This window comes from Streptomyces kronopolitis (assembly GCF_050953795.1).
In the GTDB taxonomy this organism is placed as follows: Bacteria; Actinomycetota; Actinomycetes; order Streptomycetales; family Streptomycetaceae; genus Streptomyces; species Streptomyces kronopolitis_A.
On the sequence record NZ_CP191850.1, the window covers coordinates 2113772 to 2569792 of the forward strand.

Sequence of the window (456021 nt, forward strand, 5' to 3'; positions counted from 1 at the left end):
CACCGCCGGCCGCTGGACCTGTACACCTGGACCGTCGACGACCCGGCGACCGCGGTCAAGGTCGCCGGTCTGGGCGTCGACGGCATCATCAGCAACAAGCCCGACGTGGTGCGGGCCGCCGTGGGCGGCGATGCCGACGACTGACATCCGGGAGGGCGGGAAGCGGGGCCGGCGTGCGGTGCAGGCCCGCTCCCGGCCGCGTTGTCAGTGGTGCGTCCTACCCTGAACAGGTGACGCACGAAGAGCAGGATTCCCCGCCGGCGGCCGCGCCGGACGCGGCACCGGACACGGCCCGGCGCGACTGGGCCTGGACGCGGCTGGAGACCCCCATCGGTCCGCTGCTGCTCGCCGCGACCCGCACGGGCCTGGTCCAGGTCGTCTTCCATGCCGACGCGCGCACGCGGCGCCGCGCGCTGACCCGTCTGGAGCAGCTCTTCGGCGGGCCACCGCTCACGGACATACCTCATCTGGCGACGGCCGTCTCCGAACTGTCCGCCTATTTCGACGGCCGGCTGCGGACCTTCACCGTCCCGCTGGACTGGTCGCTGTCCGCCGGGTTCTCCGCCCGCGTCCTGCGGATCCTGGCCTGCGACGTCCCCTATGGGAGCGTCGTCGGCTATCAGGATCTCGCCGACCGGGCCGGGGAGCCGGGCGCCGCCCGCGCGGTGGGCGGCGCGATGGGCTCCAACCCGCTGCCGGTGGTCGTGCCCTGCCATCGTGTCGTCGCCAGTGACGGCGGGATCGGCGGTTTCGGCGGGGGCCTGGAGACCAAACGCCTGCTGTTGGCCCTGGAAGGTGTGCTGCCCGCGCCGCTCTTCTGATTCCGTCCGTCGTCCGCCCGCACCGGGTCCGGCTCCCACGAATGGCAGTGTCATGTCCCGTCAGATCGCTCTGCTCCGCGGCATCAACGTCGGCGGACACAATTCGTTCCCCAAGGCCGGACAGCTGGAGCTGGCCGAGTCCGCGGGCCTGAAGGACGTCTCGGTCCTGCTGCAGACCGGCAATATCGTCTTCGCCGACCCCGGTACGCCGCCGGCGGAGACGGCCCGGATGCTGCACGAGCGGATCGCCGCCGACCTCGGGCTGACGGTGCCGGTCATGGTCCGGACGGCCGAGGAGCTGGCCGCCGCCGTCGCCGCGAATCCGTTCCCGCAGGCCGTGCCGGAGCCCAAGACCCTGCATGTGACGTTCCTGTCGGAGGTGCCGGCCGACACCTCGCGGCTGGACGCGCTCGACGCGGCGGCGTTCGCGCCCGATCAGTACCGGCTGATCGGGCGCGAACTGTACCTGTGGTGCCCCGGTGGCATCGGGCGTTCCAAGCTCGCCGAGACCGTGCACCGCGCCCGCCTCGGGGTGACGGCCACCGCGCGTAACTGGAACACCGTCAGCAAGCTTCTGGCCCTGGCGGAGGCCTGATCCCGGGCGCGGGCGTCAGCGCCAGCCGTAGCGCTCGCGCAGCCGGTTGACGACGAGGTCGAAGCGGCCGCGGTCCAGTGCGCAGGCCTCGCGCCGCATCCCGGCCGGATGCACCCGCAGTACCCGGTCCACGGCCACCCAGGAGTCGCGCCCCGCACGGTCCCACGGGCCGGTGCCCAGGGGCACCCACTCCCGGTCGTTCTGGTGCCGCTTGCTGGACAGCTGCACGGCCAGCAGCGTGCCGCCCGTCTCACGGGCGACGACCAGCACCGGACGGTCCTTGCCGCGGCCGTCGTTCTCCTCGTAGGGCACCCAGGTCCACACGATCTCCCCGGGGTCCGGATCGCCGTCGGGGTCGGGCGCATACGTCATGGTCACGGTGCCGACGGAGCGCGGCCGCGCCTCGACGGTCGCGGCCGCCCCCCGGCTGCCGGGCAGCGCGTCGGATTCGTCGGGTGCGTTGAATGAAGTCGTCACCCGCTCACGCTAACCGCCGTCGTGAACGCGCTGTTCAGCGGCCCGCGATCGCGGTTTCATGATCCGTTGTCAGTGGTCGCCCGTACGGTTTTTCTCAACGGGGGACGGCCGTGGGGCCGCCCGGGGAGGGGAGCACCATGTCCGAGGGCACGACGTATCTGGAACTGTCGCAAGAGGGCGGCGGCGCCCACAAGTTCTACGAGGTGGCGGTGCACGGCACGGTCGTCTCGGTGCGCTACGGACGGATCGGCGCCGACGGCCAGCAGCAGACCTCGACGTTCCCGACGGGCGAGAAGGCGCGGGCCGCGGCCGCCCGGAAGATCGGCGAGAAGGTCCGCAAGGGCTACGCACCGGCGGTCCAGGGACAGCGCGCCGCCCGCCCGGTGACGCGACGTCAGGTCACTTCCGCGCCCTCGACGGCCCGCGCGGTCGCACCGGTGCTGTGGCGCTTTCGCACCGGAGCGTCGGCGTTCGGCATCCATGTCGCGGAGGACCGCTGCTGGGTCGGCAACCAGCACGGCGACGTCTACACCCTCGGCCACGACGGCGAGGTGCTGGCGCACTACCAGCTGCCCGACGGCGTCAAGTGCCTGGTCGCGGACGACTTCTGGATCTACGCCGGCTGTGACGACGGCACGGTCTACGACCTCTCGTCGAAGATCCCGTTCGCCGCCTATGACATCGCCCCCGATGTCGACATCTTCTGGCTGGACATCCGCGAGGGCGTCCTCCATGTCGCCGACCGCGCCGGCGGGCTGACGGTCATCGACCACGAGGACGAGTTCCAGTGGTCACGGCGCAGCGCGGGGGCACAGGCCTGGATGGTGCGGCGTGACGCACACGCCGTCTACCACGGCCACCACCGCGGGGTGACGGCCTACAGCGCCGACGGCAGCCGCGAGGTGTGGCACACGCCGACCGACGGTGCGGTGCTGTTCGGCTGGCAGGAGGACCACGCGGTGTACGCCGGCACCGACCGGCGCGTGGTCCAGCGGCTGGCGAAGGACGACGGCGCGCTGGAAGCCACCTACCGGTGCGACACGGTGGTCTACTCCTGCGCCACGGCGCCCGGTGGCCGCTACGTCTTCGCGGGGGACTCGGCCTCGTCGGTGTACTGCTTCGCCGCCGACGGCACCCGCCTGTGGAAGCTGGGCACCGGCGGCGGCTCGGCGCTGTCGATGCAGTATCGGGACGAGAAGCTGTACCTGGTCACCACCGATGGGTCCCTGGTGTGCGTGGACGCGAGCGACGCCGCGATCACCGCCGCCCGGTCGGGCAGCGTGCCCCTCGCCCGGGACGTGAAGTCGGCCGCCGCGCTGCCCACGTACACCCCGTCGACCTCGGTGCGCACGGTACCCGCGGCCGACGCCTCGGGAATCGTGGTGCAGTGCGTGCAGGAGGGCGGCCGGCTGCGGGTCCATGTCGTGTCCGGCGGCTATGACCCCGCCTGGAACGTGCAGTTCCCGCGCCACATCCGACGGGCCGGGGCGCGGTATGCAGTCGACGATCTGGCGGCGTCCTCGGGCGGCTTCTACCGCGTCCGCGGCGAGATACGCCGGCTGGTCTGAGTACGGGCGGCCGCGCAGTGCGAGCGCCCCCGGCCGCCGAGCCAGGCGCTCAGAGGGTCCCGTTCCAGGCCGGGCGGCGGGGGTCGTCGGCCCGTACGACGATGTCCGCCACCTCCTCGGGCTGGGTCTCGGCCTCGTAGCGCGCGAACGCGGGCAGCGTCCAGCGCTCACCGTCCGGGGTACGGCGGGCGAGCGCGGCGGGTGACAGCTTCAGATGCACCGAGAGATCGAAGGGGAACCAGTGACCGAGCAGCAGCGGGCCGTGCAGCAACAGGATGCCGCCGTGCGGAAGTTCGACGTATCCGCTGCGGGTCGCCCGGTCCGCGACCGGATCCCACAGATCGGGCAGCACCCGCCCGGTGCCGCCCGGATCCAGCGGCTGGAACACCTCGCGCCACAGTGCCTGCCGGTCGAACCACTCGTCGTGGAAGGCGTCGGGGTCCTCGCGGCCGTATTCCAGGCGCAGCGAGGCCGGGCGCAGAAAGCCGAAGGTGCCGGCCTCGTGCACCGCCCGCCCCCGCACCCGCAGCGCCTCGGCGAGCCGGCCGGCCAGGTCCCCCGGCGAGGCCGCGGGCGCCCCGTCGAGGGCCACCCGCAGCCAGGGGCTCCCGTCCTTCGCCGGCATCGCCACGAGGCGCTCGGCGAGCGCGTCGGTGAGCCGTTCCCAGGTGATCGCTTCGAGCCGCACCCCGCCATTCTGCCCGCACCCGCGGCGCGGGGCCGCCCGGTGTCAGCCGGGCAACGGCGGGTTCGGCCCGGTGGTGAAGTCGAGGCGGGAGATCACGCCGGCCTGGATCACCGGACCGTGCTGCACCCCGCCGCTGACGGTGTTGTGCACCTCCCCCACGGTCGCGCGCTCCCGCTCGGGAGCCACCTCGTCGAGCAGCGCGCGCAGTTCGGCGGCCGCGGCCGGATCCTCGCTCAGCAGCCTGCGCAGCCGCAGCCGCCAGGCCGCGGCGACCCCGTCCGCCCCGCTCTCGTCGCCCTCCTCCCGGGCCGCCACCAGATCGGCGCGCGAGGCCTCCAGCTCGCCGGCCAGGGCCTCCTCGTCGTTCGTGCCGCGGTGCCGGGCGAGGAAGGCGGCCATGCTGCGGCGGGCCGCCGCCCAGCCGTCCGTCGCCATCTGCTGCACCAGCGCGGTCGCCCCCGCCGTGGCGAGCGCCGCCAACTCCGGTTCCATCACGTCTCCCTGGGTGCCGTCGGTCCGTCCTCGGGCGGCGGCTGCCGCGTGGTCGAGGCGAACGGTTTCACGGGCGGGCCGGCGGCCCGGCCCCATGGTTCAGGCCTGGTCCGCGGACGGCCGGGCGGCTCCGTAGCGGCTGAGGACGGCCGCCGCCTCCTTCGTCGCCTCGATGACACCGTCGGGGGCCACCGGCATGACGGACTTGAGCTTGAGGAGCAGCACCGCTCCCATGATGGAGCCGTCCCACATGATCGGCGCCGCGCAGGAGTTCCATCCGGCCATGCACTCCTCGTACCCCAGGGCGTGGCCGAGGTCGCGGACCTCCGCGAGCGACGCGAGAAGCGCGTCGTTGTCCCGGTAGACGCCCGGTCCCGCTTGGTCGGGCACGGGCTCGGCCAGCACCCGCTGCTGGAGCACCTCCGGAAGGTAGGCGAGGATCGTCCGCCCGGAGGCCCCGGTGCGCAGGGAACGCGTCACGGACAGCACATCGCGCGGCGTCATTCCCAGCTCCGCGAGATCGGAGTCGCCGACGGCCATGTCGACGCACTGACGCTGCGCGCCGGAGAAGGGCGCCACCATGTAGAGGAACACCAGCCCCCCGTCGGTGGCCTCGCGCAGGTCGCGCAGCACGGTCTGGGCACCGTCGAGCCGGTGATCGAGCGCGGTGAAGGCGAGCTGGGCGGCCGAGGTCCGCAGCCGGTAGAGGCCGCGCTCCACCCGCTCGAAGATCCGCTGGTAGATGCCGGACTGCAGGATGCGGTAGACGACGGAGTCGTCCAGGCCGGTGAACTCGGCAATCTCACCGGGCCCGTGTGCGGAGCCGCCGAGTGCGGCGAACGCCGTCTGCACGAGGAAGACCCGCTCGGCATGGCCGGATCCCGACGTCCGGGAGCCCGTGGACGACGCGCTCTTGGCTGCCTGGCGCGGCTTCTTGGCGTGGTCCGCGGTCCCCGGCGCCCGCGCGGTGACGTCCGAAGCGAGGTCGGGTGCGGTGGCCGAGGCCGACGGTCCCGAGGTGGTGGTGCGTTGGCCCATGGTGTGCTCTCTCCCCTGGCAATGGTCCGCGCCCGAAGGCGCACGGCGTGTGCAGCGCGAGCCGGTCCCCCCGTCGCCGGTGGTTGCCGAGCGCCGGCCCCGGCGTCGGCTCCCGCAGCCGTTCTGCCCGTCGGGCGGCGCGGGGTACCGGAATTATCGGGCGACCTCGAGCGCCAGCTTCCCGGTCGGGGTGCGGGCGGCCAGCGCGTGGTGCGCCCGCGCCGCCTCACCCAGCCCGTAGACGGCGCCGGTGAGCGGCGTGAGGCTGCCGTCGGCGACCGCGTCGAACAGGGCTTGCATGGAGGTCTGCAGCGCCGTGCGGTCCGCGTAGAGCTGCGGCAGCCAGAAGCCCGAGACGGTGATGCTCCGCTCCATCAGCTCCCGGGTCGGCACGCTCGCCAGCTCGCCGCCGGCGAACCCGTACACGGCCAGCCGGCCGCGCGGCGCGACGGCGGCGAGGGTCCGCGCGAAGGTGACGCCGCCGGTCATCTCCAGGGCTGCCGCGACGGGGCCGCCGGCCGCGTCCAGGATGCGTGCGGTCAGGTCCTCGGCGTTCGAGTCGACCACCGCGTGGGCGCCCAACTCCGCGGCCAGCTCGCGTTTTTCCGGGGAGCCCGCGAGCCCGATGACCCTGGCCCCGGCGTGCGCGGCGAGCTGGACGGCCAGCGACCCGACCCCGCCCGCCGCGGCCGGCACGACGACGGTCTCGCCCCGGGTCAGGCGCAGCGAGGTGAAGAGCAGATGCCAGGCGCTGTTGCCCTGCAGCGCCAGGGCGACGGCCTGTGCGTCGCTGATGGCGTCGGGCACGTCCCAGGTGACCCGGCGGTGCAGCAGGGCCTGCTCCGCGTAGCCCCCGCCGCGGCACAGCCCGACGACGCGCCGGGTGCCGTCCACCGTCCCCACGACCTCGTTGCCGGGAATGTACGGCAGCTCGACGGGCGCGAGGTAGGAGTCCTCCCGTACGTGCACATCCGCGTAGTTGACGCCGGCCAGGGCGACCTCGACCAGCGAGTGGCCGCCGCGGGGCGCGGGTTCGGGCACGTCCTCGAGCCGCAGCACGTCCGGGCCGCCGAACTCCCGCATCACTATCGCGCGCACGACTCTCCCTCGGGTTCTCCACTGCGGTGCCCGCACAGGGTAGGCAGGCCGGTCGGATACCCGCGTTCATCCGATCATTTCGCGCCAACCATGAGAGGCTCCGGGCACCTTCACTCTTCTCCTGGTGAAATTTTTCGCCCTGCTTTCTCACGACGCGAGAAAGCACCGCAGCATTTTCCGCCCATTGCGCCGGTTTGCATCGGGTCTACCCCTCGGTACTCCCCGGGTGGCTGCCACGCGCCTCTCGTTCACACCCGGCTGTCGGATGTGATCGCCGCAGCCTACGATCCGGAAGAGTGTCCGCCGTTGACCAGATGTGACGGCTGCGTCCCCCGGGGCCGAGCGCGTTTTACGAGGCAGTTGTGTTCGGCCGCCCCACCCGGTGACACGGGCAGGTGGTGGAGGGGGTGGCCGTGCGCGGGGCGAGGCTGGCACGGCCTGAGGGGGAATCATGATGGGGAAATCGGGGGGCGGCAGGCCGGCGTTCGCGTCGGCCTGCCGGGACCCACAACGTGCACTGCCACTTCTGCCGGCGCCTCTGCGCCTCCTGCGGACCGCGTCCGCGTCCCTGCCGTTCTCGCTGTCGGCTTCTTTCACGGCCGCCACCGACGCCGTTGTCGCCGCCGCCCGCCGGCGTTCCCGTCCGTATGCGGCACCGCCGTTCCTGGAGGTGTCGCGCGCCGGCCGGGGAACCGTGCTCCGCCGCCGAGAAAGGGACTGCCCATGAACGCGTCGAGCTCTGTCGGCAGCAGCGGACTCCAGTTCACCCACCCCTACCTCGCCGTGGTGCTCGGCGGCGGCTTCACGGGCATGCTCGCCGCCGCCGCCCTGTCCCGTCACGCCGATGTCATCGTCGTCGAGCGAGAGCAGCTGCCGCGCACCCCCGCCCTGCCCACGGACCTGCCGCGGGCCCGGCATGCGCAGCTGCTGACGGGGGACGGCGCCAGGCTGGTCGAAACGGTGCTGCCCGGCAGCATCGATCACTGGCTGGCCGAGGGGGCCCGCCGGATGCCGGTGCCGGCCGGAATCGCCGGCCGTACCCCGGTGAGCCGGTTAGGTCGGCGGCCGCACGCGCAGTACCTGCTCGCCTGCTCGCGTGATCTGCTGGACCGGGCCGTCCGCCGTCAGGTGCCCGACCTGCCCGGTGTGAGTGTCCTGGACGGCACCGAGGCGGCGGAACTGACCGGCACCGCGGAACACGTCACCGGGGTACGGGTCCGGGACACCACCGGTGGCGAAACGTACCGCCTCGATGCCGACCTGGTCATCGACGCCACGGGCCGTCATTCCGGCACCCCGTCCCGGCTGGCCACGCTGGGCCTGCCCACCGTCCACGAGGACGTCTCGGACGCCGGCATCGTCTCGGCGACCCGGATCTTCCGCGCCCCACAGGGCACGGAGAACTGCCCGGTGCTCACCGTCCGTTCCCCGCTCGTCCAGCCGGTTCCCGGCCCGTTCGCCCCGCAGCGCGCGCTGCCCGGGAGGACGGCGACGCTGGTCCCGGTCGAGGGCGGCCGCTGGCTGGTGACGCTCACGGGGACCGGCGACGACCGGCCGTCCGAACACGCGGGTCGTTTCGTGCCGTTCGCCCGCCGCTGCGGCTCCCTCGTCGGCGACCTCATCGCGGACGCCGAGCCGCTGAGCGAGGTGCGGCTGACCCGCGACACGGCCGACCGCCGGCGGCGCTACGAGCAACTGGCGTCGTGGCCCACGGGCTTCGTCGCCCTCGGGGGCGCCGTGGTCTCGCTCGCCGCCGACTGCGGTCAGGGCTTGTCGCTGGCCGCCCACGGTGCCGTCGCGCTGGGCCGGGCGCTGCGCCGCCACGGGATGGACGATCCGGCGCTCGCCGTCCGGACACAGCGGGCCGTCGGGCGACTCGTCCAGGAGCCGTGGGCCCTGGCCACCGGCGAGGCGCTCCCGTTCCCCGCCCCGGGCCGGATCGCCGTCCGCCGTACGTACGTCGACGTCGTCGCGCCCACCGCTCCCGCCGCCCCGTTCCTGCGCCCCTCCGCGGCGCTCGACCTGCTCCGCGACACGGCACGGCGCCGTCCGTCGGCCGGCGCTTCCCCGGCCCGGCCATCGGCACCGGGTGCGGCCACGGGCCCCCTGGCGGCGACGCCGGCCCCCTCGCCCGCCGCCGGCTCCCGGTCCCCGGCGTCCGGCGCCACCTCCCCGCTCCCGGCCTTCTCGGCGGCGCCCCGCCCCTCCGGCGCCGGGCCCGAGGCCGGGCGCCTCCCGCGCCGGCTCGGCTTCACACCGACGGCGCTGCGGCGCATCGGCGGGGCGAACAAACGGAAGCCGGCCGACGACTGAGGCCGGAACGGGCTGAGTGGGGGACGGCCCAGCCCCGGGGCGGTTGAGCCCGGGGCCGCGGGGTCACTTGTCGCCGGGCGTTACGGACCGCAGGCTTCCGGCTCCCGGTCCCCCGGATCCCGGGGGACCGTCGCCCTCGGTTCCTTGGGAAGTCCCAGGAGGCGGCGGGCGAGGGTGAGCGGGGCGTGGGGATCGCGGACGGGGGCGGGGGCCGCGGCGCGGTGTGCGGGGAGGCGTTCGACGGTGGTGGCGCCGGTGTCGGATTCCAGGGCGGGTGCGTAGCCCGCGGCGCGCAGCGCGTCCAGGGTGACGGCCGGCGGCCGGGCGCTGACCAGGACGGTCGGGGCGATCTCGCGCAGGCCGAGGGGGCGCAGCGCGCGGTGCGCGGCGAGTTCCTTGAGGAGGGCTTCGTCGTCGGAGCGGATGCAGCAGGCGGCGGGCAGCACCCGCATCCGGCCGTGGGCGCGCGCGGTGTCCCGGACGAGGTACGCGAGCGGCTGCGGCAGGGTGCCGGTGGCCGAGGCGCGGGTGAGGTCTTCGAGGAGCGAGGCGGCGGTGTGGCCGGAGTCCAGCGCGCGGCGTACGGAGTGCGGGGTGAAGCGCCAGGTCACGGCGTGGCCTTCGGATTCACGGTCGGCCGCGGAGGCGAGCAGTCCGGTGAGCGTGGTGGAAGGGCGGCCGGGTACGACGGCGGTCAGATCGGCCTGGAAATGGGCCTGTTCGAGGAGCTGGGGCAGCAGTGCGGCGAGTGCTTCGTCGAGGGACTGCGGGTCGGTGAGCAGCGCCCGGCCGAGGGGGGTGAGGGTGCCGTGGGCGGCCAGCCCCAGGTGGACGGCCTCATGGAGGGTGTGAGCGGCGCGTTCCTCGGCCATCGGCCGGCGGGTGACGGCGAGGGGGCGGTGCCAGTCGGCCGCCCGGAGGAGGTCCGTGAACGGGGTGGGGCGGTCCGGCTCGTGCTGCGGGGGTCCGGTGAACGGCAGCGCGGGGAGGGGGACTCCGGCGCCGAGGGGGACGCCGGCCAATGCGGCGAGGAGGGCGTGCCGGAAGGCGGGTGCGTGCCGGTCGTGGCCGCGGATGAGTGCGGTGGGGGTCTCGCCGAACGGGGTGTGGGTGGGGATGTCCCACAGGTCGGACCAGGCGGCCAGTACGGGGGCGAGGCGGGCTCCGGGCGGGCGGGTGAGCCAGTCGTCGTAGGCGCCGGTGGGCAGGGCGGTGATGCCGGACGGGGTGCGGGTGAGGGCGATGAGGCCGGCGGCGAGGGTGAGGTCGAGGAGGAGGCGGGTGTGCGGTTCGCCGGCGCCCGCCGCCTTGGCCAGTCGTTTGATCTCCCGCACGGTCAGCCCGCCCGACTTGCGCAGGGCGGCGGGCTGCGTCGCCAGAGAGGCCAGCAGGCGCTCCACCGTGGTGTCGAGGGCCGCCACGGCGGTCCGGGATTCGTCGTGCGGCGAAGTCGGCGGAACGGTGGCGGTGGGCCCTTCCGGGGTGGCGATGGTGTCGGGGACGGGCCGTGGGGCGTCCCCGAGGAACGGGCCGAGGTCGTGGGCGGCGAGGAGTTGGGGGGCGCGCGGCGGGACGACGATCGTGCCGTCCTCGGCCGGTGCGGCGAGGCCGTCGTCGTAGAGAGCGTGCAGGGCGTTCTCGGCGGCGGTGCGGGCGGGTCCGGGTGAGGGGACGCCGAGGGCGGCGAACACGTCCTGGGCCGGGACGGGTTCGCCGGCCAGGTGCGCGAAGGACAGCCGATGTGCCATCAAGGACTGGTAGTCGGCGCCCGGCGCGGGGACGGCGGGCCCGGGGGCGCCCTGCGCGGTGCGCTCCTGGCTGAGGCGGGCGGCGGTGGCGAGCACCGTCAGCCGGGGGTGGTCGAGGTGCACCACCAGTTGGTGGAGGGTTTCGTACGACCACAGGGTGCTTGCCAGGCCGCGGAGTTCGGTGGGGGCGGGGCGGCGGGCCAGCGGCTCGGCGTGGCGGGTGAGGAGCGCGGCGAGCTGCTCGGGGGTGCGCCGGGCGAGGGATCGGGTGAGTGCGTCGAGACCTTCCACGCCGTTGAGGTTAGTCATCGCGCGACCAGGGTGGTGAGGGCGCCCACGGGGTCGGGGTCCGCGGGGCCGGCGGGCCACCAGTCCTCGCTGCCGGGTTCGGATTCGTAGGGGTACCAGCGGTGGTCGTGGCCGAAGCGGAGCTGGATGCCGCGGTCCGGGTCGGTGAGGTGGTTGTGGCGCGGGCGCAGGGACGGGAGGTCCGCGGCGAGGAGGGCGCTGCGGGCCCGGTCGAAATCGCCGGCCGGGGGATTCCAGGGGGTGTCGAGGAGGCTGAGGCCTTCGGGGCCGCCCTGGCGCCAGGCGGCGACGGCGCGGGCCACGTCCGTGGGCGTCCGGCCGGTCGCCGCGGCGAGGTCTCGGTAGAGGGCCCGGGTGGTGGCGGTCAGTCCGGCGGTGGGGTGGGCGGTGGCGGTGAGGCGGATGGCGTCCTCCCAGGCGGGCAGGTCCGGGAACGGACTGTGGAGGGCCGTTCGCCCCGCGCCGGGGCCCGGTGTGGTTGCGGCGGTGACGCAGGCGTGGGCGCGGGCGGCGGCGTCGGCGGCCAGGAATTCGAGGGTGGCAGGGTCGAAGGGGAGGCCGTCGCCGTCCGGAAGGGCCGGCGGGCGGCCGGGCTGCGGGGGCACCGGCAGCGGAGGGGGAAGCGACGGCCGGGGGCGGTCGGCGAGGGCGGCCCGGGCGGGAATGCCGCGCGACGAGGCCTCGGCCGACGCCGGCCGCTCTCCCGGGGCGTCACCGGTGGCCGTCGGGGAGCCCTTCTCGGTACGGGCGCCGGGCGGCTCTCCCCCGGGGCCGGGCCCGGGACCGCGGTGGTGCGGGGCCGTCCGGCCGTCGGCGGGGGCGTGGTGCCGGGCCTCTCGGGTCTCCCTGGCGGTGAGGGTGGTGTTGCGGAGGGAGAGGGCGTCGAGGAGTTCGCGCTCGCCGCGGCCGCGCATCAGCAGCAGCACGAACGGGTCGGTGTCCAGGAGCCGGGCCACCTGGAAGCAGAGCGCGGCGGCGTGCTTACAGGGGCGGCCGTGGTCGGGGCACGAGCACCTGGGGACGAGGTCGCCCGGCCCCGGAAGGAGGCGTACCTCGCCGTCGGCCAGTGCGGGCGGCAGCGCTTTGGCCAGCAGGGCGGCGAGCCGGCCGGGGGCCGCGGCGATGGCGTCCAGGAGGCGGTCCCAGTCCTGGTCGGTGAGGGTCCGGAGGCGGATTTCGGCGCTGTAGGGGCGGGGCCGGCTGCCGCGGACGGTGGCCACGATCCGGCCGGGGGTGACGTTGATGGTGTCGACATGGCCGTCGCGGGCGTAGGTCCGACCGCGGGCGAGCCGGGCGCTGTCGAGGGCGGTGGTCTCCAGTGCGTCCAGCCAGGCGCTGCCCCACCAGGAATCGGCGAACAGCCCCCGGGCGCCGGTGCGGGCCGGCAGGGGCGGGAAGGTGCGGGAGCGGTCCGCGCGGGCCAGCCGGTCGGCTGCGGCGGCGCGCCCGGAAACGGGGCGTGGGGTCATCCGGGCCTCCGGAGGGAGACGAGATCGGCGAGGTCGGCGTCGGACAGTTCGGTCAGCGCGGTCTCGCCGCCGGTCAGTACCGCGTCGGCGAGCGCCCTCTTGGCGCTGAGGAGTTGCGCGATGTTGTCCTCGACGGTGCCTTCGGCGATCAGCCGGTGGACCTGTACGGGGTGGGTCTGGCCGATACGGTAGGCGCGGTCGGTGGCCTGCTCCTCCACGGCGGGGTTCCACCAGCGGTCGTAGTGGATGACGTGGCCGGCGCGGGTCAGGTTCAGGCCGGTGCCGGCCGCCTTCAGCGACAGCAGGAACACGGGGGCATGGCCCGACTGGAAGCGGTCGACCATCTTCTCCCGTTCGGCGACCGGGGTGCCGCCGTGCAGCAGTTGTACCGGGATGCCGCGCCGGGTCAGATGCGCCTCCAGCAGGCGGGCCATGCCCACGTACTGGGTGAAGATCAGGGTGGCACCGCCCTCGGCGAGGATGGTGTCGAGGAGTTCGTCGAGGAGTTCGAGCTTCCCGGAGCGGGCGACGACGCCGGGGGCGGTCTCCTTCAGGTACTGCGCGGGGTGGTTGCAGATCTGCTTGAGGGCGGTGAGCAGCTTCATGACCAGGCCGCGGCGGGCGATGCCCTCGGCGGCCTCGATGTGGGCGAGGGTCTCTCGGACGACGGCCTGGTAGAGGGCGGCCTGTTCGCGCCCGAGAGCCACCGGGTGGTCCGTCTCCGTCTTGGGCGGGAGTTCGGGGGCGATCCCGGGGTCGGACTTCTTGCGGCGCAGGATGAACGGGCGCACCAGGCGGGCCAGCCGCTCCGCCGCCGCCGGGTCCTCGCCGCCCTCCACCTCACGGGCGTGCAGCGCACGGAAGGTCTTGAGGGACCCGAGGAGCCCGGGGGTGGTCCAGTCGAGGAGCGCCCACAACTCCGAGAGGTTGTTCTCCACGGGCGTGCCGGTGAGGGCGATCCGGGCGGGTGCCTTGATGCTGCGCAGCGCCTTGGCGGTCGAGGAGCGCGGGTTCTTCACGTGCTGGGCCTCGTCGGCGACGACCCACGCCCAGGGCCGGTCGGCCAGTTGGGGTGCGCTGCTGCGCATCGTCCCGTAGGTCGTCAGCACGAAGCCGCCGTCCAGGCCGTCAAGGCTGCGGCCGGGTCCGTGGAAGCGGCGTACGGCGGTGCCGGGGGCGAAACGCTCGATCTCGCGCTGCCAGTTGCCGAGGAGGGAGGCCGGGCAGACGACGAGGACCGGTGCGGCGGGCCGGCGGTGCAGATGGAGCGCGATGACGGTGATGGTCTTGCCCAGGCCCATGTCGTCGGCGAGGCATCCGCCCAGGCCCAGGGACGTCATGGTGTCGAGCCAGGCCATGCCCCGTAGTTGGTAGTCGCGCAGGGTGGCGCGCAGCCCGGGCGGCTGGGGCAGGGGGCGCGCTTCGGTGGTGAGGCGGCCGCGCAGCGCGGCGAGTGCGCCCTGTGGCACGACCTCCACCTCCTCGCCGTCGACCTCCGTGGTGCCGTGGAGCGTCGCGGCGAGGGCGTCGGCCGGCTCCAGATAGCCCAGTTCACGCTTGCGGGCCTTGCGGACGTGTCCGGGGTCGACCAGGACCCACCGGTCGCGCAGCCGGACGACGGGGCGGTGCGCCTCGGCGAGGGCGTCCATTTCCGCCTCGGTCAGCGGCACCCCGTCCATCGCCACCTGCCAGCGGAACTCCAGCAGTTCGCGGGTGTCGAAGAAGCCGAAACCGTCTGCGGCCGAGCCGGGCGCCGGGCGGAGCACCGCCGCCGCGGTCAGTCCGCGAACCATCTCCCTGGGCCAGTGGACGGCCACCCCGGCGGCGGCCAGGCGCGGCGCGGCCGGGCCCAGCAGCTCGTACAACTCGTCCTCGCCGAGCGGCAGCACATCGGGCACCGGACGGTCCAGGAGGCGGCCGAGCGGGGCCCAGACCCGGGTGGCGCGGCGCAGCGCGAGGAGGGTGTCGACGCGGGAGCGCGCCCCGAAGTGCTCGGGCCCCTCGCCCTCCCACAGGTCCCGGGCGTCGGCGACCAGGGTGGGGTCGGTCAGGCTGTGCACCTGCAGGACGGCGGCGGCCGCACTGCGCGCTTCGGCATCGCCCGTCCCGCTCTCCTCCTCGCGGTCGAAGAGCCCGCGTGGGGAGAGGTCGAGGCGCAGCGAGAGCCGCACCCCCGCGTCGATGCCCGCCGCGGCCTCGGCGGCCCAGTCCCGCGCGCCGGGCAGGTGTTGGGGCGCCGTCGCGGCGTACGGGGCACCGGCCACCAGTGCGGCGGCGGGGGTGCGCGGCAGGGTGTCGACGACCGCGTCCACGTAGCGCCGCACCAGGTCCGCGGGATCGTGCAGCTGTAGTGGGCGGCTGCCGGGGAGGGGCACGGGACAGGCCTCGGCGGGCATGGCGGCGGCGATGGCTCGCAGCTGCGCGATGTCGTCGGGGTCGAGCGGGCCGGCGCGCCAGGCGTCGGTGTCGTCGGCGGTCAGTCCGGGGAGGAGCCTGCCCCGGGCGGCGAGATGCAGCGCGTGCAGGGTAGCCGCTCCCCAGCAGGCGGCGGCCGGATGGGCGTCCGGATCGTGCCGGGCGCGGATCAGCAGCGGAACGGCCTGGGCCAGCGGGAGCAGCACGGCGGGGACGGTGCGGCTGCGGGCGCCGTTTCCGTGACGGCGGGCCACGGTCAGCTGCCCCGGCTCGGCGGCCGCGTCCCGCTCCGGCCCCGACGCAGCGATTCCTGCCGTGAGGTCGTCCGGGAGCGGACCGCCGTCCGGCCGCCAGAGCGCGATCTTCCCGGCGCGCGGCGGCTGGGCGGGCAGGAAGGCCACGGCGCAGCGGACCTCGTCGGCACCGGTTCCGCCGGCCTCCCCCGCGCCCCCGGACGAGCCGTCCGACGGCCGGGACTCCCCTGCCGCCGCCTGCCGCCGCCTCGTCATGCCATCCCTCACCGCTCGGCCGTTCCGTTCCGGCCGCGGCGCTCCCCGAGCCTGCCGCGCCCGCCCTGCTGCTGTGTCCCCGACCTGCGAGTCTACGGTCGTCCACACGGTGCTTTCCGTCCCTCCCCAGCGCCCTCGCCCGCCCTCGCGCGCCTCACGATGGAGCGCCGTACGCACACGAAGCCAAGCCGGCCTTCGGCCACGGCACCTCCTCACCGACCGTGCGGGAGAAGGCGAACTCCTCGCCCGGCTCCCGCCACAGTCCGGCGTGGGTCGTGCCGTGATGACGAGGTAAGCAGATGCCACTGACAACGCGGCTCGACGGCGGGTGCGCGGTACGTCGTCCGCCTACGCACCGCCCACCCCGCGCGGGCCCGTCGCGCACCGGCAAGGGCTTATCCACAGGCCGCAAGATCCCTCTTGCCCTCCGCCGCAAATCCGCTACGGTGAGTGACATCATCACTCTCGGTGATCAACCACTCTCGATGTCACCGCCCATGCCCACGCCGGTGAGGAGCCGCCATGAACACCCCTACGCCCGAGCAAGCCGCCGCGACAGAAGCCTTCTCGACCGGTGCGCATCTGGTGATCCAGGCCGGCGCCGGGACAGGAAAGACCACCACGCTCGCCATGCTCGCCCGCACCGCGCGGCGGCAGTGCCGGCCGGGTCGCTACATCGCCTTCAACAGAGCGGTCGCGCGGCATGCCGCCCGCTCCTTCCCCGGCAAGGTGCCCTGCGGGACCGCCCACGCCCTCGCCTACTCCGCCGTGGGCAGAAGGTTCCAGCCGCGCATGAACTCCCCTCGGCAAGCGGGCTGGCGCACAGGAGCCGCTCTGGGCATCGACGACGGCATGAGAGTGCGCCTCGGGGAACGCACCCTCACGCACAAGGCCCTCTCGCACACGGTGCTGCGCACCGTCACCCGCTTCTGCCAGTCGGCCGACCCGGAGGTGGCGTCACACCATGTCCCACCCCTGCGCGGAGCCGAAGCGGCCCCACTGCACGCATTCCTCGCCGAACTCGTCCTCCCCTACGCACGCGAGGCCTGGGCCGACCTTCAGCAACCGGACCACGGCGTCGTCCGCTTCGAGCACGACCACTACCTCAAGATGTGGGCGCTGAGCGAGCCCGTCATCCCCGCGGACTTCCTGCTCCTGGACGAGGCGCAGGACACCAACCCGGTGGTGGAGCAGGTCTTCACGGCCCAGCGCGACCACGCGCAGCTGGTGATGGTCGGTGACTCCGCCCAAGCCATCTACGGCTGGCGCGGCGCACGCGACGTCATGACGGGATTCGACGGGCGACAGCTCAGCCTCTCCCGCTCGTTCCGCTTCGGACCGGAGCTCGCGGTGGAAGCCAACCGCTGGCTCACGATCGTCGGCGCGCCGCTCCGGCTCACCGGGACCCCCGACCTGAAGACATACGTGCGTCGGGTCCGTGCGCCGGAGGCAATTCTGTGCCGGACGAACGCGGGGGCGATGGTGGAGGTGATACGACAGCTGGCAGCAGGCCACCGGGTCGCACTGGCGGGCGGCGGCGAGGCACTCGGCACTCTTGCCCGTGCCGCACACGACCTCGAGGCCGGCCGCCGCACCGCACACCCCGAGCTGATGCTCTTCGAGAGCTGGGGCGAGCTACGCGAGTACACGGAGTTCGACCCCGCCGGACGGGATCTGCTGCCACTGGCGGAGTTGGTCGACGAGCACGGCACACCGGCTCTGCTGCGCGCCCTCCAACAGCTCTCCCCCGAGGAGTCCGCCGAGGTCACCGTTTCGACGGCCCACCGGGCCAAGGGACGGGAGTGGGCGAGCGTGCGCATCGCGGACGACTTCACGGGCCCCGATGATCTCGATGAGCTCGGGGAGGGCGGCGCCCCACTCCCGGGGCCGATCGACCTCGACGAGGCCCGTCTGGCGTATGTCGCGGTAACCCGCGCCCGCTCGCTGCTGGACATCGGCGGATTGTCCTGGATCAACGGCCACCCCGCCGGCGACCCCGCCCCGGCGACGGGGGCCCCGCGGAGCGGGCTTCGGACGGCAGAGAGCAACCGACGAAATGAGGCTCCGGAAAGTGGTGACTGACCGGTCGATCGGGAGGATCCTGGAGAAGGGAGATGGGTGCTGATGCGTACGGGAAATGAGCCCCTACAGGCACGCAGCCCACTGAAAATACGCTGTGGGCTGGCGCTGTGGGGATTGCTGTGGGCGATCGCCGGAGCCGTGGCCTTCATCGATGTCGGGCGGCCGGAATGGGCGGCAGCATGTGCGGCACTGGCCGTGGTGGCAGCCGCCGACCTGGTCATGGTGATACGCCACATCCGCCAGGGACCGCACTACCAACCGGGCAAGGACATACCGCCCTACGCACCCGACCGGGGCCGCAACGACGCGTTCGGCATACGGAACGCCGCGGGTCGTCGACGGAACAGCGGGCGGTAAGGGGACATCGGGCGGTAGGAGCCCGCGGGGCCGCAGCGGCGGCCCCCAGGAACAGGGAGCACCGGAACGCCGACATCAGTCGCGTGCTGCCACTGGCCTGTGCTGCCACTGGACCGGCACCACCTCCGGTGGGGGCGGTGCGTTCGCCCCCGACCGGCTCGGTGCGGCTACTCCGGATCGCGGTCCTGGTCGCCGTGGTCATGGGCGGGTGCGCTGTTACCCGTTTCGGGTGCGAAACGGGCCGCCTCGATGAACTCCGGGCGCGGCTCCAAGGCGGCCGCCAGCCGGAAGTGGCGCAGCGCCTCCTTGGAACGGCCGGCGCGCTCCAATGTGCGGCCGAGCGCGAAGTGCGCGAAGGCATTGTCGGGTTCGCGTTCCAGCACGATCTGGAACTCGAGTTCCGCGGGCCGCAATTGGGCGGCTAGAAAGAAGGCACGGGCGCGCAACAGCCGGGCCGCGGTGTTCTCGGGGTGCGCGGTGATGACCGAGTCCAGCAGCTGGATCGCGCCCCGCGGGTCACGGGCCGCCAACAGCTGCTCCGCAGCGCGGAAGTCGATCACATGCGTCTCAGGGCTGCTCTCGGGCACGGCCCGCTCCTCTCCGTCGCCGTCGGGACGCGCGTCAGCTCGGACCGTACGGCGCTACCTCGGGCACAACAATCCCCCCGGCCGCGGCATTCCCCGGCCGGCCCAGCCTCAACCGGACCGCCGGCGGGGCCTGAAGCCGTCGCTATCCGGATGGAGAGGCCAGCTGAGGAGGGAGGAGGCACGGCACAGACCCGAGAGAGGAGGAGGTCGGGCGGTTGGGGAGGGAGGGGTGGGGGGGCCGGGGGGGGGGAGGGGGAGCCCCCCCGAGGCGGAAGCACCAGAGCAACCCAAGCCCACTCCGACCAGCACGCCAGCCCTAGACACCCAGCACCCCGGCACCCGGGCACCCCGGGGCACCCCGGCACCCGACCCACCACAGACCACGAACCCCCGCCACACCCGCCTCACGCCCGCCCCCAGCCACCGCCTGCAGATACCGCCTACAAGCTGATGTGGTACGCCTTGCGCAGCGTTTCGTGCACGGTCCACTGCGTGCGGTCGCCCTCGCGCAGGACGCAGGCGTCGCCTGGTCCCACCTCGAGCACCGGGCCGCCCTCGACCGCGATGGTGGCGCGGCCGCTGACGACCACGAACAGTTCGTTGGCCTCGGTGTCGGTGACCACACCCGGCGTGATCTGCCAGATGCCCCGGATCTGCCGTCCGTCAGGCGACTCCCACAGCACCTTGCCCGTCACCACGGGCTCGCCGGAGACGATCTGGGCGGGGTCCAGCGGTTCCACTTCGAGTTCGTCATCGGCGAGAGCGGGCACGTTGACCACGAACGAGGCGGGGGCGGAGCCGGCAGCTGACAGGGGCGCGGAGGCGGTCGCGGGGCCGGGCGTCTGGGCGTCGAGATCGGAAGGAGCAGTCATGGCGGCGAGGGTACCGTCCCGCCCTCAGGCGCTCCCCAGCCGCTCCCACACGGCACGGACCTGCGGTTCCAGCGCGTCCAGCGGTCCGTCGTTGTCGATCACGAGGTCGGCGACCGCCAGCCGTTGTTCGCGGGTCGCCTGGGCCTCCATCCGGGACCTGGCCTCGTCCTCCGCCATTCCCCGCAGCCGCACCAATCGGTCCAGCTGGGTCTGTGGTGCGGCGTCGACCACGATCACCAGGTCGTACAGCGGCGCCAGGTCGTTCTCCGTCAGCAGCGGGACGTCGTGCACGACCACCGCGTCCGGGCCCGCCGCTGCTTCGAGTTCGGCCGATCGTGCCCCCACCAGCGGGTGCACGATCGCATTCAACGCCTGCAGCTTCTGCGGGTCGGCGAAGACGATCCCGCCCAGCTTCGGCCGGTCGAGCGTGCCGTCCGGGGTGAGGACGCCGTCCCCGAACTCCGCGACCACCGCCGCCAGTCCGGGCGTACCCGGCTCGACGACCTCGCGTGCGATCTTGTCCGCGTCGACGATCACCGCGCCGTATGACGCCAGCAGTCGCGAGACCTCACTTTTGCCGGCGCCGATTCCGCCGGTCAGCCCCACCTTCACCATGGGCTCACGCTATACGGTGCGCCCGGCGGGCAGTAGCGCAGGAGCCGCCGGCCGGACTCAGGCACGGGGCCGGGCAGGCGTCGACCGGGCTCAGGCCTGACGCCGCCCCACGCCTCGGCCGGCTCACGCACCAACAGCCCCAGCCATGCCCCGTTTCAGACACCCCGTCCACGCGCCCCGATCACGCCCCCGCCGCTCCGCCCTCGCCCTCCCGCTCCGCCAGGAAGCGTTCGAAGTCCCTGCCGATCTCGTCGGCCGAGGGGAGTTCCGCCGGCTCGGCCACCAGGCTGCCCCGGCTCTCCGCGCCGGCCACCGCGTCGTACTGATGCTCCAGCCCGCTGACCAGGGCCACCAGTTCCTCGTCGCCCTCCGAGATCTGCCGCTCGATCTCCTCCTGCGTGCGCAGGGCTTCCGTACGGAGGGAGTGGGCGGCGCCGGGCAGGACCAGTCCCGTCGCGGCGGTCACGGCCTCCAGTGCGGTCAGCGCTGCGTCCGGGTAGGCGGACCGGGCGATGTAGTGCGGTACGTGGGCCGCCACGCCCAGCACATCGTGGCCGGCTTCGGCGAGCCGGAATTCGATCAGGGCCTCGGCGCTGCCGGGGACCTGTGCCTCGTCGAAGAAGGCGCTGTGTCCGGGCATCAGGTCGGTGCGGTTGCCGTGCGGGGTGATGCCCACGGGGCGGGTGTGCGGGACGCCCATGGGGATGCCGTGGAAGTTGACCGAGAGGCGTACGCCCAGGCGATCCACGATGTCCTTCACCGCGCCCGCGAAGCGCTCCCACTCCACGTCCGGTTCGGGGCCGGACAGCAGGAGGAAGGGGGCGTCGGTGGTGTCCCGTACGAGCCGCAGTTCGATGCGCGGGGTCTCGTAGGCGGTCCAGCGGTTGCGCTCGAAGGTGAGCAGCGGGCGGCGGGCCCGGTAGTCGACGAGGCGGTCGTGGTCGAAACGGGCGACGACCTGTTGCGGCAGGCCGTCCAGCAGCCGTTCGACGATCTGGTCGCCGGTCTCGCCGGCGTCGATGTACCCGTCGAAGTGGTACAGCAGCACCAGTCCGGCGGAGTCCCTGGAGGCGATGGCCTCCACCTCCGCGAGCCCGCTCGGCTCCCATTCGTACAAACCCTGGGGATCCAACACAGTGACCGCTCCTCCTCGTTCTCATGGGCGGCAACGCATGATCAGGCAAAAGCATTCCCGGCGCCCCGTGGCGAGGTCGTGCCCTCTCACGGACGGCCGGGCTCCCGTACCCGCCCCGGCCCGCTCACACCTCGGCCACCGGGCCCGGACCCCGCGCCCCGGCCCTCCACCGTCCGCGCCGGGCTCCCCCCACCCGACCGGCCTCACGCACCGGCCCCCGCCTCTCACGCCTACCCCGTCCCCCTCATCTCACCTTTCCGCACTCCGCATTTCGGCCGCCGAACTCCCCGCCGCAAGGGCCGAGTTCACCCGCCACTCCCCTGCGTTCCACCCCTCACAGCACAACAGCCCCTCCTGCACCTCCGCCACCCCAACGAAGCCTTGCCCCACCCACAGGCACGACGAAGGCCCGTTCCCCCGAGGGGGAACGGGCCTTCGCCTATCGGCTAGTGCCTATCGGCAAGAGCTCAGCTCTGGCCGCCGGCCAGCTTCTCGCGGAGCGCGGCGAGGGCCTCGTCCGACGCCAGGGCGCCGGAGTTGTCCGCCGACTCCGAGGAGTAGGAGCCGCCGCCGCCACCGGCGTTGCCGCCGCCGGCCTGGCCGCCACCCTGCGCCGCCGGCGCCGCAGCACCCTCGGCCGCAGCCTGCTCGTCGGCCTCGCGGGACTTGATGACCTGAGCCTGGTGCTGCTCGAAGCGCTGCTGCGCCTCGGCGTACTGGTTCTCCCAGGCCTCGCGCTGGGTCTCGTAGCCCTCGAGCCAGTCGTTGGTCTCGGGGTCGAAGCCCTCGGGGTAGATGTAGTTGCCCTGGTCGTCGTAGGACGCGGCCATGCCGTACAGGGTCGGGTCGAACTCGACCGCCGACGGGTCGGCACCGAAGGACTCGTTGGCCTGCTTCAGCGAGAGGCTGATGCGGCGGCGCTCGAGGTCGATGTCGATGACCTTGACGAAGATCTCGTCGTTGACCTGGACGACCTGCTCCGGGATCTCGACGTGGCGCTCGGCCAGCTCGGAGATGTGGACCAGGCCCTCGATGCCCTCGTCGACGCGCACGAACGCACCGAAGGGAACGAGCTTGGTGACCTTACCCGGGACGACCTGACCGATCTGGTGGGTCCGGGCGAACTGCTGCCACGGGTCTTCCTGCGTCGCCTTGAGCGACAGGGACACGCGCTCGCGGTCCATGTCGACGTCCAGGACCTCGACCGTGACCTCCTGGCCGACCTCGACGACCTCGGAGGGGTGGTCGATGTGCTTCCAGGACAGCTCGGAGACGTGGACGAGACCGTCGACGCCGCCCAGGTCCACGAAGGCACCGAAGTTGACGATCGAGGAGACGACGCCGGAGCGCACCTGACCCTTCTGGAGGGTGGTGAGGAAGGTCTGGCGGACCTCGCTCTGGGTCTGCTCCAGCCAGGCACGGCGGGACAGGACCACGTTGTTGCGGTTCTTGTCCAGCTCGATGATCTTGGCCTCGAGCTCCTTGCCCACGTAGGGCTGGAGGTCGCGGACGCGGCGCATCTCGACCAGGGAGGCCGGGAGGAAGCCACGGAGGCCGATGTCGAGGATGAGACCACCCTTGACGACCTCGATGACGGTACCGGTGACGATCCCGTCCTCTTCCTTGATCTTCTCGATGGTGCCCCAGGCGCGCTCGTACTGGGCGCGCTTCTTCGAGAGGATCAGGCGGCCTTCCTTGTCCTCCTTCTGGAGGACGAGGGCCTCGATCTCGTCACCGACGGCGACGACCTCGTTGGGGTCGACGTCGTGCTTGATCGAGAGCTCGCGGCTCGGGATCACACCTTCGGTCTTGTAACCGATGTCGAGCAGGACCTCGTCCCGGTCGACCTTCACGATGACGCCGTCGACGATGTCGCCGTCGTTGAAGTACTTGATCGTCTCGTCGATCGCGGCGAGGAAGGCTTCCTCGTTACCGATGTCGTTGACCGCAACCTGCGGGGTGGTGGCGGTGGTCTCGGTGCTGCTCGTCATGTGGGTAAAGGCTCCGGTGCGGACATTGAAGTCGTAGGTACTGCTACGCCGAGAGCCTCTATCGCCTCTGCATAAGACCGGACAGTGTCAAAGCCGTATTCGCCGGACACCCGCAGATGCCGGAGCATCCGGAAGCGACCCGAAACGCCTCAAAACCGAGGGGACATACATACAGATGCGAGCGCGGCCTGCTCCGTCTGAGGCGCGCAAGCCCGCAGCGCAACTTGTAGCATACGGGGGCAGCCGGACCCGGTCAATGCGCGAACGCGCACACCCGGGGCAGAACGCCCCATAACCGGCACACGCGATGTTCCGCGAGGTCGAACGGCCTCACAGTCCCTGCAGCGACAAGCAGAGCGAACACTACGACGACGGGCGCCATGAACCAAGAGCACGAGCCGGAGGCGACCCGCCGTGACGCCTCGGACACCGAGAGCAGCCGGGCCAGCCGTGGCTGGTGGGACAGCAACGCCGACGAGTACCAGAGCGAGCACGGGGCGTTCCTGGGGGACGACCGGTTCGTCTGGGGCCCCGAGGGGCTGGACGAGGCGGAGGCCGCGCTGCTCGGGCCGGCCGCCGAGCTGAAGGGGCGGCGGGTCCTGGAGATCGGGGCCGGCGCGGCGCAGTGCTCCCGCTGGCTGGCGGCGCAGGGCGCGCTGCCCGTGGCGCTGGACCTCTCCCACCGGCAGTTGCAGCACGCGCTGCGGATCGCCGGCGGGGTGGCGGAGGATCCGACCGCGCTGGTGGAGGCGGACGCCGGGGCGCTGCCGTTTCGCGACGGGAGTTTCGATCTCGCGTGTTCCGCCTACGGGGCGCTGCCGTTCGTGGCGGATCCGGTGCGGGTGCTGCGTGAGGTGCGGCGGGTGCTGCGGCCGGGCGGCCGGTTCGTCTTCTCCGTCTCGCACCCCATCCGCTGGGCCTTCCCGGACGAGCCGGGGCCCGAGGGGCTCTCGGTGGGGGCGTCGTACTTCGACCGCACGCCGTACGTGGAGCAGGACGAGGGCGGTCGGGCGGTGTATGTGGAGCATCACCGGACGCTGGGCGACCGGGTGCGGGACGTGGTGGCTGCGGGGTTCCGGCTGGAGGATCTCGTCGAACCGGAATGGCCGGGGTGGAACACCCAGGAGTGGGGTGGCTGGTCCCCGCTGCGGGGGCATCTGATCCCGGGGACGGCGATCTTCGTGTGCACGGCGGAGGCCGGGGGCCGGTAGGGCGGTGGGAGCGGCCGCCGCCGGGGCGGGCCGGGGCGGCAGACTGGGGGCGTGATCCGTCGTGACGCCCTCGCCCAGCTGCCCGTCCGTACCGCGCTGCCCGCGCTGCGCGCCGCCCTGGACGGGCCCGGTGCCGCGGTGCTGTGCGCGCCGCCGGGCACCGGCAAGACGACGCTGGTGCCGCTGGAGCTGGCGGGGCTGACGGGCGCGGGTCCGGTGCGGCGGGTGCTGGTGGCCGAGCCGCGGCGGATCGCGGCCCGGGCGGCGGCGCGCCGGATGGCCTGGCTGCTGGGCGAGAAGGCCGGTGAGCGGGTGGGGTTCACGGTGCGCGGTGAGCGGCGGGCCGGGCCCCGTACGGTCGTCGAGGTGGTGACCACCGGGGTGCTGTTGCAGCGGTTGCAGCGTGATCCGGAGCTGGCCGGGGTCGATGTGGTGGTCCTCGACGAGTGTCATGAGCGGCATCTGGACGCCGATACCTCGGCGGCCTTCCTGCTGGACGTGCGGGAGACGCTGCGGCCGGAGCTGGGGTTGGTGGCGGCGTCGGCGACGACGGACGCCGAGGGGTGGGCGCGGCTGCTGGGTGCGGGCGGGCGGGCGGCGCCGGTGGTCGAGGCGGCGGGCGTGTCGCATCCCGTGGAAGTGGTGTGGGCGCCGCCGGTCCGGCCGGTGCGGCCGGCGCACGGGACGCGGGTCGATCCGGCGCTGCTCACGCATGTGGCCGAGGTGGTGCGGCGGGCGCTCGGGGAGCAGGTGGGCGATGTGCTGTGTTTCCTGCCCGGGGTCGGGGAGATCGGGCGGGTCGCCGGGCAGCTGGCGGGGGTGGACGCCGAGGTCTTGCAGGTGCACGGGCGGGCGCCGGCCGAGGTGCAGGATGCCGTGCTGGCGGGCGGGGACGGCGTGCGGCGGGTGGTGCTGGCGACGTCGGTGGCGGAGTCGAGTCTGACGGTGCCGGGGGTGCGGGTGGTGGTGGACAGCGGGCTGGCGCGGGTGCCGCGGACGGATCATGCGCGGGGGCTGAGTGCGCTGGCGACCGTACGGGCGTCGCGGGCGGCGTCGCGTCAGCGGGCCGGCCGGGCGGGGCGCGAGGCGCCGGGGGTGGTCTACCGCTGCTGGGCGGAGGGGGAGGACGGGCGGCTGCCGGCGTTCCCCGATCCGGAGATCAGGGTCGCCGATCTGACGGCTTTCGCGCTGCAGGCGGCGTGCTGGGGCGATCCGGGGGCCGGTGGTCTGGCGCTGCTCGACGCGCCGCCGGCCGGTGCGCTGGCCGCGGCGCGGGAGGTGCTGGCGGCGATCGGTGCGGTGGACGCGGAGGGGCGGGCGACCGGCCGGGGGGTGCGGATGGCGCGGCTGGGGCTGCATCCGCGGCTGGCGCGTGCGCTGTTGGACGGTGCGCCGGAGGTGGGTGTGCGGCGGGCCGCGGAGGTGGTGGCCCTGCTGAGTGAGGAGCCGCCGCGGGCGTACGGGGACGATCTGGCGGCGGCGTGGCGTACCGCGCGCCGGGGCGGCGACGGGTATGCGGGGCGGTGGCGGCAGGAGGCGCGGCGGCTGGCGTCGGCGGCGGGTGAGCCGGGGGCCGGGGCGGGCGGGTCGGCGGGGGGTGACGGCGGCGTGCGGGGCGACGACGCGGTGGCCGGGTTCGTCGCGGCGCTGGCGTTTCCGGAGCGGGTGGCTCGGGCGCGCGGGGCCGGGAGTTTCCTCATGGCGTCGGGGACGGGGGCCGAGCTGGCGGGGGCGGGACCGGGGTCGCGGGCCGGCGACGGGTCGGGGCTGCGGGATGCCGGGTGGCTGGCGGTCGCGGTGGCGGACCGGCCGGTGGCGGCGGTGTCGGCGCGGGTGCGGCTGGCGGCGGTGCTCGATGAGGAGACGGCGTGTGCGGCGGCGGGGGCTCTGTACTCCTCGGGTGAGGAGGTGGGGTGGTCGGGCGGCGACGTGGTGGCCAGGCGGGTGACCCGGCTGGGGGCGATCGAGCTCGCGTCGCGGCCGCTGGCCTCGCCCGGTGCCGGGCTGCTGCGGGAGGCGGTGGTGGCGGGGCTGCGGCGGGAGGGGCTGGGGCTGCTGCGCTGGCCGGCCGCCGCGGTCTCCCTGCGGCAGCGGATGGCGTTCCTGCACCGGGCGGTGGGCGCGCCGTGGCCCGAGGTGTCGGATGCGGCGCTGCTGGAGCGGGTGGAGGAGTGGCTGGGGACCGAGCTGGGGCGGGCGCGGCGGCGGGCCGATCTGGAGCGGATCGACGCGGGGCAGGCGCTGTCGCGGCTGTTGCCGTGGGCGAGCGGGGACGCGGCGCGCTTCGAGGAGCTGGCGCCGGAGCGGATCGAGGTGCCGAGCGGGTCGCGGGTGCGGGTGGATTACGGGGGTGAGCAGCCCGTATTGGCGGTGAAGCTGCAGGAGTTGTTCGGCTGGCAGTCGTCGCCGCGGGTGGCCGGCGGGCGGGTGGCGGTGCTGGTGCATCTGCTCTCCCCCGCGGGGCGTCCGGCCGCGGTCACGGCGGATCTGGCGTCGTTCTGGCGGGAGGGGTACCGGTCGGTGCGTGCGGAGCTGCGGGGCCGCTACCCCAAGCATCCGTGGCCGGAGGACCCGTCGACGGCGGAGCCGACGCGGCACACGACGGCACGGCTCAAGCGGGGCTGAGTCCGGTGGTGGTGCGGGGCCGGCGGCCGCGGGCCTCGAGGTGGAGGCTCAGGGCGAGCAGCACGGCGCCGAGGGCCAGGAGGCTCCAGGGGAGGTAGCGGGTGAGCAGCAGGACGAGGGTGCGCTGTGTCTTCACCAGGGAGACGGTGGCGTCGACGTAGTCGGGGCGCATCTTCACATGGCCGGCGAAGGCGGTGACGGTGCGGCCGCCGGGCAGCAGGTCGCCGCCGCGCAGTTCCTCCTTGTGGATCTCCTGGCCGTTGACGGGTGCGCCGGTGACCGGCTCGACCCAGAACATCCGTTTGGTGGTGTACCAGCGGGTGGTGCCCATCTTCGCGACGGCCTGCGGGGTGACGCCCTTGACCGGCATCTTCTTGGGGAAGGCGACCTTGGTCCAGGGGATGGTCTGTTCGAAGTAGTAGACCTCCAGGCCGCGGAAGGTGCGGGTGCCCTTGTAGTGGATGGGGGCGGAGGTGCGGGTCTGGGCGTCGAAGTAGGCGTAGTCGCGTTTCTCGGTGAGGAACGGCCATTTGTATTCGATGCCCTCGCGGCGGACCGGGTCGCCGTCGACGGATTCGCCGGTGGCGTGCACGGGTTCCTGGGTGTGGGCGTCGAAGAGGTAGCGCTCGGGGATCTCGGAGACCATTTTCCCGTCGGGGCCGGCGACGTAGGACAGGGTGTCCCAGACGACGACGTCACGGCCGGCGGACTGCTCGATCCGGTCGGAGGCGGCGACGTCGCCCTTGAGGGTCTGCACGATGGTGACCCGTGGGACCTGCTCGGCTTTCATCGTCCCGTAGTTGATGAGGGTGGCGGGCTTCGCCTCCAGGACCATGGCCTGGTACTGGCCGGGCGGGATCTTGGCGAGCCGGGGGAAGGCGTACCAGCGCATCAGCGGGGACAGCGCGGTGCAGAAGACGGCGAGGGCGAGCAGGACCAGGCTCGCCGTGCGGCGCATGACGCGGCCCGCCCGGCGCCGGGCGGGGGCGTCGGCGGCGGGGGGTAGGGCGCGGGTGGGGTCGGTGCGGGGCATGGCGGCGTCCCTCCCTCTCAGGGGTGCGCGGGGACGGTGGTCAGCAGCGGCTCGGGGGAGGTCGTGCCGCCGGGGTCACCGGCCGCCGTGAGGGCGAGGACGAGGACGAACGCCGCGGCCAGTCCGATCGCGGCTGCTGTCAGGGCACGCATGGCCGGCCTCCCGGGGAACTGATACAGCGTCAGGCGGGGGCACCGTAGCAACGGGCGGCCGAGATGAGAACACGTGATGCCGCCGTCCTGCCCTGGACGGAGGGCAGGACGGCGGCGGGGCGGGCGCGGTCACCGGGTCCGGCGCCGACCGGCCGCCATGGACGGACGGTTGGCGCGGCGCGTTCCGGCCGTGGCGCCCGGGCCGGGGCGCGGGTCAGGACCGGGCCGGGGCGACCTTCAGCTTGACGGTGAGCACGGCGCCGTCGGCGGTGGTCAGCCGCAGCAGGAACGTGCCCGCGTGGCTGTCGGTGTAGATCTTCGGGAGCTTCAGCAGGCCCTCGTCATCGGTGGTGAGGCCGGTGAGCGTGCGGACCGGGTCGTCCTCGTCGCCGCCGGTGGCCCCGGGGTCCTTGAAGTAGGGGCCCTTGTCGTTCTCGACGGGGTGGTCCGGGTCGTCGGTGACCATGGTCGCGGTGACCGGCACACCGGCCGCGAGTGCGCCGTGGTAGGTCGCCTTGATCTCGACCGCGTCCTCGGCGAAGGCCTTGCCGGCGGTGGCCGTCAGCGGCTTGTCCGAGGTGCGGGTGAGCGTGTCGGCCTTCGGGGTGGGCTTGGCCTTGACGGTGGCACCGAAGTCGACGGCGGGGGCGGTGCGGTCCACGGCCGTGGCGCGGACGGTGAAGGTGGTGGCCTTGTCGCCCGCGCGCAGGGCGGGGGCGGCGGCCAGGCCGTCCTTGCCGGTGGTGACGGTGACGGTGGTGCGGTCGCCGGGGAAGCGGGCGCCGGCGGAGGCGGGGAGGGTGAAGCGGACGGGGGCGCCGGCGACCGGCTTGCCCGCCGCGTCCTCGGCGCGGACGGTCGGCGCGGCGGTGAACTCGTCGCCGGCGGTGGCGGTCAGGTCCTTGTCGCCGACGCGGGTGAGGGTGGTGAGCCGGGGTTCGGCGGGCGGCTTGGGGGTGGGGGTGGGCTCGTGGGTGGGCGTGCCGGTGCCGCCGCCCGGGGTGTGGTCGGTGCCGCCGGGCTTGCCGGGGTGGTGCTGCCCCTTGCCGGGCTTGTGGGATCCGGTGCCGGATCCGCCGGGCCGCCGGTCCTTGTCCGGCGTGCCGCCGGAGCCGCGGCCCGCGGGCACGCCGCCGGTGCGGGTGTCGCGGTCGTCGCCGGCCGTGCGCGGCTCGCGCCGCCGTTCCGGCAGGACGCCCCTGCCGTCGGGGATCTCGTGGGTGCCGTGGCGGTAGAACCCGTACCAGGACAGCACGGTGCGCAGATAGGCGTCGGAGTTGTTGTAGCCGAGGATCGCGTGGTCCAGATCGCCCTGGTCCGACAGGTCGCGGCCGCCGGCGCAGAGGTAGCGGCCGGCGGCGAGCGCCGCGTCGTAGACGTTGTTGGGGTCCTTCTTGCCGTCGCCGTTGCCGTCGGCGCCCCAGCCGGTGCGGTCGGGGCCGCCCTGCGACCAGGTGGAGGGGATGAACTGCATCGGGCCCACGGCACGGTCGTGGGTGACGTCGCCGTCGTAGCGGCCGCCGTCGGTGTCAGTGATCCGCGCGAAGCCGTGGCCGTTGAGCTGCGGGCCGAGTATCGGCTGGAGGGTGGTCCCCTCGGCGTCGACCGCTCCGCCGCGTGCCTGGCCGGATTCGACCTTGCCGATTCCGGCGAGCAGCTGCCAGGGCAGCCGGCAGCCCGGGTCGGAGCCGTCGAGGGCCGACTCTGCCTTCTTGTACGCGGCCAGGACGGTGGCGGGGAGACCCGCCTCGGCGGGGCCCGCGGAGTCGGCGGGGTGCGAGCCGGTGTGGTGTGAACCGCGGGGCGGTACCGGGCTGTTGAGGGGCGGCAGGTCGGTGTAGTACGTCGTGCCGCCGTCGATGGGGGTGTCGGCCGGGGGCGGCGGCTGCTGCTTTCTGGCGGCGGCCGCTTCGGCGGCGCCGGGCGCCTGAGAGGCCGTCAGGGCGGCGAGCACCAGGGCCGCCACGGCCGTCGAGGCCGCTCCCCGCTGGAGCCGCCGTCGGAATGTGGCTGACATACGTGGTCCCCTCCGCGTTGCCCTACCGCGCTCCTGACGCGGCGTCGCGCTCCCCGGCGCTCCAACTCAGGCGACACTACGACAACTCGGGCCCGGCATCTACCACCCACTTCGGACACATAGTGATCAGAACCGGTCAGGGGGCCCGCGGGCCGTTTACTTTCGGGCCGGGGAAGGCGCTCCTGACGCGCCGTCAGGTGGAGTGTGCGCGGGGCGGCCGGCCGACACCGGGCCCGACGGGCGCCGGGGAGGGCGCGGGACGTGCCCCGCGCCCTCCCCGGTCCGTCGTCTGCTCAGTGCGCGGCGGACTCCCAGTCCTTGCCGGAGCCGACGGAGACGTCCAGCGGGGCGTCGAGTTCGACCGCGTCGGCCATCTCGCGGCGGACCAGTTCCTCGACCTTCTTGCGCTCGCCCGGGGCGACCTCGACCACGATTTCGTCGTGGACCTGGAGCAGCATGCGCGACTTCAGCTTCGCGTCCCGCAGCGCCGCGTCGACCCGCAGCATCGCGATCTTGACGATGTCGGCGGCGGTGCCCTGGATCGGGGCGTTCAGCGCCATCCGCTCGGCCATCTCACGGCGCTGGCGGTTGTCGCTGTTGAGGTCGGGGAGGTAGCGGCGGCGGCCGAGCATCGTCTCGGTGTAGCCGGTGGCGCGGGCCTCGTCCACGACGCGGCGGAGGTAGTCGCGCACCCCGCCGAAGCGCTCGAAGTAGTTGTCCATCAGCTTGCGGGCCTCATCGGGCTGGATGCCCAGCTGCTGGGAGAGCCCGAAGGCCGACAGCCCGTACGCCAGGCCGTAGGACATCGCCTTGATCTTGCGGCGCATCTCCGCGTCGACCTCGTGGGTGGCGACCGTGAAGACGTGGGAGGCGACCGTGGTGTGCAGGTCCTCGCCGGAGGTGAAGGCCTCCAGCAGGCCCTCGTCCTCGGAGAGGTGGGCCATCACCCGCAGCTCGATCTGGCTGTAGTCGGCGGTCAGCAGCGATTCGAAGCCGTCCCCGACGACGAAGCCGCGGCGGATGGCCCGGCCCTCGTCCGTACGCACCGGGATGTTCTGGAGGTTGGGGTCCGTGGAGGACAGTCGGCCGGTGGCGGCCACGGTCTGGTTGAAGGTGGTGTGGATGCGGCCGTCGGCGCCGATGGTCTTGATCAGGCCCTCGACGGTGGTGCGCAGCTTGGCCTGCTCACGGTGCCGGAGCATGATGACCGGGAGTTCGTTCTCGGTCTGGGCCGCCAGCCAGGCCAGGGCGTCGGCGTCGGTGGTGTAGCCCGTCTTGGTCTTCTTGGTCTTGGGCAGGCCCAGTTCGCCGAAGAGGACCTCCTGCAGCTGCTTGGGCGAGCCGAGGTTGAACTCGTGGCCGGCGGCGGCGTGCGCCTCCTTGACGGCCTGCTGCACCGCGCCCGCGAACTGCTGCTCCATGCGCTCCAGCCAGCCCCGGTCCGCGGCGATGCCGGCGCGCTCCATGCGGGCCAGCAGCACGCTGGTGGGCAGCTCCACGTCGCGCAGCAGCCCGGCCGCGCCGACCTCGGCGAGCTTCGCCTCGAACGCCGTTCCCAGGTCGAGGACCGTACGGGCCTGGCCCATGAGGGCGTCGGCCTCGGCCTGCTCGTCCGCGCCGAACGCCAGCTGGCCGTCGCCGGCCGCGGCGGGGGCCAGATCGCGGCCCAGGTACTCGATGGACAGGGCGTCCAGGGCGAAGGAGCGGCGGCCCGGCTTGACCAGATAGGCGGCCAGGGCGGTGTCCATGGTGACGCCGTCGATGCGCCAGCCGTGCTCGCCGAAGACCCGCATCAGGCCCTTGGCGTTGTGCATCACCTTGGGGCGGGCGGCGTCCACGCTCCAGGCGGCGAAGGCCTGCTCGTCGGCCTCGTCGAGCTGGGCGGGGTCGAACCAGGCGGCCGGGCCGTCGCCGGCGGCGAGCGCGATCTCGGCGACGCTGCCGCTGCCGAGGGTCCAGACGTCGACCGTGGCCACGCCGAGCGGTCCGGTGCCGTGCTCGGCCAGCCACGGAGCGAGTTCACCGGCGGCCAGGACCGAACCGTCGACCTCGATGCCGGCCGCGGGGGCGGCCTCCTCGGCGGCCTCGGCCGCGCCCGGGTCGACGGCGTGCAGCCGGTCACGCAGGCCCTGGTTGCGGATCTCCAGGCCGTTGAAGAGGACCGCGAGCGCCTCCCGGTCGTACGCCTCGCGGGTCAGCTCGGCCGGGCCGCACGGCAGCGCGACATCGCGCACCATCTCCGTGAGCCGGCGGTTGAGCTTGACCGCGTCCAGGTGCTCGCGGAGGTTGGCGCCCGCCTTGCCCTTGACCTCCTCGGCGCGCTCCACCAGCTCCGCGAACGAACCGAACTGATTGATCCACTTCGTCGCGGTCTTCTCGCCGACGCCGGGGATGCCGGGGAGGTTGTCCGAGGGGTCGCCGCGCAACGCGGCGAAGTCCGGGTACTGGGCCGGGGTCAGGCCGTACTTCTCGAAGACCTTCTCCGGGGTGAAGCGGGTCAGCTCCGAGACGCCCTTGGTGGGGTAGAGCACCGTGACGTCGTCGGAGACCAGCTGGAAGGAGTCGCGGTCGCCGGTGACGATCGAGACCTCGAAGCCCTGGGCCGTGGCCTGCTCGGTGAGGGTGGCGATGACGTCGTCGGCCTCGAAGCCCTCGATCGCGAAGCGCTTGACCCGCATCGCGTCGAGCATCTCTCCGATCAGCTCGACCTGGCCCTTGAACTCGTCGGGCGTCTTGGAGCGGTTCGCCTTGTAGTCGGCGAACTCCTCGGAGCGCCAGGTCTTGCGCGAGACGTCAAAGGCCACGGCGAAATGCGTGGGCGCCTCGTCACGCAGGGTGTTCGCGAGCATCGACGCGAAGCCGTAGATCGCATTGGTCGGTTGTCCCGAGACGGTCGTGAAATTCTCCACGGGCAGGGCGAAGAACGCCCGGTATGCCATGGAATGCCCGTCCATCAGGAGCAGTCGGGGACGGCCGCCCGCCGCCGCCTCGGTGCCGGTCGCTTCGCTCTTCTTCGCTGCCTTTGCTGCCACGCCCCCGATCCTGCCACGCCCCACTGACAATCCCCGCCGCGACGGCCCCCGGCCCCCTCGCCGCGCCCCGCCGCGGACCCCGGCCGCGCCGCCCCGGCCCGCCGCCCGCCGCGCCGGCCTCCACGTCCGCCGCCGTCCCCCGCCGCCCCCTGCACCGCCCCGCGCGTCCGTGACAGGATCCACGCGTACGACACCTGTGCGGGACAACGGTCCGCCGCGCCCGCGGACCACCGCAGCTCACGGCTCAAGGGAGAGCGTCATGGCAGGCAAGCCGCCCGCGTCGGACCCCGTCCAGGACGCGCCCGAGGTCAGCGCACCCCAGCACTCCGCCGTCGGGCTGCCGGCCCTCACCCACGCCCTGCGCGTCGCCCAGCAGCAGATGGGTGTGCGGCGCAGCGCCCGGACCCTGCTGCGCGTCAACCAGCCCGACGGCTTCGACTGCCCGGGCTGCGCCTGGCCCGAGCCCGGCAAGACGCACACCGCGGAGTTCTGCGAGAACGGCGCCAAGGCGGTCGCCGAGGAAGCCACCCTGCGCCGCGTCACCCCGGAGTTCTTCGCGGCGCACTCCGTCGCCGGCCTCGCCGACCGCAGCGGCTACTGGCTCGGCCAGCAGGGCCGCCTCACGCACCCCATGTACCTGGCCGAGGGCGCCGACCACTACACCCCCGTCTCCTGGGAGCGGGCCTTCGACCTGATCGGCGAGGAGCTGACCGCCCTCGACTCCCCCGACGAGGCCGTCTTCTACACCTCCGGGCGCACCAGCAACGAGGCAGCCTTCCTCTACCAGCTCTTCGCCCGCGAATTCGGCACCAACAACCTGCCCGACTGCTCCAACATGTGCCACGAGTCCTCGGGCTCCGCGCTCACCGAGACCCTCGGCATCGGCAAGGGCAGCGTCCTGCTGGAGGACCTCTACCAGGCCGACCTGATCATCGTCGCCGGCCAGAACCCGGGCACCAACCACCCCCGGATGCTCACCGCCCTGGAGAAGGCCAAGTCCGGCGGCACACGGATCATCTCGGTCAACCCGCTGCCCGAGGCCGGCCTGGAACGCTTCAAGAACCCGCAGACCCCGCGCGGCCTGGCCGGCGGCGGCACCGCGCTGACCGACCTCTTCCTCCAGGTACGCCTCGGCGGCGACCAGGCCCTCTTCCGGGCCCTCAACCGCCTCGTCCTCGCCACCGAGGGCGCCCTCGACGAGGACTTCATCCGCGACCACACCCACGGCTTCGAGGAGTTCGCGCGGGCCGCCCGCGGCGACCACGACTGGGACGAGACGCTCACCGCCACCGGTCTGAGCCGCGAGGAGATCGAGCGCGCGGGGGAGATGGTCCTCGCCTCGAAGCGCACCATCGTGTGCTGGGCGATGGGTCTGACCCAGCACAAGCACTCCGTCCCCACCATCCGGGAAGTCGTCAACTTCCTGCTGCTGCGCGGCAACATCGGCCGGCCCGGGGCCGGCGTGTGTCCCGTCCGCGGACACAGCAACGTCCAGGGCGACCGCACCATGGGCATCTTCGAACGGCCCGCGCCCGCCTTCCTCGACGCCCTGGAGAAGGAGTTCGGCTTCGCGCCGCCCCAGGAGCACGGCCTCGACGTGGTCCGCGCCATCCGCGCGCTGCGCGACGGACAGGCCAAGGTCTTCTTCGCGATGGGCGGCAACTTCGTGTCCGCCACCCCCGACACCGACGTCACCGAGGCCGCCATGCGCCGCGCCCGGCTGACCGTCCACGTCTCCACCAAGCTCAACCGCTCGCACGTGATCACCGGCGCCCGCGCCCTGATCCTGCCGACCCTGGGCCGCTCGGACCGCGATGTGCAGGGCGGCGGCCCGCAGTTCGTGACCGTCGAGGACTCCATGGGCATGGTGCACGCCTCCCGCGGCCGGCTGGAGCCCGCCGGATCCCAGCTGCTGTCAGAGCCCGCGATCGTGGCCCGGCTGGCCCGCCGCGTCCTGGGCGCGGACAGCGCCACCCCCTGGGAGGAGTTCGAGCAGGACTACGCCACGATCCGCGACCGGATCGCCCGCGTCGTCCCCGGCTTCGAGGACTTCAACGCCCGGGTCGCCCGCCCCGGAGGCTTCGCCCTGCCGCACGCCCCCCGGGACAGCCGCAGCTTCCCCACCGCCACCGGCAAGGCCAACTTCACCGCCGCACCCGTGGAATACCCCATCGCCCCCGAAGGCCGGCTGCTGCTGCAGACGCTGCGCTCCCACGACCAGTACAACACCACCGTCTACGGCCTCGACGACCGCTACCGCGGCATCAAGAACGGCCGCCGCGTCGTGCTCGTCCACCCCGACGACGCCCGCGAACGGGGCCTGGCCGACGGCGCGTACGCCGACCTGATCAGCGAGTGGACCGACGGCAGCGAGCGGCGGGCGGACGGCTTCCGCGTCGTGCACTACCCCACGGCCCGCGGGTGTGCGGCCGCCTACTACCCCGAGACCAACGTCCTGATCCCGCTCGACCACACCGCCGACACCAGCAACACCCCGGCCGCCAAGTCCGTGGTGATCCGCCTGGAGCCCGCCCGCCGGGACTGAGCGCGGCGCCGCGGCCAGCGGGATCCCCACCCCGCGCTGAGCGCTTGCTCAGCGGACTGATAGGAACAGGCACGGATCGACGACGATCACGGGCGAGCGAACGGAGCCACGGGCATGGGTGAGCAGAGCACGACCAAGTTTCCGCAGGAGATCCTCGACCAGTGGGCCGGCCTCGGCCTCGACCTGCCGGCGCTGTTCTCCGCCGGACACCTCGGCGAGCGGATGAGCGTGCGGGTCGTCGAGGCCGCCCCGGAGCGCATCGTGGGCACCATGCCCGTCGAGGGCAACACCCAGCCCTACGGGCTGCTGCACGGCGGCGCCTCCGCCGTCCTGGCCGAAACCCTCGGTTCCGTCGGCGCCATGCTGCACGGTGGCCCCACCAAGATCGCGGTGGGCGTCGACCTGAACTGCACCCACCACCGCGGCGCCCGCTCCGGACTGGTCACCGGCGTCGCCACCCCCGTACACCGCGGCCGCTCCACCACCACCTACGACATCGTCATCACCGACGAGCACGACAAGCGGGTCTGCACCGCCCGCCTGACCTGCATGCTGCGCGAGACCGACAGCGACGCCTACCGCAGCTGACCCACCCCGGCCGGCGCACCGCCGCCCGCCGCCGCGGCCCCGCATCCAGCCCCTGGAGCGGGGCCGCACCGCTTTCCGTAACCCTGAGTAACAAGCGTGCGGAGCCGTGCCGTGCGCGATTCCCGTGCCCTTCAAGGGTCCCGGCACCCCCGCGCCCCTCACGTCCGGATAGCGGACGCCGAACCGTCACCACGCGCCCCATCCCCCCGTGGAGGTGCACCTTCACCCCTCCCGGCGCGTTCGCCCTGCGGTGTAAGGACCATAACGGCAAAACGCTCATCGAAGGTCATAACAAGAGCGTCACATCCTGCACAGCGCCTCTGCCGGTGTGGCGAACACCGCTCTAGAGTCACGGCCAGTCACCGCGCCGCCGGGCGCGCTGCGAGCACGGACCCCGGCCTCACCCCGCACAGCCCGGCGCCGCGATCCGGCCATGCGACAGCTGTGGCCGCCAGGGAAAGGACTGATCGTGCGTCACCGTTCCTTGCTCATCCTCACCACCGCGGTCACCGCCGGTGCCCTCACCCTTTCCGCGTGCGGCTCGCGCGGCGAGAACAAGAGCGGCGACGGAAAATCCACCGTCGTCATCGGCCTCGACGCCCCCACCACCGGCGAGCTCTCCGCACTCGGCCTGGGCATCCGCAACTCCGCCCAGCTCGCCATCGACAACGCCAACAAGGCCGGCGAGGTCAAGGGCGTCACCTTCAAGCTCGAAGCCCTCGACGACAAGGCCCTGCCCAACGTCGGCCAGCAGAACACCACCAAGCTCGCCGGCGACAAGGACGTCCTCGGCATCGTCGGCCCGCTCAACTCCGGCGTCGCCCAGTCCATGCAGCAGGTCTCCAAGCAGAACAACCTCACCCTGATATCCCCGGCGAACACCACCCCGGACCTCACCCAGGGCCCGGACTGGCGCAAGAACAAGCGGGTCCGCCAGTTCCCGACCTACTTCCGCACCGCCACCACCGACGAGGTCCAGGGCGCCTTCGACGGCCAGTACGCCTGGGAGAAGGTGAAGGCCAAGAAGGTCTACGTCATCGACGACCAGAAGACCTACGGCGTCGGCCTCGCGTCCTCCTTCAAGGACCAGTTCAGCAAGCTCGGCGGCAAGATCGCCGGCACCGAGCACGTCAGCCCCGACGACCGTGACTTCAAGGCCGTCGTCTCCAAGGTCAAGTCCGCCAAGCCCGACCTGGTCTTCTACGGCGGCGAGTACCCCGCCTCCGGCCCGCTCAGCCAGCAGCTCAAGGACGGCGGCGTCACCGTCCCGCTCATGGGCGGCGACGGCATGTACAGCGGCGACTACATCAAGCTCAACAAGAAGGCGCAGGGCGACTACGCCTCCTCCGTCGGCAAGCCCGTCGAAGACCTCCCCTCCGCCAAGAAGTTCATCGCCGACTACAAGGCAGCCGGCTTCAAGGAGGCCTACGAGGCCTACGGCGGCTCCGCCTACGACTCCACCTGGGCCGTCATCCAGGCCGTCAAGGCCGTCGTCGACGCCAACAGCGGCAAGCTCCCCGACGACGCCCGCAAGAAGGTCGTCGACGCCATGAACAAGGTCACCTTCGACGGCGTCACCGGGCACATCGCCTTCGACAAGTTCGGCGACACCACCAACACCATGATCACCGCTTACCAGGTCGACAAGGGAGCCTGGGCCTCCCGCTTCAGCGCCGAATTCAAGAAGTTCGACAAGAGCTGACCGACCGCGCACCGCACCACCGACACACCCGGGCCGCGCCAGGACGCACCACGCCCCCTGGCGCGGCCCGCGGCACACCGGGGCAGCCCGGAACCCCGTAACTCCCACGCAACGGAGGCCCTGCGGTGAGTGAACTGCCGCAACAGCTGGCCAACGGACTCATCCTCGGCGCGATGTACGGTCTCATCGCGATCGGCTACACGATGGTCTACGGAATCGTCCAGCTCATCAACTTCGCCCACGGCGAGATCTTCATGGTCGGCGGCTTCGGAGCGCTCAGCGTCTTCCTCGCGCTTCCCGCCGGCACCTCGCTCGCCCTCGCGCTGCCGGTCATGCTCCTCGGCGGCATCGCCGTATCCGTCCTCGTCGGCATCGCAGCGGAACGTTTCGCCTACCGCCCGCTGCGCGGCGCCCCCCGCCTCGCCCCCCTCATCACCGCCATCGGCCTGTCCATCGCGCTCCAGCAGGCCATCTGGAAGTGGTACCCCGACGGCAAACAGGCCCGCGTCTTCCCCCAGTTCAAGGGCCACGCCTTCGACATCCTCGGCGCCACCGTCCAGCGCGGCGACCTCTTCGTCCTGATCGCCGCACCCGCCTGCATGATCGCCCTCGGCTTCTTCGTCGCCAAGACCCGCAGCGGCCGCGCCATGCAGGCCACCGCGCAGGACCCCGACACCGCCAAGCTCATGGGCATCAACACCGACCGCATCATCGTCCTCGCCTTCGCCATCGGCGCCGCCTTCGCCGGCGTCGCCGCCGTCGCCTACGGACTGCGCACCGGCGAGGTCCAGTTCCGCATGGGCTTCATCATGGGCCTCAAGGCCTTCACCGCCGCCGTCCTCGGCGGCATCGGCAACATCTACGGCGCCATGCTCGGCGGCGTCGTCCTCGGCATCGCCGAAGCCCTCGCCACCGCCTACATCGAAGAGATACCGGGCATGGAGCAATTCGGCGGCGGAGCCTGGAAGGACGTCTGGGCCTTCGTCCTCCTCATCCTTGTGCTCCTACTGAGACCACAGGGCCTCCTGGGCGAACGTGTCGCGGATCGGGCGTGATTGCGATGACCACAGACCTCACCACGACCCCCGCACGCGGCCTGCTCCCCCTCCCCGAACGCACCGCCCGCCTCACCACCGCCGCCGGCGCCCTCGTCACCGCCCTGTCCACCGGCCTCGCCTGGACCTGGAGCAGCGACTTCCCCGGCGACCTCACCTACAGCCTCTCCCCCGCCGGCCTCCAGCTCATCACCCTCTTCGGCGGCCTCCTCACCCTCCTCCTCGCCACCTCCGCACTCGGCGTCCGCGGACTGGGCTGGCTCACCCCCGCGGGACGCAACGCCCCCACCCTCCTCGCCGCCCTGGCCACCTTCGCCGCCACGTGGTTCACCCTGATCGCCATCGCCGTCCAGCTCGGCGGACTGATCAACCTCGAACCCGGCGGCCTCCTCGCCGGCCTCGCCTCCCTGATCACCCTCCTCGCCGCTCTCGCCCTCCCGCCGGACACCCCCGGCGACACCCCACCGGCCGGCCCCTGGCAGCGCTTCACCGCGGTCCTCGGCGCCACCCCCCTGCGGCGGCGCACCCGCGAACTCCCCTCCTGGGCCGAGATCCTGATCATCGCCGCCGCCTTCGCCGCCGGCCTGCTCGCCTTCACCTACGGCATCGACACCGACGACGGCGCCCCCTTCGTCGGCTACCTGCTCTTCATGGTGCTCGCCGTCCCCGCCCTCCACCGGGCCGGACTCACCGCGCGCCTGACCGCACTGACCCGCGCCCACCGCGGCGTCGCCCTCGGCGCGGCCTTCGCCGCCGCCGCCTGTTTCCCCTTCACCCAGGACACCGACCAGTACACGATCATCGGGGCCAACATCCTGATCTTCGCCACCGTCGCCCTGGGCCTCAACGTCGTCGTCGGCCTCGCCGGCCTCCTCGACCTCGGCTACGTCGCCTTCCTCGGCGTCGGCGCCTACGCCGCGGCCCTGGTCTCCGGCTCCGCCGAATCCGCCTTCGGCCTGCACTTCCCCTTCTGGGCCGCCCTCCTGACCGGGGCCGCCGCCTCCCTCGCCTTCGGCGTCCTCATCGGCGCCCCCACCCTCCGCCTGCGCGGCGACTACCTCGCCATCGTCACCCTCGGCTTCGGTGAGATCTTCCGCATCGCCATGCTCAACCTCAACGGCACCACCGGCCCCGACATCACCAACGGCGCCATGGGCATCCCCAACATCCCCAACCTCGAAATCTTCGGGTTCAACTTCGGCGAATCCCACACCGTCCTCGGCATCCCCCTCGCCACCTACGGCAACTACTACCTGCTGATGATCCTGGTGACCGCCTTCGTCGTCCTCGTCTTCCGACGCGCCGCCGCCTCCCGCATCGGCCGCGCCTGGATCGCCATCCGCGAGGACGAGACCGCCGCCATCGCGATGGGCATCAACAGCTTCCGCCTGCGACTGCTCGCCTTCGCCCTCGGCGCCGCACTGGCCGGACTCGCCGGCACCGTCCACGCCCACGTCGTCACCACCGCCACCCCGGAACAATTCCAGTTCGCCGGCCCCCAGCCCCCCAACTCCGCCTTCCTCCTCGCCGCCGTCATCCTCGGCGGCATGGGCACCCTCAGCGGCCCCCTCGTCGGCGCCGCGCTCCTCTTCCTCATCCCCGCCAAACTCGACTTCCTCCAGGACTACCAGCTCCTGCTGTTCGGCATCGCCCTGGTCCTCCTCATGCGCTTCCGGCCCGAAGGACTCATCCCCGACCGCCGCAAACAGCTGGAGTTCCACGAAACCGGCCAGCTCGACGTGCCCGACCAGCGCCTCCCCGACACCGACGCCACCCTCGGCGCCACCCAGGCAAAGGCGTGAGGACCATGACCACATCACCCAGCGCCGCCACCACCGACCGCGCCACGATCCTGCGCGCCGAGGGCGTCACCATGCGCTTCGGCGGACTCACCGCCGTACGCGGCGTCGACCTCACCGTCGGCAGCGGCGAAATCGTCGGCCTCATAGGACCCAACGGAGCCGGCAAAACCACCTTCTTCAACTGCCTCACCGGCCTCTACGTGCCCACCGAAGGCACCGTCAGCTACCGGGGCACCCGGCTCTCCCGCAAACCCCACCTCGTCACCCAGGCCGGCGTCGCCCGCACCTTCCAGAACATCCGCCTCTTCGCCAACATGACCGTCCTGGAGAACGTCCTCGTCGGACGCCACACCCGCACCAAAGAAGGCCTCTGGTCAGCCCTGCTCCGCGGCCCCGGCTTCAAAAGGGCGGAACGCACCAGCGAGGAACGCGCCATGGAACTCCTGGAGTTCACCGGCCTCGCGCACAAACGCGACCACCTCGCCCGCAACCTCCCCTACGGCGAACAACGCAAGCTCGAAATCGCCCGCGCCCTCGCCAGCGAACCCGGGCTGCTGCTCCTGGACGAGCCCACCGCCGGCATGAACCCCCAGGAAACCCGCGCCACCCAGGACCTCGTCCTCGCCATCCGGGCCCAGGGCACCGCCGTCCTCGTCATCGAGCACGACATGCGCTTCATCTTCAACCTCTGCGACCGCGTCGCCGTCCTCGTCCAGGGCCAGAAACTCATCGAGGGCACCGCCGACGTCGTCCAGGCCGACGAGCGCGTCATCGCCGCCTACCTCGGCACCCCTCTCGACGACGACACCCCGCCCGCCGACGCCGACGCCCCCACCCCCACCGGGAACACCACCGGCGCCGCGGACACCACGGAAGCCACGGACACCCCGGACGCCGCGGGCCCCGACGCCACGGCCCCGGCGGACCGGCCGGCCCAGGGACACACCGGAGACACCCCATGACCGCACTGCTCGAAGTCGAGGACCTCCGGGTCGCCTACGGCAAGATCGAAGCCGTCAAAGGCATCTCCTTCACCGTCGAGGCGGGCGAGGCCGTCACCCTCATCGGCACCAACGGCGCCGGCAAAACCACCACCCTGCGCACCCTCTCCGGCCTCCTCAAGCCCCTGGCCGGAAAGATCACCTTCGACGGCGAACCCCTGGGCGGCGTCCCCGCCCACAAAATCGTCGAACGCGGCCTCGCCCACTCCCCCGAGGGCCGCCGCCTCTTCCCCCGCCTCACCATCGCCGAGAACCTCCAGCTCGGCGCCTTCCTCCGCAAGGACACCGCCGGCATCGACGCCGACATCCAACGCGTCTACGACCTCTTCCCCATCCTCGGCGAACGCAGCAAGCAAGCCTCCGGCACCCTCTCCGGCGGCGAACAGCAAATGCTCGCCATGGGCCGCGCGCTCATGTCCCGCCCCAAACTCCTCATGCTCGACGAACCCTCCATGGGCCTCTCCCCGATCATGATGCAGAAGATCATGGAAACCATCCGCGAACTCCGCTCACAAGGCACCACCATCCTGCTCGTGGAACAGAACGCCCAGGCCGCGCTCTCCCTCGCCGACCAGGGACACGTCATGGAAATCGGCCGCATCGTCCTCTCCGGCAGCGGACCCTCGCTCCTCCACGACGAATCCGTCCGCAAGGCCTACCTCGGCGAGGACTGAACGCCCACCACCCCGGCATACGAGCGGCCCCGCACCGGACATCCGGTACGGGGCCGCTCCCACACTCCGCGCGGCTACTGATCCTTCTTCTGCTGCTTCTTCTCCTCGGCGTCCTCGATGACCGCCTCCGCCACCTGCTGCATGGACAGCCTGCGGTCCATCGACGTCTTCTGGATCCACCGGAACGCCGCCGGCTCCGTCAGCCCGTACTGCGTCTGCAGCACGCTCTTGGCCCGGTCCACCAGCTTGCGCGTCTCCAGCCGCTGCGTGAGGTCCTCGACCTCCTGCTCCAGCGTCTTCAGCTCGGTGAACCGGCTCACCGCCATCTCGATCGCCGGAACCACGTCCGTCTTCGAGAACGGCTTCACCAGATACGCCATCGCCCCCGCGTCCCGCGCCCGCTCGACCAGCTCACGCTGGGAGAACGCGGTCAGCATCAGCACCGGCGCGATGCTCTCCTCGGCGATCACCTCGGCCGCCGAGATGCCGTCCAGCACCGGCATCTTCACGTCCAGGATCACCAGATCCGGGCGGTGCTCCCGGGCCAGCTCGACGGCCGTCTGACCGTCCCCGGCCTCGCCCACGACGGTGTAGCCCTCCTCCTCCAGCATCTCTTTGAGATCGAGACGGATGAGGGCCTCGTCCTCGGCGATCACGACGCGCGTGGTCAGCGGAGGGACGTGCGACTGATCGTCATCGGCGGTGGGCTGCTCGGGCTCGGCGGCGCTCACGGGACTCCTCATTCAGGCAGGTGGTGCCCTTGCAGCCTACCTAGCTGCACTGCTGTCTGTTCACCCGGTACACTTCTGCCGAGCATCCCAGCCGGGTTGGCGCAACTGGTTGACGCGGAGGCCTCAAAAGCCTCTGTCCGAAAGGGCATGTGGGTTCGAATCCCATACCCGGCACTTTCTCTTTCCAGCGGAGTTTCACGTTCTCGTGCATGCGCTCCGCTTTTACTCCCCGCCGCGCCGGCGCATACGCACGGTAATGCCGTGATCTTTCATGGCGCAGGCGTACGGCGCACGGTAATGACCCCGTCAGGCAATTGCCCGGCTCCGCGCGGGAACCAGGTCGCCCGTGGCGACGACCCGTTCACCTATCCCCCTGGCCCGCAAGGCCTCCGTCGTGCTCATGGAGCGGCACATCGGGCCGAAGTACCGACGGGGACGGCGGTCAGGACCTCGGCCCAGCGGGTTCGGGGTGGGGCGGTGGGGCTACTTCGGGGAGTCGTCCTCACCGATGTGGTGGACGCGGACGAGGTTGGTGGAGCCGGGGACGCCGGGCGGGGAGCCGGCGGTGATGATGACGACGTCGCCCTTGCGGCAGCGGCCGAGGGCGAGGAGGTGCTCGTCGACCTGGGCGACCATCTCGTCCGTGGAGTTGACGGTCGGACCGAGGAAGGTCTCCACTCCCCAGCTGACGTTGAGCTGGGCCCGGGTGGCCGGGTCGGGGGTGAAGGCCAGCAGGGGGATGGGTGAGCGGTAGCGGGAGAGGCGGCGGACGGTGTCGCCGGACTGGGTGAACGCGACGAGGAACTTGGCGCCGAGGAAGTCGCCCATCTCGGCGGCGGCACGGGCGACGGCGCCGCCCTGGGTGCGGGGCTTGCCGGTTTCGGTGAGCGGCGGGAGGCCCTTGGCGAGGACGTCCTCCTCGGCGGCTTCGACGATGCGGCTCATGGTCCGGACGGTTTCGGTGGGGTAGCTGCCGACGCTGGTCTCGCCGGAGAGCATGACGGCGTCGGTGCCGTCGATGACGGCGTTGGCGACGTCGGAGGCCTCGGCGCGGGTGGGGCGGGAGTTGTCGATCATCGAGTCGAGCATCTGGGTGGCGACGATGACGGGTTTGGCGTTGCGTTTGGCGAGTTTGATGGCGCGCTTTTGGACGATGGGCACGGTTTCAAGGGGCATTTCGACGCCGAGGTCGCCGCGGGCGACCATGATGCCGTCGAAGGCGGCGACGATCTCGTCGATGTGGTCGACGGCCTGGGGCTTTTCGATCTTGGCGATGACCGGGAGGGCGCGGTTCTCCTCGCGCATGATGCGGTGGACGTCTTCGATGTCGCGGCCGCTGCGGACGAAGGAGAGGGCGATGAGGTCGGCGCCGTAGCGCAGGGCCCAGCGGAGGTCGTCCTGGTCCTTTTCGGAGAGGGCGGGGACGGAGACGGCGACGCCGGGGAGGTTGAGGCCCTTGTGGTCGGAGACCATGCCGCCCTCGATGACCGCGGTGTGGACGCGGGGCCCGTCGACGGCGGTGACTTCGAGGGTGACCTTGCCGTCGTCGACGAGGATGCGTTCGCCGGTGGTGACGTCGTCGGGGAGGCCCTGGTGGGTGGTGCCGCAGATCTGGCGGTCGCCCTCCACGGCGGGTTCGACGGTGATCGTGAACTCGTCGCCGCGTTCGAGAAGTACGGGGCCCTCGCGGAATCGGCCGAGTCGGATCTTCGGGCCTTGAAGGTCGGCGAGGATGCCGACGCTGCGGTTGGCCTCCTCGGCGGCCTTGCGGACCCGGTCGACGCGTGTCTCGTGGTCGGCGTGGGTGCCGTGGCTGAGGTTGCAGCGGGCGATGTCCATTCCGGCGTCGACGAGGGCTTTGATCTGCTCGTACGAGTCGGTGGCGGGGCCCAGTGTGCAGACGATTTTTGCTCGGCGCATGTGCCGACTCTATGACTTACCGGGCGGTAGGGAACGGTGGCGAGGTGTCTGCTCAACGAGGGCTTAATGAAGGGCTGTTGACACGTCTTGGAATGCGCGCGCACCCGCTCCGATGAGCGGAATTCCGCCCTCGCGCGGGGTGGCCTCAGAGCGTGGGGCGGGTCATCGTCAAGCGTGCATTGACGCTGGCGTGGACGGTCTGCCGCTGGGGTTCGAGGTCGAGGGCGGGGGCGGCCTCCTGGGCGGGGGCGCCGTAGCCGGGGGCCGAGCGCAGGGCGGGGCCGGCGGTGGGGGCGGCGGTGTCGGCGCCGAGGTCGGCGATTTCGAGGAGGGCGTCGAGCCGGGCGCCGACGGCTTCGGCGTATTCGCGGGCGCGCTGGACGGCTTCGTGGACGGCCTGGGTGCGGGCGGCGCGGTGGGCGGGTGAGTCGGGGCGCAGCGCCCACCAGGGGCCGTCGACGCGGGTGAGGTCGAGGTCGGCGAGGCGGGTGGTGAGTTCGCCGAGGGCGGTGAAGTCGTTGAGGGTGGCGGTGTGGGTGACGCGTCCGTGGTAGGCGCGGATGCGTTCGTGGCGGCCCTTGTCGGTGAGTTGCGGGGTGAGGCTGAAGGCGCCGGTTTCGAGCTTTTCGAGGGCGTCGCCGTAGGTCTTGAGGAGGGTGAGGGCTTGTTCGTTGCGGCGGGTGAGGTCGGTGAGGGCGGTGGTGCGGTCGGTGCCGCGGGCGGTGACGGTGACGGCGATGCGGGCGATTTCGGGGTCGACCTCGAGGCGGGCTTCGCCGCGGACGGCGAGGCGCGGGGTGTCGGGGGTGCCGTACGGGAGGGCGGTGTCGGTCATGGGTGCCTCCGCGGTGGTGGGGCGGGTGTGGGGGTGAAGGGTGGCACATCCGGGCGGGCGGCGGGGCGCGGCCGGGGGTGCGGGGTGGCGGAGGCGGTGGGGCGGGCGCGGTGTGGTGGGTCCGGGGCGGCGGCGGTGCCGGGGCATCGCCGCCGTCGGGTCAGCCGCGGGGGACGAGGGTGGAGCCGCCCTGGCGGGGGACGGTGCCGGTGCGTCCGGCGGGGGTCTGTGGAAGGCCGAAGGTGGTGAAGGCGGTGCGGGTGGGGAGGGGGTAGGGGGTGCTGTCGGTGAGGGAGTTGAGGATGGTGGCGCTGCGCCAGGCGGCGAGGCCCAGGTCGGGGGTGCCGACGCCGTGGGTGTGGGTCTCGGCGTTCTGGACGTAGACCGCGCCGGTGACCGAGGGGTCGAGGATCAGGCGGTGGTCGGTGTCGATGCGGGGGCGCTCGGAGGAGTCGCGGCGTACATAGGGGTCGAGGGCCGCGAGGAGGGTGTCGATGCGGCGTTCGCGGTAGCCGGTGGCGAGGACGACGGCGTCGGTGGTGAGGCGGGAGCGGGTGCCTTGCTGGGTGTGGTCGAGGTGGAGTTCGACTCGGGTGGTGCCGACGCGTCCCGCGGTGCGGACGCAGACGCCGGGGGTGAGGGTGGCGTCGGGCCAGCCGCCGTCGAGGGTGCGGCGGTAGAGCTCGTCGTGGATGGCGGCGAGGGTGTCGTGGTCGATGGCCTTGTGGAGTTGCCACTGACCGGGGAGGAGGGCGTCACGGACGCGTTCGGGGAGGGCGTGGAAGTAGCGGGTGTAGTCGGGGGTGAAGTGTTCGAGGCCGATCTTGCTGTATTCCATGGGGGCGAAGGCGGGGGTGCGGGCGAGCCAGTGGAGGCCTTCGCGGCCGGCGGGACGGGCGCGGAGCTGGTCGAGGAAGATCTCCGCGCCGGACTGGCCGGCGCCGATGACGGTGAGGCGGTCGGCGGCGAGCAGGCGGTCGCGGTGGGTGAGGTAGTCGGCGGAGTGGATGACGGGGACGGCGTTGGCCTCGGCGAGGGGGCGCAGGGGGACGGGGATGTGGGGGGCGGTGCCGATGCCGAGGACGAGGTTGCGGGCGTAGGTGCGGCCGAGGGCTTCGGCTTCGCCGTCGGCGTCGAGTTGGGTGAAGTCGACTTCGAAGGCGTCGCGTTCGGGGTTCCAGCGGACGGCGTCGATCTGGTGGCCGAAGTGGAGGGCGGGGAGGTTTTCGCTGACCCAGCGGCAGTAGGCGTCGTATTCGGCGCGGTGGAGGTGGAAGCGTTCGGCGAAGTAGAAGGGGAAGAGGCGTTCGCGGGTCTTGAGGTAGTTGAGGAAGCTCCAGGGGCTGGCGGGGTCGGCGAGGGTGACGAGGTCGGCGAGGAAGGGGACTTGGAGGGTGGTGCCGTCGATGAGGAGGCCGGGGTGCCAGTGGAAGGCGGGGCGCTGGTCGTAGAAGGCGGTGCGGAGGTGGGTGAGGGGGTGGGCGAGGGCGGCGAGGGAGAGGTTGAAGGGGCCGATGCCGATGCCGATGAGGTCGAGGGGTTCGTCGGGGGCGGTGGTGCTTGCGGTGTCAGGGGTGTGGGGGGTGTCGTGCGGGGTGTGCGTCATCGGGGGGTCTGGCCTTCCACGAGGGTGAGCAGGGTGGTGAGGTCTCCGGGTTGGGTGTGGGGGTTGAGGAGGGTGGCTTTGAGCCAGAGCCCGGTGGGGGTGGTGGCGCGGCCGAGGACGGCGCGGCCGTCGATGAGCAGCGTGCGCCGGATGGTGGCGAGGGCGGTGTCGGTGATGCCGGTGGGGCGGAAGAGGACGGTGCTGAGGGTGGGACGGGAGTGGAGTTCGTAGCGGGGGTGGGCCTCGATGAGGTCGGCGAGGGTGTGGGCGGCGGCGAGGGTGCGGTCGATGAGGCCGCCGAGGCCCTGGCGGCCGAGGGCCTTGAGGGTGACGGCGATTTTGAGGATGTCGGGGCGGCGGGTGGTGCGCAGGGAGCGGCTGAGGAGGTCGGGGAGGCCGGCTTCGGTGTCGTCGTCGGCGTTGAGGTAGTCGGCCTGGTGGGTGAGGGGGGTCAGGGTGTGGGGGCCGGGGACGGCGAGGAGGCCGGCGGCGACCGGTTGCCAGCCGAGTTTGTGCAGGTCGAGGCTGACGGTGTGGGCGCGGTCGAGGCCGCCCAGGGCGGCGGCGTGGGTGTCGCTGAAGAGGAGGGCTCCGCCGTAGGCGGCGTCGATGTGGAAGCGGGCGCGGTGGTGTGCGGCGAGGTCGGCGAGGGCGGGGAGGGGGTCGATGGCGCCGGTGTCGGTGGTGCCTGCGGTGGCGGTGAGGAGGAGGGGGCCGGTGTGTCCGGCGAGGTTGGCCAGGCAGGTGTGGACGGTGTCGGGGGTCAGGACGCCGTCGGGGGTGGGGAGGGTGAGGGGTTCGGGGAGGCCGAGGAGCCAGGCGGAGCGGTGGATGCTGTGGTGGGCGTTGGCGCCGCAGACGATCTGGAGGGGGCCGGCGGTGGGGTGGTCGGCGGTGGCGGCCTCGCGGGCGAGGAGCAGGGCGAGTTGGTTGGACTCGGTGCCGCCGGTGGTGACCAGGGCGTCGGGGGCGGTGGCCCGGGGGTAGACGAGTGCGGCGAGGGCGCGGCTGGTGAGGGCTTCGAGGGCGGAGGCGGCGGGGGCCTGGTCCCAGGAGTCCATCGAGGGGTTGAGGGCCGCGGCGGCGAGGTCGGCGGCGGTGGCGAGGGCGAGGGGCGGGCAGTGGAGGTGGGCGGCGCAGTGGGGGTCGGCGGGGTCGGCGGCGCCGGCGGCCAGGGTGTGGACGAGGGTGCGCAGGGCGGCGTGCGGGCCGGTGCCGTGCGCGGGGAGGATCGGGTGGCAGGCGTCGCGTACGGCGCGGGTGACGGCGTCGGGGCCGCCGGGCGGGAGGGGGCCGGCGCGGTCCTCGGCGCCGGTGGTGAGGGCGTCGAGGACGGTGTCGAGGAGGGGGCGCAGTGCGCGGGGGCCGTGGGTGCCGCCTGCGAGGGCGGTGCCGGCAGGGGGCACAGACATCGATGTGCTCTTCTGTCAGGAGAGTTGGGGCGCTCCCATGCGGACGAGCCCCGAAGGCGGCCCCAAATTACTTTCCCTGTGGAGCACGTATCCACTGGTTGCGGTCATACCACCCGTAAGTGGTACGGATGTTTACCGCGCGGGGGTGCGGGTGCCGCCGGCTGCCGGTCCGGCGGCACCCGTGGGCGCCGGGCGGTGGTTACCTGCCGTCGGCTGCCGCGCGTATCCGCAGCGCCCGCCGCAGGTCGTCGAGCTGGTCGACGAGCTTGCGGCGCAGGGCGGAGGTCGGGTCGCCGTCGGCGAGGCAGGCCTCGCCCAGGCGCAGGGTCTCGTCCTCGACGAAGGTGGTGGGGAAGGCCCGGCGGCCGGCGGCGGCGGCGAGGGCGGGACCGCGCGCGGCGGCGAGGGCGGGGACCTCGGCGAAGTAGCGGGCCACGTAGGGGCGCAGCAGCTCGTGCTGTTCGGGGGCCCAGAAGCCGTTGGCGGTGGCGACGAAGAGGTAGGTGGACAGGACGGGTTTCCCGCCCGCCTCGTCGGTGGTGAACAGGGCGTCCCAGGCGGCCTGTTTGGCGGCCGGGTCGGGGAGGGCGGCGCGGCAGCGGGCGGCACCTTCGCGGCCGGTGGCGCCGGGGTCGCGGGTGAGTTCGGCGTCGATGGCGGCGTGGAGTGCGCCGGTGGGGGCGGCGCCGAGGGTGGCGAGCCGGGCGAGGATGCGCCAGCGCAGTTCGGGGTCTAGGTGGGGGCCGCCCGGGACGCTGCCGTCGTCGAGCCAGTCCTGGATGCCTTCGGGGGTGGTGGCGCTGTCGATGAAGGTGCGGACGGCGGTGAGCCGCAGGCCCGCCTCGGCGCCGTGTGCGGGGCCTTCGGTGCGGCGCAGGATGTCGCGGCTGAGGGCGGTGAGGGTGGTCAGGGCGGTGTGACGCCGGGCGGCGGGGAGGTAGTGGTCGGCGATCTGGGTGCGGGCGAAGGCCAGGACGCCCTGGATGAGCGCGAGGTCGGTCTCGTGCGGGAGGTGGGTGCGGGCGGCGTCGAGGTAGTCGGTGGGGGCGAGGACGCCGTCGCGGACCATGTCGCGGGCGGCGTTCCAGACGACGGCGCGGGTGAGCGGGTCGGGCAGGCCGGACAGGGAGCGGGCCACGGTCTGCCAGGAGGCGGCGTCGAAGCGGACCTTGGCGTAGGTGAGGTCGCCGTCGTTGAGGACGAGCAGGTCGGGGGCGGGCTTGGGGAAGGCGCGGCGGGTGCGGCCCTCTCCCGCGGGGATGTCGAGCGCGAAGCGGTCGCGCAGGACGAGGTGGCCGGGGTCGGTGAGGTCCTGGTCCCAGGCGCCGACGGCGATGCGGTGCGGGCGGCTGCCGCTGTGGTGGACGTCGACGTGCCAGGAGTCCGCCGTGGTGCCGAGTTCGGGGGTGAGGGTGTCGACTCCGGTGGTGCGCAGCCAGTGCCGGGCCCAGGCGTGGACGTCGCGGTCGGTGGCGCGGCCGAGGGAGTCGATGAAGTCGGCGAGGGTGGCGTTGCCGAAGCGGTGGCGGGCGAAGTGGTCGTTGATGCCGGCGAGGAAGTCCTTCTCGCCCATCCAGGCGACGAGCTGGCGCAGGGCGGAGGCGCCCTTGGCGTAGGAGATGCCGTCGAAGTTGAGGAGGGCGGAGGCGGTGTCGGGGACGTCTTCGGGGGCGGGGGCGACGGGGTGGGTGGAGGGCCGCTGGTCGGCGTCGTAGCCCCAGTCCTTGCGGGAGACGGCGAAGTCGGTCCAGGTGTCGGTGTAGCGGGTGGCCTCCGACAGGACCTGGTAGCCCATGTATTCGGCGAAGGACTCGTTGAGCCAGATGTCGTCCCACCACTGGAGGGTGACCAGGTCGCCGAACCACATGTGGGCCATTTCGTGGGAGATGACCACGCCGCGGGTCTGGCGTTCGGTGTCGGTGACCGCCGAGCGGTAGACGAACTCGTCGCGGAAGGTGACCAGTCCGGGGTTCTCCATGGCGCCGGCGTTGAATTCGGGGACGAACGCCTGGTCGTAGGAGTCGAAGGGGTAGGGCTCCTCGAAGATCTCGTGGTAGCGGTCGAAGCAGCGGCGGGTGAGGTCGAAGAGTTCCTCGGCGTCGGCGTCGAGGTGGGGGGCGAGCGAGCGGCGGCAGTGGAGGCCGAAGGGCAGTCCGGCGTGTTCGGTGCGCAGGGAGTGCCAGGGGCCGGCGGCGACGGCGACGAGGTAGGTGCTGAGGAGGGGGGTGGGGGCGAGGGTCCAGTGGCCGGGGTCGCCCTGGGTGGCGAGGCCGTTGCCGAGGACGGTCCAGTCGGTGGGGGCGGTGACGGTGAGGGCGAAGACGGCCTTGAGGTCGGGCTGGTCGAAGGCGCCGAAGACGCGCTGCGTGTCGTCGAGGAAGAGCTGGGTGTAGACGTAGCTCTCGCCGTCGGCGGGGTCGGTGAAGCGGTGCATGCCCTCGCCGGTGCGGGAGTAGCGCATGGTGGATTCCAGGCGCAGTTCGTGGGCGCCGGGGGCCAGGCCGGTGAGCGGGAGACGGTTGTCGTCCAGGGCGGTGGGGTCCAGGGGGTGGCCGTCGAGGGTGGCGGAGTGCAGGGTGTCGGGCTTGATCTCGACGAAGGTGTCGCCGGCGGTGCGTGCGGTGAACTGGATGACCGTACGGGACCCGAACCGGTCCGCGCCTCGGGTGAGGTCGAGTGCGATGTCGTAGCGGTGGACGTCGATGAGTCGGGCTCGGGTCTGCGCCTCGTCGCGCTGGAGTGCGGGCATGGGGTCATGCTGCCGTACGGTCGGTGCGGCCTGCACGCGGTTTGGCGGGGTGGCCGGTGCCTGCCGGTCAGCCGCTGACCAGCGGTGGGTCGTCCGGGTCGGGGATCTGGGTGGACCAGCCGCCGGGCACGCTGTGGACCTGGCGGTCGCGGAAGCGGACGGGGGCGGTGCCGACGCGGCGGGTGAACAGGCGGCTGAAGTAGGCCGGGTCGTCGTAGCCGACCCGGCGGGCCACGGCGGCCACCGGGAGTTCGGTTTTGGTGAGGAGTTCCTTGGCGCGGCCCAGGCGGATGCCCAGGAGGTAGTCCTTGGGGCTGCAGCCGGCGCCGCGGCGGACGGCCGTGCGGAGTTCGGTGGGGGTCATGCCGTGGCGGGCGGCGTGCTCGGCGACGGACAGCGGCAGGAACGCGTCACGGGCCAGCGCGGTCAGGACGGGTTCGCCGCGGGCGTCCGTGTCGGCCCGGGCCCGGCGCAGGACGACGAGGAGTTCGTGGACGGCGGCGGAGGTCTCCACCTCCAGGAGGGGGTTGCCGCGGCGTGCGGCGCGGGCGATGCGTCCCACGGCGGCGCGCGGCGGGCCGGGGTCGGTGAGGGGGACGAGGGGGCGGTCGCGTTCGATGTAGCCGAGTTCGGTGTAGGTCTCGGCGGCCGGGCCGGTGAAGTCGACGAAGCATTCGTCCCAGCCGGTGACGGGGTCGGCCCCGTAGTGGTGCGCCACTCCCGGGGTGAGCCAGAGCAGGGCGGGGGCGGTGACCGGGTGGCGGTGGCCGTCGGGGGTGGTGCACCAGCCGTGGCCGGCGCTGATGACGACGGCGACGTGGTGGTCGAGGGTGCGCGGGCCGACCGGGGGCAGGGTGCCGTGCTGGAGGCCGACGCCCAGGCACACCAGGCCGAGCCGGTGGTGGAGCGGATTCGGTGTGAAGTACCGCATCCAGGTGTGGTACACGTCCGGCCTCCCGTCGCCGGCGGCCGGCCGGTGCCGCCGCGTCGAACCGTCCAACCGTCCAATCGGATCCGATCTTTGTCCATGGACCGTCACACCGCCAGAGGGCGGGGGTGACCGGAGGCCGGGGCGCCGGGCCGGCGGCGCACGGGAGCGAGGCAAGGGCGGGGTGGCGTGCCGCGGTGCGAGGTGGGAGAGCGGGACTTCCAGCTGGACGGGCGGCCGGTGCGGCTGCCGTCCGGGGCGCTGCACCACTTCCGGGTGCGCGAGGCGCAGAAGGGCCACCGGCCGGCGATGCTGAGGGCGAGGGGCCTGAACTGGGTGGAGACCTGTGTGCCGTGGGATCTGCCCGAGCCGCGTCCCGGAGAGTCCGGGATCCGCAGGCGCCGGGGCCGTCCCCGTGCGCGGACGGGAGCTGACGGAGCCGCACGGGGCCGCCCCCGCGGCCCCCTACACCTCGCGCGCCTCGAACATGTCGAGGACGAACTCCGCCGTCCCGTCGTCGCCCACCTTGCGCAGCCCCACCCATGCCTCGCCCCGGTCGGGCGCGGTGAACTCGTAGGTGTGGGTGGCAGGTTGGGTCGCCACGGGGAGCGGACTGCGGGTCAGTTCGCGGGGCGCGGGGTCGTCGGCGGCGGTGACCCAGGCGTACTGGCCGGCCTGCTCGTTCTCGAAGCGGAAGGTGACCCGGTAGCGGCGGCCGGGGGTGAAGCGGACGGTGTGCGGGACGGTGCGGTAGACCAGTCCGGTGTTCTCGCCGCGGGACTTGAGCGACTGGTCGCCCTCGACGACGTCGTCGATCGCCTTGCCGTTCCAGCCCCGCTGGGTGAAGCGGGCGTGGCGCCGCGCGAGATGGGTGCGGGGGTCGGTGGTGCCGCCCGCGTCGCCCTTGACGAAGACGCCCCAGCCCTGGGGGACGTGCGCGAAGTCCTCGTGGACCAGGGTGCCCGCGCGGGTGGTGTGCGCGGCGGGGACGACGCGTACGTTGTCGAAGCGGACCCGGGCCCGGCCGGCCGCCGCGGTGAGGGCGAGGGTGACCGGGCCGCCGCCGTCGGGGACGGTGAAGTGGGTGAACAGGCGCTGGAAGCGGGTGCCGGCCTTGCGGTCGGCCGCCACGTAGTTGCCGGCGGTGGAGGTGTCCGTCCAGTTGGCGGCGGTGACGCCGTCGGCGGTGCGGATCTCCAGGGCGGCCCGGCGCCGCTCCCCCGCGGTGGCGCCGACCTCGATCTGTACGGAGGCGGCGTAGCGGCCGGGGGCGAGGCGGCGCAGGCGCTGGGCAACGGTGGCGGCGGCGCCCGCGCCGATGACCAGTTCGTAGTCGCCGAGCGCGCTGCGCCGGACCGAGGCGGGGCCGGTGGTGCGCCAGGCGGCCAGGTTTCCGGCGTGGAAGCCGGGGTCGGTGAGCGGGGTGCCCTCGCCCCAGCGGGGGTCGCCCCGGTCCGGGGCCCGGTGGCGGTGGACGACGTATGCCACGCCGGGCCGGGCGGTGAGGGTGAGCGTGCCGTCGTGCACCGGGACCCGGGTCTCGTGGGCGCGGCCCTGGTCGGTGAGCCGGTAGACGTGGACGTGGCGGGCGCCGGACCAGCCGCGCGGCAGCGTCCAGCGGGTGGTGCCGCCGCGGGGGTTGTAGTGGTAGAGCCGGGCGGGGTCGGTGGCGTCGCGGGGCTCCCAGGGCAGCAGGTAGGTGCCGCCGTCGTAGACCAGCCGGCCGTCGGTGACGATCGTGCGGGTGCCGCCGCGCGCCGGGGAGTCCGCCGTCGCGGGCCGGTTGTCGCTGACGGAGGTGCTGGTCGGGCCCTCGAAGGTGATCTCGTGCGGGCCCCAGGTCCTGATCGGGTACGCCTGGAGGTATTTGGCGGGCAGTGCGTCGGTCCAGATGATCGTGTGGAACGCGGTCCAGTCGATCTTGCCGGTCCAGCCCTCGAAGTTGCCCATCCGGCCGCTGCCCAGCAGCGTGGGCCACTTGTCCGCGAAGACGTCCTTGTGGTGGTTGTGCAGGAAGCGGATCAGCCGGGAGTTGATGCCGCGGGAGGTGTCGGGGCCGTAGTCGGTCTCGTTGGCCCAGTGCGACCACAGGGCGGAGCGCTCCAGGCCGTTGCCCCATTCGGTGGCGATCTGCCAGCCCTGGTCGCGCAGGTGGCGCTGGAGGCGGTCGGAGTTCCAGCCGGACTCGCGGAAGACATCGAGGTACAGGGTGGTCAGGGCCGGGTCGGTCTCCTCGCGCAGCTGCGCGAAGCGGGCGGCGATGTCGCCGGAGACCAGATCGCGGCGGGCGTCGATGCGGTAGGACTGGTCGAGCCAGTCCCACTGCTTGTCGTCCTTGTCGACGAGCTGCTCGGAGAAGGCGTGGGCGACGGGGTAGGACTCGGTGGCGTTGACGTGCACGGCGAAGTCGCTGTGCCACGCCTTCCCGGCGCGCAGCAGGGTGTTGAGGTCGGCCAGGCCGCCGGCCCGTTCGTTGTAGTTGCCGCCGTAGTCGGGGTGGGCGGAGTCGTGGCCCTCGGACTGGTAGCCCTTGAGGAGGGTGAACTGCCGCAGCCCGTCGGTGGCCAGGGCGATCCGCTTGACGTTGTCGAGGGTGGCGAGGAACGGGTTGGTGGCCTGGCTGGCGAAGTTGAAGGGGATGTGCGGGACGACCCGCAGGTGCTGGGTGTCGGCGCCCGGCGGCACGACCATGATGTCGCGCAGTGCGATGGCGGCGTCCTGCCAGTCGACGCGGCCGTCGCCGTTGCGGTCGCCGGTGACGATGACGGTCGCGTACGGCAGGGGTTCGGTGGCACCGGACGGCTGCCCGGCGGCCCGGTGCGTCCACTGGCCGGGGACCAGCTGTGCCTTGACGAAGCCGTCGCCGTGCAGGACCTGGTGCCACAGCCGGCCGTTCTCCCAGGCGGTGGCGCCGGACGGCTTGTCCAGGACGGTGTTGGTCTCGACGGCGGCGGCCAGTTCGGCGGTCGCGACGACGGCGTAGGCGCATCCGGTGGGCGCGGCCTCGGCGGGGGTGTCGGCGGTGACCTGGACCAGGGTGTCGCCGTCGGCGTTCTTGTCGAGTGCGATGCGGGCCGCGAGCAGGGTGGCGGCGGGCTGGTCGCTGCGGACGGCGAGCAGGGCGAGGCCGGGGATCTCCAGGGTGCCGACGCGCAGGGCGGGGGTGTCGGTGAGGTCGGTGACCCGCCAGGTGACCTGCCGGCCGCGAACGGCGATCTCGACGGTGACCGCGGTGCCGCCGTCGAAGCCGAGGGTGTAGGTGGCGCGGTCGGCGCGGGCACGGTGGGCGACGCGGGGGGTGTGGGCGGTGCCGTCGATCAGGACCTCGGTGAGCGGGGTGTCCTGGCCGTGCAGGACGGCGCCGGTGGCGCGGTCGGTGTAGGAGACGACGCGCGGGAAGGCGGTGTCGACGCGGACCTCCAGCGCGGCGGAGCGCAGCAGGGCCTGCCCGGCGCGGCGGGATGCGGCCGCGGCGGGGGGCGCGCCGGACGGCAGGGCGCCGGTGACCGGGGCGAGCGCGGTGGCGGCGACGACTGTTCTGCGGCGGGGCCCGCGGGGGGCGCCTGGCTGTCCGTTCACGCGCGCGGTCCTCCTGTGTGCGGCGGTGCTGCCTGTCGGCGGACAGCGTGCTGCGCGGGCGGGGCGTGCGCCCATGGACAAAGGAGGGGCAGGTGTTGGACAGATGTGGGGCCCCTGGGGCGCCGGGGCGCTGCGGGCCGGCCCCGGGGGGCGTCAGGCGGGCGCGCCGCCGTCGAGCGGCAGGAAGGCGGTGAGCTCCCAGCCGCCCTCGGCCGAGGGGCCGGCGGCGAGCCGGCCGCCCATCGCCTCGGCCCGTTCGGTGAGCCCGGCCAGGCCGAAGCCGCCGCCGCGGGCCTGTTCGCACAGGCGGGCAGGGGCGCCGCCGTCGTTGGCGATGCGCAGCTCCGCCCCGAGGGGGACGGGCCGCAGGCCGATGCGGACCGCCGTGGCGTCCGCGGCGTGCTTGCGGATGTTGGTCAGCGCCTCGCGGACGATGCGGTAGACCGCGGCCGCCACATCGGCGGGCAGCACGTCGGCCACCGCCCTGTCGACGGCGAGGACGACCGGCGGGCCGGTGCGGGCGAACGCGTCGGTCAGCGCCCGGACCTCGGCGAGCCCGGCGACGGGATGGGGTTCGGCGCCGTTCTCGCGCAGCACCCGCACCAGCCGGCGCATCGCGCCCAGCGCCTCGCTGCCGGAGGCCTCGATCCGTTCGAAGGTGGCGTCGGCCTGCTGCCCCTCCAGCGAGGTGTAGCGGGCGGCGCGGGCCTGGACGACGATGCCGGTGACGTGGTGGGCGACCAGGTCGTGCAGTTCCCGTGCCAGTTCCAGCCGCTCGGCGGCGCGGACCGCGGCGAGGTCGCGCAGCCGCTGGGCGTCCTGGCGACGCAGGATCAGCGAGTAGGCGACGACGACCACGGTGAGCACGGCGTGCACCAGGGTGAAGATGCCCATCCGGATGTCCCGCATCGGGGTGAGCATGCAGGCCAGGCCCAGCAGCGGGCCGAGGACGGCGGCGGTGCGGGCGGGCGCGCGGTGCAGCACGGCGGTGAGCAGGACGAGCAGCGCGATGCCCTCGCCCAGGCCCCACACCTGCAGCGCGTGCTGTCCGGCGATCAGCACCGCCGAGCCGGCCAGGGAGACGGCGGCCGCGGTCCAGGCCCGGACGGTCAGCGGGATCCGGCTGAGGGGCACCGCGCACAGGCAGACCACGACGGAGGTGACCACCACCGTCGTGTACGGGCGCAGGGGCTGGCCGGCCAGCTCCACCGTCTCGAAGCCGACGAGGAACAGCAGCAGCACCGCCAGCCCGGCCTTGCCGGCGGCGCCGGGCCGCGGGCGGGGCAGGTGCCGGCGCGCCGCCGGGCGCCTGCCCGGGACGAGCCGCTTGCCGGTGCGCTCGCTCACGACCTGCCCGTGACCAGCCCGGTCTCCCAGGCCCAGGCGGCGATCTCGACGCGGTTGCGGGCGTCCAGCTTGTGCTGCACGTTCGCCAGGTGCGTCTTGACGGTGGACAGCGAGACGAACAGTTCGCCGGCGATCTCGGCGTTGGTCAGGCCCCCGGCCAGCGCCCGCACGACGTCCTGTTCGCGCTCGGTGAGCGGGTCGCTGGGGGCGCGGGCCGGGCGGCCGCGGCCGGCGGCGGGGGCCAGCCGGCGCAGCAGCCGGACGGTGATCGCGGGCGAGACCAGGGTGTCGCCGGCCGCGGCGGCGCGGACGGCTTCGACGAGCATGGCGGGGCTGGCGTCCTTCAGCAGGAAGCCGCTGGCCCCGTCGCGCAGCGCGGCATGGACGTATTCGTCCAGGTCGAAGGTGGTGACGATGACGATGCGGGGGCGCGGCCCGTGCTCGGGGTGGGCGGCGGCCAGTTCGGAGAGCCGGCGGGTGACCTCCAGCCCGTCGACGGCGGGCATCCGGATGTCGAGCAGCAGCACGTCGGGGCGCAGCCGGGACACCGCGTCGAGGGCGGCCCGGCCGTCGATGACGTCGTCGAGGACCTCGATGTCAGGCTGGCTCTCCAGAATCATCCGGAAGCCCATCCGGACCATCTCCTGGTCGTCCGCGATGACCACGCTGATCGGCATGCCCTTCCTCCCCGGCGCCGCGGGGGCCGGGCGCCGGTGTCCTTCCGTCCGGTCGTCGGGGCGCAGGGCGCCGCCGGGACCGGGAGACCCGTTGGGCACGGTCAGCCCCGGACCGCCTGCGACGGAGCCCCGGCCGGCTCGACGGGGCGGTCCTGCACGCCGAGCAGGACGTAGACGACGGCCGCGGCGGAGGCCGCGAGGCACAGCGCGGCGAGGACCGTCGTGCGGTGGTCGCGGTCACGGCCGCACGCCGGCGGCCTGGGACGGGGTCGGGGCTGGAGGGTCATGGCTTCACGCTAAGGAGCCGCACGGGGAGCGCCCATAGGCCGTACGGTCATCCGTGACGGCACAAAGCCCGGCCGAAAGCACGATTTTGGTCCCGGATCGGACGGACCAAGGTCCATGGGGCGGCGGGACCAAAGGCCCGGAGCGGGGGCGCGGGTGCCGGCCGCGGCGAAAGGGCCCGGGGACGGTCCCGGGCCCTTCGGTGCGGTGCGGCGGTCAGCCGCCGAGTTCGCCCGCGGCCTTCTTGATGTCGGCGGCGAAGGTGCTCACCTCGCTGTAGACACCGGGCTTGCCGGGCCGTGCGCAGCCGTCGCCCCAGGAGACGATGCCGACCTGGAGCCACTGGCCGGCGTCGTCCTTGCGGAACATCGGGCCGCCGGAGTCACCCTGGCAGGTGTCGACGCCGCCGGTGTCCATCTTGCCGGCGCAGATCTCGTCGCCGGGCGTCAGCTGGTCGCCGTAGGCCTTCTGGCAGGTGGCGTCGTCGACGAACGGCACGGTCGCCTTGAGGAGGTAGCGCTGCTGGTCGCCGCCCTCCTTGTCGGCGCCCCAGCCGGCGATGGTGAAGTCGCCGCTGTTGAGCTTGTCGTCCTGGGCGATCTTCAGGGTGGGCTGGTCCACCGGCTTGGCGAGCTTGATGAGCGCCCAGTCCTTGCCCTTGCCCTGGTAGCCGGGGGCCTGGAGGACCTGGGTGGACTTCACCTTGACGGCGTGCGAGTCCTCCAGGTCGGCGACCCCGGCGGTGGCGGTGAGGGAGGTGTCGGGGCCGCTGCCGTCGACGCAGTGCGCCGCGGTGAGCACGATGTCCTTGGCGTACAGGGCGCCGCCGCAGCCCATCGACAGCCGGACCATGAAGGGGAATTCCCCCTGGTCGGCCTTGGTGCCGCCGACGACGTGGGGGTGGACGGAGCCGGAGGGGTCGGGGGCGGGGGCGGCGAGGGCGGCGCCCGGCTGGAGGCTGAGGGCGGCCAGGGCGACCGCGCCGACGGCGGTGGATCTCGCGAGAAGCTTCCGGTAGTTGCGCAACGGGCTTCCTTCCGTGGGGGGTTGCACGTCGATGACGGGCCCATGCCAACACCGGAGCCGGACGTGACCCGCCGCACCGTGCACATGGCGGAAGACAGCACGCCGTAAGCGTCCGGACCCAGTGGGGGATGAGTCCGAAAGAGCGCCCTGTGATTATGTGGACCGCCGGGCCGGAGTGACAAGAGTCCGCATCCGGCCAACTCCCCTGCCCCACCTGCCCCGTACGGCCCATACCGGGCGTTCCCGGCGCGCCGTACAGTGGCCGGGTGACCTCCGGCAGCAGTGAGATCGAGCACGGTTTCCCCCATCTCGACACGGTGCGTGCGGCCGTCCACGCCCTCTTCACCCGCCTGTCCCACGACACGGTCAGCACCTTCGACACCAGCGTGCTGCCGGTCGACGTGGCCTTCGACGAGACCGAGGACCTGCACCTGGGGGCGCAGCGGGTCGCCCGCGCCCTGGTGCGGCAGCTGCATCTGCCGGACGCCCGGATGGTCATCACCTTCCGCGAGATGGAACACGCCGCGAACGTCGAACTCACCGCGGGCCCCGAGTACTTCATCGAGCTGAACGACCGCTTCGCCACGCACCGCACGGACATCGGCGCCGCGCTGGCCCACGAGGTCATGCACATCTGCCTGCACCGGCTGGACCTGTCCTTCCCCGGCACCCGCGACAACGAGATCCTCACCGACACCGCCACGACCTACCTCGGCGCGGGCTGGCTGCTGCTGGACGCCTACCGCGAGCACGGCCCGTTCTCGCAGAAGCTCGGCTATCTGACGCCGGAGGAGTTCGGCTACGTCCTCGCCCTGCGGGCCCGGTTCTTCGGCGAGGACCCGGCGCCGTGGTTCACCAGCCCGCAGGCGTACGAGGCGTACACGGCGGGCGCCGAACGGGCCGCCCGGGACCGGCGCCGGCCTCCGCTGGCGGGCGCCGGCTGGGCCGCCCGGCTGCACTACGCCAAGGACCGCCGGGCGGCGCGGGAGCCGGGGCGGACGGCCCGGCCCGCCGCGGCCGCAGGGGACGGCTACGCCTTCGAGGGCCCCTCGCCGCTGCGGGTGACCTTCCCCTGCCCCGCCTGCCACCAGCGGATCCGGGTCCCGGTCCGCGGCCGCCTCCAGGCCCGCTGCGGGCTGTGCAAGACGCTGCTGGACTGCGACACCTGACGGCCCGACGGCCGCCCGGCGGGCTCCTAGACCCACCCCTCCAGGCCCGCCATGAAGGCGTCGAAATCGTCGCGGTGCAGGGTATGGCCCACGCCGGGCACCGTACGGACCTCGAAGCCGCGGTCGGCCAGCTCGGCCGCCGCCGGCGCGGAGAAGAGGAAGCCCTCCCCCGCGAACTGCACCAGCGAGGGGACGACGGGCTTGTGCGGCGTACGGTCCTCGCGGTGCCCGGCGGACAGCGCGAGGGCGGTCGCGGTGTCCCAGTCCGCGACGGTGGCCAGCTCGATGTCGAGGTCGGCCTCGCTCCAGCGCGGGTTGAACATCCGCACCAGCGCGCGGTCGGCCCGCTTGAACGTGACGAACAGGGCCGGGTCGACGGACTGTCCGAGCCCGGCGAGCGACCACGCCGGATCGCTGTACACCGCCCGCCGCGGCCGCAGCCGCTCCACCGCCAGGGACAGCGCGAGCCCGCCCAGCGAGTGCCCGAGGGCGACCTCGGGAGCCGCGGGCAGGGTCTCCACGAGGTCGTCGGCGAACAGTTCGGGGCCGTAGTCGCCGCGCGGGCTGCGGCCGTGGCCGCGCAGATCGACGGCGAGGACGCGGTAGCCGCGTGCGGCGAGCGCCGGGCCGACCCGGTGCCAGGTGCGGTGATCGGACATCAGCCCGTGGACCAGCACCGCGATCCGTTCACCGGCACCCCATTCATGGGTGTACAGCCGCATCCCCGTGCTCCTCACGTCCGGGCCTCCTCGGGCCGGTCCGCTGCCGGCCCCGGCCCGCCCGAGGGTATCCGCGCGGCCGCACACCTCCGGGGCGCCGCCCCCGGCACGCCCCGCGGCGCCCCCGGACGTGCCTACAGCCAGTCCGTCGCGGGGGTGGCCGCGGCCAGCGTCTCCCGGGCCCCGGTGCGCAGCGGCACCCCGTGCGGGACGCACACCGTGTCGGCGCCGAGCGCGACGAGCCGCCGGAAGGACGCGAGCGCCTCCTCGCGGGCGACATTGCCCGGGCCGAGGACGGCGCGGCGGCCCTCGGGGTCGGTGCCGATGAGGTCGCCGGGGAAGAGCACCCCGCTCTCCGGCAGGTGCAGCGCGATCCCGCCGGGGGTGTGGCCGGGCACGTGCAGCACCCGCACCGTTTCCGGCCAGTCCTCCAGGGTGTCCCCGTCGTGCAGTTCCCGGTCGACCTCGGCGGGGCGCGGCGGCGGGGTGCCGGCGGCCGAGAGACCGCCCATGACCCCTGCGAACAGCCGCCGTTCGGCGGGGGTGAGCTCCGGCTCGGGGGCAGGGGCGGTGCCGCGGATGTACGGGGCGTCCAGGGCGCCGGCCAGCACGCGGGCGCCGGTGGCGGCGACCAGGTCGGCGGCGGAGCCCATGTGGTCGAGGTGGTGGTGGGTGAGCACGATCTGCCGCAGCTGGTAGGGGCGCCCGCCGAGACGGTCGAGGGCGTCCAGGACGGCCGGGGCGGAGCCGGGGACGCCGGTGTCGACCGCGGCGTATCCCCCGTCGGGCAGGGCGACGAGGTACACGTGCCCGACGGGGAAGGGGAGGTGCCAGACGGTGCGGGTGATCCGGGTGAGTGTGTCCATGTCCCGGACGCTAGCCGCGGGCGGTCCACCCGCACGGCGGTTGCGCCAGGGGCGGATTGTTCCCGGGGCGCACCGCCCGTGGGATCGGGCCGGAACCTGTCTTGCCTCCGGCACGTCACACCGCTGACCAAGGAGGCATTGTCATGCGAGGATCCCACCTCTCCCGCACCCGTACCCTCACCGCCGTGCTCGCGCTGGCCACCGCCGGCACCGTCGCGCTGGCCGGCTGCGGGCAGCAGAAGCAGACCGTGGGCAGCGCGCCCGCACCGAAGAAGCAGGACGCCTTCGAGCAGCGCGCGGACCAGATCGTGCGGGACTGGCCGAAGGTGTCCCCGCTCACCCAGCGGCAGCAGGCGCTGCTGCCGCTGGCCGGCGCGGACCGCCCCAAGGACAAGGGCGTCCGGGAGATCACGGTGACGGTCGGGCACAGCGCCTGCGATGTCCACTTCGGCGCGCGCAGCCACGAGTCGAAGGACCTGGTGGTGGTCTCCGGCTGGGGCAAGCGGAAGAGCAACAAGGGGATGTGCACCGAGCAGCTGGCGACCGACAAGGTGAAGGTCCGGCTCAAGAGCCCGCTGGACGGCCGCAAGGTCGTGGACGCGGCCACCGGCAAGCAGCTGTTCAAGGGCTGAGCGGCACCACAGCCCGGCGGACGGGCGCCGGGCGGCACCGGGGACGTCCCGCCGCCGCCCGGTCCGGCGGATCGCGGCCGTACCGGCCTAAGCTTTGTCGGCATGAGCCCTTCCCCCGCCACCAACCGCCGCGTCGAACTGCCCGAGCTGCTGGAGTTCGTCCGCCCCCGGCACCGCGCGATCCTGCTCACCCGCCGCGGCGACGGCACCCCGCAGGGCTCGCCGCTGACCTGCGGGGTGGACGACTCCGGCCGGCTGGTGATGTCGACCTACCCGGAACGCGCCAAGGTCCGCAACGCCCGCCGGGTCTCGTCGGTCAGCGTGCTGGTGCTGTCCGACGAGTGGAACGGCCCGTGGGTGCAGGTCGACGGCGAGGCCGAGGTCCTCGACACCCCGGACGCGATCGAGCCGCTCGTCGAGTACTACCGCAACATCGCCGGGGAACACCCGGACTGGGACGAGTACCGCGAGGCGATGCGCAAGCAGGGCAAGTCGCTGATCCGGGTGACCCCGCTGCGCTGGGGCCCGATCGCCACCGGCGGCTTCCCGGCCCGCCTCCTGGAGAACGGCGACGCCTAGGGATCAGCCCCGGGGCCCACCGAGCACCGGCGACGGATACAGCGCCTCGTCGGGCAGGCCGAGGCGGTCGCGGAAGGCTCTGCGGCCGGTCGCGGTGACGGTGAGAATGCGGGTGGTGACGGCCTTGGCGATCCAGTCGTGCTCCAGGGCGTGGCGGTAGAGGGCGGCGCCGACCGCGCCGGAGAGGTGCTGGCGGCGCACCGTCCAGTCGAGGCAGGTGCGGACATGGGCCCGGCGGGCGACCGAGGGGCCGGCATCGGAAATGCCCAGCGCGGTCAGCCAGTTGGCGCCGGAGACGGTCAGCACCAGGCCGTAGTCCCGGGCCAGCAGGCCGCGTTCGGTCATGGCGGCGGCGATGGCGACGCCGAGCGCGCCGGCGATGTGGTCGTAGCAGGTGCGGGCGTGGTGCAGCGCGCGGCGGTGGTTGGCCTCGGCCAGCGAGCGGACCGGGACCCGGCGGTAGGGAGCCAGCCCGGCGAGGTTCTCCAGGGTCTCCGCGGTCTCCGGGCCGGCCAGCCGCACATAGCGCCGCCGGCCCCGGCGCTCCTCGGCGAGCAGGCCGCCGGCGACCAGGAGGTTGAGGTGTTCGGTGGTGGTGGAGGGGGCCACCGCGGCGTATTCGGCGAGTTCACCGGCGGTCCAGGCACCGCCGTCGAGCAGGGCCATGCAGATGGCGGCGCGGGTGCGGTCCGCGAGCAGCGCCGCGAGGGCGGCCAGATCGGGGGTGTCCGCGGCGCTTTCCTGATCGGCGTCCCATCGGTTCATCTACACAGAGTAACCTCTCATCACATTTCGGTGAGCGCCGAACCGTCCGGCTTCTATCCTCGACGCCATGAACGTCGCGCTGGAGAAGAGCAGTTCGGTCACCCCGGCGCTGCTGTCCACGGAGAACGACGACGGGACCTTCGTGCTGGTCGAGCTGCGGATCCGGTGGGAACTCGGGCCGGTCGTCAGCGTCTGGCTGCCGTCCCGCGGCCGCACGGCGCAGAATCTCGCGGTACGCCCGGACGTGGTCTTCAATCTGCCGCCGGACGGGACCGTGGCGCAGGAGGGGACGAGCAGCATGCCGTGCGCCGCGGACGCGCCCTGGACCGAGCGGTCCGAGCTGGTGCGGCCGCCCCGGCTCGCGCACTGCCCGGTGCAGTTGGAGGCCCGCCGGGTCGGCGAGCGGACGGTGACCGACGGGGCGTGGACGCAGGTCGAGGCGCAGGTGCTGCGGGTGCACGTCGATCCGCGGGCGGTGCTGCCGCTCGGTGAGGGCGAGGCCTCTGCGGGGGCCTGGCAGCCGCCGGTGCACGACTTCCGGCCGTCGGCCACTCCCCCGCCGCGGCCCGTGCCGGCGCCGGCGCGGGAGCTGGCCCGGCAGCGGGGGCTGCGCTTCCCCGCCACCCGCGGCGGCCGCCCGTAGGCGCCACCGGGCGCCGGGGCCCGGTACACAGCACGCGGCGCCTGCCTCCGGTCGGGGGAGGGGGCAGGCGCCGCGGAGGGTGGCCCGGGGGAAGCCCCCGGGCCCCATGCCGCCGCACGCCGTTGTACGGGACATCAGGGGACGGTCGTCACACGGCCAGTGCGCGATCCGTCGGCTTGATGGGAGCCGGCAGGGCGCTGACTCCGGTCAGGAAGTGGTCGACCCCGCGGGCGGCGGAGCGGCCCTCGGCGATAGCCCACACGATCAGCGACTGGCCGCGGCCGGCGTCACCTGCGACGTACACGCCGGGGACGTTGGTGGCGAAGTCCGCGTCACGGGCGATGTTGCCGCGCTCGTCGAGCTCCAGGCCGAACTGCTCGACCAGGCCGTTGTCCCGGTCGGTGCCGGTGAAGCCCATGGCGAGGGTGACCAGCTGGGCCGGGATCTTCCGCTCGGTGCCCGGCTTCGGCTCCGGCCGGCCGTCCTTGAACTCCACCTCGGTCAGGTGCAGCCACTGGACGTTGCCGTCCTCGTCGCCCTCGAAGTGCGTGGTCGAGACGGAGTAGATCCGCTCGCCGCCCTCCTCGTGCGCGGAGGTGACCTTGTAGAGCATCGGGAAGGTCGGCCAGGGCTGGTGGGCGTTGCGCTCGTCGCCCGGCTTGCCCATGATCTCCAGCTGGGTGACCGAGGCCGCACCCTGGCGGTGGGCGGTGCCGACGCAGTCCGCGCCGGTGTCGCCGCCGCCGATGACGACCACGTGCTTGCCCTCGGCGCTGATCGGGGCGACCGTCAGGTCCCCCTCCTGCACCTTGTTGGCCAGCGGGAGGTACTCCATCGCGAAGTGGATGCCGTTCAGCTCGCGGCCGGGCACCGGCAGGTCGCGGGAGGTGGTGGCGCCGGCGGCGATGACGACGGCGTCGTAGCGCTTGCGCAGCTTCTTCGCGTCGAGGTCGCGGCCGATCTCCACCTCGGTACGGAACTTGGTGCCCTCCGCGCGCATCTGCTCGATGCGGCGGTTGATGTGGCGCTTCTCCATCTTGAACTCGGGGATGCCGTAGCGGAGAAGGCCGCCGATCCGGTCCGCGCGCTCGTAGACGGCGACGGTGTGACCGGCCCGGGTCAGCTGCTGGGCGGCGGCCAGGCCGGCCGGACCGGAGCCGATGACGGCGACGGTCTTGCCGGAGAGGCGCTCGGGCGGCTGCGGGGTGACGTCGCCGTTGTCCCACGCCTGGTCGATGATGGAGACCTCGACGTTCTTGATGGTCACCGGCGGCTGGTTGATGCCCAGCACACAGGCGGCCTCACAGGGCGCGGGGCACAGGCGACCGGTGAACTCCGGGAAGTTGTTGGTCGCGTGCAGCCGCTCGCTGGCCTCGGTCCAGTCCTCGCGGTAGGCGTAGTCGTTCCACTCGGGGATGAGGTTTCCGAGCGGGCAGCCGTTGTGGCAGAACGGGATGCCGCAGTCCATGCAGCGCGACGCCTGCTTGCTGATGATCGGCAGCAGGGAGCCGGGCTGGTAGACCTCGTTCCAGTCCTTGACGCGCTCCTCGACGGGGCGGGTCTTGGCGATCTCGCGCTCGTGGTTCAGGAAGCCCTTGGGGTCAGCCATTGGTCGCCGCCTCCATCATCTTCTCGTGGGTCTCGGACTCGGAGAGTCCGGCCTGCTCAGCGGCGTCCTTGGCGACGAGCACTGCCTGGTAGGTGGGCGGGATGACCTTGCTGAAGCGCGCGGCCGCGGCATCCCAGTCGGCGAGGAGCTTGTCGGCGACGGTGGAGCCGGTCTCCTCCTGGTGGCGGCGCACGACGTCGTGCAGCCACTGCTTGTCGGCGTCGTCCAGCGTGTGGATCGCGCCCACGAGTTCCTTGTTGACGTTGGCCTTGTCGAGGTCGATGACGTAGGCGAAGCCGCCGGACATACCGGCCGCGAAGTTGCGGCCCGTCTCGCCCAGCACGACCGCGTTGCCGCCGGTCATGTACTCGCAGCCGTGGTCGCCGACGCCCTCGGAGACCACCGTGGCACCGGAGTTGCGGACGCAGAAGCGCTCGCCGACCCGGCCGCGCAGGTACAGCTCGCCGCCGGTGGCGCCGTAGGCGAGGGTGTTGCCGGCGATGGTGGAGAACTCGGCGAGGTGGTCGGCACCGCGGTCCGGGCGGACCACGACCCGGCCGCCCGACAGGCCCTTGCCGACGTAGTCGTTGGCGTCTCCCTCCAGCCGCAGCGTGACGCCGCGGGGCAGGAACGCGCCGAAGGACTGGCCGGCCGAGCCGGTGAAGGTGATGTCGATGGTGTCGTCGGGCAGGCCAGCGCCACCGAACTTCTTGGTGACCTCGTGGCCGAGCATGGTGCCGACGGTCCGGTTGATGTTGCGGATCGCGATCTGCGCGCGGACCGGCTGGGCGGCCTCGGCGCTGTCCGCGGACAGGGCGTCGGCGGCGAGCTTGATCAGCTCGTTGTCCAGCGCCTTCTCCAGGCCGTGGTCCTGCTCGATGACCTGGTGGCGCACGGCGCCCTCGGCCAGCTCGGGGACGTGCAGCAGCGGGGCCAGGTCCAGGCCCTGCGCCTTCCAGTGGTCCACCGCGCGGGAGGTGTTCAGCAGCTCGGCGTGGCCGATGGCCTCGTCGAGGGTGCGGAAGCCCAGCTCGGCCAGCAGCTCACGAACCTCTTCGGCGATGAACTGGAAGAAGTTGACGATGTACTCGGCCTTGCCGCTGAAGCGCTCGCGCAGCGCCGGGTTCTGGGTGGCGATGCCGACCGGGCAGGTGTCCAGGTGGCACACCCGCATCATGATGCAGCCGGAGACGACCAGCGGTGCGGTGGCGAAGCCGAACTCCTCGGCGCCCAGCAGGGCGGCGATGACGACATCGCGGCCGGTCTTGAGCTGACCGTCGGTCTGCACCACGATCCGGTCGCGCAGGCCGTTGAGCAGCAGCGTCTGCTGGGTCTCGGCCAGGCCCAGCTCCCAGGGACCGCCCGCGTGCTTGAGGGAGGTCAGCGGGGAGGCACCCGTACCGCCGTCGTGGCCGGAGATCAGGACCACGTCCGCGTGCGCCTTGGAGACGCCCGCGGCGACCGTGCCGACGCCGACCTCGGAGACCAGCTTCACGTGGATGCGGGCCTGCGGGTTGGCGTTCTTGAGGTCGTGGATCAGCTGAGCCAGGTCCTCGATGGAGTAGATGTCGTGGTGCGGCGGCGGCGAGATCAGGCCGACGCCCGGGGTGGAGTGCCGGGTCTTGGCGACCCACGGGTAGACCTTGTGGCCGGGCAGCTGACCGCCCTCGCCGGGCTTGGCGCCCTGGGCCATCTTGATCTGGATGTCGTCGGAGTTGACCAGGTACTCGGAGGTCACACCGAAGCGGCCGGAGGCGACCTGCTTGATGGACGAGCGGCGCGCCGGGTCGTAGAGCCGCTCGGGGTCCTCGCCGCCCTCACCGGTGTTGGACTTGCCGCCCAGCTGGTTCATGGCGATGGCCAGCGTCTCGTGCGCCTCCTGGGAGATGGAGCCGTACGACATGGCACCGGTGGAGAAGCGCTTGACGATCTCCGACGTCGGCTCGACCTCCTCGATCGGGATCGAGGGGCGCTCGGAGGCGAAGGAGAACAGGCCGCGCAGGGTCATCAGCCGCTCGGACTGCTCGTTGACCCGCTCGGTGTACTTCTTGAAGATGTCGTAGCGCCGGGCGCGGGTGGAGTGCTGGAGCCGGAAGACGGTGTCCGGGTCGAAGAGGTGCGGCTCACCCTCGCGGCGCCACTGGTACTCGCCGCCGATCTCCAGCGCGCGGTGCGTGGCGGCGATGCCGGAGGCCGGGTAGGCCTTGGCGTGCCGCGCCGCGACCTCCTTGGCGATGACGTCCAGACCGGCGCCGCCGATCTTGGTCGCGGTGCCGTGGAAGTACCGGGCGACGAACTCCTCGTCCAGGCCGACGGCCTCGAAGACCTGCGCGCCGCGGTAGGAGGCGACGGTGGAGATGCCCATCTTGGACATGACCTTCAGGACGCCCTTGCCGAGCGCCTTGATGAGGTTCTTGAGGGCGTCCTCGGCCTCGATGCCCGGCAGGAAGGTGCCCGCGCGGACGAGGTCCTCGACGGACTCCATGGCCAGGTAGGGGTTGACGGCCGCGGCACCGAAGCCGATGAGCAGCGCGACGTGGTGCACCTCGCGCACATCGCCGGCCTCGACGAGCAGACCGACCTGGGTGCGCTCCTTGGTGCCGATGAGGTGGTGGTGGACCGCGGCGGTCAGCAGCAGCGACGGGATCGGCGCGTGCTCGGCGTCCGCGTGGCGGTCGGAGAGCACGATCAGCCGGGCGCCGTCGTCGATGGCGGCGTCGGCCTCGGCGCAGATCTGCTCGATCCGGGCGGCCAGCGACTCGCCGCCGCCGGAGACGCGGTAGAGGCCGGAGAGGGTCACGGCCTTCATGCCGGGCATGTCGCCGTCGGCGTTGATGTGGACGAGCTTGGCCAGCTCGTCGTTGTCGATCACCGGGAACGGCAGGGTCACGCTGCGGCAGGAGGCCGCCGTCGGCTCCAGGAGGTTGCCCTGGGGGCCGAGGGAGGAGATCAGCGAGGTGACCAGCTCCTCGCGGATGGCGTCCAGCGGCGGGTTGGTGACCTGCGCGAAGAGCTGGGTGAAGTAGTCGAAGAGCAGCCGGGGGCGCTCGGAGAGCGCGGCGATCGGCGAGTCGGTGCCCATCGAGCCGATGGGCTCGGCGCCGGCCTTGGCCATCGGGGCGAGGATGACGCGCAGCTCTTCCTCGGTGTAGCCGAAGGTCTGCTGGCGGCGGGTGACCGAGGCGTGGGTGTGCACGATGTGCTCGCGCTCGGGCAGGTCCGCCAGCTCGATCAGACCCGAGTCCAGCCACTCCTGGTAGGGCTGCTCGGCGGCGAGCTGCGCCTTGATCTCGTCGTCCTCGATGATGCGGTGCTCGGCGGTGTCCACGAGGAACATCCGGCCGGGCTGCAGGCGGCCCTTGCGGACGACCTTGGCGGGGTCGATGTCCAGGACGCCGACCTCGGAGGAGAGCACGACCAGGCCGTCGTCGGTGACCCAGTAGCGGCCGGGGCGCAGACCGTTGCGGTCCAGGACCGCGCCGACCTGGGTGCCGTCGGTGAAGGTGACGCAGGCCGGGCCGTCCCAGGGCTCCATCATGGTGGAGTGGTACTGGTAGAAGGCGCGCCGGGCCGGGTCCATGGAGGTGGAGTTCTCCCACGCCTCCGGGACCATCATCAGCACCGAGTGCGGCAGCGAGCGGCCACCGAGGTGGAGCAGCTCCAGGACCTCGTCGAAGGACGCGGAGTCGGAGGCGTCGGCGGTGCAGACCGGGAAGATCCGCTCCAGGTTCTCGTCGGACCCGCTGCCGAACAGCTTCGAGGCGAGCTGCGACTCGCGGGCCCGCATCCAGTTGCGGTTGCCCTTGACCGTGTTGATCTCGCCGTTGTGCGCGACGAAGCGGTACGGGTGGGCCAGCGGCCAGCTCGGGAAGGTGTTGGTGGAGAACCGCGAGTGGACCAGCGCGATGGCGGTGGCGAAGCGGCGGTCGGACAGGTCCGGGAAGAAGGGCTCCAGCTGGCCGGTGGTCAGCATGCCCTTGTAGACGATCGTGCGGGCGGACAGCGAGGGGAAGTAGACCCCGGCCTCCCGCTCGGCGCGCTTGCGCAGCGCGAAGGCCTTGCGGTCCAGCGCCAGCCCGGTGCTCGTTCCGTCGCCGACGAAGAGCTGGGAGAAGGCGGGCATGGTGGCGCGGGCGCCGTTGCCCAGCAGCTGCGGGGCGACCGGGACCACCCGCCAACCGATGACGTCCAGGCCCTCCTCGGCGGCGATCGTCTCGATGCGCGAGACGGCGGCGGCCGCTTCCTGGGCATCGGAGGGCAGGAAGGCGAGGCCCACGGCGTAGGCGCCGGCCTCGGGAAGCTCGAAGCTGACCTCTTCGCGGAGGAACGCGTCCGGCACCTGGAGCAGGATGCCCGCGCCGTCGCCCGAGTCGGGCTCCGAGCCGGTGGCACCGCGGTGCTCCAGATTCGTCAGGACGGTGAGCGCCTGCTCGACCAGTGCGTGGCTGGCCTCTCCGGTGAGGGTGGCCACGAAGCCGACGCCGCAGGCGTCGTGCTCGTTGCGCGGGTCGTACATGCCCTGCTGGGCGGGGCGGCCGTCCATGGGCGACCAGGCGGCGGCGCTGGCGCTGCTGGTGGTCGCGGAGTGCGTGGACGCGAAGCGCATCAAGCTCTCCCAACGTCGTCGTGGCATAGGAATTGCCGAGGGACGACGTTGGCCCTCCGCGAAATTTCGTGCAGGTTACAGGATGAGCCGCTTCTCGAAAAGCGAAAAGAGGCTTCCAACATGCGGACACCGCGGGTGCGGTGGGTCAGGACGCGGACGGAATCTGGAGCCGTCCCACAGGGCGGCGTTCGCCGAGCGACATTGCCCGCGACGCCTGGGCCTTATGCCCGGTCGTCATCGATTCGAAACCGCTGGGTAATGCGGTAATTATGCGGTCACCCGCATGACACGTCACCCTACGACGGTTCCGAACAGGGCTCCCAGGGCGTACGTCACACCCGCCGCGGCACCACCTAGAGCCAGCTGACGCAGTCCGCTGAACCACCAGGAGCGCGCCGTCACACGGGCCACGACCGCCCCGCAGGCGAACAGTCCGACCAGGGCGAGCAGCAGCGCGGGCCAGATCGCGGACGCACCCAGCAGATAGGGAAGAACAGGCAGCAGCGCGCCCAGCGCAAAGGATCCGAAGGAGGAAATAGCGGCGACGGCGGGAGAAGGAAGGTCGGAGGGGTCGATACCCAATTCCTCGCGGGCATGGATTTCCAGCGCCTGCTCGGGGTCCGAGGAAAGCTGTTCGGCGACCTTCCGGGCGAGCGCCGGCTCGACGCCCCGCGACGCGTAGAGGGCCGCCAGCTCGTCCAGCTCGTCCTTCGGATGCTTGCGCAGCTCGGCCCGCTCGACCGCCAGCTCGGCCTGGACCAGCTCGCGCTGCGAGGCGACCGAGGTGTACTCCCCCGCGGCCATCGAGAAGGCGCCGGCGGCCAGTCCCGCCAGGCCGGTGATGATGATCGTCTGCTGCGACAGCGCGCCGCCGGCGACCCCCGTCATCAGGGCGAGGTTGGAGACCAGTCCGTCCATCGCGCCGAAGACGGCGGGGCGCAGCCAGCCGCCGTTCACATCACGGTGGGTGTGGTTGTCACGGTGCGCCACATGCGTCGGCGCCGCGGCATCCATGATCTCCATGACAGACATATCGGTACCTACTCCCTACAGCGAGGTGTGGGCCGATGGCGGCACTTCCCCCTCCAACACCTCGAAGTTATGCGCCTCTTGCCCTCCGCCGCTAGCAAGGAAGGCCGAACTTACCGCTCTGACCTGCGGTTTTCCCCCGAGCTCGGCCGTGAGATCCGGGTCACACCCCCTTCGGGACCGCCGTGGGCCCGTTGCCGCGACGCCGTCCGGGGCGGTCGACCGGGTGACCGTGGCGCCCCGGAGAGGAGAGCCGGGCCGCCGCGTGGCACGGATGAAGCGCGGCGGCCCCGGTCGTGCGCGCCGCCGGACGGCGCCCCGCGGCGCCCGCGACCGGGGCCGCCGCGGCGCACCCGCCCCTCCCCCACCGTGGAAGGACCCACCCGCACATGACCTACGCAAGCGAGCAGACCCCGGCCGCGCCGGACGCCCCCGGCCTCGGCGCCGCCGCGGTCCGGGCGGTCCTTCCGGAGGTGCCGCCGGCGCCGGCGGTCCCGCCGGCGGGACCGCCGACCCTGGAGGACCGGGCGACCGGTGCGCTGGTCGGAGCGGCGGTCGGGGACGCGCTCGGCGGGCCCGTGCAGGGCTGGTCGCCGCAGGAGATCGTCAAGCGGCACGGCGGCCGGGTCACCGGCATCGTCGGCCCCTTCCACGACGACTGGCGCACCGCCCGGCCGATCGCGCCGTACCACAAGGGCGACGGGCACGTCACCGACGACACCCTGATGACGCACGCGCTGGTGCGGGTCTACGAGACGGTGCGCGATCACCTCGACGCGTATGACGTCGCCGACCACCTGGTGCCGGACCTGATCGGCACCCCGCGCTGGATCCCGGAGCTGGAGGCCGAGGCGCTGCCGCTGCAGCGGATCTTCCTCACCGAGAAGTGGATCGTGGCGCGGCTGCACTACGGGCACGCGGACCCGCGGGAGGCGGGCGTCGGCAACATCGTCAACTGCGGTGCGGCGATGTACATGACCCCGGTGGGCGTGGTCAACGCCGGCAACCCGGACCGGGCCTACGCCGAGGCGCTGGACATCGCCGGGGCCCATCAGGCCTCGTACGGGCGGGAGGCCGCGGGGGTGTTCGCCGCGGCGGTGGCCGCCGCCTTCATCCCGGACGCCACCCCGTCCTCCGTCGTCGTCCATGCGCTGCGGCTGGCCAAGGACGGCACCCGCGCCGCGATCGAGGCGGTCTGTGAGGCCGCGTCGTCGCTGACCGACCACGAGTCGGCGCTGGAGCCGCTGCGCGCGGCCGTCGCCCCCTTCGACACCGTGGGCCCGGACTACCGCAACCCCTCGCTGGGCGCCCGCCGCCCCTCCCGCCTGCACGCCGTCGAGGAACTCCCCGTCGCACTGGGCATGCTGCTGATCGGCGGCGGCGACTTCCGCAGCACGGTGCTCGGCGCGGTCAACTACGGACGGGACTGCGACTCGATCGCCACCATGAGCGGGGCGCTGGTCGGCGCGCTGCGCGGGGCGTCGGCGGTGCCGGCCGAGTGGAGCGAGGAGGTCGCCCGCGCCAGCCGGCTCGATCTGCAGACGCCCGGCACCACGCTGGCCACCGTCGCCCGGGAGATCTTCACCCGCGACCGGTCCCGCGCCCGCACCCACGAGCAGGCCTTCACCGCGATCTCGGCCATCCCCGCGATGGCGGAAACGGGCGGACGGTGACCGCCACGGCCCCGGCCCGTACACGGCCGGGCCCGGCGGCCGCCTCCCCCGGGCCGGCGCCCACCGCCCCGCAGGCCCTCATCGCGGCGCCCGCCGCCCCCACCCCCGACCGACCGGAGGCATCCGCACCATGACCGACCCGTCCCTGTCCGGGGTGGCCGGGCCCGCCGCGGGCGGCCGCACCGCCCCGCCGCCCGCCGCCGGCCCGCTCGCCGGGCTGCGGGTGCTCGATCTCGCCACGCTGTTCGCCGGTCCGCTGGCCGCCACCCTGCTGGGGGACTACGGCGCCGAGGTGATCAAGATCGAGCATCCGCAGCGGCCCGACCCCGCGCGCGGCCACGGCCCCGCCAAGGACGGCATCGGGCTGTGGTGGAAGCTGCTGGGCCGCAACAAGAAGACGATGACGCTGGACCTGTCCCACCCGGGCGGCCGGGACGTGCTGCTGCGGCTCGCCGCCCGGGCGGACGTCGTCGTCGAGAACTTCCGGCCCGGCACCCTGGAGCGCTGGGGCCTGGGCTGGGAGGAGCTGTCCGCGGTCAACCCGCGGCTGGTGCTGGCCCGGGTCACCGGCTTCGGCCAGTTCGGCCCGTACGCCCGCCGCCCCGGGTTCGGCACGCTCGCGGAGGCGATGAGCGGCTTCGCGGCGATGACCGGGGAGCCGGACGGCCCGCCGACCCTGCCGCCGTTCGGCCTCGCCGACGCCGTCGCCGCGCTCGGCACCTCCTACGCCGTGATGGCCGCGCTGCACGCCCGGACGGCCTCCGGCCGCGGCCAGGTCATCGACATGGCCCTCATCGAGCCGATGCTGACCGTCCTGGGCCCGCAGCCGCTCTGGTACGACCAGCTCGGCCATGTCCAGCCGCGGACCGGCAACCGCTCGGCGAACGTCGCACCGCGCAACATCTACCGGACCGCCGACGGCTCGTGGGTGGCGGTCTCCACGTCGGCGGAGTCGGTCGCCGAGCGGGTGATGCGGCTGGTGGGGCGGCCCGAGGTGATCGCCGAGCCCTGGTTCGCGACCGGCGCGGGACGGGCCGCGCACGCCGATGAGCTGGACGCGCCGGTCGCCGACTGGATCGCCCGGCACGACCGGGCCGAGGTGACGGCCGCCTTCGAGAAGGCCGAGGCGGCCGTCGCCCCGATCTACGACATCCGCGAGGTGATGACGGATCCGCAGTACCAGGCGCTGGGCTCGATCACCGAGGTGCCGGACGACGAGCTGGGCACCGTCCGGATGCAGAACGTCCTCTTCCGGCTCTCCGAGACGCCGGGCGCCATCCGCTGGGCGGGCCGCCCGCACGGCGCGGACACCGACGAGGTCCTGCACGCCTTCGGCCTGACCGGCCCCGAGATCGACGGCCTCCGCGCGGCGGGCGCACTGTGAAACACAGCGCCGGGTGGACCCGTCTCGGGTCCACCCGGCGCTGCCGGACTGTGCTGCGGGCCTAGGACTTCTTGGTGCTGCCGCTGCCGGCGGGCTTGGCGGTGTCCTCGGGGGACTTCTCCGCCGGGGCTTTGGCCTCGGCGTCGCCTGACTCGTCGGTCGCGGACTCTGCGGACCCGCCGTCGGACGCGGTCGCCGGGGCCGCCTTCTCGACGGAGACCTTGCCGCCGCCGTCACCGTCCCGGTCGGCCTCGGCACCCTCGGCGCTCGCGGCCTCGGCGTCCTCCAGGGCTCCCGGCTCGACGACCGCCTCACGGCCGGGCGCCTTCTTGGCCGAGATCACGAAGTAGGCGACGGCCAGGAGGAAGACGATCAGCGCGGTCCAGACGTTCAGCCGCAGACCCAGGATGTGGTGCGCCTCGTCGACGCGCATGTACTCGATCCAGGCGCGGCCCGCGCAGTACGCGGCGACATACAGCGCGAACGCCCGCCCGTGGCCGAGCCGGAAGCGCTTGTCGGCCCAGATGACCAGCGCGGCGACGCCGATGCACCACAGGCACTCGTAGAGGAACGTCGGGTGGTAGGTGCCGCCGATGCGTCCGATGGCCGGGTCGGAGCTGATCTTCAGCGCCCACGGGACATCGGTCGGCTTGCCGTACAGCTCCTGGTTGAACCAGTTGCCCCAGCGGCCGATCGCCTGGCCGAGGGCCAGGCCGGGCGCCAGCGCGTCGGCGTACGCGGGGAGCGGGATGCCGCGCCGGCGGCAGCCGATCCAGGCGCCCACCGCGCCGAGCGCGACCGCACCCCAGATCCCCAGGCCGCCCTGCCACACCTTGAAGGCGTCGAGCGGGTGGCCGTTCGGGCCGAAGTACGGCTCGTACGTCGTGATGACGTGGTAGAGGCGGCCGCCGACCAGCCCGAAGGGCACGGCCCACACGGCGATGTCCGCGACGGTTCCGGAGCGGCCACCGCGCTGCACCCAGCGCTTGTTGCCGAGCCAGACACCGACGAAGACGCCGATGATGATGCAGAAAGCGTAGCCGCGCAGCGGGACCGGGCCGAGATAGACGACTCCGGTCGACGGGCTGGGAATGAATGCGAGGTCCATGGCAGGGTCGACGCTACCGCGCCGGGCGGGGTCGACGACAACCCACCCGGCTACGGCTGCGTAACGACCCCGCCGCCGGACGATGACGCTGCGTGTCCGGCCGCCGGACCGGGCAGTGCGCCCCGCCGGTCAGGGCGACGGCGCGAGGCCCTCCGCGCTCCGCGGTTCCCGGGGGACGGTGGTGCGGTCGTGGGTCTGCCGCCGCTCCTGGGACGTGACCCCCGGGTCACCCGGAGCCGCCGGCGCACCGGTGTGCCGGCGGTGGGACGCGGGGTGGTGGTGGCCGGCCTGCTTCCCCGGGTGGGGCGAGGTGCTCGGGTGCGGCGGGAGGCTCTTGCCCGGCTGCTTGCCCTTGTTGGCGTCCTGCACCATCTTCTTCAGGTCCGCCGGGGTGAACCGGCCGCCCTTCTCCTGCGAGAGGTCCTTGCCGTTGAGCAGGACGGTGGGGGTGCCGCGGTAGCCGGACTTGGCGAAGGCGTCGTTGGACTTCTGCACGAAGCGGTCGTACGTGCCGTCCTTGACGCAGGTGGTGAAGGCCGGGGTCACCAGACCCTTGACCTTGCCGGCCAGCTGGAGGAGGTACTGCTTGTTCGCGAACTTGTCCTGCGGCTCGGGCGGCTGGTTCGTGTAGAGGACGTCGTGGTACTCACGGAACCTGCCCGCGTTCTGCGCGCACATGGCGGCGTTGGCGGCGTTCAGGGATCCGGTGCCGCCGGAGTTGCCGTCGATGATCGTGACGAGGTGGTACTCGTTCTTCAGCTGGCCGGAGTCGACGAGTTCGTGGACGACGGGGCGGAAGCCGGTCTCGAACTGCTGGCAGGCGGGGCAGCGGAAGTCCTCCCACACCGTGAGGGTGGACGGGGCGTCGGCCGCGCCCACCGGGACGGCGGGCCGTTTGCCGTCGCTCGCCTGTTTCGGGACGGCGACCGCCCCGTCGCTCTTGCCGCCGCCGTCACCGGAGGACGACGACGCCCAGACCGCGATGCCGCCGGCGATCGCCAGCACCACCACCACCGATCCGGCGACGATCGCCTGCCGCCTGTGCCGGGCGCGCGCCTTCTCCTTGTCCCGCTGTTCCTGAAGCCGCTCGCGGGCGGTTCTCTTACCCTCATGGTTCTTCTGGCTCACGCCCCTGGACAACGAAGCGGAGGGGTGACCCTGCACCCCTCCGCACCGATGTTCGCCCTATCGAGGGACAGCGGGCCGGGCCGACGTGGACGTCTGTCCGGCGCGATCCGCCCCTAGGAACGCTTGCGCACGCCCTCGGCCAGCTCGCCCGCCAGGGCCCGGACGCCGGCGAGGCCGGCCGCCAGGTCGCCGTCGGCGGCCAGCAGCCGCTTGACGAACGCGGAACCGACGATCACGCCGTCCGCGAACCGGGCCACCTCGGCGGCCTGTTCGGCGTTGGAGACCCCGAGGCCGACGCAGACCGGCAGGCCGGTCGTCGCCTTGGTGCGCCGGACCAGGTCCTGCGCCTCGGCGCCCACCGACGCGCGGGTGCCGGTGACGCCCATCAGCGAGGCGGCGTAGACGAAACCGGACCCCGCCGCGGTGATCTCGGCGAGCCGGGCGTCCTTGCTGCTGGGCGCGACGACGAAGACGGTCGCCAGACCGTGCTTCGCGGCGTGCTCCCGCCAGGTCGCGGACTCCTGGACCGGCAGGTCCGGCAGGATGCAGCCGGCGCCGCCCGCCTCGGCCAGCTCGGCGGCGAAGCGCTCGACGCCGTAGCGGTCGACCGGGTTCCAGTACGTCATGACGAGCACGGGCTTGCCGGTGGCCGCGTGCGCCTCGCGCACGGTGCGCAGCACGTCCGCGATCTTCACGCCGCCGCGCAGGGCGATGTCGTCGGCGGTCTGGATGACCGGGCCGTCGAGGACCGGGTCGCTGTGCGGGAGCCCGATCTCCACGATGTCGGCGCCGCCGTCGAAGACGGCCTTGGCCGCCTCGATGCCGCCGTCGACGGTCGGGAACCCGGCGGGCAGGTAGGCGATGAGCGCGGACCGGTCCTCGGCCTGTGCGGCGGCGAGGGCGTCGCTCAACAGCTGGATGTTTCCGCTCACTTGGCGTCCCCTTCGATCTCCGCGCCGGCGGCGTCGGTGTCCGCCTCGACGGCGGCGTCGGTGTCGTACAGGCCGAAGTAGCGGGCCGCGGTGTCCATGTCCTTGTCGCCCCGCCCGGACAGGTTGACCACGATCAGCCCGTCCTTGCCGAGCTCCCTGCCGAGCTCCAGCGCCCCGGCGAGGGCGTGGGCGCTCTCGATGGCCGGGATGATGCCCTCGGTCTCGGAGAGCAGGCGCAGCGCCCGCATCGCGTCGTCGTCGGTGACGGCGCGGTACTCGGCCCGGCCGCTGTCCTTGAGGTAGGCGTGCTCGGGGCCGATGCCGGGGTAGTCCAGACCGGCCGAGATGGAGTACGGCTCGGTGATCTGGCCCTCCTCGTCCTGGAGGACGTAGCTGCGCGAGCCGTGCAGGATGCCGGGCTCGCCGGCGGTCAGCGTGGCCGCGTGCTCGCCGGTCTCGATGCCGTGGCCGGCGGGCTCGCACCCGACGAGGCGGACGCCGGCGTCCGGGAGGAAGGCGTGGAAGAGGCCGATGGCGTTGGAGCCGCCGCCGACACAGGCCACGGCCGCGTCCGGCAGCCGCCCGGCGCGTTCGAGGAGCTGGCGGCGGGCCTCGACGCCGATGACGCGGTGGAAGTCGCGGACCATCGCCGGGAAGGGGTGCGGGCCGGCGACCGTGCCGAAGAGGTAGTGGGTGCGGTCGACGTTGGCGACCCAGTCGCGGAACGCCTCGTTGATGGCGTCCTTGAGGGTGCGGCTGCCCGACTTCACGGCGATGACCTCGGCGCCGAGCATCCGCATCCGGGCGACGTTGAGCGCCTGGCGCTCGGTGTCCAGCTCGCCCATGTAGATGGTGCAGTCGAGGCCGAAGAGGGCGCAGGCGGTGGCGGTGGCGACGCCGTGCTGGCCGGCGCCGGTCTCGGCGATGACCCGGGTCTTGCCCATCCGCTTGGTGAGCAGTGCCTGGCCCAGCACGTTGTTGATCTTGTGGGAGCCGGTGTGGTTGAGGTCCTCGCGCTTGAGGAAGATCCGGGCCCCGCCGGCCTCGCGGGCGAACCGCGGCACCTCGGTGAGGGCGCTGGGGCGGCCGGTGTAGTTGACCATCAGGTCGTCGAGTTCGGCGGCGAAGGCGGGGTCCGCCTTGGCCTTCTCGTACTCGGCGGCGACCTCGTCGACCGCGGCGACCAGCGCCTCGGGGATGAAGGTGCCGCCGAAGGCGCCGAAGTAGCCCTCGGCGCTGGGGACGTGCCCCTCGGGGTCGGGAAGGAAGAATTCGGAGGACATCTGTCGCACTCCTCGTCCGGGGTGGGCACCCCGGAAGTCCGGTTCATCGGGCAGTGGGCAGGGCGGAAGGGCGGCGCGCTGAACGGGTTCGCCGCCGCCGCGGAGCCGGCCGGGCCGGTACCGCGGGCGGTGCGGACGCGGAGGCCCCGGGGGGCATCGCGGCGCCGGCACGGGGCCGGCGCGTCAGCGCGCGGGCCCCCCTCGCCATCGCCTGCCGTTGATCTGTCCCGGCTCGGAGCCGATGTGGTACCGCACCCGGCGCCCGTGGACCCGCCGCGCGGGCGCACGGCAGCCGCGGTGCCACGAGGGCAGGGCGGAGCACTTGGCCACGGGGCGGCGGGGGGCGGCGGTCATGTCGGGGTCGGTGTCCTGTCCTGGCGGCGGGCGGTCAGGACCGGCCGTGCCGGATCGCCGGGTGGGAGCCGGCGGCGACCAGGTCGGCCACCGCGGTCCGCGGGTCCTTGCCGGTGACCAGCGACTCGCCGACCAGCACCGCGTCCGCGCCGTCGTTGGCGTAGGCGATCAGGTCGTGCGGTCCGCGGACACCGGACTCGGCGATCTTGACGATGTGGTCGGGGATCTCGGGGGCGACCCGGGCGAAGTTGCCGCGGTCGACCTCCAGGGTCTTCAGGTTGCGGGCGTTGACGCCGATGATCCTGGCGCCGGCGTCCACCGCGCGGGCCACCTCGTCCTCGTCGTGCACCTCGACCAGCGGCGTCAGCCCGATCGACTCGGCCCGCTCGATCAGCGAGACCAGGGCCTCCTGCTCCAGCGCGGAGACGATCAGCAGCGCGAGGTCGGCGCCGTAGGCCCGGGCCTCCCACAGCTGGTAGGCGGTGACGATGAAGTCCTTGCGCAGGACGGGGATGTCGACCTTGGCGCGGACCGCCTCCAGGTCGGCCAGCGAACCGCCGAACCTGCGCTGCTCGGTGAGGACGGAGATGACCGCCGCGCCGCCCGCCTCGTAGTCGGCGGCCAGGCCGGCCGGGTCGGCGATCGCGGCGAGCGCGCCCTTGGAGGGGCTGGAGCGCTTGACCTCGCAGATCACCGTCACGCTGTCGCCCTTGAGGGCCGCGACGCCGTCCTTCGCGGGGCGCGCCTTGCGGGCCCGCTCCTTGAGCTCGTCGAGAGTGACGCGGGCCTGCCGCTCCGCGAGGTCGGCACGGACCCCGTCGATGATCTCGTCGAGCACACTCACGCGAGCGGCCTCCTTCTTGCGCGGGGGAGGTGGACAGTGGCCTGGTGGGACGAGCCGCCCCATCCGGTCCTTCGATGGTATCCGCCATGGCCTGCAGGTCCTGCATCCGGCCGACCGCGGTCCCACGACCTGGACATTCACCGTGGGGACGGAGGGCGCCTGGGGGCTCGCGGACGGCGGTTCACGGGGCCAGCGCACTGCCGAAGGGGAGATTGCGGACGAGCGTGAAGACCAGCAGCAGCCCGGCCAGCGCCGCCCAGTGGACGGGCCGCGGCCGGGGCCCCGCCGTCGGGCGGCCGCGCGCCGCGCGGCCCAGCCACAGCATCCAGAAGACCGCGGCGGCGGCGTATCCGGCGACCGCCAGGGCGTTGGCGCCCAGGGCCGCGGTGAGATCGCCGTGCGCGACGGCGTGGGCGCTGCGCAGTCCGCCGCAGGCCGGGCAGTACAGGCCGGTCAGGTGCAGCAGCGGGCACACCGGGTAGTGGCCGGGCTCGTGGGGGTCGACGGCGCCGACGTAGGCGAAGGCCGCGAGGACGGCGGCCAGGGCGCCCAGGGGCGCCGCGAGGCGGCGGGGCAGCGCACGCTGCCGGGGGGCCGGGGGCGCGAGCCGCGCCGCGGGATCGCTCACGTGGCGAGTGTGCGGCGCCGCGCGCGAAGGCGCAGCTTCTCGGCCGCCGTACGGAGCGGGTACGGACGGCGGGTACGGCACCGGAGTGCGTACGGGCCGGGAAGCGGCGCCTTCGAAAGGAGCTGCGGGGTGGCGCCGGGCGGGCGCCACGGGGGCGGGACTCAGCCCTCCTGCGGCTGGGCCTGCGCGGCGGCGACGGGCTTGGCGGAGCGGCGGGGCTCCTGGCCCATGCCGGCCGCCCGCATCAGGCCGCCGGCCACGGCACCGAGGCCGATCAGCACGATGCCGGCCCAGAAGCCGGGCACGTTCCCCAGCACGATGAAGGCTCCGGAGACGCAGAAGCCGATGAACGAGATGATGACGCCCGTCCAGGCGGCGGGGGTGTGTCCGTGGCCACTGCTCGACATGAATGCTCCTCGTTGCTCTGTCGCGCCGGGGTCGGGGCGCGGTGATCCTCATCGCCCATTGTCACCGATGCCGGGCGGGGCACCTTTACCGGGTGGGGTCCTCACCGCGGTCCAGGGACTTCCAGATCTCCTCCGGGCGGTCCAGGTCCGGCGGGGCCGGGGCCCGGCGCGGGCCGCGGGCGCCGCCGGGGGTGCGCTCGTAGCGGCCCGACATCGCGGGCCAGTGGCGCCCGTGGACCAGTGCCAGCAGCCCGGCGAGCAGCAGCAGCGCGCCGCCGGCCGCGGCCACCCACGGCCAGGCGGTGTGCGTGACGTGATGCACACCGGCGTCGGTCAGACCGACCGCGGTGGCGGCCTTCTCGCGGAGCGCGGAGGTGTCGGAGGTGCCCAGCACGGCGGCGGTGGCGATGCCCGCGCCGCTGAGCGTGAGCAGGGCGGCGACCGCGATCCGGCCGGCCCGGCGCACGGCGAAGACGGCGACCAGCGCGGCCAGGCCGACGACGGCCAGCGCGCCGGGCACACCGGTCACATCGGCGCCGGTCACGCTGCGCGGCAGGGCGCCCTGGGCCAGCTCCGCGGAGCCCCGGGCCCAGACGCGGCCGGAGGACAGCAGCGCCAGGCTCGCGCCGGCCGCGCCGGCCAGCAGGGCGAGGGCGAGGCTGCGCCGGGCGCCGCGGGCCGCCGCGGCCGGTGCGGGGGCCGGCGCGTCCGCGGGCGCGGCGTCGGTACGGGGCTGGGGTACGGCAGTCACGCGTACCACTATCGCGCACCGGCCCGGCGGGCCCGGTGCGCGGGGTGGTCACGGGGCGTGCGGCCGGTCACTTTCCCAGGTGGTTGGCGGTGTTCACGGCGCGCAGCACGGCCGCGGCCTTGTTGCGGCACTCGGTGTCCTCGGCCACCGGGTCGGAGTCGGCGACGACCCCGGCGCCCGCCTGGACGTAGGCGGTGCCGTCGCGGAGCAGGGCGGTGCGGATCGCGATGGCGGTGTCGGAGTCGCCGGCGAAGTCGAGGTAGCCCACGCAGCCGCCGTACAGCCCGCGCCGGGTCGGCTCCAGCTCCTCGATGATCTGCAGGGCGCGCGGCTTGGGCGCCCCGGAGAGGGTGCCGGCCGGGAAGCAGGCGGTGAGCACGTCGAAGGCGGTGCGGTCCCCGGCGACCTGGCCGGTGACCGTGGAGACGATGTGCATCACATGGCTGTAGCGCTCGATGGACATGAAGTCGACGACCTCGACGCTGCCCGGCTCGCAGACCCGGCCCAGGTCGTTGCGGCCCAGGTCGACCAGCATCAGGTGCTCGGCGCGCTCCTTGGGGTCGGCCAGCAGCTCGTCGGCCAGCGCCTGGTCCTCGGGCACCGTGGCGCCGCGCGGGCGGGTGCCGGCGATGGGGTGGACGGTGGCCCGGCCGCCCACGACGGTCACCAGCGCCTCCGGGCTGGAGCCCACGACGTCGAAGGCCCCCTGCTCGGCGCCCTCGCCGCCCTCGAAGCGGAAGAGGTACATGTACGGGCTGGGGTTGGTGGCCCGCAGCACCCGGTAGACGTCCAGGGCGCTCGCGGTGCAGGGGGTCTCGAAGCGCTGGGAGGGCACGACCTGGAAGGCCTCGCCGGCCCGGATGCGCTCCTTGATGTCCTCGACGGCCTCCTGGTAGGAGGCGCCGCCCCACTCCATGGTGAACGGCGGGACCTCGGACGGCGGCAGCGCGGCGGCGCTCGCGGGCGCGGGCCGGGAGAGGTCGTAGGCCATGGTGTCGAGCCGGGCGACCGCGTCCGCGTAGGCCTCGTCGACGCCGGTGTCGAGGTCGTTGTGGTTGATCGCGTTGGCGATCAGCAGGACCGTGCCGCTCCAGTGGTCCAGGACGGCGAGGTCGGAGGTGAGCAGCATGGTCAGCTCGGGCAGCCGCAGATCGTCGGTGGTCTGCTCGCCGATCTTCTCCAGGCGGCGCACGATGTCGTAGCCGAGGTAGCCGACCATGCCGCCGGTGAACGGCGGCAGTCCGGCGCCCTCGATGAGGTCGCGGGGGGTGTGCAGCGCCTCGACGGTGGCGCGCAGCGCCTGGAGCGGGTCGCCGTCGGTGGGGACGCCGACCGGCGGGGTGCCGAGCCAGTGCGCCTGCCCGTCGCGGGTGGTGAGGGTGGCGGCGCTGCGGACGCCGATGAAGGAGTACCGCGACCACGTCCGGCCGTTCTCGGCGGATTCCAGGAGGAAGGTGCCGGGGCGCTCGGCGGCGAGTTTGCGGTAGAGGCCGACCGGGGTGTCGCCGTCCGCGAGGAGGCGCCGGGTGACGGGGATGACCCGGCGGTCCTTGGCGAGGGTGCGGAAGGTGTCGAGGTCCGGAGTGGCGGTGCCGGTGGTTCCCGTGGTCATGGCAGCGGAGCCTACTGGTCGGAGCGGGTCTCGGTGGCCAGGACGTCGGCGTCGAAGCAGGTGCGGTCGCCGGTGTGGCAGGCGGCGCCGACCTGATCGACCTTGATCAGGACGGTGTCGGCGTCGCAGTCCAGGGCCACCGACTTGACGTGCTGGACGTGCCCGGAGGTGTCGCCCTTGACCCAGTACTCCCGGCGGCTGCGGGACCAGTACGTGCAGCGGCCGGTGGTCAGGGTGCGGTGCAGCGCCTCGTCGTCCATCCAGCCGAGCATCAGCACCTCGCCGGTGTCGTACTGCTGGGCGATGGCGGGGACCAGGCCGTCGGCGCCGCGCTTGAGGCGGGCGGCGATGGCGGGGTCGAGGGCGGAGCCGGGGGCGGTGGTGCGACTGCTGCTCATGGGTCCCATTGTGCCGTGCGGCATCCTGCTGGCATGCATCCTCACAGGGAGCCGTCCGCGCCGCCACCGCCGCCGGACCCGGACCGCGCCGCGCGGGTGGCCGCGCGGGTGCTGGGGGCGGTGTGTGCGGCGGCGGTGGCGGTGGGCGTGACGATCCTGGTGGTGGTGTTCCGGACCTAGGGGGTGGCCCGGGCCCGGGGCCCTCAGAGCCCGAGTTCGGCCGCCAGCAGCCGGTCGATCGCCTCCTTGTCGCCGTCCAGCGCCACGTCGGCGGCCTCCTGCCGGCCGAACGCGAACATCGTCAGCTCACCGGGCTCGCCGACGGCGGTGACCACCGGGGTGCCGCGGTGGGCGACGGCGGTGCGCCCGTCCGGCCGCCGCAGCACCAGGCCCACCGGCGACCTGCGGCCCACCACCCGCGCCATCCGTTCGAGCCGGGACCACAGGGCGTCCGCGAAGACGGGGTCCAGCTCCCGCGCGGCCCAGTCCGGCTGCGCCCGCCGGACGTCCTCGGTGTGGACGTAGAACTCGACGGTGTTGGACGCCTCGTCGAGCTGCTTCAGGGCGAACGGCGACATCCGCGGCGGCCCCGTCCTGATCAGCCGGATCAGCTCCTCGTACGGCTTGGCGGCGAACTCCGCCTGCACCCGCTGCAACCGGCCGGCCAGCGGCTTGACGAGGATCCCGCCGGCCGCGTCGGCGCGCCGTTCGCGTACCACCACATGCGCGGCCAGTTCCCGCGCGCTCCAGTTCTCGCACAGCGTCGGCGCCTCGGGGCCGGCGCTCTCCAACAGGTCGGCGAGAAGGAGCCGTTCACGCTTCGCATGGGTCGACATGCGGTCAGCCTACGACCGGCCCCGGCGCCCTGCCACGGGGCCGCGCCCGGGGGCCGCGGACCGGTCACCCGGCTGCCGAGCGGCGGGCACGGCGCGCACGGGGCGCTGAGTCAGACCGCGGCGGTACCGATGAGCCCCTCGCGGGTGACGAGCGCGGCCAGCTCCGGCTCGCTCCACCCCGCGGTGCCCCGGGGCCGCCGCGGCAGGACCAGGTAGCGGCTCTCGGCGCTGGAGTCCCACACCGTGATCGCGGTGTCGTCCGGCAGCTCCAGCCCGAACTCGGCCAGCACGGCCCGCGGTTCACGGACCACCCGCGAGCGGTAGGCCTCGCTCTTGTACCAGGACGGCGACGGCCCCAGCAGCCCGACCGGATAGCAGGAGCACAGCGTGCACACCAGGACGTGGTGGGTGGTGGCGGTGTTCTCGACGACCTTGAGCCGCTGCTCCTGGATGCCGCCCGCCATCGACAGCCCGACCTCGGGCAGCGCCGCGTTCGCGTCGGCCAGCAGCCGCTCCCGGAACCCGTCATCGGTCCACGCCCGCGCCGCGATCCGCGCCCCGTTGAGCGGCGAGGCCCCCTTCAGCATCGCGGCGAGGGCCGCGTCCAGCTGCTCCTGGGTGACCGCCCCGGCCTCGATCAGCCGCTCCTCCAGCCGCCGCACCCGTGCCGCCACCGGCACACTCGTGTGGTCGCCGCTCATGTCCCGTCCTCCCCCGCCCGCTCGATGTACGACTCCCAGAGGTCGACCGTGACCTCGTGACCGCCCTCGCCCCACAGGTCGCCCGCGGCGAACGCCACGGTGTAGACGGGCTCCACCCGCGGCGCGGCGACGCCCGCCGCCACCTCGTCCGCGAGTTCCCAGCTCCCCTGGCACTCGACGATCCGTCCCACCTGACCGCGCACATAGCGCGGCGCCCTGGTGTGCCCGGCGGGGTCACCGGCGCGTACCCGCACCCGCTCCCCCGCCCGGAACTCAGCCCGCACCGGGCAGCCCCCGCTCGGCCAGCAGCGTCTCGATCGCGAGCAGCCAGCGCTCGTAGTACGACGACGCCAGATAGCGCTGCGGGTCCATCCGCTCGACGGCGTCGCGGAACTGGTCGAGGCGGTAGACCCCGTTGCGCACCAGCGCGGAGTTCAGCGCGAAGACCCGCGCCTCCCAGTCGGCGTGGAACGGCGGCTCGTCCGCCTCGATCTCCAGCGCCCCGAACCCGGTCTGCCCGCCCACATCGTTGACACGGCTCATGGGCGGAGCCTACGGGTTCATGATCGTCGTGTCAGCGCACCGGGTGCCCCGCGCCCCGCAGGGCGTCCTTGACCTGGCCGATGCGCAGGTCGCCGAAGTGGAAGACGGAGGCGGCGAGCACCGCGTCGGCGCCGGCCGCGACGGCCGGGGCGAAGTCCGCCAGCCGGCCGGCGCCGCCGGAGGCGATCACCGGGACGGTGACGTGCTTGCGGACCGCCTCGATCATCTCGGTGTCGTAGCCGTCCTTGGTGCCGTCCGCGTCCATGGAGTTCAGCAGGATCTCGCCGGCGCCGAGGGCGACGGCGCGGTGGGCCCACTCGACGGCGTCGACGCCGGTGCCGCGGCGGCCGCCGTGGGTGGTGACCTCGAACCCCGAGGGGGTGCCGGCGTCGGTGCGGCGGGCGTCGACGGACAGCACCAGGACCTGGCTGCCGAAGCGCTCGGCGATCTCCCGGATCACGTCGGGGCGGGCGAGGGCCGCGGTGTTGACCCCGACCTTGTCCGCGCCGGCCCGCAGCAGCTTGTCGACGTCGTCGGGGGTGCGCACGCCGCCGCCGACGGTCAGCGGGATGAAGACCTGCTCGGCGGTGCGGCGCACCACGTCATAGGTGGTCTCGCGGTTGCCGGAGGAGGCCGTGATGTCGAGGAACGTCAGCTCGTCGGCGCCCTCCTCGCCGTAGATCTTCGCCATCTCGACCGGGTCGCCAGCGTCCCGCAGGTTCTGGAAGTTGACGCCCTTGACGACCCGGCCGCCTTCGACGTCCAGGCAAGGGATGACTCGGACCGCCAGGGTCATGGGTGCACGGGCCTTTCTGCCGGTTCTCGGAATGCTTCGAGTTCTACTTCGACCAGGACGCGGGAGTCCACGAAGCCGGAGACCACGACCAGGGTCGCGACCGGCGGGGTGGCCTCGAACAGTTCACGGTGGGCGCGGCCGGCCGCGTCCACGTCACGCAGGTGCGTGAGGTACAGGCGGGTGCGCAGCACCGCGTCGGCGCCCAGTCCGAACGGCTTGAGGGCGGCCAGCGCGTTGGTCAGGGCGGCCCGGGTCTGGACGTAGGGGTCGCCCTCGCCCTGGAGCACGCCGTCGACCAGTGGCATCGTGCCGGCGACCAGGACCCGGTCGCCGGCGGCCACGGCGCGTGCGAAGCCGATCCGCTCTTCCCAGGGGTTGTCGGTCCGTACGCGCTCGATGGTCATCACGCGGCCTTTCGTTCGCCGTTACGACACTGCTGCCAGCGCCTCTTCGAGGGTGAATGCCTTCGCATAGAGCGCCTTGCCGACGATCGCGCCCTCCACACCTTCGGGCACCAGTGTGGCCAGGGCCCGCAGGTCGTCGAGGGAGGAAACGCCGCCGGAGGCGACGACGGGGCGGTCGGTGGCGGCGCAGACGTTGCGCAGCAGCTCCAGATTGGGGCCCTGGAGGGTGCCGTCCTTCTGGATGTCGGTGACGACGTAGCGGGCGCAGCCCTCGGCGTCGAGGCGGGCCAGCGTCTCATAGAGGTCGCCGCCGTCACGGGTCCAGCCGCGGCCGCGCAGGGTCGTGCCGCGCACGTCCAGGCCGACCGCGATCTGGTCGCCGTGCTCGGCGATGACCTTGGCGACCCACTCGGGGGTCTCCAGCGCGGCGGTGCCGAGGTTGACCCGGCGGCAGCCGGTGGCGAGGGCGGCGGCGAGCGTGTCATCGTCGCGGATCCCGCCGGACAGCTCCACCTTGAGGTCCATGGACCGGGCGACCTCGGCGATCTGCGCGCGGTTGTCGCCGGTGCCGAAGGCCGCGTCGAGGTCGACGAGGTGGAGCCATTCGGCGCCGGCCCGCTGCCAGGCCAGGGCCGCCTCCAGCGGGTCGCCGTAGGAGGTCTCGGAGCCGGACTCGCCGTGGACGAGGCGGACGGCCCGGCCGTCGCGGACGTCGACGGCGGGGAGGAGTTCGAGCTTCGGCATCAGGGGACTCACAGGGTGTTGATCCAGTTGGTCAGGAGCTGGGCGCCGGCGTCGCCGGACTTCTCGGGGTGGAACTGGGTGGCCCACAGCGGGCCGTTCTCGACCGCGGCCACGAAGCGCTCGCCGTGCGTGGCCCAGGTGACCTTCGGCGCGGTGAGATGGGGGTTGGTGACCTCCAGCTCCCAGTCGTGCACCGCGTAGGAGTGCACGAAGTAGTAGCGGGCGTCGGCCGGCAGCCCGGCGAAGAGCTGGGAGTCCCCGGCGGCCTCGACGGTGTTCCAGCCCATGTGCGGGACGACGTCGGCCTTGAGCGGGCCGACCGTGCCGGGCCACTCGTCCAGGCCCTCGGTCTCGACGCCGTGCTCGATGCCGCGGCCGAAGAGGATCTGCATTCCGACGCAGATGCCCATCACGGGGCGTCCGCCGGACAGCCGGCGGCCCACCAGCCAGTCGCCGCGGACCTCCTTGAGCCCGGCCATGCAGGCGGCGAACGCGCCGACGCCGGGGACCAGCAGCCCCTCGGCGTTCAGCGCCCGGTCGAAGTCCCGGGTGATCTCCACGTCGGCGCCGACGTGGGCCAGGGCGCGTTCGGCGGAACGGACGTTGCCGAAGCCGTAGTCGAGGACGACGACCTGCTTACGGCGTGCGGAGGCGGTCAATTCCACACCTCCAGCCGGAGCACGCCGGCGGCCAGGCACAGCGCCGAGCCGATGGACAGCAGCACGATCAGGCTCTTGGGCAGCTGCTGCTTCCAGAAGGAGTAGACGCCGCCGAGGAGGAACAGCCCGAGCAGGATGAAGACGGTGGACAGGCCGTTCACGGCTAGAGGGCTCCCTTGGTGGACGGGATGATGCCGGCCGCCCGCGGGTCCCGCTCGCTGGCGTAACGCAGCGCCCGGGCCAGTGCCTTGAACTGGCACTCCACGATGTGGTGGGCGTTGCGGCCGTACGGGACGTGGATGTGCAGCGCTATCTGGGCCTGGGCGACGAACGACTCGAAGATGTGCCGGGTCATCGTCGTGTCGTAGCTGCCGATCATCGGCGCCATGTTCTCCGGCTCGGTGTGCACCAGATACGGGCGGCCGGAGAGGTCCACGGTCACCTGGGCCAGCGACTCGTCCAGCGGGACCGTGCAGTTGCCGAAGCGGTAGATGCCGGACTTGTCGCCGAGGGCCTGCTTGAAGGCGGCACCCAGCGCGAGGGCGGTGTCCTCGATGGTGTGGTGGGTGTCGATGTGCAGATCGCCGTCGGTCTTGACCTTCAGGTCGAACAGACCGTGCCGGCCGAGCTGGTCGAGCATGTGGTCGTAGAAGCCGACACCGGTCGACACCTCCACGTCGCCCCGGCCGTCGAGATCGATCTCGACGAGCACGGACGTCTCCTTCGTGGTGCGCTCCACGCGCCCTACGCGGGTCATCGCTTGCTCTCCTTCAGTACTGCACGGACCGCGTCGAGGAACGCGTCGTTCTCGGCCGGGGTGCCCGCGGTGACCCGCAGCCAGCCCGGTACGCCGTTGTCACGGACCAGCACGCCGTGGTCGAGGATCGCCTGCCAGGTGGCGTGCGCGTCGTCGAAGAGACCGAACTGCACGAAGTTGGCGTCGGAGTCGACGACCCGACAGCCGGCCGCCCGCAGCTCGGTGACCAGGCGGTCGCGCTCGGCCTTGAGCTGCTCGACGTACTTGAGCAGGGTGTCGGTGTGCTCCAGCGCGGCGAGCGCGGTGGCCTGGGTGACGGACGAGAGGTGGTACGGGAGCCGGACGAGCTGGACGGCGTCGACCACGGCGGGGTCGGCGGCCAGATAGCCCAGCCGCAGTCCGGCGGCGCCGAATGCCTTGGACATGGTCCGCGAGACCACCAGATTGGGCCGGCCCTCGATCAGCGGCAGCAGCGAGGGGCGGTGGCTGAACTCGCCGTAGGCCTCGTCGACCACCACCAGCGCCCCGGCGCCGTCGGCCCGCGCCGCCTGCGCGGCGTCGTACAGCGCGAGCACCGTGTCCGCCTCGACGGCGGTGCCGGTGGGGTTGTTCGGCGAGCAGATGAAGACCACGTCGGGCCGCTGCGCGGCGATGGCCGCCCGCGCCGCCTCGACGTCGATGGTGAAGTCGTCGTGGCGCGGGCCGGAGAGCCAGGCGGTGCCCGTGCCGCGGGAGATCAGCCCGTGCATGGAGTACGACGGCTCGAAGCCCAGGGCCGTGCGGCCGGGGCCGCCGAAGGTCTGCAGCAGCTGCTGGAGGACCTCGTTGGAGCCGTTGGCGGCCCAGACCTGGTCCGTGCCGAGGGGGTGGCCCGTGGTGCGGGTGAGGTAGCGGGCCAGCTCGGTGCGCAGCTCGATCGCGTCCCGGTCGGGGTAGCGGTTGAGCTGGCGGGCGGCCTCGGTCACCCGCTCGGCGATCCGCCGGACCAGCGGTTCGGGCAGCGGGTAGGGGTTCTCGTTGGTGTTCAGCCGCACCGGGACGTCCAGCTGCGGCGCGCCGTAGGGCGACTTGCCGCGCAGCTCGTCCCGGATGGGGAGGTCGTCCATCCGGGACACGGCGGGGGTGCGGGTCACGTGCGTGCTCACTTGCTCTGCGGGACCTTCCAGTCACTGTGCCGGTCTCGTTCGCCTCCGGCAAAACGGGCCTTGACCGCGGCGCCGTGGGCCGGGAGGTCCTCGGCCTCGGCGAGGGTCACCACGTGGTGGGCGACCTCGGCCAGCGCGTCGCGGGAGTAGTCCACGACATGGATGCCGCGCAGGAAGGACTGCACGGACAGACCGGAGGAGTGGCAGGCGCAGCCGCCGGTGGGCAGGACGTGGTTGGACCCGGCGCAGTAGTCGCCGAGCGAGACCGGGGCCCAGGGGCCGACGAAGACCGCGCCGGCGTTGCGGACCCGGGCGGCGACGGCGGAGGCGTCGGCGGTCTGGATCTCCAGGTGCTCGGCTCCGTAGGCGTCCACGACCGTCAGGCCCTCGTCGATGCCGTCGACCAGGACCGTCGCGGACTGCCGGCCGCCCAGCGCCTCGGTGATCCGCTCGATGTGCTTGGTGGCGCCCACCTGGCGCTTGAGGGCGGCGTCGACGGCGTCGGCCAGCTCGGTGGAGTCGGTGACCAGCACGGCGGCGGCCAGGGTGTCGTGCTCGGCCTGGCTGATCAGGTCGGCGGCGACGTGCTCGGGGTCGGCGGTGGCGTCCGCGAGGACCGCGATCTCGGTGGGGCCGGCCTCGGCGTCGATGCCGATGCGGCCCTTGAGCAGGCGCTTGGCGGAGGCGACGTAGATGTTGCCGGGGCCCGTGACGAGGTTGACCGGCCGGCACTCCTCGGTGCCGTAGGCGAACATCGCGATGGCCTGGGCGCCGCCGGCCGCGTAGACCTCGTCGACGCCGAGCAGGGCACAGGCGGCGAGGATCGTCGGGTGCGGCAGGCCGCCGAACTCCTTCTGCGGCGGGGAGGTGACGGCGATGCCGGTGACGCCGGCCTCCTGGGCCGGGACGACGTTCATGACGACGGAGGACGGGTAGACCGCGAGACCGCCGGGGACGTAGAGGCCCACCCGCTCGACGGGCACCCAGCGTTCGGTGACCGTGCCGCCGGGGACGACCTTGGTGGTGACGTCGGTGCGGCGCTGCTCGCGGTGGACGATGCGGGCGCGCCGGACGGACTCCTCCAGGGCGGCGCGCACGGCCGGGTCCAGCCCGTCGAGCGCCTCGCGCAGGGCCTCGGCGGGCACCCGTACGCGGGTGATCTCGACGCCGTCGAACCGCCGCGCACAGTCGATCAGCGCCGCGGTGCCGCGATGGCGTACGTCCTCGCAGAGGGGCCGCACCTTCTCCAGGGCGGCTTCCACGTCGAACTCGGCACGGGGCAGCAGATCGCGCAGGGCGCCGCCCTCGGGGAGGGCGTCACCGCGCAGGTCGATTCGGGAGATCACCCTCCCAGTGTCTCAGACCCGCTCCCGCGGCCGACCGGTCGTATCACTCAGTGATACACAGCGGCGCGCACCGCGGACGCACCGTGACCCGGCCGTTCGAAGTTGACCGGAGTTGGCCCTGACCACGCGTGTTCAAGCAGACACGGGGCGGGAAAGGGCCAGCTGACGGCGTACGGGGACGCCTGTGGGACGCCATGGGACCGGTGCACGAAGTGCGTCCGAACAGGTTGCGACACACCACGGGACCGAAAGGGGGATCCACCGTGACCGAGCCCGGGGACGGCGACGCGCCCGCCGACCTGCAACTGACATCCGCGGAATGGAGCATGTGGCAGGCCTTCCGCAACGGCAGCACCTGCGATCTGCACATCGGCGACCCGGCCCGCGACGACCCGCACGGGCAGCATCTGTGGGGCCCCGAGCGCCGGGTGCGCGCCCGGGTCGTGGCGCTGCTGCTGCTCGACGGCCCGCTCCCGCAGCCGGGGCGGGTGGCCGCGCTGCAGCTGACCGGCGCGTACATCACGGACACTCTCGACGTTGCGGGCGGCACGATCAAGCCATTCGTGGAGCTGCGGGACTGCCGCTTCGAGGCCGAGGTGGTGCTGCCGGAGAGCCACTTCACCACCCTGCGGATGGTGAACTGCGCGATACCCCGGCTGGAGGCGGCCCGGCTGCACACCGAGGGCGATCTCCATCTGCCGCGCTGCGTGGTGCACTCCGGCATCCGGCTCACGGACGCGCAGATCGGCACCGACCTGATGCTCAATCAGACCGTGGTGCACAAGGACCGCCAGGGCCGCTCGGTCATGGCGGACGGGCTGACCGTCGCCCAGGATCTCCAGGCCGAGATGATGGAGTCCTACGGCGAGCTGTCGCTGCGCGGCGCCACCATAGGCGTCTCGCTGAGCCTGCGCGGCAGCCGGCTGTGCAACCCGTTCGGCCGCCGGGCGCTGAACGCCCCGCAGCTGACCGTCGAGCGCACCCTCTACCTGACCGCCGCGGGCCTGGCGAACTCCCCGTTCTCCAGCAACGTCACCCCCCCGTACGGCATCGGACAGACCCCCTCGCGCGGTACCCGGGTGCAGCGCTTCGAGTGCGAGGGCGGGATGCGGCTGGACGACGGGCGCTTCGGCGACGCGGTCGACTTCGAGAACGCCCGGTTCGTCATGGAGGCCGACCAGGAGCTGTCGCTGCGCCGGATCCAGACGCCCGAGCTGCGGTTCCTCGGCGAGCGCCCGCAGCGCGGCCGGGTGATCCTCTCCGGCGCCCGGGTGGTCAACCTCATCGACAAATCGGCGAGCTGGCCGGGGCTGGGCGGGCTGTGGATGGCCGGCTTCTCCTACGAGACGCTGATCCCGCGCGGCCACTTCCCGCTGGCGCTGCGGCTGCAGTGGGTGGCGGCGGCCACCCCGGAGTACGCGCCCGAGCCGTACGAGATGCTGGCCGCCTCGCTGCGCAGCACCGGCGAGGACGCCGACGCGCGCGAGGTGCTGCTCGCCAAACAGCGCCGGCGCCGCGAGACGCTGCCGCTGGCGGCGAAGGCCTGGGGGATCCTGCAGGACTGGACGGTGGCCTACGGCTACCGGCCGGGGCGCGCCGCGGTGTGGATGGCGGTGCTGTGGGCGATCGGCACGCTGTATTTCTCGATGTCCCCGCCGCCGCCCCTCAAGGCGGGCGAGGCGCCGCCCTGGAATCCCTACCTCTACTCCCTCGACCTGCTGCTCCCGGTGATCGACCTCAACCAGGGGGCCGCCTGGAAGCCGGACGGCGGGGCGCAGTGGGTGGCCGCGGTGCTGATCCTGGCGGGCTGGGTGCTCGCCACGACGGTCGCGGCGGGCGCCTCGCGGCTGCTGCGGCGGCAATAGCCGGGGGACGGGTGGTGGCCCTGACCGCCGGAGGCTCTAGGCTTACGGGCTGTGACCTCCGTGCGCCTCCCCCTCTTCCCGCTGAACTCGGTGCTGTTCCCGGGACTCGTGCTCCCGCTGAACGTCTTCGAGGCGCGCTACCGGGCGATGATGCGCGATCTGAGCGCGGTGCCCGAGGACGACCGCCGGTTCGCGGTGATCACGATCCGGGACGGCCGGGAGGTCGCCCCCACCGCGCAGGGCATGCCGGACGCCACCCTGCCGGCCGCGGACGGTCCCGCGGCGGGCTTCGGCGACGACCCGATGCAGGCGTTCCACACCGTGGGCTGTGTCGCGGACGCGGCCACCATCCGGGAGAAGTCCTCCGACGACGACACCGGCTACGAGGTGCTCGCCACCGGCACCACCCGCTTCCGGCTGCTGTCGGTGGACGCCTCGGGGCCGTATCTGACCGCCGAGCTGGAGGAGCTGGCGGACGACGACGGGGAGGGCGCGGGCGCGCTGGCCTCCGGTGTCGTACGGGCCTTTCGGACCTATCAGAAGCGGCTGGCCTGGGCGAACGAGCGGACCCTGTCGAGCGGGCAGGACCTGCCGGCCGACCCGTCCGTGCTGTCGTACCTGGTGGCGGCGGCGGCCGTGCTGGACGTCCCCGCCAAGCAGCAGCTGTTGGAGGCGCCGGACGCGGCGACCCGGCTGACGCAGGAGCTGACGCTGCTGCGCCAGGAGTCGGCGCTGCTCGGTAAGCTCCCGTCGCTGCCGGCCGTGGATCTGACCAGGCAGCCGACCCACCCCAACTGACCCTCCGCGGCCCGGCCCCGCGCGGGTCGCCGGGCCCGGACGAGTGAGGCGTTTTCCGCGGTGCCGAAGAAGACGAAGCAGAAGAAGGACGGACAGCCCGCGGGCGGCACGCCCGCGACGGTGGCGCTCACCGCGTCCGGCGTCCCCTTCACGGTGCATGCCTACGCGCACGACCCGGCGGCCGCCTCGTACGGCGAGGAGGCCGCGAAGGCCCTGGGAGTCGCGCCCGAGCAGGTCTTCAAGACGCTGCTCGCGGAGGTCGACGGCACGCTGACGGTCGCCGTGGTGCCGGTGTCGGGGTCGCTGGACCTCAAGGCGCTGGCGGCCGCGGTGGGTGGCAAGCGGGCCGCGATGGCCGATCCGGCGGCGGCCGAGCGCAGCACGGGGTACGTGCGGGGCGGGATCTCCCCGCTGGGACAGCGCAAGCGGCTGCCCACGGTCGTGGACGCCTCCGCCCAGGGCCGGCCGACGGTGTGTGTCTCGGCCGGCCGGCGCGGCTTGGAGGTCGAGCTGGCGCCGGCGGACCTGGTGGCGCTCACGGGCGCCCGGGTCGCGCCGATCGCGCGGAGCTAGGGGGCCGGCCGTGGGGACGGCCGGCCCGTGCGCGTCAGGGGGCGGCGGGCGGCTCCGGCGCGGGCGGCTCCTCGCGCCGGTCGTCGTGGCCGCTCCAGTCCACCTCCGGCTCCGGGTCGCGCGGGCCGAACAGTCCGGTCAGCGCCAGCTGGGTGAGCATCGCGGCGATCGGCCAGGCCAGCAGCGCGCCCTTGGCCTGGAGCCGCAGCGGCCCGGAGAAGGTCACCCCGGGGCCGACCTCCTTGGCGTGCGCGGCCACGTCGGGGGTGGGGCCCAGCCACATGCCCGTCACCCAGCCCACCGCCGCGCCCAGCAGCCCGCCCACGACCAGCGCCACGACCAGCGGGATCCCGCCGCGGCGGCGCACCAGGAAGACCACGGCGGCGCTGAGCACGCCGAAACCGAGGGACAGCAGGACGAAGGTGCCGTCCGCGCCGATCGCCTCCTCGCCCTCGGTGTTCTTCAGGTAGACGTTGCGGGTGTCCGCGATCAGCGGGATGTGCGGGGCGAGCCAGTTCCACAGCAGCCCGAGCAGCACCCCGCTCACCGCCACCAGGAGCGCGATCAGCGCGCCCTCGCGCAGCTCACGTGCCAGCTCGGGGCCGACGGATCCGCCGTGGTCACGGGGCTCGGCGGTGGACCCGTGCCCTTCGGCGGGCGCGGCCGGGGGATGCTGCGGCTCGTCGGGCGGTTGGTTGTCGCGGGGCGTCAGCGGTGCGGTCACCCCGTCATCGTGCCAGGTGGGGCCGGTGGGACCGGCGGCAGGACGCCCGTTCGAGGGGCCGGAGGCGGTCATCGGGTGGCCGCCCGCCGGTAGGCCCAGGTCGCGACGGCCAGCGAGAGCACCCCGACGGCCGCGCAGACGCCCAGGTCGGTGCCGACCGCGAACCAGTCGGGATGCGGGTCGAAGCTGCGCGACAGCGCCTCCACCCCGTAGGTCGACGGCAGCAGATCGCGGGCCCACCCGATCACCTCGGGCATCCGCCCGGCCGGCAGCACCCCCAGCAGCAGCGCCGCCGACATCCCCAACTGGCCGCAGAGCGTGGCGAGTTCGGGACGCGGGGCGAGCAGGCCGAGGGCCGCGCCCAGACCGGCCAGCGCCGCCCCGGAGAGCGGGATCACGGCGGCCAGCACCCACAGGTGGGCCATCGGCAGCTGGAAGAGCACACAGCCGGTGACCGCGGTGACGACCGTCCCCGGCACGGTGAAGGAGGCGTAGGCGCCGGCGGCACCGAGCACCACGGCGGCCGGCGGCACCGGGAGCGTCGCGTAGTGGTCGAGCCCGCCGCCGGCCCGCAGCTGGCCGAAGTACTGGGCGAGGAGGTTGAGCGCGACGAAGGCGACGACCAGCACGCTGGAGCCGGAGACCACCGAGCGCGCCGGGTCACCGCTGTCGACCACCCCGCGCAGCAGGATCATGATCCCGACGGACTGGAAGGTGGCGACGAACAGCAGCGGGATCCGGGCCACCCGGGCCCGGGAGAGCTGGGCGCGGTAGACGGCGCCGAGCGCGGGCCCGAAGCGGGTGCGGGGCGCCAGCGGGGCGGCACCGTCCCCGGTCCACGCCCCGGCACCGGCGCCGGGGGCCGCACCGGCCACCGCCTGCGCGGGAACCACACTCACTCTGTCACCGAGCCTTTCGTTCCGTCTGTTGTGTGCGCGCGGTCCGTGCCGTCCGCGCACCGTCCGCGCTCCTCGGTACGTGCGCCGGGCCCCGCGCCGTTCATGCCTTGACCAGGCCCTCCCCGCGGCCGCCGAGGGCCAGGTAGACATCCTCCAGGCTCGGCGTGGCGAGGGTGAAGTCGTCGAGGGCGGCGAAGGCGGGCCCCGAGGTGACGGCGGCGACGGCGGCGCGGGCCCGGTCGGCGGGCAGCCGCAGGGTCCAGCGGCGGCCGGCGGCGTGCGCGGCGGCGGCGAGGACGGCGACCTCGGGCACGTCCAGTGGCGGGCCCTCACGCCACACCAGCTCCAGCCGGACCTCCTCGCTCACCATTTCCTTCAGTCCCCCGGGCGTGTCGCAGGCGATCACCCGGCCCCGGTCGATCACCGCGACCCGGTCGAGGACGCTCTCGGCCTCCAGGACGTTATGGGTCACCAGCACCACCGTGACCCCCCGCTCGGCCCGCCGCCGGTCGACCGCGGCCCACACGGCACGCCGGGCGACCGGGTCCATCCCGGTGGTCGGCTCGTCCAGCACCAGCAGCGGCCGCTCGCCGATCAGTGCGGTGGCGAAGCAGGCCAGCCGCCGCTGCCCGCCGGACAGCTGCTTGAGGGCACGTCCCGTGAGGTCCGCCAGGCCCAGCTCGTCGATCACCGCGTCCCGCTCGGCCCGCGCCTCGCGGGCGCCGAGACCGCGCAGCCGGCCGGTGGTCTCCACCGCCAGCGCGACCGTCATCTCGTCCAGCGCCGTGGACTCCTGGCCCAGGTAGCCCAGCAGCCGGGCGGCCCGCTCGGGGTGTCGCACCAGGTCGTGGCCCAGGACGGCGATGCTGCCGGAGTCCGGGCTCAGCAGGCCGGTCAGCTGGCGTACCAGGGTGGACTTGCCGGCGCCGTTGGGGCCGAGCAGTCCGAAGATCTCGCCGCGGCGCACCTCCAGGGTGATGCCGTCGTTGGCGCGTACGGCGGGCGCCTGTGCCGCGCCGCGGCGCCCGCGCGTCGCGGAATACGTCTTGACCAGGTCCCGCACGGCGCACACCGGCACTCCGCGCTCCACCTGTTTTGCGCCCGTCCTCACGAGCTATGAGGGTACGCGTCCCCGGACCGCCCCCGGCCCGCGGGGCTCCGGCGGCGAGCCGGACCGGGGCCGTCAGTCGGCGGCCGGGGCGTGCCCGGCGGCCGTGCGCAGATCGACCTCCCGCCAGAATCCGGCCCGGATGGCATAGCGGTCGTGCTCGTCGATCTGGTCGTCCTTGTGTGCCAGCAGCCCGAAACGGGCGGCGTAGCGCAGCAGTTCGCCGTCGATGCGGTGCGGGATGCGCGGGTACTCCGTCGACAGCTGGGCCAGATGCGCGGTGTCGAAGAGCCGGTCGGTCCAGCGGCGGGCGAAGACCTGGCCCACCTCGAAGGGGTCGCCGCTGACGGCGGTGATGTCCTCCTCGCGGTCGGCCCAGCGCTGCTCGGCGCTGGTCAGCTGGGCGAGGGTCGGCAGGCCCGCGGTCGCCTCCGGTTCGCCGACCGGGCCGCCGCGCTCGACCCAGCCCTTGTCGGACGACCAGCGCAGGGTGGCGCCGGCCGCGGCCCCGGGCCGCTCGGCGCCGGGCCCGGGGCCCTGCTGGGCGGGGCCCTGGCCCGCGGCGTGCGCCCGGCCGAGCCCGGCCAGGTCCTTGGGGGTGGGCACGACCCTGGATCCGGTGCCCGCCTCGCCGCCGGCCGCCGCGGCCCGCTCGGTGCCGGCCGGCGGGCGGACGATCCCGTTGGCGCCGCTGTGTTCATGGGTGTGCTCGGCGGACTCCGTGCTCGCGGCGGCGGCGGCCGCCGCGGCCCCGGACTCGGGCAGCGGGGCGGAGAGGATCGCGGCGATCTCCGGGCGCGGCGCGGGCGGCGGGGCGCAGGGGCCGCCGAGTTCCTTGGCGCGCACCGCGCGGGTGATCCAGGTGCGGTCCAGCACCCGCCGCTCGTCGGCCTCGGCGACCAGGTCCTCGGACTGGTTGTAGTCGCCGTCCGCGGCTTGGACGGCCCACAGGTGGACGGCGACGCCGTGCTCCTTCGCGGACATCAGCCCGGGCAGCAGATCGCCGTCGCCGGTGACCAGCACGATGTCGGAGCAGGCGCGGTTGCGGGCGAGTTCGGTCAGCTCGGCGTGCATGGCGGCGTCCACGCCCTTTTGTGCCCAGCGGCCGTCGCTGCGGGTCAGGGCGCCCAGCCGGACCGTGACCCGGGGCATCACCCGCAGCCGGCGGTGCTCGGGCTGCGGGACGCGGTCGGGGGCGCCGTCGAACCAGTAGATGCGCAGCAGCGGGCGTTCGGTGTCCGCCTCGGCGCGCTGGCGCAGACCCTGGATGAGAGCGGCGTGGTCAACGGTGATCCGGGACCGGGCGGGCTCTCCGGCGAGCAGACTCGCGGCGGCACCGAGCAAATACCCGGCGTCCACCAGGACGACGCAGCGATCCACGTTCCACCCTCTTCCTGAATGAGGTGCTGAAAGTCCGGTCGCCCCCCGGCTCGGCCCATGGCACGAGTTTTCTTCGGCTTTCCTTGGAGTCTGCCCGACCGTACGGGCGTTATCAGCCCGAACTCGATCATCGGCGTGGCGGATTCGGCGGGGATCTCGGGTACAGCGTGTGATCGGTCGCTTTACGCACGGTAATTGCCCGAAATGCAGGTGTCTGTCCGTCGTGTAAGTCTGGTTCCGGCCCGGATCCCGATTCCCCACCAGGAGGCAAGATCATGGCCAAGGACAAGAAGCAGGACCGCAGCCGGCAGCAGAAGACGGCATCCGCGGCCGAGCGCGGCCAGCAGGAAGCCCAGCGCTCCAGCCTCGAGGCACAGTCCCAGGCACGCTCCCAGGCCCAGGGCAGCCCGGCAGATGTTGCACGCAAGCACCAGCGGCGCTTCGGTCACAACTGACATCCACCGCACGGCAGTTGAGGGGCGCGCCCGCGTCGGGCGCGCCCCTCGGGCACTGGAGCGGTGTCGTGCGGCCGGCGGTCAGCCCGCCAGGCAGGACGGGCCGAGCAGCACCTTCAGATCGCCGAACAGCGAGGGGTCGGGCGTGACGCGGTGCCGGTCCAGCCGGAGCAGCGTCGTCTTGCGCGACCCGAGCAGCTTGATCCGCACCTCGGTGGAGCCGCGGTGGCTGCTGAGCACCTCGCCGAGCTTCTCGACCATCGGCGGGGTGACCTTGACCGTCGGAATGGTGATCGTCACGGGGGCGTTGGTGCCCGCCTCGGAGAGGTCGGGGACCATCATCTCCATGGCGACCAGCCGGGGGATGTCCTCCCGCTTGTCGAGCCGGCCCTTGACGAAGACCACGGTGTCCTCGACGAGTTGGGTCGACACCAGCTGGTAGGTGGCCGGGAAGAACATGCAGTCGATGGAGCCGGCCAGGTCCTCGACGGTGGCGATCGCCCAGGCGTTGCCCTGCTTGGTCATCTTGCGCTGGAGGCCGGAGATGATGCCGCCGATGGTGACGATCGAGCCGTCGGAGTAGTCGCCGCCGGTCAGCTGGGAGATGGCGGCGTCCGCCTTGTCGGACAGGACGTGTTCCAGGCCGAAGAGCGGATGGTCGGAGACGTAGAGACCGAGCATCTCGCGCTCCTGGGCGAGCAGGTAGGTCTTCTCCCACTCGATGTCCGAGAACTCGATGTCCAGGCCGAAACCGGGGCCCTCCTCGGCGCCGGCGTCGCCCATGCCGCCGAAGAGGTCGAACTGCCCCTCGGCCTCCTTGCGCTTGACCTGGACCACGTTGTCGATCATCGGCTCGTAGTGCGCCGTCAGGCCCTTGCGGGTGTGGCCCATCTCGTCGAAGGCGCCGGCCTTGATCAGGGACTCGGTGGTGCGCTTGTTGCAGACGACCGCGTCGACCTTGTCGAGGTAGTCGGGGAAGGAGGAGTACTTCCCCTTGGCCTTGCGGCAGCGGATGATCGAGTCGACGACGTTCTGGCCGACGTTGCGGACCGCGGTGAGGCCGAAGAGGATCACGTCGTCACCCTGGGCGGCGAAGTTCGCCTCCGACTCGTTGACGTTCGGCGGCAGCACCTTGATGCCCATGCGCCGGCACTCGTTGAGGTAGACCGCCGACTTGTCCTTGTCGTCGCGCACGGAGGTCAGCAGCGCGGACATGTACTCGGCCGGGTAGTTGGCCTTGAGATAGGCGGTCCAGTAGGTGACCAGGCCGTACGCGGAGGAGTGCGCCTTGTTGAAGGCGTAGCCGGCGAACGGGACCAGGACGTCCCACAGGGCCTGGATGGCCTGGTCGGAGAAGCCCTTCTTCTTCGCGCCCTCCTGGAAGAGCACGAAGTTCTTCGCCAGTTCCTCGGGCTTCTTCTTGCCCATGACGCGGCGGAGGATGTCGGCCTCGCCGAGGGAGTACCCGGCGATGATCTGGGCGGCCTTCTGGACCTGCTCCTGATAGACGATCAGGCCGTGGGTCAGGCCCAGGACCTCCTTGAGCGGCTCCTCCAGCTCCGGGTGGATCGGGGTGATCTCCTGGAGGCCGTTCTTGCGCAGCGCGTAGTTGGTGTGCGAGTCCATGCCCATCGGGCCGGGGCGGTACAGCGCCGAGACGGCGGAAATGTCCTCGAAGTTGTCGGGCTTCATCAGCCGCAGCAGCGAGCGCATCGGGCCGCCGTCGAACTGGAAGACGCCGAGGGTGTCACCGCGGCAGAGCATCTCGTAGGTCTTGGGGTCATCCAGCGGGACCGAGAGCATCTCCAGATCGATGCCCTTGTTCTTCTTCACCATCTTGACGGCGTCGTCCATGATGGTGAGGTTGCGCAGGCCCAGGAAGTCCATCTTCAGCAGGCCGAGCGACTCGCACTGGGGGTAGTCCCACTGCGTGATGGTGACGTTGTCGGTGTGCCGCACCCAGACCGGGGCGTGGTCGACGATGGGCTCGCTGGACATGATCACGCCGGCCGCGTGCACACCCATCTGACGGACCAGGCCCTCGACGCCCTTGGCGGTGTCGATGACCTTCTTGACGTCCGGCTCGCTCTCGTACATCCCCCGGATCTCGCCCGCCTCGCTGTAGCGCGGGTGCTTGGGGTCGGTGATGCCGCTGAGGTCGATGCCCTTGCCGAGGACGTCGGCGGGCATGGCCTTGGTGAGGCGGTCGCCCATGGCGTAGGGGTAGCCCAGGACGCGCGCGGAGTCCTTGATGGCGTTCTTGGCCTTGATCTTGCCGTAGGTGCCGATCATGGCGACCTTGTCGGCGCCGTACTTCTCCGTGACGTACCGGATGACCTCCACGCGCCGACGCTCGTCGAAGTCGATGTCGACATCGGGCATGGAGACGCGCTCGGGGTTGAGGAACCGCTCGAAGATCAGTCCGTGGGTGATCGGGTCGAGGTCGGTGATGCCCATGGCGTACGCCACGATCGAGCCGGCCGCGGAGCCACGGCCGGGGCCGACCGCGATGCCGTTGTTCTTGGCCCACATGATGAAGTCGGCGACCACGAGGAAGTAGCCGGGGAACCCCATCTGGATGATGATGTCCATCTCGTACTCGGCCTGCTTCTGGCGGTCCTCGGGGATCCCGCCCGGGAAGCGGCGCTTCATGCCGACCCGGACCTCCTCCTGGAACCAGGTGACCTCGGTGAAGCCCTCCGGGATGTCGAACTTCGGCATCAGGTCGCGCTTCTCGAACATCCCGGACGGGTCGATCTGATCGGCGACCAGGCGGGTGTTGGCGCAGCCCTCCTGCCAGGCGTCCGAGGAGTCGATGGCGTACATCTCGTCCGTGGACTTGAGGTAGTAGCCCGTGCCGTCGAAGCGGAAGCGGTCCGGGTCGGAGAGGTTCTTGCCGGTCTGGATGCACAGCAGCGCGTCGTGCGCGGTGGACTCGTGCGCGTAGGTGTAGTGCGAGTCGTTGGTGACCAGCGGGGGGATGCCGAGTTCCTTGCCGATCTTCAGCAGGTCGTCGCGGACCCGGCGCTCGATCTCGATGCCGTGGTCCATCAGCTCCAGGAAATACCGGTCCTTGCCGAAGATCTCCTGATACTCGCCCGCGGCCTTGCGCGCCTCGTCGTACTGGCCCAGGCGCAGCCGGGTCTGCAGCTCACCGGAGGGGCAGCCGGTGGACGCGATCAGGCCCTCGGACCACTGGGCGATGGTCTCCTTGTCCATCCGCGGCCACTTCGTCAGCCAGCCCTCGGCGTAGGCGTCCGAGGAGAGCCGGAAGAGGTTGTGCAGACCGGTCTTGTTCGCCGCCCAGATGGTCTTGTGGGTGTAGCCACCGGAACCGGAGACGTCATCGCGCTTCTGGTGCGGCTGGCCCCACTGGATCTTGCGCTTGTTGCGCCGCGACTCGGGAGCGACGTACGCCTCGATGCCGATGATCGGCGTCACGTCGGCCTTCTGCGCGGAGTGGAAGAAGTCGTAGGCGCCGTGCAGATTGCCGTGGTCGGACATCGCGATGTGCGTCATGCCCATCTCGTTGGCCGCCTTGAACATGTCCGACAGCCGCGCCGCTCCGTCCAGCAGGGAGTACTGGGTGTGGACGTGCAGATGGGTGAACGGGGCCTTGGACGCGGCAGCCACAGCGGGGGACCTCCACAGAGCGGTCGGCGGGGCGCTCCCGGTGCGAGCCGGGGGCCGGGGGAACGGTGTCGAAGTCTACGACTCCTGACTGACAACCGGCGGGCACGCGCGAGTAGCCTCACCCGTTGTCAGTGACAGACCGCGACCCGATCGGTCACGGCGCCCCGAACCGTTTTCCGCACTCCAGGAGGCACCCAGCGATGCCGTCCCAGCACGCCCCGGCGCAGGACGCCGAGCAGCGCGGCGAGGAGATCCTCGCCGTCTTCGACACCGCCTTCGGAGAGCTGCTCGCCGCCGACCCCGCGGCCTTCCGCGTGAAATTCCGGAAGATGGCCGCCTCCGCTTTCGCCTTCTACCGGGGGACGGCCTGTCTGTTCTACCGGGACCTGGAGGACGGGGCCGCGGAGGGCGACGGCAAGGACAACGGCCCGTATCTGGACGAGCGGACCGGCCGGGTGTGGATCCACGGTGATCTGCACGCCGAGAACTTCGGCACGTACATGGACTCCACCGGCCGGCTGATCTTCAACGTCAACGACTTCGACGAGGCCTACGTCGGCCCGTTCACCTGGGACCTCAAGCGCTTCGCCGCCTCGGTCGCGCTGATCGGCTACGCCAAGGCGCTCAGCGACAAGCAGATCACCGACCTGGTGCGCACCTACGCCGCGGCCTACCGGGAGCGCATTCACGCCCTGGCCTCCGGAGGGACCGGCGCCGACCGGGAGGAGCTGCCGCCGTTCACGCTGGACACCGCCGAGGGCCCGCTGCTGGACGCGCTGCGCGACGCCCGCGCGCGCACCCGCTTCGCGCTGCTGGACTCGATGACGGAGATCCGCGACTTCGAGCGCCGCTTCGCGCCGGGCGGCGGCAGCGTCGAGCTGGACGCGGCCACCCGCTACAAGGTGCTCGCCGCCTTCGACGGCTATCTGGAGACGCTGCCCGAGTCGAGCCTGGACCGCCCGGACTCCTACCGCGTCAAGGACGTCGTGGGCCGGCGCGGCATCGGCATCGGCTCGGCCGGTCTGCCCTCGTACAACATCCTTCTGGAGGGCAACAGCGACGCCCTGGAGAACGATGTCGTGATCTACATGAAGCAGGCCCAGACCCCGGCCGTCTCCCGCCACCTCACCGACCCCGCGGCCCGCGGCTACTTCCAGCACGAGGGCCACCGCACGGTGATCTCCCAGCGCGCCCTCCAGGACCACGCCGACCCGTGGCTGGGCTGGACGGAGATCGAAGAGGGAGGGTGCCGGCGAGGCCAGCTGGTCGCCGAGATCTCGCCGTACGCGGTCGACCTGGACTGGTCGGACATCGACGACCCGGAGGAGATCGCGGCGGTGGTGGCCGACCTGGGGCGGGCCACCGCGACCATGCACGGCGCCGCGGACGACGAGAGCGGCCACTCGCTGGTGCCGTTCTCCACGGAGCGGGCGATCGACGCGGCCATCGCCGCCGACGAGGAGGGCTTCGCGGCGCTGCTGGTGGACTTCGCGCACTCCTACGGCGCCCGCGCCCGCGCCGACCACCAGATCTTCGTGGACCTCTTCCGCAACGGCCGGATCCCCGGCCTCTAGCCGGCCGCCGGGCGGGGCCGCGGCGGGCGGCCGGAGGGTGCCGTACGCAGCCGGTTTCCGGGTGCGTACGGCTCCGGGCCCCCTTAGCCACCGCTTATCCCGCCCCATGGCACACTCGGCTGCAATGGACACCTCGGCGGCACCACTGCGGGCACTGCGCGCGGCGCTCTTCACGGCGCTGTGCGTGACGCTGTCCGCGGCGTCCCATGTGCTGCTGTCCCGCATGCCGCTGCCGCCGGCCACCGTCGGCGCGCTGTGCGCCGCCGTGTTCGTGATCGCCTACGCGCTGGCCGGTCCCGAGCGCGGCTACTGGCGGATCGCGGCCCTGCTGGTCCCCCTGGAACTCGCCGCCGACCTGGTCTTCAGCCTCGGTCAGCACGCCTGTTACGGGGAGGCCGGCGGCCCGCTGCACTCGCTGGGCGTGGAGCTGCTGTGCGGCGGCAGCCCGGTCGGCACCCCGCTGGCGGCGCCGCCCGGGGAGAGCCCCTCGCCCGTGGCGACCTGGGGCGTGCTGCTCGCGGCGCATCTGCTCATCGGACTGCTGGCGGCCGGCTGGCTGCGCCGCGGCGAGGCCGCGCTGCACCAGCTGCTGGGCGCGGTGGCCGGCTTCGCCTTCCGCCCGCTGCTGATCGCCGTTGCGGTCATCGGCGCCACCGCCGCCCCGCGCCGCCCGGCGCCCGCCCCGGCCCGGGCCGACCGCCCGGCCCGTGCCGCCCCCCTGCTCGTGCACTGTGTGGTGCGCCGTGGACCGCCCTGCACGCTCGCTGCGTGAGCCTCGCGCCCGCGCAGCCGGCGACCCCGTGATCCCCGGGTACACCGCCGACCGCACGCACTCCCCGTCCCACGGATTCCCACGGAGCAGGAACCACCATGAGCAACCGCAACAACCAGGCCAACAAGCAGGCGGCGCGCGAGCGGCTGCGCGCCGAGCGTGAGCGGCAGGCGAAGAAGGACAAGGTCCGCCGGCAGCTGATCGTCGGCGGCGCGATCGTCGGCGTCCTGGCGATAGCCGGCACCATCGGCGTGGCCTTCGCCACCATGAACGGCGACTCCGCCGGCGGCGGCGCGAGCGGCGACGAATGGGCCAAGGCGGCGAAGGCCAAGCTGGTCAAGCCGGCGAACACCGGCGGCGCCAACGGCACCACGGTCGTCATCGGCAAGAAGGACGCAAAGAACACCCTGAACCTCTTCGAGGACGCGCGCTGCCCCGGCTGCGCCAACCTCGAACAGAACGTCGGGGAAACCATCGAGAAGGACATCAAGGACGGCAAGTACAAGGCGTCCTACCACCTGGGCACGTTCCTCGACAGCAACCTCCGGGGCACCGGCTCCAAGAACGCGCTGAGCGCACTGGGCGCGGCCCTCGACGTCAGCCCGGACGCCTTCTTGAAGTACAAGTTCGCGCTGTACTCGAAGGAGTACCACCCCGACGAGACCGGTCCGGACAAGTTCGCCGACGACAGCTACCTGCTGAAGGTCGCCGACACCATTCCGGCGCTCAAGGGCAACGCCGCCTTCCGCAAGAACGTCACGTCCGGCACGTACAACCGCTGGGCGATGGAGATGTCCGATGCCTTCAACTCGTTCAAGGACATCACCAGCACCCCGACCGTCAAGCTCAACGACACGGTGCTGGGCACGGACAGCCCGCAGGGCAAGGTGGCCCCGTCCAGCGCCGCCGCCTTCAACTCCATGGTGGACAAGGCCCTGAAGCACTGACGCGGCCGGGCGGCCCGCTCCCGGGCGGGCCGCCCCGCACCCTCGGCCGGCGTGTCCCCCGCACGCCGGCCGATGCCAAATCTTGACCCGGGTTGTGGCCGTGCACATGGCAGACTCCCGCCATGCAGGCGACGGGAGTACGCCCCGGGCCCCGGCCGGCGGCCGTGCCGGGGACTCAGCTCAGGGCGGTGCGGGCGGCGTTGTTCACGGCGCTGTGCGTGACCCTGTCCGCGGCCTCCCATGTGCTGCTCTCCCGCACCCCGTTACCGCCCGCGCCGGTCCTCGCCGTCACCGCCGCCGTGTTCGCCGCGGCCTATCTCACGGCCGGCCGGGAGCGCGGCTACGGCGCCCTCGCCGCGCTGCTGGTGCCGCTGGAGCTGGCCGCCGACACCGTCTTCACCGCCGGGCAGCACACGTGTTACGGCCGGGCCGGCGGCCCGGTCGCCGGGCCGCTGCACTCGGTGGGCGTCGATCTGCTGTGCCGCGGCGGTGAGTGGGGCACCCCGCTGGCGCGGGCCGCCGCCCCCGGTCACACGGCCCTGCCGGCGGCCGCCCCCTGGCTGCTGCTCGCCGTCCACGTCACGGTCGGCCTGCTCGCCGCCGCCTGGCTGCACCGCGGTGACGCCGCCCTGGACGCGCTGCTGCGCGCCGCCGCCGCGGGCGCGATCCGCCCGCTGCGGACCGCGGCCGCGGTGGCCGGCGCGGTATGCGCCCCGGCCCGGCGGCGGATCCGCCCACCGCATCCGCTGCCGCCGGCCCGCCCGCTCCCCCTGCTCGTGCACTGCGTACGGCGCCGCGGCCCGCCCGCCCCGGCCGCCGCCTGACGAGTCCGTACCCAGCCTGCACACCCTTGAGGGGACCCCCATGAGCAACCGCAACAGCCAGGCCGGCAAGGCCGCGGCCCGTGACCGCATCCGGGCCGAGCGCGAGCGTCAGAAGAAGAAGGAACGGCTGCGCCGTCAACTCACCGCGGCAGCCGTCGTGGTCGGCGTGCTGGCGGTGGCCGGCGGCGTCGGCTACGCCGTGCTGAAGGCCAACGAGCCGACGGGCTGGGAGGCCGCCAAGGACGCCAAGCTCGTCACGCCCGCCCACACCCAGGGCAAGAACGGCACCGAGATCCTGATAGGCGACAAGAGCGCCAAGCAGACCCTGGAGGTCTTCGAGGACGTCCGCTGCCCGGCCTGCGCGGCCTTCGAGCAGAGCAGCGGCAAGGCCCTGCTCAAGGACATCGAGGACGGCCGCTTCCGGGCCCGCTTCACGATGTACACCTTCATCGACGACGCCGAGGGCGGCGGCCAGGGCTCGAAGAACGCGCTGAGCGCACTCGGCGCGGCGCTGAACGTCAGCCCGGAGGCCTTCTTGAAGTACAAGTCGGCGCTGTACTCCGTCAAGTACCACCCCGACGAGCGCGAGGACCTCTACGCCAAGGACTCCGAGCTGCTCAAGGTCGCCTCCGACGTCCCCGAGCTGAAGCACGACAAGGCGTTCGAGACCGCCGTCACCAAGGGCACCTACGACCGCTGGGCGACGGAGATGGGCGCGCTGTTCGGCCGCAAGGGCGTCAAGGGCACCCCGACCTTCATGCACGGTGACAAGAAGCTGGAGATGGACCAGATCCCGCAGCGCCGGATGACGCAGGCGCAGTACAACCAGCTCGCCCAGGCCAACTTCGACAAGATGATCGACCGGGAGTTCGGCCCGGCGAAGGGCACCACGGGCGGCGGTGCGGGCAAGGGCGACAGCACGGGAGAAGGTGGATCGAAGGGTATCCGCGAGGGCGAAAAGGACCCCACGGGCGGCCGCTGAGTGCCTTTCGGACAACGGGCGGGCGAATTCCCGGGAATCCCGGGGATCGCCCTCCCGGCGAGGCTTACCGGCCAGTAAGGTGAGCGCCCGTGACTGATCACGACCAGATCTCGCGCCGCACCGCCGTTACGGCCGTAGCCGCCACCGCCGCCCTCCTGCCGTTCGCCGGCGCCGCCGCGGCCCACGCCCAAGGGAACCGGGAACAGGGGCAGTTCTTCCAGCACGGAGTCGCCTCGGGGGACCCGCTGCCCGACGGCATCCTGCTGTGGACCCGCCTCACGCCCACCGCCGCGGCCACCCCGGGCTCCGGCCGCGGGCCGGCCACCAAGGTGAGCTGGGAGGTGGCGAGCGACAAGGACTTCGCGTCCGTCGTCGCACGGGGGAACCTCACCGCCACGGCTGCCGCCGACCACACCGTCAAGGCGGACGTCCGCGGCCTGCGCCCGGCCACCCACTACTACTACCGCTTCACCGCCGGCGGACAGCACTCCCCCGTCGGCCGCACCCTCACCGCGCCCGCCGAGGGCACCTCCGCGGGCAACGTCCGCTTCGGCGTGGTCTCCTGCGCCAACTGGGAGTCCGGCTACTTCTCCCCCTACCGCCATCTGGCCGCCCGCAGCGACCTGGACGCGGTGCTGCACCTCGGCGACTACCTCTACGAGTACAAGTCCGGCGAGTACCCGGAGTTCAAGTACGTCGTCCGCCCGCACTCCCCCTCGCACGAGCTGCTCACCCTCGCCGACTACCGCATCCGGCACGGCGTCCACAAGACCGACCCGGACGCGCTGGCCATGCACGCCACGCACCCGGTCATCGCCATCTGGGACGACCACGAGTTCGCCGACAACGCCTGGAAGGGCGGCGCGGTCAACCACACCCCGGGCACCGAGGGCGACTGGTCCACGCGGATGGCCGCGGCGAAGCAGGCGTACTTCGAGTGGATGCCGGTGCGCCCCTCGATCGCCGGCACCACCTACCGCAGGCTGCGCTTCGGCACGCTCGCCGATCTGCACCTGCTGGATCTGCGCTCGTTCCGCGACCAGCAGGCCAAGCCGGGCAGCGGCGCGGTCGACGACCCCAACCGGACGATCACCGGGCGGGCCCAACTGGACTGGCTCAAGCAGGGGCTGGCGCGTTCGGACACCGCCTGGCGGCTGGTCGGCACCTCGGTGATGATCTCCCAGGTCGCGTTCGGGGCGATACCCGCGAAGCTGCTCGGCCCGCTCGCCGAGATCCTCGGGATACCCAAGGAGGGCCTGGCGATCAACACCGACCAATGGGACGGCTACACCGACGACCGGCACGAGCTGCTCAGCCACCTCAGCGACCGCGGCATCGACAACACCGTGTTCCTGACCGGCGACATCCACATGGCCTGGGCCAACGACGTCCCGCTCCAGGCGGCGACCTACCCCGCGTCCGCGCCGGTGGCGACGGAGTTCGTGGTCACCTCCGTCACCTCCGACAACGTGGACGACATCCTGCACGTCGCCCCGCACACGCTCTCCCTGGCCGGCGTCGCGGCCATCCGCGCGGCCAACCGCCATGTGAAGTGGCTGGACATGGACTCGCACGGCTACGGGGTGCTGGACGTCACCGCCGAGCGGACGCAGATGGACTACTTCGGGGTCTCCGACAAGACCGACCCACAGGCCACCAGCTCCCTGCTGCGCTCGTACCGCACCCGCTCCGGCACCCAGCGGATGGAGCGGGCCGACCAGCCGGTGGGTTGAGGGGCACCCCTCCCCCGGCGCTCCTCCCCCCGGCGCGCCTCCCCCCGGCCCCGCCCGCCCGGCTCACAGCCCGGCGAGGAAGCCCTGGGCCACCTTCCACATGCGCTCCGCCGCCTCCGCGTCGTGGTCGGGCAGGCCGGGGTCGGTGAAGAGATGGCCGGCGCCGGCGTAGCGGTAGACCTCTACGTCCGCGCCGGCCCGGCGCATCTGGAGGTACCAGGCGTTCAGCCAGTCGTGCGGCTCGTAGGGGTCGGGGTCGGCGACGTGCAGCTGGACCGGCAGATCGTCGGCGACGGTGTCCTCCGCGATGTCGGAGGTGCCGTGCAGGAGCAGCAGACCACGGGTCCGCTCGTCGCCCAGCGCGAGGTTCTGGGCGACCGAGCCGCCGAAGGAGAAGCCGGCGTAGACCAGCCCGCGGTCGGAGTACGGCGCCACGGCCGTGATGGCCCGCTTGAGCAGCTCGTCCTTGCCGATCTCGTCCTTGATGAGGATGCCGTCCGGGACCGACTCCGCGGTCCGGCCGTCGAACAGGTCGGGAACGATCACCTCGTGTCCCGCGGCCCGCAGCCGGTCGGCCGCGGCGTGCACCGCGGGCCGCAGCCCGCACACCGAGTGGAACAACACAATCGTCGAAAGCCCGCTGGTCGGGGACTCGGCGGAGGCCGGCACTGACATCACTTCCCTGGGTTGAACCGATCTCCCCCCATCGTGCCAGTTACCGTCGGGTGGACCGGGTACCAGCACACCACAGTGCCCCGCACCCCATGGAGGAGGAGTCCCGTGTCACTGGAGGACGTACTGCGTCCGGTCGTCGTCATCGGCGGCTCGGTCCTGCTCACGCTCATCCTGGTCTGGCTCGCCGACCGGGCCCTGTGCCGGATCGACGCCGCACACCCCGAGACCCCGCTGTGGGGACTGCTGCGGCGCTGCCGGATACCCCTGCAAGTGGCGCTGTGCACGGCGCTGTTGCGCGGCTCGTACGACGCGACCGGGGTCCGGCTCATCGACGACCACGCGGTGGGCATCGGCCGGACGCTGACCCTGGTGCTGATAGCGGCCACCGCCTGGCTGGTCGTCCGGGCCGCCGTGGCGATCGTCGAGTCGTCGTACTCGCGCTACGCGGCAGGTGCCCGGGACGCGGCACGGGTGCGCCGGGTGCGGACCCAGGTGACGCTGATCCAGCGGGTGGTCACGGCCGTGGTGATCGTCGTCGCGGCCGCCTCGATGCTGCTGACGTTCCCGGCGATGCAGGCGGTGGGCACCTCCATGCTGGCGTCCGCCGGAGTGGTGGGCATCGTCGCCGGTGTCGCCGCCCAGTCCACCCTCGGCAACCTCTTCGCCGGGCTGCAGATCGCGTTCGGCGACATGGTGCGGATCGGGGACACCGTCGTCGTGGACGGCGAGTGGGGCACCGTCGAGGAGATCACCCTGACGTTTCTGACCGTCCGGACCTGGGACGAGCGCCGGATCACCATGCCGGTGTCGTATTTCACGGGCAAGCCGTTCGAGAACTGGTCGCGCGGCGGTGCGCAGATGACCGGCACGGTGTTGCTCCACCTCGACCACAGCGCGCCGGTGGAGAAGATGCGGCAGCGGCTGCTGGAGATCCTCCAGGAGTGCCCGGAGTGGGACGGCCGGTCCTGGAGCCTGCTGGTGACCGACACCACACCGACCACGATCGTGGTCCGCGCGCTGGCCACCGCCCGGGACGCGGACACCCTGTGGACGGTGCGCTGCGTGGTGCGCGAACGGCTGCTGGAGTGGCTGCAGGCCGAGCACGCCTACGCGCTGCCGCGGATCACCACCGCGCCGGCGCAGATCGACCTGCCCCCGGCCCGCCGGGGCACGCCGGAGAGCGCCGAGCCCACGCACGGCTGAGCGGGCCGCCCGTCAGGGCGTGCCCCGCAGGCTGCGCACGTCCAGATGCCGCAGCACCCGGTCGACGATCTCGGGGTCCGCGCCCGGTTCGCTGCGGGCCGCCAGCACCTCGTGCCGGGCGGCGGAGAGCATCTCGCCCTGGATGCGCTGCACCTTCTTCATCCGGGCGATGCGCTTCTCGAAGAGCTCGCGCCGCTCGTCGTCGACGATGTCCGGCGCGATCCGGGCGCCGATGTCGTGCGCCCGGCGGGCCAGCTGGTCGCTGATCTCGTCGGGCAGCTCCTCGACCTCCAGGATCTCCTTCAGCCGGTGCTTGGACGCCTTGATCACCCGCAGCGCCAGCTCCCGCTCCAGCGCGTCCACCGCGTCGGTGTCGGCCCGCACCCGCAGCCGGCGCACCAGCCAGGGCAGGGTCAGCCCCTGGATGATCAGGGTGGAGAGCACCACAGCGAAGGCGATGAAGAGGATGTCGTCGCGGACCGGGAAGTCGTCGCCGCCGTCGATGGTGTACGGAATGGCCAGCGCCAGCGCCACCGAGGCCACCCCGCGCATCCCCGACCACCACATGATGAGCGTCTCGCGCCAGCTCATCGGGATGTCCTCGTCGTAGTCGCGGCGCTTGTGCATCCGCTTGGCCAGCCAGGCGGCCGGCAGCAGCCACAGCAGGCGGACGCCGACGACCACCCCGACGACGGCGGCGCCGGCGCCGAGCAGCTGGCCCCAGCGGTGCGAGGCGGCCCCGAAGATGTTGTGCAGCTCCAGCCCGATCAGCCCGAAGGCGACGCCGGTGACGAGGGTGTCGACGACCTCCCAGAAGGTGTAGCCGGCCAGCCGGCCCATCACGTCGTCGGCGTCGACGGCGTGCTCGGCGAGGAACAGCGCGCAGGTCAGCACCGCCAGCACACCCGAGCCCTTGAACTCCTCGGCCAGGACGTAGGAGACGAACGGCACCAGCAGGGTCAGCCCGATCTGGAGCGTCGGGTCGCCGAGCAGCCCCATCAGCTTGTTGGTGACCCAGCCGAGCGCCAGGCCGACCGCTATGGCGACCACCGCGGACAGCACCAGCGAGCCGAGCGCGCCGGGCACCGAGAAGGTGCCGCTGATGGCCGCGGCGAGCGCCACGTGATAGAGCACGATCGCGGTGACGTCGTTGAACAGCCCCTCGCCCTCCAGGATGGACACCATCCGGCGGGGCAGCCCGAGCTTGCCGGCGACCGCGGTCGCGGCGACCGGGTCGGGCGGTGCGACCAGCGCACCGAGCACCACCGCGGCGGCCACCGGCATACCGGGCACCACCGCCTGGGCGACGGCGGCGACCGCCGCGGTGGTGGCGAACACCAGCGCCACGGCGAGCAGGAAGATCGGGCGGATGTTGGCGGTGAACTGCCGCCAGGAGGTGCGCTGCACGGCCGCGTAGAGCAGCGGCGGCAACACCACCGGCAGGATGAACTCGGGCGGCACCTCGACGTTGGGCACGAACGGCAGCAGCGCCAGCACGGCACCGGCCAGCGTCATCAGTACCGGTGACGGGAGTCCCAGCCGGTCGCCGACCGGAACCATGACCACGGCTCCGAGGAGAAGGACGAACATCAGAGCCAGCTGGTCCACGGTGGCTACGCTCCGGGGTGGTCGGATTCGATCACTTTGCGCCCCCAGACTGCCATGGCATGGACTGGGACCCGCCGCGCCGGTGTCCGTTGTGTGTCAGTTCGCTCCCGCGCGGCCCCGCGGCGTCAGCTGCTCTCGTCCCGCACGGTGTCCAGCGCCCGCTGCAGATCGTCGGGGTAGGCGCTCTCGAACTCCACCCAGCGGCCGTCGGAGGGGTGCTCGAAGCCCAGCCGCATCGCGTGCAGCCACTGCCGGGTGAGGCCCAGGCGCTTGGCGAGGGTGGGGTCCGCGCCGTAGGTCAGGTCGCCGGCGCAGGGGTGGCGGTGGGCGGCCATGTGGACCCGGATCTGGTGGGTGCGGCCGGTCTCCAGCTTGATGTCGAGCAGGCTGGCCGCGCGGAACGCCTCGATCAGGTCGTAGTGGGTGACCGACGGCTTGCCCTCGGCGGTGACCGCCCACTTGTAGTCGTGCTGCGGGTGCCGGCCGATGGGGGCGTCGATGGTGCCGCTCATCGGGTCCGGGTGGCCCTGGACCAGGGCGTGGTAGCGCTTGTCGACCGTGCGCTCGCGGAACTGCTGCTTGAGCAGGGTGTAGGCGCGCTCGGACTTGGCGACCACCATCAGGCCGGAGGTGCCGACGTCGAGGCGGTGCACGATGCCCTGGCGCTCGGCGGCACCGGAGGTGGAGATGCGGTAGCCGGCCGCGGCCAGACCGCCGATGACGGTGGTGCCGCTCCAGCCGGGGCTCGGGTGCGCGGCCACCCCGACCGGCTTGACGATCACGACGATGTCGTCGTCGTCATGCACGATCTCCATGCCCTCGACGGGCTCGGCGACGATCTCGACGGGCGGCGCGGCCTGCGGCATCTCGACCTCCAGCCAGGCGCCGCCGTGCACCCGCTCCGACTTCATCACCTCGGATCCGTCGACCCGGACCTTTCCGGCGGCGGCCAGCTCGGCCGCCTTCGTACGGGAGAAGCCGAACATGCGGGCCAGCGCGGCGTCGACGCGCTCGCCCTCCAGGCCGTCCGGTACGGGCAGGGTGCGGATCTCGGGAATGGTGCTCACCCCACGAGTATGGCAGTTACGCCATGGTGTCCTGCCCGGCGGTCACGGGCCGCCCGATCGGCGGCCCGGCGCCCCCGCCCCGCCGCCGCGGTCAGTCCTTGTGGAGGGTCCCGTCGGGGTCCAGACCCCGGAAGGAGAGGATCACGATCAGGATGCCGCCGCAGACGATCGCGGAGTCGGCGAGGTTGAAGACCGCGAAGTGCGCGGGGGCGATGAAGTCGACGACCGCGCCCTCGAAGACCCCCGGCGTGCGGAAGATCCGGTCGGTGAGGTTGCCGAAGGCACCGCCGAGCAGCAGCCCGAGCGCGATCGCCCAGGGCAGGCTGTAGAGCTTGCGGGCGATCCGGGCGATCACCACGATCACGGCCGCCGCGATGAAGGTGAGGAAGATCGTCAGCGCCTCGCCCATGCCGAAGGCGGCACCGCGGTTACGGATCACCGTGAACTGCAGCAGCGTCCCGATGACCTCGATGGGCGCGTGGTGCTCCAGCTTCGCGACGACGAGGAGCTTGCTGCCCAGGTCGAGCATGTAGACCAGCAGCGCGACCAGCAGCAGGGCGAGGATCCGCCGCCTGCCGCGACCGGCGCCCGGCCCGGCCTGCGCCGTGCCGTCCTCCCCGGTGCCCGTCGTGGGGTCCTCCCCGGTACCCGGTTCGGGTTCCGGCGTGCCGGTGATGCGTTCCGCCTCTGCCACGTGTGAGTCCCTCAGCCCGTCGTGTCCACGGCCGGGCCCCGCCCGGCTGAACCACGAGAGTACGGCACGTCTCCCCTCGCGCGGGCGGTCCGGGTACCACCCCGCGACGACCCCGGCCGCCTCAGCGGCGCTCCTGCTTCTGCTTGCACTCCACGCACAGCGTCGCCCGCGGGAAGGCCTGCATCCGCGCCTTGCCGATGGGGTTGCCGCAGTTCTCGCACAGCCCGTAGGTGCCCGCGTCCAGCCGGCCCAGGGCCCGCTCGGTCTGATGGAGCATCTCGCGGGCGTTGGAGGCGAGCGCCAGCTCGTGTTCACGGGTGATGTTCTTGGTGCCGGTGTCGGCCTCGTCATCGCCCGCGCCGTCTCCGGAGTCGCGCATCAGCCCGGCGATGGCGTTCTCGGCCGAGACGATCTCCAGCCGCAGCCGCGCCGTCTCCTCCATCAGCTCGGTCCGGGCCTCGGCCACCTCCGCGGGCGTCCAGGGGTCCTCACCGGGCCGTACGGCCAGCTCACCGGGGGCCGTGGCCACCTTGACCGCCGGTCCCGCGGAGCCCTTGCCACGCCCCCCGGCCGTTGCGGCCGCCGTCTTCTTCGCCACCACCGTTTTGGCTCCCGTCTTCTTAGCGGGCACCCCGGCCGTCCTGGCCGGAGCCTTCTTCGCGGTCTTCTTCGCGGTCTTCGTGGTCTTCTTGGCGGTCGTCCCGGCCGCGGTCTTCTTCGCGGCGGCCTTCTCGGCCGCCTTAGCCGGCGCCACCTTCTCGGCCGCCTTCTTCGCCGGCGCCACCTTCTTGGCCGCGGCCTTCTTCGCAGCGGTCTTCTTCGCAGCGGTCTTCTTCGGTGCAGGCCGCTTCGCGACGGCCTCGTCGGCAGGCGTCGTGCTCTTCTCCGCGGCGGTCTTTTTCGCCACCATGGCCGCGACCCCTTCACCTGTGTGACGTTGTTCGCGAATCGTGACGGGAACGATAAATCGCCACACGCCACGCGGCAACGGGACGCACCGCCCGCGCACCCCCGCCACCCGGCCCGGACGTCCGTTCCGTCTCGGTTGTGCCCCGCCGCCCGCCCGGTAACCCGCCGTGCGGGCCGGCACCCGTCCGCGCGCCATTCGGGTCACGCGCCGGCGCCTCACGGGGCCGGCCCCCGCCCCGTGGTGCGCCCGCGCCCGGCCCGCCCGCACACCGCCGCAAATCCGGTCGGCCCCGGCCGGCGCGGCCCCGTACACTGGGCCCAGCGAGAGGCATTGACGGGACGAGTAGCGCCGTACGCAGCCAGCAGCGACCCGGGGACGGTGGAAGCCCGGGGGCGTGCGCGGCGTGAAGATCACCCCGGAGCCGCCGGAAGAAAGCCCGCACAGCACCCGCGGCGCGAGTAGAACCGGCAGCGCGACCCCAATGAGGGGGCGGTGCGACGGCACCGCCAAGGAGGGTGGTACCGCGGGAGCGCAGGCTCTCGTCCCTCCGGACGGAGAACGCAGCAGGTGTCCGCCCGGAGGAAGCCCCGATGAGTCCGCAGCCCCAGTACCGCCAGGTACCCGCCCAGGTAGACCTCCCCGCCCTCGAGCACGCGGTGCTCGAGTTCTGGCAGGAGCAGAAGGTCTTCGCCCGTACCCTCCAGCAGTCCGAGGGACGGCCCGAGTGGGTCTTCTACGAGGGCCCCCCGACCGCCAACGGCATGCCCGGCGCCCACCACATCGAGGCGCGCGTCTTCAAGGACGTCTTCCCCCGGTTCCGCACGATGCAGGGCTACCACGTCGACCGCAAGGCCGGCTGGGACTGCCACGGCCTCCCGGTCGAGCTGGCCGTGGAGAAGGAGCTGGGCTTCAACGGCAAGAAGGACATCGAGGCGTACGGCATCGCCGAGTTCAACGCCAAGTGCCGCGAGTCGGTGACCCGCCACACCGACGCCTTCGCCGAGCTGACGACCCGGATGGGCTACTGGACCGACCTGGACGCCCCCTACCGCACCATGGACCCCGATTACATCGAGTCGGTGTGGTGGTCGCTGAAGGAGATCTTCACCAAGGGCCTGCTGGTCCAGGACCACCGGGTCGCCCCCTGGTGCCCGCGCTGCGGCACCGGCCTGTCGGACCACGAGCTGGCGCAGGGCTACGAGACGGTCGTCGACCCCTCGGTCTTCGTCCGCCTCCCGCTGACCTCCGGTCCGCTGGCCGGCCGCGCCAAGCTCCTCATCTGGACGACCACCCCCTGGACCCTGATCTCCAACACGGCCGTCGCCGCCCACCCCGACGTCACCTATGTCGTGGCCACGGACGGCAGCGAGCAGTTGGTCGTCGCCGAGCCGCTGCTGGAGAAGGCGCTCGGCGAGGGCTGGCAGGCCACCGGCGAATCGTTCACCGGCCGCGAGATGGAGCGCTGGTCCTACGAGCGCCCCTTCGACCTGGTCGAGCTGGAGGGCGCCAACATCGTCGTCAACGCCGAGTACGTCACCACCGACGACGGCACCGGCCTCGTGCACCAGGCTCCGGCCTTCGGTGAGGACGACCTCAAGACCTGCCGGGCGTACGGCCTGCCGGTGATCAACCCGGTCCGTCCGGACGGCACCTTCGAGGAGCAGCTGGACCTGGTCGGCGGCCAGTTCTTCAAGAAGGCCGACGAGGCGCTGGTCGCCGACCTCGGCGCCCGCGGCCTGCTCTTCCGCCACCTCGCCTACGAGCACAGCTACCCGCACTGCTGGCGCTGCCACACCGCGCTGCTCTACTACGCCCAGCCGTCCTGGTACATCCGCACCACCGCCGTCAAGGACGCCCTGCTCCGGGAGAACGAGACCACCAACTGGTTCCCGGAGTCGGTCAAGCACGGCCGCTTCGGCGACTGGCTCAACAACAACATCGACTGGGCGCTGTCCCGCAACCGCTACTGGGGCACCCCGCTGCCCATCTGGCGCTGTGAGGAGAACCACCTCACCTGCGTCGGCTCCCTCGCGGAGCTGACCGAGCTGACCGGCACCGACCAGTCGGACCTCGACCCGCACCGCCCGTTCATCGACGCGGTCACCTTCGCCTGCCCGACGTGCCGGGGCACCGCGACCCGCGTCCCGGAGGTCATCGACGCCTGGTACGACTCGGGCTCGATGCCGTTCGCGCAGTGGGGCTACCCGTACCGCAACAAGGAGCTGTTCGAGAAGCGCTACCCGGCGCAGTTCATCTCCGAGGCCATCGACCAGACCCGCGGCTGGTTCTACACCCTGATGGCCGTCGGCACCCTCGTCTTCGACAAGTCCTCGTACGAGAACGTGGTCTGCCTCGGTCACATCCTCGCCGAGGACGGCCGGAAGATGTCCAAGCACCTGGGCAACACCCTCCAGCCGATCCCGCTCATGGACCAGCACGGCGCCGACGCGGTCCGCTGGTTCATGGCCGCCGGCGGCTCGCCGTGGGCCGCCCGCCGGGTGGGCCACGGCGCGATCCAGGAAGTCGTCCGCAAGACGCTGCTGACGTACTGGAACACCGTCGCCTTCCAGGCGCTGTACGCCCGCACCTCGCACTGGGCACCCAGCGCCGCCGACCCGGCCCCCGCCGACCGCCCGCTGCTGGACCGCTGGCTGCTCGGTGAGCTGAACAGCCTGGTCGAGCAGGTCACCGACTCCCTGGAGACCTTCGACACCCAGCGGGCCGGCAAGCTGCTGTCCTCCTTCGTCGACGACCTCTCCAACTGGTACGTCCGCCGCTCCCGCCGCCGCTTCTGGCAGGGCGACGCGGCCGCGCTGCGCACCCTGCACGAGGTCATCGAGACCGTCACCCGCCTCATGGCACCCCTCACCCCGTTCCTCACCGAGCGGGTCTGGCAGGACCTGGTCGTCCCGGTGACCCCGGACGCCCCGGACTCGGTCCATCTGTCCGGCTGGCCCGTCGCCGACAGGGCCGCCATCGACCCTGCGCTCTCCACGCAGATGGCGCTGGTCCGCCGGCTGGTCGAGCTGGGCCGGGCCACCCGCGCCGAGTCCGGCGTCAAGACCCGCCAGCCGCTGTCCCGCGCCCTGGTCGCGGCCCACGGCTTCGCGACCCTGCCCGAGGACCTGCGGGCGCAGATCGCCGAGGAGCTCAACGTCAGCTCGCTGGCCGCGCTGTCCGACTCCTCCTCCGGCCGGGAGGGCGGCGGCTCCCTGGTCGACACCACCGCCAAGGCCAACTTCCGTGCCCTGGGCAAGCGGTTCGGCAAGGGCGTCCAGGCGGTGGCCAAGGCCGTCGCCGCCGCGGACGCCGCGGCGCTCTCGCTCGCCCTGCGCGAGGGCACCGCGAGCGTCGAGGTCGACGGGGAGACGGTCACCCTGGCCCCCGACGAGGTGATCATCACCGAGACCCCGCGGGAGGGCTGGTCGGTGGCCTCCGAGGCGGGGGCGACGGTCGCCCTCGATCTGGAGATCACCCCCGAGCTGCGCCGCGCGGGCCTGGCCCGGGACGCGATCCGGCTGATCCAGGAGGCCCGCAAGAACAGCGGTCTGGACGTCGCCGACCGGATCGCCCTGCGCTGGCGGTCCACCGACGAGGAGGTCCGCACGGCGCTGGCCGACCACACCGGCCTGATCTCCGACGAGGTGCTCGCCACGGACTTCGTGCACGAGCCGGAGACCGTCGAGGACGGGAACGGCTCCTACGGCCCCGAGTTCACCGACGAGGCCCTGGCCCTCACCTTCCGGCTCCGCAAGGTGTAACCGCGGGCACCGCCCGAACGAAGCCCCCCGGCGCAGCTCGCACCGGGGGGCTTCGCCGTTCCCCCATGCTCCAGGGCACACGGCACAAGTCCACGCAAAAGGGCCGGGCCCCGAAGGAATGTTCTTCCCTTCGGGGCCCGGCCCTGATTGCCGACCGTGCGCGCTACGCGGACGTCAGTTGTCGTCCTCGTCGATGAGGAAGCCGCGCATCGGCGACGGCGTCTGCTGCATCGGCTGCGGGCTCTGCGGCCGCACCGGAGCCATCGGCTGGGTCATCGCCGGCGACATCTGCTGCTGACCGCCGTAGGACGGACCGCCGCTGGGCTGACCGGCCATGGAGTGGTTGCCACCACCCATCGGCTGACCGCCGCCCATGGTGTGGTTGCCGCCCATGGCGCCCGCACCGGCCGAGGCCATCGAGGGCGACGGCGGCAGCGAGGCGGTCGCCGGGGTCCGCGGCGGGGCCAGCGAGTCGTCGGCCTGGTTCTCCAGCTGACGCAGCTGGCTCTCCAGGTACGACTTCAGCCGCGTGCGGTACTCGCGCTCGAAGCCGCGCAGGTCCTCGACCTTGCGCTCCAGCGTCGCGCGGGCCGACTCCAGCGAGCCCATCGCCACGCGGTGCTTCTCCTGCGCGTCCCGCTCCAGCGCGTCGGCCTTGGCGCGGGCGTCCCGCTCCAGGCCCTCGGCACGGCTGCGGGCCTCGCCGACGATCTTGTTGGCCTCGGAACGGGCCTCCGCGATCGCCTGGTCGGCGGTCTGCTGTGCCAGCGACAGCACGCGCGCCGCGCTGTCACCGCCCGGGCCGCCCTGCTGACCGGGGCCGGGCAGCTGGGGTCCGCCGGGACCGCCCATCGGGCCGCCCATGGGACCACCGGGGCCCATCGGACCGGGGCCGTGCGGGCCCTGCGGGCCGTGGCCACCGGGACCAGGAGGCAGCTGGGGTGCTCCACCGGGCAGTTGGGGAGGTCCACCCATCCCCTGCTGCTGCTGCGGCGGCACCGGCTGCGGACCGGATATGGCGGCGGGCACAGGGGCCCCGGGCCTCTGCTGCTGCTCCTGCTGCTGGTCCGGTCCCTTGCGCAGACCCTGCTGCTGCTGGTTCTGCGCGGCGGCGCGGGTGGCGGCCGCAAGCTTGGCGCGAAGGTCCTCGTTCTCCCGCAGGAGCCGGGTCAGTTCGGCTTCGACCTCATCGAGGAAGGCATCGACCTCGTCCTCGTCATAGCCTTCTCGGAGGCGGACGGTCGTGAACTGCTTGTTCCGCACGTCCTCGGGGGTCAACGGCATCTCTACTTCACCTCAACGTAGTCGTCGGCAATCGGCAAGACCGTATCGTTCACACCAACAACACCGACCTCACGACGGTGATCAGGATGAACACGATGATCATCAATACGAAGAAGGACAGGTCGAGCGCCACGCCCCCGAGACGCAGCGGCGGAATTACCCGCCGCAGAAGCTTGAGTGGCGGATCAGTGACAGTGTAGGCAGCCTCAAGAATGACCACCATCGCCTTGCCGGGTTGCCATGAACGGGCGAACTGGAACACATAGTCCATCACCAGCCGGAAGATCAGCACGATCAAGAAGCAGTACAGCGCGATATAGATCACCTGACCAGCGACACTCATCTCGCGCGTCCCTCTCCCCTTGCTCCTGTGCGGACCCTACGGCCCTGGTGTGCCCGGTGTTGCGTCTCAGCTCTGGTTGAAGAACCCACCCTCTGCGATACGGGCCTTGTCCTCCGCCGTGACATCGACGTTAGCAGGAGACAGCAGGAACACCTTCTGCGTCACCCGCTCGATACTGCCGTGAAGACCAAACACCAAACCGGCCGCAAAGTCGACAAGTCGCTTCGCATCGGTGTCGTCCATCTCCGTCAGATTCATGATCACCGGAGTACCCTCGCGGAAGTGTTCCCCGATGGTACGGGCTTCGTTGTAGGTCCGGGGGTGGAGTGTGGTGATGCGGTAGGGCTCCCGCTCGGACACAACCTTGGGCATGATCACCGGTGCGTTCTTCTCCAGATTTGGACGTTCGGGTGTGATGGATGACACGGGGGCGATTCGCGCGGGTCGTCCGCTTTCCACGGTGAGCGGGGCGGGTTCGCGTTGCGCCGGAGGTGTCACAGCACGGACGGGTTCCTCCCTTTCCGGGGGGATTTCGGGCTGAGCCTGGTGCTGTTGACGCCGCCCCCGATCGGGTTCCGGGTCAAGCTCGGGCTCGAACTCGTCGTCGGGGTCGAACCCCCGGCCGTCGTACCCATCGTCCTCCACGAGGCCGAGGTAGACCGCCATCTTGCGCATCGCGCCGGCCATTCTCTGCGTCCTCCGCTCTGTGGTGGATCGGCTCCGTCAGCAGGGGCCTTGGATCCACGCGGCCTGCCCGCTTGTGCGGGAATGACCATATTTTGTGCTGTGGTCCGACTTGCTTGGCGACGTTACCGGAGCCGTGGTCGGACTCCGAGTACCGCAGTGCCGACGCGCACATGTGTCGCCCCGGCCGCCACGGCGTCCTCAAGGTCCGCGCTCATGCCTGCTGACACCATGTTGGCAGCAGGATGCAGCGCGCGCAGGTCGGATGAAATTTCCAGGAGGCGTCGGAAAGCGTCGAGTTCACGCCCGGCGTAGGGCCCGGCCAGCGGTGCGACGGTCATCACACCGTCCAGACGCAGCCCTTGGGCCCCGGCGATCGTCTCGGCAAGTGCCTCGACCCCGTCCGGCGCCACCCCGCCACGCTCTCCCCGCTCCCCCGACTCCGCGTCGAGCGCCACCTGGATCAGACACCCCAGCTCGCGCCCGGCCCGCACCGCCTCCTTGGACAGGGCGATGACGAGCCTGGCCCGGTCGACCGACTGAACAACTCCGGCATATCCGGCCACGGACCGTACCTTGTTCGTCTGCAACTGACCAACGAAGTGCCAAGTAAGCGACAAATCACCGCATTCAGCGGCCTTGGGAGCGGCCTCCTGGTCGCGGTTCTCCGCGACCTGCCGCACCCCCAGCTCCGCGAGCAGCCGTACGTCGCTCGCGGGGTAGGTCTTGGTGACCACGATCAGGGTCACCTCGTCGCGCGGCCGGCCGGCCTTGGCGCAGGCGGCGGAGATACGTTCCTCCACCCGCGCCAGGTTCTGCGCCAGCTGCGTCTTACGGTCGTCCGTCACCGCTCGGCCTCTCCCCGCCCCGGGCCGGGGGCGCCCCGAGCCATACATAGCTCGCGAGCCGCCCCGTCGTCCGGTCGCGCCGGTAGGAAAAATGGTCCGCGGATTCGCGGGTGCAGATGTGGGAATCCTCACGCAACGGCACGCCCGCCGCGGCGAGTTGAGCCCGCACGCCCGCGGTGACGTCCACCGCCGGAGTGCCCCAGCCGGTGGTCGCCCGGGCCTCGGGCACCGTCGCGGCGACCTCCTCGCGCATCGCCTCGGGCACCTCGTAACACCGCCCGCAGATCGCCGGACCGGTGTGCGCGAGGATCCGTGCGGGCTCCGCGCCCCGCCGGACCATCGCCCCGACGACCGCCGGGACGACCCCGGCGACCAGCCCGGGCCGGCCGGCGTGCGCGGCCCCCGCCACCCCGGCGACGGGGTCGGCGAGCAGGACCGGGGTGCAGTCGGCCGTCAGCACGGCGAGCGCGAGCCCCGGGCGGTCCGTCACCACCGCGTCCACCGCGGGGATGTCCCGGTCCGCCCACGGCCCGTCGACCACGGCGACGTCCCGGCCGTGGACCTGGTTCATCCAGACCACCGCGGCCGGGTCGAGGCCGAGTTCCGCGGCGGCGCGCGCACGGTTGGCGCGGACGGCCCGCGGGTCGTCGCCGACCGCGCCGCCCAGGTTGAGCTGATCGTACGGAGCGGCGCTCACCCCGCCCCACCTGTCGGTGAAGGCGAAATGCGCGCCGCTCTCGTGGTGCTGTTGCCCTATCACTTCGCTGCTTCGGTCACTTCAGGAAGTCGGGGACGTCCAGTTCCTCGGCCGCGGAGTCCGAGTACGGACGGGCCGGGGGAACCTGCGGGGTGCTCGCCGGGGGCGAGGGGATCTCGCCCAGCGAGGAGGAGGACTCGGCCGGGGCCGGCTCCTCGTCGCGCACCGGCACCGAACCCAGTCCGCCGAAGGACGACGAACGCGGCTCGGGCGGGGTGGCCGGACGGCTCGGGGCCGGGGCCGGCTCCTCGCGCTTCGCGCCGGACGCCGAGGACGCGTCGCGACGGGCCGGCGGCTGGCCACCGTCGAAGCCCGCGGCGATGACCGTGACCCGGACCTCGTCGCCCAGCGCGTCGTCGATGACCGCGCCGAAGATGATGTTGGCTTCCGGGTGTGCGGCCTCGCTGACCAGCTGGGCGGCCTCGTTGATCTCGAAGAGCCCGAGGTCGGAGCCGCCCGAGATGGACAGCAGCACACCGCGGGCGCCGTCGATGGACGCCTCCAGCAGCGGCGAGGAGATCGCCATTTCGGCGGCCGCCACCGCGCGGTCGTCGCCGCGCGCCGAGCCGATGCCCATGAGGGCGGACCCGGCCTCCGACATCACGGACTTGACGTCGGCGAAGTCGAGGTTGATCAGGCCCGGGGTGGTGATCAGATCGGTGATGCCCTGCACACCCGACAGCAGCACCTGGTCCGCGGACTTGAACGCGTCGAGCACGCTCACCTGACGGTCCGAGATGGACAGCAGCCGGTCATTGGGGATCACGATGAGGGTGTCGACCTCTTCGCGCAGCTGGGCGATGCCGTCCTCGGCCTGGTTGGCGCGACGGCGGCCCTCGAAGGTGAACGGCCGGGTGACCACACCGATCGTCAGGGCGCCCAGCGAGCGCGCGATGTTGGCGACGACGGGGGCGCCGCCGGTGCCGGTGCCGCCGCCCTCTCCCGCGGTCACGAAGACCATGTCGGCCCCCTTGAGGACCTCCTCGATCTCCTCGCGGTGGTCCTCGGCCGCCTTGCGACCCACATCCGGGTTGGCGCCGGCGCCGAGCCCGCGCGTCATTTCGCGGCCGACGTCGAGCTTGACGTCGGCGTCGCTCATCAGCAGCGCCTGCGCATCGGTGTTGATCGCGATGAACTCGACGCCCTTGAGCCCGACCTCGATCATCCGGTTGATGGCGTTCACGCCACCGCCGCCGATGCCGACGACCTTGATGACTGCGAGGTAGTTCTGCGGTGCTGCCACGTCGAAGGCCTCTCGCCTCGAGTTACGTGTCGTCGCCGCACGTGCGTGTGGACGCCGACTGATGCCGATGGGACGGTTCGTATTGCCGACCCGAACCCTAACGTTGAAGTTTAGGGTTACCTGTGCCTGTGTTCCTTGGTTCCATAGTCCCTTTGGAACGAGACACTAAGTCGACAAGGCGCGCACGTTCAACGAACACGCCGAACCTCCCGTTTTTCTTTTCACCCTATGTGATCACCCATAGTCGTAGCCATCCAGGGTGCTGGCCTGCGACTACACACGTCAACTCCCGGATACCGCAGGGGCGCTGGGCACCGACACATCGAAGTGGCGCGCGTCACGCGCCGCTTTCACCAGCGCGGCCAGCACCTTTGCCTTTTCGGGGCCCTGTTCGCTGCTGCCCCAGGCGACGGTGCGGCCGTCCGCCAGTTCGAGGGTGACGGCGTCGTAGGACCGGACCCGGACCTTCCGCAGGTTCTTGCGCAGCGCCGTGGGCACATCCCCGGCGACCTCGACGGCGGCGCGTCGTAGCCGGTCAGTTCCGAACTGATGCAGACTCGGAGAGTCGGATGCGGTCATTTCCAGAAGCGGAACACCCCGGGGGGCCGCCGCCACGGTGGCGAACCGAACCCCTTCGACGTCCACTTCGGCAAACTTTCCGCCCGACCGCATCAGCAGTTCCGGCTTCCTTTCGGTCACTTTCAGACCGATTGTGTTCGGCCAGGAGCGCTCGACGTCCACGGTCTTGATGCGCGGCAGCCGGGCGCGCAGCCGCCGGGCCAGCGCCTCGGTGTCCACGGAGGCCAGCGGGGCGTCCATCGGGGCGTGCGCCGCGGCGACGACCTCACCCGGCGTCAGCACCGCGGTGCCGGTCGCCCTGACGCGTTCCACCCGCAGCCAGTTCGAGGCGAAGAGCACCCAGACGCCGAACGCGCCGAGCAGCGCCGCGCCGACCAGGGTGATGATCAGACTGCGACGGCCCGGCGCACGGACACGAAGGCGTACCCACCCGAATCTTCGCCGTGGGGGCGCCACGGCGGAGGGCGGGCCGGACGATGACTTCTGCTCGCCGCGCCGGGCGGTTGTCGGTCCGGCCACGCTCCCCTGCCTTCTCTCGTGCGCTACTTGTTGCGCTGCGCGATCGCCTCGTACACCATGCCGACCAGCAGCTCGTCGGCGTCCCGGCGGCCGAACTCGGAGGCCGCGCGCGACATCTCGTACAGCCGGTGCGGATCGGCCAGGACCGGGAGCACACTGCTCTGCACCCAGTCCGAGGTCAGCTGGGCGTCGTCGACCAGCAGTCCCCCGCCGGCGTTGACCAGCGGCTGGGCATTGAGCCGCTGCTCGCCGTTGCCGATGGGCAGCGGGACGAACGCGGCCGGCAGCCCGACGGCGGACAACTCGGCGACGGTCATCGCGCCCGCGCGGCAGAGCATCATGTCGGCCGCGGCGTACGCGAGATCCATCCGGTCCACGTACGGTACCGGGACATAGGGGGGCATCCCGGGCATGTTGTCCGCGTGCGGCAGTTCGTTCTTCGGGCCGACCGCGTGCAGGACCTGGATACCGGCGCGCTGGAGGGCCGGCACCGTGGCCTGGATGACCTCGTTGAGCCGGCGGGCACCCTGGGAACCGCCGGACACCAGCAGGGTCGGGAGGTTGGGGTCGAGGCCGAAGGCCGCCCGCGCCTCGGGACGGACCGCGGCGCGGTCCAGCGTGGCGATGGTGCGGCGCAGCGGGATGCCGACGTAGCGGGCCGCGCGCAGCTTGCTGTCCGGGGTGCTGACCGCGACGAACTTGGCGTAGCGCGAGCCGATCTTGTTGGCCAGACCGGGCCGGGCGTTTGCCTCGTGGACGATGATCGGCACTCCGAGCCGCTTGGCGGCCAGATAGCCGGGCAGCGCCACGTAGCCGCCGAAGCCGACGACGCAGTCGGCCTTGGTGCGCTCCAGGATCTGCTCGGCGGCCTTGATCGTGCCGCGCAGCCGCCCGGGGACGGTGATCAGTTCGGGCGTGGGCTTGCGCGGCAGCGGTACGGCGGGGATCAGCCCCAGCTCATAGCCGCGCTCCGGGACGAGCCGGGTCTCCAGGCCCTTCTCCGTACCGAGTGCCGTGATCCCCACGGTGGGGTCCTGCCTCCGCAGGGCGTCCGCGAGGGCGAGCGCGGGCTCGATGTGGCCGGCGGTCCCCCCACCGGCGAGTACGACATGCACCGAAATTCACCGCTCTCCGGACGGTCGCTTCTTGACGCGCCGTCTCATCGTCTTCCATCTCACCCCAGCCGCTCTTCTGCCGAAGACCGGCTTCCGCTTCGACCGGGCCGTCAACGCCGCCCGTGCAGCGGGCTCGTCACGCGCGAAGGCGATCAGCAGCCCGATGGCGAACATCGTCGGCAGCAGGGCGGAGCCTCCGTAGGAGAACAGCGGGAGCGGGACACCGGCGATCGGCAACAGGCCGAGCACCGCACCGATGTTGATCACGGCCTGCGCCGTGATCCAGGTGGTCACGCCTCCCGCGGCGTACCGTACGAAGGGGTCCTCCGTGCGTCCGGCCACGCGGATACCCGCATAGCCTAGAGCCGCGAAGAGGGCGAGCACCGACAGCGTCCCCGCCAGACCCAGTTCCTCCCCGGTGATGGCGAAGATGAAGTCGGTGTGCGGTTCAGGGAGTTCACCCCATTTTTCCATACTCGCACCGAGCCCGGAACCGAAGAATCCGCCGGACGCCAGCGCGTAGATGCCGTGCACGGCCTGCCAGCACTGGTCGCCGGGCCCCGGATCGGTCGCGCCGATGCAGGCCAGCCGGGACATCCGGTTGGCGCTGGTCTTGATCAGCAGCGCCCCGATCAGCGCGGCGGCGCCCAGCACGCCCGCGAACAGCCGGGTGGGCGCACCGGCCAGCCACAGCAGCCCGAAGAGGATCGCCGTGAGAATGATCGCGGTGCCCATGTCCCCGCCGAGCATGATCAGCCCGAGCAGCAGGAACGCCACCGGGATCAGCGGCACCAGCAGATGCTTCCACTGCGCCAGCAGTTTCTTGTCCTGTTTGCGGGCCAGCAGGTCGGCGCCCCACAGCACCAGCGCGAGCTTGCCGAACTCGCTGGGTTGCATCTGGAAAGGGCCGCCGAGGTTGATCCAGTTCTGGTTGCCGTTGACCGCGACCCCTATCCCGGGGATCTGCACCAGGCACATCAGGAACACCGAGCCGGCCAGCAGCGGGTAGGCCAGCGCGCGGTGCAGCCGTACCGGCATCCGGGAGGCGGCCAGCAGCAGCCCGCCACCGAGCACGGCCGCGAGCAGCTGCTTGCGGAAGAAGAACGACGGGGCCAGGCCGGACTGCAGCGCCTTGATCTGGGAGGCCGAATAGACCATCACCAGGCCCAGGACAGTGATCAGCAGGCTGCCGCCGAGGATCAGGTAGTACGCGGTCAGCGGGCGGTCCCAGGCCCGCTGCACCCGGACCAGGAGGCCCCGGGGGCCGCCCGGGGTGCGGGGGCCGCGCGGCCCGCGCACCGTGGCGGGGCGGCGCGGCACGCGTGGTGGGGTCGCCTTCGGCGATCGGGCCGTCATCCTCGTCCCCTCCACAGGTGCGCGCGCCGGCCGGTCCCGGCGGCGGCGGGGAGAAACGGTCTAGTGATCCCGTGCGGTCAGCTCGCCGACCGCGTCGGCGAAGGCCTCGCCCCGCTTGTTGTAATTGACGAACATGTCCATCGAGGCACAGGCCGGGGCCAGCAGGACGGTGTCGCCCGGCTCGGCCAGACGGGTCGCTTCCCGGACCGCCTCGGACATCGCCCCAGTGTCGGTCCGGTCGAGGTCGACCACCGGGACATCGGGGGCGTGTCGCGCCAGGGCTTCGCGAATCAGCGCCCGATCGGCGCCGATCAGCACCACCCCGCGCAGCCGGGCCGCGGACTTCTGCACCAGCTCGTCGAAGGTCGCGCCCTTGGCCAGGCCGCCGGCGATCCACACGATGTGCGCGTAGGCGGCCAACGACGCCTCGGCGGCGTGGGTGTTGGTGGCCTTGGAGTCGTCGATGTAGGTGACACCGGCCAGGTCCGCGATGTGCTGGATGCGGTGGGCCTCGGGGTGGAAGGCGCGCAGTCCGTCGCGGACGGCCACCGGGCCGACCCCGTAGGCACGGGCCAGCGCCGCCGCCGCGAGGGCGTTGGCGATGTTGTGCGGGGCGGGGGTCCCGGAGCCGGGGGCGATGTCGGCGACCTCGGCGAGTTCCTGGGCCTGCTGGTGCCGGTCCGCCACGAAGGCGCGGTCGACGAGCAGACCCTCGACGACGCCGAGTTGGGAGGGGGCCGGGGCGCCGAGGGTGAAGCCGATGGCGCGGCAGCCCTCCTCGACGTCGGCCTCGCGCACCAGGTCCTCGGTCGCCCGGTCGGCCACGTTGTACACGCAGGCCACGGTGTTGCCCTCGTAGATCCGGCCCTTGTCGGCCGCGTACGCCGCCATCGAGCCGTGCCAGTCGAGGTGGTCGGGGGCGAGGTTGAGGACCGCCGCGGAGTGCGCGCGCAGGGACGGCGCCCAGTGCAGCTGGTAGCTGGAGAGCTCGACGGCGAGCACGTCGTAGGGGCGCGCGCCGTCCTTCCCCTGGCCGAGGACGACGTCGATGATCGGGGTGCCGATGTTGCCGACGGCCGTGGTGTGCAGGCCCTCGGCCTCCAGGATCGAGGCCAGCATCCGCACGGTGGTGGTCTTGCCGTTGGTGCCGGTGACCGCGAGCCAGGCGGCGGGCTGCGCTCCCGTGACGGTCCGCAGCCGCCAGGCGATCTCCACGTCGCCGACCACGTCCACCCCGGCCGCGGCGGCCGCCGCGAACAGCGGGCTGTCCGGCTTCCAGCCGGGCGAGGTCACGACCAGGTCGGTGCCCTCGGGCAGGGTCGCGCCGTCGCCGAGGCGGACGGTGATCCCCGCCGACTCCAGCTCCCGCGCGGCCGCCTGCTGCCTGTCCCCGTCGCCGCCGTCCACGACGGTGACGCGGGCGCCGAGGCCGGCCAGCGCGCGGGCGGCACTGATGCCGCTCACGCCCAGACCGGCCACGGTGATGTGCTGGCCGGCGAACCCCGCGGGGCCGCCAGCCGGGTCGTGCGTGGTCACTTCGCTGCCTGCCAACCGCCGTAGAAGATGCCCAGTCCGACGATGACGCACATGCCCTGGATAATCCAGAATCTGACCACGACAAGGACTTCGGACCACCCCTTGAGCTCGAAGTGGTGCTGTAGTGGCGCCATCCGGAAGACCCGCTTGCCGGTCAGCCGGAACGAGCCGACCTGGATGACCACGGACATGGTGATCAGGACGAAGAGGCCGCCGAGGACGGCCAGCAGCAGCTCGGTGCGGGAGCAGATCGCCAGACCGGCCAGCGCGCCGCCCAGGGCCAGCGAGCCGGTGTCCCCCATGAAGATCTTGGCGGGCGAGGTGTTCCACCACAGGAAGCCGAAGCAGGCGCCCATCAGGGCCGAGGCGACGACCGCGAGGTCGAGCGGATCCCGTACCTCGTAACAGGCCGGTCCCGCGGTGATCTGGTTGGCGCAGGACTCCTGGTGCTGCCAGATGCCGATGAAGGTGTACGCGCCGAAGACCATCACCGAGGCGCCGGTGGCCAGGCCGTCGAGGCCGTCGGTGAGGTTCACGCCGTTGGACATCGCCAGGATCATGAACAGCGCCCAGATCACGAAGATCACCGGGCCGATCTGCCAGCCGAAGTCCTGGGTGAAGGACAGCCGGTCCGAGGCCGGGGTCTGTCCGCGCAGGTCGGCGAATTGCAGCGAGAGCACCGCGAAGGCGATGCCGACGATCAGCTGGCCGGCCATCTTGGCCTTGGCCCGCAGACCCAGCGAACGCTGCTTGACGATCTTGATGTAGTCGTCGAGGAAGCCGACCAGGCCCATGCCCGCCATCAGGAACAGCACCAGCACACCGGAGAAGGTGGGGTCGCTGCTCGTGATGACCTTGGTCAGCACATAGGCGATGATCGTGGCCAGGATGAAGGCGATACCACCCATGGTGGGCGTACCGCGCTTGCTGTGGTGATCGCGCGGGCCGTCATCGCGGATGAACTGCCCGTACCCCTTTTTGGCCAGCAGCTTGATCAGCAGCGGGGTGCCGATCAGGGTCAGGAAGAGCCCGATCGTTCCGGAGAAGAGGATCTGCTTCATCGAGTTCATCGGGACGCGGCCCCACCCTCGGCGCCCGCAGTGCCCAGCGGCCCCGCGTCGTCCAGCAATGCTGCGGCGACCCGCTCCAGCCCCACCGACCTGGACGCCTTCACCAGCACGACATCTCCCGGCCGCAGCTCGCTGCGCAACAGGTCGACCGCCGCCCGCGCGTCGGACACGTGCACCGACTCCTCACCCCACGAACCCTCGTTCTTGGCGCCCATGTCGAGCCACGCCGCTTCCGCGCCGCCGACCGCCACGAGCTTGCTGACGTTGAGCCGGACGACCAGGCGTCCGACCGCGTCGTGTTCGGCGAGCGACTCCCCGCCGAGCTCGGCCATCTCACCGAGCACCGCCCACGTACGCCCGCCCTTCGCCTTGGCGGCTGCGCCCATGGCGACCAGCGCTCGCAGCGCCGCTCGCATGGACTCGGGGTTCGCGTTGTAGGCGTCGTTGACGACCGTCACGCCGTCCGCGCGCTCGGTGACCTCCATACGCCAGCGGGAGAGCGTGCCGGCCTCCGAGAGCGCGGAGGCGATCTCGTCGACGGGCATGCCCAACTCATGGGCTACGGCGGCCGCGGCGAGCGCGTTCGACACGTGGTGCTCACCGTACAGCCGCATGGTCACATCACTGCACCCGGAGGGTGTGTGAAGCGTGAAGGCAGGCTGACCGAGTTCCGTGAGACGGACATTCTCGGCGCGCACCGCGGCGTCCGCGGCCTCACCGAACAGCACCGTGCGGGCCGTTGTCCGCACCGCCATGGCACGTACGTACGGATCGTCGGCGTTGAGCACCGCGATGCCGCCCTCGGCGGCGGACGGCAGCGCCTCGACGAGTTCGCCCTTCGCCAGGGCGATCTGCTCGCGGCCGCCGAACTCGCCGATGTGCGCGGAGCCGACGTTGAGCACGACACCGACCTTCGGCGGGGTCAGCCCGGCGAGGTAGCGGATGTGGCCGACGCCGCGGGCGCCCATCTCCAGGACGAGATGACGGGTCGTCTCCTCGGCCCGCAGCGCGGTCAGCGGCAGCCCGATCTCGTTGTTGAGGTTGCCCTCGGGCCAGACCGTGGGGCCGTGCCGCTGCAGCAGTTGGGCGATCAGGTCCTTGGTGCTGGTCTTGCCGGCCGAGCCGGTCAGCCCGACGACGGTGGTGCCCAGTCGCTCCACGACGGCGCGGGCCAGCGCGCCGAGGGCGGCGGTGACGTCGTCGACGACGATCGCGGGGACGCCCACGGGGCGGGCGGCCAGGACGGCCACCGCGCCGGCCTCGACGGCCCCCGGGGCGAAGGTGTGGCCGTCGGCGCGTTCCCCGGCGAAGGCCACGAACAGGGCGCCGGGCCGGACCGCGCGGGAGTCGGCCACGACCGGTCCGGTGACCTCACGGCCGTCGTCCGGTATGTCGTACTGCTGCCCGCCGACAATGCTCGCGATCTCGGCGAGCGACAGGGAGATCACAGGTCACCCCCGTCGTGGGGCGGGCGGTGACGATAAGCGGATTGTGCGCGCATGGAGGTGTGTCATCCCTGGTGGTTCGGCTGCGGTGACTGCTGCGACTGCTGTGACGTCTGAGAGTCCTCGATGGCGGCGCGCAGCACCTGGCGGTCGTCGAAGGGGCGCACCACTCCGGCGATGTCCTGGCCCTGCTCATGGCCCTTGCCCGCGACGATCACGGTGTCGCCGGCCTCGGCGCGGGCGACGGCGGCGGCGATGGCGGCGGACCGCTCCTCCTCGACCAGCACCGTGCCGCGCTCGTGGATCGGCACCTCGGCGGCGCCCGCGAGCATGGTGGCGAGGATCGAGAGCGGGTCCTCATTACGGGGGTTGTCGGAGGTCAGGATCGCGGTGTCGGCGAGCCGGGCCACCGCGGCACCCATCGGGCCGCGCTTGTGCGGGTCACGGTCGCCGCCGCAGCCGAGCACGGCGTGCAGCTTGCCGTCGGTGACCTTGCGCAGGGCGCGCAGAACCGATTCGACGGCGTCCGTCTTGTGGGCGTAGTCGACGACCGCCAGATACGGCTGGCCGGCGTCGATGCGCTCCAGACGGCCGGGCACACCGGGGACCGCGGCCACGCCGTCGGCCGCGGTCTGCGCGTCGATGCCGGCGACGACCAGCGAGACGATCGCGGCGAGCGCGTTGGCGACGTTGAACGGGCCGGCGATCGGCGAGGCGGCGCGCACGGTCACGCTGTCCGGGCCGTGCACCGTGAAGGTCGAGCCGAGGGTGCCGACCTCGACGTCCGCGGCGCGCCAGTCGGCGTCCGGGTGGCCCTCCGCGGAGAAGGTGGTGACCGGGACCTCGGACTCGCCCTCGGCCAGGCGCTTGCCGTACTCGTCGTCGAGGTTGACCACGCCGGCGCGGCTGCGGGCCTTGGTGAAGAGCTGGGCCTTGGCCTGGAAGTAGTCCTCCATCCCGGAGTGGAACTCCATGTGCTCCGGGCTGAGGTTGTTGAAGATCGCGACGTCGAAGACGCAGCCGTCGACCCGGCCCAGGACCAGGGCGTGGCTGGAGACCTCCATGGCGACCGCGCGGACCCCGCGCTCGCGCATCACGGCGAACAGCGCCTGCAGGTCGGTGGCCTCGGGGGTGGTGCGCTCGGACTTGATCCGCTCGTCGCCGATGCGGGTCTCGACGGTGCCGATCAGGCCGGTCGGTCCGCCGTCGGGGCGCCCGGCGGCGGCCGCCCGCAGCCCGCCCTCGATGAGGTAGGCGGTGGTGGTCTTGCCGGAGGTGCCGGTGATCCCGATCTGGAGGAGGTCCTCGCCCGGCGCGCCGTAGATCGAGACGGCCAGGGCGCCCATCCGCGCGCGCGGGTTCTCGACGGACAGGACCGGCAGGCCGGTCGCGGCGGCGCGGTCGGCGCCCGTCGGGTCGGTCAGGATCGCGGCGGCGCCGAGGTCGGCGGCCTGGGCGACGAAGTCGGCGCCGTGCAGACGGGCGCCGGGCAGCGCGGCGTAGACGTCACCGGGGCGTACCGCCCGGGAGTCGTGGGTGATGCCGGTGACCATCACGGGCTGCGCGGCGTCAGCCGCTCCGGTGGAGCCGGTGCCTGCACCGGGATGGCCGGCGTCGGGGGCCGGGCAGCCCAGCTGCTCGGCGAGGTCCGCCAGGGGGGTGGGGCGGACGCGTTCAGGGCGGGGGGCTCCCGGGTAGGTACCGGGACCGGCCTTCTCGGCGTGCTGGGCTTTCGGGGACTGATCAGCGTGTGACACGGCGGTGAGCGTACCGGGCACAGCGGGCCCGGGGCGAAGTGAGGGCGGTGGGGGGGCGCAGTTTCCCGGGATGGGGGTGCCATCGGGGGTGCCGTCGGGGGTGATGGTCGTCACGGCGGAATTGCCTCGATTTCATTGGCCTGGCGTGAAGGTGACCGGCAGCCGCGGGGGCTCGGCTCCGGTCGGCGGTACCTGGAGGGTCTTCAGCGCGAACGCCATGACCCGCTGGTAGATCGGGCCGCAGACCTGACCGCCGAAATAGCTGCCCGCGGTGGGGTTCTGGACCGCGCAGTAGACCGTGATGCGGGGCTTGTCGGCGGGGGCGAAGCCGGCGAAGGAGGCGGTGTAGCCGTGGTAGCGGCCGGTCTTCGGGTCCACCCGGTTGGAGGTGCCGGTCTTGCCGCCGACCCGGTAGCCGTCGATCTTCGCCTTCGCGCCGGTCCCCTCGTCGTCGTCGACCACCGATTCGAGCATGGTCGCCAGCGTGGTCGCAGTCTTGTGGCTGACCACCCGGTTCCTGGCCGGCTTGGGCGCCGCGGTGAACTTTCCGTCGGGGCCGGTGGTGCCGCGGACCAGGGAGGGGGCGATCCGCTCGCCGCCGTTGGCGATCGTGGAGTAGACGGAGGCGGCCTGTACGGCGTTGAGCGAGAGTCCCTGGCCGAAGGGGATGGTGAACTGCTGCGAGGTGTTCCAGTCCTGCGGCTTGGCCAGGATGCCGTCGGTCTCGCCGGGGAAGCCGAGTCCGGTCGGCTTCCCGATGCCGAACTTCCGCAGGTAGGAGTAGAGCACCTGGTTGGCCTGCGGCTGGCTTCTGCCGAGCTGACCGGCCGCGAGGATCGTGCCGATGTTGCTGGACTTGGCGAGCACGCCGTTGAGCGTCAGGTGCCAGGTGGCGTGGTCGACGTCGTCGGCGAACAACCGGTCGCCGCGGTGCAGCCGGTTGGGCACGGTGACCCGGGTGGCCGGGGTGGCGACGCCCTGCTCCAGGACGGCGGCCAGCGACATCAGCTTGCTGGTGGAGCCCGGTTCGAAGGCGTCGGACAGCGCGGCGTTGCCCAGCGCCTCCGGCTCGGCCTTCGCGACGTCGTTGGGGTCGAAGCCGGGCGCGTTGGCGAGCGCCAGGATCTCGCCGGTGCGGCTGTCCTGGACGACGACGTAGCCGCGGTCGGCGCGGGAGGCGGCGACCTGCTCGGTGATGGCCTGCTGGGCCGCCCACTGGATGTCCCGGTCGAGGGTCAGCTCGACGTCGCTGCCGGGGACGGCGGGGTGTTCCTGGGTGTCGGCGGTGGGCACCCGGCGGCCGCCGGACTGGGCGTAGACGAGCTTGCCGTCCTTGCCGGCGAGCTGACGGTTCAGGCGCGCCTCCAGACCGCCACCGCCCTTGCCGTCGCTGCCCACGAAGCCCAGGACGCCCGAGGCGAGGTCCTTGTTGGGGTAGAGGCGCTTGCTGTGCTTGTCGGCGAAGATCCCGACCAGGACGTCGGGGCGGGGGGCGTGCTTGGGGGCGGCGGCAGCCCTGGCGTCGAGGCGGGTGCGCAGGTCCTTGATCTTCTTCCAGACCTGCGGGCTCTGCTGCCGGGCGAGCAGCACGTAGCGGGCCTTGGGGCGGTCGAGCTTGCCGGCGAGGGTGGCCTTGTCCTGGCCGAGGATCGGCGCGAGGAGGGCTGCGGCCCGCTGTGGCGCGTCGCCGGTCTTGATCTTGCCGGGCGCCAGCAGGCTGGGGTCGGCGGTGATGTCGTACGCGTCGACGGTGGTGGCCAGGTCGACGCCGTTGCGGTCGGTGATCGCACCGCGCTCGGCGGCCAGGGTGACCGGCACGTAGCGGTTCTCGTTGGCCCGGGCGGCGTACGCCGAGGCGTCGACGGCCTGCACCTGGAAGAGCCGAACGACGAAGACCAGCATGATCAGCGTCAGCCCGAGGGCGATGAGCCGCAGGCGGGGGCGGGGGCTGCCGAGGCGCAGCACCGGCTGTCCGGGGCGGCCGGCGGGCCGGCGGGCCGCGGATCTCTGTGCGCCCGGCTTGGGGCGCGGCCGGGGCCCGGGGCGGCGGCCGGCGGGCGGGCGGCCGGTGCGGCCGGCTCCCTGGCCGCCGCGCTGGGCGGGACGCGGCACCCGGCGGGGATCCCTGGGCTCGGTCATGCCGCGGTCACCTGCCGGTGGTCGTCGGGGAGGGGGCGGCGGCCGCGGACGCGGCGCGCAGGGCGCCGACCGGGGCGTCTTCCGGTCCCGCACCCCCGGCACCGGCCGTGGGGGGCGGTGCGGAGGATCCGGTGCGGCCGGGGGCGGACAGCAGCGAGGGCTCGGCGGAGCTGCTCAGCGGCGCCCCCGTCGACGTGGCCTTGCCCGGCCGCCCGCGGACCGTGCCGTCCGGGAGCAGGAACGCCGGGGAGCCGCCGGGCACCATCCCCAGCCGCCGGGCGCGCCGCTCCAGCGCGTCCGGGGCGGAGTAGGCGTCCACGTCCTGCTGGAGGGCCTGCTGCTCGTCCGTCAGCTCGTCGGTCTTCTTCTCCAGCTTGCTCAGCTCGAACGAGCCCTGGTTGAGGGCGGAGTTGAGCAGCAGCAGGGTGATCAGGCCGGAGCCGAGCAGGACGACGATCAGGAACACGAACGGCGTGCGCGCCGCCGTGCCCCGGCCACCGGCCCCGGAGGGGAGCAGCGCGGCGAGGCGGTACTGCCTGCCGCGCGGTCTCCCCGGGCCTTTCATGCGGTGTCCTCCACGTTCTCCCGGATGCGCTCCGCGCCGCGCAGCCGGGCCGGGGCCGCGCGGCGGTTCTCGGCGACCTCCTCCTCCGTGGGGAGTTCGGCGCCGCGGGTCAGCAGCTTGAGCCGGGGCTGGTACTGCTCGGGGACGACCGGCAGTCCGGGCGGCGCCGTATTGGCGGCGCCGGCCGCGAAGACCTGCTTGACCAGCCGGTCCTCCAGCGAGTGGTAGGCGAGCACGGCGATCCGGCCGCCCACCGCGAGCGCCTTCACGGCGGCCGGAACGGCACGCTCCACGCTCTGCAGCTCCCCGTTGACCTCGATGCGCAGTGCCTGGAACGTGCGCTTGGCGGGGTTGCCGCCGGTGCGCTTGGCGGCCTGCGGCAGCGCGTCGCGGATCAGCTCGACCAGCCGCGCGCTGTTGGTGAAGGGCTCCTTGGCGCGCTCGCGCACGACGGCCTCGACGATCCGCTTGGCCTGCTTCTCCTCCCCGTAGGAGCGCAGGATCCGCACCAGCTCACCGGGCGCGTAGGTGTTGAGGACCTCCGCGGCGCTGATGCCGGTCGTCTGGTCCATCCGCATGTCCAGCGGGGCGTCCTGCGCGTAGGCGAAGCCGCGGTCGGCCTCGTCGAGCTGCATGGAGGAGACCCCGAGATCGAAGAGCACGCCCTGGACGCGCGGGGTGCCGAGCCGGTCGAGGACCTCGGGCAGCTCGTCGTAGACGGCGTGCACCAGGGTGGCGCGGTCCCCGTACGGGGCGAGCCGTTCGCCCGCGAGCTTCAGGGCGGAGGGGTCGCGGTCGAGGGCGATGAGCCGGGCCGCGGGGAAGGTGGCGAGCAGCGCCTCGCTGTGGCCGCCCAGGCCCAGCGTGCAGTCGACGACGACCGCGCCGGGCTCGGCGAGCGCGGGGGCGAGCATGTCCAGGCACCGCTGGAGCATGACGGGTACGTGACGGGTGCTGCCGTTCATCCGGCGGCCCCGCCGCGCTCGGCCCGTCCGCCCGCGCGGAGCGCGCACTTCTTCCTGGTTCGCTCGCTACGCTCGCTCATGTGCCTTCCGATGGGCTGGGCGGCAGGTGGGTCCCCGGCCGCTGGCTGGGGGATGCCGCACGTACCGCTTGGTCCCCGCCCGCTCTGAAGGGGAAGTGGCCCTCCGGCGACGGGGAAGTGACGTCGGATGACCATGGGAGCGGGAGGAGGCCGAGCCGTACGTACGACGCGCGCACGCGAGGAATCCGGTATCCAAGGAGAGCGTCACGCCTCCCACTTCGCGCCACTTTAGTCCACCTGCCGTCCCGGTCAATCAACCGGTTCCGCGCGTCCCGCGACGGCTTTGCCGCGGCCTTTCCCACCGGCTTCCCGCGGGCCGCTCACCCGGACGGCGGAGGGACGGACGGGCCTGTGGGTTACCTCACAAGGAGTGATGTCGCCCCCTATGCCCCGCCTCTCGGCCAGCCGGAAGGGGCGGCGCCGATTACGGTGTTTGCATGCCCATACCTGCCTCGCAGCCGCTGCCCCCGTCCTCCGACCACGCCGCCGGCGGTGCCGACGGCACCGTCACCGACAGTCTCGTCGAGGCCAACCAGCGCTATGCCGCGTCGTTCACGGACCCCGGGATGGACGCCCGGCCGGTGCGCCAGGTCGCCGTCGTCTCCTGTATGGACGCACGGATCGATCTGCACGCCGCGCTCGGTCTGAAGCTCGGCGACTGCCACACCATCCGCAATGCCGGCGGAGTGGTCACCGACGACATCATCCGTTCCCTGACGATCAGCCAGCGGGCGCTCGGCACCCGCTCGGTCGTCCTCATCCACCACACCAACTGCGGTCTGCTCAGCCTGACCGAGGACTTCCGCCACGAGCTGTCGGCCGAGGTCGGGCAGCGCCCCACCTGGGCGGTCGAGGCGTTCAAGGACCTCGACGAGGACGTGCGGCAGTCGATGCAGCGGGTGCGCACCTCGCCCTTCCTGCTGCACACCGACGACGTCCGCGGCTTCGTCTTCGACGTGACGACCGGTCTGCTGCGGGAGATCGACCCGCAGGACTGATGTGCGGGACCGCCCCCGGCCGGCCGGGCCGGGGGCGCGCGGGGGCCGGGGGCCAGGGGCGGCCGGGGCCGGGCCGGAAGGCCGGTTTCGCCCCGAAGGCCGGGAAAGCCGGAACATAACCTTGTGAGTTATCCACAGGTCATGACGCGAGGCCGCGCGGGCGGCAAGAATGCGTACGTGACGTCGTCCCGGCCGCGTGGCCGGGTGCGATGCGCGCTTTCGGGGTGGGCCGGGTCCGCAGTGGGGCCCCTGCCCGTGGCACGGGGCCGAGGAGGGCCGAGTGACGACGTATGACGATCGAGCGAGCCTTGGGGGTCCCCCCGCCCGAGCGGAGCCCGGAGCGAGGGAAGCGCCCGGCGCCATCGGAGACCTGACCGCCACCGCGGAGCGGGTCCGCCGGTCGGTGGAGAGCGTGATCGAGGGCAAGCCGGAGGTCGTACGGCTCGCACTGACCGTGCTCCTGGCCGAGGGACACCTGCTCATCGAGGACGTGCCCGGCGTCGGCAAGACCATGCTCGCCAAGGCGCTGGCCCGCTCCGTCGACTGCTCGGTGCGGCGCATCCAGTTCACACCGGACCTGCTGCCCTCCGACATCACCGGCGTCAGCATCTTCGACCAGCAGCAGCGGGACTTCGAGTTCAAGCCCGGCGCGATCTTCTCCCAGATCGTGATCGGCGACGAGATCAACCGCGCCTCGCCCAAGACGCAGTCCGCGCTCCTGGAGTCCATGGAGGAGCACCAGGTCACGATGGACGGGCAGACCTACGAGCTGCCCAACCCGTTCATGGTGATCGCCACCCAGAACCCGGTCGAGATGGAGGGCACCTACCCCCTCCCCGAGGCCCAGCGGGACCGCTTCATGGCGCGGGTGTCGATCGGCTACCCCGGCCCGGCGGCCGAGCTGCGGATGCTGGAGGTGCACGGCGGCGCCTCGCCCCTGGACGACCTCCAGCCGGTCGCGCACGCCCACGAGATCGTGAAGCTCACCGAAGCCGTGCGCGAGGTCCATGTCGCCGAGACGGTCCGCCGGTACACCGTGGACCTGGTCGTGGCCACCCGCAGCCACCCCGAACTGCGGCTCGGCGCCTCACCGCGCGCCACCCTGCATCTGCTGCGCGCCGCCAAGGCCTCCGCCGCGCTGCTGGGCCGGGAGTACGCCCTGCCGGACGACGTCCAGTCGCTCGCGGTGCCGGTGCTCACCCACCGGCTGCTGCCCACGGCCCAGGCCCAGTTGAACCGCCGCAGCGCCGAGCAGATCGTCCGGGAGATCGTGCAGCGCGTCCCGGTCCCCGACCCGTCCGCGCAGCCATGGCGCACACCCGGTCAGCGACCGCCCGGGGTACGGGGGTTGTGATGACCGAGGGGGGGAGCGCGGGGACGCCGGAGCGGGACGGCCTGCGGGCGGCGCTCGGGGGGCTGACGACGCGCGGCAGATCGTTCCTGGCCGCCGGGATGGCCGCCGCGGTGTGCTCCTTCCTCCTCGGACAGCCGGACCTGCTGCGGGTCGGTCTGCTGCTCGCCGCGCTGCCGCTGGTGTGCGTCCTGGTCCTGCACCGCACCCGCTACCGCGTCGCGGGCAGCCGCACGCTCTCCCCGGGCCGGGTGCCCGTGGCCGCCGAGTCCCGGGTCCGGCTGCGGATGGAGAACGTCTCCCGGCTGCCGACGGGGGTGCTGATGCTCCAGGACCGCGTGCCGTACGTCCTCGGGCCGCGGCCCCGGTTCGTCCTGGACCGGGTCGAGGCCGGCGGCCGCCGGGAGGTCTCCTACCGCGTCCGCTCCGACCTGCGCGGCCGCTATCCGCTGGGGCCGCTGCAACTGCGCCTGTCCGACCCGTTCGGGATGTGCGAGCTGACCCGCGCGTTCAGCACCTGCGACACCCTCACTGTGGTGCCGCGCGTCGAGCCGCTGCCGCCGGTGCGCCTGGCCGGCGAGGCGGTCGGCCAGGGCGAGGGACGGCAGCGTTCGCCGGCACTGAGCGGTGAGGACGACGTCATCCCGCGCGGCTACCGCCACGGCGACGATCTGCGCCGGGTCCACTGGCGCTCCACCGCGCGCCACGGCGAGTTGATGGTCCGCCGGGAGGAGCAGCCGCAGAAGACACGCTGCACGATCCTGCTCGACACCCGCGCGACGGCCCACCCGGGCGCGGGTCCCGACTCGGCCTTCGAATGGGCGGTGACGGCCGCCGCGTCGAGCGCGGCGCATCTCCTGGAGCGCGGCTTCTCGGTGCGGCTGCTGACCGACACCGGCACCTCCGTCCCGGGCCCCGACGGCGGCTTCGGCGGCGGCACGGACCCGGCCGATTCCGCGGGCCTGCTGCTGGACACCCTCGCCGTCGTCGAGCAGTCGGAGGAGGAGGGCCTCTCGGGGGCGTACGACGTGCTGCGCGGCGGCGGCGAAGGGCTGCTGGTGGCCTTCTTCGGCGACCTGGACGAGCAACAGGCGGCGGTGGCCGGGCGGATGCGGCAGCGCTGCGGAGCGGCCCTCGCGTTCGTCCTGGACGGCGACGCCTGGACCCGCGGCCCCGGCGGCACCTGGTTCTCCGGCGACCAGGTCCCGGTGGCCGAGCGGCTGCGGCTGCTGCGGGAGGCGGGCTGGAAGGCGCTGCCGGTGTCCCCCGGGGACACCCTCGCCGACCTGTGGCGCGCGGGGTCCGGGCAACGACGCCCGGCGGACACGGAAACGGACGCGGTGCGGACGCCGGCAGGGGGCTGGTCATGAACGGGAGCCCGAATTGTGGCGGGGTGCGGGAGCGGCGGACGGGGCCGCCCCGCGGCGGAGGGCGCCTGCCGTTCCGGGCCCACCCGGGACGAAGGGGGGCAGGCGCATGAGCGGCCGGGCACGGCTGGCGCTGTGCGCGGCGGTGGCCACCCTGTGCGCCGCCGGCGCGCTGCTGCCGCTGGTGGACCCGGTCACCTGGCTGATCCAGGCGGCCGCCCTGCTGGGCGTCGTGACCGGTGTGGGCGCGGCCGCCCGCCGGGCCCCCCTCGCCGGGCCGCTGGTCATCGGCGCCCAGGCGCTGGTCGCCGTGCTGCTGCTGACGGTGTTCTTCGTGCCGGGCGAGGCGATCCTCGGCGTGCTGCCGGGCCCGGACGCCGTCACGGAATTCGGCCGGCTGCTGCACGACGGCCTGCGGGACGTCGGCCGCTATGCCATCCCCGCCCCCGTCACCCCCGGCATCCGGCTGCTGCTGATCGCCGGAGTGCTCCTGATAGGTCTGCTGGTAGACACGCTGGCGGTCACCTACCGCAGCGCCGCGCCCGCCGGGCTGCCGCTGCTGGCGCTCTACTCGGTGGCGGCCGGCCTGTCCCAGGGGGGCGCGGGCTGGCTGCGGTTCCTGATCGCGGCCGCCGGCTATCTGCTGCTCCTGCTGGCCGAGGGCCGCGACCGGCTCTCCCAGTGGGGCCGGGTCTTCGGCGGGCCGGGCGGCCCGGACCGCGTACGGGGCTTCGGCGGCGCCGGCGGTGCCTCACCCGCCCCCGTGCGGACGGGCCGCAGGATCGGCGCGCTGGTGCTCGGCATCGCGGTGGCGGTGCCCGCGCTGCTCCCCTCCCTGGGCGGCGGGCTGTTCGGCGCCGGAGCCAACGGCGTGGGGCCCGGCAGCGGCGGCGGCACGATCTCCGCGGTCAACCCGCTGGTGTCGCTTCAGGACAGCCTCAACCAGCCCGAGGACAAGGAAGTCCTCAACTACCGCACGACCGCCGCCGACACGCGCGACATGTATCTGCGGATCGTCGCCCTGGACCAGTTCGACGGCACGACCTGGAAGCCCTCCGAGCGGACGGTCACGGACGTCCCCGAGCGGCTGCCGCGGCCGCCCGGCCTCAGCCCCTCGGTCGCCGTCGACCACATCAACACCTCCCTCTCGACCGCCGGGTGGTACGCCCAGAACTGGCTGCCGCTCCCCTACCCGGCGTCCAAGGTGGACATCTCCGGGCGCTGGCGCTTCGAGCCCCAGGGCCGCACGCTCGTCGGGGACCGCGGCCAGAACACCCACAGCCTTCAGTACCAGGTCGAAAGCCTCCAGGTGCGGCCCACGTCCCGGCAGCTGGCCGACGCCCCGGCACCGCCCGCCAAGCTGCTGCGCGAGTACACCAAGGTCCCCGGCTCCCTGCCCGCGGTCGTGCGCAGCACCGCCCGGCGGGTCTCCCACGGCGCACCGACCGCCTACGCCAAGGCCGTCAAGCTCCAGGACTGGTTCGCGCTCAACGGCGGCTTCACCTACAACACCGAAGTCCGGGCCGGCAGCGGCTCCGAGGCCATCGCCCGGTTCCTGCGGCAGAAGGAAGGCTTCTGCGTCCACTTCTCCTTCTCGATGGCGGCGATGGCCCGGACCCTGGGCATTCCGGCCCGGGTCGCGGTGGGCTTCAGCCCCGGCACCAAGCAGCCCGACGGCACGACCTCGGTCGGCCTCAAGGACGCGCACGCCTGGCCCGAGCTGTATTTCCAGGGCGTCGGCTGGACCCGCTTCGAGCCGACCCCGAGCCGCGGCAGCATCCCGGACTACGCCTACCCCGACACCTCCGCCCCGGCCGACCCCGGCGATCCGGCCCCCGAGCCCTCCCGGTCGGCCGCCCCCTCGGACGACGGTCCCACCACGGCCCCCTCCTGCGGCCCGGACGCCCGGCGGGCCGGCAGCGGCTCGGCCTGCGTCACCCTTCCCGCGGCGTCCGGCGCCGGCCCCTCGGACGGCGGCACGTCCCCCTGGGTGCTCGCCGGCATCGTGCCGGCCGCCCTGCTGCTCCTGCTGCTGCCCGTGGTCCCCCTGCTGTGGCGGGTGCGGATCCGCGCCGGACGCCTGGCCGCCACGGCCTCCGGCGAGGACCTGACGGCGGGGACCCTCGCCGCCTGGCGGGAGTTGCTGGACACCGCCTGGGACGTCGGGATCCTGCCGGACGAATCGCTGACCCCGCGCAAGGCGGCGGCACGGATCATCAGCATCGGAGCCCTGCCACCGGAGCCCGCCGCGGCCGCCCAGCGCGTCGCGACCGCCGTCGAACAGGTCCTGTACGCCCCGCATCCGCAGCCGGTGCCCGGGCTCGCCGCGGATGTACAGCTGGTCGGGTCCGAGTTGCGGTCCGGCGCACCTCGTGCTGTCCGGCTGCGCGCCCGGCTCGCCCCGCGCTCGGCGGCCCGCCTGACCCACGCCTGGTCCGCCCGCTGGGCGGCCCTCCTGCTCAGGTGCCGCACCAGCCGCCCGGTGGCCCGGATACGACGGGCGGTGACGGCTCTCCGGTCGGTGGGCCGTCAGGGGCGCCAGGGGGTATAGCGGCCGGTGGCGGGCGTGCGGGCCCCGACGAGGCAACGCGGGCGCTGTTGCCGCGCGAAGAGCTGGGGTCTGGACGGGCCGATCGGGTGGGCGGGAGCCGGCGGGGTGCGGGGCCGAGTGGCGGCGCCGGGTGGCCAGGGGCTCCGGGGCTCCCGCGCCGTGGGCTCGATCCTCCGGACCCGTGGGCGGTCGAGCCGTCGAACCGTCGCATGAGCGAACCGGCACCTCGGTGCGCCGGCGCACCGGCGCACCGCCCAAGCCTCGGCGCAGAGCGGGCCGTCGGCTCATCGGCCTACGGAGGGCTACCCACGGGAGGAGGCCGCGCTCACCCTCCACGCCCTGCACGGCGGTCTCCTGGGGCAGCAGGCACTGGCACCGGCACCGGCACCGGGCAGGGCAGCCAAGGCGTGACGCGGGGACGCTGCGCGAAGGCCTACCCGCCCCGCACCATCGTCGGCCCACCCCCGACGGCACCGGGGCGGAGGACCGGAGAGCCGGGGAGGCGGAGCCCCGGAACGCCTGAAAGCGGCCGGAAAGGCCGCTTTCGGTGCGTGAAAAAGGAGGCTCACGGGAGCCGGAACCGAAACCGGGGACTCCGAAGAGTCCCCGGGAGGTCCGTCGCTGTGGGATCTGGCGATCCGTCGGCTCAGTGGCCCTGCTGCTCGTCCCTGCGGCGCTGCCAGCGGTCCTCGATGCGGTTCATCATCGAGCGCCGCTGCCGCGACCGGCGTGCCGGTGCGCCTGCGGCGCCCGGGGAGCCCGCGCGGGCCTGCTGCTGCCCCTGCCGGGGGGCCTTGCGCCAGCCGGTGACCGCCAGCACCGCGCAGCCGAGCATGACGAGGAAGCCCACGACACTGATCCAGATCTGCTGCGCGACCATGCCGGCCATGAGCAGGGCGATACCCACCAGGAAGCCCGCGACCGCTTGGTAGACCCGTCGCCGGGTGTACGTGCGCAGCCCGCTTCCCTCAAGCGCTGTCGCGAACTTGGGATCTTCGGCGTACAGCGCTCGCTCCATTTGCTCGAGCATGCGCTGCTCGTGCTCCGAGAGCGGCACGGAGTCCTCCTACTCGTCGGTCGCGGGGGCGACCGGGTGCGACCCTTTCAGGATAGGCAGGGAATCGCCCCCGTGAAACCTGCCCCTCGACGCCAGTTCACTGTCCGGGCCGCCGAGACGACCGGGGGTGATGCTGCCTGCATTCCCCAACCGCCTGTCCGTCATGCCGGAACGTCGTACCCCGATCATACGGGGCGAGGGGGCTGATCGGGTGGTCTGTGGCCGACTGCACGCGGTAGTCGGTCGTGCGGCGCGGGTCAGTCGCGCTCGGCGAGGACGTGCAGCTGGGTGGCGACCGAGTGGAAGGCGGGCTGCTCCGCGGCGGCCGCTTCGAGCTTCAGCAGGGCCTCCATGGCGCCCGGCTCGGTGTCGACCAGCACGCCGGGGACCAGATCGGCGAAGACCCGCACCCCGTGCACCGCCCCGACCCGCAGACCGGTGGCGGACACCAGGTCGGTGAGCTGGTCGGCGGTGAAGCGGCGCGGGACGGGGTCACCCTCGCCCCAGCGCCCGGTCGGGTCGGTCAGGGCGTGGCGGGCCTCGTGGAAGTGACCCGCGAGGGCGCGGGCGAGGACGGCACCGCCCAGACCGGCCGCGAGCAGGCTGAGGGTGCCCGCCGGACGCAGCGCGTCGACGGCGTTGCGGACGCCCTCGGCGGGGTCGTCGACGTACTCCAGCACGCCGTGGCAGAGCACGGTGTCGTAGCCGCCGCGCTCGACGACGTCGAAGAGGCCGTGGGCGTCGCCCTGGACCGCGCGGACCCGGTCGGCGACGCCTGCCTCGGCGGCCCGGCGCTCCAGGGCGAAGAGGGCGTTGGGGCTGGGGTCGACGACCGTGACGCGGTGGCCGAGGCGGGCGACCGGCACGGCGAAGTTGCCGGTGCCGCCGCCGGTGTCGAGGACGTCCAGGACATCGCGCCCGGCGGTCTTGACCCGGCGCTCCAGGGCGTCCTTGAGGACCTCCCAGACCACGGCGGTACGAAGGGACGCGCGGGGGCGCAGCGGGTCAGACACGGCGGGTGGCTCCTCGGCGGGGGCATGAACGTCTAGGCGCCCACCACCCTATTCCGTCCGGCGGCCTGCGCCGCCTGCGGAGCCGTACGTCGCGTGTGGACGGCGTGGGGGCGGGGGCTTTCCTTCCCCCCCGGGCCCTCCCCTCCCCCACCCCACCCCCCGCCTCCCCTTGGTTCGGCTCGGCGCCCCGCCTCCTACCCCGCGCGCTGGGGTGGCAGCGACGGCTGGAGGAGCAGCATCCGCTCCACCAGGCGCAGGAACAGCGCGACGTCCCGCAGCAGGTCATCGGCTTCGCGGCGGCCGGCCGCGCCGGCTATCCCGGCCTCGGCCTTCGCGCGGCGCTCGGCGCCGGCGGCGAAGAGCGCGCTCCATTCGGTGAGTTCGGGAGCGATCTCGGGGAGGACGTCCCAGGCGCTGCGGATCCGCTGCCGACGGCGCGCGGTGGGCTCGGGCCGGCCGCGCACGGCGAGGACGGCGGCGGCCGTGCGCAACGCGGCCAGATGGGCCGTGGCGAAGCGCTCGTTGGGGGTTTCCAGGGTCTGCGCCTCCGCCAGGCCCTGCTGGGCCTGGGCGAGGAGGTCGAGGGCGGCGGGTGGTGCGGTCGCCCGCCGCAGGACGGGGTGGACATCGCTCGGGGGACCGTACGCAGCGGAGCTGCCCCTGCGGGGACTTGCTGCCATGACGAACCTCCTGTCGTCGCATGCCGGTTCAGACCGGACGCCGATTCGGGACCACGTGAACCCATCGTGACGTACGCCACTGACAATCGGCGCTGACCTGCGCTTTTGGTGAAACGGGGAGGATTCCGGGGTGGCTGCCGAGAAGCCGCGCCCCGCGCCTTTGCGGCACCGGCGGCGGGGCGCGGGAGGCATTCGAACCGACCAGTTCGCCCAGGGAGATCGAGGGGTCGTGGACAACACCCCGCACGGGCGGCGGTCGCCGGCAGACAAGCACCCTCGGGAACGGGCCCCGCTACAGGGCCCGTTCGACAGCTCACCACGGTGCCCGCAGTGGGAGCACGGGGCGAGGAGCCACGGGAGGCGCACGGCTGTCCGACGAGAGCGCGCCGGGGCCCGGGCCACCCTGCGCAACCCGGCCGACCGCTCCCCGGGGCAGTGCGCCCCCGACGGCTTCCGTCGCGGCGCGCATCGCTCCCCGGGGAGCGGCACAATCGCCCCCATGGACAGCTCCCACTCACGCCGCGACGCCACCCGGCGCAAGCTTTTCGAGGCCGCGGTCACGCTCATCGCCGAACAGGGCTTCTCCTCCACCACGGTGGACGAGATCGCCGAACGGGCGGGCGTCGCGAAGGGCACGGTGTATTACAACTTCGCGAGCAAGAACGTTCTCTTCGAGGAGTTGCTGCGGCACGGCATCGAGCTGCTGGCGACCTCCTTGCAGGTGGCCGCCGACGAGGTCACCGGCCGGGGCGGCAGCCGGATCGACGCGCTGGACGCGATGATCCGGGCCGGCCTGGACTTCATCTCCCGTTACCCGGCGCTCACCCAGCTGTACGTGGCCGAGCTGTGGCGCACCAACCGGGCCTGGCAGTCGACGCTGATGGTGGTGCGCGAGCGGGCCATCACGGTGGTGGAGAACGTGCTGCGCGAGGCGGTGGCCCGGGAGGAGCTGAGCGCGGAGATCGACATTCCGCTGACCGCGTCGGCGCTGTTCGGGATGGTGCTGGTGGCCGCCCTGGACTGGCAGTCCTACCAGCCGGACCGGTCGATCGACGAGGTGCACGCGGCGCTGTCGCGGCTGCTCCAGGGGCGGGTGGGCGGCCGGACCGCCTGACGGGAGGCGCGTGGCCGGGATGCGGCGGGCCGGGCCGCGTGGTCCCGGAGGGAGTGGGCGTACGACAGCGGATGCGCGCCGCCCTGGTCTGGTGCGGCGCGCACCCGTTCTCCCCCGTGGGTCCGCGCAAAAGAGTGCGCTGTCCTGGCGCAGATCGTTCCCCCCCCGACCCGACCAGGACAGCGCTTCCCCCGTGCTCCCCCGTGCGTCCCCCGTATCCCCCGTCACGTCCGGGAGCCGCGCCGTTCCGCCGCCCCGTGTCGGCGGTGCGGTGCCGCGTCCCTTCCGTGGTCCCCACTCTTCCGTCCGGGCGGGCGGCGGCCCATCCGCGTACCTACTCATCTCGGAGTCTGAGTACGGATACTCAATCCTGAGCACCCGCCCCCAGCCGGGGCCTACGCTCTTCGGCGTGTCCGTACTTCCCTTGGTGTTCACCAGTGGCTGGGCGAGCGGGATCAACGCCTATGCCGTCGTCCTCGTCTTCGGCCTGCTCGGCGCGACCGGCGTCGGCGAGGGGGTGCCCGGGGCGCTGCAGCGCCCCGATGTGCTGCTCGTGGCGGGCGTGTTGTTCCTGTGTGAGGCGGTCGCCGACAAGGTCCCGTACGTCGACTCGGTCTGGGACGCCGTGCACACGGTGATCCGGCCGGTCGCCGGTGGCGTGGTGGCGGCGCTGCTGGCCGGGCACGACGGTTCGCTGCCCCAGCTGGCGGCGGGCGCGGTCGGCGGCTCGACGGCGCTGGTGAGCCACCTGGTCAAGGCGGGCACCCGGATCGCGGTCAACACCTCGCCGGAGCCGGCCAGCAACATCGTGCTGAGTCTGGCCGAGGATCTGGGCGTCGCCGGGCTGGTCGCCTTCGCCCTGTTCCATCCGGTGGCGGCCGCGGTCATCGCGGGGGCGCTGCTGGCCGCGGGGATCGCGGTGGTGGTGTTCCTGTGGTCGCGGATCCGGCGGTACCTCCGGCGCCGGCGACAGCGGCGCGAGGAGAAGCGGCTCGCCACGGCGGGCGGCGCGGTACCACCGGCGATCTGACGCTTCGTGCCGGCCGGTGGCGCCGGGGCCGCTGCCCGGTCGGCCACCGGCCGTGCGGGCGTTGTCGGTGGCTGCGGATAAAGTCGCAGGCATGGCACGGATTGCGGTGATCGGCGCCGGGATGGGCGCGATGGCGGCCGCTGCCCGGCTGGCCGTCGCGGGCCACCGGGTGGCGGTGTTCGAACGCGGCGCGACGCACGGCGGTGCGGTGCGACGGCTGGAGCGGGACGGCTTCACCTTCGACACCGGGCCCGGTCTGCTGCATCTGCCGGCCGTCTACCGGGATCTGTTCCTCAAGACCGGCAAGGAGTCGCTGGAGAGCTGCGTCGAGCTGTCCCAGGTCGACCCCGCCGGACGCCATGTCTTCGCCGACGGCACGGCCGTGTCGCTGCCGAACGCCTCGCGGGCCGGCGTGCTGGCGGCCCTGGACGAGGCGCTGGGCGCGGGCGCCGGGGAGCGCTGGAGCGCCCTGGTGGGCCGCGCCCGCGAGGCCTGGGACGCCACCCGCCGTCCGCTCCTGGAGGAGCCGCTGTGGCAGGACTGGCGGGTGCTGGGGCGCGATCCGTATCCGGCGGTGCGCCGGCGCGGCCTGTTCGGCCGGGGCAAGGGCCCCACGACGGCGACCCTCGCCGAGGTGGCCCGCCGCGAGCTGGCCGACCCGCGGCTGGTCGCGCTGCTGGAGAGCCATGCGCTGGCCTACGGCTTCGACCCGCGCAGCGCCCCGGCGAGCGCCGCGGTGCTGCCGTACATGGAGCAGACCTTCGGCAGCTGGTATCCGCGCGGCGGCCTGCGCGCGCTGGCCGACGCGGTGTACGCCCGCTGTCTGGCGCGCAAGGTGGAGTTCGGCTTCGGCGCCGAGGTCACCGGGATCGTGGAGAAGGACGGCCGGGTGGCAGGCGTCGAGCTGGCCGACGGCCGGGTGGCCGAGGCGGAGTTCGTGCTCGCGGGCATCGACCCGGGGCGGCTCGCGGGGCTCTGCGGGGGCCGCGAGCCGTGGGGCGCCGATGAGGTGCGCCCCGTGCCGCGGGAGCGGGCCGCCGGGCGGTTGACGGTCTGTCTGGCGGTGCGCGGGGCGCGCCCCGAGGGCGCCGCGCACCGCACGGTGGTCCATGCCGCGGACCGGGCGGCGGAGTTGGCGGGCGTGTTCGGCGACGGCCCCGGGCCGCGGCCCCCCTGTGAGCGGCCGACGGTGACGGTGCTGCGCCCGGACGACCCCACCACGCGGCCGGACGACGCCCATGAGGCGGTGACGCTGACCGCGACGGTCGCTCCGCACGAGCTGGACGGGGCGGCCGTGGCGGAGCGGATGACCGGGGTCGCCGAGGCCGCGGTGCCGGGGCTGCGGGAGCGGGTGCTGTGGCGGGAGGTGCTGCCGCCGACGGACGACACGCTGGTGGCGGGCCCGGCGCTGGCCGGCCGGGAAGGCCGCTTTCTGCGGCCCGGCAACCGCACCCGGATACCGGGGCTCTACGCGGTCGGGGGCTGGTCGCATCCGGGCGGCGGGCTCGCGCATGCCGGGATGTCCGGCGCGATCGTCGCGGGCCTGATCGTGAACGGCGACGACTGGCACGGCTCCACCTGACGGCCGTGCGGTCGGCGGCCCGGGTGAGAGCGGGGTCCGCTGCCGCCTCCGGTCACCGGGGCCGTCCACTGCCGGGAGCCCCCGTCAGCGCCCTCTCACGCGCTCCCGCCCCGCCCGCTCAGTAGCGGTACTGCTGCCCGTCGTAGCCCTGCTGGTAGGGCGGGTACTGCTGCTCGGGCGGGAGTTCGCTGTCGCGCTGCTGGGGGACCCAGACGCCGCCGGGCGGGGTCTCGCCGTAGCCCTGGCCCGGGTACGGGCCCAGCGGCTGTCCCTGGGCGTCGTACTGCGGGGCGGCCTGCTGCGCGTAGGGCGACTGGGCGTAGGGGTCCGGCTGCCCGTAGGGGTCGTAGGGCGCGGCGTACTGCTGGGTGCCGATGTACGGGTCGGAGTAGGGCGCCTGCTGGCCCAGGGGGTCGCCGTAGGCCGCGTAGGGGTCGGCCCAGGTGTTCTGGCCGGCACCGCTCTGTCCGTAACCGGTGTCGTAGGCATAGCCGTTGGGGTCGCCCGGAGCGTTCCCGGCGGCGGCGCCATAGGGGTCGTAGCCGCCGTAGGCGGTGTAATCGGGCTGCTGGGCGCGGGCGTCGGGGCTGTACACGCCGTACTGGCCGGTCTCGTCGGGCATCGGCTGCGGGGCGTAGACGGCGGTGGCGTCGGCCTGCGCATAGACGTCCTGGACGGCGAACGGCTGGGTCTCGTAGGCGCTTTGGTCCGGCTGGCCGCCCTGGTAGGGCTCCTGGCCGCGGAAGACGTCGGCGTCGTCGTAGGCGTAGGCGTCCTTCCCGGCGTAGGAGCCCTGGGCGGCGTAGATGTCCTGGCTCTGGAAGCCGCCGGTGCTCTCGAAGGTGTCCTCCAGCGCGTTGACGGCCGCGGTGTCGGGGCCGCGTCCGTCGGGGCCGGTGGGCTGTACCGCCTCCAGGCCGGAGACCTCCAGGGTCGGTTCGGCGGGCGCCGGGCCGGACGCGCGGGCCCGGCGGCGCCGGCCGCCCTCCGCGGGCTTGCCCTGCTTTCCGGGCATGCCGGGCTTGCCGTCCTTGCCGCGCAGCGCCCAGCCGGTGGTGAAGCCGCGGCGGAAGGAGAGCGTCACATTGGTCTGCCCGACGGCGAACGCGCCCAGGCCCGCCCCGATCACGAGCACCGACGGGATGACCACACCGACGACCACGGCGAGGAAGCCGGCGAAGGCGAGCAACCGCCAGCGCAGCCGCGCCTTGTTCTGGAGCAGGACCTCACCCAGCAGCCAGAGGGCGACCAGGCCGAACGCGATGTAGAGGACCGTCCAGCCCATATACGCCCCTCTTCCGCCGCTCGCCGGCCACCGTGATCAGGACTGCTGGTGCAGTCCCAGATTCTCGTAGATTTCCAGGGTCGCCGTGGAGTGGTTCAGGGTAATGAAGTGCAACCCGGGAACATCCTCGGCCATCAGACGAGCGCACAGTTCCGTCGCGTACTCGATCCCAATGGAGCGTACCGCCGCCGGGTCGTCCTTGACGGCGAGGATGCGCTCGGCCAGCTCGGGCGGGAAGGCCGCGTTGCTGAGCTGAGCGAACCGCTCGATCTGGCGCACGTTCGTCACCGGCATGATCTCCGGAATGATCGGCGTGGAGCAACCCGCGGCCGTCACCCGGTCCCGCAGCCGGAAATAGTCCTCGGGATAGAAGAACATCTGGGTGATGGCGAAGTCCGCCCCGGCCCGGCACTTGTCGACGAAGTGCGCCACGTCCGAGTCCCAGTCCGCCGAGCGCGGATGCATCTCGGGGAACGCGGCGACGCCCACGCAGAAGTCGCCGGACTCCTTGATGAGCCGGACCAGATCGGCGGCGTAGGTGACACCGTCGGGGTGCTTGACCCACTCGCCCATCGGGTCGCCGGGCGGGTCCCCGCGCAGCGCGAGCATGTTGCGGATCCCGGCATCGGCGTACTGGCCGATGATGTTGCGCAGGTCCGCGGTGGAGTGGTTGACCGCGGTCAGGTGGGCGACCGGGGTCAGGGTGGTGTCGGTGGCGATGCGCTCGGTGGCGCGCACCGTGCCGTCACGGGAGGTGCCGCCGGCGCCGTACGTCACCGAGACGAAAGTCGGCGAGACGGCTTCGATGCGGCGAATGGCGTTCCACAGGGTCCGCTCGCCCTTCTCCGTCTTGGGGGCGGCGAACTCGAACGAATATGACTGCTTACCGGAGGCAAGCAGGTCGCGCACCGTCCGTGCGCGATCAGTCCTGGTGGAAGCTGTACCTAGGGCCATACCGGCAGGTTATCCACCGGCCGGGCCCACACCAACCGTGATCGTCGTTATGCCTGGTTGGCGCGGTTCGTGTCCACTGGTTGGACATTTTCCGGTCGCCGGGATGTCGGAAAGACTTCCGCCGGCGCGGCACCCTCCGCGTCGCGCAGGAGGCCCGCGGGGACCGTGGCCGTCGGGCTTCCGTGGTGACGGAAGTCACCGGCCGCGGGGGTGCGGGACGGGTGCCGGCCGCGCGGATCGGGGTGCTCCGCGAGCGGCCCGGCCGACGGGACGTCGCGAACGGCACCGCCTGGCTAGGCGTCCCGGGTACGGATGCGCTTGGCGAGGTCCGCGGCCGCCGCTCCCGGGTCGTCCGCCTCCGTGAGCGCGCGGACCACCACGATTCGGCGGGCGCCCGCCGTCAACACCTCGTCGAGGTTTCCGGCGTCGATCCCGCCGATCGCGAACCACGGGCGCTCGGGGGCGCGGGACGCGGCGTAGCGGACCAGGTCGAGGCCAGGGGCGTGCCGGCCCGGCTTGGTGGGGGTGGGCCAGCAGGGGCCCGTGCAGAAGTAGTCCACGCCGGGCTCGTCGAGCGCCGCGTCGACCTCGGCCTCGGCGTGGGTGGAGCGGCCGATCAGGACCTCGGGGCCCAGGAGGGCGCGGGCGGCCGGGACCGGCAGATCGCCCTGGCCGAGATGGAGCACCGCGCTGCCGGCGGCATGGGCGACGTCCGCCCGGTCGTTGACCGCGAGCAGCGTGCCGTGCCGGCGGCAGGCGTCCGCGAAGACCTCCAGATGCCGGAGCTCCTCGCCGGCCTCCATGCCCTTGTCCCGCAGCTGGACGATGTCCACGCCGGAGGAGAGCACCGCGTCCAGGAACTGCGGGAGGTCGCCCTGGCGGGTGCGGGCGTCCGTGCAGAGGTAGAGCCGGGCGTCGGCGAGGGCCTGTCGTGCGGTGGTCATCGGGCGGCGTCCCCCCGGGTCGGGGGTGTACGGGCCGGTCCTTCCGGTCCGTACACCCCGCGGATGTGGTTTACGGATGCTGGTGCGGCCGCGGGACGAGCGCGCGCCGCGGCGGGTGCGTCAGACGGCGAGCGCCTGGGCCCGGCGCTTCACCTCCGTGCCGCGATTCTCACGCAGCGCCTGGGCGGGCGTGCCGGGCAGGGTCTCATCCGGGGTGAACAGCCACTCCAGCATCTCCTCGTCGGTGAAGCCGTCGTCCTTGAGCAGGGTGAGGGTGCCGACGAGGCCCTTGACCACCTTGTCGTCCTTGATGAAATCGGCGGGCACGTGCAGTGCCCGGTTCTCGCCTCGGCGCACCGCGATCAGCTGGCCCTCCTTGACCAGCTGCCGGACGCGCGTCACCTCGACGCCGAACTGTTCGGCGATGTCGGGGAGGGTGAGCCAGGCGGGGACGAGTCCATCGATGTTTGCGTCAATCTCGGTCACAGGACAAGCGTGCCACCTCGCACTGACAGCCGGAAGCCGGGCGTCGCCGTCGGGGGCCTGCTGCACACCGGAGGGTGACGGCCGGCTGCCGTCGGCGACCGGCTGCGACCGGCTGCGACCGTCGGGGGCGTCCTGCTACAGCGCCGCGGATTTCAGCGGTACCGAGGCGTTCGCGGCCCGCTCGCGGTCCAGGGCGACGCCCCGCTCGATGAGCTTGCGCCCCTGGGCCAGATCGCGCGGGCGCCCCACGGCCAGCAGCGCCACCAGGCGGCCCTCGCGCAGCCAGATCACCGACCAGGCGGCCCCGGTCGGGTCACCGCGCCAGACCAGTTCGTCGGCGTCGACGTGGTGGCCCGCGTACTGCACGAAGCGGCCGAACTGCTCCGACCAGAAGTACGGGACCGGGTCGTAGACCAGGCCTTCGGTGCCGCCGCGGACGATGTTCTCGGCGACCGTGCGGGGGCCCTGGAGGGCGTTGTCCCAGTGGTGGATCAGCAGCCGGCTGCCGTAGCGGGCCGACGGGAAGGAGGCGCAGTCGCCGACCGCGTAGACATCGGGCACGGAGGTGCGCAGCCGGCTGTCGGCCAGCACGGAGCCGTCCTGCGGTGACACCTCGACGCCCGAGCCGGCCAGCCAGCCGGTCGCGGGGCGGGCGCCGATCCCGACCACGACGGCGTCGGCGGGCAGTGTCGTGCCGTCCTGGAGGGTGACCGCGCCCGGCGCGACGGACGCGACCCGGGCGCCGGTGCGCAGCTCGGCGCCGGCGTCCGCGTACCAGCCGGTCATGTGGCCGGCGACCTCGGGCGGCAGCGCGCCGGCCAGCGGGCGGTCGGCGGCCTCGACGACGGTGACCGCGCAGCCGGCCTCCCGGGCGGCGGTCGCGAACTCGGCGCCGATCCAGCCGGCGCCGACGACCACGATCTCGTGCTGGGCGGCGAGCACCGGGCGCAGCCGCTCGGCGTCGTCGAGGGTGCGCAGCAGATGGACGCCGGGCAGCCCCTCGCTGCCGGGCAGCATGACGGGGGCGGCACCGGTCGCCAGGACCGCGTAGTCGTAGGGGACCGGGCCGTCGGCCGTCTCGACCCGGCGTTCCCGCGGCGACAGCGCGAGGACCGGGCGGTCGAGGTGGAGGTCGATGCCGAGCGCGGCGAAGTCGACGTCGAAGGCGGAGCCCTCGGCCTTGCCCAGCAGCACCGCCTTGGACAGCGGCGGGCGGTCGTAGGGCTGGTGGGGCTCGTCGCCGAGGAGCGTGATGGCGCCGCGCCAGCCCTGTTCGCGCAGGGCGACCGCGGTCTGCACCCCCGCGATTCCCGCGCCGGCGATCACGACGCGCGGCGTGCGGTCAGGGGCCTGGGAGGACGTGCTCTGCTCGCTCACCCGATCACTCTAGGACGGGGGATGCGGCCGCCCGCAGCAGCGCGCAAGGAGATCTCTGACACAGCGTCACAGCCGCCCGATGGGGTAGGCGGGCCGACCGGCGCACCGGGGGCGGCGCCTTACGGCGCGTCGCGGCCCCGTATTAGGGTGACGGATACACGCACTCGCGGGAGCCCGGACGCACCGGGCTGAGAGGGAGGCTGGCCGGCCTCCGACCGTCCGTACCTGATCCGGGTCATGCCGGCGAAGGGAGGGGCTGGAAGCCCATGCCATCAACAGCCACACCATCCGCCACACCCGCGGCGGCGCCGTCGCGGCCGTCCGCCGCGCGCCTTGACGTCCTCGTGCTCGGCGGCGGCATCATCGGCCTGGTGACCGCCTGGCGGGCCGCCGCCCGCGGAATGCGGGTCGCGGTGGCCGATCCCGCGCCCGGGGGCGGCGCGGCCCGGGTCGCGGCCGGCATGCTCGCCGCGGTCACCGAGCTCCACTACGGCGAGCAGACCCTGCTGGGGCTCAATCTGGACTCGGCGCGGCGCTACCCCGGGTTCGTCCGGGAGCTGGAGGAGACCGCCGGGATGCGGATCGGCTACCGGCGGTGCGGCACCCTGGCCGTCGCGCTGGACGCCGACGACCGGGCGCACCTGCGCGAGCTGCACGCCCTGCAGACCCGCTCGGGGCTGGACTCGCAGTGGCTGACCGGGCGCGAGTGCCGCCGGCTGGAGCCGATGCTGGCTCCCGGGGTGCGCGGCGGGCTGCGGGTGGACGGCGACCACCAGGTCGATCCGCGCCGGCTGGCGAGCGCCCTGCTGGTCGCCTGCGAGCGGGCCGGTGTGGTCTTCCACCGCGGCCGCGCCGCCCGGCTGACGGTCGGGGGCGGGCGGGCCACCGGCGCCGAACTCGCCGACGGGACCCGGCTGGCAGCCGGTCAGGTCGTACTGGCCGCGGGCAGCGAGAGCGGCCGGCTGGACGGGGTGCCCGCCGGGGTGCTGCCGCCGGTGCGGCCGGTCAAGGGCCAGGTGCTGCGGCTGCGGATGCCGGATCCGGCGGATCTGCCGGCCGGCAGCCCGCCGTTCCTGTCGCGCACCGTACGGGCCGTCGTGCGCGGCGGGCCGCTCTATCTGGTGCCGCGGGCGAGCGGTGAGCTGGTGGTGGGCGCCACCAGCGAGGAACTGGGCTGGGACACCACGGTGACCGCGGGCGGCGTCTACGAGCTGCTGCGCGACGCCCACGAGCTGGTTCCGGGCATCACCGAACTGCCGCTCGTCGAGACCTGCGCCGGGCTGCGTCCCGGCTCCCCCGACAACGCCCCGCTGCTCGGGCCGAGCGAGCTGCCCGGTCTGCAGCTGGCCTGCGGTCACTTCCGCAACGGGGTGCTGCTGACCCCGGTCACCGGTGACGCGATGGCCGAGTCGCTGGCCACCGGGAGCCTGCCGGAGGTCGCCCGCCCCTTCTCCCCGTCGCGCTTCGCCCCCGGCGTCCCGCGGCCCGCGCGTACCCGTGCCCTCCAGGAGCAGTCCGTATGAGCGCCCCCACCGTGTCCGTGTCCGTCAACGGCGAACCCCGTGAGATCGCCGGCGGGCTCACCCTCGACCGGCTGGTCGCGACGCTGACCGCGGCGTCCGCCGGGGTCGCCGCGGCGGTCAACGACCTCGTGGTGCCGCGCACCCAGTGGCCCACCACCCCGCTCGGCGACGGCGACCGCGTCGAGGTGCTCACCGCGGTCCAGGGAGGCTGATCCGCAGACATGTCCGACCTCACTTCCCCCGGGGACACGGCTCCCGTGGCGCCCGCCGCCGACCCGTTCACCCTCGGCGGCGTCACCTTCGGCTCCCGGTTGATCATGGGCACCGGCGGCGCGCCCAGCCTCGACGTCATGGAGCGGGTGCTGCTCGCGTCGGGCACGGAGCTGACGACGGTGGCCATGCGGCGGCTGGATCCGGCCGTGCACGGCTCGGTGCTGTCCGTACTGGAGCGACACGGGATCCGGGTGCTGCCGAACACCGCTGGCTGCTTCACCGCGGGCGAGGCGGTGCTCACCGCCCGGCTCGCCCGGGAGGCGCTCGGCACCGACTGGGTCAAGCTGGAGGTGGTCGCCGACGAGCGCACCCTGCTGCCCGACCCGGTGGAGCTGCTCGACGCCGCCGAGACCCTGGTGGACGACGGTTTCACGGTGCTGCCGTTCACGAACGACGATCCGGTGCTGGCCCGGCGGCTGGAGGAGGCGGGCTGCGCCGCGATCATGCCGCTGGGCTCGCCGATCGGCTCCGGGCTGGGCATCCGCAACCCGCACAACTTCCAGCTGATCACCGAGCGGGCCGGGGTCCCGGTGATCCTGGACGCCGGCGCGGGCACCGCCTCGGACGCCGCGCTGGCCATGGAGCTGGGCTGTGCGGCGGTGATGCTGGCGTCCGCGGTGACCCGGGCGCAGGAGCCGGAGCTGATGGCGCACGCGATGCGGCACGCGGTCGAGGCGGGGCGGCTGGCGCACCGCGCGGGCCGGATCCCGCGCCGCCACTTCGCGCTGGCGTCCTCGCCCACCGAGGGCCGGGCGGAGCTGGATCCGGAGCGCCCGGCGTTCTGAGCGGCCCGCCCCGGGCGTCCGGCGCTCCCACCGGCCCTCTTCCTGTCACCGTTCGGCTGCAGTCCGGGCGCGCGGCGGGCGCCGAGTTCGAGCTCGCGGATGTTGCTCGTAGACTCGTCTGCCGTGGATACGACCCTTCAGGACCCGCTCGTGGGCCAGCTGCTCGACGGCCGCTACCGCGTCCAGGCGCGCATCGCCGCCGGTGGCATGGCCACGGTCTACCAGGCGATCGACACCCGGCTGGACCGCGTCCTCGCGCTGAAGGTGATGCACCCCACCCTGGCCACGGACGGGGCGTTCGTGGACCGCTTCATCCGCGAGGCGAAGTCGGTCGCGCGGCTGTCGCACCCCAATGTGGTGGGCGTCTTCGACCAGGGCACGGACGGCACCTACGTCTATCTGGCGATGGAGTACGTCGCCGGCTGCACGCTGCGCGACGTGCTGCGCGAGCGGGGCGCCCTCCAGCCGCGGGCCGCGCTGGACATCCTGGAGCCGATCCTGGCGGCGCTGGGCGCCGCGCACCGCGCCGGGCTGGTGCACCGCGACATGAAGCCGGAGAACGTCCTGATCGGCGACGACGGCCGGGTCAAGGTCGCCGACTTCGGACTGGTGCGCGCGGTCGACACCCACACCACCGCCTCGACCGGCTCCGTCCTGGGGACCGTCTCCTATCTCGCGCCCGAGCAGATGGAGCACGGCACCGCGGACGCCCGGGTCGACGTCTACGCCTGCGGTGTGGTGCTCTACGAGATGCTGACCGGCACCAAGCCGCACACCGGCGGCTCGGTGGCGCAGATCCTCTACCAGCATCTGCACGAGGACGTCCTGCCGCCGTCCGGGCTGGTGCCCGGGCTGGCGCCGCAGCTGGACGAGCTGGTCGCGCTGGCCTGTGCCCGTGATCCGCAGCACCGCCCGCAGGACGCGGTGGCGCTGCTGTTCTGCGCGCAGGAGGCCCGCGCGCAGCTGACCGAGGCCCAGCTGGACGTGGTGCCGCCGCAGGCCAAGGAGGTGCCCGCGGGCGGCGACGGCGCGGAGCGCACGGACGTGATACCCCGGCCCGACGGCACGGTGGCGGGGGCCGGCGAGGCCGGGCTGGACCGCACCAGCCGGCTGGAGGTGCCGCCGGAGGAGCGGACCACCCGGCTGCGGCCGATGCCGGACGAGCCCGCCGCGCCGGGCGGCCGCGGGGTGCCGCGGCGCCGGCGGGGCCTGCTGACCGTGGTCGCGGCCGTGCTGCTGGCCCTGGGGCTGGGCGCGGGCGTCTGGTACATCAACTACGGCCAGTTCACCGCCGTGCCCGCGGTGCTGGACATGCCGCAGGCCAAGGCCGAGAAGGCACTGCGGGACGAGGGCCTGGGCGTGAAGGTGGTGCGCGGCTTCAGCGCGAACGTCGACCGCGGTCACGTCATGAAGACCGATCCGGCGACCGGCAAGCAGATCCGCGGCACCGGCACGGTGACCCTGACCGTCTCCCGGGGCCCGGACCACGTCGGCGTCCCCGACCTGTCCGGCACCCCGCTCGCCGACGCCAAGCGGAAGCTGCGCGACCTGGGGCTGGTCCCGGGCACCGTGAACCGCGCCTTCAACGACGAGGTCGCCAAGGGCTCGGTGATCCGCACGGACCCGGTCGCGGGCAGCCGGCGGCGGCCCGACACCGCGGTGGGGCTGACCGTCAGCCGGGGCGCCGAGGTCGCCGTGCCGGGGGTGCTCGGCAGCGAGCGCGCGGACGCCGCTGACACCCTGCGCGCGGCCGGCTTCCAGGTGCGCTTCGCCGACGAGCCGGTCTTCTCCACCCAGGACAAGGGCACCGTCGCCCGGCAGAACCCGGCCGAGGGCAGCACGGGCGGCAAGGGCGACACGGTCACCCTGACGCTGTCCAAGGGCCCGGAGATGGTCCCGGTCCCCGATGTGACCGGCAAGAACGTCGACGACGCCAAGAAGCAGCTGACGGATCTGGGCTTCCAGGTCGAGGTGAAGAAGCCGTTCTTCTTCCCGAAGGACACGGTCGACACCCAGTCCGTCGAGCCCGGGAAGACGGCGCCGAAGGGCGGCACGATCACCATCGAGCTCAAGGGCGGGCTGTAGGGAGCGGCTCGGCGGCCGTCCGGGGGACGGCCGCCGCCGGGCACCTGGCACTCTGAGGGGGTGAGTGATTCCCCCCAGGGCGCCGCGCTGCGCGCCCGTGCACGCAATCCGGTCGGCGGCCATGTCCCGGTGGCCGGCGGTCTGGCGAAGACCGGCCTTCCCTACGCCCGGGAGATGGGCGACGAGGTCGTCCAGGTCTTCGTGGCCAATCCGCGCGGCTGGGCGACGACGCCCGGCGACCCGCGGCAGGACGAGGCGTTCCGGGCGGCCTGCGCCGAGGAGCGCCTTCCCGTCTACGTCCATGCGCCGTATCTGATCAACTTCGGGTCGCACACCGAGGCCACGGTCGAGCGGTCCGTGACCTCACTGCGCCACTCGCTGCGCCGCGCCCGGGAGATCGGGGCACTCGGCGTGGTCGTGCACACCGGTTCGGCGACCGGCGGCCGCCCGCGGGACGTGGCGATGGCGCAGGTCAGGGAGCGGATGCGGCCGTTGCTCGACGAGCTGACGGAGCCGGACGACCCCTGGCTGCTGCTGGAGCCGACGGCCGGGCAGGGCGCCTCGCTGTGCGCGCTGGCCGAGGACCTCGGCCCCTACTTCGACGCGCTGGACCGGCATCCCCGGCTGGGGGTCTGCCTCGATACCTGCCACGCGTTCGCGGCCGGGCACGACATGGCGGCGCCGGGCGGGACGAAGGCGCTGCTGGACGAGCTGGTGGAGGTCACCGGCGAGGGCCGGCTGAAGCTGATCCACGCCAATGACTCCAAGGACGTGGCCGGCGCCCACAAGGACAGGCACGAGAACATCGGCGCGGGGCACATCGGCGCGGAGCCCTTCGGGGAGCTGTTCGGCCATCCCGCGACGGCCGGGGTCCCGCTGGTCGTGGAGACGCCCGGCGGCAAGGAGGGGCACGCGGCGGACGTGGCCCGCCTCAAGGAGCTGCGCGGGCGCTGACCCGGCGCCCGGCCGCGGACGGGATCAGAGCTCGGGGCCGTCCCCGGGCTCTTCCTGGTACGAGTAGCGCTGCTCCTGCCAGGGGTCACCCAGGTTGTGGTAGCCGCGCTCCTCCCAGAAGCCGCGGCGGTCGGCCCGCATGTATTCGATACCGCGGACCCACTTGGGGCCTTTCCAGGCGTAAAGGTGCGGCACGATCAGGCGGACCGGGAAGCCGTGCTCGGCGGTGAGGAGTTCTCCCGAGCGGTGGGTGGCGAAGAGGCAGTTCTCCGCGGCGAAATCCTCGATCCGCAGATTCGAGCTGAAGCCGTACTCGGCCCACACCATCACATGGGTGACATCGGGCGCCGGCGGCGCAAGATCAAGAATGGTCTTGGTGTGCACCCCGCCCCATTCGGCTCCCAGCATGCTGAATTTCGTCACGCAGTGCATATCGGCGACGACCGTGGTGTAGGGCAGCGCCATGAATTCCTCGTGTGACCAGCAGTGCTTGGCACCGTCGGCGGTCGCTCCGAACGCCCGGAACTCCCAGCGTTCGGGGCGGAACTTGGGGACCGGCCCGTAATGCGTCACCGGCCAGCCCCGCTGCAGCCGCTGCCCCGGAGGCAGCTGGGGATGTTCCCCTTCGCGGCTTTCCGGCTGACCCATGCCCTCCATGGTGTCAGACCGACGGGGGTGCCGATGACCAGGGATCGGAGGGATTGGGGCAACTCGCACTAAGCGTGCACTTACTGGACGCCCCGCTCCGGGCGGTGCGAGGATGCGCGGCACCTGCCCAGTTCTCGCGTGGAAGGAGCCCGCAGCCATGCAGGGCGACCCCGAGGTCATCGAATTCCTCAACGAGCAGCTGACCGCCGAGCTGACCGCGATCAATCAGTACTTCCTGCACGCCAAGATGCAGGAGAACTTCGGCTGGACCAAGCTCGCGGCGTACACCCGCTCCGAGTCCTTCGACGAGATGAAGCACGCGGAGATCCTGACGGACCGGATTCTCTTCCTGGAGGGTCTGCCGAATTACCAGCGGCTCTTCCATGTGCGGGTCGGCCAGACCGTCACCGAGATGTTCCAGGCCGACCGGCAGGTCGAGGTCGAGGCGATCGACCGGCTCAAGCGCGGAATCGAGCTGATGCGCACCAAGGGCGACATCACCTCGGCGAATATCTTCGAGGCCATCCTCGCGGACGAGGAGCATCACATCGACTATCTCGACACCCAGCTGGAACTGGTCGAGAAGCTCGGGGAAGCGCTCTACCTCGCCCAGCTCATCGAGCAGCCGAGCTGAGCGAGCGGGCCGGTGCGCGCGGCCGCCGGGAGGGCAGGGGATGATCCCCCTCATCCCCAGGCCGGCCGCACGGGCTAGGCGGCCTCCGAGAGCGCCGCGGGCTCCACTGCGGCCGCCACCGCGCCCAGCGGCTCGGGCGCGCCGCTGTCGATGAGTTCCCGGCGGGGGCAGTCACCCCGGCCCAGCAGGGCCTGGATGCGGCGTACGCAGTTGCCGCAGTCGGTGCCGGCCTTGCAGGCGGAGGCGATCTGACGGGGCGTGCAGGCACCGGTGTCCGCGTGATCGCGGACCTGCTGCTCGGTGATGCCGAAGCAAGAGCAGACGTACACGCGGGGGTCACCTCCGTAAGGGAACCTCATCGATCCGGCTGATCTTGAGTGAGGTTACCCTTACCTTACCTGGCCCGGCAGGGGCTGCACAACGCGGTGGGGCGCGGATCACAGGATCCGCGCCCCACCATTGTGTTGTCCCTGACCGTCAGTGCAGGTCAGCAGCCCACCGGCTCACTGGTCGCGGTACATCTCCGCCACCAGGAACGCCAGGTCGAGCGACTGGCTGCGGTTGAGCCGCGGGTCGCAGGCGGTCTCGTAGCGCTGGTGGAGGTCGTCGACGAAGATCTCGTCGCCGCCGCCCACGCACTCGGTGACGTCGTCACCGGTCAGCTCGACGTGGATGCCGCCGGGGTGGGTGCCGAGGCTCTTGTGGACCTCGAAGAAGCCCTTGACCTCGTCCAGCACGTCGTCGAAACGCCGGGTCTTGTGCCCGGAGGCCGCCTCGAAGGTGTTGCCGTGCATCGGGTCGCAGATCCAGGCGACCTGGGCACCGGAGGCGGTGACCTTCTCGACCAGCTCCGGGAGCTTGTCGCGGACCTTGTCCGCTCCCATGCGGGTGATGAAGGTCAGCCGGCCCGGCTCGCGCTCCGGGTCGAGCCGCTCGATCAGCGTCAGCGCGTCCTCGGGCGTCGTCGTCGGGCCGAGCTTGACGCCGATGGGGTTGCGCACCCGCGCGGCGAACTCGACGTGCGCGCCGTCGAGCTGACGGGTGCGCTCGCCGATCCAGAGCATGTGCCCGGAGACGTCGTAGAGCCGGCCGGTGCGGGAGTCGACCCTGGTCAGCGCCGACTCGTAGTCGAGGACCAGCGCCTCGTGCGAGGCGTAGAACTCGACGGTGCGGAACTCCTCCGGGTCCACCCCGCAGGCGTTCATGAAGTTCATCGCGCGGTCGATCTCGCGGGCCAGCGCCTCGTAGCGCTGTCCGGAGGGCGAGGACTTCACGAAGTCCTGGTTCCAGGCGTGCACCTGGCGCAGGTCGGCGTAGCCGCCGGTGGTGAAGGCGCGCACGAGGTTCAGGGTCGCCGCGGAGGCGTGGTACATCCGCTTGAGCCGCTCGGGGTCCGGGATCCGGGCCGCCTCGGTGAACTCGAAGCCGTTGACGGAGTCGCCGCGGTAGGTCGGCAGCGTCACCCCGTCGCGGGTCTCGGTGGGCTTGGAGCGCGGCTTGCTGTACTGGCCGGCGATCCGGCCGACCTTGACCACCGGGACGGACCCGGCGTAGGTCAGGACGGCGCCCATCTGCAGGAGCGTCTTGAGCTTGTTGCGGATGTGCTCGGCGGAGACGGCGTCGAAGGCCTCCGCGCAGTCGCCGCCCTGCAGCAGGAACGCCTCCCCACGGGCGACTGCCGCCAGGCGCTCGCGCAGCTGGTCGCACTCGCCCGCGAAGACGAGCGGCGGATAGGACTCGAGCTCCGCGATCACATCGCGCAGAGCCTCTTGGTCCGGCCAGTCAGGCTGCTGCGCCGCGGGCAGGTCTCGCCAGGTGTGGCCACCGGCGTGGGTTTCAGCGTTCACGGTCACAAAGCCAACATTACGGGGTCCCGCCCGGCGCCCCGTACGCCGCCCGGAGTGTGAGACGCGACGGCTCACGCCCGGCGGGGGCCGCGGGGCGTCCGGTAGGGTGAGCGGCATGCACGCGCACCCGGCCATGAACATGAACTGGTGGTGGACCGCTCATCCGGCGGCCCACTGATTTCGCGCGCACACCACACACTCCGCGAAGGCCGCCCGAGGGGCGGCCTTCAGCCTTTTCCGGCGGCCGTTCCTCCCCTCCTGGAAGGAACCCCCGACATGCACCGCGAGCCTGTCGCCCGCACCGACGCCGCCGCCCTCGTCCGCCGGCTGCTCGACCCGGCCTGCCCGCCGTTCGCCCTGCTGCGCCGCCGCTCGCCGGGGCGCGACGGCAGCACCGTCGAGGTGCTGACCGGCGAGGTCACCGAGGTCGAGCGGCTGGCCGACATCCCGCTGGGCGAGGGGGAGCCGGACGCCCCGACGGTTGACGCGCTGGCGCTGATCCCGTTCCGGCAGATCCGCGAGCGCGGCTTCCAGGTCCACGACGACGGCACCCCGCTGGCCGTGCTGCGGCCGCGGGAGAGTTGCGAGGTGGGGCTCGACGAGCTGCTGGCGGCGCTGCCCGCGCAGGACGTACGGGTGCGCGACGGGGCCTTCGACGTGGACGACGACGCCTACGCCGAGATCGTCGGGCGGGTGGTGCGGGACGAGATCGGCACCGGCGAGGGCGCGAACTTCGTGATCCGCCGGACCTTCCAGGGCGAGATCCCGGACTTCTCGGCGGCCGACGCGCTGGCGCTGTTCCGGCGGCTGCTGGCCGGTGAGCGCGGCGCCTACTGGACGTACGTGGTGCACCGCCCGGGAGTGCACACCCTGGTCGGCGCCAGCCCCGAGGTGCATGTGCGGATGTCCGGCGGCACCGTCGTGATGAATCCGATCAGCGGCACCTACCGCTACCCGGCCGGCGGCCCGACCGCCGAGAGCCTGCTGGCGTTCCTCGGTGACCGCAAGGAGGTCGAGGAGCTGTCCATGGTGGTGGACGAGGAGCTGAAGATGATGTGCACCGTCGGGGACCGGGGCGGGGTGGTCGTCGGGCCCCGGCTCAAGGAGATGGCGCATCTGGCGCACACCGAGTACGAGTTGCGCGGCCGCTCCACCCTCGATGTGCGCGAGGTGCTCAAGGAGACGATGTTCGCGGCGACGGTCACCGGGTCGCCGGTGCAAAACGCCTGCCGGGTCATCGAGCGGCACGAGCCGCTGGACGCCGACGGACGGGGCCGCGGCTACTACGCGGGCGCGCTGGCACTGATCGGCCGGGCCCCGGGCGACGGGCCGGACGGCGGCTGCGCCCGGACGCTGGACTCCCCCATCCTGATCCGCACCGCCGACATCTCGGCCGAGGGGCGGCTGCGGGTCCCGGTCGGCGCCACCCTGGTGCGCGCCTCCGACCCGTACGGCGAGGTCGCCGAGACCCACGCCAAGGCCGCGGGGGTGCTCAGCGCGCTGGGGGTGGCACCGGCGCCCGCACGGCCCGCGGACGGGACGAAGCCGCCGCGGCTGGCCGACGACCCGCGGGTGCGGGCCGCCCTCGACGCCCGCCGCGCCGACCTCGCGCCGTTTTGGCTGCGGATGCAGACCACCGCGCCGATCGCCGAGCTGAGCGGTGAGGCCCTGGTCATCGACGCGGAGGACACCTTCACCGCGATGCTGGCGCATCTGCTGCGCACCTCGGGGCTGTCCGTCACCGTGCGGCGCTTCGACGAGCCGGGGCTGCGCGAGGCCGCCCGCACGCACCGGGGCCCGATCGTCCTGGGACCCGGCCCGGGCAACCCCTGCGACGCCGCCGACCCCAAGATGCGCCTGCTGCGCTCGCTCACCGCCGAGCTGGTCGCGGAGCACCGGCACGGCCTGCTGGGGGTGTGCCTGGGGCATGAACTGCTCGCCGCGGAGCTGGGGTTGGAGGTCGTCCGCAAGGAGGTGCCCTTCCAGGGCGCGCAGGAGCGGATCGACTTCTTCGGACGCCCGGAGACGGTCGGCTTCTACAACACCTTCACGGCCCGCTGCGACGACACCACGGAGGCCGAACTCGCCATGCACCGCGTCGAGTTGAGCCGGGACGCACGGACCGGCGAGGTGCACGCGCTGCGCGGTCCGGGCTTCGCGGGCGTGCAGTTCCACCCCGAATCGGTACTGACCCTGGACGGCGCGGCCCTCACCGCGCAGCTGCTGGCAGCTGTCCTCGTGTGACCAGCATGTTCGCGTTGGTGCGGTGGGCCAGGTAGTCCTCGACGTTGGCCACGGTGGCCTCGACGATCTGGCCCACCGCCTCCTCCGTGAAGTACGCCTGGTGCGAGGTGACCAGCACGTTGGAGAAGGTCATCAGGCGGGCGAGGGTGTCGTCACCGATGACGTCCAGGGACTTGTCGGCGGAGAAGTAGGCGGCCTCCTCCTCGTAGACGTCCAGGGCTACGCCGGTGAGCCGGCCGGCCTTGAGCGTGTCGACGAGGGCCGCGGTGTCGACGAGCCCGCCGCGGCCGGAGTTGACCAGGATCGCGTCGTCCTTCATCTCGGCCAGCGCGGTGGCGTCGACGAGGTGCCGGGTGGCGGCCACCAGCGGGACGTGCAGGGTGATCAGATCCGCCTCGGCGAACAGCCGCTCCTGGGAGACGTACTCCATGCCCAGTGCGGCGCACCGCGGGTTCGTGGCGAGGTCCCAGCCCAGCAGGCGCATTCCGAAGCCGTGGGCGATCTCGGCGAAGGCCTCGCCGATCCGGCCGGTGCCGAGCACGCCCGCCGTGCGTCCGCGCAGGTCGCGGCCCATCAGGCCATCCAGCCGGAAGTCGAAGGTCCGGGTGCGGTGCCCTGCCGTGAGGAGCCGCCGGTTGACGGCCAGCGCGAGGCCCCAGGCGAATTCGGCGACCGCGTACGGCGAGTAGCGAGAGACCCGGCCGACGCTCATCCCGAGGTCGGCCGCGGCCTGGAGGTCGATGGTGTGGAAGCCGGTGGCGCGCTGGGCGATCATCTTCGTGCCGCCGGCCGCGAGGGTCTGGAGCACGTCCGCGCCCAGGTCGGCGGTGACGCCCGCGCTGACGATCTCGTAGCCGTGGGCGATGGGCGCGGTGTCGCGGTCGAGGGTGACGTCCAGGCTGCGGATCTGGTGGCGGCCGGCGAAGGCCCGCTCCAGGATCGGCCGCTCGTCCGTCTGCACGCCGAAGGCGACGATCTCCACTGGGCTCTCCCGGGTCCGTGCGCCGGCCGGCCGCCACCCGCCCTGCGGGCGAGCGGCCGGATATGTCGCGAAAGGGTGGATACCGCGAATATACGGCCCGCCGCCCGGCGGTGCCGCCGGGAGCGGGCGGGTGCGGCGCGGCGACCGGCGGGCGACGGCGGCCCGGTTCAGCCGAAGAAGACCCCGACCTCGGCGTAGAGCGCCGGATCGACGGTCTTCAGCCGGGCGGTCGCCTCCGCGATCGGCACCCGGACGATGTCCGTGCCGCGCAGCGCGACCATCTTGCCGAAGTCGCCGTCGCGCACCGCGTCGATGGCGTGCAGCCCGAAGCGGGTGGCCAGCCAGCGGTCGAAGGCGCTGGGGGTGCCGCCGCGCTGGGTGTGCCCGAGGACGGTGGTACGGGCCTCCTTGCCGGTCCGCGCCTCGATCTCCTTGGCCAGCCACTCCCCCACACCCGAGAGCCGGACATGCCCGAAGGAGTCCGTGGAGTCGTCCTTGAGCACCATCTGGCCGTCCTTGGGCATCGCACCCTCGGCGACGACCACGATCGGGGCGTAGCGGACCTTGAAGCGGGACTCGATCCACCGGCAGACCTGCTCGATGTCGAAGCGCTGCTCCGGGATCAGGATGACGTTCGCCCCGCCGGCCAGGCCCGAGTGCAGCGCGATCCAGCCGGCGTGCCGGCCCATCACCTCGACGACCAGGACCCGCATATGGGATTCGGCGGTGGTGTGCAGCCGGTCGATGGCCTCGGTGGCGACGCCGACGGCGGTGTCGAAGCCGAAGGTGTAGTCCGTGGCCGACAGGTCGTTGTCGATGGTCTTGGGGACGCCGACACAGGGGATCGCGTGCTCCGCGTGGAGCCGGGCGGCGACGCCGAGGGTGTCCTCGCCGCCGATCGCGATCAGCGCCTCGACCTCTTCCTTGGCGAGCGTCTCCCTGATCCGCCGGACGCCGTCGTTCACCTTGAAGGGGTTGGTCCGGGAGGATCCGAGGACCGTGCCGCCGCGGGGCAGGATGCCGCGCACCGCCGGGATGTCCAGCGGCACGGTGTCGCCCTCCAGGGGCCCGCGCCAGCCGTCCCGGAAGCCGACGAAGTCATATCCGTACTCCTGGGTGCCCTTGCGGACGATGCCCCTGATCACCGCGTTCAGACCGGGGCAGTCGCCGCCGCCGGTCAGCACTCCGACCCGCATCGCTGTCACCTACATCCCGTCAGTGGCCGCGCACGGCCGTCTTCGATCCGACGCCGGTCACGCTAATGGTGATCTGGGTCACTCAGGAATGGGGTAAACGGTGATGCCGGTGATTTACCGGGCATTTACCGGGCAGTTGAGGCGGGGCGTTCACCCGTACGAGCGGCTCCCTGCGGGTGGCGGCCGCTCCGGGCGGCGTCCGCGCCGCTCACGCCCCGTCGAGGCCGCGCTCGATGGCGTAGCGCACCAGCTCCACGCGATTGTGCAACTGGAGCTTGCCGAGGGTGTTCTGGACGTGGTTTTGCACCGTGCGGTGCGAGATGACCAGCCGCTCGGCGATCTGCTTGTACGAGAGTCCCTTGGCGACCAGGCGCAGCACCTCGGTCTCCCGGTCCGTCAACCGGGGTGCGCCCGGCTCGTCCGGGGCCGCGGGGGACGGTTCGGCCGCCAGCCGGCGGTACTCGCCCAGCACCAGCCCGGCCAGGCCCGGGGTGAAGACCGCGTCGCCGGCGGCCGTGCGCCGCACCGCGTCGAGCAGTTCCCCGGTGCTCGCCGACTTCAGCAGATAGCCCGTCGCCCCGGACTTGACCGCCTCCAGCACATCGGCGTGCTCAGCGCTCGCGGACAGCACCAGCACCCGCAGCACCGGGCGGGCGGCGACGAGTTCCTTGCACACCCGCACGCCGGGCAGCCCCGGCAGATTGAGGTCGAGGACCAGCACATCGGGTGCCGCGGCCTGCGCCCTGCGCACCGCCTGGAGACCGTCCCCGGCCGTCGCCACGACCTCGAACCCGGCCTCCGCCAGATCCCGGGCGACCGCGTCGCGCCACATCGGGTGGTCGTCGACCACCATGACCTTCAGCGCCGGCTGCTCGTTCACGTGCCTGCCCTCCCCCGCCGTCCGCCCTCGGACGCGCCGGACGCGCCCTTCCTGGGGACCGTCAATTCCACTTCCGTGCCCTGCCCGGGGACCGAGACCCACCGGGCGCTGCCGCCCAGCTCCCGCAGCCGGCCCCGGATCGACAGGGCCACGCCCAGCCGGCCCTCCCGCTCGGCGTCGGCGAGCCGGCCCTCGGCGATGCCCGGACCGTCGTCGCGGACGGTCACCAGCACCGCCTCCGGCTCGTCCTCCACCAGGATCCACGCCCGGGCGCCCTCCCCCGCATGCACCCGGACATTGTCCAGCGCGGCACTGACAGCGGCCGCCAGCTCCGCCGCGGCGGCGGCCGGCAGCTCCACCGGCGCACCCGGCTCGGAGAAGGTGACCCCGCGGCCGGCGAACGGCGCGAGCAGCGCCCGCACATCGCACGGCCCGGTGGCCGGTCCCGCCGGTGCGGTCGCGACGGGAGCCGCCTCGTCCTCCCGTGCCGGGTGCGGCACCGCGGGCGCGGCGCCCCCGGGCGGCCCTGCGGGCGGCAGCAGCCCGCCGGCGACCAGGGTCCGCAGCGCGACCTCCTGCTCACCGGCCATCCGGCCGAGGTCGGCCGCCTCGCCGCCGATCTCGTTGCCGCGCCGCTGCACCATCGCCAGCACCTGGAGCACACTGTCGTGGATGTCGCGGGCCAGCCGCTCCCGCTCCCGGGTGGCCGCCTCGATCTGCAGGGCGCGCGCGAGGGTGCGCTCGCTGGAGCGGGCCACCTCGACGACATAGCCGATGCCGACGCTGGCCACCCACACCAGCACCACGTTGTGGACGGTGTCGCGGGCCGGTTCCTGGCGCTCGACCAGATTGGCCACCGCCACGAAGCTGGAGGCCACCGCGGCCCAGCGCCAGCCGCCCTTGATCGCGAAGCCGAGGACCGCGCCCGCCGTCCAGATGGACGGCAGCGTCGGCCCGCCGCCCATGACGCGGGCGTGGCTGTCGACCAGCGGCGTGAGCAGGATGCCACCGACCGCGAAGGCGAGGTCGGCGGCCAGGAACCGCCGGGTGCAGCGCTCCGCCGACATCGTGCGCCGCCAGGTCAGCGCCATCCAGACGGTCAGCGCGCCCATGTACGCGGCGGCGCCGAGCGGATGGGCGTAGCGCCGGTAGGCGAGCGCGAACAGGCACAGGGCGTAGAGGAGGGTGAGGATCCGGTAGCCGGTGAGCGCCCGCCACAGCGGGAGTTCGACGGACATCCGCAGCACCTTCGCCGGGCGCTCGCCGCGGCGCCGGGCGGCCGGGGCCCCGCGCACCGTCCCGGTGCCCGTGTCGGAATCCGTGCCGGTATCCGTGTCGGTATCCGTCATCGCCGTCCCCCTCGCCGGGCGCCCGCGCCCGGTCTCGGCTCTGTCCGTGCTATTCGGCGGCCGCCTTCTTGGCCTGCTCCGCCTCGGCCTTCTTCTTCGCCTCCGCCGCCTTCGCGGCATCGGCGATCTGGCGCTTGGCCGCGGTCGCGTAGATGTCGACGTACTCCTGGCCGGACAGCTTCATGATCTCGTACATGACCTCGTCGGTGACCGACCGCAGGATGAAGCGGTCGCCCTCCATGCCCTGGTAGCGGGTGAAGTCCAGCGGCTTGCCGATACGGATGCCCGGCCGGATCATCTTGGGCACGACCTTGCCCGGCGGCTGCACCTTCTCGGTGTCGATCATCGCCACGGGGATGACCGGCGCCCCGGTGGCCAGCGCCACCCGTGCCAGGCCGCCCGGCTTGCCGCGGTAGAGCCGGCCGTCCGGGGAGCGGGTGCCCTCCGGGTAGATGCCGAACAGCTCACCGCGCTCCAGCACCTCGATGCCGCTCTTGATCGCCGCCTCGCCCGCGCCCCGGCCGCCGGAACGGTCGACCGGCAGCTGGCCCACGCCCTTGAAGAACGCGGCGGTCAGCTTGCCCTTCACGCCCGGCGAGGTGAAGTACTCGGCCTTGGCGATGAAGGTGACCTTCCGGTCCAGCACCGCCGGCAGGAAGAAGGAGTCCGAGAAGGACAGATGGTTGCTCGCGAGGATCGCCGGACCCTCGGCGGGGATGTTCTCGATGCCTTCCACCCAGGGCCTGAAGGCAAGCTTCAGCGACCCGCCGATGGAAAACTTCATTGCGCCGTAGATCAACCGACTGCCTCCTGTGTGTGACGCAAAGACCTTAACCTGCCGCGGTGGCCCGCTCGCGTCGCGCCCGTCGCCGGACCTACCCGCCCGCCGTCACTTTGCGTACCCTGGGGTAACTCGCCAGGCCCCCTCATCGATCGGAGTCCCGCGGTGCCGCTCCTTCCCGGAACCGAGCCGTTTCGCCGTGACGGCGGAGAGGTCGGCGTCCTCGTGTGCCACGGCTTCACCGGCTCCCCCCAGTCCGTCCGCCCCTGGGCCGAGTATCTGGCCGACCAGGGGCTCACGGTCAGCCTGCCGCTGCTGCCCGGTCACGGCACCCGCTGGCAGGACCTGCAGATCACGACCTGGCAGGACTGGTACGCCGAGGTCGACCGCGAACTGCGGGCGCTGACCGAGCGCTGCACCGCGGTCTTCGTCTGCGGCCTGTCGATGGGCGGCGCGCTGGCGCTGCGGCTGGCCGCCAAGCACGGCGACGCGATCAGCGGCGTCGCGGTGGTCAACCCCGCCAACAAGGTGCACGACGCGGCCGGCCCGCTGCTGCCGGTGCTGCGCCATCTCGTGCGGACGACCAAGGGGATCGCCAGCGACATCGCCAAGCCCGGTGCCGAGGAGGTCGGCTACGACCGGGTGCCGCTGCACGCCGCGCATTCGCTGCGCCGCTTCTTCCAGCAGGTCGACTCCGAACTCCCGCGCGTCACCCAGCCGTTGCTGGTGATGAGCAGCCCGCAGGACCATGTCGTCCCGCCGGTGGACTCCGAGCGCATCCTCAGCCGGGTCTCCTCGACCGACGTCCGCCAGACCCTGCTGGAGCGCAGCTACCACGTCGCGACGCTCGACCACGACGCCGGGCAGATCTTCGAGGACACCTTCGCCTTCATCACCCGGCTCGCCCCGCAGGCGGGGGCGGACGCGGCGGGCACCGCCCGGGAGGGGACGGCGGACCGTGGCGGAGCATAGCCCCCGCGACCCCCGGGACCCGCTGGACGAAGAGGCCGCCTGGGCCGAGATCGTGGCGGGCTACGGCGAACAGCCGGTGTTCCCCGTGGAGGACGTCCCCCGGGCGCCCACGGCCGGTGACGGAGCCGGCGACGGCGGCGGCGGCACGGAGGGGAAGACCGGGAAGGACACGGCGGAGGACCCCGGCGATCCGGGCGCGGCGGACGACAAGGCCACCGGCGGGACCGGGGCCGGGGACCCGCCGGCCGGCGCCGCGCGGCCGGGCAGCTTCGTGGTCTACGCGCCGGGCGTCGGCCCCCGCGACTGGAACGCCGCCGAGGGCTCCGACGACGACCTCGACGAGTCGGACGAGGGCCACTTCACCCCGCCCGAGCCACCCCCGCTGCCGCAGGCCGACGTCACCGCCAAGTTCGCCTGGATCGCGGTGCTCGGCGGCCCGTTGCTGCTGGTGACCATGGTGCTGCTCCAGCAGCCCGTGACGTGGTGGATCACGCTCCTGGGCATCGGCGGCTTCCTCGGCGGGTTCGCCACCCTGGTGGCCCGGATGAAGAACGACGACGAGGACGACGACCTGCCGGGCAGCGGCGCGGTGGTGTGAGTCAGCCCGGGGCCGGCACCCGCAGGGCCGCCAGCACCGGCAGGTGGTCGGTGGCCGCTTCGAGGTCGTCCTCGCCCACCCCCGGCAGCCCGTGCGGCACCCCGCAGCCGAGCACCTCCACCCCGTCGGTGGTGAAGATCGCGTCGATCCGCTGATGCGGGTCACCGGGCGTGGAGGTGAACTCCCCGCCCCACGGCGCAGCCGCCCAGGCATCCGTCAGCGCCCCCGCCAGCCGGCGGAAACTGCGGCCGTCCGGGCGGTCGTTGAGGTCGCCCCCGGCCACGGCGTACGGCACGTCCAGCGCGGCCAGGTGCTCCAGCAGCAGCCCGGCCTGCGTGTAGCGCTCCCGGTCGGCGAGGCTGAGATGGCAGCTGAGCACGCCGAGCCGGGCCCCGCCGATACGGACCACGGCGGTCGCGAAGCCGCGCCGGTGCAGTCCGGGGGTACGGGGCAGCAGGATGTCCTCGGTGCGCTCGACGTGGGCGCGCAGGGAGGACAGGATCATCGGGCCGGCGGCCGTGGCGCCGCCGGTGACGTGGACCAGTCCGCTCGCCCGGGCCAGCTTCTCGGCCGCCTTGCGCCAGCGGAAGAACCGCGGCGCCTCCTGGATCAGTACGAGGTCGGGGGCGCAGGCCCGGATGACCCTGGCCAACGCCGCCCGGTCGTCGCGCAGCGAGCGGATGTTGTAGCTGAGGACCCGGATCACGGCCGCGCCGCCGGGCCGCGCGGAGGCGCCGGTGCCGCGGCCGTCGGGCGCGGGGCCGGGCTCGGTACGGGACTCGGGGAGCGAGAGCAAGGCGGCGGGTCCTCTCACCGGGATCGTCACGCGGGCCAAGATAGAGCACCGCCCGCCGCCTCCCCCAGGGGACGCGACGGGCGGTGCCGGACGCGGTTGACGGCGGGCGTGACGGCCCGCGGGCTCCTCAGCCCTGGCGCGCCAGGTCGGCCGCGCCGACCAGGCCCGCCTTGCCGCCGAGCTGGGCGGCGAGCACCTGGGCGTGCGGGCGCCACTGGTTGCCGACCAGCCAGCGGCGGAAGGACTTGCGGATCGGCCCCAGGACCAGTTCGCCCTCGTCGGAGACGCCGCCGCCGACGATGAAGGCGGACGGGTCGAAGAGCGAGGCGAGGTCGGCGAGGCCGGCGCCGGCCCAGCGGGCCAGCTCACGGAACGAGTCGATGGCCACCGGGTCGCCCTGGCGGGCGGCCTCGCTGATGTGCCGGCCCTCGATGCCCTCGGAGGTGCCGTCGCCGAGCGACAGCAGGATCTGGGCGTTCTCCGGGGTGGCGAAGGCGCGCTGGCGGGCGTAGCGCAGCAGGGCGCGGCCGGAGGCGTACTGCTCCCAGCAGCCCTGGTTGCCGCAGCCGCACAGCAGTCCGTCGGGCACCACCCGGATGTGGCCGAACTCGGCGGCGACGCCGAACCGGCCGCGGCGCAGCTTGTTGCCGATGATGATGCCGCCGCCCAGGCCCGTGCCGAGGGTGATGCAGATGACGTCGCTGTGGCCCTGGCCGGCGCCGAAGCGGTACTCGCCCCAGGCCGCGGCGTTGGCGTCGTTCTCGACCACCACGGGCAGGCCGACGCGCTGTTCGACCTTGTCCTTGAGCGGCTCGTGGCGCCAGTCGATGTTCGGCGCGAACAGGACCGTGGCCCGCTTCTCGTCGACGTAGCCGGCGGCGCCGATGCCGACGGCCTCGACCTGGTGGCCGGCCCCCACGGTGCGCACCGCCTCCGCGATGGCCTCCGTCAGCGCCTCGGTGGCATGCGGAGTCTGCACCGTGCACGTTTCGAGGATCGCGCCCTCTTCGTCGACCACGCCGGCCGCGATCTTCGTGCCGCCGATGTCGACGCCGATGGTGAGTCCCATGTGTCCCTCAGATTTTCGCTCGAACCCCGCCGGGATCCACCGTACCGGAGGCGGGAGCGCCCGCCGCTCCCCTCAGCGGGCCGGCGGGAGGGGACGGGCGCCGGTGCGCGGGGGCGCCGGGCTCAGTCGAGGTCGATCCGCTCGGTGCCGGCGGGGCCGTCGTCGTCGCGGGGGTCGTCGTCGCGGCGGGCGCCGGGCCGGTCGTCGGCGTCCTCGCGGGTCCAGCGTCGTTCGCTGCCCTCGACGGCGGAGCGGTAGGCGGCGAGCAGTTCGGAGCCGGCCGCGGCGAGGTGGTCGAAGATGTCGGGGTTGCGCTCGATGACCGGCTCGACGGCTGCCCTGGCCTGCTTGAACAGCTGGTTGACGGCGCCCTGCGCGGCGATCCCGCCGAGCGCACCGGGCAGCTGGATGCCGGCGAGCTTGTCGGTGACCGCCTCGGCGAGCTTGCGCAGCTCCTCGGCGGCGCTGCCCGGCTGCGGGCCGTGGGCCTCGCGGTGGCGGACCTTCTCGGCCGCGAGGTCCTCGGCGCAGGCGGTCTCCCAGGCGTCGGCATCGGGCTCGGCCCTGCGGTCGGCGGGGCGCTCGGTGGCATCACTCATGAGGAACTCCGTGACTCCTGCGGCGAGGCAGTACGGCGAAGGGGTGCGGGACGGGCACGCCGGGGCGGCGCCCCACCCTCGACGGTACCCGAACGGCGGTGGCGCGTTCAGTCGCTCTTGGGCCACAGCCCGGGATCGGGGGTGAAGCGGATGTCCAGGACGCCGTCGCGCAGTCCGGCACCGGAGACCGAGCAGCGGCGCAGCGCCGAGGGCAGCGTACGGATCCGCCGGAAGCGGCCCACGGTGACCACGATCTCGTCGCCGCGGCGCACCAGGCCCAGGCCCCGGCGGTCGGCGCCGGGAAGCGGCACCCGCCAGACGAGGATGCCGTCGCTCTCCAGCCGGTCCTCGACCGTCCAGGGGTCGCGGCCGGGCCCCTCGGCGGGCGCGCCCGTGCCGCCCTCACCGGCTCCCCCGCCGGTCAACTCCTCCAGGGCGGCGGCGCCTTGGGGGTCGCCGCCCAGATGCGCCACCTCGTGGACGGGGACGTCGCAGAACTCCTCGCGCAGCGCCTTGAGGGCGGACTGCTGACTGCCGGAGAGGGCGGCGAGGAAGGGGTCGGCGGAGCCGGTGGGCAGCAGCCGGTTGACGATCAGGGCGTCGGTGCGCCGGCCGTGCAGCGCGAGTCCGGCACGGATCTCGCGCAGTGCGGCGGCGGCGACCGGTCCGGCGTCGGTGACCAGGCGGACGGAGGTGCCGGGGTCGTCGATCGCGCGCTGGACGTCGGCGAGTTCGCGCTCCCAGCGCTCGGCGGCGTCGTACAGCTTCTGGGCCGGCATCGGGACGCCGGCGAGCTGGGCGAGCACCGGGCGCAGCGCGCGGGCGGCCTGGCGCTCGGGGGGCAGCAGCCGGCGCAGATAGCGGCGCACCTGGGCCGGCAGCGCGAGCAGGCGGACCGTTTCGGCGGCCGGCGGCATGTCGACGACGACCAGGTCCCAGTCGTCCGAGGCGTGTGCCGCGCGCAGCGCCTGGAGCAGCGCGAAGTCCTCGGAGCCGGGGAGTTCGGTGAGTTCGTCCTCGTCGAGCGGGGCGGCGCCGAGCAGATCGAGGGCGGCGCCGGCGCGCTCCTGGAAGGCGAGGAACTCCCGACGGAAGCGGTCCGCGGGGTCGATGCGCCGGGCGTGCAGGCCGGGCGCTATCGGGGTGGGTGCGTCGGCGTCCAGGGGGACGCCCAGCACCGCTTCCGCCGCGCCGCCGCCGGTGGTGAGCAGCAGCGCCCGCCCGCCTCGCCGGGCGCCGGCCAGGGCGGTGGCGGCGGCGAGCGTGGTGCGGCCCGCGCCGCCGGGGCCCGTGACGAGGACGGTGCGCACGCTCAGAGCTTCTTGGCCTCGTCGGCGGGTGCGGCGCCGTCGGCGGGCTCCGCGGCGTGGCCGGCGGGGCCGCTCTCGACGCGCTTCTTCAGCCCGGCCAGCGCGCGGTCGATGATGACCTTCTCGGCCTTGCGCTTGATCATCCCGAGCATGGGGATCTTGACGTCGACGGTGAGCTGGTAGGTCACCTCGGTGCGCGCGCCGTTGCCCAGCGCGGCCACCCGGTAGGAGCCGTCGAGGGCTCGCAGCATCTGCGACTTGACCAGGGACCAGCTGACCTCGCTCTCGCCGGTCCAGGTGTACGCGAGGGTGTGGTCGTCCTTGATCGCCCCGGCGTCCAGCAGCAGGCGCACCTGGGAGGCGCGGCCGTGGTCGTCCTTCTCCAGGACCTCCGCCTCTTTGACCTCACCGGTCCATTCCGGGTAGCGGTCAAAGTCGGCGATCACTCCCATCACTTCGGCCGGTGCCGCCTCGATCGTGATGCTCGAGCTGGTGTGTTCGGCCATCGCCGTGACTCCTCCATGCCGATTCATGCCGGTCCGCCGACCCTTCCCCGAGCTCTCGGCTCCTGCCCCGCTCTCGGCTTCGCTTCGAGCGGAGGGACCCCGTGAGCCGGGGAGACCCCGTTGCGCGGTGTCTGTGCTGCTACAGGCTCCGAGGCTACCGCGCGGGAACCTGCGGGCGGACACCAGCAGGCCCGGCACGACGGGCCCGGCCGGCCACCGCGCCCCGCCCGGGCCGGGCGTGCACGGTCTCACCACTGCAGGACGTAGGGCGTACCGGTCGCGTTGAAGTGCCCGACATTGACGCATTCCGTGCCCCCGATCCGCACCCGCCGGGCCAGCGGCTGGTGCACATGGCCGAAGAGGGAGTAGCGCGGGCGGGTGGTGCGGATGGCGTGCAGCAGGGCCGCGCTGCCGCGCTCGAAGCGGCGGGCGACGGTGTCGTAGCAGAGTTCGGGCACCTCGGGCGGGATGTGGGTGCACAGCACGTCCACCTCGCCGACCGCCTCGATCTTGGCGGCGTACTCCTCGTCGCTGATCTCATAAGGGGTGCGCATGGGGCTGGTGAGGCCACCGCCGACGAAGCCGAAGACCCGGCCGCCGATCTCCACCCGCTGGCCGTCCAGGACGGTGGTGCCGGGCCGGGCGTACTCGGGCCACAGGCGAGGGATGTCGACGTTGCCGTAGGTGGCGTACGTGGGGGCGGGGAAGGCCGCGAAGAGTTCGGCGTACTGCCGGCGGACCGCGTCCTCGATGACGGACTCCCGGCTCGCGCCGGTGCGGTCGAGCTCGCCCCACAGCCGGCGGCCCAGGGCGCGGGCCTCCTCGAAGCGGCGGGCGGTGCGCAGTTCGACCAGGGCGCCGGCGTTCTCGGAGCCGAAGAGGTCGGGGAAGATGCCGCGCGAATGGTCGGCGTAGTCCAGGAAGAGGACCAGATCGCCGAGGCAGACCAGGGCATCGGCGCCCTCGCCGGCCGCCGCGAGGTCCCGGCTGTTCCCGTGTACGTCACTGACCACATGCACCCGCATGACGTCACCCTAAGTCGCCGGGGCGGGGGGCGGGAGGGGTGGTGGGACCTGGGGTTACTTTCGGGTCACCGACCCGCTGGTCTAGTCTGCGCGGGACAGTCCCCATGGCGTGTCCCGCAGCATGTGACGCATCGAACATCTGGCCGTTCCCCCCTATCCCGAGAGCAATACCCATGGGTAACGTCCGGGCAGTCCACTCTCCCCCCTGCATGATCATGGACCGCCGCCGGTGCACCACACAGCGTCGTGGCGCCGGCGCTTTTGAGGAGCAGCAGTCTTGCGCGAGTTCAGCCTTCCGGCCCTGTACGAGGTCCCCGCAGACGGCAATCTGACGGATCTTATCCGCCGAAATGCCGCGCAGCACCCGGATGTTGCCGTCATGGGACGCAAGGTGAACGGCGCATGGCAGGACGTCACCGCCACCGTCTTCCTCGCCGAGGTCCGCGCCGCCGCCAAGGGCCTGATCGCGTCCGGCGTGCAGCCCGGCGACCGGGTCGGCCTGATGTCGCGCACCCGCTACGAGTGGACGCTGCTGGACTTCGCCATCTGGAGCGCCGGGGCCGTCACCGTCCCGGTGTACGAGACCAGTTCGGCCGAGCAGATCCAGTGGATCCTCGGCGACTCCGGCGCGGTGGCCTGCCTGGTGGAGTCCCCCACCCACGAGGCGACCGTGGAATCGGTGCGCGACCGGCTGCCCGGCCTGGAGAACATCTGGCAGATCGAGCGGGACGCCATCGCCCGGCTCCAGGCCGCGGGCGCCGGCATCACCGATGACGAGGTGGAGGCGCGCAGCGCGCTGGCCGACGCCGACTCCCCCGCCACCATCGTCTACACCTCCGGCACCACCGGCCGCCCCAAGGGCTGTGTGCTCAGCCACCGCAGCTTCTTCGCGGAGTGCGGCAACATCGTCGAGCGGCTGCGGCCGCTGTTCCGCACCGGCGACTCCTCGGTGCTCCTCTTCCTCCCCATCGCGCACGTCTTCGGCCGGCTGGTGCAGATCGCCGCCGTGATGGCGCCCATCAAGCTGGGCCACGCCCCCGACATCAAGAACCTCACCGAGGACCTCGCCTCCTTCCGCCCGACGCTGGTCCTGGGCGTGCCGCGGGTCTTCGAGAAGGTCTACAACTCGGCGCGGGCCAAGGCGCAGGCGGACGGCAAGGGCAAGATCTTCGACAAGGCGGCGGACGTCGCGATCGCCTACAGCCGCGCGCTGGACGCCCCGGAGGGCCCGGCGCTCGGCCTGAAGCTGAAGTACAAGGTCTTCGACCGGCTGGTCTTCAGCAAGCTGCGGGCCGTCCTCGGCGGCCGCGCCACCCACGCCATCTCCGGCGGCGCCCCGCTGGGCGAGCGCCTGGGCCACTTCTACCGCGGCATCGGCTTCACCGCCCTGGAGGGCTACGGCCTGACGGAGTCCTGTGCGGCGACCGCGTTCAACCCCTGGGACCGGCAGAAGATCGGCACCGTCGGTCAGCCGCTGCCCGGCTCGGTGGTGCGGATCGCCGACGACGGCGAGGTGCTGCTGCACGGCGAGCACCTCTTCACCGAGTACTGGAACAACCCCTCGGCCACCAAGGAGGCGCTGTCCGACGGCTGGTTCCACACCGGCGACCTCGGCACCCTCGACGAGGACGGCTACCTCGCCATCACCGGCCGCAAGAAGGAAATACTGGTCACCGCGGGCGGCAAGAACGTCGCCCCCGCCGTCATCGAGGACCGCATCCGGGCGCACGCCCTGATCGCCGAGTGCATGGTCGTCGGTGACGGGCGGCCGTTCATCGGCGCGCTGATCACCCTCGACGAGGAGTTCCTGCCCCGCTGGGCCGAGGAGCACGGCCACCCCGCCGGGGTGACGCCGTCCCAGGTCGCCGAGGACCCGGAGCTGCTGGCCGCCGTCCAGCGCGCCATCGACGACGGCAACGCGGCGGTCTCCAAGGCCGAGTCGGTGCGCAAGTTCCGCATCCTTCCGGCCCAGTTCACCGAGGAGTCGGGCCATGTCACCCCGTCGCTGAAGCTCAAGCGGAACGTGGTCGCGAAGGACTTCGCGGAGGAGATCGAGGCGATCTACCGGTCCTGAGCGGACCGGCCGGACACACCGGGATCCGCCGTCGTGGCCCCTGCCACGGCGGCGGATCCCGTGTGCCGTGCTACAGGAGTTCCTTCAGCCGCTCCGCGAGCAGGTCCCAGCGCCACTTCTCCTCCACCCAGGCGCGGCCGCGGGCACCCATCGTGCGGCGCAGGGCCGGGTCACGGAGCAGGGTGATCAGGCGCTCGGCGGTCGGCGCCGGGGACCCGCCGGGGACCACCCAGCCCGTCTCGCCGTCCAGGACGGCGTCGGGGGCGCCGCCCGAGTCGCCCGCCACCACGGGGAGTCCGGTCGCGGAGGCCTCCAGGTAGACGATGCCCAGCCCCTCGACGTCGAGACCGCCGCGGCGGGTGCGGCACGGCATCGCGAAGACATCGCCCGCGCCGTAATGCGCCGGCAGCTCCTCCCACGGGACCGCGCCGGTGAAGCGCACCGCGTCCCCGACGCCCCTGGCGGCGGCCAGCGCGTGCAGGTCCTTCTCGTACGGGCCGCCGCCGACGATCAGCAGGACGGCGTCGGGCACCGCGGCCAGGACGGCCGGCATCGCCTCGATCAGGGTGTCCTGGCCCTTGCGCGGGACGAGCCGGGAGACACACACCACCACCGGCCGGTCGGCGAGGCCGAGCCGGGCCCGTACCTCGTCGCCGCCCGAGCCGGGGTGGAAGGTCTTCTCGTCGACGCCGGGCGGGAGTGGGACCATCCGCGCGGCGTCCCGGGGGGCGAGCGCGCCGGCGATCCGGCTGCGGGTGTACTCGCCGAGGTAGGTGAGGGTGTCGGTGCCCGCGCCGATCCGGCGCAGCAGCTGCCGGGCGGCCGGCAGCTGCGCCCAGCCCGCCTCGTGGCCGTGGGTGGTCGCCACGAGGCGCCGGGCGCCGGCCGCACGGAGCGCGGGCGCCATCAGCCCGAGCGGCGCCGCCGCGCCGAACCACACCGAGGAGCAGCCGTGTGCGCGCAGCAGCGCGGTGGCCCGCCGGGTCACCCGCGGGGTGGGCAGCAGCATCGTCGTGCGGTCCCGGATCACCGGGAAGGGCTGCTCGGCGTCGAAGGCGGCGGTGGCCGCGCGGCCCTCCGCGCCGCGCTTCCAGGTCGAGGCGTAGACGACGACCTCGGAGGGGTCCAGCCGCAGCGCCATGCTGTGCAGAAAGGCCTGGATGCCGCCGGGCCGGGGCGGGAAGTCGTTCGTGACGATCAGGGTCTTGTGCACGATGGTCTCTCGGCGGTCGGTCCGGGCGGGCGGTCTCGGCGGTGCGGGCCCGACAGTACCGGGCGGCCGCCGGACCGGGGCCGCCCGCCCCGCCACCCCCGTCCCTCCCGGACGGTCATGACGGGCCGCCCTCCGGGATCGGGCAGACTGCACGGACGGGAATCGGCGGACCGGACGCCGTGACCCCGGCGCCGCCCGCGGCGCCGGCGGGCCCGCGACGAGCGCGACGAGGTGACGACGATCAGGACCGGCACGGTACGTGAGGTGTGGCTCCCGGTGGGGGCATGGGCCGTGACCCGGGCCGTGGTGCTGCTGTGCGTCCTGCGGGTGCTGGTGCTGCCCGGTCCGGATGTCACCACCGATGTCTCGGTGATCTACCAGGGCTGGTGCGACGTCCTGCGCTCCGGCACCTTCCCGCGGGCCGATGTGACCTGGCAGTACCCGCCGGCCGCCGCCCTCGCGATCCTCTCCCCCGGTCTGCTGCCGTTCCTGGACTACGCCCCGGCGTTCTTCACCCTGGTCCTGCTCACCGACGCCGTGGTGCTGGCGCTCTTCCTGCGGGCCGGCCGGCGCCCCGGCCACCGCCCGGCCGGGGCCTGGGTGTGGATCGCGGGGGTGGCGCTGCTGGGCCCGACCGCCTACGCCCGCTACGACCTGATGGTCACCGCGGTCGCCGTCGCGGCGCTGTTCGCCGCCGTGCGCCGGCCGCGGGTGGCGGGCGCGCTGATCGCCTTCGGCGCGCTGCTGAAGGTCTGGCCCGCGCTGCTGCTGACCGGGGCCGCGGTGCGCGGCCGGCGGGCCCGTGCGCTGTGGTGGAGCGCGGCCGCCACCGCCGCCGGGCTGACCCTGTTCTTCGTCGCCGCCGCTCCGGGCGCGCTGGCCTTCCTCACCTTCCAGCGGGACCGCGGGACGGAGGTCGAGTCGCTCGGCGCCCTGGTCTTCCACGTCGCCCGCCACTTCGGCTGGCCGGGCCAGGTGCTGCTGAACTACGGCTCGCTGGAGTTCCTCGGGCCGGGCGTCGCCCTGGCCGGCACCGTCGCGCTCACGCTGAGCCTGGTGGCCGCGGGCTGGCTGTTCCTGTGGCGGGTGCGGGCCCGCACGCCGGGCCCGGCGACGCTGTGCGAGGCGGCCTTCACCGCGACCCTGCTGTTCACGACCACCAGCCGGGTGATCAGCCCGCAGTACATGCTGTGGCTGGTGGGGCTGGCCGCGGTGTGCGTGACCGTCCGCGGGTGCCGCCAGACCCCGCCGGCGGTGCTGGTGCTGCTCGCCACCGGGGTCACGCTGCTGGAGTTCCCCGTCCGGTTCGCCGATGTCGTCTCCAGCGCTCCGACGGGCATCGCCCTGCTGGTCGTGCGCAACGGGCTGCTGGTCGCCGCCTCGCTCCTGGCCTGCCGCCGGCTGTGGGTCTCGGTACGGGACGACGGGCCCGGGGAGGACCTGCCCGCCGGGGGCGCCGGCGTGGTCGGCGCCCGCACACCGGCCGACGGGACCGCTGCCGCCGCGCCGCCGCTCACCGCCGCAGCTGCTGCCGTACGAAAGCGCGCCACCGGCGGGTGAACTCCCCCATGCTGATGCCCAGTTGGGTGCGCATGGCGCGGTCCGTGCGGTCGGTGCGGGACGGCGGCCTGTGCCCGGTACCGGCCGCCGGCCAGGCCGGACCGGTGCCCGGCGTCGCGGCGGTGGCCGCCTCCATCGGCGCCCCCGTGCCCCCGCTCGCGACCCGGATCGCGCTCTTGCCGGCCGCCTTGTAGAAGGCGATCAGCTTGGCCTCGCCCCACTTCTCCGCGATCATCCGGCAGGCCAGCCAGCTGCCCTCGTACGCCTTCGCCAGCCGGTCGGCGCCGGCCCGGAAGCCGAAGTCCTCGTCGGTCGGCAGCCGGGCCGGGAGCTTGCCGCCGGCGACCGCGCGGGTGAGTTCGGGGGCGGTGGTGACGGCCTTGTGGCGGATGCCGCGGTAGGCGACCCAGTCGGCGAAGCCCTCGGAGAGCCACAGCGGGGTGGCCGGGGTGGTGGCCGTGCGGGTGGCGACATGGGTGGTCTCGTGGGTGAGCACCACCTCGCGGCCCAGGTCGTTCAGCTCCTCGTAGGCGTCCGGGTTGACGATCACGCGGTCCGCGGGCGCGGCCGTCTCGACGCCCGCCTCCCCGGTCGTGACCGCCGCGATCCCGGTGTAGCCCGACGGGTCGTCGCTGCCCATCAGCTGCGCCATCCGCTCGACCGTGTCCGGCGCCTCCACCACGACCTTGCGCGCCCACTTCCCCTTCCAGGCCGCGGAGACCGCGGGCACCGCCCGGTCCACCCGGCGCGCCAGGTCCTTCAGCCGCCCCGGATGCGCGGTACCGCCGAGGACCAGGCTGTGCTTGCCGCGCACCAGCCGCACCGGGCCCTGGTCCCACAGCTGCCGGGTGCCGGTGCGGCCCTCGTCGGCGCCGTCGGTGTCGGAGGAGATCAGCCAGCGGCCGTCGCGCTCGGTCAGGGTGAGGTACTGCACGGAGTGCACCGGGGCGGTGTCATAGCCCTTGAGGCGGTAGCGCAGCCGCACCTTCGCGGCCAGCCGGGTACCGCCGCCGGACGGGAGCGGGAAGGCGCCGGTCGAGTCGAGGTCGTAGTGCCAGTCGGCCAGCGGGACGCCCGCGAGGTGGGCGAACATCGCGCGCTGCCGGCCGCGGTAGCCGGTGGCCCGCGGGTCGACGGAGGCGAGGAAGGCCGCCGCGTCCCGCTTGCGCACGGCCTGCGCACGGGTGTCGAGCATCCGCTGGACGTCCGGGAAACGGGCCGGCGTGGAGGCCGTCGGCGCACAGCCGGCCAGCGGGGCGAGCAGCGCGAGGGCCAGGGCGGCACACCCCGCCGCCCCGGCCCGCGACAGCCGCGCCGCCACCCTCTGCTCCGACATGCGGACGATCGTAGGTCGGCCCCGGCCGGGGCAAAAACGCTGGGCCGCGTCTCAGGGGCGGGTGACGGCCGAGATCGGCATCATCCCGACCGGGTCGTAGCGCACCCGCGCGCCGGGATAGGGCGCGTGGACCACCTGGCCGTTGCCGACGTACATCCCGACATGACTGCCGTCCGCGCGGTAGATGACCAGGTCACCGGGTTGCGCCTGGCTGAGCGGCACCTGCCGGCCGGCGCCGCGCTGGGCCTGCGAGGTCCGCGGGATGGAGACTCCGGCCCGGCCGTAGGCCCATTGGGTGAGCCCGGAGCAGTCGAAGGCCGAGGGGCCGCTGCGTCCCCAGGCGTACGGCGAGCCGATCGCGGAGCGCACCGCGGCGACGGCCGCCGCGGCCCGGCCCGAGGAGGGGACGGCGCCGCGCAGGTCCGGGAGCGGCCCGTGGCGCCCGTCGCCCCGGGCGGCCCGTTCGAAGGCCTTCCGGGCGTCCCTGGGGAGCGCGTGCAGCAGCCGCCGCGCGGCGGCCAGCCGGCGCTGGACGTCCCGCTTGTGGCGGGCGACCTCCTTGCGGCTGGCCTCCAGCTGCGCCAGCTTCGCCGTGGTCTCCCTGCGCTGCTGCTCCAGGGAGCGCTGGGCCGCCCGCAGCCGGCGCAGCTGGCCGGCCTGGTCGGTGCCGAGCCGGTCGAGCGCGGAGGCCTTCTCCAGGAAGCTGTCGGGCCGTTCGGAGAGCATCAGCTGGAGGGTGGGGTCCATGCCGCCGGAGCGGTACTGGGCGGCGGCCAGCGCGCCCAGCCGGCCCCGCATCCGGTTGACCCGCTCCTGGGCCCGGGCGGTGCGGTCCTGGAGGGCCGTCACCCGGCCGCGCAGCTCCTTGGTCCGTGCCTGGGCGCCGTCGAACTTCTCGGTGGCCCGCTCCGCCTGCGCGTAGAGCCGCGCGACGTGTGCGGTCGCCGCCGCACGGCCGCCGGCCGCGTGCCCGGCCGGGTCGGCGACCGCCGCCGGCGCGGACAGCGCGGCGGCCGCGGTCGCCAGGGCGGCCGACACAACGGTGACCCCGGCGAGGGTGCTCTGGCCGTGCTGCGAGGTACGGCGGTGGGACACCACGAAAGCCGCACTCCTTCCCTGTGCAGCCCCCTGCCGCCCGGGAGGGCGTCGGTGACCGGTGCTGCGCGGGCAGACAGTAGCGGCGGGGGTCCGCACCGGCCAAAGACCGCGGTACGCCCACACGGCGCCGCCCCGCCGGTGACTGTGCAGGTCACCGACGGGGCGGAAGGTCAGCGGCCGGGGCCGCAATTCGCCCGTTCGGGCGGCAGGTCGGGAGTGTGGTGCGGCGGGTCAGACCCGCACGCCGAACGCGAACTCCATGTTGCTCATGGGCTCGTAGCGCACGGCGGCACCCGGCTTCGGCGCGTGCAGCACGATGCCGTTGCCCGCGTAGAGACCGATGTGGTGCAGGTCGCTGTAGAAGAGCACCAGATCGCCCGGCTTGAGGGCGCTCTGCGAGGCGATCCGGGTACCGGCGTTCGCCTGCTGCTGCGAGGTGCGCGGCAGCGACTGGCCGGCCTGCGCGTAGGCCCAGGAGGTCAGACCGGAGCAGTCGAAGGACGACGGGCCGGTGGCGCCCCAGACGTAGGGCGAACCTATCTTGGACTGGGCGGCCCGCAGGGCCGCCGCACCGCGCTGCGACGCCGGGACGTCGTCACCGAGGTCGGCCCGGTCGTTGCTGCGGTTGGCGCGGTTCTCCTCGGCCTGCATGGCCGCCCGCTCCTTGGCGGTCATCTGGTTGAGCAGCTGCTGCGCCTTGGCGAGCTTGCCCTTGATCTCGTCCTTCTTGTCACCGAGCGCCTTGCGGGTCTCGGTGAGGTCCTTGATCTTCGCGGAGGCCTCGGCGCGCTCCTGGGCGAGCCGGCGCTGCTTGTCCGCGATGGTCTTGAGCTGATCGGCCTGCTTGCCGCTCAACTGGTCGAGCGTGGCGGCCTTTTCGAGGTAGGTGTCCGGGTCGCCGGAGAGGAACAGCTGCACCGAGGGGTCGATGCTGCCGCTGCGGTACTGGCCGGAGGCGACCGCGCCGAGACCCTTGCGCAGCTGGTTGAGGTCGCCCTGACCGCGGGCCACCTTGTCCTGGAGGTCGTCGACCTCCTTCTGCAGCTTGTCCTGCTGCTCCTTGACCCCGTCGTACTTCTCCGTGGCCTGCTCGGCCTCGTTGTAGAGCTTGTCGACCTCGGACTTGACGTCCTTCTTCGACTGGTGCGGGTCGGCCTGGGCGGCCTGGGACGACAGGGCGACGGCCGCCGCGGCGGTGGCGGTGAGCACGGTCACGCGGGTACGGCTCGGCTGCTTGGGTCGACGGTGGGACGCCACGGGGGCGAGCTCCTTCTTCCTCCAGCCGCCTACCGGGAAGTGGGGGGGGGTGAGACCCCGGCTCCGCGTGAACGCCGCGGACTCGGCGGTACCTTCACTGTTCATCCCGGTTGGATAATCATCTGCATGAAGGTTCGGGGCTGACCTTAGTAACCGAGCTGTGATCGCTTCAAATCCCCAGGGGAAAAATCTGCGCCCTCAGCCCCATCCTTTACCAACGTCACACAGGCAGTGAGCGCCATCTGACGCTCCGATACGGAGCGCGGGCGATTTCCCGCCGTCCGGGAGCCCGGACCTCACGTCCGGGCAAGTCGCTTGAGCAACAGGGCCGATGCGACCGGGCGGGCCCCGGCCTTCGCCACCCCGTCGGCGACCTCCCGGTCCGTGGAGACCACGACGACCGGCCGGCCGGGCGGTTCGGCCCGCACCAGCTGACGGATCAACTCGTCGGCCGTGACGCCCGGTTTGCTGAACAGGACCCGTACGCCGCGCGGGGGCGCGAGCAGTACCGGCGCCGCCAGCTCCGCCCCGTCGAAGACACAGGTCATCTCCGCGCCGGTCTGTGCGGCCAGCACCGCGAGACCGCCCAGCAGCCGCAGCCGCTGCTTGTCGAGCGGCATGGTCGGATAGCCGGTTTTGGTGACGTTGTACCCGTCCACCACCAAATGCGCCTGCGGCAGGGCCAGAAGCTGGTCCAGCAGCGCCGGGTCCATCTCCGACAGTGCACGGGCGGCGATGTCCTTGGGCGTCATCCGGCCCGGCTCGACCGCCTCGACGGTGTCCGCGGGATGGACGCCGGCCGGCGGCAGCGCCAGCTCGCGGCGCAGCCCCTGGGCGGCGTCCAGCACCGTGTCGAGCAGCAGCCGCACCCGCATGTCCTCGACGCTGCGGCCCTCGCGGGCGGCCCGGCGGCTGGTCTCCAGCGCCGTCTCGGCCTCGGCGAGGCGGGCCTTGAGCCGGCGCACCTCACTGTCCGCCGCGGCCTTCTCGGTGGCCGCCCGGTCCCGGACCTCCACGAGGGCGGCATCGCCCTTGCGCACCGCGGCCTCACCGCGCTTGACGTCGCTCAGCGCGCTGCGCAGCTTGCGCCGCAGCGACTCGTTCTCCTTGCGGACGGTGTCGAGGTCGCCCCGGATCCGGTCGGCCTCCGTCCGGGCCTCGCCACGCGCCTGCGCCAGCTCCTCGCGCAGCCGGGCCAGTTCCCGTTCGGCCTCCTCGCCGGCCCGCTCGGCGCGCGCCCGCTGGGCCTCCTCGCCCGCCGCCTCGACGAGCTTGACCCAGCCCTCGGGGCGCAGCACGTAGGCGGCCGCCGCGACATCGAGCGGGTCGGCGGCCGCCGGCGGGTTGCCGCGCTCCAGCGCCGAGGCCAGCTCCGGCTGCGCCTCGCGCAGCTTGCCGGCGATCCGCTGCCGGAAGACCGCATCGCCCTCCAGAGCGGAAGCCATCGCATTTCCGGCGAATTTGGCCCGGCGGGTCGGGGTGAAACGGGCGTACTGCCGCAGCGGGGGCGGGAGTTCGGCGACGGTCAGCGCGCCGAACGACTCCGCGGTGAGCGCCACGACACGGCGCCGTACGCCCTCGGGCAGCGGTCGGTCGAGCACCTCGTCCGCCGCACCCTCGGATGCGTCGTCACGCCGGGCCCCCGGCTCCCCTTCTGGACGGTCCACCACGGCTGCCTCGCTCCGATCTCAGGCGTTCGCGCCCGGACGGTCCACCAGCTCGATCTGGTCGACCGCGTTGCACCAGCGGCAGCGCACGGACTCGATGCTCTCACTGAGGACCTCGCGCTCCTCCACCTTCGGCTCGCCGGCCAGGTCCAGATGGACGTACTCCACCACCTTGGCCTGGCGGGTCACGTCGAAACGGGTGAGGTTGCCGCACAGCGTGCAGCGCCACCGGGTTCCGTCCGTCGGCAGGGGAACAGACATCCTGTCGTCCTCTTTCGTGCTCGTCGATCTCATCGATCTCGTGCTGCTGCGCCGTTCACGCGGTGCGCCGTCGGACTGCGGAAGTACGCAAAGTACTGCCTGTAACCCTACGGCCTGACGGGGGGCGGGTGCGGGCCCCGCCCGGCTGCCGGGATGCGGCGAGGCACTCTGTCCCGATTGCCCGCATTGAGCAATGATCACGTCATGACGGCGCCGGCCCCCTCTCCCCGTTCACCCCGCTCGTCCGGTCTCCTCCCCCGTCCGCCGCATGCCACCCGGTCGCTGACCGCGGTGTTCTCGCGGGTGACGAATGTGCTGATCGGTCTGTGCTGCGCGGTCTTCGTGATCGGCCCGGCCTCCGGCCTGAACCGCATATACGGCACCGGCGACGCCCTGCTGAAGGCCCAGACCGCCTACTTCGAGCGGTGGGGCGTGATCCCGCTGGAGCTGTGGAGCGGCTCGCTGCGTGCCCTGATCACGCCGCTGACCGCGTTGTTCGTGCACGGCAGCTGGCTGCACCTGCTCGGCAACATGCTCTTTCTCTACGTCTTCGGCGGAATGGCCGAGGCGCGGATGGGCCGGCTCCCGTTCGCCGCCTTCTACCTCATCATCGGCTACCTCGCGCTGCTCGGCTACGCGGCCGCCCACGCCTCCTCGGGCCAGACCCTGGTGGGCGCCTCCGGCTCGATCTCCGGGGTGCTCGGCGCCTTCCTCTACCTCTTCCCGACGGCCCGGGTGACCAGCGTCTTTCCCTTCCTCTTCTTCCTGCCGCTGCGCTTTCCCGCCTGGATCGTGCTGCTCTTCTGGTTCTTCCTGCAGTGGCAGGCCGCCCAGCACGACTCCCGCGGCCCCGGGGTCGCCTACCTCGCCCATGTCATCGGCTTCGCCCTCGGCTTCCTCTACGCCTGGGCCCGCTACCGGCGGGATAGTGTGAGGGCCACCAGGCAGAACGACCGGGCGACCGAGGGAGAGAGCCAGCCGTGATCACGTCGATCGTGCTCATCAAGACCAGCGTGGACCAGATCCCGGAGATCGCCGAGAAGATCGCCGCCCTGGACGGCGTCAGCGAGGTCTACTCGGTCACCGGCGCCCACGACCTGATCGCGATGGTCCGCGTCGCCGCCCATGACGACCTCGCGGACGTCATCCCCGGCCGCATCAGCAAGGTCCCGGGCGTCGCCTCCACCGAAACGCACATCGCGTTCCGCACGTATTCCCAGCACGACCTCGAGGCCGCCTTTGCGATCGGGCTGGAAGCTTAGACCGGTCTCTTCCCACGTTTGTGGCTTTCCCGCCGTGGGGGTTTGTCGCCGTTGCGCCTGCGGCGGGCCGGTTCGCTGCGCTTCACCGTCTCCCCCACGTTGTCGGCTGTCCCGCCGTGGGGGTTGTTCGCCGTTGCGCCTGCGGCGGGCGGTGGGTGTCGGGTGCGGTGACGGACCTCCGGGGTCGGTGTGTGGGACTGCTTCGCTTTACGTCCCACACACCGACCCCTCCGGCCCGTCCCCTCCCGTGGGAGGGGAATGTTTCGGTGGGTGGGGGCGGGCGTACGCAGGTCGTTTCACCGTGACCGACAAGGTGCACCGCATCACTTACGTTCACCTTCCACCGGCCTTCTTTCCCTCCCCCAACGGGAGGGGGCGGGCCGGAGGGGCCTGGTGTGTGGACGTAAAGCGAAGCAGTCCACACACCAGGCCCCGGAGGACCGCCACCGCACCCGACAGCCCCGCGCAGCGGACCCGCCCGCCGCAGGCGCAACGGCGAGAAACCACCACGGCGGGAAAGACAAAAACGTGGGAAGCCAATCAATCCGCGCTACGCGCGGGCACGCAACGGCCGTCCTCCGTGTGGTAGTTCCAGCGTGCGCCGTCCGTCACGAGTTCCTTGACGGCCCGCAGGAAGCGGTCCACGTGCTCCTGGGGTGTCCCCGCCCCGAAGCTCACGCGGATGGCGTTCAGGGAGCGTTCGCCGGGGGCCGCCTCGGGGGCGCCGCACTCGCCGGGGTCCTGGGGCTCGCTGCCCAGGAGGGTGCGGACGAGGGGGTGGGCGCAGAAGAGGCCGTCGCGGACGCCGATGCCGTACTCCGCGGACAGCGCCGCGGCGAAGTGCGAGCTGTTCCAGCCCTCGACGACGAACGAGAGGACGCCGACCCGGGCGGCGTCCGCGCCGAAGAGGGACAGCACCTGGACCTGGGGTACCTCGGCCAGGCCGGTCCGGACCCGTTCGATCAGCTCCTGCTCGCGGGCGATGAGTGCGGGGAAGCCCGCCTCGGACAGGGCCTTGCAGGCGGAGGCGATCGCGTAGGCGCCGATGACGTTCGGCGAGCCGGCCTCGTGGCGGGCCGCGGTGGTGTGCCACTCGACGTCCACCCCGCCGGCCCCTTCCCCGCCGACCCGCCGTGTGACCTTGCGGCTGGCGCCGCCGCCGGCGAGGTAGGGCGCGGCCTCGCGCAGCCAGTCCGCCCGGCCGGCCAGCACGCCGGAGCCGAACGGCGCGTACAGCTTGTGGCCGGAGAACGCGACCCAGTCGACGTCCAGTTCGGCGAGGTCCACGGGGTGGTGCGGGACGAGCTGCGCCGCGTCGAGCACGATCCGCGCGCCGTGGGCGTGCGCGGCGGCCGCGAGCTCGCGCACCGGCCACAGTTCACCGGTCACGTTCGACGCCCCGGTCACACAGACCAGCGCCGGCCCGTAGGGCTCGCGCTCGGCCAGCGCCTTCTCCAGGCCGTCCACCGCCTGCCGCGGGGTGCGCGGGGCGTTCAGGTAGGTCACCTCGACGTCGGCGCGCTGCTCCCACGGCAGCAGCGAGGCGTGGTGCTCGGTCTCGAAGACGAAGACGCGGGTGCCCTGCGGCAGGGCGGCGGCGAGCAGGTTCAGCGAGTCGGTGGTCGAGCGGGTGAACACCACCTGGTCGTCGGCGCGGCAGCCGAGGAAGTCGGCGATCGTCCGGCGGCTGTTCTCGAAGAGGTCGGTGGAGAGCTGCGAGAGGTATCCGGCGCCGCGGTGCACGCTGCCGTAGTAGGGGGCGTAGGCCGCCACGTCGTCCCAGACCCGCTGGAGCGCGGGGGCGCTGGCGGCGTAGTCCAGCGCGGCGTAGTCGACCTCCCCGCCGGTCACGAGCGGGACGCGGACATCCCGGCCGAGAACGGGCAGCGGGGAACAAACGGAACGGTCGGCGGCAACAGTGGCGACAGACATGGCGAACTCCCGTAAGAGATAAGCGAATTCGCTGCGGGAAGGCACGCGGAAGGCGCCGTCGGTACACCGCAGCGGAAAGGAAAAAGGGGATGCGGAGAAGGGGCCGTCGAGCCCTATCGCATTCGCTGATTCACGGAAGTTCTCCCTCGGGGACCAGGATCCCTGGCGAGGGATCCGCGCTTGCCGCAGACCTCGCTGCCTGCGGCCTGGTCATCACCCGGGGCACCCCGCCACGGAAGGAGGGTTGCCGGACAGCGGGCCGGGGCCTGTGTCGCTGTCACTCGTGACCTGCGCAGAATCATGCCATACCGCGGATGCGAAGCAAGGCCCGTCCCACATGACGGAACGGGCCTTGCGTCACACCCTGCGTGACCGCGCGCTCAGGCGTTGCTGGCCGCCACCCAGCGCTCCAGCGCCCGCTTGGCCGCCCCGGAGTCGATCGAGTCGGCGGCGGTGTCGAGGGCGGCCCGGATCTGCTCGGTCAGCGGGGCGTCCGTGGGCGCCAGGGCGACCAGCGCCGCCGCGGAGTTCAGCAGCACCGCCTCGCGCACCGGCCCGCTCTCCCCGTCCAGCAGCCGGCGCGCCACCTCGGCGTTGTGCGAGGCGTCCGCGCCGCGCAGGGCCTCCACCGGCACCAGCTCGATGCCCACGTCCCGGGGGTCGAAGGCCTCCTCGCGGACGGTGCCGTCCCGGACGATCCACACCCGCGAGGTCGCGGTCGTGGTCAGCTCGTCCATGCCGTCGTCGCCGCGGAAGACCAGCGCCGAGGAGCCGCGCTCGGCGAGCACGCCGGCCAGGATGGGCGCCATCCGGGCGTCCGCGACGCCGGTGGCCTGCGCGCGGACCTTCGCGGGGTTGGTCAGCGGGCCCAGCACGTTGAACGTCGTGCGGATGCCGAGCTGGCCGCGCGCGTTGGCGACGTGCCGCAGCGCGGGGTGGAACTTCACCGCGAAGCAGAAGGTGATCCCCGCTTCCCCGGCGACCTCGGCGACCCGCCGCGGGGTGAGGTCGAGGTTGACACCGAGCTTCTCCAGGACGTCGGAGGCCCCGCTGGCCGAGGACGCGGCGCGGTTGCCGTGCTTGACGACCTTGGCGCCGGTGCCGGCCACCACGATGGAGGACATCGTGGAGATGTTGACGGTCTTGGCGCCGTCCCCGCCGGTGCCGACGATGTCCACGCTCGGCCCGGGCACGTCGATCAGCCGGGCGTGCGCGTACATCGTCCGGACCAGGCCGGAGATCTCCGCGACGGTCTCGCCCTTGGCCCGCAGCGCCACCGCGAACCCGGCGATCTGGGCGTCGCCGGCCTCGCCCCGCATGATCTTGTCCATCGCCCACGCGGTGTCGTCCGCGGTGAGGTCACGGCCGTCGAGCAGGGCGTTGAGGACGCCCGGCCAGGTGTGGGCCGCCACGCTGTCGCCGCCAGAGGGGGTCGCAACGTTCATGGTCCACGCTCCTGGTTCGTCACTGCTTCTGCGGTTCACCCTATCGAGCCGCCGGGCATGCCGAAGGGCCCCGTCCGGATGGGGTACCCCCTGCTCGTGGAGAGCTCGGGGGAGGACGGGGCCCTCTGGGTGGCGTGCTGACCGCGGTGCGCTACGAGGCGCCGCGGAGATCAGTGGTGACCGTGGCCGCTGGTGATCTCCTTGTACTCCTCCACCGTGGGCTTGGCGATGACGCTGTCCTCGCCGTAGTAGCTCTTGGAGAGCTTGGCGCGCAGCTTCTGCGAACGCGAGAGCTTGCGCTCCACGCCGTTCTCGTCGACCTCCGGGCCCAGTTCGAGCGGCGTGGGCTGCTCGTGCTGGGTCAGGAAGTGCAGCTGCTCCTGGTCGAGCGGCTCGTGGACCTCGATGAACTCACCGTGCGGCAGGCGCTTGATGATGCCGGACTCGCGGCCGTGCAGCACCTTGTCCTTGTCGCGCCGCTGCAGACCCAGGCAGATCCGCTTGGTGGCGATGAAGGCCAGCACCGGAAGGACGAAGAAGCCGATCCGGACGAACCAGGTGAGCGAGTTGAGCGAGAGGTGGAAGTGCGTGGCCCACAGGTCGTTGCCGCCACCGATCAGCATCACGAAGTACGCGACCAGCCAGGCGACACCGAAGCCCGTACGGGTCGGCACGTTGCGCGGGCGGTCCAGGATGTGGTGCTCGCGCTTGTCGCCCTTGACCCAGGACTCGACGAACGGGTAGACCGCGATCGCGACCAGGACCAGCGGGAAGATCACGATCGGGATCAGCACACCGAAGTTGACGGTGTGGCCCCAGAAGTTCCACTCCCAGCCCGGCATGACACGCACCAGACCCTCGGCGAAGCCCATGTACCAGTCGGGCTGGGCGCCGGTGGACACCTGGTCGGGACGGTAGGGGCCGATGGCCCACACCGGGTTGATGCTGGCGACCGCGGCGATCGCCGCGATCACACCGAAGACCAGGAAGAAGAAGCCTCCGGCCTTGGCCATGTAGACCGGCAGCAGCGGCATGCCCACGACGTTGTTGTTGGTCTTGCCGGCACCCGGGAACTGGGTGTGCTTGTGGTAGAAGACCAGGATCAGGTGCGCCACCAGCAGGCCGAGCATGATGCCCGGCAGCAGCAAGACGTGCACCGTGAAGAACCGCGGGATGATGTCGTGCCCCGGGAACTCCCCGCCGAAGATGAAGAACTGCAGGTACGAACCGACCAGCGGCATCGCCAGGATGACGCCCTCGATGAACCGCACGCCGGTGCCGGAGAGCAGGTCGTCGGGGAGCGAGTAGCCGGTGAAGCCGGTGAACATGCCCAGCACGAACAGCAGGAAGCCGAACAGCCAGTTGACCTCACGCGGCTTGCGGAAGGCGCCGGTGAAGAACACCCGCATCATGTGGACCATCATCGCGGCCAGGAAGACCAGCGCGGCCCAGTGGTGGATCTGGCGGATCAGCAGGCCACCGCGCACGTCGAAGCTGATGTTCAGCGTCGACTCGAAGGCCTGCGTCATCCGGATCCCCTGCATGGGCACATAGGAACCGTGATAGGTCACCTCGGCCATGCTCGGGTGGAAGAACAGCGTCAGGTAGACACCGGTCAGGATGATGATGATGAAGCTGTAAAGCGCGACCTCGCCCAGCATGAAGGACCAGTGGTCCGGGAAGATCTTGCGCATATTGGACTTGGCCAGGCTGTAGATGCCCAGCCGGCCGTCCGCCCAGTCGGCGATCCGCTCGCCCCGTGGCGCCTGGCCACGGCGCGTGGTGGTCGCGCTCGTCTCGTTACTCATCCGCGCTCCCAGAAGCTCGGGCCGACGGGCTCCTCGAAGCCGTTTGCGGCCTCCAGGAAGCCGTCCTTCTCCGTGATGTGCAGCTGCGGCAGCGCGTGACCGGCCGGGCCGAAGATCACCCGACCGCCGTCGGACAGGTCGAAGGTCGACTGGTGGCAGGGGCAGAGCACGTGGTGCGTCTGCTGCTCGTACAGGCTGATCGGGCAGCCGACGTGGGTGCAGATCTTGGAGTACGCCACGATGCCCTCGTGCGACCAGGACAGCTCGTGCTTGTCCTTGATGTTCTGCGGCTGGATCCGCACGAGCATCAGGGCGTCCTTGGCGATCTTCTCCGCGAACTCCTCGTCGTCCTCCTCCAGGCCCTCGGGCTTGGCGAAGGTGAGCGAGCCGACGGCGATGTCCTCGGGACGCAGCGGGAGATTCGTCGACTGGTTGACCAGCCGGACGCCCTTCTTCCAGTTCGTCGTCCGCAGCTTGGTGCCGGGCAGCGGCCCGAGGTCGCGCAGCAGGACGACGCCGGAGAGCGGCACCAGGGCCAGCGCGCCGAACATCGTGTTGCGGACCAGCTTGCGGCGGCCCATCTGCGACTCCTTCGCACCCTGTGCGAAGTCCGCCATGACCTTGGCCTTGACCTCGGGGGCCGCCTCGATCGGGTGGCGGTCGTCGGCGACCTCCTCGTCCGACATCAGCGTGCGCGCCCAGTGGACCGCGCCGGCGCCGATGCAGAAGAGCGCCGCACCGAGGGTCAGACCCAGCGCGAAGTTCAGCGCGCTGATGTGACCGATCGGCCAGATGTAGACGATCTTGTCGATCGGGATCGCCACGTACGAGGCGATGAAGCCGACCGTGGCGATCATCGACACCACGAAGAGCAGCGCCACGGTGCGCTCGGAGCGCTTGGCCGCCTGCTCGTCGATGTCCTGGGCACGGTGCTCGTGGGGCGGCAGGCCCGGGTCGGCGAACGGGTTCTCCGCCGTGGCCACCGCACCTTCGTGAGCCGTCTCCCGCTCACCGGGAAGGGTTTCTTCTGGCACGTCTTCGTGTCGTCCAGTCTCGCTCATGACTTCTTGGCCTTCGTAGTCCGGGCTGCGACCCAGATGGCGACCGCGATCAGCGCGCCCAGGCCGAAGATGTAACCGAAGAGACCCTCACTGACCGGACCGAGACCACCGAGGTCGAGGCCGCCGGGGCTCTCGGATTCATCGCCGTTGACGGCGCCGAGGTACGCGATGATGTCCTTCTTGTTCTGCTGCGACAGCGAACCGTCACCGAAGGAGGGCATGTTCTGCGGGCCGGTTTCCATGGCCTCGTAGATGTGCTTCGGGTCCACGCCCTCGAGCGTCGGTGCGAACTTGCCGTTGGTGAGGGCGCCGCCCTTACCGGTGAAGTTGTGGCACTGCGCGCAGTTCGTGCGGAACAGCTCGCCGCCCTTGCCGATGTTGGCGCCCTCGGAGTTGTACTGCGACTTCTCCGGGACGGACGGACCGGCACCCAGCGACGCGACGTAGGCCGCGAGCTGGTCGATCTGGGCGTTGGTGTAGATGTTCCGCTTCCGCGGCACCTGGGCGCCGGGCTGCTGGGCGGGCATACGGCCGGTGCCGACCTGGAAGTCGACGGCGGCGGCGCCCACGCCGACCAGGCTCGGGCCGTCGGAGGTGCCCTGACCGCCGGTGCCGTGGCAGCTTGCGCAGCCCACGGCGAAGAGCTTCTTGCCCTCCTTGATGGCAAGGGACTGGGCGGTGTCATCGGCCTGAGCCTTGTCCGCCGGCGCGAACGCGGCGTACAGCCCCCCAGTGACCGCCAGCGCGAGGAGTAGGACGACGAGCGCCGCCAGCGGATGGCGCCGTCGTGCGGAGAGCTTTTTCACGGATTACCCCGGTGTCAGGATCTTCTGCGTCGATGCTTTGGCTATGTCTGTCTGATATGCGGGCCCGGCAGGGCCCCGTACCGGTTACCGGATCAGGTAGATCGTGGCGAAGAGGCCGATCCAGACGACATCGACGAAGTGCCAGTAGTAGGACACGACGATGGCCGCGGTGGCCTGCGTGTGGGTGAACCTCTTGGCCGCGTACGTCCTGCCCAGGACGAGCAGGAAGGCGATCAGACCGCCTGTCACATGCAGTCCGTGGAAGCCGGTGGTCAGGTAGAACACCGAGCCGTAGGGGCCGGACGAGAGCGACAGGCCCTCGTGCTTGACCAGCTCGGTGTACTCGAAGACCTGACCGCCGATGAAGATCGCACCCATGATGAAGGTGACCACGAACCAGGCCCGGAGCTTCTTGACGTCGCCGCGCTCGGCGGCGAAAACGCCGAGCTGGCAGGTCAGCGAGCTGAGCACCAGGATCGTGGTGTTGGTCGCGGAGAACGGAAGATTCAGCGCACTGGCGGATTCCTTCCAATACGCCTCACCGGTCACCGATCGAAGGGTGAAGTACATCGCGAAGAGGGCCGCGAAGAACATCAGCTCGGAACTCAGCCAGATGATGGTTCCGACGCTGGTGAGGTTCGGCCGATTGACCGACGGGTGCGCGTGCCCGGTTTCTACTGTCGTTGCTGTCGCCACGACCGACATTATGTCGGTCGCTTATCCCGCCCTCACTCCGGGGGGTGCCGTTCGGTGTGTCAAGGGCGTATGCCCTGCTCGTACGGCGCATTTCGGCGGTCGCTCGAAGGGGGGAAGCGGCGGGCCCGGCGCGGGTGCCCGGGCCGCCCGGGGGCCGGTCCTGACGGCCCGTCGGGAAGATCCCGGATCCGTCCGACCCCTCCTGCGGGCACCCGCAGCGGGAGTAGCATCCGCCCCACCCGATGCTGTGCCGCTACGAAGCGTGGAGGAACGATGCAGGCGACTGCCACGGTGCTGGTCTACAGCGACAACGCAGGCACCCGCGAGCAGGTCCGGCTGGCGGCCGGACAGCGCCCCGCCGCCGATGCCCCGCGGATCGAGATCCTGGAGTGCGCCACCGCCCCGGCCGTCCTCACGGCGCTGGAGCAGGGCGGCATCGACGTCTGCGTGCTCGACGGCGAGACCGCCCCCGCGGGCGGCATGGGCGTCTGCCGGCAGATCAAGGACGAGATCTTCCGGTGCCCACCGGTGCTGCTGCTGATCGGCCGCCCCCAGGACGCCTGGCTGGCGACCTGGAGCCGTGCGGACGCGGCGGTGACCCATCCGCTGGACCCGGTCGCCTTCGCCGACGCGCTGGCCGGCCTGCTGCGGCGCAAGCACCTCGTGCAGGCCTGAGCGGCCTGCTGGGAGGCGTTCAGAGGGTCGGGCGCAGCCGGGCGTCGTCGGCGGGGTTCTGCTCCCGCTCGGCGGCTCCTGTGGTGCTGGAGGCCTTGCTCTTCAGCGCGCTGCCGGCCCGCCACTCCTGCCAGGGCATGTTCCAGTCGCCGAAGCCGTTGTCGAACGGCGTCATGGTGTCACCGCCGCTGTTGACGACCTTGACGATGTCGCCGACCCGGACGTGGTTGAAGAACCACTGGGCGTTGCTGGTGGACATGCCCGTGCAGCCGTGGCTGACGTTCGCCGCGCCCTGGGATCCGACGGACCAGGGTGCGGCGTGCACGTACTCACCGCTCCAGGTCACCCGGGTGGCCCAGTAGACCGGCAGGTCGTAGGAGTCCCCGCTCCCGGCGGCGATGCCGACGGTCGAGCTGCGCATCCGCACGAAGCTCTCCTTGCCGAGGACGACCTTGACGCCGTTACGGGTGGAGAATCCGGGTTTGCCGGTGGTCACGGGGATGGTGTTGACCGACTCGCCGTTGCGTAGCACCGTCATCTGGTGCGTCGCCGCGTCGGTGATGGCCTCCACCCGGTCGCCGGTGGTGAGCCGCAGCGGCTTGGACGGGCCGCCGTAGAGGCCCTTGGCGATCTTCAGGCCCGCCAGGTTGCTGTGCACCGAGATGGTGGCGTGGGCGGGCCAGTACTCCTTCGGGCGGAAGTGCAGCTTCTTGCCGTCCACCCAGTGCCAGGCGCCCTCGACGCGCGGCATGGAGTCGACCTTCAGGGCGCTCTCCACGATGGCCCGCTGCTTGGGGTCCTTGACCGGCCGGCTCAGCTCGGCGGTGACCGGCTGGCCGACGCCGTACTCGCCGCCCACCGGCCCGAAGGCCGCGGACAACTGACCGGCGGCCGCCTCGGTGTTGACGGTGAGGGTCTTGCGGCCGGGGGATCCGTCCTCGTCCTCGGTGCTCACCCGCACCGTGTAGCGACTGCCGGCGGCCAGCGGCACCGTGGTGCGCCAGCGCCTGCCGTCGGCGCTCAGTTCGCCGCGGACGAAGCGGCCGGTGGAATCGGTGGCGGTCACGTCGGTGATCCGCGCGTCGTCCCCCTTGACGGAAACCTCAAGCGGCTTGTCGGGGTCCGCTTTCTTCTTTCCGTCGGGGGTGTTGGCCGTGATCTGGTCGGCCGCGTCGTAGGGAGTGGCGGAGAGCGATTCGGAATCCGAGCCCCCGCACGCGGTGGCGCTCACCGCAAGGGGCACGAGCAGGAGGCCGCAGCTCAGCACCGTCCGGGTTCGAGGTCTGTGACTCATGACCCAAAAATATGAAGAATCACCTGTCCCAGCGCGCTGGAGGACTGCAAACGGGTCTGCCCCCGCCGGGCAACGCGACGGGCCCGGACGCCCCCCTGGGGTGTCCGGGCCCGTACGGCACTGCGTGTGCCTACTGCGTGCGGTTCTCACCGTGGTAGTACTCGAAGACCCAGCCGAAGAGTCCGACGAAGATCACCGGCAGCGAGAAGTACAGCAGCCACCAGCCGAAGACCACGCCCAGGAAGGCGAGCGCGCCTCCGATGGCCAGGGACAGCGGCTGCCAGCTGTGCGGGCTGAAGAAGCCCAGCTCGCCGGCGTCGTCCGAGACCTCGGCGTTCTCGTTGTCCTGTGCGCCCGCGTCGACCCGCCGGGCCGTGAAGGCCAGGTAGTAGCCGACCATGATGCACAGGCCGAAGGCGAGGAACAGCGCGGTGGTGCCCGCCGGCTCCTTCGACCACAGGCCATAGACGATCGCCATGACGAGGACGAAGACGGCGAGCCAGATGAACATCTTGCCCTGGATCTTCACTTGCCCGCCTCCTTGCCACCGGCGAGGGCCTTGTCGGCCTCGGTGCCGTGGCCGTTGTGCAGCGCGTCAAGGGCTGCGATCTCCGGGTGGTGCAGATCGAACGCCGGGGATTCGGAGCGAATGCGCGGCAGGGTGAGGAAGTTGTGCCGCGGCGGCGGGCAGGACGTCGCCCACTCCAGCGAACGGCCGTAGCCCCACGGGTCGTCGACCTCGATCTTCTCGCCGTACTTCGACGTCTTCCAGACGTTGTAGAGGAACGGCAGGATCGACAGGCCCAGCAGGAACGAGCTGATCGTCGAGATGGTGTTCAGCGTCGTGAATCCGTCGGCCGCGAGATAGTCCGCGTAACGCCGCGGCATGCCCTCGGCACCCAGCCAGTGCTGGACGAGGAAGGTGCCGTGGAAGCCCACGAACAGCGTCCAGAACGTGATCTTGCCCAGCCGCTCGTCCAGCATCTTGCCGGTCATCTTCGGCCACCAGAAATGGAACCCGGCGAACATCGCGAAGACCACCGTACCGAACACCACGTAGTGGAAGTGCGCCACCACGAAGTACGAGTCCGAGACATGGAAGTCCATCGGCGGCGAGGCCAGGATGACACCGGTCAGACCACCGAACGTGAAGGTGATCAAAAAGCCGATCGCCCACAGCATCGGCGTCTCGAAGGACAGTGAGCCCTTCCACATCGTGCCGATCCAGTTGAAGAACTTCACACCCGTCGGCACCGCGATCAGGAACGTCATGAACGAGAAGAACGGCAACAGCACGCCGCCCGTCACATACATGTGGTGCGCCCACACCGTCACCGACAGACCCGCGATCGACACCGTCGCCGCGATCAGACCGACGTAACCGAACATCGGCTTCCGGGAGAACACCGGAATGACCTCGGAAATGATGCCGAAGAACGGCAGGGCGATGATGTACACCTCCGGATGGCCGAAGAACCAGAAGAGGTGCTGCCAGAGCAACGCACCGCCGTTCGCGGCGTCGAAGACGTGCGCCCCGAATTTACGGTCCGCCTCCAGCGCGAGCAGCGCCGCCGCCAGCACCGGGAAGGCCAGCAGGACCAGCACGGCGGTCAGCAGCACGTTCCAGACGAAGATCGGCATCCGGAACATCGTCATGCCGGGTGCCCGCATGCAGATGATCGTCGTGATGAAGTTGACCGAACCGAGGATCGTGCCGAAGCCGGAGAAGGCCAGACCCATGATCCACATGTCCGCGCCGACGCCCGGCGAACGCACCGCGTCCGACAGCGGCGAGTACGCGAACCAGCCGAAGTCCGCCGCACCCTGCGGGGTGAGGAAGCCGGCCACCGCGATCAGCGAGCCGAAGAGGTAGAGCCAGTAGGCGAACATGTTCAGCCGCGGGAACGCCACGTCGGGCGCGCCGATCTGCAGCGGCATGATCCAGTTCGCGAATCCGGCGAACAGCGGCGTCGCGAACATCAGCAGCATGATCGTGCCGTGCATCGTGAACGCCTGGTTGAACTGCTCGTTCGACATGATCTGCGTGCCGGGACGAGCCAGCTCGGCGCGCATGAGGAGCGCCATCAGGCCGCCGATGCAGAAGAACGCGAACGACGTGACCAGGTAGAGCGTGCCGATGGTCTTGTGGTCAGTGGTGGTGAGCCACTGAACGGCAGCGATACCGGGTTGCTTCTTGCGTACGGGCGGTGCTGCCGGAGCCGTGTCGGCGGCGGCACCCTGAGGTTCGTTGAGGATGCTCACTGGTTCTTGGTCTCCGCATTCCTGGCGTGATCCGTCTGCTTGATGCCCGACGGCAGGTATCCGGTCTGGCCCTTCTTCGCCAGATCCTTCAGGTGCTCCCGGTAACGCTCGGGGGAGACGACCTTGACGTTGAAGAGCATCCGGGAGTGGTCGACGCCGCAGAGCTCGGCGCACTTGCCCATGAAGGTGCCCTCCTTGTTGGGAGTCACCTCGAAGACGTTGGTGTGGCCCGGGATGACGTCCTGCTTCATCAGGAACGGCACCACCCAGAAGGAGTGGATGACGTCACGAGAGGTCAGCACGAACTGAACCGTCTCGCCCTTCGGCAGCCACAGGGTCGGACCGGGGTTGCCGGTCTGCGGGTTGCGCTCGCCCGGGGTGCCGACGTCGTAGACACCGTCCGCACCGGCCGGCGCGGTCTTCTTCCACTTGTCCGGGACCGCGGAGAGTGCACTGGAGTTGATGTTGGTGGTCGACTTGTTGCCGTCCACGTTCTCCAGGTAGTTGAACGCCCAGCTCCACTGGAAGCCGACCACGTTCACGACGTGGTCCGGCTTCTTGGAAGTCTTCAGCAGCGCGCTCTCGTCCCGTGCGGTGAAGTAGAAAAGCACCGCAATGATGATGAACGGGACGATCGTGTACAACGCCTCGATCGGCATGTTGTACCGGGTCTGCGCGGGGACCTCCACCTTGGTCCTGCTGCGGCGGTGGAAGATCACACTCCAGATGATCAGGCCCCAGACCAGCACGCCCGTTGCGAGGGCGGCGGCCCAGGAGCCTTGCCAAAGAGAGAGGATCCGCGGCGCCTCGTCGGTGACGGGCGTCGGCATGCCGAGGCGGGGGAAGTCCTTATATGTGCAACCGGTAGCGGTCGCAAGGACCAGGCCCGCAGCAAGCACCTGCGGCAGCTTCCGCCGCATCGGGCGCCGCGACGAGCGGTCGGAGCCGTTGGGACTCACGTAGCGCCTTCCCGAGAGTCTCGCCCGCGCGGTCGGCTGCGGCCTTACTCGCCGGTCGGTCGCCGCCCTGCGTCGGGCAGGGGTTTGGATGTTTATGCGGACCAAACCCTACTGGACGCTATTTGGGGTCGCGCGGGGAGGGTGCCCAACGCGCCGCGAGGCACCCCTATGGGGTGGCCGCGCCCCCCGCGAAAGGTCCCGCGGACCCCCGAATACCCGCTTTCACCAGGCATCTGACGCCGTGCCCGGCACCGCTCCGGGGCACGCTCGGCCGGGTCCCTGCCGGCCGCCCCGCCCGCCGCGGCCCGGAGCCCGCGCACCGCCCGCGGCCGGTGTTCTACCGTCTCGTACGTGCCCTACTTCGACGCGGCCTCCGCCGCCCCGCTGCACCCGGTCGCCCGCGAGGCACTGCTCGCCTCGCTCGACGAGGGCTGGGCCGACCCGGCCCGCCTGTATCGCGAGGGGCGGCGCGCCCGGCTGCTGCTGGACGCCGCCCGGGAGGCGGCGGCCGAGGCGGTGGGCTGCCGCCCGGACGAGCTGGTTTTCACCCCTTCGGGGACACGCGCGGTGCACTCCGGGGTGTCGGGGGCGCTGGCGGGCCGCCGGCGGGTCGGCCGCCGGCTGCTGCACTCCGCCGTCGAGCACTCCGCGGTGCTGCACGCCGCCGAGGTCCACGAGGCGGCCGGGGGCGGCCGGGTGGAGCTGCCGGTGGACCCCTCCGGCCGGGTGGCGGCCGGGGAGGTGGCCGCCGCGCTCACCGCGGACACCGCGCTGGTCTGCCTCCAGTCCGCCAATCACGAGGTGGGCACCGAGCAGCCGGTCGGCGAGGTGGCTCGGCTGTGCCGGGAGGCGGGGGTGCCGCTGCTGGTGGACGCGGCCCAGTCGCTGCCGTGGGGGCCGGTGCCCGGTCCCTGGTCGCTGCTGGCGGCGAGCGCCCACAAGTGGGGCGGGCCGCCGGGGGTGGGGTTGCTCGTGGTCCGCAAGGGGACCCGGTTCGCGGCCCAGGGCCCGGCGGACGAGCGGGAGTCGGGCCGCAGCCCGGGCTTCGAGAACCTGCCGGCGATCGTCGCCGCCGCGGCTTCGCTGCGCGCGCTGCGGGCGGACCCGGGGACGGACGGTGAAGCAGCACGGCTGCGGCGGCTGGTGGACCGGATCCGCGCGCGGGTGCCGGAGCTGGTGGGGGACGTGGAGGTGGTCGGTGACCCGGTGCGCCGCCTGCCGCATCTCGTCACCTTCTCCTGTCTCTATGTCGACGGCGAGACCCTCCTGGACGAGTTGGACCGGGCGGGCTTCTCGGTGTCGTCCGGATCGTCCTGTACGTCCAGCACCCTGACGCCGAGCCATGTGCTGCGGGCGATGGGGGTGCTGTCCGAAGGAAATGTCCGGGTCTCGCTGCCGTACGGCACGCCGGAGGCGGACGTGGAGCGCTTCCTGGAGGTGCTGCCGCGGGTGGTGCGGACGGTGCGGGAGCGGCTGGGGGTCCCCTCGGAGGAGCGGGCGGCGACGGCGGCCGGCGCCGCCCCGCACCCGGAGGCCGCGCCGCCGGCCGCGGAGTCCGCCGAGGCGGCCGGGCTGGTCGTCGACGCGCTGGGCCGGCGCTGCCCGATCCCGGTCATCGAGCTGGCGAAGGTGATCGGGGAGGTGCCGGTCGGCGGGACCGTGACCGTGCTCTCCGACGACGAGGCGGCCCGGCAGGACATCCCGGCCTGGTGCGCGATGCGCGACCAGGAGTACGTGGGTGAGCGGGCGGCCGGGCGCGGCGCCGCCTATGTGGTGCGGCGCCGCGCCTGACGCGGTGGATCAGGCCAGGTGCTGCTGGACCTCGTTCGCCGCCTCGTGGCCGTAGGCCTTGGTGAAGCGGTCCATGAAGTGGCTGCGCTGGAGCTCGTACTCCTGGGTGCCGACGGTCTCGATGACCAGCGTCGCCAGCATGCAGCCGATCTGCGCGGCACGCTCCAGGCCGACGCCCCAGGCCAGGCCGGACAGGAAGCCGGCCCGGAAGGCGTCGCCGACGCCGGTCGGGTCGGCCTTGGCGTTCTCCTCCGGGACGCCGACCTCGAGGGCCGGCTCGCCGACCCGCTCGATGCGGACGCCGTTGGCGCCGAGGGTGGTGACGCGGGTGCCGACCTTGCCGAGGATCTCCTCGTCGGTCCAGCCGGTCTTGGACTCGATCAGGCCCTTCTCGTACTCGTTGGAGAAGAGGTAGGCGGCGCCCTCCATGAGGGTGCGGATGGCGTCGCCGTCCATCCGGGCGATCTGCTGGGAGAAGTCGGCCCCGAAGGGGATACCGCGGCTGCGGCACTCCTCGGTGTGCCGGATCATCGCCTCGGGGTCGTCGGCGCCGATGACCACGAGGTCCAGGCCGCCGACCCGCTCGGCCACGTGTTGCAGCTCGATCAGCCGGGCCTCGCTCATCGCGCCGGTGTAGAAGGAGCCGATCTGGTTGTGGTCGGCGTCGGTGGTGCACACGAAGCGCGCGGTGTGCAGCACCTCGGAGATGCGTACGGAGCGGGTGTCGACGCCGTGGCGGTCGAGCCAGGCGCGGTACTCCTCGAAGTCGTTGCCGGCGGCACCGACCAGGATCGGCTGGGTGCCGAGCTGGCCCATGCCGAAGCAGATGTTGGCGGCGACGCCGCCGCGGCGGACGTCGAGCTGGTCGACCAGGAAGGAAAGGGAGACCGTATGCAGCTGGTCGGCGACCAGCTGATCGGCGAAACGGCCGGGGAAGGTCATCAGGTGGTCGGTGGCGATGGAGCCGGTGACTGCGATACGCACGACGGGTCTGCTCCTGCGGAATGCGTAGGGGCGGGCGGACGTGAAGCAACGCTACCCGGCGGGGTGGCACGCCACCCGGTCATCCCGGACACTTGAACTACTGAAACTACCCAATAGTAGGTCTTTCTCCTCAGTTTATGGCTGCGTACGGTGCCCCTATGACCAAGCCTGTGAAAGCCGTCACACCCTCCCCCGACCTCTCCCCCGCCCGGCGGGACCCGGAGTCGCTCGACGAGCTGCGCGGTGACTGCGCGCGGATGAAGGGCCGCTGGCACACGGGGCGGCGTCCCGCGCCGGCACCGGGGCGGGCCGTCGATCTGCACGGCGTCAAGGTCCCCTCGTCCTCCGCCGCCCTGGTGGAGGGAATGTCCGAGTACGGCGACTGACCACCCGCCCTCCGGGGGCGGATGCGGCCCCCCGGGGAACCGCATCCGCCCCCGCTCCGTCCCATCGGCGTCCACCTCACCGAGGAGGGCACGTCAGATGTTCAGCGGAGCCGAAGGAGCGATGCGGTGAACACCGAGGACAGCAACGACAGCCCGAACCCCGTGGAGCGCGGGCGGCGCACCCCCGCGGTGATCGCCTCGGTGGCCGCCGCGGTACTGCTGGCCGGGGGCGGCGCGGCGTACTGGGCCTCGTCCGCGTCCGGCGACGGGGGAGGCTCGCACAAGGGCGACCCGCCGCCGCTCGCCCTGGACGGCTACTCCGGCGGCTCGATCGCGGCCGGTGAGCCCAATCCGCAGGGCGCGAAGTACCGGGCGGTGAAGGAGCTGCCCGGCGGCCCGGACGCCGCGCCCGTCTACCGCCCCAAGGGCGAGATCAGCCGGGAGTCGGTCGAGCGGCTGGCCAAGGCCCTGGACGTGGCGGGAAAGGTCCGTTCCGAGGGCACCGCCTGGAAGGTCGGCGGGCCGACCCGGGACGGCCGCGGCCCGGTCCTGCAGGTGAACAAGACCGGCTCGGGGTCCTGGACGTTCTCGCAGTACGGCACCCCGGGCGGCACCAACTGCGCGCTGCCCGCCTCCCCCAAGGGCGGCAAGGGTGACGACGGGGGCGGCAAGGCCGGGGACGGCGCCGCGTCGAGCCGGCCCGGCTGCCCCTCGTACCGCGGGGGCGGGGACATCGCCACCGAGGACGACAGCAGCGGCAAGGGCGCGGTGTCGCCCGAGAAGGCCGAGCAGGCGGTGCGGCCGGTGCTGAAGGCACTCGGCCAGGAGGACGCCAAGCTCGACGCGGGCGGGCTGTCCGGCGCGGTGCGGGTCGTCACCACGAACCCGGTGCTGGGCGGGCTGCCGACGTACGGCTGGCAGAGCGACCTCCAGGTGGGCTCCGACGGTCAAGTGGTCGGCGGCAGCGGCCAGTTCGCGAGCCCGGTCAAGGGCGCGGAGTATCCGGTGCTGAACGCCGGCAAGACGCTGGACCGGCTGAACTCGGGCGAGGGCCGCAAGCCGGCCGGCTGCCCCTCGCCGCCCGGCAAGAAGGACGGCAAGGACGGCAAGGCCGGCGGGATCGCGCCGTGCGAGCCGGCGCCGACGAAGGCGCAGCAGCCGTCCGAGGTGACCGGCGCGGTGTTCGGGCTCTCGGTGCAGTACGTGGACGGCGGGCAGGCACTGGTGCCGTCGTGGCTGTACGCGGTGCGCCAGCCGGGCGCCGGCAGCGGCCCGGACGCCACCTCTACGGTCGCGCAGCCGGCGGTGAACCCCAAGTACCTGGCCCACCGGGGCGGCGGGAGCAGTTCGCAGGGCCCCGGCCACGCGCCCGGAAAACCGTCCGGGAAGCCCGGGGTGATGGCCCTGGAGTCGTACGGCGTGAGCGACGGCGGCAAGAAGCTGACGGTGCACTTCTGGGGCGGGGTGTGCAGCGTCTACTCGGTGAGCGCGGAGGAGTCGGGCTCGACCGTGCGGACCAAGGTCGTCGGCAAGGACAAGAAGCCCGGCCAGGTCTGCGTGAAGATCGCCAAGGAGTTCACCAAGACCGTGACCCTGGACAAGCCGCTGGACGGCCGCAAGGTGGTCGACGTCTCGACCGATGAGTCCGTGCCCAAGCAGTAGGGCGCGCCCGCGGACCGTCGGAGGCGGAGGTCCGGGAGGCGGGAGAAGGCAGCGGAAGGCGGCGCCCCCACTCAGGGGGCGCCGCCTTCCGTACGTACTGCCCGAAGTCCTTAGCTGAAGGAGTCGCCGCAGGCGCAGGAGCCGGTGGCGTTCGGGTTGTCGATCGTGAAGCCCTGCTTCTCGATGGTGTCGACGAAGTCGATGGAGGCACCGCCCAGGTAGGGGGCGCTCATCCGGTCGGTGACGACCTTGACGCCGTCGAAGTCCTTGACGACATCGCCGTCGAGCGAGCGCTCGTCGAAGAAGAGCTGGTAGCGCAGGCCGGAGCAGCCGCCGGGCTGCACGGCCACCCGCAGCGCGAGGTCTTCCCGGCCTTCCTGCTCCAGCAGGCTCTTGACCTTCGACGCGGCCGCGTCGGACAGGATGATGCCGTCGCTGACGGTGGTCTCGTCCTGAACGCTCATCTAGATCTCTCCCGGGTTGTACGGACCGCTTGTCATCGGATGCAACCAGCTGCAACCCACGACGTCCCGGATTAATTCCGGCTGGGCGCAACGTGTGGAGAAGCTTTCCGGGCGCCGCCCGGGGGCAGCTCCTCCCCTTTCGTTCTCCCCCATGCTCGCACACCGCCGGACAGGAACAGGTGGCCGAGCACACACGGTCGGATGCGGATGCGTCACATCGACACAAGCCCCATCGTCAAACTGACGTGAAGCGGCTATGATAGATAACGTCAAATAGACGAGAAGGCTTGTGCAAGAGCTGTCCGCAGAAAAGAGAGGGTGCGTGTTGTGACCACCGCCCAGCCCCTGGACGTCCAGCCGACCCCGCTGGCGCTGCTCCTCCTCGGCCGCGAGGCCGACCCGAAGAGCGAGCGCGGCGTGGAGTGTCCCGGCGATCTGCCGGCGCCGTCGGACCCCGATCTCGTCGAGCGCGCCCGCGCGGCCAAGGCGAAGCTCGGGGACAAGGTCTTCGTCCTGGGGCACCACTACCAGCGCGACGAGGTCATCGAGTTCGCCGATGTCACCGGCGACTCCTTCAAGCTCGCGCGGGACGCCGCCGCCCGGCCGGACGCCGAGTACATCGTCTTCTGCGGTGTGCACTTCATGGCGGAGTCGGCCGACATCCTCACCGGCGACGAGCAGCGGGTGATCCTCCCCGACCTGGCCGCCGGCTGCTCGATGGCCGACATGGCCACCGCCGAGCAGGTCGCCGAGTGCTGGGACGTGCTGACCGAGGCCGGCATCGCCGAGCAGGTCGTGCCCGTCTCGTACATGAACTCCTCGGCCGACATCAAGGCCTTCACCGGCAAGCACGGCGGCACGATCTGCACGTCGTCCAACGCCAAGCGCGCGCTGGACTGGGCCTTCGAGCAGGGTGACCCGGCGACGAGCAAGGTCCTCTTCCTGCCGGACCAGCACCTGGGCCGCAACACCGCCGTCCGCGACATGGGCATGTCCCTGGACGACTGCGTGGTCTACAACCCGCACAAGCCGAACGGCGGCCTGACCGTCGAGCAGCTGCGGGCCGCGAAGATGATCCTGTGGCGCGGGCACTGCTCGGTGCACGGCCGGTTCTCGCTGGAGTCGGTGAACGACGTCCGCGCGCGCATCCCCGGCGTGAACGTCCTGGTCCACCCCGAGTGCAAGCACGAGGTCGTGGCGGCCGCGGACCAGGTCGGTTCGACGGAGTACATCATCAAGGCGCTGGAGGCCGCCCCGCGCGGCTCGAAGTGGGCCATCGGCACCGAGCTGAACCTCGTGCGCCGGCTGGCCAACCGCTTCGCCGCGGAGGACAAGGAGATCGTCTTCCTCGACAAGACGGTCTGCTTCTGCTCGACGATGAACCGCATCGACCTGCCGCACCTGGTGTGGACGCTGGAGTCGCTCGCCGCCGGGAAACTCGTCAACCGCATCGAGGTCGACCACGAGACCGCCGGCTTCGCGAAGCTGGCGCTGGAGCGGATGCTGGCGCTGCCGTAGCGGCCGCGGAGCGCGACGGAGCGGCCGCCCCTCCCCCGCGGGCGGGGCGGCCGCTCAGCGCTCCCGGCGCCGGCGCGGCGGCTCGGCCGTACCGGTCCCGGACGCGGCGCCCGAGACGGCCTCCAGGGTCCAGCGGACCTTGTCGCCGCCCTTGATCGCGGTGTGGCAGGGACCCGTCGTGATCTTCTTCTCGTTCACGTACGCGTTCCACTTCTTGGTGCTGTCCGCGACGTCGCCGTGGATCGCGGTGACCACGTAGTCCTGGGTGGCGGGGTCCCAGCTCGCCCGTACGCCGCCGAGGCCGTAGATCCGGTCGGCGTCGACCAGGGCGGTCAGGGGCGTGGGGCTGACGCCGTCGGCGGCGCAGTAGAAGCCGCCGAACAGGGAGCGCGGGCCCGTCCGGACGAGGCCCACGCTCGCGGTGTACGACCCGCCGGTGACGGCCACCCGGACGGCGGCGATGGACCTCCCGGCGGCGGCCCGCCCCACGACGGGGGTCTCGGCGCCGGCGGGCACGGCGGCCGCGAGCAGCAGCGCGGCGGCGGTGACGGGTACGGCCCTGCGGGCCGGGACGTGCGGCACGCGCGCACCCTTTCGTCGGTTCGGCAGCCAACAGCCCCCTTCACCATCGCTCCCCGCACACGGCGCGAGCTGCACCTCCGCACGCGGATGCCGCCCGGACGGCGGGCAGGGCGGTCCGGAGCCGCTGCCCGCTACGGATAGATCTGGCGGCGGCACACCCGGCAGCAGCTCCGGCCCTCGCACAGCCGGGTGTCCGCGTGGTCGCACGGCTCCGGCAGCCGGTCGCCCCGGCTGACGGCGATCCGTAAGACGTCCCGCAGCGCCCCGTGGAGCGGGGCAGCCGTGCGGCACAGCGCCCGGGGGTCCGCATCCGGCCCGGCGAGCAGCGCCCCGGCTTCGGCCAGGAGCGTCTCGGCGGCGGTGAGCAACTCGTCCTCGACCTCGTCGGCCAGCCGGGACAGCCGGCTGTGGGGGTCGTCCGTGCTCAGGTAGCAGGGGCCACCGTCCGGCCTGGTCCAGGGCAGCAACCGCGGTGGCGAACTCTCGAACATATGGCCCGCTTTCTTCCTGTCGATCCCTCTGCCTACCGTGTGTATCGCCCTCACCCCGCCGGGAGACATGGCCTCAACGCCGGTGTTCCGTAGACACGTTGAGCTGGGACGACCGAGAGCTGACGCAGATGAAGTTCACCTCGAAGGAACTGACCCCCTATTTGTCCGCCCGCCACTACTTCGGGTCCGAACAACGCCGCCACCGCGAGCGCGCCGGACTGTCGCTGGTGCAGCTGGCGGACATCGTCAACTTCAGCAAGAGCGCCCTGGCGCGCGTCGAGTCGGCGGAACTGATGCCCCCGCCCGAACTCCCCACGGCCCTCGACGCGGCCTTCGGCACGGAGACGTACTTCCACGGCCTGTACCAACTGGCCAAGAAGGAGGCGCATCCGGATCAGTACCGGCGCTATATGAACTTCGAGGCACAAGCCACGGTCATCGAGCAGTACGGAGGCCAGGTGGTACCCGGCCTGCTGCAGACCCGGAGATACGCGCACACCTTCCTGAGCCGCCAGGAGAATCTGTCGCCGCAAGAGGTCGGGCAACGGGTCGACGCCCGCATGTCACGCCAGGAACGGCAGCGGTCGGAAGCACCGCCCTACCGCTGGGCGATCCTCGACGAAGCGGTGCTCCGCAGGGAGTTGGACGGCGAGTCGGCGATGCGGGAGCAGTTGGCCTCGCTGCTGGCGCAGGTGGATACGCCGTACTCCAAGATTCAGGTGGTGCCGTTCCGGCTCGGGCTGCATGCGCTGATGGGCGGTGCGCTGACCCTACTGTCCTTGCCCGATGGGTCAACGGTGGCTTATGAAGAAGGCATTGAAGCCGGTCACCTGTACGAGACCCCCGATATCGTGGGCAAGTGGAGGCGGCAGTACGAGGTGCTGCGCGCGAACGCCCTCTCTCTTACGGAGTCGGCGGACCTGATTCGGAAGGCAATGGAGGACCACAGGCCATGCGACACGCCCCAGTTGACCTGAGCGGCGCCCAGTGGCGCACGAGCAGCTACAGCAACTCCAACGGAGGTGAATGCGTCGAGGTCGCCGACGACTTCCCCGGCCTCGTCCCCGTCCGCGACAGCAAGAACCCCCACGGCCCGGCCCTCCTCATCCCGGCCACCGCCTGGAACACCTTCGTCGACTCGCTCAAGAAGCAGGGCTAGAAGCACCCTCCAGCCCGTCCCGGCACGCCGCCGGGACGGACCTGCTTCACAGCGACACGGTCTGGCCCTCCGGGGTGACCGTGATGCGGTAGTGGTGGCGGGGCGGGGAGCCCTGGGCGAGCCAGGCGCGGTAGGCGGCCTCGACCTCGTCCCACAGGCGGCGGGGGCCGTGCTGCTCGGTCTCGTAGGTGTCGCGGCCGGGCACGTACTCGACGGTGGCCCAGGAGGTGCGGGCGTCGTCGAAGAGCCAGTAGGTGGCCTCGTCGCTGCCGTCGTCGGCGGGGCACAGCAGCGGCCAGGCGTCGCGCACCCGCAGTCCGACGGCGAAGCGGGCGTGCAGGTCGTCCTCCAGGGTCCGGGGGTCGACGGCGGTCGTCGCGCGGGCGCCCTCCTCGCCGTGGTACCAGTCCCTGATCCGGCCGTAGGAGCGGCGCTGCTGACGCGCCCACATGAAGGCCGGGCGGCCGGAGAAGCGGCCGGTGGCCTGCCCGTCGTGGACGGTCAGGGTCGCGAACGAGAAGGAGTGGAACGAGGAGCCCCACGGGGTGAGGATCGTGCCGCCCGGTGCGGTCTGCGCCACCCAGGCGTAGGGGATGTCGCGCACCGTGCAGGTGGCGATGGTGCGGTCGAAGGGGGCGCGCTCGGGGACGCCGGCCAGGCCGTCGCCGCACTCCGTGTGGGGATGCAGGCCGGCCCGGGCGAGGTTGTCGCGGGCGAGGTCGTGCAGGGCCTTGTCGGTCTCGACGGTGGTGGTGCGGTCCCCGCCGAGCCGGTGGGCCAGCCAGGCGGCGTGGTAGCCGGTGCCGGTGCCGATCTCCAGAACCGCGTCGCCGTCCCGGACGACCGCGGCCATGTCGAGCATCAGGGAGGGCATGGACGTCGAGCACGTCGGGACGGCGACCTGACCTTCGGCGGTCCGGCCGTCGTTGTGCTGGGTGACGAGGGGAAGATCGGCGTAGACCATCCGCCGCCACTCCGCCTCGTCCCCCGAGCGGGAGACCGTGCGCTCCCCCACCTCGAAGGTGTCCGGGACGAAGTGCGCCCGGTCGACCGCGGCGACGGACGGGGCCCAACCGGGCGTCAGCGCGCCCTTGTTGCGCAGGATTTCCACCAGCCGGTCCGGCGAGGACATGGCGCCCCCTACTTCTTCGGCGGGTCGGTCACCGGCTTGGTCCACCGGCCGTCGGACTCCTTCGGACTCTGCTGCTTGTCGCCGTCCGTGCCGCCCTTGCCGTCACCGTGCTTCCCCATGCGTGCCCCCTTCGTCGATGGCGGGATCCCCCGGGCCGGGCGTTCCCCGTCAGGGGATGCCCAGCACGATGCCCCCGCAAGCACCGGCCTGCGGGGGCATCGTTTCTGCGCGGGAAACCGCCGGGGAACCGTCAGACGGTCGCCGGCTCCGGGGCGCGGTCGTCCTCCCCGGCCTGCGGGCCGGAGGGGCCGCCCCGCTTCGCGGCCTTCTTCTTCGCCCGGCGCTCCTTGCGGAGTTCGATCATCGCGTAGAGCGTCGGGACGAGGAGAAGGGTCAGGAGGGTGGAGGTGATCAGACCACCGATCACGACCACGGCCAGCGGCTGCGAGATGAAGCCGCCGTCACCGGTGATGGACAGCGCCATCGGGAGCAGCGCCATGATCGTGGCGAGCGCCGTCATCAGGATCGGGCGCAGCCGGTGGCGGCCGCCCTCGATGACCGCCTCGATGACCCCGTAACCCTGCGACCGGTACTGGTTGATGAGGTCGATCAGCACGATGGCGTTGGTGACCACGATGCCGATCAGCATCAGCATGCCGATCATCGCCGGGACGCCCAGCGGGGTGCCGGTGGCGACCAGCAGGCCGATCGCGCCGGTCGCCGCGAAGGGGATCGAGACGAGGAGGATCATCGGCTGGATCATCGAGCGGAAGGTGGCCACCAGGAGCATGAAGACGATGGCGATGGCCGCCAGCATCGCCAGGCCGAGCGAGGAGAACGCGTCGGACTGGTCCTGGGAGACTCCGCCGATCGTCGCGGTGGCGCCGTCCGGCAGCTTCAGCGCGTCGACCTTCTTCTTCAGTTCGGCGCTGACCGCGCCGGTGTTGTCACCGGTCGGCTTGGCGGTGATGGTCGCCGAGCGGGCGCCGTCGATCCGGGTCATCTGGACCGGACCGGGGACCGTCTGCACGGTGGCGAGGCTGCTGAGCTTGGCCGGGCCCGACGGGGTCGGGACGGTCAGGTTCTTCAGCTCGCCCTCGGTGGTGGCCGGGTGGGCCGACTTCACCACGATGTCCCGCTCGGTGTCGCCGAGGACGGCCGAGCCGCTGGTGGTGCCGCGGACCGCCTGGGTCACCGCCGCGCCGAGCGTGGTCTGGTCGTAACCGGCCGCGGCCGCCTTGTCGTTGGGCTTCACCGAGATCCGGGGCACGCTCTGGGAGAGGTCGCTCTGGACGTCGGTGACGTGGTCGAGGCCGGCCACGGTCTTGCGGACCTGCTCGCTGGCCGTCTTCAGGACATCGGCGTCGCCGGACTTGACGACCACGCTCAGGTCCTGGTTGCCGAAGCCGCCACCGGTGGTGAAGCTGGTGTCGCCGATGGACTTGCCGAGCTTGCCGAGGTCGGCGCGCAGCGCGTCGGTGACCTTGTCGGAGTCCGCGGAGTCCTTCAACTTGAGCTGGTAGGAGGCCTGGTTGGCGCCGGTGCCGCCGCCGAAGGCCGCCATGAAGCCGGAGGAGCCGACGGTCACCTGGTAGTCGGCGATGTCGTCGTTGGCCGCGAGCACCTTCTCGACCCGCTTGGCCTGCTTGTCGGCCGTGCCCAGGCTGGTGCCGGGCTTGAGTTCCTGCTTGAGGGTGAGGGTGTCCTGGGCGCCCTGGTCGAGGAAGTTGGTCTTGAGCAGGGGGCCCATGGCGAAGGTGCCGAGGAGGACCACCACGGCGATGACCAGGCTGGTGACCCGGCGGCGGGTGGCGAACCGCAGGACCGGGACATAGAAGCGCTGGAGGGGGCTCTTGGCCTCCTTCTCCTCGGCCGCCCGGCGCAGGTCGTCCACCGTGCTGCCCTCGGGGATCTGCGGAGCCCGCAGGAACCAGTAGGAGAGCACCGGGACGACGGTCAGGGAGACGACCAGGGAGGAGAGCAGGGCGACGGTCACCGTCACCGAGAAGGAGCCGAACAGCGCGCCGATCATGCCGCCGACGACACCGATCGGGAGGAAGACCGCGACCGTGGTGAGGGTGGAGGAGGTGACCGCTCCGGAGACCTCCTTGACGGCGTTGAGGATGGCCTCGCGGCGCTCCTCGCCGTAGCCCAGGTGCCGCTTGATGTTCTCCAGGACGACGATGGAGTCGTCGACGACGCGGCCGATCGCGATGGTCAGCGCGCCGAGGGTGAGCATGTTGAGGGAGAGGTCACCGGTCCACAGCACGATCAGGGTGAGGACGACCGAGAGCGGGATGGAGACCGCGGTCACCAGCGTGGAGCGCAGGCTGAGCAGGAAGACCAGGATGACGATGACCGCCATGGCGAGGCCGAGCAGGCCCTCGGTGGTCAGCGAGTCGATCGACTTGGAGACCTGCGGGCCCTGGTCGGAGGCGACCGTGACGTGGGTGTCCTTGCCGAGGTCCTGACGGATCTTGGAGAGCTTGTCCTTGACGCCGTCGGAGATGGCGACCGCGCTGCCGTCCTTGTCCATCGTCACGTTCACGGCGAGGCTGGGCTTGCCGTTGGTGCGGGTCAGGGACGTCGGAGTGGCCTGCTCCTCCTTGACGGTGGCGACATCGCCGAGGCGCACCGCCGCGCCCGCACGCCCGCCCGCGGAGGGGCCGGCGGCGGGGGCACCGCCGGCGGACGCGCCGCCGCGCGAGGAGTCACCGCCGGCCGACGCACCGCCACCCGCGGACGCACCGGCGCCCGCCGACGGGGCGAGCTTCAGGTCCTTGATCTGCGCGACGGAGGTGAAGCCGGCGCCGACCTGAACGGTCTTGCTCTTGCCGCCCTCGGAGAACGAGCCGGCGGGCACCGACGTCCCGCCGTTCTGCAGCGCCTGGCTCAGCGACTGGGCGCTCAGCCCGGCGGCGGCGAGCTTCTTGTCGTCGGGGGTGACCGCGACGATCCGGTCCTGGACGCCGTCCACGGTGACCTGGCTGACGCCGTCGATGTTCTTCAGGTCCGGTACGACGCTGCGGTTGAGCTGGTCGGCCAGCGTCTGCTGATCCTTGGAGTCGGAGGAGACGGCGAGGACCACGGTGGGGATGTCGTCGGTCGAGCCGGACACCACCTGCGGGTCGACGTCCTTGGGCAGTTTGGCGCGGGCGCGGTTCACGGCCTGCTGGACGTCGGCGACCAGGCGCTTGGAGTCGTTGCCGTAGTCGAACTGCGCCATGATGACGCCCGTGCCCTCGCTCGACGTCGAGGTGACGGACTTGATGCCGTCGACGCCCTGGACGCCGTCCTCGAGCGGTTCGATCACCTGCTTCTCGACGACATCGGGCGAGGCGCCCTGGTAGGGGGCCAGCACGGACACCATCGGGAGTTCGATGGACGGCAGGAGCTGCTGCTTGAGCTGCGGGATCGCGATGGCGCCGAAGGCGATCGCCACGATCGACATCAGCGCTATCAGGCCCCGTTGCACGAGGCTGAGGCGGGACAGCCAGGCCATGGTGGGGTCACTCTCTTCTGTTCCGAAAGGGCGGCGGGGCCTGCTCAGGCCCGACGACAGGGGCCTTTGCAGCCCACCTCAACCTTCCGGCATGCCCTGGCCGGTTTTCCTCGCTCGCAGGTCGGTTTCCGGTCCGGTGGTGTACCGCGTTCGGAGTACGTTTACTCCGTCCTTACTGCACCCGTGGGCGTACGAGTCCCGACTCGTAGGCGATGACCACCAACTGGGCGCGGTCGCGGGCGCCGAGTTTGGCCATCGCACGGTTCACGTGCGTCTTGACGGTGAGCGGGCTGACCTCCAGCTGCCCGGCGATCTCGTCGTTGGACAGCCCGCCGGCCACCAGCGTCAGCACCTCCCGCTCCCGGCCGGTCAGCGTCGCCAGCCGCCCGGTGGCCCGCCCGGCCCGGCCGCCGTCACCCGAACCGCTGCCCTGCGCCAGGAACTTGGCGATCAGGCCCTTGGTCGCCACCGGTGACAGCAGCGCCTCGCCGGCCGCCGCGATCCGGATGGCGTGCAGCATCTCGTCGGGTTCGGCGCCCTTGCCGAGGAAGCCGCTGGCGCCGTTGCGCAGCGACTGCACCACGTAGTCGTCGGCCTCGAACGTCGTCAGGATGACCACCCGCACCCCGGTGAGATCGGGGTCCTCGCTGATCATCCGGGTGGCCGCCAGGCCGTCCACGCCGGGCATCCGGATGTCCATCAGGACGACGTCGGGACGCTCGGCCCGGGTCAGTTCGTAGGCGCCGGCGCCGTCGCAGGCCTCCCCCACGACCCGCATGTCCGGTTCGGAGTCGACCAGTACCCGGAACGCGCTGCGCAGCAGGGCCTGGTCGTCGGCGAGCAGCACCTTGATCGTCATGTGGTCTCCCCCGTACGGACGGACTGCAGTGGAAGGGTCACCCGCACCTGGAAGCCGCCGGCCGCGCGCGGGCCGGTGACGACGGTGCCGCGCAGCGCGAAGACCCGCTCGCGCATCCCGATCAGGCCGTGACCGCCGCCGCTCTCCTCGTGCCCGCCGGGGCGGTCGGGGTCCACAGCGGGCCGCTCGCCGCCCTTCTGGCGGGGCACGCCGGCCCGGCCCGCCCCGTCGTCCAGGACGGTGACGGTCAGCGCGGTGTCGGAGTGGACGATGCGGACCGTGGCCCGGGCCCCTTCCCCGGCGTGCTTGTGGACGTTGGTCAGCGCCTCTTGGACCACGCGGTAGGCGGTGAGGTCGGCGGAGGCGGGCAGTGGCCGGGGCGAGTGCGGGATCTCCAGGTCGACGGGGATGCCGGCGCGGACGAATCCGTCGACGAGCTGATCGAGGACGCCCAGGCCCGGGGCCGGCTCGGTGGGCGCCTTGGGGTCGTCGGACTGCCGCAGCAGGCCGACGGTGGTGCGGAGTTCCTCCAGCGCCGAGCGGGACGCCTCGCGCACGTGCGCCAGCGCCTCCTTGGCCTGGTCGGGGCGGTTGTCCATGACGTGCGAGGCGACCCCGGCCTGGACGTTGACCAGGGCGATGTGATGGGCGACGACGTCGTGCAGCTCGCGGGCGATCCGCAGGCGCTCCTCGGCGACCCGGCGGCGGGCCTCCTCGTCGCGGGTGCGCTCGGCGCGTTCGGCGCGCTCCCGGATGGCGTCGACGAAGGCGCGTCGGCTGCGGACCGCGTCACCGGCCGCCGCGGCCATGCCGGTCCAAGCGAAGATCCCGATGTTCTCCTGGGCGTACCAGGGGCGCGGCCCGTAGAGCATGGCGGCGGCGGTCAGCACGACGATGGTCAGCGCGCCGACCCGCCAGGTGGTGGGGCGGTCGGTGCGGGAGGCCAGTCCGTAGAGGGCGATCACGGTGGCGGCGGCCACCGGGACGCCCTGGGTGTCGGTGCGGGTGAACAGCTCCCCGAGGGTGAGCACGACCGTCACGGCGAGGACGGTGCGCGGCAGCCGGTGGCGCAGGATCAGGGCGGCACAGGCCAGCGCGGCCAGCGTCACGCCGGCGGCGGACAGCTCGTGGCGGACGAACCGCGTGCCCTGCGAGCCGTGCGGACCGGCCATCGCGCCGAACAGGATGAGCCCGAAGGCGACGACGGCCACGAGGGCGTCCCACGCGCGCGGATGCGTGCGGTGCCACTGGAAGCGGCCGGCGCGCGAGGGGTCCGGGCGGGGATCGAGGAGGCTCACAAGAGCAAACGGTAGCGCCCCGGTCCGCGGGGGACCGGGGCGCTGTGCGCTGGAGTGGAGTGACCGGGCGCGGCCCGGCCGGAATTCAGCCCGGGATCAGCCCGTCGTCACTGAGCATTTCCCTGACCTCGTCGAGCGAGGCGTCCGGGGACGGCAGGATGAGGGCGGACGGTTCGAGGGCGTCGTCGGGAAGCGGTGCGCCCAGGCGGCGCACCGCGTCGAGCAGGGCGCCGAGGGTGCGCCGGAAGCCTTCCTCGTCGCCGCTCTCCATCTCGCCGAGCAGCTCGTCGTCCAGCTTGTTGAGCTCGGTGAAGTGGGCATCGTCCAGCTTCACCTGGCCCTCCCCCATGATCCGTACGATCACGACGGTCTCCCTTGGTCCGGTCCGACGATCTCTGCGAGGCTAGCCGCCGCCGACCGTCACTGCTTGTCGAAACGCGGCTGGTCCTGCGGCCGGGCGGGCTGGGCCCCGCCGTTCTGGCCACTTTCGAGGGCCTGCTGGTCGGCGGACGAACCTCCGGCGAGCTCGGCCTTCATCCGCTGCAGCTCCAGTTCGACATCGCTGCCACCGGAGAGCCGGTCCAGCTCGGCGGTGATGTCGTCCTTGGCCATGCCGGAGGGGTCGTCCAGCGCGCCGGAGGCCATCAGCTCGTCGATGGCGCCGGCCCTGGCCTGCAGCTGCGCGGTCTTGTCCTCCGCGCGCTGGATGGCCATGCCGACGTCGCCCATCTCCTCGGAGATGCCGGAGAAGGCCTCCCCGATCCGGGTCTGCGCCTGGGCGGCCGTGTACGTGGCCTTGATCGTCTCCTTCTTGGTGCGGAACGCGTCGACCTTGGCCTGCAGCCGCTGGGAGGCGAGGGTGAGCTTCTCCTCCTCGCCCTGCAGGGTCTGGTGCTGCGTCTCCAGGTCGGTGACCTGCTGCTGCAGCGCGCTGCGGCGGGTCAGCGCCTCACGGGCCAGGTCCTCGCGGCCGAGCGCCAGCGCCTTGCGGCCCTGGTCCTCCAGCTTGGCGGACTGGCCCTGGAGCTGGTTGAGCTGCAGCTCCAGGCGCTTGCGGGAGGTCGCCACGTCGGCGACCCCGCGGCGCACCTTCTGCAGCAGCTCCAGCTGCTTCTGGTACGAGTAGTCGAGGGTCTCGCGCGGGTCTTCGGCCCGGTCCAGGGCCTTGTTGGCCTTCGCGCGGAAGATCATCCCCATCCGCTTCATGACACCATCGCTCATGGGCCTCGCGCGCCCCCTTCTGACCGAGTCACCTCGGGCTTCGGCTCCAGCACATCTACAGACCCCACAGTACGGGCCCTGGTTCCATTACCGCACTGTTCGCGCCCGGATGCGCTCCTCCTCCAGGACGATCGCGGGCGCCGTTCCTCCCGCCCAGGGAGTAGTGGAGAGTCCCGACGACCGGGCGTGATGTCCGCTCTGGGTGGGTAAGCGCCACCGGCGCTCCCGGTGAAACGGTACGGCCCGGGGCGCTCCGTTGCCGGATCGTGCCCGTCGGACCGTGGCCCCGCCGCGCCGAGCACGTACTCTTGGGTGTTGTGTTCCGAAGCCGTTCGAAGGATGAGCAGGCCGCGACCGCCAAGGTGACCGCGGACCAGCCCCAGCAGCCCCGCGATCCGCAGGCCCCCAAGGGCCGGCCGACGCCCAAACGCAGCCAGGCGCAGTCGCAGCGCCGCTCCCGTGCGCACACGCCGACCAACCGCAAGGACGCCACCAAGGCCCAGCGGGAGGCCCGCCGCAGCGACATGGCCCGTCAGCGCGAGGCGCTGGCCAACGGCGATGAGCGGTATCTGCCGGTGCGCGACAAGGGTCCGGTGCGCCGCTTCGCGCGGGACTACGTCGACTCCCGCTGGTGCGTCGCCGAGTTCTTCCTGCCGATGGCCGTGGTGATCCTGGTGCTCACCATGATCCGGGTGCCCTCGATCCAGAGCATCGCGCTGCTGCTGTGGCTGGTGCTGATCGTGCTGATCGTGCTCGACTCGGTGCTGATCTGGTTCCGGCTCGGCAAGCGGCTCCCGGAGCGCTTCCCGAACGAGAACCTCAAGGGCGTGAAGGCGTACGCGGTGATGCGCACGCTCCAGATGCGGCGGCTGCGGCTGCCCAAGCCGCAGGTCAAGCGGGGTCAGCGCCCCTGACCTCCGCGGTCGCGGACCGCGCGGAGGCAAGACGTCACAGCGCGGCGCGGCCGGCCCCTCCACGGGTGCCGGCCGCGCCGCGTGCGCGTGCTCAGCCCTCGGCGTCCGCGTGCAGGCTCATCGGCCCCGCGTAGATCTCGGTGCCGTCCTCGAAGAGCCTGACCTGGTCGACGCCGCCCTCCAGGAGGGCCTTCCACTCCTCGCCGATCCAGGACTCCGCGTCGCCCTGGGTGGTGAACTCCTCGGGCTGCACCGCGGGGGCCGTCTCCGCACCGTCCGCCTTCTCGAACCGCCACGTCCACGCCATGTCCGCCTCCTGGAATCCCACCGGGTACGAGTCCGTGTCACCGCGGGCGTGGTCCCGCCACGTCGCGCGGTGCCGTGCTTCCGTGCTGATCGGCAGCCTAACGGCCGTGTCGAGTCCGCCCCCGCCGCGCTCCCCGCGGCCGGACGCGAGAAACTCGGCGGTGTGGATGTGACTCTCCTCGGCACCGGGGCCCCGCAGGGGCTGCCGCGCCCCGGCTGCCCGTGTGCCGCCTGCGCGACCGCCGTCGGCGACGGGGCGCGGGCGGCGACCGCGCTGCTCGTCGACGGCGTGCTGCTGATCGATCTGACACCGGGGCCGGCCTTCGCGGCGGCCCGGGCCGGGCGGTCGCTGGCGGGCGTCCGCCAGGTGCTGCTCTCGCATCCGCACGACGGCCCGGCGATGGAGGTGCCGGCCGGGCTGCCGCAGCCGGGGCGGGTCGCCGACGGGCGGGAGCTGGCCCTGCTCGACGGGCACCGGGTGCGGGCCGTCGCGGTGGACATCCCCGGCACCGGCTACGAGATCACCGGGGCCGACGGCGAGCGGCTGCTGTACCTGCCGCCGGGCGCGGCTCCGGCCGGGCTGGCGGACGGCGGGCACCGCGGGCAGGGCGGCGCGGTGCCCTACGACCTGGTGCTGCTCGATGTGCTGGAGCGGCCGGACGCGCTGGCCCGGCTGCGGGCGGGCGGGCTGGTCGACGCGGCGACGGACGTGGTCGCGGTGCACGTGGACCACGGCGTGCCGCCGGGCCCCGAGCTGCACCGCAGGCTGGCGGCGGCGGGTGCCCGGGCGGTGGCGGACGGCAGTTCGCTGGTGGTCGGGGAGTATCACGCGGTCCCGGACCTGCCGCGCCGGACGCTGGTGCTGGGTGGGGCGCGCAGCGGGAAGTCGGTGGAGGCGGAGCGCCGGCTGGAGGCCTTCCCGGACGTGGTGTACGTGGCCACCGGGGGGACCCGGGACGGCGACGAGGACTGGGCGCAGCGGGTCTCACTGCACCGCGAGCGGCGCCCGGGCAGCTGGCGGACGGTCGAGACGTGCGATCTGGTGCCGCTCCTGGAGGCCGAGAGGCCGGGGAGGCAAGCCGAGAGGCCGGGGAAGGACGCCGACAGCCCGGGGACGGAAGCCGGCGGGGTGGCCTCGGGTCCCGGGGCGGACGGCACCGGGGGCGTCGCGGGGGCCGGGGGCGGCCGGGCGGCCGATGCCTCGCCGCTGCTCATCGACTGTCTGGCGCTGTGGCTGACGCACGTCATGGACGAGGTCGGGGCGTGGGACGACGAGACCTGGGCGGCCGGGGGGCGGCAGGCGCTGCGGGAGCGGACCGACGCGCTGGTGGCGGCGGTGCGCGCGACCTCGCGGCCGGTGGTGGCGGTCAGCAACGAGGTCGGCTCCGGGGTCGTCCCGGCGACGCCGGCGGGCCGCCGGTTCCGCGACGAACTGGGGCGGCTGAACGCGGCGTTCGCCGCGGAGTGCGAGCAGGTGCTGCTGGTCGTCGCGGGCCAGGCGCTTGCGCTGCGCGGATGACGGATGCCCGGCGGGGCCCGTGTCCGCTTGCCCCGGCGTGCGGCGCCGGGTGCTCTTGAGACGTGAGTGAATCCGAGCGGACCCGGACCGAGGCGCCGGGCGGGCGGGCCGCGCCGCCCGCCCGGGAACCGGGGGCGCGCGGGCGGCGTTTCGACGCGGCCGTCCGCGGCTATCTGGAGCGGTACCCGCGGGCGACGGTGGTCGCGCTCGGCGAGGGCCTCGACACCGGCTTCTGGCGGCTGGACAACGGGCGGCTGACCTGGCTGACGGTGGTGGTCCCGGAGGCCGCCGCGGTACGCCGGATGCTGCTGCCGGACGGCCCCCGGCGGCGTACGGTCGCCTGCCCGGCCGGCGGCCACGGCTGGCTGGACGCGGTGCACGAGCCGCGGAACGGGGTCGTCGTCACCGCGCCGGGGGTGCTGATGCGGCTGTCGCCGGCGGCGGTGCGGGCGCTGCTGGCGGCGTGCGCGGAGCGGTTTCCCGGTGGTGCGCTGGTCTTTGACGCCCTGCCACGGCTGACCGCGGCGCTGGCCCGGCGGGCCGCGGCCGCGCCGGGCGGCGGCCGGCGGCCCGCTCCGGTGCGCTGGGGGCTGGACCGCGCGGACCTGCCGCGGCTGGCGGGTACGCACCCGGGGATCGCCGCGGTGCGCGAGGTCGGGCCGGTGCCCGCGCCGGGTGCGGCGGCGTGGGGCCTGCCGTCGTGGCTCGGGCAGCGGGCACCGGTGCTGCGGGCGCTGACGCCCCTGGTGTGCGAGGTGCGCTTCGCGGGAGCCCGTTCCCCCCGACGTGCCTCGTCAGCGGTGCGTTGACGGTAATCTGCGCCCAATGAGCGCCCTGAATCTCGATGACTTCGCCAATCTGATCGAGCGCCCCGACGGCGGGGTACGCCGGACCGCCGAGGAACGGCGGGCGCGCCTGGCCGTGCCACCGGGAGCGCTGGGCCGCCTCGACGAGTTGGGCGAGTGGCTGGCCGCCGCGCAGCAGCAGGTGCCGGTGCGGCCCCTGGCGCAGCCGCGGGTGCTGCTGTTCGCGGGCGATCACGGCGTGGCACAGCTCGGCGTCTCGGCCCGGCCGGCGGGGACCACCAAGGACCTCGTCCGGGCCGCGCTGGACGGTGCGAGCCCGGCGGCGGTGCTGGCCCGCGGCGCGGGGGCACAGCTGCGGGTGGTCGATCTGGCGGTGGACTGCGATCCGGAGGAGCTGCCCGCTGAGGTCACCCGGCACCGCGTGCGGCGCGGTTCGGGGCGGATCGACATCGAGGACGCGCTGACGGCCGAGGAGGCCGAGGCCGCGTTCCGGGCCGGGACGGCACTCGCGGACGAGGAGGCGGACGCCGGCACCGATGTGGTGGTGCTGGGCGATCTGAGCGTCGGCGGGACGACGGCGGCGAGCACCCTGATCGCCGCGCTGTGCGGCACGGACGCCTCGGTGGTCACGGGGCGGGGCGGGTCCCCGATCGACGATCTGGCGTGGATGCGCAAGTGCGCGGCGATCCGCGACGCCCTGCGGCGGGCCCGTCCGGTGCTCGGCGATCAGCTGGAGCTGCTGGCCGCGGTCGGCGGCGCGGATCTGACCGCGATGACCGGCTTCCTGCTGCAGAGCGCGGTGCGCCGGACCCCGGTGATCCTGGACGGGGTGGTCTCGGCGGCCTGTGCGCTGGTGGCGCAGCGGGTGGCGTTCCGGGCGCCGGACTGGTGGGTGGCCGGGCAGGCGAGCGGGGAGCCGGCGCAGGCCAAGGCCCTGGACCGGATCGCGCTCAACCCTTTGCTCGACCACGGCGTCACTGCGGGTGAGGGGACGGGGGCGCTGCTCGCCCTGCCACTGGTGCAGGCGGCCGCGGCCCTGGCGGCGGAACTGCCCGTGCGCGACTGACCCGGCACCGGCCCACCGCGGCCGGGCCGCCGGGACGAAGCGAGCGGACGGGCGCCCCTGTGCGGGCGCTCGTTTGCTTCTCGCCGTACCGGACCACCGGTGTGCGCCCCATAAGATCGCGCTTTACACGTTTTATGGGAGACATCGCTTGAGTCCGGAGGAAGGCCGCACGCGCGGTCCATGGTCACGGCGTGGTGCCGGTTTCGGTATCTGGTATCTGCGTACGGTCACATTCATCAACGTGCTGAGCGCGGTGTGGGTGTCGTTCGGTAACGGCATCCGCCGGCACAACAGCGCGGAATTCTTCACTCCGTATCTGCTGACGGCGGGCTTCGCCTCCGGCGCCTTCTCGCTCTTCCTCTGTGTCACCCTGCGGCGGCGCAAGCGGGCCTCGTGGATATTGAATCTGGTGCTCTCCGGTCTGCTGATGTTGCTGTTCGGCGCCGCGATGGTCTCGTTCCCGGAGTTCCGCGGCCATGTGCAGAACTGGGTGTCGCTGGGGCTGACCGGTCTGTTCGTCGTCGCGCTGGTGGTCGGGCGCCGGGAGTTCTACGCCAAGGGCGACCGCGCGAATCCGAAACTGGCGGCGGCGGTCGCGGCCGTCGGCCTGCTGGTCACCTCGCTGCTGGCCGCGCTGCTGGTGAGCGCCACCAACACCGCGGACGGCCACCCGACGTTCGTGCAGCGCTGGCGCTACGGTCTGATGCGGCTGGTGTCGCTGGCCCCCGACGGTCGGGCGTTCCCGGAGATCGCCACCCCCAACTGGGTCGGTGTCGCGATCAACGTGCTGAGCACATTGCTGCTGGTCGCGGTCCTGTGGGCGGCCTTCCGCTCGGTCCGCAGCACCGACGCGCTCACCGCGGACGACGAGGAGCGGCTGCGCGGGCTGCTGACCCGGCACGGCGATCGCGACTCGCTGGGCTACTTCGCGCTGCGCCGTGACAAGAGCGTGCTGTTCTCCCCCAGCGGCAAGGCCGCGGTCACCTACCGCGTGGTGGGCGGGGTGTCGCTGGCCTCCGGTGATCCGCTGGGCGACCCCGAGGCCTGGCCCGGTGCGATCGAGGGCTGGCTGGCCGAGGCGCGGGCGCACGGCTGGGCGCCGGCCGTGATGGGCGCGAGCGAGGAGGGCGGCACGATCTACGCCCGGCACGGGCTGGACGCGCTGGAACTGGGCGACGAGGCGATCGTGGAGACCGCGCAGTTCACCCTCGCCGGACGGGCGATGCGCACCGTGCGGCAGGCCTACCACCGCATCGAACGGGCCGGCTACACCGTCCGCATCCGGCGCCACGAGGACATCCCCGCGCAGGAGATGGACCGGCTGCTGGAGCTGGCCGACGACTGGCGCGACGGCGAGACCGAGCGCGGTTTCTCGATGGCGCTGGGCCGGCTCGGCGACCCGGCCGACGGCAGCTGTGTGTTCCTCGAATGCCGTGACGCGGACGGTGAGCTGCGGGCCCTGCTGAGCTTTGTGCCGTGGGGCCCGAAGGGCCTTTCGCTGGATCTGATGCGGCGGGAGCGGAACTCCGAGAACGGCCTGATGGAGTTCATGGTGCTGGAGTTGATCCAGCGCGCGAAAGAGGTGGAGATCACTCAGCTCTCACTGAACTTCGCGATGTTCCGTTCCGTCTTCGAACGCGGTTCGCGGCTCGGTGCGGGCCCGGTGCTGCGCCTGTGGCGCTCACTGCTCAGCTTCTTCTCCCGGTGGTGGCAGATTGAATCGCTCTATCGCGCCAATGCGAAATACCGGCCCATCTGGGAGCCGCGGTACATGCTCTTCGAGAAGAGCACCGATTTGCTGCGGATCGGAATCGCCGCGGGCCGCGCGGAAGGCTTTCTGGAAGCACCGGGTCTGCCCAAGTGGCTGAACCGCACGCACCTGGAGAAGGCGAGATGAGCGAGGCCGGGGCGGGGCGCGAGGTGCCCGCGCCGGGGCCGGCACCGGCCCCGGTCCTGCGCCGCGCCGCGGCTGCCGAGTGGGGCCCCCTGCTGACCACGGTGTGGTCCGCGCTGGCGGTGCGCAAGCTGCGGGCGATCCCGGTGACGCTCACCGCGGTGTGTCTGACCCTGGTCTTCCAGTGTGTGCAGAACCAGGCCTGGGGCTATCGGGCGGTCCAGGACATCGGCTCCATCCAGGCCTGGGAGCACCTGTGGCTGGCGCTGCTGCGCACCCCGCTGTCGCTGTTCGTGCCCGCGCTGGACCTTCCGGTGTGGGGCGCGCTCGCGCAGATCCTGGTGGTCTTCGGGATCGCCGAGATCTGCGTGGGCTGGCGGCAGACGCTGGGCGTCGCCTACCTGGCCACGCTCGCCGGGACGATGTACGCCCGGATCGGCATCTGGATCGGCCCGCAGAGCCCGATCGGGCTGGCCGACGCGGACAAGTACGTGCTGGACACCGGGCCTTCGGCGGCCGTGGTGGGCCTGGCGGTGTACGTGTGCTGGCGCCATCGTGCGTGGTTCACCTGTGGCGCGGTGGTGGCCGCGATGGTCCTGGAGGTGGTGTTCATCAAGAACAACCTGGCGGGCAAGGAGCATGTGGCGGCGGTGCTGGCGGTGCTGGTGGTCTGCCTGGTGCGGGAGGCGTGTCTGCCGCGCACCCCGGCGGCCCTGCGGCCCGTCAGCGGCTGGGAGCACCCCCGATGAACTGCTCGACCCTGCGGCGCAGCCCCGACCAGCGGCGGTCGTGGCGCACGGCGCGGACCCGGGCACGGGCCCGCGCCCTGGGCCGGTTGCGGTAGAAGCGCCGGGCCCAGGGCGAGTGCGGCCGCGCCAGCCGGATCGCGCCGAACAGCGCGACGAACGGCACGAAGACGCCGATGACCGCCATCCGGCCCTTGCCCTTGGTGAGCGCGACGAGCGCGAAGAGGAAGTTGACGGCCACGGTCCGTACGACGGTGAAGCGGTCCGTGGCCTCCTCCGGGGACAGCTCGTTGACGCCGAACGGCAGGAACCCGCCGAGGATCAGGGCGACCAGGGCGACGGTGAGGATGACGATCTCGACACTCTTGGTGCCCTCCTCGGTCCAGTAGACGTCGTCCAGGTGCAGGATCAGCGCGAACTCGTCCAGGACGAGGCCCACCCCCATGCCGAAGAGCACCGCGGCGACACCGGACCCGAAGCCGCGCCGGCCGCCGGCGAGCGCGATGAAGCCGCCGACGACCATCAGCACCACCCCGGGCACGACGTGGTGCACATGGACGCCGCCCGGGCTGATGTTGCGGAACGGCCCCCGGCCCGCGCGGATGAGACGGGTGATGACGCGGGTGACGAGGAAGGTCAGCACGAACGAGGCCAGGGCGAGCAGCAGCGGCAGCTTCCCCGGTTCGACGATGTTGCGGTACCACCAGTGGCCCATCCCACTCGCTCCCCATCTGCCGCGTCCGGACACCTGGCCACCATTAGGCCCCCTCCCGGTGCGCGGGACCGGCAGCCAAACGCCGGGGGCGCCCGGATAGCCTGCCGCGGTGACCGACACTCCCGCTCCCCCGTCCGCCGCCGACGCCCTGCGCTTCGCGTTCGGGACGCTGACCGTGCTGCCGGTGCGCCTGACCCGCTGGGACCGGGCGGCGGCGCGCGACGGCATGCTCTGCGCGCCACTGGCCGGGCTGCTCGTCGGGCTGTGCGCGGCCGCCGTCGGCGGGGCGCTGCTGCTGCTCGGCGCCGGTCCGCCGCTGGCCGCGGTCGGCACCGCCGCGGTGCCCGCGGTGCTCACCCGCGGACTGCATCTGGACGGGCTGGCCGACACCGCCGACGGGCTGGGCAGCGCGAAGCCCGCCGAGGACGCCCTGCGGATCATGAAGCAGTCGGACATCGGCCCGTTCGGGGTGCTCACGCTGCTGTTCACGGTGCTGGCGCAGGTGGCCGCGCTGTCCGGGCTGTACGCCGGGGGCTGGGCGCGCGGCGCGGCCGCGGCGGCCGTCGCGGCGGTCGTCGCCCGTACCTCGCTGACCCTCGCCTCCCGTGCGGGGGTACCGGCCGCCCGCCCGGAGGGACTCGGCGCGGCGGTCGCGGAAAGCGTCCCGAGGCGGGCGGCGTTGCTGTGCGCGGCGCTGGTGACCGCCGGATGCGCGGCGGCCGGCGCCCTCTTCGGCCCGTACGGCGCGCTGCACGCCGCGCTCGCCGCGGTGGCCGGACTCGGGCTCGGCGAGCTGGTGCTGCGGCACTGCCGGCGGCGGTTCGGCGGGGTGACCGGCGATGTGTTCGGGGCCCTCGCGGAGAGCGCCGGACTCACGGCGCTGCTGGCGCTCGCCCTCGGCTGACCTTCACACTCCCCCTCCCCAACCTCCGACTCGCCCTGATTTCATGGCAGTTCACCCCTTACGGCGCCTTCTGCCGCGACGGGTGTTGTCGCCGGTGTGGTAGGGGACAGGGCCGCGCGGCGCCGCCGAGCGTAGGCTCGGCCGCAGCAGCGCGCTGCGCGCAGACGGATTCCCCGGACGGAACAGGACCCTTATCACCGTGACTGCACTGACCCTCAGTACTTCTCCCGCCGCAACGGTGCGTGCGGATGCCGTCGTCGTCGGCGTGGCCAAGGGCGCCAAGGGCGTCGTTGTCGCCCCCGGCGCGGAGGCCGTGGACAAGGCCTTCGGCGGCAAGCTCGCCGCCGTGCTGGAGACCCTCGGCGCGAGTGGTGCCGAGGGCGAGGTGACCAAGCTGCCCGCCGCCGACGGCCTCAAGGCTCCGGTCGTGCTGGCGGTCGGCCTGGGCGACGCCCCGGCCAAGGGCGACGCCTACGACAACGAGGCCCTGCGGCGTGCCGCGGGCAGCGCCGCCCGCGCCCTGTCCGGCACCAAGAAGGCCGGCTTCGCCCTGCCCCTGGAGGACGCCGAGGCGGCCGCCGCGGTGAGCGAGGGCGCGCTCCTCGGCGCGTACACCTTCACCGCGTACCGCAGCACCAACGGCGCCGGCGCCAAGGGCAAGAAGGACGACGGCCGCTCGGCGCCGCTCGGCGAGGCCGCGATCCTCGGCGGCAAGCCGCGCGACAAGGAGTTCAAGGCCGCCGCCGAGCGTGCCGTCGCGCTGGCCGAGGAGATCAACCGCGCCCGCGACCTGATCAACATGCCCTCCAACGACCTCGACCCGAAGTCCTTCGCGGCCCAGGCCCAGGCCGCCGCCAAGGAGTTCGGCCTCAAGGTCGAGGTGCTCGACGAGAAGGCGCTCAAGAAGGGCGGCTACGGCGGCCTGATGGGCGTCGGCCAGGGCTCCGAAGCTCCCCCGCGCCTGGTGCGGATCGCGCACACCCACCCCAAGGCCGACAAGACCCTGGCGCTGGTCGGCAAGGGCATCACCTACGACTCGGGCGGCATCTCGCTCAAGCCGGCCGGCCACAACGAGACCATGAAGTGCGACATGAGCGGTGCGGCCGCCGTGTTCGCCGCGGTCGTGGCCGCCGCCCGCCTCGGCCTGCGGGTGAACATCACCGGCTGGCTGGCGCTCGCCGAGAACATGCCGTCCGGCTCGGCCACCCGCCCCGGCGACGTGCTGACCATGTACAGCGGCAAGACCGTCGAGGTCCTCAACACCGACGCCGAGGGCCGGTTGGTGCTGGCCGACGCGCTGACCCGCGCCTCGGAGGAGTCCCCGGACGCGATCGTGGACGTCGCCACCCTGACGGGTGCCATGGTGCTCGCCCTGGGCAACCGCACCTTCGGGATCATGGCCAACGACGACGCCTTCCGCACCTCGATCCACGAGATCGCGGAGGAGGTCGGCGAGCAGTCCTGGCCGATGCCGATGCCCGCCGAGCTGCGCAAGGGCATGGATTCCCCGATCGCCGACATCGCCAACATGGGCGAGCGGATGGGCGGCGGCCTGGTCGCCGGACTCTTCCTGAAGGAGTTCATCGGCGAGGGCATCACCTGGGCCCACCTGGACATCGCGGGCCCGGCCTTCCACGAGGGCGCCCCCTGGGGCTACACCCCCAAGGGCGGCACCGGATCCGCGGTGCGCACCCTGGTGCGGCTGGCGGAGCGCACCGCCGCGGGCGACCTGGGCTGACCGCCCGGCCGGGGCGTTTCCGCCCCGCTGTCCGCTTGATCCCAAGGCCCCGGGCACCCCGCCCGGGGCCTTGGGCGCGCGTTCGTCCGCGTTCGCCCTGGACGAAACCCGCCCACCCGTCGCACACCGCCACCCTTCCCAGGCGGCGCTTCGCCCACTGCACCTTTGTACGCGCCAGTAACCCGTACGAGGCGGCTGATCACCGTCTCACAGCCCGGCCCGCCGTCCCGGCTTCCCGGAACAAGTGCGAAGATGGGTTCTCGGCAGGACAGGGCCCCCCTTACCCAGGGCCGAAGTAAATGCGGCCGAACCACAGCCGCCGCCCGGTCATCGGAGACCGGCTCCGGCGTACCCATGCATGGAGGACGTGACGTGGCGAACGACGCCAGCACCGTTTTCGACCTAGTGATCCTCGGCGGCGGCAGCGGTGGCTACGCCGCGGCCCTGCGCGGGGCGCAGCTGGGCCTGGACGTCGCCCTGATCGAGAAGGGCAAGGTCGGCGGCACCTGCCTGCACAACGGCTGCATCCCCACGAAGGCTCTGCTGCACGCCGGTGAGATCGCCGACCAGGCTCGCGAGAGCGAGCAGTTCGGCGTCAAGGCCACCTTCGAGGGCATCGACATCGAGGCGGTCCACAAGTACAAGGACGAGGTCATCTCGGGCCTGTACAAGGGCCTGCAGGGCCTGATCGCCTCCCGCAAGGTGACGTACATCGAGGGCGAGGGCCGGCTGTCCTCCCCGACCTCCGTCGACGTGAACGGCCAGCGGGTCCAGGGCCGCCACGTCCTGCTGGCGACCGGCTCCGTGCCGAAGTCGCTGCCGGGCCTGGAGATCGACGGCGACCGCATCATCTCCTCCGACCACGCGCTGACGCTGAACCGCGTGCCGAAGTCCGCGATCGTGCTGGGCGGCGGCGTCATCGGCGTCGAGTTCGCCTCCGCGTGGAAGTCCTTCGGCACCGACGTCACCATCGTCGAGGGCCTCAAGCACCTCGTCCCGGTCGAGGACGAGAACAGCTCCAAGCTGCTGGAGCGCGCCTTCCGCAAGCGGGGCATCAAGTTCAACCTCGGCACCTTCTTCGACAAGGCCGAGTACACCGCCGACGGCGTGAAGGTCACCCTCGCCGACGGCAAGACCTTCGAGGCCGAGGTGCTGCTGGTCGCGATCGGCCGCGGGCCGGTCTCGACGGGCCTGGGCTACGAGGAGCAGGGCGTCGCGATGGACCGCGGCTACGTCCTCGTCGACGAGTACATGCAGACCAACGTGCCGACCATCTCGGCCGTCGGTGACCTCGTTCCCACCCTCCAGCTCGCGCACGTCGGCTTCGCCGAGGGCATGCTGGTGGCGGAGCGGCTGGCCGGTCAGAAGACCGTGCCGATCGACTACGACGGCGTGCCGCGCGTCACGTACTGCCACCCCGAGGTCGCGTCGGTGGGCATCACCGAGGCCAAGGCCAAGGAGCTGTACGGCGCCGACAAGGTCGTCGCTCTCAAGTACAACCTCGCGGGCAACGGCAAGAGCAAGATCCTCAAGACCACGGGCGAGATCAAGCTCGTCCAGGTCAAGGACGGTGCCGTGGTCGGCGTCCACATGGTCGGTGACCGTATGGGCGAGCAGGTCGGTGAGGCCCAGCTGGTCTACAACTGGGAGGCCCTGCCGGCCGAGGTTGCGCAGCTCATCCACGCGCACCCGACGCAGAACGAGGCCCTCGGCGAGGCCCACCTGGCCCTGGCCGGCAAGCCTCTCCACTCCCACGACTGACCCCTTCCCGGGCGCGATCACATCCGCACCACTTTTGTAAGGAGCAACTGAAACCATGGCGGTTTCTGTAACCCTGCCGGCGCTCGGCGAGAGCGTCACCGAGGGCACCGTCACCCGCTGGCTCAAGGCCGAGGGTGAGCGCGTCGAGGCCGACGAGCCGTTGCTCGAGGTGTCGACCGACAAGGTCGACACCGAGATCCCGGCCCCGGCCGCCGGCGTCCTGTCCGCCATCAAGGTGGCCGAGGACGAGACCGTGGAGGTCGGCGCCGAGCTGGCCGTCATCGACGACGGCACCGGCGCGCCTGCCGCTGCCCCGGCCCCGGCCGCTGCCGAGGCCCCCGCGGCCGAGCCGCAGCCCGAGCCCTCCGCGGCTCCGGCGGCCGAGGCCCCCGCCCCGGCCGCCGCCCCCGCGGGTGGCGCCGAGGGCACCGACGTCGTCCTCCCCGCGCTCGGCGAGAGCGTCACCGAGGGCACCGTCACCCGCTGGCTGAAGGAGGTCGGCGAGGAGGTCCAGGCCGACGAGCCGCTGCTGGAGGTCTCCACCGACAAGGTCGACACCGAGATCCCGGCGCCGGCCTCCGGCACCCTGCTGGAGATCGTCGTCGGTGAGGACGAGACCGCCGAGGTCGGCGCCAAGCTCGCCGTGATCGGTTCGGCCGACCAGGCCGCCGCCGCTCCGGCCGCTGCCGCCCCGGCCCCGGCCCCCGCCGCCGCTCCGGAGCCCACCCCGGCTCCCGCGCCGGCCCCGGCCGCCCCGGAGCCCGCCGCCGCTCCGGCTCCGGCCCCCGCGCCGGCTCCGGCCGCCCCGGCACCGGCCGCCGCTCCGGCCCCCGCCGCTCCCGCCGCCCCGGCTCCGGCCGCCGGTGAGGGCGCGTACGTCACCCCGCTGGTGCGCAAGCTCGCCGCGGAGAGCGGCGTCGACCTGAGCACGGTCAAGGGCACCGGGGTCGGTGGCCGCGTCCGCAAGCAGGACGTCATCGCCGCCGCGGAGGCCGCCAAGGCCGCCGCTCCGGCCGCGCCGGCGGCCGCGGCTGCCAAGTCGACGGGCCCGGCCATCGAGGCGTCCCCGCTGCGCGGTCAGACCGTCAAGATGCCGCGGATGCGCAAGGTCATCGGCGACAACATGATGAAGGCCCTGCACGGCCAGGCGCAGCTGACCACCGTGGTCGAGGTGGACATCACCAAGATCATGCGGATGCGCAACCAGGCCAAGGACGCCTTCGCGCAGCGTGAGGGCGTCAAGCTCTCCCCGATGCCGTTCTTCGTCAAGGCCGCTGTCCAGGCGCTGAAGGCCCACCCGGTCGTCAACGCCCGGATCAACGAGGACGAGGGCACCATCACCTACTTCGACACCGAGAACGTCGGTATCGCGGTGGACGCGGAGAAGGGCCTGATGACCCCGGTCATCAAGGACGCCGGTGACCTCAACATCGCCGGCATCGCCCGCAAGACGGCGGACCTGGCGGGCAAGGTCCGCGCGAACAAGATCACGCCGGACGAGCTGTCCGGTGCGACCTTCACCATCAGCAACACCGGTTCGCGCGGCGCCCTGTTCGACACCGTCATCGTGCCGCCGAACCAGGTCGGCATCCTGGGCATCGGTGCCACCGTCAAGCGCCCGGTGGTCATCAACCACCCGGAGCTGGGCGAGACCATCGCGGTGCGCGACATGACCTACCTCGCGCTCTCCTACGACCACCGTCTGGTGGACGGCGCGGACGCCGCCCGCTACCTGACCACGGTCAAGCAGATCCTGGAGGCCGCCGAGTTCGAGACCGAGATCGGTCTCTGAGCCCGGTAGTCAGCCCGTAGGTGTGCAAGGGGCCGGCCCCGGTTCGTACAGCGTCACGTACGAACCGGGGCCGGCCCCTTTGCGCGGTCGCGTCCCGGATAATGGCCCTGCCACCCCACGCTCTGAAGGAGCACCCCATGACCCCGCCCGTCGTCCATTCGCTGCGCGAGCAGATCCGCGAGCACATCCTCGAGGGGATCGTCAGCGGCCGCTGGCAGCCGGGCGAGCGGATCGTCGAGCGGCGGATCGCGGTGGAGCTGGAGGTCAGCCAGACGCCCGTACGCGAGGCACTGCGCGAGCTGGAGTCGCTCCAGCTGATCGAGTCGGCACCGAACAAGGGCGTCCGGGTGCGGAATCTGACCGCGGACGACCTCAAGGAGAGCTATCCGGTGCGTGCCGGGCTGGAGCAGGTGGCCGCCGAGCTGGCCGCCGGGCGGCTGGCCGAGGACACCGCGGCGCTGGAGCAGGAGGTGACGGCGCTGCGCGCGGCGGACCTGGCCGGGGACGGCGAGGAGCAGGTGCGGCACACCGTGGCCTTCCACCGCGAGATCGTGCAGGCCGCCGGGAACGCCGTCCTGCTGCACACCTGGGAGTCGCTGGGCATCGAGGTCTGGACGACGCTGTCGATCCGCTGGTTCAGCCCGGAGCCGCGCTCGCACGCCCAGGACCACCAGGAGATCGTGGACGCCTTCCGGCGGCGCGACCCGAAGATCGGCGCCCTGCTCAAGTCCCACGTGCTGAGCTGCGCGCCCCGGGTGTGAGGGAGTTCGGGCCCCCGGGCCCGGGAGCGTGCGGGAGGGGCGGGTGGCCTCTCCCGCACGGGGTGACGGGGCCTTCCCGCACGGGGTGACGGGGCCTTCCCGTACGGGGTGACGGTCCCCTCCCGGACAGGGCGGCGGGACCGTCCCTGACACGGCGATCGCCCCCCTTCCGCCAGGCACGCCGTGCCCGAAATTACGGCACCCCGTGCCGACCTGCGGCAATTCCTTCGGGGAGCGTTGATCGATCATCGATCAGAGGCGTATCGTCTCCGTCGGGGCGCGACACCCACACCTGCCTGCCGAACTCGTCGGGCTGTCGTCGAGGGTCCGCCGTCCTGCCCTGTGGACCGCGGACCCGGCCACGACGACACCCCGAGCTTCCCTCCCGTCCGGAAAGGGGCCACCCATGCCCGATCCCGTGCGCCTGCCGTACAGCCAGCTCGACCAGATCCCGGACCGTGATCCCGAGGAGACGGCCGAATGGCGCGAGTCGCTCGACGCGGTCACCGCGGCAGCAGGTCCGCATCGCGCCGCCTATCTGATGCGCCGTGCCCTGGAGCACACCGCGCGCACCGAGGGCACCGCCCTGCCGTCCCTGCTGGAGACGGACCACGTCAACACCATCCCGACCTCCGCCGAGCCCGACTTCCCGGGTGACGAGGCGCTGGAGGCCCGGATCACCGCGTGGAACCGCTGGAACGCCGCCGCGATGGTCACCCGCGGCTCCGCACTGGGCCTGGGCGGCCACATCGCCACCTTCGCCTCGGCCGCCTGGCTCTACGAGACCGGCTTCCAGCACTTCTTCCGCGGCAAGGAGGGGCTGGGGGCATCCCCGGCGGAAGCCGGGGGAGGGAGCGGCGACCAGCTCTACATCCAGGGCCACGCCTCCCCCGGCGTCTACGCCCGCGCCTTCCTCGAAGGCCGCCTCACCGAGGACCACCTCGACCACTTCCGCCAGGAGGCCGGCGGCGAGGGCCTGCCCTCCTACCCGCACCCGCGGCGGCTGCCGTGGCTGTGGGAGTTCCCCACCGTCTCCATGGGGCTGGGCCCGCTCTCCGCCATCTACCAGGCGCGCTTCAACCGCTACCTGGAGCACCGCGGCATCAAGGACACCGCCCACTCCCACGTCTGGGCGTTCCTGGGCGACGGCGAGATGGACGAGCCCGAGTCGACCGCCGCCCTGGCGCTGGCCGGCCGCGAGGGCCTGGACAACCTGACCTTCGTCATCAACTGCAACCTGCAGCGCCTCGACGGCCCGGTCCGCCCGAACTTCAAGATCGTGCAGGAGCTGGAGGCCCAGTTCCGCGCCGCCGGCTGGAACGTCGTCAAGTCGCTGTGGGGCCGGGCCTGGGACGAGGTCTTCGCGCTCGACACCGACGGCGCCCTGATCCGCCGCCTCGGCGAGACCCCCGACGCGCAGTTCCAGACCTACGCCACCCGCGACGCCGCCTACCTGCGTGAGCACTTCTTCGGCGCGAACGACTCGCTGCGCGCGCTCGCCAGCCGCCTCACCGACGCCAAGCTGCTGGAGCTGTTCCAGACCTCCCGCGCCGGCCACGAGCCGCGCAAGGTGTACGCCGCCTACCGGGCCGCCGTCGAGCACAAGGGCGCCCCGACCGTCGTCCTGGCGCAGACCGTCAAGGGCTACACCCTCGGCGCGGGCTTCGAGTCCCGCAACGCCAACCACCAGATGAAGAAGCTGACCATGGCGGAGTTCCGCACCATGCGGGACGTCCTGGAACTCCCCATCCCGGACAGCGCCCTGGAGGGCGACCGGGTGCCGTACTGGCGCCCGGCCGAGGACGCGCCCGAGATGGTCTACCTGCGAAAGCGGCGCGCCGCCCTCGACGGCCCGGCGCCCGCCCGCAAGGTCGTCGCCAAGCCGCTGCCGATGCCCGCCGACAAGGCCTTCGACGCCCTGAAGAAGGGCTCCGGCAGCCAGGAGATCGCCACCACCATGGCGTTCGTCCGGCTGGTCAAGGACCTGATGCGGGACAAGGAGACCGGCAAGCGCTGGGTGCCGATCGTCCCCGACGAGGCCCGCACCTTCGGCATGGAGTCCCTCTTCCCGACGGCCGGCCTCTACTCCCCCCGGGGCGCGACCTACGACCCGGTCGACCGCGATCAGCTGCTCTGGTACAAGGAAGCCAAGGACGGCCAGATCCTCAACGAGGGCATCACCGAGGCCGGTTCGCTCGCCGACTTCACCGCCGCCGCGACGTCCTACGCGACGCACGGCGAGCCGATGATCCCCTTCTACATCTTCTACTCGATGTTCGGCTGGCAGCGCACCGCCGACCAGTTCTGGGCGCTGGCCGACCAGTTGGGCCGCGGCTTCGTCATCGGCGCCACCGCCGGCCGGACGACGATGACCGGCGAGGGTCTCCAGCACGCCGACGGCCACTCGCACCTGATCGCCTCCACCAACCCGGCGGCCCTCTCCTACGACCCGGCCTTCGCCTACGAGGTGGCCGTCATCGTCAAGGAGGGCCTGCGTCGGATGTACGGCCCCGACGCCGAGGACGTCTTCTACTACCTGACGGTCTACAACGAGACCAAGGTCCAGCCGGCCATGCCCGAGGGCGTCGAAGAGGGCATCCTCAAGGGCCTGTACCGCTTCAACGAGGGCGCCCGGCCCGAGGCCGACAGCCCGCAGCTGCAACTGCTGGCGTCCGGCACCGCCATCCACTGGGCCCTGGAGGCACAGCGGCTGCTGGCCGAGGACTGGGGCGTGGCGGCCGATGTGTGGTCGGCGCCGTCCTGGACGGAGCTGCGCCGGGACGCCCTGGAGTGCGACGCCGCCCGTCTGGAGGGCGAGGACCGCATCCCGTACGTGACCCGTGCGCTGGCCGGTGCGCCCGGCCCGGTCGTCGCGGTCAGCGACTGGATGCGGGCGATTCCGGACCAGATCGCGCCGTGGGTCGAGCAGGACTGGACCTCCATCGGCACCGACGGCTTCGGCCTGTCCGACACCCGTGAGGCGGCCCGCCGGCACTTCGGCGTCGACCCGCAGTCGGTGGTCGTCCAGGCGCTGGCCGCCCTCGCCCGCCGTGGCGAGGTCAAGGCGGCGGCCGTCAAGGAGGCCCGCGAGCGCTACGGGCTGTGATCCCAGGGGCGGACCCGCTCCCGGGTCCGCCCGCCCTCACGGGCACCCCGAACTCCCGTGCGGAGGCCGCCCACCCGCGCCCGGGGCCTTCGCACGGGAACCCGCTCCGCCCGGCCGGTCCAGCCCTGACCACGGCCGGGCGGGCTTTCGTTCGCCGCCGGGCGGGCCGCGTCGCCGTGCCATGTCGTGCCGTACCGCGCCGCGCTGTGCCGTACCGTGCCGTGCCGTGCGGACGAGATGACCGTGGCGGCCCGGCCCGCCCGTGCCGCCCGGCCACCGTCACCCCGGCCGTTGTCAGTGGTCGCCCGCATCATGAGGACATGCGTGCTGCCCGGCTGATCAAGATGGTGTTGCTGCTCCAGGCGCGGCCGTCGATGACGGCCGGCGAGCTGGCGCGGGAGCTGGAGGTGTCCGAGCGCACGGTCGCCCGTGATGTGCTCTCCCTCTCCGAGGCCGGCGTCCCGGTCTACGCGGACCGCGGCCGGACGGGCGGCTACCGCCTCATCGGCGGCTACCGCACCCGCCTCACCGGTCTCGCCCGCAGCGAGGCCGAGGCGCTGTTCCTGTCCGGAGTGCCCACGGCGCTGCGCGAGATGGGTCTGGCGGACGCCGCCTGCGCCGCGCGGCTGAAGGTCTCCGCCGCCCTGCTGCCCGAGCTGCGGGACGCCGCGAGGGGCGCCGCCCAGCGCTTCCACCTCGACGCACCCGGCTGGTACCAGCAGCCCGAGCCCCCCGAGCTGCTCCCCGCGCTCGCCGAAGCGGTCCGGGACGACCGCCGCCTCACCGCCCGCTACCTCCGCAAGGACACCGAGGTGACTCGGGAGTTGGAGCCGTACGGCCTGGTACTGAAGGCAGGGGTCTGGTATCTCGCGGCGCGCGTCGAGGGGGACTACCGCGTCTACCGGGTAGACCGGTTCACCGCCGTGACGGCCGCCGCGGCCGAGGAGGACGCCGCGGCCACCGGGCCCCGCACCGGCCGGTTCGACCGTGACGCCTCCTTCGACCTGCCCGCGTTCTGGGCGGCGCGGGCCGCGGAGTTCGCCCGCTCGATCCTGCGCGCGGAGGTGGTGCTGCGGCTCTCCGCGGACGGCGTACGCCAGCTGCCGTACGTCACCGACCGCGCCGCGGCCCGCGAGGCGGTCGCCCGGGCCCGGGAGGCCGCCGGCCCCGATGAGCAGGGCCGCCTGACGGTCACCCTGGCCGTGGAGTCCCCCGAGGTCGCCTACGCCCAGCTGCTGGCGCTCGGCCCCGAGGCCGAGGTGCTCGCGCCCGCCGGCCTGCGGGAGCGTATGGCGGCGGCCGCCCGCCGGATGGCGGCCGGATATGGGTAGGCGGGCGACCGTACGGCGCGGGCGGCCGTCAGCGGTAGTCGGCCGCGGGCGCGTCCCGGCCGCCGAAGACCACGTCCTCGAAGTAACCGAAGCAGTCGGGGCAGGAGCCGTCGGTGTCGGTGAAGCCGTACTCCTTCGCCAGCTGCCCGCTGGAGAGCGAACGGCCACTCCAGCGCGCCTTGTCCGGGTCGGCGGCCAGCGCCCGCACCCCGCGGGCGATCAGGGCCGGCGACTCGGCGATGGCGAAGTGCGGGTCGGTGGCCACCGCCTCGCGCCAGGTCTCCTCCGTCACCCCGAAGTGGTCCAGCATCTCCTCGGACCGCAGGAACCCGGGGGTCAGCGAGACCGCCGTGCCGCCGTGTTCGCCGAGTTCGGCGGCGAGGCCGAAGGCGATGCGGTGCGGCGCGTTCTTGGCGAGATCGAAGCAGAGGTTGTCGCGGTAGCGGCGGTTGAAGTCGGCGGTGCCGTCGGTGATCTCGACGACCAGCCCGCCGGGCCGCCGGATCAGCAGCGGCAGCGCGTAATGGCTGGTGATGAGGTGGGAGTCGATGCCCAGGCGGAGCATCCGCAGGCCGCCCGCCAGATCCAGGTCCCACAGCCGGGTGCCGAACTCGATCAGCCGGTCGCCGCCCCAGAGGCTGTTGACCAGCACATCCAGCCGGCCCTGGTCCCGGTCGATCCGCTCGACCAGTGCCCCGACCTGCTCCGGCTCCAGATGGTCGACGGGTACGGCGATGCCGGTGCCGCCCTCCTCGGTGACCAGCTCCGCGGTCTCCTCGATGGTCTCCGTGGGCCGTCCGACCTCGCTGACCCGCTCCCGCGTCGTCCGCCCGGTCACGTACACGAGGGCGCCGGCCCGCCCCAGCTCCACCGCCATCGCCCGGCCCGCGCCCCGGGTCGCCCCGGCCACCAGCGCCACCCGTCCCGCCAGTTCCTTCGTCACCTGCGCCACTCCTCGCCGTCCGGTCCGTCGCCCCCGTACACGGCGACCCTGACAGCGAAACCGGACATCTCCTGTCGGGATTCGCCGGACACTCCGCGGATCTCCCCCGCGAGCCGCCCCCTAGTCCTAGTAGGGGCCGAACGCCCGCACGCTCACGCCGCTCCGCAGCCGCCCGGTGACCGTCGCCGGGGCGCCCGGGTCGGCCGGTGCGGCCAGCGTGCTCCCGTCGCCCGTGGCCCGGACGCCCCCGGTGGCGGCGAGGTCGCCGACCTCCTGGCTGCCGGCCGCGAGGAGGTACCACCTGCCGGTCTTCGCCCGCCAGTGGATCTCGCCCACCACATGCGGACCGAAGCTGCTGCAGGCGGCGGTGTCCGTGGCCCGGCCGGCGATCCGCCCGGGGTCGGCCGGGCGCGCGGCCGGCGGCAGGAACCGCAGCGTCACGCTCCCGGGCCCGCGCCAGGTGTCCGCGCGGGTGCACACCCAGGTCGCCCGTCCCGCGTCCTCCGGGAGGCGTTGCTCGGCGAACGCCCAGTCGGTGACGGACCGTACGCCGGTGCCGCGCAGCGCCCCGAGTTCACAGGCGGTACGGGCCCAGCTCCGCAGCGCCGGGGCGCCGGTGGCCTCGTGCGGATCGCCGGCCGGGTTGCCGCCGGCGGACGGCGGCGGCACGTAGCGCAGGTGGACGGGCACGAGGTCGTCGAGGTCGGCCAGCAGGAAGGTCGCGTCATCCCCGTGGGCGGCGTTCTCCACGACCCGGGTCGAGGGCCGGAACCGCGCGACCGGCCAGCGTCCGCAGCCGCCGCCCGGCGCGGGCGGGGTCGCGATGCGGTCGGTGACCCCGTCCGGTGCGACGTGCAGGCCGTGCGGCGCGGCGGCCGGCGCCAGCAGATCGCGGGTGGTGATCTCGGAGATCCAGGGCGCGAGCAGATAGCGCATCCAGCCGTTGCCGCGCCCGATCACCAGCGCGGCGCCGGTGGTCAGATCCGCGCCGTCGACCCGTGCGAAGTGCAGCGTGGGCGTGGCGTCTTCGGGCTCGGCGTAGCGCACCAGCCGCTCACCGTCGTGGAAGACCACCACCATCACGTTGTCGATCAGCCCCGCGTAGAGCAGCTGCGGCGGATGGTCCGGCGGCCGGGTGGAGGTGCCCGCGGCCGCGGTGATCCGGGTATCGGCGGGCGGCGCCGCCCAGACCCGCAGCGCCCGCCCCAGCAGTTCGCGGTCGCCGGCCTGCCGGCCGCGGGCGGGCCAGGCGGTGAAGTCCACCCGGGAGGTGTCCGCCCACCGGTCGTTGGGGGTGCGTACCAGCCGGGCCGGGTCCAGCGCCTGTTCCGCGACGGTCCGCGGACGCACCGGCGGGTCTCCCGCGCCCCACCACAGCCCGGCCGCCGTCGCACCGAGGACGAGTACGGCGCTCAGCGCGGCCGCCGCCCGCAGCCGCTGCCGGCGCCGCAGCAGATCCGTCGGCCGGGTCTGCACCGTGCAGGGGTCGAACTCCGCGGAGTTCAGCAGCCCCCCGGCGCCGGCCCCGGCCTCGCGGTCCAGCTGCCCGGCCGCCTGCTGCGCCAGGTCCGGGGCGGGCGCCCCGGCCTCTTCGAGCACGGTGCGCGCGGCCTCCTCGTCCAGGCCCTCCAGGTGCCACAGCCCGAGGGTGGCGCGTACCGAGGCGGGGACCGCGGACAGCGCCTGGTCCAGCGCGAGTTCCTCGGCTCCGCCGGCCCGCGGGAACAGCCGCAGCCCCCAGACCTGCGGCAGCACCGGCAGCCCGTGGCGGGCCCGCCCCTCGTAGGCCAGCGCCAGCCGCAGGGTCCGCAGCCGCACCAGGTCGTAGCCGGCCTCGGCGGCCGGTCCGCGCTGGGCCGGGAGCCCGCCGTCCGGCCGGCGCAGCCGGGCCCGCGGCAGGGCCCGCTGGACCAGGGCGTGCGCGGTCAGGACCCGGCGGTGGCGGCCCATCGACGGGGGCAGGACGAGGTAGGCGAGGCGGACGAGCCGTGGATAGTGCTCGACGATGGCCGCCTCGGCCCGTTCGACATCGGCCCGGGTGCGTTCGTCCATGGGCATGGCCTGGAACAGCCCTTCGCAAAATGGTGGAATGCGCCGTCGTGGGTGGTGCACGCGTTCCAACGAGTGATTCGTGGGACGGTCACACGGCGCCCCGCCGAGCGGCGCCGGCCCGAACACACCGTCACCGATCCGAACATCCCGTCACCGCGGCGGACACCACGTCACCGATCCGGATAACGACCCCGTCGCATCCGGGGTACTCCGCATGCGGCGGGGCCCGGCAGGGCCGATGCTGGAGCCGTGATGGACGAGACGGAGTTCTGGGAACTGATCGACAGTTCCCGCGAGGTGGCCGAGGGCGACCCCGAAGAGCAGGCCGACGCGCTGGTCGAGAGGCTGCTCGGGCTCGATCCGGACGCCGTCGTAGACTTCGCCCGTCATTTCGAGGCGCGCTACAACCGGGCGTACTCCTGGGATCTGTGGGCCGCGGCGACCCTGCTGCTGGGCGGCGCCGGCGACGACGCCTTCGACTACTTCCGCTGCTGGCTGATCGGCCAGGGCCGGGAGGTCTTCGAGGGCGCGCTGCACGACCCGGACCAGCTCGCCGAGCTGCTGGACGACTTCGACGAGGCGCTGGACGGCGATGCCGAGGAGCTGGGCTACGCGGCCGACGAGGCCTACGAGCAGTTGACCGGCGGGGTGATGCCCGATCTGGCGCTGCCCGCGCCGCCGCGCGAACCGACCGGCGGCTACCTCGACTTCGAGGACGACCAGGCCCTGGCGGAGCGTCTGCCCCGCCTCTGGGACCGGTTCCGCTCCTGAGCCCGCGGCGGCTGAGGGTGTTTCAGCCGACGCGGCGCAAGCGGCGCCGCGGATTCCGCTGCCGGCCGTGACTGCGGCAGTATGGCCCCATGCGGATCGCGATCACCGGCTCGACCGGACTCATCGGCACGGCGCTCGTCCGGTCCCTGCGCACGGACGGCCATGAGGTCGTCCGGCTCGTGCGGCGTGCCCCCGCGGCGGCCGGCGAGGTGCGCTGGGACCCCAGGCGCCAGGAGCTCGACCCGGCGGGGCTGGCCGGCTGCGAGGCGGTCGTCCATCTGGCCGGTGCCGGGGTCGGCGACCACCGCTGGACGGCCGCCTACAAGCAGGAGATCCGCGACAGCCGCGTGCTGGGCACCCGGACCCTCGCCGCGGCGCTCACCGCCATGGACATCCCGCCGCGGGTCTTCGTCTCCGGCAGCGCGATCGGCTACTACGGCGACACCGGCGACCTGCGCACCGACGAGAGCGCACCGGCCGGCCACGGCTTCCTGCCGGAGGTCTGCACGGCCTGGGAGGACGCCGCGCGGCCGGTCCGGGACGCCGGCATCCGCACCGTCTTCGCCCGCACCGGTCTGGTCGTGGCCCGCTCCGGCGGCGCCTGGGGACGGCTCTTCCCGGTCTTCCGGCTCGGCCTCGGCGGCCGGTTCGGGGACGGCAGCCAGTACTGGAGCTTCATCTCGCTGACGGACCACATCGCGGCGCTGCGCCACCTCCTGGACGCCGACGACCTCACCGGACCGGTCAACCTGACGGCGCCGGAACCGGTCACCAATCGCGAGGCGACCGCCGTGATGGGCCGTGTCCTGAACCGGCCCACGCTGTGCACCGTTCCGGCGCCGGTACTGCGGGCCGCCCTCGGGGAGTTCGCCGGCGATGTGCTGGGCAGCCAGCGGGTCGTCCCGCAGCGGCTGCTGGACTCGGGGTTCGTCTTCCGCCACCCGCGGATCATCGACGCGATCCGGGCGGCATAGGCGTCCGGACGCACCGGCCGCCGCCGGGGCCGAACGGCGCCCCCGGCCGCCCCGCCGCACCGCACTCTTCGGCCACGGGCACCGGTGCGCCCCGGCCTCTGCCGCGCACATGGGCCGCCCGGTTCCGCTCCTCCTCTCCCGTACCTCCGGCATCCCCTGCGGCGACAGTGGGCATGACAACGGTGCCGCCATTGGGAGCGACCTCGGGAGGGGCATGTGCTGCGTACCACATCGGCCGTGGACGTCGTCATTGTGGGAGCCGGCCCGGCCGGACTCGCCGCCGCCCGCCATCTGACCGGCGCCGGGGTGTCCGTCGCCGTCCTGGAAGCCTCACCGGAGATCGGCGGCCGGTCCGTCACCGACCGTCTCGACGGGTTCCGGCTGGACCACTGCGGCCGGCCGCTGGCCGTCTCCGCCGCCGAGCTGCGCCGCACCCCGGGCCTGGACGCGCTGACCCCGCGCCCGTTCGCCCCCGGCCTGAGCGTCCACCACGGACTGCGGATCCAGCGCATCAGCGCCCCCCGCAGCACCAAGGGCGCGCTGTCAGCGGCGCGTGCCCTCCTGCGCGCGGACCGTCGCGCGGAGCACCGGACGGACCGTCAGACGGACGACGGGCAGGGCCGCCCTGCCGACGGGCGGGCCGCACAGGACAGGGAGCGCCGCGCCCTGCGCCGCCTCGATCGCCGCACCGGCCGTGCCGCGCCCTCGTACGCCGCTCCCGCCGCTCCCGCCCCGGCCGTCGACCGCCCCATCCGCGACGCCCTGGCGAGCCGCCCGGCCTTCCCGCCCCGCACCCATGACGCCTTCCTGCGGCCCCTGCTGGGCGCCCTGCTGTGCGATCCGCAGCTGCGCGGCTCCAGCCGGGGCGCCGCCGCCGCGCTGCGCGGCTACGCGGAGGGGCAGCTGTGGCTGCCGGCCGGCGGCGCCTGCGCCGTCCCCGAACTCCTCGCCGCCGCCCTGCCACCCGGCACGGTCCGCACCTCGGTGCGGGTCACCGCGGTGTCCACGACCGGGGTGCACACCGCCGGACACGGCCCCGTCCCCTGCCGGGCGGTGCTGGTGGCCACCGGCGCCCGCGCCGCGGCCGAGCTGCTGCCGGGGCTGCGGGTGCCCGCCTTCCACCCGGTGACGGTCCTGCACCACACCGCGGCGGCCGCCCGGGGCCGCGGCGCACCGGCCCGCGACACCACACTGATCCTGCCGACGGACGGCCCGGTCGCGTACACCTACGCCGCCGGCGCCATCGACCCGTCCCGTACCCCGCCGGGCCGCACCCTGCTCACCACGGTCGTGCTCGGCGCCGCGGCGGCGCTGCCCCCGGCCGTCCTCGACCGGGCGGTCGGACCCCAGCTGGACCGGATCCACGGTGCGTACACCGACGACCGGCAGCTGCTGACGACCCGCCACGACCCCTGCGCGGTACCGGCGATGCCGGCCCCGCACGACCCGGAGCGCCCGGTGCGGGTGCTGGCCGGCCTCTACGTCTGCGGCGACCACCGCGACACCGGCACCCTCCAGGGCGCCCTCAACTCGGGACGGCGCGCCGCCCGCGCCGTCCTCCAGGACTTCGGCCTGCCGGCCCTCACCACCGAACCGGACACCCTCCCCACGGCGGCCTGACCGGGGCGGCGCCCGGCACCTCAGCCCAGCGCCGCCACCCGCTCGCGATACCCGCGCACCGCCGCCGCGTCCCGGTAGGGCTCCAGGCGGCGCTCGAACTCCCTGACGTACTCATGGGCCCGCACGGAACGCATCTCGGAGGCCTGGAGCGCCGCCTCGGCACCCAGCGTGCAGGCCTGCTCCAGCTCCCCCAGCCCCAGCCGCGCGGTCGCCAGCACCACCCGGCAGAAGAGCCGGCTGCGCGCGAACCCGGCCGCGCGCAGTTGGAGCGAGCGCTCGGCGTGCTGGGAGGCCGCGCGGTACTGCTGGAGATCGCGGTGGCAGTGCGCCAGCTCGTCGGCGAGCTGTGCCTCGTCGAAGAAGCGCGCCCAATACGGGGTCTCGTCGCCCGGACGGACGGTCTCCAGCGCCCGCTCGGCCCGGGCCAGCGCCGCCGTGCACGCCCGGACCTCGCCCAGCACGCCGTGGCCGCGCGCCTCAGCGGAGTGCAGCAGCGCCTGCACGGCGGGCGGCGCGCTGCTGCCGATGCCCTGCTGGGCGACCCGTGCCAGCTGGACGGCCTCGCGGCCGTGGCCCAGGTAGACGGCCTGCCGGCTCATCGTCACCAGGACGTAGGACCCGTACGCCCGGTCACCGGCGGCCTGGGACAGCCGCAGGGCCTGGACGAAGTACCGCTGGGCCAGGCCGTGGGCGGCGATGTCGTACGAGGTCCAGCCCGCCAGCCGGGTCAGATCGGCGGTGGCCGCGAACAGCCGGCGGCCGGTGGCCTCCCCGTAGGAGCCGCGCAGCATCGGCTCGGCCTCGTGCTCCAGATAGCGCACCAGGGCCTGCCGGGCGTGACCGCCGCCGTAGGCGTGGTCCAGCGCCCGGAACAGCTCGCCGACCGAGCGCAGCGCCGCGATGTCCCCGGAGGTGACCCGGGAGCCCTGGGTGCGGTCGACCTGGTCGTTGCGGCGCTGGCGCGGCACCGTGGCCCGGCCGCCCTGGGCGGGCACCCGGCCGGGGGCGTCGGTGGCCTCGCCCCGGGCGACCCGCTCGTCGGCGCGGCCGATCAGCCAGTCGCGGCTGGGCACCACGAGCCCGGCCGGGGTGAAGGCGATCTTGCGCAGCTCGGCATGGCTGCCGGAGTCCTTGCGCCACAGGCCGCTGACGATGTCCACGGCCTCGCTGGGGGTCGCGGCGAACTCCAGCCCGGCGTACACCGGCGCACAGGCGTCCAGGCCGAGGTCCTGGGCGGACAGCCGGCGGCCGAGCCGGCGGGTGAACACCTCCGCGATCAGGGCGGGGGTGGTGCCGCGTGGCTGCTGGCCGCGCAGCCAGCGGGTGACCGACGTCTTGTCGTAGCGCAGGTCGAGGCCGTGCTCGATGCCGAGCTGGTCCACCCGTCTGGCGAGGCCGGCGTTGGAGAATCCCGCCTCGGCGATGAGCGCGGCGAGCTGGCGGTTGGGCGTGTGGTGCGGGGGTCGTTCCGTCATCAGCTTTACCGGTCTCCTGCCTTCCGGGCCGCACTGCCGGGTCCGGCGGACCCTGCTCCGGCACTGCTCATCGCCCTTGTGGAACGGCGTGAATGTAACGGCCTTCGGGACCCTGATCACCGCCTGCGCCCCGCGTTCATCCGATCGTGTGAGCAGGGACGGATGGGCCGGACACCGGCCGCCTGCCGGGCCAGGAACGGGCGGCCGTACAGTGGCAGGGGCGCGAAGTGGCATCAACGTTGCGGTACACCGCAACACGGGTTCGAAGAGGAGCTGCCGGTGACTGCGATCTCCCGGGGGGAGACCCCCGCACCCGAGGGGTTGCGCTTCGTGCATCTGGGCTTCGGCGCCGACGCCGTGGAATACACCGAGGCCTGGCAGGAGCAGCGCCGGGTGCACGCCGCCCGGTTCGCCGACGAGGTGCCCGACACCTGTCTGCTGCTGGAACACCAGGCCGTCTACACCGCGGGGCGGCGCACGTCCGACGACGAGCGCCCCCTGGACGGGACCCCGGTCGTCGACGTGGACCGCGGCGGGAAGATCACCTGGCACGGCCCCGGCCAGCTGGTGGGCTACCCCATCCAGAAGCTGCCGCGCCCGGTGGACGTGGTGGCCCATGTGCGCCGCCTCGAAGAGGCGCTGATCCGGGTCTGCGCCGAGTTCGGCGTGGCGGGCACCCGGGTCGAGGGCCGCAGCGGCGTGTGGGTGCTGGGCGACCCGGTGGAGCAGCGGGCGGCCCTGGGCGGGCTGAACCTCGACTTCGATCCCCGGGTGACGGACGAGCTGTTCGACCCACGGCTGAACGGTCCCGAGTACGCGCCGTCCAACGCCGGCCAGCGCCGCGAGGACCGCAAACTCGCCGCGATCGGCATCCGCGTCGCCAAGGGCGTCACGATGCACGGCTTCGCGCTGAACGTGAACCCGGACAACACCTCGTTCGACAAGATCGTCCCGTGCGGCATCCGCGATGCCGGCGTCGCCTCGCTGGCCAACGAGCTGGGCCGGGAGGTCACCATCGCCGAGGTGCTGCCCGTCGTCGAGCGGCACCTGCGGGACGTCCTCGAGGGCGCCGACCTCCTCCCCCGCGCGGTCTGAGCCGCCCGGCCCGGCAGGTACAGGTCATGCGGATCACAGGCCTCCGGGAATGGCACCCCGCCATACGGGGTTGCCCCGCACGTAAAGACGTGCGAATCAACGGGCGTACCCTGGTGTACGCCGCAGAAACGAATGCCGCGTAAGCAGAAAGGGGCGCCGGTCGTGTCCGCAGTCGCACCCGACGGACGCAAGATGTTGCGTCTCGAGGTCCGGAACAGCCAGACCCCCATCGAGCGCAAGCCCGAGTGGATCAAGACCCGGGCGAAGATGGGTCCCGAGTACAACCACCTCCAGGGCCTGGTCAAGAGCGAGGGACTGCACACGGTCTGCCAGGAGGCGGGCTGTCCCAACATCTTCGAATGCTGGGAGGACCGCGAGGCCACCTTCCTCATCGGTGGTGACCAGTGCACCCGCCGCTGTGACTTCTGCCAGATCGACACCGGCAAGCCGCAGGAGCTGGACCGCGACGAGCCGCGCCGGGTCGCCGAGTCCGTGCAGACCATGGGCCTGAAGTACGCCACGATCACCGGCGTCGCGCGCGACGACCTGGAGGACGGCGGCGCCTGGCTCTACGCCGAGACGGTCCGGCAGATCCACGCCTCGATGCCCGACACCGGCGTCGAACTGCTGATCCCCGACTTCAACGCGGTCCCCGAGCAGCTCGCCGAGGTCTTCTCCTCCCGCCCGGAGGTGCTGGCCCACAACGTCGAGACGGTCCCGCGCATCTTCAAGCGCATCCGCCCCGGCTTCCGCTACGAGCGCTCGCTGGAGGTCATCTCCAAGTCCCGCGAGGCCGGTCTGGTCACCAAGTCCAACCTGATCCTGGGGATGGGCGAGGAGCGCGAGGAGATCAGCCAGGCGCTCCAGGACCTCTACGACGCGGGCTGCGAGCTGATCACGATCACCCAGTACCTGCGCCCCTCCGTGCGCCACCACCCCATCGAGCGGTGGGTCAAGCCGGCGGAGTTCGTGGAGCTCAAGGAGGAGGCCGAGGAGATCGGCTACGCCGGTGTGATGTCCGGCCCGCTGGTCCGCTCCTCCTACCGCGCCGGCCGCCTTTACCAGCAGGCCGTGGAGCGGCGCGAGGTCGAGGCGTCCAGTCAGGCGGTTTGAGTTTCCCGACGCGCCAACTTGTGAATCGTGGCACATGCTGAGGACGCGGCCCACATTCCCCCAGTACGGGGGCGTGGGGGCCGCGTCAATGTTTCATCGGTGTTTGACCGGCCGGCCATCCGTTGGTAACACCTTTCCGTGACGATGGATGCACGCACCGCTCCCGCACCTACCCCTGCTTCTCCGAACAGATCAGAGGGAGTCACCACCATGCAGGCCGCGCCGCTCCGCGCCACCCCCACCCTCCCCATCCCCACGGTCACCGGCGCGCTGCGCGCCGTCGAGGCCGTGCTGATGCGCGGCGGGCAGCGCACCGCCCGCCGCAACGCCTGGACGTCGGTCCTGGAGGACCGCCGCCGCGCCAAGGACCGCCACGAGGCCGAGTACGTACTGGAGGCCGCGGCGACCCGGCGCCCGCACGCCACGTAGACTGCGCTGTATGGCGAGGAAGGTAAACGCTGAGGGCGCTGTCGGCGCTGCCGGCGCTGAGAACTCCGGGCGACTGAAACAGATCGCCCTGACCTACAAGATGACCCGTCGGGTCGACTCCAAGGTCGGTCTTGTCGTCGCTGGTGTAGGCATCGTCGTATTCGGCGTTCTCCTTGCCATCGGCTTCGCGATCGGCCACCCCATCTACGCGGGAATCCTGGGCTTCGTCCTGGCCTTCCTCGCGATGGCGATCGTCTTCGGACGGCGTGCCGAGCGGGCTGCCTTCGGGCAGATGGAAGGCCAGCCCGGTGCGGCGGCCGCCGTACTGGAGAACGTCGGCCGCGGCTGGACGGTCACCCCCGCGGTGGCCATGAACCGCAGCCAGGACGTGGTCCACCGCGCCGTCGGCAAGGCCGGCATCGTGCTGGTCGGCGAGGGCAACCCCAACCGCCTCCGCGGCCTGCTGGCCGCCGAGAAGAAGCGGATGGCACGCACCGTCGCCGACGCCCCCGTCCACGACATCATCGTGGGCGACGGCGAGGACCAGGTGTCGCTGAAGAAGCTCCGTACGACGCTGCTGAAGCTGCCGCGGGTGCTGCCCGGCGCCCAGGTGACGGCCGTCAACGACCGGCTCAAGGCCCTGGGCGACCTGATGAGCAACATGCCGGTCCCGAAGGGCCCCATGCCGAAGGGCATGCGCATGCCCAAGGGCGGCGGCAAGACCCGCTGACCGACCCGGCCCCACGACAGGCCACACGACAACGCCCCGGAAGAGTGCTTCCGGGGCGTTTCGTATGCGGTGGGCCGTATGCGAGGGGGCTCGTGTGCGAGGGGGCTCGTGTGCGAGGGGGCTCGTGTGCGAGGGGGCTCGTGTGCGAGGGGGCTCGTGTGCGAGGGGGTGGGGCGGCGGCGTCACCCGCCGCTGTCTCCACGGCTTCCGCTGCCTCAGAGACGGACCTGCACCGCGCGCGACAGGCGGTCGTGCAGCCCCCGCCCGTCCCGGTCCCACACCACGGCGGGGATGACCAGGACGAGCAGCACCGTGCGGACCAGGGCCCGGGGCAGGGTGATCCGGCCGCCGCCCTCGGCGACCACCCGCAGTCCCAGCAGCCGCTTGCCCGGGGTGAAGCCGACCGTGCCGACCGTCAGCACGCTGAGCACCGTGAAGACCAGCAGCGTCCAGTTGCTCGCCGACTGCGCCCGGCCGCCGCTGAGCAGGCCGTATGCGATGAGCAGGCACAGCGCCCAGTCGATGAAGAGCGCGGCGAAGCGCCGGCCGGGGCGGGCGACGGAGCCCGGCCCCTCCTCCGGCAGCCCGAGCTGCTGTCCTCGGTATCCGAACTCGACGCCCATGTCCTCGGCGGCCGCGCGGGGCCCGGAGATCCACGATCCGATTGCATGCCTGTTGTCCACCCGACCACGGTACTGCGACCATCCGCGTTCGATTCCCGGAGGGCCGCCACGGGCGGGGCCGAGGGGCTCACCGGGCGGGGGTCGCCCTGGGGCGGCTCACCGGCCGGGCCGGAGCGCGGAGGGCGGGCCGGCCCCAGGGCGGCCGGAACGCTGCATTCCGCCCCGCCCACGGCCGCGGAACGCCGGCGGAATGCAGCGCTCCACCCCATACGGAACACAGGGCTCCGACCCGCCCGGAATGCCCCTTGATGGCGCACACTGGGGGTGAAAGACGGGCGTACTCCGGTTAACCTCGGCGAAACAAATGGGTCATGCTTGGGAAATCCCGCCTGCCTATGGTCGGGCAACGCGCCACCGCACATGGTCGCGTTCCGAGTAGCAATCCCGCGTCCGCCGACCGGTGACCGGGCTAGGAGGAGTTGGATGTTCCAGAACGCCGACGAGGCCAAGAAGTTCATCGCGGACGAGGACGTCAAGTTCGTCGACGTCCGGTTCTGCGACCTGCCCGGTGTGATGCAGCACTTCACGATCCCGGCAGCGGCGTTCGACCCGACCGAGGAGCTCGCCTTCGACGGCTCGTCGATCCGCGGATTCCAGGCGATCCACGAGTCCGACATGGCGCTGCGCGCGGACCTGTCGACGGCCCGGGTGGACCCCTTCCGCCGGGACAAGACCGTCAACATCAACTTCTTCATCCACGACCCGATCACGGGCGAGCAGTACAGCCGTGACCCGCGCAACATCGCCAAGAAGGCCGAGGCCTACCTCGCCTCCACCGGCATCGCGGACACCGCGTTCTTCGGTCCGGAGGCCGAGTTCTACGTCTTCGACAGCGTCCGCTTCGAGACCTCGTCGAACCAGTCCTTCTACCACATCGACTCCGAGGCCGGCGCCTGGAACACCGGGTCGGAGGAGAACAACCGCGGCTACAAGGTCCGCTACAAGGGCGGCTACTTCCCGGCCCCGCCGGTCGACCACTTCGCCGACCTGCGTGCGGAGATCTCCCTGGAGCTGGACAAGGCCGGCCTGCAGGTCGAGCGCCAGCACCACGAGGTCGGCACCGCCGGCCAGGCCGAGATCAACTACAAGTTCAACACGCTGCTCGCCGCGGCCGACGACCTGATGCTGTTCAAGTACATCGTCAAGAACGTCGCCTGGCGCAACGGCAAGACCGCGACCTTCATGCCCAAGCCGATCTTCGGTGACAACGGCTCCGGCATGCACGTCCACCAGTCGCTGTGGCAGGGCGGCAACCCGCTCTTCTACGACGAGCAGGGCTACGCGGGCCTCTCGGACACCGCCCGCTACTACATCGGCGGCATCCTCAAGCACGCCCCGTCGCTGCTGGCCTTCACCAACCCGACGGTGAACTCCTACCACCGCCTGGTCCCCGGCTTCGAGGCCCCGGTCAACCTGGTCTACTCGCAGCGCAACCGCTCCGCGGCCATGCGTATCCCGATCACGGGCTCGAACCCCAAGGCCAAGCGCGTCGAGTTCCGCGCCCCGGACCCGTCCTCGAACCCGTACCTCGCGTTCTCTGCCCTCCTCCTCGCGGGCCTGGACGGCGTCAAGAACAAGATCGAGCCGGCCGAGCCGATCGACAAGGACCTCTACGAGCTCGCCCCCGAGGAGCACGCGGGCGTCCCCCAGGTCCCCACCTCCCTCCCCGCCGTCCTCGACGCCCTCGAGGCCGACAACGAGTACCTCCAGCAGGGCGGCGTCTTCACCGCCGACCTGATCGAGACCTGGATCGACTACAAGCGCACCCACGAGATCGCCCCGATCCAGCTCCGCCCGCACCCGCACGAGTTCGAGCTGTACTTCGACATCTAAGAACCGGCGCCCGGCGACCTGGGTGTAAGCCTGAAAACCAGCTGTGACCTGCGGAAACTCTTCTCGCGAGTTCTCGTAGGTCACAGTTGTTCTCCGCTTGCTTGTGCACCGCGTGTGCGCCGCCCGGCCATTTCTCCGACTTGATGTCAGAAACGATACGAGGGCCGCTACCCCATGTCCCGGGTAGCGGCCCTCGCTGGCTTGGCCGGCCTCCTGTGGCTTAGGCGCAGGCCAGAGCCTCCCGTACGCCGTCGGTGACACCCGGCAGGTCGCCGGCGAGGGCGGCCCACTGGTGCAGGTCGTGTTCGGTCAGGATGACCGGCCCGGTCTCGGAGACCGTGACGGCGAAGTTGAACTGGCGGGTCGTGGTACCGCGGCTGTTCTCGTAGTCGAAGTGCCCGAGGTAGCGGTCCACGGAGGAGACGGTCAGGCCGGTCTCCTCCAGCGTCTCGCGGCGGGCCGCGTCCAGGATGCTCTCTCCGGCGTCCACATGACCGGAGGGGATCTCCCACAGGCCGCCCATGTAGTCGTCCGGCTTGCGGCGGACCAGGAGGACGAGGTCGGCGTCGGTGACGACGGCCGCGGCCACGAAGGTGGTGATGCCTTCGGCTTCGGCCTCCTCTGCCAAAGTTCGGGCGAGGTCCGAGGTGACGGTCACAAGAGCTCCTTGTGGTGTTCGCTGACCTTCCTGGCCGCGCTGACGTACTGCTTGGCCAGTTTCAGATCCTGTTCACGGTGCCAGACCGGCAGCTTGATCGTGTGCGCGTGCGCCTTCTCGGCGACGGGGAAGTCACCCTCCCGGTATCGGCTGCGGGTGCTCGGGTAACCGGGGAAGAGAGGGGAGGGGTGCTGGTACAGCGGGAGTTGGTTCAGGGGGAGGGTGGAACCGGGCCGGACCAACAACGAGGGCCGCTACCCCGAAGCAGGGGTACCGGCCCTCACTGCGCGTCGCCCTGCGCGAGGCGGCGAGCGCGCTGAACCAGGAGCCGGAAGCGGTCACGGTGTCGTGTGGGATGCTGGCGCCGTGTCCGTCGCCCCGACCGTTCCTGAACCGGTCTCCGTTGTTCCGGTTGAGTCTGCCGAGAGGCCGCTGCTCACGCAGTCGTGGCTGGATCTGACCTTTCTGCACTGGGCCGTTGATCCGGGGGACGTGGCGCATCTGATGGCGCCCGGAACGGTTCCGGACACCTTTGACGGGGCCACCTATGTCGGCCTGGTGCCGTTTCGGATGCACCGCGTCGGCTGGTTCGGCCTTCCCGGTGTGCCGTATCTGGGCACCTTTCCGGAGACGAATGTGCGGCTCTATTCGGTCGACGCAAACGGGCGTCGCGGTGTGGTCTTCCGCTCGCTGGACGCCTCGCGCCTCATACCCGTGAGCATCGCGCGAACGGTCTTCCGCATGCCGTACCTGTGGTCACGGATGGCCGTTCGCCACAGCGGCGGCACCGTCTCGTACACCAGCAGCAGACGCTGGCCGGGGCCTCACGGAACGGGCAGCCGCATAGTCGTACGGCCCGGCGAGCGCATACAGGAGCCCAGTGCCCTGGAGCACTTCCTCACCGCCCGCTGGGGTATGCACCACACCGCTTTCGGGCGGCAGGTGTACCTCCCGAACGCCCACCCGCAGTGGCCGCTGCACCGGGCCGAGCTGCTCGCATGCGATGAGGGCCTCACCCGGGCCGCGGGCGTCCGCACCGCGCTCGGCGAACCCGTCAGTGTTCTCTACTCCCCCGGGGTCGCCGTACGGTTCGGACGCCCCACGCGAGCCGGCGAAGTCCCCGCGCCCTTGGGCACAGGTCCGGCCCGGCGCCCCGCTTCGAGCTGAGGCGGCCCGCCGCCCCCGCGCGGCAGGACTACGCGGTCACCCGCTGCCCTTCACCCGCGGCGGCCCGGAGCAGCACCCCGGCGAGCGCGTCCGGGGCGGAGAGCATCGGCCAGTGCCCGGTGTCGAGTTCGAAGAAGGTCACGTGCGGCTCGGTGAGCACACGGAAGCGCGGCTCCCCGGACCGCACCAGGGACTCGACCATGGCGATGTTCATCCCCGTGCCGGTGCAGAAGACGCCGCTGGTCGGCAGGTGGGCGGCGGCGCCCGACAGCCGGAGCGGCCGGGTGAGTGTTCCCAGCGGCTGCGGCGCGGCCAGGCGGACGAGCCGGGTCAGCGCGTCTGCCGGGACGCCCGCGACGCTGTTCCAGGCCTGCACGTCGTCGAGTGACGGCGGGGGGATCCGCCAGCCGTCCTCGGCCTGTTCGGCCCGCTGCCGCCACCCGTCACGGACCGCCGGATCGGGCTCGAATGCGCGGACCAGGCCGTGCACCGAGTAGCCGTCCATCGGCAGGGGCGCCGACACGTACACGATCCGGGAGACCCGTTCCGGGCGCCGGTCGGCGGCGCCCAGCGCCGAAAAGCTGCCGTAACAGTGGGCGACGAGCACCACCTCCGGCGCGTCCGAGTGATCGATGAGCTGCACCAGATCCTCGATGTGGGTCTCCAAGTCCGTCTCCGGGGACGCCAGATGACGGCGGTCGCCCATGCCGGTGAGCGTGGCCGCGCAGGCCCCGGCTCCCCGCTCCCGTAGCCGCTCCGCCACGTCCCGCCACAGCCAGCCGCCCATGTGACCGCCCGACACCAGCACATACGTCGTCATCAACGCCTCCTCGCGCGGATCGCCGCGCGGCCGGCCCCCGTTGGCCCGGCCGCGCGTGCCGTTACGGTAGGAGCTCCCCCTGAGGGAGGTTCAAGGTATGACCGTGTCCGCGTCCCCTGACGGCATGTGGAGCATCGGCGAACTCGCCGAGCAGGCGGGCGCCACCGTCAAGACCGTCCGCTTCTACTCGGACCGCGGCCTGCTGCCCGAGGCCGCCCGCAGCGCCGGGGGTCACCGTCGGTACGGACCCGAGGCCCTGGACCGGCTCCGTCTGATCCGTTCGCTGCGCACTCTCGACCTGCCGCTGCCGCAGGTCGACCGGATCCTCGCCCAGGAGGACGGGCCGGGCGCGACGGACGCCCTGGAGGACGCCGTCGCGGGGCAGTTGAGAGAACTCGGCACGCAACTGTCCGCCCTGCGCTGGAAGGAGGCCGCCCTGCGCCTTCTCCGCGACTGCCCACCCGGGGAACGCGCCGACCGCCTGCGCCTGATCGGTGCCGTGCCCCTCCCGCCCCATACGGACGCCCTGGCCCGCTTCTGGCGTCATGTACTCCCCGCCCGGCTCCCGGCCCGACTGCTCTCCACGCTGCTCGAAGCGGCGGTGCCGCAGCCTCCCGCCGATCCGACCCCGTCCCAGGTCCTGACCTTCGTCCGGCTGCATGCCGTCGCCACCGACCCCCGCGTGCTCGACATCGACCTCCGCCGCCGCGCAGCCCGGACCCCCGACGAGGCCTGCCGCCCGGCCGTCCTCTACGAAGGGCTGGTCGAGGCGTGCGCGCTCGCCTCGGCGGACGTACGAGCCCAAAGGCGGCCGCACGCGGGCGAGGCACTCGACTGCTTCGTCAGCGCCCACGCGGGCTTGCGCAACACGCGGGACACCCCTGCCTTCCGCCGCCAGCTCAGCACCCAGCTGGCCCGGGTCGCGCATCCCCTCATCGACCGCTACTGGCAACTCGCCGGTGACCTCCCCCCCGCCGCCTCGCAACCGACCATCGGCGCCATGGACGACTGGCTCCGCGCCGCGCTGGAGACGCAGGTCGGCCAGATGACTGAGTCCGATGTTTGTGCCGGCCGCGACTACGACGAAGGGCGCCCGTCGGCTCGTGTGTGACTACCGGCCTGGACGCCCTTCTGGCGGCGCTGTACGTGTTCATCGACGACCACGTGGTCCCTTGTCGCCGGATCGTGCGACCCCCGGCCGAGCTGCTGTGCCTCGCCTCGCCCAGGTCCTGCTCGGAGCCGTCGCCGGACGGCCTTCGGCCCGTACGCCCGGATGCGGCCTTTTCGGTGGCCCCCTTCCGCCCCCTTCGAGGCAGACTGGGCATATGCCTGAATTGCCGGAAGTTGAAGCGTTGGCCCGGTTCCTGGAGGAGCGGCTGGTCGGGCGGGGGGTGGGGCGGGTGTATGCGGTGTCCGTGCATGCGCTCAAGACGTATGAGCCGCCGCTGGACGCGCTGGAGGGCGGGCGGGTCGAGGGGGTGGCGCGGCACGGGAAGTTTCTGGATCTGCGGGTCGGGGAGCTGCATCTGGTGATGCATCTCGCGCGGGCGGGGTGGGTGCGGTGGAGTGACCGGCTGCCGGAGGTGCCGCCGCGGCCCGGGAAGGGGCCGCTGGCGCTGCGGGTGCGGCTCGCGGAGCCCGTGGACGGGGCGGGGTTCGATGTGACCGAGGCCGGGAGTCAGAAGCATCTGGCGGTGTATGTGGTGCGGGATCCCGAGGAGGTGGCGGGGATCGCGCGGCTGGGGCCGGATCCGCTGGCGGAGGGCTTCTCCCTGGAGGTCTTCGCGGGGCTGCTGGACGGGGAGCGCCGGCAGATCAAGGGCGTGCTGCGGGATCAGGGCGTGCTGGCCGGGATCGGGAACGCCTACTCGGACGAGATTCTGCACACCGCCCGGATGTCGCCGTTCAAGATGGCCGCCGCGCTCTCCGGGGAGGAGGCGGCGCGGATCTACGAGGCGATCGGTACGACGCTGCGCGACGCGGTCGAGCGGTCGCGGGGGCTGGCGCTCAAGGACCTGAAGGGGGAGAAGAAGAGCGGGCTGCGGGTGCACGGGCGGAAGGGGGAGGCCTGTCCGGTGTGCGGGGACACCATCCGGGAGGTGTCGTTCAGCGATTCGTCGCTCCAGTACTGCCCGACCTGCCAGACCGGGGGCAAGATCCTGGCGGACCGGCGGCTGTCGCGGCTGTTGAAGTAGCCGGGGCGGCCGCCGGTCCCGTGGGTCAGTGCGCGGAGGGCGTGGCGAGCAGCTCGCGCAGTTCGGTGACCGCCTCGCGGAGCCGGTCGGCGAAGGTCCGCATCCGGTCGGCCACCGGCAGCGGGGTGGACAGGTAGAGGTGGAAGCGGTCGGGCAGCAGGACGTAGGCGACGCCGATACAGCGGCTGCTGGTGGAGCCGAAGCCGAAGTACTGGATGTGGGTGGACGGCGCGGAGCTGGTGCTCAGGTAGTCGTCACGCATCGTCAGCCAGCCGGGCGACCGGTAGAGGGCGGGCTGTTCGGTCACGCCCAGCTCCGCGCCGCGCCGCCGCTGGATCAGCTCCAGCTCCCACAGGTGCTGCTCGGGCGCCTCGCCGACCTGGCACTCCTTGGCGCGGGCGACGTGTGCGGCCGCGGCGGCCCGGAAGGCGGCCCGGCGGGTGTCCGCGGAGGCCGAGGGGTCCTCCATGGCGGCGACGAACTCCTGGATCTCGGGGGTGACCACCCGCATCGCCTCGGTGCGGCCTCGGCGGTACTGCCGGGTGGCGATGGACTCGTAGGTGGCGCCCAGGTGGCCCTTGGCGCGCTGGTGGGCCAGCTGGTAGGCGAGCTGGACGAAGGCGTCGGGCGAGGTGCCCAGCTCCTTGGCGGTGGTGCTGCCGAAGTCGTCGAAGGAGACGGTGCGGGTGGCGGTGTGCGCGCCGTACGCGGCGAAGGCGTCCGCGGCGGCGCGCACCCGGTCGCGCAGGGCGTCGTCCAGGTCGAAGACCAGCGGCTCCACGGCCGGGAGCCCCTGGGAGCGGGCGCCGGAGCGGCGGGACTGTTCCTCGGCGGGGGTGCCGAGCAGGGCGTCGGTGAAGCCGAGGATGGTGGTGCCGTCGAGTTCGCAGTGCTCGACGTTGATGCCCGCGCGGCCGTCGGCGAAGACGATCAGGGACAGCGCCTTGTCGAACCAGCGGTTGCCGCGGTCGCCGTACAGCAGCTGGTCGCAGGCGTCCTGGACGTCGGCGGGGGCGAAGTCCTCCAGGCAGACGCAGAACAGCGCGGTCTCGATGTCCTCCAGCGCCGCCGCGTTGCCGGGGTGACGGTCGCGCAGCGACGCGCGGGCGGCGGCCCATTCGGCGCGGGCCATGGTGGTGAGGTGGCCCACCGAGGTGTCGGGCGCGGGGGGCTCGGCGCCGGCCTTGAGCACGGCGCGCAGCCCCGCTTCGAGGTCGTCCAGGTCGTGCGGAGTGCCGTCCGCGCCGAGCACGTCCATGCGGAACATGGCGCCCCGGTGGAAGACCACGATGTGCCGGGCGTCGGAGGGGCCGGGCCACTCGTCGGTGTAGGGGCTGCGGACGGTGTCCTGCCGCTCCCCGGGGATGCGGGTGGCGGAGAAGAGGTAGGCGTTCTGGACCATCGACTGGGCCCGGCCGCGCTGGACGGCGGGCGGGAGGAGGTCCTCGTCGAGCTGCCGCTTGTGGTCGACGGCGCCGGCGATCAGCCCGGCCGCCCGCGCCACCTGGGAGCGCGGCTCGCCCGGGCCCGGGTCCTGGAAGAGGAAGAAGAAGTTGGCGTTGAGGGCGATGCGGTCGCGGCGGCCCAGATAGCGGTAGGGCCAGAAGGTGTCGAGCCAGCTGTGGACGCCCGGCGTGGCGTCGTACTCCTCCAGTGCGGCCTGCAGCGCCCGGCCGGGGCCGCCGGGCCGGAGGAAGGCGGCCACCTCCGCCTCGGTCGCCGCCCGCTCCTCGGCGGTCAGCAGCGGCGCGCACCAGGCGAGGAACCGCTCACAGCTCGCCTCCAGGGTGGGCAGCGGCACCCGCGGCAGGGCGTCCTCCCGGGCGAAGATCGTCGTGGCTGCACTGTCCTGACGGGTATTCAATTCGGCTCTCTCGATTCGGATCGTGGGGCTGTGGCATCGGTGGGGTCGGTTCCCGCACCCTCGCATCGTGGCCCGCGCGGCCGGTTTTGCCGGGGAGCACGGGGGCGGGACACGGCCTCCCGGCCGGTCCGGCGGCGGGCCGCGGCCTAGTCCAGCAGCCGGTCGCCGCGCACGGCCCGGCCCTCGGCCGCCAGGTGTGCGGGCAGGACCCGGCCGAAGAGCTGCCGGGTGCGGGCCACGCTGCCGATGACGCCGGGGCGCCGGCTGTAGGCGAAGATCGCGGAGTGCCGCGCGGTCTCCCCCTGCACCGGGCTCACCCGGTGCAGGGAGTAGCGGCCCTTGAAGAGCTGCAGGTCACCGGGGTGCAGCGGGAGGCTGCGGGTCAGCCGCCCGCCGCGGCCGTCGAGGACGTCGCGGACATCGCCGAAGTTCTCGTCGTCGGCGGAGCGGATGTTCGGGCAGTACTCGAAGACGCCGCCGGCCGGTGCCTGCTGGGTGAGCATGCTGACGGTGAACTCGTTGGTGTCGAAGTGCCAGGGGTGCTCCATGCCGGGCTCGACGACGTTGAGGACCAGCCCGGAGAGCGGGTCGGCCAGTTCGTGCAGCCCGGGCAGGCCGAAGCAGCGCGCGATGAAGTCCTGGAAGGCCCGGTGCGCGTAGAGCCGGCCGATCAGGGACTCCCCGGGGATGCGGTCCCGGGCGACGAAGGCGTTGCCGCGCTGGAAGGTCCGGCGTCCCGGGTGGTCCTCGGGCAGCTCGGTGTCCACGGCGATGTTGTAGACGTTGACCGTCTCCGTCTCGAAGTGCGCCTGGGGGGCGAGGGCCGCGCACTCCTCCCGCAGGACCTCGCGCAGCGAGGGACGGATGAAGTCCGGCAGCACGGTGCAGCCGAGGGTGCGCAGTTCCCGCCGTGCGCGGGACATCACTGCCTGCCCCTCGGCACCGCCGGGATCCGACAGGGGGTAGCGGGCCGTGTCGACCACCTGGTCGAGCGTGATGGCTTGCAGAGTGCTCATTCGATCCTCTCCACGTGCGGGCAGACCGTCCCGGGCCGGATGCTCCCCGCCGGCCCGCGGTTTCATCCCGGACCGCCCCCACGAGGTGGCCGGTGCGGTCCCGCGCGCCGTCCGGTCCACACACCGGTCCCTTCGGCAACTCCACTGAGGAGTAACACAGTTGAAGCTCCCACAGGGGCGCGATGTTGTCTGTGACACGCCGCACTGCACCGGTGTGATCAGCGGCGTGCGGCGGCGGGATCGCGCCCGGCCGGGGGGGGGTGGGCGTCGACTGCGTCACTGTTTTATGCAACTTGTTGCATAAGGCTGGGCCGCTGGTCTACAACTGCTCTCACGACCACCGCGCCTGGAGGCCCCCCATGAGCCAGTACCCGCACCTGATGAGCCCGCTCGACCTCGGGTTCACCACCCTTCCCAACCGGGTGCTGATGGGGTCGATGCACATCGGCCTGGAGGAGGCGGAGAACGGCTTCGCGCGGATGGCCGCCTTCTACGCCGCCCGGGCGCGCGGCGGCGTCGGCCTGATGGTGACCGGCGGGATCGCGCCGAACGACGCGGGCCGGCCGTACGAGGGCGGGGCCAAGCTCACCACCGAGGCCGAGGCGGCGCAGCACCGGACCGTGACCGACGCGGTGCACGCCGCGGGCGGACGGATCGCGATGCAGATCCTGCACTTCGGGCGGTACGCGTACCACGCCGATCTGGTCGCGCCCAGCGCGCTCCAGGCGCCCATCAGCCCCTTCGTGCCGAACGCCCTCACCGACGACGAGGTCGAGCAGACCGTCGAGGACTACGTGCGCGCGGCGGAGCTGGCCAAGGCCGCCGGGTACGACGGGGTCGAGATCATGGGCTCGGAAGGCTATTTGATCAACGAGTTCATCGTCGGCGCGACCAATCAGCGCACCGACCGGTGGGGCGGCTCGTACGAGAACCGGATGCGCTTCCCGCTGGAGATCGTCCGGCGGACCCGGGAGCGGGTCGGCACGGACTTCATCCTCATCTACCGGCTCTCGATGCTGGACCTCGTCCCGGGCGGCTCCAGCCTGGACGAGGTGATCACCCTGGCCCGGGAGGTCGAGGCCGCCGGCGCCACGATCATCAACACCGGCATCGGCTGGCACGAGGCCCGCATCCCCACCATCGTGACCTCGGTGCCGCGCGGCGCCTACACCTGGGTGACCAAGCGGCTGATGGGCTCGGTCTCCATCCCGCTGGTGACCAGCAACCGCATCAACACCCCGGAGGTCGCCGAGGAGCTGCTCGCCGACGGGCGGGCCGACATGGTCTCGCTGGCCCGGCCCTTCCTCGCCGACCCGGACTTCGTCGCCAAGGCCCGCGACGGCCGGTCCGACGCGATCAACACCTGCATCGGCTGCAACCAGGCCTGCCTCGACCACACCTTCAGCGGCAAGATCACCTCCTGCCTGGTCAATCCGCGGGCCTGCCACGAGACCGAGCTGGTGCTCGCCCCCACCCGGCGGCGCAAGCGGCTCGCGGTGGTCGGCGCCGGCCCCGCCGGGCTCGCCTGCGCGGTCTCCGCCGCCGAACGCGGCCACGAGGTCACCCTGTTCGACGCCGCGGACGAGATCGGCGGGCAGCTGAACATCGCCAAGCGGATCCCGGGCAAGGAGGAGTTCGACGAGACCCTGCGCTACTTCCGCACCCAGCTGGCGCAGCACGGCGTGCAGGTGCGGCTGAACACCACCGTCACGGCCGGCGACCTCGGCGCCTTCGACGAGATCGTGGTCGCCACCGGTGTCACCCCCCGCACGCCGGAGATCGAGGGCCTCGACCACCCGAGCGTGGTCAGCTACCTGGACGTGCTGCGGGACGGAGCGCCGGTCGGCGACCGGGTGGCCGTCATCGGGGCGGGCGGCATCGGGTTCGACGTCGCCGAGTTCCTGACCGACGCCGGCGACGCGGCGAGCCAGGACCCGGAGACCTACTTCCGGGCCTGGGGCGTGGACACCACGTACGCCCGGCGCGGCGGCCTGCGCGCGCCCGAGCGCCCCAAGACACCGCGCCAGGTGCATCTGCTCCAGCGCAAGGCCTCCAAGGTCGGCGCCGGCCTCGGCAAGACCACCGGCTGGATCCACCGCACCGAGCTGCGCCACCGCGGCGTGACGATGGTCGCCGGGGCGACGTACGAGCGGATCGACGACGAGGGGCTGCACCTGACCGTGGACGGCACGGCCACCACGCTCCCCGTCGACACCGTCGTCCTGTGCACCGGGCAGGAGCCGCGCCGGGACCTGTACGAGGAGCTGCGGGCCGAGGGGCGCGCGGTGCACCTGATCGGTGGTGCGGACGTCGCCGCCGAGCTGGACGCCAAGCGGGCCATCGCCCAGGGCACGGAGCTGGCCGCGGCGTTGTGACCTGCCCGCCCGCCGCACGGTCCCGCCCTAGGATTCCCCCATGTCACTCCCGCACGCGATCCTCACCGCCCTGCTAGAGAAGCCGTCGTCGGGGCTGGAGCTGACCCGGAGGTTCGACCGGTCGATCGGCTACTTCTGGTCGGCCACGCATCAGCAGATCTACCGGGAGCTGGGGAAGCTGGAGGTGGCCGGATTCATCCGGGCGCTGCCCTGCGACCAGCCCTCGCGCGGGCAGAAGAAGCAGTTCGCGGTGTTGCCGGCGGGGCGCGCCGAGCTGACCCGCTGGGCGTCCGCCGAGCAGGAGTCCAAGCCCATCCGGGACGCGCTGCTGCTGCGGCTGCGGGCCTCGGCGGTGGTGGGGCGGGCCGGGCTCGATGAGGAGCTGCGGCGCCATCTGGCGCTGCACCGGCGGCAGTTGGCGGAGTACCAGGAGATCGAGGGCCGTGACTTCGGGGCCGCGGCGGGCCCGGAGGACCGGCTGCGGCGGCTGGTGCTGCGGGCCGGGATCGGTCTGGAGACCTTCTGGGTGGACTGGCTGGCGCAGGCGCTGACGGAGGTCGAGGACATGGACGCCGCCGAGCCCCCGCAGGACCGCCCGGGCGGCTGAGCCTCCCGGGGCACGGATGTGGGGCGGCCGGCCCCGGGGATGCCCCGGGGCCGGCCGCCCGGTAAGAGGTGCCTCAGCAGTGGTCGTAGAGGAGCGCGCGCACCAGGCGGCAGGTGGTGTCGGACGGGGCGTGGACCCCGATGTCGGCCGCAATGCCGCGGATCCGGTGGTTGGTGGCCTGCTCGGGGCGGTAGACGCCGGTGTCGAGCAGGGCTATGGCCAGCCGCATGGCCTTCAGGCGGCGGTTGTGCGATGCGTACCGCTCGCGCGGCCATCCGGCGGGCAGCGGCTTCCTGGGCAGCGGGTGGGCCGGGAGAGGCTTCGTGACGAGTGTGGCAGCGGCCATCGGCGACCTCCTGGAGCGTGGATGAACCCTCACTGACTGGTTCCCATTCTACTGGCCACCACTGACAAAAGCCCCTGGCCAGGGGGTATTTGGGCGCCGGGACGAGCCCGCCCGGCGGCGTGCGCCGGAGGCGGTGCGGACGGCGCTTCGAGGGACTCCCGGCGAGGGCGTCACGCGGCTCACGCGCCGGACGGCACGCGCGGGGGCAGCGTCTCCTCGGCCGCCGCGAGGATCTCCGTGACCCGCAGGCCGAAGCGGAGGTCGCAGGCGTTGGGCAGTCCGGTCGCGGCGGCGGCGAGCAGGGCGTCGACGGCGCGGTGGTAGGCCGCTTCCGGGCCGTCCAGGCGGCGCGGCAGGCAGGTGGTGCCCGCGGTGCCGCGCAGGGTGATCTCCACACCGGCCGCCGCGGCGGGGGCACTCAGCGCGAGCGTCGCGGTGCTGGCCGCGCCGCTGCCGTGCCGCATCGTCAGCAGCACCGCGTCGGCCGGGCCCCGGGCCGCGGTGACCGCCTCCACGTCGCCGAGGACCGCCAGGAGCACGGACAGCGCGTGCGGGCCGACGTCCCACAGGCCGCCCTTCTCCCGGCGCCAGGGCGAGTGCGCGTACGGGCCGGCGCCGTCCTCGGCGAAGACCGAGCCGAGCCAGTCGGCGTGTGCGGTGAACCAGCCGCCGGCCGCGGCCTGGGCGGCGATCCACTCCCCCTCCTGTGCCCCGAAGCGCGCCGTGAAGAAGACCACCGAGGCGACCCCCGCGCGGTCGGCGGCCGCGGCGAGCGCGCGGGCCTCGGGCACGGCGGTGGCGACCGGCTTGTCCAGGAGCAGATGGCAGCCGGCCTCGGCCGCGCGGACCGCCAACGGGGCCTGCACCGAGGGCGGCAGGGCGACGGCGACCGCGTCGCAGTCCGCGAAGAGCTCGTCGGGACTGTCGTACGGGCGGGTGCCGTGCACCTGGGCCAGCGCGGCGGCGGCCTCCGCCCGGCGGCCCCAGATCCCGGCGAGCTCGACGCCGGGGTGGGCGGCGAGGGTGGGGGCGTGGACGCGCCGCGCCCAGGGTCCGGTGCCGAGGAGTCCGATGCGCAGGGTCGTCATACGGGCCAGTGTCTCGCGGCGCGCCGCCCGGGGACCGGCTGCGGCGCGCTGGTGACGCCCGCGTGCCCCGGCCTCGCCATAACCCCCGAGAGCCCCGCGGGCGAGGGAATCCGAGGCTGCGAGATGCGAATACCTTCGAAATGCCGGGATGTCCGACCCGGTAACCTGCGGTTCACATATGGGCAACGGACGGGAAACGGCACGTTGCCAGAGTGCGGCAGTACGCCCGCCCCGGGCCCGCACCCACCCGCAGCAAGAGGAACCCCCGTGAGCATCAAGGCCGAATACCTCTGGATCGACGGCACCCAGCCGACCGCCAAGCTCCGCTCGAAGACCAGGATCCTCGCGGACGGGGACACGCTGCCGCGCTGGGGCTTCGACGGGTCCAGCACGAACCAGGCCGAGGGCCACGCCTCCGACCTCGTACTGGAGCCGGTCTTCAGCTGCCCCGACCCGATCCGCGGCGGCGACCACCTGCTGGTGCTCTGCGAGGTCCTGCACACCGACCTGACCCCGCACCCCTCCAACACCCGTGCGCTGCTGCGCCCGGTGGCGGAGAGGTTCGCCGGCCAGGAGCCGCTCTTCGGCATCGAGCAGGAGTACACCTTCCTCCAGGGCGAGCGGCCGCTCGGCTTCCCCGAGGGCGGCGGCTTCCCGGCCCCGCAGGGCGGCTACTACTGCGGGGTGGGCGCCGGCGAGATCTTCGGCCGGGAGATCGTCGAGAAGCACCTCGACCTGTGCCTCGCGGCCGGTCTGGGCCTGTCCGGGATCAACGCCGAGGTCATGCCCGGCCAGTGGGAGTTCCAGGTGGGCGCGCTGGCCCCGCTGGTGGTCTCGGACCACATGTGGGTGGCGCGCTGGCTGCTGCACCGGGTCGCGGAGGAGTACGGCGTCACCGCCTCGCTGGACGCCAAGCCGGCCCCGGGCGACTGGAACGGCGCCGGTGCGCACACCAACTTCTCCACCCGTGCGATGCGCGAGGGCTACGACGCGATCATCACCGCCTGCGAGGCGCTGGGCGAGGGCGACAAGCCGCTGGAGCACGTGCGCCGGTACGGCACCGGCATCGAGGACCGGCTGACCGGCGCGCACGAGACCGCCCCCTGGGACGCGTACTCCTACGGCGCCTCCGACCGGGGCGCCTCGGTGCGCATCCCCTGGCAGGTCGAGGTCGACAAGAAGGGCTACATCGAGGACCGGCGGCCGAACGCCAACGTCGACCCGTACGTGGTGACCCGTCTGATCGTGGACACCTGCTGCACGGAGCTGGCGCGGCGCGAGCAGATCTGACGCCGTCACGGCGGGGAGCTGCGGGGCCGGGCCGGCGGGGCCCGGCCCCGTCCCCTTCCCGTGCGCCGGGCGGCCCGGGCCTGTCGCCGGCGTCGGCCGGGGCCGGTTGTCGGTGGTGGCTGGCACGCTGGGGGCATGCTTGCGATCAACGTCAGGACCGAGACCGGGGCGGAGCGCGCCCATCCGCCGGCGGCCGAACTCGCCGGGCTGCTGCGGCGGATCGGCGCCGCCGACGACCATTTCGTGGTCGTCGAGCGGATACCGGCCCGGCCGCACGTCTTCGTGCAGACCTGGCGGGAGGGCGGGGGCCCGTTCGCCGTGGAGTACCGCGACGGCGCCCCCGAGCGGCACTTCAGCGCGGAGTGCGCCGACGCCGAGCAGGTCGTGGCGGTCTTCCTGGACTGGGCTCGGGGCGGGGACGCCTGGCGCGGTGCGCTCGACTGGCGGCCGGCGGACCTCTTCGCGACGCCCGGCCTGGATCCCCGCACCCGCGCGGCCGCCGAGGCGCAGGCCCGCAAGGACATGCGCTCCGGTTTCCGCCGGGCCCACGAGGTCGCGCAGAGCGTCTGTGACGTGCTCGATCCGGAGGACCCCCCGGTCACTCCCGACGAGGCGCGGCGGATCGTGGCCGGCCTGTGGGAGGAGCGGCTGACCGAGCAGGAGCGGTGGCCGGAGGTGACCGGCGCCGACCGGGTCGTGCGGGCCTTCGCCGCCCTGGATTCCCAGGGGCTGACCGCCCGGATGCACTTCACCTGTTGCAGCAACTGCGCGCTGGCGGAGATGGCCGCCGAACGCCGCGCGGGCGACCGGGGTTTCGTCTTCTTCCACTACCAGGACACCGAGGCCGCCGCGGACGGCCAGGGGCTCTCGGTCCGCTACGGCGCCTACGCGGACTCCGGGGAGGCACCCGGCGCGGCGCGCGCCGAGGTCGGGCGGACGGTGGCGGCGGCGCTCACCGCGGCGGGGCTGCCGGTGGAGTGGGACGGCGACCCGGACCGCGTCATCGAGGTCACGCCGCTGGACTGGCGCAAGCGGCTGCCGACGGGAGCCTGAGATGTCCGTGTCCGCACGGCGGTTGCCGGGGCGGAGCGTGCCGGCGCGGGTGCGCCCGGCCGCCGTCCCCCGGCTCGCGCCGCTCTACGTCGGCGCCGTCCAGCTCGGTGCGTATGCCGCGGCGCGGCTGCCCGGCCGGCGGCGCACGGAGCTGCTGCGTGCCCACTCCACCAACGTCGTCAATCTGCGGGCCGGCCGGTGGCGGACGCTGGCGACCAGCGCCCTTCTCGTCGAGCGCCCGCTGCCGCTGCCGTACGCCGCCGCGCTGCTCACCGTCCTGGGGACGGCCGAGGCGCGCTGGGGTGTCCGGCGTGCGGCAGGGGTGTTCGCGGCCGGCCACGCCGGTGCCTCGCTGCTGGTGTACGCGGGGCTGCGCGGGCGGGTGCGCACGGATCCACCGGACGCGACCGCGCGGGCCGTCGACGTCGGCGTGAGTTACGGCTTCCACGCCACGCTCGGCGCGCTGGCCGCGGCCGTCCCGCACCGCCGCACGCGAGCCGTGGCGGCCACCGGCCTGCTGGCCCTGGGTGCCCTTCCCGTGCTGCGCCGGACCCGGACGTTCACCGACGCCGGGCATCTGGCGGCGACGGCCCTGGGAGTGCTGTGCGGAGCCGGGTCGGCGAGACGGGCCGGATCCTCCTGAGCCCGGTGCCCGGGCGGCCGGCGCACGGCGGATTCGCGTCACACCGCGGGCCGCACCGGGGACAGAACACCGGCCGTCTGGTTCAATGGGGCCATGGCCAGCCTCAATGACACCGCGACGGGTCGCAGCGACCTCGAGCCGTTCTGGCCGTCCCGGCAGGCGCACGCCTTCGACCGTCTGTGTTGCCGCGCGCACTGAGCGCGGGCCCGCACCTCCCTCTCGCCGACGCCGCCGACCGGCGCCGCACGCCCTGCCCGCGCGCATGACGTCCCCCGACGCCCCTTCGCGCGAAAGCTGACCGTGATGAACGTCCGTACCCTGACCGCCCCTTCCGCGACGACCGCCGTGCCCGCCCCGCACGGCCATCGCCACCGGCTGCGCGCCGTGGCCCCCCACGAGGCCGTCCCCTCGCCCGCCGCCTCCCCCGCCGCGGGCGCCGCGCCCCCCGGTGTCCCCTCCGTGGCCGACCTGCTGGACTCCGGCGCCACCTGGATCCCCGCGCCCCAGCACAGCCTGCCCGCGCTGCCCGGACAGCCGCCGATGGTCGGCTATCTGGTGCTCGTCCCGGCCGAACAGGCCGCCGCCCCGCAGCCGGCCGCCGCCCCCGGGCCGCCGGCCCCGACCGGTGACGGGATCGTGCGGATCGACCCCGAGCGGCGCACCGCGCAGGTCCACGGCCGCCCGCTGGATCTCACCTACCTCGAATTCGAGCTGCTGGCGCACCTGGTGGCGCATCCGCACCGGGTGCACACCCGCGACCAGCTGGTGACCACGGTGTGGGGCTACGGCCATGTCGGCGACGGCCGCACCGTCGATGTCCATGTCGCCCGGCTGCGGCGCAAGTTGGGCGCCGCGCACCGGTCGTCGATCGTGACGGTGCGGCGGGTGGGCTACAAGTACGTGCCGGTGGGCTGAGCTCCGGCCTCAGACGCCCTCCGGCTCCTCCCGCCGGGGATGCGGCCGGGCGGGGAGCCGCTCCCCCGTCCGGCCGGATGCCGCTTTCCCGCCGCGGCCGCGCCGCCGGCGCGGGCCCGGTGGGCGTACCGCCGCCGTGCCCCGCCGGTGCAGCGCGCCCACGCCGCCCGCCACCAGCAGGCCGGCGCCGGAGGCCAGCAGCATTCCCACGACCGGGGAGTCGGTGAACGCCGTCCCGCCGAAGCCGCCGAGCGCGGCGCTGCACACCGCCCAGAGGCCCGCGCCGACCGCGTCCAGGACGACGAAGCGGCGCAGCGGAAGGCCCACGCTGCCGGTGGACAGCGTGGCGACCACCCGGCCGCCGGGCACGAAGCGGCCGGCGATGATCAGCAGGGCGGCGTGCCGTTCGACCATGGCGCGGGCCCTGAGGTGTCGGGCCCGGCCGCGTGCCCCGCGCAGCAGCCGGGCGAGCGCGCGCGGACCCGCGCGCCGCCCCACCGCGTAACCCAGGCAGTCACCGGCCAGCGCCCCGGCCGCCGCGACGCCCGCCAGCAGCGCGAGCAGCGGCGGATCCGGGCCGATGAGCACCGCGAGCAGGACGACGGTGGTCTCGCTCGGCATGAACGGCAGCAGGGCGTCGAGGCCGGACACCAGCAGGACGAGCAGCCACAGCCAGGGCGAGTCCAGCATGCCCTGGAGCGGCTCGGTGAGCTGATCGAGCCGGTCGAGCTGGTCAAACATGGGCCGGGGTGGCCGGGACGGAAGCGACCGGGGCGGGCGCCCGCCGGGCCGCCGCCACCGCCGGCGCCTGCGGGCCGCCGCGGACCGCCCGTGCGGCAAGGGCCGCCAGCTCCCGCCGGTCCAGGTCCGTGGCCACGGCGGTCAGCGCCGGATGCGCGGTGACGCGGATGGTCAGCTCACGGGCGGCGAGCACCCGGCGCAGCGAGCCGGCGAAGGTGTCCTCGCCGCAGAACGCGGCCGCCGTGCTGGTCCGGCCCTGCTGGGTGTAGCCGAGGGTCACCGGGCGGACCGGCGCGCCCGCGTCGAGGGCGGCCTGGAAGGTGGCCCGGCGGAAGTCGCCCTGTGCGGCGGTGCACCAGGTGGTGGCCTGCGGGAAGACCGCCACCGACCGTCCGGAGCCGAGCAGTTCGGCGACCTGGCGCACGGTGTCGGGCAGCCGCCGGGGGTGGGTGCGGTCGATGAAGTGCGTACCGGCCCGGCGGGCGAGGCCGCCGACCACCGGCCAGGTGCCGACCTCGCGCTTGGCGAGCAGGGTGACCGGTTCGACGGCGAGCAGGGCGAGGATGTCGAGCCAGGAGATGTGGTTGGCGACGACGAGGGTGCCGGGGCCGGTCCCGGCGCTGAGCCCGGTGGCGCCCTCGAGGCGGATGCCGAGCGCGTCGAGCAGCGCCGCGGCGTGCCCGCGCAGCCGTACCGGGTCGGCCAGCCGCTCCCCGTCGGTCAGCGCCCGCCGCACGGTGTGGGCGAACACGGCGCCGCGGCGGGCGCGGACGGGCGCCGGAACGCGCGGGGCGGCGTGGACGGCGCAGTGCGGGGTGCAGTCGGAGGAGACGTCCCAGGGGCCGTTCACCGCTCCTCGCCGAGGAAGTAGCGCCGGTAGCGGTCGTCCAGCCGCTCCATGTCCAGCACGACGAAGAAGTCGGCGACGTCGAACTCGGGGTCGTGGGCGGGTGCGCCGCAGATGACGGCGCCGATGCGCAGGTAGCCGCGGAGCAGCGGCGGCAGCTGGGCGAGACCGGGGCGGCCGGGGAGCGGGGTGGCCGCGTGCCAGGGGTGGTGCGGGGTGACCTGGAGTCCGGGCGGGGCGGCGTAGCGGGTGCGGCCCAGTTCCCAGGCGTGGGTGGCGGCGGTGCCGCCGTCGGCGAGCGGGACGGAGGCGCAGCCGGCGAGGTAGCGGTGCCCGGAGAGCAGGGTGTAGCGGGCGAGCGCGGCCCACATCCGGGTCATCACGGCGCCGTTGCGGTGGTCGGGGTGCACACAGGAGCGGCCGGCCTCGATGAGGGAGGGGCGCAGCCCGGCCAGGGCGCCGAGGTCGAACTCGCCGTCGGAGTAGAGCCGCTCGCTGCGCCCGGGCGGCAGCAGCCGGTAGGTGCCGACCACCTCGCCGGTGGTGGTGTGGGTGACGATGAGGTGGTCGGCGAGTGCGTCGACGTCGTCGATGTCGTGGCCGGCCAGCGGCGAGTGCAGGGTGGCGCCCATCTCGTCGGCGAAGACCCGGTGGCGCAGCCGCTGGGCGGCGCGGATCTGTGCGGTGCTGCCGGCGATCTCCGCGGTGTAGCCGGAGGCGGCCGCCGGGGCCGGTTCGGCGGGCACGGGAGTGACGGCCGTGGGGCCGGGGGCGGGAGTGGGGACGGGGACGGCGGACGCGGTCGATGCCACGCTCATGGAGCCCTCCATGGGGAGTGGGGAGGCGGTGCGAGTCGACGGGCGGTGCGGCGGCGGGCCGGCCACCATGCGGTGCCCGGGGCGGCGCCACATGTGGGCGCACCCCGGTGACCTGGCCCTTCTCCACGCGGAAGACTGTCCCCGGGCCCGCCGGCCGGGCGCGTGAAGCCCAGGGAGCGAAGGGATGAGGGTCCGCCGAACTCTGGTCGCCGCCGTTGCGGGGCGGCTCCCGGGACCGGCACCCCCGGCCTGCCCCGAAGGCCGGTCCTGACCGGGCCTGTGGGGCGTCCCGGCCGGTGCCGGAGCGGCTCCGGGGGCGGCCGGGACGGGCCGGGGCGCACTTGGAGCGCGGCTGACGGCCCGTTAGCGTGCCCCCCACACCCGCGACCGTTGTAACCACCGAGCAGTGGGGGCACACGTGAGCCGACCGTCACGACGCGCAGTGCTGGGGACCGCCGGAGCGATCGGTGCGGGGGTGGCGCTCGGCGGGGCCACGCCCGCCCCCGGGAGGACCGGCCGCCGCCCGGAGGGGGCACCGGCGTACGACACCGCACCGGCCCGGGCCGCGCTGGCCCGGCTGCTGCCCGGGCACGCCGACCAGTTCCGGCTGGTGGCGCTCGCCCCGGACGGCGCCGGCGACCGCTTCCGCGTCGAGGGCCGGCCGGGCCGGATCACGGTCGCCGGGACCAACCCCGCGGTGCTGCTGACCGGCGTCCACTGGTACCTCAAATACACCTGCCGGGCGCATCTGACCTGGGCCGGCGACCAGGTGGGCCTGCCCGCCCGGCTGCCCGCCCCGGCCTCCCCCGTCGCGCGCGCCACCGCGCTGCCGCACCGCTTCGCCCTCAACGACACCCACGACGGCTACACCGCCCCCTACGCCGACTGGCCGCGCTGGGAGCGGATGATCGACGTGCTGGCGCTGCACGGGGTCAACGAGGTGCTGGTCACCCCGGGCTCGGAGGCCGTCTACCACCGGCTGCTGACCGGCTTCGGCTACTCCGACGCCGAGGCCCGCGCCTGGATCCCGGCGCCCTCGCACCAGCCGTGGTGGCTGCTGCAGAACATGAGCGGCTACGGCGGCCCGACCAGCGCCGAACTGATCGCCAAGCGGGCCGAGTTGGGCCGCCGGATCACCGGCCGGCTGCGCGAACTGGGCATGCGCCCCGTCCTGCCCGGCTACTTCGGCACCGTCCCCGGCGGTTTCGCCGCCCGCAACCCCGGCGGCCGCACCGTGCCGCAGGGCACCTGGTCGGGGTTGGCCCGCCCCGACTGGCTCGATCCGCGCACCGGGGTCTTCGCCGAGGTGGCCGCCGCCTTCTACCGCCACCAGGAGCAGCTCCTGGGCGCCGCCGACCACTTCAAGATGGATCTGCTGCACGAGGGCGGCGACCCCGGCGACGTCCCGGTGCCGGACGCCGCGCGCGCCGTCGAGAGGGCGCTGCGCACCGCCCGCCCCGGCGCGACCTGGGTGATCCTGGGCTGGCAGAGCAATCCGCGGCGCGATCTGCTGGACGCCGTCGACCACGACCGGATGCTGATCGTGGACGGCCTCAGCGACCTGGAGACGGTCACCGACCGGGAGCGGGACTGGGGCAGGGTCCCGTACGCCTTCGGCTCCATCCCCAACTTCGGCGGCCGCACCACCCTCGGCGCCAAGACGCACGTCTGGGCCGAGCGCTTCCCGGCCTGGCGCGACAAGCCGGGCAGCAGACTCGCCGGGACCGCGTACATGCCGGAGGCTGCCGAGCGCGACCCGGCCGCGTTCGAGCTGTTCAGCGAACTGGCCTGGCGCGAGCGCCCGGTGGACCGCGCCGCGTGGTTCGACGGCTACGCCGACCTGCGCTACGGCGCCCGCGACGAGGGCGCCCGCGCCGCGTTCGCCGCGCTGGGCACCAGCGCCTACGAGATCTCCAGCAAGGACGGCCGCCCGCACGACTCGGTCTTCGCCGCCCGCCCCGACCTGGCCGCCCGCTCCGGCACCGTCTACGCCACCCACACCCCCGCCTTCGACCCGGCGGCCTTCGACACCGCCTTCGCCGCGCTGCTGACCGTCCGCCCCGCGCTGCGCGGCTCCGACGCCTACCGCCACGATCTGACCGACGCCGCCCGCCAGGCGCTGGCCAACCGGTCCTGGCAGCTGATCGGGCAGCTCCAGGACGCCTACCGGCGCAAGGACCGGGCCACGTTCCGGGCGCTGTCCGGGCTGTGGCTGCGGCTGATGCGGCTCGGCGAGGACGTCACCGGCGCCCACCGGCAGTTCCTGCTGGGGCCGTGGCTGGCGGACGCCCGGGCGATGGCGTCCGGCCCCGAGGAGGCCGCGCGCCTGGAACACGGCGCCCGGGCGCTGCTCACCACCTGGGCGGACCGCGCCACCGCCGACGGCGGCGCGCTCGCCAACTACGCCAACCGCGACTGGCACGGCCTGATCGGCGAGGTCCATCTCCCGCAGTGGCGGGACTACCTGGCCGAACTCGCCGACGCGCTGGCGGCGGACCGGCCGCCGAAACCCTTCGACTGGTACGCCCGGGAGGAACCCTGGACCCATGAGCGCACCGCGCACCCGCTGCACCCCACGACCGAGGCTCACCGCACCGCCCAGCGGGTCCACGACACCCTCGCCCGAGCCCCCTACCAGGGCACCGTCACCGTCACCGCGAGCCCGTCCGCGCTGCCGCCGGGCGGCCGCGCCACCGTCACCGCGGCGCTGCGCAACGTCAACGGGCTGCGGGCGACCGGCCGGGTGGACTTCGCCCTGACCGGCGTCGAGGCCGCCGCGCGGGGCCCGGTGTCGCTGCCCTCGCTCCCGCCCGGCGGCACCGGCCGGGCCCGCTGGGAGGTCACCGCGCCCGCCGGCCCGCTCACCGACCCGCTGGAGGCGCTGCCGTACACCCTGACCGCCGACTACGGGCCGCAGGGCGAGCCACGGGTGCGCGCCGCCCACCACGGCACCCTGTTCACGGCCGGGCCGCTCGACCGCGAGCTGCGCACGGTCACCACCAACGCGGCGGTCTTCGGCCAGCTCGGCGACCGGTTCGCGGTCAACGGCGCGGGCGCGGACCTGTGGAAGGCCACCGCCGAGTTCGGCGCGGTCTACCGGCCGGGCGCGCTCGCCGCGGGCGGCACGGTGACCGCCGAGGTGACCGCGCAGGAGGCGACCGGCCCGTGGGCCCGCGCCGGTCTCGTCGTCCGCAACCGGCTGGCCACCCCCGCCGCCGGCTCCCCCGGCGCCCTCGGCTTCCTCAACCTGTCCGTGACGCCCGCCAACGGCATCGTGCTGTCCTACGACTCCGGCGGCGACGGCACCCTGGACACCTACCGGCGGCTGGCCGGCATCGCCGCGCCCGTCCTGCTGCGGCTGACCCGCGGCCCGGACGCGGGGCGCTCCGGCACCTACACCGGCGCCTGCTCCACCGACGGCGGCGCCACCTGGCGCGAGATCGCCACCGTCACGGTCCCCGGGGCCGCCGCCCGGCAGGACACCGGGCTGCACCAGTCGGCCGCCAACTCCGGTACCGGGGACCGCGGATCGGCCACCTTCCGTCGCTGGACGGTCACTGGAAGCACCTCCCGGCACCGCGTACGCTGACCCCAACGCACCACGAATGAGGGGATGACGGTATGAGTGCCGCAGCGGAGAAAGAGTGGCTCTACGCCCTGGACATCTCCGACGCCACCTGGCAGCGCGCCCCGGGCGACGCGGAGGAGGCGGTGGAGATCGCCTTCCTGGAGCGCGGCGCGGTCGCCATGCGCAACTCCACGGACCCCGGTGTGGTGCTGCGCTACACCGAGGCGGAGTGGCGGGCGTTCGTCCTCGGCGCGCGCGACGGTGAGTTCGACCTGAAGCACTGACGCCGCGCTCCGGGCCGCGGCCGGGCGGCCGCCGCGGGGCACACCGCGGTGGCCGCGGCCGTGCGCGGCGGTCCGCCGGGGCCCGCGCGGGGCCGGTGACCATCACAGGATTCACTCGTTTCACCGAACGTGAAGCAGCAGCAGAAACAGCAGCAGGCGACACCCCGGCGTGTGGACCGCCCCTCCCCCGCCGGCGGCGAGGAGTTCGGCGACGTCATCGACGTCGAGCAGGCCGAAGCGGCGCTGGTGGAGCACTACCCCCGGCTGGTCCGGCTGGCCTATCTCGTGCTGCCGCCCGGCCGCAGCCGCGGCCGCCGGGTGCTGGCCGCGCACGGTGTGGTGCAGCGGACCCTGCCGCGCCAGCGCAGCTCCACCCGCGGGCTGGGGCTGCCCGCCCAGCGCGCCGGCACGGACGCGGCGATCGACCCCGGCTACGCCTTCGTCCGCCTGCGGGTCCTGCGGGCCGCCCTGTCCGGCCGCCGCGCGCTGCGCAGGCCACCGCTGTTCCCCCAGGTCTGGGGCCTGCGGCTGTTCCCGCGGTCCGGCGGCGCGGACGAACTCGCGCTGGACCAGGCGCTCTCGGCGCTGTCCGGACCGGCCCGGGCGGCGTTCGTGCTGCGTGATCTGGAGCGGCTGAGCCCGCCCGAGGCGCGCCGGGTGCTGGAGGCCGCCGGGGTGACCCACGCCCGTGAGGCGCTCGACGAGGCGGACCGGGCCGCGACGCCGGCCGGCAGCCGGGACCGCTCGCTGCTGGAGTCGGCGGAGTTCGACCCCTGCGCGCTGCAGGCCCGGCCGACGGATCTGATCCGGCGGCGGCAGCACGGCCGGGCGGTGCTGGCGGCGAGCGCGGCGGTGCTGGTGTGCGGGGCGCTGCTGGGCATGCCGGGCGACGGCTGGGGCCCGGACGGCGCCGCCGCCCCGCCCTACGCGCAAAACGCCGCGTCCGAGGCGGCCCTGGACCCCGGGAAACTGACGGTCAGCTCCGCGACCGCCTGGAAGCGGGCCGCGCGGCAGGACTTCGCCGCCTGGCCCGCCCGCGGCGACCGGATCCACGACAAGGCGCTGCTGCGGCGGGCGCTGGCCGTGTGGGCCAGGCCGGGCGCCGGGGTGCAGGTGTCGGCGACGCCGGGGACCGCGGCGGGCCCGGCGGCCGGACCGGCCCAGCTGCTGTTCGCGGGGGTGGTCGACCACGCCGTGGTGGTACTGCTGCACGACGGGCTGCGGGTGGTGCGCTACGCGGAGGCCGCGGACGGCGGGGGCCAGGGCGACGGCACGGGTGCCGCGCTGGACTTCGCCCGGGTGGACGGCGCGGCCGGCGACGCGGCGAGCGCGCTGGTGGTCAGCCGTACGCAGGGCAATGTGCGCTATCTGACCGCGCCCTGGGTGAAGTCGGCGCGGCTGGCCGACCTCGTGCAGCCGGACGCGCCGGGCCAGCCGGTGACGATCGGGGCGGGCGGCGTCACGACCCCCGTGCCCACCCCGCAGCCCGCGGAGAAGTGCACGACCTGGCCGGCGCTGCGGACCGGCGGCGGCCCGTTGCTGACCGACCTCGGTGAACTTGCCCCGGCACGGCTGACGTACGGCACGCCACGCAAGCCGGGCGGGGTGACCACCCGGCCGGCCCGGACCGCCTGGGCGCGTACCGCCTGCCAGCTGGCCACGCTGCGCGGGCAGGGCGTACGCACGGTGAACGCCTGGGAGTTCGCCCGTCAGCCGCTGCCCGCGGGCTCCGGCCTCGCGGCCTGGCTGTGCACCCGCGCGGAGACCTGGCGCGGCGCGGGCAGCCGCGCGATGGCGCAGATCCAGACCCCGGCGCCGCACGGTGCGCCCTACGCGGCGGGCGCGGTCACCGCGCGCGCCGAGGGCGGAACGGCCTGCGGGCCGCGGGCGCCCCGGGCGCTGGCCGGGGTCCTGTGGAAGTCCCCCGCCGGCACCTGGTGGCTGTTGGCCGCCGGCAGCCGGCAGGTCACCTCGATCACCGCCCGGGACGGCGTGCACGCCGAGGCCGCGGGCCGCTTCCTGGCGGCCCCCGCCAAGGCGGGCGACCGCGCGGAGCTGACCGGCCGGCTGGCGACGGGCGGACGGATCGAGGCCCTGCACTGAGCGGCGAGGGAGCGCGCGAACCGGCCGAAGCGCCCCCCACTTCCGGCGGGTACGACGCCAAAAGCGCAGGTCCGTGCCCGATTCGTGATTCCGGAGGCGATTCCGTGACGCGGCCCGGATCGTTAGGGTGGTCGGTATGACGACCGTGGCGCGCCGCAGGATGGGTGTCGAGGAGCGGCGCGAGCAGTTGATCGCCGTCGCTCTCGACCTCTTCAGTCACCGTTCGCCCGAGGGCGTGTCGATCGACGAGGTCGCCGAGGCCGCCGGGATCTCCCGCCCGCTGGTCTACCACTACTTCCCGGGCAAGCAGCAGTTGTACGAGGCCGCACTGCGGTGGGCCGCCGACGAGCTGACCGCGCGCTTCATGGAGCCGCACGAAGGCCCGCTCGGCGCGCGGCTGTTGCGGGTCATGGAGCGCTTCTTCGACTTCGTCGAGGAGCACGGCCGGGGGTTCTCGGCGCTGATGCGCGGCGGCCCGGCGATCGGCTCGGGCCGCACCGGCGCGATGATCGACGGCGTCCGGCAGGCCGCCCTCGAGCAGATCCTCGCCCACCTCGACGTCTCCCGCCCGTTCCCGCGCCTGGAGATGGTGGTCCGCTCCTGGGTCTCGCTGGCCGAGACCACCGCGCTGCTGTGGCTGGACGGGCGCCGGGTGCCGCGCACGGAGCTGGAGCGCCAGCTGGTGCACGACTTCGCGGCGCTGGCGGCGGTGAGCGCGGCGTACGACGCGCGGATGGCGCAGGTGGTCCGCCGGATACTCGCCGACGAACCGGAGAACGGGATCTTCGCCGATCTGGTGGGACGGCTGATGGACCTGCCCGAACCGGTCTGAGCGCCGGGCCCGGCGCCACGGCGTCCGGTCCGGTCCGGGACAATCCCGGCATGGACCTCACCTTCCGGCTCGCCGACGACGCCGATCTGCCCGCCCTGGTCGCCCTGTACGACGCCGCGGCCCGCTGGATGCAGGACCACGGCATCGCCCAGTGGAAGCCCGGCGAGAAGGACGAGGACCACTTCCGCCGGCGCCGCGCGGACGGCGAGGTCTGGCTGGCCGAATCCGCCGGACACCTGGTGGGCGCCTACGAACTCTGGTGGCAGGACGAGGCCGCCTGGGGCGCCCGTCCGCCCGACGCCGGCTATGTGCACCGCCTGATGATCGCCCGCGACCACGCCCCGCCCGACACCGGCCGGGCACTCCTCACCCACGCCGAACACCGCATCGCCCGAACCGGCCGCACCCGGTCCCGCCTGGACTGCGTCTCCTCCAACCCCCGCCTGCGCACGTACTACGAGGCCGCCGGCTACACCGTCGTCGGCGAACAGCCCTTCAAGCGCGGCACGGGCGGCAGCAAGTACGCGGTGACACTGCTGGAGAAGCGGATTCGGGGCTGAGCCGGGGCGGGCTGCGCGCGGGCCCCGGCGCGCTCGTCCTCGGCTGCCCCTCAGCCCCGCCGGAAGACCGCGACCGTGCGGGCCGGGACGGTGAAGGTGCCGGTGGGGCGGGTGTAGGACGCGGTGGCGGTGGTGGGGTCGGAGCCGTGGGCCTGGAGGGGGTGGAGGGCGTAGGGGGTACCGGCGAGGCGGTGGACGGTCTGGTGCTGTTGGCGGGGTGTGGCGTTGAAGAGGATGACGAGGTTGCCGAGGCGCATGGTGAGGACGCCGGGAGTCTCGTGTTTCCCGGACAGGGGGAAGGAGAGCGACTGCTGTACCGCGGCGGTGGTGGGCAGGCCGAAGGCCGGTTCGGTGGCGTGGATGCGGAGCAGGTCGCGGTAGGCGGCGGAGGTGTGGCGGATCGTGTCGCAGCCGGGGCGCAGGGCGGGGTCGGCCAGCAGCGGCCGGGCGTAGGGCCACGAGGCCCTGTTGTCGGCGGCCGGGGGCAGTCCGCGGCCGAAGCCGTTGCCGTCGGCGCAGTTCCAGTGCAGGGCGTTGAACCAGTCGCCGCTGTCGAAGGAGTTGCGGTCCAGGGACTTGGAGCGCAGGAGGTCGGAGCCCGCCTGGGAGAGCGCGGGGCCCTGGGAGAGGGCGGCGGTGGCCAGCGCGAGCACCTGCATGCGGGAGCGGTCGGCGGGGCCGGTGTGCGGCGGGAGTTTGTGGGCGAGCGCGTCGTAGAGGGTCTCGTTGTCGTGGGCGTCGGCGTAGGCGAGCGCGTCACCGGGGGCGGCGGCGTAACCGGCCGGGGAACCGTTGTAGTCGACGCCGGAGCCCTTCACCCGGTGGCCGGCGCTGTCGGTGAAGGTGAAGTCGGCGAGGTTGCCGGTGAGGCCGACCTTGAGGAGGTCCTGGTAGTGGAGCAGCCGGGCGCGCTGTGCGGCCGGACTGCCGTTGGCGGGTGAGGAGTTGGGGTCGGTGTACAGGCCGGAGGCGAAGCCCTGGACGCGGGGGTCGGCGTCGAAGGGGCTGCCGCCGCGTACGGCGTCACGGGCGCGGTCCGAGAAGGTCGCGATACCGGTGCCGGCCATGTGCCGCTGGGTGGCCTGGACGAAGCGGGCGTCGTTCGCGGCCTCGCCGAAGTTCCAGCCCTCGCCGTAGAGGATGACCGACCTGCCGTCCACCCCGTCCCTGGCCGGGGTCAGCGCGTCCAGGGCCTTGCGGACGGCGAGGAGGTTGGCCTTGGGCTGGTGTCCCATGAGGTCGAAGCGGAAGCCGTCGACCTTGTACTCCTTGGCCCAGGTGACGACGGAGTCGACCACGAGCTTGCCCATCATGGTGTGCTCGGTCGCGGTCCCCGCACAGCAGGTGGAGGTGGCCACGCCGCCGTCGTCCTGCAGCCGCTGGTAATAGCCGGGGACGATGCGGTCCAGTACGGAGTGCGGGTCCTGGCCGCTGGCGGCGGTGTGGTTGTAGACCACGTCCATGACGGTGCGCAGCCCGGCCCCGTTCAGCCCCTGCACCATGCGCCGGAACTCGACGGTCCGGGCGGTGCCTTCCGGGTCGGAGGCGTAGGAGCCCTCGGGGACGGTGTAGTGGAGCGGGTCGTAGCCCCAGTTGTAGGCGTCCCGGCCGGCCGTCTTGGCGACGCATGCCTGCTGGCGGTCGGAGTCGGGAGCCGCGGAGGCGAGGTCGCAGCCGGGGCGGGCCCGGTCGGCGCGGCGCTCGGGGACGGTCGCGAAGTCGAAGGCCGGCAGCAGATGGACGTAGGACGTGCCGGCGCGGGCGAGGGAGCGCAGATGGCGCATGCCGTCGGAGTGCCGGTCGGTGAACGCCAGGTACCGGCCCCGGTGGTGGGAGGTGCGGTCCTCCACGGAGAAGTCGCGGATCTGCAGTTCCTGGATGCGGGCCCGGCGCAGCGGGACCGCGGCGGGCTTGCGCAGCCCTGACCAGCCGGGCGGGGCGAGCCCTGGGGCGGCGAGGTCGACGACCAGGCTGCGCGCCGAGTCCGCGGTCAGCGCGGTGGAGTAGGGGTCGGTGACCTCGTTGGTGACGGTCCTGCCGACGGCGGGCGCCCAGACGGTGACCCGGTAGCGGTACGGCTTCCCGGCCCAGTCGCGCGCCCCGCGCACCCGCCACACGCCGCTGGCCCCGTCCCGGCGCATCGGGACCGTACGGCCGCCGAGTTCGAGGGCGACGGTGCGGGCGGTGGGCGCCCAGACGGCGAGGGTGGGGCGGCCGTCGCGCCCGAAGACCGGTCCCAGGGCGGCGTGTCGGGCACGGGAGCCGTACAGGTCGTCGAGGACGCCGGGTATCTGGACGCCGGTGGTGGTGCGCCGCCCGTCGGCGGTGCGCTGGGTGGCGTGCAGCGCGCCGCGCAGGGCGGTGCGGGCCAGGGCGCGGTCGCGGGGGTCGACGGTGAAGGCCGGGTCGTGCGTGAGGTGCGGATAGGCGAGGCGTTCGGAGGGGCTCAGGCGGCCCGGGACGAGCCGGATGTGCGCGCCGTGGGTAGCGAACTCCAGCCGGGCGGCGCGGTGTTCGGCGCCCTTCCAGACCACGGTGTCGCGGTCGATCCACTGCGCCATGGCCTTTTCCTGCCCGGACGGCGCGGCCGCGGCCGGTTGCGGCGGGGGCGAGAGAAGCAGCGCCGTCGCGCCGAGGACCAGGGCGAGGACGGCGGCCGGGTGCCGACGGGACCGGCGGGTGGTGGAGGACATGGGTCATGGTTCTATCCGCGCCGAAAGGGCGATGCAAGACCTTACGCAAGACATTGCAAGGGTGTTACGTTCCCTCGGAAGCCGGTCCGGCCGGCCGGAGACCCGCCACGGCGGGCCCTACGCGCCCGGCCGGCCGGACCGGCGCCACCCGGGAGCCCGGACGACCCGCACGGGCGCCGGCACGGCACCCTCACAGCCCCCGCCCCACGACCAACTCCCCACCTCCACACCCACCTTGCGCGGCAAATCGATGGTGCGGGGCGGGAGGACATGGTTGGCTTCGCCAGGGCACGCCAGGTACGTGCCCACCTAGGGGGAATCATCATGAAGTTCCGTATCGGCGGAGCATCGACCGTGCTGGCCGTCCTGCTGACCGCCGCTTCGATCGTGCCGGCCCAGGCCGACGACCACCGCGAGCCGGCGAGCAGCTACCGGGCGGTCCAGGCCCGGAGCGCGCACGGCTTCCTGACCAAGGGGGACTACGCCCACTTCTCGCACACCGTGAGCAAGACGGTCAACGCGCACGGCTGGTGGAAGAAGATCGACGGCCCGGCGACACATGCCAAGATCACCATCTGGCTGCAGGTCAAGACCGGCTCCAAGTGGAAGACTCTCGACAAGGGAGTCAAGACCGTGCCGCCGGGCGGCGGAAGCAACAAGCGTGCGGTCGCCAACTGGAAGTGCACCAACCTGATCGTGAAGAACCACTTCCGCACGGTGGTGGACGCGGACATCGTCGGCTATCCGGACAGCCCCGAGAAGCTCGTGACCAAGACGCAGACGCTGTACTGCGGCATCTAGCACCCGGCCGCGCTCGGATCCGGTCGGGTACGGAAAGGCCCCTGGCGTGTACTACGAGACCCTTGTCGCCGTGCACGGAGTGCTCGACCGGTATCCGTGGGCGTCGCACCTCAGCTGCGAGGACACCGGAAGCGAACTGTACGACCTCGCCCTGCGCAGGTCGGAGGCGTACGGCTGGTACTCCACCGGCGGCTGGACCTACCCGTACCGGGGCTGGGGCGAGGCGCGCGTCGTCCAGGACCCGGGCCGCTGGGCCGACTGCCTGGCCGGCGGGGACTGGACGCAGGACGGGCAGGTACGGGAGCTGGCCTGGATGTCGGCGGACATCCCCCGCGACGTCCGGGAGCCGCGGCTCCCGGTCCTGCACGTGACGCGCGTCCTGTCGGACGCGCTGAACCGGCTCGGGCACGTCCGGTTCACCGGGCTGCACGCCGTCCTCCCGCTGCACGAACTCGTCGGTGACGCCTCCGACGACCTGGCGGAGATGCGGAAGTGGTTCGCGCTCGCCGACCCGTCCGCGTCGGTGGCGGTGAGTGTCACCGCCGCCACCGGCACCGCGGGATGGGGCAAGGAGACGGCCGTGCGTGACGCCGTCGCGGAGCGGCTCGGTGACCTCGTGGACGTCGGCCTCGCCACCGGGGGGCTCGACCTGTCCGGCATGGCGGACACCGACGGCGAGCACGGCTACCGCAAGGGACGCGAGCGGGGCGTGCTGCGGTTCGTGTGCCGGGTGCGGGAGTGGTCGCCGGATGTCGCGGTGTGGCTGGTGGAGGTCGTGGGCGATGCCTTGCGCGCGGTCGGGTGCGCGGAGCAGGTGGTGGTGACCGCCTCGGTGGCGTCCGGGACCGCCGCCCGCCCCTGAGCCACCGGCCCGCTCACCGCCGCCGGTCGGCCGGGCGGCACGCGACCCGGACCCCCGGGCCGTGTCCGGTGCTCCCCGGCCCCGGGGGTCACCCCCGTACCGGCCCCGTCGACCCCCGGACCACCAGCTCCGGCTGGAAGACGAACTCGGTGTGCCGGGGCGCGGTGTGCCGGGGCGCGGTGTGCCGGCCCCGGGCGCGGTCGTGGATCTCCTCGATCAGGGCGCCGACCGCCGCCGTCGCCATGGCCTGGACGGGCTGGCGCACGGTGGTCAGCGGCGGGTCGGTGAAGGCGATCAGCTGGGAGTCGTCGAAGCCGACCACGGAGAGCGCCCCGGGCACCTCCAGGCCGCGCCGGCGGGCCGCGCGGACGGCGCCCAGCGCCATCAGGTCGCTGCCGCAGACGATGCCGGTGCAGCCCTGGTCGTCGAGGAGTGCGGTGGCCGCCGCGTGGCCGCCCTCGACGCTGAACAGGGTGTGCCGCACGCGCCGTTCGGCCTGCCCCCTCGGCAGGCCGAACGACTCCTCCAGCGCCGCCGCGAAGCCCTCGGCCTTGCGGCGGGAGGGCACGTAGCGGGCGGGGCCGACGGCGAGCCCGATCCGCTCGTGTCCCAGCTCGGCCAGGTGGCGCACCGCCATCCGGGCCGCCGCGCCGTCGTCCGGCGAGACGAACGGCGCGTCGATCCCCGGGTGGTAGCCGTTGATCAGGACGAACGGGACGCCGCGGGAGGCCAGCCGGGCGTAGCGGGCGGGGTCGGCGCGGGAGTCGGCGTGCAGTCCGGAGAGGAAGACGATGCCGGTGACGCCGCGCTCCTCCAGCTGCTCGACGAGTTCGTCCTCGGTTGCCCCGCCCGGCATCTGGGTGCACAGCACCGGGGTGTAGCCGTGGCCGGCCAGCGACTGCTCGATGATCTGGGCGAAGGCCGGGAAAATCGGGTTGGTCAGCTCGGGGATGACCAGTCCGACCAGCCCGGCGCTGCGCCGCCGCAGCCGTACGGGACGCTCGTAGCCGAGCACGTCGAGCGCGGCGAGCACCCGCTGCCGGGTGCGCGCCGCCACGCCGGCCCGGCCGTTCAGCACCCGGCTGACGGTGGCCTCGCTGACCTGCGCCTGGGCGGCGATGTCGGAGAGACGGGGAGCGGCAGGGGTGTCGGGCAGGGTCACTCCTCGAACCAGACGGTGGTATCGCCCGGCAGCGCGAAGTCCCCGTCGGTGGGCTCCGGTCGGCGGGAGGAGAGCAGGACCCGGCCGGGGGCGGCCAGACGGACCGGGGCCTCGGTGGTGTTGACCGTGCAGACCAGGCCGCCGGGGCGGCGGAAGGCCACGACGCCGGCGGGGGCGTCCAGCCACTCGACGGAGGCGCCGGCGCCCAGGGCGGGGTGGGTGCGCCGCAGGGACAGCGCGGTGCGGTACAGCTCCAGGGTCGAGTCCGGGTCGCCGGTCTGGGCCTCGACGGTGAGGGCCGCCCAGTCGGCGGGCTGCGGGAGCCAGCTGCCGCCGGCGCCGAAGCCGTAGGGGGCCGCGTCGCCGCTCCACGGGAGCGGCACCCGGCAGCCGTCGCGCAGGCCCTCCTGGCCGGCGTCCCGGAAGAAGGAGGGGTCCTGGCGGACCTCGTCGGGCAGGTCGGTGACCTCGGGCAGGCCCAGCTCCTCGCCCTGGTAGAGGTAGGCGGAGCCGGGCAGGGCCAGCATCAGCAGGGTGGCGGCGCGGGCCCGGGCCGGACCGCCGCCGAGGCGGGTGGTGTGGCGGACCACGTCGTGGTTGGACAGCACCCAGGTGGTGGGGGCCGACACCGGGCGCATGGCGTCCAGGGAGGTGTCGATCGCCTCGCGGAGCGCGGCGGCGTCCCAGCCGGTGTTCAGGTAATGGAAGTTGAACGCCTGGTGGAGTTCGTCGGGGCGCAGGTAGAGCGCGGTGCGGTCGACGGTGGGGGTCCAGGCCTCGGCGACCGCGATGCGCTCGCCCGAGTACTCGTCGAGGACGGTGCGCCAGGAGCGGTAGATGTCGTGCACGCCGTCCTGGTCGAAGAACGGCAGGACCTGGTTGCCGAGGAGTCTGAGCTGCTCGCCGTGGCCCATGTCGGGCAGGCCGGGGGCCTTGACCAGGCCGTGTGCCACGTCCACCCGGAAGCCGTCGACGCCCAGGTCCAGCCAGAAGCGCAGGACGGAGCGGAACTCGTCGCGGACGGCGGGGTGGTCCCAGTTGAAGTCGGGCTGCTCGGGGGCGAAGAGGTGGAGGTACCACTCCCCGTCGGGCACCCGGGTCCAGGCGGGGCCGCCGAAGAGGGATTCCCAGTCGTTGGGCGGGAGTTCGCCGTTCTCGCCGCGCCCCTTGCGGAAGTGGAAGCGCTCGCGGATCGTCGAGCCGGGGCCCTCGGCGCGCGCACGGCGGAACCATTCGTGCTGGTCGGAGCAGTGGTTGGGGACGAGGTCGACGATGATGCGCAGTCCCAGGCCGTGGGCGTCACGGATGACGGCCTCGGCGTCGGACAGGGTGCCGAACATCGGGTCGATGGCGCGGTAGTCGGCGACGTCGTAGCCGGCGTCGGCCTGCGGGGAGGCGTAGAAGGGACTGAGCCAGACCGCGTCCACACCCAGGTCGCGCAGGTACGGCAGCCGGCTGCGGATGCCCGCCAGGTCCCCCATGCCGTCGCCGTTGCCGTCGGCGAAGCTGCGCGGGTAGACCTGGTAGATCACCGCGTCGCGCCACCAGTCGGTGGCAGGAGTGACGTCGTGCTGTGGAGTCATGTCATCCCTTGGTGGTGCCGGCGGTCAGTCCGGCGACGAGGTGGCGCTGGGCGAAGGCGAAGACGAGTGCGGCCGGGACGGCGATGATCACGGCGGCGGCGGTCATCGAACCCCAGTCGTTGGTGTACTGGTTGACGAAGGTCTGCAGTCCGCCGGCGAGTGTCAGGTTCTCCTCGCCGGTCATGAAGGCGGAGGCGTAGGCGACCTCGGCCCAGGCGGTGACGAAGGTGTAGAAGCCGGTGACGGCCAGGCCCGGGCGGGCCAGCGGCAGGACCAGCCGCCAGAAGGTGCCGAAGGGGTTGAGGCCGTCGACCCGGCCCGCCTCGTCGATCTCCACCGGGATGGTGTCGAAGAAGCCCTTCATCATCCAGGCGCAGAACGGGACGGCGATGGTGAGGTAGGTGATGACCAGGCCCGCGGGCTGGTTGAGCAGGCCCAGGCCCGCCAGCAGGTTGTAGAGCGGCACGATCAGCACGGCGACCGGGAACATCTGGGTGATCAGCAGCAGCCACATCAGCGGCCGCATGCCGGGGAAGCGGAAGCGGCTGACGGCGTAGCCGGTGGTGGCGGCGAGGAAGACCCCGAGGACGGTGGTCACCCCGACGACGAGCACGGAGTTCTCGAACCAGGTCAGGAACTCGGTGTCGGCCACCACGTGGGTGTAGTTGGCGAACGTGAAGTGCGTGACGAGGCCGGTGGAGAAGGCGTCGTTGCGGGGTTTGAAGGACGTCACCAGCAGCCACAGCGGCGGGAACACCGCGACCACGGCCGCGACGGCCAGCGTCAAGTGCAGTCCGGTGGAGGCGAGCCGGGAGCGCTCGGAGCGCCTGCGGGGGGTGCCGGTGCGGGCCGGCGGTGTGCGGGTCACGGTCACCACACCTCTCCCTGCCTGCGCAGTGCCCTGCGGTAGACGACCGCGACGGCCGAGAGCAGCAGGAGGATCAGGACGCCCCAGGTCGCGGACATCGAGAAGTCGCGGGGGCTGTCGACGAAGGAGAGCCGGTAGGCGTACGTCACCAGGATCTCGGTGGCGTCGCCGGGGCCGCCCCGGGTCAGCAGGAAGATCACCGGGAACATGTTGAAGGTCCAGATGGTGGAGAGCAGGATGACGGTGCTGCTGACGGCCCGCAGTCCGGGGACGGTGATGTGGCGGAAGCGCTGCCAGGCGCTCGCGCCGTCCATCTCGGCGGCCTCGTAGAGCTCGCCGGGTATGGACTGCAGTCCGCCGAGGAGCGCGACGAGCATGAACGGCACGCCCAGCCAGACGTTGACGGCGATCACCGAGAGCTTGGCCCAGGTGGGGTCGTTGAGCCAGGGGACGGCGTCGATGCCGCCGCCGGCCAGCAGCTTGTTGAGGATGCCGTTCTTCTCGTTGTAGAGCATCCGCCAGGTGAAGACGGAGATGAAGGCGGGGACGGCCCACGGCAGGATCAGCGCCAGGCGGTAGCCGGTGCGGCCGCGCAGCGGGCGGTTGAGCATGTTCGCCAGGGCCAGGCCGGTCAGGAAGGTGACCGAGACGCAGGCGACGGTCCAGGTCACGGTCCAGCCCAGGCGGTCCCAGAAGACGCCGTCGGTCAGCACCGCCTTGTAGTTGTCCAGGCCGGTGAACCGGTAGGTGGCGGGGAGGTGGTTGACGCCGATGTTCCGCTCGACGTTGGCCTCGTTCGCGTCGGTGAGCGAGAGGAGGACGCCGCGCGCCAGCGGGTAGCCGATGATCACCCCGATGACGAGTACCACCGGGGCGACCATCGTCCACGCGTACCAGTGGGTGCCCAGCGCCCGGCGCACCCGTACAGCAGCGGTCACTTGTAGTCCTTGAGCAGCTTCCGGTAGGCGTCGCCGGTCGCCCTGGCGGCCTGCTCGGGCGTGGCGGAGCCGGTGAGCACCTTGTTCATCTGCACCTTGATCGGCTCGAAGAGGGAGTTGCCCTCGGCGATCCAGGGGCGCTGGACGGCGCCGTCCACGGCGGGCTTGAAGAACCGGACCATCTCGTTCTTCTTGACGGCCGGCGCCTCGTACACGGACTTGCGGGTGGGCAGCAGGCTGAGCTTCTCGGTGGTCTGCTGCTGGACCTTGGCGGAGCTCATGTACTTCACGAAGGCGTAGGAGGCGCGCAGGTTCTTGCTGCCCGCGTAGACGGAGAGGTTCCAGCCGCCCTGCGGGGAGCCCTGGGCCCGGGAGCCGGCGGGCACGGGGGCGACGCCGAGGTTGTCCTTGCCGGCGGGGGACGTGAACGCCTTGCCGGCGCGGGCGCCCTCGATGTCCCAGGGGCCGTCGACGGCCATCGCGACGGTGCCGTCCTTGAGGGCCTTGAGCTGGTTCTCCTGGCCGTCGGTGGCGTCGGTGACGGCCGCCTTGGAGTCGACCAGTTCCTTGATGGTCCGGAAGGCCTTGACGCCGGCGCCGTCGTCGATCTGCACGATCTTGTCGCGGGCGTCGACCATGTTGCCGCCCTCGCCGTACAGGTAGGGCAGGAACCAGTAGGGGTCGTCGCCGCGCAGGTAGAGGGCGGTGGCGCCGGTCTTCGCCTTGATCTTCTTGGCGTCGGCGGCGAGTTCGGCGAAGGTCTTGGGTACGCCGACGCCGGCGTCCTTGAGGAGCTTCTTGTTGTAGAAGAGGCCGAGGGTGTCGATGACCTGGGGTGCGGCGTAGGTCTTGCCCCTGAACTTCGTGGAGCCGACGGCCTGCGGGAGGTAGTCGTCGGTCCTGTCGAGGGCGGGGGTGTGGTCGAGCGGGGCGAGGTAGCCGAGGTTGGCGAAGTCGGCGGTCCAGGCGACTTCGGTGCGCATCACGTCGGGCGCGCCGGAGTTGCCGCCGGCGGCGTTCTTGAACTTGGCGTTGGCATCGCCGAATGGAACGTTCACATACTGAACGTGGACCTTCGGGTGCTCCTTCTGGAAATCTTCGGCAAGCTTGCGGTACGTCGCCTTCTCGGCGTCGTTGGAGGTGTCCCAGAAGGTAACGGTTCCGGACAGTTCGCCCGAGCCGTCGTCCCCGCTGCCGCCGTTCCCCCCACCGCATGCCGTCGCTGCCAGTGCCATGCCCGCTACCAGTGCGGTGGCCGCTGCGCCCCGTATGCCACGCCGCATGTGAACTCCTTAGGGAAATGCCTCAGATGGCGGTCAGGAACGTAACAGCGCCGCAAACAAACCGAAAGACCTTGCTGCAAATTTCTGCAAGACCTCTGGAACGAATTGCAACGAGATGGCTGGAACGGGACCCCCCGGACGCCCTCGGCACCGTCACCCCGCGCCCGCCCGTGCGTTGATTGCGTGACGGCATGCACGCCTCTTGATCCGACAGGGACGGCAGATGACCCAGGAGCTCACTTCCCCCAGCCCCGCCCCCCGCGCCCCCTCGGCCGGCCGTGATCCCCGGTGGTGGCGCGACGCCGTGATCTACCAGGTCTACGTCCGCTCCTTCGCCGACAGCGACGGCGACGGCATCGGCGATCTGCGCGGGGCCCGTGAGCGGCTGCCGTACCTGAAGGAGCTGGGGGTCGACGCCGTCTGGCTCACCCCGTTCTACGCCTCGCCACAGGCCGACGGCGGCTACGACGTCGCCGACTACCGCGCCGTCGACCCGCTCTTCGGCACCCTCGACGACGCCGCCGCACTGCTGCGCCGCGCCCATGAGCTGGACCTGCGGGTGATCGTCGACATCGTGCCGAACCACACCTCCGACCGGCACCCGTGGTTCCTCGACCCCGAACTCGCCCGGCAGCGCTACGTCTTCCGTCCCGGCCGGGGCCCCGACGGCGAACTCCCGCCCAACGACTGGGAGTCCGTCTTCGGCGGCCCCGCCTGGACCCGCACCGGGCGCGGCGACTGGTACCTGCATCTGTTCGCCCCCGAGCAGCCCGATCTCAACTGGGACGATCCCGAGGTGCCCGCCGAGTTCGAGGCCATCCTGCGCTTCTGGCTCGACCTGGGGGTGGACGGCTTCCGGGTGGATGTCGCGCACGGCATGATCAAGGCGCCCGGTCTGCCGGACATCGGCCACGGCCGGCAGGCCCAGCTGATCGGCACCCAGGTCCTGCCGTTCTTCGACCAGGACGGGGTGCACGCCATCCACCGCACCTGGCGCCGGCTGCTGGACGGCTACACCGAGGCGCACGGCACCCCGGTGATCGGCGTCGCCGAGGCATGGGCGCCCACCCCCGAACGCCTCGCCCTCTACGTCCGCCCCGACGAGCTCCACCAGGCCTTCAACTTCCAGTTCCTCAACGCCCCCTGGCAGGCCGGGGCGCTGCGCACGGTCATCGACGCCTCGCTCGCCGCCACCGCCTCGGTCGGCGCCCCCACCACCTGGGTGCTGTCCAACCACGACGTGGTCCGCCACACCACCCGCCTCGGCGGCGGCCTGGACCGGGCCCGCGCCGCCACCCTGCTGATGCTGGCCCTGCCCGGCTCCGCCTACCTCTACCAGGGCGAGGAGCTGGGCCTGCCCGAGGTCACCGACCTGCCCGACGAGGTCCGCCAGGACCCGGCGTTCTTCCGCGGCCGCCGCCCGGGCGCGGCCGCCGGTCCCGCGGCCGCCGACGGCGGCGGGGACACCAGCGGCCAGGAGGGCTTCCGCGACGGCTGCCGGGTCCCCCTCCCCTGGTCCGGCGAGCGGCCGCCGTACGGCTTCGGGCCCGGCGGCAGCTGGCTGCCGCAGCCCGCCGACTGGCGCGCCCTGACCGTGGCCGTCCAGACCGGCGACCCCGGCTCCACCCTGGAGCTCTACCGCACAGCACTGGCCCTGCGGCGCCGGCTGCCGGGCCTGGGCGACGGGCCGATGAGCTGGGAGTCCGCGCCCGAGGGGGTGCTCGCCTTCCGCCGCCCCGGCGTGCTGTGCACCGTCAACACCCTGGACCGCCCGCTGACCCTCCCGGCGCCCGGCGCCGTGCTGCTGGCCAGCGCCCCGGTGACCGTGGGCGGCGCCGGCGCGGTGCTGCCCGGTGACAGCTGCACCTGGTGGGCAATCTGACAGCAGAACGGTACAGTCCCACCCATGACCGCCCGGCTTGCCGATATCGCAGCACAGGCGGGTGTCAGCGAGGCCACCGTCAGCCGGGTTCTCAACGGGAAGCCCGGCGTCTCCGCCACCACCCGCCAGTCCGTGCTCGCCGCCCTCGACGTCCTGGGCTACGAACGCCCGGTGCGGCTGCGCCAACGCAGCGCCGGGCTGGTCGGACTGATCACCCCGGAGCTGGACAACCCGATCTTCCCGGCCTTCGCGCAGGTCATCGGGCAGGCCCTGACCCGCCAGGGCTATACGCCGGTCCTCGCGACCCAGACGCCGGGCGGCTCCACGGAGGACGAGCTGACCGAGATGCTGGTCGACCGCGGGGTGGCCGGCATCATCTTCGTCTCCGGCCTGCACGCCGACACCTCCGCCGACATGCAGCGCTACGAGCAGCTGCGCGGCCAGGGCGTGCCGTTCGTCCTCATCAACGGCTTCTCCGACAAGGTGCAGGCCCCGTTCGTCTCCCCCGACGACCGGGCCGCGGTGGATCTGGCGGTCACCCACCTCGGGGCGCTGGGCCACCGGCGGATCGGGCTGGCGCTCGGGCCCAAGCGGTTCGTGCCCGTGCAGCGCAAGATCGAGGGCTTCGTCCGCAGCATGCAGGAGCGGCTGCAGACCGGCCCGGCCGAGGCGGAGCCGTTCATCCAGCACTCCCTCTACACCCTGGAGGGCGGGCAGGCCGCGGCGGGCGCGCTGATCGAGCAGGGCGCGACGGCCATCGTCTGCGCCAGCGACATGATGGCGCTCGGCGCGATCCGCGCCGCCCGGCAGCGCGGGCTGGACGTCCCGCGGGACGTCTCCGTGGTCGGCTTCGACGACTCCCCCCTGATCGCCTTCACCGACCCGCCGCTGACCACGATCCGGCAGCCGGTCACGGCCATGGGGCAGGCGGCGGTGCGTGCGCTGCTGGAGGAGGTCGGCGGCACCCCGGCCCCGCACAGCGAGTTCGTCTTCCACCCCGAGCTGGTGGTCCGCGGCTCGACCGCCTCCGCCCCGAAAACGACCCGGATCCCCAAGCCGGCACGGGCCCGCTGACGGTCGCACCCCCGAGATCGGCGGGGTTCGTCGTCCCCCTCAAGACCGATATGCGGCTTCGAATACCCGACCGAAGGATGATCGACGGGACGTCCCTTTCTGGCAGACTGTCTGCCTATGGGTGATGCGAATACGAGGACTCTGGACGGCCTGCCGACCACCCCGACACCCACCGGGGACGACGCGGACCGCCCGGCGGGCGAGGGCCGGTTGGCCCGGCTGAGGTCCCCTCGCACGCCCCGGCTCTGGTTCGAGGTCCTGCTGATCGCGGTCAGCTACTGGACGTATTCGCTGATCCGCAACGCCGTACCGGAGCAGAAGGCCAAGGCGCTGCGGAACGCCGACTGGATCTGGCAGGCGGAGCACAGCCTGGGCATCGCCGTCGAGCGCACCGTCAACCACGCGGTCGACTCCGTGACGTGGCTGATCGTGTCGATGAACTACTACTACGCGACACTGCACTTCATCGTGACCATCGGGGTGCTGATCTGGCTCTACCGCTGGCACCCCGGCCGCTATGCCGCGGCGCGCCTGGCGCTGTTCGCCACCACCGGCGTCGCCTTGCTCGGCTACTACTTCTTCCCCCTGGCGCCACCCCGGCTGATGACGGACGGCGGCTTCGTCGACACCCTCATCGTGCACGGGACGTGGGGCTCGATGGCGTCCGGCAACCTCGCCTCGATGTCCAACCAGTACGCCGCGATGCCGTCGATGCACATCGGCTGGTCACTGTGGTGCGGCCTCACCATCGCCCTCCTGGCCAAGCCCCTGTGGGCCAGGATCCTCGGCCTGTGCTACCCCGCCCTCACCCTCCTGGTCATCGTCTCCACCGCCAACCACTTCTGGCTGGACGCGGTGGGCGGCGTTCTGTGCCTGGCCTTCGGCTTCGGGGTGGCGACGGTTTGGTACAAGGGGCTTCCCCATCGCCTGTCGGCTGTCCCGGTCCGTTGCGCTTGACCTTTCTTCCCACGTTGTCGGCTTTCCCGCCGTGGGGGTTTGTCGCCGTTGCGCCTGCGGCGGGCGGTGGGTGTCGGGTGCGGTGACGGACCTCCGGGGGTGGGTGTTCGGACTGCTTCGCTTTACGTCCGAACACCCACCCCCTCCGGCCCGTCCCCTCCCGTTGGGGGAGAAGTTTCGGTGGGTGGGGGCGGGCCATCGAGGCCCGTTTCTGTGCGACCGGTACGGCGCGCTGGACCGGCCACGTTCACCCCCACCGGCCTTCTTTCCCTCCCCCAACGGGAGGGGGCGGGCCGGAGGGGCCTGGTGTGTGGACGTAAAGCGAAGCAGTCCACACACCAGGCCCCGGAGGACCGACACCGCACCCGACAGCCCCGCGCAGCGGACCCCGCCCGCCGCCGGCGCAACGGCGAGAAACCACCACGGCGGGAAAGACAAAAACGTGGGAAGCCAAGCCACCCGCTAGGACCCGTAGAAAATCTCCTCCACCACCCCGCGGGCACGGCGCGTAACACGGCGGTAGTCGTCGAGGAGTTCGCCGACGTGGCCCTCCTCGTAGCCGAGGTAGCGGGCCACGGCGGACAGCTCGCGGCCGTCCACGGGGAACGTGTCGCCGGGGCGGGCGCGGACCAGCATGACCGCGTTGCGGACCCGGGCCGCCAGGACCCACGCCTCGTCGAGGGTTTCGGCGTCCTCGGTGGCGATCAGGCCGGCGGCATGGGCGGCCGCCAGCGCCTCGCGGGTGCGGGTGGTGCGCAGGCCGGGGATCTCCCAGCCGTGTTGCATCTGCAGGAGTTGCACCGTCCACTCGACGTCGCTCAGTCCGCCGCGGCCGAGCTTGGCGTGGGTGGTGGGGTCCGCGCCGCGGGGCAGCCGTTCGGCCTCCATGCGGGCCTTGAGCTTGCGGATCTCGCGGACCGCCTCGTCGCCCAGTCCCTCGGCGGGGTAGCGCAGCGGGTCGATCAGCTCGATGAACCGCTGCCCGAGGTCGGCGTCGCCGGCGACCGGCTCGGCGCGCAGCAGGGCCTGTGACTCCCACACCAGCGACCAGCGCCGGTAGTAGGCGGCGTAGGAGGCGAGCGTGCGCACCAGGGGGCCGGACCTGCCCTCGGGGCGCAGGTCGGCGTCGATGGGCAACGGCGGGTCGGAGGAGGGGAGTTCGAGCAGCCGGCGCATCTCGTTGGCGACGGCCTGGGCGGCCTTGGCGGCCTCCTGCTCGTCGGCGCCCTCGCGGGGTTCGTGGACGAAGAGGACGTCGGCGTCCGAGCCGTAGCTCAGCTCCCGGCCGCCGAACCGGCCCATGCCGATCACCGTGAAGCGGGTGGGCAGGGTGTCGCCCCACTGGGCGCGGACCGCCGCCCGCAGGGCGCCGGCCAGGGTCGCGGCGTTGAGGTCGGAGACCGCCGTGCCGACCTCGTCGACGGAGCGTCCGTGGTCGGTGTGGGCCGGGCTGTACTCCGTGCCGTAGGCGCCGATCACATCCGCCGCCGCGGTACGGAACAGCTCGCGGCGGCGCACCCCGCGGGCCGCGGCGACGGCCGCCTCGGCGCCGTCCGCGCGGCCGACCGCGGCCAGCACCTCCTGCTCCAGCGCGGCACGGCTGCGGGCCTTCAGCCCGTCGGTGGCACCGAGCAGGGCCACCGCCTCGGGGGCGCGCAGCAGCAGGTCGGGGGCGAGCCGGCCGGCGGACAGCACCCGGGCGAGGTTCTCGGCGGCGGCTCCCTCGTCGCGCAGCAGCCGCAGGTACCAGGGCGTCTTGCCGAGGGCGTCGGAGACCTTGCGGAAGTTGAGGAGTCCGGCGTCGGGGTCGGCGGAGTCGGCGAACCACGACAGCAGCACCGGCAGCAGGGTGCGCTGGATGGCGGCCTTGCGGGTGACGCCGGAGGCCAGTGCCTCCAGGTGCCGCAGCGCCGCGACCGGGTCGGCGTAGCCGAGTGCTTCGAGGCGGTGGCCGGCGGCCCGGGCGGACAGCCGGGTCTCGCCGGTCTCCAGGGTGGCGACGGCGTCGAGCAGCGGACGGTAGAAGAGCTTCTCGTGCAGCCGGCGCACTTCCCGGGCGTGCCACCTCCACTCCTTGCGGAGGGTGTCGACGGGCTCGGTGCGCAGGCCCAGCGAGCGGGCCAGGCGCCGCAGTTCGCCCTCGTCCTCGGGCATCAGGTGGGTACGGCGCATCCGGAAGAGCTGGATGCGGTGCTCCAGGGTGCGCAGGAAGCGGTAGGCGGCGTCCAGGGCCGCGGCGTCCTGGCGTCCGACGTAGCCGCCGGCCGCCAGCGCCGCGAGGGCGTCGAGGGTGGTGGCGCTGCGCAGGGTGGCATCGCTGCGGCCGTGCACCAACTGGAGCAGCTGGACGGCGAATTCGACGTCGCGCAGGCCGCCGGGGCCGAGTTTGAGTTCCCGTTCGACCTGGGCCGCGGGGATGTTCTCGACGACCCGGCGGCGCATCTGGCGCACGTCGGCGACGAAGTTCTCCCGCTCGGCGACCTCCCACACCATCGGGGACAGCGCGTCGAGGTACTCCTGGCCCAGTTGGAGGTCGCCGGCCATCGGGCGGGCCTTGAGCAGCGCCTGGAACTCCCAGGTCTTGGCCCAGCGCTGGTAGTAGGCGAGGTGGCTGCTGAGGGTGCGCACCAGCGGCCCGTTGCGGCCCTCGGGGCGCAGATTGGCGTCCACCGGCCAGATGGTGCCCTCGGCGGTGTTGTCCGAGCACAGCCGCATCATGCGGGCCGCGAGCCGGGTCGCGGCCTGGAGCGCCTCGGCCTCGTCGACGCCTTCCTTGGCCTCGGCCACGAAGATGACGTCGACGTCGGAGACGTAGTTCAGCTCCCGGCCGCCGCATTTGCCCATGCCGATGACGGCCAGCCGGGAGACCGCGGCGTCGCCGGGCGCCTCCTCGTAGCTGATCTCCAGGGCGGCCCGGATCGTGGCGGTGGCCAGGTCGGCGAGTTCGGCGGCGGCCTCGGCGACGTCGGTGGTGCCGCACACGTCGCGGGCGGCGATCCCCAGCAGGGCGCGGCGGTAGGCGGTGCGCAGGGCGTCCGCGCGCGGCCGGGTGGCGCCCTGTTCGCCCCAGATGCCCTCGGCGAGGGCCAGCTCGAACTCGGGGGTGGTGGGGTGCAGGTCGACCGACTCGTAGGTGACCAGCGACTGCCAGTCCTGCGGATGGCGGACGAGGTGGTCGGCGAGCGCCTCGGAGGCACCGAGCACCCCCAGCAGCCGGTCGCGCAGCGGTTTCGCCGCGACGACCGTGCTCAGCAGCGTCTGCCGGTCGTCCGCCTCGCCCTGTGCCTCCACCAGCCGGGCCAGGCCGCGCAGCGCGAGGTCCGGGTCGGCGGTGGCGCCGAGCGCCTCCAGCAGCACCGAGTCGTCGCTGACGGCGGCGAGTTCGGGGGTGTGCAGCAGCTCCCCGGCCGCCGAGGGGTCGGTGAAACCGTGCCTCAGCAGCCGGGTGAAGGTGCTGCTCCGCCGTCCCTGCGGAGCGGGAAGTGCCATGGTCAGCCTCTCGGTGGCGCGGTGGCTCAGAGCACGGGCAGCATCTTGCGCAGCTCGAAGGCGGTGACCTCCGAGCGGTACTCCTCCCACTCCTGCTTCTTGTTGCGCAGGAAGAAGTCGAAGACGTGCTCACCGAGGGTCTCGGCGACCAGTTCGCTGCGCTCCATCAGCTCGATGGCCTCGCCGAGGTTCTGCGGCAGCGGCTCGATGCCCATCGCGCGGCGCTCGGAGTCGGACAGCGCCCAGACGTCGTCGTCGGCGCCGGCCGGCAGTTCGTAGCCCTCCTCGATGCCCTTGAGGCCGGCGGCGAGCAGCACCGCGTACGTGAGGTAGGGGTTGGCGCCGGAGTCGATGGAGCGGACCTCGACCCGGGTCGAGCCCATCTTGCCGGGCTTGTACATCGGCACGCGGATCAGCGCGGAGCGGTTGTTGTGGCCCCAGCAGATGTAGGAGGGGGCCTCGCCGCCGGCGCCCGCGGTGCGGTTGGCGCCGCCCCAGATGCGCTTGTAGGAGTTGACCCACTGGTTGGTGACGGCAGAGATCTCGCCCGCGTGCCGGAGCAGGCCGGCGATGAACGAGCGTCCCACCTTGGAGAGTTGGTACTCCGAGCCGGACTCGTGGAAGGCGTTGCGGTCGCCCTCGAAGAGCGAGAGGTGGGTGTGCATCCCGGAGCCGGGGTACTCCGAGAACGGCTTGGGCATGAACGTGGCCTGCACCCCCTGCTCCAGTGCGACCTGCTTCATGACCAGCCGGAACGTCATGATGTTGTCGGCCGTCGAGAGGGCGTCGGCGTAGCGCAGGTCGATCTCCTGCTGGCCGGGGGCGCCCTCGTGGTGGCTGAACTCCACCGAGATGCCCATCGACTCCAGCATGGTGATCGCCTGCCGGCGGAAGTCCATGCCGACGTTCTGCGGGGTGTGGTCGAAGTAGCCGGAGGAGTCGCCGGGGGTGGGCCGCCGGCCGTCCACGGGCTTGTCCTTGAGCAGGAAGAACTCGATCTCGGGGTGGGTGTAGAAGGTGAACCCGAGGTCGGAGGTCTTGGCCAGGATGCGCTTGAGGACGTAGCGCGGGTCGGCGTAGGAGGGAGAGCCGTCCGGCATCAGGATGTCGCAGAACATCCGGGCGGTGCCGGGGGCCTCGGCGCGCCAGGGCAGGATCTGGAAGGTGCCGGGGTCCGGCTTGGCGATCATGTCGGATTCGTACACCCGGGCGAATCCTTCGATGGCCGAGCCGTCGAAGCCGATGCCCTCGTCGAAGGCCTGCTCCAGCTCCGCGGGCGCCACGGCCACGGACTTCAGGAACCCGAGGACATCGGTGAACCACAGCCGTACGAAGCGGATGTCGCGCTCCTCCAGCGTCCGGAGCACAAACTCCTGCTGCTTGTCCATGGGTCACCAATCCTTGCAGGTCAATCGGCCTGTCGAGCCACGTCGGGCAACGTGGTTCGGCACACCAGTATCACGTGAGGGGGTTACCGTCACATTACGCACCCTTGGCCCGGACCAGAACCGGCGTCCCGTAACCCCTCACGGCCCATCCTTCCCGCAGCGAGCGGGCTCAGCGCTGCGGGCGGCGGCAATCGGGGGGCTTGGCGCAGTCTTGGGGCCGCGCCGGGGGCGCGTTGACCCGGCGTTGACGGCTCCGTTCCGCGGCATTCACACCGCGGGTCCGGGCGGGTACGAGGCGTTCACGGCCGGGCGGTCCCGCCCCGCCCGGCCGCCGCGGCTACGGCAGCTCCGGCACCGCCGCGCCGCGCCCCGTCCCCGACAGGTCCAGCACCGCCCGTGCCACCGAACCCGGCGCGTCGGCCATCACCAGATGCCCCGCGGGCGCGGCGAGCGCGAACCGGCCGCCCAGCTCGGCGGCGAGCCCCCGCTGCCGCTCCAGCCAGCGCAGTTGCCGCGGCGTCTCGCTGCCGTCGTACGCCGCGAGGACGGTGACCGGGACCGGCGGCAGCGGGCGGGCCGAGCGCAGTGCGGCGAGTTCCGCGGCCTGGTAGGCGTAGGTCGCGTTCTCCAGGACGCAGGCCCGCAGGACCCGGCTGGTGCGGTAGGTGTGCTCCCACGGGTGCGGCGGATGGCTGCCGACCGTCGAGGCACGGCCGATCAGCCGGCGGACGGCCGGGCCCAGGGCGCGCGGCAGCCCGGCGGCGGACAGCGCGGCGGCCACGGTGCCCGCCACGGCGGTCCGGGCGGCGCGCGGCAGCCGGGGCGCGGCGGCGTCCTCGATGCTGCCGTCGGCCAGCACGATCCCGGCACAGCGCGCCGGGTGCAGGCGGGCGAACGCCTCGGCGTGGAAGCCGGCGAGCGAGTGGCCGACGACGGTGGCCGGGCCGAAGTGGCCGAGCGCGTCGAGGAGGTGGGCGATCCGGTCGGCCTCGCCGGCGAGGGTGGGCGGCCCCGCGGCCGGGGCGCTGAGGCCCAGCCCGGGCCGGTCGTAGCGGACGACGGTGCGGTGCGGGGCGAGCAGTGCGGCGACGGCGTCCCAGTCGTACCAGGCCATGCCGAGGCCGCCGCTGAGGACACAGACCGGCCCGCGGCCCTCGGTCAGCACATGCAGCGGCACCCCGCCGACCCGCAGGAACCGGCCGGGGACGGGGAGGGGAAGGGGTCTCGTCGCTCGGCTCATCGGTCTCCTCGTCGTGGTCGTCGCCCGTGGTGTGCGCGGGAGCGTTCCCGATGTCGTTGCCCTGGTGATTCCCCCTCCGGTGGGCCTTGTCGCTCCCGATCTCGTGCGTCTTCCGGCCGCTGCGGGGCCCGTGCCAGGCAGCGGGCGAGCAGGGCCACGTAGCAGGCGACGAGGAGGACCTGCAGCCGCTGTCCCGCGCCCAGCGCCCAGGTGCCGCGGCCCGCGCCGAAGGCGGCGACGGCGGCCAGCGTCCAGAGCGTGGCGGCGAGTTCGGCCAGCACCAGCGGCGGGCCGAAGCGGCGCAGCGGCGCGGGTCCTCCGTGCCGCCGGGCGGCGACGGTCAGCAGGATCAGCGCGGCGAGGGCGCCGGCCATGGCGAGGGAGCTGCTGACGGCGTGTGCGGTGTGCGTGGCCGGCACCAGACCCGCGGTCTCCCGGGCGGCGCAGACCGGGTCGCTGGTCGGCGCGCAGCTCAGCGGCAGCCGGGAGTCCGCGGCGGTGGCGGCGCCGAACAGCGCCAGCGCGGCCCATCCGGCCGTCGTCCACGCCCGGCGCTCCCCCGCCGGCACCGCCGACACCGCCGACAAAGCCGTCAGCGCACCGGCCAGTACCAGCAGCCCGGCGACCAGATCGGTGGCCCGGAACAGCCCGCCGAGCGGCTGGTCGGCTGCGGCCAGCTCACTGACGTAGGCCTGTACGGGGTCGAGTCCGGTGGCGACCACCAGCTCCAGCACCCACGCGGTGTAGGTGAGCGCGCCGAGCAGCAGCAGGACGGCGGCGGCCCGGCGCCGGGCGGCGGCGGACGGACGGGTCGGGGTCACGGACATCCAGGTGATCGGGTGGACCCGGGCCGACGCACGGGCGGGCAGGCACGCGAAAGGCGAAGGAAAGTCAACAATAGGCAGCCGAGGGACAGCGCGGCGGCGAGACCGGCGCGGACGACCGCATCCGGCGGCCGGGCCGGGCGGTGGTCCCCCGATCGGCGGCTCCTGCCGGGAAGGCCATACCCCTAGGGGGTAGGGTCCCCAGGATGGGCCTCCCCGGCTGCCGCCGGATGTCGTTCCGTCGAGAGGGACGCGATGTGCGAACAGGGCAAGGCCGCCGCGTGGCGCGGCGGGCCGCTCCCGTGCACGGCCCTCCGCGCCCGGCCGCCGGTGGCGCGCACGCAGGAACGCGCCCGGCCGCCGTCACCCGCCACGGCCGGCGGCGGCGCCCCTCACCTCCGCCCCGACCGCACCACCGAGACCCCCACGAGGTGCTCCCCATGCGTACGCACTCCCGCCGCGCCGTGCTCGGCGCGGGTATCGCCGTCGCCGGCAGCGGACTGCTGCCCGCCGGTGTCACCCGCGCGTCCGGCTGCGTCCGTACCGGCACGCACGACAAGAACGGCATGGACCTCACGCACGGGCCCGGCGGCGACACCCCGCCCGGCTACGTCTCCCCCGACGGTCCGGAGGTCGCCGAGGCCGAGCGCAAGCGGGGCGCGGGCCCACTGCGCAGCATCTCGCTGACGGCCGGCGAGACCGAACTCGACCTGGGCGGCCACACCGTCCGGACCTGGGCGTACGGCGACCGGCTGCCCGGCAGGGTGATCCGGGTGACCGCGGGCGACCGGCTCGCCCTGAGCCTCGTCAACCATCTGCCGCAGCCCACGACCCTGCACTGGCACGGGCTGGCGGTGCGCAACGACATGGACGGCGTCCCCGACGTGACCCAGCGCTCCCTGGCGCCCGGCTCCGCCTTCGATTACCACTTCGCGATCACCGAGCCCGGCACCCACTGGGTGCATCCGCACTCGGGCACCCAGCTGGACCGCGGGCTGTACGCGCCGCTGATCGTCGACGATCCCCGGGAGGCGCTCGCGTACGACAGGGAGTGGATCGTCATGATCGACGACTGGGTCGACGGGGTCGACGGCAGCACCCCGGACGCGGTGCTGTACGAGGTGAGCGGGGGCCGGCTCCGCCACGGCATGAGCCATGGCGGCGCGGAGACGGGCGGCGGGGGCAAGCGGACCGCGCGCCCCTCGGACGGACCGTCACGGATGCTGATGGGCGCGCGGAGCAGGCTGCTCGGCGGCGACGCGGGCGACGTGGACCACCCGTTCCACCTCGTCAACGGCCGGAGCACCAAGGACCCGGAGGTCTTCCGGGCCCGTCCCGGCGACCGGATCCGGATCCGCTTCATCAACGCGGGCAGCGACACCGCCTACCGCGTCTCGCTCGGCGGCCACCGGATGACCGTGACCCACACCGACGGCTGGCCGGTCGAGCACACCGACACCGACGTGCTGCTGATCGGCATGGCCGAGCGCTACGACGTCCTGGTCACGGCCGGGGACGGGGCCTTCCCGCTCACCGCGCTCGCCGAGGGCAAGGGACGCTCCGCGCTGGCCGTGCTGCGCACCGGCGGCGGCGAGGCGCCCGACGGGTCCACCCGGCCCAGGGAACTGCGCGGGCGGGTGCTGACCGCGCAGCGGCTGCGGGCCGCGGAGTCGGTACGGCTCTCCCCGGGCGACCCGGACCGCACGCTGGTGATGACCGCCACCGGGTCCATGGGACGGTGGAACTGGGCGATCAACCAGAGGCCGTACACGCCGTCCCAGCGGTATCCCGTCGAGGCGGGTGAGCGGGTGCGCATCCGCTTCCGCAACCACACCAAGATGTGGCACCCGATGCATCTGCACGGCCACACCTTCGCGCTGCCCGACGACGGCCCCCGCAAGGACACCCTGGCGCTGCTGCCGGGCCGGTCCGTGAACGTCGACTTCGACGCCGACAACCCCGGGCTGTGGATGGTCCACTGCCACAACATCTACCACTCGGAGTCCGGGATGATGACGGTCGTCGGCTACCGGAAGAAGTAGCGGCGCACGCGCGGCGGGAAGCGGGGGCGGCCGGCCCGCAAGGCACCCGGCCGGCCCCTCGCGACACCGCCGAGGGCCGCTCCGACCCCCCATTGCGTCAGAAAGACGATTACACTGGCGGGGTGCCTCACCTTCGCCTCGCCCTCAATCAGATCGATGCGTGTGTCGGCGATCTCGCCGGGAACGCCGAGACGATCCTGCGCTGGACCCGGCACGCCGCCGGCCGGGGCGCCCACCTCGTCGCGTTCCCCGAGATGGCGCTGACCGGCTACCCCGTCGAGGACCTCGCGCTGCGCTCCTCGTTCGTCGAGGCGAGCCGCGCGGCGCTGCGCGCGCTGGCCGGCCGGCTGGCCGCGCAGGGCCTGGGAGACGTCCCGGTGCTCGTCGGCTACCTCGACCGCGAGGACCGCGACGAGCCGCGCCACGGCAGGCCCGCGGGCGCCCCGCAGAACGCCGCCGCCGTGCTGTACCGCGGCCAGGTCGCCCTCACCTTCGCCAAGCACCACCTTCCCAACTACGGGGTCTTCGACGAGTTCCGCTACTTCGTCCCCGGCGACACCCTGCCCGTCATCCGGGTGCACGGGGTCGATGTGGCGCTCGCCATCTGCGAGGACCTGTGGCAGGACGGCGGCCGGGTGCCGGCCACCCGCAGCGCCGGCGCCGGGCTGCTGCTGTCCGTCAACGCCTCGCCCTACGAGCGGGACAAGGACGACACCCGGCTGGAGCTGGTGCGCAGACGGGCCCGGGAGGCCGGCTGCACCACCGCCTATCTGGCGATGACGGGCGGACAGGACGAGCTGGTCTTCGACGGTGACTCGCTCGTCGTCGACAAGGACGGCACGGTGCTCGCCCGCGCCCCGCAGTTCGCGGAGAGCTGTGTGCTGGTCGACCTGGAGCTGCCGGCCGCGGCCCCCGTGCCGCCCTCGGGCGTCCTGGACGACGGGCTGCGCGTCGACCACCGCCTCCTCACCCCGGACCCGCTGCCGCACCACGCGCCCCGGGCCGCCCCGGGTGAGGCCGAACGCCTCACGGACCTCGAGGAGATCTACGGCGCGCTGGTCGTCGGGCTGCGCGCCTACGTCACCAAGAACGGGTTCCGCAGTGTGGTGCTCGGCCTCTCCGGCGGCATCGACTCGGCGCTGGTGGCCACCCTGGCCTGCGACGCGCTGGGGGCGGAACAGGTCCACGCGGTGGCGATGCCCTCGCGCTACTCCTCGGAGCACTCCCTGACCGACGCCGCCGACCTCGCGCACCGTACGGGCCTGTCCTTCCGCACGGTGCCGATCGGCCCGATGTTCGACGCCTATATGCAGGCGCTGCCGCTGACCGGGCTGGCCGAGGAGAACCTCCAGTCGCGGCTGCGGGGCACCACCCTGATGGCGCTCTCCAACCAGGAGGGGCATCTGGTCCTGGCCCCCGGCAACAAGTCCGAGCTGGCGTGCGGCTATTCGACCCTCTACGGCGATTCGGTCGGCGGCTACGGCCCCCTCAAGGACGTCTACAAGTCCGTCGTCTACCAGCTGGCCCGCTGGCGCAACCGGGCCGCCGCCGACGGCGGCCACACCCCGCCGATCCCGGAGCACACCCTCACCAAGCCCCCGAGCGCCGAACTCCGCCCCGGCCAGGTCGACACCGACTCGCTCCCCGACTACGACGTCCTGGACCGCATCCTGGAGCTGTACGTCGACCGCGACCGGGGCCGCGAGGAGATCGTCGGCCGGGGCTTCGACGCCGCGCTGGTGACGCGGGTGCTGCGGATGGTCGACCGGGCCGAGTACAAGCGCCGCCAGTACCCGCCCGGCCCCAAGATCTCCTCGAAGGGCTTCGGCAAGGACCGCCGGCTGCCGATCACCAACCACTGGCGCGAGGGCGACTGACCGCCGGCCGGGTCCCGGCCGGTCGCCGCCGTACGGGCCTCAGCCCCGGCGGCCCCCGGCCGGCAGCGGCGAGCCGGCGGGCCGCTCCGCGTCCGCCGCGTCGCCGCGGGCCACGACGCGCGAGGTGTCGTGCGCGCCGCGGTCCAGGAAGCCGGCCAGCAGGGCGACGGCCAGACCGAGGGCGGCCAGGACCGCGCCGACCAGGGGCGGAGAGGTCCAGCCCCAGCCGGCCGACAGGGCCAGGCCGCCCACCCAGGCGCCGCCGGCGTTGGCGAGGTTGAAGGCGGACTGGTTGGATGCCGCGGCCAGGGTCGGGGCCTGCTGGGCCTTCTGCATGACCAGCATCTGCAGCGGCGTGGTGGTCAGGAAGCCGACGGCGCCGATGAGGACGACGGTCACCAGCGCCGCCCCCTTCAGGTGCGCGGTGAAGTGAAAGGCCGTCAGGGTCAGGGCCAGCGCGGCCAGCGAGACATAGAGGGTGGGGCGCAGGGCCCGGTCGGTGAGCGGACCCGCGGCCAGGGCGCCGAGGGTCATCCCGATGCCGAAGAGGGCGAGCACCACCGGGACCGAGCCCGCCGCGAAGCCGGTGACCTCGGTCAGCATCGACGCGAGATAGCTGTAGACGGCGAAGACCCCGGCGAAGCCGAAGACGGTGGTGAGCAGGCCGAGCAGCACCTGGCGGTGGCCCAGCGCGCGCAGTTCGCTGATCGGGCCGGTGCGTGCGCCGGCCGGCAGCGGCGGGAGCAGCCGGACCAGGGCGGCCATCGCGACCAGACCGATGGCGGCGACGACGAGGAAGGTGGCGCGCCAGCCGAACTGCTGGCCCAGGAGGGTCGCGGCGGGCACGCCGACGATGTTGGCGACGGTCAGGCCGAGGAACATGGTGGCGACCGCGCGGGCCTGCCGGCCCTCGCGCACCAGCCGGGCGGCGACCACCGCGCCGACGCCGAAGAACGCCCCGTGCGGCAGACCGGCCAGCAGCCGCCCGGCGATCAGCAGGCCGAAGGTGGGCGCCAGGGCCGAGGCGAGGTTGCCGACCGTGAAGACCGCCATCAGCGCCACCAGCATCCGCCGGCGCGGAACGCGCGCGCCCAGGACGGTCAGGAGCGGGGCGCCGAGGACGACGCCGAGGGCGTAGGCGGAGACGAGGTGGCCGGCGGTGGGCACCGAGGTGCCCAGGTCCTTCGCGACCTCGGGCAGCAGGCCCATCATCACGAATTCGGTGGTGCCGATACCGAAGGCCGAGATCGCGAGCGCGAGCAGAGCCAAGGGCATGAAAAACCTTCCGGGGTGTGCGTGCGGGCGGGCGCGCGGAGAGGGGACCGCGGGCGCTCTGGACGGCGGGCCGCCGGCGCCCTGTAAGTACGTTTGCGGAACAAAGTCTCTCAGGTGCGGTATTCCGGCCGGAAAACGGGGCGTGACGGGCCCGTTTCGGCCCGCCGTCGCCGCGGCGCACCGGCCCGTCGGCCGTGCGCCCCTCGCCCGTCCGCCGGCGCCGCCCGTGGCCCGTCCGTCAGATCTTCACCGAGGCCGCGACCGGCAGGTGGTCGCTGCCGGTGGCCGGCATCACCCATGCCTTGACCGGGGAGATCCCCTTCATCATGATCTGGTCGATCCGGGTCATCGGGAACGACGCCGGGAAGCTGAAGCCGAAGCCGTCGCCCGCCGCGCCCTGCGCGGAGCGCATCTGGGAGGTGAGCGGGGCCAGCGAGCGGTCGTTCATGGTGCCGTTGAGGTCGGCGAGCAGCACGGCCTTCTTCACCGGGTCCGCGGCGATCGCCTCACCGAGCGCCTGGGCGCTGGTGTCGCGCGGGTTGGCGGTGAAGCCCTTTTGGGGGTTGACCCGTACCGACGGCAGATGGGCGACGTAGACGGCGATCTGCTGGCCGTCGGCGGCGGTGACGGTGGCCCGCAGCGCGCGGTTCCACCCCATCTTGGTGTCCACCGGCCGGGTGTCGGTCAGCGGGCGCTTGCTCCACAGCCCGACCGTGCCCTCGATGGTGTGGTACGGATACGCCTTCGCCAGCCCCTGGCGGTAGGTCGACATCGCGTCCCCGGACAGCTCCTCCAGGGCCACCACATCGGCGCCGGACTTCACCAGGTCCTGGGCCGTGCCCGCCGGGTCGGGGTTGTCGGCGCTGACGTTGTGGGTGACGACGGTGAGGTTGCCGCCCTCACCGGCCTTGTCGGTGACCTGGCCGCCGAAGAGGTGGACCCACACGAAGACCGGCAGCAGCAGGGCGACCAGCGCGGTGGCCGAGCGGCGCAGCACCGCGGCGAGGAGCAGCACCGGGATCCCCAGCCCCACCCACGGCAGGAAGGTCTCCAGCAGACTGCCCAGGTTTCCCACGGTGTTGGGGATGCGGGCGTGCAGGATCATCAGCAGACCGAGCAGGACGGCGAGCACCGCGAGCACGATGCCGCGCCGCCAGGTGCCCTCGGGACGCCACCAGTTCCGCAGGCGTTCGGCCCGGGAACCGGCCTGCCCGGGGGTGTGCCCCTGCCCCGGTTCCGTCATGTATGCCTGCGCCATGTAGCTGCCCTCACTGCCGTGCTCGGTGCGCCTCACCTGTGATCTACGACCCTAGGCGATGGCCCGTAATGTGCTTTCTTAGAAGTGAGGACGGCGCGCTGCCGGGGTGGGGTTCCGGCCTCGGGACGTGTGACAAGGGCTGTGACAGAACAGGCATGCTCCGGTCATACGGTACGCGGGGGTGGGCAACCGGCCGCCACCGGGGGCCGCGGTCCGGCGGGCGGGATCCCGGCGGCCCAACCCTGCCGGGACGCCGTCGAGTTCAGCCCGCCGCCGTCGCCGCCGCGGGCCGCACGCCGGGCCGGACGCCCTCCAGGACGAGGTCGACGAGGTCCGCCGGGAGTCCCTCGGGCAGGTCCGTGCGCTCGTGGAGGAGGGCGCGGGCCAGCATCGGGCCCACGAAGAGGTCGGCGAGGGTGTCCAGGTCGTGGTCCGCGCGGATCTCGCCGTTCGCCACCCCGCGCCGCAGCACCCCCAGCAGCGCCTCGTGACGGGCCCGGATGACCGTGGCGTGGTACTCCGCCCACAGCTCGGGCTGGGCCCGGACATGGCTGACGACGGTGCGCAGCAGGGCCGAGCCCCGCTTGGCGAGTCCGCGGTGGCGCAGGAACTCCAGCAGCGAGACCAGGTCGTCGCGGACCGAGAGGCCGGCGGCCGGCGGGCTCGGGACGTCCAGCGAGCGCATGACGTCGAGCATCAGGGCGTTCTTGCCGGGCCAGCGGCGGTAGACGGTGGCCTTGCCCACCCCCGCCTCGCGCGCGATGCGTTCCATGGACAGCTCAGCTATGGAGACGCCGTCCTCGATCAGGCTGAGCACGGCCTCGATGATGGCGGAGTCGGCCGCCGCGCTGCGCGGCCGGCCGCGGCGCCCGGGGACCACCGCCGCCGGCCGCCCCCCGTCCGCCGCGACCTCGGATACCCCCGCCGCCCGGTTCATCGCCGCACGCCCGCCTTCCGCTCTTCCTGCGGCTCCGCCGGCTGCGGCGCCGGAACCATTTTGCCTGGCAGGAAGGCCGCGGCCACCACCGTGCCGATCATGGCCACGACCGCCGAACCGAGCGCGGTGATGTGCATGGCGTGGACGAAGGCGTCGTCGGCGGCGGTGGTCAGCGGCCGCCCGGCCGGGCCCAGCCGGGCCGCGAGGGAGAGGGTCGCCTCGATGGACTCGCCGGCCGCGTGCCGGGCGGCGGCCGGCAGTCCGGGCAGCGCGTCGAGCGTGCCCTGGATGCGGTCGCGGTAGCTGGTGGACAGCAGCGAGCCGAGGACCGCGACACCGAGGGTGCCGCCGACCTGCCGGAAGACGTTGTTGAGCGCCGAGCCGGAGCCGGCCTTCTCGCGCGGCAGCGACTGCATGACCGCGACGGTGGCCGGCGGCATGATGTGCGCCATGGCGGAGCCCTGGATGAAGAACAGCGCCTCCATGAGCCACAGCGGGGTGGCGGTGTCCAGCAGCAGCAGGCCCACCATGGTGGTCGCCACCACGAACATGCTGAAGGTGCACACCGCCCGGGCCCCGTAGTGGTCCACCGCGAGCCGGGCCCGTGGCGCGAAGATCAGCTGGGCCGCGGCCAGCGGCAGGATCAGCAGCCCGGCCTCCAGCGGGGAGTAGCCGCGCACGCTCTGGACGTAGAAGACGATGAAGAAGGTCACGCCGGTGAGCGCGAAGAAGACCAGCGCGATGGCGGTGATCGCGGCGGAGAAGGCGGGGATACGGAAGTAGCCCATGTCGATCGACGGATGGTCGCTGCGCTTCTGGTGCACCACGAAGACGGCCAGCACCAGCACCCCGCCGGCGATCGGGCCGACCACCCGGGCCTCGGTGAAGTCGGCGAGCTGGCCGCCCTTGATGATCCCGTAGACCAGCAGCACCAGCCCGATGACGGACAGCAGCACCCCGGCCGGGTCCAGCCGGCCGGGTCGGGGGTCGCGGGAGTCGGGCACCAGGATCACCATCGCGACGAGCGAGAGCACCACGATCGGCGCGTTGATCATGAAGACCGAGCCCCACCAGAAGTGGTCGAGCAGCAGCCCCCCGGCGATCGGGCCGACCGCGATGGCCACGCCCACCCCGCCGGCCCAGATGCCGATCGCCTTCGGCTGCTCCTCCCGCTCGAAGACGTTCATCAGGATGGCGAGGTTGGAGGGCATCACGAAGGCGCCGCCCACCCCCATCAGCGCACGGAAGGTGATCAGCTCCGCGGGCGAGCCGGACACCCCGGCGAGCACCGACCCGGCACCGAACACGGCCAGCCCGAAGAGCAGCATCTTCTTGCGGCCCAGCCGGTCGCCCAGCAGCCCCGCGGTGAACAGCAGCCCGGCGAAGACCAGGGTGTAGGAGTTGATCGCCCACTCCAGCTCACTCTGGGTGGCGCCCAGCCCGACCGGCGCGGGGGTGGCGATCGTCTTCATGGCGACGTTGAGGATCGAGTTGTCCAGCACCACGATCAGCAGGCTGAGCATGAGGAGGGACAGGATCGCCCAGCGGCGGCGGTGGATACGGTCCGGGATCCGGCGGTCGGGGGGTGTGCCCGGGGCGGGGGGTGAGGTGACCATCCGGTCACTCTATGCAGTCACCGATACGGCCCCGTTCCGTATCGGAAGGAATCGCGGGCGGGTACGGCCACCCGGGTGAGCGCACGGGGCCGGGCCGCTCCCCTTTTCCTTTGCGGGGGAGCCGTGCCAGCATGGACGGGAGTCCGGGGACACCGTCAGGGTGCCTCGAGATGAGGAACAGGAGACGTCACCATGACGCAGCCTTCGCCTGCCCGGAAGCCGGTCGCCAAGTCTTTGTACGGCGGTTCCGGCTCGCGCCGCATCACCGTCCGGGACATCGCCGCCGCCAAGGAGCGCGGTGAGAAATGGCCGATGCTCACCGCCTACGACGCGATGACCGCCTCCGTCTTCGACGAGGCCGGCATCCCCGTGCTGCTCGTCGGGGACTCGATGGGCAACTGCCACCTCGGCTACGAATCGACCGTGCCGGTCACCCTGGACGAGATCGTCATGCTGTCCGCGGCGGTCGTCCGGGGCACCGGCCGCTCCCTCGTCGTCGGCGACCTGCCGTTCGGCAGCTACCAGGAAGGGCCGGTGCAGGCGCTGCGCAGCGCCACCCGGCTGGTGAAGGAAGCCGGTGTGGGCGCCGTCAAGCTGGAGGGCGGCGAGCGCTCCGCCGACCAGGTCGAGCTGCTGGTGTCGTCCGGCATCCCGGTGATGGCGCACGTCGGCCTGACCCCGCAGTCGGTCAACGCCTACGGCGGGTACCCCGTCCAGGGGCGTGGCGAGGAGGCGGCCCAGCAGCTGCTGCGGGACGCGAAGGCGGTGCAGGACGCCGGTGCGTTCGCGGTGGTGCTGGAGGCCGTACCCGCCGAGCTGGCCGCCGAGGTCACCCGCTCGCTGGCCGTGCCGACCGTCGGCATCGGCGCGGGGGCGGAGTGCGACGCGCAGGTGCTGGTGTGGACCGACATGGCCGGGATGACGGCCGGGCGGCTGCCGAAGTTCGTCAAGCAGTACCTCCAGATGCGGGAGTTGCTCGGCGGGGCGGCCAAGGCTTTCGCGGAGGAGGTCGTCGGCGGCACCTTCCCGGCGGAGGAGCACACCTTCCACTAGACGGGCCACTGGACAGGTCGTCGGCACACCGCCCCGGGCGACCCGGGCGGTGTGCCGTCGTGCCGCGCCTGCCGTGGCGGCCGCCGCTGCCGGACCCCTCACCGCACCACGGGAACCGGCCGGCGGGCATCCGCCGGAAGTCGTAGGAACGCGCGCCCGTGTACTGCTCCTGGCATAGGGAGGGTGCCCTCCCAGGTGGGAGGACTCGGGCGCCACGGGGCGCAAGACTGGGCGCCATGCCGCACGTTCTCCTCGCCTCTCGTCCCCGTCCCCGCCGGTTAGCTCCGGCCCGGCACGGGACCGACCGACGACGAGGCTAGGGGGAACAGCGCGTGAGTTGCGGACCGCGGCACACCGAGCGCGGGGAGGAACGACCACTGGTCGGCCGCGCTTTTGAACTGGCGGAACTGGAGGCCCTCGCCGCGCAGGTGAGGGCCGGTCGGTCCCGTGTGGTGCAGATCGAGGGCCCCGCCGGCATCGGCAAGTCCGCCCTGCTGAACGGCTGGTGCCGTCGCGACCGGCGGTTCCGGGTGCTGTGGGCACGGTGCCGTCCGCTGGAGCGGGAGTTCGCGTTCGGCGCGGTGCGCCAGCTGTTCCGGCCCGTCATGGAGGCGCTCACCGAGGCCGACCGGGCGGCGCTGCCGGAGGGGACGGAGGCGGCGGCGCGGCGGGTGCTGGAGGACGGCGCGCGCACGGAGCCCCCGGCGGCCGGGCCCCACCCGGGCGCCACGGCATTGGACGGACTCGACGCGCTCGCCCTGCACCTGTCGGCCCGGCGGCCGCTGCTGCTGGCGATCGACAACCTCCAGTGGATCGACACCCCGTCGCTGCGCTGGCTGGCCCGTCTCGTCACGCGCGCCGACACCCGCCCCCTCCTGGTGGCGGTGGTCAACCGCACCGGCGAATTCCGCAAGCCCGACCCGCTGTTCGCCGAGCTCGTACGGCCCGACCACTGCCACCGGCTCGCCCTGGAGCCCCTCGACGTGCCCGGCGTGCGGCATCTGGCGCGGCACGTGTGGCAGGCGCAGGAGCCCGACGCGGCCTTCGCCGCCGCCTGCCATGCCGCGACCGGCGGCCACCCGCTGTTCCTGTGGGGGCTGCTGCACCACGCGGAGCTGGCCGGCGTGCGGCCGACCGCGGAGTACCGCGACCGCCTGCGCACCGTGACGCTGTCCACCCTCGACCAGGAGATCAGACGCCGGCTCTCCCAGGGGTCGCGTGAGGTCGTGGAGTTGACGCACGCCCTGGCGGTCCTGGGTGACCGCAAACCGGCCGAGCTGCTCGCCGCGTACTGCGGGAGCGGCGAGGCCGTGGTCCGCGCGGCGGCCGACGACCTGTGGTCGCTCGGTCTCCTGCGGTCCGGTGGCGAGCCCTGTTTCCTCCATCAGGTCGTGCGGGACACCGTGCTGGCGACGATGTCGCCCGAGGAGCGCGGCCAGGGGCACGCCAGGGCGGCGCAGGTGTCGCACCTCGCCGGCCGGCCCGACGAGGAAGTGGCGGCCCATCTGCTGGCGGCCGGCCCGGTGGAGGGGTCCTGGGCGGTGCCGGTGCTGCGCAGGGCGGCCGACGAGGCGCTGCACCGCGGCGCGCCGGACGTGGCGGTCACCTATCTGCGGTCCGCGCTGGGCCGGCAGCCGGGGGCGGCCGAACGCGGCCCGCTGCTGCTCCAACTCGGCGTCGCGGCCGGTCACTACGACGCCGACCTGGCGCTGTCGTACGTCACCGGCGCGCTGGAGGTGCTGACCGAGAAGAACGCCCGGCGCGACGCCCTGGGCGTGCTGACCTACTGCCTGCAGTTCTCCCGGCGGCCGCGCGGGGCGCTGTCCGGCGTGGACCGCCTGATCGCGGAGCTGTGCGGGGAGACGGAGCACGGCGGCGGCGCCGACCGTGAACTCGTGCTGCGCATGCGGGCGCTGCGTTCCTGGCGGGAGTACGAGCGGTCCGCCGACCGGTCGCCGGAGCCCTCGGCGCCGGTGTCCGTCGAGGGCCTGGTCGGCCGCACGCCGGGGGAACGGCAGCTGCTCGCCCTGCACGCCTTCCACTCGCTCAAGGCGGCGGTCCCGGCGCCGTACGTGACCGAACTCGTCGACCGGGCCTGCGTCAACCTCCCGGTCTTCTCCCACGATCTGTTCCCGCTGCACTACTTCGTCGCGCAGACCCTCTTCTACCTCGACGAACTGGACCGGGTGGACCGGTTCATCGGGCAGCTGACCCAGGGGGCCGAGAACAAGGGTCTGGAGCTGCTCGACTCCTCGCTGTCGGTCCTGCAGGCCGCGCTGGCGTGGCAGGGCGGCAATGTCACCGAGGCCCTCGGCACGGCCCAGGCGGCCGCCGGCCGGCGGCCCGCCGCCGGCACCCGGCCGTACGCGACCACCCTGGACATCATCCGGATCAACGCGCTGCTCGAACAGGGGCAGCTCGACGCGGCCGAACAGGTGGTGCTCACCCGCTCCCCCGAGGAACCCCAGGAGGCGGGCTGGGAGCGGCCGTTGTTCCTGCTGAGCCTGTCCGCGCTGCGGATGTCCCAGGGCGAGCCGCGGACCGCGCTGGCCCTGCTGCGGGAGTGCGGTCACCACCTCGACGCGGCGGGGACGGTCAACCCGGCGATCTGCCCCTGGCGCTCCCGGGCCGCCGCCGCGCACCTGGCGCTGGGGGAGCGCCCGGCGGCGCACGCCCTCATCGAGCAGGAACTCGACCTCGCCCGGCAGAGCCGCATCCCGCGCGCCCTCGGCGTGGCGCTGCGCGCGGCCGGCCTGGCGGCGCAGGGCGCCCGCGGGCCGGAGCTGCTCGGCGAGGCGGTGCACGTGCTCACCGCCACCCCGGCCCGCCTCGACCTGGCCCGCACGCTCGGCGACCTCGGCGTCGCGCTGCTGCGCAGGGACGAGAGGAGTGGCGCCCGCGACGCCCTCCAGCGCGGGCTGGAGCTGGCCACCGCGTGTGGTGCCACCGCGCTGGCCGGCCGTCTGCGGGATCCGCTGCACGAGGCCGGCGGGCGGGCGGCCAGACCCGGCGGGAGCCTGCTGACCCCCGGCGAGGAGCGCGTCAGCACGCTGGCCGTGCAGGGGCACAGCAACAAGCAGATCGCCGAGCTGCTCGTGGTGTCCCTGCGGACCGTCGAGACCCATCTGACCGGCGCCTACCGCAAGCTGGGCATCGCCGGGCGCCATCATCTGGCCGCCGCGCTGGCCGGCCCCGGCGCTCAGGCGTCGTCCCGGCGGACCAGCAGCCGGTAGGCGTTGGACAGGCCGAGCCGGGGGGCCACGGGCGCCAGGAGCCGGTCGAGCAGCCAGCCGGCCGTCAGGACCGGGAGGCCGGCGGTGAGCACGGCGCCGCGCAGCACCCGGCTGGCCCTGCCGGGCGGCGCGGGGTGCCACGGTTCGTCCCGCCGGGGGGCCAGGCGGTTCACGGCCAGCCAGCCGGCGGTGAGCAGGTCCACGGGGTCGTGCGGCTCCGCGTGCTCCTGCGCGACGACCGTGAAGCCGAGTTCGGTCAGCCGCCGGCGCAGGTTCGCCGCGGGGATGAGGTGCAGGTGCTGCGGTTGGAGCCAGGGCAGCCACCAGCGGCCGAGGAGCCGGCCGAGGCGGCACCGCGGGTCCGGTACCTCGATCAGCAGGTGCCCGCCGGGCCGCAGCGCCCGGTGCGCCGCGGCCAGCTCGCGCCCGGGATCCGCGCTGTGCTCCAGGTAGTGGAACATGCTCACCACGTCGTACCGCCCGGCGAGTTCCCCGGCCAGCGCCACGAAGCCGCCGCGGTAGCCGTGCCGTATCCAGCCCCGTTCCCGGGCCGATTCGACGCCCGCGCCGAGGTCCAGCCCGTCGAAGACCGTGCGGGGCAGGAGGGCCCGTGCCGCGTGGCAGAAGTGCCCGTGCCCGGTGCCCACGTCGAGCCAGGTCCCCGGGTCGGCGTGCGGAGTCACGGCGCCCGCCCTGAGCCGGTAGGCCCGCTCGTGCGCCCCGAAGAGCGCGGCGAGGTTCTCCTCCCCCAGCCCGTCGTAGAAGTCGCGGTAGTAGAACTCCAGCCCCTCCGGGGCGAGTTGCGGGTTCTGAAAGGTGTGACGGCAGTCCCGGCAGCGCTCCAGGACGAACCGGCCGGGCTTGTGCTGGAGCAGATCGGTGGTCCGCAGCCGGACCTCCAGCCGTCCCGAGCCGCACCAGGGGCAGTCGGGGCGCCGCGGCCGGAAGAACCGGGCCACGCCGCGGGCGAGGTCGTCCTGGTAGCGGGGGCGCAGCGCGGCGACCCGTGCGGTCCGGTTCACGGCCGGGTCCTCTCCGCGGCGGCGCCGGCCGCGAGTCGTTCGAGGTGTGCCGCCGCGGCGTCCGCGCCTCCGGCGGCCCGGAAGGAGGCGCGCACCCGCTCGGCGGCGGCCCGGTAGCCGGGCTCGTGCAGCACGGCGTCGAGTGCCGCACCGAGGTGCTCGGCCGTCGCCCGGTTGAACCGCACCCGCAGCCCCGCGCCGGCCTCGGCGACCTGGGCGGCGACGGTGGGCTGGTCGTCCCGGATCGGTGCGACCACCAGCGGCAGTCCGTGCCACAGCGCCTCGCAGACGGTGTTGTGCCCGGCGTGGCACAGGACCGCGTCGCACCGTTCCAGGACCGCCAGTTGGGGCACGCGCCGCCGGACGAGTATCCGCTCGTGAGGGGCGTGCAGCGTCCCCGAGGGGTCGACGACCACGGCCTGGAGGCGGTCGGTCCGGGCCCGCACCGCCTCGGCGCACTCGGCGAGGAAGCGCGGCCCCACCTCGGTGTTGGCCGTGCCGAGGGTGATCAGGACGGTGGCGCGCCCGGGGTCGGGCCACTCCCAGGGGAAGTCGCCCGGCGAGGGACGGGGGGCGAGCGACGGGCCGACGAAGCGCACCTGGTCGCCGAAGGAGCCGGCGGGCCCCACCAGCGCTTCGGTGCTGAACGCCAGCACGAGACGGGGTGACAGCCGCGGGTCCTGGTCACCCGCCGGGTCGCCGATCCGCTGCCGCAGTTCCTGGATCAGCCCGGTGACCCAGGCCTCCACCTTCGGGATGCCCTCGAACGCGGTGAACCCGGCCGAGGTGGTCGCGGAGGTGGCCCAGGGCACGCCGAGCCGTTCGGCCACCAGCCCGCCGGCGACGGCCTGCTGGTCGGCGACCAGGACGTCCGGACGGAACGCGCCGACCGCCTCGCGGATGCCGGGTGCCATGGCCGTGGCCAGCGGCCCGAGAAACCGCTCCCAGAGGAATTTCAGCGCCGCCGGGCCCCGCAGGGAGGGCGGCCGGAGCAGGGCCGGGTCGTCGAGCGGCGGCGCGGCACAGGGGAACACCGCGGCCCGCTCCCCCGCGAGGGGTGCCACGACGTCCGGCAGACCCGCCCAGGCCACCCGGTGACCGCGGCGGACCAGCTGCGCCGCGACCCCGAGGGTGGGGTTGATGTGGCCCACCAGCGGCGGCACCACGAAGAGGAACCTGCTCACGGGCTGCCGGCCTCCGCCCTCGCGTCGTGCGTGCGCACCCACTCCGAGACCAGCTCGCTCACCTGCCGGGTGGCGCCCATCAGGACCCAGTGCTCCTGGTCGGGCACCACGACGGTCCGGCAGTGGGCGAGCAGCGACTTCAGCCACGGTTCCTGGGCCGCGAGTTCCGACTCGCTGCCGTAGAGGGCCAGGACCGGGCAGCGCACCGCCCGGATCTCCTCCTCGTCCAGCACCCGGCTGGCCGGGACGTCCCGGGCCATGGTGCTGGAGTGCAGCAGCCGCGAGGCCGACCGCACCCGCCGGGTCGCGTGCGGGCCGTGTTCGGCGGTCAGCCGCTCGTGCAGGTCCGTGCGGGCGAACTCCACGGCGGCGCGCGCGAGGTTGACGGCCATCTTGCGGGACCAGGCGTCGGTCGCCGGCTCCGACTCGATCAGCGAGACGCTGGCCACCCGCTCCGGGCGCCGCGCCGCGTAGCTGAACGCGATGGTGCCGCCGTAGGAGTTGCCGACGAGGTGGACCGGGCCGGCCACCTCCAGCCGGTCGAGCAGCGCGTCGAGGTCCCCGACGAAGTCCTCCAGCGTGTAGCCGTCGGCCCGCCGCTCGCTGCGGCCGTGTCCCCGCAGGTCGTACATGATCACGTCGATCCCCGCGGCGGCGAACACCGGCGCCAGGGTGAAGTAGTAGCTGACGAGGCTGTCCACGAGCATGCCGTGGACGAACACCACGGTGGGCGGCGGCGCGGTGCCGGTGGTGTTCCGGGCGGGCATCCGCTCCACATGCAGCGCGACGCCGTTGGCGTGGATCATGGCCACGGCTCAGCGCTCCCGGGTTTCCCGCAGGCAGCCCGCCACGAACGTGACGAGCTGACCGACCGTGAGGTGGATGATCTCTTCGAGTTCGAGTCCGGCCAGGAACTCGGCGAAGTTGACCCGCTCGCCGTAACTGGCCGCCAGCCGGCCGCCGAGGGTGACCAGGTCGATGCTCTCCAGGTCCAGGTCGTCATGGAACGTGGTGTCCATGGTGATCTCGACGTCCTGCTCCGCGTACTCCTCGAGCACGGCGCGGAGCATCCCGGCGATCTCGCCGAACACGGCTGTCTCATCGGGCTCGTCGGGCCCACCGGCACGGACCGGATCCTGCGCCTGACTGCTGTTCAACGCTTCCTCTTTCCCTCGTCGGCCGTGCCCGTCGTCCAGGCGACGACGTAGTCCCTGCTCGGCAGGTCGGCCAGGTTGCTGATCCGGCGGCAGCGCACCCGGTGCACGCGGCTCCCGGAATCCACCACCAGCTCGTCCGGCTGTGCGGCGACCACCCGGAAGTCCCGCGGCCGCCCCCGCAATCCGGTGCCCTCCGCCTTCGACGCGGCCTCCTTCGCCGCCCAGAAACGGGTGAACCACACGGCTTGCGGCTCCGGCGTTCCGGCGCACCGCGCCGCCAGGAGGTCACGCTCGTCCCGGCCGAGCGCCACCGTGAGCGTCTGCGCGGGCCGCTCGGCGATCTCCTCGACGTCGATGCCGACCCCGCCGTCCGCGTGCGGACCCGCCGGCCGCACGAGGGCCACGCCGGTCTCCGCGCAGTGCGCCAGCGAGACGTCCAGCCGGGGAAGGACCCGGCCGTGCAGACCCTCGACCCGCGGCCGTCCGCCGGCGTCGTTGCGCACCCGGATCTCGGCGGGGAAGACCGGGCCCTCGCCGTGTTCCCACAGCCACCGGCGGACCGCGTCCTTGACCGCGATGCGGCCCAGCAGCCACTGGCGGCGGCCGCGGGGCGGACACCGCTCGTGGTCGGCGCGTTCGGCGGCGCTCAGATGGTTGCGCATGACGAGGTCGCGCGAGGCGAGGTCCGGCCACCGGTCGTGCACCAGCCACCAGCCGCCCCGCTCCTCGCGGGAGAGCGTGTGCCGTTCGGGGAACCGTTCCTGGACCCTGGTCTCCAGGCGGTTGTCGAAGCGGCGGTCCTGCCAGCCGTCGATCCGCGCCCAGACCCGGCCGCCGGCGACGAGTTGCATGTCGGCCTCCACCGCGGAGCCGGTGACGGAGGTGATCTTGATGAGGCACTCCACCCGGGCGCCCGGTGCGGGGTGCGGGCCGAAGAAGCGCATCTCCCTCATCCGCACCGGGAACACCACGGTCCGCTCGGTCAGGGTGGTGATGATCCAGTAGCCGAGGAGCTGTCCTACGTTGTCCAGCAGGGCGCCGGGGGCGGCCGGGGTGGTGAGCACCCCGCGGACGTGCGCGTCCCCGATCGCGGTCAGCTCGGTGACGCCCTGGAACCGCGGGCCGTGGAACATCCAGCGCGCGTCGTACAGTTCCCGGGCCGTGAGCTGCGCGGGCCGCTCGTCCCGGGGGTCCCACGCCCACGGGCGCGGCGGATCGTCGGGGTGCTCCGCCGCCAGTTCCACCTCGGCGGCGGCGAACTGCCCGAAATCCACGCCGACCCGCCCGGGCCCGCGCGCCGTCACCGTCACCGGGACGTCGACCGGCGGGCTGGCCGTCGTCCACCGCTTCAGGTGCACGCCGTGCACGCCCACGGCCCGGGTGCCGGGCTGCGTCCGCTCGGCGAACTCCTGCATGTGGTGGATCACCGTGGTGGCCGGGACCACCGGCCAGCGGTCCGACTCGTCGGGCCAGTCGGGGCGCTGGGCGAAGAGGCAGTGGTCGAGGAGGTAGGGCATGGCCGCCGTGGACACCCGCAGCACGGCGCGGTGTTCGCCTCCGGACGGGGCCGGCGGGGCTTCCTGGGCCGGCGGTGCTGCCGGGGGTGGTGGTACTTCCGGGAGTGCCGGTACTTCCGGGGAGCGCGGGTGCGCCGGGCCGGCGGCCGAGAGCACCTCCGCCGCGGTGTCCGCGGTGTCCTTGAGCAGTGCGCCCAGCTCGCCCGCCAGCGGGAAGCGGGCGGCCAGGTGCTCCAGCGGGGCCGGTGCGGCGCCGGCCGCCCGGGCGCCGGCGAGCGCGGGGCGCAGGTCGCCGAGCGTCCGCCGGTCGAGGGAGACCAGCGGTCCGCCGAGGTCCAGCCGGACCGGCGGGGGCGTGGCCGGTGCGGCGCGGCCGGCCGCGGGCGGAACGGCGGCCGCGTCCCCGCCGTCCACCCACAGCGCCGTGGCGACGTGGTGCAGCTGTGCCACTCCGCCGCGGTGCGGGGAGCCGGCGGCCACCGTCAGATGCGGCCGGCCGTGCAGCGTGTTGCCGATCAGCGCGCCGGCCTGGCCCGCCCCGGCCTGCACGAAGACCCGGAAGCCGGCCGCGTACATCGCCTCGATCAGCGGGCGGAAGCGCACCGGCTCCAGCAGATGCCGCAGGAACAGCGCGCGTACCTCCGCCTCGGTGGACGGATACACCGACGCGGTGGTCGCCGACCACACGGGCACGGTGGGCGGATGCAGCGCGAACCCGGCGGCGGCCCGGCGGATCGGTTCGAGATAGGGGGCCAGCATGGGGGTGTGGAAGCCGGACCGGAACGGCAGGACGCGGCCGAGGACCTGGCGCGCGCGAAACCGGCGCACGAGGTCGTCGACCGGGCCGGGCGGACCGCACACCATCGCCTGGTCCGGCGCGTTGTCGTGGGACAGCACGAGCTCGGGGTGGTCCGCCAGGGCGGCCGTGACGGTGTCGGCCGAGGTGCCCAGGACCGCGAAGGCCAGGTCGGGCACCCGCAGTTCGTCCGGGTCGAAGGACGCCACGAACTCGTCCACCGCGGGGCCGGCGAACAGCCCTCCGGCGATCATCGCGGTCCACTCCCCCACGCTGTGGCCGGCGACCGCGTCCGGCGCGATGCCCATGCGGCGCAGGGCGGCGTCCAGCACCCGCCCGGCGGCCACCACCTCGGCACCGTGCCGTCCGACGTCCGCGACCTGTGCCGGGCGCCCGGCGCGGTCCCCGGGGAGCAGGCCGGTCAGGGCGAAGTGCGCGGCGACCTCGTCGACCGGGGGCTGGAACTCCGCTTCGAGACCCGGGAAGACGAAGGCCACCCGGCCGCCGCCGTCCGCGCCGAGCAGGGGCTCGGGGGTGAACCACACCTCGCCGCGGCCGCGCCAGGAGCGGCCCTTGGCCACCGCCCGCCGGGCCAGTGCGAGGCGTTTGGCGGTGGGGTCGACGATGCCGAGCCGGCTGCGGCCGCGGCCGCCGGAGCGGTCGTCGAGGCCGGCCGCCAGCACGGCCGGGTCCCCGGCGTCCAGCAGCGTGGCGAGCTGCTCGGGGCTGTCGGCGCTGAGCCGCAGCACCCGTTCCCGCTCCCGCACGGTGGCCGTGGGCCGCGGGTGCCGGCCGGCCACGGCGCCGGGTGCCGCTTCGAGCACCACGTGCGCGTTGATGCCGCCGAAGCCGAAGGCGTTCACGGCGGCCCGCCGCGGGCCCGCTCCGGCGGCCGTCTCCCAGGGCTCCGCCGAGGCGATCGGGCGGAACCGGGTGGCGTCGAGCGCGGGGTGCGGATCCTCGCAGTGCAGCGTCGGCGGCAGCACCCCGTGGTGGACCGCGAGCGCCGCCTTCACCAGCCCGGCCACACCGGCGGCCGGCATGGTGTGGCCGATCATCGACTTCACCGACCCGAGCACCGCCCGGTCACCGCCGGCCGCCGGTCCGAACACCTCGGCCAGGGTGGCGAGTTCGGCGGCGTCCCCCGAGGGGGTGGCGGTCCCGTGGGCCTCCAGCAGCCCGAGGGATCCGGGCGCGGCGGGGTCGAGACCGGCCCTGCGCCACGCCTGCCGCACCGCCCGTACCTGGCCCGCGGGGTCCGGGTTGACGAGGCTGCCGCTGCGGCCGTCGCTCGCCACCCCGACGCCCCGGATGACGGCGTAGATCCGGTCGCCGTCGCGCTCCGCGTCGGCGAGCCGCTTGAGGACCACGACGCCGGTGCCCTCCCCGATCAGCAGTCCGTCCGCGCCGTGGTCGAAGGGGCGGATCCGCTGGCTCACGGACAGCGCGCGCAGCTGGGAGAACACGCTCCACAGGGTGATGTCGTGGCAGTGGTGCACCCCACCGGCGAGCACCACGTCGCAGCGCCCGCCCGCCAGTTCGCCCACCGCCTGGTCGACCGCGACCAGCGAGGACGCGCAGGCGGCGTCGACCGTGTACGCGGGGCCGCGCAGGTCGAGCCGGTTGGCCACCCGCGAGGCGGTGAGGTTGGGCACCAGGCCGATCGCCTGCTCGGGTTCGTCCGGCCCGAGCTGCTCGGTGAACGCCTGCCGCACCTGCTCCAGCCGCCCGGCACCGAGGCCGGGCAGCAACTCGCCGAGCGTGCGGACGAGTTGATTGGCCGTCCGGACCCGCTGGGAGCCGCGGGAGAGTCCGGGCGTCAGATATCCGCCGCGGCCCAGGACCACGCCGATCCGGTCGCGGTCGGGCAGCCGGTGCTCGCCGCCGGCGTCCGCGAGGGCGTCGGCGGCCACCTTCAGCGCGAGGAGCTGGTCCGGCTCGGTGCCCGCCACCGAGTGGGGCATGATGCCGAACCGTGTCACCTCGACGTCGGCGAGGTCGTCGACGAAACCGCCCCGCCGGCAGTAGACCCGGTCCGAGCGGCCCACCGCCCGCGGATCGTAGAAGTCGGCGTCCCAGCGTCCGGCGGGGACGTCGGTGATCGCGTCGACGCCGGCCGCGAGGTTGTGCCAGTACGCCTGGAGGTCTGCGGCCCCCGGCAGCAGGACGGCCATGCCGACGATGGCGACCCGGGGGCCCGGGCCCGGCGCGGAGGTCGTCATCTCACCAGCCCGACGCGGTGTAGAGCACGGCCTCGGCCGACTCCTGGCCCCAGGCGAGTTCCCGCAGCAGACAGCGGGTGCCCTCCTCGGGGTCGATCAGCCCGATGCCCCGGCGGGCGTACTCCCGCGCGAGCTGAGGGGTGACCATGCCGTGGTGCTGCCCGGTGGGCGCCCACGGCCCCCAGTGGACGGTCAGTGCCCGGCGGCCGGCGCGGGCGGCCCACCGGCCGGCCAGGCTCTCCAGCGCGTCGTTCGCCGCCGCGTAGTCCACCTGGCCGCGGTTGCCCAGGGCGGCCGAGACGCTGCCGAAGAGCACGGTGAATCCGGGCCCGTCGGGCAGGTCCTCGACCGCCGCCAGCAGGGTGCGGGCGCCGTCGACCTTGGTGTGGAACACCCGCCGGAAGGAGGTGATGTCCTTCTCGGCCAGCATCCGGTCCTCGATCACCCCGGCGGCGTAGACGATGCCGTCCAGCCGGTCGTGCTCCGCGTGGATCTCCTTGACCGTCCGGTGCACCGCTTCGGCGTCGCGCATGTCCACGGAGTGGTAGCGCACCGGGCTGCCGAGCCCGCGCAGCTCCTCGATCGTGGCGCGGACCTCCCGCTGCGCCAGGAGGCGGGTGACGGTCTGCTCGATCTGTGCCGGGGAGCGGTCGCCGCGCGCCGCGAGGGCGGCGGTCAGGGCCGCGCGGTCCGGCGCGCCGTGGGTCTCCTCGTCCTCCGGGCCGGTGGGCGCGGCGGTCCGGCCGATCAGCTCGATCCGGCAGCGGCTCGCCGCCGCCAGCGTCGCGGCGAACCGCGCGGTGATGCCCCGCGCCCCGCCCACCAGCAACACCACCGCGTCGCGGTCCAGTCCGAGCGCCTCGGCCTCGGCCACGCCGTCACCGGCCGGACCGGCGCCCCTGGCGGCCAGCGCACCGAGGCCGGCCTCGACCGGTTCGAGGCCGTGGCGCCCGCCGGACGACAGGGACACGACCGGGGCGTGCCCGGGCGCGAGCAGTTCGCCGGCCAGCGCGGTCGCGGTGCGTTCCGCCGAGGCGTCCGGGTCGGTCTCGACGACCCTGGCGACGGTGTCCGGGTACTCCCGGGCGATGGTCCGGAACATGCCGCGCAGCCCGTCCGCCCGCCCGTCGGACGAACCGCTCGCACCGGCGGCCGCGATCAGCCACCGCGGGCCGTGGCGCAGGGCGGCCTGGAAGACCGGGAAGCCCTCCGGCAGGACCGCGTCCTCGCCGCCGGTCAGCGCCTCCAGGTGGAACACGCCGTCCCACCGGCCGTCCTGCTCGGTGAGCAGATGCCCCGGGCCGAACACGGCCGGCTGTGCGCCGTGGGTGACGAGTCGGGCGGACAGGCTCTCGGACACCGGGCCGTGGCCGCCGATCAGCGCGATCCGCTTTCCGCTCAGCGTGCTCGCGCTGTCGGCCGGTTCGGCGAGGGCGGTGCGCCGCAGCACCATCCGGGTGGGCGCCTCGGCGGCCACCGGTTCGGGGTCCGGATGCCCGGCGGGGGCCTGCGCGGGGCCCGGCCGTGCGGGACCGTCGTCGTCCCGGGTCCGCTCACCGCCGTGGAGCCTCGCGGTCAGCAGGTCCGCGAGGCCGGCGGCGGTGCGGGCCCGGGACAGCACGTCCAGCTCCGCGTCGTCGAGTTGCGGGCCGTCCTGGGCGCCGGCACCGAGGCGCGAGGCGAGTTCACCGGCGATCTCGATCCGCTTGATCGAGTCGATGCTCAGGTCGGCTTCCAGGTCGAGTTCGGGTTCGATCATGTCCACCGGGTAGCCGGTGCGTTCGCTGACGATGTCCAGCACGGTGCGCAGCACGTCGGCCTCGCCGATCGCCGCCGGCGCGCCGGCCGTCGGGGCGCCGCCCGGTGTCGGCGGGGGCACCGGGGCGGGCCCGGCGGAGGCGGGTGCGGCGGGCGCGGGCAGGGCCGCTTCAGCCGGCTGCGGCGCCGGGAGCAGGGGCGCGGCCGGAGGCGGCGGGGCGGGTGCCGGCGTGCCCGGTGCGGCGCCGAAGTAGGTGAGCAGCACGTCGCGCTGGGCGGCGACGATCTCCCGGCTGGTGCGCAGGAATTCGGAGACCATCCGGTCCCGCTGGGCGACTGCGTCGCCGTGGTCTGACTTCGTCACGGATATCTCCTGGATACGTCGGGCCGGCCGGAGCGAGCCGGGCAGCGGGCTGCCGTCGGCGGTGCGGACCAGTTGCCCGTTGACGGTCCAGCCAGGTCGGGCGGGTGCGGTCCCCTGGCTCGGTTCGGTGGCGTCGCGGCCCTGGAACATCCAGCCGGTGCGCACCCGCACTCCGGCGACGGCGAGCCGGGCGAGCGCGCCGAGGAAGCCGCGCAGTGCCCCGGTGCCGGCTGCCTCGCAGGCCACGGTGGTGTGCGGACGGTCGTGGAGGATCGCGTCGACCAGCGTGCTGAGCACCGTCCCGGGGCCGACGGACACGAAGGTGCGGGCGCCCGCCCGGTACATGTCCTCGATCTGCTCGACGAAGCGCACCGGCGCGCCGATCTGGGCGGCGAGTTCGGCGCGCACGTCCTCGGGCCGTCCCGTGTGGACGGCGGCCGTGCGGTTGGACCAGACCGGCACCTCCGGGACGCGCACCGGGTGTGCGGCGAGCGCCCCGGCGAACCGCTCACCGGCGCCGGCGACCAGGGGGCTGTGGAAGGCGCAGGCCACGGGGATCGGCCGGGCGCCGCAGCCGTGCGCGCGCAGCCGCTCCACCGCCGTGCCGACCGCCTCGGTGGGCCCGGAGATGACGGTCTGCTCGGGGGCGTTGTGGTTGGCGATGACGACCCGGTCCGCGAGGCCGGCGGCGCGCAGCTGCGCGGACACCTCTGTGGCGCCGGCCGAGACGGCGGCCATTGTCCCCGGGTCCTTGCCGGCGGCGGACAGGATCGCCTCCGCCCGTGCCGCGCTCAGCTCCAGCAGGGTCGCGGGGTCGAAGGCGCCCGCGGCGCACAGCGCGACCAGCTCGCCGTAGCTGTGCCCGGCCATCATGTCCGGCCGCACCCCGGACCGCAGCAGCAGGCGGTGCGTCGCCAGTTCGACGATGCCCAGCGCGGGCTGGGCGACCCTGGTGTCGGTGATCCGCTCCCGCTGCCCGTCCGCCACGGCCGGGTCGAAGGCGGTCGGCGGGTAGAGGGCGTCGGCCCACTCCCGGCCGAGGTGGAGGTAGCGCTGGGCGTCGGGGAAGGTGACGAACAGCTCCGCGAGCATGTCCGGCCGTTGGCTGCCCTGGCCGGGGAAGAGGAACGCCACGTCCCCCGCGGTCCCGGGCGCACCGGCGGGGCCGTCCGCGCCGGCGGTGAAGACTCCCGCCGACGGATCGTGCTCGTCCGCGAGCGCCCGCCGCAGCAGCCGGGCCAGTTCGTCCAGGTCGCCGGCCACGACCGCGGACCGCGCCGGGTGGGCGCCGGTGTCGCTGCGGCGGGACGCGGCCAGCGCGAGGTCGCGCAGCCGCCACGGCCGGCCGTGCTCGTCGTTCGTCGCGGCCAGCGCCAGCAGGCGCTCGATGGCGCGGTGGGCGTCCGCGCGGTCGGTGCCGCGGAAGACGAACAGCTCCGCCGGCCACGCGTCGAGCCCGTGCGCCGGCGGCGGGCCCCCGGCGTGGGCGCGCAGCACGACGTGGAAATTGGTGCCGCCGAAGCCGAAGGCGCTGACCCCGGCGACCCGTTCGGCCGGCGGGTCCGCCCACGGCCGTGCCGAGGTGTGGAACGCGAACGGGCTGCCGCCCTCCTGCCAGGCCGGGTTGGGCGCCTCCAGGTGCGCCGTGGGCGGCTTGACCCCGGTGTGCAGTGCCATGGCGGTCTTGATCAGACCGGCCAGGCCCGCGGCGCACTTGGTGTGCCCGATCTGCGATTTCACCGACCCGAGGGCACAGCTGCCGGGGGCGGCCCCGGCCTCGGTGAACAGCTCGGTCAGGGCGGCCAGTTCGGTCCGGTCGCCGACCACGGTCCCGGTGCCGTGGGCCTCCACCAGGCCGACCCGCGCGGGTGAGATCCCGGCGTGGCGGTAGGCGCGTTCCAGCGCGGCGCGCTGGCCCTTCGCACGGGGCGCCGTCAGTCCCAGGCCCTTGCCGTCGCTGGCGGTGCCGACGCCCTTGATCACGGCGTAGATCCGGTCGCCGTCCCGCTCCGCGTCGCTCAGCCGCTTGAGCGCGAGGCAGGCGACGCCCTCGCCGAGCGCGATGCCGTCCGCGGCGCTGTCGAAGGTGCGGGAGCGGCCGGTCGGCGACAGGGCGTGCACCGAGGAGAAGAGCAGATAGTCGTTGATGCCGTTGTGCAGGTCGGCGCCGCCGCACAGCACCAGGTCGCTGGTGCCGCCGGACAGTTCCTTGCACGCCACGTCCACCGCGGCCAGCGAGGAGGCGCAGGCGGCGTCCACGGTGTAGTTGGCGCCGCGCAGGTCGAGCCGGTTGGCGATCCGGCCGGAGATGACGTTGGCCAGCATCCCGGGGAAGGAGTCCTCGGTGAGCCGGGGCAGCTGGTCGGCCAGCTCCGGGGGCAGTTCTCCCAGGTAGGCCGGCAGCAGGGTGCGCAGGGTGGCCGCGTTGGACAGGTCGCTGCCCGCCTCGGCGCCGAAGACGACGGAGGCCCGGGAGCGGTCGAAGTCCCGCCCCGTGCCCCCGGCCGGGGCGCCGCCGGCGTACCCGGCGTCCTCCAGTGCCCGCCGCGCGGCTTCCAGGGCCAGCAGCTGGACCGGTTCGATGCTGCCCAGCGAGGACGGCGGGATCCCGTAGCGCAGCGGGTCGAACGGGATGTCCGGCAGGAAACCGCCCCACTTCGACTCCGTGTGGGCCTCGTCCGCCTCGGGCGCGTAATAGACCTCGGGGTCCCACCGTTCGGCGGGTACCTCGGTGACGGCGTCGGCCCCGGCGACCACGTGGGCCCAGTAGCTCGCCAGGTCCGCGGCGCCGGGGAACATGCACGACATCCCGACCACGGCGATGTCCAGCGGAGCCGGGGGCGTGGCTCCCTCCGCGGGCCGGCCGGCCCCGAGCCGGTCGCGCACCAGGGCGGCGCGCTCGGTGAAGAAGTCGGCGGCGCCGGTGCTGACCGAGGCGTGCAGCGCGGGGACGGTGGTGACGCGGGAGCGCAGCGCGGCCACGTCGCCGGCCATGAACATGCCCTCGGCGAGCTGTCGGGCCTCCGGCACCTCGGCCAGGTGCGCGCCGGTCCGCTCCACGCCCTTGCTGGCGATCCGCAGCCGGCCCACGTTGAGCCGCTCCAGCTGCTCCCACGCCTGGCGGTCGGCCACGCCCCGGGACGCCAACTCCTCCTTGAGGGCCCGGTAGTTGTCCGTGAAGGGGCTGGACACACAGCGTGTGGCGTGTCCGGGCGCGGTCTCCAGCAGTTCGGTCCGCCGCGCCGCCAGGACCTGGCGCTGGAAGAGGGGCTGGACCGCGCCGCGGTCCACCGCCTCCTCGGTGAACAGGTACGCGGTGCCCATGAGGACACCGACGGCGACGCCCCGGGCGGTCAGCCCGGCGGCGAGCGCGGCGACCATCGCCGCGGACCGCGCGTCGTGGACGCCCCCGGCGAACAGCACCCGCAGCGCACCGGGTTCGGCACCGCCGGCCGCGTCGAGGAAATCGGTGAGGACGGCGATCTGCGCCTCCCACAGCGCGAAGCTGCTCCGCGGTCCGACGTGGCCGCCGCACTCGGAGCCCTCGAAGACGAACTTGCGGGCGCCGGCGGCCAGGAACTGGGTGAGCAGCCCGGGCGAGGGCACGTGCAGGAACGTCTCGATGCCGGCTTCCTCCAGCGACGCCGCCTGTGCGGGGCGGCCGCCGGCGATGAGGGCGCAGGACGGCCGGAGCTCGCGGATGATGTCGAGCTGGGCCGTCCTGGTCCGCTCGGGAGCGAAGCCGAGGACGCCCACGCCCCAGGGCCGGCCGTCCAGCGCGGAGCGGGTCTCCTCCAGCAGGGTCCGCGTCTGCTCCGCGCCGGCCAGCGCCAGGGCCACGAACGGCAGGGCGCCGCCCTCGGCGACCGCGGCGGCGAACGGCGCCTGGTCGCTGACCCGGGTCATCGGTCCCTGGGCGAGGGGCAGGGAGGTGCCCAGCGCCCGGCTCATCGGGGAGTCGTGGCGCAGCGCGTGCGCGGGGGCGTCGTCGCGCACCGCGGCGAGGACGGCGGCGGTGAGCGCGCGGACCGCCCCGCCGGCATCGCCCCACCACTGCGCGAAGCGGGACGCCAGGAAGCCGTCCTGCCCGACGGGGAGCAGCTGGACCCGCAGGTCCTGGGCGCCGAGCAGGCGGGCCGCCCCGGCCGGTTCCGTGGGCAGCGGCGGCGCGTCGGGGCCCCGGCGGCGCAGCACCCGGTGGCCGGCCGCCACCACCGTCTCCGAGCCGTCCATGGTCCGCACCGCCGCGGCCGCTTCCTCCGGCACGGCGGACTCGTCGAGCAGTGCCAGCTGGGTGTCCAGCACGACGCCCACCGCGCCGCCGATCACGGCGGCGGCGGCGGTGTGCGGTCCGATGCCGCCGCAGGCCCACACGGGCAGCGCCGACCCGGGCTGTGCCAGGAGCTGTTGGAGCAGCACGAAGGTGCTCAGGTCGCCGACCCGCCCGCCGCTCTCGTGTCCGCGGGCGACCAGGCCGTGGGCGCCGGCGCGGGCGGCGCCGTCCGCCTCCTCCAGGGTGGTGACCTCGACGAGCACCCGGGTCCCGGCCGGCAGCTCGGCCGGCCGCACCGGTGCGTCGGCGGTGAGCAGCACGGTGTGCACTCCCCCGGCCGCCACCAGGTCCGCGGCCCTCAGGGCGCATCCGGCGGCGATCCGCACCCCGAACGGCCCCGGCACCCATTCCCGGAGGGACGCCAGCGCCTCCCTGGCCCGGCCGTCCCCCGCCCCGAGGTCGAGCACGCCCAGCCCGCCGGCCCGGCAGACCGCCGCGACGAGACGCGGATCTGGTTCACCGAACGGACTGATGCCCAGCACGGCTTCCGGCACGGGTGCAGTGGTCACAGGTACTCCGAAGACATCGTTCGCTCGTGGGGGGACGAATGCGCACGGTGCGGCCGACGACGGAAACGCACACGCATGCGACTCGGTGGCCTCAGCCTCAGACGGGGAGCGAGACCCCGTCAACGCGCCCCGGCGAAGTCCGTGGTGCCCCGTGGCCGGCCTTGCGGTAACCACGAGAGGGGGCGTCCGGCGACCACGAGAGCCCCACGCGGCCGGCCCCGCGGCCTTACTGTCGGCGGCCTGTCGGTGCGTTGTCGGTGGCGGCTGGCATCTTGGGGGGCATGACGCGACAGACGATATCCACCAAGGGCGGCAACGCCGTGGAGGTGCGCGGTCTGGTCAAGCACTTCGGCGCGGTCAAGGCCGTCGACGGAGTGGACCTGGACGTGAAGGAAGGCACCGTGCTCGGGGTGCTCGGCCCCAACGGCGCCGGCAAGACGACGCTCGTACGCTGCCTGTCCACCCTCCTGGTGCCGGACGCCGGCCGGGCCGTGGTGGCCGGCTACGACGTGGTGCGCCAGCCCCGCGCGCTGCGCCGCACGATCGGCCTGACCGGGCAGTACGCCTCGGTCGACGAAAAGCTCTCCGGCCGGGAGAACCTCTACATGATCGGGCGGCTGCTCGACCTCTCCCGCAAGGACGCCGGCCGGCGCGCGGACGAGATGCTGGAGCGGTTCTCGCTGACCGAGGCGGCCAAGCGGCCGGCGGCCAAGTACTCCGGCGGTATGCGCCGCCGGCTCGACCTGGCCGCCTCGATGATCGGCCGCCCCTCGGTCCTCTATCTGGACGAGCCCACCACCGGCCTGGACCCCCGCACCCGCAACGAGGTGTGGGAGGAGGTCCAGCGGATGGTGCGCGAGGGCGCGACCGTGCTGCTGACCACCCAGTACATGGAAGAGGCCGAGAAGCTGGCGCACGAGCTGACGGTGATCGACCGCGGCCGGGTGATCGCCGAGGGCGGGGTCGACGAGCTGAAGACCAAGGTCGGCGGGCGCACGCTCCAGATCCGTCCGTCGGACCGCGGCGAGCTGGAGCGGATGGCGGCCGCGGTGACCGCGGCCGGTCTGGACGGCATCGCCGGCGCCACGGCGGACCACGACGGGGGTGTGGTCAACGTGCCGATCATCAGCGACGAGCAGCTGACCGCGGTGGTGTCGGTGCTCGGCCGGCAGGGCTTCGCGCTCGCCGGCATCGACACCCATCTGCCCAGCCTGGACGAGGTGTTCCTGGCCGTCACCGGCCACAAGGCCTCCGTGGCCGGCACATCCGAGGACGACATGGACCAGCAGTACGCGGAGGTATCGGCATGAGTGCCGCGACGATGACGGCACCGCCGGTGAAGCCGGGCGCCGACGAGGGCCGGATCGGCATCCGCGCCAACCTGCGGCACATCGGGGCCCTGGTGCGGCGCAACGCCCTGCAGATCAAGCAGGACCCGGAGTCGATGTTCGACGTCCTGCTGATGCCGGTCATCTTCATCCTGCTCTTCGTCTACGTCTTCGGCGGCGCGATCGCCGGTAAGGGCCACCAGGACCAGTACGTGCAGTATCTGGTGCCCGGCATGATGGGCATGATGGCCATGAACATCGCCACGGCGGTCGGCTCGGGCGTCAACGAGGACTTCCGCAAGGGCGTGATGGACCGCTTCCGCACGATGCCCATCGCCCGGTCCTCGGTGCTGATCGCGAAGATCGTGGTGGAGCTCGGCCGGATGCTGATCGCCACCACGATCCTGCTGGCGATGGGCTTCCTGCTGGGGCTCAAGGTCACCGGCGGTGTGCTGTCCCTCCTGGCCGCGGTCGGGCTGTCCGCACTCTTCTGCGCCGGTCTGATGTGGATCTTCATCCTGCTCGGGCTGGTGATGAAGACGACGCAGGCCGTGCAGGGCACGGCGATGCTGATCCTGATGCCGCTGCAGTTCGGCTCGTCCGTCTTCACCCGGCCGACCTCGATGCCCGGCTGGCTGGAGGCCTTCACCAAGGTCAATCCGCTCTCGACCCTGGCGGACGCGTCCCGGGCCCTGATCAAGGGCGACGGCGCGGTGCTGCACCCGACCGTGATCACCCTGTGCTGGGTGGTCGGCCTCACCGCGGTCACCATGCCGCTCGCGGTGGCGAAGTTCCGCAGCAAGACCTGACGCGCGTTCCCCGCGGGGCCTCCCCCGCGGGACGGTCCGCGCCGTGCTGTCCCGGCCCGCGTCAGATGAGGGCGGCGGCCTCCCCGAGGGAGAGGCCGCCGCCTTCGGCGTACGCACGGGCGTAGGCGGCGTCGTCCAGCAGCTCCCGTGCCGCCGTCTCGGCACGGATGCGGCCGTCGCGGATGATCCGCGGCGGAACGTGATCGGGAGCCCGCAGCGCGTCGTACGCGCCCACCAGGCGCGCCGCTTCCCGCCCGGCCGGCGCGCCCCGCACCGCGGCCAGCACCCGTGCTCCGGTGAGGAGTTGGGCGATCGGCAGGTCCGGCGCGACCATCTGTGTGACGGGCCCCTGGAGCAGCTCCAGCGCCACCCGGAACCGCGGCAGCAGCCCCTCGCGGTGCCCCTCCTGGAGGTCCAGCGCGATCAGCGAGGTCTCCAGCATCCCGGCGAACAGGTCCGGGGCCCGTCCGCTGAACACCTCCTCCACCGTGTGCAGTTCCGCCCGCGCCTCCTTCGGACGCCCGGTCAGTGCGAGGTGCCGGGCGAGGGTCAGCCGGGCGAACGGCATGGTGTCCCGGGCGCTCTCGCCCCGGGCGGCGTCCGCCAGCACCTCGCGCAGCATGCGCTCACCGGCCTCCGCCTGGCCGTCCTCGATCAGCGCCGAGCCCAGCCGGCAGCGCAGCAGCTGGATCTGGCTGTGCGCCCCCAGGTACTCGGCGTGCACCATCGCCGCCCGGTAGTCGCGCGCCGCCGACGCGTACGCGCCGCGCTGTTCGTGGGTCTCGCCGCGCCCCGCCAGTGCCTCGGCCGCACCCCAGGCGTCGCCCAGCTCCTGGAAGATCCGCAGCGCCTCGTCGGCGTCGCGGGCCGCCTGGGTCAGCCCGTCGAGGCGGTCGTTGAGGACCCGGGAGCGCAGTTGCAGCACATAGGCCAGCTCCCAGGTGTAGCCGAGGGTGCGGCAGGCCTGTACGCCGAGGCCGGCCAGCTCGGTCAGCTCCGCGAAGCGGCCGGACATCATCACGGCGTAGTACCACATCACGCCGGGGATCTTGCAGGTCTGCGGCATGCCGCTGCGGTAGGCGGCGAGCATCCCGGCCAGGTCCTCCTGCGTCTCGGGGTCGCGCAGCGCCTGGAGGTCGCTGTCCCGGCTGGCGAGCGCGACCAGCCGGACCTCGCGGCGGGCCTCGATGAGCTGCTCGGGGGCCATCGGCGGCGGGGTGTCGATGGGGCTCTCGGGGAGGTCGGGGGCCGGTTCGACGGGTGCGGCGAAGGGGTTGGGGCCGAGCCCGGCGGCCGCGGACGACCAGTGGAGGCCGTCGCTGCGGTGGTCGCGCAGCGACCAGAACCACTGGAGGGACAACACCAGACACAGCGACTCGTGCTCGTCGCGGGCGGCGAGAGCGCGGCGCAGCGCGGTGCGCAGGTTGTCGTGCTCCAGCTCCAGCCGGTCCATGGCCGCGCGCTGGCCGGGGCCGCGCAGCAACGGGTCGGTGGTGCGGGCCAGTTCGCGGTAGGTGACCAGGTGGCGGCGCTCGGCGCCGTCCCGCTCGCCCGCCTCGTCCAGCCGCTCGCCGGCGTACTCCCCCACCGTCTCCAGCAGCCGGTAGCGCATCTCGCCGTCCGGCGCCGGCGCCGCCACCACCAGCGACTTGTCGATCAGCGAGCCGAGCAGGGCTGGCACCTCGCGCCGGTCGACGCCGCCGCCGGCGCACACGTCCTCGGCGGCGGCCAGGTCGCAGCCGCCGGAGAAGACGGACAGCCGCCGCAGCACGGCCCGTTCGGGGGCGTCGGTCAGGTCCCAGGACCAGTCGACGACCGCGCGCAGCGTCTGCTGGCGGGGCAGCACGGTCCGGCTGCCGCTGGTCAGCAGGCGGAAGCGGTCGTCGAGCCGGTCGGCGAGCTGACGCGGGGAGAGCAACCGCAGCCGGGCCGCGGCGAGTTCGACGGCGAGCGGCAGCCCGTCCAGCCGCCGGCAGATCTCGGCGCAGGCCGCCGCGGTCTCCTCGTCGGCGTCCACCCGGAAGCCGGTGCGGGCGGCGGTCCCGCGGTCGGCGAGCAGGCGCAGCGCGACCGGGTCGGGCAGCGGCTCGACCGGCCGCAGCACCTCGCCCGGTACGGCCAGCGGCTCCCGGCTGGTGGCCAGCACCGTCACGCCGGGGCACCGGGCCAGCAGCCGCTCGGCGAGTTCGGCGGCGGCGGCGACCACGTGCTCGCAGTTGTCGAGCACCAGCAGCATCCGGCGGCCGGCGCAGTGCTCGGCGAGCCGGGCGAGGGGGTCCAGCGCGGTGGGATCGGCGGCGGCGCGCAGGCCCTCGGCCGTGGAGCCGCGGACGACGGTCTCCCGGGCGCCGAGGGCGGTCAGCACCGCCTCGGGCACGGTCTGCGGATCGTCCACGGGTGCCAGTTCGGCCAGCCAGACGCCGTGCGGCCAGGCGTCCGGCGCCGCGGCCGCGGCGCTCTCGGCGCCTTCCTGGGACAGTCGCGTCTTGCCGGCGCCACCCGGCCCCAGCAACGTCACCAGCCGGTGTGCGGCCAGGTCGGAGCGGAGCCCCGCCAGGTCGGCCTCCCGGCCGACGAAGGAGGTGAGGCGGGCCCGGAGGTTGCCGGGGCGGGCGGCACCGGACGCGACGGCGGGTGCGGGGGCGGCGGCCGGGGCGGCGGGAGCCGGGAGCGCGGCGGCGGGGGGCGGCGGGGGCCCGGCGGGCGGCGGGCGCAGCAGTTCCGCGTGCAGGGCGCGCAGTTCGGGGCCCGGGTCGGCGCCGAGGCGGTCGGCGAGGCCGGTGCGTATCTCCTCGTAGGCCGCCAGCGCCTCCGCCGGGCGGCCCGCGGCGCGCAGCGCGCGCAGCCGCAGCACCTGGAGCGGCTCGTCGAGCGGGTGCTGCTGGCACAGCGCGTGCAGCGGAGCCAGCGCCGGTTCGGCCCGGCCCAGGGCGAGTTCGGCGGCGAGCCGGGTGCGCCGGGCGTCCAGCCGGCGGCGCTCGGCGCCCACCGCCCGGGCGCCCGCGTCCGGCAGGTCGGCCAGCGCCGGTCCGCGCCAGAGCGCCAGCGCGTCGTCGAGCAGCGCGGCGGCGCGGGCCGGGTCCGACGCGTCGAGCGCCCGGCCGCCCTCCGCCGCCAGCCGCTCGAAGCGGTGCAGATCGACCGCGTCGGGCTCGGCGCGCAGCAGGTAGCCGCCGTCGGCCGAGGCGACCGCGTCGTGCCCCAGGGCGCGGCGCAGCCGGCCGACGAGCGCCTGGAGCGCGCCGGAGGCGTCGGCGGGCGGGTCGGCGCCCCAGATGTCGGTGATCAGCACCTCGGGCGGCAGGGCCCGGCCGGGGCGCAGCGCGAGGGCGGTGAGCAGCGCACGCAGGCGTGCGCCGCCGAGGGCGACGGGGGTGCCGTCGGCCCGGCCGGCCTGGGCGGTGCCGAGGATTGCGTAACGCACCGGCCCATTGTGGTGCACGGCGCGGGCCGGCAGGCGTCGAGCGTCGCATTCCGGGGCAGGGGGCCCGGAAAAGGCCCGGGCACGCGCCCCGTCAGGCCGGTTGTGCGCCGGCCGCCGCCTCGCGGATACGGTCGGGGCTGTCCCTCACCAACCTCGGGAGCCCGCACCATGACCACAGCCTTCCGGCGCGCGGATCGTCGCGTCAGTCCGGTCTTCCTCGCGCTCGTCGCCGTGCTGGCGGTGTCCGGCTGGGCCGTGTGGAGCGGGAAACTCGGGGCGAACACCGGTCTCGCGGTGTTCTTGTTCGTGGTGGCCGGCTGGGTGGTGTCGCTGTGCCTGCACGAGTACGCGCACGCCCGGACCGCGCTGCACAGCGGCGACCTGTCCGTGACGGACAAGGGCTATCTGACGCTGAACCCGCTGAAGTACACGCATGTGCTGCTGAGCATCGTGCTGCCGGTGATCTTCCTGCTGATGGGCGGGATCGGGCTGCCGGGCGGCGCGGTGTTCATCGAGCGCGGCCGGATCCGCGGCCGCTGGCGGCACAGTCTGATCTCGGCGGCCGGTCCGCTGACGAACGTGGTGTTCGCCGCGGTGTGCACGGCGCCGTTCTGGCTGCACGGCCTGGACGGGGTGCCGGTCCCGTTCCGCGGCGCGCTGGCGTTCCTCGCGCTGCTCCAGGTGACCGCGGCGATCTTGAACTTGCTGCCGGTGCCCGGGCTGGACGGCTACGGCGTGCTCGAACCGTGGCTGTCGCGTTCGCTGCGGCGGCAGGTGGAGCCGATCGCGCCGTTCGGGCTGCTGCTGATCTTCGGCCTGCTGTGGGTGCCGGAGCTGAACCAGGCGTTCTTCGACCTGGTCCACACGGTCCTGGGCGCGCTGGGCGTCTCGGAGGTGTACAGCTACCTGGGCCAGGAGTTCTTCCGCTTCTGGCAGGGTCCGCCGCAGCTCGGCTGACTCCCCCGGCGGGTCCCGCCCGGCCGGGGCCGGTGCCGGGTCAGCCGGCCACCCCGGCCTGCTGCGCGTCCTGCCGCGACTGCTGCTGCGCGCGGCGGACGTAGAACCACGCCATGTTGCTGGAGATGCCCGCCATCAGGACCCAGACGATGCCGACGAGGCTGCCTTCCACGAAGGCGACGACGGCCGCGGCGACGGACAGGACGCACACGGCGAGGGCCATCAGGGCGAGGCGCCGGGCCGGGCCGGACGCGGGCAGGAAGGGCATGGGGTGCTCCTGTCGGGAGTGGTGCGGTCCTCCCCAGTGTCCCCCATGCCCCGCCGGCGCCGGACCGGGCCCGGCGGCCGGGCGTCCCGGCGGCCGGCTCAGACGTCGGTGAGCCGCAGCCCCGCGTGCGCCTTGTAGCGGCGGTTGACCGAGATCAGATTGGCGACCAGCGACTCGACCTGGTGGGCGTTGCGCAGCCGGCCGGCGAAGACCCCGCGCATGCCGGGGATGCGGGCGGCCAGCGCCTGCACCAGATCGGTGTCCGCGCGGGACTCGCCGAGCACCATCACATCGGTGTCGATCCGCTCGACCTCGGGGTCCTGCAGCAGCACCGCGGACAGGTGGTGGAAGGCGGCGGTGACCCGGGAGCCGGGCAGCAGGGCGGCGGCCTGCTCGGCGGCGCTGCCCTCCTCGGGCTTGAGCGCGAAGGCGCCCTTCTTGTCGAAGCCGAGCGGGTTGACGCAGTCGATGACCAGCTTGCCGGCCAGCTCCTCGCGCAGCGCCTCCAGGGTCAGGCCGTGGCCCTCCCAGGGCACGGCGACGATCACGACATCGCTGCGGCGGGCGCACTCGGCGTTCTCGGCGCCCTCGATGCCCAGGCCGAGTTCGCCGGCGGCGGTCCGGGCGCGCTCGGCGGCGCGGGAGCCGATGATCACCTTCTGGCCGGCCCGGGCGAGGCGGTAGGCCAGGCCGCGGCCCTGGTCGCCGGTGCCGCCGAGGACGCCGACCACCAGATCGGAGACGTCCGGGAGGTCCCAGGGGTCACGCTTGAGGGCGGCCTTCACCCGGGTCGCGACGTTCTCGGACCGGGCATCGTCAGGAGTAGTCATGACAGTGATGGTGTCACGCGCCGGTGCCGGGCCGGGCAACGCACTCCGCACGCCGTCCCGCCGGCCCTCACGCCTTCACGCTGCCCTCGGTCAGACCCGTGCGCCAGTACCGCTGGAGCACCGTCATCAGCACCATCAGCGGCACCACGGACAACAACGCGCCCCCCACCGTGTACTGGTAGAGCACCGGCTGCCGGTCGGCGTAGCCGGTCCAGGAGGTCAGGCCCAGCTGGACCGGGTAGAGGTCGGAGTCCGAGAGCATCACCAGCGGCAGGAAATAGTTGGTCCAGACATGGACGAACTGGAACAGGAAGACGGTGACCAGCGCCGGGGTCATCAGCCGCAGCCCGAGCCCGCCGAAGATCCTGGCCTCGCCCGCGCCGTCGATCCGGGCCGCCTCCAGCAGCGAGTCGGGGACCGCCGCGGCCGCGTAGATCCGGCAGAGGTAGACGCCGAACGGGCTGACCATGCTCGGGATCAGCACCGCGCCGTAGGTGTTCGCCAGGCCCATCGCGCTGAAGAGGAAGTACAGCGGCAGGGCCAGCGCGGTGCCGGGGACCAGCACCCCGGCGAGCACCACGTGGAAGACCGCCTCGCGGCCGCGGAAGGGGAATTTGGCCAGCGCGTAGCCGGCCGCGGCGGACAGCAGCGTGGCGCAGACCGCGCCGGTCCCGGCGTAGAGGAGGGAGTTGGCGAACCAGCGGGCGTAGATGCCGTGGTCGTAGGCGAGGACGGCGCCGAGGTGGGCGAGCAGGTGCGGACGGTCGGAGAACCAGAAGCCGAAGGTGCCGAAGAGGTCGGCGCTGTTCTTGGTGGCGGAGACGGCCAGCCAGTAGACGGGCACCAGGAAGTAGAGCGCGGCGACGGTCAGCAGCGAGGCGGTGATGATCCGGTGGCGGACCGGGGGCCGGGTCATCGGCGCTCCTTGCCGCGCCCGCCCACCAGCCGCAGGAAGCCGAACGACAGCACGCACGCCACCAGCGCGAGGAACACCGCCTCGGCCGCCGCCACATGCTGGTTGTTGCCGACGAACGCCTCGCTGTAGGCGTGCAGATTGGGGGTGAAGCCGGAGTCGATGGCGGAGGCCAGCGGGCGCAGCACCATGGGCTCGGCGAACAGCTGGAGGGTGCCGATGATGCTGAAGACACCGGTGAGCACGAGCGCCGGCCGGATCAGCGGCAGCTTGACGTACCGGGCGATCTGCCGGGCCGAGGCCCCGTCGAGCCGGGCTGCCTCGTACAACTCCCCCGGGATCGCCTTGAGCTGGGCGATCAGCACCAGCATGTTGTAGCCGGTGAACTGCCAGGTGACGATGTTGGCGATGGACCACAGGACGGTGCCGCGCGAGAGGAAGTCGACGTCCCAGCCCAGCGAACCGGCGATCTTCACCAGCGGGCTGATGCCCGGCACGTACAGGAAGCCCCACAGGATCGAGGCGATGACCCCGGGCACCCCGTACGGCAGGAAGAAGGCGGTACGGAAGAAGGCGACCCCGCGGGCGCTCGCACCGTCCAGCAGCAGCGCGAGTCCGGTGGCGAGCGCGATCATCAGCGGGATCTGGACGGCGCCGAAGAGCAGCACCCGGCCGAAGCCGGCCAGGAACCGGTCGTCCGAGAGCGCATGGGCGTAGTTGGCGAGGCCGGCGAAGACCTCGTGCTCCCGGCCGCCGAGCCCGAGCGGGCCGGTGCGTTCGGTGGTGAACAGGCTCTGCTGGAGGGCGTAGCCGATGGGGGCGAGGAAGCAGAGGGCGAACAGCGCGAGGAAGGGCAGCAGGAAGGCGGCCGCGGCGCGGGCCCGGCGGGCCCGGGTGCGCGGGGCGCGGCGGGGGCGGCCGCGGGGGGCGGGGCCGCGCCGCTTCCCGGCGGCCGGCTCGGGGCGGCGCAGCGTGTCCCGGCTCACCCGCCGCTCTCCACCTTCAGGCCCTTGTCCTTGAGGTCGGCGACGGTCTGCCGCTGCACCTTCGTCAGGACCGAGCGGAAGGAACTGCCGTCGGCCAGCGCGTCGGTGAAGGCGTCGCCGAGCCGCTGGTAGAGGGTGTCCACCCCGGGACCCCACCGCCAGCCGGTGTCGACGTGCGCCCCGGCGTCGGCGAAGACCTTGCTGTACGCCTGGCCGCCGAAGAAGCCCTGGTCGGCGTCGAGGTCGGCGGTGCGGTAGCCGGTCTTCGCGCTGGGGAAGCCGTAGCCGCCGTCGATGAGCAGGGCGATCGACTCGGGGTCGGTGTTGAGCCAGACGGCGAACTCCAGGGCGTCCTGGGGATAGTGCGCCCCGGCGAAGACCGCGGTGGTCGAGCCGCCCCAGTTGGCGAAGGCCTGCTCGCCCGCCTTCCACTGCGGCAGCGGCGCGGTCCGCCACTTCCCCTTGGTGCCCGGCGCGTTGCCGGCCAGCAGCGCATCACCCCAACTGGCGCCCACCCACGAGGGGATGGCCCCGGTCTGGAGGTCCTTGTACCAGGCGTTCTGCCGGTCGGGGATGGTCTTGACGAGCCCCCGCCGCACGAGGGATTCCCAGTAGTCGGCGACCCTGCGGGTGGGTTCGTCGTCGAGGTGCACCCGCCAGGTGTCGCCGTGCGTCGTGTACCACGCGGCGCCGGCCTGCCAGGCGAGGCCGGCGAAGCGGTTGCCGTTGGTGGGGGCGAAGGTCTCGATCCAGGCGCCCTGCTTGCGGATGGTCCGGGCGGCGGCCTCGTACTCGTCCCATGTCCGCGGGGTGGGCACGCCCCACTTGTCGAAGAGGTCCTTCCGCAGGAACAGCCCCATCGGCCCGGAGGCCTGCGGGATGGCGTAGATGCCCTTGCCGAAGACGGACTGCTGCCACTGCCAGCCGATGAACTTGTCCTGGTAGCGGGAGGCGCCGAGCGGGGCGAGGTCGAGCAGGCCGTTGTCGAGGAGGAAGCCGGGGACGACGGGGAACTCGATCTGGCCGAGGTCGGGCGGGTTGCCGGCCTTCACGGCGGCGTGCATCTTCGCGTACTGCTCGCCGTTGACCGCGGAGACCTTCTCGACCTTGACCTGCACCTCGGGGTTCTTGCGGTTCCACAGGTCGACGGGCTTGTCGATGCCGGGCACCCAGGACCAGAAGGTCAGCTGGATCCGCTGCCCCTTCTTGCGCTCCCGGGGCTCCTTGCCGTCCGCGTCCCCGCCGTCGCCGCAGCCGGCGAGCGCGAAGCCGGCGGCGAGGGCGGCCGCCCCGCCCAGGACCGTTCTGCGGGGCACGGGGTTGCTGGTCATACGAGGTCCTCCACGGGGATGCGGCGGAAGGGAAGCATCGGGCACGTGGTGAAGTCGCCCGTCTCGCAGAGCAGTTGGGTCACCCCCAAAGGGCAAGGACGTAGGATGTCCCTTGTCCTGCGGCGACCATAGGGAGTGCCCAACCGGCCGTCAAGGCGGCCTCCGTGGCGCCGCGCGTGTCGGCAACGGCCCCGCCGACGCCGGGTGACATCCCGGTGAACGGGGGCGTGCTCCCCCTCACCCCGGCGCCCCGCCGCACCGCCCGGCGCCCCGCCGTCACTCCGTCAGCCGGCGCCGGATCCCGTCGAAGTGCCGGTGTATCGCCTCCACGGCGCGGTCCCCGTCGCCCGCCTCCAGCGCGTCGACGATCTCCAGGTGCTGACGGTAGGTCACCTCCGGGTCGGGCCGGTCGTCGCTCAGGTCCTCGCGCACCCGGCGCAGCGCCGCCCAGAACGCGTCCAGCACCTCGCTCAGCAGGTGGTTGCCCAGCGAGCGGTACAGCGCGAGGTGGAAGGCCCGGTCGGTGGCGCTGAGCACCTCCCCGCCGCGCGCCTCCTCCGCCATCCGCTGCACCAGCCCCCGCAGCACGGTGAGGTCCTCGGCGGGCAGCGCGCGGGCGACGGAGCCGATCAGGCCGGCCTCCAGCGCCTCGCGGACCTCCATCAGCTCGTACAGGCTGGCCTCACCCTGGTGGTGGCGCACCGCGGCGCGGAAGGCGACCCCCTCGACGAACGGTTCCAGGGTCAGCGGGCCGACATAGGTGCCGAAGCCGTGCCGGATCTCCACGATGCGCATGGCCTGCAGCGCCTTGAGCGCCTCGCGCACCGAGTTGCGGCTGACGTCGAGCAGGCCGACCAGGTCGGCCTCGGTGGGCAGCGGATCGCCCGGCGTCAGTCCACGGCGCAGGATCAACTGCTTGATCTGCGCCTGCACCTCCTCGGACATCGTCCCTCGCGCCATGGAAACTCCCTCTCCCGCTCCCGCGTCTGCCGTACCGCCGGCCCGTTCCCCGCCCGCCCCGGCGGGGCCGCGAATCCTTGACCGACCGCCTGTGAACAGGTCTATTGTGCTCGACATAGGACATCCCATGTCCTATGTCCTGACTCGGAGGTCCGGAGCTCTCATGGCACTGCCCGCACCCCTGCACGGCGTCATCCCCCCGGTCTGCACCCCGCTCGGCCCGGACGGCGAGATCGACAGCGCCTCCCTGACCCGCCTGGTGCACCACCTCCTCGACGGCGGTGTCCACGCGCTGTTCGCCCTCGGCTCCACCAGCGAGGTCGCCTACCTCACCGACGCCCAGCGCGCCGCCGCGCTGGAAACCGTCCTGGCGGCCGCCGCCGGCCAGGTCCCGGTGCTCGCCGGGGTCATCGACACCACCACCCCGCGGGTGCTCGACCACGCCCGGACCGCGGCCGCCCTCGGCGCCGACGCCCTGGTCGCCACCGCGCCGTTCTACACCCGCACCCACCCCCGGGAGATCGCCGCGCACTTCCGCCATCTGCGGGCGGCCGTGGACCTTCCGCTCTTCGCCTACGACATCCCGGTCGCCGTCCACAGCAAGCTGGCCCCGGAGCTGGTGCGGGAGCTGGCCGAGGACGGCACCCTGGCCGGACTCAAGGACAGCAGCGGCGACGAGGGCGCCCTGCGCCGCCTGCTCACCGCCCTCGGCGGCCGCACCGGCCGGCACCGCGGCCCCGCCCCCGCCTTCGCGGTCCTCACCGGCTCCGAACTGACCGTGGACGCGGCCCTGCTGGCGGGTGCGGACGGCGTCGTCCCCGGCCTCGGCAATGTCGACCCGGCCGGCTACGTACGCCTCTACGACGCCGCGCGGGCGGGCCACTGGGACCGGGCGGCCGCCGAACAGGAGCGCCTGGTCACCCTGTTCGCCATGGTCGACGCCGGCACCGAGTCCGAGATGGGCCGCAGCTCCGCCGCCCTGGGCGCGTTCAAGGCGGCACTGCACCTCCTCGGCGTGACCGCCCGCGGCACCACCGCCTTCCCGCAACGCCCGCTCGGCGAGCGGGCCGTGGCGGAGGTGGCCCGCCGGCTCGACGCGGCCGGCCTGCTGCCGGACGACCCGGACCGAGGGGCCGGCGCCCGGGGGGTCCACGACTGAGGGGGACGGAGCGGCGCAGGGGGACGAGGCGGCGCAGGGGGGACGGGGCGGCCGAAGGGGCCGGGGAGCCGAGAGGGCCGGGGCCGAGGGATCGGGGAGCCGGGCCGCCGGAAGTCCCCGGCCCGCAAGTCCCTTACGGGTGACCCCCGTTGCCTTCGCCCCCGTGCGCGCCGCCGGTGCGGCAGGATGCCGGCCATGGATGCCGTACGCGTCGCCTTGCTGCGTGAAGTCCTCGCCGGGACCGAGTGGGTGCAGGCCACCCGCCGCTTCGCCGGGGCGCTGCGCTCGTCCGTCGCCCCGCACCGCGGCGGGCTGCTGCTGGTCGGCAGCGCCGCGTACGAGCCCTGGCACCTGGCCGCCCATCTCGACGACGAGGCCGCCTGGTCGGGCCTGCCGGAGCTGTCCCCGACCCTGGTGCGCCATCGCGTCCCGGGCGGGGCACCGGCCCACCTGGCGGTCGGGCTGGGCCGGCTGGAGGCGGCCGGGCGGGGCGAGACCCTGCTGGTCGTGGCGCCGGGAGCGCCGGGCGCCGGGCTGCTGGAGCGGGTGCACGACGCCCGCCGCAACGGCGCGACGGTGCTCGCCCTGGACGGCGGCGACCGCGATCTGCACGCCCTGGCCCATGACGCGCTCGCCGCTCCCCCGGCCCCGCCCGCCGGCACCGCCGCGGCCCCGGCGGACCTCGACCTCGACACCGTCCAGCATCTGGTGAGCGCGGCCGCCGGGGAGAACTGCCTGCCGCCGTCCCGCGGCCGCCGCCGGTTCCGGGACCGGCTGGCCCGCCTCGCCGACCAGTTGACCGCCCCGCCGCCCCCGCGCTGGTAGCCCCGGCCCGCCCCGCGCAAGCCCCCGAGTCGTTCGTACGCGCGGCCGGAAAAACCCTTTGCGTCACCTTGTGTCCGCGGGTGAGGGTGCTGCGGTGACTTCGGACGGCCCCCCACCTGACGCCCCCTCGCCCACCGCCCGCCGGCGCCGCCTGACCGCGCTGCTGCCGGACCTGGCGCCCTGGCGCACCTCGCGCGACTTCCGGCTGCTGTGGTGCGCGGGCGCCATCACGGTCTTCGGCACCTTCCTGACCGTCGTGGCGCTGCCGCTCCAGCTCAAGGAGCTGACCGGCTCCACGCTCGCGGTCGGTGCGCTGGGCGCCGTGGAGCTGGTCCCGCTGCTGGTCTTCGGCCTCTACGGCGGCGCGCTCGCCGACTCCGTGGACCGCCGCCGGCTGATCGTCGGCAGCGAGCTGGCGCTCGGGCTGATCTCCGCCCTGCTGCTGCTCAACAGCCTGCTGCCGCACCCGATGGTGTGGCCGCTGTACGCGGCGGCCGCGCTGTCCAGCGCGCTGACCGGGCTGCAGCGGCCGGCCCTGGACGCGATCGTGCCGCGGATCGTGCGGCACGACCAGCTCGCCGCGGCCGCCGCCCTCAACGCGCTGCGCTGGCAGATCGGCGCCATCGCCGGACCGGCGCTGGCCGGCGGACTGCTCGCCCTCGCCGGGCTGCGCTGGGCGTACGCCATCGACGCCGCCACCTTCGTGGTCTCGGTGCTGCTCTCCCGCAGGCTGGCGCCGTCACCCGCCTCGCACGACGCCGAGAGGCCCTCGCTGCGCGGCATCGCGGAGGGCGCGCGCTACGCCTGGAGCCGCAAGGAGTTGCTCGGCACCTACGCCGTCGACGTGATCGCGATGCTCTTCGCCTTCCCGCTGGCGATCTTCCCGTTCCTCGCCGACGACCTCCACGCGCCCTGGTCGCTGGGGCTGATGTACGCGGCGCTGCCGGCCGGTTCGCTGCTGGTGAGCCTGACCAGCGGCTGGACCGGGCGGGTCCACCGGCAGGGCCGGGCGATCGTGCTGGCGGCCGCCGGCTGGGGCCTGGCGATCGCCGCCGCCGGGCAGCTGCGGCAGGTCTGGGCGGTGCTGCTCCTGCTGACCCTGGCCGGCGCCTGCGACATGGTCAGCGGCATCTTCCGCTCGGCGATGTGGAACCAGACCATCCCCGACGAGCTGCGCGGCCGGCTGGCGGGCATCGAGCTGCTGTCGTACTCGTCGGGCCCGCAGCTGGGCCAGGTGCGGGTCGGCGGGATGGCGGCGCTGATGGGCGTGCGGGCGGCGGTGTCGGCGGGCGGTCTGCTGTGCTTCGCGGGCGTCGGGCTGCTGGCCCTGGGGCTGCCGAAGCTGCGGGCGTACGACGCCCGGACCGACGAGCACGCCCGGCGGATGCGCGAGCGCCGGACCCCCGCGGCGGGCTCCCCGGCGGACGGCCGGAGCGGCGACGGGACCGACGCCCGGTCCGCCGGCCAGGGGCGGCCCGGAGCAAAGGCCCAGGACACGGACCCGGCGGCGGTCTGAGACGGGCCGGGCGCGGGCGGCAGGATCACCCGCCGCCCGCGCCCGGCTCGCCTACTTGCCCTCCCCGCCGCCCTTCTCCTGCTCCGCCTCCTGCTCCGCGCTCTTGTCGTGCCACTTCGGGTCCGTCTCCCACTCCAGATTCCGCTCCCGGGCGGTCTCCATGGCGTGCGACGCCTCCTCGCGGGTGTCGTACGGGCCGAAGCGGTCGGCGGCGCGGCACTCGGGGCCTTCCTCGACCGTCTGGTGCTTGAGGCAGTAGAACCACTCGCCGGGCTTGCCGACCGTACGCCTCTTGAACAGCGCCATTGCCGCCTCCTGTGGATGCTTTGTGCCACCATCCTGCCCGACGGCCCGCGGATACACTCGCTGACATGTCTGGCCAGTCACTCCTTGCCCCGGGGAAGATCTCCCCCACCCGCCCCGTCCCCGCCTCGATCCCGCGCCCCGAGTACGTCGGGAAGGACGCGCCCACCCCGTACACGGGGCCCGAGGTGCAGGATGCCGAAACGATCGAGAAGATGCGGATCGCCGGCCGGATCGCCGCGCAGGCGATGGCGGAGGCCGCCAAGCTGATCGCGCCGGGTGTGACCACCGATGAACTGGACCGGATCGCCCATGAGTTCATGTGCGACCACGGCGCCTACCCGTCCACCCTCGGCTACCGCGGCTTCCCCAAGTCCCTGTGCTCCTCGCTCAACGAGGTCATCTGCCACGGCATCCCGGACTCGACCGTCCTCAAGGACGGCGACATCGTGAACCTCGACGTCACCGCGTACCTCAACGGCGTGCACGGCGACAACAACGCCACCTACCTGTGCGGCGACGTGGACGAGGAGTCCACGCTGCTGGTCGAGCGCACCCGCGAGGCGCTCAACCGCGCGATCAAGGCCGTCAAGCCGGGCCGGCAGATCAACATCATCGGCCGGGTCATCGAGTCCTACGCCAAGCGCTTCGGCTACGGAGTGGTCCGTGACTTCACCGGTCACGGCATCAACTCCTCCTTCCACTCCGGCCTGATCGTTCCGCACTACGACAGCCCGCACCACACCACCGACATCAAGCCCGGCATGACGTTCACCATCGAGCCGATGCTGACGCTGGGGTCCTACGACTACGACATGTGGGACGACGGCTGGACGGTGGTGACCAAGGACCGCAAGCGGACCGCGCAGTTCGAGCACACCCTGGTGGTGACGGACACCGGGGCGGAGATCCTCACGCTTCCCTGACCGGGAGCGGGGTGGCGAGCCGCAGGGTTTCCTGACCGGGAGCGGGACGGGATTTTACCGACAGACTGTCGGGAACTGACGTAGGCTGGTGACCGACAGGGCGTCGGGAACCGGTTGACTTAGGTAAGCCTAAGTAGTTGTCTGAGTCCAAGCGTCGGCGACCCGGCGCGGCCGGCCCGTCCGTCCTCCCCCAAGCTCTCGAATCCGAGCAGGGGGGACCCCGCCCTCGGTCCCCGGAGGCCCGCCTTGGAAGCGTCCAGCCCGCGTCCGTCCGCACCGGCCGATCCGTCCGCGCCGTCCACTCCCTTCGCTCCCTTCTCTACGGTTATCCGCACCGCATCGCACGAGCAGCACACCGAGGCCGAGAACTCCTCGTTCATGAGCGATCTCCTCGGCGGCGGGCTCGGCATCCCCGCCTACCGGCGCTACACCGAACAGCTGTGGTTCGTCTACCGCGCGCTGGAGGACGTCTCCGCAGCGCTCGCCGCCGACCCGGTGGCCGGCCCCTTCCTCCGCCCGGAACTGGCCCGCACCGCCGCGCTGGAGCGCGATCTCACCCATCTCGGCGGGCCCACCTGGCGCACCGGCCTCACCCCGCTGCCGGCCACCGCCGCCTACGCGGACCGGGTCGCGGACTGCGCCCGCACCTGGCCGGGCGGCTTCGTCGCCCACCACTACACCCGCTACCTCGGCGATCTCTCCGGCGGCCAGATCATCCGCGGCACCGCCGAGAAGACCTGGGGCTTCGCCCGCAAGGGGGACGGGGTGCGGTTCTACGTCTTCGAGGACATCCCCAACCCGGCCGCCTTCAAGCGCCGCTACCGCGCGCTGCTGGACGCACTGCCGGTCGATGACCTGGAAAAGCAGCGGGTGGTCGACGAGTGCAAGCACGCCTTCCGGCTGAACGGCGCGGTCTTCCGGGAACTGGGCGAACAGTTCCCGCTGAGCGCCTAGCGAGCCGCGCCCCCGCCCGGCGGCCGTACGGCCCCTACGGCGCCTGTCGGCGCACCCGTCCCCCAACGGCGAGGATGCCGTCGGGGTGGCGACGGGTGAGGATCTGCGAGCCGGCGCCCTGGCGGATGTCGAGCGGGCGGCCCAGCTCATGGGTCAGCAGCATGGCCGCGGCGCCGGTCGCCTCGTCCTCGGCGACCCCGTCGGCGCGCCGCGGGAAGCCCCGGGCCCGGACCACGCCGGCGGCCTCGTCCTGCCAGGCCCACGCGTAGAGCCAGCCCTCACCCGGCGGCGGTGCGGGCAGCGCGTCGACCTCGGCGGGCGAGGCGTACCGCCGGGTGGTCCGGGCCGGAACCCAGGCGGCGCGGCCCCGGACCCAGGTCAGGTCCCCGTCGAAGTCGACCCCGACCGCACCGGCCGGCGGCCGAAGGGTGCGCGGTGGCCGCCCCAGGCTCCGCAGCAGCCAGGCCAGACCGACCAGCGGATGCCCGGCGAAGGGGAGGGGGCAGCTCGGGGTGTGGATGTCGACGGTGCCGCGGTCGGCGTCGTCGAGGAAGACGGTTTCGCTGAAGCCGAGCGCGGCCGCGAGCGCGGCCCGCCCCGCGGCGTCGGGGACGGCCCTCCCGTCGCGGACCACGCCCAGCGGGTTGCCCGCGTTCCCGTCCGGGCCGCAGAACACCCGGAGCACGTCGATGTCGGTCATCCGGACAGTGAAGCGCACGCCCGCCCGGGCCGCCCGGCCGCCGGCGCGCACCGGTCCGCCGGGCCCCGCGCGGGCCTCACCGGCCCGTCACACCCCGGCGGCGGGCCCGGCCCTTACCTTGACCGGCACATGGCCCTTCCGTGACCCGGCGCGGGCCGATCCGTAATCAGGCCGTTGTCCATGAGAGCGGGATCACGGAAAACCGTGGGCAGCAATAGGTAAGCCTCACGTAAGTTAGGGCTGCCTTAGTGGCGATCGTAGTGACCTTCTCTCGTCCCGTACGTCGATTCCGTACATCCGAGCCCGCCTGGAGCCCCGTATGCGAGCCCTTCGCACCTCCGCCGTCGCCGCCATAGCCGTGGCCACGGCCGTTACCGCCGTCGCCGGCTGCGCCGCGAAGAACGACGGCAAAGGCGGCGGCAAGGGCACGGTCGAGGTGACCGCCACGGACAGCAGCTGCGAGCTCTCCACCAAGGAGTTCCCCGCCGGCCACGTCCGCTTCGCGGTGCAGAACAAGGGCTCCAAGGTCACCGAGGTGTACCTCTACGCCCCCGGCGACCGGATCGTCACCGAGCGGGAGAACATCGGTCCCGGCACCCACGCGGACATCACCGCCGAGGTCAAGGCCGGTTCGTACGAGGTCGCCTGCAAGCCCGGCATGAAGGGCAACGGCATCCGCCAGAAGGTGACCGTCAGCGGCAAGGGCGCGAGCGCCAAGCGCGACCCCCAGCTGGATGCCGCGGTCGCCGCCTACCGCACGTACGCGCAGGAGCAGGCCGACCAGACCCTGCCGAAGGCGCAGAAGTTCGCCGACGCGGTCAAGGCCGGCGACCTGGACGCCGCGAAGAAGGCGTACGCCGTCTCGCGGGTCGGCTGGGAGCGCACCGAGCCGGTCGCCGAGTCCTTCGGTGACATCGACCCCAAGGTCGACGTCCGCGCCGACGGCGTGGAGAAGGGCCAGAAGTGGACCGGCTGGCACAAGCTGGAGCAGTCCCTGTGGGAGAAGAAGAAGATCTCCGGGGACGACAAGAAGCTCGCCGACCGGCTCATCACCGACCTCAAGGACTGGCAGAAGCGGGTCGGCAAGGCCGAGATCACCCCGACCAGCATGGCCAACGGCGCCAAGGAGCTGCTCGACGAGGTGGCCACCGGCAAGGTCACCGGTGAGGAAGAGCGCTACAGCCACACCGACCTGATCGACTTCCAGGGCAACGTGGAGGGCGCCCAGAAGGCGTACGAGCTGCTCAAGCCGGTCGTCGGCAAGAACGACCCGGCGCTCGCCAAGGAGCTGGACAAGCAGTTCGCGGCGATCCGCGCGCTGCTCGCCGCGCACCGCGACAGCAAGTCCGCCGACGGCTTCGCCTCCTACGACACGGTCGACAAGGCCGCGCGCAAGAAGCTCTCGGACGGTGTCAACGCGCTGGCCGAGCCGCTGTCGAAGCTGGCCGCCGCCGTCGCCACCACCAAGTAACGGTCCGCCGCCAGGCCAGGGGGTCACGATGACGCAGGACAACACGACGTCGCACGAGGGCACCGGCGACGGCTCCGGAACCGACCCGGCCGCGGAGCGCGGCACCGGGCCGACGCCCTCGCGACGGGCGCTGCTCGGCTGGGGCGGCGCGGGTCTGGCGCTCGGTGCGGTCGCGGCCGGCGGGACGGCGGCCGCGCTGCGGGTCGGCGGCGACGCCCAGCCGGCCGGCGCGGACGCGACCTCGCGCTCCGCGGTCGCCTTCCACGGCGCGCACCAGGCCGGCATCGCCACCGCCGTGCAGGACCGTCTGCACTTCGCCTCGTTCGACGTCACCACCGACGACCGCGACGAGCTGATCGCGCTGCTCAAGGAGTGGACGAAGGCGGCGGCGCGGATGACGGCCGGGGACACGGTCGGCAACGGCGCGGTCGGCGGGCTGGCGGAGGCGCCGCCGGACGACACCGGCGAGGCGCTCGGCCTGCCGCCGTCCCGGCTCACCCTGACCTTCGGCATCGGCCCGACGCTGTTCGAGAAGGACGGCGAGGACCGGTTCGGCATCAAGGACCGGCGGCCCGAGGCGCTGATCGACCTGCCGCAGTTCCCGGGCGACAACCTCGACAAGAGCCGCAGCGGCGGCGATCTGTGCGTCCAGGCCTGCGCCGACGACCCGCAGGTGGCGGTGCACGCGATCCGCAACCTGGCCCGGATCGGCTTCGGCAAGGTCGCCATCCGCTGGTCCCAGCTGGGCTTCGGCAAGACGTCCTCGACGACGCCCCAGGCGCAGACCCCGCGCAACATGTTCGGCTTCAAGGACGGCACCCACAACCTCGCCGGCACCGACACCGCCGCCCTCGACAAGCACGTCTGGGTCGCGGACGGCGCGGCGAAGGGCAAGGAGCGCTGGATGGCCGGCGGTTCCTACCTCGTCGCCCGCCGCATCCGGATGCACATCGAGACCTGGGACCGCACCTCGCGCAAGGAGCAGGAGGACATCTTCGGCCGCGACAAGGGCGAGGGCGCCCCGGCCGGCCGCAAGCACGAGCGGGACACCCCGCACCTGAAGTCGATGCTGCCGACCGCCCATGTCCGCCTGGCGCACCCGGACTCCAACGGCGGGATCCGGATCCTGCGCCGCGGCTACTCCTTCACGGACGGTACCGACGGCCTGGGCCGGCTGGACGCGGGATTGTTCTTCCTCGCCTACCAGCACGACGTGCGCCAGGGCTTCGTCCCGCTCCAGAAGCGGCTGTCCGCGGGCGACGCGCTCAACGAGTACATCCAGCACGTGGGTTCCGCGGTCTTCGCGGTGCCGCCGGGCGTCCGGCACGCGGACGACTGGTGGGGCCGGGAGCTGTTCGCCTGACACCGCGGCGCCGGCACCTGAGCGCCGCCGCCCCATGATCTGCACGAAGGAAGGGAAGGAACCGACGTGTTCGGCAACTACCTGATCGGTCTGCGCGAGGGACTGGAAGCCAGCCTCGTCGTCTGCATTCTCATCGCCTATCTGGTCAAGACCGGCAGGCGGGAGGCGCTGCGCCCGGTCTGGATCGGCATCACGCTCGCCGTGGCCCTGTCGTTCGCGTTCGGCGCGGCCCTGCAATTCGGCTCCGAGACCCTGACGTTCAAGGCACAGGAGGCGCTCGGCGGCTCGCTGTCGATCGTCGCGGTGGGCCTGGTGACGTGGATGGTCTTCTGGATGCGGCGCACCGCGCGGCATCTGAAGAAGGAGCTGCACGGCAAGCTGGACGCCGCCCTGCAGATGGGCACCGTGGCGCTGGTGGTCACCGCGTTCCTGTCGGTGGGCCGGGAGGGCCTGGAGACCGCGCTGTTCGTGTGGACCGCCGCCCAGTCCGCCAATGACGGGGTGCGGCCGCTGATCGGTGCGCTGCTGGGGCTGCTGACGGCGGTGGCGCTGGGCTGGCTGTTCTACCGCGGCGCGGTGCGGATCAACCTGGCGAAGTTCTTCACCTGGACCGGCGGCATGCTGGTGGTGGTCGCGGCGGGCGTGCTGGCGTACGGCTTCCACGATCTGCAGGAGGCGGACGTGCTGCCGGGACTGACCTCCCAGGCGTTCGACATCAGTGCGCAGATCCCGGCCGACAGCTGGTACGGCACCCTGCTGAAGGGCATCCTCAACTTCCAGCCGGACCCGACGGTCCTTCAGGTCACGGTGTGGGCTCTGTATCTGATCCCCACGCTGCTGTTCTTCTTCGCCCCCGGTAGGGTGTCGCCGAATCGTGCCACCCCGGCGGCCACCCCGTCCGACCGGGTCGCCCCGAAGGAGCCCGAGCCCCATGACACGCAGGTCGCCGTTCCGGGTGCCCGCAACACTGACGTCGGCAGCGGCGGCGATGGTGATACTGAGCGGGTGCGTGACGGTGCACGGCGAGAGGGAGATGCTGCCGGCGGTGTCGAAGGCTGACGGCGCCAAGGCGCTCCAGCGGTTCACCGACGGCTTCAACGAGGCCAATCGTCAGCTGAACCCGCAGCACAATCCCTCGTTCGAGGGGGGCGCGCTGCTCGCCATCGACCAGGCCGGGATAAAGGCGGCGCACGCGGTGCGGCCGCAGGGCAACCCGGGCTTCCGGGCGCTGGAGTTCACCGACGCGCAGTTCACGGTGCCCCGGCAGAAGGGCTGGCCGAAGTACTTCATCGCGAACGCGGCCAGCAACCGCAAGAACGCCACCGGCCACTTCACCCGCTGGTTCCTGGTGTTCAGCCGCAACGGCATCGACGAGAAGTGGCGCGCGGTGTATCTGGCGACGTTCCCGGACAACAAGGCGCCGGAGCTGAAGACGGACCGCCTCGGCTACGCGGAGGCGGTGCCGGCCGGTGCGGACTCCGGTCTGACGGTCGCCCCGGGCGAGCTGAGCCGCAGCTACGCGGACTACCTCAACACCGGCAAGGGCGCCACCTTCGCCCCCGGCCGGGAGACCGACGGCTGGCGGGCGCGGCGCGCGAGGGACGCCAACCGTCCCGGCGTGCGCATCATGTGGGACGACACCGCGGCGAACTATCCGCCGGTGTCGCTGCGGACGAAGGACGGCGGTGCGCTGGTGTTCTTCTCGACCGTCTACCACCAGCAGCAGACCAGGTTCGCCGGCGCGACGATCCCGGTCGGGAATCTGAAGGGCCTACTGGAAGGGCCTCCGAAGAAGACCAACCGGATGCTCTACACCACCGTCTCCGGCCAGACCGTGACGGTGCCGGCCAAGAGCGCCGGCGGAAGGGTCGCGGTGCTGAACCGGATCGAGGCGAAGACGTCGGTGCGGCCGCTGTAGCCGCAGCCCGCGGAACCGTTCGGAGCGGAGGGGGCCGTCGGGGTGGCCCGGCGGCCCTTCGGCGTACGGAAGGGCGGGGGCGGCGGGGTGCGGGGGCCGGTCAGCGGCCGATCGGCCAGGCCGCCGCTTCGTGGTGGTGGGGCTCGCGGTCGTTGAACGCGGCGCAGGCGTCGGTGAGGGACTCCAGCAGCGTCAGCGGGTCGGGCAGCGGCAGCTCAGGGCCGCGCAGCCAGCTCACCGCGGGCTGCTCGCCGGGCAGCGCCGAGGGCGGCAGCAGCACGTAGCTGCCGCGGCAGTGCCAGCGCAGCCCCGGGTGCTCGTCCATGGTCTCGGGGTGGCAGTCCAGCTCGCAGGGCCACCACTCGTCCTCGTCGTCCGGGGTGCCGCGGGTGGCGGTGAAGAAGAGCATCCGGCCGTTGAAGCCGGCGCCGCTGAGGGTGATCGGTCCGACGTCGATGCCCGCCGCGTCCAGCCGTCCCAGGGCGCTGCGGCCCGCCTCGACGGGGACGTCCAGCACATCGTGGGTGATGCCGGTGGCGGTGACGAAGTTGGCCTGCGGGAGGGTGCGGACCCAGGCGGCGACCTTGTCGCGGTCGGTGGTGGCGACGGTCTGCCAGCCGAAGGAGATGGGGTGGCGGGCGGGGGTGGGACAGCCGATGCGTTCACAGGAACAGCCGTAACCGGAGGGGTGCGCCGCCGGGGCCACCGGGAAACCCGCGTCGGCCGCCGCCATCAGCAGGTCCTCGCGGCTGCGTGCAGCCGCTGATCCCGTGTCCGTATCGCCGCCGTCCGATCCGCTCTTCGGCCGGCGCAGCCACTGGGAGAACCTGCTCTTGCGTTCCATCTATCCCCTCACTTCGAGCGGTGGTCTGGGATCAATGCTGCCACCATCCTGCGCCCGGGGTGACCGGTGTGCGGATCCGGGGTGAACGAAAGGGAGACCAATACCGGCAATTCGGGTCATCGACGACGGGTCACGGCCGTCGGCGGCCCCCGGGCGGTGCGGTCAGCCGCGGGGACGCAGCCCGCACAGCACCTGGTCGACAAGGGTGTCGACGTACTCGTGGGTCAAATCGCCGGTACGCATCAGCCAGCGCTGTGAGAAGGGACTCAGCAGCATCTCCACGGCCACCCGCAGGTCGATACCGGCGGCCACCTCGCCGGCTTCCTGCGCCGCCCGCAGCCGTTCGGTGTAGACGCGGGTGCCGGGCTCCAGCAGCCGGTCGACGAAGCTGCGGGAGAGCTCGGCGTCGCTCGCGCCGGCCGCCGCGAGCGCGCGGTAGGGGGCCTGGAACACCGGGTCGTTGAACTGGTCCGCGGTCGCCCGCAGCACGCACTTCAGGTCCGCGGCCAGATCGCCGGTGTCCGGCAGGCCCTTGGCGTAGTCCTCGTCGACGCCCGCGGTGAACGCGTCGAGCAGCACGGCGGCCTTGGACGGCCACCAGCGGTAGATCGTCTGCTTGCCCACCCCGGCCCGGGCGGCGATGCCCTCGATCGTGAGCCTGTCGTAGCCGGCCTCCCCGACGAGCGTGAGGGCGGCATCGAAGATCGCCCGGCGGGAGCGTTCGCTGCGGCGGGTGGGGTCGGGGGCTGCTTTGTCGGCCATGGGCCGAGTTTAGTCGGCGGGAGGCGAGACGTATCGTCTTGATGAGACGCGACGCCTCGCTTCGGGCGCCGTCCTGCGGCGGCGTGGATTTCGCCTTCGGCGGGATGGGGTTGGGCTGCGGCCCCGGTGTGTGGGGGTGGCGGTGCCGGGTGCGGGTCAGGGGTGTGGGGGCCAGGGGTCGCCCCAGGCGGTGTTGCGGGCCTGGCGGTAGTCGGCGGGGTGGCGTTTGGTGACGGTGGTGCGGTGGAGGCCGTCGGGGGCGCACAGGTCCAGGAGCACCTGGCCCTTGCGGAGTTGGGGCCTGCGGGTGATGCGGGCGGGGGCGGGGGCCGCGTCGAGGGTGGTGGCGGCGACGTAGCTGAACTTCTCGTCCTCGTACGGCAGGGAGCCGCCCTTGACCTGGCGGTGGAGGGAGGAGCGGCTGACCCGGGCCGCGAAGTGGCACCAGTCCTCGCCGGGGACGATGGGGCAGGTGTCGCCGTGCGGGCAGGGCGCGACGATGCGCAGGCCGGCGTCGGTGAGCTGGGTGCGGGCCTCGCGGATGCGGAGGTAGCCGTCGGGGGTGCCGGGCTCGATGAGGACGACGGCGCGGGCGGTGGCCGCGGCGGCGACGACGGCGCGGCGGTCCTCGGGGCGGAGTTCGCCCAGGACGTAGGAGACGGTGACCAGGTCCGTGCCGGGCGGGACGGCGATGCCGTCGCCGATGGTCCCGCGCTGCCAGCGGGTGTCGGGCAGGATGCCGTCCGCCAGCTCCCGGCCCAGGTCGAGGGCGGGCTGTGCCCAGTCCAGGACGGTGCTGCGCGGGCCGTCCCAGGTGGCGGCGGTGGCCCAGGTGGCGGCGCCGGTGCCGCCACCGATGTCCAGATGGGTGGCCGGGGACCAGTCGGGGACGCGGGCGGCGAAGGCGGCCAGGGCCGCGCGCACCGCCTCGAAGGTGGCCGGCATGCGGTAGGCGGCGTACGCGGCGACATCGGCGCGGTCCCGCAGGACCGGGGCGTCGGTGGGGGTGCGGCCCCGATAGTTGCTGATCAGACGGCCCACCGCCTGCGCGGCCCGGGTGGGCGGCAGGCCGTCGAGCAGGCCCGCCAGCGCGGCGCGCAGTTCCTCGTGCATGGCCCGAATTCTACGGGGCGCGGCGGACCGCCCGGCCGGCCCGGCCCCGCTCAGCCGCCGCGGGCCACCGCGCGGGCCAGCCGGGTGGCGGCCGCGGCGCGCGGCGCGCTGCCGCCGTCGCGGCGGCGGGGGTGGACGGTGTTGGCGAGCAGGATCAGGAAGGTGTCGGTGGCGCGGTCGAGGACCAGGCTGGTGCCGGTGAAGCCGGTGTGGCCGGCCGCGCCGCGGCCCGCCAACTCGCCCATGAAATACGGCTGGTCGACGCCGAAGCCGAGGCCGGGCGCGTCGAGCAGGGCGGCGACCGCGTCCGGCCCCAGGATGCGGGTGGCGCCGTAGGTGCCGCCGTTGAGCAGGGTGCGGCACAGCACGGCCAGGTCCTGGGCGGTGGCGAACAGACCCGCGTGACCGGCCACCCCGCCCAGCGCCCAGGCGTTCTCGTCGTGCACCTCGCCGCGGACCATCCCGCGGTCCGCCTTGGCCCAGGGCCGCCGCTGGTCCTCGGTGGCCGCCACGCCCTGCGGGGCCAGCGGGCCGTAGGAGGTGCTGGACATGCCGAGCGGGCCGGTGATGCCGTCGTGGACGAGGGTATCCAGCCGGTGCCCGGTGCGGTGCTCCAGGACGAGCTGGAGGGCGATGAGGTTGAGGTCGGAGTAGCGGTGGCCGGCGCCGGGGCGGCCGCCGGGCGACGCCGCCTCCGCCCACAGCAGCGCGAGGTGGGCGTCCCGGCCGCGGTGGTCGTGGAACGGCAGCTCCGGGGCGAGGCCCGAGGTGTGGGTGAGCAGCTGCCGGACGGTGATGCCGGGGGCGAAGGCGGGCAGGTCGGCCCGTACCTCGTCGTCGAGGGCCAGCCGCCCGCGTTCGATCTGCTGGACCGCCGCGATCGCGGTGAAGAGCTTGCTGAGCGAGGCCAGGTCGAAGACGGTGCCGACCCGCATCGGCTCCCACAGGTCGCGCGGCAGGTCGATGCCGCGGTCCCGCTCCGGGTCGTACGCGCGGTAGCGCAGCGCCCAGCCCGCGGCGGCCTCGGCGACGACGAGCGGGCCGCGGCCGGCCAGCACCACCGCGCCGGGACACCAGGGCGGGCGGCCCTCGGGCAGTGCCCGCACCCCGCGGACCAGCCGTTCGACCCAGGCGGGATCGAGCCCCGCCCGGGCCGGTGTGCCGTAGGTGAGTCTCGGTGCGTTCAGAGCCTGGTCCTCTCGCCGGACGTGCTCGCGGTGCTCTCCCCCCTACGCTGCCACGGCCGGCACAGTCCCAGGAAGCTGACGAGCGCCAGGACGGCGCACAAGAGCTGTACGAGCGCCATCGGTACGGCCGTTCGCTCCCCCGCGATGCCCACCAGCGGGGAGGCCACCGAGCCCAGCAGGAAGGTGGAGGTGCCCAGCAGCGCGGAGGCGGAGCCGGCCGCGTGCGGGGTACGCAGCAGGGCCAGGGTGTTGGTGCACGGCATCACCACGCCCATCGCGGCCATGAGGACGAAGAGGCCGGCGGCCATGGGGGCCAGGCCGACATGACCGAAAAGGCCCGAGGACATCGCGAGCAGCGCACCCGCGGCGAGCGCGACCACGGCCAGTCCGGTGCCCAGCACGGTGTCCAGGCGGACCCGGCCGACCAGGAGCTTGCCGTTGATCTGGCCGAGCACGACCAGTCCCACGGAGTTGAGGCCGAAGAGCAGGCTGAAGGTCTGCGGGGAGGCGCCGTAGATCTCCTGGACGACGAACGGCGAGGCGGAGATGTAGGCGAAGAGGGCGGCGAACGCGAAGGCGCCGACCAGGAGGTAGCCGGCGAAGACCCGGTCGGCGAGCAGATCGCGCATGGTGCGCAGGGCCGCGCCGAGGCCGCCGGGGTGCCGGCGCTCCGGCGGGAGGGTCTCGGCCAGCCGCCGCCAGACGACGAGGGTGAGCACCACCCCGACGGCGGTCAGGACGACGAAGACGCCGCGCCAGTCGGTGATCCGCAGGATCTGGCCGCCGATGAGGGGCGCGACGACCGGTGCCACGCCGGAGATCAGCATCAGGGTGGAGAAGAAGCGGGCCATCGCGACGCCGTCGTACAGGTCGCGGACCATGGCCCGGGCGATGACGATGCCCGCGGCGCCGGCCAGCCCCTGCAACAGGCGGAAGGCGATGAGGACTTCGGCGTTGCCGGCGACGGCGCACAGGGCGGTCGCCAGGACGTAGATCACCATGCCGGCCAGCAGCGGGCGCCGGCGGCCCCACTTGTCGCTCATCGGCCCGACGATGATCTGCCCCAGGGCCATGCCCGCCAGGCAGGTGGTGAGGGTGAGCTGGACGGTGGCGGCCGGGCTGTGCAGGGCGGCGGTCACCTGCGGCAGCGCCGGCAGATACATGTCCATGGAGAGCGGCGGGACCGCCGAAAGTCCGCCGAGGAGGAGGGTGACGAGGAGGCTGGTGCGGCGGGCCGCGGCGGGTGCTGCCGGGGCCCGCTCGGCTATGGCGGGCAGGTCCTTGGTCTCGGCCGTACCGGGGCCGGGCTCCGTCATGGGTCTCTCCACGGGTCATCGAGGGCTGCACCATGGTGGCACGGGCGGGACGGCGGACGGCGGGTTCCGGACCGGTCCCTGGGCGGAGGACCGGCGTCCGCCGGTCCTGGGACCGGTGGCCGGGGCGGTGGCCCGCAGGGGAGCACACCGGACTCCACCGGACAAACGCGGCCCCGGCCCCGTCTTCGTAGCATTCGGGTATGGCGGAACTGATGGTGGGCGACGGCACCTGGTCCTTCGACGGCGACGGCATCCGGATCGTGCCGGGGCGCGGGCGCGGGGTGCACAAACTGCGCCAGGACATGGGGGAGTTCACGGTGCCGCTGGCCGCCGTGGCCAGGATCTCCTACGAACCGGCCCGCAAGGGCGGCCGGCTGCGACTGCGGCTGCGGGAGGGCGCGGATCCGCTGCTCCAGGTCACCGGCGGCAGCCTGCCGGACGACGCCGACCCCTACCAGGTGGCGGTGGACCCCGGACGGGTCGACGTCGCCGAGTACTTCGTCGACGCCGTGCGGCAGGCCCGGACGCTGGAGCAGATCCCGGACGGACCCGCCGACCGCTATCTGCTGCCGGGCCCGCCGGTGCCGCTGACGGGCGCCGGGGTGGACGGCATCGCCGGCTTCGACGGGGAGCGGCTGCGTCTGGAGTGGCGCTGGAACACCAGCGAGACCAAGCGGAAGGAAGGCCCCCGGGACTTCACGCTGTCCGAGCTGGAAGCGGTGGAGTGGCGGGCGCCCTCCGGTCTGGAGTCGGGCTATCTGCGCTTCCGTCCGCGGGGCACCACGCGGCAGCCGGCGCCGGATCAGGACCCCAACTCCCTGGAGCTGTGGGGCTTCAAGAAGGAGAGCGGCACGACCGCGCTGCTGGCGGCGGCGGTCGCGGTGCGGCTGCCGCACCCGTCGGCCGGTGCGCCGCCCTCCCGTCCGGACAAGGCCCTGGGGGCGGCCCCGGCGGCGCCCGCCCCGTCCGGCGCGGCGGCGCCCGCCGCGGCCGACGACCACGACACGCTGCTGCGCCGGCTGCGTGAACTGGGCGAGCTGCGCCGCGACGGCGTGCTCACCGAGGAGGAGTTCACCGCGGCGAAGGCGGCGGTGCTGGCGCGCTTCCACACCGCGGGCTGAGTTGCCGCGGCGCCGCCGGCCGGCCGTTTACGCTGCCGCCATGGCACACCACACACCACGCGCACGGGCACCGCAGGCGACACCGACGGCACGGGCGGGGCAGGTCGGCGGGACGGCCACCTCGGACCGGCCCACGCTGCCCGCCCCGACCTCCCGCGCCGGGCAGCACGCACAGACGGAGCCGGTGCCCCGCGACGCCCTGCGGAGCGAGGCGGCACCCCGGAAGATCGCGGTGGTCACCGGCGCCGGCTCCGGCATCGGACGGGCGGTCGCCCACGCGCTGTCCGGGGCCGACTGGACGGTGGTGCTGGCCGGCCGGCGCGCCGAGGCCCTGGCGGACACCGCGCGGCTGGTGGGCCTGACGGCCCCCGAGAGCCCCGCGATGATGACGGTGCCGACCGATGTCACCCGCCCCGACCAGGTCGACGCCCTCTTCGCGGCGGTGCTCGAACGGTTCAGCCGGGTCGATCTGCTCTTCAACAACGCCGGCACCTTCGGCCCGGCCGTGCCGCTCGACGAGCTGACCTACGAGGACTGGCGCACGGTGGTGGACACCAACCTCACCGGCGCGTTCCTGTGCGCCCGGGCCGCCTTCCGCGCGATGAAGACCCAGGAGCCGCAGGGCGGCCGGATCATCAACAACGGTTCGCTCTCCGCCCACACCCCGCGCCCGGACTCGATCGCGTACACCGCGACCAAGCACGCGGTCACCGGGCTGACCAAGTCGCTTTCCCTGGACGGCCGTCCGTACGGCATCGCCTGCGGCCAGCTCGACATCGGCAACGCGGCGACCGAGATGACCGGCCGGATGCAGACCGGCATCCCGCAGGCCAACGGCGTGCCGGCGGTCGAGCCGGTGATGGACGCGGCGGACGTCGCCCGCACGGTCGTCCACATGGCGGCGCTGCCGCTGGAGGCCAACGTGCAGTTCGCCACCGTGATGGCCACGAACATGCCCTACATCGGCCGGGGTTGAGGCGGCTTTCGGCCAGGATCGGCGGGGCGCCGGGCGAAGTTGAGCCGGCGCGCCGGTCCGGGCGCCGAATCCGTGTACGACCCCTGCCCTCCTGCCGCCTCCGGTGGCACCCTTACCCCGGATACCCCGGATCCGCACCGCTCGTCTGCCGGGCCGCCCTCGCGCGGCCCGTCCCCCACGGCCGCGCGCAGCTGCCGCGCGGCCCCCGCAGAAGGAGTTACGCGTGAGACGAACCGTACGTGGCACAGCGGCAGTTCAGGGCATACCGGCACCGCACCCCGTGCGCAGATCCCGGGCCGCCCTGGGCGCCTTGACGGCCGCCGGTACGCTGCTCGCCCTGCTGCTCCCCGCCGCCCCGGCCGGCGCCGCCCCCGCCCACCCCACCCACCGCTCCCCCGCCCCGCAGGCCGCCCTCGACGCCTTCTGGACCGCGGACCGGATGCGCGCCGCCGAGCCCCTCGACCTCCCCGCCCCCGCCGAGCGGCCCGCCGCCGCGGTCCGGCACGGCGCCCCGCTCAGGGTGGCGCCCACCCTCCCCCGGCTGCCGAAGGCGTCCGCCCGCCCCGGCGCCCTCCCGCAGGCCGGCGGCCCGTGGACCGGCGGCGGCGCGGTCACCAAGACCACCGGCCGGGTGTTCTTCACCTACCAGGGCCGCACGGCCGCCTGCTCCGGTGACGCGGTGACCAGTGGCAACAAGAGCACCGTGCTCACCGCCGGGCACTGTGTGAAGCTCGGCGGCGTCTGGCACACCGACTGGGTCTTCGTCCCCGGCTACCACGACGGCCAGGCCCCGTACGGCAAGTGGGCGGCCACCAAGACGCTCTCCACTCCGCAGTGGACGGCGAGCGAGGACATCAACTACGACGTCGGTGCCGCGGTCGTGGCCCCGCTCGACGGCAAGAAGCTGACCGATGTCGTCGGCGGCCAGGGCCTGTCCTTCAACTCCGGCTACAACACCACGATGTACGCCTTCGGCTTCCCCGCGGCCGCCCCCTACGACGGCAGCAAGCTCATCTACTGCGGCGGCACCACCTTCAAGGACCCACTGTTCTCCGGCGACCACGGCCTGGGCTGCAACATGACCGGCGGCTCCAGCGGCGGCCCCTGGTTCACCTCGTTCGACGAGAAGACCGGCGCCGGCCTGCAGTCCTCGGTGAACAGCTTCGGCTACCAGTTCTGGGCCAACACCATGTTCGGCCCGTACTTCGGCGACGACGCGAAGAACCTCTACACCCAGGCCCAGACGACCTGACCCGCACCCGCCTGCCGCTCCCGCCCGGCGCCCTTCGCACGGTCCGCGCCGGGCGGGCCCGATCCGGCCGCCGCTCCCCTTCTCAGTGCGGCGCCGTCTCCCGCAGCGAGGCGAGCAGTTCGGTGCCGTCGGGGACCCCGAGGCCGGTGCAGGGGTTCCAGCCGGGGGCGGCGCTGAACTCTCCGTTGGTGCCGTCGATGATCTCGCGGAAGCCGCGTGTGGTGCGGCCCGGCCGGGAACCCGCGTACAGCAGGGGGTGGAGCATGCCCAGCGGGCGGCCGAGCGACTGCGCCAGCCGGCAGGTCAGGGCCGCCCAGAGGGGAGCCACCGCGCTGGTGCCACCGATCACCGAGCGGTGACCGTCGACCAGCACCTGGTAGCCGGTGGCCGGATCGGCGACGCCCGACACGTCCGGTACGCCGCGGCCCGGCGGGCTCCCGTCGTGCGGCACGCCGGCGGTGGTCTGCCAGGCCGGCAGACCGAACGCCGCGCTGACCCCGCCGCCGGTGGCACCGCCCGCGGCGCTGCCGCCCCACACCCGCTCGTGGCGCACATGGCCGGTGGCCGGGTCGGCGTCCAGCCGGGTGCCGCCGCAGGCCAGCGCGTGCGGGCTGGAGGCCGGGAAGTCGGTGTGCGGCAGGCCGTCGCCGACGCCGTCCCCGCTGCCGTTGTCCCCGGCCGCGGCGCAGACGGTCACCCCGAGCGCCGCGGCGTCGGCGAACGCCTCGTCGATGACCGCGCGGGCCTGGTCGGTCCAGAACGGCTCGGCGGCTCCCCAGCTGATGCTCAGCGCGGCCGGCGTCGGGGTGTCGTGGACGGCCGTGCTCAGCGCGTCGGCGAAGCCCTGGTCGGTGTTGTGCGCGAAGTACACCTTCTGCTCGGCGCCGGGCGCCAGCGCGCCCGCGACCTCGATGTCCAGCAGCACCTCCCCGTCGGCGCCGTCGGGGGCCCGGCCCGGCACGTTGCGGGCGGTCCCGATGTGCACGGCGGTCACCCGGGGGGCCGTCGGCAGGCCGAGCGAGGCGAAGTAGGTGTCCAGCTCGGAGTCGGCGAAGCCGCCGCCGAGTTCGATGATCGCCAGGGTCCGGCCGCTGCCGTCGGTCCCGGGCGGGAAGTGGTACACCTCCGCCAGCTGCGACGGCTTGTAGGAGATCCGGTGCGCCCTCGCCCGGGCCCGCCGCAGATGGGGACGGGCCTGCGGCCGGTCGTCCAGTCCGAGCACCGCGACGACCACGCCCGCCAGTTCGGCGGGCACCTGAAGCGGGCCCTCACGGTGGCGGTGCGCGACGGGCTCGCCCCCGGTGGGATCGGGGCTGGCCGCACGGACCAGCCGGGTCCGGAACGCCGCGGCCATCTCGTCCGCCGTCCCGGTCACCGTGACCCGGCGGGAGGCGAGATCGACCGCCGTCACCCGCACCCCGAGGCGTTCCAGCGCCTCCCGCACCAGCTCGGCGTCGGCCGCCCGCGCCCCGTATCTCCGCGCCAGCTCGTCCCGCGACACCGTCTCCGGCCCCGTGATCAGCCCCTCGGGCACCTCGGCCCTGCGTCGCAGCACCACGGTGGCCTCGACGGCCATCGAACCGTCGAGCACCCCCGCCGGCCGCACCCGGTGCGCAACCGAGCGCTCACTCCCGGGCACCGGAACAAATCGCTCGTTCATGGCATAAATTATCGACCCGGCGGCGCGGGGGGTGCACGCCGGGGAACTCGACCTCCGGGGAGCGGCACACCGAGCCGCGGGCCCCGGGTGCGGCGCGCGCTCACGGGAGGCCGGTGCCCTTCCGTGGCAGCTTGAGGGCGGCCAGGACGAAGGTGACGCCCAGCACGACGCTCGCGAAGACGAATCCGTGGAGCGTCGCCGAAGCCCTGACGGTACCCACGGCGTTGGACGCCGGGTCGTTGGCCGACAGGACGAGCGCACCGGCCGCGGCCAGCCCGAACGCCCCGCCCAACTGCCGCAGGGTTTGCCGCAGGACAGAGGCGTCCGCACGCTCCTCGGCGGACACGGCACTCATCATGTCCGCACTCAGCGCGGGGATGGGCAGCCCCATCCCGAGCCCGGCGACGATCATCCCGGGCACCTGCCAGGAATACACGCCCCCGGGAAGGGCGGCCGCCCAGCCTGCGGTCCCCAGGGTGGCGCCCGCCACCCCCCACAGGACGGGCACGCGGACCGAGCGGCAGAGCTCCAGGAGATACCCGGAGGCGAACGTGCCCACCGCGAGGGCGGAGACGAAGGGAAGCAGGGACACGCCCGCGCCGAGCACCGTCAGGCGCAGGGCCTGGCGCAGGTAGACGGCTCCGTGCACCAGCACGGGGAATTGAGCGGCCCGGACCAGGAAGGTGACCGCCACGGCCACGGCGTAGGTGGGGTTGCGCAGCAGGCCGAAACGGAGCACGGGGCGGTCGGACCCGGCGATGACCAGGACCGAGACGGCCAGCAGCAGCACACCGAAGGCCAGGGCGGGGACCGTTCGCGCGCCGAGACCCCAGATGCCGCTCTGGTAGAGGGCGAAGACGAGCACGACCAGTGCCACGGTCATCAGGACCGGCTGCAGGAAACGGAGCGGCTCCCCGGGGGCCCGCTCGCTCAGCCGGGCCCTGGCGAGCGTCCACAGGACCGCTCCCCCGAGGGGGATGTTGATCAGGAAGATGGCGCGCCACCCGAAGAACTGCGTCAGCGCGGCGCCCGCCAGGGGCCCCACCACGAAGAACGTCTGGGCCAGACCGGCGTAGGTGGCCAGCGCCCTGCCGCGCTCGCGTTCCGCGTAGACATCGGTGATCACCGTCGTGGCGACGGGGAGCATCAACGCGGCCCCCGCCCCCTGAGCCGCTCTCGCCGCCAGGAGGAGCGGTTCGGCGAGCCCGCCGCCCGGCGTGAGTCCGCAGCACCCCGAGGCGAGGGAGAACAGCACGGCCCCGGACCGGAACACCGCGAGGAGACCGAACCTGCGCGCCGCCATGCCGCCGACGGGCACCAGCGCGGCCAGCGACAAGGCGTAGACCAGCACCACCCGGTGCATGGCGGACGTGGTCATGCCCAGACCTCGCGCCATCGGGTCGAGGGCCACCGCGACCACCGTCTCGTCGAGGAGGACCATTCCCCCGGCGCACCCCATGGCGGCAAGGACGCATCGCTTGCGGGACAGCGAGAGATCCGTAGGCGACGAAAGCAAGGTGCGCTCCTGGGGAACCCGTTGCCGGCCGGCCGAGGCCCTCGGCGCCCGGTCCCGGCGCACCTCCGGACGCACGCGGCTGCGCGGTGAGGAACACCTGACTCGGTATGGTCGGCTGATGCACGTAAGCGAGGAATACGTACGATATCGGCAGGATGCTCAGGTTCTGGCGGAGGTGGGGCGGCAGTTGGCGGGGCAGGTGTCCCGGGTGCGGGTGACGCTGTCGCGGGAGGTCGCCGAGGCCGCTGTGGCGGCGTGGGAGCGGGACGAGCTGGGGGTCGTCGGCGAGGAGACCGTCGAGGAGTTCGCGTTGCGGGACATGGCGGCCGAGCTGGCGCTGATCGGTTCCGCGGTCACGGAGCGCGGGGTACCCAAGGACGGTCAGGTCGTCGTGGATCTCGGGGTGGTGCAGGTCGGGGCGGCCCTGCAGGCGGTGGGGCAGGTCCGGCAGCTGGAGCGGTGAGGGCGGGCGGCGGTGCCGTGCCCCGGCCCCGCGGTCTTCGGGAGCCGTCACGTCGTCCGCGAGGCCCCCGGCGCCGTGCTCAGCAGCCGGCCGCCGCGGCCGCGGCGATCACGTCAGCGACGCGCTCCGGGCGGGAGAGCGGCACCGCGTGGCTCGCCGCCACGGAGGTGAGGGACGCCCCCATCCGCTCGGCCATCCACCGCTGCGCGGCGGGCGGCAGCGCCTCGTCGTTCTCGGCGACCAGGTACCAGGACGGGATCGTGCGCCAGGCCGGCTCGCCGGACGGGGTGGAGAAGCACGCCGGGGCGGCCGGCTTCTGCACACTGGCCAGCATGGCGGCGCGGGAGGCGTGGAGGTCAGCCGCGAACACCTGCCGGTAGCGCGCGGGATCGAGCCACATCCGCCCCTGCTCGTCCAGTTGGACCGCCTCGCCGACACCCGAGGGGAACCGGGCCAGGATGTCGTTGCCGCACTCACCCTTCTCGGGGGCGAAGGCCGCCACGTACACCAGGGCGGACACGTTCGGCGCGCCGTGGGCGGCGTCGGTGAGGACCGCGCCGCCGTAGGACCAGCCGGCCAGCACGACCGGCCCCGGCAGCCGGTCCACCGTCTGCCGGGTGCAGGCCACGTCCTCCTCCACGGAGGTCAGCGGCAGTTGCACGGCGTGCACCCGGTGCCCGGCGGCGTGCAGGAGCGGGATCACCTCGCTCCAGCTCGACCCGTCGGCCCACAGCCCGTGTACCACCACGATGTCCGCCACCACGCTCAACCCCTGTGCTCGATCGGTGTCCGGCCGCGGTGTGTGCCGGCCGGCGAAGCCTTCCGGGACCAAGGCTGGCGGACGGGGGACGGCCGGAAATCACGGAATCCCCGTGAGGTTTGCGCACGGTTCGCCGCCGGCACCGCACCCCGGGCGGGTGTCCGCACGCGCGGCGGCCGGCCGCCGGCCGACGGTCAGCCGGTGTGGTTCCTGGCGGCCCAGGCGGCGATCTGGGCGCGTGAGGTGAAGCCGAGCTTGGTCAGGATGTGCTCGACGTGGCCTTCGGCGGTGCGCCGGGAGATGGTCAGCTCGGCGGCGATCTCCTTGTTGGTCCTGCCCTCGGCGACCAGAGCGGCGACCTCGCTCTCGCGGCGGGTCAGCCGCGCCGGCGTCTCCTGCGGGGCCGGCGGCGGCCCGGGAGCGGGGGATTCCTCCAGGGCGTGGGCGACGGACTGTTCCAGCGTGAGCTGCTGCCCGGCCAGGACGGCTGCCGCGAACGCGGTGTCGCCCAGCTCGGCGCGCAGTGCGGACGCGCACCGCTCGTGCCCGGCCTGCAGATGACCGAGCCCGGTGAGCGCGGACCCGGCGACCTCCCAGGTCGCCCCGGCGGCACCCAGCAGCGTGGCGGCCCGTTCACCGCGCCCCGCCGCGGCCGCGCACCAGCCCAGCACCTCCAGGCACTGCGCCACACCCCACTGGTCGTAGGACAGCGGCTTGTCCCGCAGCGCCTGCCGCACCAGCGTGCCGGCCCGCTCGTGGCGGCCGCAGCGGAAGTGGTCCAGCCCCAGGACCCAGAGCGCGTGCGTCCGCGACCACTGCGCGTCGTGGGCCTCGCACAGTTCCAGGCACCGCTCGGCGTGCGCGGTGGCGGCGGGGTCGTCGAGATTGACGCAGGCGGTGGTGAGCATGAAGGAGATGACGGCCGCGTTGCCCGCGTCGCCGGCGGCCTGGTGACGTGCGAGGGCGTCCTCCAGCAGCGCGACGGCCCGGGGGAAGTCGCCCTCGAAGAGCGCCACGAGTCCGTCCAGCGTCACCGTCAGGCGGCACAGATCCGGGTCGTCGCCCAGGGCGGGCAGGAGCGCCCGGCACTGTGCCACCCGCGACTGCGCCGCGTCGATGTCGCCCTGCAGCACGGCCAGCAGCCCGTCGACGAAGAGGGCCTTGACCCGCAGCGGACTCGTCTCCTCGTCACGGGCGAGGGCGCGGCCGAGCCACCGGCGGCCCTCGTTGAAGGAGCCGAAGCCGAGCCGGTGGATCCACATCGAGGCCGCCAGCGTCAGCGCCGGAGTGGCCGGTCCGGGCTCCTGCGCACAGAACTCCAGCGCCGAGCGGAAGTGCGGGTGTTCCCTCCGCAGCCGCGTGAACCAGCCCATCTGGTCCGGGCCGAACCACGCGGCCTCGGCCTGCTCCGCCACCCGCAGGTAGTGGTCGCGGTGCCGCTCGCGCAGCGCGTGTTCCTCACCCGACGCGGCCAGCTGCTCCCTGCCGTACGCGCGCAGCGTGTCCAGCAGCCAGTAGCGCATCCGCGCCCCGCGCTCCTCGCAGGCCAGCACCGACTTGTCCACCAGGCCGACGAGCACGCCGAGCACCTGGTCCTGTTCCAGGCCCGCTCCGGTACAGATCGCGTCGACGGCGTCCAGATCGAAGCTGCCGGAGAACACCGACAGCCTCGACCACAGCAGGCGTTCCTGGCTCGTACACAGGTCGTGGCTCCAGTCGATCGCCGCCCGCAGGGTCCGCTGCCGCGGCAGCGCCGCCCGGGAGCCCGCCGTGAGCATCTTGAACCGGTCGTCGAGCCGGCCGAGGATCTCCTCCGGCGACAGCGCCCGCAGCTGCGCCGCCGCCAGCTCGATCGCCAGCGGAACGCCGTCCAGCCGGCGGCAGATCTCCTCCACCACCGCGGCCTTCCGCGCGGTGAGTGCGAAATCCGGGCGCACCGCGGCCGCCCGGTCGGCGAACAGCGCCACCGCCTCGCTCCGTTCGGGGAACTCGCCGTCCCCGGACAGCGCCAGCGGCGGTACCGGGAACACGCACTCCCCGCCCACGCCCAGCGTCTGGCGGCTCGTCGTCAGCACCTGTACGTCCGGGGCCGCGCGCAGCAGGGTGGCGACCAGCTCCGCGCAGGCGTCCAGCACGTGTTCGCAGTTGTCCAGCACCAACAGCAGCCGCTGATCGGCCACATGGTCCACCAGCGTCGCCAGCGGGTCACGCATCGCCTCGTTGCCGAGCCGGAGCCGCGCGGCAACGGTCTGGGCGAGCTGGTCCCCGTCCTCCAGCGCGGCCAGCTCCACCAGCCACACGCCACCGGGGAAGGACCGCCGCACCTCGGCGGCCATCCGCAGCGCCAGCCGGGTCTTCCCGATCCCGCCCGGACCGGTCAGGGTCACCAGCCGCCCCCGCGACATCAGCGCCCTGGCCCGGGACACCTCCTGCCGGCGCCCGATGAACCGGTTCACCTCGGCGGGCAACACCCCCGCCTGCCCGACACGACCGCCCATACCCGCACGCTAGACGCCCCCCGGGGACCGGGCAACCGCCGTCACCGGCAGCCGCGCACCCCCCGGGCGGCCGACGGCCCGCGCCACCAAAGGGCAGGTGGGGGCGCTGCGCGTAAGAGCGCTTCAGGTAGTGGTCTGGGTATTTCCCTGGTTCCCTTCCCCGGCCCCGGGGAGTCCTATGGAGGGACGACGACATCTGGTAAAGCCGGAGGTGCCGACATGTGTGCTCATCACCGCGGCCCGGCGGGGCGGACGGCGATGTACCTGCGCTGCTACCCCTACGACCGCTGGCACATGGGAAGCCATCAGGAGGAGCTGCGCCGCTACGCCCGCCGGCTCGGCCTGGGCGAGCCGGCCGTCTATCTGGACAACGGCGCCCGCTCGCTCGGCCCCCGCCCCGCCTTCGAACGACTCCTGCGGCACACCGCCGACGGCGGCTATCAGGTGCTGCTCATCCCCGGGCCCTTCGTGTTCTCCCTCCACGACAACGAAGCCCGCGCCCTCGCCGAGGGCATCCGCAGCTTCGGCTGCCAGGTGCGGGAACTCCCCTCCCCCAGCAGGTTCCCGACCGCGGCCGCCGGCCCCCACCGGCCCGCCGAACGGGCGGGGCTCCCCGCCTGACGGCGCCGGACGGAGAGCACGCCCGGCCCGGGGAGTCGGGCGGCGGACGCGTCGGCCGGTACGCCGGGTGCGGTCCGCCGGGGGCTGTCCGCCGGGGGCTGGCCGGTCAGGGCGGCCCCGCGTCCCACCGGCGGTCGGCGCGGAGCACTTCGTCCAGGTCACCGAGGCGATCGAGGCCCCGCACGGTGCGCGCGGTGCGCTGGTTGCCGGCGAGCAACGCGCGGTGCCGCTGGGTGAACGACCAGTAGCCGGTGGTGTACGGGCAGGCCCGCTGCCCGGTGCGGTCCGAGGGGCGGTAGGCGCAGCCGGCGCACAGATCGCTCATCCGGTGGATGTAGGCGCCGCCCGAGGTGTACGGCTTGGTGGTCATCCGGCCGCCGTCGGCGTACTGGGACATGCCGGTGACATTGGGCAGCATCACCCAGTCGTATCCGTCGACGAAGCAGCGGTGGAACCAGTCGGTCACTTCCCGCGGATGCCAGCCGCGTTGCAGGGCGAAGCTGCCGACCAGCATCAGCCTCGGGATGTGGTGCGTCCAGCCGGTGTCCCGCACCTGGGCGAGGACGGTGGCCAGGCAGCGGGCGGAGACGCTGTCCGCGTCGAGTTCGCAAAACCACTCGGGCAGCGGCGCGTGATGGCGCAGGGCGTTGCGGTGGCGGTAGTCGTCGCCGAAGTACCAGTACAGCTGCCACACGTACTCACGCCAGCCCGCGATCTGCCGTACGAAGCCCTCGACACTGTTGACCGGGGCCCGGCCCGCACGCCAGGCGTCCTCGGCAGCGGCCACGCACTCGCCGGGATCGAGCAGGCCGAGGTTGAGGGAGGACGACAGCAGGCTGTGGCTCATCACCGGGTCGGCGGCGAGCATCGCGTCCTCGTGCGGGCCGAACCCCGCGAGCCGGTGAGCGATGAACCGGTGCAACGCGGCCAGGGCCTCCCGGCGGGTGGCGGGAAAGCGCCGCGGTCCGTCACGGCCGACGAAGCGGATGCCGTCCTCGCGCTCCCAGCGGTCCAGGTCGGCTCGTACCTCCTCGTCGACGTCGTCCTCACGGGGCCGGTAGGGGGCGGGCGCGCCGAGGGTGCGGGCACCCTTGGGCGGTGGCTCCCGGTTGGCGTGATCGTGATTCCACCGCCCGCCCGCCGGGCCGCCGCCGTCCATGAGGAGGTCCAGTTCGCGGCGCACCCAGCGGTAGAAGTCCTCCTGCCGCAGACGGCCGCCGCCGCGTGCGTCCGCCCAGGTGCGGAACGTCTCCTGGGGCAGCAGGAAGCCGCGCGCCGGCAACATCCGCACGTGCGGCAGGGAGCGCACCAGGCGGAGAGCGGCGTGGGAAGTGGGGTGGTGCACCGTCACGGTCCGGCCGTGCGTGGCCTTCCGCAGTCCCTCGCGGTAGGTCTCGGCCTGCACGTGGACGACGCGGTCGCCGAGTTCGGCGGCCCGGTGGCGCATCGCGGAGAGCAGCAGGTGGGCCTTGGCACGGTGAAAGCGCCGCCGTCGGAACACCGAACGGGCCTCGATCAGCACCACAGGAGCGTCCCGCCCGGGACCGCCCCCGGCCGGGGCGAGGAAATGCGGGCCGAGCTGATCGCCGAACAGCCAGTGCGCAGTGGTCACGACGACCACCTTGCTACGCCTGCCCACGATGTGCCCGCCGGCGCGGCCGAGTTCGCCGGCCCGGCTGACCGCACCCCCACAGCGGATCGGCATGGTCACCGGAGACCGCGTGTTGTGTCGACACACGGAGAAGCCCCACCCGGTGCTCCGGGCGGGCTTCGTCCCACTGCTGCCCCGCCGGCCTGCCGCTGTTGCCGGCGGAGTGGCGACCGACGTGACTAGCGCTGAAATCCGCAACCGGGATTGGGTGCGTCTTCGGAGAGAGGTGCCCCGTGAGGAAGGACGTAGAGCACTTCCAGGACCATGGGCGTGGTGCCGAGATTGCGGCCGATGTGCACGTTCTTCGAGCCGCTGGGCTCGGTGATGCTGTCGCCGGCCTCATAGACCCCGTCGGACTTGCAGCTGGCGTCGAAATGGCTCAGAGTTCCCTGCTGGACTTTTCCATACAGGGTGCCGTCGTGGTAGTGCCAGCCGGTGCTCTGACCAGGCGGAATGGTGACCTTCCGCAGGATGTAATCCTTACCGCCCACCGTAGTCTGGAAAATGGTCGTTCCGGTGACGCCCGGACCGGGTGGCGTCGCATACGCCGCGCCCGCCGGGACGGATATGCCGATCACCGCGGACCCGATCAATACGGCTCGGAGGCTTTTTCGCATGGGTGTGACATCCTTGCTGAGAAAGATTGCTGAGAACGTGGCCACGGAAACGAGCCACGGGAATGACGCCCGCCGAGACGGCACCGCGGGTCACCTGCGGGGTAGCGGCGAAACAACAGGACGTGAAGGCAGGAAGGCTCACCCTGATCGACCGGGCGCAGAATTCATGAGCATCCGCACCTCACCAGGAAAAATTCTTCACAGAATGAAATGGAGAGTGCTGCAGCTTCACTTCCGACGTCGGCATCAGAAACGCGGCTTCACCGACAACACATCCCCGCACGAGTTTGCGCCTCGACCGGGGAAGAGCGATTTACTTCTCCATGATTCTGGCGCCAACCATTCAACCGAGACAGGGACCAAAGACCCAAAGTCGGCCGGGGCTTTCGGCTCTCATGTGTGGCGGCGATTTCGGGTCAGCCGGTAGGCGTCAGCCCCCGAAAACCCAAAAGGGCCTCCGACGCGAGTCGGAGGCCCTTTCGAGACGAAGTCCAGCTGGGGGCGGACGAGACCGGCCTGTACGCCGGGTTCTGTCGCCTCCGGGCCTTGCGGGCCGGAGGGAGACGGCCATCCATCTAGGGCTGTCGTTGCCGGCAGCCTCGTGCGGTCTACCCGCGGACTCGGGCGGGCAGCCCTCGGTCGTCCGCGCAGAGGCATCAGCCGATGCCTCCTCTTGACCTTGCTCCGGGTGGGGTTTACCTAGCCCTCCGAGTCACCTCGGAGGCTGGTGGTCTCTTACACCACCGTTTCACCCTTACCCGCGCCTTGCGGCACGGGCGGTTTGTTTTCTGTGGCACTGTCCCGCGGGTCACCCCGGGTGGGCGTTACCCACCACCCTGCCCTGTGGAGCCCGGACGTTCCTCGGGAGGATCCAGGATCCCCACGCGGCCGTCCGGCCGGCTCGTCCGCCGTGGCGACCATGCTACCCGCAGGCGGCGGTGCCGCGGTCCGCGGCCGGTTCGGCCGGTAAGCCCTTGACCTTGCCGCGGCGGCAACGTTTCTACTGAGCGCATGAGAATCGGGGAGATCGCGGGGCTGGTCGGCGTCAGCACCCGCGCGGTGCGTCACTACCACCACCTCGGGCTGCTGCCCGAGCCCGCCCGCCGGGCCAACGGCTACCGGGAGTACGGGCTGCCGGACGCGGTCGCGCTGGCGCGGCTGCGCCGGCTGGTGGAGCTGGGGCTCGGGCTGGAGGAGGTGCGCGACGTGCTGGCGGACGACTCCGGGCGGGAGCTGGCCGAGGTGCTGGCCGAGCTGGATGCGGACCTGGCCCGGCAGGAGGAGGAGATCCGATCCCGGCGGGTGCGGCTGGCCGCCCTGCGGCGGCAGGCCGAGGAGCACGGCGGGCTGCCCGCCGAGGGGCCCGTCTCGGACGAACTGGCCGCGGTCTTCGGGCAGATGGCCCGCTTCTCGGCCACCCGCCCCGGCCCGGAGCCCGCCATGGCGGCGCGGGAGCGGGAGGTGCTGGCGCTGCTCGAGACGACCGGGCGGGAGCCGGGGCACCGGCGGCCGGCGGAGGTGCTGGGCGAGATGGTCGCGGAGCCGGGGGCGGTGGAGCGGATGTACGAGGTGTACGGGCTGTTCGAGGAGCTGGCCGGGGCCGCGCCGGACGACCCGCGGGTGGCGCGGGCCGCGCGGGAGCTGGCCGGCTGTGTGCCGGACGCGGTGGCCGCGGAGCTCGGCCGGGACGCGGGGACGGCCGGGCCGGACGGGCCGGACGCGAGGGAGAAGGGCTTTCTGGCGGCGTTCCACGCGCAGTTCACGCCCGCGCAGGCCGCGGCCGTGCACGGGGCGGTCCGTCTGATCACGGAGCGTGCGCGATGAGCCGGCGGGGCGCGCTGCGGCGGCTGGCCGCCCACGAGGGGCGGTGGCAGCGGAGTCTGCTGTGGTGGGTGGCGCGGCGGCGGATCGGGGTGGCGCCCGGCGAGCGGGCTTTGGGATACGCGGCGGCCCAGGCGGCGTTCGTCTACGGGCTGACGTTCGTGTGCGTGGTGGAGACCGTGGGGTTGAGCGTGCTGCTGGCCGGCGTGCCGGTGGTCCACGGGGTGCTTCTGGTGCTCGATGTCTACACGGTGCTGATGGTGCTGGGCCTGCAGGCCGCGGCGGTCACCCGGCCGCATGTGCTGGGGGCGGGCGCGCTGCGGCTGCGCGACGGTGCGCGGCGCGAGCTGTGGATACCGCTCGGGCGGATCGCCTCGGTCCGCCACGACCTGCGGTTCGGCAGGGAGGAGACCCGGGCGGGCGACGGGGCCGCGGGGGTGGCGGAATTCGCGGTGGGCGGGCAGACCTCGGTCACCGTCGAGCTGAGCGAACCGGTCGTGCTGGAGGGGCTGTTGGGGCGCCGGACGACGGTGCGCACGGCGCGGTTCCATGCGGACGACGCGCGGGCGGCGGTACGGGCCCTGCGGGAGGCCGTGGCGGGGGAGGTCTCCCCCGGGGACGCGGCGTGAGCCGGCGGTGCGGCCGTCACGCGGCCGTGAAGCGGACCGGGCGGTGGCCCGGATCGGCCTCGGCGAGGCGGACCGGGATACGGCGGCCCAGCGGCAGCGCGGGGCCTTCCGGGGCGGCTTCGACCGGGCCGATGACGGCCGGGTCGACGAGGTGGACGGTGCCCTGGGTGGGGTCCTTCTCCTGGATCTCGACCACCAGGCCCTCGAAGACCTCCCCCACCCGGTCCCGCAGCAGCGCCGCCTCGACGAGGTCGACGCAGGCCCGCTCCACCCGGTGGGCGCGGCGGGTGCCCAGCTCCATCTCCCGGGGCAGGTCGGCCAGCGCGCCGCGGACCCAGGCGGGCGGCTCGGTGCCGGCCGAGGCGGCCAGGCACAGTTCGGAGGTGTAGCGGTCGACCAGCCGCCGCAGCGGCGCGGTGGCGTGCGCGTACGGGGCGGCGACGGCGGCGTGCAGGGCCTCGGACGCCGGGGGTGGGGTGCCGTCGAAGGCGGTGTAGCCGGCGCCCCGCAGCAGCGCGGTGCAGTCCTGGAGGAACGCGGCGTGGGCGGGCCGGCGCGGGTCGAGGGTGCGCAGCAGCGCCGCGTACGAGGTGTGGTGCGGCCAGTCGACGCCGAGCGCCCGGGCGGTCAGCCGCAGCCGGGCGACCGAGCCGTCCGGGGCGGAGGGCAGGGTGCGCAGGATGCCGGTGCCGGCGGACAGCATCAGCTCGGCCGCCGCCATGCCGGTGAGCAGGGAGATCTGCGCGTTCCAGCCGTAGGCCGGGAGCGGGGCGCGGTAGGCGAGGCGGTAGCTGCCGCCGTCCTCGACGATCTCCTGCTCGGGGACGTTCAGGGAGATCGCGCCCCGGGCGACCTCCTGCTCCTCGCGCCGCAGCCCGATCTCGCGGAGCAGTGCGAGCGGCTCCTCGGCCGTCCCGTCGTCCAGGACCTTCTGCACGGCGGCGTGGTCCAGCCTGGCGCGGGAGCGGACCAGGGCGCGGCGCACCCGGGCGCCGGCCGGGGCGCCGTCCGCGTCGAGGTCGAGCTGCCACAGGACGGCCGGGCGGTCCCGGTCGGGCAGCAGGCCGGCCGCGCCCTCGCTCAGCACGGGCGGGTGCAGCGGGACCCGCTCGTCGGGGAAGTAGAGGGTGGTCACCCGGTGGTGGGCCTCGGCGTCCAGGGCGCCGCCGGGGGTTACGAAGGCGGCAACGTCGGCGATGGCGTAGTGGACGCGGTAGCCGCCGCCGGGGCGGCGCGCGAGGGACATCGCCTGATCGAGATCGAGCGAGCCGGGCGGGTCGAGGGTGAAGAGCGGGAGGTCGGTGGCGTCCTCCAGGGTGTGCTCGCCCGTCACCGCGCCGTCGGCGGCCGGGATCCGCGGGGCGCGGGCGGCGCTCTCCGCCTCGGCCTGCGCCGTGGGCGGGAAGTGGTCCGGGGTCTCCAGCCGTCCGCGCAGCTCGTGCAGGGCCAGCCGCAGCGGGGACTCGGCTGCGTCGGTCACGTGCATGTGGAGACGGGGCATGGAACCGAGCGTATGGCGGGCGGCCGCTCCCGGCGCGGCGTGCGGTGACGCCCGGTGCCCGGCGGCCGCGCGGGTTCCCGGCCGGGCCGCCGCAGGCCATACGCTTTCCCGGGGCCGCGCCCCGCCCGTACCACCGTGAAGGAGAGACACCGTGCTCGTGCTGTTGCCGCCGTCCGAAGGGAAGGCCGCGGGAGGCAGGGGGGCGCCGCTGGACACCGGGGCGCTGTCGCTGCCGGGGCTGACCGCCGCGCGCGAGGAAGTGCTCGCGGAACTCGTCGAGCTGTGCGCCGCGGACGAGACCAAGGCGCAGGAGGTGCTCGGGCTCAGCGAGGGCCTCAAGGGCGAGGTCGCCAAGAACGCGGGGCTGCGGACCGCGGGGGCCCGGCCGGCCGGGGAGATCTACACCGGGGTGCTCTACGACGCGCTCGGGCTGGCGTCGCTGGACGCGGCGGCACGGCGGCGGGCCCGGCGCTCGCTGCTGGTGTTCTCGGGGCTGTGGGGCGCCGTCGGGGTGGGCGACCGGATTCCGTCCTACCGCTGCTCGATGGGGGTGAAGCTGCCGGGCCTGGGCGCGCTGGGCGCGTTCTGGCGGGCGCCGATGGCCGAGGTGCTGCCGGCGGCGGCCGGGGACGGGCTGGTGCTGGATCTGCGGTCGGCGGCGTATGCGACGGCATGGAAGCCCAAGGGCGAGGTGGCCGGGCGGACCGCGACGGTGCGGGTGCTGCAGTCCCGGATCGTGGCCGGGGTGGAGAAGCGGACGGTGGTCAGCCACTTCAACAAGGCGACCAAGGGGCGGCTGGTGCGGGACCTGCTGACGTCGGGGCGCGCGCCGGACGGCCCGGCGGAGCTGGTGGAGGCGCTGCGGGAGCTGGGTTACACGGTGGAGGCGCAGGCTCCGGAGAAGCGCGGGAAGGCCTGGGCCGTCGATGTGATCGTCACGGAGCTGTAGGCGCGGAGGACCGGGAACCCGGCCTGGAGATCCCCGTGGTTGCAACATGCGCAACGCTCATTGCGGAGAGTGGGCGGCCCGCGCACCATGGGCGGCGTGACCAGCGACGCCGCCTCCCCCGCTCCCCCGTCGGTGCTCGGGCTCGCACCCGTCCTCCCGGTCGTGGTGCTCCACGACGTGGCGGACGCCGTGCCGCTCGCCCGGGCGCTCGTCGCGGGCGGGCTGCCCGCGATCGAGGTGACGCTGCGGACGCCCGCCGCGCTGGACGCGCTGCGCGCCATCGCCGAGGAGGTCCCCGGGGCGGTGCCGGGCGCGGGCACCGTGCTGACCCCCGCGCAGGCCGGAGCGGCCCGCGCGGCCGGCGCCCGCTTCCTGGTGAGTCCCGGGTTCTCGCCCCGGCTGCTGGGGGCGATGCGCGACTCGGGCGTGCCGTTCCTGCCGGGCGTCTCTACGGCCTCGGAGGTGGTGACCCTGCTGGAGGAGGGCGTCACCGAGATGAAGTTCTTCCCGGCCGAGGCGGCGGGCGGCACCGCCTATCTGGCCTCGCTGGCCGCGCCGCTGCCGCAGGCCCGGTTCTGCCCGACCGGCGGGATCGGCCCGGCGTCGGCACCTGTCTACCTGGCGCTGCCGAACGTCGGCTGCGTCGGCGGCTCCTGGATGCTGCCGGCCGCGGCGAGGGCCGCCAAGGACTGGGGCCGGGTGCGCCAACTCGCCGCTCAGGCGGCGGCGTTGGCGGCCTGAGCGGCCCGGCGAGCGGCGAAGGGCCCGGCACCTCGGTCGTCCGAGGTGCCGGGCCCTTCGCGTCGCACGGCGTCCGCCCGGGGCGGGCGGCCGGTGTCCCGGAGGTGCCGGCTACCGCAGATGCGCCGTCTCGTTCAGCAGCCGCACCGAGGCGTTGCCGTCGGAGTAGTAGGCGACGGCCGACAGGGACGCGGCGGAGAGCTCCATCCGGAACAGCGCCTCCGGCGGGGCGCCCAGCGCCAGCCGGACCAGCGTCTTGACCGGCGTGACGTGCGTGACCAGCAGCACCGTGCGGCCCGCGTACCGGGCCAGCAGCTTGTCCCGGACGACGGCGACCCGCCGGGCGACCGCGGCGAAGGACTCGCCGCCGCCGGTGGGCTCCGCCTTCGCGGAGGCGAGCCAGGCGTCGAGGTCCTCGGAATGGCGCTCGCGCACCTCGGCGAAGGTCAGCCCCTCCCACGCCCCGAAGTCCGTTTCCCGCAGGCCCTCCTCGATCCGGACCTCCAGACCGAGCCGGGCAGCGACCGCCTCGGCGGTCTCCCGGCAGCGCCGCAGCGGGGAGCTGACGACGGCCTCGATCGTGCCGCGGGCGGCGAGCGCGGCGGCGGTCGCCTCGGCCTGGCGGCGTCCGGCGGCGGAGAGTTCGGGGTCGGTGCCGCCGCTGCCGGAGAAGCGCTTCTCGGGGGTGAGGGCGGTCTCGCCGTGCCGCAGCAGGACGAAGGTGGCGGGCGGGCCGAGGTCGGGGCCCCAGCCGGCCGAGGGTGCCTCCGGCGCCTCGTCGGCCGCCTCCGCGGCGGCGTCGGCGGCCTGGGCCGCGGCGCTGCGGGCGGTGGCCCCGGCGCCGGCCGCCAGCGCCGCCCGGGAGTCCCGCGGCTCCCACTGCCGGCCCGCCTTCCCGGCGTCCATCGCCTCGTTGGCGAGCCGGTCGGCGTGCTTGTTCCGTGCGCGGGGGATCCACTCGTACGACACCCGCTCGGCCGGGAAGACCGAACCGGCCTCGGCCGCCAGCGGCTTCATGTCCGGGTGCTTGATCTTCCAGCGCCCCGACATCTGCTCGACGACGAGCTTGGAGTCCATCCGCACCCGGATGTCCGCCTCGGGGTCCAGGGCGTGCGCCGCCCGCAGACCGGCCACCAGGCCCTTGTACTCGGCGACGTTGTTGGTCGCCGTACCGATGAACTCGGCGGCCTCGGCGAGCGCTTCACCGGTCTTCGGGTCGAGGACCACCGCGCCGTAGCCGGCCGGCCCCGGGTTGCCCCGGGAGCCGCCGTCCGCCTCGACGATCAGGGTGCGGGCCATGGCCTACAGGCCCGAGTCGGGCGTACGGACCAGGATGCGGCTGCAGTTCTCGCAGCGCAGGACGGTGTCGGCGGCGGCCGCGCGGACATCGTTGACCTCGGTGATGTTCAGCTCCAGGCGGCAGCCCTCGCAGCGGCGCTGGTAGAGGCGGGCCGCGCCGACGCCGCCCTCCTTGGTGCGGATCTTATCGTAGAGCTTGAGGAGTTCGGCCGGGATGTCGGCGACGGTCAGCTCGCGCTCCTTGGCGACCGTCGCACGCTCCGCCTCGATCTCGCCGAACGCGGCGTCGCGGCGGGCGGTGGCGTCGTCGACCTTGGCCTGGATGGCCTCGACCCGGCCGGTCAGCTCGGTGACCCGCTCCTGGGCGGACTCCCGGCGCTCCATGACCTCCAGGACGATGTCCTCCAGGTCGCCCTGGCGCTTGGCCAGCGAGGCGAGTTCGCGCTGGAGGTGCTCCAGGTCCTTGGGGGAGGTGACGGCGCCGGAGTCCAGCCGCTTCTGGTCGCGGGCGGCGCGCTGGCGCACCTGGTCCACGTCCTGTTCGGCCTTGGTCTGCTCGCGGGTGGTGTCGCTCTCCTCGGTCTGCGCGGCGACGAGCAGGTCGCGCTGCTGGGTGAGGTCGCCCTCCAGGGTCTGCAGTTCGGCCAGTTCGGGGAGGTTGTTCCCCCGGTGGGCGAGCTGGGTGAGCCGGACATCCAGGGCCTGGACGTCGAGAAGGCGGATCTGGTCGGCGGGCGCGGCGTTCAGCGTGGGGCTCCTGTGGTGTGCGTCGGGGTGAAGAGAGGGGTGGACGCCGCGTGGGCGGTCCAGGGGTCGGTGACCGTACGGGAGACGTGCGTGCGCAGTCCCCAGTCGTGCCGGTCGGAGACCGCGTCGAGCTGGGCCGCGGCCTGCTCGCACCACGGCCACTCGGTGGCCCAGTGGGCGGCGTCGAGCAGCGCCGGCGGGCGGTCCGCGGTGCTCTGGACGGCCTCGGAGGCCGGGTGGTGGCGCAGGTCGGCGGTGAGGAAGGCGTCCACACCGGCCGTCCGGACGGCGCCGAAGAGGCTGTCGCCGGAGCCGCCGGAGACGGCGAGGGTCCGGATCTCGCGGTCCGGGTCACCGGCCGCCCGGATGCCCTGCGCGGTGGCGGGCAGCCGGCCGGCCGCGTGGGACGCGAGCGCGGCCAGCGTCATCGGATGCGGCAGCTCGCAGATCCGGCCCAGGCCGCGGCGGCCGGCCGGATCGTCCGGGTCCGGCACCAGCGGGCCGAGGACGCGCAGGTCCAGAGCGCCGGCCAGGGCGTCGGAGACACCGGGGTCGGCGGTGTCGGCGTTGGTGTGCGCGACGTGCAGGGCGATGTCGTGCTTGATCAGGGTGTGCACGACCCGGCCCTTGAAGGTCGAGGCCGCGACCGTCGTCGTACCGCGCAGGTAGAGCGGATGGTGGGTGACGAGGAGGTCGGCGCCTAGCCGCACCGCCTCGTCGGCGATCTCCTGGACCGGGTCGACGGCGAACAGTACCCGGCGGACCTCGCTGCCGGGATCACCGCAGACCGTGCCGACGGCGTCCCACCCTTCGGCCCGCTCGGGGGGCCACAGGGCGTCGAGCGCGGAGAGGACTTCAGACAGTACGGGCACGGGTGGAAGGTTACCTCCCGGCCGTGACACCGCGCGGGCCGTCCCGCCCCGGGCTCCGCGGCCGCCGTACGGGGTACGGCGGGCCCGGCCGCCGGAGCCCGCCCCCCGGCGGCCGGAGCCGGCGGCCGGGCGGGCCGATGCACAGCCGCCCCGCTCGGCACCGGCGAACCGGACAACTGCCATCCTTATGCGTGAAGTGCGGCAACTCGCCCTGTTCGGCCGGACGTGCGAAACCTACCTTCGGATGCCGACTGGAGGTGACCGCCCGATGACGATCTGTGCCACCGAGGGCGCCGCGGCGCCGACGCGCCCGCACCGCGCGACCCTGACGATCGCCGCCGACGGCTCGTACGCCGCCCGGCTCGCCCGTCACCACGACGCCGCGGGGAGCTGGTTCCCGGAGCGCTGGACGCTGGGCGGCCCCGAGCCGTACGCCGTGCCGCTGCAGGGCACCCAGCCCGAGGAGCCGGACAGCGCGCTGCTGCCGCTGGCCGACGGGCGGGTGCTCATCGCGCGCCGGGTCGCCGACCGCTTCGCCGTCTCCCTGCTCTACCCGGCGGGCCCGGGCACGGGTGAACTCGTCCTGGGGGCGGTGGAGGCGCCCGAGCTGACCCTGTTGCCGCCGGCCCCGGACGGGACCCGCGGCTACGCCCTGGCGCCCGCGGCGGACCGCACCGTGCTGTGGCTGCTGCACGGCGGCGCGGGCGGACCCGAGCCGGTCGCCGAGATCCCGGGGCGCTGCTCGGGCGGCGCCTGGCTGGACCGCACCGGCCGGCTGCTGGCGCTGGACCGGGAGTGGGCGGGCCGGACGAAGGCCGTCACGGTCGATCTGGAGCGGGGCGGCGAGACCGGCCCGCTGCTGCAGATCACCGAGGACAGCAACGACCGTCTGCTGCTGGCCGATCCGGACAGCGGACTGCTGCTGGTGCGGTCGGACGCGCCGGGCCGGGACCGGATCGGCTGGGGCGTCCTGGGCAGCCGGCTGCCGGTGCGCTTCCCGGAGTGCCTGTATCCGGCCGGCGCGACGGTCACCCCGTTCGCGATGCAGCCGCGGCAGATGCTGGCGCCGGAGAGCTGCGCGGTGGCCTTCCGGGTGGACGGGGCGCACGGCAGCTGGCTGGGCGTCTGGCGGCCCTCGGTACGGCAGCTGCGGCAGTTCCCGGCGCCGCGGGGGTGGCTGACGGGCGCCGGCCTGTGGACGGCCGGCGGCGAACTGCTGCTGCCGCACACGACGGCGGCGGAGCCGTGCGGGGTGGCACGGCTGCGGATGGCCCTGCCACCGGTGACCCCGGAGCCGGAGGCGCGGCGGGAGCGGGAGCCACAGCAGGAGCGGCAGCAGGCGGCGGAGCCGGGGCGGCGGCCGGTGGGGCCGCCGCGGGCGGTGGTGCCCGAGCGGGCGGTGCGGAGCGCGGCGCCCGGGCAGCCGGCACGGACCGTGGAACCCCCGCGGGCGGCCTGGACGGTGGAGCCCGCCCGGGCGGTGGTGCCGGTGCGCGCGGCCCCGGCGAGGAGACCGTGGCAACTGGTCGGGCCGCTGGTGCCGGTACAGGAGCGGTCGGCCGGGGTGCGCACATGGACGCGGGTGGGAGTGCCCTCGGGGGCGCCGGCCACGGCGCGGGTGGCGATGCCCGCCGAGGTGCCGCCCGCCGCATGGCCCAAGGCCCCCGCCGAGGTGCCGCCCGTCGCATGGCCCAAGGCCCCCGCCGAGGTGCCGCCGCACGGGGACGCGGAGGCGGCCGCCGGGCCGGACAGCGGCCCCGGCGTCGTGCCGGATGCCGGCCCGGACGCCGCCCCGGAGGGCGCGTACGGCGGCGGGATCGTCCAGGATGGGGCGGAAATCGACAACCGCTCCACATCATCTGCACAACCCCGGGGTGCGGACGCGGAACCGCGGCGGACCGCCGAACATCCCCCTTTGTGCAGGCCAGTTCCCTTGCAGCAGGCACCGCTGGCGGCCCGGTAGACCCGGTGGAGCGCGATTTCCGGCCCCGTTAGAATTTCGGGCGGGGGCAGCGCAGCCGGTTGACCGGCCACCGGTCGTGCCGTTCGGGGTCAGCCTTGGCGGTCGTCGGGCGAGGTCCCGACGCGTACAGCTGTAAGCGATCCGACGGAGACCCTTTTCATGTCCGAAGCCCGAACCGACACGACCCAGGCGCGCCCCCAGGAGGCATCCGCCCAGGCCGCCGAGGCGGCAAGCTCCGGCAGGCACCGTGGCCCGGCCGCCGCGGAGGAGTCCGACTCCGCCGCCCATGGCCGCCACCGCCGGGACAAGCAGCCGCAGGACGCATAAGGCGGGTCCGGCGGTCTCCGGCCGCCGACCACACACCACGAGCCGTGGCCGCCACCCCGCTTCGCGCGGGTGGCGGCCACGGCCGGTTCACCGTCGTGCGCGGCCGGCCTCAGCCGTGTTTGAGGCCCAGCACCTCGGCCGCCGCGAAGGTCTCGCCCGGCGGGCGCTGCGCGTAGTACGGCGTGAGCAGCTCGTCCAGCTCCGCGTAGCTGAAGACCTCCTTGGCGGTGTCGAACTTGGCGGCGATCCGCGGGCGTTCGGCGACGGCGACCATGCCGCCGTGCACCACCAGCAGCTGCCCGTTGACCCGGGCCGCGGCCGGTGAGGCGAGATAGCCGACGAGCGGCGCGACGTGTGCGGGCGCGAGCGGGTCCAGGGCGCCGTCCGCGGGCTCCTGGAAGCCGGCGAAGACGTCCTCGGTCATCCGGGTGCGGGCGCGCGGGCAGATCGCGTTGGCGGTCACGCCGTATTTGCCCAGCGCCAGCGCCGTGGAGGTGGTCAGGCCGACGATGCCGCCCTTGGCCGCCGCGTAGTTGGGCTGTCCCGCCGAGCCCGCGAGGAAGGCCTCGGAGGAGGTGTTGACGATCCGGCCGTGGACCGGGCCGCCGGCCGCCTTGGCGCGCTCGCGCCAGTGGACGGCGGCGAAGTGCGTGGTGTTGAAGTGGCCCTTGAGGTGGACGCGGATGACCGAGTCCCACTCGTCCTCGGTCATCGAGAACACCATCCGGTCGCGCAGGATGCCCGCGTTGTTGACCAGGATGTCGAGCTGTCCGTAGGTCTCCACGGCCAGCTCCACCAGGGCGCGGGCCTGTGCGTGGTCGGCGACGTCGCCGAGGTGGGCGACGGCCCGGCCGCCCGCCGCACGGATCTCGGCGGCGACGTCCTCGGCGGGCGCGGCGCAGGCCTCGCCCGAGCCGTCGCGGCCCGGCTGCCCGTAGTCGTTGACCACGACGCGGGCGCCGAGGCGGGCGAGTTCCAGGGCCTCGGCGCGGCCCAGACCGCGCCCGGCACCGGTGACGATCGCGGTCAGGCCCTCCAGTGGCTGTGCCATTGATGTCCTCTCCAGTCGTCGTGGAGCGTGTGCGGACGGTGGTGCGGTGGACCGGTGCGGGTCCGGGACGGGGCGGGGCCCGGGGACGCGGCCCCGGGCGGGCCGGGTCAGATCTCGATGCAGGTGCGCAGGGCGGTGCCGGCGCGCATCTGGTCCAGGGCCTCGTTGATCTCGGCCAGTTGCACGCGGTGGGTGATCAGGCCCTCCAGGTCGATCCGGCCGGCCCGCCACAACGCGATGGCCCGCTCGTAGGAGCGCAGCACGTCCGCGCCGCCGTACAGGGACGGCAGGATCCGCTTCTCGTCGAAGAACAGCTCGAACATGTTGACCTGGAACGTGTCGTCCATGGCGCCCGCGCCGACCACGCACAGGGTGCCGCCGCGGCGGGTCATCTCGTAGGCGGTCCGGGCGGTGGCGGACTTGCCGACCACTTCGAAGACGTAGTCGAAGCCCTCCCCCGCGGTGATCCGGGCCTTGGCGCCGGCGAACTCCTCGGGGGCGACGGCCTCGGTGGCGCCGAAACGGAGCGCGGCCTCCCGGCGGGCGGGGACCGGGTCCACGGCGATGATCTCGGCCGCGCCGCAGGCCTTCGCCCCCTGGATGACCGAGATCCCGACGCCGCCGCAGCCGATCACCGCGACCGAGGAAGCGGCCTCCACCCGGGCGGTGTTGAGGGCTGCGCCGAGCCCGGTGGTGACACCGCAGCCGATCAGCGCGGCGATCTCGAACGGGACGTCGTCGGGGATCGGGACCGCGCAGCCGGCGGCGACCACGACCTCCTCGGTGAAGGTGCCGGTGCCGGCGAAGCCGAAGACATCGCCGCCGGAGCGCCGGAAGTTGGGCGTGCCGGCGTTCATGAACCCGGCCAGGCAGAGGTGCGACTGGCCGCGCCTGCAGGACGGGCAGCTGCCGCAGGCGGGCAGCCAGCACATCAACACGCGGTCGCCCTGCTGGAGCCCGGTGACGCCGTCGCCGACGTCGAGGATCTCGCCGGCGCCCTCGTGGCCCGGGACGAACGGGGCGGGCTGCGGCAGCACCCCGTTCATCGCCGAGAGGTCGGAGTGGCACAGTCCGGTCGCCCGGATCCGGATCCTGACCTTGCCGGGGCCGAATCCCACCGGCTCGACGTCGTCGACGACTTCGAGCTTGTCCTGGCCTGTCTCGTGCAGTATCGCTGCGCGCATGTCACAAGCTCCTCTCGGTTGGTGCGCCGGTCCGGGTGGCGGCCGGCGGGGGTGCGGACGGCGCCGGCCTCAGCGGTGCGTCACCACGGTGTCCGCCAGGACGGGCGCGTCGTCCCGGTCGGCCGCCGTCACCGACACCTGGACCCGGCCGGGCTCGCGCCACATGCGCAGGCGCAGCGTCTCGCCCGGGAAGACGACGCCGGCGAAGCGGGTGGTGTACGACGTCACCCGGGCGACCTCACCGCCCAGCACCGTGTCGACCACGGCTTTCAGGGTCACCCCGTAGGTGCACAGCCCGTGCAGGATCGGCCGGTCGAACCCGGCGAGCGCGGCGAACTCCGGATCGGCGTGCAGCGGGTTCCAGTCGCCGGAGAGCCGGTAGAGCAGCGCCTGGTCCTCGCGGATCCGGCGCTCGGTGTCCAGGTCCGGCGCGCGCCCGGGGAGTTCGAGGCGGGCGGACGGGCCGCGCTCGCCGCCGAAGCCGCCCTCGCCGCGGACGAAGATCTGGGTGTCGCAGGTCCACAGCGGGCCGTCCTCGTCGGCGACCTCGGAGCGCAGCACGATGACGGCGGCCTTGCCCTTGTCGTACACGGCGGGGACGGAGGAGGTCTGGACGGCCCGGCCACGCACGGGGACGGGGCGGTGCACGGTGACGGTCTGGCCGCCGTGCAGGACCGCGGCGAGGTCCACCTCGATGCCGGGGGCGGACAGTCCGCCGGCGAGGGCCATCCCGCCGCCCGCGACGGTGGCGAAGCTGGGCAGGACGTGCAGCGCGCTCTCCAGGGTGTAGCGCAGCTCGTCCGGGTCGGTGGCGGGGTGCGGCTTCTGCGGCGTGGCCGCGCCGGCGCCGACGCCGAGGTGGTAGAGCTGAACGTCCTTGTGGTCCCAGGCGAGTTCGGTGCTCCGCGGTTCGGCGGAGGTGGCCTTGGCGGCGTCGATGGGCATGGGGCTGGCTGCTCCTTCACCACGGGGGAAGACCCCGGCCCGGCCGTCCGCACCGTCGACCGGGCCGGGGTCGCATCTGGTCGGCCACGGCAGCGCTCCGACCGCGCACAGGGCACACTTCTAGAACGCGTTCTAGCCGATGGCTCTCATGTATAGCCGATCCGTCCGGCGGCCGGAAGACCTGACCTCTGACGGATTGTCAGATTCGCGCGGTCCCGGACGCCGGCCCGGACCCGAACCCTGATGACGTCCCGTATCCGCCCCGGGCGGACCGGACGAGGAGCCGCGGCGCGCCCACGGGAGTCGCGCCCGCCGGTGACATTTGTCAGGGCCGGCCGTCCACATTCGCCTCTGCCGCGCGGTGGGCGGCGCTCCGTAGCGTCATACGGGACGAAGAGAGGCGGGGCGGGCATGACACAGAGACCAGGGACCACACCCACGGAAGCGGGCGGCACGGCCGTGCAGTTCTCCGGGGTGACCCGGAGCTACGGCACGGTGCGGGCCGTGGACGGTCTGGGACTGACGATCACGGCGGGCGAGACGGTGGCGCTCCTGGGGCGCAACGGCGCGGGGAAGTCCACCGCCCTCTCGATGCTGCTGGGGCTGCTGCCGCCGGACGAGGGCACGGTGGCGCTGTTCGGCGGCACCCCGGAGGCGGCGGTACGGGCCGGCCGGGTGGGCGCGATGCTCCAGGACGGCAAGGCCGTACCGCGGGTCACCGTCCGTGAGCTGGTGACCTTCGTCGCGGCCTGCTATCCGCACCCCATGGACGTCACCGAGACCCTGGAGCTGGCCGGACTCGGGGAGTTCGCCGGGCGGCGGGTGGACCGGCTGTCCGGCGGGCAGGCCCAGCGGGTCCGCTTCGCGGTGGCGCTGGCCGGCAACCCCGAGCTGCTGGTGCTCGACGAGCCGACCGCCGCGCTGGACGTGGAGGCGCGCCGCGCCTTCTGGCGCTCGATGCGGGCCTACGCGCGCCGCGGCCACACCATCGTGTTCTCCACCCACTATCTGGAGGAGGCGGACGAACACGCCGACCGGATCGTGGTCATGGACGGCGGCCGGGTGGTCGCCGACGGCAGCGGCACGGCGATCAAGCGGCAGGCCGGCGGCACGCTGGTCTCCTTCGACCTCGCGGGCGCACCCACCGGTCCGCTGCCGGGGCTGCCCGGGGTGAGCGCCGTGGAGGTGCGCGGCGACCGCGCGCTGCTGCGCACGGCGGACTCCGACGCGACGGTGGTGGCGCTGGCCGGGCTCGGGCTGGTCCGCGGGCTGCGGGTCGCCCCCGCCGGCCTGGAGGACGCCTTCCTCGCCCTCACCTCCCCCGGGCCCGCTCCCCTCTCCCCGGCCCCCGCCGCCACCCCCGCCACGAAGGAGCACGCGTGATGCTCGACTACGTCCGGCTCGAAGTCCGCCGCACCCTGCGCGACCGGGGCTTCGTCGTGTTCGGCATCGGGATGCCGGTGGTGATGTACGTACTGATGACCAACATCGGGGTGGGCGGCGGCGCGGGCGCCATGGAGTGGAAGATCGCGTCGATGGTCGGGATGGCCGCCTACGGCGCGCTGGGCGCGGCGATCGGCTCGGGCACCGGCGTCGCCGAGGACAAGCAGCTGGGCTGGCTGCGGCAGCTGCGGGTCACCCCCCTGAGTCCCGTACGGGTCGTGGTCGGCCGCGGGCTGACCGCCTCGGTGACGGTGCTGCCGGCCATCGCCGCCGTGCTGCTGGTCGGCGCGCTGCTCAACGGCGTCCGGATGCCCGCCTGGCAGTGGGCCGCGCTGGCCGGGCTGCTGTGGCTGGGCACCGCTCCCTTCACCCTGCTCGGCCTCGGCAACGGCTACCGCCTCTCCGCGCAGTCCACCGGTGTGGTCAACACGGGCTGCATGGTGCTGCTCTCGATCATCGGCGGCCTGTGGTTCCCGATCGAGCTGTTCCCCGGGTGGCTGCGCACACCGGCCTCCTGGACGCCCGGCAACCGCTTCGCCGCGCTCGGCCACAGCGTCACACAGGGCGAGGCGCCGGGCCTGGGCACAGTAGCGGTGCTCATCGTCTGGCTGGCACTCTTCGGCAGTTACGCGGTGTACGCGTACCGTCGGGCCGCACGCACGGCCTGACCGGCAGCGGCGCAGACCTGGGAAGCGACAGTGCAGCACACGAAGCGGCAGGACGCCGGCACGGCGGAGAACGGCGGCACGGACTCCGCGCCGTGCCCGCCCGGCCCGGCGGAGCGGAAGACGGACGGGCCGGGGAAGTACGCCTTCCTGCCCTGGCTGCTGATGGGCCTGGGCGCGTTCTCCAACGTCATCCAGGGCAAGACGGCGTACCCCTGGCTGGCCGGCCTCGGGCTGCTGGCCTTCAACTCCGTCTACATCACCGTCGTGTGGACCTCGTTCAACCCCCGGCTGCGGGACTCCCGCCGACCGCTGTACGCCCTGGCGGTGCTGACCGCCATCACCTTCGCCATCGCCCTCGGGTTCGGCGGCGACTGGTTCCTGTTCTTCCCGCTGCTGTCGCTGGCCTCCGGCACGGTGCGCACGCTGCGCGGGAAGAAGCTCGCGGTATGGCTGATCGCGCTCAGCGGTACGGCCGGGTATCTGACGGGCTGGCACGACGACGGTCCGGGCGCCTTCGGGGTGGGCTACGGCACCTTCCTCTCCGGCATGGTGACGTCCACGGTCCTGAGCCTGTTCGACACCATCCAGGAGCTGAACACCACCCGCCAGGAGCTGGCCCGCAGCGCCGTCGAGAAGGAACGGCTGCGCTTCTCGCGCGATCTGCACGATCTGCTGGGCCACACGCTGTCCGTGGTGGTGGTCAAGGCCGAGGCGGTCCGCCGGCTGGCGCCGCGCGATCTGGACGCCGCGCTGGTCCAGGCCGCCGACATCGAGGCCGTGGGCCGGCAGGCGCTGACCGAGATCCGCGAGGCGGTCACCGGCTACCGCGAGGGCAGTCTGGCCACCGAACTCGACCGGGCCCGTTCGGTGCTGGAGGCGGCCGGTATCGACCCCGTGGTGCGCCAGGCCGGGCCGCCGCTGCCGCCGCAGGCCGGCGCGCTGCTGGGCTGGGTGGTCCGCGAGGGCGTCACCAACACCGTGCGGCACAGCGGCGCCGCCCACTGCGAGATCTCCGTCCACGCCGACGAGGACCGGGTACGGCTGACGATCACCGACGACGGCCGCGGCCCGGGCCCCGCCGGCGCCGGCGCGGCGGCCGCCCCGGGCCGGCTGCGCGACGGTACCGGCGGCACGGACGGCCGTCCCGGACCGGTCGGCGGCACCGGGCTGAAGGGCCTGACCGAGCGGCTGGCCGCGGCGGGCGGCACCCTGCGCAGCGGCCCGGACGGCCGCCGCGGTTTCCGCGTCACGGCCGAACTCCCGGTCGACACCGGCGACATGGCGGACGCGCGGGAGGCGGGCGGGTAGGGGGTGTCGTTTGGATCATGGTGGATCAGGGAGCGGGGTCCGGTGCGTGGGCTCGCAAGGCGGAGGAGGGAGTCGACGCGGAGCGTCGGGGACCGACGACAACGCCGCGAGGGCGCGTGCCGGGGCCCGCGAGCCCGCCATGATCCGAACGACACCCCCTAGCCCGGACGGCCGCCGTTGCCGCCCGCGGGCGCCGGCCTGGCTACGCTGACGGCATGACCGACGCACCCGCCGCACCCCCCACCAAGAGCGTGAAAGTCCTCCTCGCCGAGGATCAGGGAATGATGCGGGGCGCGCTGGCGCTGCTGCTCGACCTGGAGGAGGACATGCAGGTCGTCGCCCAGGTCGCGGCGGGCGACCGGATCGTCGACACGGCCCTGGAGACCCGTCCCGACATCGCCCTCCTGGACATCGAACTCCCCGGCCGCAGCGGCCTGGACGCCGCGGCCGACCTGCGCGACCGGCTGCCCTCCTGCAAGGTCCTGATCGTGACGACCTTCGGGCGGCCCGGCTATCTGCGCCGCGCCATGGAGGCCGGGGCGTCCGGGTTCCTGGTGAAGGACGGCCCGGTGGAGGACCTGGCGGCGGCGATCCGCCGGGTGCTCGCCGGGGAGCGGGTCATCGACCCCGCCCTCGCCGCGGCGGCCCTGAGCGCCGGTCCCAACCCGCTGACCCAGCGCGAGCGGGATGTCCTGACCGCCGCCGTGGACGGCGCCACGGTCGCCGACATCGCCGGCAAGCTCCACCTCTCGCAGGCCACCGTCCGCAACTACCTCTCCGCGGCGATCGGCAAGACCGGCACCCGCAACCGCATGGAGGCGGTCCGGGCGGCGCGCCGCAACGGGTGGCTGTAGGGCCTCGCGAGCCGGGCGGGACGCCGCGGGGCCCGCCCCCGAAGGCGCCTCAGCCGTGCGCGGCATCCGCCGGCCGCCGCGGCAGGGCCACGACCATCAGCACGATGCTGCCCAGCAGGATCAGCGAGCCGACGTGGAAGGCCAGGCCGTAGCCGTCCGCCAGCGCCGCCAGGCCGTTGTCCCGCTCCGTGCGGGAGGCCGCGACGGTGGACAGCACCGACAGGCCCAGCGCGCCGCCCATCTGGCGGGAGGTGTTGATCAGGCCGGAGACCAGGCCCTGGTCGGCGGGGTCGGCCCCGGAGGTGGCGATCGACGCGATCGGGGTCGCGGTCAGCCCCGCCCCCAGCGCCATCAGGATGCCGGGGCCCAGGATGGTGGGGAGGTAGCTGCCGTGGACGTCCATCGTGCCCTGCCAGGCCATCCCGGCGGCGGAGAGCACCGCGCCGGTGACGGCCAGCGTCTTGGCGCCCACCCGGTTCATCAGCCGCGGCGCGATCTTGGAGCCCAGGACGATGGACAGGGAGTGCGGGATGAAGGAGAGCCCGGCCTGCAACGGCCGGTAGCCCAGCACGTTCTGCACGTACAGCGACAGGAAGTACCACATCGAGAACATCGCGGCGCCGGCCAGCACCATCGCCCCGTTCGCCGACGAGACCGAGCGCAGCCGGAAGAGCCCCAGCGGCATCAGCGGCGCCTTCGCCCGCGCCTCGACCACGAGGAACGCGGCGACCACCGCCAGCCCGGCGCCCAGCGGCAGCAGCGCGGACGCCGAGGCCCAGCCGTGCGTCTCGGTCTGCACGATGCCGTACGCCACCAGCGCCAGCCCACCGGTCGCCAGCACCGCGCCGGGCACGTCGAGCCGTCGCGCGGTGCCCTGCCGGCTCTCGGTGAGCCACCGCACCGCGCCCATCAGCACCAGCGCCCCCACCGGCACGTTGATCAGCAACACCCAGCGCCAGGACAGGGTTTCGGTGAGCACCCCGCCGACCAGGCCGCCCACCGCGCCGCCCCCGGCGCCGACCGCAGTCCAGGTGGCGATGGCGCGGGTGCGGGCCGGGCCGGCCGGGAACGACGTGGTCAGGATGGTGAGGGTGGCCGGCGAGAGCACGGCGGCGCCGACGCCCTGCACCGTCCGGGCCGCGATCAGCTGCCAGGGCTGCTGTGCCAGCCCGCCGCCCAGGCTCGCGACGGTGAACAGCGCCAGCCCCAGGACGAAGACGCGCTTGCGGCCGAACAGGTCGGCGGCCCGCCCGCCGAGCAGCATGAAGCCCGCGAAGGTGATCACGTAGGCGTTGACGATCCACTGCAGGCCCAGCTCGCTCAGGCCCAGGCCGGTCCGCATGGCGGGCAGCGCCACATTCACCACGGAGACGTCCAGCACCACCAGGAACTGCCCCGAGCACACCACCAACATCACCAGCCACGCGGGGGCGGCCTTGCGGCGCGCGGTGTCGGGCAGCGTGGCCAAGGGGGCTATCGGCGGCATGCGGACCATGCTCGCATTCGGTGCATGCGCCCGGCATCGGGATTTCGGCGCACCTGTCCGTGGACGGGACGTAGGCCGAAAGGCGGAGGCCGCCGGGAGACGGCGGGCGGCCCGTACCGGCCGCCCGCCCACTCGTGGCCGGGGCTCACGCCGCCGGGTGGCCGGCCCGCCGCAGCACGGTGACCACCGCCGCGCCGCCCAGGCCGATGTTGTGCGCCAGACCCACCCGGGCGCCGGGGACCTGGCGGTCGCCCGCGGTCCCGCGGAGCTGCCAGACCAGCTCGGCGGCCTGCGCCAGACCCGTCGCCCCCAGGGGGTGCCCCTTGGAGATCAGCCCGCCGGACGGGTTGACGACCCAGCGGCCGCCGTAGGTGGTGGCGCCGTCGGCGACCAGCTTCCCGGACTCCCCTTCCGCGCACATCCCCAGCGCCTCGTACGTCAGCAGCTCATTGACCGAGAAGCAGTCGTGCAGCTCGATCACGTCGACGTCCTCGATGCCGAGGCCGCCGGCCGCGTACGCCTGCCGGGCGGCGGCCCGCGACATCGGCCGGCCGACCACGTCGAGGCAGGAGCCCGAGGCGAAGCTGTCACCGGTGTCCGTCGTCATGGCCTGCGCGGCGATCTCCACCGCCTTGCCGGCCAGATCGTGTTCCCGGACGAACCGCTCGGAGGCGACCACGGCGGCGGCCGCGCCGTCCGAGGTCGGGGAGCACTGGAGCCTGGTCAGCGGGCGGTGCACGGTCGGGGCGGCGAGGACCTCCTCGACCGTGTACACCTGCCGGAACTGGGCGTGGGGGTTGTGCGCGGAGTGCCGGTGGTTCTTGGCGCCGACCGCGGCGAGCTGTTCGGCGGTGGTGCCGTAGCGCGCCATGTGCTCGCGGGCCGCGTTGCCGAAGATCTGGGCGGTGGGCGGGGTCTGCTCGAAGCCGTGGGCGGCCGCCATCACCCCGTAGTGGCGGGCCACCGGGGAGGTCCGGAAATCGCCGCTGTCGGCGCCGCCGCCCAGCGCGCCGCGCTTCATCTTCTCGAAACCGAGCGCCAGCACACAGTCGTCGATGCCGCCCTCGACGAACCGGCGCGCCATCATCAGCGCGGTCGCGCCGGTGGCGCAGTTGTTGTTGACGTTGTAGACGGGGATGCCGGTCAGGCCCAGTTCGTAGACGGCGCGCTGTCCGGCCGTCGAGGGCTGGAAGCAGTAGCCGGCCGCCACCTGCTCGACGGCCTCGTAGCCGATCCCGGCGTCCGCGAGCGCGGCGCCGCCCGCCTCCTTCACCAGGTCCCAGTACTGCCGGTCGTCGCTCTCGGGCTTGACGAAGCGGGTCATCCCGACGCCGACGATGTACGCCTTGCCAGCCATGCGTGTCCTCCTGGGGAGCGGACGGGCGGGGTCAGATCAGGGGGCGGGGCTCCGGGTCGCGCGGCAGGCCGAGCAGCCGCTCCGCGACGACGTTGAGCTGCACCTGGGTGGTGCCGCCGGCGATGGTCAGACAGCGCGACATCAAGAAGCCGTGCAGCGCCCGCTCGCCGGCCCCTTCGCGCACCGCGCCGGCCGGGCCGAGCAGTTCCAGCGCCAGCTCGGCGACCTTCTGCTGGTGCCGGGTCTGCACCAGCTTGCGGATGCTGGCGCCGGCCCCGGGCTCCAGGCCCGACACCTGCTGGAGCGTGGTGCGCAGCCCGATGCAGCCCAGGGCGTGTGCCTCGGCCGCCAGCGCGCCCAGCCGCACCCGCACCGCCTCGGACGGCTCACCGGCCCGGGTCAGGAGCTGCTCCAGACCGGTGTCGAAGGTCAACTGGTCGGCCATGTGGACGCGTTCGTTGTCCAGGGTGGTGCGGGCCACCTTCCAGCCGTCGTCGACCGCGCCGACCACCGCGTCGGCCGGCAGCAGCACGTCGTCGAAGTACACCTCGTTGAACAGGGCGTCGCCGGTGATCTCCGTCAGCGGGCGGATGTCGATGCCGGGGGTCGTCATGTCGACGAGGAAGAAGGTCAGCCCCTTGCGCTTGGGGGCCGCGGGGTCGGTGCGGGCGAGCAGGATGCCGTGGCCGGACCACTGGGCGGCCGAGGTCCACACCTTCTGGCCGTTGATCCGCCAGCCACCGCCGTCCACCCGCTCGGCGCGGGTCCGCAACGAGGCCAGGTCCGAGCCGGCCTCCGGCTCGGAGAACAGCTGGCACCACAGGCGCTCCCCGCGCAGCGTCGGCGGCAGATGGCGCTCCTGCTGCTCCCGGGTGCCGTGGGCGAGCAGCGCGGGCACCACCCAGGTGGCGATGCCCAGATCGCTGATCTTGACCCCGGCGGCCGCGAGTTCCTGCTGGATGGCGAGCTGCTGGACGGGGCCGGCGCCCAGCCCCCAGGGCCGGGGCAGATGCGGGGCGGCATGGCCGGTGGGGGCCAGGGCGCGGCGGGCCGCCGCCGGGTCGAGGCCGCGCGCGCCCTCGATGGCCGTGCGGGCGTCGGCACGGAACCCGTCGGCCTCCGCGGGGAGTTCCAGCCGCAGCGCGCGCCGGGCGCCCCCGGCGGCGAGGCGGGCGGCGCGCAGCCGGTGGGTGTCGCCGCCGCCGAGCAGCGCGCGGGCCACCAGGGCCCGGCGCAGATGGAGATGGGCGTCGTGCTCCCAGGTGAAGCCGGTGCCGCCGAGGATCTGGAGGCAGTCCTTGGCGCAGCCGACGGCGGCGTCCAGGGCGGTGGCGGTGGCCAGCGCCGCGGCCAGCCCGCGGACCTCGGGCGGCTCGTCCAGCGCGCGGGCCGCGTCCCAGACCAGGGCACGGGCCTGTTCGCAGCGGACGAGCATCTCGGCGCACAGGTGCTTGACCGCCTGGAACTGGCCGATGGGCCGGCCGAACTGCTCGCGGACGGCGGCGTGTTCGGTGGCGGTACGCAGCGCCCAGGCGGCCGTGCCGCAGCTCTCGGCGGCGAACAGCACGCCGGCCAGGTCACGGACCAGGGTGTCGTCGACGTCGAGCAGCCGGTCGGCGGGCACCAGGACCCCCTCGGCGCGCACCTCGGCGGTCGGCCGGGTCGGATCGGCGCTCTCCTGTGCCCGTACGGTCAGCGCACCGGCGTCGGCGGCGAGCCAGACCGTGCTGCCGTCGGGGGTCCGCGCGGCCAGCACGATCAGGTCCGCGTCGGCGCCGGCGAGGACCGGGGGCGCGGTGCCGTCCAGGACATGGCCGCCGTCCGTCCCGGTGGCGGTGAGCGAGCCCGTCCCGAGCGCGACGGCCGCGCCGAGGGTGCCGGTGGCGAGTGCACGGACCAGGTGCCGGGCGCCGCCGCGGTGCAGCAGCCCGGCGGCGAGGACGGTGGGCAGATACGGGCCGGGGAACGCGGCGCGGCCCAACTCCTCCAGCACCACGGCGAGATCGAGCAGGTCACCGCCGCCCCCGCCGTCGGCCTCGGGGAGATGGAGCCCGAGCAGCCCCTGTGCGGCGAGCTGGTCCCAGCAGGCGGGCCGCCCCTGCACTCCCGGTGCGGCGTCGAGCAGCTTGCGCACCTCCGCGGGCGGCATGACCCGCGCGGCCCAGCCCCCCACCGCCTCGGCCAGGTCACGTTGCTCTTGCGTGATTCCGATGCCCATGCGGGGCAGATTAGAACACGTTTCATTCTGACGGAAGGTCAGACGAGGGGTGGAAGTGCGGGCCCCCGGAGGCCCGGTTGTCCTGTGCCCTGTGCCCTGTGCCCTGTGCGCGTGAACTCGGCACTCGGCAGCCCAGCATTGCCGCCGGCCACCGGCGTTCTCCTGTCGCCCGCCGTCGAAGAGGTCAGCGCATGGCGCCAGCAGTTGCGCGTAGCGGCTGGTACGGGGCACGTGCTGGGGCATCTCCGCGGCCGGCCGTCGGCCGCACCGCCCGAAGGGGCTGCTTAGGCTGGACGCCATGACCAGTGAGCGCCCTGCCGTGCCCCGTGACCGTCGTCGCGTCGAGCTTCGTGAGTTCCTGCGCAGTCGCCGGGCCCGGGTCGCGCCTGCGGATGTCGGTATGCCGGAGGGCGGGCGGCGGCGTACACCGGGGCTGCGGCGCGAGGAGGTCGCGGTGCTCGCCGGGGTCGGGGTGTCCTGGTACACGTGGTTGGAGCAGGGGCGCGACATCAAGGTCTCGGAGGAGGTCCTCGACGCGATCGCGCGGGTGCTGCTGCTGGACTCCACCGAGCACGCGCATCTGTACCGGCTGGCCGGGCTCAACCCACCGCAGCTCGCCCCGGCGCCGTCGGTGCCTGCCCCGCCGCAGGTGCGGCGGCTGCTGGACGCCTGGTCGCCGCGGCCCGGGTACATCCGCGACCGCCACTGGAACTTCACCGACATCAACGACGCCGCCCGCATCGTGTTCGGCTACGGCGAGAGCGACCACAACTGTCTGGTGTCGTACTTCAGCAACGTCCGCTACCGGGTTCTGCACCGGCACTGGGCCGAGACCGCCCCGTACGTGGTCGCTGGTTTCCGTGCCGATGCCGCGCGCTACCCCGAGGACCCGGAGTTCGACCGCGTCGCCGAGAAGCTGGCTCGCAGCAGCACGGAGTTCGCCGAGCTGTGGGAGCGCCACGACGTGGCCGAGCACACCAGCGCGGTCAAGGCGGTCGACCACCCGGAAGCCGGGACGCTGGTCTTCGACGCCACCCTGCTGCCGCTGCCCGAGCTTCCCGGCCACCACCTGATCCTGCACAACCCCCGTCCGGGCACCGACACCCAGGAACGGCTGGAGCAGCTCATGGGTGCGCGCAGCCTGGTGGTGTCACACCCAGGATGAGCCGACACTGCCGGGCATCGTGACGGCCGAGGAGGATCACTGCCATGAACAGCGACAACACGCACATGAAGGCAGTGACCATCCCCGAGTTCGGCGAGCCCGAGGTGCTCCGCGTCGAGCGGCTGCCGATCCCCGAGCCGGGCCCCGGCCAGGTGGCCATCGACGTGGCCTGTGCGGGCGCCAACTTCGCCGAGGTCCTCTACCGGCGCGGCGTGGTGGACGTGCCGCTGCCCTTCGTGCCCGGCATCGAGGTCTCCGGCCGCATCCGCGCCCTCGGCGAAGGCGTCACGGACCTGAGGGTCGGCCAGCCGGTGGCCGCACTGACGATCGTCGACGGCGGCGGATACGCCGAGGTGGCAGTCACCTCCGCGGAATTGGTCGCCCCGCTGGACGGCCTTGACATCGGACTCGGCGTCGCCGCGGCGCTTCCCTCCAACAGCACCACCGCCTTCCTCGTCCTGGACCGGGTGGCGCGCATCGAGCCCGGAGACCGCGTCCTGGTCCATGCCGCGGCGGGCGGCGTGGGCAGCCAGCTCGGCCAGGCCGCCCGCCTGCTGGGCGCCGGCCGCGTGGTCGGAACGGTCGGCAGCCAAGCGAAGATCGAGACCGCCCGGCGCTTCGGCTACGACGAGGTGATCCTGCGCGACCGGGTCGCCGAGGCGGGCGAGTTCGACATCGTCGTCGACATGGTCGGCGGCCCCTCCCGCACCGCCGGCTTGCACCGGCTGGCCCCCATGGGACGGCTGGTGGTGATGGGCAACGCCTCGGGCGCCGACGACGTCGGCATCCCGGCCAACCACCTGTGGTTCACCAACAAGACCGTCTCCGGCTTCAACCTCGCCGCCTTCTCCGCAGCCTTCCCCCGGGACGCCGGGCAGGCCCTGCGCCGCGCCGTACAGGCCGCGGCCCGGGGAACCCTGCGGGTACAGACCGAGGCCCTGCCGTTGGAACAGGCCGCGGAGGCACACCGGCGCATCGAATCCGGGCAGACCACCGGCAAGCTGGTCCTCACCGTCGCGGCGCTCTCACACGGAGCCGGCCGCCCGTAGGCCTGTGGGGCCCTTACGGTGCGGCCCGCCCCGTAAGGGCCCCACGGGGAACACTCCGGACCCCCGCAAGGACACCCCGGACCCGCACAGGGAACACTCCGGAGGCACACAGGAAACGGTCAGGACGCGCACAGAATCCGCCGGTGAATTTCTGCCGCACTTCTCGCCAATTCCCCCTCTCCCCCTCCCGCCCCTTCTCCACTCCCCGTAACGGAATTCACCACTTCCCGGCATACCGGCATCCGGGAATCGGGAAGGCGATCGGGAGGGCGATACCCCTCGAAGGGAACGCCCGGAGAACGGACGGAAACCCGCCCGCACGTCCGGCTCCCGGAGCGGGAAATGCGAGGTCGCCGTGGCGATATCCGAATCCCCGGCACCGGAGCACACCGCCCCGCCCCCACCACGGGCCACCCGCACCCCACCCGCCCCACCCCATACGGCACGATGAGCCTCTGACCGCACCACCAGCAGGAGGACGCAGATGCCCGCTCCCACGGCTCCGGCCGCTCCGCAGCCGGAGATTCTCGCCGCGTTCCAGGCGGCGAAGGGCTTCATGCCCGTGGACGAGGGCCTCGCCCTGTACGCGGCGGCGGCCGGGGCGGCGACGCTCGGACTGCCGCTGGTGGAGGTCGGCACGTACTGCGGCCGGTCCACGATCCTGCTCGCGGACGCCGCGCGCGCCGGCGGGGTGCTGGCCCTCACCGTCGACCACCACCGCGGCAGCGAGGAGCAGCAGCCCGGCTGGGAGTACCACGATCCGACCGTCGTCGACCCGGAGGTCGGCCGGATGGACACCCTGCCCACCTTCCGCCGCACCCTGCACGCCGCGGGCCTGGAGGACCAGGTGATCGCCCTGGTGGGCCGGTCGCCGCAGGTCGCGGCCGTCTGGCAGGCCCCGGTCGGCCTGGTCTTCATCGACGGCGGGCACACCGACGAGCACGCCAGCGCCGACTACGAGGGCTGGGCACCGCATCTCGCCCCCGGCGGCCTGCTGGTCATCCACGACGTGTTCGCGGACCCGGCGGACGGCGGACAGGCCCCGTACCGGATCTACCGCAGGGCACTGGAGTCCGGCGCGTTCACCGAGGTGTCGGCCCACGGTTCGCTGCACGTTCTGCGGCGCACCGGTCCCGGTTTCTGAGCGGGCTACCATCGCGGACGTGTCGAACGGCAGCACTTTCCCACCGCACCGCCGCCTGCGCGGCGTCGCCCTCGCCGTCCTGGCCGCTGTCGTGGTCGCCGGCGTCGGGGGCTGGCTGGTCTGGCGGGCGACGGGCGGCCACGGCGGCCCGTCGCACGGAGCCGGACCGCCCGCCGCGAGCCCGTCCCCCGGCGGCGCGGGCGACCCCTCCGTCACCGGCCACCCGCCGGACGGCAAGGACTCCCCCGGCCCGGGCACCGCGCACGGCAGCCTCCGGGGCAAGGTCGTGCTCCTCGACCCGGGCCACAACCCGCACAACCGTGACCACGGGCGGGAGATCGCCCGGCAGGTGGACATCGGCAACGCCCACAAGGAGTGCGACACCACCGGCACCTCCACCGACGACGGCTATGCCGAGGCGTCGTTCACGCTCGACGTGGCCCGCCGCGCCCGCGCCCTCCTCCGGCACGAGGGCGCCCGGGTCGTGTTCACCCAGGACGGCGACCGCCGGTACGGCCCGTGTGTGGACGAGCGGGCGGCCCGGGGGAACGAGGCGCACGCCGATGTGGCGCTCTCCGTCCACGCCGACGGCTCGGCCCCCGGGAACCGCGGTTTCCACGTCATCCTCCCGGCGCGGGTCACGGCCGGCCCCGCCGACAACGCCGCGATCGTGGCGCCCTCACGAGAGCTGGGCGAACGGCTGGCCGGCCGGTTCCTCGCGGTCACCGGCAGCGCGCCGTCCAACTACATCGGCCACGGCACCGGGCTCGACGTGCGTGCCGATCTCGGCGGCCTCAACCTCTCCACCGTGCCGAAGGTGTTCATCGAGTGCGGCAATATGCGCGATCCGAAGGACGCCGCGCAATTGACCGACGCGCACTGGCGGCAGAAAGCGGCCCGCGGTATCACCGAGGGCATCACGGCCTTCCTGACGCACCGGTGACTCACCGATCACGACGCCCTGATGACGGACCGATGACGCACGGAACGCACCGCCCGCGACCACTCCGGAACCCTTCCGATACCGGGTCCGATACATGCTCCCGGCCGCACGCGGAAACGAACCCGACGGCCCGCCGGATTCGGCGGCGGGTTCCCCTTTACGATGGGTGCCCACCGCCGTGCCTCGCACTGCGCGCACCGCAACAGCGACGACCGGACCCACGAAACCGACAAAGGACCTTTACGTGAACATCCGCTCCCTCACTCGAGGCGACGGCGTGGTGATCGGAGCAGCGGTGCTGCTGTTCATCGCCTCGTTCCTCAGTCTCACCGGCGGCCCGGACTGCTCCGGCCTGCCCGCCAAGTACTGCCAGTCCCAGGCGGCCTACTCCAGCCTCAACGCCTGGGATGCGCTGCCCACGCTCATGAGCATGTACCTGGCCGGTGTGATCGGCGCGGCGATCGTCGTCCTCAGCCGCCTGCTGCCGCAGCAGCGCAAGGTCGCCGGTCTCGATCCGGCCCAGTTCGGTGTCGCGCTCACCGTCTTCGCGGCGTGGACCGGGCTCTGGTCCCTCATCGGCAGCGCCAACGCCGGTGCGGGCCTGATCATCGGCCTGATCGCCACCCTGCTCCTGGCGGGCGGCGCCGTCGCCACCCCGCTGGTCCCGGCGCTCAAGGTCGCCCTGGTCGGCGCCCCCAAGCCGCAGCCCGCGGCGGCCCCCTACGGTGCGGGCCCGAATCCGGGGTACGGCTACCCCGGCGCCCAGCAGCAGGCGGGCCACGGGTACGGCTACCCGAGCGTCCAGCAGCAGTCCCAGGGCGGCCAGGCGTACGGCCAGCAGGCGCCCGTCGCCGACCGGGCGGCCGCCGGCCAGACCGGTGCCACCCAGGCGGCCGGCGCCCCGTCGGACTTCGCGCCGTTCTGGTTCGCGGTGCCCGTCGCCCGCCCGCTGTACGGCGAGGACGGCTCGCCGGCGCCGATCGCCGAACTCGCCCCCGGCACCTGGTACCTCGCGGTGGAGCAGCGCGGCCAGGCCCTGATCGCGCAGACCCAGGACGGCCGTCGCGGCGTCCTGCAGGACACCACCGGCATCCAGCGCGGCTGACGCCGGACGCCCAGCGGTCCTTTCGCGGCCCCTCGCCCCTGCGGGCGGGGGGCCGTTGCGCTGCCCGCGGCCCGGCCGTACAGTGCGCGGACACGGCTCTATCTGACGGTCCGTCAGCATCAGGGTCGTCGCCACCCCGCAACCCTCGCCACGCCGAAGAGGGGCGATCAGCATGCGACTCGGTCTGCAACTGGGCTACTGGGGCCGCGGCCCCGACCCCCGCCACCTCGAACTGGCCCGCGAGGCGGAGCGCCTGGGCTATGACTCGGTGTGGACCGCCGAGGCCTGGGGCTCGGACGCCTTCACCGCGCTGGCCTGGATCGGCGCCCACACCTCCCGGATCAAACTGGGCACCGGCATCGTCCAGATGGCGGCCCGCACCCCCACCGCCACCGCCATGCACGCCCTGACCCTGGACCATCTCTCCGGCGGACGGCTGCTGCTGGGCCTGGGGCTGTCCGGGCCGCAGGTCGTCGAGGGGTGGTACGGGCGGCCGTTCCCCAAGAGCCCGCTGACCGCCACCCGTGAGTACGTGGACGTGATCCGGCAAGTCCTGCGCCGGGAGGGGCCGGTGGTCTCGGAGGGGTCCTTCCACCCGCTCCCCTACCCCGGCCCGGACGGCACCGGACTGGGCAAGCCGCTCAAGCCCCTCACCCACCCGCTGCGCGCCCGTCTCCCCGTCCTGCTGGGCGCCGAGGGGCCCAGGAACATCGCCCAGACGGCCCGGATCGCGGACGGCTGGCTGCCGCTGTACTGGTCACCGCGGCGCACCGAGGTCTACCGGGACTCGCTGGCGCACGCCCCGGACGGCTTTCTCATCGCGCCGATGGCCCGCGCCCTGGTCTGTGACGACGTCGCCGAGGGGCTGCTGCCGGTCAAGGCGATGCTCGGCTTCTACATCGGCGGCATGGGCCACGCGACGAAGAACTTCCACGCCGATCTGATGGCGCGGATGGGCTTCGAGGAGGAAGCCCGGCGGGTGCAGCGGCTGTTCCTGGCGGGCCGCAAGGAGGAGGCCGTGCACGCCGTGCCGGACGCCTTCGCCGATGAGATCTCGCTGGTGGGTCCGCGGGAACGGATCGCCGAGCGGCTGGAGTTGTGGCGTGCGGGCCCGGTCACCGACCTGCTGGTCACCGCCCCGGACCCGCACACGCTACGGGTACTGGCCGAGCTGAACTCCTGACCGCGGCCGGCCGCTCACCCGAAGGACGCGACCGCCAGCCACCGGTCGAGCAGCGCGGCGTCGCCCAGTACCTCGACCCGGTCGCTGTCGGCGGGCAGCCGGCGGTAGAGGACCTGGAGCACGTCGGTCAGGGGGCCGCGCAGGGCGACCGCGGCCTTCTCGTGGGTGCGGCGGTGGGTGGGCGCCTCGCCCGTGAGGTCGAGCAGCCACTCGGCGGTCAGGCCGGGCGGGGCGTCGGTGGCGTGGACATGGATCGTCCGGCCGGGGCCGCACAGGTCCGCCCCGCGCTCGGCGAAGCGGGCCGCCACCACCGGCAGTTCGCCGATCTGGAGCCACTCCTCCAGACAGTCCGCGGCGACCGGCGCCGGGACCTCGAAGGGGGCGCCGGCGGTGAGCGCCGCGTCGGCCCGGTGGATGACCGTCTCATGGGTCATCCGGCGGGCCCAGAACCCCGTGCTCCGCGCCGGTGTCCAGCTCCAGACCTCCGTGTCGGGGCCGGCCTCGCGCAACGCGGCGACCAGCTGCGCGGCGCCCGCCGCCAGCCAGGCGTCCAGCGCCGCCGGGTCCGCGCCCTCGGGCCCGCCGCCCTCGGGCCCGCCGCCCTCGGGGACGTCCGCGGGGGCAACGGCCTTCGAGGCGCGGGTGGTCACGATCGTGTGGACCCAGCGGTGCGCACCGCCCACGTGCCGGGCGAGGTCGGCCAGCGTCCAGTCGGGGCAGGTCGGCACGGTCACCGTGAGGTCGGCGGTCCGCACGATCTCCCGGAGCCGGCCGGTCTCGTCGAGGAGGTGGGCGCAGTATTCCTCGTGGGTGAGGGAGCCTTGGAGAGTCATGTGCCGCACAGTAGTGCGCTCCCCAAGGCTAGTCCCCCGCTTTTCGGGCCCCCGGCCGGGCCCCGGCGGGCCGCCTACCGGCAGCAGTCCGGATCGAGCCCGGTCGGCAGCCGCTCCCCGCCGAAGACCGCGGTGGTGGCCTCGTCGCCGCCCAGGGCCGCGACCGCCAGCAGCAGCGAACCGGCCGTCCAGGAGGTGCGTTCGCGGGGCCAGATCGCGTCGTCGTCGAAGACGTAGCCGGTCCAGTACAGGCCGTCGTCGGCACGCAGGTGCTGGATCCACTTGAGGATCTGCACGGCCCGCTCGGACTCCCCCATCGCCCACAGCGCGAGCGCCAGTTCCGCGCTCTCGCCGCCGGTGACCCAGGGGTTGGGCAGGATGCAGCGCACGCCCAGGCCGGGCACGACGAAGCGCTCCCAGTCGGCGTCGATCCGGTCCCTGGCGGGCTGGCCGCGCAGCGCGCCGCCCAGGACCGGGTAGTACCAGTCCATGGAGTAGCGGGACTTGTCCAGGAAGCGTTCGGGGTGGCTGCGTATCGCGTGGCCGAGCCGGCCGGCCGCCAGCTCCCAGTCCGGCTGCGGCTCCTCGCGCTGGTCGGCGAGCGCCAGGGCGCAGCGCAGGGCCTGGTAGATGGAGGAGGAGCCGGTCAGCAGCGCCTCGTTGACGGGGGTGCCGTCCTCCTCCCGCTTCCAGCCGATCTCCCCGCCGGGCTGCTGGAGCTCCAGCACGAAGCCGATCGACGAGCGGACCGCGGGCCACATGCGGTCGAGGAAGGTCTCGTCGCCGGTGGACAGGAAGTGGTGCCAGACGCCGACCGCGAGGTAGGCGCAGAAGTTGGTCTCCCGGCCGCGGTCGGTGGCGTCCTCGGCGTCGCCGTCGACGTAGGCCGCGTACCAGGACCCGTCCGGGTTCTGGTGGCGCACCAGCCAGTCGTACGCGGCCTCGGCGCGCTCGTGTTCACCGGCCGCGTCCAGGGCCATGGCGGCCTCGGTGTGGTCCCACGGGTCGAGGTGGTGGCCCCGGAACCAGGGGATGGCGCCGTCCGGCCGCTGGGTCGCGAGGATGCCGGCGACCGTCTGGGCCGCCTGTTCGGCGGTGAGCACGCCCGGCAGGACGAGCCGTTCGGTACGCCCGGGACTCGTCACTTGGCGGCCCCGGCGGAGGACTTGGCGGACTTGGCGGACTTGGCCGTCTTCGCGGACCCGGCGGACTTCGCGGCGGGCACGGGAGCGGCTTCGGCGGCCTCGGCGGGCTCGTCCGCCACGTCGGCGGCCGGCGCCGCGGGCAGGTGCGGCTTGGTGGCGTAGACGACGAAGCTCTTGCCGATGACGGGGTTGAGCGCCCGCTCGGCGAGCCGGGTGGCCAGCGGCTTCTTCATGATGTCCCAGACCAGCAGCTTGTGGTACGCCTGCACCGGCAGCGCCTTGTCGTTGTCCACCCCGAAGGCGCATTTCAGCCACCAGTAGGGGCTGTGCAGTCCGTGCGCATGGTGCGTGCCGTACGGCTCCAGGCCCGCCTCCCGCACCTTGTCGAGGAGTTCGTCGCCACGGTAGATGCGGATGTGGCCGCCCTCGACCTCGTGGTAGGCGTCGCTGAGCGCCCAGCAGACCTTCTCGGGGCCGTAGCGGGGCACGGTGACGGCGATCCGGCCGCCGGGACGCAGCACCCGGACCATCTCGGCGAGCACGCCCTTGTCGTCCGGGATGTGCTCCATCACCTCGGAGATGATCACGACGTCGAAGCTGTCGTCGGGGAACGGCAGGTTGAGCGCGTCACCCTCCATCGCGGTGGCGGAGGCGCCCGCCGGGGCCTCGCCCGCCTCCTCCATCGCGGCGAACCACTTGGCGACCTCGCGGATCTCCTCGCCGTTCTGGTCGAGGGCGACGACCTGCGCGCCGCGCCGGTAGCACTCGAAGGCGTGCCGGCCGGCGCCGCACCCCAGATCGAGCACGCGGTCGCCCGGGGCGAGCGGGAAGCGGGAAAAGTCGACGGTCAGCACGGCGTTCTGCTTTCGTCCGGCGGTGGGTGGCGGTGTGGCTGCGGAAGGAACTGCGGGCCTAGACGTGTCCGGCGGTGCGCGGCGCGGGCGCGGTGCCGGCGGCCGCGCCGGTCGCCGCCCCGGACAGGGCGCGGGCTGCGCCGCCCTGGAGGGCGATGGCCTCGCGGTAGCGCTCGGCGGTGCCCAGGGCGGCCTGCCGCCAGGTGAAGCGGGCCAGCACCCGCTCCCGGCCGGCCGCGCCGAGCCGGCGGCGCAACGTCGCGTCGCCCAGCAGCCGGAGCAGCCCGCCGGCCAGCGCGTCGGCATCGCCCGGGGGCACCGCCAGGCAGGTCTCCCCGTCCGGCCCGGCGACCTCGGGGATGGCACCGCCGGTGGTGGCCAGCAGCGGGGTGCCGGTGGCCATCGCCTCGGCGGCGGGCAGTGAGAAGCCCTCGTAGAGGGAGGGGACGCAGGCGATCTGGGCGCCGCGGACGAGGTCGACGAGTTCGCCGTCGGAGATGCCCTTGACGAATGCGACGGCGCCGGACAGCCCGAGCCGCTCGATGGCGGCGGCCACCGGCCCGTCGTCGGCGCGCTTGCCGACGACCACGAGATGGGCGTCGGGCTGCTCGGTGCGCACCTTGGCGAGCGCCTCGACGAGGTGGATCAGCCCCTTGAGGGGCACGTCCGCGCTGGAGGTGGTGACGATCCGTCCGGGCACCTCGGGGACGGCGGGATCCGGCGAGAACAGCTCGGTGTCGGCGCCGATGTGCACGACGTGGATGCGGCCGGGGCGGACGCCGAGGTCGTCGACGATCTCCTGGCGCGAGGAGCCGGAGACGGTCAGCACGGACGGCAGCCGGCGGGCGACGCGCTTTTGCATGCGGGTGAAGCCGTACCAGCGGCGCACCGAGGCGCGGCGCCGCCAGCCGCCGGCGGCCGCCAGGTCGAGGCGCCGGTCGACGGTGATGGGGTGGTGGATGGTGGTGACCAGCGGGGCGCCGAGCGCGCCGGGGCCGCCGAGCAGGCCGTAGCCGAGGGTCTGGTTGTCGTGGACGACGTCGAACCGGCCGCGGCGGGCGGCGAGATGGCGCCGGGCCCGCAGCGAGAAGGTGAGCGGCTCGGGGAAGCCGCCGGTCCACATCGTGCCGACCTCGAGGGCGTCGATCCAGTCGCGGTACTCGCCGCGCCCCGGCGTACGGAACGGGTCCGGCTGGCGGTAGAGGTCCAGGCTGGGCAGCTCGGTCAGGGTCACCCCGTCGTCGACGACGGGGTAGGGCTGGGCGCCGATGACCTCGACGGTGTGGCCCAGGCGGGCCAGTTCGCGGGAGAGATGGCGCACATAGACGCCCTGCCCGCCGCAGAACGGGTTCCCCTTATACGTGAGCATCGCGATGCGCAGGGGGCGCTCGCCATGGACCGGGGCGGAGGCCGAGAGGGCCTCTGCGAGGCGAGGCGCGGCTGCCTGGACGGCCTCTGCGGTCACGCTCGGCCCCCTTCTCACTGGACTTTCGCCGGAGCGTAACCGCTGGCGGTAATCTAGAACAAGTTTCAGAACTGATCGGCTACTGATCAGTTCACCGAGCCTCGAATCTACCGGCCGAGAACGATGCGAAAAGAGCCGCACCAGGTGATTCGCGCCACCACCCGCCCCCCTGCCATGCTGTGCCGAGCACACCACCGGCACTCGCCGCATCGCGGACGGAATGCCACGGAATGGGAAATATGACTACGGAATCCAAGGCAGCCAGGCCGACGCTTCCCGCGAGTCCTCCCCTGACCGAGCGTCAGGAGGCCAGACGCCGCCGCATCCTGCACACCAGCGCCCGGCTGGCGTCCCGTGGCGGCTTCGACGCCGTGCAGATGCGCGAGGTCGCGGAGTCCTCGGGCGTCGCCCTCGGCACCCTCTACCGCTACTTCCCCTCCAAGGTGCACCTGCTGGTCGCCACCATGCAGGACCAGCTCCAGCACATGCACGAGACGCTGCGCAAGCGCCCGCCCTCGGAGCAGGACCCCGGCGCCCGGGTCGCGCAGACCCTGATGCGCGCCTTCCGTGCGCTCCAGCGCGAGCCGCACCTCGCGGACGCGATGGTGCGCGCGCTGACCTTCGCCGACCGCTCGGTGAGCCCCGAGGTGGACACCGTCTCCCGGCTGACCACCGCGATCATCCTCGACGCGATGGCCCCGCCGGCCACCCCGCGCCACCCCGCACAGGAGCCGGCCCACCCCGCCGCCGCCCCCACCCCCGAACAGCTCTCCGCGGTCCGGGTCATCGAGCACACCTGGCACTCCGCCCTGATCACCTGGCTGTCGGGCCGGGCCTCCATCGCCCAGGTGAAGATCGACATCGAAACGGTGTGCCGCCTGATCGACCTGACGTCGCCGGACCGGGACGACTGACCACCCCGCCCCGCGGCCGAGCCGGCGACGTTGACCGCCGCAGGCCGCCGGACCCACAGCGTGGGCCGCCGCGCGATCGAGCCGGCAGCGGAAACGGAAACACCGGCCACCCCGCGGCCGCGCCGGGACCGTCGACGACCACCGCAGACCACACACCGCAGACCGCTGGCCGCAGACCCCGGAGCGTTGACATCCGCCCGCCCGGGACCTTCGACCTCCGCACGTCCCCGGACCGGAAACGTCGACCCCGCACGCCGCCGACCGGCAGCATCGACCGTCCCGACACGCCGGACCCCGCGTTAACTCCCGCTCCCACCTGGGTAGTTGGCCCGCAAGGGGCCCTTCGGACCCCTACGGGACCCGCCCCGCACCCCCCTACGGGCCCGCCCCGCCCCACCCCGCCCCGCCCCGCCGGCCCTCACTCCTCCGGTGGGAACACCGTCTCGCCGTTGTCGGTCAGGGTCAGGGTGATGGCCTCGACGGGGCAGCCCTCGGCCGCGGCCAGGATGTCGGCCGCGGCGGCCGTCTCCGGTGTCACCGGGTGCGACTGCCGGGCGGTGTCCAGCCGGAAGCCGTCCGGCGCGGTGGCGGCGCACATCCCCGAGCCGATGCACACGCCCCGGTCCACCTCCACCCGCCAGCGGTCCCCCATCAGGCACCCGCCGGAAGGTGGATCATCTTGTGCTCCAGATATTCGCCGAAGCCCTCGGGCCCGAACTCCCGCCCGATGCCGGAGTTCTTGTAGCCGCCGAACGGGCCGAGCATGTCGATGCTGAAGGTGTTCACCGAGTACGTGCCGGTGCGCACCTGCCGTGCGACGTCGATGCCGTGGTCGGTGTCGGCCGTCCACACCGAGCCGGAGAGGCCGTAGTCGGAGTCGTTGGCGATCCGTATGGCCTCCGCCTCGTCGCCGTACGGCAGCAGGCAGATGACCGGGCCGAAGATCTCCTCGCGGGCGATCCGCATGGAGTTGGCGACCTCGCCGAAGAGGGTCGGCTCGACGTACCAGCCCGTCGACTGCTGCGCGGGCCGGCCGCCGCCGGTGAGGACCTTGGCGCCTTCCTGCTGCCCCAGTGCGATGTAGTCCAGCGAGCGCTGCCGCTGGCGGCGGGTGACCAGCGGGCCGATCTCGGTGGCCGGATCCAGCGGGTCGCCGACGGTCAGCGCGCTCGCCGCGGCCGTGAACCGTTCTGCGATCTCGTCGTAGTGGCTGCGCGGGGCGAGGATCCGGGTCTGGGCCACACACGCCTGGCCGTTGATCATCCAGGCGAACGGCACGATGCCGGCCACCGCCGCGTCCAGATCGGCGTCCGGCAGGATCACCGCGGCGGACTTGCCGCCCAGTTCCAGCGTGACCCGGGTGAGGTGGCGGGAGGCGACCTCCATGACCCGTCGGCCCGCCGCGACCGAGCCGGTGAACGAGACCTTGTCCACGCCCGGGTGCCCGACCAGGTATTCGCTCACCTCGCGGTCGGCCGGGAGGATCGACAGCACGCCCGGCGGCAGCCCGGCCTCCGTCGCGATCTCGGCGAGGAGGTAGGCGTCCAGCGGGGTCTCGGGAGACACCTTCAGCACCACCGAGCAGCCGGCCAGCAGCGCGGGGGCGAGCTTGGCGGCGGCGGTGAACTGCGGGACGTTCCACGGCACCACGGCCGCGACCACCCCGGCCGGCTCCCGCCGCACCAGCAGCGGACCCAGCAGCCCGGCCCGCCGCTCCTCGAACGGGAAGTCCCGGGCGACCGTGAGCGCGGCGTCCCACACCAGCATCGCCGCGAGCGACTGCACCATGACCCCGGAGGTGAACGGGGTGCCGTTCTCGGAGCTGATGACCCGGGCGATCTCCTCGCTGCGGGCCGCGAAGGCGTCCTTGATGCGGGTGATCACCGCGATCCGGTCGGCCAGCGGGGCGTGCGCCCACTCCCCGGAGTCGAAGGACCGGCGGGCCGTGGCCACCGCCCGGTCGACGTCGGCCCGCGAGGCGTGCGGCACCCGGCCGATGACCTGTTCGGTGTGGGGCGAGACGACCTCGATGGTGTCCCGGCCGGCCGGATCGGCCCACTCGCCGCCCAGGTAGAGCTTTCCGTGTTCGACGAGGTCGCTCATCGCTGCCGCCTCCCGACGGTTGCTGACGCTGCATCAGAATTCACGTATCAGGAACTGATACCAGTTCTACCGGGAGGAGTCCACGGCGGGCGGACCGAATCCCCGAGGCGGCTTTCCGGGGACCCGATTCCGGCCGCATTGAAACTCGTTCTAGTTATAGTGGGGTGGGTGCCGGACGCCCGGCGGGACGAGAGGGGACCTGGATGACGACGCAGGTGACCGACCACCGGGGCGGGGTGTGGAGCATCGCCGTCCCCATCCCGGACAATCCGCTCGGCCACACCCTCGTCCACCTCCTGGAGACCGACCGGGGGCCGGTGCTCATCGACACCGGCTGGGACGACCCGGACTCCTGGGAGGCGCTCGCCGCCGGCGTCAGCGCCTGCGGCTTCGCCCTCACCGACCTCCACGGCGTGCTGATCACCCACCACCACCCCGACCACCACGGCCTCTCCGCCAAGGTGCGGGAGGCCTCCGGCGCCTGGATCGCGATGCACGCCGCGGACACCGCCGTGGTCCGCCGCACCCGCGAGGCCACGCCGGACCGCTGGCTCGGCCACCTCCTGGCCCAGCTCACCGCGGCCGGCGCACCCGAGGAACACCTGGCGCCGCTGCGCACCGCCCGGGCCCACGGCGGCGGCCGGATGCCCGGTCTGCGGGCCGCGCTGCCGGACCGCGGGATCGACCCCGGCGAGCTGCTCGATCTGCCGGGGCGCCGGCTGCGCGCCCTCTGGACACCGGGCCACACCCCGGGCCATGTGTGTCTGCACCTGGAGGAGGAGCACCCGGCGCGCCGTGGCGGCGGCTTCGGGCGGCTCTTCTCCGGCGACCACCTGCTGCCGGGGATCACCCCGCACATCGGCCTGTACGGGGATCCGCAGGCCGAGGACGGCTCCCCCGGGGAGGCCGCCGACCCCTTGGGCGACTATCTCGACTCCCTCGAACGGGTCGGCCGGCTCGACCCCGCCGAGGTGCTGCCCGCCCATCAGCACGCCTTCACCGACGCCGGCGGACGGGTGCGCGCGCTGCTCGCCCACCACGAGGAGCGGCTCGCCCGTCTCGGGGCGCTGCTGCACGAACCCCGCACGGCCTGGCAGCTCGCGACCGCCATGGAGTGGAACCGTCCCTGGGCGGAGATCCCCTACAGCTCCCGCACCATCGCCGTCTCGGAGGCCGAGGCGCATCTGCGCCGGCTGGTGAAACTGGGCCGGGCGGAGTGCCTACCGGGGCCCGGTCCCGTGCGGTACCAGGCGGTGGACGGAACGCCGTAGCCGGGTGCCGGCCGCGGCTCCGGGCATTTTCGTACGTGCGAGCGAAGGCCGGGTGGGCGCCGGTTAAGGTGTGCGGGACAACTTCATCCGTACCCGATCGGGGGAAGCCGGTGGAAATCCGGCGCTGACCCGCAACCGTGAGGACGGCCACCCCGCGACAGGCCCCCGGCCGGCGCGGACGGGCCGTACGAGCCGGAACACCCGAAGGGCACGGCCAAGGCTCGCGCCACCGCGCCCGCCCGCCCCCCGCGGACGGCCGGTGCGCGGCCCCGTCGAGGTATACGGAGCCGAGCCCGGTGCCACCCGCCCGATCCCTGCGGATCGGTGTGCGGGTGGGCGGCCGAGCGCGGCTGTGTGACCGCCGCGACCCGACCCGAGAGGCACCGACCCGATGGCTCCCACGGCTTTTTCGGCCCCCCAGGCCCCTTCGCCCCGCTCCGGCGCCCCGCTGCTGCGCCGCGCCACCACCGCTCTGGCCGCCGCGCTGGTGCTGGGCGCGGCCGCCGCCCCCGCGTACGCCGCGGGTGCACCGTCCCTGTCCGGGGCGCCGAAGAAGCTGCCCGACGGTCTGTACGGCACCAAGGACCCGCAGTACGACGGGGTGTGGCGGCAGTCGCTCGCGCTGCTGGCGCAGCACACCGTGGGGGTGCGTCCGGCGGCGCCGGCGGTGCGGTGGCTGGTGGGGCAGCAGTGCGCGGACGGCGCGTTCACCGCGTTCCGTGCCGAGCCGGGCAAGGCCTGTGACGCCAAGACGATGCGGGACACCAACCAGACGGCGGCCGCGGTGCAGGCGCTGGCCGCGCTGGGCGGGCAGGGCGACGCCGTGCGCAAGGCGGTGGGCTGGCTGAAGTCGGTGCAGAACGACGACGGCAGCTGGAGCTCGATGCCCGGCTCACCCGGCGACGCCAACTCCACCTCGGTGGTCATCGGGGCGCTCGCGGCGGCGGGGCAGAAGCCGGAGTCGGTGACGTCGAAGAAGGGCAAGAGCCCCTACGACGGGCTGTTGACCTTCCGGCTGGGCTGTGCGGGCAAGGAGGCGGCGCACGGCGCGTTCACCTTCCAGCTCAAGGGCGCGGCCCCGAACGCCGACGCCACCGCGGCCGCCGCGACCGGGGTGCTCGGCCGGGGCTTCGTCGTCGCGCCCGCCGCGCACCGTGCGCCCCTGACCCCGCCGGCCTGCAAGGACGGCGCGGACGCGAAGCCGGGCAAGGTCTCCGCGGCGAGGGCGGCGGACGGCGGCGCCGCCTATCTCGTCGCCCAGCTCGACGGGAACGGGCAGCATCTGGTCTCCGCGATGCCGGGCGCGAAGCCGCAGCCGGACGTCGGCAACACCGCGGACGCCGTGGTGGCGCTGGCGGCCGGCGGGCACGCCGCCGAGGCCCGCAAGCCGCTGGCCTGGCTGCGGAAGAACGCGGCGGACTGGGCGCGGCGGAACGGCCCGGCCGCGTACGCCCAGCTGGTGCTGGCCGCGCACGCCACCGGCAGCGACCCGCGCGCGTTCGGCGGCAGCGACCTGGTGACCGCGCTCAACGCCACCGGCCCGGCCCCGGCGTCGGTGCCGGGCAAGCACACCGGGGACGCCGACGCCTCCGCCGGGGACAGCGGCGGCAACACCGTGTGGTGGATCGTCGGTGTCGGTCTCGCCTTCGGCGCGGGCATCGGCTTCCTGCTCAGCGGCCGCCGGAAGAAGAGCACGTCGTGAGGCGCCGGGCCGCTCTCGCCGGGACCGCGCTGCTGGCCGGTGCGGTCACCGGCCTGGCCGCCGGGCCCGCCCAGGCCCAGGAGTACCGCTACTGGTCCTTCTGGGAGGGCGAGGGAAGCTCCTGGACGTACGCCTCCGAGGGGCCGGGCTCCCTGCGGCCGGCCGACGGCGCGGTCCTCGGGTTCCGCTTCACCGTCAGCGCCGATTCCGCCGCGGCCGGCAAGCCCCGTGGGGCCGCCGGTTTCGGCGCGATCTGCGCGGACACCCCGGCCGAGAAGGGCCGCAAGCGGGTCGGTGTCGTCGTGGACTTCGGCACCGCGGCGGACGCGCCCGGCGGCGAGCGGCCGCCGGCGTCCCGGACGAGGTGCGCGCAGGTCTCCGAGGACGCCTCGGCGGGCGAGGCGCTGGCGGCGGTCGCCCGGCCGCTGCGCTATGACGCGAGCGCCCTGTTGTGTGCCGTCGCCGGCTACCCGAAGGCGGGGTGCGCGGAGCAGGTGGACGGCTCGAAGGGCGCGAAGGGGGCGCCGTCCGCGGCGCCGTCCCCGGGGGCGGCGGACGGCGGGGACGACGGGGGGCCGTCCGCCGGGCTGTTCGGCGGGATCGCGGTCCTGGTCGTGCTGGGTGCGGCGGCCGGGTGGCAGCTCCGCCGCCGGCGCGGATGAGCGCCCCGCAGACGACCCGTACCACCGCGCTGCACGCCGGCGCCTGGTGGCTGTGGGCGCTCGGCCTGGCCACCGCGGCCTCCCGCACCACCGATCCGCTGCTGCTGGGGCTGCTGGTGGGGGTGGCCGGTTATGTCGTCGCGGCCCGCCGTACGCAGGCACCGTGGGCCCGTTCCTACGGTGCGTTCGTCAAGCTCGGCCTGGTCGTGATCGCCATCCGGCTGGTCTTCGCCTTCTTCCTGGGGTCCCCGATCCCCGGTACGCACACCCTGGTCACGCTGCCCGAAGTGCCGCTGCCCGACTGGGCGAAGGGCGTCCGGATCGGCGGCCGGGTCACCGCGGAGGCCATGGTCTTCGCGCTGTACGACGGGCTGAAGCTGGCCACCCTGCTGATCTGTGTGGGCGCCGCCAACGCGCTCGCCCACCCGGCGCGGCTGCTGAAGTCGCTGCCGGGCGCGCTCTACGAGGCGGGCGTCGCGGTCGTCGTGGCGATGACCTTCGCGCCGAATCTGGTCGCCGACGTGCAGCGGCTGCGGGCCGCCCGCCGGCTGCGCGGCCGCCCCGACCGCGGGTTGCGGGGGCTGCTCCAGGTCGGGGTGCCGGTGCTGGAGGGCGCGTTGGAGCGTTCGGTGGCGCTGGCCGCGGCCATGGACGCGCGCGGATACGGCCGCAGTGCAGAGGTGCCGCGGACCGTACGGCGCACCACCTCTGCCCTGACCCTGGGCGGGCTGCTGGGCATCTGCGCCGGAACGTACGGGCTGCTGGGCGCCTCGGGCGGCTACGGTCTGCCGCTGCTGCTGGCCGGGCTGGCGGCGGCGCTCGGCGGGCTGTGGCTCGGCGGCCGGCGGTCGGTGCGCAGCCGCTACCGGCCCGAGCGGTGGGGGGTGCGCGCCTGCCTGGTCGCGGGCTCCGGCATCGCCGTCGCCGCCCTGATGATCTGGGCCGGTGCCTATGCGCCCGCCGCGCTGCATCCGCCCGCGGTCCCGCTCACCGCCCCTGTCCTCCCCCTCTGGCCGGCCGTCTCCGTCCTGGTGGGACTGCTGCCCGCGTTCGTCGCCCCGCTCCCGCCGAGCGGGGACCGTGCGGACCGTGCCGTGTCCCGTGGCCGTGCCCCCGATGTCGGTCCGCGTGTGAAGGAGCCCACCCCGTGATCCGGTTCGAGCAGGTCTCGGTCACCTACGGCGACGCCGCGGCGCCGGCCGTCCAGGGCATCGACCTGACCGTCCCCGAGGGCGAGTTGTGCCTGCTGGTCGGGCCCTCGGGCGTCGGCAAGTCCACCCTGCTGAACGCCGTGTGCGGTCTGGTTCCGCACTTCACCGGCGGCACCCTGCACGGCCGGGTCACCGTCGACGGCCGGGACACCCGCACCCACAAGCCGCGTGAACTGGCCGATGTCGTCGGCACCGTGGGCCAGGACCCGCTGGCGCACTTCGTCACCGACACCGTCGAGGACGAGCTCGCCTACGGCATGGAGTCGCTGGGCCTGGCCCCCGACGTGATGCGCCGCCGGGTCGAGGAGACCCTTGATCTGCTGGGCCTGGCCGAGCTGCGCGACCGTGCCCTGGCCACCCTGTCCGGGGGCCAGCGGCAGCGGGTGGCGATCGGGTCGGTGCTGACCACCCACCCCAAGGTCCTGGTCCTCGACGAGCCGACCTCGGCGCTCGACCCGGCCGCCGCCGAGGAGGTGCTCGCCGTGCTCCAGCGTCTGGTCCACGACCTGGGCACCACGGTGCTGCTGGCCGAACACCGCCTGGAGCGCGTCGTCCAGTACGCCGACCAGGTCATCCTGCTTCCCTCCCCGGGCGCGGCCCCGGTGATGGGCGCGCCCGCCGACGTCATGGCCGTCTCCCCCGTGCACCCCCCGGTGGTGGCCCTCGGGCGCCTCGCGCACTGGTCCCCGCTCCCGCTGTCGGTACGTGACGCCCGCCGCAGGGCCGGCGCCCTGCGCGAGCGGCTGTCGGGGGTGGTGCCGCCGGCGCCGGGGGCGGGAACGCCGCCCCCGGGCGGCGCGGTCCCGGACGGGATCGCCGCGGAGGTCTGCGGGCTGGGGGTCCGGCGGGGGCGGGCCGAGGTGCTGCACGGGGTGGAGCTGACCGTGCGGCGCGGCGAGACCCTCGCGCTGATGGGCCGTAACGGGGCGGGGAAGTCGACGCTGCTGTCCACCCTCGTCGGGATGCACGAGCCGTCGTCCGGCGCGGTACGGGTCGGCGGTCTCGCCCCGCACCGCACCGGGCCCCGCGCGCTGCTGCGGCAGGTCGGTCTGGTCCCGCAGGAGCCCCGTGACCTGCTCTACGCGGACAGTGTCGCCGCCGAGTGCGCCGCGGCCGACCAGGACGCGGGTGCCCCGGCCGGCAGCTGCCGGGCCCAGGTCACCCGGCTGCTGCCGGACGTCCCGGACTCCGTCCACCCCCGCGATCTGTCCGAGGGCCAGCGCCTGGCCCTCGCCCTCGCGGTCGTGCTGACCGCCCGCCCGCCGCTGCTCCTGCTCGACGAGCCCACCCGCGGGCTGGACTACGCCGCGAAGGCCCGGCTGGTCGAGGTGCTGCGCACGCTGGCCGCCGAGGGCCACGCCATCGTCCTGGCCACCCACGATGTGGAGCTGGCCGCCGAACTCGCCCACCGGGTGGTGATCCTGGCCGAGGGGGAGATCGTCGCCGACGGGCCCACCGAGGAGGTCGTGGTCTCCTCGCCGTCCTTCGCGCCGCAGGTCGCCAAGGTCCTGGCGCCGCTGCCCTGGCTGACCGTGCCGCAGGTGGCCGACGCGCTGGAGGCCACCGCATGAGCGGGCATCCACACCTCACCGGAGACGACGGGCCGCCGTCGGGCCCGGGGCGCCGGGTGCGTGCCGTGCGCCTGGGCCCCCGTTCCGTCGCCGCGCTGTGCCTGATCTCGGCCATCGGCGTGATGGCCTTCGGCTGGCCGCTGCTGGCCGACTCCGCGTCCGGTCTGGCCCATTCCCAGGACGCGCCCTGGCTGTTCGCGGCGCTGCTGCCGATGCTGCTCGCCGTCGTCGTGGCGACCATCGCCGACACCGGCCTGGACGCGAAGGCCATCGCCATGCTCGGGGTGCTGGCCGCGGCCGGGGCGGCGTTGCGGCCGCTGGGTGCGGGGACGGCCGGCATCGAGCCGATGTTCTTCCTGATGGTGCTGGCCGGGCGGGTGCTCGGGCCGGGGTTCGGGTTCGTGCTGGGGTCGGTGGCGATGTTCGCGTCGGCGCTGCTGACCGGTGGTGTCGGGCCCTGGATGCCGTTCCAGATGCTGACGATGGGGTGGGTGTCGATGGGCGCCGGCCTGCTGCCCGGGCCCGACCGGCTGCGCGGCCGCCGTGAACTGGCCCTGCTCGCCGCCTACGGAGCCGTCTCCGCCGTCCTGTACGGCCTGGTCATGAACCTCCAGGGGTGGCCCTACATCGGCGGCCTGGCCTCGGGGGTCTCCTTCGTCCCCGGCGACCCGGTCGGGCAGAACCTCACCCGCTTCCTCGCCTACTGCCTCGCCACCTCCCTGGGCTGGGATCTGCCCCGTGCCGTGGTCACGGTGGTGCTCACCTTCGTGCTGGGCGGCACGGTGCTCAAGGCGCTGCGTCGCGCCACCCGCCGTGCCGCCTTCGACGCCCCCGTCTCCTTCGGCCCCGGCCCGTCCCGGGAGGCCGGCTCCCCGTGAGCCGTCCCGCTACAGCCGCTGGATGATCGTCCCGGTCGCCAGCGCGCCGCCCGCGCACATGGTGATCAGGGCGAACTCCTTGTCCCGGCGTTCGAGTTCGTGGAGCGCGGTGGCCAGGAGCCGGGCGCCGGTGGCGCCGACCGGGTGCCCCAGGGCGATGGCCCCGCCGTTCACGTTCACCTTCTCCAGGTCCTGGTCGAAGGTCTGCGCCCAGGAGAGCACCACGGAGGCGAAGGCCTCGTTGATCTCGACGAGGTCGATGTCCTTCAGGGACATCCCGGCCTTGCCGAGCACCGCGCGGGTGGCGTCGATGGGCCCGTCGAGATGGAAGTGCGGGTCGGAGCCGACCAGCGCCTGCGCCACGATCCGGGCGCGCGGCTTGAGCTTGAGGGCGCGGGCCATCCGCTTGGAGGCCCACATGACCGCGGCGGCGCCGTCGGAGATCTGCGAGGAGTTGCCCGCGGTGTGGACGGCGGTCGGCATCACGGGCTTGAGGCCGGCCAGCGCCTCCATGCTGGTGTCGCGCAGCCCCTCGTCCCGGTCGACCAGCCGCCACATGCCCTGGCCCGCGGCCTGTTCCTCCTCGGTGGTGGGCACCTGGACGGCGAAGGTCTCCCGTTTGAAGCGCTCCTCGGCCCAGGCGGCGGCCGCCCGCTCCTGTGAGATCAGGCCGAGCGAGTCGACGTTCTCGCGGGTCAGCCCCCGGTGGCGGGCGATGCGTTCGGCCGCCTCGAACTGGTTGGGCAGATCGACGTTCCACTCGTCCGGCCAGGGCTTGCCGGGCCCGTGCTTGGAGGCGCTGCCGAGCGGCACCCGGGACATCGCCTCGACCCCGCAGCCGATGCCGACGTCGATGACGCCGCTCGCGATCATGTTGGCGACCATGTGGTTAGCTTGCTGGGAGGATCCGCACTGGCAGTCCACGGTGGTCGCGGCGGTCTCGTACGGAAGGCCCATCGCCAGCCAGGCGTTGCGGGCCGGGTTCATGGACTGTTCCCCGGCGTGGGTGACGGTGCCGCTGACGATCTGTTCGATGCAGTCGGGCTGGATGCCCGTACGGGAGAGGAGTTCGCGGTAGGTCTCGCCCAGGAGATAGGCGGGGTGGAGGTTGGCGAGGGCGCCCTGGCGCCTGCCGATCGGGGTGCGTACTGCTTCGACGATGACGGGTTCCGCGGCCATGACTGACTCGTCCTCTCCTCGCGTCCGCGGGTCCCGGCACCCACGGAAGAAGAACTAGTACGCGTTCTAGTTCCACGACAGTCTCATGAGCCGTCCCCCGGGGCGCAAGGGGCCTGCAACGCCCTTGTCCGCACGGGGAGTCGCCGTGGCTCTTGCGACCTGGAGAACTCGTCACTACCTTCACCGCGATCCATGACCTGATGAACCGTCAGAAATTTCGGATGGACCAGGAGTCGCCGATGCCATGCCCAGCGTTGCCCGACGGGTTCGACTTCACCGACCCCGACGTCTACCGGACCCGTGTCCCGCTCCCCGAGTTCGCACAGCTGCGGCAGACCGCTCCCGTGTGGTGGAACGCCCAGCCGCACGGCATCGCCGGCTTCGGCGACGACGGCTACTGGGTCGTCACCCGGCACCAGGACGTCAAGGAGGTGTCCACCAAGCCGGAGCTCTTCTCCGCCAGCCGCAACACCTCGATCATCCGGTTCAACGCGTCCATGACCCGTGAGCAGATCGACGTACAGAAACTCATCATGCTCAACATGGACCCGCCCGAGCACACCCGGGTCCGGCAGATCGTGCAGCGCGGCTTCACCCCGCGCGCCATCCGCGGCCTGGAGGAGGCACTGCGCCGCCGGGCGGCACACATCGTCGACGAGGCGCGCCGCGGCGGCACCGGGGACTTCGTCACCGACATCGCCTGCGAACTCCCCCTCCAGGCCATCGCGGAGCTGATCGGCATCCCGCAGGACGACCGGGCCCGCATCTTCGACTGGTCCAACAAGATGGTCGCGTACGACGACCCCGAGCTGGCGATCACCGAAGAGGTCGGCGCCAACGCGGCCATGGAGCTGATCTCATACGCGATGAACCTCGCCGCGGCGCGCAAGGAGTGCCCCGCCGAGGACATCGTCAGCCGGCTGGTGGCGGCCGAGCACGAGGGGAACCTCGGCTCCGACGAGTTCGGCTTCTTCGTGCTGCTGCTGGCGGTGGCCGGCAACGAGACGACGCGCAATGCCATCACCCACGGGATGCACGCCTTCCTGACCCACCCCGAGCAGTGGGAACTCTTCAAGCGCGAGCGCCCGGAGACCGCGGCCGAGGAGATCGTGCGGTGGGCGACGCCGGTGGTCTCCTTCCAGCGCACCGCCACCCAGGACACCGAACTCGGCGGCGCGAAGATCAAGGAGGGGCAGCGGGTGGGGATCTTCTACTCGTCCGCCAACCACGACCCGGAGGTCTTCACCGACCCCGAGGTCTTCGACATCACCCGCGACCCCAACCCGCATCTGGGATTCGGCGGCGGCGGGCCGCACTTCTGCCTCGGGAAGTCCCTCGCGGTGCTGGAGATCAACCTGATCTTCAACGCCCTCGCGGACGCCATGCCGGACATCACCCTGGCGGGCAGCCCGCGCCGGCTGCGCTCTGCCTGGCTCAACGGCGTCAAGGAACTCCGGGTGCACTACGGCTGACCGACCGGCCGGCGGCACCGGCGAGGAGCGGCAGGGGCGCGCACCCGGAGGTACGGGTGGGCGCCCCGCCGTCATGCGGGGGCGGAACCGGTGCGGCGCCCGGCGCGCGAGGGGCGGGCCGGAAAAACCGGGCGCGCGGTATGTCCGAAACCGGCCGCCACCTCAGCCTTGTCAGTTGTCATGCTCAGACTTACATTCAACTCACCGGTAACACTTGGCAGTTCGGCATCCTCGCGCACCGCTCGGCACCGTCTCCGGCCGGAGGGCACGTTCTTCCCCACACCCGCACCCGCCGGCCCCGCGCGTCGCCGACCCACGCGAGACGCCGCACCCCCGCAGAAGGCCGCACCCACGCCGCACCCCGCACCCCGCACGGCCCTCCCCCACACGGTTCGACAGCGCGCTCTCTTGCTCTTCGAAGGGGACCCACCGTTATGAAGGACACACACGGCAGACCCGTCACGGGACGCATCAGATGGCGCAGGTTCGCCGCGCTGTCCGTCCCGGCCCTCGTCGGCACCGCCGCCCTGGGCATCGCTCTGGCCAACGGGGCGCTGGCGGCCTCGTTCGCCGTCTCGGGACAGCAGTTCAAGGTTTCCGCCGACAGCCTCACGGGCGACGGCTTCGCCCAGTACGGCAGCGTCGACACCAACGCCAGGGGAGATCTCCTGCCGGTCGCCGTCACCGCCATCAAGTCCGCACGGATGCACCATCTGTGCCAGTCGGTGGTGACACATCTGCCCGTCATCGGCGACATCTCGCTCCACCTCAGCGCCGGTACGGGCAGCACGCCCGTCGAGGCGACCAACCTGTTCGTGGACGCCACCCAGCTCTCCGGCGACGCCTCGTTCCACGGCATCGAGATCGGCCGGGACGCCTCCACCCTCGACAAGGGACCGGACAGCGGCCAGGGCATGCAGGACCTCTTCGCCCAGCAGGCCGACGACGTCAGCATCAACAGCCTGCGGCAGACGGCCTGGGCCACCAACGCGGGGACCTTCAAGCTCTCCGGCCTGAACATGAAGATCTCCAAGGGCACCAAGGAATGCTTCTGACCTGGCGGCGCTGGCGGAAGGGCCGGCCCTTCTGGGGCGGTCTGACGGCGGTCCTCGCCGGCGTCGAGATCTGCGCCCTGCCCCTGGCGCCGCTGAAGATCATGCTGCAACAGGGCATCGCCGGCATCCCGTCCGTGCTGATGGGGCTGGTGATGATCGTGATGGGGCTCTCGGCGTGGTTCGCCCCGCACTACCGGGGCATGGCGGGGGTGCTCACGGTGCTGTGCGCGGCGGCCGCGCTGGTGATGTCCAACCTCGGGGGCTTTCTGCTCGGCACCGTCCTCGGGATTCTCGGCGGCTCGATGATCTTCGCCTGGCAGCCGGCCGCCCCCGCGGAACCGGGCGCCCCCACGGCGTCCGGCGACCCCGCGGCCCCCGAGGCCCCTGCGGCACCCACCCCCCTTGAAGGAGACCCACGATGACGATGACGCACCCCGCCCGCCCCACCCACCGCAGACGCGTGTGGTGGGCCGCCGGCACCGGGATCACCGCGGCCCTGGCCCTGCCGTTGGCCGTGACGGGCCCGGCGGCGGCACTGCCCGCCGAAGCAGCGCCGCTCGCCCCGTCCACGACCGTGCTCCCGGCGGGTCACGGCTTCACCGCCACGCTCAGCGGCAAGGCCACCTTCAAGGCCGGTTCGGTGACGGTGACCTGCACGACCTCGACCTCCAGCGGGCAGGTCCCGGCCGCCCCCGGCAACCACAACGCGGCCGGACCGGTGAGCAGTTCCACCACTCCGGCGACCTACGGCTCCTGCACGACGAGCCTGCCGGGGGTCAGCGCGACCGTCACCACGAGCGGCACCTGGGGCGTCGCCATGCAGATGGGGGCGCCGGTGACCGCCGGACTGACCATCCCCACCGGCGGCTTCGTCCTCAAGACCAGCGGGCTGGCGTCCTGCACGGTCACCGCGGCCCCCACCGCGGCGGCGACGGTGCCCGGCACCTGGGCCAACGGCGCACCCTCCACGCTCACCTTCACCAACGCGGCGGTGCCGGTGAAGGTCGTGGGCGGGTTCGGCTGCCCGACCACCGCGACCAGCTCGATCTTCAACGCCACCTACAAGGTCGCCGACACCACCGCCCCCGCCTCCCAGATCACCGTCACCGACTGAGCGGCGCGCCACCGGCACTCCGGCCCGGGTGACGGCCGTGCCCCGCACGGGCGTCACCCTCGGCACACCCCGGACGTCCTTCTCCGCACCCGGCCCGGGGCGCCCCCTCAGCGCACGGCCATCCCGGCGACCGCCACCGTCACCAGCGCCGCCACGGCCAGCGTGCCGCCGAGGACCGCGCTGATCAGCCGTCGCCGCAGGGCCCGGTAGACGTCCTCGTACTCGGTCCGCAGGGTGGCGCTGCGGTGTGCGATGCGCTCCAGATACGCCCAGGAGGCGTCGCGCTGGTCGCGGCAGTAGTGCAGCTCCACCTCCCGGCGCTGGGTGTCGGTGAGCCAGGGCAGACCGGCGCAGAAGGCCTCCGCGCGACGGCGTGCCCGGTCCTTCTCCGCCTCCCGGAGGAGAAATCCCTCGATCTCGTTGATGGCCCGGCCCATCGCCGTGCCGTCGGCCTCCGGCATCTCTCCGGGGTGCGGCAGCGCTGTCCCGCCGGGCAGCTCGCCGCCCGTGCGTGCGCCTTCGCCGTTCCGCCGTCCCCGGCCCCGCTGCGTTCCCTCGTTCATGTGCGGGCCCCGATTCCGGTGGTGGGCGCGTCCTCGGCGTCCGCCGAGGCCTCGATCTCGCGTCCGATCTCCGGGTGGTGCAGATCGAAGGCCGGGGATTCGGAGCGAATACGCGGCAGCGTACGGAAGTTGTGCCGGGGAGGCGGGCAGGACGTCGCCCATTCCAGCGAACGGCCGTATCCCCACGGATCGTCGACCTCGACCTTTTCGCCGTACTTCGCGGTCTTCCACACGTTGTAGAGGAACGGCAGCAGGGACAGTCCGAGGAGGAAGGAGAAGATGCTGGAGACGGTGTTCAGGGTGGTGAATCCGTCGGCCGCGAGATAGTCGGGGATACGCCGCACCATTCCTTCCGCACCCAGCCAGTGCTGGACGAGGAAGGTGCCGTGGAAGCCCACGAACAGCGTCCAGAACGTGATCTTGCCCAGCCGCTCGTCCAGCATCTTGCCGGTCATCTTCGGCCACCAGAAATGGAACCCGGCGAACATCGCGAAGACCACCGTGCCGAACACCACGTAGTGGAAGTGCGCCACCACGAAGTACGAGTCCGAGACATGGAAGTCCATCGGCGGCGAGGCCAGGATGACACCGGTCAGACCACCGAACGTGAAGGTGATCAAAAAGCCGATCGCCCACAGCATCGGCGTCTCGAAGGACAGTGAGCCCTTCCACATCGTGCCGATCCAGTTGAAGAACTTCACACCCGTCGGCACCGCGATCAGGAACGTCATGAACGAGAAGAACGGCAACAGCACGCCGCCCGTCACATACATGTGGTGCGCCCACACCGTCACCGACAGACCAGCGATCGACACCGTCGCCGCGATCAGACCGACGTAACCGAACATCGGCTTCCGGGAGAACACCGGAATGACCTCGGAAATGATGCCGAAGAACGGCAGGGCGATGATGTACACCTCCGGATGGCCGAAGAACCAGAAGAGGTGCTGCCAGAGCAACGCACCGCCGTTCGCGGCATCGAAGACGTGCGCCCCGAATTTACGGTCCGCCTCCAGCGCGAGCAGCGCCGCCGCCAGCACCGGGAAAGCCAGCAGCGCCAACACCGCGGTCAGCAGCACATTCCAGCAGAAGATCGGCATCCGGAACATCGTCATGCCGGGTGCCCGCATGCAGATGATCGTCGTGATGAAGTTGACCGAACCGAGGATCGTGCCGAAGCCGGAGAAGGCCAGACCCATGATCCACATATCGGCGCCGATTCCGGGGGAATGCACGGAATCGGACAGCGGCGCATAGGCGAACCAGCCGAAGTCGGCCGCGCCCTGCGGCGTCAGGAACGCGCCCACCGCGATGAGCGAGCCGAAGAGATAGAGCCAATAGGCGAACATGTTCAGCCGGGGAAAGGCGACATCGGGCGCGCCGATCTGCAGCGGCATGATCCAGTTCGCGAATCCGGCGAACAGCGGCGTCGCGAACATCAGCAGCATGATCGTGCCGTGCATCGTGAACGCCTGGTTGAACTGCTCGTTCGACATGATCTGGTGGCCGGGCCGGGCCAGTTCGGCGCGCATCACCAGCGCCAGCAGCCCGCCGACGCAGAAGAACGCGAACGCGGTGGCCAGGTAGAGCGTGCCGATCGTCTTGTGGTCGGTGGTCGTCAGCCACTTCACGGGAAACCTCATGCCCGTCAGGTGTCCGGCACCGCCGCGTCCTTCACCGCCCGCGGCACCCGGGGCCCGCGGGCGGGGGTGGGAAGTCTCACCGGGCCGGGTGTGATGATCAGGTCCATGCCGGACACCAAGGGTTCATGAGCACGGACGACGCCTTCGCCGAGGCCTATCGCGCGCACTACTGGGCGGTCAGCCGCTTCGTGGCGCGACGGCTGGACGGGCAGGCACACGAGGTCGAGGAAGTCGTGGCGGAGGTCTTCTCCACCGCCTGGCGACGCCGCGCCGAACTCCCCGACGCGCCACTGCCCTGGCTGTACGGGGTGGCCCGGAACTGTCTGGCCAACACCGTGCGGGGGAAGGGCCGATACCGGCGGCTGCTGCACCGGCTCGGCCACCACGAGGCGGCGCACCAGCGGCAGCCCGTGGACAACGGCCCGGCGGCGGAGCGGCCCGGGTCCTGGGTGCACGAGGCGCTGGCCCGCCTCTCCCCCGCCGACCAGGAGGTGCTGCGGCTGACCGCCTGGGAGGAACTGACCGTCGGGGAACTGGCGGTGACCCTCGGGTGCGGACAGAGCGCGGCCGCCATGCGTCTGCACCGGGCGCGCGGCCGGCTCCGTACGCAGATAGAACGGATGCAGACGGCGCGCCCGCGGCGCGACGACTCCGCCGGGAGCGAGGACACCGCGGGGACGGGAGGAGATCACCGAGCCAAGGGCGGCACGCGGACCAAGGGCGACGGCCCGGCCGGTGCGCCACCGCCCGCGACGAGGCCCGAGGCGCCGCCGCCTGTCCCCCGCCCGGCCGCCCGCCCCACGCTCCCCCTCCCCCTGACCCCCCACCCCGTACCGACCCGAGCGGGAGGCCGCCGCCGTGACTGACGAACTGGAGCTGCTGCGGCAGGCCGACCCCGCCCCGGCCGGCGACGGCCCCTGGCGCGACCGTCCGCTGACCGCCCGGGCGGAGCACCGGCTGACGGAGCTGACGAAGCCGGCGGACCCGGTGGAGCCGGCGACCGGCGGCGGCCGCCGTACCCGCCCGCGCCCCGTGCCCCGGCGGCGGCTGGTGCTGGGCCTGACCGCCGCGTCACTGGCCGCCGTCGCCGCCCTCGCACTCACCTTCTCCGGCGCCGGCAGCACCCCCGCCGTCGCCGCGCCCGCCGCCCTCACCCTGCACACCGGCGCCCCGTCCGTCTCGCTGGACACCCTCGCCCGGCGGGCGGCGGCCCGGGCACGGTCGGCCGGCCCCGCGGACGGGCCGCGGCGCGGCAGCCATCTGCAGACCTGGTACATGCACATGCAGACCGGCCCGCACGCCGCGCCGCCGATCACCGTGCCCGAGGAGCGGATCACCCACTGGAACGCCGACGGCAGCGGCTCGGAACTGGTCGTCGCCACCGACCCCCGGCACCCGGGCCGCCCGGTGATCCACGACAACGACGGCGACTGGCGGCAGGTCAGCGACGGCGAGGTCCTGCACGACACCACCTATCCGGCCGGCTCGGAGGCCCGGCACAGCGGCCTGGCCTCCCGCACCCGGCCCTCGACGGACCCCGCGAAGCTGCGCGAACAGCTGTCGTGGCTCTACGGCGGACCGGACGGCAACCGCACCACGGGGGAGCTCCTCTCGGCGCTCTCCTCGTTCCGCCAGGAGTGGACGCCGGGCCCCCGGGAGACCGCGGCCATCGTCCGGATGCTGGCCGACGCGGGCGGGCTGCGCCAGGCGGGCACGGTCACCGACCGGCTGGGCCGGCGCGGACAGGCGTATGTGTACGACGGCCCCGACGGCGCCATGGACACCACCCGCCAGATGGCGATCTTCGACCCGCGCACCGGCGAACTGCTGGGCCTGGAGGTCACCTTCACCAAGAGCCGGCCGGAGTTCAAGATCAGGTCCGGTGAGGTGATGTCGTACGAGGCATGGATGCCGTGACCGACGGGGCGCAAGTGGCGTGACCGGCGGGGCGCAGGTGCCATGACGGACCAGGCTCGGGCCCCGTGACGGAGGGGCGCAGGCGCCGCGCCAGGGAACGAGGCGCAGGCCCCCGCCACCCCACCGGGCCCACCTCCGAGTGGCGGGGCGGCCGGTCATGGCTGATCCTTGAGAGAACGCGACGATCCACCTCGGCGCGGCGGTGCGCAGTGTGCCGCCGCGCCGTTCGCGTGCCCGGCCCGCCCCGGCCGTGCGCCGCCCCTCCCCCGCGTGGCACACGCCACAATCCCGCCGACGGTTGCAGCGGATCGCCGCGATATGGATCACAGAGATAAGTGCCGGAAATTGTTCACACAGAGTGCGTTTCCCCAGCATGGAGCGGGTATACGGCCGTCTGCGCGGTCATCCGCACACCATCCGTGATGATCCGGTCTGCCCCTATGGTCGACCTTTGCCCGTCGCTCCCACGACGGGCTCTGGCCCGCCACGCCATGGCGGGCGGTGTCATGTTGTCGTCCAAAGAGAGCGCAGGCGAGCGAGCACGTGCCGACGCAGTCCCCCGTCGTCCCCGGGCCCCGAAATCCCGTCGGCCGCGGTGCCGAGACCGCACCCGATCCGCAGCCGGAACGGACCGCGGATCCGGCGACCCAGGCCTCGGGCGAGGTGACCGTCGTCGACCCCGCGATGGTCAAGCGCGCCGTGTCGGCCGCCGCGCTCGGCAACGCGATGGAGTGGTTCGACTTCGGCGTGTACAGCTACATCGCGGTCACCCTCGGGCATGTCTTCTTCCCGTCCGGGAACCCGACCGCGCAGTTGCTGTCGACGTTCGGAGCGTTCGCGGCCGCGTTCCTGGTGCGCCCCATCGGCGGCATGGTCTTCGGGCCGCTCGGTGACCGCATCGGCCGGCAGAAGGTCCTCGCGATCACCATGATCATGATGGCGGCGGGCACCTTCGCCATCGGCCTGATCCCGTCCTACGCCTCCATCGGCGTGGGCGCGCCCATCCTGCTGCTCGTCGCCCGCCTGGTGCAGGGCTTCTCCACCGGCGGCGAATACGGCGGCGCCTCCACCTTCATCGCCGAGTACGCGCCCGACAAGAAGCGCGGCTTCCTCGGCAGCTGGCTGGAGTTCGGCACGCTGGCCGGCTACGTCGGCGGTGCCGGCCTGGTCACCCTGATGACCGCGCTGCTGTCCACCGGCGACCTGAACTCGTGGGGCTGGCGCATCCCGTTCCTGATCGCCGGACCGATGGGCATCATCGGCCTCTACCTGCGGATGCGGCTGGAGGAGACCCCGGCCTTCGCGCAGCTGGAGAAGGCGGCGCGGAGCAAGGAGAAGGAGCGCCGCGAGGCCGAGAAGCGGATCGGCATCCGCGAGATGATCTTCGGCCAGTGGCGGTCCATGCTGCTGTGCATCGGCCTGGTCCTGGTCTTCAACGTCACGGACTACATGCTGCTGTCGTACATGCCGAGCTACCTGACCTCGGAGCTGAAGTACGACGAGACGCACGGGCTGCTGGTCGTGCTCGCCGTGATGGTCCTGATGATGGGCGTCCAGCCGCTCGCGGGCCGGCTCACCGACCGCTTCGGCCGCCGCCCGGTCATCGGCGCGGGCTGCCTGGGCTTCCTGGTGCTGTCGGTGCCCGCGCTGCTGCTGATCCGGCAGGGCTCGCTGGTCGCCATCGCCCTGGGCATGTCCGCGCTCGGCCTGCTGCTGGTCACCTTCACCTCGACGATGCCGTCCACGCTGCCCGCGCTGTTCCCGACCAAGGTGCGCTACGGCTCGCTGTCGATCGGCTTCAACGTCTCCGTGTCGCTCTTCGGCGGAACGACCCCGCTGGTGGTCACCGCCCTGATCGGAGCGACCGGCAACAAGATGATGCCCGCCTACTACATGATGGCGGCGGCCGTCATCGGCGGCATCGCCGTCCTGATGATGTCGGAAAGCGCCCGCAAGCCCCTGCCCGGCTCGCCCCCCGCCGTCGAGACCGAGGCCGAGGCCCAGGCCGTCCTCGAAGCGGCCCACCACGCCACCCCGGCCGCCGCAAAGGCCTGACCCACACCACGCGCACCACCCCGAGGGCCCGCCCGGAGACATCCGGCCGGGCCCTCGGGCGTTCCCGGCGTCGTCAGCCGAGCAGAGTTCCCCTTGCACACACTTGAAGCCTTCACAGAGGGGTGACAATGGCTGCGCTGGTCTATTTCAACAAGCTCTCCGAGGAGAGCACCGCTGTCGTCTACTCGTTCGGCGACAGCCCCTCGGAGATGACACGCACCCTCACCATGGACAGGGGTACGCGCAGGTCGCGGCCGGACGACGGAAACGTGGACCACTCGTTCCGCAACGCATCGCGAAAAATCAACGCCCTGTACGACGCGGAACATCAGTGGCCCGCACGCGGAATGAGCGCCTGCTGAAATCCGCAGTCCGGTAGCCCGGGCACCGCCCGCTTCGCCGCCGCCGGCACCCCATGCGGCAGGATGGAGCCATGAGCGTAGTCAAGATCAATGTGCTGACCGTCCCCGCCGAACAGCGTGAGGTGCTGGAGAAGCGCTTCGCCTCCCGTGCCGGCACCGTGGACTCCTCCGACGGCTTCGAGTGGTTCGAGCTGCTGCGCCCCGTCGAGGGCACCGACCAGTACCTCGTCTACACCCGCTGGCGGGACGAGGAGTCGTTCCAGGCGTGGATGGAGGGGCCGATGAAGGCCGCGCATCAGCAGGGTGGCGGTGACGGGGGTGGCGAGCGGCCCAAGCCCGCCGCCTCCGGGTCGACGCTGTGGTCCTTCGAGGTCGTGCAGCAGGCCGGGCCCAGGAAGGGCTGAGTCAGGGCGGCGGCAGCCGTCGAAAAGCATGGTGTGGGGTGCGGTTGCGGCCGTGACAATGCAGGCATGAATGAGGTCGCTCCGCTCCGTTCGTCGTGGGCCGTTGCCGTGGAGCCGGTGGATTCGCCGGATGCGGTGGGGCTGTTGCGCGAGTACTACACCGAGGTGGCCGACCGCTACTTCATGCTGCACGAGGGGCGTCGCTCCACGCCGCGGGAGATCGCGGAGGGGCTGGCGGAGTACCCCAGTGCCGATCTGCTGCCGCCGCGGGGCGTGTTGCTGGTGGCCCGGCACGGCGGGGAGGCGGCGGGCTGTGCCGGGGTGCGGCTGCTGGACGGGCGCACCGCGGAGCTGAAGCAGATGTTCGTGCGGGCCGGGCGGCGTGGGCGGGGCGGTGCGGGAGCGCTGCTGGGGGCCGCCGAGGCGGCCGCGGTGCGGCTGGGGGCCGGGCGGATCCGGCTGGACACCCGGCGGGACCTGGTCGAGGCGGTCGCGCTCTACCGGCGGCACGGCTTCGCGGAGATCGCGCCGTATCACGACGATCCCTATGCGGAGATTTTCTTCGAGAAGGGGTTGGGGGGTGGCTCGCTGTCCGGCTGAGTGGGCGGGTTCGGGACCGGCCCCCCGGGGGGGCGTCAACTTTCGTACGGGCGGGCTTACTTGGCCAGGTCGGGTGGGTGTGCGGCGGGCGGCCGGGTGCGGGGCGGCGTGCGGCGGGGGCCGTTGCGCTGGGGTTCCTCCGCGTCCGAGCCGCACAGTTCCGCCGTCAGCTCGCGGACGAGTTCGGTGAGGTCGGTGGGGCGGTCCTCGGTCCACCAGTCGCCCAGCAGCTCCGCGAGTGACTGCTGACGGGTCTGCGAGAGCCGGTCCGCGGTGTCCCGGCCGCGGTCGGTGAGCAGCAGCATCAGACCCTCGCGGGCGCCGAGTCCGCGCTCCTCGATCTGGCGGACGCCCTCGGCGACCACCCCGTACGGCACGGTGGTGCGTTCGGCGAGCAGCCCCGGCTCCACCGAGCCGTAGCGGTGGATGCGCAGGATCAGCCAGCTGGCGGCCGGTTTGAGGTCCAGTCCGGCCCGGGCGGTGATCTTCTCGTAGATGTCCTTGCGGCCCTCCATGCTGCCGAGTTTGGACAGCGCGCGGGCGACCTCGTCGCGCGAGGAGCGTTCGACGGGGTTGGAGGAGAGCACCTCGCTGGCGTCGGGGGCGGTGACACTGCCGCGCAGCGGCTCCTCCTTGAGGAACCAGGCCAGCACGAACGCCACCAGGACCAGCGGCACGGCGTAGAGGAACACATCGGTGATGGAGACGGCGTAGGCGTTCAGGACGCCGGCGGCCTGCCCGGCCGGCAGCCGGGACACGGTCCGCGGATCCTCGGCGATCCGCGCCGGGTCGACGCCCGGGGGCAGCGGATGGCCGGCGAGGGCGTCGGCGATCCGCGGGCGCAGGTTGTTGGCGAAGGCCGTGCCGAAGAGGGAGACGCCGAACGAGGCGCCGATCGAGCGGAAGAACGTGGCGCCGGAGGTGGCGACGCCCAGGTCCCGGTAGGGGACGGCGTTCTGCGCGATGAGCACCAGCACCTGCATCACCAGGCCCAGCCCGAAGCCGAAGACGAAGAAGCAGGCGCTCATCTCGGGCACGCCGCTGGACGGTTCGAGCTGGTGCAGCAACAGCAGGCCGACCGCGACGACGCCGGTGCCGGCGATCGGGAAGACCTTGTAGTGGCCGGTGCGGCTGACGATCTGGCCGGAGCCGGTGGAGGCCAGCAGCATGCCGAACACCATCGGCAGCATGTGGACGCCGGACAGGGTCGGTGTCACACCCTGCACGACCTGCAAGAACGTCGGGAGGTAGGTCATCGAGCCGAACATCGCGAAGCCGACGACGAAGCCGATGACGGCGGTGAGCGTGAAGGTGCGCAGCCGGAACAGCCGCAGCGGCAGCACCGGTTCGGCGGCCCGTCGCTCGATCGCCACGAACACCGCCAGCAGCACCGCGCCGAGCACCCCGAACCCGATGATCTGCCAGGAGCCCCACCCGTAGCTGACGCCGCCGAGCGAGGCCATCAGGACCAGGCAGGCGGCGGCCGCGGCGATGGTGACGGTGCCGAGGTAGTCGATCCGGTGCGGGGTGCGGCTGCGCGGGATGTGCAGCACGGCGGCGATGACGGCGAGCGCGACGATGCCGACGGGCACGTTGATGTAGAACACCCAGCGCCAGCTGAGGTGGTCCACGAACAGCCCGCCGAGCAGCGGGCCGAGCACGCTCGCACCGCCGAAGACGAAGCCGAACAGTCCCTGGTACTTGCCGCGTTCGCGCGGCGGCACGATGTCCCCGACGATCGCCATCGACAACGCGATCAGGCCGCCGCCGCCCAGCCCCTGCAGCGCCCGGAAGGCGATCAGCTCCCCGATGTTCTGCGCGATGCCGCACAGCACCGACCCGACCAGGAAGATCACGATGGCGGTCTGGAACAGCCTCTTGCGGCCGTACTGGTCACCGAGCTTGCCCCACAGGGGCGTCGCGGCCGTCGAGGCCAGCAGGTAGGCGGTGACCACCCAGGACAGATGGTCGAGGCCGCCGAGTTCGCTGACGATGGTGGGCAGCGCGGTGGCCACGATGGTCTGGTCGAGCGCCGCGAGGAGCATGCCGAGCAGCAGCGCCCCGATCGCGACGAGGATCGTCCGCCGGGACCGCTCCCCGCCGGGGACGGCGGGAGCGCCGGTGTCCTGCGCCATGAGCCTCTCCCTCTGTGCCGGGGTGTCCCTTGCGGTGCCGGTGCCGGGGCCGGGGCGGCGGGGCCCCGGTGGCCGTTTCGGCGGGCTCCGCGGCGGCCGTCCGGGCGGGCCGTGGCCTGCCGTTACGGGCCGCCGTCGGCCGCCCTCCCCAAGGGGGGCGGCCGTCGGATCTCTTCCATCCTGGGCGGTGGTGCCGGATATGGCTTGCCGAGCGGCGTCCGCCCTCCGGGGCCGTACGGGGGACGGTCGGGGCGTCGCGGGCCGGGCCGGGGCGACGCCAAGTCCGCCGGGCGGATGTCGCCGAGTGCCTGCGCGGGGCGGGTGGCGTCTGGATAATCGCTGCCGGTTCGAGGCATCCAGGGAGGGGTCCACTCGTGACGGCACGGAACTGCCCGCACTGCTCCGCCCCGGTACGCGGCGGCGGCCGCCCGTCCTGTCTGTGCGCGGCCATCGGCGCGGACGACTTCGACCCGCTGCGCGTTCGGCCGTACGTGTCACTGCCCGACGGGGAGGAGGACGCGGACGGGGCGGGCGCGGACCGGGGAGACGCGGACGAGGCCGGTGTGCACGGCGGCGGGCGGGGCGACCGGCTGGACGGCTTACCCGGGGTGGACGCGGCGGTGCACCGGGCCGGTGCCTCCACCCCCTCCACCCCTTCCGCTCCCGGCCCGCTCCTCCCCCGGCCCCGCCGCCGCTCCGGGCCGGCCTCCCGGACGTTCAACGCCTCCGAGGGACAGGCGTCCGGCGGTGCCCGGTCCGCACCGCGCCGCGCCGGTGTCCGCGCCCGGCCCGCCGTGCTGGTGGCCACCGGAGCCGCGGCGGCCGTCGCGGCGGCCCTGATCGGTACCGATGCCCTGTCCGGCGGCGCCCGGGACCGGGCGGCGCCGCCCGACCGCGGCGCCGCCTCGCCCAGCGCCGCGCTCCCCACCGGCGACGCCGCCACCCCGCGCGGGAAGGCCACCTCCCCCACCGCGCACCGCTCCCCGTCGCCGGAGCCCACCGCCGGCCCGTCCACGGCCACCGTGCGCCTCCCCGGGACCGGGCGCCCCCGTACCCCCACCCCCACCAGGGCGTCCGGCAGCGTCTCCGTCTCCCCCGGCAGTCCGACCCCCAGCGCGCCGCCCACCGGGCCGCCGGTGCTGCGCGAGGGGGCCGCCGGTCCGGAGGTGACGGAGTTACAGGAGCGTTTGCGGCAGCTCGGGCTCTACCAGGGCGCGGGCGGCGGGCGCTACGACGCGGAGGTGCGGGCCGCCGTCTCGCAATACCAGCGGCGCTACGGAGTGACCGCAGACCCGGACGGCGTCTACGGGCCCGGGACACGGGCGTCGCTGGAGTCCCGCACCGCCGAGCCGTAGCCCCCGGTACGAGGGCGCTGACCGGGGCGGTTGTCGGCACCCGGAATCGTTTTGTATCGTAGTCAAACAAAGTGGTTCCGCCCGCACTCCCTGACCGGCGGGCGGAACCGCTTGACCTCCTTCCGCGCGGCCGGGCCCGCCGGCCGCCTGCCCGTACGGGACTGTCTCCAAAGTCCCGCCTGCCTCGGGCGAACGACGGGACCGAGACACCCCCTAGCGCCCAGGAGCCCGCCGATGACGGCCACCACCACGCTCACCGCCCGCGCTCTGCTGCTCGACATGGACAGCACCCTCGTGAACTCCGAGGCCGTCGTCGAGCGCTGCTGGCGGCGCTGGGCGGCCGAGCAGGGCCTGGACGCGGACGAGGTGCTCGGCGTCGTGCACGGGCGGCAGGGCTGGGCGACCATGGCCGCGCTGCTCCCGGACCGTCCGAGGGAGCTCAACCTGGCGGACAACCGCCGGATGCTGGCGCAGGAGACCGCCGACATGGACGGCGTGGAGCCGGTCCCCGGCGCGCCCGCCTTCATGGCCGCCCTGGCCGGGCTCCCGCACGCCCTGGTGACCTCCGCCGACATCGCGCTCTCCGACGCCCGGATGGGCGCGGCCGGGCTGCCCATGCCGGAGGTGCGGATCACGGCGGAGAGCGTGGGCGCCAGCAAGCCCGACCCGGAAGGCTTCCTCAAGGGCGCCGCCGAACTGGGCTTCGCCCCCGCGGACTGCCTGGTCTTCGAGGACTCCGAGGCGGGCATCGAGGCGGGCCGGGCGGCCGGCATGCGGGTGATCGGCGTCGGTGACCGCGCCGCCGCCTTCGCCCCCACCGCGCAGGTACGCGACCTGACCCAGGTCCGCGTCGAGGCGCGGGCGGACGGCGTGCTCGCCCTCCACCTCACGCACTGAGGACCGGCCGCGCGCGGACGGCGAAGGGAGCGGGGCGGACCCGGCAGGCCCGCCCCGGCCCGCCTCAGCCCGCCTCAGCCCGCCTCAGCCCGCGATCGCCTCGTACAGGCTGAAGCCCGCCAGCACGAGCATCACGCACGCCGCGACCTTGGTGATCAGCCGCAGCGGGACGTACTTCATGAGGGTGCGGCCGCCCAGGATGCCCAGGGCCGCCACCGCCCACAGGGCCAGCACGGCGCCGACGCCGACCGAGAGCGGGGCGTCGTAGCGGGCCGCGAGGTTGGCGGTCATGATCTGGGTCAGATCGCCGAACTCGGCGACCAGGATCATCATGAAGCCCGCCCCGGAGACCTTCCAGAAGCTCTGATCGGCGGGCTTCTTCACCTCTTCCTCGTCGTCGTCCTTCCGGAAGAGCAGCACGGCGGCGCCCGCCAGGAAGAGCACACCCACCACGCCCTGCACCCAGCGGTGCGGAAGCAGGGTCAGCACGCTGCCCGCGGCGATGGCGAGCGCGACATGCACCAGGAAGGCGGCGGCCACACCGGCGAAGACGTAGGAGGCGCGGTAGCGGGTCCCGAGCATCAGGCCGGCGAGGGCGGTCTTGTCGGGAAGTTCGGCGAGGAAGACGACGCCGAAGACGACGGCGGCGATGGTGAAGCTGAACACGGGGTGGCATACCTCGATCGGTCGGGCCGCACCAAAGAGGCCCGGGGAAGGGGTCGCTTCGGCACGGCAGCGTCAAACACTGCGGCCGAAGGTCTCGCTGGCGCCGTACGGATGCGTACGGCGCTCCGGGCGCCGGCTCGCCACGTCGTCACCGCGCGCGAGGCGCGCTCCACCCCGGGGTGGTCGGACGACGGGAGGGCATTATGTCGACGGTCCGGCAGAGAGCTACTCCCCTTCTGCTGCCCCCGAGGGTACGCGGTGCAGCCGTCCGCGCGCGACCAGCTCCAGCACCACCGCACAGGCCGCCGCCTGCACCGCCAGCAGGGCGACCAGCACGAACAGCTGCACCGCCCCGGCCTGCACGGGTGAGGCGCCGCCCAGCAGCATGCCGACGAACGCGCCGGGGAGTGTGACCAACCCCACCGTCCGGGTCTGGTCGAGCCCCGGCAGCAGGGCGTCCGAGGCGGCCGGGCGGGCCACCTCCATCCGCGCCTCCCGGTCCGGCAGCCCCAGCGCGAGCCCCGCCTCGAACTCGCCGTGCCGTATCTCCAGCTCGTCCAGCGCCCGCCGCCCGCCCAGCACGGTGGCGGTCAGCGCGCCGCCGATCAGGATGCCGGTGACGGGCACGAGGCTCAGCCCGCGCGGCGGGACCAGTCCGGTGAGCAGCAGCAGGACGACGACCGGGACGACCCCGGCGGCGATCGGGACGGCGGCCCACCACCAGGTGTGGTTCCGGGTGACGCGGCGGCCGGCGGTCCGTACCGCCACCGCGAACATCAGCAGCAGGAAGCACAGCAGCCACGGCAGGGCGTGCACCACCCAGCCGATGAGGTAGGAGACGGCGGCGAGTTGGGCGGCCGCGCGCAGCCCGGCGACGGCGATGGCGCGGGCATGGCCGAGGCGTGCCGCGGCGGCGAGGGCGACGGCGGCGATCAGCAGGACGGCGAGGACGATCCCGAGGGTGGCGTTGACCGGCAGCAGCACGCGCTCACTGTAGGGGCGCGACCGGGGGCGTACGCGCGGGAGCGGTTCAACCGGAGTGCCGCCCTACGGTTTTGGCCGCCCGTCAGCCCTTGAAGTGACGTGGGCATGTCGCCAGGCTGTTACCTGGTGCCCCTCCCACGGAAACCCCACTTCGCCACCATGGGCCGCACCGCACGGCAACTTCCCCCCACATACAGGGAGTTTCGATGACAAAGGTCTACGCGCGTCGCGTTTCCGTCGCCGCGGGCGCGGCCGCCGCGCTGGTCGGCACGCTGGTGTTCAGCGGCCAGTCCGCCCAGGCGGCGCCGCCCAGCCCCCCGAGCGCGGCCACCGCACGCACCTATCTCGCCGCCCTCAAGGAGCAGCCCGAGGGCCCGCAGGACGGCTACAGCCGCGACAAGTTCCCGCACTGGATCGACCAGGGCAAGAACTGCAACACCCGCGAGGTGGTCCTCAAGCGGGACGGCACCGGCGTGCAGCAGGACGGCGGCTGCGCGGCCGTGCGCGGCAAGTGGGTCTCGCCGTACGACGGGGCGACCTGGACCAAGGCGGACGACCTCGACATCGACCACGTCGTACCGCTGTCCGAGGCGTGGAAGTCGGGCGCCGCGCAGTGGACCACCGCGCGGCGCCAGGAGCTGGCCAACGACCTCACCCACTCCCAGCTGATCGCCGTCACCGACAACCTCAACCAGGAGAAGGGGGACAAGGACCCGGCGAAGTGGCTGCCGCCGAAGACCTCGTACCGCTGCGAGTACGCGCGGATGTGGGTGTGGGTCAAGCATGAGTACGGCATGACCGCGGACTCCGCCGAGAAGGCCGCGCTGAAGAAGATCCTGGGCGGCTGCTGAGCCCTCCCGCCCCGGTGCCCGCCCGCCGGCCGGACCTCTCCGGCCGGCGGGCGCGCCGCCACCCGGCCCGGCGCCCCGCGCGGTGTGCTCCTATCCTCTGACCCACGACAAGGGGAGGCACCGATGGCCGGACTGCGCTTGGGGCCGCTGCTGCGGTACGTCGACGCCACCAGCGCGACCGTATGGGTGGAGACCGACCGGCCGTGCGAGGTGCGGATCCGCTGCGACGGCGGGGCGCAGGGCGCGGAACACACCTGGCAGGTGGCCGGACACCACTACGCGCTGGTCCCGGTGACCGGTCTGCCCCCCGGCAGCGAGACGCCCTACCAGGTGCTGCTGGACGAGCCGGGGGCGCATCCCGGCGGCGGGGAGCAGGTCTGGCCGCCGCCCGGCAGCCCCTTCCCCGCGAGCATCATCCGCACCCTCCCCGCCTCCCCGACGGCGCCGCTGCGCTTCGCCTTCGGCTCCTGCCGCTGGTCCGCGACGCCCTCGGACGCGCACGACCCGGTCGGCCCGGACGCCCTGGACGCCCTCGCCGCCACCCTCGCCGCCGATCCCGCCCGGCAACGCCCGGACGTGCTGCTGCTGTTGGGCGACCAGGTCTACGCCGACCAGACCTCCGAAGCGACCGCCCGCGTGCTGGCCGCCCGCCGCGATGTCACCGAGCCGCCGTGGAAGCAGGTCGCCGACTACGAGGAATACACCCACCTCTACTACGAGTCCTGGCTCGACCCGAGGGTCCGCTGGCTGCTGTCCACCGTCCCCAGCTGCATGATCTTCGACGATCACGATGTGATCGACGACTGGAACACCTCGGCGTCCTGGCTGGCCCGGATGCGGGCGACGCCGTGGTGGCGCGAGCGAATCCTCGGCGGTCTGATGTCGTACTGGGTGCACCAGCACCTGGGCAATCTGTCGCCCGCGGAACTGGCCGCCGACGCGGTGTACGCCCGGGTGCGGGCCGCCGAGGACGGCACCGGCCCGGTACGGGAGTTCGCGGCCGCCGCGGACCGCGATCCGGCGGGCGTGCGCTGGAGCTACCGCCGGGACTTCGGCCGGGTGCGGCTGGTCATGATCGACACCCGGGCCGGCCGCGCCCTGGAGGAGAGCGGCCGCGCCATGCTCGACAAGGCCGAGGGCGAGTGGCTGCGGCAGGCGGTGCTGGACGGGCGCGGCGGCTACGACCATCTGCTGCTCGGCAGTTCGCTGCCCTGGCTCCTGCCGCACCTCGTCCATGCCGCCGAGGGCTGGAACGCCGCGCTGTGCGCCGGTGAGCGCGGCCCGCGCTGGGCCCGGCGCAGCGAAGCCCTGCGCCGGCGGGCCGACCTGGAGCACTGGGCGGCGTTCCCCGGCTCGTTCGCCGCGCTCGGCGAGCTGATCGCCGAGGCGGGTTCGGGCGACCGGGCGCCGGCGACGGTCTGTGTGCTGTCCGGGGATGTGCACCACGCCTACGTGGCCGAGCCGCGGCGGCGCGGCCCCGGCCCGCACCCCACGAGCCGGGTGCTGCAGCTGACCTGCTCGCCCGTCCACAACAGCATTCCCCGCGTCCTGCAGGCCGGTTTCCGCTTCGGCTGGAGCCGCCCCGGCCGGTGGCTGGGCAAGCTGCTGGCCCGGCACGGACGGCTGCCCCGGCCGCCGGTGAAGTGGCGGCGCACCGGCGGCCCGTGGTTCGGCAACCAGCTGATGACGCTGACGCTGGCGGGCCGTGCGGCGCGCCTGGCCCTGGATCAGGCCCGCCGGGAGCGGCCGGGCGGTGTCCGGCTCGTGACGGTCTGGCGCGCCGAGGTGGCCGGTGCCCGCCCTGACGGGGAATCCACCGGTGCGGGCGGTCCGGTACCGGGGACGGAACGGCCGTAGAGCGGAGGAGGCGGGCGGCCCGGCGCCGGGGAGCGGCCGGGGGTGCTCCACCGCGGCGCGCCGGGGCGGCCGGTGCGGCGTCGTTCCCCGCCGTACCCGGGCGTCGGGGCCGTACCCGGGGCGGTGATGATGGGGCGCACGTTCGCCCGTCGCCCGCACCGGGCGGCCGCGCCCTCGGGCGCCGGCCGTCCGCCGTCCCAGGGAGCCCGCCTTGGCCGCCGACCGCCCAGCCGACCGCCGCGCCCGGCCCGCCCTCGCCCTGGTGGGCGCCGGACCGCGCGGCACCAGCGTGCTGGAGCGGCTCTGCGCCTCGGCCGCCGAACTGGCCCCGGACACCGCGCTGACCGTCCATGTCCTCGATCCGGCCCCGCCCGGCGCCGGGCAGGTGTGGCGCACCGCCCAGCCGCCCGAGCTGCTGATGAACACGGTGGCCTCGCAGATCACGCTGTTCACCGACGACAGCGTCGAGTGCGCCGGCCCGATACGCCCCGGGCCGAGCCTCTACGACTGGGAGGGCTGCGGGGTCGGCCCGGACGACTATCCGGGGCGGGCGCTGTACGGCCGCTATCTGGAGTGGGTCTTCCGCCGCACGGTGCGCACCGCTCCCGCCGGGGTGACGGTGGTGGTGCACCGGGCCCGGGCCGTGCGACTGACCGAGGCGCCCGACGGCTCGCAGTCGCTGGCCCTCGACGACGGCCGGGCGCTGGACGGCCTGTCCGCGGTGGTCCTCGCCCAGGGCCACCTGCCGACCGCACCGGACGACGAGCAGCGGCGGCTGGCCGACCACGCCGCCGCGCACGGTCTGCACTACCTGCCGCCGGCCAACCCCGCCGACCTCACCGCCGAGCTGGCGGAGCTGGCCCCGGGCCGCCCGGTACTGCTGCGCGGCCTCGGCCTCACCTTCTTCGACCACATGGCGCTGCTGACGACGGCCCGCGGCGGCCGGTTCGTCCGCGGCACGGACGGGACGACGGTGTATCAGCCGTCCGGCCGTGAGCCGCGGCTGTACGCGGGCTCCCGGCGCGGCATCCCGTACCACGCGCGCGGCGACAACGCGAAGGGCGCCCACGGCCGCCATCTGCCGCTGCTGCTCACCCCGGAGGTGACCGCGGCGTTCCGCGGGCGCGCCGACTCCGGCGACCGGCCCGACTTCCTGACGGAGGTCTGGCCCCTGGTGGCCAAGGAGGTGGAGACGGTCTACTACGAGGCGCTGCTCACGGAGCGCGGCGCGGGGCGCGCGCCGGTGCGCCGCTTCCGGGAGTCGTTCCTCGCCGCCGCGCACCGCGGCCCCGAGGAGGCCGCCGCCCTGGACGCCTTCGGGATCACGCCGGCCGCACGCTGGGACTGGGACCGCCTGGCCAGGCCGCACACGGAGCGCTCCTTCGCCGACCGCGCGGCCTTCCGCGCCTGGCTGCTGGACCATCTGCGCACGGACATCGCGCACGCCCGGCGGAACAACGTGTCCGGCCCGGTCAAGGCGGCCCTCGACGTCCTGCGGGATCTGCGCAACGAGCTGCGGCGGATCGTCGACCACGGCGGGCTGGCGGGCACGTCCCGCCGGGACCATCTGGACCGCTGGTACACCCCGTTCAACGCCTTCTTGTCCATCGGGCCGCCGCGGCGCCGGATCGAGGAGATGACCGCGCTGATCGAGGCGGGGGTGCTGGAGGTGATCGGCCCGCGGATGGCGGTCCGGCCCGGCACCGCCGACGGCCACGGGCCCGGTTTCACGGCCCGTTCCCCCGAGGTGGCGGGGTCGGAGGTGACGGCGGCGGCACTGATCGAGGCGCGGCTGCCGGAGCCGGATCTGCGGCGCACCGGGGATCCGCTGCTGGCCCGGCTGCTGGCCGACGGCGGCTGCCGTCCGCACGCCGTGGACGGCTACGAGACGGGCGGGCTCGATGTGACGCCGAGCCCGTTCCGTCTGATCGGGGCCGACGGCCGGCCCCATCCGCGGCGTTTCGCGGTGGGGGTGCCGACGGAGGGGGCCCACTGGGTGACGGCGGCCGGGGCCCGCCCCGGGGTGGGGTCGGTCACCCTCGCCGACACGGACGCGGTGGCGCGGGCGGCGCTGCGGGCCGCGGTCGCGGGGCCGCACGCGGGTTCCGGGGCGGGCACCGACACGGTTCCGGCTGCGCGATCGGCGTCTTCGAGCCAAAGGTCCGGTATGGCCAGAGGTTGAACTTGCAAGTACTGATTAGGTGTCCCTAACCTGTGCCTCCAGCGGTTACCCGTCCCCGAAAACCGTAGGAGCCCCCACATGTCCGCACCCCTGGACGCAACCCTCCAGAGATGCACCCCGCACGTCCTCGCCCTCTTCCGCGTCGTCGTCGGGCTGCTCTTCGCCTGCCACGGCGCGTCCTCGCTCTTCGGTGTCCTCGGCGGCGCCATGGGCCAGGGCGGCACCGTTCCCGCCGGCAGCTGGCCGGGCTGGTACGCCGCGGTGATCCAGCTGGCCGGCGGCCTCCTGGTGATCTTCGGCCTGGGCACCCGCCCCGCGGCCCTGGTCAGCTCCGGCTCGATGGCGTACGCCTACTTCTCCACCCACCAGGGCACGGCGCTGTGGCCGATCCAGAACGGCGGCGAGGCGGCCGCGATGTTCGCCTGGGCCTTCCTGCTGGTCTTCTTCACCGGCCCCGGCTCCTGGGCGCTGGACCGGGTCTTCTTCGGCGCGCGCGCACGGACGGCGGCCCCGGCCGCTCAGCAGGAGCCGTCCACCGTCTGACGCACCGTCCCCGGCGCACCCCGGCGCCACCGCATGTCCCGCGGCCCGTACGGCTTCCCCGCCGTACGGGCCGTGTGGCATTCCCGGCCGTACGGGCCGTGTGGCGTTCCCGGCCGCACCGCCCCCTCGGAATCCCCCCGTCCACCCACCCGGAAGAGGCCCGGGAACCCAGGCGTACGCTGTATGGCTGAAGGGCCGCCCCTGCCGCACCGAGCGACGTCGCGGCGGGGTTCGGACCGGGAGTGGCACGTTGCTGGAAAGCCTGGGGTCCCTCAGTGGCACCCCGTGGGTGTATGTGGTCGTCAGTTGCTCGATCGTGCTCGACGTCTTCGTCCCGATCCTGCCCAGCGGGATCCTGGTGATCGCCGCGGCCACCACCTCCGCGGGCGCCGGAAGCGCCGCGCACGCGGTCGGCCGTGTCGAGGCCGCGTCCGTCCACGGCGGCGCCCATCTGGCCGGGGTGTTCGCACTGCTGCTGTGCGCCGCCGGCGCCTCCGTCCTCGGCGACATGGTCGCCTACCGCCTCGCCCGGCGCGGCGGCGACCGCTTCGACCGTGCCATGGGCCGCTCCCGACGGCTGACCGCGGCACAACGGCGGCTGGGTGCCGCACTCAGCCGGGGCGGCGGCATCGTCGTCGTCCTGGCCCGCTTCGCGCCCGCCGGACGGTCGGTGGTCAGCCTGGGCGCCGGGGTCGCCCACCGCACGGTCCGCGAGTTCCTGCCCTGGTCCGCGCTGGCCGGCCTGGCCTGGGCCGCCTACAGCGTGAGCCTGGGCTACTTCGGCGGCCAGTGGCTCGGCACGTCCTGGGTCGGCACGGCCCTCTCGGTCGCCGCCCTCTTCGCCGCCGGATCGGCCGCCGCCTTCCTGATGCGCCGCCCGGAACGCCCCGCCGCGCACTGACCGGCGGACGTGGGGCGGGGGACGGATGACGGGTCCGACGGCGGTCCGCTCACGGGCCCGTCGAGGCGCTTCCCTCAGCCGCCGGAGCGGCCGCCGGCGCACGGAATTCCGCCGGCCGGCCGCCGGATCCCGGTGTGACGATGACCCGCATGAGCGGCACCGGCACACCCGACGGAGCACACGGCCACGAGGGCGCCCCCGGCACCTGGCGGCCGCGCCCCGAGACCACCGCCGACCGGCCGGCCGTCCGCCGCATCCACCTCGCCGCCTTCGGGGAGCCCGGGGAGGCCGACCTCGTCGAGGCGCTGCGCCGCGACCCGGCGGCCTGGCTGCCGGGGCTGTCCTGGGTCGCGGACGCACCGGACGGCACCCCGGGCCGCCCATGCCCTGCTGACCCGCTGTCAGGTCGGCGAGGAGCCCGCCGTGGCGCTCGCCCCCTGCGCGGTGCTGCCCGCGTATCAGCGGTGCGGTGCGGGGGCGGCGGTGATCCGGGCGCTGCCGGCGGCGGCGCGGGCGGCCGGCGAGCGGACCGCGATCGTGCTCGGCCACCCGGCGTACAACCCGCGCTTCGGCTTCGTGCCGGCCGCCTCCCGGTACGGCACCCTGCCCCCGCAGCCCTGGCCGGAGGAGGCCTTCCTGGCGCTCTCCCTGGACGGCTCCCCGCCCCCCGCGCGGCACGGTGCGCTACGCCGCGGCGTTCGGCACCGGCTGACGAAGGCCGGCGGACGGGAGCCGGGGGACGGGAGCCGGGGGTGCCCCGATCCGGAGTAAAATCGTCCGGCACACCCACCACACCACCCCCTCCCCGTCACGTGTGAGCCGTTCGTCGCTCCCCGGACGCCGGACCGGGACCGCTCCCCCGCGCGGCACCCCGGCGGGGTCCGCCCACACACGCGAAGGCACACCTCGGTGAACCACCCGCCGGTCGTCGAATGGACCGAGGCCGACCAGGCCCGTTCCGCCCGTTGGCGCTCCGAGAACGGCGCTCCGCCGCCCCGCCGCATCGTCATCGCCGACGACCGGACGAAGGCCGACGACGCCTACAAACTCGCCTGTGAGGGCACCGCCCTGTTGTGGCGCGGCGACTTCCACAACGCCCGGCAACTACTGACGGCGATGACCCGCCGCATCGACCGCCGCCCCCGCAAGACACCGCCCGCCGATGTCACCCAGGCGTTCCACCAGCACCGCGCCGCGCAGAACCAACGCGCCCGCATCCTGGGCATGCTGCTGGTCCCCCTCGACGCGACCCTCGCCGTCCCCCTGCACCGCGCCCCCGACGTCCGCGAGGCCTGCGCCCGGGCGTACGGCCCCGCCCGCGAGGAGGCGTCGAGGCCCGCCGAGGGCGCGGATCCGACGGCCTCCCTGGTCTCGCTACGCGAGCTGCTCGGCCTCATCGGCGCCAACGAGTGGCGCCGCAAGGGCGTCGAGATCCCGGCGCTCGGCGGCGACCGCATCCATCCCCACTACGGCGTGTTCTCCCCGGCCCGCGGCGAGTACGTCGATCTGGTGGCCGGGGCGCCGCTGCCCTCGCAGGAGCTGGCGTTCGACATCGGCACCGGCACCGGCGTGCTGGCCTCGGTCCTCGCCCGGCGCGGGGTGCGCCGGATCGTGGCCACCGACCAGGACCCGCGGGCGCTGGCCTGCGCGCGTGAGAACACCCAACGGCTCGGCGTCGCCGGACAGGTGGAGGTGGTCGAGGCCGATCTGTTCCCGGCCGGCCGCGCCCCGCTGGTCGTCTGCAACCCCCCGTGGGTGCCCGCGAAACCGACCTCCCCCGTGGAGCACGCGGTGTACGACCCGGGCAACCGGATGCTGCTCGGATTCCTCGGCGGCCTCGGGGAGCACCTGACACCGGACGGCGAGGGCTGGCTGATCCTCTCCGACTTCGCCGAACACCTCGGCCTGCGGGCGCACACCGCGCTCCTCGACGCCATCGCCGCCGCCGGCCTGACGGTCCTGGACCGCCTCGACATCACCCCCCGCCATCCGCGCGCCCGCGACACCTCCGACCCGCTCCACGTGGCCCGCGCCGCCGAGGTCACGTCCCTGTGGCGCCTGGGACACGCGGGCCCGGGTGCCGCCGACTCCCGCCGGGACGGGGAGAGTTAGGGGCGGGAGAGCCAGGTAGGCGGGCGTCGAAGGCGGGGCTCGGACTTACGGCTCGGTCCCGCGCTCATCGGTGGGCGTGACTCCCTCTCGGGGACAGCTGATCCGAGGTGTCGAGACGACCGTCGATCAGCCCGGGGTGTGGTGCTGTGCGGTGCCCGGGATATTCGCTGGTCGCTGCTTGCCGGTGGTGCTCATACTGCCGCAATGGATCCGGTGACTCTTGAGACCGACCGTCTGGTGCTTCGGGCCTTCACCTCTGCCGACGTGGAGGCGGTGTACGAGGCCTGCCAGGACGAGGACATTCAGTTCTATACGCCGGTTCCGGCGCCGTACCGGCGTACGGACGCCGAGAAGCTCGTCGGCGAGAAGCTGCCCGCTCAGTGGGCCGAGGACAGGGACTACACCCTCGCCGCGTTCCGCAAGGACACCGGCGCCCTGGTCGGCTCGTACTGCCTGACCCTCGTCAGCCGCGGCGTCTGGGAACTCGGTTACTGGGCGGTCAGGGAACAGCGCGGACGCGGGTACTCGGTGGAGGCCGCCCGGGCCCTGTGCAACTGGGGCTGGGCCACCCTCGACGTCCACCGCATCGAGTGGTGGGCCATGGCCGGGAACACCGGCTCGCGTGCCGTCGCCGAGAAACTCGGCTTCACCGTCGAAGGGACACTGCGCCATCGTGGCATCGCCAACGACGGCACACCGCACGACTGGTGGGTGGGCGGACTGCTGAGGCCCTGACGCTCGGGCCGGTACGTCGCCGACTGCCTTCGCCCTTCCGCGGGGAAGCCCCCCAGCTCGGACAGTTCTGACAGCTCTGACTTCCATCCATCACGGACGAAGTTGCTACGCCCCCGGGGGACCGTGCGGCACGCCATCGGGTGCGCGGCCTCCCGCCCGTCCTCCCGCTCAGGCACGATGGAGACCTCATGGATCTCCCGCACCTCCTCTCCCGCGCCCGCAACCTCGCCGCCACCGCGACTCCCGGACGGCGCCGGCTGCTCGGCATCGCCGGCCCGCCCGGTGCCGGGAAATCCACCCTCGCCGCCCACGTCGTGGCCGGACTGGCCGGCCAGGCGGCGCTGGTACCGATGGACGGCTTCCACCTCGCCGAGGCGGAGTTGCACCGACTGGGCCGCAAGGACCGCAAGGGCGCCCCGGACACCTTCGACCCCGCCGGCTACGCGGCACTCCTGGCCCGCCTGCGCACCCCCGAACCGGACACCGCCGTCTACGCCCCGGCCTTCGACCGTCGCATCGAGGAGCCGGTCGCCGGCAGCATCCCCGTCGCCCCCCACCTCCCGCTGATCGTCACGGAGGGCAACTACCTCCTGCTCGACACCGCCCCGTGGTCACGGGTGCGCGCCCTGCTCGACGAGGTCTGGTACGTGGAACTGGACGGCGCGGAGCGGATCCGGCGGCTGGTCGACCGCCATGAGCGCTTCGGACGCACACGGGCCGACGCCGAACGCTTCGTGCACACCTCGGACGAGGCCAACGCCCGCGTCGTGGCCACCACCCGCGCACGCGCCGACCTCGTCATCACCTTCACCCCCGACGAGGCTCCACCCCCGGAAGACACTTAGGGGTGTCGGCCTCGCGCCTCCTCTCCCCCTCTCTCTCCTCCCCTCCCCTCCCCTCTCCTCCGCCGGTCTCTGCTAGCTCTCTCGGTCTCCGTTCGCCTTCTGGCCGTCGGCGAGCAGCCCGGCCACCGACAGGGCGCCCCAGCCGACCGACACCGCCACCGCTCCCACCCGGCGGGCGCGCCCCGGCAGCGTCGCGCCGAGCAGCACCGCGTCCCCGAAGTCCGCCGCGATGCGCACATATGCGGCGGTACGCAGCGCCGGCCCGTTGGGAGCCAGCGCCAGGGCCAGCCCGCTCACCGCGTCCCGCCAGGCCAGCGGGCGCAGCGAGATCCGGGTCCCCGGAGCGGTCCGCCCGTCGTCACCGGCCAGCCCCGAGGGCCGCGCCAGCAGCCCGGGCGCCGCGGCCACCGCCACCCCGTACGCCGCCGTGGCCACTCCGACCGCACGCAGCAAAGAGACCTTCATCCGCCGTCCGCCCTTCCTTCCTCGCCCACAGGTCACAGGTCACAGGTCACACAAGACTCTCCGGACTCGCTTCTTCCCTCCGGACTCACTTTCCTCCTCAACTCCTTTCCGCGGCAGCCCCCTTCCCAAACGACATCAACAGTGTCAGCATGACATCATGAGTGTCATCGAGGGGGAATCCATGAAGACCGCCGAGCACGCCATCGGACGCACCGTCGAGCCCAGCACCGGGCCGGCCACGGAGGCCGAAGAGCCCGACCGCGCGCGCACCGCCGCGCAGGACGACAACGAGGCGCCCACGCCGGCCGAAGACCTGCTGTACGACGTCATCCGGCGCCTGTGGCCCCTGCACCGCAGGGTCGTGCGCGCGGTCGAGCGCGAACTGACCGGCACGGGACTGACCGCCGGCGAACACGCGCTGCTGGACGCGCTGCACAGCGAAGGCCCGCGGACCGTGCCGCAGTTGGCGCGCGCGATGGACCTCGACCGGCAGCCGGTGCAGCGCCGGGTGAACCGCGCCGTCGAGCTGGGCCTGGCGGTGACGGCCCCCAATCCGGCGCACCGCCGCTCGTCCTTGATCCGGCTCACGACCGAGGGCGCGGCGACGATACGCGGGATCCAGCGCTTCGAATCGGCGGACCTGCACCGGCGGCTGGCCGATCTGCCCACCGAGGACCTCCGCACCGCACTGCACGTCCTGGACCGACTCGGTGAGGAATTCCGGCACCTCGGGAACGGCTCGCACGTTCCACCGGAGGAAACCGACAGTCGCGGCAATCAAGACGGCAGTCGCATCCAGCCCAGCTCCCCTCATCCGACGCACAAAGGACGGCCCAGAGAATGACCCGCAGAATCACCGCCTGGTCCGAGATCGACAACGGCACCGTGCCGGTCGAGGAGGGCGAGCTGTTCTACGAGACGGCGGGCGAGGGTCCCGCGGTGGTGCTGCTGCACGGCGGGATGCTCGACCAGCACATGTGGGACGAGCAGTTCGCCTGGCTGGTGAACTCCGGCCTGCGTGCGATCCGTTACGACTTCCGCGGCCACGGCCTGTCCTCCACGGTGGCCGGGGACTACGCCCACCACGACGACCTCTGCGCGCTCCTCGACGCCCTCGACGTCCCCCGCGCCGTCCTCGTGGGCCTCTCCCACGGCGCCCGGGTCGCGCTGGACACCGCCCTTGCCCGCCCCGACCGAGTGGCGGCCCTCGCGCTCGCCTCCCCCGGAATCAGCGGCCGCGCCTTCACCGACCCCTTCCTCCTGGCGCACATCAAGGAACAGGTGACGGCGATCGGCGCGCCGGACGGCATGGAGCGCTACATCGAGCACTTCCTGCGGATGTGGGTGGACGGCCCGCACCGCGAACCGTCCGCGGTCCACCCGGGATTCCGCGAGCGGATGCGCGCCTCGGCCGAGGCCAATGTGGAGGTGCATGCCGAGGAGCGGGGAGCCGGGACGCCCTCGGAGGTCGGTGCCGCCGGGCGGCTGGGGGAGATCCGGGTGCCCACGATGGTGTTCGACGGCGATCTCGACAGCAGCGACATCTCCGCCAACGCCCATGCGATAGCACTGTCCGTCCCCGGTGCCCGCAGGGTCCGGATACCGGGCGCGGCCCATATGGTCAATCTGGAGAACGCCGCGCTCTTCGACCAGGAGCTCCATGCCTTCCTCTGCTCCCTGGACTGGTGAGGCCGGGCGTTCCTCGGGGCCGCGCGCCCGCTCGTTCCCGGACCCGCCCCATGCGCCGTACCCCTCCCCCATGGCGGTTAGAGTGGCCGGGCCGTGGTGTTCGGGAAGACCGGTGACGGACCTCGAGGTCCCAGTCCGGAGCGGCCCTCGCCACTGTGATCGGGGAGTTTCCACCCCTTCCGCAGACGCATGACGCTTCTGCGGCGCCACTGGCCGCAGCCCGCGGCCGGGAAGGCGGGGGCGGAGGCGCACACCCTCCCGCCGGCTCTTGAGGAGCCGGGAGGTACCCCCAAAGCCAGGAGACCGGCCACGGCATCTCACGAACTGATCCACGAGGTGCTGGAGCGTGACCGCCGGATGGCCCTGTCCACCGATACCCCGACCACCCCTGCCCCCGGCGCGTTTCGCTGGCGCCGGCAGGACACCCTGCGTACCGCGGGCCTGATGGCCGTCATAGCCGGGCTGCACGTCGTCGCCTTCGGCGTGCTCTTCCTGCTGGTGGTCCCCGAGCACTACACCGTCGGCAGCCGTGCCTTCGGCGTCGGACTGGGTGTCACCGCGTACACCCTCGGCATGCGGCACGCCTTCGACGCCGACCACATCGCCGCCATCGACAACACCACCCGCAAGCTGATGGCCGACGGCAAGCGGCCGGTCTCCGTCGGCTTCTGGTTCGCCCTCGGCCACTCCAGCGTGGTCGTCGCGATGGCGGCGCTCGTGGCGGGCGGCGCCCAGCTCGCCGGCATCCTGCTCAACGACGAGTCCCGGATGCACCAGATCCTGGGCATGGTCGGCACGACCGTCTCGGGGACGTTCCTCTACCTCATCGCCGCCCTCAACCTCATCGCGCTGTCCGGCATGTGGCGGGTCTTCCGCGGGATGCGCAACGGCCGCTACGACGAGGCCGAACTGGAGCGGCAGCTCGACGCGCGCGGCTTCATGAACCGCTTCCTGGGGCGGTTCACCCGCTCCGTCACCCGCCCCGGCCAGATGTTCCCGCTCGGCTTCCTCTTCGGCCTCGGCTTCGACACCGCGACCGAGGTGACGCTGATGGTGATGGCGGGCAGCGGCGCCGCGGCCGGCCTGCCCTGGTACGCGATCCTCTGCCTGCCGCTGCTGTTCGCCGCCGGCATGAGCCTGTTCGACACCCTCGACGGCACGTTCATGAACTTCGCCTACCAGTGGGCGTTCTCCAACCCGGTGCGCAAGGTCTACTACAACATCGCCATCACCGGTCTCTCGATCGCCGTCGCCTTCTTCATCGGCACGATCGAGCTGGTGACGGTGCTGCACGACAAGCTCGCCCTCGGCGACCCGCTGACCGGCTGGGTTTCCGGCCTCGACCTCGACAACGTCGGCTTCCTCATCGTCGGCCTGTTCATCGTGGTGTGGGCCGTGGCGCTGACCTACTGGCGACTGTCCGGCGTCGAGAAGCGCTGGACGGAACGTGCCGAACGAGCCCGCTCGGCACAGCAGACACAGCAGGACGGTGAGGCGCAGCCGGACGGTGAGGCACAGCCGACCGGGCAGGCGGCGCCGGACGCACGGACGCCCCCGGAGAACCGCACAGCGCCGGAGAACCGAACGGCACCGGAGAACCGGGCGCCCTCGGACGCCTGAACCGACGAAGAAGCCGTAAGCGCCCGGGGGCCCGGTCAGTACCGCGCCCCCGGGCGGACAGGTCCCCTCAGGTGGCCGATCCCGCCGCCGCCCCCGTCGCCAGGTCCGGCCCCCAGCGGTCCAGCGCCGCCGCCAGGTTCAGCGGCAGCACCCGGTCCGGCTGGTCCGGGCCCGGCCAGTCCTCCCGCGGGACCCGCCACATCACCTCGAACTCGTTGCCGTCCGGGTCCTTGGCGTACAGCGACTTCGCGACCAGGTGGTCGCTGGCGCCCAGCACGGCGCCCCGCTCCGCGAGCCGGTCACGCGTGGCGACGAGTTCGCCGAGTGTGCCGACCTCCCAGGCGAGGTGGTAGAGCCCGACCCGCCCCGCCTCGGGCCCGGGAGCCCCGCCGCCCACGGCGAACAGCCCCAGGTCGTGATCGTTGAGCGAGCCCGGAGCGCTGAGGAACGCGGCCCGCCCCGGCACCTCGATGTCCACCGTGAGCCCGAGGGCCTCGGTGTAGAAGGCGACGGACCGCGCCACCTCACGTACGTAGAGCACCGCGTGGTTGAGACGTCGTACCGACATGACCCTGCTCTCCGCTTCTTCCGCCACGGCACCACCGTGGTGCCGCCCCACTCCCCGTTTGCCGGCCCGGCTCCCGCCGCCCGCCGGACGTCGCTACTTCCGGACCATGAGCACCACGCCCGCCACGACCACCGCCAGCACCAGCGCTGCCACACCACGGACCGGCCGGTGGACCCGCAGGACGGGCAGGAAACGGTCGGCGGCGAAACGGCCGGGGCCGGTCAGCGCCAGGGCCGCCGCACCGGTGGTGAGCAGCAGTTCGTACTCCACGCCCTTGGGCGCGAAGAAGCCCCCGCCCCACTTCACGGCCAGGGCGTTGACCATCGTGCCGACGACCGCCGCGGCGGCGAGCGGGGTGAGCAGTCCGGCCGCCAGCCCGAGCCCGCCGAGCGTCTCGCTCAGCCCGGCGACGACGGCCATCGCCCGGCCGGCCGGATAGCCGCTCATCGTGAAGAACTGCCCGGTCCCGTCCAGCCCCGGCCCGCCGAACCAGCCCAACAGCTTCTGGGCGCCGTGGGCCGCCATGGTCAGCCCGAGCGCCAGCCGCAGCACCAGCAGCCCGGCGTCATGGCCGGACGCGGCGGACTGCTCGCGCCGCGAAACGGCGAGGCGGGAGGACTCAAGAGTGCTGAGGGGGGACGTCATGAGGAGCGCTCTTTCGCAGATCGACGACCGGCCCGCGGACCCACGGACCAGTTACTTGAAACTTCAAGTCACCCTCCCGACGATACACAGCACCCCTGCGGCGAACAACAGTCACTCGGCACACCGGGCGGACGAAGGAGCGTGTCCGCGGCCCGGCGCGTTCGTTGGCCACCGCGCCGGTGGTGCGGGTGTGGGGTACGTCAGGAGCGTGGAGCAGTGGCCCGTTGGTTCGTGAGCAACGTTCCGCCCTGGTTGCTGCTGGCCGGGCTCGTCGTCGTGATCACCGGCGGCACGGCGGCCGTCCAGGTCCTCGTCCGGCGCCGCTTCCCCCGCCTCCGGGCGGGCGGCCGCAACGAGATGGCCCAGTTCGTCTACCCCGTCGTCGGACTGGTCTACGGATTCCTCATGGGCTTCATGGTCCTCGCCCTCTGGGGCCAGGTGACCACCGCGGACCAGACGACCCGGGCCGAGGGGGCCGCGGCGGTGCAGCTGGCCAGAAGCGCCGAGGCCTTCGGCAGGCCCGAGGCGGCACGGATCCGGCAGAACCTCCTGGCGTACGGACACGCGGCGACGGCAGAGTGGCCGCACGCCGCGGAGGGCCGCACCACTCCCGCGGCCGAGAGCGCGCTCCGCCGCCTGCACACCACCTACGAGAGCATCGCGCCGCGCAACGACGCCCAACGCGCCTTCCTCACCGGCTCGCTCGCCTCCCTGCGCGACCTCACCGCCGCACGCACCCAGCGCCTCCTCCAGGCACGCACCAACACCGGCCCGCCCTTGGCCCTCTGGCTGGTGATCTTCCTGAACAGCGGCCTGGTCCTCGGCTTCTCCGTAGTCTTCGACGCCCAGCAACCGCGCCTCCACTACGGCATGGTCGCCGCGGTGAGCATCCTCGTAGCCGCCAACCTCTTCCTCATCGCCGAACTGGCCTACCCCTACCTCGGCGAATTCGCCACGTCACCGGCCCCCTTGGGCGCAGAATTCCCGGTCTTGCCGGCGAGCCGGTAAGCGAGAAACGCGGGTTACCTAGCGCCGAGCAGAAAAAGATCAAGGCTCAGGGCTCCGATATACCTCGGATCCTGAGCCTTGATCTTTCCGGGTGAGAACGCAAGGAGCGGACTCGGCAGGATTCAAACCCGCCGAATCGGCCTTTTAGGCCGGCCAAGCGACTTCAGAGTTACCTGCGCGACGCACCGAGACCGCCGGGAGACACTACTTCCCCCCTGCCGTTCACCACGAGTGCTGTCAGCTGTAGATGCCGGAAGGGCCAATCACCCCACTGCCGATGGCTTGGCAGGCCCGGCGACGGACAACTACTGAACCGGCTCCTCGCCCTCATCATCGACGTCGCTGTACTGCGCGGACAACTCGGCCCATCGGTAGTCCCATGTCATGCGACTCCGCACAGTACTTACGCCGCCCTTCGACAACTCCGACTTCGCCGCTTCCACAGCGGCACTAACGGCAGCTTCGTAAGCGGCTGTGACACGCGGTCCGCGGATCACACGATCACCCATCTCGAACTCGAGCGTCACCGTCATGATCTTTTGCGTAGCCATGCGACCCCCCACAAGTCGACTTCTCTTGAGGTGGGTAATCAAACCATCAACTTCTGCTTTGCAATAGACATTTGACGACTCAAACACCACAAGACCCTCCTCGCAGGAGCCCGTCACATGCCACCTGCGGCAGCACAGTCGGCCAACGTGCGACTTGACTGTCCATGGTGGTGGGCACGTTGATCGCCTTGAGTTCCCTCTGACAACCCGGTACCGATGCGGAACTGCCTACGTCCCCCGACATGGTTCCCGTACCCGGGCGATGCAATGAGCGCTTACCCAACGCCGACGCCTAGGCCTAGGCCTAGGCCTAGGCCTACGGGGAGCGTTCACCAACGCGAGGAATCGATCGTTTCATTGAGGCATGCATGAGGCGAAACTGGCGCTGGCGGCTCTTCGACCAAAATGACGCAAGCACGCCTGGTGTTCCGGGAGGTCGCCGACGCACTTGCGAAGATCACCAATCACAGCTCCAGTACGACCCGGGAAGTCAGAGCAATCAGGGCTGACGGTGTCGCACCACAGAACGACCACTGGAATGGTCAACCCATTGCCGTTTGGATCTCTGACGACATGCCGCGCATCTTCTTCATGCTTCGCGCCGGCAGCACCGTTTCGCTCACTCTCAACGAGACGGGTTGGGGCGACGAAGGAGGAGTGGGCGCGGCTCCCGAGGGTTTCCAAAGTGCGGCTTACTCCCACTACTTCGTCCGCGTACGCTCCCGCATCCCTGCGGGGTCAGGCACGGCGGTCTCCCGTGCACGTCGCCGTCTCCACCGGTTCTCCGCTCAGGCCCCTGAGCCGCAGGAGCCTTCGTGAGTCCTCCTCGGCCTGACAGACGGGTGCCCGAAGCCGGGCGTCCCCCCGAGCGGCGCGGTAGACCCTGAGCCACAGCCGGACGTCGATCATGGACCACGGCTGCAAGAGGCGCGTAGAGGGCGTCCGGCCGGGCACGCAGCGTGAGCCGGGAGTCTGATGGGCGAGCGGCGGAGCCAGGGGGCCGATGCGGAAGGAGGTGGCGATGGTGTCCGTTCCGGTACGGCAAAGACCCCCTACCATGATCGATAGGGGGTCTTCGGGTGGTGGGCACAACAGGATTCGAACCTGTGACATCTGCCTTGTAAGGGCAGCGCTCTACCGCTGAGCTATGCGCCCGGGCCGAGCGGACAGACTACCTTGCCTTCGGGCCTGAACTGCAAACCAGTGGGTGAAGGGCGAACTTACCGGCCGGGGTGTTCGTTCCGGTGAGTGGGACAATGACATTCGGCCTGGGGCGATGCGATCGGGAGAGGGAAGTGACGGCGACAGAGACGCAGCCGCATGAGCAGCGAGGACGCCGTCGCGCCCGCGGGGGTGTCCGGGATGTGGTGGCGCTCGCGCTGCTGCCGCTGCCATTGCTGGCGGCCATGGCGCCGCTGGCGTTCGCGGGCGGGGGGACCCGGCGCTGGTTCGGGCGCGGGGAGGGCCAGCGGGCCGACGCGCAGGCCGCGAAGGACGCCGCGGCGGAGGCGTTCTACGAGCTGGACACCGCGCAGCGGGACCTGCGGATCTCCATAGAGGCGATCACCGCCGCGGACAACTCGCCGGCCGCGCGGAAGGCCGCGGCGGACTACGAGGGCCTCGGCCGGCGGATCGACGAGGTCAGCGAGGGGTACATCACCGCCGTCGACTCCCATGATCTCGACCGTGACGATCTCGACGGCGCCACGATGGCGCGGGCGCGGGCCGATCTGACCCGGGCCAGGGAGGAGCTGAACCGCGTCAAGGGCGAGCTCGACCGGTTCGCGCAGGGGCTGGGGCCGCTGCTGCAGTCCGCGGAGACGCAGCTGGCGCGGCTGGCCCCGGCCGTGGAGCGGGCCCGGCAGGCGCTGCTGGCGGCGAGCAACGGACTGGACGCGGTGCGTGCACAGGGGCTGCGGGCCGATGATCTCGCGGGCCGGCTGGCGGCGCTCGGGCCGGAGCTGACCAAGCTCAATCAGGGTGCCGGGCAGCACGGCGTCCAGGAGACGATCCGGCGGGCCGACGAGGTGCTGCGCGAGGCCGAGGCGGTACGGGCCGAGGCCGAGCGGCTGCCGGGCCGGGCCGCGGAGATCGACAAGCGGCTGGTGTCGCTGCGGACCAGGGCGCAGGCGATCACCACGCGTGCGGGGCAGGTCGACCCGGTCCTCAGCGAGCTGCGGCGGCGCTACAGCGCGGCGTGCTGGCAGGACCTCCAGCAGGTGCCGGAGCAGGCCGCGCAGTCCGTCCGGCAGGCCGAGACCACGCTGCGGGAGGCGCAGCGGGCGCGTGAGGAGCAGCGCTGGGCGGATGCCACCAGCGGGCTGGCGACCGTACGGGGCCTGCTGGACACCACCGACGACGCGGTGTCGGCGGCCGGCGACCGGCTGCAGCGGCTCGACGCGGTGTCGTTCGACCGGCAGAAGGAGATCGACCGGACCCGCTTCGCGGTCCGTGACGCGCAGCGGCTGGCGATGACCGGCCGCAGCACCCCCGACCCGCGGCACGCCGGCCCCCTGGACGAGGCGGTGGCGCGGCTGGAGCGCGCGGTCGCCGGGCTGGAAGGGCGGCATCCGGACTGGTGGCACTTCCTGATGGAGACCGAGGCCGTCCGGCAGACGGCGGCCGGGGTGGTGCAGGAGATCAGGGACGCCAGGGGCGGGGCGGGGAGCGGCGGCGGCCGCGGCTGACCCGGGCGGCCCCGAAGGACACCGTCGACCGGCCGGCCCGGCGGGCGTCGCCCGCGCGCGAGCCCCGGTGTGCGCCCCTCCGTCCCCGTGGCGCTGAGGGCGGCCTGCCGCGGCTCTCCTCCGGCACGTGCACGGTGCACCCCGGCCGGGCGCGATGGCGCGATGCACCGCGTGGGCGGATCCTGGAGAGAGGTACGGCCCAGGCGGCACCCCTGCGCGAAGGAGGCCGGACATGGCTACTGGGGTTACTGGCCATCCCCTGCACGGGCCCACGCAACCGTTCCGCGGGACGAAGGCCCGGCACACCCGCCTCGACGAGCATCTGCCCGTGGACCACCGGCTCAGCAAGGTCTACCGCCTCGGCGCGGGGCTGATGGGCCTGGTGCTGATCGCCTTCGGCATCCTCGGACTGACGCACCACATCGGCTACTTCGACACCGGCGGCGACACCGTGGCCGGGCTGAACACCAACGGCACCCTGAGCGTGCTGTCGATCGTGGTCGGCGCGATCCTCGTCCTCGGCATGGTGATCGGCGGGAACTTCGCCTCGACCCTCAACATCGTGTTCGGCGGACTGTTCCTGCTCAGCGGGTTCGTGAACCTGGCGCTGCTGCAGACCGATGCGAACTTCCTCGCCTTCCAGCTCCAGAACGTCCTCTTCAGCTTCGTGGTGGGGCTGTTGCTGCTGATCTTCGGGATGTACGGACGGGTCAGCGGCGGCCTCTCGCACGACAATCCGTACTGGCGGGCCCGGCACCCGGACGAAGCGGAACGGTTCGACCGCGGACAGCTGCACCCCGTCTCCGGCATGACGGCCGCACGGCAGGCGGCACGGGTCTCGATGCAGGGCGCCTCGCACGCGGGACGCGGTTCGTTCGGCGCCGGCACCAGTGGGAGCAGACGGCTCGGCCGGACGTCCGCCGACACGGGCGCACTCGGCAGCGGCCAGGACACCGGCAAGGCCACGCGCAGGGGCACGGACTCCGGCTCCGGCTCGGGCTCCGGCTCCGGCTCCGGCGGCAAGAAGTCCTGAGCCGGGACGCGCAGGCGCCACCCCTGCCCGTAGCGAGGCCGGGGTGGCGCACGGGGCCGCGGGCAAGGCAGCGGGATCAGGGCGCGGGAAGCAGGGAGCAGCACGATGAGCCGTTCCGGGCATGCCACCCCCGCCGCGGGGCACGGGCTGCCCACCATGGCGGTGGAGGCGCTGGCCACGCGGATCCTCAAGGGCACCTATCGGGAGGGCGACAGCCTGGCCGTGCCCGAGGTGATGGCGGAGCTGGACGTGAGCCAGACCGTGCTGCGTGAGGCGATCAAGGTGCTGACCGCCAAGGGGATCCTCGGCGCCGACACCGCGCGCGGCACGTTCGTGCGCTCCCGGGAGGACTGGAATCTGCTGGACGCGGATGTGCTGCGGTGGAAGCTCGCGGCCGGCGTCTCGTCCGACTTCTACGCCGACGTGCTCGAACTGCGCCGCTCCATCGAGCCGGCGGCGGCCGCGCTCGCCGCGGAGCGCCGTACCGATGACGATCTGGCGGCACTGGACGCCGCGCTGCGCGCGATGGCCGCGAGCGCCGGCGACCCGGTGATGCTGGTACGCGCCGACGCGTCCTTCCACACGGCCATGCTGGTCGCGTCGAACAACCGCTTCTACGCGCAGATGCACCGGGTGATCGTGCCGGTGCTCGTCCAGCGCGACCGGGAGGTGCTCGCCGCGGCCGGGGCGCTCGCGCCGCCGCGTGCGGCCCATGCCGCGGTCGTCGACACCGTCCGGGGCAGGGACGTCGACGGCGCCTACATGGCGATGCTCGAACTGCTCGACCTGTCCGCGCGGGAGCATCCCTAGGAGTCGGGAGCCTCCGTGGAACCACGGGCGGCGGGGGCCGCGCGGCGGTTGGTCACGGACGCTTCCGGCATCCCCTCGCACCCGGTGAACGGCTCGTCAGCCGAGGGGAGTTCCCGGCTCCGCTTCAGGCCGGCATGGCGATCGTCCCGCCCGACGTCTCGCACGCGGGCGGCCTCTCCGAACTCCGCCGGATCGCCGCACTCGCGGAGGTCTACGGCGCACAGCTCGCCCCGCACCGCCCGCCGGTCCCGGTCGCCCTGGCCGCCGGTCTCCAAGTCGCCTTCACCACCCCGAACTTCCTCCTCCAGGAGCACTCCCTCGGCATCCATTACCACCGGGGCGCGGAGCTGCCGGACCACGTCGCGGACCCGGAGCCGTTCCGCTTCCACGACGGGTCGCTGCTGCGGACCGAGCGCCCCGGGCTCGGGGTAGAGGTGGAGGTGGAGGTGGCGACCGTACGGGCGGCGGACGCGCGGGGGCACACCCGGCGCAACCCGGTGTGGCGCCACGAGGACGGCGCGTTCGCGGAATGGTGACGGGGTGGCGGACGGGTCGGCGCGGGGCGGGTGACCGGTGGGCGTACGCGTGGTGACGGTGTGGAAGGGGCGGGTGAGGGCGAGGCGGAGGAGATGGGCGGGTGGTGGCGAAGAGCCGTGAGGGCTGTGGCGGTCGGGCACGCGAAGGGCCTGCCCGACCGGAATAATCAACGGTGTCACCCGCGCGCCCGAACGACCCAGTCGCGCAGCACACACGCGGCGGGGTGCAGGAGAAAGCAGGAAACGCCATGGACCTCAGCGAAGCGCT

Annotated in this window: 387 protein-coding genes, 2 tRNA genes, 1 other RNA gene, 5 pseudogenes and 4 riboswitches (2 of these 399 only partly in view); of the genes and pseudogenes, 179 read left to right on the plus strand and 216 right to left on the minus strand. The window is 73.2% G+C overall.

Annotated features, from left to right (window positions below; genetic code table 11):
- From ACQP17_RS09240 to ACQP17_RS09250, 3 genes are all read left to right on the plus strand, one after another.
- Positions 1–144 carry the final stretch of a glycerophosphodiester phosphodiesterase gene (locus tag ACQP17_RS09240; RefSeq protein ID WP_433855824.1) on the plus strand. The gene continues 741 nt to the left of window position 1, outside the view, so the window shows 144 of its 885 coding nt (coding positions 742–885); its start codon lies beyond the left edge, outside the window; the stop codon is at positions 142–144.
- Positions 145–230: 86 nt separating this feature from the next.
- Entirely contained in the window at positions 231–821 is a 591-nt protein-coding gene (locus ACQP17_RS09245) for a methylated-DNA--[protein]-cysteine S-methyltransferase (protein WP_433855825.1), read from the plus strand.
- Positions 822–873: 52 nt separating this feature from the next.
- Positions 874–1416: a DUF1697 domain-containing protein gene (locus ACQP17_RS09250; protein ID WP_433855826.1), complete on the plus strand. Its 543-nt coding sequence runs from the start codon at positions 874–876 to the stop codon at positions 1414–1416.
- 15 nt (positions 1417–1431) lie between these two features.
- Here the strand turns inward: ACQP17_RS09250 and ACQP17_RS09255 are convergent, their stop codons facing one another.
- On the minus strand, positions 1432–1893 hold the full coding sequence (locus ACQP17_RS09255) for a type II toxin-antitoxin system PemK/MazF family toxin (RefSeq protein ID WP_433855827.1): 462 nt from the start codon (positions 1891–1893) through the stop codon (positions 1432–1434).
- Positions 1894–2030: 137 nt separating this feature from the next.
- Here ACQP17_RS09255 and ACQP17_RS09260 point away from each other — a divergent pair, with 137 nt between their 5' ends.
- Entirely contained in the window at positions 2031–3461 is a 1431-nt protein-coding gene (locus tag ACQP17_RS09260; protein WP_433855828.1) for a WGR domain-containing protein, read from the plus strand.
- A gap of 49 nt (positions 3462–3510) precedes the next feature.
- Here the strand turns inward: ACQP17_RS09260 and ACQP17_RS09265 are convergent, their stop codons facing one another.
- From ACQP17_RS09265 to ACQP17_RS09280, 4 genes are all read right to left on the minus strand, one after another.
- Positions 3511–4149 (minus strand): uridine kinase, encoded by a 639-nt coding sequence (locus tag ACQP17_RS09265; RefSeq protein WP_433855829.1) that lies wholly within the window; start codon positions 4147–4149, stop codon positions 3511–3513.
- Positions 4150–4191: 42 nt separating this feature from the next.
- Entirely contained in the window at positions 4192–4641 is a 450-nt protein-coding gene (locus ACQP17_RS09270) for a hypothetical protein (protein WP_433855830.1), read from the minus strand.
- A 99-nt stretch (positions 4642–4740) separates the two neighbouring features.
- Positions 4741–5679 carry an IclR family transcriptional regulator domain-containing protein gene (locus ACQP17_RS09275; protein WP_433855831.1) on the minus strand — a complete coding sequence of 313 codons (939 nt, stop codon included), beginning with the start codon at positions 5677–5679 and terminating at the stop codon, positions 4741–4743.
- Positions 5680–5832: 153 nt separating this feature from the next.
- The gene (locus ACQP17_RS09280) at positions 5833–6777 is read right to left on the minus strand and encodes a quinone oxidoreductase family protein (RefSeq protein ID WP_433855832.1); all 945 of its coding nucleotides are present in this window, start codon (positions 6775–6777) and stop codon (positions 5833–5835) included.
- Between the two features lie 723 nt (positions 6778–7500).
- Here ACQP17_RS09280 and ACQP17_RS09285 point away from each other — a divergent pair.
- Positions 7501–9090 carry an FAD-dependent monooxygenase gene (locus tag ACQP17_RS09285; RefSeq protein ID WP_433855833.1) on the plus strand — a complete coding sequence of 530 codons (1590 nt, stop codon included), beginning with the start codon at positions 7501–7503 and terminating at the stop codon, positions 9088–9090.
- Between the two features lie 80 nt (positions 9091–9170).
- On the opposite strand, the gene ACQP17_RS09290 is transcribed toward ACQP17_RS09285, so the two are convergent.
- The 3 genes from ACQP17_RS09290 to ACQP17_RS09300 are packed head-to-tail and all read right to left on the minus strand — an operon-like array spanning position 9171 to position 15540.
- A complete protein-coding gene (locus tag ACQP17_RS09290; RefSeq protein ID WP_433855834.1) occupies positions 9171–11129 on the minus strand; it encodes a helicase-associated domain-containing protein in 1959 nt (652 codons plus the stop codon).
- A gap of 14 nt (positions 11130–11143) precedes the next feature.
- Positions 11144–12616 (minus strand): SWIM zinc finger family protein, encoded by a 1473-nt coding sequence (locus ACQP17_RS09295; RefSeq protein ID WP_433855835.1) that lies wholly within the window; start codon positions 12614–12616, stop codon positions 11144–11146.
- Positions 12613–15540 (minus strand): DEAD/DEAH box helicase, encoded by a 2928-nt coding sequence (locus ACQP17_RS09300; RefSeq protein WP_433855836.1) that lies wholly within the window; start codon positions 15538–15540, stop codon positions 12613–12615. The genes ACQP17_RS09295 and ACQP17_RS09300 overlap by 4 nt, the downstream gene beginning before the upstream one ends.
- Before the next feature lie 522 nt (positions 15541–16062).
- Here ACQP17_RS09300 and ACQP17_RS09305 point away from each other — a divergent pair.
- The gene (locus tag ACQP17_RS09305; RefSeq protein ID WP_433855837.1) at positions 16063–17622 is read left to right on the plus strand and encodes a UvrD-helicase domain-containing protein; all 1560 of its coding nucleotides are present in this window, start codon (positions 16063–16065) and stop codon (positions 17620–17622) included.
- A 42-nt stretch (positions 17623–17664) separates the two neighbouring features.
- Complete coding sequence (locus tag ACQP17_RS09310; RefSeq protein ID WP_433859863.1) at positions 17665–17979, plus strand: DUF6343 family protein; 315 nt, start codon at positions 17665–17667, stop codon at positions 17977–17979.
- A 167-nt stretch (positions 17980–18146) separates the two neighbouring features.
- On the opposite strand, the gene ACQP17_RS09315 is transcribed toward ACQP17_RS09310, so the two are convergent.
- The 5 genes from ACQP17_RS09315 to rpsA all read right to left on the minus strand — a co-directional run bounded on the left by ACQP17_RS09315 (position 18147) and on the right by rpsA (position 23179).
- A complete protein-coding gene (locus tag ACQP17_RS09315) occupies positions 18147–18566 on the minus strand; it encodes a tetratricopeptide repeat protein (RefSeq protein ID WP_433855838.1) in 420 nt (139 codons plus the stop codon).
- 440 nt (positions 18567–19006) lie between these two features.
- The gene (locus tag ACQP17_RS09320; RefSeq protein WP_433855839.1) at positions 19007–19438 is read right to left on the minus strand and encodes a cupin domain-containing protein; all 432 of its coding nucleotides are present in this window, start codon (positions 19436–19438) and stop codon (positions 19007–19009) included.
- 24 nt (positions 19439–19462) lie between these two features.
- Complete coding sequence (gene coaE, locus ACQP17_RS09325; protein ID WP_433855840.1) at positions 19463–20053, minus strand: dephospho-CoA kinase; 591 nt, start codon at positions 20051–20053, stop codon at positions 19463–19465.
- Positions 20054–20234: 181 nt separating this feature from the next.
- Positions 20235–21188, minus strand: a complete 954-nt coding sequence (locus tag ACQP17_RS09330) for a PAC2 family protein (RefSeq protein ID WP_433855841.1) — start codon at positions 21186–21188, stop codon at positions 20235–20237.
- Positions 21189–21655: 467 nt separating this feature from the next.
- Positions 21656–23179 carry a 30S ribosomal protein S1 gene (rpsA, locus tag ACQP17_RS09335; protein ID WP_159480333.1) on the minus strand — a complete coding sequence of 508 codons (1524 nt, stop codon included), beginning with the start codon at positions 23177–23179 and terminating at the stop codon, positions 21656–21658.
- Positions 23180–23559: 380 nt separating this feature from the next.
- Between rpsA and ACQP17_RS09340 the strand changes: the two genes are divergently transcribed.
- Positions 23560–24390, plus strand: a complete 831-nt coding sequence (locus ACQP17_RS09340; RefSeq protein WP_433855842.1) for a class I SAM-dependent methyltransferase — start codon at positions 23560–23562, stop codon at positions 24388–24390.
- A gap of 51 nt (positions 24391–24441) precedes the next feature.
- Positions 24442–27015 (plus strand): ATP-dependent helicase HrpB, encoded by a 2574-nt coding sequence (gene hrpB / locus ACQP17_RS09345; RefSeq protein ID WP_433855843.1) that lies wholly within the window; start codon positions 24442–24444, stop codon positions 27013–27015.
- On the opposite strand, the gene ACQP17_RS09350 is transcribed toward hrpB, so the two are convergent.
- The 4 genes from ACQP17_RS09350 to polA form a co-directional block, all read right to left on the minus strand.
- Positions 27002–27973: a DUF3068 domain-containing protein gene (locus ACQP17_RS09350; RefSeq protein ID WP_433859864.1), complete on the minus strand. Its 972-nt coding sequence runs from the start codon at positions 27971–27973 to the stop codon at positions 27002–27004. The two genes, hrpB and ACQP17_RS09350, sit on opposite strands and share 14 nt — an antisense overlap.
- 92 nt (positions 27974–28065) lie before the next feature.
- Positions 28066–28200 (minus strand): SPW_0924 family protein, encoded by a 135-nt coding sequence (locus ACQP17_RS09355; protein WP_364877065.1) that lies wholly within the window; start codon positions 28198–28200, stop codon positions 28066–28068.
- Positions 28201–28414: 214 nt separating this feature from the next.
- Complete coding sequence (locus ACQP17_RS09360; RefSeq protein ID WP_433855844.1) at positions 28415–30217, minus strand: lytic transglycosylase; 1803 nt, start codon at positions 30215–30217, stop codon at positions 28415–28417.
- A 293-nt stretch (positions 30218–30510) separates the two neighbouring features.
- Positions 30511–33249: a DNA polymerase I gene (gene polA / locus ACQP17_RS09365; RefSeq protein ID WP_433855845.1), complete on the minus strand. Its 2739-nt coding sequence runs from the start codon at positions 33247–33249 to the stop codon at positions 30511–30513.
- 259 nt (positions 33250–33508) lie between these two features.
- Here polA and ACQP17_RS09370 point away from each other — a divergent pair, with 259 nt between their 5' ends.
- The 7 genes from ACQP17_RS09370 (at position 33509) to ACQP17_RS09400 (ending at position 42616) form a co-directional block, all read left to right on the plus strand.
- On the plus strand, positions 33509–35794 hold the full coding sequence (locus ACQP17_RS09370; RefSeq protein ID WP_433855846.1) for an FdhF/YdeP family oxidoreductase: 2286 nt from the start codon (positions 33509–33511) through the stop codon (positions 35792–35794).
- 114 nt (positions 35795–35908) lie between these two features.
- Positions 35909–36382, plus strand: a complete 474-nt coding sequence (locus tag ACQP17_RS09375) for a PaaI family thioesterase (protein WP_433855847.1) — start codon at positions 35909–35911, stop codon at positions 36380–36382.
- A gap of 484 nt (positions 36383–36866) precedes the next feature.
- Positions 36867–38084, plus strand: coding sequence for a branched-chain amino acid ABC transporter substrate-binding protein (locus ACQP17_RS09380; RefSeq protein ID WP_433859865.1), 1218 nt, complete (start codon positions 36867–36869; stop codon positions 38082–38084).
- 125 nt (positions 38085–38209) lie between these two features.
- On the plus strand, positions 38210–39139 hold the full coding sequence (locus ACQP17_RS09385) for a branched-chain amino acid ABC transporter permease (RefSeq protein WP_030988749.1): 930 nt from the start codon (positions 38210–38212) through the stop codon (positions 39137–39139).
- A 5-nt stretch (positions 39140–39144) separates the two neighbouring features.
- Positions 39145–40941, plus strand: coding sequence for a branched-chain amino acid ABC transporter permease (locus ACQP17_RS09390; RefSeq protein ID WP_433855848.1), 1797 nt, complete (start codon positions 39145–39147; stop codon positions 40939–40941).
- Positions 40942–40946: 5 nt separating this feature from the next.
- Positions 40947–41903: an ABC transporter ATP-binding protein gene (locus tag ACQP17_RS09395; RefSeq protein WP_433855849.1), complete on the plus strand. Its 957-nt coding sequence runs from the start codon at positions 40947–40949 to the stop codon at positions 41901–41903.
- Positions 41900–42616 (plus strand): ABC transporter ATP-binding protein, encoded by a 717-nt coding sequence (locus ACQP17_RS09400; protein ID WP_433855850.1) that lies wholly within the window; start codon positions 41900–41902, stop codon positions 42614–42616. The genes ACQP17_RS09395 and ACQP17_RS09400 overlap by 4 nt, the downstream gene beginning before the upstream one ends.
- A gap of 74 nt (positions 42617–42690) precedes the next feature.
- Here the strand turns inward: ACQP17_RS09400 and ACQP17_RS09405 are convergent, their stop codons facing one another.
- Complete coding sequence (locus tag ACQP17_RS09405) at positions 42691–43347, minus strand: ANTAR domain-containing response regulator (protein WP_329152093.1); 657 nt, start codon at positions 43345–43347, stop codon at positions 42691–42693.
- Between the two features lie 90 nt (positions 43348–43437).
- Between ACQP17_RS09405 and ACQP17_RS09410 the strand changes: the two genes are divergently transcribed.
- Positions 43438–43521, plus strand: a tRNA-Leu gene (locus ACQP17_RS09410).
- A gap of 309 nt (positions 43522–43830) precedes the next feature.
- Here ACQP17_RS09410 and pyk read toward each other — a convergent pair.
- The 6 genes from pyk to ACQP17_RS09440 form a co-directional block, all read right to left on the minus strand.
- Positions 43831–45267 (minus strand): pyruvate kinase, encoded by a 1437-nt coding sequence (pyk, locus tag ACQP17_RS09415; protein ID WP_433855851.1) that lies wholly within the window; start codon positions 45265–45267, stop codon positions 43831–43833.
- Between the two features lie 145 nt (positions 45268–45412).
- On the minus strand, positions 45413–46102 hold the full coding sequence (locus tag ACQP17_RS09420) for an SIMPL domain-containing protein (RefSeq protein ID WP_433855852.1): 690 nt from the start codon (positions 46100–46102) through the stop codon (positions 45413–45415).
- Between the two features lie 160 nt (positions 46103–46262).
- The gene (locus ACQP17_RS09425) at positions 46263–47708 is read right to left on the minus strand and encodes a lysine N(6)-hydroxylase/L-ornithine N(5)-oxygenase family protein (RefSeq protein ID WP_433855853.1); all 1446 of its coding nucleotides are present in this window, start codon (positions 47706–47708) and stop codon (positions 46263–46265) included.
- Entirely contained in the window at positions 47705–49120 is a 1416-nt protein-coding gene (locus tag ACQP17_RS09430) for a pyridoxal phosphate-dependent decarboxylase family protein (protein ID WP_433855854.1), read from the minus strand. Before ACQP17_RS09430 ends, ACQP17_RS09425 begins: the two co-directional genes overlap by 4 nt.
- A 199-nt stretch (positions 49121–49319) precedes the next feature.
- A complete protein-coding gene (gene pepN / locus ACQP17_RS09435) occupies positions 49320–51869 on the minus strand; it encodes an aminopeptidase N (RefSeq protein ID WP_433855855.1) in 2550 nt (849 codons plus the stop codon).
- Positions 51870–51936: 67 nt separating this feature from the next.
- Positions 51937–52815: a helix-turn-helix domain-containing protein gene (locus tag ACQP17_RS09440; protein WP_433855856.1), complete on the minus strand. Its 879-nt coding sequence runs from the start codon at positions 52813–52815 to the stop codon at positions 51937–51939.
- Positions 52816–53073: 258 nt separating this feature from the next.
- On the opposite strand from ACQP17_RS09440, the pseudogene ACQP17_RS09445 reads away from it, so the two are divergent.
- Positions 53074–53121, plus strand: a pseudogene (locus tag ACQP17_RS09445) (hypothetical protein); the annotation flags it as partial.
- Positions 53122–53262: 141 nt separating this feature from the next.
- Here the strand turns inward: ACQP17_RS09445 and ACQP17_RS09450 are convergent.
- The 5 genes from ACQP17_RS09450 to ACQP17_RS09470 all read right to left on the minus strand — a co-directional run bounded on the left by ACQP17_RS09450 (position 53263) and on the right by ACQP17_RS09470 (position 59711).
- Positions 53263–56376 (minus strand): endo-alpha-N-acetylgalactosaminidase family protein, encoded by a 3114-nt coding sequence (locus tag ACQP17_RS09450; protein ID WP_433855857.1) that lies wholly within the window; start codon positions 56374–56376, stop codon positions 53263–53265.
- Between the two features lie 153 nt (positions 56377–56529).
- Positions 56530–57723: a sensor histidine kinase gene (locus ACQP17_RS09455; RefSeq protein ID WP_433855858.1), complete on the minus strand. Its 1194-nt coding sequence runs from the start codon at positions 57721–57723 to the stop codon at positions 56530–56532.
- Entirely contained in the window at positions 57720–58400 is a 681-nt protein-coding gene (locus tag ACQP17_RS09460; RefSeq protein WP_433855859.1) for a response regulator, read from the minus strand. The genes ACQP17_RS09455 and ACQP17_RS09460 overlap by 4 nt, the downstream gene beginning before the upstream one ends.
- A 101-nt stretch (positions 58401–58501) precedes the next feature.
- Positions 58502–58687 (minus strand): hypothetical protein, encoded by a 186-nt coding sequence (locus ACQP17_RS09465; protein ID WP_433855860.1) that lies wholly within the window; start codon positions 58685–58687, stop codon positions 58502–58504.
- 214 nt (positions 58688–58901) lie between these two features.
- Positions 58902–59711 carry a S1 family peptidase gene (locus tag ACQP17_RS09470; RefSeq protein ID WP_433855861.1) on the minus strand — a complete coding sequence of 270 codons (810 nt, stop codon included), beginning with the start codon at positions 59709–59711 and terminating at the stop codon, positions 58902–58904.
- A gap of 266 nt (positions 59712–59977) precedes the next feature.
- Between ACQP17_RS09470 and ACQP17_RS09475 the strand changes: the two genes are divergently transcribed.
- Entirely contained in the window at positions 59978–60880 is a 903-nt protein-coding gene (locus ACQP17_RS09475; RefSeq protein WP_433855862.1) for a hypothetical protein, read from the plus strand.
- Between the two features lie 26 nt (positions 60881–60906).
- Here ACQP17_RS09475 and ACQP17_RS09480 read toward each other — a convergent pair whose 3' ends face one another.
- Both ACQP17_RS09480 and ACQP17_RS09485 read right to left on the minus strand, forming a co-directional pair.
- Positions 60907–61602 carry an alpha/beta fold hydrolase gene (locus ACQP17_RS09480; protein ID WP_433859866.1) on the minus strand — a complete coding sequence of 232 codons (696 nt, stop codon included), beginning with the start codon at positions 61600–61602 and terminating at the stop codon, positions 60907–60909.
- Positions 61603–61733: 131 nt separating this feature from the next.
- Positions 61734–62465 carry an MBL fold metallo-hydrolase gene (locus tag ACQP17_RS09485; protein WP_433855863.1) on the minus strand — a complete coding sequence of 244 codons (732 nt, stop codon included), beginning with the start codon at positions 62463–62465 and terminating at the stop codon, positions 61734–61736.
- Between the two features lie 143 nt (positions 62466–62608).
- On the opposite strand from ACQP17_RS09485, the gene ACQP17_RS09490 reads away from it, so the two are divergent.
- Complete coding sequence (locus ACQP17_RS09490; protein ID WP_433855864.1) at positions 62609–63097, plus strand: hypothetical protein; 489 nt, start codon at positions 62609–62611, stop codon at positions 63095–63097.
- A 102-nt stretch (positions 63098–63199) separates the two neighbouring features.
- Positions 63200–63676, plus strand: a complete 477-nt coding sequence (locus ACQP17_RS09495; RefSeq protein ID WP_433855865.1) for a PPOX class F420-dependent oxidoreductase — start codon at positions 63200–63202, stop codon at positions 63674–63676.
- A gap of 3 nt (positions 63677–63679) precedes the next feature.
- Here the strand turns inward: ACQP17_RS09495 and ACQP17_RS09500 are convergent, their stop codons facing one another.
- Complete coding sequence (locus ACQP17_RS09500) at positions 63680–64441, minus strand: winged helix-turn-helix domain-containing protein (protein ID WP_364877016.1); 762 nt, start codon at positions 64439–64441, stop codon at positions 63680–63682.
- Positions 64442–64508: 67 nt separating this feature from the next.
- Here ACQP17_RS09500 and ACQP17_RS09505 point away from each other — a divergent pair, with 67 nt between their 5' ends.
- Positions 64509–65084 carry a hypothetical protein gene (locus ACQP17_RS09505; protein ID WP_433855866.1) on the plus strand — a complete coding sequence of 192 codons (576 nt, stop codon included), beginning with the start codon at positions 64509–64511 and terminating at the stop codon, positions 65082–65084.
- A gap of 148 nt (positions 65085–65232) precedes the next feature.
- Here the strand turns inward: ACQP17_RS09505 and ACQP17_RS09510 are convergent, their stop codons facing one another.
- From ACQP17_RS09510 to ACQP17_RS09520, 3 genes are all read right to left on the minus strand, one after another.
- The gene (locus tag ACQP17_RS09510; protein ID WP_433855867.1) at positions 65233–66693 is read right to left on the minus strand and encodes a glutamate synthase subunit beta; all 1461 of its coding nucleotides are present in this window, start codon (positions 66691–66693) and stop codon (positions 65233–65235) included.
- Entirely contained in the window at positions 66686–71299 is a 4614-nt protein-coding gene (gene gltB, locus ACQP17_RS09515; RefSeq protein WP_433855868.1) for a glutamate synthase large subunit, read from the minus strand. The genes ACQP17_RS09510 and gltB overlap by 8 nt, the downstream gene beginning before the upstream one ends.
- A gap of 291 nt (positions 71300–71590) precedes the next feature.
- Positions 71591–72322: a VIT1/CCC1 transporter family protein gene (locus tag ACQP17_RS09520; protein WP_364877269.1), complete on the minus strand. Its 732-nt coding sequence runs from the start codon at positions 72320–72322 to the stop codon at positions 71591–71593.
- Positions 72323–72717: 395 nt separating this feature from the next.
- Between ACQP17_RS09520 and ACQP17_RS09525 the strand changes: the two genes are divergently transcribed.
- Positions 72718–74001, plus strand: a complete 1284-nt coding sequence (locus ACQP17_RS09525) for an ADP-ribosylglycohydrolase family protein (RefSeq protein ID WP_433855869.1) — start codon at positions 72718–72720, stop codon at positions 73999–74001.
- Between the two features lie 130 nt (positions 74002–74131).
- A complete protein-coding gene (locus ACQP17_RS09530) occupies positions 74132–75385 on the plus strand; it encodes a CaiB/BaiF CoA transferase family protein (protein ID WP_433855870.1) in 1254 nt (417 codons plus the stop codon).
- A gap of 61 nt (positions 75386–75446) precedes the next feature.
- Here ACQP17_RS09530 and lgt read toward each other — a convergent pair whose 3' ends face one another.
- The 11 genes from lgt to hisI form a co-directional block, all read right to left on the minus strand.
- On the minus strand, positions 75447–76493 hold the full coding sequence (gene lgt / locus ACQP17_RS09535; RefSeq protein ID WP_433855871.1) for a prolipoprotein diacylglyceryl transferase: 1047 nt from the start codon (positions 76491–76493) through the stop codon (positions 75447–75449).
- A gap of 129 nt (positions 76494–76622) precedes the next feature.
- On the minus strand, positions 76623–77621 hold the full coding sequence (locus tag ACQP17_RS09540) for a DsbA family protein (protein WP_433855872.1): 999 nt from the start codon (positions 77619–77621) through the stop codon (positions 76623–76625).
- A gap of 113 nt (positions 77622–77734) precedes the next feature.
- Positions 77735–78553 (minus strand): tryptophan synthase subunit alpha, encoded by an 819-nt coding sequence (gene trpA / locus ACQP17_RS09545; RefSeq protein WP_433855873.1) that lies wholly within the window; start codon positions 78551–78553, stop codon positions 77735–77737.
- On the minus strand, positions 78550–79836 hold the full coding sequence (trpB, locus tag ACQP17_RS09550) for a tryptophan synthase subunit beta (RefSeq protein WP_433855874.1): 1287 nt from the start codon (positions 79834–79836) through the stop codon (positions 78550–78552). The genes trpA and trpB overlap by 4 nt, the downstream gene beginning before the upstream one ends.
- 183 nt (positions 79837–80019) lie before the next feature.
- Positions 80020–80190, minus strand: coding sequence for a tryptophan biosynthesis modulator TrpM (gene trpM / locus ACQP17_RS09555; RefSeq protein ID WP_372509023.1), 171 nt, complete (start codon positions 80188–80190; stop codon positions 80020–80022).
- 34 nt (positions 80191–80224) lie between these two features.
- The gene (gene trpC / locus ACQP17_RS09560) at positions 80225–81034 is read right to left on the minus strand and encodes an indole-3-glycerol phosphate synthase TrpC (protein ID WP_364876995.1); all 810 of its coding nucleotides are present in this window, start codon (positions 81032–81034) and stop codon (positions 80225–80227) included.
- A gap of 181 nt (positions 81035–81215) precedes the next feature.
- Positions 81216–81662, minus strand: coding sequence for a DUF2752 domain-containing protein (locus tag ACQP17_RS09565; RefSeq protein WP_433855875.1), 447 nt, complete (start codon positions 81660–81662; stop codon positions 81216–81218).
- A 161-nt stretch (positions 81663–81823) separates the two neighbouring features.
- The gene (locus ACQP17_RS09570) at positions 81824–82069 is read right to left on the minus strand and encodes an HGxxPAAW family protein (RefSeq protein ID WP_364876991.1); all 246 of its coding nucleotides are present in this window, start codon (positions 82067–82069) and stop codon (positions 81824–81826) included.
- Positions 82070–82154: 85 nt separating this feature from the next.
- Positions 82155–82820 carry a TIGR02234 family membrane protein gene (locus ACQP17_RS09575; protein WP_433855876.1) on the minus strand — a complete coding sequence of 222 codons (666 nt, stop codon included), beginning with the start codon at positions 82818–82820 and terminating at the stop codon, positions 82155–82157.
- Positions 82821–82887: 67 nt separating this feature from the next.
- A complete protein-coding gene (locus ACQP17_RS09580; RefSeq protein ID WP_433855877.1) occupies positions 82888–84432 on the minus strand; it encodes an anthranilate synthase component I in 1545 nt (514 codons plus the stop codon).
- An 11-nt stretch (positions 84433–84443) separates the two neighbouring features.
- Positions 84444–84830: a phosphoribosyl-AMP cyclohydrolase gene (hisI, locus tag ACQP17_RS09585; protein WP_433855878.1), complete on the minus strand. Its 387-nt coding sequence runs from the start codon at positions 84828–84830 to the stop codon at positions 84444–84446.
- 33 nt (positions 84831–84863) lie between these two features.
- On the opposite strand from hisI, the gene ACQP17_RS09590 reads away from it, so the two are divergent.
- Positions 84864–85010, plus strand: a complete 147-nt coding sequence (locus ACQP17_RS09590; protein ID WP_364876983.1) for a hypothetical protein — start codon at positions 84864–84866, stop codon at positions 85008–85010.
- 23 nt (positions 85011–85033) lie between these two features.
- Here ACQP17_RS09590 and ACQP17_RS09595 read toward each other — a convergent pair whose 3' ends face one another.
- The 12 genes from ACQP17_RS09595 to hisD all read right to left on the minus strand — a co-directional run bounded on the left by ACQP17_RS09595 (position 85034) and on the right by hisD (position 92761).
- Positions 85034–85666, minus strand: coding sequence for a TIGR03085 family metal-binding protein (locus ACQP17_RS09595; protein ID WP_433855879.1), 633 nt, complete (start codon positions 85664–85666; stop codon positions 85034–85036).
- 110 nt (positions 85667–85776) lie between these two features.
- Positions 85777–86367: a nitrile hydratase subunit alpha gene (locus ACQP17_RS09600; protein ID WP_433855880.1), complete on the minus strand. Its 591-nt coding sequence runs from the start codon at positions 86365–86367 to the stop codon at positions 85777–85779.
- Complete coding sequence (locus ACQP17_RS09605) at positions 86364–86651, minus strand: SH3-like domain-containing protein (protein WP_433855881.1); 288 nt, start codon at positions 86649–86651, stop codon at positions 86364–86366. Before ACQP17_RS09605 ends, ACQP17_RS09600 begins: the two co-directional genes overlap by 4 nt.
- Positions 86641–86910, minus strand: coding sequence for an SH3-like domain-containing protein (locus tag ACQP17_RS09610; RefSeq protein WP_283781438.1), 270 nt, complete (start codon positions 86908–86910; stop codon positions 86641–86643). Before ACQP17_RS09610 ends, ACQP17_RS09605 begins: the two co-directional genes overlap by 11 nt.
- A 31-nt stretch (positions 86911–86941) precedes the next feature.
- Entirely contained in the window at positions 86942–87706 is a 765-nt protein-coding gene (gene hisF, locus ACQP17_RS09615; protein WP_433855882.1) for an imidazole glycerol phosphate synthase subunit HisF, read from the minus strand.
- The gene (locus ACQP17_RS09620) at positions 87703–88110 is read right to left on the minus strand and encodes a Rid family hydrolase (RefSeq protein ID WP_433855883.1); all 408 of its coding nucleotides are present in this window, start codon (positions 88108–88110) and stop codon (positions 87703–87705) included. Before ACQP17_RS09620 ends, hisF begins: the two co-directional genes overlap by 4 nt.
- Before the next feature lie 21 nt (positions 88111–88131).
- Positions 88132–88854 carry a bifunctional 1-(5-phosphoribosyl)-5-((5-phosphoribosylamino)methylideneamino)imidazole-4-carboxamide isomerase/phosphoribosylanthranilate isomerase PriA gene (gene priA, locus ACQP17_RS09625; RefSeq protein ID WP_433859867.1) on the minus strand — a complete coding sequence of 241 codons (723 nt, stop codon included), beginning with the start codon at positions 88852–88854 and terminating at the stop codon, positions 88132–88134.
- Positions 88855–88862: 8 nt separating this feature from the next.
- The gene (gene hisH / locus ACQP17_RS09630; protein WP_364876975.1) at positions 88863–89513 is read right to left on the minus strand and encodes an imidazole glycerol phosphate synthase subunit HisH; all 651 of its coding nucleotides are present in this window, start codon (positions 89511–89513) and stop codon (positions 88863–88865) included.
- The gene (locus ACQP17_RS09635; protein ID WP_364876973.1) at positions 89510–89674 is read right to left on the minus strand and encodes a hypothetical protein; all 165 of its coding nucleotides are present in this window, start codon (positions 89672–89674) and stop codon (positions 89510–89512) included. Before ACQP17_RS09635 ends, hisH begins: the two co-directional genes overlap by 4 nt.
- Before the next feature lie 2 nt (positions 89675–89676).
- A complete protein-coding gene (gene hisB, locus ACQP17_RS09640; RefSeq protein ID WP_093644834.1) occupies positions 89677–90270 on the minus strand; it encodes an imidazoleglycerol-phosphate dehydratase HisB in 594 nt (197 codons plus the stop codon).
- The gene (locus ACQP17_RS09645) at positions 90267–91376 is read right to left on the minus strand and encodes a histidinol-phosphate transaminase (RefSeq protein ID WP_433859868.1); all 1110 of its coding nucleotides are present in this window, start codon (positions 91374–91376) and stop codon (positions 90267–90269) included. Before ACQP17_RS09645 ends, hisB begins: the two co-directional genes overlap by 4 nt.
- 35 nt (positions 91377–91411) lie before the next feature.
- Positions 91412–92761, minus strand: a complete 1350-nt coding sequence (hisD, locus tag ACQP17_RS09650) for a histidinol dehydrogenase (protein WP_433855884.1) — start codon at positions 92759–92761, stop codon at positions 91412–91414.
- A gap of 263 nt (positions 92762–93024) precedes the next feature.
- Between hisD and ACQP17_RS09655 the strand changes: the two genes are divergently transcribed.
- The 3 genes from ACQP17_RS09655 to ybaK are packed head-to-tail and all read left to right on the plus strand — an operon-like array spanning position 93025 to position 95997.
- Positions 93025–94626 carry an oxidoreductase gene (locus tag ACQP17_RS09655; RefSeq protein WP_433855885.1) on the plus strand — a complete coding sequence of 534 codons (1602 nt, stop codon included), beginning with the start codon at positions 93025–93027 and terminating at the stop codon, positions 94624–94626.
- 51 nt (positions 94627–94677) lie between these two features.
- Positions 94678–95424 carry an LON peptidase substrate-binding domain-containing protein gene (locus ACQP17_RS09660; RefSeq protein WP_364876965.1) on the plus strand — a complete coding sequence of 249 codons (747 nt, stop codon included), beginning with the start codon at positions 94678–94680 and terminating at the stop codon, positions 95422–95424.
- 60 nt (positions 95425–95484) lie between these two features.
- On the plus strand, positions 95485–95997 hold the full coding sequence (ybaK, locus tag ACQP17_RS09665) for a Cys-tRNA(Pro) deacylase (RefSeq protein ID WP_433855886.1): 513 nt from the start codon (positions 95485–95487) through the stop codon (positions 95995–95997).
- A 34-nt stretch (positions 95998–96031) separates the two neighbouring features.
- On the opposite strand, the gene ACQP17_RS09670 is transcribed toward ybaK, so the two are convergent.
- The 4 genes from ACQP17_RS09670 to ACQP17_RS09685 form a co-directional block, all read right to left on the minus strand.
- Complete coding sequence (locus tag ACQP17_RS09670) at positions 96032–96721, minus strand: ABC transporter permease (protein WP_433855887.1); 690 nt, start codon at positions 96719–96721, stop codon at positions 96032–96034.
- 68 nt (positions 96722–96789) lie between these two features.
- On the minus strand, positions 96790–97620 hold the full coding sequence (locus ACQP17_RS09675) for an ABC transporter permease (RefSeq protein WP_433855888.1): 831 nt from the start codon (positions 97618–97620) through the stop codon (positions 96790–96792).
- A 100-nt stretch (positions 97621–97720) separates the two neighbouring features.
- Entirely contained in the window at positions 97721–98710 is a 990-nt protein-coding gene (locus ACQP17_RS09680) for an ABC transporter ATP-binding protein (RefSeq protein WP_433859869.1), read from the minus strand.
- A 93-nt stretch (positions 98711–98803) separates the two neighbouring features.
- Positions 98804–100108, minus strand: coding sequence for an NYN domain-containing protein (locus tag ACQP17_RS09685; RefSeq protein ID WP_433855889.1), 1305 nt, complete (start codon positions 100106–100108; stop codon positions 98804–98806).
- A gap of 275 nt (positions 100109–100383) precedes the next feature.
- Here ACQP17_RS09685 and ACQP17_RS09690 point away from each other — a divergent pair, with 275 nt between their 5' ends.
- Positions 100384–100563 carry a hypothetical protein gene (locus ACQP17_RS09690; protein ID WP_189098386.1) on the plus strand — a complete coding sequence of 60 codons (180 nt, stop codon included), beginning with the start codon at positions 100384–100386 and terminating at the stop codon, positions 100561–100563.
- Between the two features lie 81 nt (positions 100564–100644).
- On the opposite strand, the gene dnaE is transcribed toward ACQP17_RS09690, so the two are convergent.
- The gene (gene dnaE / locus ACQP17_RS09695; RefSeq protein ID WP_433855890.1) at positions 100645–104196 is read right to left on the minus strand and encodes a DNA polymerase III subunit alpha; all 3552 of its coding nucleotides are present in this window, start codon (positions 104194–104196) and stop codon (positions 100645–100647) included.
- 200 nt (positions 104197–104396) lie between these two features.
- On the opposite strand from dnaE, the gene ACQP17_RS09700 reads away from it, so the two are divergent.
- From ACQP17_RS09700 to ACQP17_RS09725, 6 genes are all read left to right on the plus strand, one after another.
- Entirely contained in the window at positions 104397–105770 is a 1374-nt protein-coding gene (locus ACQP17_RS09700; RefSeq protein WP_433855891.1) for a DUF2252 domain-containing protein, read from the plus strand.
- 124 nt (positions 105771–105894) lie between these two features.
- Positions 105895–106542 carry a hypothetical protein gene (locus ACQP17_RS09705; RefSeq protein ID WP_433855892.1) on the plus strand — a complete coding sequence of 216 codons (648 nt, stop codon included), beginning with the start codon at positions 105895–105897 and terminating at the stop codon, positions 106540–106542.
- Positions 106543–106640: 98 nt separating this feature from the next.
- Positions 106641–107489: a thioredoxin domain-containing protein gene (locus ACQP17_RS09710; RefSeq protein ID WP_433855893.1), complete on the plus strand. Its 849-nt coding sequence runs from the start codon at positions 106641–106643 to the stop codon at positions 107487–107489.
- A gap of 122 nt (positions 107490–107611) precedes the next feature.
- The gene (locus ACQP17_RS09715) at positions 107612–108313 is read left to right on the plus strand and encodes a hypothetical protein (protein ID WP_433855894.1); all 702 of its coding nucleotides are present in this window, start codon (positions 107612–107614) and stop codon (positions 108311–108313) included.
- A 40-nt stretch (positions 108314–108353) separates the two neighbouring features.
- Positions 108354–109295, plus strand: a complete 942-nt coding sequence (locus ACQP17_RS09720) for a thioredoxin domain-containing protein (RefSeq protein ID WP_433855895.1) — start codon at positions 108354–108356, stop codon at positions 109293–109295.
- An 89-nt stretch (positions 109296–109384) separates the two neighbouring features.
- A complete protein-coding gene (locus ACQP17_RS09725) occupies positions 109385–111028 on the plus strand; it encodes an alkaline phosphatase D family protein (protein ID WP_433855896.1) in 1644 nt (547 codons plus the stop codon).
- Between the two features lie 63 nt (positions 111029–111091).
- Here ACQP17_RS09725 and ACQP17_RS09730 read toward each other — a convergent pair whose 3' ends face one another.
- Positions 111092–111703 (minus strand): dienelactone hydrolase family protein, encoded by a 612-nt coding sequence (locus ACQP17_RS09730; RefSeq protein ID WP_433855897.1) that lies wholly within the window; start codon positions 111701–111703, stop codon positions 111092–111094.
- A gap of 111 nt (positions 111704–111814) precedes the next feature.
- Here ACQP17_RS09730 and ACQP17_RS09735 point away from each other — a divergent pair, with 111 nt between their 5' ends.
- The gene (locus ACQP17_RS09735) at positions 111815–112906 is read left to right on the plus strand and encodes a mechanosensitive ion channel family protein (protein WP_433859870.1); all 1092 of its coding nucleotides are present in this window, start codon (positions 111815–111817) and stop codon (positions 112904–112906) included.
- A 12-nt stretch (positions 112907–112918) separates the two neighbouring features.
- Here ACQP17_RS09735 and ACQP17_RS09740 read toward each other — a convergent pair whose 3' ends face one another.
- The 4 genes from ACQP17_RS09740 to ACQP17_RS09755 all read right to left on the minus strand — a co-directional run bounded on the left by ACQP17_RS09740 (position 112919) and on the right by ACQP17_RS09755 (position 117185).
- Positions 112919–114496 carry a Na+/H+ antiporter gene (locus tag ACQP17_RS09740; protein ID WP_433859871.1) on the minus strand — a complete coding sequence of 526 codons (1578 nt, stop codon included), beginning with the start codon at positions 114494–114496 and terminating at the stop codon, positions 112919–112921.
- A 143-nt stretch (positions 114497–114639) separates the two neighbouring features.
- Entirely contained in the window at positions 114640–115581 is a 942-nt protein-coding gene (locus tag ACQP17_RS09745) for an RluA family pseudouridine synthase (RefSeq protein ID WP_433855898.1), read from the minus strand.
- 91 nt (positions 115582–115672) lie between these two features.
- Positions 115673–116275 (minus strand): signal peptidase II, encoded by a 603-nt coding sequence (gene lspA, locus ACQP17_RS09750; RefSeq protein ID WP_433855899.1) that lies wholly within the window; start codon positions 116273–116275, stop codon positions 115673–115675.
- A gap of 121 nt (positions 116276–116396) precedes the next feature.
- Entirely contained in the window at positions 116397–117185 is a 789-nt protein-coding gene (locus tag ACQP17_RS09755) for a TraR/DksA family transcriptional regulator (RefSeq protein ID WP_433855900.1), read from the minus strand.
- Positions 117186–117775: 590 nt separating this feature from the next.
- On the opposite strand from ACQP17_RS09755, the gene ileS reads away from it, so the two are divergent.
- On the plus strand, positions 117776–120946 hold the full coding sequence (gene ileS / locus ACQP17_RS09760; protein ID WP_433855901.1) for an isoleucine--tRNA ligase: 3171 nt from the start codon (positions 117776–117778) through the stop codon (positions 120944–120946).
- A 174-nt stretch (positions 120947–121120) separates the two neighbouring features.
- Here the strand turns inward: ileS and ACQP17_RS09765 are convergent, their stop codons facing one another.
- The 16 genes from ACQP17_RS09765 to rsmH form a co-directional block, all read right to left on the minus strand.
- Positions 121121–122230: a DivIVA domain-containing protein gene (locus ACQP17_RS09765; protein WP_433855902.1), complete on the minus strand. Its 1110-nt coding sequence runs from the start codon at positions 122228–122230 to the stop codon at positions 121121–121123.
- Positions 122231–122279: 49 nt separating this feature from the next.
- Positions 122280–122573 carry a YggT family protein gene (locus tag ACQP17_RS09770; protein ID WP_433855903.1) on the minus strand — a complete coding sequence of 98 codons (294 nt, stop codon included), beginning with the start codon at positions 122571–122573 and terminating at the stop codon, positions 122280–122282.
- A 66-nt stretch (positions 122574–122639) separates the two neighbouring features.
- On the minus strand, positions 122640–123260 hold the full coding sequence (locus ACQP17_RS09775; RefSeq protein WP_006606158.1) for a cell division protein SepF: 621 nt from the start codon (positions 123258–123260) through the stop codon (positions 122640–122642).
- Between the two features lie 122 nt (positions 123261–123382).
- A complete protein-coding gene (locus ACQP17_RS09780) occupies positions 123383–124105 on the minus strand; it encodes a YggS family pyridoxal phosphate-dependent enzyme (RefSeq protein ID WP_433855904.1) in 723 nt (240 codons plus the stop codon).
- Positions 124089–124865 carry a peptidoglycan editing factor PgeF gene (pgeF, locus tag ACQP17_RS09785; RefSeq protein WP_433855905.1) on the minus strand — a complete coding sequence of 259 codons (777 nt, stop codon included), beginning with the start codon at positions 124863–124865 and terminating at the stop codon, positions 124089–124091. The genes ACQP17_RS09780 and pgeF overlap by 17 nt, the downstream gene beginning before the upstream one ends.
- A 13-nt stretch (positions 124866–124878) precedes the next feature.
- Positions 124879–126105, minus strand: coding sequence for a cell division protein FtsZ (gene ftsZ / locus ACQP17_RS09790; protein WP_189098355.1), 1227 nt, complete (start codon positions 126103–126105; stop codon positions 124879–124881).
- 282 nt (positions 126106–126387) lie between these two features.
- Positions 126388–127203, minus strand: coding sequence for a cell division protein FtsQ/DivIB (locus tag ACQP17_RS09795; protein ID WP_433855906.1), 816 nt, complete (start codon positions 127201–127203; stop codon positions 126388–126390).
- A gap of 23 nt (positions 127204–127226) precedes the next feature.
- A complete protein-coding gene (gene murG / locus ACQP17_RS09800) occupies positions 127227–128318 on the minus strand; it encodes an undecaprenyldiphospho-muramoylpentapeptide beta-N-acetylglucosaminyltransferase (protein WP_433855907.1) in 1092 nt (363 codons plus the stop codon).
- A 6-nt stretch (positions 128319–128324) separates the two neighbouring features.
- A complete protein-coding gene (gene ftsW, locus ACQP17_RS09805) occupies positions 128325–129674 on the minus strand; it encodes a putative lipid II flippase FtsW (protein WP_433855908.1) in 1350 nt (449 codons plus the stop codon).
- Positions 129675–129734: 60 nt separating this feature from the next.
- Positions 129735–131210, minus strand: a complete 1476-nt coding sequence (gene murD, locus ACQP17_RS09810; protein ID WP_433859872.1) for a UDP-N-acetylmuramoyl-L-alanine--D-glutamate ligase — start codon at positions 131208–131210, stop codon at positions 129735–129737.
- On the minus strand, positions 131207–132271 hold the full coding sequence (mraY, locus tag ACQP17_RS09815; RefSeq protein WP_433859873.1) for a phospho-N-acetylmuramoyl-pentapeptide-transferase: 1065 nt from the start codon (positions 132269–132271) through the stop codon (positions 131207–131209). The genes murD and mraY overlap by 4 nt, the downstream gene beginning before the upstream one ends.
- 5 nt (positions 132272–132276) lie before the next feature.
- Positions 132277–133728 carry a UDP-N-acetylmuramoyl-tripeptide--D-alanyl-D-alanine ligase gene (locus tag ACQP17_RS09820; protein ID WP_433855909.1) on the minus strand — a complete coding sequence of 484 codons (1452 nt, stop codon included), beginning with the start codon at positions 133726–133728 and terminating at the stop codon, positions 132277–132279.
- 62 nt (positions 133729–133790) lie between these two features.
- The gene (locus ACQP17_RS09825; RefSeq protein ID WP_433855910.1) at positions 133791–135596 is read right to left on the minus strand and encodes a UDP-N-acetylmuramoyl-L-alanyl-D-glutamate--2,6-diaminopimelate ligase; all 1806 of its coding nucleotides are present in this window, start codon (positions 135594–135596) and stop codon (positions 133791–133793) included.
- A gap of 18 nt (positions 135597–135614) precedes the next feature.
- Positions 135615–137621: a peptidoglycan D,D-transpeptidase FtsI family protein gene (locus ACQP17_RS09830; protein WP_433855911.1), complete on the minus strand. Its 2007-nt coding sequence runs from the start codon at positions 137619–137621 to the stop codon at positions 135615–135617.
- A 7-nt stretch (positions 137622–137628) separates the two neighbouring features.
- On the minus strand, positions 137629–138186 hold the full coding sequence (locus tag ACQP17_RS09835) for a septum formation initiator family protein (RefSeq protein WP_433855912.1): 558 nt from the start codon (positions 138184–138186) through the stop codon (positions 137629–137631).
- Positions 138183–139151, minus strand: coding sequence for a 16S rRNA (cytosine(1402)-N(4))-methyltransferase RsmH (gene rsmH, locus ACQP17_RS09840; RefSeq protein ID WP_433855913.1), 969 nt, complete (start codon positions 139149–139151; stop codon positions 138183–138185). Before rsmH ends, ACQP17_RS09835 begins: the two co-directional genes overlap by 4 nt.
- Positions 139152–139668: 517 nt before the next feature.
- On the opposite strand from rsmH, the gene ACQP17_RS09845 reads away from it, so the two are divergent.
- The 4 genes from ACQP17_RS09845 (at position 139669) to ACQP17_RS09860 (ending at position 145498) form a co-directional block, all read left to right on the plus strand.
- Positions 139669–140229 carry a beta-class carbonic anhydrase gene (locus ACQP17_RS09845; protein ID WP_364876904.1) on the plus strand — a complete coding sequence of 187 codons (561 nt, stop codon included), beginning with the start codon at positions 139669–139671 and terminating at the stop codon, positions 140227–140229.
- A 280-nt stretch (positions 140230–140509) separates the two neighbouring features.
- Complete coding sequence (locus ACQP17_RS09850; protein WP_433855914.1) at positions 140510–141583, plus strand: AAA family ATPase; 1074 nt, start codon at positions 140510–140512, stop codon at positions 141581–141583.
- Positions 141583–142950, plus strand: a complete 1368-nt coding sequence (locus ACQP17_RS09855) for a DUF58 domain-containing protein (RefSeq protein WP_433855915.1) — start codon at positions 141583–141585, stop codon at positions 142948–142950. The genes ACQP17_RS09850 and ACQP17_RS09855 overlap by 1 nt, the downstream gene beginning before the upstream one ends.
- A 106-nt stretch (positions 142951–143056) precedes the next feature.
- Positions 143057–145498, plus strand: a complete 2442-nt coding sequence (locus ACQP17_RS09860; RefSeq protein WP_433855916.1) for a transglutaminaseTgpA domain-containing protein — start codon at positions 143057–143059, stop codon at positions 145496–145498.
- A 646-nt stretch (positions 145499–146144) separates the two neighbouring features.
- Here the strand turns inward: ACQP17_RS09860 and ACQP17_RS09865 are convergent.
- The 3 genes from ACQP17_RS09865 to ACQP17_RS09875 all read right to left on the minus strand — a co-directional run bounded on the left by ACQP17_RS09865 (position 146145) and on the right by ACQP17_RS09875 (position 148248).
- Positions 146145–146555 carry a DUF3040 domain-containing protein gene (locus tag ACQP17_RS09865; RefSeq protein ID WP_364876895.1) on the minus strand — a complete coding sequence of 137 codons (411 nt, stop codon included), beginning with the start codon at positions 146553–146555 and terminating at the stop codon, positions 146145–146147.
- A gap of 257 nt (positions 146556–146812) precedes the next feature.
- Positions 146813–147568, minus strand: coding sequence for a methyltransferase (locus ACQP17_RS09870; RefSeq protein ID WP_249635203.1), 756 nt, complete (start codon positions 147566–147568; stop codon positions 146813–146815).
- Between the two features lie 194 nt (positions 147569–147762).
- Positions 147763–148248 carry an SAV_6107 family HEPN domain-containing protein gene (locus ACQP17_RS09875; protein WP_433855917.1) on the minus strand — a complete coding sequence of 162 codons (486 nt, stop codon included), beginning with the start codon at positions 148246–148248 and terminating at the stop codon, positions 147763–147765.
- Between the two features lie 499 nt (positions 148249–148747).
- On the opposite strand from ACQP17_RS09875, the gene ACQP17_RS09880 reads away from it, so the two are divergent.
- From ACQP17_RS09880 to ACQP17_RS09890, 3 genes are all read left to right on the plus strand, one after another.
- The gene (locus tag ACQP17_RS09880) at positions 148748–149362 is read left to right on the plus strand and encodes a TetR/AcrR family transcriptional regulator (protein WP_433855918.1); all 615 of its coding nucleotides are present in this window, start codon (positions 148748–148750) and stop codon (positions 149360–149362) included.
- 409 nt (positions 149363–149771) lie between these two features.
- Positions 149772–150392: a DUF4126 domain-containing protein gene (locus ACQP17_RS09885; RefSeq protein ID WP_433855919.1), complete on the plus strand. Its 621-nt coding sequence runs from the start codon at positions 149772–149774 to the stop codon at positions 150390–150392.
- Positions 150393–150483: 91 nt separating this feature from the next.
- Positions 150484–151974 (plus strand): phytoene desaturase family protein, encoded by a 1491-nt coding sequence (locus ACQP17_RS09890; RefSeq protein ID WP_433855920.1) that lies wholly within the window; start codon positions 150484–150486, stop codon positions 151972–151974.
- A 118-nt stretch (positions 151975–152092) separates the two neighbouring features.
- Here ACQP17_RS09890 and ACQP17_RS09895 read toward each other — a convergent pair whose 3' ends face one another.
- The 5 genes from ACQP17_RS09895 to ACQP17_RS09915 form a co-directional block, all read right to left on the minus strand.
- A complete protein-coding gene (locus tag ACQP17_RS09895) occupies positions 152093–153259 on the minus strand; it encodes a hypothetical protein (protein ID WP_433855921.1) in 1167 nt (388 codons plus the stop codon).
- Between the two features lie 36 nt (positions 153260–153295).
- Positions 153296–154213 (minus strand): methylenetetrahydrofolate reductase [NAD(P)H], encoded by a 918-nt coding sequence (metF, locus tag ACQP17_RS09900; protein WP_189098315.1) that lies wholly within the window; start codon positions 154211–154213, stop codon positions 153296–153298.
- A 293-nt stretch (positions 154214–154506) separates the two neighbouring features.
- Positions 154507–155157 carry a thiamine phosphate synthase gene (gene thiE, locus ACQP17_RS09905; RefSeq protein WP_433855922.1) on the minus strand — a complete coding sequence of 217 codons (651 nt, stop codon included), beginning with the start codon at positions 155155–155157 and terminating at the stop codon, positions 154507–154509.
- A 120-nt stretch (positions 155158–155277) separates the two neighbouring features.
- Positions 155278–155643, minus strand: coding sequence for an Rv2175c family DNA-binding protein (locus tag ACQP17_RS09910; protein ID WP_364876876.1), 366 nt, complete (start codon positions 155641–155643; stop codon positions 155278–155280).
- Positions 155644–155778: 135 nt separating this feature from the next.
- A complete protein-coding gene (locus ACQP17_RS09915) occupies positions 155779–157020 on the minus strand; it encodes an NAD(P)/FAD-dependent oxidoreductase (protein ID WP_433855923.1) in 1242 nt (413 codons plus the stop codon).
- 156 nt (positions 157021–157176) lie between these two features.
- Positions 157177–157289, plus strand: a riboswitch (TPP riboswitch).
- On the opposite strand from ACQP17_RS09915, the gene thiO reads away from it, so the two are divergent.
- The 5 genes from thiO (at position 157287) to ACQP17_RS09940 (ending at position 162640) form a co-directional block, all read left to right on the plus strand.
- The gene (gene thiO / locus ACQP17_RS09920; protein ID WP_433855924.1) at positions 157287–158543 is read left to right on the plus strand and encodes a glycine oxidase ThiO; all 1257 of its coding nucleotides are present in this window, start codon (positions 157287–157289) and stop codon (positions 158541–158543) included. (Overlaps the previous riboswitch by 3 nt.)
- A complete protein-coding gene (gene thiS / locus ACQP17_RS09925; protein ID WP_433855925.1) occupies positions 158540–158755 on the plus strand; it encodes a sulfur carrier protein ThiS in 216 nt (71 codons plus the stop codon). The genes thiO and thiS overlap by 4 nt, the downstream gene beginning before the upstream one ends.
- Before the next feature lie 9 nt (positions 158756–158764).
- Positions 158765–159601 (plus strand): thiazole synthase, encoded by an 837-nt coding sequence (locus ACQP17_RS09930; RefSeq protein WP_433855926.1) that lies wholly within the window; start codon positions 158765–158767, stop codon positions 159599–159601.
- A 123-nt stretch (positions 159602–159724) separates the two neighbouring features.
- Complete coding sequence (gene pknB / locus ACQP17_RS09935; RefSeq protein WP_433855927.1) at positions 159725–161686, plus strand: Stk1 family PASTA domain-containing Ser/Thr kinase; 1962 nt, start codon at positions 159725–159727, stop codon at positions 161684–161686.
- A 60-nt stretch (positions 161687–161746) separates the two neighbouring features.
- Positions 161747–162640: a deoxyribonuclease IV gene (locus ACQP17_RS09940; RefSeq protein ID WP_433855928.1), complete on the plus strand. Its 894-nt coding sequence runs from the start codon at positions 161747–161749 to the stop codon at positions 162638–162640.
- A 24-nt stretch (positions 162641–162664) separates the two neighbouring features.
- Here ACQP17_RS09940 and ACQP17_RS09945 read toward each other — a convergent pair whose 3' ends face one another.
- On the minus strand, positions 162665–163297 hold the full coding sequence (locus ACQP17_RS09945) for a sulfite oxidase-like oxidoreductase (protein ID WP_433855929.1): 633 nt from the start codon (positions 163295–163297) through the stop codon (positions 162665–162667).
- Between the two features lie 148 nt (positions 163298–163445).
- Here ACQP17_RS09945 and bfr point away from each other — a divergent pair, with 148 nt between their 5' ends.
- On the plus strand, positions 163446–163922 hold the full coding sequence (bfr, locus tag ACQP17_RS09950; RefSeq protein WP_433855930.1) for a bacterioferritin: 477 nt from the start codon (positions 163446–163448) through the stop codon (positions 163920–163922).
- A 74-nt stretch (positions 163923–163996) separates the two neighbouring features.
- Here the strand turns inward: bfr and ACQP17_RS09955 are convergent, their stop codons facing one another.
- Together ACQP17_RS09955 and ACQP17_RS09960 are read right to left on the minus strand one after the other, a co-directional pair.
- Positions 163997–164251, minus strand: coding sequence for a (2Fe-2S)-binding protein (locus ACQP17_RS09955; protein ID WP_388415584.1), 255 nt, complete (start codon positions 164249–164251; stop codon positions 163997–163999).
- A gap of 174 nt (positions 164252–164425) precedes the next feature.
- On the minus strand, positions 164426–165775 hold the full coding sequence (locus ACQP17_RS09960; RefSeq protein ID WP_433855931.1) for a class II 3-deoxy-7-phosphoheptulonate synthase: 1350 nt from the start codon (positions 165773–165775) through the stop codon (positions 164426–164428).
- Between the two features lie 270 nt (positions 165776–166045).
- Here ACQP17_RS09960 and ACQP17_RS09965 point away from each other — a divergent pair, with 270 nt between their 5' ends.
- Positions 166046–168013, plus strand: a complete 1968-nt coding sequence (locus tag ACQP17_RS09965) for an anthranilate synthase family protein (RefSeq protein WP_433855932.1) — start codon at positions 166046–166048, stop codon at positions 168011–168013.
- Here the strand turns inward: ACQP17_RS09965 and ACQP17_RS09970 are convergent.
- The 5 genes from ACQP17_RS09970 to ACQP17_RS09990 all read right to left on the minus strand — a co-directional run bounded on the left by ACQP17_RS09970 (position 167979) and on the right by ACQP17_RS09990 (position 173204).
- Positions 167979–168995 (minus strand): 2-hydroxyacid dehydrogenase, encoded by a 1017-nt coding sequence (locus tag ACQP17_RS09970; protein WP_433855933.1) that lies wholly within the window; start codon positions 168993–168995, stop codon positions 167979–167981. The two genes, ACQP17_RS09965 and ACQP17_RS09970, sit on opposite strands and share 35 nt — an antisense overlap.
- Positions 168996–169162: 167 nt before the next feature.
- A complete protein-coding gene (locus tag ACQP17_RS09975) occupies positions 169163–170191 on the minus strand; it encodes a 6-phosphofructokinase (RefSeq protein ID WP_433855934.1) in 1029 nt (342 codons plus the stop codon).
- Positions 170192–170399: 208 nt separating this feature from the next.
- A complete protein-coding gene (locus tag ACQP17_RS09980; protein ID WP_433859874.1) occupies positions 170400–171044 on the minus strand; it encodes a response regulator in 645 nt (214 codons plus the stop codon).
- 23 nt (positions 171045–171067) lie between these two features.
- Complete coding sequence (gene macS, locus ACQP17_RS09985) at positions 171068–172420, minus strand: MacS family sensor histidine kinase (RefSeq protein ID WP_433855935.1); 1353 nt, start codon at positions 172418–172420, stop codon at positions 171068–171070.
- A gap of 49 nt (positions 172421–172469) precedes the next feature.
- On the minus strand, positions 172470–173204 hold the full coding sequence (locus tag ACQP17_RS09990; RefSeq protein ID WP_433855936.1) for a lysophospholipid acyltransferase family protein: 735 nt from the start codon (positions 173202–173204) through the stop codon (positions 172470–172472).
- Positions 173205–173366: 162 nt separating this feature from the next.
- Between ACQP17_RS09990 and ACQP17_RS09995 the strand changes: the two genes are divergently transcribed.
- Complete coding sequence (locus tag ACQP17_RS09995; protein WP_433855937.1) at positions 173367–174173, plus strand: alpha/beta hydrolase; 807 nt, start codon at positions 173367–173369, stop codon at positions 174171–174173.
- Positions 174160–174771 (plus strand): hypothetical protein, encoded by a 612-nt coding sequence (locus ACQP17_RS10000; RefSeq protein WP_433855938.1) that lies wholly within the window; start codon positions 174160–174162, stop codon positions 174769–174771. Before ACQP17_RS09995 ends, ACQP17_RS10000 begins: the two co-directional genes overlap by 14 nt.
- A 1-nt stretch (position 174772) precedes the next feature.
- Here the strand turns inward: ACQP17_RS10000 and ACQP17_RS10005 are convergent, their stop codons facing one another.
- The 6 genes from ACQP17_RS10005 to ACQP17_RS10030 form a co-directional block, all read right to left on the minus strand.
- On the minus strand, positions 174773–175567 hold the full coding sequence (locus tag ACQP17_RS10005) for an endonuclease/exonuclease/phosphatase family protein (RefSeq protein WP_433859875.1): 795 nt from the start codon (positions 175565–175567) through the stop codon (positions 174773–174775).
- 127 nt (positions 175568–175694) lie between these two features.
- Entirely contained in the window at positions 175695–176636 is a 942-nt protein-coding gene (locus tag ACQP17_RS10010) for an ROK family glucokinase (protein WP_433855939.1), read from the minus strand.
- 122 nt (positions 176637–176758) lie between these two features.
- Entirely contained in the window at positions 176759–177235 is a 477-nt protein-coding gene (locus ACQP17_RS10015) for a DUF5304 domain-containing protein (protein WP_433855940.1), read from the minus strand.
- A 107-nt stretch (positions 177236–177342) separates the two neighbouring features.
- Entirely contained in the window at positions 177343–178545 is a 1203-nt protein-coding gene (locus ACQP17_RS10020) for an ArsA family ATPase (RefSeq protein WP_433855941.1), read from the minus strand.
- 2 nt (positions 178546–178547) lie between these two features.
- Positions 178548–179051, minus strand: coding sequence for an SRPBCC family protein (locus ACQP17_RS10025; RefSeq protein ID WP_433855942.1), 504 nt, complete (start codon positions 179049–179051; stop codon positions 178548–178550).
- 248 nt (positions 179052–179299) lie between these two features.
- A complete protein-coding gene (locus tag ACQP17_RS10030; RefSeq protein ID WP_433855943.1) occupies positions 179300–180076 on the minus strand; it encodes a metallophosphoesterase family protein in 777 nt (258 codons plus the stop codon).
- A gap of 277 nt (positions 180077–180353) precedes the next feature.
- On the opposite strand from ACQP17_RS10030, the gene ACQP17_RS10035 reads away from it, so the two are divergent.
- Positions 180354–182150, plus strand: coding sequence for an AMP-dependent synthetase/ligase (locus ACQP17_RS10035; RefSeq protein WP_433855944.1), 1797 nt, complete (start codon positions 180354–180356; stop codon positions 182148–182150).
- 70 nt (positions 182151–182220) lie between these two features.
- Here ACQP17_RS10035 and ACQP17_RS10040 read toward each other — a convergent pair whose 3' ends face one another.
- On the minus strand, positions 182221–183363 hold the full coding sequence (locus ACQP17_RS10040; RefSeq protein ID WP_433855945.1) for a glycosyltransferase family 4 protein: 1143 nt from the start codon (positions 183361–183363) through the stop codon (positions 182221–182223).
- Positions 183364–183594: 231 nt separating this feature from the next.
- Between ACQP17_RS10040 and ACQP17_RS10045 the strand changes: the two genes are divergently transcribed.
- The gene (locus tag ACQP17_RS10045; RefSeq protein ID WP_433855946.1) at positions 183595–184923 is read left to right on the plus strand and encodes a glycosyltransferase 87 family protein; all 1329 of its coding nucleotides are present in this window, start codon (positions 183595–183597) and stop codon (positions 184921–184923) included.
- Here the strand turns inward: ACQP17_RS10045 and ACQP17_RS10050 are convergent.
- The 5 genes from ACQP17_RS10050 to ACQP17_RS10070 form a co-directional block, all read right to left on the minus strand.
- Positions 184877–186259 (minus strand): hypothetical protein, encoded by a 1383-nt coding sequence (locus ACQP17_RS10050; RefSeq protein ID WP_433855947.1) that lies wholly within the window; start codon positions 186257–186259, stop codon positions 184877–184879. The genes ACQP17_RS10045 and ACQP17_RS10050 overlap by 47 nt on opposite strands.
- 51 nt (positions 186260–186310) lie before the next feature.
- The gene (locus ACQP17_RS10055; protein ID WP_433855948.1) at positions 186311–187357 is read right to left on the minus strand and encodes an NlpC/P60 family protein; all 1047 of its coding nucleotides are present in this window, start codon (positions 187355–187357) and stop codon (positions 186311–186313) included.
- 231 nt (positions 187358–187588) lie between these two features.
- Positions 187589–188614, minus strand: coding sequence for a C40 family peptidase (locus ACQP17_RS10060; protein ID WP_189098262.1), 1026 nt, complete (start codon positions 188612–188614; stop codon positions 187589–187591).
- A gap of 296 nt (positions 188615–188910) precedes the next feature.
- A complete protein-coding gene (locus ACQP17_RS10065; RefSeq protein WP_433855949.1) occupies positions 188911–190284 on the minus strand; it encodes an NYN domain-containing protein in 1374 nt (457 codons plus the stop codon).
- A gap of 18 nt (positions 190285–190302) precedes the next feature.
- Positions 190303–190542, minus strand: coding sequence for a hypothetical protein (locus ACQP17_RS10070; RefSeq protein ID WP_040899430.1), 240 nt, complete (start codon positions 190540–190542; stop codon positions 190303–190305).
- A gap of 204 nt (positions 190543–190746) precedes the next feature.
- On the opposite strand from ACQP17_RS10070, the gene ACQP17_RS10075 reads away from it, so the two are divergent.
- Both ACQP17_RS10075 and ACQP17_RS10080 read left to right on the plus strand, forming a co-directional pair.
- The gene (locus ACQP17_RS10075; RefSeq protein WP_433855950.1) at positions 190747–191526 is read left to right on the plus strand and encodes a rhomboid family intramembrane serine protease; all 780 of its coding nucleotides are present in this window, start codon (positions 190747–190749) and stop codon (positions 191524–191526) included.
- Entirely contained in the window at positions 191523–191804 is a 282-nt protein-coding gene (locus ACQP17_RS10080) for an Lrp/AsnC family transcriptional regulator (protein WP_066932041.1), read from the plus strand. The genes ACQP17_RS10075 and ACQP17_RS10080 overlap by 4 nt, the downstream gene beginning before the upstream one ends.
- Positions 191805–192344: 540 nt before the next feature.
- Here ACQP17_RS10080 and ACQP17_RS10085 read toward each other — a convergent pair.
- The 6 genes from ACQP17_RS10085 to ctaE all read right to left on the minus strand — a co-directional run bounded on the left by ACQP17_RS10085 (position 192345) and on the right by ctaE (position 199561).
- Positions 192345–193736 carry an aminotransferase class V-fold PLP-dependent enzyme gene (locus tag ACQP17_RS10085; RefSeq protein ID WP_433855951.1) on the minus strand — a complete coding sequence of 464 codons (1392 nt, stop codon included), beginning with the start codon at positions 193734–193736 and terminating at the stop codon, positions 192345–192347.
- Between the two features lie 171 nt (positions 193737–193907).
- A riboswitch (SAM riboswitch) is annotated at positions 193908–194025 on the minus strand.
- A gap of 91 nt (positions 194026–194116) precedes the next feature.
- Entirely contained in the window at positions 194117–195181 is a 1065-nt protein-coding gene (gene trpD, locus ACQP17_RS10090) for an anthranilate phosphoribosyltransferase (protein ID WP_433855952.1), read from the minus strand.
- Between the two features lie 170 nt (positions 195182–195351).
- Positions 195352–196989, minus strand: a complete 1638-nt coding sequence (gene qcrB, locus ACQP17_RS10095) for a cytochrome bc1 complex cytochrome b subunit (RefSeq protein ID WP_433855953.1) — start codon at positions 196987–196989, stop codon at positions 195352–195354.
- Complete coding sequence (gene qcrA / locus ACQP17_RS10100) at positions 196986–198050, minus strand: cytochrome bc1 complex Rieske iron-sulfur subunit (protein ID WP_364885442.1); 1065 nt, start codon at positions 198048–198050, stop codon at positions 196986–196988. Before qcrA ends, qcrB begins: the two co-directional genes overlap by 4 nt.
- Positions 198047–198856, minus strand: coding sequence for a cytochrome bc1 complex diheme cytochrome c subunit (gene qcrC / locus ACQP17_RS10105; RefSeq protein WP_189098250.1), 810 nt, complete (start codon positions 198854–198856; stop codon positions 198047–198049). The genes qcrA and qcrC overlap by 4 nt, the downstream gene beginning before the upstream one ends.
- Before the next feature lie 84 nt (positions 198857–198940).
- Positions 198941–199561: an aa3-type cytochrome oxidase subunit III gene (gene ctaE, locus ACQP17_RS10110; protein WP_006606088.1), complete on the minus strand. Its 621-nt coding sequence runs from the start codon at positions 199559–199561 to the stop codon at positions 198941–198943.
- Positions 199562–199825: 264 nt separating this feature from the next.
- Between ctaE and ACQP17_RS10115 the strand changes: the two genes are divergently transcribed.
- The gene (locus tag ACQP17_RS10115; RefSeq protein ID WP_433855954.1) at positions 199826–200227 is read left to right on the plus strand and encodes a hypothetical protein; all 402 of its coding nucleotides are present in this window, start codon (positions 199826–199828) and stop codon (positions 200225–200227) included.
- 19 nt (positions 200228–200246) lie between these two features.
- Here the strand turns inward: ACQP17_RS10115 and ACQP17_RS10120 are convergent, their stop codons facing one another.
- The 4 genes from ACQP17_RS10120 to ctaC all read right to left on the minus strand — a co-directional run bounded on the left by ACQP17_RS10120 (position 200247) and on the right by ctaC (position 204742).
- Positions 200247–201521, minus strand: coding sequence for an Ig-like domain-containing protein (locus tag ACQP17_RS10120; protein WP_433855955.1), 1275 nt, complete (start codon positions 201519–201521; stop codon positions 200247–200249).
- A 130-nt stretch (positions 201522–201651) separates the two neighbouring features.
- The gene (locus tag ACQP17_RS10125; RefSeq protein ID WP_249638921.1) at positions 201652–202050 is read right to left on the minus strand and encodes a cytochrome c oxidase subunit 4; all 399 of its coding nucleotides are present in this window, start codon (positions 202048–202050) and stop codon (positions 201652–201654) included.
- The gene (ctaD, locus tag ACQP17_RS10130; RefSeq protein WP_433855956.1) at positions 202047–203783 is read right to left on the minus strand and encodes an aa3-type cytochrome oxidase subunit I; all 1737 of its coding nucleotides are present in this window, start codon (positions 203781–203783) and stop codon (positions 202047–202049) included. The genes ACQP17_RS10125 and ctaD (ACQP17_RS10130) overlap by 4 nt, the downstream gene beginning before the upstream one ends.
- A complete protein-coding gene (gene ctaC / locus ACQP17_RS10135) occupies positions 203780–204742 on the minus strand; it encodes an aa3-type cytochrome oxidase subunit II (protein ID WP_189098240.1) in 963 nt (320 codons plus the stop codon). Before ctaC ends, ctaD (ACQP17_RS10130) begins: the two co-directional genes overlap by 4 nt.
- A 351-nt stretch (positions 204743–205093) precedes the next feature.
- Here ctaC and ACQP17_RS10140 point away from each other — a divergent pair, with 351 nt between their 5' ends.
- Positions 205094–206533 carry a cysteine desulfurase/sulfurtransferase TusA family protein gene (locus ACQP17_RS10140; RefSeq protein WP_433855957.1) on the plus strand — a complete coding sequence of 480 codons (1440 nt, stop codon included), beginning with the start codon at positions 205094–205096 and terminating at the stop codon, positions 206531–206533.
- 9 nt (positions 206534–206542) lie between these two features.
- Here the strand turns inward: ACQP17_RS10140 and ACQP17_RS10145 are convergent, their stop codons facing one another.
- Positions 206543–207517, minus strand: a complete 975-nt coding sequence (locus ACQP17_RS10145; RefSeq protein WP_433855958.1) for a carbohydrate kinase family protein — start codon at positions 207515–207517, stop codon at positions 206543–206545.
- A gap of 158 nt (positions 207518–207675) precedes the next feature.
- Between ACQP17_RS10145 and ACQP17_RS10150 the strand changes: the two genes are divergently transcribed.
- Together ACQP17_RS10150 and ACQP17_RS10155 are read left to right on the plus strand one after the other, a co-directional pair.
- Complete coding sequence (locus ACQP17_RS10150) at positions 207676–207903, plus strand: hypothetical protein (RefSeq protein WP_433855959.1); 228 nt, start codon at positions 207676–207678, stop codon at positions 207901–207903.
- Between the two features lie 126 nt (positions 207904–208029).
- Positions 208030–209565 carry a hypothetical protein gene (locus tag ACQP17_RS10155; RefSeq protein ID WP_433855960.1) on the plus strand — a complete coding sequence of 512 codons (1536 nt, stop codon included), beginning with the start codon at positions 208030–208032 and terminating at the stop codon, positions 209563–209565.
- A gap of 110 nt (positions 209566–209675) precedes the next feature.
- Here the strand turns inward: ACQP17_RS10155 and erpA are convergent, their stop codons facing one another.
- Positions 209676–210029, minus strand: coding sequence for an iron-sulfur cluster insertion protein ErpA (gene erpA, locus ACQP17_RS10160; RefSeq protein ID WP_030256738.1), 354 nt, complete (start codon positions 210027–210029; stop codon positions 209676–209678).
- Positions 210030–210347: 318 nt separating this feature from the next.
- Between erpA and nadA the strand changes: the two genes are divergently transcribed.
- Complete coding sequence (gene nadA, locus ACQP17_RS10165) at positions 210348–211547, plus strand: quinolinate synthase NadA (protein ID WP_433855961.1); 1200 nt, start codon at positions 210348–210350, stop codon at positions 211545–211547.
- 54 nt (positions 211548–211601) lie between these two features.
- Here nadA and ACQP17_RS10170 read toward each other — a convergent pair whose 3' ends face one another.
- Both ACQP17_RS10170 and ACQP17_RS10175 read right to left on the minus strand, forming a co-directional pair.
- Positions 211602–212129: a DUF4430 domain-containing protein gene (locus ACQP17_RS10170; RefSeq protein ID WP_433855962.1), complete on the minus strand. Its 528-nt coding sequence runs from the start codon at positions 212127–212129 to the stop codon at positions 211602–211604.
- A gap of 131 nt (positions 212130–212260) precedes the next feature.
- Entirely contained in the window at positions 212261–212620 is a 360-nt protein-coding gene (locus ACQP17_RS10175) for a hypothetical protein (protein WP_433855963.1), read from the minus strand.
- Positions 212621–212748: 128 nt separating this feature from the next.
- On the opposite strand from ACQP17_RS10175, the gene ACQP17_RS10180 reads away from it, so the two are divergent.
- The gene (locus ACQP17_RS10180) at positions 212749–213597 is read left to right on the plus strand and encodes a helix-turn-helix domain-containing protein (RefSeq protein WP_433859876.1); all 849 of its coding nucleotides are present in this window, start codon (positions 212749–212751) and stop codon (positions 213595–213597) included.
- The gene (locus tag ACQP17_RS10185) at positions 213573–213779 is read left to right on the plus strand and encodes a DUF397 domain-containing protein (RefSeq protein WP_433855964.1); all 207 of its coding nucleotides are present in this window, start codon (positions 213573–213575) and stop codon (positions 213777–213779) included. The genes ACQP17_RS10180 and ACQP17_RS10185 overlap by 25 nt, the downstream gene beginning before the upstream one ends.
- 46 nt (positions 213780–213825) lie before the next feature.
- Here ACQP17_RS10185 and ACQP17_RS10190 read toward each other — a convergent pair whose 3' ends face one another.
- The 6 genes from ACQP17_RS10190 to ACQP17_RS10215 form a co-directional block, all read right to left on the minus strand.
- Entirely contained in the window at positions 213826–214911 is a 1086-nt protein-coding gene (locus tag ACQP17_RS10190; protein ID WP_433855965.1) for a methyltransferase domain-containing protein, read from the minus strand.
- Between the two features lie 250 nt (positions 214912–215161).
- Positions 215162–218413 carry an efflux RND transporter permease subunit gene (locus ACQP17_RS10195; RefSeq protein ID WP_433855966.1) on the minus strand — a complete coding sequence of 1084 codons (3252 nt, stop codon included), beginning with the start codon at positions 218411–218413 and terminating at the stop codon, positions 215162–215164.
- A gap of 172 nt (positions 218414–218585) precedes the next feature.
- The gene (locus tag ACQP17_RS10200; protein ID WP_189098225.1) at positions 218586–219272 is read right to left on the minus strand and encodes a response regulator; all 687 of its coding nucleotides are present in this window, start codon (positions 219270–219272) and stop codon (positions 218586–218588) included.
- Positions 219269–220570 carry a sensor histidine kinase gene (locus tag ACQP17_RS10205; RefSeq protein WP_433855967.1) on the minus strand — a complete coding sequence of 434 codons (1302 nt, stop codon included), beginning with the start codon at positions 220568–220570 and terminating at the stop codon, positions 219269–219271. Before ACQP17_RS10205 ends, ACQP17_RS10200 begins: the two co-directional genes overlap by 4 nt.
- A gap of 85 nt (positions 220571–220655) precedes the next feature.
- Positions 220656–220934, minus strand: coding sequence for a PspA-associated protein PspAA (gene pspAA, locus ACQP17_RS10210; RefSeq protein ID WP_433855968.1), 279 nt, complete (start codon positions 220932–220934; stop codon positions 220656–220658).
- A gap of 56 nt (positions 220935–220990) precedes the next feature.
- Positions 220991–221776, minus strand: coding sequence for a PspA/IM30 family protein (locus ACQP17_RS10215; protein WP_364882503.1), 786 nt, complete (start codon positions 221774–221776; stop codon positions 220991–220993).
- Positions 221777–222108: 332 nt separating this feature from the next.
- Here ACQP17_RS10215 and ACQP17_RS10220 point away from each other — a divergent pair, with 332 nt between their 5' ends.
- Entirely contained in the window at positions 222109–222705 is a 597-nt protein-coding gene (locus tag ACQP17_RS10220; RefSeq protein ID WP_433855969.1) for a DUF3043 domain-containing protein, read from the plus strand.
- 91 nt (positions 222706–222796) lie between these two features.
- Here ACQP17_RS10220 and ACQP17_RS10225 read toward each other — a convergent pair whose 3' ends face one another.
- Entirely contained in the window at positions 222797–223012 is a 216-nt protein-coding gene (locus ACQP17_RS10225; protein ID WP_159746479.1) for a hypothetical protein, read from the minus strand.
- A 162-nt stretch (positions 223013–223174) separates the two neighbouring features.
- Between ACQP17_RS10225 and ACQP17_RS10230 the strand changes: the two genes are divergently transcribed.
- The 5 genes from ACQP17_RS10230 (at position 223175) to ACQP17_RS10250 (ending at position 229045) form a co-directional block, all read left to right on the plus strand.
- Entirely contained in the window at positions 223175–224530 is a 1356-nt protein-coding gene (locus ACQP17_RS10230; protein WP_433855970.1) for a bifunctional adenosylcobinamide kinase/adenosylcobinamide-phosphate guanylyltransferase, read from the plus strand.
- A gap of 62 nt (positions 224531–224592) precedes the next feature.
- The gene (locus tag ACQP17_RS10235) at positions 224593–225339 is read left to right on the plus strand and encodes a class I SAM-dependent methyltransferase (RefSeq protein ID WP_433855971.1); all 747 of its coding nucleotides are present in this window, start codon (positions 224593–224595) and stop codon (positions 225337–225339) included.
- 16 nt (positions 225340–225355) lie between these two features.
- Positions 225356–226402, plus strand: coding sequence for a nicotinate-nucleotide--dimethylbenzimidazole phosphoribosyltransferase (cobT, locus tag ACQP17_RS10240; RefSeq protein ID WP_433855972.1), 1047 nt, complete (start codon positions 225356–225358; stop codon positions 226400–226402).
- 148 nt (positions 226403–226550) lie between these two features.
- Positions 226551–228299 (plus strand): phosphatidylglycerol lysyltransferase domain-containing protein, encoded by a 1749-nt coding sequence (locus ACQP17_RS10245; RefSeq protein WP_433855973.1) that lies wholly within the window; start codon positions 226551–226553, stop codon positions 228297–228299.
- Positions 228296–229045, plus strand: coding sequence for a hypothetical protein (locus tag ACQP17_RS10250; RefSeq protein WP_433855974.1), 750 nt, complete (start codon positions 228296–228298; stop codon positions 229043–229045). Before ACQP17_RS10245 ends, ACQP17_RS10250 begins: the two co-directional genes overlap by 4 nt.
- Here the strand turns inward: ACQP17_RS10250 and ACQP17_RS10255 are convergent.
- Positions 229020–229757 carry a hypothetical protein gene (locus ACQP17_RS10255; RefSeq protein ID WP_433855975.1) on the minus strand — a complete coding sequence of 246 codons (738 nt, stop codon included), beginning with the start codon at positions 229755–229757 and terminating at the stop codon, positions 229020–229022. The two genes, ACQP17_RS10250 and ACQP17_RS10255, sit on opposite strands and share 26 nt — an antisense overlap.
- A 109-nt stretch (positions 229758–229866) precedes the next feature.
- Between ACQP17_RS10255 and ACQP17_RS10260 the strand changes: the two genes are divergently transcribed.
- The 7 genes from ACQP17_RS10260 to ACQP17_RS10290 all read left to right on the plus strand — a co-directional run bounded on the left by ACQP17_RS10260 (position 229867) and on the right by ACQP17_RS10290 (position 241150).
- On the plus strand, positions 229867–230661 hold the full coding sequence (locus ACQP17_RS10260; RefSeq protein WP_433855976.1) for an adenosylcobinamide-GDP ribazoletransferase: 795 nt from the start codon (positions 229867–229869) through the stop codon (positions 230659–230661).
- Positions 230662–230860: 199 nt separating this feature from the next.
- Positions 230861–232399 carry a leucyl aminopeptidase gene (locus ACQP17_RS10265; RefSeq protein ID WP_433855977.1) on the plus strand — a complete coding sequence of 513 codons (1539 nt, stop codon included), beginning with the start codon at positions 230861–230863 and terminating at the stop codon, positions 232397–232399.
- 372 nt (positions 232400–232771) lie between these two features.
- Positions 232772–234160 (plus strand): dihydrolipoyl dehydrogenase, encoded by a 1389-nt coding sequence (lpdA, locus tag ACQP17_RS10270; protein WP_433855978.1) that lies wholly within the window; start codon positions 232772–232774, stop codon positions 234158–234160.
- A 55-nt stretch (positions 234161–234215) separates the two neighbouring features.
- Positions 234216–235952: a 2-oxoglutarate dehydrogenase, E2 component, dihydrolipoamide succinyltransferase gene (gene sucB / locus ACQP17_RS10275; protein ID WP_433855979.1), complete on the plus strand. Its 1737-nt coding sequence runs from the start codon at positions 234216–234218 to the stop codon at positions 235950–235952.
- Between the two features lie 137 nt (positions 235953–236089).
- A complete protein-coding gene (locus ACQP17_RS10280) occupies positions 236090–236713 on the plus strand; it encodes a GntR family transcriptional regulator (protein WP_189103907.1) in 624 nt (207 codons plus the stop codon).
- A 406-nt stretch (positions 236714–237119) separates the two neighbouring features.
- Complete coding sequence (gene aceE, locus ACQP17_RS10285; protein WP_433855980.1) at positions 237120–239819, plus strand: pyruvate dehydrogenase (acetyl-transferring), homodimeric type; 2700 nt, start codon at positions 237120–237122, stop codon at positions 239817–239819.
- Positions 239820–240139: 320 nt separating this feature from the next.
- Positions 240140–241150, plus strand: a complete 1011-nt coding sequence (locus ACQP17_RS10290) for a helix-turn-helix transcriptional regulator (RefSeq protein WP_433855981.1) — start codon at positions 240140–240142, stop codon at positions 241148–241150.
- Between the two features lie 28 nt (positions 241151–241178).
- Here ACQP17_RS10290 and ACQP17_RS10295 read toward each other — a convergent pair whose 3' ends face one another.
- A complete protein-coding gene (locus ACQP17_RS10295; RefSeq protein WP_433855982.1) occupies positions 241179–242093 on the minus strand; it encodes an SDR family oxidoreductase in 915 nt (304 codons plus the stop codon).
- 126 nt (positions 242094–242219) lie between these two features.
- Entirely contained in the window at positions 242220–244145 is a 1926-nt protein-coding gene (locus ACQP17_RS10300) for a hypothetical protein (RefSeq protein WP_433855983.1), read from the minus strand.
- Positions 244146–244397: 252 nt separating this feature from the next.
- Here ACQP17_RS10300 and ACQP17_RS10305 point away from each other — a divergent pair, with 252 nt between their 5' ends.
- The 3 genes from ACQP17_RS10305 (at position 244398) to ACQP17_RS10315 (ending at position 247510) form a co-directional block, all read left to right on the plus strand.
- Positions 244398–244916 (plus strand): DUF4240 domain-containing protein, encoded by a 519-nt coding sequence (locus ACQP17_RS10305; RefSeq protein ID WP_433859877.1) that lies wholly within the window; start codon positions 244398–244400, stop codon positions 244914–244916.
- Between the two features lie 89 nt (positions 244917–245005).
- The gene (locus ACQP17_RS10310; RefSeq protein ID WP_433855984.1) at positions 245006–245890 is read left to right on the plus strand and encodes a TIGR01777 family oxidoreductase; all 885 of its coding nucleotides are present in this window, start codon (positions 245006–245008) and stop codon (positions 245888–245890) included.
- 216 nt (positions 245891–246106) lie between these two features.
- The gene (locus ACQP17_RS10315; protein WP_433855985.1) at positions 246107–247510 is read left to right on the plus strand and encodes an FAD-dependent oxidoreductase; all 1404 of its coding nucleotides are present in this window, start codon (positions 246107–246109) and stop codon (positions 247508–247510) included.
- A 20-nt stretch (positions 247511–247530) separates the two neighbouring features.
- On the opposite strand, the gene ACQP17_RS10320 is transcribed toward ACQP17_RS10315, so the two are convergent.
- Positions 247531–248985, minus strand: coding sequence for a regulator (locus tag ACQP17_RS10320; protein WP_433855986.1), 1455 nt, complete (start codon positions 248983–248985; stop codon positions 247531–247533).
- 279 nt (positions 248986–249264) lie between these two features.
- Between ACQP17_RS10320 and lipB the strand changes: the two genes are divergently transcribed.
- From lipB to ACQP17_RS10340, 4 genes are all read left to right on the plus strand, one after another.
- The gene (gene lipB / locus ACQP17_RS10325; protein ID WP_433855987.1) at positions 249265–250080 is read left to right on the plus strand and encodes a lipoyl(octanoyl) transferase LipB; all 816 of its coding nucleotides are present in this window, start codon (positions 249265–249267) and stop codon (positions 250078–250080) included.
- Between the two features lie 162 nt (positions 250081–250242).
- Positions 250243–251193 (plus strand): lipoyl synthase, encoded by a 951-nt coding sequence (gene lipA, locus ACQP17_RS10330; protein ID WP_127150489.1) that lies wholly within the window; start codon positions 250243–250245, stop codon positions 251191–251193.
- Between the two features lie 210 nt (positions 251194–251403).
- Positions 251404–251622 (plus strand): SCO2195 family GlnR-regulated protein, encoded by a 219-nt coding sequence (locus tag ACQP17_RS10335; protein ID WP_364882404.1) that lies wholly within the window; start codon positions 251404–251406, stop codon positions 251620–251622.
- Positions 251623–251632: 10 nt separating this feature from the next.
- The gene (locus tag ACQP17_RS10340; protein ID WP_433855988.1) at positions 251633–252352 is read left to right on the plus strand and encodes a DUF4191 domain-containing protein; all 720 of its coding nucleotides are present in this window, start codon (positions 251633–251635) and stop codon (positions 252350–252352) included.
- A gap of 215 nt (positions 252353–252567) precedes the next feature.
- On the opposite strand, the gene ACQP17_RS10345 is transcribed toward ACQP17_RS10340, so the two are convergent.
- The gene (locus ACQP17_RS10345; RefSeq protein ID WP_433855989.1) at positions 252568–253035 is read right to left on the minus strand and encodes an RDD family protein; all 468 of its coding nucleotides are present in this window, start codon (positions 253033–253035) and stop codon (positions 252568–252570) included.
- Positions 253036–253458: 423 nt separating this feature from the next.
- Between ACQP17_RS10345 and glnA (ACQP17_RS10350) the strand changes: the two genes are divergently transcribed.
- Positions 253459–254868 (plus strand): type I glutamate--ammonia ligase, encoded by a 1410-nt coding sequence (gene glnA, locus ACQP17_RS10350; protein WP_433855990.1) that lies wholly within the window; start codon positions 253459–253461, stop codon positions 254866–254868.
- Positions 254869–255088: 220 nt separating this feature from the next.
- On the opposite strand, the gene ACQP17_RS10355 is transcribed toward glnA (ACQP17_RS10350), so the two are convergent.
- Both ACQP17_RS10355 and ACQP17_RS10360 read right to left on the minus strand, forming a co-directional pair.
- Positions 255089–255526, minus strand: a complete 438-nt coding sequence (locus tag ACQP17_RS10355; protein WP_433855991.1) for an NUDIX hydrolase — start codon at positions 255524–255526, stop codon at positions 255089–255091.
- Positions 255523–255771 (minus strand): hypothetical protein, encoded by a 249-nt coding sequence (locus ACQP17_RS10360; protein WP_433855992.1) that lies wholly within the window; start codon positions 255769–255771, stop codon positions 255523–255525. Before ACQP17_RS10360 ends, ACQP17_RS10355 begins: the two co-directional genes overlap by 4 nt.
- A gap of 121 nt (positions 255772–255892) precedes the next feature.
- On the opposite strand from ACQP17_RS10360, the gene ACQP17_RS10365 reads away from it, so the two are divergent.
- A complete protein-coding gene (locus ACQP17_RS10365; protein ID WP_433855993.1) occupies positions 255893–256693 on the plus strand; it encodes a YqjF family protein in 801 nt (266 codons plus the stop codon).
- Between the two features lie 28 nt (positions 256694–256721).
- Here the strand turns inward: ACQP17_RS10365 and ACQP17_RS10370 are convergent, their stop codons facing one another.
- Positions 256722–257513 (minus strand): alpha/beta fold hydrolase, encoded by a 792-nt coding sequence (locus tag ACQP17_RS10370; protein WP_433855994.1) that lies wholly within the window; start codon positions 257511–257513, stop codon positions 256722–256724.
- Positions 257514–257610: 97 nt separating this feature from the next.
- Between ACQP17_RS10370 and ACQP17_RS10375 the strand changes: the two genes are divergently transcribed.
- The 3 genes and pseudogenes from ACQP17_RS10375 (at position 257611) to ACQP17_RS10385 (ending at position 259708) form a co-directional block, all read left to right on the plus strand.
- A complete protein-coding gene (locus tag ACQP17_RS10375; protein ID WP_433855995.1) occupies positions 257611–258624 on the plus strand; it encodes a MerR family transcriptional regulator in 1014 nt (337 codons plus the stop codon).
- Positions 258621–258751 (plus strand): annotated as a pseudogene (locus tag ACQP17_RS10380) (IS982 family transposase); the annotation flags it as partial. The gene ACQP17_RS10375 and the pseudogene ACQP17_RS10380, both read left to right, overlap by 4 nt.
- An 87-nt stretch (positions 258752–258838) precedes the next feature.
- Positions 258839–259708 carry an Fpg/Nei family DNA glycosylase gene (locus tag ACQP17_RS10385; protein ID WP_433859878.1) on the plus strand — a complete coding sequence of 290 codons (870 nt, stop codon included), beginning with the start codon at positions 258839–258841 and terminating at the stop codon, positions 259706–259708.
- Between the two features lie 25 nt (positions 259709–259733).
- Here ACQP17_RS10385 and ACQP17_RS10390 read toward each other — a convergent pair whose 3' ends face one another.
- Entirely contained in the window at positions 259734–261638 is a 1905-nt protein-coding gene (locus ACQP17_RS10390; RefSeq protein ID WP_433855996.1) for a choline/carnitine O-acyltransferase, read from the minus strand.
- Between the two features lie 80 nt (positions 261639–261718).
- On the minus strand, positions 261719–262588 hold the full coding sequence (locus ACQP17_RS10395; protein WP_433855997.1) for a HalD/BesD family halogenase: 870 nt from the start codon (positions 262586–262588) through the stop codon (positions 261719–261721).
- 359 nt (positions 262589–262947) lie between these two features.
- Here ACQP17_RS10395 and ACQP17_RS10400 point away from each other — a divergent pair, with 359 nt between their 5' ends.
- A complete protein-coding gene (locus ACQP17_RS10400; protein WP_433855998.1) occupies positions 262948–264963 on the plus strand; it encodes an FAD-dependent oxidoreductase in 2016 nt (671 codons plus the stop codon).
- 40 nt (positions 264964–265003) lie between these two features.
- Entirely contained in the window at positions 265004–265570 is a 567-nt protein-coding gene (locus ACQP17_RS10405) for a PadR family transcriptional regulator (protein ID WP_433855999.1), read from the plus strand.
- 73 nt (positions 265571–265643) lie between these two features.
- Here ACQP17_RS10405 and ACQP17_RS10410 read toward each other — a convergent pair whose 3' ends face one another.
- Together ACQP17_RS10410 and ACQP17_RS10415 are read right to left on the minus strand one after the other, a co-directional pair.
- Complete coding sequence (locus ACQP17_RS10410) at positions 265644–265916, minus strand: hypothetical protein (protein WP_433856000.1); 273 nt, start codon at positions 265914–265916, stop codon at positions 265644–265646.
- Positions 265917–266095: 179 nt separating this feature from the next.
- Entirely contained in the window at positions 266096–267004 is a 909-nt protein-coding gene (locus tag ACQP17_RS10415; protein ID WP_433856001.1) for a Gfo/Idh/MocA family protein, read from the minus strand.
- 267 nt (positions 267005–267271) lie between these two features.
- Here ACQP17_RS10415 and glnII point away from each other — a divergent pair, with 267 nt between their 5' ends.
- From glnII to ACQP17_RS10435, 4 genes are all read left to right on the plus strand, one after another.
- Positions 267272–268294, plus strand: coding sequence for a glutamine synthetase (gene glnII, locus ACQP17_RS10420; protein WP_433856002.1), 1023 nt, complete (start codon positions 267272–267274; stop codon positions 268292–268294).
- A gap of 135 nt (positions 268295–268429) precedes the next feature.
- Positions 268430–269347 (plus strand): DUF6891 domain-containing protein, encoded by a 918-nt coding sequence (locus tag ACQP17_RS10425; protein WP_433856003.1) that lies wholly within the window; start codon positions 268430–268432, stop codon positions 269345–269347.
- A 1-nt stretch (position 269348) separates the two neighbouring features.
- On the plus strand, positions 269349–269990 hold the full coding sequence (locus ACQP17_RS10430) for a rhomboid-like protein (RefSeq protein ID WP_433856004.1): 642 nt from the start codon (positions 269349–269351) through the stop codon (positions 269988–269990).
- Positions 269991–270290: 300 nt separating this feature from the next.
- On the plus strand, positions 270291–270905 hold the full coding sequence (locus ACQP17_RS10435; RefSeq protein ID WP_433856005.1) for a winged helix-turn-helix domain-containing protein: 615 nt from the start codon (positions 270291–270293) through the stop codon (positions 270903–270905).
- Between the two features lie 9 nt (positions 270906–270914).
- Here ACQP17_RS10435 and ACQP17_RS10440 read toward each other — a convergent pair whose 3' ends face one another.
- From ACQP17_RS10440 to ACQP17_RS10450, 3 genes are read right to left on the minus strand one after another with little or no spacing between them, the layout of a single operon-like run.
- On the minus strand, positions 270915–271646 hold the full coding sequence (locus ACQP17_RS10440) for a DedA family protein (RefSeq protein ID WP_433856006.1): 732 nt from the start codon (positions 271644–271646) through the stop codon (positions 270915–270917).
- On the minus strand, positions 271639–272496 hold the full coding sequence (locus tag ACQP17_RS10445; protein ID WP_433856007.1) for a lysophospholipid acyltransferase family protein: 858 nt from the start codon (positions 272494–272496) through the stop codon (positions 271639–271641). The genes ACQP17_RS10440 and ACQP17_RS10445 overlap by 8 nt, the downstream gene beginning before the upstream one ends.
- The gene (locus tag ACQP17_RS10450) at positions 272493–273311 is read right to left on the minus strand and encodes a GNAT family N-acetyltransferase (RefSeq protein WP_433856008.1); all 819 of its coding nucleotides are present in this window, start codon (positions 273309–273311) and stop codon (positions 272493–272495) included. Before ACQP17_RS10450 ends, ACQP17_RS10445 begins: the two co-directional genes overlap by 4 nt.
- 418 nt (positions 273312–273729) lie before the next feature.
- Between ACQP17_RS10450 and ACQP17_RS10455 the strand changes: the two genes are divergently transcribed.
- The 5 genes from ACQP17_RS10455 to ACQP17_RS10475 all read left to right on the plus strand — a co-directional run bounded on the left by ACQP17_RS10455 (position 273730) and on the right by ACQP17_RS10475 (position 280658).
- A complete protein-coding gene (locus tag ACQP17_RS10455; protein WP_433856009.1) occupies positions 273730–276900 on the plus strand; it encodes an alpha-N-acetylglucosaminidase TIM-barrel domain-containing protein in 3171 nt (1056 codons plus the stop codon).
- 32 nt (positions 276901–276932) lie between these two features.
- Positions 276933–277163 carry a DUF397 domain-containing protein gene (locus tag ACQP17_RS10460; RefSeq protein ID WP_329151726.1) on the plus strand — a complete coding sequence of 77 codons (231 nt, stop codon included), beginning with the start codon at positions 276933–276935 and terminating at the stop codon, positions 277161–277163.
- Between the two features lie 129 nt (positions 277164–277292).
- Entirely contained in the window at positions 277293–279266 is a 1974-nt protein-coding gene (locus ACQP17_RS10465) for a hypothetical protein (protein ID WP_433856010.1), read from the plus strand.
- Positions 279267–279402: 136 nt separating this feature from the next.
- On the plus strand, positions 279403–280098 hold the full coding sequence (locus tag ACQP17_RS10470) for a TetR/AcrR family transcriptional regulator (protein WP_433856011.1): 696 nt from the start codon (positions 279403–279405) through the stop codon (positions 280096–280098).
- A gap of 50 nt (positions 280099–280148) precedes the next feature.
- Complete coding sequence (locus ACQP17_RS10475) at positions 280149–280658, plus strand: N-acetyltransferase family protein (RefSeq protein WP_433856012.1); 510 nt, start codon at positions 280149–280151, stop codon at positions 280656–280658.
- 50 nt (positions 280659–280708) lie between these two features.
- On the opposite strand, the gene pulA is transcribed toward ACQP17_RS10475, so the two are convergent.
- On the minus strand, positions 280709–283351 hold the full coding sequence (pulA, locus tag ACQP17_RS10480; RefSeq protein WP_433856013.1) for a pullulanase-type alpha-1,6-glucosidase: 2643 nt from the start codon (positions 283349–283351) through the stop codon (positions 280709–280711).
- Positions 283352–283675: 324 nt separating this feature from the next.
- Here pulA and ACQP17_RS10485 point away from each other — a divergent pair, with 324 nt between their 5' ends.
- Entirely contained in the window at positions 283676–284152 is a 477-nt protein-coding gene (locus ACQP17_RS10485) for a hypothetical protein (RefSeq protein WP_433856014.1), read from the plus strand.
- 46 nt (positions 284153–284198) lie between these two features.
- A complete protein-coding gene (locus tag ACQP17_RS10490; RefSeq protein ID WP_433856015.1) occupies positions 284199–285014 on the plus strand; it encodes a hypothetical protein in 816 nt (271 codons plus the stop codon).
- An 88-nt stretch (positions 285015–285102) separates the two neighbouring features.
- Here the strand turns inward: ACQP17_RS10490 and ACQP17_RS10495 are convergent, their stop codons facing one another.
- Genes ACQP17_RS10495 through ACQP17_RS10515 form a run of 5 tightly spaced genes read right to left on the minus strand, consistent with a single transcriptional unit; the run spans position 285103 to position 290848 of the window.
- Positions 285103–286176 carry a LacI family DNA-binding transcriptional regulator gene (locus tag ACQP17_RS10495; protein WP_433856016.1) on the minus strand — a complete coding sequence of 358 codons (1074 nt, stop codon included), beginning with the start codon at positions 286174–286176 and terminating at the stop codon, positions 285103–285105.
- The gene (locus ACQP17_RS10500; RefSeq protein ID WP_433856017.1) at positions 286173–287759 is read right to left on the minus strand and encodes a glycoside hydrolase family 13 protein; all 1587 of its coding nucleotides are present in this window, start codon (positions 287757–287759) and stop codon (positions 286173–286175) included. Before ACQP17_RS10500 ends, ACQP17_RS10495 begins: the two co-directional genes overlap by 4 nt.
- Position 287760: 1 nt before the next feature.
- Complete coding sequence (locus tag ACQP17_RS10505; protein ID WP_433856018.1) at positions 287761–288636, minus strand: sugar ABC transporter permease; 876 nt, start codon at positions 288634–288636, stop codon at positions 287761–287763.
- Positions 288630–289508, minus strand: coding sequence for a carbohydrate ABC transporter permease (locus ACQP17_RS10510; RefSeq protein WP_433859879.1), 879 nt, complete (start codon positions 289506–289508; stop codon positions 288630–288632). The genes ACQP17_RS10505 and ACQP17_RS10510 overlap by 7 nt, the downstream gene beginning before the upstream one ends.
- Positions 289509–289561: 53 nt before the next feature.
- Entirely contained in the window at positions 289562–290848 is a 1287-nt protein-coding gene (locus ACQP17_RS10515) for an extracellular solute-binding protein (RefSeq protein WP_433856019.1), read from the minus strand.
- A gap of 223 nt (positions 290849–291071) precedes the next feature.
- Between ACQP17_RS10515 and ACQP17_RS10520 the strand changes: the two genes are divergently transcribed.
- From ACQP17_RS10520 to ACQP17_RS10530, 3 genes are all read left to right on the plus strand, one after another.
- Positions 291072–292730, plus strand: coding sequence for a glycoside hydrolase family 13 protein (locus tag ACQP17_RS10520; RefSeq protein WP_433856020.1), 1659 nt, complete (start codon positions 291072–291074; stop codon positions 292728–292730).
- 24 nt (positions 292731–292754) lie between these two features.
- The gene (locus ACQP17_RS10525) at positions 292755–293804 is read left to right on the plus strand and encodes a LacI family DNA-binding transcriptional regulator (protein WP_433856021.1); all 1050 of its coding nucleotides are present in this window, start codon (positions 292755–292757) and stop codon (positions 293802–293804) included.
- Between the two features lie 117 nt (positions 293805–293921).
- Positions 293922–294761, plus strand: a complete 840-nt coding sequence (locus ACQP17_RS10530) for a phosphatase PAP2 family protein (protein WP_433856022.1) — start codon at positions 293922–293924, stop codon at positions 294759–294761.
- 462 nt (positions 294762–295223) lie between these two features.
- Here ACQP17_RS10530 and ACQP17_RS10535 read toward each other — a convergent pair whose 3' ends face one another.
- The 4 genes from ACQP17_RS10535 to ACQP17_RS10550 form a co-directional block, all read right to left on the minus strand.
- Complete coding sequence (locus ACQP17_RS10535) at positions 295224–298250, minus strand: bifunctional [glutamine synthetase] adenylyltransferase/[glutamine synthetase]-adenylyl-L-tyrosine phosphorylase (protein ID WP_433856023.1); 3027 nt, start codon at positions 298248–298250, stop codon at positions 295224–295226.
- A 26-nt stretch (positions 298251–298276) separates the two neighbouring features.
- Positions 298277–299638, minus strand: coding sequence for a type I glutamate--ammonia ligase (gene glnA, locus ACQP17_RS10540; RefSeq protein WP_189102998.1), 1362 nt, complete (start codon positions 299636–299638; stop codon positions 298277–298279).
- Between the two features lie 337 nt (positions 299639–299975).
- A complete protein-coding gene (locus tag ACQP17_RS10545) occupies positions 299976–300878 on the minus strand; it encodes an alpha/beta fold hydrolase (protein ID WP_433856024.1) in 903 nt (300 codons plus the stop codon).
- Entirely contained in the window at positions 300875–301705 is an 831-nt protein-coding gene (locus ACQP17_RS10550) for a DUF998 domain-containing protein (RefSeq protein WP_433856025.1), read from the minus strand. The genes ACQP17_RS10545 and ACQP17_RS10550 overlap by 4 nt, the downstream gene beginning before the upstream one ends.
- A 437-nt stretch (positions 301706–302142) precedes the next feature.
- Here ACQP17_RS10550 and ACQP17_RS10555 point away from each other — a divergent pair, with 437 nt between their 5' ends.
- Entirely contained in the window at positions 302143–303744 is a 1602-nt protein-coding gene (locus ACQP17_RS10555) for a multicopper oxidase family protein (RefSeq protein WP_433856026.1), read from the plus strand.
- Between the two features lie 122 nt (positions 303745–303866).
- Entirely contained in the window at positions 303867–305621 is a 1755-nt protein-coding gene (locus tag ACQP17_RS10560) for an NAD+ synthase (protein WP_433856027.1), read from the plus strand.
- A 39-nt stretch (positions 305622–305660) separates the two neighbouring features.
- On the opposite strand, the gene ACQP17_RS10565 is transcribed toward ACQP17_RS10560, so the two are convergent.
- From ACQP17_RS10565 to ACQP17_RS10580, 4 genes are all read right to left on the minus strand, one after another.
- Entirely contained in the window at positions 305661–306896 is a 1236-nt protein-coding gene (locus ACQP17_RS10565) for an MFS transporter (protein ID WP_433856028.1), read from the minus strand.
- Between the two features lie 238 nt (positions 306897–307134).
- Complete coding sequence (locus ACQP17_RS10570) at positions 307135–308139, minus strand: endonuclease/exonuclease/phosphatase family protein (RefSeq protein ID WP_433859880.1); 1005 nt, start codon at positions 308137–308139, stop codon at positions 307135–307137.
- A gap of 277 nt (positions 308140–308416) precedes the next feature.
- The gene (locus ACQP17_RS10575; RefSeq protein WP_364882731.1) at positions 308417–309091 is read right to left on the minus strand and encodes a TetR/AcrR family transcriptional regulator; all 675 of its coding nucleotides are present in this window, start codon (positions 309089–309091) and stop codon (positions 308417–308419) included.
- Positions 309088–310707, minus strand: coding sequence for an MFS transporter (locus tag ACQP17_RS10580; RefSeq protein WP_433856029.1), 1620 nt, complete (start codon positions 310705–310707; stop codon positions 309088–309090). The genes ACQP17_RS10575 and ACQP17_RS10580 overlap by 4 nt, the downstream gene beginning before the upstream one ends.
- A 192-nt stretch (positions 310708–310899) precedes the next feature.
- Between ACQP17_RS10580 and panB the strand changes: the two genes are divergently transcribed.
- Positions 310900–311760, plus strand: coding sequence for a 3-methyl-2-oxobutanoate hydroxymethyltransferase (gene panB, locus ACQP17_RS10585; RefSeq protein WP_433856030.1), 861 nt, complete (start codon positions 310900–310902; stop codon positions 311758–311760).
- Between the two features lie 332 nt (positions 311761–312092).
- The gene (locus ACQP17_RS10590; protein ID WP_433856031.1) at positions 312093–314993 is read left to right on the plus strand and encodes an ATP-binding protein; all 2901 of its coding nucleotides are present in this window, start codon (positions 312093–312095) and stop codon (positions 314991–314993) included.
- Here ACQP17_RS10590 and ACQP17_RS10595 read toward each other — a convergent pair.
- The 6 genes from ACQP17_RS10595 to ACQP17_RS10620 all read right to left on the minus strand — a co-directional run bounded on the left by ACQP17_RS10595 (position 314960) and on the right by ACQP17_RS10620 (position 329855).
- Positions 314960–316015: a class I SAM-dependent methyltransferase gene (locus tag ACQP17_RS10595; protein ID WP_433856032.1), complete on the minus strand. Its 1056-nt coding sequence runs from the start codon at positions 316013–316015 to the stop codon at positions 314960–314962. The two genes, ACQP17_RS10590 and ACQP17_RS10595, sit on opposite strands and share 34 nt — an antisense overlap.
- On the minus strand, positions 316012–317199 hold the full coding sequence (locus ACQP17_RS10600) for a glycosyltransferase (protein WP_433856033.1): 1188 nt from the start codon (positions 317197–317199) through the stop codon (positions 316012–316014). Before ACQP17_RS10600 ends, ACQP17_RS10595 begins: the two co-directional genes overlap by 4 nt.
- On the minus strand, positions 317196–318005 hold the full coding sequence (locus tag ACQP17_RS10605; RefSeq protein ID WP_433859881.1) for an alpha/beta fold hydrolase: 810 nt from the start codon (positions 318003–318005) through the stop codon (positions 317196–317198). Before ACQP17_RS10605 ends, ACQP17_RS10600 begins: the two co-directional genes overlap by 4 nt.
- A 9-nt stretch (positions 318006–318014) precedes the next feature.
- Positions 318015–318269 carry an acyl carrier protein gene (locus ACQP17_RS10610; RefSeq protein ID WP_433859882.1) on the minus strand — a complete coding sequence of 85 codons (255 nt, stop codon included), beginning with the start codon at positions 318267–318269 and terminating at the stop codon, positions 318015–318017.
- An 83-nt stretch (positions 318270–318352) separates the two neighbouring features.
- Positions 318353–322891, minus strand: coding sequence for a beta-ketoacyl synthase N-terminal-like domain-containing protein (locus tag ACQP17_RS10615; protein WP_433856034.1), 4539 nt, complete (start codon positions 322889–322891; stop codon positions 318353–318355).
- Between the two features lies 1 nt (position 322892).
- A complete protein-coding gene (locus tag ACQP17_RS10620; protein ID WP_433856035.1) occupies positions 322893–329855 on the minus strand; it encodes an SDR family NAD(P)-dependent oxidoreductase in 6963 nt (2320 codons plus the stop codon).
- Between the two features lie 281 nt (positions 329856–330136).
- Between ACQP17_RS10620 and ACQP17_RS10625 the strand changes: the two genes are divergently transcribed.
- Both ACQP17_RS10625 and ACQP17_RS10630 read left to right on the plus strand, forming a co-directional pair.
- The gene (locus ACQP17_RS10625) at positions 330137–331165 is read left to right on the plus strand and encodes an ATP-binding cassette domain-containing protein (protein WP_433856036.1); all 1029 of its coding nucleotides are present in this window, start codon (positions 330137–330139) and stop codon (positions 331163–331165) included.
- Entirely contained in the window at positions 331162–331992 is an 831-nt protein-coding gene (locus tag ACQP17_RS10630; protein ID WP_433856037.1) for an ABC transporter permease, read from the plus strand. The genes ACQP17_RS10625 and ACQP17_RS10630 overlap by 4 nt, the downstream gene beginning before the upstream one ends.
- A gap of 61 nt (positions 331993–332053) precedes the next feature.
- Here the strand turns inward: ACQP17_RS10630 and ACQP17_RS10635 are convergent, their stop codons facing one another.
- Positions 332054–335416, minus strand: coding sequence for an AfsR/SARP family transcriptional regulator (locus tag ACQP17_RS10635; RefSeq protein WP_433856038.1), 3363 nt, complete (start codon positions 335414–335416; stop codon positions 332054–332056).
- Between the two features lie 168 nt (positions 335417–335584).
- On the opposite strand from ACQP17_RS10635, the gene ACQP17_RS10640 reads away from it, so the two are divergent.
- A complete protein-coding gene (locus ACQP17_RS10640) occupies positions 335585–336373 on the plus strand; it encodes a site-2 protease family protein (protein ID WP_433856039.1) in 789 nt (262 codons plus the stop codon).
- Positions 336374–336413: 40 nt separating this feature from the next.
- On the opposite strand, the gene ACQP17_RS10645 is transcribed toward ACQP17_RS10640, so the two are convergent.
- The 6 genes from ACQP17_RS10645 to ACQP17_RS10670 form a co-directional block, all read right to left on the minus strand.
- Complete coding sequence (locus tag ACQP17_RS10645; protein ID WP_433856040.1) at positions 336414–336641, minus strand: hypothetical protein; 228 nt, start codon at positions 336639–336641, stop codon at positions 336414–336416.
- 98 nt (positions 336642–336739) lie between these two features.
- Complete coding sequence (gene npdG, locus ACQP17_RS10650; protein ID WP_433856041.1) at positions 336740–337471, minus strand: NADPH-dependent F420 reductase; 732 nt, start codon at positions 337469–337471, stop codon at positions 336740–336742.
- Between the two features lie 67 nt (positions 337472–337538).
- Positions 337539–338387: a carbohydrate ABC transporter permease gene (locus ACQP17_RS10655; RefSeq protein ID WP_433856042.1), complete on the minus strand. Its 849-nt coding sequence runs from the start codon at positions 338385–338387 to the stop codon at positions 337539–337541.
- A complete protein-coding gene (locus ACQP17_RS10660; RefSeq protein WP_433856043.1) occupies positions 338384–339370 on the minus strand; it encodes a carbohydrate ABC transporter permease in 987 nt (328 codons plus the stop codon). The genes ACQP17_RS10655 and ACQP17_RS10660 overlap by 4 nt, the downstream gene beginning before the upstream one ends.
- A complete protein-coding gene (locus ACQP17_RS10665) occupies positions 339367–340701 on the minus strand; it encodes an ABC transporter substrate-binding protein (RefSeq protein WP_433856044.1) in 1335 nt (444 codons plus the stop codon). The genes ACQP17_RS10660 and ACQP17_RS10665 overlap by 4 nt, the downstream gene beginning before the upstream one ends.
- 276 nt (positions 340702–340977) lie before the next feature.
- Complete coding sequence (locus ACQP17_RS10670; protein ID WP_433856045.1) at positions 340978–341661, minus strand: FadR/GntR family transcriptional regulator; 684 nt, start codon at positions 341659–341661, stop codon at positions 340978–340980.
- 163 nt (positions 341662–341824) lie between these two features.
- Here ACQP17_RS10670 and ACQP17_RS10675 point away from each other — a divergent pair, with 163 nt between their 5' ends.
- The 3 genes from ACQP17_RS10675 (at position 341825) to ACQP17_RS10685 (ending at position 345161) form a co-directional block, all read left to right on the plus strand.
- Positions 341825–342820: a dihydrodipicolinate synthase family protein gene (locus ACQP17_RS10675; protein WP_433856046.1), complete on the plus strand. Its 996-nt coding sequence runs from the start codon at positions 341825–341827 to the stop codon at positions 342818–342820.
- A 195-nt stretch (positions 342821–343015) separates the two neighbouring features.
- A complete protein-coding gene (locus tag ACQP17_RS10680) occupies positions 343016–343645 on the plus strand; it encodes a hypothetical protein (protein WP_433856047.1) in 630 nt (209 codons plus the stop codon).
- A 94-nt stretch (positions 343646–343739) separates the two neighbouring features.
- On the plus strand, positions 343740–345161 hold the full coding sequence (locus ACQP17_RS10685; protein ID WP_433856048.1) for an MFS transporter: 1422 nt from the start codon (positions 343740–343742) through the stop codon (positions 345159–345161).
- A 51-nt stretch (positions 345162–345212) separates the two neighbouring features.
- Here ACQP17_RS10685 and ACQP17_RS10690 read toward each other — a convergent pair whose 3' ends face one another.
- Complete coding sequence (locus ACQP17_RS10690; protein ID WP_433856049.1) at positions 345213–345467, minus strand: hypothetical protein; 255 nt, start codon at positions 345465–345467, stop codon at positions 345213–345215.
- Between the two features lie 65 nt (positions 345468–345532).
- Here ACQP17_RS10690 and map point away from each other — a divergent pair, with 65 nt between their 5' ends.
- Positions 345533–346390: a type I methionyl aminopeptidase gene (gene map, locus ACQP17_RS10695; protein ID WP_433856050.1), complete on the plus strand. Its 858-nt coding sequence runs from the start codon at positions 345533–345535 to the stop codon at positions 346388–346390.
- A gap of 246 nt (positions 346391–346636) precedes the next feature.
- A complete protein-coding gene (locus tag ACQP17_RS10700; protein ID WP_433856051.1) occupies positions 346637–347344 on the plus strand; it encodes a heme oxygenase (biliverdin-producing) in 708 nt (235 codons plus the stop codon).
- 34 nt (positions 347345–347378) lie between these two features.
- Here the strand turns inward: ACQP17_RS10700 and ACQP17_RS10705 are convergent, their stop codons facing one another.
- A complete protein-coding gene (locus ACQP17_RS10705; protein ID WP_433856052.1) occupies positions 347379–348044 on the minus strand; it encodes a PhzF family phenazine biosynthesis protein in 666 nt (221 codons plus the stop codon).
- A 319-nt stretch (positions 348045–348363) separates the two neighbouring features.
- Here ACQP17_RS10705 and efeO point away from each other — a divergent pair, with 319 nt between their 5' ends.
- The 4 genes from efeO (at position 348364) to ACQP17_RS10725 (ending at position 352796) form a co-directional block, all read left to right on the plus strand.
- Entirely contained in the window at positions 348364–349515 is a 1152-nt protein-coding gene (gene efeO / locus ACQP17_RS10710) for an iron uptake system protein EfeO (RefSeq protein ID WP_433856053.1), read from the plus strand.
- Between the two features lie 28 nt (positions 349516–349543).
- Positions 349544–350878, plus strand: coding sequence for an iron uptake transporter deferrochelatase/peroxidase subunit (efeB, locus tag ACQP17_RS10715; protein ID WP_433856054.1), 1335 nt, complete (start codon positions 349544–349546; stop codon positions 350876–350878).
- A gap of 66 nt (positions 350879–350944) precedes the next feature.
- Positions 350945–351937 carry an iron uptake transporter permease EfeU gene (gene efeU, locus ACQP17_RS10720; protein WP_433856055.1) on the plus strand — a complete coding sequence of 331 codons (993 nt, stop codon included), beginning with the start codon at positions 350945–350947 and terminating at the stop codon, positions 351935–351937.
- The gene (locus ACQP17_RS10725; RefSeq protein ID WP_433856056.1) at positions 351924–352796 is read left to right on the plus strand and encodes a hypothetical protein; all 873 of its coding nucleotides are present in this window, start codon (positions 351924–351926) and stop codon (positions 352794–352796) included. The genes efeU and ACQP17_RS10725 overlap by 14 nt, the downstream gene beginning before the upstream one ends.
- A gap of 100 nt (positions 352797–352896) precedes the next feature.
- Here the strand turns inward: ACQP17_RS10725 and ACQP17_RS10730 are convergent, their stop codons facing one another.
- The 5 genes from ACQP17_RS10730 to ACQP17_RS10750 form a co-directional block, all read right to left on the minus strand.
- Entirely contained in the window at positions 352897–353640 is a 744-nt protein-coding gene (locus ACQP17_RS10730) for a bifunctional DNA primase/polymerase (protein WP_433856057.1), read from the minus strand.
- A 162-nt stretch (positions 353641–353802) separates the two neighbouring features.
- Positions 353803–354402 (minus strand): TetR/AcrR family transcriptional regulator, encoded by a 600-nt coding sequence (locus ACQP17_RS10735; RefSeq protein ID WP_433856058.1) that lies wholly within the window; start codon positions 354400–354402, stop codon positions 353803–353805.
- A gap of 156 nt (positions 354403–354558) precedes the next feature.
- The gene (locus ACQP17_RS10740) at positions 354559–355515 is read right to left on the minus strand and encodes a small ribosomal subunit Rsm22 family protein (RefSeq protein ID WP_433856059.1); all 957 of its coding nucleotides are present in this window, start codon (positions 355513–355515) and stop codon (positions 354559–354561) included.
- A gap of 50 nt (positions 355516–355565) precedes the next feature.
- Positions 355566–356621: a serine hydrolase domain-containing protein gene (locus tag ACQP17_RS10745; RefSeq protein ID WP_433856060.1), complete on the minus strand. Its 1056-nt coding sequence runs from the start codon at positions 356619–356621 to the stop codon at positions 355566–355568.
- 77 nt (positions 356622–356698) lie between these two features.
- Entirely contained in the window at positions 356699–358018 is a 1320-nt protein-coding gene (locus ACQP17_RS10750; protein WP_433856061.1) for a multidrug effflux MFS transporter, read from the minus strand.
- A gap of 200 nt (positions 358019–358218) precedes the next feature.
- Between ACQP17_RS10750 and ACQP17_RS10755 the strand changes: the two genes are divergently transcribed.
- The 3 genes from ACQP17_RS10755 to ACQP17_RS10765 all read left to right on the plus strand — a co-directional run bounded on the left by ACQP17_RS10755 (position 358219) and on the right by ACQP17_RS10765 (position 361367).
- Positions 358219–359139 carry a DUF4429 domain-containing protein gene (locus ACQP17_RS10755; protein ID WP_433856062.1) on the plus strand — a complete coding sequence of 307 codons (921 nt, stop codon included), beginning with the start codon at positions 358219–358221 and terminating at the stop codon, positions 359137–359139.
- 40 nt (positions 359140–359179) lie between these two features.
- Complete coding sequence (locus ACQP17_RS10760) at positions 359180–360115, plus strand: SDR family oxidoreductase (RefSeq protein WP_433856063.1); 936 nt, start codon at positions 359180–359182, stop codon at positions 360113–360115.
- Between the two features lie 223 nt (positions 360116–360338).
- Complete coding sequence (locus ACQP17_RS10765) at positions 360339–361367, plus strand: trypsin-like serine peptidase (protein WP_433856064.1); 1029 nt, start codon at positions 360339–360341, stop codon at positions 361365–361367.
- Between the two features lie 82 nt (positions 361368–361449).
- On the opposite strand, the gene ACQP17_RS10770 is transcribed toward ACQP17_RS10765, so the two are convergent.
- Entirely contained in the window at positions 361450–363027 is a 1578-nt protein-coding gene (locus ACQP17_RS10770; protein ID WP_433856065.1) for a S53 family peptidase, read from the minus strand.
- Between the two features lie 100 nt (positions 363028–363127).
- Complete coding sequence (locus ACQP17_RS10775; protein ID WP_433856066.1) at positions 363128–364543, minus strand: MFS transporter; 1416 nt, start codon at positions 364541–364543, stop codon at positions 363128–363130.
- A 118-nt stretch (positions 364544–364661) separates the two neighbouring features.
- Here ACQP17_RS10775 and ACQP17_RS10780 point away from each other — a divergent pair, with 118 nt between their 5' ends.
- A complete protein-coding gene (locus ACQP17_RS10780; protein ID WP_433856067.1) occupies positions 364662–365006 on the plus strand; it encodes a hypothetical protein in 345 nt (114 codons plus the stop codon).
- A gap of 79 nt (positions 365007–365085) precedes the next feature.
- Here the strand turns inward: ACQP17_RS10780 and ACQP17_RS10785 are convergent, their stop codons facing one another.
- Both ACQP17_RS10785 and ACQP17_RS10790 read right to left on the minus strand, forming a co-directional pair.
- Positions 365086–365769, minus strand: coding sequence for an alpha/beta fold hydrolase (locus ACQP17_RS10785; RefSeq protein ID WP_433856068.1), 684 nt, complete (start codon positions 365767–365769; stop codon positions 365086–365088).
- Positions 365770–365960: 191 nt separating this feature from the next.
- Positions 365961–368264, minus strand: coding sequence for an ATP-binding protein (locus ACQP17_RS10790; RefSeq protein ID WP_433856069.1), 2304 nt, complete (start codon positions 368262–368264; stop codon positions 365961–365963).
- A 219-nt stretch (positions 368265–368483) separates the two neighbouring features.
- Between ACQP17_RS10790 and ACQP17_RS10795 the strand changes: the two genes are divergently transcribed.
- Positions 368484–368885: a hypothetical protein gene (locus ACQP17_RS10795; protein WP_433856070.1), complete on the plus strand. Its 402-nt coding sequence runs from the start codon at positions 368484–368486 to the stop codon at positions 368883–368885.
- A 106-nt stretch (positions 368886–368991) separates the two neighbouring features.
- On the opposite strand, the gene ACQP17_RS10800 is transcribed toward ACQP17_RS10795, so the two are convergent.
- From ACQP17_RS10800 to rnpB, 3 genes are all read right to left on the minus strand, one after another.
- Positions 368992–370524 (minus strand): cryptochrome/photolyase family protein, encoded by a 1533-nt coding sequence (locus ACQP17_RS10800; RefSeq protein ID WP_433859883.1) that lies wholly within the window; start codon positions 370522–370524, stop codon positions 368992–368994.
- A gap of 191 nt (positions 370525–370715) precedes the next feature.
- The gene (locus ACQP17_RS10805; protein ID WP_433856071.1) at positions 370716–371153 is read right to left on the minus strand and encodes a cupin domain-containing protein; all 438 of its coding nucleotides are present in this window, start codon (positions 371151–371153) and stop codon (positions 370716–370718) included.
- A 502-nt stretch (positions 371154–371655) separates the two neighbouring features.
- An RNA gene (rnpB, locus tag ACQP17_RS10810) (RNase P RNA component class A) lies at positions 371656–372057 on the minus strand.
- A gap of 107 nt (positions 372058–372164) precedes the next feature.
- Here rnpB and ACQP17_RS10815 point away from each other — a divergent pair.
- Together ACQP17_RS10815 and ACQP17_RS10820 are read left to right on the plus strand one after the other, a co-directional pair.
- Entirely contained in the window at positions 372165–372977 is an 813-nt protein-coding gene (locus tag ACQP17_RS10815; RefSeq protein ID WP_433856072.1) for a MerR family transcriptional regulator, read from the plus strand.
- Positions 372974–373603 (plus strand): hypothetical protein, encoded by a 630-nt coding sequence (locus ACQP17_RS10820; RefSeq protein ID WP_433856073.1) that lies wholly within the window; start codon positions 372974–372976, stop codon positions 373601–373603. Before ACQP17_RS10815 ends, ACQP17_RS10820 begins: the two co-directional genes overlap by 4 nt.
- A 16-nt stretch (positions 373604–373619) precedes the next feature.
- Here the strand turns inward: ACQP17_RS10820 and ACQP17_RS10825 are convergent, their stop codons facing one another.
- Positions 373620–375104: an RNB domain-containing ribonuclease gene (locus ACQP17_RS10825; protein WP_433856074.1), complete on the minus strand. Its 1485-nt coding sequence runs from the start codon at positions 375102–375104 to the stop codon at positions 373620–373622.
- Positions 375105–375255: 151 nt separating this feature from the next.
- Between ACQP17_RS10825 and yaaA the strand changes: the two genes are divergently transcribed.
- On the plus strand, positions 375256–376053 hold the full coding sequence (gene yaaA / locus ACQP17_RS10830; protein ID WP_433856075.1) for a peroxide stress protein YaaA: 798 nt from the start codon (positions 375256–375258) through the stop codon (positions 376051–376053).
- 87 nt (positions 376054–376140) lie between these two features.
- Complete coding sequence (gene eda / locus ACQP17_RS10835; protein ID WP_433859884.1) at positions 376141–376794, plus strand: bifunctional 4-hydroxy-2-oxoglutarate aldolase/2-dehydro-3-deoxy-phosphogluconate aldolase; 654 nt, start codon at positions 376141–376143, stop codon at positions 376792–376794.
- 111 nt (positions 376795–376905) lie between these two features.
- On the opposite strand, the gene ACQP17_RS10840 is transcribed toward eda, so the two are convergent.
- From ACQP17_RS10840 to ACQP17_RS10850, 3 genes are read right to left on the minus strand one after another with little or no spacing between them, the layout of a single operon-like run.
- Positions 376906–378093, minus strand: a complete 1188-nt coding sequence (locus tag ACQP17_RS10840) for a bifunctional RNase H/acid phosphatase (RefSeq protein ID WP_433856076.1) — start codon at positions 378091–378093, stop codon at positions 376906–376908.
- Between the two features lie 3 nt (positions 378094–378096).
- Complete coding sequence (locus ACQP17_RS10845; RefSeq protein ID WP_433859885.1) at positions 378097–378840, minus strand: zinc ribbon domain-containing protein; 744 nt, start codon at positions 378838–378840, stop codon at positions 378097–378099.
- On the minus strand, positions 378837–379712 hold the full coding sequence (locus ACQP17_RS10850) for a Nif3-like dinuclear metal center hexameric protein (protein ID WP_433856077.1): 876 nt from the start codon (positions 379710–379712) through the stop codon (positions 378837–378839). The genes ACQP17_RS10845 and ACQP17_RS10850 overlap by 4 nt, the downstream gene beginning before the upstream one ends.
- Before the next feature lie 268 nt (positions 379713–379980).
- On the opposite strand from ACQP17_RS10850, the gene ACQP17_RS10855 reads away from it, so the two are divergent.
- Positions 379981–381675: a hypothetical protein gene (locus ACQP17_RS10855; RefSeq protein ID WP_433856078.1), complete on the plus strand. Its 1695-nt coding sequence runs from the start codon at positions 379981–379983 to the stop codon at positions 381673–381675.
- A 159-nt stretch (positions 381676–381834) separates the two neighbouring features.
- On the plus strand, positions 381835–382002 hold the full coding sequence (locus ACQP17_RS10860; RefSeq protein ID WP_359014310.1) for a hypothetical protein: 168 nt from the start codon (positions 381835–381837) through the stop codon (positions 382000–382002).
- A gap of 109 nt (positions 382003–382111) precedes the next feature.
- Here ACQP17_RS10860 and ACQP17_RS10865 read toward each other — a convergent pair whose 3' ends face one another.
- The 3 genes from ACQP17_RS10865 to ACQP17_RS10875 all read right to left on the minus strand — a co-directional run bounded on the left by ACQP17_RS10865 (position 382112) and on the right by ACQP17_RS10875 (position 385182).
- On the minus strand, positions 382112–383053 hold the full coding sequence (locus tag ACQP17_RS10865) for a 3-oxoacyl-ACP reductase (protein WP_433856079.1): 942 nt from the start codon (positions 383051–383053) through the stop codon (positions 382112–382114).
- 107 nt (positions 383054–383160) lie between these two features.
- Positions 383161–384237 (minus strand): Zn-dependent alcohol dehydrogenase, encoded by a 1077-nt coding sequence (locus ACQP17_RS10870; protein ID WP_433856080.1) that lies wholly within the window; start codon positions 384235–384237, stop codon positions 383161–383163.
- Between the two features lie 69 nt (positions 384238–384306).
- On the minus strand, positions 384307–385182 hold the full coding sequence (locus ACQP17_RS10875) for a MaoC/PaaZ C-terminal domain-containing protein (protein WP_433856081.1): 876 nt from the start codon (positions 385180–385182) through the stop codon (positions 384307–384309).
- A 411-nt stretch (positions 385183–385593) separates the two neighbouring features.
- Between ACQP17_RS10875 and ACQP17_RS10880 the strand changes: the two genes are divergently transcribed.
- From ACQP17_RS10880 to ACQP17_RS10895, 4 genes are all read left to right on the plus strand, one after another.
- Positions 385594–386565, plus strand: coding sequence for an ABC transporter ATP-binding protein (locus tag ACQP17_RS10880; protein WP_433856082.1), 972 nt, complete (start codon positions 385594–385596; stop codon positions 386563–386565).
- Positions 386565–387293: an ABC transporter permease gene (locus ACQP17_RS10885; RefSeq protein WP_433856083.1), complete on the plus strand. Its 729-nt coding sequence runs from the start codon at positions 386565–386567 to the stop codon at positions 387291–387293. The genes ACQP17_RS10880 and ACQP17_RS10885 overlap by 1 nt, the downstream gene beginning before the upstream one ends.
- 30 nt (positions 387294–387323) lie before the next feature.
- Positions 387324–388601, plus strand: a complete 1278-nt coding sequence (locus ACQP17_RS10890) for a sensor histidine kinase (protein ID WP_433856084.1) — start codon at positions 387324–387326, stop codon at positions 388599–388601.
- A gap of 215 nt (positions 388602–388816) precedes the next feature.
- On the plus strand, positions 388817–389455 hold the full coding sequence (locus ACQP17_RS10895) for a response regulator (protein ID WP_433856085.1): 639 nt from the start codon (positions 388817–388819) through the stop codon (positions 389453–389455).
- Positions 389456–389504: 49 nt separating this feature from the next.
- On the opposite strand, the gene ACQP17_RS10900 is transcribed toward ACQP17_RS10895, so the two are convergent.
- The 3 genes from ACQP17_RS10900 to ACQP17_RS10910 all read right to left on the minus strand — a co-directional run bounded on the left by ACQP17_RS10900 (position 389505) and on the right by ACQP17_RS10910 (position 394516).
- Positions 389505–390950 (minus strand): MFS transporter, encoded by a 1446-nt coding sequence (locus ACQP17_RS10900; protein ID WP_433856086.1) that lies wholly within the window; start codon positions 390948–390950, stop codon positions 389505–389507.
- Between the two features lie 136 nt (positions 390951–391086).
- Entirely contained in the window at positions 391087–392298 is a 1212-nt protein-coding gene (locus tag ACQP17_RS10905) for a thiolase C-terminal domain-containing protein (protein ID WP_433856087.1), read from the minus strand.
- Positions 392299–392329: 31 nt separating this feature from the next.
- The gene (locus ACQP17_RS10910; RefSeq protein ID WP_433856088.1) at positions 392330–394516 is read right to left on the minus strand and encodes an acyl-CoA dehydrogenase; all 2187 of its coding nucleotides are present in this window, start codon (positions 394514–394516) and stop codon (positions 392330–392332) included.
- A 298-nt stretch (positions 394517–394814) separates the two neighbouring features.
- Here ACQP17_RS10910 and ACQP17_RS10915 point away from each other — a divergent pair, with 298 nt between their 5' ends.
- The 6 genes from ACQP17_RS10915 (at position 394815) to ACQP17_RS10940 (ending at position 401105) form a co-directional block, all read left to right on the plus strand.
- Positions 394815–395681, plus strand: coding sequence for a helix-turn-helix transcriptional regulator (locus tag ACQP17_RS10915; protein ID WP_433856089.1), 867 nt, complete (start codon positions 394815–394817; stop codon positions 395679–395681).
- Positions 395682–395725: 44 nt separating this feature from the next.
- The gene (locus ACQP17_RS10920; RefSeq protein WP_433856090.1) at positions 395726–396730 is read left to right on the plus strand and encodes a quinone oxidoreductase family protein; all 1005 of its coding nucleotides are present in this window, start codon (positions 395726–395728) and stop codon (positions 396728–396730) included.
- Positions 396731–397214: 484 nt separating this feature from the next.
- A complete protein-coding gene (locus ACQP17_RS10925; RefSeq protein ID WP_433856091.1) occupies positions 397215–397874 on the plus strand; it encodes a class I SAM-dependent methyltransferase in 660 nt (219 codons plus the stop codon).
- A gap of 19 nt (positions 397875–397893) precedes the next feature.
- Positions 397894–398817 (plus strand): N-acetylmuramoyl-L-alanine amidase, encoded by a 924-nt coding sequence (locus ACQP17_RS10930; protein WP_433856092.1) that lies wholly within the window; start codon positions 397894–397896, stop codon positions 398815–398817.
- A gap of 244 nt (positions 398818–399061) precedes the next feature.
- Positions 399062–399922, plus strand: a complete 861-nt coding sequence (locus ACQP17_RS10935; protein WP_433856093.1) for a DUF5336 domain-containing protein — start codon at positions 399062–399064, stop codon at positions 399920–399922.
- A gap of 172 nt (positions 399923–400094) precedes the next feature.
- On the plus strand, positions 400095–401105 hold the full coding sequence (locus ACQP17_RS10940; protein ID WP_433856094.1) for an LLM class F420-dependent oxidoreductase: 1011 nt from the start codon (positions 400095–400097) through the stop codon (positions 401103–401105).
- A 14-nt stretch (positions 401106–401119) separates the two neighbouring features.
- Here ACQP17_RS10940 and ACQP17_RS10945 read toward each other — a convergent pair whose 3' ends face one another.
- The 4 genes from ACQP17_RS10945 to ACQP17_RS10960 all read right to left on the minus strand — a co-directional run bounded on the left by ACQP17_RS10945 (position 401120) and on the right by ACQP17_RS10960 (position 405402).
- A complete protein-coding gene (locus ACQP17_RS10945; RefSeq protein WP_433856095.1) occupies positions 401120–401938 on the minus strand; it encodes a maleylpyruvate isomerase family mycothiol-dependent enzyme in 819 nt (272 codons plus the stop codon).
- A gap of 74 nt (positions 401939–402012) precedes the next feature.
- A complete protein-coding gene (locus ACQP17_RS10950; protein WP_433856096.1) occupies positions 402013–403083 on the minus strand; it encodes a prenyltransferase/squalene oxidase repeat-containing protein in 1071 nt (356 codons plus the stop codon).
- Complete coding sequence (locus ACQP17_RS10955) at positions 403080–403937, minus strand: methyltransferase domain-containing protein (protein ID WP_433856097.1); 858 nt, start codon at positions 403935–403937, stop codon at positions 403080–403082. Before ACQP17_RS10955 ends, ACQP17_RS10950 begins: the two co-directional genes overlap by 4 nt.
- Before the next feature lie 58 nt (positions 403938–403995).
- Entirely contained in the window at positions 403996–405402 is a 1407-nt protein-coding gene (locus ACQP17_RS10960) for a glycosyltransferase family 4 protein (RefSeq protein ID WP_433856098.1), read from the minus strand.
- A gap of 239 nt (positions 405403–405641) precedes the next feature.
- Here ACQP17_RS10960 and ACQP17_RS10965 point away from each other — a divergent pair, with 239 nt between their 5' ends.
- On the plus strand, positions 405642–406316 hold the full coding sequence (locus ACQP17_RS10965; protein WP_433856099.1) for a TetR family transcriptional regulator: 675 nt from the start codon (positions 405642–405644) through the stop codon (positions 406314–406316).
- Between the two features lie 418 nt (positions 406317–406734).
- Here the strand turns inward: ACQP17_RS10965 and ACQP17_RS10970 are convergent, their stop codons facing one another.
- Positions 406735–406968: a ferredoxin gene (locus ACQP17_RS10970; protein ID WP_364883776.1), complete on the minus strand. Its 234-nt coding sequence runs from the start codon at positions 406966–406968 to the stop codon at positions 406735–406737.
- Positions 406968–408419 (minus strand): aldehyde dehydrogenase, encoded by a 1452-nt coding sequence (locus ACQP17_RS10975; protein WP_433856100.1) that lies wholly within the window; start codon positions 408417–408419, stop codon positions 406968–406970. Before ACQP17_RS10975 ends, ACQP17_RS10970 begins: the two co-directional genes overlap by 1 nt.
- Positions 408420–408622: 203 nt before the next feature.
- Here ACQP17_RS10975 and ACQP17_RS10980 point away from each other — a divergent pair, with 203 nt between their 5' ends.
- From ACQP17_RS10980 to ACQP17_RS11005, 6 genes are all read left to right on the plus strand, one after another.
- Positions 408623–409690: an MBL fold metallo-hydrolase gene (locus ACQP17_RS10980; RefSeq protein ID WP_433856101.1), complete on the plus strand. Its 1068-nt coding sequence runs from the start codon at positions 408623–408625 to the stop codon at positions 409688–409690.
- A 43-nt stretch (positions 409691–409733) separates the two neighbouring features.
- Positions 409734–409878, plus strand: a riboswitch (cobalamin riboswitch).
- 203 nt (positions 409879–410081) lie between these two features.
- Positions 410082–411392 carry a prenyltransferase/squalene oxidase repeat-containing protein gene (locus tag ACQP17_RS10985; protein WP_433856102.1) on the plus strand — a complete coding sequence of 437 codons (1311 nt, stop codon included), beginning with the start codon at positions 410082–410084 and terminating at the stop codon, positions 411390–411392.
- Positions 411389–412054, plus strand: coding sequence for an SCO2322 family protein (locus ACQP17_RS10990; RefSeq protein ID WP_433856103.1), 666 nt, complete (start codon positions 411389–411391; stop codon positions 412052–412054). The genes ACQP17_RS10985 and ACQP17_RS10990 overlap by 4 nt, the downstream gene beginning before the upstream one ends.
- On the plus strand, positions 412051–413205 hold the full coding sequence (locus ACQP17_RS10995) for a CbiQ family ECF transporter T component (protein ID WP_433859886.1): 1155 nt from the start codon (positions 412051–412053) through the stop codon (positions 413203–413205). The genes ACQP17_RS10990 and ACQP17_RS10995 overlap by 4 nt, the downstream gene beginning before the upstream one ends.
- The gene (locus ACQP17_RS11000; RefSeq protein WP_433856104.1) at positions 413202–414836 is read left to right on the plus strand and encodes an ABC transporter ATP-binding protein; all 1635 of its coding nucleotides are present in this window, start codon (positions 413202–413204) and stop codon (positions 414834–414836) included. Before ACQP17_RS10995 ends, ACQP17_RS11000 begins: the two co-directional genes overlap by 4 nt.
- Positions 414833–415714 (plus strand): ECF transporter S component, encoded by an 882-nt coding sequence (locus tag ACQP17_RS11005; RefSeq protein ID WP_433856105.1) that lies wholly within the window; start codon positions 414833–414835, stop codon positions 415712–415714. The genes ACQP17_RS11000 and ACQP17_RS11005 overlap by 4 nt, the downstream gene beginning before the upstream one ends.
- Positions 415715–415723: 9 nt before the next feature.
- Here the strand turns inward: ACQP17_RS11005 and ACQP17_RS11010 are convergent, their stop codons facing one another.
- Positions 415724–416893, minus strand: a complete 1170-nt coding sequence (locus tag ACQP17_RS11010; protein WP_364883796.1) for a steroid 3-ketoacyl-CoA thiolase — start codon at positions 416891–416893, stop codon at positions 415724–415726.
- Between the two features lie 239 nt (positions 416894–417132).
- On the opposite strand from ACQP17_RS11010, the gene ACQP17_RS11015 reads away from it, so the two are divergent.
- The 4 genes from ACQP17_RS11015 (at position 417133) to ACQP17_RS11030 (ending at position 420534) form a co-directional block, all read left to right on the plus strand.
- Positions 417133–418365, plus strand: a complete 1233-nt coding sequence (locus ACQP17_RS11015) for a cytochrome P450 (protein WP_433856106.1) — start codon at positions 417133–417135, stop codon at positions 418363–418365.
- Between the two features lie 434 nt (positions 418366–418799).
- The gene (locus tag ACQP17_RS11020) at positions 418800–419420 is read left to right on the plus strand and encodes a DUF6230 family protein (RefSeq protein ID WP_433856107.1); all 621 of its coding nucleotides are present in this window, start codon (positions 418800–418802) and stop codon (positions 419418–419420) included.
- A complete protein-coding gene (locus ACQP17_RS11025; RefSeq protein ID WP_433856108.1) occupies positions 419411–419842 on the plus strand; it encodes a DUF6114 domain-containing protein in 432 nt (143 codons plus the stop codon). The genes ACQP17_RS11020 and ACQP17_RS11025 overlap by 10 nt, the downstream gene beginning before the upstream one ends.
- The gene (locus ACQP17_RS11030) at positions 419839–420534 is read left to right on the plus strand and encodes a hypothetical protein (protein ID WP_433856109.1); all 696 of its coding nucleotides are present in this window, start codon (positions 419839–419841) and stop codon (positions 420532–420534) included. The genes ACQP17_RS11025 and ACQP17_RS11030 overlap by 4 nt, the downstream gene beginning before the upstream one ends.
- A gap of 107 nt (positions 420535–420641) precedes the next feature.
- Here ACQP17_RS11030 and ACQP17_RS11035 read toward each other — a convergent pair whose 3' ends face one another.
- Both ACQP17_RS11035 and ctaD (ACQP17_RS11040) read right to left on the minus strand, forming a co-directional pair.
- Positions 420642–421097 (minus strand): hypothetical protein, encoded by a 456-nt coding sequence (locus ACQP17_RS11035; protein WP_433856110.1) that lies wholly within the window; start codon positions 421095–421097, stop codon positions 420642–420644.
- Positions 421094–422740 (minus strand): aa3-type cytochrome oxidase subunit I, encoded by a 1647-nt coding sequence (gene ctaD, locus ACQP17_RS11040; RefSeq protein ID WP_433856111.1) that lies wholly within the window; start codon positions 422738–422740, stop codon positions 421094–421096. The genes ACQP17_RS11035 and ctaD (ACQP17_RS11040) overlap by 4 nt, the downstream gene beginning before the upstream one ends.
- Positions 422741–422865: 125 nt before the next feature.
- On the opposite strand from ctaD (ACQP17_RS11040), the pseudogene ACQP17_RS11045 reads away from it, so the two are divergent.
- The 6 genes and pseudogenes from ACQP17_RS11045 to ACQP17_RS11070 form a co-directional block, all read left to right on the plus strand.
- A pseudogene (locus ACQP17_RS11045) lies at positions 422866–423402 on the plus strand (RNA polymerase sigma factor); the annotation flags it as partial.
- A gap of 196 nt (positions 423403–423598) precedes the next feature.
- Positions 423599–424657 (plus strand): CU044_5270 family protein, encoded by a 1059-nt coding sequence (locus ACQP17_RS11050; protein ID WP_433856112.1) that lies wholly within the window; start codon positions 423599–423601, stop codon positions 424655–424657.
- A 543-nt stretch (positions 424658–425200) separates the two neighbouring features.
- Positions 425201–426712: a glycine betaine/L-proline transporter ProP gene (gene proP / locus ACQP17_RS11055; protein ID WP_433856113.1), complete on the plus strand. Its 1512-nt coding sequence runs from the start codon at positions 425201–425203 to the stop codon at positions 426710–426712.
- Between the two features lie 128 nt (positions 426713–426840).
- On the plus strand, positions 426841–427074 hold the full coding sequence (locus ACQP17_RS11060; RefSeq protein ID WP_433856114.1) for a hypothetical protein: 234 nt from the start codon (positions 426841–426843) through the stop codon (positions 427072–427074).
- A gap of 71 nt (positions 427075–427145) precedes the next feature.
- Complete coding sequence (locus ACQP17_RS11065) at positions 427146–427478, plus strand: antibiotic biosynthesis monooxygenase family protein (RefSeq protein WP_329151565.1); 333 nt, start codon at positions 427146–427148, stop codon at positions 427476–427478.
- 66 nt (positions 427479–427544) lie between these two features.
- Positions 427545–428078 (plus strand): GNAT family N-acetyltransferase, encoded by a 534-nt coding sequence (locus ACQP17_RS11070; protein ID WP_433856115.1) that lies wholly within the window; start codon positions 427545–427547, stop codon positions 428076–428078.
- Positions 428079–428134: 56 nt separating this feature from the next.
- Here ACQP17_RS11070 and ACQP17_RS11075 read toward each other — a convergent pair whose 3' ends face one another.
- On the minus strand, positions 428135–430213 hold the full coding sequence (locus ACQP17_RS11075) for a DHA2 family efflux MFS transporter permease subunit (RefSeq protein ID WP_433856116.1): 2079 nt from the start codon (positions 430211–430213) through the stop codon (positions 428135–428137).
- A 374-nt stretch (positions 430214–430587) separates the two neighbouring features.
- On the opposite strand from ACQP17_RS11075, the gene ACQP17_RS11080 reads away from it, so the two are divergent.
- Positions 430588–431568 carry a peptidoglycan-binding protein gene (locus ACQP17_RS11080; protein ID WP_433856117.1) on the plus strand — a complete coding sequence of 327 codons (981 nt, stop codon included), beginning with the start codon at positions 430588–430590 and terminating at the stop codon, positions 431566–431568.
- A gap of 234 nt (positions 431569–431802) precedes the next feature.
- Positions 431803–432465 (plus strand): HAD-IA family hydrolase, encoded by a 663-nt coding sequence (locus tag ACQP17_RS11085; protein WP_433856118.1) that lies wholly within the window; start codon positions 431803–431805, stop codon positions 432463–432465.
- A gap of 84 nt (positions 432466–432549) precedes the next feature.
- Here the strand turns inward: ACQP17_RS11085 and ACQP17_RS11090 are convergent, their stop codons facing one another.
- A complete protein-coding gene (locus ACQP17_RS11090; protein WP_329151560.1) occupies positions 432550–433131 on the minus strand; it encodes a TMEM165/GDT1 family protein in 582 nt (193 codons plus the stop codon).
- 225 nt (positions 433132–433356) lie between these two features.
- Positions 433357–434115: an ABC transporter permease gene (locus ACQP17_RS11095; protein WP_433856119.1), complete on the minus strand. Its 759-nt coding sequence runs from the start codon at positions 434113–434115 to the stop codon at positions 433357–433359.
- 206 nt (positions 434116–434321) lie between these two features.
- On the opposite strand from ACQP17_RS11095, the gene ACQP17_RS11100 reads away from it, so the two are divergent.
- The 9 genes and pseudogenes from ACQP17_RS11100 (at position 434322) to ACQP17_RS11140 (ending at position 444141) form a co-directional block, all read left to right on the plus strand.
- Entirely contained in the window at positions 434322–434966 is a 645-nt protein-coding gene (locus ACQP17_RS11100) for an HNH endonuclease family protein (protein WP_433856120.1), read from the plus strand.
- 123 nt (positions 434967–435089) lie between these two features.
- Positions 435090–436823 carry an alkaline phosphatase D family protein gene (locus tag ACQP17_RS11105; RefSeq protein WP_433856121.1) on the plus strand — a complete coding sequence of 578 codons (1734 nt, stop codon included), beginning with the start codon at positions 435090–435092 and terminating at the stop codon, positions 436821–436823.
- 211 nt (positions 436824–437034) lie between these two features.
- Complete coding sequence (locus ACQP17_RS11110; protein WP_433856122.1) at positions 437035–439005, plus strand: FAD/NAD(P)-binding protein; 1971 nt, start codon at positions 437035–437037, stop codon at positions 439003–439005.
- 78 nt (positions 439006–439083) lie between these two features.
- Complete coding sequence (locus tag ACQP17_RS11115) at positions 439084–439548, plus strand: DoxX family protein (protein ID WP_433856123.1); 465 nt, start codon at positions 439084–439086, stop codon at positions 439546–439548.
- Positions 439549–439798: 250 nt separating this feature from the next.
- A complete protein-coding gene (locus ACQP17_RS11120) occupies positions 439799–440449 on the plus strand; it encodes a DedA family protein (protein WP_433856124.1) in 651 nt (216 codons plus the stop codon).
- Between the two features lie 149 nt (positions 440450–440598).
- Positions 440599–441161, plus strand: a pseudogene (locus ACQP17_RS11125) (GNAT family N-acetyltransferase).
- A gap of 197 nt (positions 441162–441358) precedes the next feature.
- On the plus strand, positions 441359–442561 hold the full coding sequence (locus ACQP17_RS11130; RefSeq protein ID WP_433856125.1) for a methyltransferase: 1203 nt from the start codon (positions 441359–441361) through the stop codon (positions 442559–442561).
- A 204-nt stretch (positions 442562–442765) separates the two neighbouring features.
- Entirely contained in the window at positions 442766–443296 is a 531-nt protein-coding gene (locus tag ACQP17_RS11135) for a GNAT family N-acetyltransferase (protein WP_433856126.1), read from the plus strand.
- A gap of 188 nt (positions 443297–443484) precedes the next feature.
- Positions 443485–444141, plus strand: a complete 657-nt coding sequence (locus ACQP17_RS11140; RefSeq protein ID WP_433856127.1) for a nucleoside/nucleotide kinase family protein — start codon at positions 443485–443487, stop codon at positions 444139–444141.
- A 72-nt stretch (positions 444142–444213) separates the two neighbouring features.
- Here the strand turns inward: ACQP17_RS11140 and ACQP17_RS11145 are convergent, their stop codons facing one another.
- On the minus strand, positions 444214–444606 hold the full coding sequence (locus ACQP17_RS11145; protein WP_433856128.1) for a hypothetical protein: 393 nt from the start codon (positions 444604–444606) through the stop codon (positions 444214–444216).
- Between the two features lie 157 nt (positions 444607–444763).
- Between ACQP17_RS11145 and ACQP17_RS11150 the strand changes: the two genes are divergently transcribed.
- From ACQP17_RS11150 to ACQP17_RS11160, 3 genes are all read left to right on the plus strand, one after another.
- Entirely contained in the window at positions 444764–445450 is a 687-nt protein-coding gene (locus ACQP17_RS11150; RefSeq protein ID WP_433856129.1) for a MarR family winged helix-turn-helix transcriptional regulator, read from the plus strand.
- The gene (locus tag ACQP17_RS11155) at positions 445447–446295 is read left to right on the plus strand and encodes an alpha/beta fold hydrolase (RefSeq protein ID WP_433856130.1); all 849 of its coding nucleotides are present in this window, start codon (positions 445447–445449) and stop codon (positions 446293–446295) included. The genes ACQP17_RS11150 and ACQP17_RS11155 overlap by 4 nt, the downstream gene beginning before the upstream one ends.
- 77 nt (positions 446296–446372) lie before the next feature.
- A riboswitch (cobalamin riboswitch) is annotated at positions 446373–446621 on the plus strand.
- A gap of 31 nt (positions 446622–446652) precedes the next feature.
- Entirely contained in the window at positions 446653–447915 is a 1263-nt protein-coding gene (locus ACQP17_RS11160; protein WP_433859887.1) for a HoxN/HupN/NixA family nickel/cobalt transporter, read from the plus strand.
- 67 nt (positions 447916–447982) lie between these two features.
- Here ACQP17_RS11160 and ACQP17_RS11165 read toward each other — a convergent pair whose 3' ends face one another.
- Both ACQP17_RS11165 and ACQP17_RS11170 read right to left on the minus strand, forming a co-directional pair.
- Positions 447983–448483: a VOC family protein gene (locus ACQP17_RS11165; protein WP_433856131.1), complete on the minus strand. Its 501-nt coding sequence runs from the start codon at positions 448481–448483 to the stop codon at positions 447983–447985.
- Positions 448484–448576: 93 nt separating this feature from the next.
- Complete coding sequence (locus ACQP17_RS11170) at positions 448577–449128, minus strand: DoxX family protein (RefSeq protein WP_433856132.1); 552 nt, start codon at positions 449126–449128, stop codon at positions 448577–448579.
- Between the two features lie 231 nt (positions 449129–449359).
- On the opposite strand from ACQP17_RS11170, the gene ACQP17_RS11175 reads away from it, so the two are divergent.
- Positions 449360–450136 carry a hypothetical protein gene (locus tag ACQP17_RS11175; protein WP_433856133.1) on the plus strand — a complete coding sequence of 259 codons (777 nt, stop codon included), beginning with the start codon at positions 449360–449362 and terminating at the stop codon, positions 450134–450136.
- Between the two features lie 305 nt (positions 450137–450441).
- Here the strand turns inward: ACQP17_RS11175 and ACQP17_RS11180 are convergent, their stop codons facing one another.
- Both ACQP17_RS11180 and ACQP17_RS11185 read right to left on the minus strand, forming a co-directional pair.
- Positions 450442–450687, minus strand: coding sequence for a hypothetical protein (locus tag ACQP17_RS11180; protein ID WP_433856134.1), 246 nt, complete (start codon positions 450685–450687; stop codon positions 450442–450444).
- Positions 450688–451767: 1080 nt separating this feature from the next.
- A tRNA-Val gene (locus ACQP17_RS11185) sits at positions 451768–451842 on the minus strand.
- Between the two features lie 140 nt (positions 451843–451982).
- Between ACQP17_RS11185 and ACQP17_RS11190 the strand changes: the two genes are divergently transcribed.
- The 5 genes and pseudogenes from ACQP17_RS11190 to ACQP17_RS11210 form a co-directional block, all read left to right on the plus strand.
- Complete coding sequence (locus ACQP17_RS11190; RefSeq protein ID WP_433856135.1) at positions 451983–453374, plus strand: hypothetical protein; 1392 nt, start codon at positions 451983–451985, stop codon at positions 453372–453374.
- Positions 453375–453606: 232 nt separating this feature from the next.
- Positions 453607–454407 carry a DUF4383 domain-containing protein gene (locus ACQP17_RS11195; protein WP_433856136.1) on the plus strand — a complete coding sequence of 267 codons (801 nt, stop codon included), beginning with the start codon at positions 453607–453609 and terminating at the stop codon, positions 454405–454407.
- A gap of 105 nt (positions 454408–454512) precedes the next feature.
- The gene (locus tag ACQP17_RS11200; protein ID WP_433856137.1) at positions 454513–455217 is read left to right on the plus strand and encodes a FadR/GntR family transcriptional regulator; all 705 of its coding nucleotides are present in this window, start codon (positions 454513–454515) and stop codon (positions 455215–455217) included.
- Positions 455218–455288: 71 nt separating this feature from the next.
- Positions 455289–455753: pseudogene (locus tag ACQP17_RS11205) on the plus strand (enolase C-terminal domain-like protein); the annotation flags it as partial.
- 248 nt (positions 455754–456001) lie between these two features.
- Positions 456002–456021: the beginning of a bifunctional 4-hydroxy-2-oxoglutarate aldolase/2-dehydro-3-deoxy-phosphogluconate aldolase gene (locus tag ACQP17_RS11210; protein WP_433856138.1), read on the plus strand. The gene runs 601 nt beyond the window's last position; the window shows 20 of its 621 coding nt (coding positions 1–20); its start codon is at positions 456002–456004; its stop codon lies off the right edge, out of view.

What these genes read in the sequence shown, in the direction of transcription:
- ACQP17_RS10450 (WP_433856008.1), bottom strand. Translation starts at nt 273,311, where the DNA reads ATGAGCGTGGCATCGACCGCGTCCGCCGTCCCCGTCCCCACTCCCGCC.
- ACQP17_RS10910 (WP_433856088.1), bottom strand. Translation starts at nt 394,516, where the DNA reads ATGGGCATCGGAATCACGCAAGAGCAACGTGACCTGGCCGAGGCGGTG.
- ftsW (WP_433855908.1), bottom strand. Translation starts at nt 129,674, where the DNA reads ATGACGGCCCGATCGCCGAAGGCGACCCCACCACGCGTGCCGCGCCGC.
- ACQP17_RS09835 (WP_433855912.1), bottom strand. Translation starts at nt 138,186, where the DNA reads ATGAAAGGCCCGGGGAGACCGCGCGGCAGGCAGTACCGCCTCGCCGCG.
- ACQP17_RS10880 (WP_433856082.1), top strand. Translation starts at nt 385,594, where the DNA reads ATGACACAGAGACCAGGGACCACACCCACGGAAGCGGGCGGCACGGCC.
- ACQP17_RS10900 (WP_433856086.1), bottom strand. Translation starts at nt 390,950, where the DNA reads ATGGTCCGCATGCCGCCGATAGCCCCCTTGGCCACGCTGCCCGACACC.
- pulA (WP_433856013.1), bottom strand. Translation starts at nt 283,351, where the DNA reads ATGTCCTCCACCACCCGCCGGTCCCGTCGGCACCCGGCCGCCGTCCTC.
- ACQP17_RS10925 (WP_433856091.1), top strand. Translation starts at nt 397,215, where the DNA reads ATGCCCGCTCCCACGGCTCCGGCCGCTCCGCAGCCGGAGATTCTCGCC.
- ACQP17_RS09755 (WP_433855900.1), bottom strand. Translation starts at nt 117,185, where the DNA reads ATGGTGGCGAAAAAGACCGCCGCGGAGAAGAGCACGACGCCTGCCGAC.
- ACQP17_RS10855 (WP_433856078.1), top strand. Translation starts at nt 379,981, where the DNA reads ATGACGATCTGTGCCACCGAGGGCGCCGCGGCGCCGACGCGCCCGCAC.
- ACQP17_RS10190 (WP_433855965.1), bottom strand. Translation starts at nt 214,911, where the DNA reads ATGTCCTCGCCGGACCGGCTGGTGGAAATCCTGCGCAACAAGGGCGCG.
- ACQP17_RS10025 (WP_433855942.1), bottom strand. Translation starts at nt 179,051, where the DNA reads ATGGCCGAACACACCAGCTCGAGCATCACGATCGAGGCGGCACCGGCC.
- glnA (WP_433855990.1), top strand. Translation starts at nt 253,459, where the DNA reads ATGTTCCAGAACGCCGACGAGGCCAAGAAGTTCATCGCGGACGAGGAC.
- ACQP17_RS09425 (WP_433855853.1), bottom strand. Translation starts at nt 47,708, where the DNA reads ATGACGCACACCCCGCACGACACCCCCCACACCCCTGACACCGCAAGC.
- rsmH (WP_433855913.1), bottom strand. Translation starts at nt 139,151, where the DNA reads ATGAACGGCAGCACCCGTCACGTACCCGTCATGCTCCAGCGGTGCCTG.
- ACQP17_RS09295 (WP_433855835.1), bottom strand. Translation starts at nt 12,616, where the DNA reads ATGACCCCACGCCCCGTTTCCGGGCGCGCCGCCGCAGCCGACCGGCTG.
- ACQP17_RS09875 (WP_433855917.1), bottom strand. Translation starts at nt 148,248, where the DNA reads ATGGCAGCAAGTCCCCGCAGGGGCAGCTCCGCTGCGTACGGTCCCCCG.
- macS (WP_433855935.1), bottom strand. Translation starts at nt 172,420, where the DNA reads ATGACGGATACCGACACGGATACCGGCACGGATTCCGACACGGGCACC.
- ACQP17_RS09465 (WP_433855860.1), bottom strand. Translation starts at nt 58,687, where the DNA reads ATGACCCTCCAGCCCCGACCCCGTCCCAGGCCGCCGGCGTGCGGCCGT.
- ctaD (WP_433856111.1), bottom strand. Translation starts at nt 422,740, where the DNA reads ATGAGGTTTCCCGTGAAGTGGCTGACGACCACCGACCACAAGACGATC.
- qcrB (WP_433855953.1), bottom strand. Translation starts at nt 196,989, where the DNA reads ATGAGTAACGAGACGAGCGCGACCACCACGCGCCGTGGCCAGGCGCCA.
- ACQP17_RS09320 (WP_433855839.1), bottom strand. Translation starts at nt 19,438, where the DNA reads ATGACTGCTCCTTCCGATCTCGACGCCCAGACGCCCGGCCCCGCGACC.
- ACQP17_RS09250 (WP_433855826.1), top strand. Translation starts at nt 874, where the DNA reads ATGTCCCGTCAGATCGCTCTGCTCCGCGGCATCAACGTCGGCGGACAC.
- ACQP17_RS09350 (WP_433859864.1), bottom strand. Translation starts at nt 27,973, where the DNA reads ATGCGCCGCACGGCGAGCCTGGTCCTGCTCGCCCTCGCCGTCTTCTGC.
- ACQP17_RS10610 (WP_433859882.1), bottom strand. Translation starts at nt 318,269, where the DNA reads ATGCTCCGCGCCGTGCTCGAGGAGTACGCGGAGCAGGACGTCGAGATC.
- ACQP17_RS10050 (WP_433855947.1), bottom strand. Translation starts at nt 186,259, where the DNA reads ATGTCGGAGCAGAGGGTGGCGGCGCGGCTGTCGCGGGCCGGGGCGGCG.
- ACQP17_RS10860 (WP_359014310.1), top strand. Translation starts at nt 381,835, where the DNA reads ATGTCCGAAGCCCGAACCGACACGACCCAGGCGCGCCCCCAGGAGGCA.
- ACQP17_RS10250 (WP_433855974.1), top strand. Translation starts at nt 228,296, where the DNA reads ATGAGCGAGGCCGGGGCGGGGCGCGAGGTGCCCGCGCCGGGGCCGGCA.
- ileS (WP_433855901.1), top strand. Translation starts at nt 117,776, where the DNA reads ATGAGTCCGCAGCCCCAGTACCGCCAGGTACCCGCCCAGGTAGACCTC.
- ACQP17_RS10875 (WP_433856081.1), bottom strand. Translation starts at nt 385,182, where the DNA reads ATGCCCATCGACGCCGCCAAGGCCACCTCCGCCGAACCGCGGAGCACC.
- ACQP17_RS10630 (WP_433856037.1), top strand. Translation starts at nt 331,162, where the DNA reads ATGAGTGCCGCGACGATGACGGCACCGCCGGTGAAGCCGGGCGCCGAC.
- pepN (WP_433855855.1), bottom strand. Translation starts at nt 51,869, where the DNA reads ATGCCCGCACTCCAGCGCGACGAGGCGCAGACCCGAGCCCGACTCATC.
- ACQP17_RS11075 (WP_433856116.1), bottom strand. Translation starts at nt 430,213, where the DNA reads ATGGCGCAGGACACCGGCGCTCCCGCCGTCCCCGGCGGGGAGCGGTCC.
- ACQP17_RS10500 (WP_433856017.1), bottom strand. Translation starts at nt 287,759, where the DNA reads ATGACTCCACAGCACGACGTCACTCCTGCCACCGACTGGTGGCGCGAC.
- ACQP17_RS10385 (WP_433859878.1), top strand. Translation starts at nt 258,839, where the DNA reads ATGCCTGAATTGCCGGAAGTTGAAGCGTTGGCCCGGTTCCTGGAGGAG.
- ACQP17_RS10575 (WP_364882731.1), bottom strand. Translation starts at nt 309,091, where the DNA reads ATGAACCGGGCGGCGGGGGTATCCGAGGTCGCGGCGGACGGGGGGCGG.
- ACQP17_RS10665 (WP_433856044.1), bottom strand. Translation starts at nt 340,701, where the DNA reads ATGACCAGCAACCCCGTGCCCCGCAGAACGGTCCTGGGCGGGGCGGCC.
- hisB (WP_093644834.1), bottom strand. Translation starts at nt 90,270, where the DNA reads ATGACCCGCGTAGGGCGCGTGGAGCGCACCACGAAGGAGACGTCCGTG.
- ACQP17_RS11145 (WP_433856128.1), bottom strand. Translation starts at nt 444,606, where the DNA reads ATGAAGGTCTCTTTGCTGCGTGCGGTCGGAGTGGCCACGGCGGCGTAC.
- ACQP17_RS10305 (WP_433859877.1), top strand. Translation starts at nt 244,398, where the DNA reads ATGGACGAGACGGAGTTCTGGGAACTGATCGACAGTTCCCGCGAGGTG.
- ACQP17_RS10375 (WP_433855995.1), top strand. Translation starts at nt 257,611, where the DNA reads ATGACCGTGTCCGCGTCCCCTGACGGCATGTGGAGCATCGGCGAACTC.
- ACQP17_RS10790 (WP_433856069.1), bottom strand. Translation starts at nt 368,264, where the DNA reads ATGGGCGGTCGTGTCGGGCAGGCGGGGGTGTTGCCCGCCGAGGTGAAC.
- ACQP17_RS10675 (WP_433856046.1), top strand. Translation starts at nt 341,825, where the DNA reads ATGGCACTGCCCGCACCCCTGCACGGCGTCATCCCCCCGGTCTGCACC.
- ACQP17_RS09275 (WP_433855831.1), bottom strand. Translation starts at nt 5,679, where the DNA reads ATGGGCCAACGCACCACCACCTCGGGACCGTCGGCCTCGGCCACCGCA.
- ACQP17_RS10085 (WP_433855951.1), bottom strand. Translation starts at nt 193,736, where the DNA reads ATGTCTGTCGCCACTGTTGCCGCCGACCGTTCCGTTTGTTCCCCGCTG.
- ACQP17_RS09430 (WP_433855854.1), bottom strand. Translation starts at nt 49,120, where the DNA reads ATGTCTGTGCCCCCTGCCGGCACCGCCCTCGCAGGCGGCACCCACGGC.
- ACQP17_RS10975 (WP_433856100.1), bottom strand. Translation starts at nt 408,419, where the DNA reads ATGAGCGACCTCGTCGAACACGGAAAGCTCTACCTGGGCGGCGAGTGG.
- ACQP17_RS10280 (WP_189103907.1), top strand. Translation starts at nt 236,090, where the DNA reads ATGACCCCGCCCGTCGTCCATTCGCTGCGCGAGCAGATCCGCGAGCAC.
- ACQP17_RS10615 (WP_433856034.1), bottom strand. Translation starts at nt 322,891, where the DNA reads ATGACGACCTCCGCGCCGGGCCCGGGCCCCCGGGTCGCCATCGTCGGC.
- ACQP17_RS11065 (WP_329151565.1), top strand. Translation starts at nt 427,146, where the DNA reads ATGAGCGTAGTCAAGATCAATGTGCTGACCGTCCCCGCCGAACAGCGT.
- ACQP17_RS11160 (WP_433859887.1), top strand. Translation starts at nt 446,653, where the DNA reads ATGGCCCTGTCCACCGATACCCCGACCACCCCTGCCCCCGGCGCGTTT.
- ACQP17_RS10395 (WP_433855997.1), bottom strand. Translation starts at nt 262,588, where the DNA reads ATGAGCACTCTGCAAGCCATCACGCTCGACCAGGTGGTCGACACGGCC.
- ACQP17_RS09490 (WP_433855864.1), top strand. Translation starts at nt 62,609, where the DNA reads ATGCGAGGATCCCACCTCTCCCGCACCCGTACCCTCACCGCCGTGCTC.
- ctaE (WP_006606088.1), bottom strand. Translation starts at nt 199,561, where the DNA reads ATGTCGGTCGTGGCGACAGCAACGACAGTAGAAACCGGGCACGCGCAC.
- coaE (WP_433855840.1), bottom strand. Translation starts at nt 20,053, where the DNA reads ATGGTGAAGGTGGGGCTGACCGGCGGAATCGGCGCCGGCAAAAGTGAG.
- hisI (WP_433855878.1), bottom strand. Translation starts at nt 84,830, where the DNA reads ATGAGCAGCAGTCGCACCACCGCCCCCGGCTCCGCCCTCGACCCCGCC.
- ACQP17_RS09715 (WP_433855894.1), top strand. Translation starts at nt 107,612, where the DNA reads ATGCAGGCGACGGGAGTACGCCCCGGGCCCCGGCCGGCGGCCGTGCCG.
- ACQP17_RS10780 (WP_433856067.1), top strand. Translation starts at nt 364,662, where the DNA reads ATGCACGTAAGCGAGGAATACGTACGATATCGGCAGGATGCTCAGGTT.
- ACQP17_RS10570 (WP_433859880.1), bottom strand. Translation starts at nt 308,139, where the DNA reads ATGACGGAACCGGGGCAGGGGCACACCCCCGGGCAGGCCGGTTCCCGG.
- ACQP17_RS10410 (WP_433856000.1), bottom strand. Translation starts at nt 265,916, where the DNA reads ATGGCCGCTGCCACACTCGTCACGAAGCCTCTCCCGGCCCACCCGCTG.
- ACQP17_RS09270 (WP_433855830.1), bottom strand. Translation starts at nt 4,641, where the DNA reads ATGGAACCGGAGTTGGCGGCGCTCGCCACGGCGGGGGCGACCGCGCTG.
- ACQP17_RS09690 (WP_189098386.1), top strand. Translation starts at nt 100,384, where the DNA reads ATGGCCAAGGACAAGAAGCAGGACCGCAGCCGGCAGCAGAAGACGGCA.
- ACQP17_RS09855 (WP_433855915.1), top strand. Translation starts at nt 141,583, where the DNA reads ATGACCGAGGGGGGGAGCGCGGGGACGCCGGAGCGGGACGGCCTGCGG.
- ACQP17_RS09845 (WP_364876904.1), top strand. Translation starts at nt 139,669, where the DNA reads ATGCCCATACCTGCCTCGCAGCCGCTGCCCCCGTCCTCCGACCACGCC.
- ACQP17_RS10075 (WP_433855950.1), top strand. Translation starts at nt 190,747, where the DNA reads ATGACGGCGCCGGCCCCCTCTCCCCGTTCACCCCGCTCGTCCGGTCTC.
- ACQP17_RS11150 (WP_433856129.1), top strand. Translation starts at nt 444,764, where the DNA reads ATGAGTGTCATCGAGGGGGAATCCATGAAGACCGCCGAGCACGCCATC.
- ACQP17_RS10185 (WP_433855964.1), top strand. Translation starts at nt 213,573, where the DNA reads ATGCGACACGCCCCAGTTGACCTGAGCGGCGCCCAGTGGCGCACGAGC.
- ACQP17_RS10475 (WP_433856012.1), top strand. Translation starts at nt 280,149, where the DNA reads ATGGACCTCACCTTCCGGCTCGCCGACGACGCCGATCTGCCCGCCCTG.
- ACQP17_RS10940 (WP_433856094.1), top strand. Translation starts at nt 400,095, where the DNA reads ATGCGACTCGGTCTGCAACTGGGCTACTGGGGCCGCGGCCCCGACCCC.
- ACQP17_RS10400 (WP_433855998.1), top strand. Translation starts at nt 262,948, where the DNA reads ATGAGCCAGTACCCGCACCTGATGAGCCCGCTCGACCTCGGGTTCACC.
- sucB (WP_433855979.1), top strand. Translation starts at nt 234,216, where the DNA reads ATGGCGGTTTCTGTAACCCTGCCGGCGCTCGGCGAGAGCGTCACCGAG.
- efeB (WP_433856054.1), top strand. Translation starts at nt 349,544, where the DNA reads ATGACGCAGGACAACACGACGTCGCACGAGGGCACCGGCGACGGCTCC.
- ACQP17_RS10580 (WP_433856029.1), bottom strand. Translation starts at nt 310,707, where the DNA reads ATGGTCACCTCACCCCCCGCCCCGGGCACACCCCCCGACCGCCGGATC.
- ACQP17_RS10735 (WP_433856058.1), bottom strand. Translation starts at nt 354,402, where the DNA reads ATGGCCGACAAAGCAGCCCCCGACCCCACCCGCCGCAGCGAACGCTCC.
- ACQP17_RS10995 (WP_433859886.1), top strand. Translation starts at nt 412,051, where the DNA reads ATGAGCGCCCCGCAGACGACCCGTACCACCGCGCTGCACGCCGGCGCC.
- hisF (WP_433855882.1), bottom strand. Translation starts at nt 87,706, where the DNA reads ATGACCCTGGCGGTCCGAGTCATCCCTTGCCTGGACGTCGAAGGCGGC.
- ACQP17_RS10770 (WP_433856065.1), bottom strand. Translation starts at nt 363,027, where the DNA reads ATGAACGAGCGATTTGTTCCGGTGCCCGGGAGTGAGCGCTCGGTTGCG.
- ACQP17_RS10485 (WP_433856014.1), top strand. Translation starts at nt 283,676, where the DNA reads ATGAAGTTCCGTATCGGCGGAGCATCGACCGTGCTGGCCGTCCTGCTG.
- ACQP17_RS09480 (WP_433859866.1), bottom strand. Translation starts at nt 61,602, where the DNA reads ATGCGGCTGTACACCCATGAATGGGGTGCCGGTGAACGGATCGCGGTG.
- npdG (WP_433856041.1), bottom strand. Translation starts at nt 337,471, where the DNA reads ATGACTACTCCTGACGATGCCCGGTCCGAGAACGTCGCGACCCGGGTG.
- ACQP17_RS09260 (WP_433855828.1), top strand. Translation starts at nt 2,031, where the DNA reads ATGTCCGAGGGCACGACGTATCTGGAACTGTCGCAAGAGGGCGGCGGC.
- ACQP17_RS09720 (WP_433855895.1), top strand. Translation starts at nt 108,354, where the DNA reads ATGAGCAACCGCAACAGCCAGGCCGGCAAGGCCGCGGCCCGTGACCGC.
- ACQP17_RS09600 (WP_433855880.1), bottom strand. Translation starts at nt 86,367, where the DNA reads ATGAGCGGCGACCACACGAGTGTGCCGGTGGCGGCACGGGTGCGGCGG.
- trpM (WP_372509023.1), bottom strand. Translation starts at nt 80,190, where the DNA reads ATGACCGCCGCCCCCCGCCGCCCCGTGGCCAAGTGCTCCGCCCTGCCC.
- ACQP17_RS11025 (WP_433856108.1), top strand. Translation starts at nt 419,411, where the DNA reads ATGCTTCTGACCTGGCGGCGCTGGCGGAAGGGCCGGCCCTTCTGGGGC.
- ACQP17_RS09705 (WP_433855892.1), top strand. Translation starts at nt 105,895, where the DNA reads ATGGACACCTCGGCGGCACCACTGCGGGCACTGCGCGCGGCGCTCTTC.
- ACQP17_RS09305 (WP_433855837.1), top strand. Translation starts at nt 16,063, where the DNA reads ATGAACACCCCTACGCCCGAGCAAGCCGCCGCGACAGAAGCCTTCTCG.
- ACQP17_RS10885 (WP_433856083.1), top strand. Translation starts at nt 386,565, where the DNA reads ATGCTCGACTACGTCCGGCTCGAAGTCCGCCGCACCCTGCGCGACCGG.
- ACQP17_RS09510 (WP_433855867.1), bottom strand. Translation starts at nt 66,693, where the DNA reads ATGGCTGACCCCAAGGGCTTCCTGAACCACGAGCGCGAGATCGCCAAG.
- ACQP17_RS11115 (WP_433856123.1), top strand. Translation starts at nt 439,084, where the DNA reads ATGTCCGCACCCCTGGACGCAACCCTCCAGAGATGCACCCCGCACGTC.
- aceE (WP_433855980.1), top strand. Translation starts at nt 237,120, where the DNA reads ATGCCCGATCCCGTGCGCCTGCCGTACAGCCAGCTCGACCAGATCCCG.
- ACQP17_RS10525 (WP_433856021.1), top strand. Translation starts at nt 292,755, where the DNA reads ATGACCGCCCGGCTTGCCGATATCGCAGCACAGGCGGGTGTCAGCGAG.
- priA (WP_433859867.1), bottom strand. Translation starts at nt 88,854, where the DNA reads ATGCCGAAGCTCGAACTCCTCCCCGCCGTCGACGTCCGCGACGGCCGG.
- ACQP17_RS11140 (WP_433856127.1), top strand. Translation starts at nt 443,485, where the DNA reads ATGGATCTCCCGCACCTCCTCTCCCGCGCCCGCAACCTCGCCGCCACC.
- ACQP17_RS11010 (WP_364883796.1), bottom strand. Translation starts at nt 416,893, where the DNA reads ATGGCCGCGGAACCCGTCATCGTCGAAGCAGTACGCACCCCGATCGGC.
- ACQP17_RS09880 (WP_433855918.1), top strand. Translation starts at nt 148,748, where the DNA reads ATGGACAGCTCCCACTCACGCCGCGACGCCACCCGGCGCAAGCTTTTC.
- ACQP17_RS10605 (WP_433859881.1), bottom strand. Translation starts at nt 318,005, where the DNA reads ATGATCCACGCCAACGGCGTCGCGCTGCATGTGGAGCGGATGCCCGCC.
- ACQP17_RS10175 (WP_433855963.1), bottom strand. Translation starts at nt 212,620, where the DNA reads ATGTTCGAGAGTTCGCCACCGCGGTTGCTGCCCTGGACCAGGCCGGAC.
- ACQP17_RS10405 (WP_433855999.1), top strand. Translation starts at nt 265,004, where the DNA reads ATGTCACTCCCGCACGCGATCCTCACCGCCCTGCTAGAGAAGCCGTCG.
- ACQP17_RS10895 (WP_433856085.1), top strand. Translation starts at nt 388,817, where the DNA reads ATGACCGACGCACCCGCCGCACCCCCCACCAAGAGCGTGAAAGTCCTC.
- ACQP17_RS10750 (WP_433856061.1), bottom strand. Translation starts at nt 358,018, where the DNA reads ATGACGGAGCCCGGCCCCGGTACGGCCGAGACCAAGGACCTGCCCGCC.
- ACQP17_RS11155 (WP_433856130.1), top strand. Translation starts at nt 445,447, where the DNA reads ATGACCCGCAGAATCACCGCCTGGTCCGAGATCGACAACGGCACCGTG.
- trpD (WP_433855952.1), bottom strand. Translation starts at nt 195,181, where the DNA reads ATGAACGTTGCGACCCCCTCTGGCGGCGACAGCGTGGCGGCCCACACC.
- ACQP17_RS10460 (WP_329151726.1), top strand. Translation starts at nt 276,933, where the DNA reads ATGAGTGCCGCAGCGGAGAAAGAGTGGCTCTACGCCCTGGACATCTCC.
- ACQP17_RS11030 (WP_433856109.1), top strand. Translation starts at nt 419,839, where the DNA reads ATGACGATGACGCACCCCGCCCGCCCCACCCACCGCAGACGCGTGTGG.
- thiE (WP_433855922.1), bottom strand. Translation starts at nt 155,157, where the DNA reads ATGACCACCGCACGACAGGCCCTCGCCGACGCCCGGCTCTACCTCTGC.
- ACQP17_RS10965 (WP_433856099.1), top strand. Translation starts at nt 405,642, where the DNA reads ATGACTACGGAATCCAAGGCAGCCAGGCCGACGCTTCCCGCGAGTCCT.
- ACQP17_RS11170 (WP_433856132.1), bottom strand. Translation starts at nt 449,128, where the DNA reads ATGACGTCCCCCCTCAGCACTCTTGAGTCCTCCCGCCTCGCCGTTTCG.
- ACQP17_RS10670 (WP_433856045.1), bottom strand. Translation starts at nt 341,661, where the DNA reads ATGGCGCGAGGGACGATGTCCGAGGAGGTGCAGGCGCAGATCAAGCAG.
- ACQP17_RS10530 (WP_433856022.1), top strand. Translation starts at nt 293,922, where the DNA reads ATGGGTGATGCGAATACGAGGACTCTGGACGGCCTGCCGACCACCCCG.
- ACQP17_RS10390 (WP_433855996.1), bottom strand. Translation starts at nt 261,638, where the DNA reads ATGCGAGGGTGCGGGAACCGACCCCACCGATGCCACAGCCCCACGATC.
- ACQP17_RS09980 (WP_433859874.1), bottom strand. Translation starts at nt 171,044, where the DNA reads ATGGTGGTCGACGACCACCCGATGTGGCGCGACGCGGTCGCCCGGGAT.
- eda (WP_433859884.1), top strand. Translation starts at nt 376,141, where the DNA reads ATGGGCGGCGTGACCAGCGACGCCGCCTCCCCCGCTCCCCCGTCGGTG.
- ACQP17_RS11015 (WP_433856106.1), top strand. Translation starts at nt 417,133, where the DNA reads ATGCCATGCCCAGCGTTGCCCGACGGGTTCGACTTCACCGACCCCGAC.
- ACQP17_RS10320 (WP_433855986.1), bottom strand. Translation starts at nt 248,985, where the DNA reads ATGACGGAACGACCCCCGCACCACACGCCCAACCGCCAGCTCGCCGCG.
- ACQP17_RS09700 (WP_433855891.1), top strand. Translation starts at nt 104,397, where the DNA reads ATGCCGTCCCAGCACGCCCCGGCGCAGGACGCCGAGCAGCGCGGCGAG.
- ACQP17_RS10195 (WP_433855966.1), bottom strand. Translation starts at nt 218,413, where the DNA reads ATGGCCTGGCTGTCCCGCCTCAGCCTCGTGCAACGGGGCCTGATAGCG.
- ACQP17_RS10415 (WP_433856001.1), bottom strand. Translation starts at nt 267,004, where the DNA reads ATGACGACCCTGCGCATCGGACTCCTCGGCACCGGACCCTGGGCGCGG.
- ACQP17_RS10625 (WP_433856036.1), top strand. Translation starts at nt 330,137, where the DNA reads ATGACGCGACAGACGATATCCACCAAGGGCGGCAACGCCGTGGAGGTG.
- ACQP17_RS09530 (WP_433855870.1), top strand. Translation starts at nt 74,132, where the DNA reads ATGACCGACCCGTCCCTGTCCGGGGTGGCCGGGCCCGCCGCGGGCGGC.
- ACQP17_RS10510 (WP_433859879.1), bottom strand. Translation starts at nt 289,508, where the DNA reads ATGGTCGCCCCGGTGGTACTCGTCATCGGGGTGATCATCGGCTACCCG.
- ACQP17_RS10030 (WP_433855943.1), bottom strand. Translation starts at nt 180,076, where the DNA reads ATGCGGGTGCATGTGGTCAGTGACGTACACGGGAACAGCCGGGACCTC.
- ACQP17_RS09400 (WP_433855850.1), top strand. Translation starts at nt 41,900, where the DNA reads ATGACCGCACTGCTCGAAGTCGAGGACCTCCGGGTCGCCTACGGCAAG.
- rpsA (WP_159480333.1), bottom strand. Translation starts at nt 23,179, where the DNA reads ATGACGAGCAGCACCGAGACCACCGCCACCACCCCGCAGGTTGCGGTC.
- efeO (WP_433856053.1), top strand. Translation starts at nt 348,364, where the DNA reads ATGCGAGCCCTTCGCACCTCCGCCGTCGCCGCCATAGCCGTGGCCACG.
- ACQP17_RS10340 (WP_433855988.1), top strand. Translation starts at nt 251,633, where the DNA reads ATGGCGAGGAAGGTAAACGCTGAGGGCGCTGTCGGCGCTGCCGGCGCT.
- ACQP17_RS11200 (WP_433856137.1), top strand. Translation starts at nt 454,513, where the DNA reads ATGAGCCGTTCCGGGCATGCCACCCCCGCCGCGGGGCACGGGCTGCCC.
- ACQP17_RS10760 (WP_433856063.1), top strand. Translation starts at nt 359,180, where the DNA reads ATGGCACACCACACACCACGCGCACGGGCACCGCAGGCGACACCGACG.
- ACQP17_RS10690 (WP_433856049.1), bottom strand. Translation starts at nt 345,467, where the DNA reads ATGGCGCTGTTCAAGAGGCGTACGGTCGGCAAGCCCGGCGAGTGGTTC.
- ACQP17_RS09525 (WP_433855869.1), top strand. Translation starts at nt 72,718, where the DNA reads ATGACCTACGCAAGCGAGCAGACCCCGGCCGCGCCGGACGCCCCCGGC.
- ACQP17_RS09595 (WP_433855879.1), bottom strand. Translation starts at nt 85,666, where the DNA reads ATGTCGACCCATGCGAAGCGTGAACGGCTCCTTCTCGCCGACCTGTTG.
- ACQP17_RS09495 (WP_433855865.1), top strand. Translation starts at nt 63,200, where the DNA reads ATGAGCCCTTCCCCCGCCACCAACCGCCGCGTCGAACTGCCCGAGCTG.
- qcrA (WP_364885442.1), bottom strand. Translation starts at nt 198,050, where the DNA reads ATGAGCGAGACTGGACGACACGAAGACGTGCCAGAAGAAACCCTTCCC.
- ACQP17_RS09990 (WP_433855936.1), bottom strand. Translation starts at nt 173,204, where the DNA reads ATGAAGTTTTCCATCGGCGGGTCGCTGAAGCTTGCCTTCAGGCCCTGG.
- ACQP17_RS09730 (WP_433855897.1), bottom strand. Translation starts at nt 111,703, where the DNA reads ATGTCAGTGCCGGCCTCCGCCGAGTCCCCGACCAGCGGGCTTTCGACG.
- ACQP17_RS09830 (WP_433855911.1), bottom strand. Translation starts at nt 137,621, where the DNA reads ATGACCGAGCCCAGGGATCCCCGCCGGGTGCCGCGTCCCGCCCAGCGC.
- ACQP17_RS11070 (WP_433856115.1), top strand. Translation starts at nt 427,545, where the DNA reads ATGAATGAGGTCGCTCCGCTCCGTTCGTCGTGGGCCGTTGCCGTGGAG.
- ACQP17_RS10870 (WP_433856080.1), bottom strand. Translation starts at nt 384,237, where the DNA reads ATGCGCGCAGCGATACTGCACGAGACAGGCCAGGACAAGCTCGAAGTC.
- ACQP17_RS10200 (WP_189098225.1), bottom strand. Translation starts at nt 219,272, where the DNA reads ATGACGATCAAGGTGCTGCTCGCCGACGACCAGGCCCTGCTGCGCAGC.
- ACQP17_RS09485 (WP_433855863.1), bottom strand. Translation starts at nt 62,465, where the DNA reads ATGGACACACTCACCCGGATCACCCGCACCGTCTGGCACCTCCCCTTC.
- ACQP17_RS10225 (WP_159746479.1), bottom strand. Translation starts at nt 223,012, where the DNA reads ATGGCGTGGACGTGGCGGTTCGAGAAGGCGGACGGTGCGGAGACGGCC.
- ACQP17_RS10985 (WP_433856102.1), top strand. Translation starts at nt 410,082, where the DNA reads ATGGCTCCCACGGCTTTTTCGGCCCCCCAGGCCCCTTCGCCCCGCTCC.
- ACQP17_RS11135 (WP_433856126.1), top strand. Translation starts at nt 442,766, where the DNA reads ATGGATCCGGTGACTCTTGAGACCGACCGTCTGGTGCTTCGGGCCTTC.
- ACQP17_RS11195 (WP_433856136.1), top strand. Translation starts at nt 453,607, where the DNA reads ATGGCTACTGGGGTTACTGGCCATCCCCTGCACGGGCCCACGCAACCG.
- ACQP17_RS10655 (WP_433856042.1), bottom strand. Translation starts at nt 338,387, where the DNA reads ATGACCCGGCCCCCGGTCCGCCACCGGATCATCACCGCCTCGCTGCTG.
- ACQP17_RS09310 (WP_433859863.1), top strand. Translation starts at nt 17,665, where the DNA reads ATGCGTACGGGAAATGAGCCCCTACAGGCACGCAGCCCACTGAAAATA.
- ACQP17_RS11105 (WP_433856121.1), top strand. Translation starts at nt 435,090, where the DNA reads ATGGCCGGACTGCGCTTGGGGCCGCTGCTGCGGTACGTCGACGCCACC.
- ACQP17_RS09590 (WP_364876983.1), top strand. Translation starts at nt 84,864, where the DNA reads ATGCATCCTCACAGGGAGCCGTCCGCGCCGCCACCGCCGCCGGACCCG.
- ACQP17_RS09945 (WP_433855929.1), bottom strand. Translation starts at nt 163,297, where the DNA reads ATGGAGGGCATGGGTCAGCCGGAAAGCCGCGAAGGGGAACATCCCCAG.
- ACQP17_RS09505 (WP_433855866.1), top strand. Translation starts at nt 64,509, where the DNA reads ATGAACGTCGCGCTGGAGAAGAGCAGTTCGGTCACCCCGGCGCTGCTG.
- ACQP17_RS10815 (WP_433856072.1), top strand. Translation starts at nt 372,165, where the DNA reads ATGAGAATCGGGGAGATCGCGGGGCTGGTCGGCGTCAGCACCCGCGCG.
- ACQP17_RS09520 (WP_364877269.1), bottom strand. Translation starts at nt 72,322, where the DNA reads ATGGAGATCATGGATGCCGCGGCGCCGACGCATGTGGCGCACCGTGAC.
- ACQP17_RS09765 (WP_433855902.1), bottom strand. Translation starts at nt 122,230, where the DNA reads ATGCCGTTGACCCCCGAGGACGTGCGGAACAAGCAGTTCACGACCGTC.
- bfr (WP_433855930.1), top strand. Translation starts at nt 163,446, where the DNA reads ATGCAGGGCGACCCCGAGGTCATCGAATTCCTCAACGAGCAGCTGACC.
- ACQP17_RS09975 (WP_433855934.1), bottom strand. Translation starts at nt 170,191, where the DNA reads ATGCGGGTCGGAGTGCTGACCGGCGGCGGCGACTGCCCCGGTCTGAAC.
- ACQP17_RS10535 (WP_433856023.1), bottom strand. Translation starts at nt 298,250, where the DNA reads ATGGCACTTCCCGCTCCGCAGGGACGGCGGAGCAGCACCTTCACCCGG.
- ACQP17_RS10470 (WP_433856011.1), top strand. Translation starts at nt 279,403, where the DNA reads ATGACGACCGTGGCGCGCCGCAGGATGGGTGTCGAGGAGCGGCGCGAG.
- trpB (WP_433855874.1), bottom strand. Translation starts at nt 79,836, where the DNA reads ATGTCCTCCGAATTCTTCCTTCCCGACCCCGAGGGGCACGTCCCCAGC.
- ACQP17_RS10680 (WP_433856047.1), top strand. Translation starts at nt 343,016, where the DNA reads ATGGATGCCGTACGCGTCGCCTTGCTGCGTGAAGTCCTCGCCGGGACC.
- ACQP17_RS10945 (WP_433856095.1), bottom strand. Translation starts at nt 401,938, where the DNA reads ATGACTCTCCAAGGCTCCCTCACCCACGAGGAATACTGCGCCCACCTC.
- ACQP17_RS11100 (WP_433856120.1), top strand. Translation starts at nt 434,322, where the DNA reads ATGACAAAGGTCTACGCGCGTCGCGTTTCCGTCGCCGCGGGCGCGGCC.
- panB (WP_433856030.1), top strand. Translation starts at nt 310,900, where the DNA reads ATGACGCAGCCTTCGCCTGCCCGGAAGCCGGTCGCCAAGTCTTTGTAC.
- ACQP17_RS09460 (WP_433855859.1), bottom strand. Translation starts at nt 58,400, where the DNA reads ATGCCGATCAGCGTGGTCATCGCGGACGACCAGGAGATGGTCCGGATG.
- ACQP17_RS09770 (WP_433855903.1), bottom strand. Translation starts at nt 122,573, where the DNA reads ATGAGTGTCGCTGGTCAGGTGATCTATATCGCGCTGTACTGCTTCTTG.
- ACQP17_RS09645 (WP_433859868.1), bottom strand. Translation starts at nt 91,376, where the DNA reads ATGGACGACCTCCCCATCCGGGACGAGCTGCGCGGCAAGTCGCCCTAC.
- ACQP17_RS10805 (WP_433856071.1), bottom strand. Translation starts at nt 371,153, where the DNA reads ATGCGAAAAAGCCTCCGAGCCGTATTGATCGGGTCCGCGGTGATCGGC.
- ACQP17_RS11020 (WP_433856107.1), top strand. Translation starts at nt 418,800, where the DNA reads ATGAAGGACACACACGGCAGACCCGTCACGGGACGCATCAGATGGCGC.
- ACQP17_RS10070 (WP_040899430.1), bottom strand. Translation starts at nt 190,542, where the DNA reads ATGTCTGTTCCCCTGCCGACGGACGGAACCCGGTGGCGCTGCACGCTG.
- ACQP17_RS10520 (WP_433856020.1), top strand. Translation starts at nt 291,072, where the DNA reads ATGACCCAGGAGCTCACTTCCCCCAGCCCCGCCCCCCGCGCCCCCTCG.
- ACQP17_RS09860 (WP_433855916.1), top strand. Translation starts at nt 143,057, where the DNA reads ATGAGCGGCCGGGCACGGCTGGCGCTGTGCGCGGCGGTGGCCACCCTG.
- ACQP17_RS11060 (WP_433856114.1), top strand. Translation starts at nt 426,841, where the DNA reads ATGGCTGCGCTGGTCTATTTCAACAAGCTCTCCGAGGAGAGCACCGCT.
- ACQP17_RS09360 (WP_433855844.1), bottom strand. Translation starts at nt 30,217, where the DNA reads ATGTCAGCCACATTCCGACGGCGGCTCCAGCGGGGAGCGGCCTCGACG.
- ACQP17_RS10915 (WP_433856089.1), top strand. Translation starts at nt 394,815, where the DNA reads ATGACCAGTGAGCGCCCTGCCGTGCCCCGTGACCGTCGTCGCGTCGAG.
- ACQP17_RS09895 (WP_433855921.1), bottom strand. Translation starts at nt 153,259, where the DNA reads ATGGGCTGGACGGTCCTCTACATCGCGTTCGGCCTGGTCGCCCTCTGG.
- ACQP17_RS10970 (WP_364883776.1), bottom strand. Translation starts at nt 406,968, where the DNA reads ATGGGGGACCGCTGGCGGGTGGAGGTGGACCGGGGCGTGTGCATCGGC.
- ACQP17_RS10825 (WP_433856074.1), bottom strand. Translation starts at nt 375,104, where the DNA reads ATGCCCCGTCTCCACATGCACGTGACCGACGCAGCCGAGTCCCCGCTG.
- ACQP17_RS09300 (WP_433855836.1), bottom strand. Translation starts at nt 15,540, where the DNA reads ATGACGAGGCGGCGGCAGGCGGCGGCAGGGGAGTCCCGGCCGTCGGAC.
- ACQP17_RS10425 (WP_433856003.1), top strand. Translation starts at nt 268,430, where the DNA reads ATGCTTGCGATCAACGTCAGGACCGAGACCGGGGCGGAGCGCGCCCAT.
- ACQP17_RS10905 (WP_433856087.1), bottom strand. Translation starts at nt 392,298, where the DNA reads ATGGCTGGCAAGGCGTACATCGTCGGCGTCGGGATGACCCGCTTCGTC.
- ACQP17_RS10150 (WP_433855959.1), top strand. Translation starts at nt 207,676, where the DNA reads ATGACCAAGCCTGTGAAAGCCGTCACACCCTCCCCCGACCTCTCCCCC.
- ACQP17_RS10755 (WP_433856062.1), top strand. Translation starts at nt 358,219, where the DNA reads ATGGCGGAACTGATGGTGGGCGACGGCACCTGGTCCTTCGACGGCGAC.
- ACQP17_RS09620 (WP_433855883.1), bottom strand. Translation starts at nt 88,110, where the DNA reads ATGACCATCGAGCGCGTACGGACCGACAACCCCTGGGAAGAGCGGATC.
- ACQP17_RS09740 (WP_433859871.1), bottom strand. Translation starts at nt 114,496, where the DNA reads ATGTTCGTCCTTCTCCTCGGAGCCGTGGTCATGGTTCCGGTCGGCGAC.
- ACQP17_RS09570 (WP_364876991.1), bottom strand. Translation starts at nt 82,069, where the DNA reads ATGTCGAGCAGTGGCCACGGACACACCCCCGCCGCCTGGACGGGCGTC.
- ACQP17_RS09370 (WP_433855846.1), top strand. Translation starts at nt 33,509, where the DNA reads ATGGCAGGCAAGCCGCCCGCGTCGGACCCCGTCCAGGACGCGCCCGAG.
- ACQP17_RS09390 (WP_433855848.1), top strand. Translation starts at nt 39,145, where the DNA reads ATGACCACAGACCTCACCACGACCCCCGCACGCGGCCTGCTCCCCCTC.
- ACQP17_RS10840 (WP_433856076.1), bottom strand. Translation starts at nt 378,093, where the DNA reads ATGGCCCGCACCCTGATCGTCGAGGCGGACGGCGGCTCCCGGGGCAAC.
- ACQP17_RS10440 (WP_433856006.1), bottom strand. Translation starts at nt 271,646, where the DNA reads ATGTTTGACCAGCTCGACCGGCTCGATCAGCTCACCGAGCCGCTCCAG.
- ACQP17_RS10215 (WP_364882503.1), bottom strand. Translation starts at nt 221,776, where the DNA reads ATGAAGCGGATGGGGATGATCTTCCGCGCGAAGGCCAACAAGGCCCTG.
- ACQP17_RS10865 (WP_433856079.1), bottom strand. Translation starts at nt 383,053, where the DNA reads ATGGCACAGCCACTGGAGGGCCTGACCGCGATCGTCACCGGTGCCGGG.
- ACQP17_RS09580 (WP_433855877.1), bottom strand. Translation starts at nt 84,432, where the DNA reads ATGACCACGGGAACCACCGGCACCGCCACTCCGGACCTCGACACCTTC.
- ACQP17_RS10550 (WP_433856025.1), bottom strand. Translation starts at nt 301,705, where the DNA reads ATGTCCGTGACCCCGACCCGTCCGTCCGCCGCCGCCCGGCGCCGGGCC.
- ACQP17_RS10730 (WP_433856057.1), bottom strand. Translation starts at nt 353,640, where the DNA reads ATGGAACGCAAGAGCAGGTTCTCCCAGTGGCTGCGCCGGCCGAAGAGC.
- ACQP17_RS10740 (WP_433856059.1), bottom strand. Translation starts at nt 355,515, where the DNA reads ATGCACGAGGAACTGCGCGCCGCGCTGGCGGGCCTGCTCGACGGCCTG.
- ACQP17_RS10645 (WP_433856040.1), bottom strand. Translation starts at nt 336,641, where the DNA reads ATGCCCTTCCTGCCCGCGTCCGGCCCGGCCCGGCGCCTCGCCCTGATG.
- ACQP17_RS10015 (WP_433855940.1), bottom strand. Translation starts at nt 177,235, where the DNA reads ATGAGTGATGCCACCGAGCGCCCCGCCGACCGCAGGGCCGAGCCCGAT.
- ACQP17_RS10010 (WP_433855939.1), bottom strand. Translation starts at nt 176,636, where the DNA reads ATGGGACTCACCATCGGCGTCGACATCGGCGGCACGAAGATCGCGGCC.
- ACQP17_RS09375 (WP_433855847.1), top strand. Translation starts at nt 35,909, where the DNA reads ATGGGTGAGCAGAGCACGACCAAGTTTCCGCAGGAGATCCTCGACCAG.
- ACQP17_RS11035 (WP_433856110.1), bottom strand. Translation starts at nt 421,097, where the DNA reads ATGAACGAGGGAACGCAGCGGGGCCGGGGACGGCGGAACGGCGAAGGC.
- ACQP17_RS09610 (WP_283781438.1), bottom strand. Translation starts at nt 86,910, where the DNA reads ATGAGCCGTGTCAACGATGTGGGCGGGCAGACCGGGTTCGGGGCGCTG.
- ACQP17_RS10515 (WP_433856019.1), bottom strand. Translation starts at nt 290,848, where the DNA reads ATGCGGCGTGGCATACGGGGCGCAGCGGCCACCGCACTGGTAGCGGGC.
- ACQP17_RS10430 (WP_433856004.1), top strand. Translation starts at nt 269,349, where the DNA reads ATGTCCGTGTCCGCACGGCGGTTGCCGGGGCGGAGCGTGCCGGCGCGG.
- map (WP_433856050.1), top strand. Translation starts at nt 345,533, where the DNA reads ATGTCTGGCCAGTCACTCCTTGCCCCGGGGAAGATCTCCCCCACCCGC.
- ACQP17_RS10640 (WP_433856039.1), top strand. Translation starts at nt 335,585, where the DNA reads ATGACCACAGCCTTCCGGCGCGCGGATCGTCGCGTCAGTCCGGTCTTC.
- ACQP17_RS09500 (WP_364877016.1), bottom strand. Translation starts at nt 64,441, where the DNA reads ATGAACCGATGGGACGCCGATCAGGAAAGCGCCGCGGACACCCCCGAT.
- ACQP17_RS10370 (WP_433855994.1), bottom strand. Translation starts at nt 257,513, where the DNA reads ATGACGACGTATGTGCTGGTGTCGGGCGGTCACATGGGCGGCTGGCTG.
- ACQP17_RS10565 (WP_433856028.1), bottom strand. Translation starts at nt 306,896, where the DNA reads ATGCCCTTGGCTCTGCTCGCGCTCGCGATCTCGGCCTTCGGTATCGGC.
- ACQP17_RS10290 (WP_433855981.1), top strand. Translation starts at nt 240,140, where the DNA reads ATGCGTGCTGCCCGGCTGATCAAGATGGTGTTGCTGCTCCAGGCGCGG.
- ACQP17_RS09395 (WP_433855849.1), top strand. Translation starts at nt 40,947, where the DNA reads ATGACCACATCACCCAGCGCCGCCACCACCGACCGCGCCACGATCCTG.
- ACQP17_RS10255 (WP_433855975.1), bottom strand. Translation starts at nt 229,757, where the DNA reads ATGGGCCACTGGTGGTACCGCAACATCGTCGAACCGGGGAAGCTGCCG.
- ACQP17_RS10980 (WP_433856101.1), top strand. Translation starts at nt 408,623, where the DNA reads ATGACGACGCAGGTGACCGACCACCGGGGCGGGGTGTGGAGCATCGCC.
- erpA (WP_030256738.1), bottom strand. Translation starts at nt 210,029, where the DNA reads ATGAGCGTTCAGGACGAGACCACCGTCAGCGACGGCATCATCCTGTCC.
- ACQP17_RS10300 (WP_433855983.1), bottom strand. Translation starts at nt 244,145, where the DNA reads ATGGACGAACGCACCCGGGCCGATGTCGAACGGGCCGAGGCGGCCATC.
- ACQP17_RS11180 (WP_433856134.1), bottom strand. Translation starts at nt 450,687, where the DNA reads ATGGCTACGCAAAAGATCATGACGGTGACGCTCGAGTTCGAGATGGGT.
- metF (WP_189098315.1), bottom strand. Translation starts at nt 154,213, where the DNA reads ATGGCCCTAGGTACAGCTTCCACCAGGACTGATCGCGCACGGACGGTG.
- ACQP17_RS09710 (WP_433855893.1), top strand. Translation starts at nt 106,641, where the DNA reads ATGAGCAACCGCAACAACCAGGCCAACAAGCAGGCGGCGCGCGAGCGG.
- ACQP17_RS09890 (WP_433855920.1), top strand. Translation starts at nt 150,484, where the DNA reads ATGGCACGGATTGCGGTGATCGGCGCCGGGATGGGCGCGATGGCGGCC.
- ACQP17_RS10115 (WP_433855954.1), top strand. Translation starts at nt 199,826, where the DNA reads ATGCAGGCGACTGCCACGGTGCTGGTCTACAGCGACAACGCAGGCACC.
- gltB (WP_433855868.1), bottom strand. Translation starts at nt 71,299, where the DNA reads ATGCGCTTCGCGTCCACGCACTCCGCGACCACCAGCAGCGCCAGCGCC.
- ACQP17_RS10120 (WP_433855955.1), bottom strand. Translation starts at nt 201,521, where the DNA reads ATGAGTCACAGACCTCGAACCCGGACGGTGCTGAGCTGCGGCCTCCTG.
- ACQP17_RS10310 (WP_433855984.1), top strand. Translation starts at nt 245,006, where the DNA reads ATGCGGATCGCGATCACCGGCTCGACCGGACTCATCGGCACGGCGCTC.
- ACQP17_RS11085 (WP_433856118.1), top strand. Translation starts at nt 431,803, where the DNA reads ATGACGGCCACCACCACGCTCACCGCCCGCGCTCTGCTGCTCGACATG.
- mraY (WP_433859873.1), bottom strand. Translation starts at nt 132,271, where the DNA reads ATGAAGCAGATCCTCTTCTCCGGAACGATCGGGCTCTTCCTGACCCTG.
- ACQP17_RS10920 (WP_433856090.1), top strand. Translation starts at nt 395,726, where the DNA reads ATGAACAGCGACAACACGCACATGAAGGCAGTGACCATCCCCGAGTTC.
- ACQP17_RS09775 (WP_006606158.1), bottom strand. Translation starts at nt 123,260, where the DNA reads ATGGCCGGCGCGATGCGCAAGATGGCGGTCTACCTCGGCCTCGTGGAG.
- ACQP17_RS10180 (WP_433859876.1), top strand. Translation starts at nt 212,749, where the DNA reads ATGAAGTTCACCTCGAAGGAACTGACCCCCTATTTGTCCGCCCGCCAC.
- cobT (WP_433855972.1), top strand. Translation starts at nt 225,356, where the DNA reads ATGAGCGCCCTGAATCTCGATGACTTCGCCAATCTGATCGAGCGCCCC.
- lgt (WP_433855871.1), bottom strand. Translation starts at nt 76,493, where the DNA reads ATGGACCTCGCATTCATTCCCAGCCCGTCGACCGGAGTCGTCTATCTC.
- ACQP17_RS10555 (WP_433856026.1), top strand. Translation starts at nt 302,143, where the DNA reads ATGCGTACGCACTCCCGCCGCGCCGTGCTCGGCGCGGGTATCGCCGTC.
- thiS (WP_433855925.1), top strand. Translation starts at nt 158,540, where the DNA reads ATGAGCGCCCCCACCGTGTCCGTGTCCGTCAACGGCGAACCCCGTGAG.
- ACQP17_RS10545 (WP_433856024.1), bottom strand. Translation starts at nt 300,878, where the DNA reads ATGAGCCGAGCGACGAGACCCCTTCCCCTCCCCGTCCCCGGCCGGTTC.
- ACQP17_RS10705 (WP_433856052.1), bottom strand. Translation starts at nt 348,044, where the DNA reads ATGACCGACATCGACGTGCTCCGGGTGTTCTGCGGCCCGGACGGGAAC.
- thiO (WP_433855924.1), top strand. Translation starts at nt 157,287, where the DNA reads ATGCCATCAACAGCCACACCATCCGCCACACCCGCGGCGGCGCCGTCG.
- ACQP17_RS09340 (WP_433855842.1), top strand. Translation starts at nt 23,560, where the DNA reads ATGAACCAAGAGCACGAGCCGGAGGCGACCCGCCGTGACGCCTCGGAC.
- glnA (WP_189102998.1), bottom strand. Translation starts at nt 299,638, where the DNA reads ATGGACAAGCAGCAGGAGTTTGTGCTCCGGACGCTGGAGGAGCGCGAC.
- ACQP17_RS11165 (WP_433856131.1), bottom strand. Translation starts at nt 448,483, where the DNA reads ATGTCGGTACGACGTCTCAACCACGCGGTGCTCTACGTACGTGAGGTG.
- ACQP17_RS09355 (WP_364877065.1), bottom strand. Translation starts at nt 28,200, where the DNA reads ATGCGTGCCCTGACAGCAGCCGCGATCGGACTGGCCGCGGCGTTCGTC.
- ACQP17_RS09930 (WP_433855926.1), top strand. Translation starts at nt 158,765, where the DNA reads ATGTCCGACCTCACTTCCCCCGGGGACACGGCTCCCGTGGCGCCCGCC.
- ACQP17_RS10335 (WP_364882404.1), top strand. Translation starts at nt 251,404, where the DNA reads ATGCAGGCCGCGCCGCTCCGCGCCACCCCCACCCTCCCCATCCCCACG.
- ACQP17_RS10820 (WP_433856073.1), top strand. Translation starts at nt 372,974, where the DNA reads ATGAGCCGGCGGGGCGCGCTGCGGCGGCTGGCCGCCCACGAGGGGCGG.
- ACQP17_RS09285 (WP_433855833.1), top strand. Translation starts at nt 7,501, where the DNA reads ATGAACGCGTCGAGCTCTGTCGGCAGCAGCGGACTCCAGTTCACCCAC.
- ACQP17_RS09965 (WP_433855932.1), top strand. Translation starts at nt 166,046, where the DNA reads ATGCACCGCGAGCCTGTCGCCCGCACCGACGCCGCCGCCCTCGTCCGC.
- ACQP17_RS11005 (WP_433856105.1), top strand. Translation starts at nt 414,833, where the DNA reads ATGAGCGGGCATCCACACCTCACCGGAGACGACGGGCCGCCGTCGGGC.
- ACQP17_RS09420 (WP_433855852.1), bottom strand. Translation starts at nt 46,102, where the DNA reads ATGACCGACACCGCCCTCCCGTACGGCACCCCCGACACCCCGCGCCTC.
- ACQP17_RS10795 (WP_433856070.1), top strand. Translation starts at nt 368,484, where the DNA reads ATGTGTGCTCATCACCGCGGCCCGGCGGGGCGGACGGCGATGTACCTG.
- pyk (WP_433855851.1), bottom strand. Translation starts at nt 45,267, where the DNA reads ATGCGCCGAGCAAAAATCGTCTGCACACTGGGCCCCGCCACCGACTCG.